The following is a 454,759-nucleotide window of genomic DNA, read 5'->3' as shown; positions in this document are numbered from 1 at the left end:
GAGCACTGGCGCTGGGGCATCTACACCGACTTCGATGCGGGGCGCAACGCCGCCTTCGTGCGTTCGCTGCAGGAGGACTTCGCCGAAGGCGTGCTGCGCCTGGTCGGGCAGAGTCTCAACGACCGTGCGCGGCGCAAGTATCTGGAGAACGGCGAAGGCATGGCGCTCGCGCGCCAGCGCCTGCGCGAGATGACGCCGCAGCCGCTGATCGACTGCTGGTCCAGCCTCGCCGCGGCCGACTACCGCGATGTGCTGGAGAAGATCGACGTCCCCGCGCTGCTGGTCTATGGCGGTGCGAGCAACTTCTACCACGCCCGCACCGCCCACTACGTGCGCGACAACATCCCCAACGCGCTGCTGCACATCTACGACGACGTCGACCACGCGCCGCACCTGTGGCAGCGCGAGCGCTTCGCGCGCGACGTGCTCGACTTCATCGACGCCGCGGACTGAGCGCGCGCAGCGGACGGGGCCCTACTTCGGCGAGCAGAACCACAGCTTGTTGCCCTCGCTGTCGAGGAAGGCACCGACGTAGTGGCTGCCGTCATAGAGCTCCAGCGCATCCGAGATCTTCACGTCGAGGCCGCGCAGGGCGGCTTCCAGCGCGGGCGCGTCCGCGCATTCCAGGGTGATGCGCGGGTTCGGCTCCGCGGTCGGGCTGCCGTACCAGTCGTCCTTCAGCATCAGCACCGTGCCGCCGAGTTCGAAGCCGACCTGCCGGCCGCCTTCGCTCGCCGGGGCGAGGCCCAGCGTCTCGCCGTAAAACCTGTTCGCGCGCGCGACATCGCGTACCGCGAGCGCGACGACCTTCACGCATTTCAAACCGAGTTGGGGGGTGTTCATGATGTCCTGCTGCCCAGGCGGAGGCTGCAGCTCATTCCGGATTCTGCGTCCGGTACCGGGGCTGGCCCCCAGTGACAAAGCCGCCGTGACGATCGCTCCCGGCGGGCCGCCGCTGCCCGCAGGTGCGGGCACCGATCATTCACGCTAGCACCCGTCCGTGAAAGTGCAAGGGCGGCGCTGTCGCCATGATTCTTGCATGACGTCCGCCGGATGGCGCGATCAGGCGGCGATGACCCTGTCAATAGAGTCATTCATCTAGTCCAGCACTCCATCGTCAGGATTTCCTGCCGTGATCGGGACGCGTAGCCTGCGTCGGTGCATAGGGCAGCACCCACGCCGCGGCCGATGCAGCGGGCCCCGGCTCCAGCGTTCGACAAACGGAGGAACACCGACATGTCACACCGCACCCTGCGCGTCCTCTTCGGGCTCGCACTTGGCGCCGCAGCCGCCGGCGCGCTCGCCGGCAGCGGCACCGATCCCGCCGACTACAACGCCTTCTACGCGCCCGCCTACCAGATCCCGGACCCCGGCCTGATGGGCGCGTCGGCCGCGCGCGGTAAGGACATCTTCCGCTCCACCTACCGCTACCTCGGCGCCGAAAGCGGTAACGTCGCCGCCAACGGCAAGCCCTATGTCGGCAACAAGCTCGCCTGCGGCAACTGCCACATGGACGAAGGCACGCGCCCCTACGCGGTGCCGCTCGTCGTCGCCGCCATCGAATATGCTGATCCGAAGTTCAGCGCGCGCGAGAACGTCGCACGCGACCTGCCGATCCGCATCAACGGCTGCTTCGAGCGCTCGCTCGCGGGCGAGATGATCCCCACCGACAGCCAGTGGATGAAGGATCTGATTGCCTACGTCGAATTCCTGTCCACCGGCCTGCAGCCCGGCTACACCTGGCAGCAGGTGCCCGGCCAGGAGACCCGCAAGCCGGCCGCCCTGACGCGTGCCGCCAGTCCCACGCGCGGCGCCAACATCTACAACGACCGCTGCCGCAGCTGTCACCAGGAGGACGGTTCGGGCGTGTGGCGCGACGACGAGCAGCGCTTCCGTTATCCCGCGCTGTGGGGGGCGAACAGCCACGGGCTGATGGCCGGCATGGGGCGGCTGCAGACCGCGGCGGCCTTCGTGTACAGCAACATGCCGCACGACAAGGTGAATGCGCTGGACCCGAACACCCTGATGGCCGCCGAGGACGCCTGGGACGTCACCGCCTACCTGCTGTCGAAGCCGCGACCCTTCAATCCGCGCCACATCACCGAGGACTGGGTCGGCGTGGGCCCCGACGGGGTGCCGAACGCGCTCAAGCGCGCGGTCGATGCGAGCTACGACTTCACCATGCCGCGCAAGGATGCGGCCGGTGCGTGGTCGATCGACCCCGCCAATCCGCCCGCCTTCCCGCGCAGCCAGCACATCTACGGCCCGTTCCAGCCGATCACGGACGCCCTCAACCAGGCGCGCCAGTCGCTCGGATACTGATCCGCCATCTTTTCGGCGGTGTGTCGAAGAGGTCCGGAGTTCCGGGCCTCTTTGCATTTTGGCCGCACCGGGTAGATCCTCTCGTGACGGGCGGGGAAGGGTGCATTTCCTACCCGGATTGCGTATCCTGTGACCCTCCCGGCAGCGCTTTTCCCCGATCTTCCATATTGTTACAATTCATTTCGATGGTTTGCCGCCCTCCGGTATCATGGGCCAAGAATCTGTCCGGGCATGCGCGGGGAATTTCACCCGGGTCCGTGCCGCCCGGTTAATCCTCGGCTATCCCGGCTGGACATCCGCGTATGACTTACGATCCATTCCGCGCCCGCGTGGGCCATCGCGAGAACTCCCGGCGGGCAGGGGCAGGCTTCACGCTGATCGAGCTCCTGATTGCCGTTGCCATCGTCGCCATTCTCGCTGCGATCGCCATCCCGTCCTACACCGGATACGTCCAGCGCAGCCGCATCTCCGAGGCGACGAACGAGCTGGCCACGCTGCGCATGCGCCTCGAGCAGTACTACCAGGACAACCGCAACTACGGTTCCACGGGGTCGGCCTGCGGCGTCGCGGCGCCGTCCGCGGACGCCTTCACCATCACCTGCAACGACGGCGGCGGCAGCAACCAGACCTTCCTTGCGACGGCCACAGGCAAGGCTTCGCGCAACATGGCCGGTTTCACCTTCACGATCAACCACGACAACGTGCGGCAGACAACCGCCTTCCCTGGTGCGAGCTCACTCCCGCGCGACTGCTGGCTCCTCCGCGCGGGGGATTCGTGCTGAATTTTCGGCGCTGCGGCGGGCGGCAGAAGGGTTTCACGCTCGTCGAGGCCCTCGTGGCCGTCGGCGTTCTGGCGATATTGGCGTCCCTTGCGGCGCCGAGCTTCCAGTCGACCCTGGTCAACTTTCGCGTCCGGGTCGCCGCCGAAGGGCTCGTCTCCGGGCTGCAACTGGCGCGTGCCGAAGCCTTGCGGCGCAACCAGGCGGTGCGCTTCACGCTGACCGACGGCCGCGGCAACTGGTCGGTCGCGACAGTGAGCCCGGTGAGCACGATCCAGGAAGCGAAGGGGACGTCCGCGGCCGGGGTGGCGGTCGCCGCGAACGCTTCGCAGACCAACGTCGTCTTTCTGCCCTCGGGTCTCGTCGATACCGCCGCGCCCCGCATCGAGGATATCGATCTCACGACGCGCGTGCCGGGCGTGAGAAACCTGCGCGTCCAGGTGCATGGCGGCGGTCTGGTGCAGCTGTGCGATCCCGCCGCAACGGGGAGCGATTCGAGAAAATGCTGACAGGTGCGACTCGGGTGGGCACGAGCGGCGAGCGCGGTTTCAGCCTGATCGAAGGGCTGGTCGCCCTGCTCGTTTTCTCGGTGGGGGCGCTCGGCCTGATCGAGATGCAGGCGCGTGCCGTCCAGTTGAGCACCGAGGCGCACGACCGCGCCAACGCCTCCCTGCTCGTGAATCGCCTGTTTGCCGAGGTCGCGCTGAAGGACACCGCGGACACCCCGGACCCGTCGGAAAAGTACCTGCTGACGCGCACCGCTTGCACGGACGGCATCTCGACCACGCATCCGGCCTACCCATGGACGCGGCAGGTGTGCGCGGAATTCGACGACGCGAACATCATCATCGAGCGTCCCGCCGGGGTGTCGGCCTACTCGCTGATGGTGACGCTGGAGTGGGCGGGGCGCTACAGGAACAAGGATGGCAGCGTCGTCACGCGCGACCCGCGTCGCCATCAGGTCACCAACCGCTTCCACTGGCAGTGATCATGCAGCGTACTCCGCGTCCGGGTCGGTCCGCATCACCCCGCAGCAGCCGTGGCATCTCGCTGGTCGAGCTGATGATCGGCCTCGTCGTCGGGCTGATCATCACGCTTGCGATCACCTCGTCGGTGGCGACCATCGGCAAGCAGTTCCGCATCACCGGCGCCGGGCACTCCGCGGCGGAGGGGGCGCAGGTCGCCGTGGCCCTGATCGATCGCGACCTGCGCGGTGCCGGGGCGGCACTTTTCAACGGCTCGTTCGCGAATTTGTGCCCCGGCTACAACATGTACGACAAAGGCGTCGTGACGGCGAACAACAGCAATCTGTACAGCCTTCACTATCCGGTCCGGATCGAGTCGGGCGCATCGGCAACGGTGTCGGACATGGTCGAGATCATGGTCGGGGCGCCGGATTTTTACTCCGGGGAGATCCTCCCGATCGTGAAGGAGATGCCCAGCTCCTCCGACATCATGAAGATCAGCGACACCAATCTCGCGTCCGAGGACCAGATTCACGTCGGCGACACGGTGCTGGTGGTCCAAGCTCCGCCGAACGAAGCGAAAGCTCCGTGCACGCGCTTCAAGGTCACCAAGATCTCCGGGCAGACGCAAAGCGATCAATGCACGAGTTTCAAGACGGGCTGCAACGTGCATTTCGGCAGTACTTCGGGCGACGTCGTTAACGATTTCAATCCGACAAATCCGAACACGACCTACACCCGGCCGGTGTCCTACGGCGTGGGTTCGCTGGTCTTCAAGATGCCGCCGGGCTGGGTGAGGCCCGTGTTCGAGTACGTCCAGTATGCCGTCGCGTGCGGCGCACTGCTGCGCTATGACCCGATGAAGGTCGATCCGGTCGCGTTGCGCACGACGTGTCCGGCCACCTACAAGAATTTCGCGATGGCCGCGGACATCGTGATGCTGAAGGCCCAGTACGGCATCTCGACCGAAGGCAGCGACCAGATCGCGGTGTGGGAGAATGCGCCCACCGCGGCCCAGTACAGCGGTTTCAATGCGACGCAGCTCGACGAGTACCTGAAGAAGCTGCAGCGCGTGAAGGCCGTGCGGCTGGCGATGGTCGCGCGCAGTCGCGAGCCGGATACCGGAACGGTCACCGCGCAGGCGCCCATCGTATTCGACGGTGCAGTCACCCTGAACCTCTCCGGCACCCCCGTGCCGGCCGGCAAGACCTGGCAGCACTACCGCTACCGGGTGCATGAGACGGTCGTTCCGCTGAGGAATCCGCTATGGAACCGATGAGCGAACGTCCCCATTCCGCATGCCTGCGCAACGGCCGCTCCGAGGCCGGCGTTGTCCTCCTGGTCGTGCTGATCGTCCTCGTGCTGATGAGTCTCGCCGCCGCGTCGGTGATCCGCTCGACCGATACCGGCACTTTGGTCGCCGGCAACCTCGCGTTCCGCCAGGCGACGATGTACGCGGGTGATATCGCGATCAACCGCGCGGTCGAGGAGCTGCAGTCGGGCGCCTACACCGCGCGCACGTACTATCGCAGCGTCTTCTACTTCAAGGATGCCGCGGGGAAGCCGAACTTCAAGGACGCCGGCCGGATCGCCTCCGACGCGATCTGGGAATCGACGGCCGTCCCCTGCATCGACGAGAACGGCCGTGCGACGAATTGTGCGATTGATACGGGCAATTACCGCATCCAGTACGTCATCGAGCGCCAGTGCAAATCCGATCCGGTGCTGACCGACGGCGAGGACATCCGCAGCAAGTGCACGGTCGATCCCGAAACGGTCGCGCAGGCTGCGGCCGACGCCTTCGCGAAAAAGAGCGGCAGCACCGTTCCGCCCATCGAAGCCAGCACGCTCGACGTCTATTACCGAGTCATCATCCGCGCCCGCGGCCCACGCGGCGGCGTGAATTTCTACGAAGCGATGCTCGCCGCCAAGGCCCAGCCCGGCACGTGAGCGCAAAACCTCGCCCCCTGGAGTAGAGTCATGCACAAGCCGATCCGACGAATCGCCACGCTGTCGGCGCATTGCCTTGCGCTGCTGGTCGCCTGCATCGCCCCGTCGCCGGCGGCGCAGACAGACCTCGCCGATTACCCGATGATGGTCGGCAACAACGCGCCGCCGAACTACCTGTTCATGCTCGACAATTCGAGTTCGATGAACAACATCGTGCCGGAGTCGCCGTATTCGGAGGACGCCAGGTATTCCTGTCCCAAGAGCAACCAGATATCCGCGGCGACGCCGATCTATCTTCGGGTGGTGAGCGGAGCCCCGCGCGTTTCGTTTGGAAATTCTGGCGCCAATCTGGCTTGCACGCACACCGCTCCTTGCGCCTTCGGCAATCAGGACAAGCAGGTCTGCTTTGTCGAGGATCAGCACTATTCCAACGTGCGGTTGCTGGTGGACGCCAACGGGATGAATTACGAGCCCGGCCGCTATTCCGGGCGTTATCTCAACTGGTATTTCCGCGACGGCACAGGCGGCTGGGGGGATTACAAGCCTGGTACCCGTACCCGGCTTGCGGTCGCGAAGGAGGCGCTCAAGGAGGCGGTAGAGGCGATTCCCGCATCCTCGACCGGTGGCAGTGTCAGGACGGGTCTTGCCACGTTCAACGGCGGCAACGGGGGGCGGCTCGTCCGGCCGGTCGAGGCGCTGGACCTCACCCTGTTCAAGGCAAGCGTGGATGGCATCAGCGCGGCGTCCGGTACCGAGGCCGGTCCCTTGTCCGAGACCCTCGCCGACATCGGCCAGTATTTCAGCCTGGGCTATACCGGCGCGCTGACCCTGCGCTCCGGCGCCAGTGTCAGCGTTGGTGAGTTCTTCCGCCAGGAAGGCGAGGTTCCGCACGGTCTCCTCGACCGCCGCGGGGCGGCGCCGGTGCAGTCCGGCTACTGGTGCCAGCGGAGCCACGCGTTCCTGATGACCGACGGCCTCTCGTCCGAAGACCGGGCGCTCGGAAACAACCCGATCAACACCTATCTGTGCGATTACGATGGGGACAGCGACGGGGACGCCAAGTGTGCTACGAGCAACTACGACACAAAATCCAAGGACGCAACACATCTTTATGGAACGAATGGTAGTGATTACCTGGATGACGTCGCGCAGGCGCTCTTCGAGACCGACCTGCGTCCCGACATTGCGCATCCACGGGGCGAGAAGAAATCCAACAACGTCCTGACCCACACGATCGCATTCGGCGACGCCTTCACCGATCCATTGAAGGATCCGCGCAAGGACCCGCTGCTGGTCGAAGCGGCCACACAGGGGGGAGGCTTCACGGCCAAGGCGGGGAGCCAGTCCGATCTGACGGCGGCCTTCACCGCCGCCGTCAATACGGCCGCGGCCCAGGACAGCGCCGCCGCGGCGGTCGCCGTGACCAGCCAGCGCATCGCCGCGAACACGATCGGCTACGAGTCGGTGTATCAGTCCGGGTACTGGACCGGCGACCTCGTCGCGCACTCGTTGGACCTGTCCACGGGCTTGCCGATCGGCAAACCCCTGTGGTCCGCGCAGAAGAAGCTCGACGCGCTCGCGAGCCCGGCGACCAGCCGCAAAATCGTGTCGCTGAAAGGTTCGGGCGGTGAGGCGTTTACGGCGGACAACTTCGCCGATCCAGCGATCGGACTGACTGCCGGAGTGATCAACTTCCTCCGTGGTGACGACAGCAATGAAGGCGCCGGCATCGATCGCTTCCGGATCCGCCAGCACCTGCTCGGGGACATCATCAACGCCGAGCCGGTGTACGGCAGCTTCGCGAGCGGTCCGGTGGTCTTCCAGGCCGCCAACGACGGCATGCTGCACGCGTTCGGGGGTGGCGACGACCTCAACAACGACGGCGGCGACGAGCTGTGGGCCTACGTGCCGAAGATGCTGCACGGGTCCCTGGCGCGCCTCGCCGAGCGGAACTACGCGCACCGCTATTTCGTCGACGCGACGCCTGCCCTCACGCAAGTGAACAGCACGGGCTTCACGGGAATGATCCTCGTCGGCGGGCTCGGGAAGGGCGGAAAAGGCTACTACGCGCTGGATGTCACCGACCCCCGCCCGGCCACGCAGGACGTGGCGGCGGCGATGGTGAAGTGGGAGACGGTCCCCTCCGCCACCGGCAGCGGGTTCAGCTTCGGCACGCCGCTGATCGTGCGCACGCCCAACGACGGCTGGCTGGTGCTCGTCACTTCCGGCTACAACAACGCCGACGGAAAGGGCTACGTCTGGGCGCTCGATCCTGCCGACGGGCGCGTGGTCAGGACGATTGCCGCCGGCGCCGGATCGAGCACCGCGCCCGCCGGGCTCACCCATCTCTCGCGCCTCAGCATCGCCGCAGCGGACGATGTTGCCTACTATGTGTATGGCGGCGACCTGCTGGGCAACGTCTGGCGCTTCGACCTCTCCACCTGGACGGCGGTGAAGATCGCCGAGCTCAGGGACGGAAGCGGCGCACCGCAACCCGTCACGAGCGCACCCGCGGTCGGGCAGGTCGCGGGCGATGCGAACAAGTTCTTCGTGTATGTCGGCACGGGACAGTATCTCGGCGAGACGGACGTTCCCGGGACGGGGCAGAACGCCCACGCCACGCAGATTCAGTCGATGTACGGCATCATCGACGACGTTGGCGTGTCGGCTCCGACGCTGCCCAACATCCGCGGCAGCAATGGCAACCGTTGCGACAACGGTGGTGATGGCGCCTTCGTGTGCCAGGGCACGGCCAGCCTGACCGCGACGACCGTGACCCTCACGACCAATCCGCTGCAGGCGGGCGTGCACCGCGGGTGGTACTGGGATATTCCGATGCAGTACGGGCGGGTGAATACGAATCCGGCGCTGGATCCGTCCGGCGTCCTGGTGTTCACCGTGAACGTTCCGGTGCGCGAGATCTGCGGCAAAGGGGGCTCGAGCTGGCTCATGATGATCGACGCCGGCATGGGAGGCGCGATCGCCAAGAGCTCGACCTCGAGCGAGGTCTACACCAGCGGGCAATTCATCGGCGACGTCCTCTCCAGCCGCCCGGTGATCGTGGTGACGTCGAAAGGCAAATTCGTGCTGACGCGCACCACCGGCGCGACGACCAAGTCCAATCTGCTGCCCAATCGGCCGGGAGGCGGAGGGGGGGCCTCCAAGGGCGCGCGCGTGATCTACTGGCGCCCGCTGATGTGATCTCCTGGTTTTCCCGCCGGCTTGGCATCGGCGGGAAAATTCCATAGAATCACCCGCTTGCCGAGGAGCGCTGCGACCCGATCTTGACGGGCCAGGCTCGGCAACCGATCAACGGCGCTCGCAAACCATCACCGGGGTTTGCCGCGCCGTTTGCTTTTGCGCTTCTGCGGCTTCCGCCCGGTGCCTGAATCGACCGAGGTAGAACCATGCAAGCCGACCGCAGCCAAGAACTCCGCGACCTTCTCGCCCGCCGTATCCTGATCCTCGACGGCGCGATGGGGACCATGATCCAGCAGCACAAGCTGGGCGAGTCGGACTACCGCGGCGAGCGCTTCCGTGCGCACCCGAAGGACCTCAAGGGCAACAACGACCTGCTGGTGCTCACTCGCCCCGAGGTCGTCGCCGGCATCCACCGCGCCTATCTCGACGCCGGCGCGGACATCATCGAGACCAACACCTTCAACGGCACGCGCGTGTCGCAGGCCGAGTATGGGCTGGCGGACGTCGCGTTCGAGATCAACGTCGCGGGTGCGCGCCTCGTGCGCGAGCTGTGCGACGAGTACACCGCCAAGGATCCGGCCAAGCCGCGCTATTGCGCCGGCGTGCTCGGGCCGACCTCGCGCACGCTGTCGATCTCGCCGGACGTGAACGATCCGGGCTTCCGCAACATCAGCTTCGATGCGCTGGTCGATGACTACTACGACTCCGCGCGCGGCCTCCTCGAAGGCGGCGCCGACCTGCTGCTGATCGAGACGATCTTCGACACGCTGAACGCCAAGGCCGCGGTGTTCGCGGTCGAGAAGCTGTTCGACGAGCTCGATCGCCGCGTGCCGGTGATGATCTCCGGCACGATCACAGACGCCTCCGGCCGCACGCTCTCCGGCCAGACCGCCGAAGCCTTCTGGAACTCGCTCGCGCACGCGCGGCCGATCTCCTTCGGCCTGAACTGCGCGCTGGGCGCGAAGGAGTTGCGCCAGTACGTCGAGGAGCTGTCGCAGGTCTGCGATACCCATGTCTCCGCGCACCCCAACGCCGGCCTGCCGAACCCGCTGTCGCCGACCGGCTACGACGAGACGCCGGAAGCGCTCGCGACGGCGATCCGCGAGTGGGCCGAAGCCGGCCTCGTGAACATCGTCGGCGGCTGCTGCGGCACGACGCCCGCGCACATTGCCGCGATCGCACAGGCCGTCGCCGATGTCGCGCCGCGCCAAGTGCCGGAGATCGAGAAGAAGCTGCGCCTGTCGGGCCTCGAGCCCTTCAACGTCGGCGCCGACAGCCTGTTCGTCAATGTGGGCGAGCGCACCAACGTCACCGGCTCCAAGGCCTTCGCGCGCATGATCCTCGAAGGCCGTTTCGACGACGCGCTGGCGGTCGCGCGCCAGCAGGTCGAGAACGGCGCCCAGGTCATCGACATCAACATGGACGAGGCGATGCTCGACTCGCTCGCGGCGATGGAGCGCTTCCTCAAGCTCATCGCGTCCGAGCCGGACATCTCGCGCGTGCCGATCATGCTCGACTCGTCGAAGTGGAGCGTGATGGAGGCGGGCCTCAAGTGCATCCAGGGCAAGGGCGTCGTCAATTCGATCTCGATGAAGGAAGGCGAGGCCGAGTTCCTGCGCCAGGCGCGCCTGTGCCGCCGCTACGGCGCCGCGGTGATCGTGATGGCCTTCGACGAGAAGGGCCAGGCCGACACCTATGCGCGCAAGACCGAGATCTGCAAGCGCGCCTACGAGCTGCTGGTCGGGATCGGCTTCCCGCCCGAGGACATCATCTTCGATCCGAACATCTTCGCGATCGCGACCGGCATCGAGGAGCACGACAACTACGCGGTCGACTTCATCAATGCCGTGGCGTGGATCAAGCAGAACCTGCCCTACGCGAAGACCTCGGGCGGCGTGTCGAACGTTTCCTTCAGCTTCCGCGGCAACGACCCGGTGCGCGAGGCGATCCACACGGTCTTCCTGTATCACGCGATCAAGGCCGGCATGGCGATGGGCATCGTCAACGCCGGCATGCTCGGCGTCTATGACGACCTGGAGCCCGTGCTGCGCGACAAGGTCGAGGACGTGGTGCTGAACCGCCATCCGGGTGCGGGCGAAGCCCTCGTCGAGTTCGCGCAGTCGGTGAAGGAAGGCAAGGCCAAGAACACCGGGCCGGACCTCGCGTGGCGCGAGTGGTCGGTCGAGGAGCGTCTGTCGCATGCGCTGGTGAAGGGCATCACGGAGTTCGTCGTCGCCGACACCGAGGAGGTGCGCGCGAAGCTCGAAGCCGAAGGACGCCCGCCGCTCGCCGTGATCGAAGGCCCGCTGATGGCCGGCATGAACGTCGTCGGCGACCTCTTCGGCGCGGGCAAGATGTTCCTGCCGCAGGTCGTGAAGTCGGCGCGCGTTATGAAGCAGGCCGTCGCGCACCTGATCCCCTTCATCGAGGCGGAAAAACTCAGGACCGGCGCGACCTCGAAGGGCCGCATCGTCGTCGCGACGGTGAAGGGCGACGTGCACGACATCGGCAAGAACATCGTCGGCGTCGTGCTGGGCTGCAACGGCTACGAGGTGATCGACCTCGGCGTGATGGTGCCGGCCGAGAAGATCCTGAACGCTGCGCGCGAGCATGGCGCGCAGGCGATCGGCCTGTCGGGTCTGATCACGCCCTCGCTGGAGGAGATGAGCCACGTCGCGGCCGAGATGCAGCGCCAGGGCTTTGACGTGCCGCTCTTGATCGGCGGCGCGACAACGAGCCGCGCGCACACCGCGATCAAGATCGCGCCGCACTACGGTCAGCCGGTCGTCTACGTGCCGGACGCCTCGCGTGCGGTTGGCGTCGTCACGGCGCTGCTGTCCGAAGGCGGCGCGGCCGATTTCAAGGCGCAGCTCGCCGCCGACTACGACAAGATCCGCGCGCAGCACGCGAACAAGAAGGGCGTGCAGCTCGTGAGCCTGGAGGCCGCGCGCGCCAATGCGTTCCGCACCGACTGGGCCGCGGAGGCGGTTGCCGCGTGCAGCAACAGCCACCAGGCGGGCTACCAGCCCTACGTGCCGCCGAAGCCGAACATGCTGGGCGTGCAGGCGCTCACCGTGCCGCTCGCCGAACTCGTCAACTTCATCGACTGGGGTCCCTTCTTCCAGACCTGGGATCTGGCCGGCAGCTTCCCGAAGATCCTCGACGACGAGGTCGTCGGCGAGACCGCTCGCAACGTCTATCACGACGGCCAGGCGATGCTCGGGAAGATCGTCGCCGAGCAGTGGCTGGAGGCACGCGCGGTGTTCGGTCTCTTCCCGGCCAACAGCGTCGGCGACGACATCGCGTTCTACTGCGACGAGACCCGCTCGGCCGCGCTCGGCATGTGGCACGGCCTGCGCCAGCAGCACGAACGCCCGTCCGACAGGCCGCATTACTGCCTGTCGGACTTCGTCGCGCCCAGGGATTCGGGGGTCGCCGATTACGCCGGCGCCTTCGCCGTGACGGCCGGTATCGGCATCGAGAAGAAGCTCGCCGAGTTCGAGGCCGCGCACGACGACTACCACGCGATCATGCTGAAATCGCTTGCCGACCGCCTCGCGGAAGCCTGCGCGGAGTGGCTGCATGCGCGCGTGAGGAAGGAGTTCTGGGGCTACGCGGCCGACGAGACGCTCGACAACGACGCGCTGGTCCGCGAGGAGTACCGCGGCATCCGCCCGGCGCCGGGCTACCCGGCCTGTCCGGACCATACCGCCAAGGGCGGGCTTTTCGCGCTGCTCGACGCCACGAAGAACACGGGAATGACGCTGACCGAGTCCTACGCGATGAACCCGGCCGCCTCGGTCAGCGGCTTCTACCTCGCCCACCCGCAGGCGCAGTACTTCGCGATCCCCAAGATCGGCCGCGACCAGCTCGAGGATTGGGCGCAGCGCACCGGCATGAGCGTGGACGAGGCGGCGCGCTGGCTCGCCCCGCTTCTCTGACGTCCTGCGCAGACTGTAGCGCGGCCCCCTCGTGGGAGTGGCATGTGGGAGCGGCTTCAGCCGCGAAGCAGCAGTGTTGCGGAGTGATCCGCCCATTTGCGGCTGAAGCCGCTCCCACAAGAGGCTCCCGTCGAGGGGTTACGCCTGCTTACCCCGCATGCCATGGTTTCGGGCTAAGCTCGCAAGCAAGGGAACCTGTGCGCTGCGCCGGCTCCCGGGCAATTGCGAAGGAGAGACCCGATCATGCAAACACGCATGCGAAACCGCCGGTCTCGCGGACCGGCTTCCATTACCCGCTTCCTCGTCGGCCTGGCCCTCGCGCTGGGCATGACGGCATCGCTGTCCGCCGCGGCCGCAGAGGGTTCGACCACCGCCGAGGACGTCGGCCATGGTGTCGGTTCGACGATGCATGACATCGGCACCGGCGCGCGCGACGCCGGCAAGGAAGTGGGCCAGGCGGCCGGGAAGGCCGGCAAGGCGATCGGGCACACCGCGCGGGATGCCGCCGTGGTGACGTGGGACGCGATGAAGCGCACCGGCATCACGATCGGCCACACCGTGCGCGACGGCAGCAAGGCCTTCGTGCGCGGGATCAAGGGCGAACCGGAGCGCTGAACTCGTCCGGATGCGCGGGGATTCGTCGCGCCTGAGGTACGGAACCACGATTTTCGAGCGAGAATCGTGGTTCTTTTCTTTTCGGGCTCCCCGGCGCGGCTGGGAGGGGCGAGATGGATCTCAGCCAGATCACCGAAGCAATCCAGCGCGACGCAGTGTGGGTCGTCTTCGTCAATGTGCTGTTGCAACAGCTCGGTCTGCCGGTGCCGGCCGTGCCGACGCTGCTGGTCGCGGGCAGCCTCGCGGCAAGTTCCGGCCAGGCGGGCGCGATGCTCGCCGCAGCGGTGCTCGCCTCGGTGTTCGCCGACTGGGTGTGGTATCTCGCCGGGCGCATCTTCGGTTATCGCGTGCTGTCCGGCCTGTGCCGGCTGTCGCTCAATCCCGGTTCCTGCGTGACGCAGACCGAGGCCCGCTTCATGCGCTGGGGTGTGTGGTCGCTGGTCGTCGCGAAGTTCGTGCCGGGTTTTTCGACCGTCGCGCCGCCCATCGCGGGGTCGCTGCGCATGCCCTTGTCCGGCTTCCTCGCGGCCGCCGCCGCGGGGGCGGCGCTGTGGGCGGGAGGCGCCATTCTCGCCGGATGGTGGCTGCGCGACGAGTTGCAGAGTGCGCTCGCGGCGATGAGCCGCCACGGCACGACGATGATCGTCGGACTGGTGTTTGCGCTGGGGGGGTGGATCGCGTGGAAGCTGTGGCAACGCTACCGCTTCGAGAGGCTCGCGGCGATCCCGCATATCACGCCGTCCGAACTGATCGAGGCGCTGGCGTCCGACGAGCCGCCGCTGTTCCTCGACCTGCGCGGCGCCGCGCTGATCGCGGCGAGGGGGGCGATCGACGGCGCGCGCACGGCCGAAATCGACAACCTCCTGCGCGCGGTGGGCGATTGGCCGCTCCAGCGGCCCATCGTGACGATGTGCGCCTGCCCCGGCGACGCGACGGCGGTGCGGGCCGCGCACGTGTTGAGCGATCTCGGCTACGTCGCGGCGCGGCCCCTCAAGGGCGGCTACGAGGCCTGGCAGGCGGCAAACCGCCCGGCCTGAGCCGGTGCCGCTACTCGAACAGCGCGCCGACGCTCTCGCCGGTATGGATGCGCTCGATCGCCGAGGCGAAGAGCGGCGCCACCGTCAGCTGGGTGATCTTGTCCAGGCGCTTGTCCGGCGGCATGTGCACGGTGTTGGTGACGACGATGGACTCGATCGGCGCGTCGCGCAGGCGCTCGATCGCCGGGCCGCACAGCACGGCATGCACGGCGCCCGCGTGGATCGTGCGCGCCCCGGCGGCCTTCAGCGTGCCTATCGTCGACAACAGCGTGCCGGCGGTCGAGATCTCATCGTCGAAGAGCACCACGTCGCGTCCCTTCACGTCACCGACGACTTCGCCGTGCGTGACGTTGGTGTCGCTGACGCGGCGCTTGTCGATGATCGCCATCGGGATGCCCAGGCGCTCGGAGAAGCGCCCGACGCGCTTCGCGCCGCCGGCGTCGGTGGCGACGGCGACCATGTGCGCGAGGTCGTGGTTGCGGCGGAAGTGCTCGGCAAGGGTCGGGATCGCGGTGAGGTGGTCGACCGGCACCGAGAAGAAGCCGTGCACCTGGTCGGCGTGCAGGTCCATCGTCAGCACGCGGTCGGCGCCCGCGGTCTTCAGCATGTCGGCGATCAGGCGGCCCGTGATCGAGATGCGCGGGGCGTCCTTCTTGTCCGAGCGCGCGTACGAATAGTAGGGGATCACCGCGGTCACGCGCCGAGCCGACGCGCTGCGCAGCGCGTCGAGCGTGATCATCAGCTCCATGATGTGGTCGCTCACCGGCTCGGTGAAGGACTGCACGACGAACACGTCGCGTTCGCGGACATTCTCGCGGATCTGCACGTGCAGGTTGTCGTTGGAGAAGCGCGAGATCTCCATCTGGCTCAGTTCCAGCCCGAGCTTGTCGCAGATTTCCGCAGCCAGCGCGCGGTTCGAGTGGCACGCAAAGATGCGCAGGGCGTCGTTCATCGCATTCGCTCCGGTGGCGGTCGCGCCGCGGGGCCGGCGCAACATCCCGTTGCGAATTGTAGCTGCCACGACGGGGCCGCGGCACGATGCGAGGATGCCGGAGGGCGATTCAGGCGCCGGGAAGCCTCCGTGCGCCGTCCAGTTCGAGGATAGGGCCGGGGTGGCGACGAGGTCAGACCCGCGTCACGATGGACTCCTTTCCCGTTTGGAGCGCAGCGCTCAGGTACGCGGATCCTGATGCTGGAAGTAGGCCACCCATTCGGTCCGGCTGATCTTGCCGTCCGAATCGGTGTCGATGTCGCCGAAATACTTCACGAGTGGCGCCGAGGCGCGTGCTTCGTCGCCGTCGATGCGGCTGTCGCTGTTACGGTCGAGCAGGCCGAAGACGTAGTTCGCGTCCGGTTCGGGTTCGGTGGCGCGTTGCGGCTGGGAGTCGAGGGCGACGGGCGTGAAGGCGCCGGCGGCTGCGGCGACCAGCGGGGCCAGCACGCTCAGCGTCAGGCTGGCGCAGATCAGGCGTTTGGTGAGCACGTTGTTTCTCCATACTGGTGACTCCTGCGGGAAGCGCAGGACACCGCCGTCACTTTGCAAGCAGCGGGCCAGTCACGGAAAAGTGTTTTGTATCAACGTGTTGAAGCCATTGGCATGGCCGTGGCAGGGCGAGCGGGCGCAAAATCGTCGCCTGGCGGCGACGCCCGTGGCAGGCCGCAGCGTGCAAACGGGGCACGGCGGGGCTTGTGCGCTGTCGCCCGGCGACGACAGGGGCGTGGCGGGATGCTGCGTTGCAGCGTCGGCTGCGTGGAGGGACGTTACGGGGTGGCGGGCGGCAATTCCCGCGCCGCTCAGCGGTACAGCAGGAAGGGCTCGCGCTCGGCAGCCCAGGCGGACTCGTCGGGAACGGTCAGCGCGTCGAGGTCGGCCGGGGTCGCGGCCGGATCGTCCACCCAGCGGCGCAGCAGCTCGCTGCCATTGATGAGGTCGATCGCGAGGCGGTCGTGCTCGTACTCGTAGGGGAAGTCGCGCCACAGCGGATAGTCGGGCTGCAGGCGGCGCAGCGCCTTGAAGGCGAGCGCCTGCAGGCGCCACGGGCGGAAGGCGCCGTGGTCGTAGTGCGCGGGGTCCTCGACATGGATCTGCAGGCCGCTGCACAGTTTGCCGGCGTGCTTGTGGAAGGTCGGCTCGAACCAGCACTCGCGCAGCACGCAGCCGGCGAGCCAGTGCGGGGCCAGATGCTGCATCTCGGCCCGGATCGCGCGCGCGTCGATGTCCGGCGCGCCGAAAAGCTCCAGCGGACGCGTCGTGCCGCGGCCTTCCGACAGGGTCGTGCCCTCCAGCATCACGGTTCCGGCGTAGGCGCGCGCCATCGACACGTTGGGGGCGTTGGGGCTGGGGTTGATCCAGCTGCGCTCGCCCAGTGGCCAGCCGTAGCCGGGCGCAGCGTCCGCTTGCCAGCCTTCCATCACGATCACTTCGCATTCGATGTCGAGCTTCAGCGTTGCGACGAACCAGCGCGCCAGTTCGCCCATCGTCAGGCCGTGGCGCATCGGCAGCGGACCGGCGCCGACGAAGCTCTCCCAGCCGGGGCGCAGGACGAGGCCTTCGACCGGCCGCCCGGCGGGGTTGGGGCGGTCGAGCACCCACACTGCCTTGCCGTGGCGCGCGGCGGCTTCGAGCACGTAGCGCAGCGTCGTGATGAAGGTGTAGATGCGGCAGCCCAGGTCCTGCAGGTCGACGAGCAATACGTCGAACGTGTCCATCATCGCGTCGGTGGGGCGGCGCACCTCGCCGTACAGGCTGAACACGGGGATGCCATGCAGCGGGTCGACGAAGTCGGGTGACTCGACCATGTTGTCCTGCTTGTCGCCGCGCAGGCCGTGCTGCGGGCCGAAGGCGGCGGTGAGCGTGATGTCGGGCAGGGCGCCCAGTGCGTCGAGCGAGTGGGAAAGTCCGCGCGTGACGGATGCGGGATGGGCGAGCAGGGCTACGCGGCGGCCGGCGAGCGGGCGGCGCAGTGCGGGTTCTTCGAGCAGGTGGTCGAGGCCGAACCGGATGGAGGCGGTCATGGTGTGCGGAACGTTTGCGCCGCGTTCAGGGCCGGGCCAGGGGCAGCGTGAAGGCGTCGCGGAGGTGGAAGTCGGGGCGCTCACCGGGGTGGCGCAGGGCCCAATAGGATAGCGTGCCGTCGAGCGTTTCGACGACCGTCGTGAGCCCGAGTTCGAGCGGCGAGCCCTGCGGCAGGGCGGTCGCGTCGAGCGTGGCGTCGAGCACGAGCCGGCCCGTTTCGAGGTGCGACACGATCATCGGGGCAGCCGGGACGGTCCCCGGGGCGCTGCGCTGGCGGTAGGCATCGAAATCGTAGATCGCCCATTCACCGGAGGGAGAGAAGTTGAACTCGCGATAGGCCGGACTTCCTTCGCTCGCGACGAAGGCCTCGCAGCAGGTGTGCGCCCACAATCCGTCTGCCGCGCGCGGGATGCTCGGGGCGGGAACGAGCACTCGCAGCACGTCGCCCAGGAGTTCGAAGCGCAGGCGCAGGCCGCCACTGTTCTCGCGGGAGAGGTGAACCGCGATCGAGGCGATCGGGCAAGGCGGGCTTCCGGGGAAAGGGCGAAGCTGCGCCGTCGCCGTCACGGATGTTTGCCGCGCTCGAGCGCGATGCTGAGCGAGAGGTAGGCGACCGGGCAGACTTCATTCACCGGGTCGTTCGAGCCGCTCGCCGCCTGCTGGCTGCGGTCGGCGAATTCCTGGTGACGCGGTCCGATGTTCTGCGCGGTGAGGCCCAGCCGCACCGCGTGACCCGCGACGCGGGTGGTGTAGGTGATGTTCGCGTCGGCCGTCGTGTAGGGCTTGGCGATGAAGCGGTAGCGCGGCACGTAGCCGTCGCCGCCGGCGAGCGGGCCCATGCGCAGCACGCTGACCATGCTCGTCCAGCCGCCGCCCCAGTCCTGCAGCCAGCTCAGCGCCGCGGTATAGGGCGCGCTGCGGTCCTCGATCGCGGCGCTGCGGCTGTCGCGGTCGAGCATGGCGTGCGCGACGCGCAGCTCGGTGCCCGGCAGTGGGCGCGTCGACAGCTCGTACTCGATGCCGCGCAGGCGCACCGTCGAGTCGAGGTTCTCGTAGCGGGTGGAGCCGAGGAAGGACGACAGCAGCGGCGCCGGCACGGGGTCGGGCTGCGGCACGCGCACGACGAAATCCTGGATGTTCTCCTCGAACACGCGCACGTCCAGCGTCGTGTTCCAGGTCTCGATGCGGCCGAAGTAGCCGAGTTCGCGGGCGCCGACGCGCGTCTGCTCGAGGTCCGGATTCGGCAGGTAGGGGCGCACGAGCGGGGGCGTGCCGGGAGGGCTCGCCGGATCGATCGCGCGGATGTCCGCGTAGCGCGCGAACACGTTGTTCTGGCGCAGGCCGCGCGAATAGCCGGCGCGCAGGGTGTGCCCGGGGGCCGCCTGCCAGTTGACGAAGGCGCGCGGGCTGAGGTGCGTTTTCCCGCCGGAATACCGCTCCACCGCGCCCCCCAGGTTCAGCGTGACGTCGTCCAGCGTGCGCCACTCGATGTTGCCGGATGCGCGGTAGAGGTACTGGGGGTCGGGGTTGCCGCCGAAGTAGAGGAAGGGCGCGTCGACGTCCTCGCGCTGGGCCTCCAGGCCCCACACGAACTGCAGTTCGGGGGCCGGGGCGCTGCGCCGCTGGATGCCGATGCTGTCGCGTACGCTGTCGCGGTTGCGGTTGAGCGGTACCGCCGGAAACATCGGTGCGCTCGCGAGCCAGGCTTCGCGCACGCGCTCGTGATTGCGGTAATAGTTGAGCAGCCATTCCGTGTCCGCGGAGTCGTTGTGCTGCCACTGCAGATGGATGTTGTGGCTGTGATGCCGGCTGTGACGGGTGCCGTTGTTGTCGAACACGGAACCCTCATAACCCTCACCGCGTACGCCGCTATTGCTCGCGATGCGCACGAGCAGCGCGTCATCGGCGCCCATCTGCAGATCTCCGCGCAGGGAGAAGGTGTCGGTGCGGCGAGTGTCGTGCAGGCCGTCGAAGCCTTCGTCCCGCTGCGTTGCTGCACTCATGCGCAGGGTCAGGGGGTCGCCGCCGCCGCTCCAGCTGAATGTCGCGTCGCGGATGCGGTCATCGCCCGCGCGCAGGTCGACCCGCAGTCCGGGGTCCTCGACGCTATGCCGGGTGATGATGTTGATGATGCCGAGGAATGCGTTGGCGCCGTAGCTCGTCGCATTGGTGCCGCGCACGACCTCGATGCGGTCGATCTCGTCGAGCGTGAGGGGCAGGGCGGTCCAGTCGACGCCGCCAAAGGCGCTGCCGTTTATCGCCGAGCGGCCGTCGACCAGTACCTGCATTTCGGTCGGGTAGTCGCTCGACAGGCCGTGGTAGGTCACCCACTGCGCATGTCCGCGCTCCTGTCCGATCTGCATCCCCGGTACGAGCCGCAGCACCCGCGCGAGGTCGCGATAGCCGGTCGCGGCGATCATCTCGCGGTCTATCACCGTCACTGCGCCGGGCACCTCGTGCCTGGGCTGGGGCAGGCGCGTCGCGCTCAGCACCAGCGGCAGCTCCTCGAAGTAGGGTGACTCGGCCGCGGATGCAGGTGGCGTGACGCCGGCAAGCAATGCGAGCGTCAGGTGCAGGCTGAAGGGGCGGGGCGACGAGGCAGCCAACTGAATTCCGGTCCTGGGGCGACGGATGCCAAACCGCAAATATTACCCTGTTCGATAATCCGATGGTGATAGCGCGGATATTTTCACTGATTATTCTGTCGTGTTCAGCCAGGGAATAATTGTAATAGTGCATTGCGCTAAGGTGCGACCGCCGGATTTGCGGAACCCTCTGACGGCCGTGCGTCTGCCGCCGGCAGGGGCGGCCCCGGCGTGGAGGCGTCGCGCAACGCCGTGTAACACAGCGCAGCCGCGGCGCCGGAACGCCGGCGCCGGAATCGCGTCCCATTTCCGGCGCCACGGCCGGGGCGCCGGCTTTTTCGATCCCTTTGGCAAGGAGAGTGTGATGAACATCCGGACTGGCATTTGTGCAATCGCCGTGGCGCTGACGACGAGCGCCTGTGCGACCTGGGACGGCATGTCCGCGCGCGAGAAGAGCGCCGTGATCGGCGCGGGCGTCGGTGGCGTGGCCGGTGCGGTGATCACCGACGGCGGGGTGCTCGGCACGGTCGGCGGTGCGGCTATCGGCGGTGTGATCGGCGACCAGGTGGGCAAGAATCGCCGCCGCTGAACGGCAGGCCGGCCGTGAGCCGGCCGCAGTCAATCAGGAATTGCGGAACCTGTGCTGCGGTTGCGCAATTCGCGTTCCTTGCGGGCGGCATGATAAAAAGACGGATTGTCCGTTTGATGACCCGTCATGATCGAATTTCTCACCGACCCGCAACTCATCGTCGCCTTTCTGACCCTCACCGCACTCGAGCTGGTGCTGGGCATCGACAACATCATCTTCATCTCCATCCTCGTCGACAAGCTGCCGCCGGAACGCCGTGCGTTCGCGCGTCGCCTAGGCCTGTTCCTCGCGATGTTCATGCGCCTGGCGCTGCTGTCCATCCTTGCGTGGCTCGCCGGCCTCAACCAGGCGTTGTTCGAGCTCTTCGGGCACGGCTTCTCGGCGCGCGACCTGATCCTGCTGGGCGGCGGCCTGTTCCTCGTGTGGAAGAGCACCGGCGAGATCCATCAGCTGATGGAAGGCGAGGAGGGCGAGGCCTCGTCGGCCGTCAAGGCGACCTTCACCGCGGTGATCATGCAGATCATCGTGATCGACCTGGTGTTCTCGCTCGACTCGATCATCACCGCGATCGGCATGGTGAACAACCTCACCGTGATGATGGCCGCGGTGATCGCGTCGGTCGGCCTGATGATGGTGGCCTCCGCGCCGATCGGCAATTTCGTGTCCAACCACCCGACGGTGAAGATGCTGGCGCTGTCCTTCCTGATGGTGGTGGGCGTCGTGCTGATGGCCGAAGGCTTCGGTCACCATGTGCCGAAGGGCTACATCTACTCGGCGATGGCCTTCTCGGTGGTGGTGGAGATGCTCAACATCCGCATGCGCAAGCGCGCCGCTCAGCCGGTGGTGCTGCACGAGCCCTACGTCGCCGAGAAGCAGCCTGCCCGCTGAGGACGAGCGGCAGCGCGTGAAGCTTTTGGTGGGAGCCTGTTGCGGCTGAAGCTTTTGGCGGAGGCAGTTGCGGGTGGAGCTTTTTTGGGAGCGGCTTCAGCCGCGAATGCAGCCGTCGGGCCACATCAGACGCCGATTCGCGGCTGAAGCCGCTCCCACGAGGCGCAGGCACTCCCGCGGCACGCAGGCACTTCGCTACGCAAAGCTTCGTGCGGTCGCCCCTGGGCTAGCCCGCGCTGCCGCCGTTGCCGTTTACGCCCTGTTCGCGCTCCTCGCGCGCAACCGCGGAAAGATCGCGCAGGTACCAGGCCGCATAGCCGAATCCCGCGGCGGCCACCAGCGCCGTGAACATCAGTTTGTTGTCGAAGGGCAGGCCGGCGGCGAGATTCGCGATGACGACATAGCCGAGGTAGAAGGCGGCGACTAGGCCGCCGAGGATGCGGGTGAGGGCGAAGACCTTGCGCTGGCGGAGCGTGGGGGCGGCTTTGGGCATGGCGGGCGGATTCCGGTGGGAAGGTGGGGCTGAACTGGGGCGCATCATCGCAGATTTCCGCGGATTTGCCGCCCCTGGCCGGTGGCGCGGGCTAATTCCTTGATAGAATTGCATTTGTCCCGCCTCGCCGATTCCGGCCGGCGGCTTTGTTTTTTTGCGAACCGATCCATGGCCGAGACTCCCTATCCGCCCGAACTGATGCGCGACGTCGCGAAGCGCCGCACCTTCGGCATCATCTCCCACCCCGACGCGGGCAAGACCACGCTCACGGAAAAGCTGCTGCTGTTCGGCGGCGCGATCCAGCTCGCCGGCACCGTCAAGGCCAGGAAGAGCGCCCGCCACGCGACCTCCGACTGGATGGAGGTCGAGAAGCAGCGCGGCATCTCGGTGACCAGTTCGGTGATGCAGTTCGACTACCAGGGCCACACCATCAACCTGCTTGACACGCCGGGCCACCAGGACTTCTCGGAAGACACCTACCGCGTGCTGACCGCGGTCGATGCGGCAGTGATGGTCATCGACGCCGCCAAGGGCGTCGAGACGCAGACGATCAAGCTGCTGGAAGTGTGCCGCCTGCGCAACACGCCCATCATTACCTTCGTGAACAAGATGGACCGCGAGGTGCGTGAGACCTTCGACCTGCTGCAGGAGATCGAGGAGGTGCTGAAGATCGACTGCGCGCCGATCACCTGGCCGATCGGCATGGGCAAGACCTTCCGCGGCGTCTATCACCTGCTCGAGGACCGCGTGTTGCGCTTCACCGCGGGCGAGGAAAAGCGCAGCGAGGGCGAGCTCATCAAGGGCATCGCGAATGCCCAGCTCGACGAGCTGTTCCCGCTCGAAGTCGGCAAGCTGCGCGAGGACGTCGACCTCATCCAGGGCGCGTCGACCCCGTTCTCGCTCGGCGACTTCCTCGCCGGCAAGCAGACGCCGGTGTTCTTCGGCTCCGGTATCAACAACTTCGGCGTGCAGGAGATCCTGCAGGCGCTGATCGACTGGGCGCCGCCGCCGCAGCCGCGGGTGGCCGGCACCAGCGGGGCCGACACCCGCCTCGTGCAGCCCGCCGAGGCGCCCTTCACCGGCTTCGTGTTCAAGATCCAGGCGAACATGGACCCCAAGCACCGCGACCGCATCGCCTTCTTCCGCATCTGTTCCGGGCGCTACACGTCGGGGATGAAGGTCAAGCACGTGCGCGCGGGCCGCGACATGAAGCTCGCCAACGCGCTGACCTTCATGGCCAACGAACGCGTGCTGATGGAGGACGGCGTCGCCGGCGACATCATCGGCATCCACAACCACGGCCAGCTGCACATCGGCGACACCCTCACCGAAGGCGAGAATCTCGGCTTCAAGGGGATCCCTTACTTCTCCCCGGAACTCTTCAGCGCCGCACGCCTGCGCGACCCGCTCAAGTCCAAGCAGCTGCAGAAGGGCCTGCAGGAGCTGGGCGAGGAAGGCGCGATCCAGGTGTTCGAGCAGGAAGGCGGCAACATGCTGCTCGGCGCGGTCGGCCAGCTGCAGTTCGAAGTCGTCGCGCAGCGCCTCAAGGACGAGTACAAGGTCGACGCGATCTTCGAGTCCGCCGACATCCACACCGCGCGCTGGCTCACCTTCCCGGACGAGCTCACGCGGCGCAACTTCGAGCGCGAGCAGGCGATGCGCATCGGCAAGGACGTCGATGGTAACCCCGTGTATCTGGCCTCCAGCCGCTACAACCTCGAAGTGACGATGGAGAAGTGGCCCAAGGTCGGCTTCCACGCGACCCGCGAGCACGGTCAGGTACTCGCCTGAGCGGAGCAGGCGTGCCCCGGATCGCGTGAAGGATGTTGCATTGCAGCATGGTGCGGTTGTTTCCTTCACGCAACACGGGTATCTGAATGGCGTGGCGATGCAGGATAATCCCCGCATCTCATGCATTCGGGCGCCGACGTGTCAGGTAACACCAGCAACAAGAAGCCGCAACGGCGAGGTTGGTTCAGGGCGCTGCGGCGCACGCTGTTCTGGCTGTGTGTCCTGGCGATCATCGTCGGCGGCGTCGCCGCGTATTACGAGAGCGAAACGTCCTGGCTGCAGGCGCGCGAGATTCCGCGCTATGCGGCGAAGCTCGCCTGGGAGGTCCAGCCGGGTCCGAGCGAGGCGATCCGTTTCCCCGAGCACGGCCCCTTCGACCAGCGCCTCGGCTACACCCAGCTGAAGGAATTCTCCGAGCGTCTCGCGGCGCGCGGCTACGCCATCGAACGCCAGGCACGTTTTTCCGACGCGCTCCTCGACTACGCCGGCCGCGGCTATTTCCCGCCGTATCGCGAAAAGACGCGCAGCGGCCTTGCGGTCAACGACGCGCGCGGCGACACGCTGTATGCGACGCACTATCCGATCCGCCACTACGACGACTTCGACAGCATCCCGCCGCGCATAGTGCAGGGGCTGCTGTTCATCGAGAACCGCGATCTGCTCGATCCCGAGCGGCTGCACATGAACCCGGCGGTGGATTGGGCGCGTTTCGGCCGGGCGATCTTCGCGCAGCTGGCGAAGGTTGTCGATGAGGACCTCAACACCCCGGGCGGCAGCACGCTCGCGACGCAGATCGAGAAATACCGCCACTCGCCCGACGGCGTCACCCACTCGCCGCAGGAGAAGCTGCGCCAGATGGTGTCCGCGAGCGTGCGCGCCTATCGCGACGGCGCCGAGACGCTGCCGGCGCGGCGCGAACTGGTGCTCGACTACCTCAACACCGTGCCGCTGTCGGCCGCGCCGGTGTATGGCGAGGTGCATGGCTTGGGCGACGGCCTGTGGGTGTGGTTCGGCGCGGACTTCGCACGCGTGAACGCGCTGCTCGCGAAGGACGAGGCGAGTGGCGACGAGCTCGCCGAGCAGGGCCTCGCGCTGCGTCAGGTGCTCGCGCTGATGATCGCGCACCGCCGCCCCTCGCACTACCTGGGCCGCGGCCGCGACGACCTCGCCAAGCTCGCCGACGCGCACCTGCGCATCCTCGCCGAGGGCGGGCTGATCAGCCCCGCGCTGCGCGATGCGGGCCTCAAGGCGAAGCTCGCATTCCGCGACTCCGCGGTCGCCCCCGCGCGCGTGCCCGTGCCCGCGGACAAGGGCTCGACGCTGGTGCGCACACGCATCGCGGGCATGCTCGACGTGTCGCTCTACGACCTCGACCGCCTCGACCTGCGCGCCGCGACCACCCTCGACGGCAGGCTGCAGGAGGTCGTCACCGAGTACCTGCGGCGGCTCGCCGAGCCCGAGTTCGGCCGTGACGCGGGGGTCATCGGCGAGCGTCTGCTCACCCCGGCGCAGCTCGACAAGGTGCATTACAGCTTCACCCTGTTCGAGCGCACTCCCGGCGGCAACCGCGTGCGCGTGCAGACCGACACCACCGACCAGCCGCTCGACATCAACGAGGGCAGCAAGCTCGAGCTCGGCTCCACGGCCAAGCTGCGCGTGCTCGCGACCTACCTCGAAATCGTCGCCGAATTGCACCAGCGTCACGCGGAACAGTCCGTGGCGGAATTGCGCGCAGTGCAGGTCGACGCCCGCGACCACATCAAGCGCTGGGCGATCGACTACCTGATCCGCACGGCCGACCGCAAGCTGCCCGCGATGCTCGAGGCGGCGCTGGAGCGCTCCTATTCGGCGGGCCCCGGCGAGGCCTTCTTCACCGGCGGGGGCTTGCACACCTTCAACAACTTCCGCAAGGAAGACGACGGCCGCGTGCCGACGATCCGCCAGGCGCTGCAGGCCTCGATCAACCTGCCCTTCGTGCGCCTGATGCGCGACATCGTGCGCCACACGATGTACGAGGTGCCCGGCAGCACCGCGAAGCTGCTGCAGGACGACGACGATCCGCGCCGCAGCGAGTACCTCGCCAAGTTCGCCGATCGCGAGGCGCAGGTCTTCATGCGGCGCTTCTGGCGCAAGTACAAGGGACAGAGCCCGGAGAAGATCCGCGCGACCTTCATGGACGGCCTGCGTCCGAGCGCCGACCGCCTCGCGGCGGCCTACCGTTACCTGAACCCCGAGGCCGACCTGAAGACTTTCTCGGTCTTCGTGACGGAGCGCCTGCCGGCTGCCGATCTCGGCGAAGAGCGGCTGGCCGCGTTGTACAAGCGTTATGCGCCGGGCTCCTTCGACCTGCCCGACCAGGGCTTCATCGCACGCGTGCACCCGCTGGAGCTGTGGCTCGCCGGCTATCTCGCGACCCATCCCGACGCGAGCTTCGACGAGGCGATTGCCGCGAGCAAGGCCGAGCGCCAGGCCGTGTATCGCTGGCTGTTCCGCACCCGCTACAAGGGTGCCCAGGACACGCGCATCTACACGATCCTCGAGGTCGAGGCCTTCCTCGACATCCACCGCCGCTGGGTGCGCCTGGGCTATCCGTTCAACCGGCTGGTGCCCTCGCTCGCGACCGCGCTGGGCAGCTCCGGCGACCGTCCCGCGGCGCTGGCCGAACTGATGGGCATCATCGTCAACGACGGCGTGCGCCTGCCGACCTCGCGCATCGACCGCCTGCATTTCGCGCCCGACACGCCCTACGAGACCGTGTTTGCACGCCGTCCGGGCGAGGGCGAGCGCGTGATGTCCTCCGAGGTGGCCACGGCGCTGCGCGGCGCCCTGTCCGAGGTCGTCGAAGGCGGCACCGCGCGCCGGCTGGCGGGTGCCTTTGCCGCGCCCGACGGCACGCCGCTCGCGGTCGGCGGCAAGACCGGCACGGGCGACAACCGCATCGTGATCTCGGGCGGGCGCGGCCAGGTGAAGGGGGGGGTCGCGATGAACCGCACCGCGACCTTCGTCTTCTACCTCGGACCACGCCACTTCGGCACCCTGACGGCGTACGTGATCGGGTCGGACGCCGCGGCGTTCAAGTTTACGTCGGGCCTGCCGGTGCAGATCCTCAAGTCGATGGCGCCGACCCTGCTGCCCTACCTGAGCCAGCCCGTCGCCGAACCCGAGCCGGCGCGCGTGCCGCCGACCGAGCCCGCGCGCGAGGCGGAAAGTTCCGCCGAGGAGCCGGCACGCGGCAATGCCGACGCGGGCATGGCGACCGGCGAGGTCCGTTCGCTGGCGCCGGCGCCGGAGGGGCAAGGCGAGGCCGAGCGCGCAAGACCGCAGAATTGAAAGGATTTGTTTGAAAGGTCGGCAACGGCGCTCCATGGCCGTTGAATACTCGGGATCCCGGCGTGTACGCGGATGACGCGGGACGCGCCGGATCCGTTCTCCCCGCGAGGGGTTAGTCCGGAGTAATACCGAAATGGTCCGCAAGCTGAAGAATGCCCTGCGACTGCTGCTTCTCGTCCCGCTGCTGCTCGTCCTGACCGGCGCGAGCGGCACCGCCCTGGCCGATCCGCCCGCGCGCGCGGGGCGACTGTCGGTCGTCGAGGGCGACGTGGCCCTGCGCCGCGACGGCAGTCGCGACTGGGAAAGCGCGGCCGTCAATCTGCCGATCACCACCGGCGACGAGATCGCGACCGAAGCCGACGGACGGGCCGAGCTGCGCATCGGATCGAGCGTGCTGCGTCTCGACAAGGCGACCGCGGTCGAGGTGCGGCGGCTCGACGACGAGCGCATCCGCGTGCTGCTGAAGGAAGGCAGCGTCGCCATGCGCATCCGCAGCGCCGAGCGTGAGGACGCGATCGAGGTCGAGACGCGCGACGGGGTGGCCGTGCCCGCCGAGCCGGGCCGCTACCGCGTCGACTTCGTCGATTCGGGAACGCTGGTGAGCAACCACGAAGGGCATGTCGATTTCCGCGCCGACGACCGCCACGTCGGTGTCACCGAGGGGCGTCGCGCCCAGATCTGGAGCGAGGGGTCGACTCAGGTGGTGTGGGACGAGCCCGACGAGGACGATTTCATGGAGTGGTCCTTCGCGCGCGACCGGCGCGACGACCGCATCGCGCGCAACCGCTACGTCTCGCCCGAGATGACCGGTGCCGAGGACCTGTACGAATACGGCGACTGGCGCGAATACGACGACTATGGCCCGGTGTGGTTCCCGCGCGACGTGCCCTACGGCTGGGCCCCCTATCGCTACGGCCGCTGGGTGTCGATCGCGCCGTGGGGCTGGACCTGGGTGGACGACGCGCCGTGGGGCTTCGCGCCCTTCCACTACGGCCGCTGGGTGCGCATCCGCGGCGTGTGGGCGTGGGTGCCGGGCCGCTACATCGCCCGCCCGGTGTATGCGCCGGCGCTGGTGGCGTGGATAGGCACGCCCGGCGTGAGCATCACCTACACCTCGGGCCTGCCCAACCTCAGCTGGTTCCCGCTCGCCCCGCGCGAGGTGTACGTGCCGTACTACCGCTACAGCCCGACCTACGTGCGCCAGATCAACATCACGCACGTCACCAACGTCGTCGAGATCGAGCGCGTGGTGCGCGAGCCGCGCCACGTGCGCTATGCCTTCCGCGACCGCAGCGAGGCGGTGACGCGGGTGTCGGAACGCATCCTGCGTCCGCCCAAGCCCGTCGCGCTCGACGTCGAGCGCCGGCGCGAGCAGCGCGTGCGCGAATGGGAGCGGCGCGGCTTCCCGGTGCGCGAGGTGGTGCGTCCAGACGGCACGCGCGTGCGCACCGTGCAGCCCGCGCAGCTCATCCAGCAGCGCGAGGAGCGCCAGCAGGCGGTCCGCGAACAGCGTCAGGACGAGCGACAGCGTCAGGAAGAGCGCCAGCAGCGCCTTGAGTCGCGCCAGGAGCGCACGGAGGCGCTGCGCCAGCAGCAGGCGCGCGAACGCGAGGAGCGGGCCGCGCGCGAGCAGGAGCAGCAGCGCCAGCGCCAACTCCAGCGCGATCAGCAGGAGCAGCGCCGCGAGCAGTTGCGCGACGAACGGCGCGACGAGGCGACTGCGCGTCAGGAGCGCCTGGAGGCGCTGCGTCAGCAGAACGCACGGGAGCGCGAGGAACAGGCCCGTCGCGAGGCGGCACAGCAGGAGGAGCAGCAGCGCCAGCGTTCGGTGCTGCGCGAGCAGCAGGAGCAGCGGCGCGACGAGGCCCGCCGTGCGCAACGGGAAGAGGCCGAACAGCGCCAGCAGGAACGTCAGCAGCGGCTCGAGGCTCAGCGCCAGCAGGAGGCGGGTGAGCGCGAGGCGCGCCGGCAGCAGATCGAGCAGCAGCGTGAAGAACGCGGTCGGCAGCAGGCGCAGGAACAGGAACGCAGGCAGCAGGCGATCCGCCAGCAGACCGAGCAGCGCGAGCGCGAGTTGCAGCAGCGCCAGATGCAGATCCAGCAACAGCGCCAAGCCGAGCAACAGCAGCGGCAGGCCGAGCAGCAACAGCGGCAGGCCGAGCGTCAGCGCACTCAGCGCGAACCGCAGCAGGACAACCGCCGCAACAGCGAGGAAGAACAGCAGCGCCGCCGCCCGCCCTTCGGTCAGCCCGAAGGGGCGCGCTGAACACGCCTGCTGCAGGGTTTGTTGCAGTGCAGCGGTTGATTTTGGGGGGGCGAGGGCCTATCTTCTCGGGTCGCCCCTCCGAGTTCTGCTTCCTTGTCCGTTCATCATCCCAAACTCCGTTCCGTCCGCGATCGTGCCCGACAGGTGATCCTGTTCGAGGTCGGCGGGCTTGCGCTCATCACGCCGCCTTTTGCGTGGCTGAGTGGTGTGCCGATGGGCGATTCGCTGGGGCTTCTCGCCGTCACCGCGCTGATCGCCGCGCTGTGGAATGCGGTCTACAACACCGCTTTCGACTGGGTGGAAGGGCGCCTTACCGGCCGCACCGCGGACCGCCGGCCCGTCGGGCTGCGCGCGATGCACGCGCTCGGCTTCGAGGGCGGACTGCTGCTCATGACCCTGCCGGTGATCATGGCGTGGACGGGCATGGGCTGGGTGGAAGCCTTGATCGCCGATCTCGGGCTGGCGACGGCGTACGTGATCTATGCCTTCGCCTTCAATCTCGGCTACGACCGCGTGTTCCCCATCGAAGCGCCTGCGACCGGGGAGCTCGTCCGTGCGAAATGAGCGCCCTGTGAGTGCCGCCGCGCCGGCGATCGAGTGCGACGCGGACCTGCGTGCCTTCAACACCTTCGGCCTGCCGGCGCGCGCCGCGCGCCTCGCCACGGTAACGGACGCGGCCCAGGTCGCCGCGCTGATCGCAGCCCCGGAGTGGGGACTGCCGCGCCTCGTGCTCGGCGGCGGCAGCAACCTCGTGCTCACGCGCGACTTTCCCGGCCTGGTGCTGAAGGTCGCCATCGCCGGACGCCGCCTCGCCGACGAGGACAACGACGCGTGGTACGTCGAGGCCGGTGCGGGCGAGAACTGGCACGATTTCGTGCGCTGGACCTTGGCACAGGGCTGGGCGGGCCTCGAGAACCTGTCGCTGATCCCCGGCACGGTCGGGGCCGCGCCGGTGCAGAACATCGGCGCCTACGGACTCGAGATCGCCGAGCGCTTCCACGGCCTGCAGGCGGTTTCACTGGAAACGGGCGAGATGCTGCGGCTTGGTCCCGCGGACTGCCGCTTCGCCTATCGCGACAGCGTGTTCAAGCAGGCGCTCGCGGGCCGCGTGCTCATCACCGCCGTCACCTTCCGCCTGCCCAAGCGCTGGCAGCCGGTCACCGGCTACGCGGACGTCGCACGCGAGCTTGCCGAACGGGGCATTGCCGCACCGACCGCGCTGGACGTGTCGGACGCCGTCATCGCGATCCGCCGGCGCAAGCTGCCCGACCCCGCGCGCCTCGGCAACGCGGGCAGCTTCTTCAAGAACCCGGTCGTCGATGCTGCCGTGCTGGCGCGCCTGGATGCCGCCCATCCCGAGCTGCCGCGCTACCCGCAGGCGGACGGCCGCTTCAAGCTCGCGGCCGGCTGGCTGATCGACCGCTGCGGCTGGAAGGGGCGCGACCTGGGCCCTGTCGGCGCCTACGAGCAGCAGGCGCTGGTGCTCGTCAATCGCGACGGCGCCACCGGCGCCGATGTCGAACGCATCGCGCGGGCGATCCAGGACGACGTGTTCGCGCGCTTCGGCGTGCATCTGGAGCCCGAGCCCGTCTTCGTGTGACGGTATCCGTGGTGCCCGTGGACCGGGCGTGAAAACCATGTTCAAATGCGGGCTTTTATCCGACGGCGGCCTTGCCTTCGGCATAATCGCGTGCCGCTACGGCCCGCCACTCCCCGGGGGAAACGAACATGATCCGGAGCCGTCTGGCTCTCTTCGTGCTGCTGATCGGCGTCGGCACGGGCACGGCATCGGCCGGCAACGACGCGGTGATGCAGCTGATCGCAAAGGCGGCATCCGATTCGGCCGCCCGCACGGCGCTGGTGCGCGAAGGCGATGCGGCCGCCTTCTTCTGCAAGAACTGCCACGGCGACAAAGGCATCGCCCGCTATCCCGAGGTGCCCAACCTCGCCAGCCAGAATCCGGCCTACATCGTCAGCCAGATCGAGGCCTTCCTGTCCGGCAAGCGCCGCAACGAGTTCATGCAGGGCCTGATGAAGGTCCTGGGCGACCGCGAGAAGGCAGCCATCGCGCTGTTCTATGCGAACCAGCCGGCGACGCCTGCCGTCGCTGCGCCGCCGCCCGCCGCCGCCGCGGGTGAAGGCCACTACAAGCGCCTGTGCATGTCCTGCCATCAGGCCAGCGGCTACGGGAGCGAGGCCTTCGCGCGCATCGCCGGCCAGCAGCCCGCCTACCTGCGGCTGAGCATGAAGCGCTACCTGGCGCGCAGCGGCGAGCGCACCAATGCCGAGATGAGCGCCTCGGTCGGCCAGCTCGGCGAGGCGAACATCGAGCCGGTCGTGCAGTACCTGGCGAGCCTGAAGTAAGGCCCCTCAGGCAAGCCCCCTCAAGCAAGCCCCCTCAAGCAAGCCCCCTCAAGCAAGCCCCCTCAGCGCGGCGCGGCGATCCCGCCCGCCGTCACGCACGCCGCGACGCCGGTGGCGATCTCCTCGGCCATGCGCTGCTGGCGCGCCGCATCGCGCAGCAGCAGCTCCTCGTCGCGGTGCTTGATCACGCCGGCCTCGAACAGCACCGCGGGCTGGCGCGCCTGGTAGAGCACGACGAGGTTGTCGTAGTAGTGCACCGCGTGCTGCGCGTCGGCGTACTCGCGGCGGCGGCCGTTCTTCTCCGTCGGCACGAAGCCCGCGCGCTGCAGCCGCGCGCCGATCGCCGACGCGCACATCAGGCTGGCAGCGACGTCGGGATTGCGGCGTGACACGAAGAGTGAATGGCCGGCCCACAGGTCGCTGAAATCGAGCGGGATGCCCTGCCATTCCCAGGGCGTGAGGTGCTGCTCGCCGACCGAATCGTGGTGGATCGAGATCAGGAACACGGCACCGGCTGCTCGTTCGGGGCGCGCCTGCAGCGATTCGATGCGGCCGTCGGCGTTGATCAGCACGGCCTCCAGGCCGAGTCGTGCGAGGGCGGTGACGACGCGCCCGGCGAGCTCGCGGTTGAACTCGAACTCGCTGCGGCCGCGCGCACTGATCGCGCCGGGCGCCTGCAGCGTGTGGCCGATGTCGACGGCGACGAGGGGAGATCCGCCGGCGGCAGGCGAGGCGGGAACTGCAATCGGAGCGAGGAGCAGGCCCAGCGCCACCTGGGCCGTGCGTCGAAGGCGCGATGGCGGCCGGCGTCGTGCGCCCACGCGCTCAGCCGTCCGTGTTGCCGAGCCGCGCCGAGATCGCCTGCGCACAGGCACGCAGTTTCGTCGCGATCGGGCCGTCCCATGCGGGATCGAAGTTCGCCGCCGGACCCATCGCGGTGATCGCGAGCGCGAGGTGGCCGGTGTGATCGAACACCGGGGCGGTGAAGGCGTTGATGCCGGGGATGGGTTTGCCGACGGCGCGGGCGAGGCGCTCGCGGCGGATTTCGTCGAGTTCGGCTTCGAGTTCCACGCGCGAGACGCCGCCGCGATCGGCCTCGAGGGATGCGAATTCCTCCTCGATCAGCGCCGCGGTCATGCGCGCCGGCAGGAAGGCGGCGAAGGTGCGGCCGGTGGCCGAGGTGAGGAGGTCCATCACGGTGCCGACGCGCATGTTCACGTGCACCTGGCGGCTGCATTCCTCGATGCTGACGATGGTCGGGCCCTGGTTGCCCCACACGGCGATCGCGACGTTCTGTTGGATCTCGTCGGAGAGCTTTGCCACTTCGGGCGCCGCGACGCGCAGCGGGTTGAGTCCGTGCAGTGCCGTCAGGCCCATCTGCAGCGCGAAGGCACCCAGGCCGTAGCGGCCGGTGAGCGGATCCTGCTCGATCAGGCCGAGCTTGCCGAAGCTCACCAGATAGGGGTGGGCCTTGGCGGGCGGCATGCCGGCCTCGCGTGCAAGATCCTTCAGGATCATCGGTGCGCCCTGGCGCACCAGCGCCTGCAGCAGTGCGCCGCCGACCTCGATCGACTGGATGCCGCGGCGGTCGCCACCCTGTTTGACGCCGCGTTCGTCGGGGCGCTCCGCGAGCGTTTCGTTGTCCAACTTGTTGTCTCCCATGGAGCGCGAATCTTAGCAGCTGCGTCGATCGACTTTCTCGATTGATATTCAACCATAGCAAACTAATTGACGATTAACAAATCGTTGGCTAGGATGAAATTCATTGCGCACGGCCTCGGAAGAGGGCCGTGTGTGGCCGCGGCGAACAGGAGCCCGGCGACCCGCCCGCAGAAGGCGGCGCCCTGGCCGATTGGAACACAGGAGGAGGATTCCGTGCTGAGCACGTACCAGTACCCGAAGTTCGAATACCGGCGCCCGCCGGAGCTCGCCGAGGGGCGTGCGGCGAGCGAGGGGCGCTACCCGGTCGTGGTCGTCGGCGCCGGCCCGGTCGGCCTCGCGGCGGCGATCGACCTGGCGATCCACGGCGTGCCCGTCGTGCTGCTCGACAACGACGACACGGTGTCGATCGGTTCGCGCGGCGTGTGCTACGCGAAGCGGGCGCTCGAGATCATGGACCGCCTCGGCTGCGCCGAGGAGATGGTGAGGAAGGGCGTGTCGTGGAACGTCGGCCGCACCTTCTTCCGCGAGCAGGAGGTGTTCAACTTCAACCTGTGCCCGGAGCCCGACCACCACCGCCCGGGCATGATCAACCTGCAGCAGTACTACCTCGAGGAATACCTCGTGCGCCGCGCGCAGTCGCTGCCCAACATCGACCTGCGCTGGAAGAACAACGTGATCGCGGTGACCGACCACGGCGAGCGCGTCGCGCTGCGCGTCGAGACCGCCGACGGCGCGTACTCGATCGACACCGACTGGTTGGTGGTCGCCGACGGCGCGCGCAGCCCGATCCGCCACATGATGGGGCTGGACATCGAAGGCAAGATCTTCATGGACCGCTTCCTCATCGCCGACGTCGTGATGAAGGCGGACTACCCCACCGAGCGCTGGTTCTGGTTCGATCCGCCCTTCCACCCGAACCAGTCGGTGCTGCTGCACCGGCAGGCCGACAACGTGTGGCGGATCGACTTCCAGCTCGGCTGGAACGTCGATCCGGAGGAGGAGAAGAAGCCCGAGAACGTCATTCCGCGCATCAAGGCGATGCTCGGCGACGACAGGGCGTTCGAACTCGAATGGGTCAGCGTGTACACCTTCCAGTGCCGGCGCATGCATGCGTTCCGCCACGGGCGGATGCTGTTCACGGGGGACGCCGCGCATCAGGTCTCGCCCTTCGGCGCGCGCGGCGCGAACTCCGGCATCCAGGACACCGACAACCTGGTGTGGAAGCTCAAGCTGGTGCTCGACGGCAAGGCGCCCGCGGCATTGCTGGATACCTATTCGGAGGAGCGCATCGCCGCGGCCGACGAGAACCTCATGAACTCGACGCGCTCGACCGACTTCATCACCCCCAAGAGCGCGACCAGCCGGACCTTCCGCAATGCCGTGCTGGGGCTGGCGAAGGACCATCCCTTCGCGCGCGCACTGGTGAATTCGGGGCGGCTGTCGGTGCCGAGCTTCCTCGTCGAGTCGCGCCTCAACACGCCCGACAGCGAGGTCTTCGCCGGCCACATGGTGCCCGGTGCGCCGATGGACGATGCCCCGATCGAGAGTGCCGGCGGCGAGCAGTGGCTGCTGCAGGCGGCCGGCAACCGCTTCCAGCTGCTATACGGCATGCCGGATGCGGGTGACGTCGATGCCGCGACGGCCGCCGCCTTCGCGGACCTCGCCGCGGGCGCGATTCCGGTCGAAGTGCTGGTCGTCGCCGAACGCGGCCAGGCGCCCGCGGGCCTGCGGACGCTCATCGACGCGAAAGGGCGCATCCGCGAACGCTACGACCTCAAGCCCGGCACGAGCTACCTGATCCGCCCCGACCAGCATGTGGCTGCGCGCTGGCGCAGCTTCGACCCCGCGACCGTGAGCGCCGCGCTCGCCCGCGCGACCTGCAACGCCTGAAGGAGCGCCCCATGAGCCTCAACACCGACCCGAACTTCTTCACCCCCGGCAAGCGCTACTTCCGTGCCTTCTCGCCCGGCGACGATTTCTACGAGGCGCTGATCGACATGCACCGCGAGCTCACGGACGAGCAGAGCGCGATGGTCAATGCGCGCCTGATCCTGCTGCTCGCCAACCACATCGGCGATATCGCGGTGCTGCGCGAGGCGATGAAGATCGCGCGCGAAGGCGCGTGAGCGACGCGGCGAACCGCCCACACCGATCGGCATGATCCGGCACTGCGCCCGGATGCATGCGAATTGACGGACGGTCGCGCAGCAGCACGTGCCGCACGCGTGCCTGACACTTCTTGCCCCGGAAACCGCATGAAGCTCTACACCTACTTCCGCAGCTCCGCCGCCTATCGCGTGCGCATCGCACTGAACCTCAAGGGCCTCGCCTGGGAGGCGGTGCCGGTGCATCTCGTGAAGGACGGCGGCCAGCACCGCAAGCCCGACTACCTCGCGCTGAACCCGGCCGGCCTCGTGCCCGCGCTCGAGGACGACGGCAACGTGCTCACGCAGTCGCTCGCGATCATCGAGTACCTCGACGAGACGCACCGCGAACCGCCGCTGCTGCCCGCCGACGCGGCCGGGCGGGCGCGGGTGCGGGCGCTCGCGCAGGCGATCGCCTGCGACATCCACCCCATCAACAACCTGCGTGTGCTGCAGTACCTCAAGCGCGAACTGGGCGTGAGCGACGAGCAGAAGGATGCCTGGTACCGCCACTGGTGCGAGCTCGGCCTCGCGGCGGTGGAGGCGATGCTTGCGGGCGATGCGCGCACCGGGCGCTTCTGCCACGGCGACGCGCCGGGGCTCGCGGACTGCTGCCTCGTGCCGCAGGTGTTCAACGCGCGGCGCTTCGGTGCGAAGCTCGACGCGATGCCGACCGTGCTGCGCATTGTGGACGCCTGCGAGATGCTCGACGCCTTCCGGCTCGCCGCGCCGGGCGTGCAGCCGGATGCGGAGTAGAAAGCGTCGGTTATTGGTTGTTATCTAACAAATGCGGCTCTAAGATCGGGCCTCTTTTTTTGCCCACGCTTCGATGACCGCCGCGCCCACGCTCACGCTTGCCGTCCTGATCACCGCGCTCGTCGCGCTCGGGCCGCTGTCGACCGACTTCTACCTGCCCGCACTGCCGGCGATCACCGCGTCGCTCGCGACCGACGTCGCGCACACCCAGCTCACCTTGTCGGTCTATCTGTTCGGCTTCGCCGTCGGCCAGCTCGCCTGCGGGCCGCTGTCCGACCGCTACGGGCGCCGGCCCGTGCTGCTGTCCGGAGTCGCGGTGTATGTCGTCGCATCGGTCGCGTGCATCTTCGCGGGGTCGATCGAGGCACTGATCGCCGCCCGCTTCCTGCAGGCGCTCGGAGCCTGCGCGGGGCCGGTGCTGGGGCGCGCGGTCGTGCGCGACGTGTATGGGCCGCAGGACTCGGCGCGCATGCTCTCCTACGTCGGCACTGCGATGGCGATCGCGCCGCTGGTCGGTCCGCTCGTCGGCGGCTGGCTCACCGAGTGGTGGGGCTGGCGCGCGACCTTCGTGTTCCTGGCCGCGTATTCCGTGCTGCTCGTGCTCGCCATCATGTTCCTGCTGCGCGAGACCAATCCCCACCTCAACCCGGCGGCTGGCCGCCCGGCGGAGATCTGGGCGAATTTCGCGACGCTGCTGCGCGACCGCCGCTACCGCGGGGTGCTGCTCTGCAATGCGCTCGCCTACGCGGGCCTGTTCGCCTTCATCTCCGGCTCGTCCTTCGTCTTCATCGGCATGTTCGGCTTCACGCCGCAGCAGATGGGCCTGGCCTTCGGCGTGATGGTGTCGGGCTACATGGCGGGCACGACGGCCTCGGGCCGCCTGTCGCGCCGCGTCGGCCCGGAGAGGCTGATGCGCAACGGCGCGCTGCTGGGCGTCGTCGCCGGCGGCGCGATGCTGGGCCTCGCGCTCGCCGGCGTGCACCACCCGCTCGCGGTCATGCTGCCGATGTGGTTCTCCGCCTGCTCGATCGGCCTCGTGATGCCCAACGCGGCCGCGATCGGCATGGCGCCCTATCCGCACATGGCCGGTTCCGCGGCCTCGCTGATGGGTTTCTCGCAGATGGGCCTCGCGGCGCTGGCCGGCGTGATTGTCGGTCACAGCCTCGCGCAGTCCGTCGTGCCGATGGCGCTGGTCATCGCCGTCGGTGCGATCGCCAGCCTGGGCAGCTATTTCGCGTGGGTGCGGCAGCCGGCAGGGTGAATGCGCGGGGCGATCGCTCAGGATCCGCGCGAGGCGGTCTCGAACTCCCCCGCGTAGCGGAAGACCTCGCCCAGCAGCGGGTGCGTGAGGCGAAAGTCCATGGCGAAGCGGGTGTCATCGACCGCCTCCTCGACGATGGTGGCGTGCCCCAGCATCAGCCATTCCGGGATCGGCAGCAGCAGCGGCCCGAGCCTGGCAACGTAGCGCACGCCGCGGTAATGCAGCCGCTCCCCGCGGACGTACGGGGCCATCTGCAGCCCGAGTACGGGATTGACGAACTCGATGACCTCTCCCGCGCCCGCAGCGACCCAGAAGCTGTCGAAGCGGATCACCCTGCCGTCCGGGTAGGTCACGGTCCTGCGCCAGTACTGCCGCTCGCCGACCACCTCCTTTTCGACCACGGTATCGATCCGGCTGCCGCGGCGATTGACCAGGGCCCCCAGGAGCCGCAGGGTGCTCAGCAGGGGCTGGAGGTAGCCGGGATAGTGGATATCCATGTGCCCGCTGTCGGTGTTCGTGCCGAAGCGGTAATGGGCCTGCAATGCCGGAGGCAGCTTTTCCCAGTCGGCGCCCAGCGCCTGTTGCATGAGACTCTTCATGATCCGACTCCCGGAACGTGTTTGAACACCATCAAGGCCACCACCAGCACCATCGCGGTGAAGGCGGGAACGCCGAGCCAGAACCACCAGCGCGTCATGCGCCAGTACAGCGCGGGCAGGGGCGTCCCGCGGGCGACGGCGTCTTCGGCGATTTTCTGCATGCGGATCTGCAGCCACACCACGGGCAGCCAGCAGGCGCCCGCAAGCAGGAACAGGGTCAGGCTGGCGACCACCCAGGGCGTCATGAGCGGTACGCCGAGCAGGAATACCATCCACAAGCCGCTGACGGGCTGGAGGATCACCGTCGGAGTCGTGAAGATCCAGTCGGCCAGCACCACGTGCCGGTTGGTGACCGCGATGTGGGCCAGATTCCCGCTGCGGTCGGCCATCCACTTGTAGAACGCGCTGCCTAGGCCGGTACCGAACAGCAGGACCATGCTGAGGACATGGAAGGTCTTGAGCAGGGTGTAGGTCATGATGCGCTCCGTGCATCGGTGCCATCCGAGAAGAACAGGCGTGTTTCGGCGGTGTGCGGCATGCGCCCGAGGAAGCGCGCCAGCGGCCGGAAGTCGGCCTTGTAGCCGGTCTCCAGCATGCGCAGGTTATCCGGTTGCAGGATCGGGTTGATGTACCGTCCCACGCGAGCCAGGGCCATCGCCAGGGAAGCGGGGATGCGCACGAGGCGTGCGCGGGGCCGGCCCTGGGCTTCGCGCATGCGCTGCAGCCAATCGGCGAACGTGACGGTTTCCGGGCCGACGATATCAAGGGTCTGCCGGACCTGTGGCGAGGTGAGGCAGCGCATGACGGTCGCCACCACGTCGCCGATGTGCACCGGCTGTATTGCTTGCTGCCCGTCGCCGATGACGGGAATGCGGGGCAGTGCGGCCAGGCCCATGAACAGGCGGGCGCTCTTGCCGCCGCGACCGTAGATCAGCGAGGGGCGCAACACGAACCAGTCGAGGTCGAGGCTGCGCAGGCAGTCGTCGGCCGCGCGCTTGCTCAGGTGGTAGGCGGAAAACGCCGTTTCGTCGGCACCCAGCGCCGAGATCTGCAGCACCCGGCGAATCCCGGCCTGCGCGCAAGCCTGGAACAGGGCTGACGGTGCCAGGGTGTGCAGCGGCGCAAACCGTTGGCCGCCGTTCTCCCCGATGATGCCGACGCAGTTGATGACCGCGTCGATCCCCGCAAGATGCGCTTGCCAGTCCGAGGCGGAGTGCATGCGGCGGAAATCGATGCCGTTCGCGCGTGCCGCGGGAGTGACGCGATGGCCGGCCGCAGTGAGCGCCGTCGCGATGTTGCGCCCGATGAAGCCGCTGGCGCCGGTGAGCAGGATGTTCATGATGCATCGCCTCCGCGCGCCGATTCGACGAAGCGGCCGAGATGCCGGCCGACCGAAAAGAGCCCGAGCAGCAGCCCTCCCAGCGCCGCCATCAGGGTCAGGCGCAGGCTGTCGAGCGGATTGCCGACGCGCGCGAACATGTCCACCAGGAGGACAAGCAGCAGCGGTGCGATGACCAGCATGAGCTTCGTGTAGCTCGCCCAGAAGGCGGCGGCCTGTTCGTCCGGGCAGATCCGGTCGAGGATGTTCGTCAGCGGTCCGGACAGCACATGCAGGACGGCAAGGCTGGCGGCGATGCTGATGAGCGATGCCGCGAGCAACTGGAGATAGGCGTTCATGAGTGGCTCCTTGCGTATGACAGGAGCCCTCACTCTGCGGAACGGTGCCCGGCGGGACTTCCGTTCTTATCGAAAAGGAACGCTTTTCGGCTCCGGAAAGATCATTCCGGAGCGTCTTGTCGTCGCTGACGGCTATCGCGCCGCCCCGCCCCGGGCGTTGAGCTTGCGGAACTGGCCGGGTGTCGTTCCCTCGACCTCGCGAAATGCGTCGTAGAAATTCGACTGCGAGGTGAAGCCGACGCTGAGGCCCACCGACAGCACCGAAGCCGAGGGCTCGTCGCACAGCATGGCCTTGGCGGCGGCCACGCGCCGCTCGCGCAGGTAGCGCGCGAAGCTTTTCCCCTGCCGGGCATTGAGCAGTTCCGACAGCTGATGGGGGCGCAGCCCGACCCGCTCGGCAAGACCCGGCAGGCTCAGGTCCGCATCGGCGTAGATCCGCTCGCTTGCCATGAGTGCCTCGAGCCTGGCGAGCATCGCATCGCAGTCCACGTTGTTCAGCGTCGACGTCGCGTACGCCGCCTGCACCGTTTCACGCACCTCGACCGACAACTGCGGCCGAAGGACGAGCGTCGTCTGCACCAGCAGGAAGGCCAGCCCGATGGCAACCGCATACAGACTGAAAAACAGCCTGTCGGGCAGCGATGCCTGAACGAGTCCGAGCGCCGAGACGCAAATCGCGATCGTGAAGACGCCCCCGAGCAGGAGCAGTTCGAGATGGAAATGGGCGCGCTCGTGGCGAAGCCGGAACAGGCTGCGCGCGAGCCACAGCATGTAGCCGGCGCCGACGAGGAAGGCCAGCGGCAAGGCCGACGCTTCCGGCAGGAAGGGGCAGATCAGGAGCGGGAGGGCGTGACCGAGCAGGGCGGGGCGGTTCGGGGAAGCAGCCTGCGGGCGCAGCAAGGGGCGGCTGAACATGTAGAACGCCGGCGCCACGGCGAACAGGATCATGCGGTAAGGGAGCTCGGTGACCCAGTCGCGTTCGAGGTACAACCAGGCGAAGTGGGCTGCCTGCAGGGCGCCCAGCGCCAGCAGGAGGACCAGGCCCATGGCCCGCGACACGGGCTGGTCACCGTAATGCTCGCTGCGGAAATGCGTCAGCGCGATGGTCAGGGCGCTGAACAGCGAATAACCGACGAGGAGGATGGCAAGACCGGTCACGGCGGGCGCACGCCGGGCAGGGCGCTCAGACGCCCCACACGACCGGCACCCCTTCCTTCTGCGACAGCTGCAACAGATCGAGCAGCGGCCACGCGCGCTGCGCGAGGCTCACCGGCGCGGCCATGCCGCGGCGCTCGGGATCGGGTTCGTCGTCCTCGTCCTGCGCGTGGCCGGCCTGGCGCGCCTTGTCCTCGTCGATCGCCGCGCGCAGGCGCGCGATCGCGTCGGGCAGCTGTTCGACGGTGACGATGCCCTTCGCGTCCTGCGGATCCTTGCCCAGGATCGCGACGAGCTTCTTCGCGATGTCGCCGAACATGATGACATCGGCACCGGCGGCCGACTTGAAAGTGATCAGCATTGCTTGTCCTCAGAGTCCCTTCACGGCGTAGATCCCCGGCGCATTGCGCCAGTAGCCCTTGTAGTCCATGCCGCAGCCGAACAGGAAGCGGTCGGCGACGTCGAGCCCGGTGAAGTCGGCGCGCATGCCCGGATAGGCCTTGCGCTCGTGCAGCTTGTGCGTGAGCACCGCGGAACGCACTTCCGCGGCGCCTTCGCCTTTCAGGTATTCCAGGATCGAGTGCAGCGTGTGCCCCTCGTCGAGGATGTCGTCGAGCACCAGCACGGTGCGCCCGCGCAGGTCCTGCGTCGGCCGCATGCGCCAGTCGAGGTCCGCGCCCTTGAGCGCGTGGCCGTAGCGCGTCGCGTGCAGGTAGGCCAGCTCCAGCGGAAAGGGCAGACGCGGCAGGATCTGCCCGGCGAGGATCATGCCGCCGTTCATCACGACGTACACGAGCGGGTTCTTTTGCCCCATTTGCGCGGTGATCTCTGCCGCCATGCGGTCCAGCGCCGCGTTCACGGTCGTGCCGTCGGCGAGACAGTCGGCCTCCTCGCGCACGCGGATGATTTCGTCCAGATCGACGGCCATCGCGGCCCTCCTGCACAATTCATGCAAAGACCCCATTCTACCGGAGGGCTTTGCCGCGCGCCCTTGCGTTAGACTGGCGCGCGATTCCACACCGCAGCCGGGAGCCACCCTCCATGTCCGTGAAACAGATCAACCATCCGCTCGTCCGCCACAAGATCGGACTGATGCGCGAGGCCGACGTCAGCACCAAGAAGTTCCGCGAACTCACCGCCGAACTCGCCCGCCTGCTCGCCTACGAGGCGTGCCAGGACTTCGAACTCGAAGCGGTTACGATAGACGGCTGGGCCGGTCCGGTCGAAGTCGAGCGCATCAAGGGCAAGAAGGTCACCGTCGTGCCGATCCTGCGTGCCGGGCTGGGCATGCTCGACGGCGTGCTCGACATGATCCCGAGCGCCAAGGTGAGTGTCGTCGGCATCGCCCGCAACGAGGAGACGCTGATGCCTGCGCCCTATGTCGAGAAGTTCGTCGGCAACCTCGCCGAGCGCATGGCGCTGATCATCGACCCGATGCTCGCGACCGGCGGCTCGATGGTGGCGACCGTCGACATGCTCAAGCGCGCCGGCTGCCGCCAGATCCGCGCACTGGTGCTGGTCGCCGCGCCCGAAGGCATCCGCCTCATGGAGGAGAAGCATCCCGACGTGACGATCTTTACCGCCAGCATCGACAGCCACCTCAACGAGCACGGCTACATCATCCCGGGCCTCGGCGACGCCGGCGACAAGATCTTCGGCACCAAGCACAACAACTGAGGTTCCCATGCGCGAACTCCCGATCGAGGGCGCCGAGCCGCTGTGGCGGCAGGCGATTTCCGGTGCCCAGATTCTCTTCGTCGCCTTCGGCGCGCTGGTGCTGGTGCCGCTGCTCACCGGGCTCAACCCGAGCATGGCGTTGCTCGGCGCGGGTGTGGGCACGCTGCTGTTCCAGCTCGTCACCGGCCGCCAGGTGCCGATCTTCCTCGGCTCCAGCTTCGCCTTCATCGCGCCGATCATCTACAGCATGCAGACCTGGGGCCTCGCGGCGACGATGGGTGGCATGATCTGCGTGAGCCTCATGTACTTCGTGTTCGCCGGACTGGTGTGGCGCCACGGCGCGGAGATCGTGCATAAGTACATGCCGCCGGTGGTGATCGGCCCGATCATCATGATTATCGGCCTGTCGCTCGCGGCGGTGGCCGTGAATATGGCGATGGGCAGGACCGGCGACGGCAAGGCCGAGCTCGTGCCCTACACGACGGCGATGCTGATCGCCGTGGCCTCCTTCGGCACCACCGTCGTCGTCGCGGTGTGGGCGCGCGGCTTCCTCAAGCTGGTGCCCATTCTCGCCGGCGTGCTGGTCGGCTACATGCTCTCGGCGATGCTGGGCCTGGTCGATTTCGGCAAGATCGCCGCCGCGCCCTGGCTCGCGCTGCCGCAATTCACCGCGCCTAGCTTCGAGTGGGCGGCGATCCTGTTCCTGTTGCCGGTCGCGCTCGCGCCGGCGATCGAGCACGTCGGCGACATCGTCGCCATCGGCGGCGTCACCGGCAAGGACTACACCGAGAGCCCCGGCCTGCACCGCACGCTCGCCGGCGACGGGCTGGCGGTCGCCTTCGCCGGCCTGATCGGCGGCCCGCCGGTGACGACCTACTCGGAAGTGACCGGCGCCGTGACGCTCACGCGCAACTTCAACCCGGCGATCATGACCTGGGCGGCGGTGCTTGCGATCGTGATGGCCTTCTTCGGCAAGTTCAACGCGATCCTGCAGTCGATCCCGGTTCCGGTGATGGGCGGCATCATGATGCTGCTGTTCGGCTCGGTCGCGAGCATCGGCCTGAAGACGCTGATCGCCGCGCGCGTAGACCTCGAAGAGCCGCGCAACCTCGTGATCGTCTCCTCGGTGCTGGTGTTCGGCATCGGCGGGCTCGCGCTCAAGCTCGACGGCGTCGCGCTGCAGGGCGTGAGCCTGTGCGGCGTCGCGGCGGTGCTGCTGAACTTCGTGCTGCCGAAGAAGCGCCTCAGCTAGCGAAGCGGCGCAGGAAGCCGATCAGCGGATCGAGGCCACGCCCGAGCTTGCGGTAGAGCATCCAGCCGAACCAGGCGCGGCGCGCGACGCGCAGCACCAGGCGCGGCCGCAGGAGCACGACCGCGAACGCCACGGCCGACAGCAGCGGCACATGCTCGCGCAGACCCTGCGCGCGGTCGCGGGCGCGGTCGACCGCGTCGAGCACCCACTCGATGCGTTCCAGCCCGGCGACGAGCGTCTCGCGCTGCCGTTCGGCGTCGAACTGCAGGCGCTGCTTCTTCAGCGCCAGCTCGAGCAGCCGCGGATTCATTCGCGTGGCCGCAAGGCTTCACGATCGCGCGCGAGTTCGCCCAGGCTCGCCGCGAACAGGCGGCTGCCACGCTTCACCTCGCGTGCCGCATTGCTCGCCGCGAGCAAGCCGGCGCCCAGCAGCACGACCGTGCCGAGCCCGAGCGCGAGCAAGCGGTGCTCCTCCCAGAACAGCACGGTCAGGAACACCGCCAGGAACACGACCCCGAAGCCGAGGAACACCGCGCTCAGCACGGTGTTGAAGAGCAGGGCGGTCAGCCGCAGCTTCTCCTCCTGCGCCTCGACGGCGAGCAGTTCCAGCCGCGTCTGCGCGGTGGCGAGCCCGGTATCGAGCAGCCCGCGCAGGCTGCCCGCAAGGCGTCGCTTGTGCTCCTCTTCCGCCACGGCTCAGCGGCGGCCCGACAGCAGGCCCAGCAGGAAGGCCACGCCGGCGGCGATCCCGACCGACTGCCACGGATTCTTGTGCACGTAGTCGTCGGTCGCGTGGGCGACCTTCTTCGCCTGCTCGACGGCCGCGGCCTCCATGTCGGCAATGCGGTCCTTCGCGGCCAGCATGCGATCGTTGAGGCGGCTGCGGACCTCGCTCAGCTTGTCGCCTGCCTGCCCGGCGGTCAGCTTCAGAAGTTCCTCGGCGTCGCTCATCACGACCTTGAAGTCGGCAACCAGTTTGTCGCGGGAAACATCTGCGTTATTAGTCATCTTGCACCCCCGTTTCTGCTCTGAACATGACATGCGCGCGAACGCGCGGGTTGGAAGGTCAGGCTAGCCCCAATCCCGGATGAAGGCAACTGCGGATTGCCGGATGCGTGACGATTTAACGCATCGGCATAATGCGTGCCGTGGCGCGGCTTATGGTAGCCTCGCCCCTTTCGCGAGGATGCCCCCGATGACCGGCCGAAACGACCCCTGTCCCTGCGGCAGCGGGAAGAAGTTCAAGAAATGCTGCCAGAATCGCGCGGCGGGTCCGGTCACGAACACCGCGAACGCCCGTCCCGCTTCGGCCCGGCTCCTCGACGCCGTCGCGCTGCACCAGGCAGGACATCTCGACGCGGCGGAACAGGCCTACCGTGCAATCCTCGTTTCCTCGCCAGGCGACTGCGATGCGCTGCATTACCTCGGGATGATCGCGTTCCAGCGGCAGCGGTATGCGGAATCCGTCGCACTCATCGAGCAGGCCATCGCCCGCAACCCCCGCACACCCGCCTTCCACTGCAACCTTGGCAACGCGCTCATGCGCCTGGGGCGCTTCGGTGACGCGGAACGAGCCTACCGCGAGGCCTGCACGCTCGATCCCGGTTTTGCAGCGGCGCTCCTCGGGCTCGCGAACGCCTGCATCTCGACGGGACGGTCCGCAGAGGCCCTGCCCGCCGCGCGCAAGGCGACGGAGGCAGCGCCGAACATGTTTCCGGCGTGGGTCGCGCTCGGTGACGCAAGCTACAACGTGGAGAACATCGACGAGGCCGAGCACAGCTACCGGCTGGCGCTCGGCGTGCACCGCGACCCCCGCGTGCTGACCAAGCTCGCCGTCATCGTGACGCGCTTCGGCAGGGTGCGGGAGGCCGAGACCTTGATCGAGGAAGCGCTGCGCCTGGACCCCGGCTTCGAGCCCGCCTGGTGGTCGCGGCTCATGAACCTGAACTACCTCTCCACCGATTTGCAGGCGATGAGCGCCGTTCACCGCGAGTGGGCCAGGCGCTTCGTCCCGCAGGACACGCCGGCCTCGCCGTCGGCCGGTCTGGCCTGGGACGGGAGTCGCAAGCTGCGCGTGGGCTATCTTTCGGCCGACTTCCGGCGGCACGCGCTGCGTTTTTTCGTTCGCCCTATCCTGCGCCACCACGACCGATCCCGTTTCGAGATCCACTGCTATTCGAACTCCCCGATCGAGGATGAAGTGACGGTGGAACTGAAGGGCATGGTCGATCATTGGGTCGACTGCCATTCGATGTCGGATGAAGAGCTTGCAGGAAGAATACGCGCGGACGGCATCGACCTGCTTGTCGACATGACCGGCCATAGCCACGGAAAACGCCTGAAGGCGCTGGCCACCCGCCCGGCGCCAGTTCAGGCCACGATGCTCGGCTATCTCAACACGACGGGCCTGCAAGCCATCGACTACCGCTTCGGCGACCGCTTCACCTGTCCGCCGGGGCTCGACCAATACGGCACCGAAAAACTGGTGCGCCTGCCAGCGTGTCAATGGTGCTACGAACCGGATGACGAGCAGCCGCAGGTCGGACCTTCGCCCGCACAGAAGAACGGCTATCTCACGTTCGGCAGCTTCCACAACCTGGCGAAGCTGACGCTGGCCCAGCTCGATCTTTTTGCCGACATCCTGGCGGCGGTGCCCGATGCTCGCCTGCTGATGGTCGTATGGGGAGCGGCGCCGCGCCAGGACCTCGAGCGCCACTTCGCCGGCCGCGGGCTCGCCGCCCGGGTCGCCTTCGCCGATCCGGCCGCCCATCGCAGCTACCTGACGTTCTACGACCGCATAGACGTCGGCCTTGACTCCTTCCCGTACGCCGGTGGCACGACGACGCTGGAGTCCGTCTGGATGGGGGTTCCCGTTCTGACCATGAGGGGACCGACCCAGACGAGCAACGGCGGCGTTTCGATCAATTCCAACCTCGGACTGGAGCGGTTCATCGCGGACGGGCCGGACGAGTTCGTCGCGAAGGGGAAAGCGATCGCCACCGACGTGGATGCGCTGGCAGGGCTGCGTTCCTCGCTGCGGGCGAGGCTTCGCGCATCGCCCATCATGGATGGGCCTGCCTACGTGCGGGCGCTGGAAGCCGCCTACGCCGATATCATGCGATCCGTGTCCGGACGGGAGTAAGTCCGCCAAGTCCGCCCGCGGGCCGCGCCGTCGCAGCGAACGCCGCCGCGGCCGGCGCGGGACGGCTCAGCGGGGCAGGCGCGCGACGAGCCGGCGGTTGATCGCGCTGTCCGGCTTGCGCGCGAGGCGTTCGTTGATCAGCGCGCGGGCGAGAGGGGCGCGCCCGCCGCGCAGCGCCGCCTCGACCAGCGCGAGGTCGATCAGGTCGCGCTGCGCGTGGCTGCCGCCGAAGCGGTGGGCGATCGGGCGGACCGTGCGCAGCGTCTCGATCGCCGCCTCGTACCGGCCGGCGGCGAGGTCGGCGAAGGCGCGCAGCAGGGGTTCGCCGACCGCGGTCCCGAGGGCGGCGTGGTCGCCGATCTTCGCCGCGTCGAGATGACGCTGCGCAGCCATCCAGTCGCCCGCCGACGCATCCTGGCCCGCGCCGAGCCAGGCCATCATCGCGTGCAGGTCGTTGAAGGAATACAGCCCCGGCCGTGCCGACGTGCGCCAGCAGTCCGCGACGCTCGCCCAGCGCGCGGCGACGTCGATGCCGGCGAACTGCAGCCGGCACAGCAGCGCGGAAGCGTCGATGAGGTCCAGCATCAGCGCCGAGCGCGGTCCGTGGATCGGGCCGTCGAAGAGTGCGAGCGCCTCGTCGATCTCGTCGCGGTCGAGGTGGAACATCGCGAGGTGCCACCAATTATGCACGGCGAAGAAGTTGTCCTCGGCCCAGTGCGGTTGGCGCTCGCGCATCCATGCGATGCCGTCGGCGCTCCGTCCCTCCATCTCGATCACATGGGCGACCGCGTGGTGGGCCCACGAGTCGCCCGGTTCGAGCTCCAGCGCCCGCCGCCCCTGCGCCTCCGCACGGCGGTAGTCACCGGTCTCCTCACAGCCGAACGCGTGCATGCCTAGCAGCGCGTGGTAGCCGGGCAGGGACGCGTCCCACGTCGGCAGCGCGCGCGCGATGCGGTCGCGCAGCATGCGCGAGTCGCCGCGGTAGAAGTCGACGAGATGCCCCGCCTGCAGCGCGAGGATGTCGCGTGGCCACTCGATCGCCAGGTCCTCCAGTACGCGCCCGGCCGCTTCCCAGCGTCCGCCGGCGAAGTGCGCGATCGCGTCGAGGTGCGCCTGCTCGCGGCGGTTCGGCGCACAGGCCGCCGCCTTCGCCGCATCGTCACGCGCCACGGCGAGCCCTTCCGGTTCGGTGCCGAGCAGATGCAGCCAGGCATGCAGCACATGGCCCATCACGAAATCCGGCTGGATCGCCGTCGCTGCGTTGATCGTCGCGACGGGGTCGCCGCGGTAACAGTGGAATTCCTGCAGCGCCCGCGCGTAATGCGCGAGCGCGGAGTCGTCGGTCGCGCTGAGGGGGTTGCCGGCAAGGTCGGTCGTTTTCATGGCGTCTCTCCGTTGGGGTGGTGCACCTTGCGCCGTCGTGGCGGCGGTGTCTGGAATGCATCCTAGGGTGGATGGCCGGTGTGGACTAAGGTGAAAACGGTCACGAACAGGACGATCGCGCCATGCATGCCCCCCGCTGCGGAAACAGTCTGCCCAGAGTCGCCATCCTCGCCTTCCCCGAGACGACCGCCTCGGTGCTGTACGGCATGCACGACCTGTTCCACTCGGCCGGGCGCGACTGGGGCCTGATCGAGCATGGTGCCCCCGGCCTGTCGCTGATGGCGCCGGTGGTTGTGTCGGTGGACGGTGCGCCGCTGACGGTCGGGAACGGCGTGCGCGTGTGCCCGGACTGCCGTCTTGACGCAACGCCGCAGCCGGACCTGGTCTGCATTCCCGAAATCGCGGTGATGCCGAACGACGAGCTGTTGCAGCGCTTCGAGCCCGAGTGCGCGTGGCTGCGGGGGGCCTATGCGGGCGGCGCCGTCATCGCCTCGGCCTGCTCGGGGGCGCTGCTGATGGCGCAGGCGGGGCTGCTCGACGACGAGCCGGCGACGACGCACTGGGCCTTCTGCGGCACGCTGGCCGAGCGCTTCCCCAGGGTGCGGGTGCAGTGCCAGCGCTCGCTGGTGGTCGCCGGCGACGGCCAGCGGCTGGTGATGGCGGGCGGCGGCACGACCTGGCAGGACCTCGCGCTGTACCTGATCGCACGCTTCGCCGGCGTCGAGCCCGCGATGCAGCTCGCGCGCATGAACCTCATCGACTGGCATCACGTCGGCCAGCAGCCCTTCGCGCGCCTTTCGGCCAGCCGGCAGACCGACGATGCGCTGATCGCCCGCGCCCAGGTGTGGGCGGCGACGCATTATGTGGAAGCGGCGCCGGTCGCCGCGATGGCCGAACTCACCGGCCTGTCCGAGCGCGCCTTCGTGCGTCGCTTCCGTCAGGTCACGGGCATGTCGCCGCTCGCGTATGTGCACACGGTGCGCATCGAGGAGGCCAAGCAGATGCTCGAATCGACGCGCCTGCCGGTCGAGGCGATCGCCGAGGAACTCGGCTACGAGGACGCGAGCTTCTTCTCGCGCCTGTTCAAGCGCGAGGTGAAGCTCACGCCGGCGCGCTACCGGCGCAAGTTCGGCGACCTGCGCGAGGTGCTGCGCGAGGCCGCCGGCCACGCGCATTGAGCCCGGGGAGGGGGGCTCAGGCGGACCAGTCGTAGTCGATCGTCAGCGGCGCGTGGTCGGAGAAGCGCTGATCCTTGTAGACGCGGGCTTCGCGCGCGGTCCCGGCGATGCCCGGCGTCGCGAGCTGGTAGTCGAGGCGCCAGCCGACGTTCTTCGCCCAGGCCTGGCCGCGGTTCGACCACCATGTGTAGCAGGCGTCCGTGGTGTCCGGGTACAGGCGGCGATACACGTCCACCCAGCCCTGTTCGTCCTGCACGCGCGTCATCCATGCGCGCTCCTCGGGCAGGAAGCCGGAATTCTTCTGGTTCGACTTCCAGTTCCGGAGGTCGATCTCCTTGTGCGCGATGTTCCAGTCGCCGCAGATCACGACCTCGCGCCCGCTCGCGTACAGCTTCTCCATGTGCGGCAGGAAGCGCTCCATGAAGCCGAACTTGATCTGCTGGCGTTCCTCGGAGCTCGACCCCGAGGGCAGGTACAGCGACACGACCGACAGCTGCCCGAAATCGAGCTGCAGGAAGCGCCCCTCGGCGTCGATGTCGGCGATGCCGAGCCCCTCGATCACGCGGTCCGGCGTGCGTCGCGCATACAGGCCGACGCCGCTGTAGCCCTTCTTTTCCGCGTGGTGGAAGTAGCCGGTGTAGCCGGCGGGTGTGCGCATGGCCTCGCTCAGGTCGCCCGCATGCGCCTTGAGCTCCTGCAGGCAGACGACGTCCGCATCCTGCGCGGGGAGCCAGTCGAGGAAGCCTTTTGTGGTGGCCGAGCGGATGCCGTTGAGGTTTAGGGTGATGATGCGTAACATTCGGCCGGATAACCCAGAACTGGATGCAAAGCGTGGATTTTAGCCGGGATTTCATCGCGCTGGCCTGCGACAAGGGCGTGCTGCGATTCGGGTCCTTCGTGACCAAGGCGGGGCGCAATTCGCCGTACTTCTTCAACGCCGGGCTGTTCGATGACGGCAGCTCGTTCCGCGAGCTGTGCGGCTTCTACGCGCGCGCGATTCTGGCGGCGGGCGTGCCCTGCGACATGCTGTTCGGGCCGGCCTACAAGGGCATCCCGCTGGTCGCCGGCGTGGCGATTCGCCTCGCCGAGCAGGGCGTGAACCTGCCCTTCGCGTTCAACCGCAAGGAAGCCAAGGACCACGGCGAGGGCGGCACCCTGGTCGGTGCGCCGCTCAAGGGCCGTGTGCTGATCCTCGACGACGTGATCTCGGCCGGCACCTCGGTGCGCGAATCGGTCGATATCATTCGCGGCGCGGGTGCCGAGCCGGCCGGCGTCGTCATCGCGCTGGACCGCATGGAGCGCGGCAAGGGCGAGAAATCGGCGGTGCAGGAAGTGCGTGAGTCCTTCGGCATTCCCGTCGTCGCCGTCGCGACGCTCGAGGACCTGATCGGCTACCTGGGCGACAGCCCCGAACTGGCCGCCAACCTCGAGGCCGTGCAGGCCTACCGGAGCACTTATGGCATCGCGACGCAGTCCTGAGCTGCTGGTGGCCCTCCTGCTGGGCCTGACGCTGGCCAACACGGCCGGTGCGAAGGTGTATTGCTGCGAGGACGCCAGCGGGCGGCGCCAGTGCGGCGACGTGCTGCCGCAGGCCTGTTACGGGCGTGCGTACCGCGAGATGGGCCCGCAAGGCACGATCAAGCGCGAGGTTTCCGCGCCCTTGACGGCTGACGAAATCGCACGGCGCAATGCCGCGGAGCAGCAGAAGAAGGATGACGAGACGCGCCAGGCCAAACAGCGCCGCCTCGACCAGGCCTTGCTGGAGACCTATGCGAGCGTCGAGGATCTCGACCGCCGCCGCGACAAGGACGTTGCCGACATCGAGCGCAGCATCGAAGAGGCGCGCAAGCGCGACAAGGAGTTGCGCACCAAACGCCAGCGCTTCGAGAAGGAAGCCGAGTTCCACAAGGGACGCGACCTGCCGCGCGACCTCGCCGCTAACCTGCGCTCGATCGACAGCGAGCTGGCGTCGCAGGGCAAGCTGATCGAGGACAAGACGCGCGAACTCGAAGCGACGCGCGCGCGCTTCGAGGCCGACCGCGCCCGCTACGTGGAACTGAGCAGCGCCGCCGCGAAGCAGCGCTGAACGTGCCGGGTGCCGGCCTTCATCGGCCGGCTCGCGGCGGGCGGGGCGCCGCGATCTCCGCCCCATGATTGCAGGCCGGCGCGCGTCGCGTGGTCCGGCAGGATTCAGGAGTCGTCATGAGCACTGCCGCCAGCAAGGTCGTCCGCGCCGCCTGCCCGCACGACTGTCCCGACACCTGCGCGATGGAGGTCACCGTCGAGGACGGCCGCGCGGTGAAGATCCGCGGCGCCGACGACCTGCCCTTCACCAACGGCGCGCTGTGCACCAAGGTCGCGCACTACCTCGAACGCGTCTACTCCGACCAGCGCCTGCTGCACCCGATGAAGCGCGTCGGCAGGAAGGGCGAGGGGCGCTTCGAGCGCATCTCGTGGGATGAGGCGCTCGATACCATCGCTGCGAAGTTCGCCGCGATCGCCGCCGACGACCCGCGCGCGATCCTGCCCTACAGCTACGCCGGCACGATGGGCCTGGTGCAGGGCGAGAGCATGGACCGCCGCTTCTTCCACCGCCTCGGCGCCTCGCTGCTGGACCGCACGATCTGCGCCTCGGCCGGTGCGGCGGGCTGGAAGGCGACGATGGGCGCCTCGGTCGGCATGGACCCCGAGGCGATCGTCGACGCCAGGCTGATCCTGATCTGGGGCGGCAACCCGGTTGTCTCCAATCTGCACGGCTGGCGCTACATCCTGGAGGCGAAGCGGCGCGGCGCGAAGCTCGTGTGCATCGACCCGTGGCGTTCGCAGACGGCGGAGAAGTGCGACCTGCACCTCGCGCCCTGGCCCGGCACCGACGGCGCGCTGGCACTGGCGATGATGCAGGTTCTGATCGCCGATGGCCTCATCGACCGCGACTACATCGACGCCCACACGCTGGGCTTCGATGCGCTGGCCGAACGCGTGAAGACGTGCACGCCGGAATGGGCGGCGCCGCTCACGGGCCTCGCCGCCGATACGATCCGCAGCCTCGCGCGCGAGTACGGCAGCGTGAAACCGGCGGCGATCCGCCTCAACTACGGCCTCAACCGCTGCGCCGGCGGCGCCACGGTGATGCGCAACATCGCTTGCCTGCCGGCGCTCACCGGCGCGTGGCGCCATCCGGCGGGCGGCGCGCTGCTATCGACCTCGGGCAACTTCCCCCTCGACCAGCAGTCGCTGGAACGCCCCGAGCTGTACACCGCCAACCACACGCGTCCGCCGCGCACGATCAACATGTCGACGATCGGCGAGGCGCTCCTCCGCGCGGACGAGCCGCCGATCCGTGCGCTGTACGTGTACAACTCCAACCCCGTCGCGGTCGCCCCGGACGGCACGCGCGTGCGCGAAGGCTTCATGCGAGAGGACCTCTTCTGCGTCGTGCATGAGCTCTTCCAGACCGACACCGCCGACTACGCCGACATCCTGCTGCCCGCCACCAGCCAGCTCGAGCACCGCGACGTGCACAAGGCCTATGGCCACCTCTACGCGCTGACGAACGAGCCGGCGATCGCGCCGCTGGGTGAGGCCAGGCCCAACAGCGAAGTGTTCCGGCTGCTCGCCGCGCGCATGGGCTTCACCGACGCGGTGCTGCGCGAGTCGGACGACGAGATCGCCGCGCAGGCCTTCAAGCGTCGCGACAACCGCGCGCTGGGCCTCGACCCCGAGACGCTGCGCACGCGCGGCTGGGTGCGCCTCAACCTGCCGCGCCCCTTCGCCCCGTTCGCGAAGGGCAACTTCCCGACGCCTTCGGGCAAGTGCGAGTTCTTCTCCGAATCGCTCGCGCAGCGCGGCCTCGACCCGCTGCCGGGCTGGGTGCCGCCGCACGAGTCACCGGTCAGCAACCCCCAACTCGCCGCACGCTATCCGCTGGCGATGATCTCGCCGCCGGCGCGCAACTTCCTCAATACCAGCTTCGCCAACCTGCCGCGCTTCCGCGAGCAGGAAGGCGGGCCGAAGCTCGAGATCCACCCGGACGATGCCGCACGGCGCGGCATCGCCGCGGGCGAGCGCCTGCGCATCTTCAACGACCGTGGCGCCTTCCACGCGCAGGCGGTCGTTACCGAACGCGTGCGGCGCGGCCTCGTCGTGTGCCCTTCGGTGTGGTGGCGCAAGCTCTCGGGCGACGGCGAGAACGCCAACGCCGTCACCTCGCCCGCGCTGACCGACTTCGGTGGCGGACCGACCTTCTACGACTGTCTCGTCGAAGTGGCGAAAGCATGAGCGAAGCCGAAACCCTGGACTGCGTCGCGCAACTGATCGCCGACGCCAGGCGCATCCTGTTCATCACCGGCGCGGGCATCTCGGCCGATTCCGGTCTGCCCACCTACCGCGGCATCGGCGGGCTGTACCACGAGCGCCTCACCGACGAAGGGCTGATGATCGAAGAGGCCCTGTCGGGCGAGATGATGAATCGCCGCCCCGACATCTCGTGGAAGTACATCGCGCAGATCGAGGCCAACTGCCGCGGCGCACAGCCCAACATCGCGCACCGCATCATCGCCGCGCTGGAACACGAGAAGCCGGGCGTCTGGGTGCTCACGCAGAACGTCGATGGGCTGCACCGCGACGCCGGTTCGCGCAACGTCATCGAGATCCACGGCACCGTGCATCACCTGCGTTGCATGGAGTGCAATCACCATCGCAGCGTCAAGGACTACTCCGGCCTGCAGCTGCCGCCGGCGTGCCCGAAGTGCGGCGGCGTGCTGCGGCCCGATGTCGTGCTGTTCGGCGAGATGCTGCCGGAGGCCGGCCTGCACCGGCTGGAGACCCTGATCGCGCACGGCCTCGACCTCGTCGTGTCGATCGGCACCACCAGCGTGTTCCCCTACATCTCGGGGCCGGTGTGGTGGGCGAGGGAGGTCGGCGTGCCCAGTGTCGAGATCAACCCCGGCGAAACCGAAGTCAGCGAGATCGTCTCGCACCGCCTGCGCCTGGGCGCCGCCGAGGCGATGCCGGAGCTGTGGCGCCGGCTGCACCTGGAGCGCCCGCTGGAGGACTGAGCGCGGCGCAGCTGCGCCGGCAGCAGCCTCCGCTAGCGCAGCTCCTCCAGCATCACCGCATAGACTTTTTTCGTGCCGTCGTAGCCGATGCTGTAGCGCGACGGATAGGCGCCGCCCTTGGAGTATTTCGCCGGCCGTGGCACCGGCGCCGAGAACGAGGGTTTCGACCTGAGGAATTCGAGCGATGCCATCGGTTCCAGGAAGGTCAGGCGCTTCTCGTAGTAGCCGTAGATGAAGGTCGCGGCAAACGCTTGCTTCTGGAACTCGGGCGAGCCAGGGTTGATGGCGTGCACGCCCATGCGCGGCACCGCGGTGCCCGGAGGCAGGATGTAGCCCGCGGGCATCAGTTCGGCGGGCGGTTGCTGGCCCGGTTCGGCCGAATCGTTCGGGCCATTGAAACGGACCTTCGACACCTCGTCGCGGCTCACGAGGTAGAAATGGAAGTCGAAATGCGGCACGTCGTAGACCTGCGGCGGAGGATGGCCCATCGATTCCCAATCGATCATGACGTGATCGATGACCGTCTTCGGTCCCTTCGTCGGCATGCTCAAGACGTAGGGAAAATGCGGGCTGGCGCCAGGCGCCGCGACGGGCAGGCCGTCGAGCATGTTCTCGCTGAATACCACGCCGATCGCGGTCACCGCGCCGTCGGCCCCGGTGCGTACCACAGTGTGCGCAGCGCCCTGGCCGATCTTGACCGGCGTGCCTTCATACACCGCCGTCCCGCCGTCGGCGAAGGCGTTCCCCGCCCCGAGCAGGGCGAGCGCGGTCGCGTTGGCAAGGAAAAGGGGCCGCCACGCCCACGCATTTGTCCGCCTCATGATTCGCGCTCCCCCGATCGTTGCCTCGACTCGCTGCGCAGGGCGGTTCGCCATCTCCGCCCGGTCATTCAATCTAGTCGATCGTGGCGCGACTTCCACTGCCGGCGCCCGTCCGCTCACACCGTGGCTGCGGCAGCCCGCGGATCATTCCGTGTCGAAGCCGAGCAGCCGCGATTCGATGATCCGCGCGGCGACCACCGCTGGCACGTCGTGCTCCCATTCGCCGCGACCGCGGCGCAGCGCGGCCAGAACCTCGGTGGCGTCGATGTGCAGGTGGCTCTCGTCGCGCGGTTCGACCGCGATCAGCTTGCGGTTTTCCTTGAGGAAGGCGAGCAGGTGGCCGAGGTTGGCGGGTACCACGACGTTGTCCAGCGTGACGAGCGCCTGCGTGTTGCCGTGGCGCGGGCGCGAGGGATACACGTAGACATACGTGTTGTCGGGGAAGAGCTTGCCGAAGGCTTCGAGGATTCCGCCCTCCAGGCCGTCGTAGTATTTTTCGTCGAACAGGAAGTCGAAGTCGCGTACCGACAGCACGATGCCGATAGGCTTCTGCGTGTAGCGGCGCAGGTAGGCGCGCAGGCGGAAGAAGCGCACGTAGTCCGAGACCATCACCGTGCAGCCCTGCGACGCGAGCAGGTCGATGCGCGCGAGGAAGTCCGCGCCGTCCACGTTGTCCCCGCTCACGAGCGAGTTCATCGTGATCTCGGCGAGTGACAGGATCTCATTCTCATCCACCGCCGCGAGCTGGCTGAACTGCTTGAGGGCCGCGGACATCATGTCGACGTTCACCAGCGTCACCGGCTTGAAGCTGCCGCGAATGACCGTCACCGGCTTGCGATAGAACAACTCTCCCGGTACCACCACCTCGCCCGCCGGATTGAACACCACCGCCCGGGTGAGCCATGCGCGGATCAGGTGCAGGTTCATCAGGCGGTTCTCGACTTCCTCGAAGTAGGGGCCGGAGAAGTGGATGAGGTCGACCTCGATGCGGTCGGAGCCGAGTCCGTCCGCCAGTCCCTCGACGACCCATTCGGGGTGCTGGTGATGGAGGAAGGCGCCGTGGATCAGGTTCACGCCGAGGATGCCGAGCGCTTCCGACTGCAGCGCATTGTCGTTGTCGAGCATGCGCACGTGCATGATCACGTCGCTGGGCATGGCGCCCGGATGCAGTTGCAGGCGGATGCCGACCCAGCCGTGGCATTCGTTCTTCTGCTTGAAGCTGCGGGCGGTCACGGTCGCAGCGTAGGCGAAGAAGGTCGTGTTCTTCGCCCGCAGATGGGCGAGCCGGTCGACGACCTGGGTGAATTCCTTCTCCAGCATCTGCAGCAGCCGCGCCCGGCTCACGTAGCGGTCGACGTGCCCGTAGATGTCGTCGCTCACCGCCATGTCGTAGGCCGACATGGTCTTCGCGATGGTGCCGGCGGCGGCCCCGACGGAGAAGAAGCGCCGGGCCACTTCCTGGCCGGCGCCGATCTCGACGATCGAGCCGTACTTGTACTTGTCGAGGTTGATCGCGAGGGCCTTCTGGTCGGTGGTGAGCGTGTTGTCGCGCTTGCGCATGGCGTCTCCGTGGAACTCGCCGGGGCGGGAGTCGGCGGCTGCTCGACGCCCCCGGGGCAAAGGTCAGAGTCTACACCCGCCAAGCTACGCGCTTGTCGTAGCGCGCACGCTTGCGGGCATCGCGCCGGTCGTCGGGGGGAGGGACAGTGACTGCGGGGCGGCGCGCGGGCCGGGCGCATGGCCGTGGCCCCGCGGCTCACATGGCGAGCTGCAGCGCCGCCAGACGCGCATAAAGTCCGCCCTGGCGGCGGAGATCGGCCGGGGTGCCGGTTTCCACGACACGCCCCTGATCGAGCACGACGATGCGGTCGACCCTCTGCACGGTGGCGAGGCGATGGGCGATGATGAGCGTGGTGCGGCCCTGCATCGCGCTGTGGAGGCCTTGCTGCACGAGGATTTCCGATTCGGCGTCGAGGGCGCTCGTGGCTTCGTCGAGCAGCAACAACGGGGCGCCTTTCAGGATCGCGCGCGCGATGGCGATGCGCTGGCGCTGTCCGCCGGACAGGCGGGTGCCGCGTTCGCCGAGGAAGGTGTCGTAGTCTTCGGGCAGGCGCTCGACGAATTCGTCGACGAGCGCGGCGCGGGCGGCTGCCCGAACTTCGGCGTCGCTCGCCCCGGGGCGGCCGTAGCGGATGTTGTCGAGCGCGCTCGCCGAGAAGATCACCGGTTCCTGCGGGACGATGGCAATGCCGCGGCGCAGGTCGTGCAGGCCGAGTTCGCGGATGTCCTGCCCGTTGAGGCGGATGCGACCGCCGGTCGCGTCGTAGTAGCGCAGTAGGACGAGGAAGAGGCTCGTCTTGCCCGCGCCCGAGGGGCCGACGAGGGCGACGCTTTCGCCCGGTGCGACGTCGAGGCAGATGTCGTCGAGCGCGCGCACGTGCGGGCGGGACGGGTAGCAGAACGTGAGGTGCTCGAAAGTGATCGCGGCCTGCGTCGGGCGGGTCGGCGCCTGCGGGCGGGGCGCTTCGCGGATCGCGCTGTCGGCGTGCAGCAGTTCGAGCAGGCGCTCGGCGGCGCCGGCCGCGCGCATCACGTCGCCCCACACTTCGGCCAGCGTGCCGACGCCGCCGGCGACGAGCACGGCATACAGGAGGAAGGACGCGAGCTGGCCCTGGGTCATGGCGCCGGCGTGCACCTGGCGCACGCCGATCCACAGCACGAAGACGATGGTGCCCATCACCGCGGTGATGATCAGGGCCGTCAGCACGGCGCGCATGCGCGTGCGCCGGATCGCGGTCGCGAAGCTGGTTTCGGTGGCGTCGGCGAAGCGTGCCGCTTCGTGCCGTTCCTGCGTGTACGCCTGCACCGTGGGCATGGCGTTGAGGATTTCGCCGGCGAGCGCCGAGGCGTCGGCGATGCGGTCCTGCGATTCGCGCGACAGCCGCCGCAGCTTGCGGCCGATGGCGAGGATGGGCAGGGTCAGCAGCGCCATCAGGCCGAGGTTCAGCGCGAAGAGGTGGAAGCTCGTGACGGCCAGCATGACCATGCCGCCGACGAACTGGAACAGGCTGCGAAGGCCCATCGACACCGAGCTGCCGACGACGGTCTGGATCAGCGTCGCGTCGCCGCTGAGGCGGGACAGGACCTCGCCGGTCTGCAGGGTCTCGAAGAACTGCGGCGACTGGGTGAGCACGCGCGCATAGACCGCGCTGCGCAGGTCCGCGGTCGCGCGCTCGCCGATCCACGATACGGTGTAGTAGCGCGCCGACACCGCGAGCGCCCAGGCGCCCGCCAGGCCGAAGAGCGCGACGAAATGCCCGTCCAGGCTCAGCCCGGCGAGCAGGCCGTCCGCCGGGCGTGCGGGCGCGCCGAAGCCGAAGTCGATGAGGTCGCGGAACGCCAGCGGCATCAGCAGGATGAGCGCAGAGCCCAGGCACAGCAGGGCGAAGGCGAGCGCCATGCGCGCCCGGTAGGGGCGCAGGAAGGGCCACAGGCCCTTCAGCGCCGGGAGGCGGCCGGGGCTGGAGGCGGGGAAGGCGGTGGGGAGGGGGCTGGTGAGGGCCATGCCCGATTATCGTCCCGCCGGCGGCGCTCAAGTTCAACTTCAGCGGTTACTGGTCGCGGCGCATCGACGACGAGCACCGCGTCATCTACAAGGTCGTCGACGACGAGGTGGTCATCGCGCAGATGCGCGGGCACTACGATTGAGCTCCGGTCGGCTAGTCGGCGCGGGCGAGGGGCCGGTGTTCAGTGGGAGCGGCTTCAGCCGCGAATCGGCGCCCGTTCGCGGCTGAAGCCGCTCCCACGGATAAAATCCCCGAGGGAACGCGTTACAGCAGCACCCGCTCGATACCGCCGTTGTTGGCGCGCTGCACGTACTCCGGCATCCAGTTCTCGCCCAGCACGTGCTTGGCGATCTCGACGACGATGTAGTCCGCTTCCACCCCGCCCGCATCGTTCGCATACCGCGACAGGCCCTGCAGGCAGGACGGGCAGGAAGTCAGGATCTTGACCGGATCGTGGCCGCCGTCGCGCAGCGCGGCCGCACCCTTCTCGATCTCCTGCTGCTTGCGGAAACGCACCTGGGTCGAGATGTCGGGGCGCGCTGCGGCGAGCGTGCCCGACTCGCCGCAGCAGCGGTCGCTCAGATCGACGCGCGTGCCCATCAGCTCGTTGGCGACCTTGATGCCCGAATGCACCTTCATCGGCGTGTGGCAGGGCTCGTGGTACATGTACTTGGTGCCCGTGACCCCCTCCAGCTTCAGGCCCTTCTCCATCAGGTACTCATGGATGTCGAGCAGGCGGCAGCCGGGGAAGATCTTGTCGAACTGGTACTTCAACAGCTGGTCCATGCAGGTGCCGCAGGACACGATCACGGTCTTGATGTCGAGGTAGTTCAGCGTGTTGGCGACGCGGTGGAACAGCACGCGGTTGTCCGTCGTGATCTGCTGGCCCTTGTCGTCCTCGCCCGCCGAGGTCTGCGGGTAGCCGCAGCACAGATACCCGGGCGGCAGCACGGTCGTGGCGCCGACCTGGTAGAGCATCGCCTGCGTCGCGAGGCCGACCTGGCTGAAGAGGCGCTCCGAGCCGCAGCCGGGGAAGTAGAACACGGCTTCCGATTCGTCGCGCTTCACCTGCGGGTTGCGGATCACCGGGATGACCTTGTCGTCCTCGATGTCGAGCAGTGCGCGGCTGGTGCGCTTGGGCAGGTTGCCGGGCATGGGCTTGTTGATGAAGTGGATCACCTGCGCCTTGATCGGCGGCTTGCCCAGCGTCGCGGGCGGCGCCTTCACCTGCGACTGGATCAGGCCCAGCGACTTGCCGATGCGGTGGCCGAGGCGCTGCGCCTTGTAGCCCCACTGGAGCATGCCGGTGCGGATCAGCTTGATCGTCGCCGGATCCTTCGCGGTGAGGAAGGCCATCGCCGCGGCCTTGCCGGGGTTGAAGCTCTTCTTGCCCTGCTTCCTGAGGAGGTTGCGCATCTTGATCGATACGTCGCCGAAGTCGATATCGACCGGACACGGCTTCTCGCACTTGTGGCACACGGTGCAGTGGTCGGCGACGTCCTCGAACTCGGCCCAGTGCGCGAGCGACACGCCTCGCCGCGTCTGCTCCTCGTACAGGAAGGCCTCGATCAGCAGCGAGGTGCTGAGGATCTTGTTGCGCGGGCTGTACAGCAGGTTCGCGCGCGGCACGTGCGTCGAGCACACCGGCTTGCACTTGCCGCAGCGCAGGCAGTCCTTGATGTCGTGCGCGATGTCGCCGATCTCGGTCTGCTCCATGATCAGCGATTCGTGGCCCATCAGGTTGAAGCTGGGCGTGTAGGCGTTGTCGAGGTTTCCGCCCCGCATCAGCTTGCCGCGGTTGAAGCGGCCTTCCGGGTCGACCTTCTGCTTGTACGACCAGAAGTTCGCCATCTCCTCGTCGGTGAGGTAGTCGAGCTTGGTGATGCCGATGCCGTGCTCGCCCGAGATCACGCCGTCGAGCGAACGCGCCAGCGCCATGATGCGGTCGACCGCGCGGTTCGCGGTCTGCAGCATCTCGTAGTGGTCGGAGTTCACCGGGATGTTGGTATGCACGTTGCCGTCGCCGGCGTGCATGTGCAGCGCGACGAAGACGCGCCCGCGCAGCACTTCCTTGTGCACTTCCTCGATGCGCGCGAGCACGGGGCGGAACAGCACGCCGTCGAAGATCTTGTCGAGGCGCGGCTTGAGCTCGGTCTTCCACGAGGTGCGTACCGAGTAGTCCTGCAGGCGGTGGAAGAGCTTCGGATTCGCGGCGCGGTTGGTCAGCTCGCCGGCGTGCACGCCATACTCGCCGAAAGCGGCTTCCGCCTGCGCGAGCGGCAGGTCGAGATTGTCCTGCAGCCACTGCCAGCGCCGGCGCACGCTGGCGACATAGTCGAGCGCGGCCTGGCGGCGGTCGCCGATCAGTTCCTCGGCGGAAAGGTTCGCGTCACCCTGGTGCAGCGGCAGGTCGCCCTGCAGGAATTCGCTCAGCGCGTCGCACAGCTCGAGCTTGTTGTGCGTCGACAGCTCGATGTTGATGCGCTCGATGCCGTCGCAGTAGTCGCCCATGCGCGGCAGCGGGATCACGACGTCCTCGTTCACCTTGAACGCGTTGGTGTGGCGCGAGATCGCCGCGGTGCGCGAGCGGTCGAGCCAGAAGCGCTTCCTCTGCTCGGGACTCACGGCGATGAAGCCTTCGGCGGCGCGCACGTTGCACATGCGCACGACTTCCGAGGCGGCGGCCATCACGGCGGCCTCGTCATGGCCGACGATGTCGCCGATCAGCACCATCTTCGGCCGGCCGTGGCGCTTGGCCTTGGTCGTGTAGCCGACCGCCTTCACGTAGCGTTCGTCGAGGTGCTCGAGGCCGGCGAGCTGCACACCCAGGCGTGCGCCCTCGGCGCCGGGTTTGAACCAGTCGGTGATCTCGACGATCGCCGGCACCGCCTCGCGCACCTGGCCGAAGAATTCGAGGCACACGGTGCGCGTCACCGGCGGCATCTTGTGCAGCACCCAGCGCGCGGCGACGATCAGGCCGTCCGTGCCTTCCTTTTGCACGCCCGGCACGCCGCCGAGGAACTTGTCGGTGACGTCCTTGCCCAGCCCGGTCTTGCGGCACGAGGCGCCCGGCAGCGTCAGGATCTCCTCGCCGAGCAGCGCGTAGTTCGCGGCGTCGAAGCGGCGCAGGCGGAACCGCACGGTCTCCTGCTCGTGGATCTTGCCGAAGTTGTGGTCGAGGCGCTCGACCTCCAGCCAGTTGCCGTCGGGCGTGACCATCTTCCACCACGCCAGGTTGTCGAGCGCGGTGCCCCACAGCACGGCCTTCTTGCCGCCGGCGTTCATCGCGATGTTGCCGCCGATGCACGAGGCGCTCGCGGAGGTCGGGTCGACGGCGAACACGCGGCCTGCCCCGGCGGCGGCTTCGGCCACGCGCTCGGTGACGACGCCCGCGCCAGTGCGGATCGTCATGTAGGACAGGGCCGGATTGCCGCTGCGGTCGGGCAGCAGCATTTCCTCGACCTTGCCGAGGTCGATCAGCTTCTCGGTGTTGATGACCACCGAACGGGCATCGAGCGGCACGGCGCCGCCGGTGTAGCCGGTGCCGCCGCCGCGCGGAATGATCGTGAGCCCGAGCTCGATACAGCTCTTCACGAGCGGCGCCATCTCCTCTTCGGTGTCGGGGTACAGGACCACGAAGGGGTACTCGACGCGCCAGTCGGTGGCGTCGGTGACGTGGGAGACGCGCGCGTGGCCGTCGAAGCAGATGTTGTCGCGCCGCGTGTGGCGCGCCAGCGCCTTCATCGTCTGCCTGCGCAGCGCACCCGTCTCGGTGAAAAAGGCGGCGAAGCGGTCCACCGCGCCGTGTGCGGCTGTGACCAGCCTCGCGACCTTCCCGCTGCGCTCCGGGTCCTCGGTCGCGCTTTCCTCGCGGCGCTTCTCGACTTCGGTCAGGCGGTGGCGCAGCGCCTCGATCAGCGCCTGGCGGCGCTCCGGGTTCCCGAGCAGATCGTCCTGCAGGTAGGGATTGCGCTGCACGACCCAGATGTCGCCCAGCACCTCGTACAGCATGCGCGCCGAGCGGCCGGTGACGCGTTCGTCGCGCAGCGTGTTCAGTATCTGCCACGCGTCGGTGCCGAGCAGGCGGATGACGATCTCGCGGTCGGAGAACGAGGTGTAGTTATATGGAATCTCGCGCAGGCGTTGGGTCATGAGATCTTCCGGTACCGGACGGCAGTGAACCGCAAATTGTAACTTACCGCAGTGCAATATACGCGCGCTTCAAGCCCCTTCGATTCGTAGGGTCTTGATTTTCCAGCGGGTTGGTCCTGTTTTCGGACAGTTTTGCGCGCGAAAGTTCAGTCCCGGTGCGCGCTTGCGGCAACCACGGCGATCTCCACCCGCCAGCCCGGCCGCGCCAGCCCGGCGACCTGCACGCAGGCGCGCGACGGGGCCGTGCCGGCCGGCAGCCAGGCGTCCCACACGGCGTTCATCGCGTCGTAGTCGGCCATGTCGGTGAGGTAGATCGTTGCCGAGAGCAGGCGCTCGCGGCTGCTTGCGGCGCGGGCCAGCAGGGTGTCGAGGCTCGCGAGGATCTCGCTCGTCTGTGTCCCGGCGTCGGCGTCTTCGCTGGCGGGAACCTCGACGATCCAGGCGGTGCCGTTGTGGATGACGATGTCGGAATAGCGGGCGGTGGTGCCCAGGCGCTGGATGTTCATGGGGAGTGACGAAAAGCTCAGGTGACGGAAAAGGCGATGAGGGCGTAGCGTAGCAGCTTGCCGAGCCCCATCCACAGCAGGCAGGCTAGCCAGGGCAGGCGCAGCCATCCGGCGGCCGCGCACAGGGCGTCGCCGACGACGGGCGCCCACGACAGCAGCAGCACCGGCGCGCCGTGATGGCGCACCCAGTCGAGGCGGGTGGTGTCGGCGCGTTGCGGCAGCAGGCGCGCGAGGCCCCAGGTGCTCATCCCGCCCAGCGTGTTGCCGAGCGTCGCGAGCGCCAGGGCGGCCATGAGCTGTTCCGGGCGCAGGCTCAGGACGCCGGCGAGCACCAGCTCCGAGCCGCCCGGCAGCAGCGTCGCCGACAGGAAGCTCGACACGAAGAGGGCGGCCAGCCCGGCGTCGGGGCCGGGGTCGAGCAGGGTCAGGAAGCTCATCGGCGAGCCTGCGCCGGTATTTCCCCAGTGGGGCCGGCTTCAGCGCCGAACGGGGGGCGGGCTTCCTGTGGGAGCGGCTTCAGCCGCGAATGGGTGTTGTCGCACGCGGTGCGGTCCATTTGCAGCTGAAGCCGCTCCCACATGGCCCTTCGTGCGTTGCCGCGTCCCGCCTCGTCGGGCCTTGCATCCACTTCGGCCAAGTGCATCAGACGATGTCGACGAACACCAGCTCGCGCTCGACCTCGTTCGCCGAAAAGCCGCAGCCGATGCGCCCGCTGCCGGTGAGCACCAGCTCGGCGCCCTTGATGCAGCTCTCCTTGCCGCTGTCGTCGGCGAGGAAGGTGCCGTTGGTGCTCTGGTCGATCAGCACGAAGCCGTCGCGCCGACGCTCGATGCGGGCATGCTGGCGCGACGCGCGCGGGTCGGCGATCACGATGTCGTTGCCAAGCTCGCGTCCGAGCAGCACGACCGGGCGTGCATGGTCCACGAACAGGGTGTCCTGCCCGTGGCGGATGCGCACGCGCGGCTCGGGCGGTTTGTCGACCGGAGTCGAGGCAGCGGCGGGCTGGCGCGCCACCGCGAAGGCGGTCCAGCCCAGGCCCGCAAGCGCGGGGTTGCGCGAGGGCGAGGTGGCGACGAATTGCCGTCCGGTGGCCGACAGTTGCGTGACGACGGCCTCGCTCGCAAGGGCGTGCCCCGGCTTGGCCGTCTCCGCCAGGCGCGTGGCGCCGCGTTCTGCGTCCTCCGCACCGGTTCCGCAATGCAGGCCGATGCTGATCGTCATGCGCAGGCCGCGCAGCGGCGGCAGGCTCTGCACGCGGTCGAACATCTCGCAGATGGCGAGCACCGCCGCGTCGCCATGCCGGAAACTCGCGCACACGCCGGCGTCGGCGCGTCGCTCCGCCGTGCCGCCGTGGGCCTCGATGGCAAGGTCGATGCGGTGCATGCAGCGCTCCAGCGCTCGCCGCGCCTCGGTCGGCTCGAGCGCCTCGGCGATACGGTCCGCTCCGGGTATTTGGACGACGAGGACGCAGACGTTGTTCGGCTCGGTCATGGCCGGGATTCCGTTGCTGTTGCGGGCCGGCGGGGGGGCTGCCGGGCGCTGCTGGAGGTGAAGTCGCGGGGTCTGGAAATGATCGTCAAATGGTAGCGGCGACGCAAGCCGCCGGCATAGGCGCTCAGTCCTCGTCCGTGAATTCACTCACGATGGGGATCACGCGGCTCGGCGCGGGCAGTTCGGGGCGGTCGAAGGCGATGTCGCCCTCGGCCACCAGGGTGTCGCGCGTGAGGCCGCGGAAGTCGAACAGCGAATTGTCGGCGAGGTGCGAGGGCACGACCTGGGTCATCGCCGTCGCGATCGACTCGATGCGCCCGGGGAACTCGCGCGCCCAGCCCTGCAGCATGTTCTTGATCTGCTTCCTCTGCGCATTCTCCTGCGAGCCGCACAGGTTGCACGGGATGATGGGGAAGTCCATCGTGCGCGCGAAGCGCGCGATGTCGTTCTCGGTGCAGTAGGCGAGCGGGCGGATCACGACGTGCTCGCCGTTGTCGCTGACCAGCTTCGGCGGCATCGCCTTCAGCTTGCCGCCGAAGAACATGTTGAGGAACAGCGTCTCGATCATGTCGTCGCGGTGATGGCCGAGCGCGATGCGCGTGGCGCCGATCTCCTTGGCGACGCGGTAGATGATGCCGCGGCGCAGGCGCGAGCACAGCGAGCAGGTCGTCTTGCCCTCGGGGATCTTGTCCTTGACGATCGAGTAGGTGTCCTCGGTGACGATGCGGTACTCGATGCCGATCGACTCGAAGTAGGCCGGCAGCACGTCGGCGGGAAAGCCGGGCTGCTTCTGGTCCAGGTTCATCGCGACGATGCGGAAGTTCACCGGTGCGCGCTCGCGCAGCGCCATCAGGCAGGACAGCAGCGTGTAGGAGTCCTTGCCGCCCGACACGCACACCAGCACGGTGTCGCCTTCGCCGATCATGTTGAAGTCGGCGATCGCCTTGCCGACGCCGCGCTCGAGCTTCTTCTTCAGGCGCAGGAAGGTGTTGGAGAAGCGGGCGTCGCCCGCTGTGGCGGGATGGCGAGCCTCGGCGGCGAGTGCGTCGGGGGTCGGGAGGGCTGCCTCGGCGGCAGCGGCGGGGGCGTTCACGGCGGGAGTCCTGCAGGAAAGACGGGGCGGATTATACCTTTGCGCGCGGGGGCTTAGCGTCTCCATTCGCCCGAGCCTGTCGAAGGGTGCTGGCAGGGCTGCGACAGGCTCGGGGCGAACGGAATTCGGAGGTCGGGCTAAAGGCTCACTCAAAGGTGCGCGCTGCGCCCGCCATCGACCGCGAGGATCTGGCCGGTGATGTAGGGCGCGTCGAACACCAGGAAGCTCACGGTGCGGGCGATGTCGGCGGGGCTGCCGCTGTGGCCGAGCAGCGTGTGGCGCACGATCCGGTCCTGCTCGGCGGGCGCGATCTGGCCATCCTCGGGCCAGTCCACGGCGCCCGGCGATACGCCGTTCACGCGCACCTCGGGGGCGAGCTCGACCGCGAGCGCCCTGGTCAGCCCCAGCAGCCCGGCCTTGGCGGCGCAGTACAGCGGGTAGTGGCGCAGGGGGCGCTCGGCGTGGATATCGACAATGTTCACGATCGCACCGCGCGCCGCGCGCAGCGCCGGGGCGAGGGCCTGCGACAGGAACAGCGGCCCCTTCAGGTTGGAGCCGATCAGGTTGCTCCAGGCTGCGGCATCGATCGTGCCGAGCGGCGTGGGGAAGAAGCTCGACGCGTTGTTCACCAGTGCATCGAGGCGGCCGTGGCGCGCCAGCACGGCGTCAGCGAGGGCCTCGGGGGCGCCGTCTTCCTGCAGGTCGGCGTGTGCCGTCCAGGCCGAGCCGGGGCGCACGCGGTTCAGTGCGTCGGCGAGCGCATCGGCGTCGCCGCCCGAGCTGCGGTAATGCAGCACCACGTTCGCGCCCGCGGCATGCAGCGTTCGCGCGATTTCGGCGCCGACGCGCCGTGCGGCGCCGGTGATGAGGATGACGGGAGTGTCCTGCTTGTCCATGGTCGGAGGGGCTTGTGAATATCGTGTGCGGTCGTGTGGGAGCGGCTTCAGCCGCGAATCGGTCGTGCCATGAGCGGAGCCGCCCCTTCGCGGCTGAAGCCGCTCCCACGGCGAAGCCGTCCCGCGCGGGGAGGCAGCGGCCTCCGCGGGGACTGCGGCGCGCCGGTTAGAATACGCGTTTTCCGTCGCACTTCGCCCATGTCCCTGCCTGAACCTTCTGCCGACGCCCTCGAACAGAGCACGCGCCTTCTCCGCACGATCACCGCCGCCATTGCCGAGGCCGGCGGCTGGATCCCGTTCTCGCGCTACATGGAGCTCGCGCTGTATGCGCCGGGCCTGGGGTATTACAGCGGCGGCGCGCGAAAGTTCGGTCCCGGCGGCGACTTCATCACCTCGCCGGAACTCACGCCGCTGTTCGGCCAGGCGCTCGCGGCGCAGGTCGAGCAGGTGATGCGCGCGTCCGCGCCCCACGTGATCGAGGTCGGCGCCGGCACGGGCCTGCTCGCCGCGGACCTGCTGCTGGAGCTCGAGCGCCGCCGCTGCGCGCCGGAGAGCTACGGCATCCTGGAAGTCTCGGGCGAGCTGCGCGAGCGCCAGTTCGACACGCTGGCGGCGAAGGCGCCGCATCTGGCCCCGCGCGTGCAGTGGCTCGACACGCTGCCCGAGCGCTTCGCCGGCGCCGTGGTGGCGAACGAGGTGCTCGACGTAATGCCTGTGCATCTGGTCGCCACGCGCGGCGACGCGCTGTACGAACGCGGCGTGGCGGTCGACGGGGAGGGCGTGCTGCGCTGGGCGGATTCGCCCGCCACCGGCGCGGTCGCCGCCGCGGCCGCCGCGCTCGAGCTGCCGCGTTCGGACAGCGCCGAGTACGTCACCGAGATCAACCTCGCCGGGCGCGCATGGATCGGCGAGTGGGCCGCGCGGCTGGATCGCGGCGCACTGCTGCTGATCGACTACGGCTATCCACGCGCCGAGTACTACCTGCCTTCGCGCTCGAGCGGCACGCTGCTGTGCTACTACCGCCACAACGCGCATCCCGACCCTTTCCTGTGGCCGGGGTTGAACGACATCACTGCGTTCGTTGATTTCACCGCGGTCGCGGAAGCCGCGTTCGACGCCGGGCTGGACGTATTGGGTTACACCAACCAGGCGGCCTTCCTGTTCAACTGCGGGGTGCTGGATTGCCTCGCGCGGCGCGCGCCGGAGGAGAGCGCGGACTACATCCGCGCGGCGCGCGCCGTGCAGCGCCTGACGACGCCGCAGGAGATGGGGGAGCTCTTCAAGGTGCTCGCGGTGGGGCGCGGCATCGCCGAGCCGCTGCTGGGCTTCATGCGCGGCGATCGATTGCACGCACTGTAGCGGGATGCAACACGCCGCCCGCGCCGGCCGGCGCGGGCGCGTCATCGCTTGCGGGCCGGCGCTGCGGCGCGGTTTCGCGCGCAACGGCCGGGCCGTTCATTCCTGGTAGCGGTACACCGCTTCGAGGAAATGTTCGACGTCGATCGGCGGCAGCTGCGCTTCATGTGCCGCGTGCTCGACTTCCTGCAGCCTTGCCGCGACTTCCGGCTGCGGCGGCAGCCAGTTCGCGTTGAGGACCTCGTCGCCGTACTCTTCCGTCGGCTCCTCGATGGCCTTGCCCGTCGTCATGTCCATGATCGTCACCATGTTGGCCTCCGCTGCGTGCTCGGGTGATCCGGCTACCTGGGTGAACTATCGGCAGCCGCGTCCGATTCCTTAATCCCTTGCTCCGTATGTGCGGGCTCGCGCTTTGTTTTCAACTCCGGCACGGCGCGGAATCACGTTCCGTGACGGGGCTGGCGAGGGTGCCTCCTCGCACCCTCGCTTCCATCATGAATGGGAATGATGACGATTTCCAGCGCGTGATCAAACAATCTGTGTCGGAAGCCACGCGGCAATGTGGTCGGCGACCGTGCGCCAGTCGCGTTCCAGCATCACGCCGTGGCCCAGGCCGGGAAAGATGTGCGCGGGCTCGCCGTACATCGCTGCGGTCATCGACACCTGCGCGGGCGGGATGAGGTGATCGTGCTCCGCGCCCAGGATCAGCATCGGCGGGCGGTGCATACGCGCCGGCTGCGGCAGGTTGAACAGCGTCATGTCCCAGATCGCGCGATGCGATTCGGGCTGGCACTGGCGGTAGAAGCGCATCAGCGCGGCGTCGTCGACGGGCTGGTGGAAGAGCGCCTCGCGCAGGCTCTCCGGTGCGGGGTGCCCGCCGTTGAGCATGCTGTTGAGGTCGTGGATGAGGTTGGGCTTGTTGAAGATCAGCCCGATCGCCGAGCCCATGAGTCCCTGCGGCGGCACCGAGCACAGCAGTACCGTGGCGGGCACGCCGGCGCGCTCGAGGTACTTCTGCACGACCATCCCGCCCATCGAGTGGCCGATCAGCACCGGTTGCGCGGGCAGGCGGGTGACGACTTCGGCGACGTCGCGCACGTAGTCGTCGATCGACAGCGTGTCGAGCGCGGCGTGCCGCCGGCTGCCGCCGTGCCCCGACAGCGACACCGCATAGCAGGTGTAGCCGGCGTCGGCGAAGTAGGGCAGGAAGTGCTCCGCCCAGCACCAGGCGCCAGTGTAGGCGCCGTGGATGAAGAGCAGCGGCGTCGCGAAGGCGGGCTTGCCGGACGGGCTGCAGGCGAGGACTTCGAGGTCGCCGAAACGGTTGGCGTTCATGGGCGGAGCTCCGCTGCAACGGGACTTCCGGTGGGCGAGGTTGGGGAAGTGGTGTCGGTCATTCCTGGCGTCTTCTTGTGGCGGGCGGGTACGTTGCGGCGGCGCGGCCTCGCGGGGTCTAATGCATGTTTATTTGCCGGAGCAGCGCGTGTTGAAGTGGCTCGTCGTGATCGTGCTGATGGTACTGGTAATCGGCCTGTTCCGGCCCGGGCTGACCCGGTTGCGCTTCGGCTACCTGCCCGGAGACCTGCATTTCCGCGTCTTCGGTCGTCCGTTTCATCTGCCGTTTACCAGCACGATCCTTCTGTCGCTGGTGGCATGGGCAATCCTGCGGGCATTGTGACCCGGCCCGCGCCGACAGGGCAATCGCACGAAACCGCCCTACGGGCGTGCGGGCGATTCGCGACCGGCGGGCGCCTGCGGTTCTCGTAGGGCGGGAGAAGCGTAGCGTATCCCGCCATTCCACCGGTCGGGACCTTGCCCACGGCCGCGTGGCGGGATACGCCTTCGGCTCCTCCCGCCCTACGATCCGTGCCTGCACGAACAGTTTGGCAACCACGCCGACGACCAGCGCATTCAGGTGATCGCCGGGTCCGCCCCCACGTTTCGCCGCCCCGACCCCGGCTCAGTTCGTGTCGCCGCCGGCATCGGCAGCCCGGCCCTGCGCCTTGACCGCGGCGACGCGCGCCGCATGCACGCGCAGCGGGATCTGCGCCTTGTCGTCGCAGGCCCGTGCGATCGCGCCCGCATCCACGCCCTGGATCGCGGCCAGCGCCGCACGCCAGCGCTCGGCACGGACGTAGGGCGCCTCGCGGCCTGGGCGGCCGTGGTAGTCGCAGGCGGCGGCTTTCAGCAGCAGGGCGAAGCGTTCGGGCCGGCGCAGCGCGTCGACCGTCTCGAGCACCTTGACCATGGTTTCCGGACGCAGCTTATCGACCTGGTGAAGGATGCCGTGCTCGCGCGCGAAGATCACCGCCAGGTCGCGGCATTCGACGGGTGCGCGCAGGCGCTCCGACACTTCGCGCGCCCGCGTCGCGCTCTTCGCCTCGTGCCCGTAATGGTGCGGCAGGATGTCCGCCGGCGTGTCGCCCTTGCCGAGGTCGTGCATCAGGCAGGCCCAGCGCACGGCCAGCGGCTGCTGCGTCTTCGCGGCGTGGTCGAGCACCAGCAGCACGTGCTCGCCGGTGTCGACCTCGGGGTGGTGTTCCACCGGCTGAGGAACGCCGAACAGGCGCTCCACCTCGGGCAGGATGCGTGCCAGCGCGCCGCAGTCGCGCAGCACGCGCAGCATGCGCGAGGGCACGTCCTCCATCAGCCCGCGTGCGAGTTCCTGCCAGACGCGCTCGGGCACGAGGTGGTCGACCTCGCCGTCGGCGACCATCGCGCGCATCAGCGCCAGCGTCTCCGGTGCGACCGTGAAATCGCCGAAACGCGCGGCGAAGCGCGCGACGCGCAGGACGCGCACCGGGTCTTCGGCAAAGGCCGGGCTCACGTGGCGGAACACGCGGGCGGCGAGGTCCGCCTGTCCGCCGTAGGGGTCGATCAGCGTGCCATCCTCGTCCGCGGCGATCGCGTTGATCGTCAGGTCGCGCCGCAGCAGGTCGTCTTCCAGCGTCACGTCGGGCGCGGCATGTACGACGAAGCCGGTGTAGCCGTGTCCGCTCTTGCGTTCGGTGCGCGCGAGGGCGTATTCCTCGTTGGTCCGCGGATGCAGGAAGACGGGGAAGTCCTTGCCGACCGGGCGGAAGCCGCGTGCGAGCATCTCCTCGGGCGTGGCGCCGACCACCACCCAGTCGCGATCCTGCACCGGCAGGCCGAGCAGGCGGTCGCGCACGGCGCCGCCGACGACATAGCAGCGCATCAGCCGTACAGGTCCTCGGCGGGGATGGATTCGGTCTCCGCGCGTGCCGCCGCCTCCCATTCCTTCATCGCCGGGTGGGCGAGCATCGCCGCGAGATACTCGGCGGCGGCACCCGCCGGCTGCACGCCGTAGGTCTTGAAGCGGAAGCAGACCGGGGCGTACATCGCGTCCGCGATCGAGAAGGCGCCGAAGAGATACGGTCCGCCCGGATTGGCCTTCGTCCCGAAGCGCGCGCGGCAGTCGTTCCAGATCGCCTCGATGCGTGCGATGTTGGCGTCGACGCCGGGCGTGTGGCCCTTGCCGGCGTAGTCCTTGCGGATGTTCATCGGCATGTTCTCGCGCAGGTCCTGGAAGCTCGAGTGCATTTCCGCGCTGATCGCGCGCGCCACTGCGCGTGCCGCGGGATCGGCCGGCCACAGCGAGGGCGACTTTTCCGCGAGGTATTCGCACACCGCCAGCGAATCCCATACCGCGAGGCCGTGGTCGATCAGGCAGGGCACCTTGCCCGAGGGCGAGTGCTGCAGGATGCGCTCGCGGCTGCCCTCGATGAAGAGCGGGATGCGGATCTCCTCGAAGGACTGGCCGCTGGCGCGTGCCGCCATCCAGGGACGCAGGGACCAGGACGAGTAGTTCTTGTTGCCGATGATCAGTTTCATGCGGTCGTCTCCGTAGGGGTATCGGGGTGCAGCGGGAGGCTCAGCCGTGGCGCGGGCGGCGCGGGCGGCTGCGCATCGGGTAGTAGCGGGCGCGCACATGCCCCTCGCCGATCCAGGTCGGCGCGAGTCCCTCGAGCCCGGCGGGCCGCATGCCGAAGGGCAGGGGAGCACCGCCGGCGACGTTGTCGACGCGCATCGAGCGCACGTTGTCGCGGCTCATTAGCGGTCGCGGCGCGAGCTCCATCAGGCGCGCCTGCAGCAGCGCGAGGCTTTCGGGCAGCGGGATTACCGGGCGCGGCCGGCCGGCGAGTTCGCTGACGTACTCGACCAGTTCGCGCAGCGTGTACACCTTCGCTCCCGCCACTTCGTAAGTCTGGCCGCGCGCCGAGGGTTCCATGAGACTGCGCCACACCACCTCGGCGACGTCGTCGACATGCACCGGCTGAAAGCGCGCATGCGCCCCCGCGAGCGGCAGCACGGGGAAGAGCTGCGCGAGGCGCACGAACATGTTGAGGAAGTTGTCCTCGCGGCCGAAGATCACCGACGGGCGCAGGATCGTCCACGCGGGCGCATCGCCGGCCGCGCGTATCGCCTCCTCTCCGGCGGCCTTGGAGCGCTGGTATTCGGACGGGCCGTCCGCCGCCGCCCCGAGCGCGCTGATATGCACGAGGCGCGCGACGCCGGCCGCCTGGCAGGCAGCGACGATCTTGCGCGGCAGCTCGACGTGGGCGCGCGCGAAATCCGGGCCGTAGGGCCGGCCCGGGCGCGAGTGCAGGACGCCGACGAGGTTCACGACGGCGTCGGCGCCGGCGAACATTCGCTCCAGCGTCGCGGGGTCATGGACGTCGGCCTGCACCACCTCGACCGTCGGAATCGGCAGCAGCGCGCCCGCATGCGTATAGCGCCGCGTTGGCACCAGCACGTTTATGCCCTCGCGCGACAGGCGGTTCGCAACGACGCGGCCCACAAACCCGGTGCCGCCGATGAGTACGACACGTTCCAGTTTCATGTTGCAGCCTCCTGGCGCAGGACGGGCAGCGCTACGGTTCCGCCGTCAGCCGTGGTGAGATGGTGCCGAGACGGGCCTTCAGCGACTGCGGCTTCGCTTCCAGCATCGCGGCATAGATGACGGCGTTGGCCATCACCTTTTTCACATAATCGCGCGTTTCGTCGAAAGGGATCGTCTCTGCATAGATCGCGCCTTCGAGCGGACGTTCGTCGCGCCATTTTCGTGCGCGCCCGGGTCCCGCATTGTAGCCGGCCGACGCGAGTACCGGATGGTCGTCGAGATCCTCGAGGATCAGCCGCATGTAGCTCGTGCCCAGCAGCACGTTGGTGTCCGGGTCGGTCAGCATGCCCTGGTGATAACCGGCGAGGCCGATCTTGCGCGCGACCCACTTGCCCGTGGCGGGCATCACCTGCATCAGGCCCTGGGCGCCTGCGCTCGAGCGTGCCGGTGCGATGAAGCGGCTTTCCTGGCGCATCAGGCCATACACCCAGGCCATGTCCAGTCCCTGCTGGCGCACCTGGGGCTCGATGAGCTGGCGATACGGCGTGAGGAAGCGCAGGTCGTAGTTCGCCTGCGGGTCGGTGCGCTCGGCGGTGTTGATCGCGCGGTCGTAGATCTCGTTGCGCAGCGCAAGCCGTGCCGCGGCGACCAGGAAGGCCTCGTCGCGGCCGCGCAGCGACCAGTTCCACTCGCGCATGCCTTCGGTGCGCATCTCCAGCCGGTACAGCGCGAGCGCGCGGCGCAGGCCGGGGTCGGCCTCGGCGCGCGCCATGTCCTCGGCCGTGATGTTGCCGTTGCGCGCGGGGGCGGCAAAGAGCTTGCCGAGCTCCTCGCCGGCGAGGATGCCGTAGAAGCCGGGCTGTCCGGCGATGCGCTGGAACAGCGCCGCAGCCTCGGCCGGCCGGTTCTGTGCGGCGAGCGCGCGGCCGAGCCAGTAGGTCCACTCCGGCTGTGTCTGCTCGGTCGCGGCGAGGCCCTCGATCGCCGTCTGCACGCCGCGCCAGTCCTCGACGCGCAGCTCGGCGCGTACGCGCCACGCGCGCTGCTCGGCGCTCATCGGCACCTTGCCGGCGGCGCGGAACCAGCGCACCGCCCCCGGCGAGCCCTGCAAGGACCCGTGATGACCGAGGGTCGCGTGAATGTAGGCGCGCTCTTCGGCGCCCAGCCGCTCCTCGATGCGTGCGAAGCGCGCGTAGGCGGACGACACGTCCTCGCGCGCGACCCGGACCAGCGCGGCCAGTGCCAGCTCGCGTCCCGCGCGCGAGAGGGCGAAGTTCGCCGGCAGGCGGTCGAGCCAGGCCGCCGGGCTCTTCATCATGCGGTCGAAGTCGGCGAGCGGCGGCGCGTCGGCGCCCGGCATCCACGACAGCGTCGCGCGCGCGTTCGATGGGTTGCGGCTGTCGACCTGCCGCCGCACGCGCCACCACAGCTCGTCGCTGCCGATGTGGCCCGCCAAGGTCAGCGTGCGGAACACCGGCTCGCAGGCGCTATGGTTGTCCGCGAGCTCCATCCAGCGTGCGCGGACCTCCTCCAGCACGCTCAGGTCGCCCGACTCCAGGCGCGCATTGCGCTGCAGGCAGCGCAGCTCCGCGTCCGGTTCGCGCAGGTCCGCGTACACCTGAAGGAAACCGCTCCAGTCGTATTCGCGCGCCATGCGTCGCAGCCAGTCCGCGCGCAGCCGCTCGGCGAGCAGGCTGTCGGCCTCACGCAGCAGGAACTCGTTGAGCTCGTCGACCGGCGGCGCTTCGGGACGGGCGAGGATGTTCGTCAGCCGCCAGTAGCGCACGTAGGGATCGAGCACGTGCGGCTCGCGCTCCGCAGCGAGGCGCTCCAGCATTGCACGGTCGCCGGTGCGCAGCGCCTCGCGCGCGGCGAGGATGCGGTCGTCCCCGATCTGCCCGAAGGCTCCCTGCGTCAGGCTCGCCAGCGTCAGAGCCAGCGCCGCCCACAAACCCTTTGCCATCCCTTACCATCCCCTTTCAATCAGCCCGACCATACCACAGTGAATTCCGCCCATCCTGCCCCCGGCATAGATTCCGCCGATCCCTCCGAGCAGCGCCGCGCCCTGCGCGCCCGCACCATCGCCGCGCGTCAGGCGCTCACGGCGACGCATCGCGCCGCGCTGATGCGCCATCTGGAAATCCATCTCGGCGAACTCGTCGCTCGCCTGGCGCCGACGAGCCTGGGCTTCTGCTGGCCCTACCGCGGCGAGCCGGACCTGCGCGCCTGGGTCACGCACTGGCTGGCGGCGGACAGCGCGCGCGTCGCGCTGCTGCCCGTGGTGCCGCATCAGGCCGGCCCGATGGAGTTCCGCCGCTGGATTCCCGGCATGGAAATGCCGCTCGACCGCCACGGCATCCCGCATCCGGCGCACGGCGAGGCGGTCGTTCCCGACATGATCCTCGTGCCGTGCAACGCCTTCGACGCCGCGGGCTACCGCGTCGGCTACGGCGGCGGATACTTCGACCGCACCCTGGCGGTGATGGATCCCGTCGCGGTGGGGCTGGGCTTCGAGTTCGCGCGGGTCGATGACGTGTGGCCCCAGCCGCACGATCGTCCGATGGACTGGATCGTCACCGAGGCCGGCGCCTTCCCCGCTCAGCCCAGGAACATGCGGTAGGCAGGATTGGCCGACTCGTCCGCGTATTCGTAGCCGAGCCGGTCGAGGAAGTCCTGGAAGGCGCCCTTGTCCTCGGGCGGCACCTGCATGCCCACCAGCACGCGGCCGAAATCGGAGCCGTGGTTGCGGTAGTGGAACAGGCTGATGTTCCAATCCGAATGCAGGCTGGTGAGGAAGTTCATCAGCGCGCCGGGACGCTCGGGGAATTCGAAGCGGTACACCAGTTCGTTGTTCACGTGCGGTGCCCGGCCGCCGACCATGTAACGGATGTGGCTCTTCGCCATCTCGTCGTCGGTCAGGTCCACCGCGGGCAGCTCGTGGCGTTCCAGCATCTCGACCACGCGCGTCGCCTCGGCACGGTTATGCACCGCGACGCCGACGAAGATGTGGGCCCGCTGCGGATCGGCGTAGCGGTAGTTGAACTCGGTGATGTGACGGTTGCCGATCAGGCTGCAGAACTTGCGGAAGGAGCCCGGCCGCTCGGGGATCGTTATTGCGAACACTGCCTCGCGCTGTTCGCCGACCTCGGCGCGCTCGGCGACGAAGCGCAAGCGGTCGAAGTTCATGTTCGCGCCGGAAGCCACGGCAACCAGGTTCTTGCCGTGCAGGTTGTGGCGTTTCGCGTACTCCTTCGCGCCGGCGACCGCGAGGGCGCCCGAGGGCTCGAGGATGGAGCGTGTGTCCTCGAACACATCCTTGAGCGCCGCGCAGATCGCGTCGTTGTCGACCAGAATCATCTCATCGACGTACTGCTGGCACAGGCGGAAGGTCTCCTCGCCAACAAGTTTCACCGCAGTGCCGTCGGCGAACAGCCCGACCTGCTCGAGCTCGACGCGCCGGCCTTCGGCGAGCGAGCGCGTCATCGCGTCGGCGTCCACGGTCTCCACGCCGATGATCCTGGTTTCGGGGCGCAGGCGCTTGATGTAGGCCGCCACGCCGGCGATCAGGCCGCCGCCGCCGACGGCGCAGAACACCGCGTGGATCGGGTCAGGGTGCGCGCGCAGGATCTCCATGCCGATCGTGCCCTGGCCGGCGATCACGTCCGGGTCGTCGTAGGGATGGACGAAGGTCAGCTTCTCGGTCTTCTCGAGCTCCACCGCGTGGGCGTAGGCGTCGGAGTAGGAGTCGCCCGCGAGCACCACCTCGCCGCCGCGCGCCTTGACCGCCTCGACCTTGATCTGCGGCGTGGAGGTCGGCATCACGATCACCGCGCGCACGCCCATGCGCTGCGCGGAGAGCGCGACGCCCTGCGCGTGGTTGCCGGCCGAGGCGCAGATCACACCGCGCTTGAGGGCCTGCGGCGACAGGTGCGCCATCTTGTTGTACGCGCCGCGCAGCTTGAAGCTGAACACCGGCTGCATGTCCTCGCGCTTCAGGAAGACGCGGTTATGCACGCGCTCCGAGAGGTTCGTGGCGAGGTCAAGCGGCGTTTCCTCGGCCACGTCGTAGACGCGGGCATTGAGGATCTTTTCCAGGTAATCCGGTGTTGCGGCAGTCATCGGGGAAGCCTTCGCGGGGCGGCGCAAAGACATTGAGCGTATCAGCCGATGCGGCACTGCGGCAAGCGTCTTGCCGGCCGTGCCGTTCAGAGGGTTTCGCCGTCCGCGTCGAGCAGGCGCTGCTGGCGGTCGATGAATTCCTGCGTCGAATCGATGCCGCGCAACTGCAGGATGGTCGAGCGCACGGCAGCTTCGAGCAGCACCGCGATGTTGCGTCCGGCCGCGACCGGCAGGGTGGTGCGGATCACCGGCACGCCGAGGATGTCCTGCGTCTCGCGCTGCACCGGCAGGCGCGAGGGGTCGGACTGGCCCGGCAGGCGGCGTTCCAGATGCACGATCAGGCGCAGGCGCATCTTGCGCCGGCAGGCGGTCTCGCCGAAGATCGTGCGGATGTTGAGGATGCCCAGGCCGCGCACCTCGATGAAGTCCTTGAGCATCTCCGGGCAGCGCCCTTCGAGCACGGTCGGCGCGATGCGCGAGAACTCGACGATGTCGTCGGCGACCAGCCCGTGACCGCGCGAGATCAGCTCGAGCGCGAGCTCGGACTTGCCGGCGCCCGAGCTGCCGGTGATGAACACGCCGATGCCGAGCACGTCCATGAACACGCCGTGCAGGGAGATCTTCTCGGCGAGCTCGCGCGACATGTACAGGCGCAACTGGTCGATCACGCTCGCGGAGGGCTGCGGCGTCGTGATCAGCGCGACGTCGGCGTATTCGCAGATGCCGCGCAGGATGTCGGGGATCGCGCAGCCGTCGGCGACGATGATCGCCGGCGGGCGCGCACCGATGATCTCGGTGAGGTGGTGGGCGACCTTGTCGCGCGCATGGCGCTGCGCCCACGCGAGTTCGGCCGCGCCCAGGATCTGGATGCGCGTCGGGTGGATCAGGTTGAGGTGGCCGACGAGGTCGGCTGGCCAGATGCGCTCTTCGTTGACCGAGATGACCCGGTCCAGCCGGCCGCTGACGTGCGTCAGCTCCAGCTGTTCGCGGTGCAGGTCATACAGCCGCGCGACGCTGGTCTGCCGCATGCGGGCCCCAGGAGGCGAACAGCGAATGGATCGTTGCGACGTCGGGTGCGTTCTGCAGTTGCTCGCGGAAATCGCGGTCGCTGAACATCTGTGCGAGCTCGGAGAGCAGTTGCAGGTGGGTCTCGTTGGCCTGCTCGGGCACCAGCAGCACGAACAGCATCGTGACCGGGCGGCCGTCGGGGGCGTCGAACTGCACCGGGACCGAAAGGCGCAGGAAGGCGCCGGCGGCGTCCTTCAGGCCCTTGATGCGGCCGTGGGGAATGGCGATGCCCTGGCCCAGGCCGGTCGAGCCGAGGCGTTCACGTGAAAACAGGCTGTCGAAGACGACGCTGCGGGCGATGCCCTGATTGTTCTCGAACAGGAGGCCGGCTTGTTCGAAGACGCGCTTCTTGCTGCTCGCGTCCAGATCGATGACGACGTTCGAAGGAGGCAGGAGTTCGGCGATGAGGCTCATGCGGATCACCACCTGCACGACACGGGCCGTGCCGCTGCCGATCGGGGGCGGGAGGAGGCTCGGGGTGTGCGGCAGGCGCGGGTTGAAAACGCGCGAATTATAAACACACCCCGGACCCCCGGCGTGAACTAAAGGATCACAGCTCGGTCGGTTGCTGGTGCTTCAGCGTGTCGTGGCCATGGTCGTGGTTCTTGCCCTTGTATTTGAGCACCTGGCGGTCGAGCTTGTCGGCCATGCTGTCGATCGCCGCGTACATGTCACCGTCCTCGCTCTCGACGTAGATGTCCTTGCCGCGCACGTGCAGCGTGACTTCCGCCTTCTGGCGCAGCTTCTCCACCGACAGGATCACGTTGACGCTGGTCACGTTGTCGAAGTGGCGGATGACGCGATCCAGCTTGGTGTTGACGTACTCGCGGATCGCGGGGGTGACTTCGACGTGATGTCCGGTGATGGTGAGATTCATGATGTTTCCTCGTATTGTCAGATCGTCTTTCAGATCGCTTTGCGCAGGCTGACCGGCGGGATATTGAGTGACTCGCGGTACTTCGCGATCGTCCTGCGTGCCACCACGATACCCTGCTGGCCCAACAACTCGGCAATTTTCGCGTCGGACAGGGGCTTTTTCCTGTCTTCGGCCTCCACCAGCTGGCGAATCAGCGCTCGAATCGCCGTGGAAGATGCCGCCCCACCGGTGTCGGTGGCAACGTGGCTGCCGAAAAAATACTTCAGTTCAAACACGCCGCGCGGTGTGGCCATGAACTTCTGCGTCGTGACCCGCGAGACCGTCGACTCGTGCAGCTCGAGCTGGTCCGCGATCTCCCTCAACGTCAGGGGTCGCATCGCCACATCTCCATAATCGAAGAACTGCCGCTGCTGGTCAACGATCGCCTGCGAAACCCGCAGGATGGTGTCGAAACGCTGTTGCACGTTCTTGATCAGCCAGCGTGCTTCCTGCAGCTGGCTGGTGAGTGCGCCGCCCGATCCGCGGTTCTGCTGCAGGATGCTGGCGTACAGCGAATTGATGCGCAGCTTGGGCATCGCCTCGGGGTTGAGCGTGACCGTCCAGCGGTTGCGCACCTTGCGCACGACGACGTCCGGCAGGATGTAGCGCGTCTCCTGCACCGAGTGCTGGGAGCCCGGATGCGGGTCGAGACGGCAGATCAGCGCGTGCGCGGCGCGCAGCGCGTCGTCGTCGCAGCCGGTGGCGCGCTTGATGCGCAGGAAGTTGCGCTCGGCGAGCAGGTCGAGGTGCTCGTCGACGATCTTCAGCGCGAGGTCGCGCGTCGGGCAGGAGGGCATCGCCCTGAGCTGCAGGCTCAGGCATTCCTGCGGGTTGCGCGCGCCGATGCCGGCCGGGTCGAGGTTCTGTACGTGGTGCAGCGCGATCGAGAGGTCGTCGAGGTCGTATTCGAGCTCGGGCGGCAGCAGCGGCAGCAGTTCTTCGAGCGACTGGTTGAGGTAGCCGTCCTCGTCCAGCGCCTCGATGATGAAGCGCACCAGCGCGCGGTCGCGGTCGGACAGCGGCGACAGGCTCACCTGCTGGTCGAGGTGGTCGCGCAGGCTGGTGCCGGCGGCCTGCAGTTCCTGGAAATCGGTGTCGTCGTCATCGTCGCGGTTCGAGGAGCCGCTGCTCGCGCTCGACCATTCGCCGGCTTCGTCGAAGCTTGCCGGCTCGCTCTCGCCATGCGCCTCCTCGGGGGAGGCAGGTGTTTCGGCCTGGTTGCCGGCGGCTTCGCTCGGCTCGCTCGAGCCCTGGGCCGCGCCCGGCGAAAAATCGCTGCCGTCGCCGTCCTCGCGCTCGAGCATGGGATTCTCGAGGAGGAAGCGTTCCAGCTCCTGGTTCAGCTCCAGCGTGGACAGCTGCAGCAGCTTGATCGATTGCTGCAGCTGCGGCGTCAGCGTGAGGTGCTGGGAGATCTTGAGCTGGAGGGACGGTTTCATGGCGCTTCGCCGATAGTGGGCTCAGAGGCGGAAATGCTCGCCGAGATAGACGCGGCGAACCTGTTCGTTGGCGACGATCTCGTCGGGGCGTCCGCTGGCGAGCACGCGGCCTTCGCTGATGATGTAGGCACGGTTGCAGATGCCGAGCGTCTCGCGCACGTTGTGGTCGGTGATCAGCACGCCGATGCCGCGGTCGCGCAGGAAGCGGATGATCTTCTGGATATCGAGCACGGCGATCGGGTCGACGCCGGCAAAGGGCTCGTCGAGCAGGATCAGGCGCGGGTCGGTCGCGAGCGCGCGGGCAATCTCGCAGCGGCGCCGTTCGCCGCCGGACAGCGAGACCGAGGTGTTGTCGCGCAGGTGCGCGATGCCCAGTTCCTCGAGGAGTTCCTCGAGAAGCTCGTCGACGCGTGCGCTGCCGAGGCCCCGCAGCTCCAGCACGGCGCGGATGTTCTCGGCGACGGTGAGCTTGCGGAATACGCTCATTTCCTGTGGCAGGTAGGACAGGCCGAGGCGCGCGCGCGCATGCACGGGCAGGTGCGTGAGCTCGGCGTCGTCGAGGCGGATGTCGCCGCCGTCGGCACGCACGAGGCCCACGATCATGTAGAAGCAGGTGGTCTTGCCGGCGCCGTTGGGGCCGAGCAGGCCGACCACTTCGCCGCTGCCGACCTCGAAGCCGACATCGTGGACGACGGTGCGCGCCTTGTAGCGCTTCTGCAGTCCGGCGACCTTAAGCAGACTCATCGGGGTTCTCTTTCAATATCTTGCGTATCACGTCGGTGCCGAAGCCGCGCCCCTGCAGGAATCTCGCCTGCCTGGCCCACTCGCGCGCGTCGGCCGGCGTGGCGCCGAACTTGCCGCGCCACACGGTGCGGGCGCGTTCGACGTCATCCTCGACCGCCTCGACATCGAGTGCGGCGTCTATCGTGTCGCGTCCGACGCCGCGCTGGGCGAGCTCACGGCGCAGCCGCGCGGTGCCGAAGCGGGCGGCCTTGCTGCGCACCCAGGCTTCGGCGAAGCGGTGGTCGCTGAGCAGGCCCAGTTCGGTGATGCGGTCGAGCACGTCTTCGATCTCGTCGGCGGAGCCGTGCGGGGCGAGCTTGCGGGCGAGCTCGGCGCGCGAGTGCTCGCGGCGCGCGAGGTGCCGCAACGCGCGTTCCCGCAGGCTCGTCTCCGGCATGATCCCGTGAAGGGGCGTCAGGCCGCCTCGGCAGCCGGTTGCGCGGGCTCGGCCGGCAGTTCCTTGAGGCCGACCGCGACGCGCACCTTGTTCTCGATCTCGCGCGCGAGCGCCGGATTGCCGCGCAGGAACTCGCGCGTGTTGTCCTTGCCCTGGCCGATCTTGTCGCCCTGGTAGGAGTACCAGGCGCCCGCCTTGTCGACGATCTTCTTCTCGACGCCGAGGTCGATGATCTCGCCTTCGCGCGAGATGCCCTCTCCGTAGAGAATGTCGAAGTGCGCTTCCTTGAACGGGGGCGAGACCTTGTTCTTGACGACCTTGCAGCGCGTCTCCGAGCCGACGACCTCGTCGCCCTTCTTGATCGCGCCGGTACGGCGGATGTCGAGGCGCACGGAGGCGTAGAACTTGAGCGCATTGCCGCCCGTGGTGGTCTCCGGGTTGCCGAACATCACGCCGATCTTCATGCGGATCTGGTTGATGAAGATCACCAGCGTGTTGGTGCGCTTGATGTTGGCGGTGAGCTTGCGCAGCGCCTGGCTCATCAGGCGGGCCTGCAGGCCGGGGAGCTGGTCGCCCATCTCGCCCTCGATTTCGGCCTTGGGGGTGAGTGCCGCGACCGAGTCGATGACGACGATGTCGACGCCGCCCGAGCGCACCAGCATGTCGGCGATCTCGAGCGCCTGCTCGCCGGTGTCGGGCTGCGAGATCAGCAGATCGGTGATGTTCACGCCGAGCTTTTCGGCGTAGCCGACGTCGAGCGCGTGCTCGGCGTCGATGAAGGCGGCGGTGCCGCCGAGCTTCTGCATCTCGGCAATGACCTGCAGCGTCAGCGTGGTCTTGCCGGACGATTCCGGGCCGTAGATCTCGACGACGCGGCCGCGCGGCAGTCCGCCGAGGCCGAGCGCGATGTCGAGTCCGAGCGAGCCGGTCGAGACGGTCTGGATGTCCTTCTCGACGTTGCCGTCGCCCATCCGCATGATCGAACCCTTGCCGAACTGCTTCTCGATCTGCGAGAGCGCGGCGGCGAGGGCCTTGGCCTTGTTGTCGTCCATGTCCTGTCCTTTCAAAACGTTGGGGAATTATGGCACAGAGATTGCTGGTGCGCTGCAGGTCACTATTACGGTGCCCTGAAAATGATTATGTCATCAAGCCGGCGAGTGCGTGGATGACCGCCTGGCGCCGGATCCGGGTGCGGTCACCGGTGAAGTGAACGGTTTCGCTGCGCAGTTCGCCGTCACGTTCGCCCCACGCGAAGCACACCATGCCGACCGGCTTGGCGGCGGTGCCGCCGCCGGGGCCGGCGACGCCGGAAACCGCGAGGGCAAAGCGTGCGCGGCTGTGCGCGAGGGTGCCGGCGACCATTTCGCACACCGTCTCCTCGCTGACCGCGCCGCTGCCGGCGAGCGTCGCCGCAGCGACGCCGAGGAGCTCCTGCTTGGCCTCGTTGGAATAGGTCACGAAGCCGCGGTCGAACCAGCCGGAGCTGCCGGCGGTGGCGGTGACGGTCTCGGCGACCCAGCCGCCGGTGCAGGATTCGGCGCAGGCGAGCGTGGCACCGCGCGCGGCGAGCCAGTCGCCGACGCGGCGCGACAGGGCGTGCAGTTCGTCGTCGTTCATCGGATCACCCCAGCAAATGCTTCAGCACCGCAAGCGCGAGAATCGCATAGCCGGCGGCGATCAGGTCGTCGAGCATCACGCCGAAGCCGCCGCCGATGCGGCTGTCGGCCCAGCGGATGGGTTGCGGCTTGACGATGTCGAAGAAGCGGAACAGCACGAAGGCCGCCGCCTGCCACGCGAGGCCGGGCGGGGCGAAGAACAGCACCAGCCAGAACGCGACGATCTCGTCCCACACGATCGCGCCGTGGTCCGATGCGCCCAGGGCGCGGCCGGTGCGGTCGGCGGCGATGATGCCGGCGACGAAGAAGCTCGCGAGCAGCGCGAGGAAGACGAAATCCGAGATCGGCGCGCGCAGCAGTGGGTAGAGCAGCCAGGCGGCGAGGGTGCCGGCGGTGCCGGGGGCGCGCGGCGAGAGGCCCGAGCCGAAGCCGAGCGAGATGAAGTGGGCGGGGTGGCTCAGGAGCAGGCGGACGGTGGGACGCATGGACGGCTTGGGCGGGAGGATTCAGGCGAAATGGTCGTAGCCGGCGTGGGTCGTGGTGTGCTCGCGCCCGTCGGCTTCGCGAAGTACGAGTTCATCGGCGTTCGCGGTGATCGTGCCGATGCGCGACAACGGCAGTCCGTGCTTGCCGGCGAGGGCGGCGAGGTGCTCGCGTCGTGTCGGCGCCGCGGTGAAGAGGAGCTCATAGTCGTCGCCGCCGGACAGCAGGCAGCGCCGCGCGAGGACTTCGTCGGCCCCGCAGGCACGCAGGGCGGCCAGCGGCAGCGCTTCGACCTCGATGCGCGCGCCGCAGCCGGAACATTCAAGGATGTGGCCGAGATCGCCGAGCAGGCCGTCGGAGACGTCGAGCATCGCGCTGGCGACGCCGCGCAGCGCCTGCCCGAAGGCGACGCGCGGTTGCGGGCGGTGCAGGGCAGCGAGACAGGCATGTGCCGCTGCGGGCGCGAGCGCCGCTTCGCCGCGCAGGTGCGCGAGGCCGAGTGCGGCGTGGCCCGGTTTCCCGGTGATCCACAGGTCGTCGCCGGCTCGCGCGTCGCCGCGCGTGATCGCGGCGCCCGCCGGCACTTCGCCGAAGATGGTCACGCACAGGTTCAGCGGGCCGCGTGTGGTGTCGCCGCCTGCGAGATCGACGCCGAATACGTCGGCGCAGGCGAAGAAGCCGCGCGCGAAGGCCGCGATCCACGCTTCGTCTGCCGCCGGCAGCGACAAGGCCAGCACGGCCCAGCGCGGTTCGGCGCCCATCGCGGCGAGGTCGGAAACATTGACCGCGAGCGTCTTCCAGCCCAGCGCCTCGGGCTCGGCGTCGGCGAAGAAATGCGTGCCGGCGACCAGCATGTCGGTCGATACGGCCAGTTGCATGCCCGCGCGTGGCGTGAGCAATGCCGCGTCGTCGCCGACCGACAGGGTTGTGTGCCGTGCGGGGCGGGTGAAGTGGCGGCGGATGAGGTCGAACTCGGAGGGCATGGGGGGCGGGCGCGGTTGGTCGCGCGCAAGCTTACCGCAGTCGTGGCGGCTGCGCCCAACGGTGCCCGCACGCGGAGCGCCCATGCGGGGCGCGGACGGGTAAGATGAAAACAAATGTTGCGGGCAAGGGGACGGAATGGTTGCCATGGTGGCCGATGCTCTGAGCGATGGGGACGATCCCCTGCCGGATTTCATCGTCCGCGACGAGGGCGGGCTGTGGGTTGAGCTGTCGCGCCTGGGAGGATCCGCCGAGTTCCGCGCGTGGGTCGATCAGACATTCATCCGCGGCGTCTGTTTCCGCGGGCTCGATTACGCCGCCTTCCAGCATTTGGCCTTCGACTGCGAGGCAGGGCGCGCGGATGATGAAGCCCGGGCATGCGTGGCCGCGGGACGGCCGTCGCGCGTGCGTTTCTCCTCGGGCATGAGCCATGTGCTGCCGGTGCGCATTCCCCTGTATCGCGGCCTGAAGATTTCCGGCGCGCGTGCCGAGTATCTGTTCGAGCCGGTGAGCATCGAGTGCACGGTGCCGCGTACCGCCGAGGGCGGCGGGGCGGGGGGGCAGGAATTCGACACGGTCGCTCAGAAAACCCGGCTCGATTTCGACGAGTTCGTCGCGCAGGCGTGGCTCAAGGGGCTGCGCTGCGGCATCGACGAGGCGGTTGTCCGCGATGCGATCGGGAACGAGCGGACGGGCAGGATCGTCATCGCCCACGCGGTACCGCCGGGTGCCGGCCGCGACGCGGGGGTCGAGGAGCTGTCGAGCGGCCTGCATCGGGATGACGCCCCGGGATTGCTGCCGGACGGACGTGTCGACCTCGCCCGCTTTCGCAACCGCTTTCCGCAGATCCGCGCGGGCGAGAAGCTGTTGCGCAAGCTGCCGCTCGTGCTCGGTGCGCCGGGCCGCGAACTCGACGGCCGGGCAGTGGCGCCCGCGCTGCCGAAGGATATCGACTTTGCCGCGCTCGCCGGCACGGGGACGCGCGTCGAAAACGACGCGGAGGGTGAGTTTCTCGTCGCGACGATCGACGGCTTCCTCGACATCGACGAGGCTTCGAGCAAGGTTTCGGTCACCGAGAAGATCGTCAATCGTGCCGGCGTGAGCCTGCGCACGACGGGCGACCTCGTGCTGATGGGCGACGATTACGAGGAGCATGGCGAGATCCAGGAAGGTCGTGTGGTCGAGGGGCTCAACGTGACGACCTTCGCCGACGTGTTCGGCAAGATCGTGTCGCGCGGGGGCACCGTCGTGCTGAAGAAGAACGTGAGTGGCGGGGCGATCGTGAATCCGGGCGGGCAGGTCGCCGTCGAGGGCCGTGCAAGCGGCGCGACGATCCTCGCGCCGGATGGCGAAGTGACGCTGCAGTATGCCGAGAACAGCCTGATCGTGGGGCGTCGCGTCGTCGTGCGGGAACGGGCGATCGGTTGCGACATCCTCGCGGACGAGCTGGACATCGCCCTCGTGGAGGCGTCCGTGCTGGCGGGGCGCACGGTTGCCGTTGCGCAGGTGCGTCCGCACGGGCCGGCCGAGACCGTCGTGTCCGTCCTGCTGCCGCCCGAGGATTCGCAGGGCGAGTTGGTCCGGGCGGCGCACGCGCAGCTCGCAGAGCTGCAGGCGGTCGACGAGCAGGCCAGGCAGATCATGGAGGCCCTGCGCGCACGCCCCGGGGTGGGCAATTACCTGACGGTCGCCGCCAGGGTGCAGCGACAGGAGATTGTCTTGAACGCCGAGCAGCAGGCGGCCTTCCACAAGCTGCGCGACAGTGTGATGCCGGTGCTGAAGGCGATGGCGCAGGTGTCGGAACAGGGCAAGGCGCGTGCGGCTCATCGCGAGAAACTGCTGGCGGCGATTGCCGGGGTGGAAGCGGCGCGGCAGGCGGCGGTCGCTTCGATCCACTGCAGCGTGGCGGACATCGGGGGCGAGCTGATCGTGCACGCGCGGCATCTGGCGGCCGATGCGAAGCCGCCGCAAGGGCTCGCACCGGGCGAGCTGAGGGCCTTCCTGCGGGCGACGCCGGGCGGGACCCGTCCGCTGTTTGCCGGCAGCGGCGGCAGCTTCGACTGGAGTCCGGCCGGGAGCTCAGGCGAGCAGGGTTGAACTCCCGGTGCCGTTGTCAGGGGCGGATGCCCGAACGCTTGATCAGCAGTGCGACTTCGCCGACGACGCCGCGGCGGAAGGCGAGCACGCACACGACGAAGATCACGCCGGTCAGCACGGTGACCCACTGGCCCAGTTCCGCGCCGTAGTTCTGCAGGCTGACGACGATGGTCGCGCCGACGATGGGGCCGAACACGGTGCCCACGCCGCCCAGCAGGGTCATCAGCACGACTTCGCCGGACATGTGCCAGTGCACGTCGGTGAGGGAGGCGAGCTGGAACACCAGCGTCTTGGTCGCGCCGGCGAGGCCCGCGAGCGCGGCCGAGAGCACGAAGGCGAGCAGCTTGTAGCGATCGACGTCGTAGCCGAGCGAGATCGCGCGTGGCTCGTTTTCGCGGATCGCCTTCAGCACCTGGCCGAAGGGCGAGTCGATCGCGCGGTCGATGACCCAGAAGCCGAACAGGAACACCGCGAGCACGAAGAAATACATGTTCATCGTGTCGGCGAGATCGATGAGGCCGAACAGGCGCCCGCGCGGAATGCCCTGCATGCCGTCCTCGCCGCCGGTAAAGGGGAACTGCAGCGCGAGGAAGAACACCAGTTGCGCGAGCGCGAGCGTGATCATTGCGAAGTAGATGCCGGCGCGGCGGATCGCGAGGCTGCCGAAGATGAAGCCCAGCACGGCAGCGCCGGCGCTGCCGGCCAGCAGGCCCAGTTCCGGCGACAGGCCGAGCCCCTGCATCGCGTAGCCGCAGATGTAGCCGGCGGAACCGAGGAAGGCCGCGTGGCCGAAGGACAGCAGGCCGGTGTAGCCGAGCAGCAGGTTGAAGGCGCAGGCGAACAGCGCGAAGCACAGGATCTTCATCACCAGCACCGGGTAGACGACGAAGGGCGCGACCAGCCCGATCAGGAGCAGGACGATCCAGCCGATGTGTTTGCCGTTCATGATGCGATTCCCGGTGCGGAGGCGCCGTGGGGCGCGGGGGGCAAGGCTGTGGGGTGGCGCGGCATGGCGCTCATCGCTCCCGTCCGAACAGTCCGGCCGGCCGTAGCAGCAGCACGATGCCCATGATGACGAAGATCACCACCGCGGAAGCTTCCGGATAGAACACCTTGGTCAGGCCTTCGATCAGGCCGAGGCCGAGGCCGGTGACGATCGAACCCATGATCGAGCCCATCCCGCCGATGACGACCACGGCGAACACGACGATGATGAGGTTGGAGCCCATCACCGGGTTCACCTGCAGCACCGGCGCGGCCAGCACGCCGGCGAAGGCCGCGAGCGCGACGCCGAAGCCGTAGGTGAGCGTGATCATCAGCGGCACGTTGATGCCGAAGGCCTGCAGCAGCTGCGGGTTCTCGGTGCCTGCGCGCAGGTAGGATCCGAGCTTCGTGCGCTCGATGATGAACCAGCTGCCGAAGCACACGACCAGCGACACCGCGATGACCCAAGCGCGGTATTTCGGCAGGAACATGAAGCCGAGGTTGAAGCCGCCCGCGAGCAGCTCGGGGACCGGGTAGCTTTCGCCCGAAATGCCGAAGCGGTAGCGGAACAGCCCTTCGATGATCAGCGCGAGGCCGAAGGTGAGCAGCAGGCCGTACAGGTGGTCCAGCTTGTACAGATGCTTGAGCATCGTTCGTTCGATCAGCATGCCGAACGCCCCGACGACGACGGGGACGGCGATCAGCGCGACCCAGTAGTTGAGCCCGAGCCAGTTCAGGCCGATCCACGCGCAGAAGGCCCCCATCATGTACAGCGCACCGTGCGCGAAGTTGATGATGTTGAGCAGGCCGAAGATGATCGCCAGCCCGAGGCTGAGGATCGCGTAGAACGAGCCGTTGATGAGCCCGATCAGCAGCTGCCCCATCAGGGCCTGGATCGGAATGCCGAAGATGTCCATGGTCTCGCGCTCGGATGTCGGTGCGGGCCGCGGGGTCGTGCGCGCCTGCGGCGCTCACGACCCCTGCTCATGGCCGGGCTGGCGTGCCTACTTCTTGACCAGCGGGCACTTGCTCTCGGCCAGCGGGATGAAGGCGTCCTCGCCCTTGATGACTTCGCGGATGTGGTAGTAGTCCCACGGATACTTCGACTCGGACGGCTTCTTCACCTGCGCGAGGTACATGTCATGCACCATGCGGCCGTCGGCGCGCACCTTGCCGTTCTTGGCGAAGAAGTCGTTCACCGGCATCTCGCGCATCTTCGCCATCACCGCCTTGGCCTCGTCGGTGCCGGCGGCCTTCACGGCCTTCAGGTAGTGATAGACGGACGAGTAGTTGCCGGCCTGAACCATCGTCGGCATGCGCTTCATCTTCTCGAAGTAGCGCTTCGACCACGCGCGCGTCTCGTCGTTGTAGTCCCAGTAGAAGCCCGTCGTCAGGTACATCCCCGCCGTGGCCTCGAGACCGAGGCTATGCACGTCGGAAATGAACATCAGCAGGCCGGCGAGCGACTGCTTGGGCGTGATGCCGAACTCCTTGGCCTGCTTGATCGAGTTGATCGTGTCCGCGCCCGCGTTGGCCAGCCCGATCACCTGTGCGCCCGAGGCCTGCGCGCTGAGCAGGAAAGACGAGAAGTCGCTGCCCGGGAAGGGGTGGCGAACGCTGCCCAGCACCTTGCCGCCGCTCTTGGTGACCACCTCCGAGGTGTTCTTTTCGAGCGAATGGCCGAAGGCGTAGTCGGCGGTGATGAAATACCAGTTCTTGCCGCCCTGCTTGACGACCGCCTTCGCGGTGCCGACCGGCAGCGAGTAGGTGTCGTAGGTCCAGTGCACGGTGGTGTCGTTGCACTGCTCGTTGGTGATCGGCGTCGAGCCCGCGCCCGACACGAGCGAAATGCGGTTCTTCTCGTTGGCGACCTTCATCACCGCGAGCGCGGTCGAGGTCGTCACGAGGTCGACGATGGTGTCGACCTTCTGCGTGTCGAACCACTCGCGTGCCTTGTTGGCCGAGATGTCGGCCTTGTTCTGGTGGTCGGCGGAGATGACCTCGATCTTGAAGTCCGGTTTCTCCTTCGCGATGAAATCCTCGACCGCCATTTTCGTCGCCTCCACCGTGCCGGGGCCGGCAAGGTCGGAGTAGGTGCCCGACATGTCGGTGAGCACGCCCAGCTTCACCGCACCGTCGCTGACGTTGGTGGCCGCCTGCGTGAATGCCGGTGCGAACGCGACGGCAGCGGCCACTGCCGAACCCAGAATCTTGCGCTTCATCCTCTCTCTCCTCCTCGTGTGCCGGGGCTCAGACGCCCAGCAGTTTTTGCAGCAGGGGCATCTTCGAATCGAGCTCGTCCTTGCTCACCATCTCGACGATGCGACCGTGTTCGATCACGTAGTGGCGGTCCGCGAGCGGCGCCGCAAAGCGGAAATTCTGTTCGACCAGGATGATGGTCAGGCCCTTCTCCTTGAGCTGCGCGATGACGCGGCCAAGCGCCTGCACGATCACCGGCGCGAGGCCCTCGGTGATCTCGTCGAGCAGCAGCAGGCGCGCGCCGGTGCGCAGGATGCGCGCCATCGCCAGCATCTGCTGCTCGCCCCCCGAGAGCCGGCTGCCGGGGCTGTTGCGCCGCTCCTTGAGATTGGGGAACATCTCGTAGATCTCGTCGAGCGACATCCCGGTGCTGTTCACCGCCGGCGGCAGCAACAGGTTCTCCTCGGTCGAGAGGCTCGCGTAGATGCCGCGCTCCTCGGGGCAGTAGCCGATGCCCAGGTGCGCGATGCGGTGCGTCGGCAGGTCGATGACCTGGCGGCCGTTGATCATGATCGAGCCGCTGCGGCGGCCGACCAGGCCCAGGATGGCCTTCAGCGTCGTCGTGCGGCCGGCACCGTTGCGTCCCAGCAGCGTCACTAGCTCGCCGCGGTTCACCTGGAAGTCGATGCCGTGCAGGATGTGCGACTCGCCGTAGAACGCGTGCAGGTCGTTCACCCGCAGCATCTCGGAATCGGGCGTGAATGCGCTCGCCTTAGCCATGTGCGGTACCCATGTAGGCTTCCAGCACGCGCGCATCGGCCGAAACGACGTCGTAAGGCCCCTCGGCGAGCACGGCGCCGCGCTGCAGGACGGTGATCGTGTCGCAGATGTGCGAGACCACGCCGAGGTTGTGTTCGACCATCAGCACCGTGCGGTTCGCCGCGACGCGCTTGATCAGGTCGGCCACACGACCGACGTCCTCGTGGCCCATGCCCTGCGTCGGTTCGTCGAGCAGCATCAGCTCCGGCTCCAGCGCCAGCGTCGTCGCGATCTCCAGGGCGCGCTTGCGCCCGTAGGGCAGCTCCACCGTCACCGAGTCGGCGAAGGTCTGCAGGTCGACCGATTCGAGCAGTTCCATCGCGCGCCCGTTGAGCACGTCGAGGCTCTTTGCCGAACGCCAGAAGTGGAAACTCGTGCCGAGTTTGCGCTGCAACGCGACGCGCACGTTCTCGAGCACCGACAGGTGCGGGAACACCGCAGAGATCTGGAAGGAGCGGACGATGCCACGGCGGGCGATCTGCGCAGACTTCTCCGGCGTGATGTCGATGCCGTTGAAACGGATCGTGCCGCGGGTGGGTGTGAGGAACTTGGTCAGCAGGTTGAAGACCGTCGTCTTGCCCGCGCCGTTGGGGCCGATCAGGGCATGGATCGTGCCGCGCTGCACCTGCAGCTTGACCTTGTCGACCGCGACGAAGCCTTTGAACTCCTTCGTGAGGTCGGTCGTTTGAAGGATGTAGTCCGTGCTCATCGCGTCTGTCAGATCCTGCCTCTCTCTGTGGGTCGAAGCTGAACTGCGCCGGCAGCGGGGGTGCCGGTTGAAACACGTTGCGTCGTAGCGGAGCCTGCAAGGACGGCCGCATCTGGATTATAAGAATCCATGTTGCAGCGATATGTATCCTTGATCACGGCCGGCACAAGCTAACACCCGTGCCGGGGGGCGTCAATGCATGCCGCCTAGGGGTGAACCCGCATGCCTGCTCGATCCGCACGCGGCGCATGAAGAAAAAGGCCGCCGCTGCTTGCGCAACGGCGGCCTTCGCGGAGACCTGGCGGCAGTCGCGCGTTACTCGATCGCGGACACCGATTTCGCCTGCTCGCGCAGCACGAACTTCTGGATCTTGCCCGTCGAGGTCTTGGGCAGCACGCAGAACTCGACGTACTTCGGCACCTTGTAGCGCGCGAGGTGTTCGCGGCAATGCGCGATGATGTCATCCGCCGTCACCGCGACGCCTTCCTTGACCTCGACGTAGGCCGCCGGCACCTCGCCCCACTTCGCGTCGGGCTTCGCTACCACCGCCGCCGTCAGCACTGCCGGATGGCGATACAGGACCTCCTCGACCTCCAGCGACGAAATGTTCTCGCCGCCCGAGATGATCACGTCCTTGGAACGGTCCTTGATCTTCACGTAGCCGTCGGGCTGCATCACGCCCAGGTCGCCGGTGTGGAACCAGCCCCCCGCGAAGGCTTCCGCGCTGGCCTTCTCGTTCTTCAGGTAGCCCTTCATGACGAGGTTGCCGCGGAACATCAGCTCGCCCATCGTCTCGCCGTCGGCCGGCACGGGCTCCATCGTCTCGGGGTTGAGCACCGTGATCGCTTCCTGCATGTGGTAGCGCACTCCCTGGCGGCCGTTGCGCTCTGCGCGGTTGGCGATCGGCAGTTCATCCCATTCCGGGTGCTTCGCGCACACCGACGCCGGGCCGTAGGTCTCGGTCAGGCCATACACGTGGGTGATGTCGAAGCCGATGCGCTCCATGCCCTCGATGATTGCGGCCGGAGGCGCGGCGCCGGCGATCAGCGCCGACACCTTGTGCTCGATGCCCGCGCGCATGCCTTCGGGCGCATTGATCAGCATGCCGTGCACGATCGGCGCACCGCAGAAGTGGCTGACCTTGTGCTTGCGGATCAGCTCGCAGATCAGCGCGACGTCGACCTTGCGCAGGCACACGTTGATGCCCGCGTTGGCCGCCATCGTCCACGGGAAGCACCAGCCGTTGCAGTGGAACATCGGCAGCGTCCACAGATACACCGCATGCTGCGGCATCCCCCAGCTGATGATGTTCGAGGCGGCGTTCAGGTAGGCGCCGCGGTGGTGGTACACGACCCCCTTGGGGTTGCCCGTCGTGCCCGAGGTGTAGTTCAGCGCGATCGCGTCCCACTCGTCCTGCGGCAGGTGCCACTCATAGGCCGGATCGCCGCCGGCGATGAAGTCCTCGTACTCGATCTCGCCGCAACGGTCGGTGCCGGGATACTCGGCATCCAGGGCGTCGATGATGACGGGCTTGGGGCCGTCGAGCAGTTCAAGCGCGCGACGGATCGTCGCGGCGAACTCGGGGTCGGTGATCAGCACCTTCGCCTCGCCGTGCGCCAGCATGAAGGCGATGGCCTCCGGGTCGAGGCGGGTATTCAACGTGTTGAGCACCGCGCCGGTCATGGGCACGCCGAAGTGCGCTTCGTACATCGCCGGCACGTTGGGCAGCATCACCGCGACGGTGTCGCCGCGCCCCACGCCCTTCTGCACCAGCGCGCTGGCGAGACGGCGGCAGCGCTCATAGGTCTGTGCCCACGTGAAGGAGCGGCCGCCGTGGATCACCGAGGTGCGCTGCGGATACACATAGGCCGAGCGTTCGAGGTAGCTCAGGGGCGAAAGCGGCACGTAGTTCGCCGCGTTCTTGCCCAGACCCTGGTCATATGGACTGTTCGACACGATTTTCCTCTTTATTGGAGTAGTTGATCGATGACGCCGTTGCCGGCGCCTGTCGGGATGGGCGGCCGTTGCCGGCCGTGGGAGTCCTGATGGCGATGGGCGCCAATGTACCCAAATCCGCTAGACGCACCAAACGCTTCCGGCCTGGAATGTGCGACTGCGGCGCCCTGCGTGCGAAGAAAGTGCTCAAGTCTGGCGTTGCGCGAAACGGCGCACGAAGTCTTCGCCCTTCATCGCCTGGCCGTAGAGGTGCCCCTGGAACTCGTCGCAGCCTTCGTTGCGCAGGAATGCGGCCTGGTCCTCGGTCTCCACGCCTTCGGCGATCACCCGCAGCCCCAAAGTGCGCGCGACGCCCAGCACGGTGCGCACGATCGTGTCGTTGCCCTGGTTGCGGCCGATGCCGCTCACGAAGCTGCGGTCGATGTTGAGCTTCGATATCGGCAAGGTCTTGAGGTTTCCGAGCGGCGAAAAGCCCGTCCCGAAACCGTCGATCGACAGCCGGATGCCCATCTGGTCCAGTGCCTCGAGGGCGGGCACGACATAGGCGACGTCGGAGAGCACCGATTCGCGGAACTCGAACTCCAGCGACTGCGGCGAGATCCCGGTCTCGGCCACCAGCGCGGCGACGCTGTCGACGAAGTCGATGCGTTCGAGCTGTCGTGCCGAGATGTTCAGCGACAGCACCGGCGGCGCGACACCGGCTGCCTGCCACGCGACGAACTGCGTGAAGGCACGGCGCATCACCCATTCGCCGAGCGGGTGGATGAGTCCGTTGTCCTCGGCGATCGGCACGAAGCGCTCGGGTTCGACGGCGCCCAGCTCGGGGTCGGTCCAGCGCACCAGCGCCTCGACGCCGAGCACCGAACTGCCCGCGACGTCGAACAGCGGCTGGAAGTGGAGCTCCAGCGCGCCGCTGGCGATGGCGCGGCGCAGTTGCGTCTCGATCGTCGCGCGCTCGGTGGCGAAGGCCGTCATTTCGGCGGAGTAAAAGCGGTAGCCGTGGCGGTCGTGGCTGCGCGCCTGCAGCATCGCCGCATCTGCGGCGGTCGCCAGGTCGTCGAGCGTGTAGCCGTCCATGGGGTAAAGGCTGATGCCGACATTCGCGCCGGCGTAGACGTCGATGCCGTCAACGGTGAGCGGTCGCTCCAGCGCCTTGAGCAGCTGGTCGGCCGTCACGCTGGCATCGCGCGGTCCGTTGATGCCCTCGATCAGCACCAGGAACTCGTTCTCGCCGTAGCGCGCGAGCGTGTCGGTTTCGCGCAGGTGCGTTGCGAGTTGCTCCGACGCGGCGACGAGGAAGGGATCGTTCGGCACCTTGCCTTGCGGCGTCACCTCGATCATGAGTACCGCGAGCTGGCGCGCATCACGCAGGCTGCGCCGCGCCGCCTGCTCGAAACGGTCGCGCAGCAGCATGCGGTTCGGCAGGCGGGTGAGCGGGTCGTGGTAGGCGAGGTCGCGCAGCTTCTCCTGCTCCGCCATGATCCGGCCGATGTCGGTGAACACGCCGACGTAATGCAGGATCTCGCCGGTGTCGTTGCGCACCGTGCTGATCGACAGCCATTCGGGGTAGATCTCGCCGTTTTTGCGGCGATTCCATATTTCGCCCTGCCAGCGGCCTTCGTCGCGCAGCGCGAGCCACATGCGCGCATAGAACTCGCGCCCGTGGCGCCCCGAGCGGAGCATGGCCGGGGTCCTGCCGAGGACGTCGGCGGCCGGGTATCCGGTCAGTGCGGTGAATGCGTCATTGACCGCCAGGATGCGTCCCTGGGGATCGGTGATCGCGATGCCTTCTGCTGCGTTCTGGAAGACGATGTGGGCAAGCTGCCCGGAGTCCTGAATGGCCGTCATGATCCGCCTCTCGTGCACATCCGGATATTATGCCGAAGCCGGGCTGAACAGGATTTGCTTATCGTCATATGCCCGCATCGCCGGGTGATGCGCGAGGGAGCCGAAAAGCAAAAAGGCCAGCTGCAGGAGCCGGCCTTCTCGGTATCTGGTGGGGGCACTAGGACTCGAACCTAGGACCAATTGATTAAGAGTCAACTGCTCTACCAACTGAGCTATACCCCCGATGCCATCTGCAGGAAGTTCCACCTTGCGGTGGTAGGCCGTGCTGGATTCGAACCAGCGACCAACGGATTAAAAGTCCGCTGCTCTACCAACTGAGCTAACGACCCCCGTGCAGAAGGACCCGAATTCTATGCAAGCGTTCGAGGTCCGTCAAGCAATTGTGACAGAAATTACTTCAGCCCGCTCCGAAGAGGCGGCGGAACCCTGCGCCGAGGGACGCCATGAAGCCTCCGCCCTTGGCCGCAGCGGCGGTTTCGGCCTGCGGTGCAGCCCGCTCGACATCGGAAATCAGGGACTCCATGGCGCCGGCCGAGGTGGTCTCCACCGCGTGGCGGAAGGTCAGCGCCGGGTCGCTGACGAGCGCGCCGTGCTTGCGCAGCGCCGACTGCAGCACGAGCTTCAGGTATCCCGTGCGGATGGGCTTGGGAACGAAGCGATAGATCTGGCCCTGGTTGATCAGTGTCGTGATGGTGTCGGCGTCGCTCTCGCCGGTGAGCATCACGGTGACGATCTCCGGGTGCTTGCTCTTCATCAGGCGCACGAGGCGTGTCGCATCGATGGTGCCGACGCGCGTCTCGGAAATGATCACCGACACGTCCTCGTTGTTGAGGATGCCCACCGCGTCGGCAAGGTTGCGTGTGTACGAGACTTTTGCGCTGGCGCCGACGAGGTCGGCAACGGCGCGCCCCATCTCGGGGTCGTCGTCGATGACGAGGATGCGTTCGCCGTTGGCGATGATGGGTGCATCCTCGGGGATCTCGGCGGCCGGTGTCTCGACGGGCTGGGTCTTGGCGATCGTGATCGCCTGGGCGACCACCTTGGGCAGTTCCGAGATGTTCCACGGCTTGTTGATGAAGCGGAATACCTCGCTCTCGTTCACCGAGCGCACGATCGCCTGCATGTCCGAGTAGCCGGTCAGCAGGATGCGCATCGTGCGCGGCGAGAGCTTGCGCACTTCGCGCAGGACCTCGACGCCGGTCATCACCGGCATGCGCTGGTCGCTGATGACGACGTCGAAGTCGTGCTGTTTGACGAGCTCGAGCGCCTCGGCGCCACTGGTTGCGGTGAACACCTCGAACTGCTTCTGCAGCAGCCACTGGAGCGAGCGGACGATGCCCGGTTCGTCGTCGACGCAGAGTACCTTGCCGGCCAGTCGTGTCATGGGTTTCTCCTGCCTGTGTCAGGCGGCCTGCGCCAGAGGTGCCTCTTGGCGCACCGGCAAGGTGACGGTGAAGGTCGTGCCGACACCGATGCGCGTGCTGACGGTGATGTCGCCGCCGTGTTCGGTGACGATGTTACGCGCAATCGCGAGGCCGAGTCCGGTGCCTTCGCCGGCGGGCTTGGTCGTGTAATAGAGGTCGAAGATGTGCGGCAGCACATCGTCGGGGATGCCGCGGCCGTTGTCCTGGACCTCGACGTGGACCTGGTCGCCTTCCGCGAAGCTGCGGATGCGGATGCGCCCCGGGCCTTCGATCGCCTGGGCGGCGTTGTTGATGAGGTTCAGGAATACCTGGTTGAGCTGCGAAGGATTGCATTCCACGCTGGGCAGCTGGCCGTACTCCTCGACGAGTTCGATGTTCTTCGGGAGCACCGTCTGTGCGATGTAGGCGACCGTGTGCAGTGCCTTGTTGAGGTCGGCGTTGGTTGTCGCCGCCCGGTCGAGGCGGGTGAAGTCGCGCAGGTTCACGACCAGTTCGGACATCTGGTCGATGCCGCCGAGCACGTCCTTGAGCATCTCCTGCAGCATGGTGACGTCGACATTGCCCTCCTGCAGCTTATCGAGGTTTGCCTTGAGCTGCGACACCTTGATCGTGACCTTGTCGCCGTCGACGTCCTCGAGGATGGAGGAGAGCCTGCCGGCGACCTTCATCGGCAGTTCCATGCTCTGCAGCGCGTCCTTGACCATCAGGATGTTGTTCTGCGAGAACGCGAGCGGGGTGTTGAGCTGGTGCGCGACGCCGGCGACCATCTGGCCGAGCGAGGCCATCTTTTCCGACTGCGCGAGCTGTTGGTGCGCGTGGGCGCGGTCGGCTTCCTGCTGCTGGATGATCTTTTCGGCGCGCCGCACGATTACGAGCAGCGCCGCGAAGAGCAGCAGGAGAAGGCCTGCGATCGTTGCGAGCTGGCGATAGGACGTGGCGTCGACTGCGTCCTGGTTGGCCGCCGCGGCTTCGCCGAGCTTCTTCTGGTTATCGGTCGCGGTGCTGCGGATCTGTCCCGAGGTCTGCTGGATCTGCTTCAGGAAGGGCGTCACGTCGGAGTAAACCTCGAACACGCCGACGATGCGCGAGGAGCCGGGCTCCAGCACCGGGAGGTAGCTGCCGATCAGGTCGCGGTTCTCGACGACGCCCTCGAAGGCGCTGAACTTGCCGCGGTGGGTGAGCTCGCTCTTGGGCACGCCGTCGAAGGCCGCGCTGCGCCAGCCGGCGTTGAAGCTCTTGTCCTCGCCGATCTGGGCGTGCTCGGACGAATACACGGTGATTCCGCGCAGGTCGAACACCTTGATCTTGAACACGGTGCTCTTCTTCATCGAGTCGAACACCTTGGCGTCGATCGCCTTGAAGCCGGGCAGGGCCATGATGCGCTTGCCGATATCGGCGAAGCAGGCCTTCTTCTCGGGCGGGGCGGCTTTCTTGCCCTTGTCGTCGGTGACGTCGGCAATCGCCTGGCAGCCCGTGACGTCGATGGCCTGGACCTGCGCGACGAAAGGCGCGAAGTCACGCTCCCAGAGGGCGTTGGCGAAAAGGCGGGTGAGGTTGACGTTGCCCGCCTCGTGAATCGTCAGCAGGTCGCGCCGCGCGGCGTCTTCCTGCTGCTTGGCGAAGGATTGCTGCACATCGCCGAAGAATGCCAGTTGCTCGTCGTTCGTCTGCTTGTAGAACTGGCTTTGTTCGCGCTCGAAGTAGATCAGGCTCAGTGCGACGAGGCCGAACATGCCGAGGCTGGCAAGCGTGAAGTACCGAACTAACCTGAAACGCATCGAAAGATCCCCCGAAAGGCGGCACCGCCCATGGGGGAGATGTTACGAAACCTTTCAGCGAGCAGGGCTGACCTAGATCAAAGGGTGCAGGATGCAACGGAGCAGTATCCTTCAAATCCTCGGTTAGGACGAAGGAATAAATTCACGTCATCGGAAGAACCACCCTGAACACCCGGGTCTCAGGCGTAGCGCGTGGGGTCGGGAAGTCCCGCAGCCTCGAATCCGGCGCGCCGCAGGCGGCACGCGTCGCACCTGCCGCAGGCATGGCCGGCGTCGTCGGCCTGGTAGCACGACACTGTCTGGCTGTAATCGACGCCCAGTGCGCTCCCGCGGTGGATGATGTCGGCCTTGGACAGTGAGATCAGCGGGGCGTGGATCCTGAGGCGTGCACCTTCAATGCCGACCTTGGTCGCGAGGTTCGCCATCGTTTCGAAGGCGGCGATGAATTCGGGGCGGCAATCCGGATAGCCGGAATAGTCGACCGCATTGACGCCGACGAAGATGTCGTTCGCGCCGAGTACCTCGGCCCAGGCGAGCGCGATCGACAGCATCACGGTGTTGCGCGCGGGGACGTAGGTCACGGGGATGCCGGCAGTGCTGCCTTCGACGGGCACGGGGATCTTTTCGTCCGTCAGGGCCGAGCCGCCGAACTGGCCCAGTTCCACGCTCGCGACGCGATGCTCGCGCGCCCCCAGCGATGCGGCTACGCGGCGAGCGGCCGCGAGTTCGGCGGCGTGGCGCTGGCCGTAGGCGACCGAAAGCGCATAGGTGTCGAAGCCCATGTCGCGCGCGATCGCGAGGCAGGTGGCGGAATCCAGTCCGCCGGACAGCAGGATGACTGCGCGCTTGGGGTGGTCGATCATGGCGATGGGCTCAGGGGATGGCGAATGCTGAAAGGCGCGGCCCGGGGGGGCTCAGCGTCCCCGGGCGTCGTTCCACAGAATCTTGTGCAGCTGGAGCTGGAAGCGCACCGGCAGGCGGTCGCGCACGATCCATTCGGCGAGCAGAGTGGGGTCGAGTCTGCCCTGCACCGGCGAGAGCAGCACGGTGCAGCGTTCGGCGAGACGGTGCAGTGCGATCTGCGCCTTGGCCCAGGCGTAATCGGCTTCGTCGGCGAGGACGATCTTGATCTCGTCGTGCGCGGCGAGGTGGGCGAGGTTCTCCCAGCGGTTGCGCGCAACCTCGCCCGAGCCCGGGGCCTTGAGGTCCATGATGCGCGACACGCGCGGGTCGACGGCGGCGATGTCGAGCGCGCCGCTCGTTTCCAGCGACACCGAGAAGCCGGCGTCGCTCAATGCCGTGAGCAGGGCGAGGCAGGATTTCTGCGCCAGCGGCTCGCCGCCGGTGACGCACACGTGCCGTATGCCGTGCGCGGCGACCGCGTCGCACACGTCGGCGATGCTGCGGTTTTCGGCGCCCTGGAAAGCGTATTCCGTGTCGCACCAGCTGCAGCGCAGTGGGCAGCCGGTCAGGCGCACGAAGACCGTGGGCAGGCCGACGCGTGTCGACTCGCCCTGGATCGAAGCGAATATTTCAGTGATCCGCAGCCTGGGGCTCGCGGTTTCGGACTGCGTCATGCGGAGTTCAGGGTTTGCGCGCGAGGCGCTGCTTGGCCGCCTTGCCTGCCGAGCTGTCGGGGAAGCGCTCGACGAGCTTCTTCAGTGTTTCCTGCGACGATTTGGCGTCACCCAGGGCCTGCTGGCAGTTGGCGATGCCGAGCATGGCGTCGGGGGCGACGGGGTCGTTCGGCCAGTTCGTCAGCACGCTCTTGAAGTAGTTGTTGGCGACGGCGACGTCCTTCGCCTGCAGTGCGGCATTTCCCGCCCAGAAGTGCGCGCCGGGCTGCACGGCGCTGCGCGGGTAGTGCTTGATGAACTGGTCGAAGGCGGTCTGCGCTTCCTTGTACTTGCCTTCCTTGAGCAGGTTCAGGGCGGCTTCGTAGTCGCGCGACTCGGCGGCAGGGTCGACCGCGGGGGCTTCCGCAGCGGCGGCCACGGGGGCGGACTCGAGCTTGCGCACGCGGTTGTCGAGATCGACGTAGAAGTCGCGCTGCCGCTGCTTCAGCGATTCGATCTCGTGCAGGAGGACTTCGAGTTGTCCTTGCAGTTTCGATACTTCGGTGCGGAGCAGCTCGTTCTGGTTCGCCAGTTCGAGCTGCCCGCGACTGCTGGCCTCCAGCCGTTCGATGCGGGGGGTGATGTCGGTGCGCAAGTTGGTGATTGCGCGCCGCGCCTCCTCGTCGTCGAACAGCGCGTATGACGGCGCGACGTGCGACAGGGCGGCAACGACAGCGAGCGGCAGGAGGCGCTTCATCAGAATTCGCCCGAGTAGAGCATGTCACCGCGACGGTTCTGCGCGAAGCAGGCTTCCGTCGCTTCCGTGCAGCGCGGCTTTTCCTCGCCCAGGCTGACGGACTCGATCTGCGTCTCCTTGGCGCCGAGCAGGCTCAGGGCCTTGCGCACGGCGTCGGCACGCTTCTGGCCGAGGGCGAGGTTGTACTCGCGGCTGCCGCGCTCGTCGGCGTTGCCCTGGATGAGCATCTTCATCTGCGGATTCTGCACGAGGAACTTGGCGTGCGCCTCGACCAGCGGGCGGGCATCGTCGCGGATCACGTAGCTGTCGAAGTCGAACATCACGCTGCGCTTGGACAGGATGTTGTTCGGGTCGGTCAGCGCGGCGATGCCGGAGCCGGACGCGCTCGGGGCGGTCACGGTGGCGACGCCGGAGCCGGCGCCCTTGCTGCGGTCATCGACGGCTGCGCCGCCGGCGGGCTGGTCGAAGGTGCCGGTGCTGCTGCACGCGGCGAGAAGGGTTGCCAGGATGGCGGGGACGAGCACTTTTTTCATGGGGTTTCCTGATCTAGTCGAACAGTGTTGCTTTTTGCGGGAGGGAGTTACCGGACCTGCGGGCCCCAGGAGGGCTCGCGGACGTCGGCAGCCTGCACCGACAGGCGCTGCTTCACCCGGCCGTCGGACGAAACGGCCGCAAGCACTCCCCGCCCGCCGGTTTCGGTGGCGTAGAGGATCATGCGGCCGTTGGGCGCGAAGCTGGGCGACTCGTCACGCGCCGAGTCGGTGAGGATCGTGGTCTGGCGGGTGGCGAGGTCCATGATGGCCACCTGGAAGCGTCCACTGTTGCGCGTGATGAAGGCGAGGCTCGTGCCGTCGGCCGAGGGGCGCGGGGTCACGTTGTAGCTGCCATCGAAGCTCACGCGCTGGGCGCTGCCGCCGCTTGCGGAGGTACGGTAGATCTGCGGGCTGCCGCCGCGATCGGAAGTGAAGTAGATCCACTCGCCGTCGGGCGACCATGCGGGTTCGGTGTCGATGCCGGGCGAGGTCGCGAGGCGGCGCACGCCGGAGCCGTCGGCATTGAGGACGTAGAGCTGCGACTGGCCGTCCTTGGTGAGCACGACGGCGAGGCGCTGGCCGTCCGGTGCCCAGGCGGGGGCGGAGTTGGAGCCCTTGAAGTTGGCGACCACCTGGCGCTGGCCGGTGGCCAGCGTATGCACGTACACGACCGGCTTCTTGGCCTCGAACGAGACGTAGGCGATGCGCTGGCCGTCCGGCGCCCAGGCGGGCGAGATGATGGGTTCGCGCGAGGCCAGGGCGGTCGCGGCGTTCATGCCGTCGGCGTCGGCGATCTGCAGTTCGTAGCGCGGGGCAGCCGTCGGGCCGCTCTTGACGACGTAGGCGATGCGGGTCGAGAAGTAGCCGGGCTGGCCGGTGAGCTTCTCGTACACGAAGTCGGCGATCTTGTGGCCGATGGCGCGGTTCTGCGCCGGTGCCATGCGCATCGACAGCCCGCCCAGTTCGGTCTGCTTCTGCGTGTCGAAGAGACGGAAGCGCACTTCGAAGCGGCCGTCGCCCTGCTGGTAGATGCTGCCGGTGAGCACGGCGTCCGCGCCACGGCCGCGGATCGAGGCCATGTCGGGCGCGGCGGTGACGGGCAGCGCGGCGATGCCCATGTCGACGAGGCTGAAGAGGCCGCTGCGCTCGAGGTCGGCGCGCACGACGTCGGTGACGCCGCGGGGCAGGGTGCCTTCGTTTTCGAACACGGGGATCGCGACCGGGAAGCGGCTTGCGCCGGCCCCCGTGATCTCGATCGACAGCTGCGCATGCGCGACGGCGCTGACGACGGTCAGCGCAGCAGCGATGAGCAGGCGGTAGGTGGAGATGAGTTTTCTCATGGCTGGGGCTTGCCTAAAGCGAAAGTATAACGAATGGAGTCGATCACGATGCGTAAAGATCGAAACTGTTTCGAATTGGTTCCCTTATTCTTCGAGCGGGCGGAAGCGCAGTTCGAGCGTGCGCTCGAACATGCCCGGGTCCTTGGGCAGTGGCAGCGGGCTCGAGCGACGGATCGCGCGCTCGATGGCGTCGTCGAGGGACGGGATTCCCGATGAGCGCTTCAGGCGGATCGCGAGCACTTCGCCGCTCGGGAGCTGGTCGACCTCGAATACGGCCTCGGGGTTGCCGCTCAGGCCCGGCGGGCGCAGCAGGTTGCCGCGCACCTTGGTGCGAATGGCATTCTGGTAGGCGTCGCCGACCTCCTTCGTGCGCGCAGCCGAGGCGCGCGCCGCGTCATCGCGCATCATGCGCTCGAGATCCGAGCGGGCGCGCGTCTGTGCCGCTTCCTGCGCGAGCTTCTGCGCAAGGTAATCGTCCTTCGGTGGTGTGATCGGCTTGGGCTCGGGCTTCGCTTCCGGTTTCTTCGGTTCCGGCTTCGGCTCGGGCTTCTTGGGCTCGGGCTTGGGTTCCGGCTTTTTCGGTTCCGGCTCGGGTTTGGGCGGTTTCTTGACCTCCGGGGCCTTGGTTGCGATGTCCGGCTTCGGCTCCGGTTTCGGCTCGGGTTTGGGTTCCGGCTTCGGCTGGGGCTTGGGCGGCTCGGGTTTGGGCTCCGGCTTCGGTTCGGGTTTGGGCTCCGGCTGCGACACGGGGGGCGGTGCCGGCTGGGATGGCGGTGCGACGAGCTCGACCTCGAGCGCCGCGGGCGGGCTGCTTTGCCAGCGGATGCCGAAGATCAGAAAGGCGGCGAGGCCCAGGTGAACGACGACCGTCAGCGCCATCGAGGCCCACTTGCCGGGCTCGTCGCGCTGCAGGTCAAGGTGCGTGTCTTTCATCAGCTGCTGCCGGCCTTCGTCTGCAGTCCGACTTTCTGGATGCCGGCCTGGCGCAGGCCGTTGAGCGTATCCATCACTTTTTCGTAGGAGACGCGTTTGTCGGCGGCGATCACGACAGATTGCTGCGGATTGCGTTCAAGCGCGCTGCGCAGCTCGCGCAGGAGCTCGGCGCTGCTCAGGTTGCGTTCGGTCGAGCCGCTCGTGATCTTGAGGGCGAGCGAGCCGTCCTGCTTGACCACGACGAGCATCGCTTCGGCGGGTGGTTGCGGCACGCCGCCCACGGTGGGCAGCTCGACGTTGCCGGTCTGGATCATCGGTGCCGTGACCATGAAGATCACGAGCAGCACCAGCATCACGTCGATGTAGGGCACGACGTTGATCTGGTTCATCAGGCGGCGTTGGCGCATCGGTGTGTCCTCCCGCTCAGCGCAACTGGCGCTGCAGGATGTTCGAGAACTCTTCCATGAAGCTCTCGAAGCGGATGCTGATGCGGTCGATGTCGTGCGCGAAGCGGTTGTACGCGACCACCGCGGGGATCGCGGCGAAGAGGCCGATCGCGGTGGCGACGAGCGCCTCCGCAATGCCCGGCGCGACGTTCGCCAGCGTCGCGGAGCTGACGTTCGACAGGCCGCGGAAGGCGTTCATGATGCCCCACACGGTGCCGAACAGGCCGATGTACGGGGACACCGAACCGACCGAGGCGAGGAAGGCGAGGTGTGCCTCGAGGTCGTCGACCTCGCGCTGGTAGGTCGCACGCATCGCGCGCCGTGCGCCGTCGATGATCGAGGCGTTGTCGTGGCTCTTGCTGCGCAGCTTGGTGAATTCGCGGTAGCCCGACTCGAAGATGCGCTCCATGCCGCCGGTTTCGTGGCGCGCGGCGGCGGCCGACTGGAACAGCGAGTTGAGGTCGCCGCCGCTCCAGAAGTCGCGCTCGAAGCCGTTGGTCTTGCTGCGCGCGGAGCGGATCTGGAATGACTTGCGGAAGATCCAGTACCAGGAAACGAGCGACAGGCCTGCGAGCAGGGCCATGACGATCTGGACCAGGACGCTGGCCTGGCTGATGAGGCTGATGATCGAGAGATCGTGGGAGACGGTCATGCTTGTACGAGTTTTTCCAGTTTTGTGCGCATGTCTGCGGGGAGCGGGGTTGGGCGTTTGCGGTCGAGGTCGACACAGGCGATGACGAAGCGGCCGCGAAACAGGACTTCGTCGCCGCGCATCACCTTCTGCACGAACACCATGCTGGCGCCGCGCAGCGTTTCGACCCCGGTCGTGACGTGTAACGCATCATCGAGCATTCCTGCTGACAGATAATCGCCGGCGACGGAGCGGACGACGAAGCCGATGCGCTGTTCGGTCAGCAGGGCCTGCTGTTCGAAGCCTGCCGCGCGCAGCCATTCGGTGCGCGCGCGCTCGCAGTAACGCAGGTAGTTGGCGTAGTAGATGACTCCGGCGGCGTCAGTGTCCTCGTAATACACGCGGACAGGCAGTGAAAATACGTGGTTTTCGCCGGAGATCGACGACGGGCAAGGTGTGTGCATCGCAACATTCTAGCCGACGGTGCGCTGTCTGTTACATCTGCGGCGCCGGTACTGTTTTGCAAAAGGTAAGGTGCGGACGGCCGCGTCGCGACTGGGGCGCAAGAGGTGCGCCCGAAATGCTATCCTTCCGCATCCCCGACTAGTCCATCTCCGTTCGCACAGGTCGTAACGTGGTTCTTCCATTCTTCGGCAAGAAGCCCGCTCCCGGCACTCAGCCGTCAGGTGCGTCGCCCGGCGCGGCGCCGTCGTCCGCGGCGCCCCAGGTGGAGCCGCCCGAGTTGTCCAAGCTGGATTTCTCGGTCGGCGACCCGACGCACGCCCTGGCGCATTGCGCCGGGCAGGTCGAGGTGCAGGAGATGGGGGCCGGCATCGGTGCCGCCTACGAGGAAGCGGCCGTGCTGTACGCGAACGGGAATACGGTGGAGGCGGAGGCGGCCCTCAATGCGGTGCTGGACGGTCAGGGCGGCCATGCGGGCGAAGGCCTGTGGATGATGCTGCTGGACCTGTACCGCCTGACCGGGCAGCGCCAGCGGTTCGAGGCACGGGTGCTGGATTACGCGACGCGTTTCGAGAGGTCGCCGCCGCCATGGACGGACCTGTCGAGTGCGCAGGAGCACGTGCGCTCGAACGCGGCACCGATGGTGAACATGTCGGGCAGCCTGTCCGGGCAGGCCGCGAACCAGTTCCAGCAGATCGCCGTCATCGGCAAGAAGAGTGGCGCCATCCGCATCGATCTGGGGCGCCTGCGCTCGGTCGATGAGAATGGCTGTACGCTGTTCCGCAACGTGCTGCGCGAGCTCGCGGGAGAGCGGGTGAAGGTGTCGCTGCTGAACTGCGGCCAGCTCGCGGAGATGCTGGCGGGGCAGGTGCGCACGGGCGAGCCGAGCGGGCGCGATATCTGGCTGCTGCTGCTGGAGATGTTGCAGCACACCGGCGAGCAGGAGCGGTTCGAGAACCTGGCGGTGGATTACGCGATCACCTTCGAGGAGTCGCCGCCGTCCTGGGAGGCGAGGGCCGCTCAGGCGGCCTCGACGACGGCGGTCCAGGAGGTTGCGCTCGATCTGGATGCGCCGGCCAACAACGATTTCGTGCTCGACGGCGAGATCACCAGTGCGGCGGTGGAGAAGATCCGCAAGCTGGCTGCGCACGCGAGCAGCCAGCAGAGCGTGGAAGTCGACTGCGGTCAGCTGCGTCGTATCGATTTCGTCAGCGCCGGCACGCTTTTCAACATTCTTGCAACGCTGCAGGCGCAGGGTAAGACGGTCGTGTTGCGCAACGTGAACGCGATGGTTGCGGCGCTGCTGCGAGTGATGGGCGTCGATCAGGTCGCGGTGGTGCTGCTGCGCAGCTGACCGCTTCGCCGTCCCCCTCCGATTCGAGGAATATCCAATGGAACAGTATCACGGCACCACGATCCTCTCGGTGCGCCGCGGCAATCGTGTCGCGCTGGGAGGCGACGGCCAGGTCACGCTGGGCAACATCGTCATCAAGGCGACCGCCCGCAAGGTGCGGCCGATCTATCAGGGCAAGATCCTCGCGGGTTTCGCGGGCGGCACGGCCGACGCGTTCACGCTGATCGAGCGCTTCGAGGCGAAGCTGGAGAAGCATCAGGGCAACCTGCTGCGCAGCGCGGTGGAGCTCGCCAAGGATTGGCGCACTGACCGCGTGCTGCGGCGCCTGGAGGCGATGCTGGCGGTGGCGGACCGCGACAATTCGCTGGTCATCACCGGCAACGGCGACGTGCTGGAGCCCGAGCAGGGGATCGTGGCGATCGGCAGCGGCGGCGCCTATGCGCAGTCGGCGGCGCGCGCGCTGCTGGAAAATACCGAGCTTGCGCCCGAGGAGATCGTGAAGAAGTCACTGCAGATCGCGGGCGATCTGTGCATTTATACCAATCAGAGCCACGTGATCGAGGTGATCGAGGGATGACGCAGATGACGCCGCCGGAGATCGTCTCCGAACTCGACAAGCACATCGTCGGACAGGGCAAGGCCAAGAAGGCCGTTGCAATCGCGCTGCGCAACCGCTGGCGGCGTGCGCAGGTGGAGGAGCCGCTGCGCAGCGAGATCACGCCCAAGAACATTCTCATGATCGGGCCGACGGGTGTCGGCAAGACCGAGATCGCGCGCCGGCTCGCACGCCTGGCGAATGCGCCCTTCATCAAGATCGAGGCGACGAAGTTCACGGAAGTGGGCTATGTCGGGCGCGATGTCGAGACGATCATCCGTGATCTGGTGGAGATCGCGATCAAGGACGGACGCGAGCGGGCGATGAAGACGGTGCGCGACCGGGCGATGGATGCGGCCGAAGACCGTGTGCTCGACGCGTTGCTGCCGCCGGCGCGCCCGGTCGGCTTCGCGGCCGATCCGGAGCCGCAGGACACGGCGACGCGGCAGAAATTCCGCAAGAAGCTGCGCGAGGGCGAGCTCGACGACAAGGAGATCGAGATCGAGGTCGCCGCGCATGCGATGACCGCGGAGATCTTCGCGCCTCCGGGCATGGAGGAGCTCACGCAGCAGATCCAGGGCATGTTCCAGAACCTGGGCGGCGGCAAGAAGAAGCTGCGCAAGATGAAGATCGGCGAGGCGCTGAAGGCCTTGGCCGACGAGGAAGCCGTGCGCCTGATCAACGACGAGGAAGTGAAGGCGGAGGCGATCCGCGCGGTGGAGCAGAACGGCATCGTGTTCCTCGACGAGATCGACAAGATCGCCGCGCGTTCGGACGTGCAGGGTGCCGACGTGTCGCGCCAGGGCGTGCAGCGCGACCTGCTGCCGCTCGTGGAGGGCACGACGGTGTCGACCAAGTACGGCATGATCAAGACCGATCATGTGCTGTTCATCGCCAGCGGTGCGTTCCACCTGTCCAAGCCGAGCGACCTGATCCCCGAGCTGCAGGGGCGTTTCCCGATCAGGGTGGAGCTGGAGAGCCTGTCGGTGGAGGATTTCGTGCGCATCCTCACGCAGACGGATGCCTGTCTGGTGCGCCAGTACCAGGCCCTGCTCGCGACCGAGGGGGTGGCGCTGGAGTTCGTCGATGCGGGCATCCGCCGCCTCGCCGAGATCGCCTTCCAGGTGAACGAGAAGACCGAGAACATCGGTGCGCGGCGCCTGTACACGGTGATGGAGAAGCTGCTCGAGGAGATTTCCTTCGAGGCCGGCAAGAGCGGTGTCGACAAGCTGGTGATCGACGCGGCCTACGTCGATGGGCGGCTCGATGTGTTCGCCCAGCGCGAGGACCTCGCGCGTTACGTCCTGTGAGGTACCGAATGAAATTCCTGGCGTGCGTGGCGACGGCGGTACTGGCGGCGGGAGGCGCGTTGGCCGCGGAGCCCGCGGTCAGCGTGTTCCACGGCGAGCATGACAATTACGAGCGCACGGGGCTGTCCGTGCGCCTCGGTCCGCTGTGGGGCGCCAACTGGGGGACGTGGCATGCCGGTGTGCATCCGGAGCTGGAATTGAGCCGCTTTCATTACAGCGGTTCGAGCCGTGGTCCGAACACGCTGAATCAGGCCGGCGCAGTCGGCCTGCTGCGCATGGTGCGCGGCCAGGGCAACTTCCAGCCCTACGCGGAGTTGGGCCTCGGTGCCGCGCTCCTGAGCCGCACCGATCTGGGGCCCAAGGTGTTCTCGACGGCCTTCCAGTTCTCGCAACATGCCGGACTGGGTATCGAGTTCGCGGGGCGCTATACGGTCGGCTGGCGTTACTCGCATTATTCGAACGGCGACGTCGAGATGCCCAACGACGGCATCGACCTGCACCAGTTGGTGATCGGCGCAAGTTTCTGAGTCTCCTCCTGTTTGTCGCGAGGGCCCGGTCGGGCCCTTTTTCATCTTTGCCGTTCCGCAGCGTATCCGCTGAGCTTGCCGGTCTTTCATGCTGATCCGCATTGTCGCCATCCTTTTTCCGCTGTTCGCGCTGACGGCGCTCGGCTACTTCGTCGGCAGGCGCATGCGGCCGGACCTGTCGCATGCCAACAAGCTCAACATGGACGTCTTCATCCCGGCGCTGGTGTTCGCGGCGCTGGCGAACAAGGAATTCCGCATCGCGGATTTCAGCGTGCTGGCGGTTGCGACGTTGGTGATGGTGGTCGGCACGGGCGTGGTCGGCTACGTGCTTGCGCGTTTCTCCGGCGTGGCGCCGAAGACCTTCGTGCCGCCGATGATGTTCAACAACTCCGGCAATCTGGGGCTGCCGACGGCGGTGCTGGCCTTCGGCGACGCAGCGCTGGCGCCGGCGGTGGTGATGTTCATGGTGTCGAACCTGCTGCACTTTTCATTCGGCGCGTGGTTGCTCGACCACCGCATCAAGGTGTGGACGGTGTGGCGGGTGCCGTCGGTACTGGCGACCTTCGCGGGCCTCGCGGTCGGGGCCGCCGGTATCGAGGTGTGGCCGCCGCTGATGCTCGCGATCAAGATGCTGGGCGACATCTCGATCCCGCTGATGTTGTTTGCGCTGGGCGTGCGCCTGACCGATTCGCGCATCGCGTCGATCGGCCTGGGCCTGTACGCCGCCATCGCGCGGCCGGTGGCGGGAATGCTGCTCTCGTTCGCGGTGCTGCAGTTCTTCGACCTGCCGCCGCAGGAGCGTGCGCTGGTCATCGTCTTCGGCGCCCTGCCGCCGGCTGTGCTGAACTACATCTTCGCCGAACGCTATCATCAGGAACCCGAGGCGGTTGCCTCGATGGTGCTGATCGGCAACGTTGCGGCGGTGGTGTTTCTGCCGATTGCGCTGGCGATGGTGTTGCCCTGAAATTTCCGGAGATCCGCATGACCGAAGCGCTGTTCCGCCTGGATGCCTACGCCCGTTCCTGTACCGCGCAGGTGCTCGCCGTCGACGCGAACCGCGTCGTGCTCGACCGCAGCGTGTTCTACCCGACCGGTGGAGGGCAGCCGGGGGATTGCGGGGTGCTGATCGGGCCGGACGGGACGCGCGTGCCGGTCGCCGAGGCCGTCAAGGGCGAAGGCGGGACCGTCTTGCATGTGCTGGCGGAGGGCGCGAGTCCGCCGGCGGTCGGTGCCATGGTGAGGGCGGAGATCGACTGGGAGCGGCGTTACCGGCTGATGCGCTATCACACCGGGCTGCATCTGCTGTGCGCGGTGGTGGCGGCGCCGGTGAGCGGCGGGCGCATGGCCGAGGACAAGGCGCATCTCGATTTCGACATCGAGATGGACAAGCTCGATGCGGCGCAGATCGAGGCGTGCCTCAACGCCCTGGTCGCGGCCGACACGCCGGTCGAGGCGGGCGAGATCAGCGAGGCGGAACTCGATGCAAACCCCGGACTGGTGAAGACCATGTCGGTGCAGCCGCCGCGCGGGCACGGCAGCGTGCGCACGATCCACATCCCGGGAGTCGATCTGCAGCCCTGCGGCGGCACGCACCTGCGGCGTACCGGCGAGGTCGGGGCGCTGAAGGTCGTGCGCATCCGCTCCGAAGGCAAGCGCAACAAGCGCGTGACGATCGCCTTCGCAGGGGAGTGAGTCCGCTGCGGCGCACTCAGGCCTGGGGCGGGCGCGACTGGCCGTCGAGCAAGCCCTTCAGCAGGTCTACCGGGACGGGAAAGACGATCGTCGAGGCCTTGTCGCCGGCGATCTGGGTGAGGGTCTGCAGGTAACGCAGCTGCATCGCGGCGGGCTGGCGCGAGAGCATCTCGGCCGCCTTCATGAGGCTCTCGGCGGCCTGTTTTTCGCCTTCGGCGTGGATCACCTTGGCGCGCCGCTCGCGCTCGGCTTCGGCCTGGCGGGCGATCGCGCGGATCATGCTTTCGTTGAGGTCGATGTGCTTGATCTCGACGTTGGCGACCTTGATGCCCCAGCCGTCGGTCTGCGCGTCGAGGATCTGCTGCACGTCGAGGTTGAGGCGTTCGCGCTCGGCGAGCATCTCGTCGAGTTCGTGCTTGCCGAGGACCGCGCGCAGCGTGGTCTGCGCGAGCTGGCTGGTGGCGACGAGGTAGTTCTCGACCTGGATGATCGCCTTCTGCGGGTCGATGACGCGGAAAAATATGATCGCGTTGACCTTCACCGAGACGTTGTCGCGCGAGATCACGTCCTGGCTGGGCACGTCGAGCGTGACGACACGCAGGTCCACCTTGACCATCTGCTGGATGCCGGGAATCACGACGATGAGGCCGGGGCCCTTGACCTTCCAGAAGCGGCCGAGCATGAAGACGACGCCGCGTTCGTATTCGCGCAGGATGCGCAGGGAGCTCGCGACGAGGGCGACGAGCAGGAGCAGGATGGTGCCTAGGCCCAGGTTGAGGTCGAAGATCATGGCGGACTTCCTCCACGGCGATTGGCCGGATCGGCGGTGAGCGGCTCGACGAGCAGGGTGAGGCCGTCGAGCCCGGTGATGCGCACGCGGTCGCCCGGTGCGAGTGGCGAAGCGCTGCGCACGCGCCAGGATTCGCCCTGTGCGAGGGCCCATGCGCCTTCGGCGGTGACGGTGGTGACCGTTGCGATCGTGCCGGCCATCTGTTCGCGGCCGCTGACGATGGGCCGCCGGCGCGTGCGCGCGGCGAAGCTGCCGACGGCGCCGATCACCAGTGCGCTGGCGATCGCAAGGCCGATCAGGAAGGCGAGCGGGATGCCGAAGCCGGGGGCCTCGGTGTCCATGAGGAACAGTCCGCCGACGACGAAGGCGACGATGCCGCCGACGCCGAGGGCGCCGAAGCTCGGCAGGAAGGCTTCGGCGAGCATCAGGATGGCGCCGAGGGCGAGCAGGGCGACGCCCGCCCAGTTCACCGGTAGGAGCTGGAAGGCGTACAGCGCGACCAGCAGGCAGATCGCGCCGGCGACGCCGGGCACGCCGAAGCCGGGGCTGGTGAATTCGAAGAACAGGGCGTAGATGCCGATCATCATCAGCACCAGCGCGAGTTGGGGATTGGATAGCAGGGCGAGCAGGCGCATGCGCCAGTCGGGTGCGATCTGGGTGACGGTGGCGGCGGCGGTGGACAGGCGTTGCGTGCGTCCGTCGCCGAGTTTCACCTCGCGGCCGTCCAGTTTCTTCATCAGTTCCGGCAGGTCGGCGGCGATCAGGTCGATGACGCCTGCGGCGAGCGCCTCTTCGGAGGACAGGCTGGCGGCCTCGCGCACCGCGCGTTCAGCGAAGTCGCCGCTGCGGCCGCGCAGTTGCGCAAGGCTGCGTAGGTAGGCGGCGGCGTCGTTACGGACTTTTTCCATCATGGAATCGCCGATGCCCGCTGCGTCGCCGGCCGAGTTGCCGTCCCGTTCCTTGGTGTTGTCGTCCGCCTTGTCCTTGCGCGTCGTGTCGTCACCCGGCTTGCCGCCGGGCATTCCGATCGCCACCGGCGTCGCCGCGCCGAGGTTGGTCGCCGGTGCCATCGCCGCGACGTGGCTGGCGTACAGGATGTAGGTGCCGGCGCTCGCGGCGCGTGCGCCTTCGGGGCCGACCCAGGTGACGATGGGGAGCGGCGCGGCGAGGATGTCCTTGATGATCGCGCGCATCGAGGTGTCGAGGCCGCCGGGGGTGTCCATTGCGAGCACGAGGAGGGCTGCTTGCCGCGCGTGTGCGCGGCGGAGTTCGCGTGCGAAGAAGTCGGAAGTCGCCGGCCCGATGACGCCGTCGATGCGCAACACGACGACCTCGCCGCCCGTCGTTGCGGCGGCGGGGCGGTTGTGCAGCAGGAAGCCGAGGATCAGCAGTGCGAGCGCGAGGAGCGCCCATATCGTTCTGCGCATACGCATTCCTGGCGCCGGAACGCATCCGGTGTGCGGCATGCACGAAGCATCCGATCGTATGAGTGCGGGGCGGTGGCGAGCGTTCCCGCGAACGACGCGGGCGGATCGGGATTTGTGTGCGGGAAGCGTGCGGGGACGGAGCGTGCGTCGTAGCGGGGCGTTGCAGATGCACGAAGGGCGTGGCCGCCGATGTGGCGGGCACGCCCTTCTTGATCGTGCTGCCGGCCGGAGCCGGCGGGGATCAGGCGGACTTGGCCGGTTCGCAGGCTTCGACCGCAGGCAGCGCGATCTTGTTGTCCTTGCTGTACTGGTAGTCGTGGAAGATGTGCTCGGCGGAGAGGATCTGGTAGGTGCCGTCGGCGCGCCGGTGCGTGGTGTCCTTGAGGCGGTAGGTGAAGTGGCCGCAGGTCCAGCAGTCGAAGTTGCGCATGTGCGTGCACAGGCAGGTCTTGTCCATCACCTTGAGCCGCTTCGCGTCCGGGTGCAGCGCGAGTTCGCGGTTGTAGGCGTTGATGTAGGCGCAGTTGCCGTTGCCGTCGAGCAGATAGCCGTAGGCTTCGCAGTTCGGGCGGATGCCGGAGCCGATCGAGGGGCTGCTCTTGAGCATGCGCATCGGGTAGCCGGTGGGCGAGGTGTTGTTGACCTCGATGTCGTCTTCGTTCGCGCCGAAGTAATGCTGTTGCACGTCGGGCGGCAGTCCGCATTCGTGCGACACGGTGAAGCGGGTGGCGACCTGTACCGCGGCGGCGCCGGCTTCGAGAAAGGAGACGCCGTCGCTGCCGGTGAAGATGCCGCCGGCCGGAATCAACGGGATGTCGAGCTTCTCGGCGATGAGGTATTCGCGGATCTCGGCGACGATGGTGTGGAGGTCGTACTGCGCCCAGTCCATGCCGAAGCCGAGGTGGCCGCCGGCGAGCGGGCCTTCGACGACGACGAAGTCGGGCAGGCGGTTGGTGCGCGCGGACTTGCGCAGGAAGAGTACGAGCGCGCGCAACGAGGAGACGATGATGCCGAGTTTGACGTCACGGAAGCGCGGGTGGTCCTCGATCAGGCCGAAGGAGCCCAGGTGCAGGCCGGCGGCGAGGGTGATGCCGTCGATGCCGGCATCCATCGCGGCACGCAGGCGCACGCGCAGCGTCTCCTTGGGGCCGTTCATCGTGAGCTTTTCCATGCAGTTCATGAAGATCAGCCCGTCACCGCGCTTGCGCTCCATGGTGCGCGTGACGTGCGTCTTCTGGGCTTCCTCGAGCAGGCCGAGGTCGAACTGCACTTCCGACTTGTTGGTGTTGGCGACGTTGTACTTGTACTGCTTGAGCTTGTCGCGCACGTACTTGGTGTCGTAGCGGCGGTCGCTCACCGTCGGGATCATCGCGTCGGAGATGTGGCCGATGCCGCCGAGGCGCGCTGCTTCGAGGGACAGGTCGGACGTCGAGATGTCTACGCCCATCCCGCCAATCATGATCGGTACGTATTCCCTGCTCCCGAACCGCAGGCGGAAATCATCGAGACATTTCATATGTGTCTTCTACATTGCGTTGCTGTGCCGGACAGCAGACAAATCGGCAAGGCGGGATTTTCCCACAGCCGGGCCCGGAAAGGGAAAAGCGCTTGCACCCCGGCCGTCGAATGGACGGTCGGGGTGCGCGTGTGCGGAGCTGCGGGCGCGCCGTTCAGCCGATCATGCCCGCGCCGACGGTGTTGTTGGTGCTTTCGTCGATGATGATGAAGGCGCCGGTGGCGCGATTCTCGAGGTAGGGGTCGGCGAAGATCGGTTGCGCGAGTTTGAGCGTCAGGCGGGCGATATCGTTCATCGCGAGCGCGGTCGCGGGTTCCTGTGCGAGCGTGTTCACGTCGAGCCGGTAGTCGATCTTGGCGACCTTGGCCTTCACTTCGCGCGTGGTGTGGCGCAGGAGGTAGGTGCGGGCGGGCGACATGGGCGTCTCGGACAGCCAGCACAGGGTGGCGTCGATCTGTTTCAGTTGTTCGGGCTGTTCGCTGCTCTTGACGATCATGTCGCCGCGCGAGATGTCGATCTCGTCGGCGAGCAGCAGGGTGACGGACTGTTCGTGGATCGCGCGCTCGATGCTTTCGCCGCCGATCTGGATGTCCTTGACGGTGCTGCTGCGGCCCGAGGGCAGGACGGTGACGGCGTCGCCGACCACGATCTCGCCCGATTCGACGCGCCCCATGAAGCCGCGATAGTCGTGCAGCTCGGGGTTGGCGGAATCCTGCGGGCGGCAGACGAACTGCACGGGGAAGCGGAAGTCTTCGGCCTGTTCGGTGTGGGCGGCGGGCACGTTCTCGAGGACTTCGAGCAGCGTCGGACCGTCGTACCAGCCGAGGCGCTCGCCGCGGTCGACGATCATGTCGCCGTTGAGGGCGGACAGGGGGATGAAGCGGACGTCCTTGATGCCGAGCTTTTCGGCGAAGACGAGGTAGTCGGCCTTGATGCGTTCGAAGGTGGCCTGGTCGTAGTCGACGAGGTCCATCTTGTTGACCGCCACCAGCAGATGCGGAATGCCGACCAGGCTCGCTAGGTAGGAGTGGCGGCGGGTCTGGGTGAGCACACCCTTGCGCGCATCGACGAGGATGATGGCGAGGTTGGCGGTGGAGGCAGCGGTCACCATGTTGCGGGTGTACTGCTCGTGGCCCGGGGCGTCGGCGATGATGTACTTGCGCGTGCCGGTGGAGAAGTAGCGGTAGGCGACGTCGATGGTGATGCCTTGCTCGCGCTCGGCCTGCAGGCCGTCGGTGAGCAGCGAGAGGTCTACCGCGCTCATGCCGCGCTTGGCGGAGGTCTTCTCGATGGCGTTGAGGGTGTCGGCGAGGATGGTCTTGGTGTCGAACAGCAGACGGCCGATCAGGGTGCTCTTGCCGTCGTCGACGCTGCCGCAGGTGAGGAAGCGCAGCAGGCCGTGGTCGGTGTCGGGCAGGTTTTCGAGGGCGGACATGGTTTTGATTCCTTCAGATCTTTCGAGAATTCTGTTTGCTGCTTGATTCGTTGATTCTGGCCGGTGCTGCTAATCCGCCGGCGCCGCGCGGGGTATTCGCTCTGCGGCTGCGGAACTCGCGCAGCGGCGCGCTTCCGCGCCTGCGCTCAGACAGTCCTCGCCGCGCCGCGAACACCCCGCACGTCCCCGGCTACGTTCCGGGTTGGCGAAGGGCTGGGTTCAATACGCCTTTGCCTTTAACGTTCCGCCTGCACAGAGCAAGAGCTGGGCGGGGTGTTTGCGGAGCGGCGAGGACTGTCTGAGCAGACAGCGCGGACGCGCGCTGTACTGCGAGTTCCGCAGCCGACGGAGCAAATTCCCCGCCCGGCTCGATTAGCACCCCGCACTTCATGCAGCCGAAGACCAAATTCGGCTTGTGCTTAGAAATACCCTTCCTTCTTCCGCTGCTCCATCGAGGCCTCCGAGGTCTGGTCGTCCAGACGGGTGGCGCCGCGCTCGGTGATGGTGGTGGTGGCGGTTTCGATCACGATCTTCTCCACGGTGTCGGCGTCCGACTCCACGGGCGCCGTGCAGGAGATGTCGCCAACGGTGCGGAAACGCACCTGCCGTTCGACGATCTCCTCTCCGGCCTTGGGCAGGTTGGTCAGTTCGCCGGTCATCAGCGGCACATTGACCGGCACGATGGCGCCCTCGCGGATGACCACCGGGCGCCGGTGGGCGAAGTAGATCGACGGCAGTTCGAGCTTCTCGCGCTCGATGTACTGCCACACGTCCATCTCCGTCCAATTGCTGATCGGGAAGGCGCGGATGTTCTCGCCCTTGTGGCTGCGCGCGTTGTACAGGTTCCACAGCTCGGGGCGCTGGTTCTTCGGGTCCCACTGGCCGAACTCGTCGCGGAAGCTCATGATCCGCTCCTTCGCGCGGGCCTTCTCCTCGTCGCGGCGGGCGCCGCCGATGCAGGCATCGAAACCGAATTCCTCGATCGCCTCGAGCAGCGTCACCGACTGGTGCTTGTTGCGCGACTCGTTCTCGTGCTTCAGGACGACTGTGCCGCGCTTCATGGAGTCTTCCACCGAGCGGACGATCAGCCGCTCGCCCAGCTCGGCGGCGCGCTTGTCGCGGAACTCGACCACTTCCCTGTAGTTGTGGCCGGTGTCGATGTGCATCAGCGGGAAGGGGAAGCGGCCCGGGCGGAACGCCTTCTCGGCGATGCGCAGCATGCAGATCGAGTCCTTGCCGCCGGAGAAGAGCAGCACGGGGTTCGCGCACTGGCCGGCGACCTCGCGCATGATGTGGATCGCCTCGGCTTCGAGCCAGTCGAGGTGGGTCAGGGTTTGACGGGTCAGCGTGGACATCTTGGTTCTCAGTTACTGGTGTTCTGGGCGCGCAGCGCGCGCACTGCGGCCTTCATGCCGGCACGCAGCGCCGACAGGCGGCGGCGCAGGCTGGGGCGGGAATAGGGCGCCGCCGGCGAGTGGCGGAGGGTGGCGGTTTCCTGCTGCTCGGGTTCCGGTCGGTGTGTCATCGTGTCAGCCCTTCTTGACGTGTAGCCCGCATTCCTTGGAGGTCGGGTCCTCCCACCACCAGCGCCCGGCGCGGATGTCCTCGCCGACCGCGATCGCGCGGGTGCAGGGCGCACAGCCGATGCTGGGGTAGAACTGCTCGTGCAGCGCGTTGTAGGGGACTTCGTGCATGCGGATGTAGGCCCACACCTCGGTCTCGGACCAGTCCGACAGCGGGTTGAATTTCACCAGCCCGTTGCCCTCGTCGAACTCGCGCGTCGGCAGGCCGGTGCGCGTCGTCGATTGCGCGGCGCGCAGGCCGGTGATCCAGGCCTTCTTGTCGGCGAGCGCGCGCTGCAGCGGCTCGACCTTGCGCATGTGGCAGCAGGCCTTGCGCATCTCGACGGATTCGTAGAACGCATTGATGCCATGCGTGCGCACGTAGGTCTCGACGGCGTCGGACTTCGGGAAGAAGACCTTCAGGCGCGTGTCGTAATGCTGCTCGACCTCGCCGATCAGCGTGTAGGTTTCGGCGGGAAGGCGGCCGGTGTCGAGGGAGAAGATCTCGATCGGCTGCTTCTCGCGCAGGATCAGGTCGGTGAGCACCATGTCCTCGGCGCCGAAGCTGTTGGCGAAGGTGATCTCGCCCGCGCTGCCGAATTCGGCGACTGCCGCGCGCAGCAAGGCGAGGGCGGCGTCGGTCTTCGTGCTGACGGCGTCCACCAGCGCCTCGGTCAGCTCGGGACGGATCGCCGCGTTCTTCGCCGCCGGGCGCAGCATGCTCACCGCGCCGCTCATGCCTTCGCTCCGGCACGCGCGATGCGGCGGAACATCGGCTGCGGATGCAGCACCGAGGCCTGGTAGGGCTCGCTGTAGTCGCCGATGCTGGCGATCGCGGCGTCGAGCTGGGCGTCGGTGTAGCGGTCTTCGCGCGGCTGCAGCGTGTCGAAGCCGCAGCGCGCGAGGTAGTTGAACTGGTCGCGCAGCACCTCGCCGAAGGCGATCAGCTGGCCGGTGTAGCCGTAACGGGTGCGCAGCAGCACCGCGGTCGAGTAACCGCGGCCGTCGACGAACTTGGGGAAGTTCACCGCGATCACCGGCAGGCGGGCGATGTCGGCCTCGAGCGCCTCGGGGCCCTCGCTGCTGGCGAACCACACGCCGACGTCGGCGCGTGCGGCCAGTTCCTCGCGGCGCGCGAGCCAAGTCGCGAGCGGCACGATCACGCGGCCGGCGGGCACGCTGAGGGCTTCGGCCTCTTCGCCTTCGGCGACGGTGAGGATCTGCCAGTCGCTGGTGACGATACGGCCGTTCTGGATGACTTTAGACATTGGCAACCTTCTTGTGGGGCTGACGTTCGGCATATACGCGGGCCTTGAACGGCTCGAGGCCGATGCGGCGCACGGTGTCGATGAACAGTTCGTCGTCGTGGCGTTCTGCGACGTAGGTTTCGATGATCTCGGCGATCACGTCGGGCATCTCGGCGCGCGCGAAGGACGGGCCGATGACCTTGCCGAGCGAGGTGCTGTTGCCCTGGCTTCCGCCGAGCGTGACCTGGTACCACTCCTCGCCGTTCTTATCGACGCCGAGGATGCCGATGTGGCCGACGTGGTGGTGGCCGCAGGCGTTCATGCAACCGGAGATGTTGATCTCGATGTCGCCGATGTCGTGCAGGTAGTCGAGGTCGTCGAAGCGCTCCTGGATCGCCGCGGCGATGGGGATCGACTTGGCGTTCGCGAGTGAGCAGAAGTCGCCGCCCGGACAGCAGATGATGTCGGTGAGGAGCCCGATGTTGGGTGTGGCGAGGCCGGCCTTGCGGGCGAGCTGCCACAGCGTGTAGAGCTCGGACTTCTTCACGTCGGCGAGCACGAGGTTCTGTTCGTGCGTGACGCGCGCCTCGCCGAAGCTGAAGCGGTCGGCCCAGTCGGCGACCAGGTCGAGCTGCTCGGAGGTGATGTCGCCCGGCGCCACGCCCGGCTTCTTCAGCGACAGCACGACCGACGCGTAACCTTGCTTCTTGTGCGCGCGCACGTTGCGCTTCACCCACGCGGCGAAGGCGAGGTTCTCTGCGATGTGGTGGTGATAGCCGGCGTCGTCGGCCGGCAGGTCCTCGTACGCGGGATCCTCGAAGAAGTCGGCGACGCGGTGCACCTCCTCTACGGTCAGCGTGTTCGGTCCGTCCTTGAGATGCGCCCATTCCTCGCGCACCTGCCAGCGGAATTCGTCGATGCCGAGCGCGCTGACGAGGATCTTGATGCGTGCCTTGAAGCTGTTGTCGCGACGGCCGTAGCGGTTGTACACGCGCAGGATGGCTTCGCAGTAGCTGATGATGTGCTGCCACGGGATGAAGGACTCGATCTCGCGGCCGATGATCGGGGTGCGGCCGAGGCCGCCGCCGACGAGGACGCGGAAACCGATCTCGCCCGCCTCGTTCTTCTTCAGGTCGAGGCCGATGTCGTGAACCTGGATGACTGCGCGGTCTTCCTTCGCGCCGTTCACGGCGATCTTGAACTTGCGCGGCAGGTAGGCGAATTCGGGGTGGAAGGTGGCCCACTGGCGCAGGATCTCGGCCCACGGGCGCGGGTCGATGAGCTCGTCGCCCGCGACGCCGGCGAAGGGGTCGGAGGTGAAGTTGCGGATGCAGTTGCCCGAGGTCTGGATCGAGTGCAGCTGCACCGTCGCGAGCTCGGCGCAGATCTCGGGGATCACTTCCAGCGGCGCCCAGTTGAACTGGACGTTTTGGCGCGTCGTGAAGTGCAGGTAGCTCTTGTCGTAGGTGCGCGCGAGGTGCGCGAGCTTGCGCAGCTGGCGGCTCGCGAGATGGCCGTAGGGGATGGAGATGCGGTACATCGGCGCGTGGCGCTGGATGTACAGGCCGTTCTGCAGGCGCACGGGACGGAACTCGTCGTCGCTGAGCTCGCCCGCGAGGTGGCGGCGCATCTGGTCGCGGAATTGCGCGACGCGCTCATCCACGAGTTTCTGGTCATAGGCGTCGTATCGGTACATCGCGTCTCTCTCGTTGAATCCGTATGTGTTGTCGCGGCTCAGTGGCTGACCAGCTTGGCACCGACCAGGACCAGCATCGTCGCCAGGATCGGGCGCAGCACCCGGTCCGGCACCTTGGTCGAAATATGGCTGCCGAGCCAGATGCCGGGCAGCGAACCGACGATCAGGCTGCCGAGCAGCAGCCAGTCGACGCTGCCGAGCATCCAGTGGCCGATGCCGGCGACCAGCGTCAGCGGCACCGCGTGGGCGATGTCCGAGCCGACGATGCGTAGCGCGGGCATCGTGGGGTACAGGAAGAACAGCGCCGTCACGCCGAGTGCTCCTGCGCCGACCGACGAGATCGACACCAGCACGCCGAGCACCGCGCCGGTGAGCACGGTCAGGCGGGCGGTGCGCGTCGGGTTGGGGGTGCCGCCGAAGCGTTTCACCGCGTAGGTCTGGATCTGCTTGCGGAAGATGATCGCGACCGCGGTGAGCAGCAGGGCGACGCCCAGCGCCACCTTGATCAGCCCCGCAGCGCCGTCGATACCGCCCGGGGCGAAGGTCCCGACCAGCACCAGCGTCAGCGCAGCGGCCGGGATGCTACCGGTGGCGAGGCGCCTTGTCACGGTCCAGTCGACCGTGCCCTTCATGCCGTGCGCGAGCGTGCCGCCGGCCTTGGTGATCGCCGCATAGAGCAGGTCGGTGCCGACCGCGACCGAGGGGTGGATGCCGAACAGCAGCACGAGCAGCGGCGTCATCAGCGATCCGCCGCCGACGCCGGTGAGTCCGACGATGGCGCCGACCGCGAACCCGGCGACTGTGTAGGCAAAGTCCATGAAAACGTTCCCCTTGTATGGTGCGGTGCATCGTATGTGCGGGGCACAGGATCAGAAAGATGGTTTGCGTTAAACTTTAAGAAGTTTTGGTTATAAAGGGGTGGCGATGAACCTCCAGCAGCTGCGTTACATCCATGAAGTCGCGCGCCGCGGGCTGAACGTCTCGGAGGCGGCGGAAGCGCTGTTCACGTCCCAGCCGGGCGTGTCGAAGCAGATCCGGCAGTTCGAGGCGGAGCTGGGGGTCGACATCTTCGTGCGCCACGGCAAGCGCCTGGTGGACGTGACCGCGCCGGGGCGGCAGGTGCTGGCGATCGCCGAGCGCATGCTGCGCGACGCCGACAACCTGCGCCAGGTCGGGGAGGAGTTCACCAACGAGATCGCGGGCGACCTGTCGATCGCGACCACCCACACGCAGGCGCGCTACGTACTGCCGCGCGTGATCCGCGACTTCATGCAGCGCTTCCCGCAGGTGAAGCTGTCGCTGCATCAGGGCAGCCCGCGCCAGGTGTGCGACATGGTGATGTCGGGCGAGGCGGACATCGCGATTGCGACCGAGGCGATCGCCGAGTACGACGAGCTGGTGATGCTGCCCTGCTACCAGTGGAATCGCTGCATCGTGGCGACGCCGCGCCACCCGATCCTGAAGGAGCATCCGCTGACGCTGGAGGCGATCGCGCGCTATCCGGTGATCACCTACGACGATGCCTTCACCGGACGCAGCCTGATCAACAAGGCCTTCCTCGGGCGCGGGCTGCGGCCGAACGTGGTGCTGACGGCGCTGGACTCGGACGTGATCAAGACCTACGTGGCGATGGATCTGGGCATCGGCATCGTCGCGCGCATGGCCTACGATCCGGCGAGCGACAAGGCGCTGGGGATGGCGGACGCCGCGCATCTCTTCGAATCGAGCACGACGCGCGTGGGGCTGCGGCGCAACGCCTACCTGCGCGGCTACGTGTATGCGTTCATCGAGCTGTTCGCACCGCACCTGACGCGGCGGATGATCGATGTGGCGCTGGCGGGCGGCGGCGAGGACTACGGGATGTAGCGGGCGGCCGCGGGTCGCCCTGCAGCACCGTCGCCGAGGCGACGGTGCCCGCGCTCAGCCGGCGTCGCCGAGGAGGAGGTCGAGCAGGGCGGGATCGCCTGCGGCGAGCGCCAGCATCAGCGCGACGCGTGCCTGCGAGGCCGGCAGCTCGCCCGCGGCCCGCGTGCCGAGGCGATCGTCCAGCGGCTTGCGCCCGACCGGCCCCATGCCCGCGCGGGAGGCGCGGATCACCGCGATGCCACGCGCGACGGCGGCGGCGAGCGGCGCTTCCCAGGCATCGGGCAGACTGCCGTTGCCGGGCAGCGCGAGCACCAGGCCGCGAGCGCCGTCCGCAATCATGACATCGACGAGGGCGGGCGGCGTGCCGGCGCCGACGTAGAGGACGTCGACGCGTGGCAGCTCGGCGAGATCGGGCGGGAGTTCCACACGCGCGCCCCCCCCGGCCGGCGGCGGGGTGAAATAGCGCAGCGGGTCGGTCTGGCCGATCGCGCCGGCGTTCGTGCCGGCGAAGGCGTCGACGCGGTGGGTCTCGCACTTCCTAACGCCGCGCGCGGGGTAGATCGCGTCGCCGAAGCTCACCAGCACGCCGCGGCCGCGACTGTCCGGGTGAGCGGCGACGCACGCGGCGTTGTAGAGGTTCATCGGACCGTCGGCGGACAGTGCCGTCGCGGGGCGCATCGCGGCGGTGAGGACGACGGGTTTCGCAGCGGCGAGCGTCAGGTCCAGGAAGGCCGCGGTCTCTTCCAGCGTGTCGGTGCCGTGCGTGATCACGATGCCGTCGATCGCAGGATCGTCCAGCAGGGCGCGGACACGGCGGCCGAGCGTGAGCCAGTGGGCCGGCCGCATGTCCTTGCTGTCGAGGCTGAAGAGCTGTTCGGCGCGGATTTGCGCGACGTCGGCGAGCGGCGGCACGGCGGCGAGGAGCGCGTCGGCGCCGAGTGCGCCGGCGGTGTAGCCGGTGGTGTCGGTGGCAGATGCCGCGGCGCCGGCGATGGTGCCGCCGGTGGCGACGAGGGCGAGGGTGGGCATGGGGATCTCCTTGGGGCTCGGATCAGCCGGTGCGGAATACGGCGATGCGGCGCGCGCGTTCCTGCTCGAGCAGGCGGGTCGCGACGTCGCCCGGGACGCCCAGCGTTTCGAACACCGAGCCGGCGAGTTGCAGTCCGGACTCCAGCGTTTCGGGAATCACGACGGTGGCGCCGGCTTCGCGCAGGGCCTGGGCGTGGGACTCGTCGCGGGCGCGGGCGGCGATGCGGATGCTGGGGGAGGTCGCGCGGATGCCCTTGACGGCATGCAGCGCCGCGGCGGTGCGGTCCATCGTGAGCACGACGGCGACGGCGCGTTCGAGGTGCAGGCGGCGCAGCAGCTCGGGGCGGCTCGCGTCGCCGAAATACACCGGCGCGTCCTCGGTGCGCATCTGCTTGACGAGCTTCGCGTCGGATTCCAGCGCGAGGTAGGGGATGCCCTGCTCGGACAGCAGTTCGCCGATGAGCCGGCCGACGCGGCCGTAGCCGGCGATGATCACGTGGCCGCTGAGCTGCTCGAGCTGCCGGTCTTCCTCGAAGACGGGTTTGCCGACGCGTGCGTCGATGCTGTTGCCGAGTTTGCGCCCGAGCAGCGTGAGGGGTGGCGTGATGAGCATGGACAGGCCGACGACCAGCAGCATGAAGTGGCCGACCCCGGGATCGATGAGTTCGAGGCCGAGCGCCATGCCGATGACGATGAAGGCGAACTCGCCGCCCTGGCCGAGCATGATGCCGCCTTCGGTGGCGCGCCCCCAGGACAGTCCGAAGAGGCGGAACAGCACGATCAGGATGAGCGATTTGATCGCGAGCACACCGATCACCGACAGCGGCAGCAGCAGCGGCTTGGCGAGGATCGCGCTGATATCGATGCCCATGCCCACCGACATGAAGAACACGCCCATCAGCAGGCCCTTGAAGGGCTCGATGGTGACCTCGACCTCGTGGCGAAACTCCGTCTCGGCGATCAGCAGGCCCGCGAGCAGGGCGCCCATCTCCATCGACAGGCCGGCCGCCTGCGTGAGCACCGCGACGCCCAGCGCCGTCAGCAGGGTGACGGCCATGAACGATTCGGACTGGCGGCTGGCGGCGATCTGGTGGAAGAGCGGACGCACGACGCGGCTGCCGATGAAGTAGATCAGGCCGACGGTGATGACGCCCTTGAGCGCGGCGACGGCCATCAGCGCGAACACGCTGTCGCCGGATTTCTGCCCCAGCACCGCGACCAGGACCAGCAGCGGCACGACCGCGAGATCCTGGAACAGCAGCACGGAGAAGGTCGCCTGGCCGAGCGGGCTGCCGAGTTCGCGCCGTTGCGTGAGGAGTTGCATCACGACGGCGGTGGAGGAGAAGGAGAGCACGAGGCCGAGCACGACGGAGGATTCGATGCTGTTGCCGAAGGCGTAGGCGATGCCGCCGATCGTGATCGCCGACAGGCCGACCTGCAGGTGACCGAGCCCGAAGACGAGGCGGCGCATCGCCCACAGTCGGTCGACGGACATTTCCAGTCCGATCATGAACATCAGGAAGATCACGCCGAACTCGGCGAACACGGCGACGTCTTCCTGGCGCGAGAAGCTCAGGTAGCGCAGCCACGGCGCGCCGTCGGTATGCTGGCCTAGGCCGAAGGGGCCGACGATCATCCCCACCGCGAGAAAGCCCAGCACCGGGTTGATGCTGCGCCGCTGCAGCAGCGGAATGAGCACGCCGGCGAGCGCGAGGAAGAGGATGACTTCGTGGAGGAAGGCGGGAGCGTCGTGCGCGTCCATCGGGGGACTTTGTATTTGTGTGTGCCGTTATCAAGGCGGCAATCAAATACCACCGTTCGCGCTGAGCCCGTCGACTTCGCTCAGGACAGGCCCGTCGAAGGGCTCAGCCCGAACGGTATCTAATTGCCAGCCTCATAGTTTAGCGGATCGGTGCGCCCTAAGAATGCACTGATCACGCTGTCCACGGAGTGATGGCGCCGCCCGCGTAATGCGCGTGTCACGGGTTGGATCCCGCCAGCAGGGCTTCCTCGCGTTCCTGTTGCTGCAGGGCCCACATGCGGGCGTAGTCGCCGCCACGGGCGAGCAGCTCGGCATGCGTGCCGCGCTCGACGATGTGGCCCTGGTCGAGCACGATGATCTCGTCGGCGTTCATGATCGTCGACAACCGGTGAGCGATCACGAGCGCGGTGCGTCCTTCGGCGGCGAGGTCGAGCTGCGCCTGGATCGCCTTTTCGGTCTTGGAGTCGAGCGCCGAGGTGGCTTCGTCGAAGATCAGGATGGCCGGGTTCTTCAGCAGCGCACGCGCGATCGCGACGCGCTGCTTCTCGCCGCCGGAGAGCTTCAGTCCGCGCTCACCCACGCGTGTCTCCCAGCCGTCCGGCAGGCGCGCGATGAATTCGGTGAGCTGGGCGGCGCGCGCGGCGGCCTCGACCTCGGCTCGGCTCGCCTCGGGACGGCCGTACTGGATGTTGTAGTAGAGCGTGTCGTTGAACAGCACGGTGTCCTGCGGCACGATCCCGATCGCCTGGCGCAGGCTCGCCTGCGTGAGCGCGCGCAGGTCGTGGCCGTTCACACGGATCGCACCCTGCTGCACGTCGTAGAAGCGGTACAGCAGGCGCGCGAGCGTCGACTTGCCCGATCCCGAATGGCCGACGACGGCGACGGTGCGTCCGGCGGGAATCGCGAAGTCGACGTCGTGCAGGATGGTGCGCTTGGGGTCGTAGGCGAAGCCGACATGCTCGAAATGCACGCTCGCGGGGCCGGGCGGTAGCGCGACGGCGTCGGGCGCGTCGGCGACCTCGCGGTGCTCGTGCATCAGCCCGAACATGCGCTCGATGTCGGTCAGCGACTGGCGCAGCTCGCGGTACAGCACGCCGAGGAAGTTGAGCGGGATGTAGAGCTGGATCAGGAAGGCGTTGACCAGCACGATGTCGCCGATCGTCATCGTGCCCGCTGCGACCCTGCTCGCTGCCTGCCACATCATCGCAGTGACGCCGACCGCGATGATCGCCGCCTGGCCGATGTTGAGCGCCGACAGCGATTTCTGGTTGGTGACCTGCGCATTCGTCCACTTGCGCATCTGCTCGTCGTAGCGGCGCGCCTCGAAGTCCTCGTTGTTGAAGTACTTCACGGTCTCGAAGTTGATCAGGCTGTCGATCGCGCGCGCGTTCGCGGCCGAGTCCAGCTCGTTCGCCTGGCGCCGCAGCACCGTGCGCCAGTTCGTGATGCGGATCGTGAAGAAGATGTAGAGCACGAGGGTGCCGAGCGTGATCAGCGCGAACACCGGGTCGTACTGCACGAGCAGGATGCCGATCACGAGGCTGATCTCGATCAGCGTCGGCAGGATGGAGTACAGCGTGTAGCTGATCAGCGAGCCGATCGAGCGCGTGCCGCGTTCGATGTCGCGCGTGAGGCCGCCGGTCTGGCGCTCGAGATGGAAGCGCAGCGACAGGGCGTGCAGGTGGCGGAACACGCGCAGCGCGATCTCGCGCACCGCGTTCTGCGTCACGCGCGCGAACACGATCTCGCGCAGCTCGGTGAACAGCGAGGTCGAGAAGCGCAGCACGCCGTAGGCGAGCAGCAGCGCGGCGGGGACGACGATGAAGGCTTGGTCGGTGGTCAGCGACAGGCCATCGATGAGGCGCTTGAAGATCAGCGGCACGGCCACGTTCGCGCCCTTCGCGGCGACGAGGCAGGACAGCGCGAACAGTACCCGGACCTTGTAGGCCCAGATGTAGGGGAACAGGCTCTTCAGGGTCTGCCAGTCGTGGCGTTCGGTCGGCTCGGGGCCGGGCAGTGCAGTGGATGGTCCGCGTCTCATCGGGCAATTCTATCGTGCCGGCGCTACCATTTCGCCTTTCGCCCGCCCCGTCCGGGGTGCGGCAGACGAAACGGGATGGCGGAACGATGGTGAGCGGTTCGGTGGGCGTGCTGGTCTGGTTGGTCGCGGTGCTGGGCGGGGTGGTTGCCGGGGCGCTGCTGGTGTGGCTGCTGTTGCGCGGTCGCGCGGCCGAGGCGGCTGCAGCGGCGATCGAGCAGGGGCGCGCGGAGGTGCGCGTCGAGCTCGCTGCGGCGACGGAGCGGGCGCGGGCGCTGGAGCAGGAGCGCGCGCAGTCGCTCGCCCAGTTCGACGCCCTGCGGCGCCAGGCGGGCGAGTGGCGGGACGCGCTCGATGCGGTGCGCGACGAGCGCGCGCAGCTCGCCGAACGGGCGACGCGCGTCGCGCCGCTGGAGCAGCAGCATGGTGAGGCGTTGGCACGGCTGGCGACCCTGCAGCGCGAGGCCGGCGAGCAGCGCGAGACGCTCGGGCGGGTGAACTCGCAGCTCGCGGCGGAGCTGAAGGCCGAGCGCGAGCTGCTGGCGGCGCTGCGCGGCGACCTGCAGGCCGAACGGACCCTGCGCGAGCAGGCGGAGACGCTGGCGAACCGCCTGAATGCCGAACTCGCCGAACTCAACACGCGTTTCGAGGCCGAGCGGCGCGCCGCCGACGAGAAGCTCGCCTTGCTGATCGCGGCGCGCGAGAGCCTCACCGACCAGTTCAAGAGCCTCGCCAACGACATCCTCGAGGAAAAGGCCAAGCGCTTCACCGAGCAGAACCAGGCGAACATCGGCCAGATCCTCGACCCGCTGCGCGTCAAGCTGCAGGAATTCCAGGGCAAGGTCGAGCAGGTCTACGTGCAGGAGGGCAAGGACCGCAGCGCGCTGGCCGAGCAGGTGCGCCAGCTGATGGAGCTCAACCAGTCGCTCTCCCAGGACGCGAAGAACCTCACGCGCGCGCTGAAGGGGTCGAGCAAGGCGCAGGGCAACTGGGGCGAGCTGATCCTCGAACGGGTGCTGGAAGCCTCGGGCCTGAGGAAGGGCGAGGAGTACGATGTGCAGGAAAGCCACACGCGCGACGACGGCTCGCGCGCGCAGCCCGACGTCGTGATCCACCTGCCGGAGGACCGCCACCTGGTCGTCGACGCCAAGGTGTCGCTGACCGCCTACGAGGACTATGTAACCGCGGAGGACGAGGGCGAGCGCAACGCCGCGGCGAAGCGCCACCTGGACTCGGTGCGCGCGCACATCAAGGGGCTGTCGGAGCGCAACTACCAGGACCTGTACGGCCTGAAGTCGCTCGATTTCGTGCTGATGTTCGTGCCGGTCGAGCCCGCCTTCATGCTCGCGGTGACGCACGACCGCGAGCTCTTCATGGACGCGTGGCAGAAGAACGTGCTGCTGGTGAGCCCGTCGACGCTGCTCTTCGTCGTGCGCACGGTGGCCCACCTGTGGCGCCAGGAGGCGCAGAACCGCAACGCGCAGGACATCGCGAAGCGCGGCGCGGAGCTCTACGACAAGCTGGTCGGCTTCGTCGAGGACCTGGAATCGGTCGGCAACCGGCTTGAGCAGGCGCAGAAGGCCTACCACGCCGCGCACAACAAGCTCGCGAGCGGGCGCGGCAACGTGATCCGGCAGGCGGAGATGCTGAAGCAGCTCGGCGTGAAGCCGACGAAGGCGCTCCCCGGGACGATGGTCGAGGCGGCCACCGATGGCGACGACGCGGCCGCGCCGGCCGTTACGGATCAGCACGCGGCCGAGATGCGATAGACGCGCGCCTCCCACGGCGCGAGGCTCAGCGCGTGCCGCGGGCCGTGCGGCGCGACGGCGCGGTTCGCCAGCAGCAGGTCGCGGGATTCGAGCGCGAAGCCCGCGTGGCGGAAGGTCGCGGTGCTGCCCGTGAGGTTGCAGATCACGGCGATGCGTTCGTCGCCCTCGCCGCGGGTGTAGGCGTAGATGCGCGTGCTGCGGGGTGCGAGCGCGCCGTAGCGGCCATGGATCAGCGTGGGCTCGCGCCGGCGCAGCGCTATCAGCGCGCGGTAATGGTGGAGCACCGAGCCGGGGGCGGCCTGCTGGCGGGCGACGTTGGCGGTCCGGTAATCCTGGTGCGCCGCGAGCCACGGCGTGCCGGTCGTGAAGCCGCCGTGCGGGCCGTCGTCCCAGGGCATGGGCGTGCGCGAGGTGTCGCGGCCGGTGCGGCGCATCTCGTCGAGGATCGCGTCCTCGCTCATGCCTGAGGCGCGCATCTCGGCGATGCGGTTGTGCGCGAAGCTGTCGCGGAATTCGGTCAGACTCGCGAATGCGGCGTTGGCGAGGCCCAGCTCCTGCCCCTGGTAGATGAAGGGCGTGCCCTCCATCAGGAAGTACATCGTCGCGAGTGCGGTGGCGCTTTCACGCGGGAAGCGTTGCGGATCGCCCCAGCGCGAGACGACGCGCGGCAGGTCGTGGTTCTCGAGGTATAGCGCGTTCCAGCCGCGGCCGTGCAGCGCGGTCTGCCAGCGGCCGAGGATGCGCTTCAGCGCGCGCACGTCGAGCGCCGCCTGCGGGGCGTTCGACCACAGATGCCAGTGCTCGAACTGCAGGATCATCGACAGGCGCGCACGCGTCGTCCCGACCCATTCCTCGGCCGCGTCCGGGCCGATGCCGTTGGCCTCGCCGACGGTCATCGCGTCGCGTCCGGCGAGCGTCTCGCGACATAGCTCGTCGATGTAGTCGAGGATGCCGGCGACGTTCATGTGGAAGGGGTAGGCGGCGACCTGCGCGAGGCCCTGCGGATTGGGCATGTCGGGCAGTCCCGGCGCCTTGCGGATGTGGGTGATCGCGTCGATGCGAAAGCCGTCCACGCCCTTGTCCAGCCACCAGCGCATCATCGCGTGGATCGACGCACGCACGGCCGGGTTCTCCCAGTTCAGGTCGGGCTGGCGGCGGGTGAAGAGGTGCAGGTACCACTGGTCGGTCGCGGCGTCGTGTTCCCAGGCGGGGCCGCGGAAGATGCTCTCCCAGTTGTTCGGCGGGCCGCCGTCGCGCCCGTCGCGCCAGATGTACCAGTCGCGCTTAGGGTTGTCGCGCGAGGCGCGCGATTCGACGAACCACGGGTGTTCGTTGCTGGTGTGGTTGATGACGAGGTCGAGGATCACGCGCATGCCGCGGCGATGGGCGTCGACGAGCAGGCGGTCGAAGTCGGCCAGGGTGCCGAACTCGTCCATGATCGCGCAGTAGTCCGAGATGTCGTAGCCGTTGTCGTCGTTGGGCGAGCGGTAGATCGGGCATAGCCACAGCGTGTCGACGCCGAGCCAGTGCAGGTAGTCGAGGCGCGCGAGGATGCCCGGCAGGTCGCCGATGCCGTCGCCGTCGGTGTCCATGAAGCTGCGCGGATAGATCTGGTACACGACCGCGCGTTGCCACCATTTGTCGTCCATCGTGCCGCTCCTCGCGCATCGCGTGATGCCAGTCTGCCGCAGCCGCACGAACATCTCCGTGCAATAAGGCAGGGATGGTATGTGCGTTCGCGGCTAGAGTGATGCGAGGGATGGTCCTGAGCGATCTGACCCGGCAACGAAGAACCGTTCGGGCTGAGCCTGTCGAAGCCCTTCAATCGCCCTTCGACGGGCTCAGAGCGAACGGTTGGTCTCGATTGCCGCCTTGATGACGACGAACGGAGGCCGGATCATGGAAGCGACGAGTCCGAAACTGCGCGGCGTGAACCTCGGCAGCTGGCTGCTGCTCGAGAAGTGGATGGTCCCGAGCCTGTTCGAGGGGCTGGCCGCCACCGACGAGACGACCTTCTGCGCCGAACTGGGGCCGGTCGCCGCGACCGAGCGCCTGCGCGTGCACTGGAACCGCTGGGTCACGCGCGAGGACTTCGCGTGGATCGCCGAGCGCGGCCTCAACGCAGTGCGCATCCCCTACGGGCACTGGATCTTCGGGCCGGATTACCCCTGGCACCGCGCTTACGGTGAACACCGCCATCCCTTCGCCACCGGCGGCATCGAGGTGCTCGACCGCGCGATGGACTGGGCGCAGGAGTTCGGCATCCGCGTGATGCTGGACCTGCACGCCGCGCCCGGCTGCCAGAACGGTTTCGACAATGGCGGGATCATGGGGGTGTGCGAGTGGCACACGCAGCCCGACTACCTCGAACATGCACTGTCCGTGCTCGAACGCATTGCCGCGCGCTACAGCAGTCACCCGGCGCTGCACGCGATCGAGTGCCTCAACGAGCCGCGCTGGGACGTGCCGACCGACTACCTGAAGGACTTCTACCTCGCCGCCTACGAGCGCATCCGCAAGCACTGCCCGGCCGAGCGCGTCGCGGTGGTGTTCCACGACGGTTTCCGCTCCTTCCGAGAGTACGTCGGTTTCATGCAGGCGCCCGAGTACCGCAATGTGATCTTCGACCTGCACCGCTACCAGTGCTTCGACCGCCGCGATATCGACTCCGACATCTTCGCCCACATGGGCAAGGCCGGCGGCGAGTGGCGCGAGGAGGCCGACGCGATCAATGCCGAGCTGGGCCTGCCCGCGGTGTGCGGGGAATGGAGCCTGGGGCTCGATCTGCGCGTGGTCTCGCTGTGGGCCGAGGGGCCGTTCAACCATGCGCTGGAGCACATGGACGAGTTCCAGCAGACCGTCGCCAACCGCGGCTACGCGGCGGCTCAGTTGCTGGCGTTCGAGAAGTATCTCGGCTGGTTCTTCTGGAGCTACAAGACGGAGACGACGCCGGCGTGGTGCTTCCGCGACTGCGTCGAGCGCGGCTGGCTACCGTCCGACTTCCGCTGAGCCGGTGACGGGGGCAGGGCTCGCGGCGGGGACGCTCCCGTCGCTGCCCGCCTTCAGTTCGGGCGTCCCGACGCGGTGCAGTTCCAGCTTGCGGTGGAAGTGTCGCTCGAGGCCGCCGTGGCGCATCACCGACAGCACCGTCATGTCGGGCATTTCGCGGTGCATCATCTCCAGGATGCCGGCCTCGCCCTTGGCGTCGAAGGCGTCGGTCGTGTCCTCGAGGAACACCCAGGCGGGCCGTTGCAGGAAGAGCCGCGCCGTGCTCAGTCGCTGCTGCGCGCGCAGCGGCAGCACGTGGTTCCAGTCGTCGGATTCGTCCAGGCGCGGGGCGAGCCAGTCGATGCCCGCGCATTCGAGCGCGCGGTGCAGCTCTGGCGTCGGGTAGCGCTCGGGCGGGTGCGGGTAGCACAGCATGGCGCGCAGCGTGCCGGTCGGCAGGAAGGGGCGCTGCGGCAGGAAAACCATTTCCGGGCCTTCGGGCAGGCGGATCTCGCCGCTGCCCCACGGCCACAATCCCGCCACCGCCTTGAACAGCGCCAGGGTCACGTGCGCGTCGCCGACGATCAGGATGCGCTCGCCGCGCCGCACGCGCAGTTCCAGGCCGCGCAGCAGCGGCTCGCCGGTCTGGGTGTCCAGCGACAGGCCGCACAGATGCAGCTCGGGCTTGGTCGAATGGCCGATCCTGATGCGTGCGGGCTCGCCCTGATGGTCGATGACGTCGAGTCGCAGCATGTCGTCGTGCAGGTTCACGACGCGGCCCGCCGAGGTGCGCCACATCGCGATCTCGCCCAGCTTGTCGATCGGCCAGGACAGCGCCGACGCCAGCCGCTCGAAGGCCTGTGCCGCCTGCATCAGGCCGCCCAGCGTCAGGGCACCGGCGATGAACTGCGGCGCCGCGACGAGGATGGGGAAGATCGGCATCAGGTTGCCGTACGCGGTCGAGAACGACACGATGCCGAGGTAGGCGAAGGTCTGCCGGTTCCAGCCGCGCGCGACGTCGCCGAAGAGCTGCACGGCGCTGCGCCGCTCCATGCGTTCGCCGTGCGTCAGCGCGATCGCCTCGGCGTTCTCGCGCGCCCGCGCGAGGCTGAAGCGCAGGTTGGCCTCCACGCTCTGCAGGCGGTTCGTCGCGCGCACGAGCGGGCGGCCGAGCAGGTAGCCGATCGCCGCGCCGCCTCCCGCGTAGGCGAAGGCCAGCAGCACCATGTAGCCGGGCACCTCGAACTCGCTGCCGGGAATCGGCGCGCTGCCCGACACTTCCGCGAGGATCGCGATGAAGGCCCAGCCGACGAGCAGCGAATAGGTCAGCGAGTGCGCGAGACTGATCGCCGCCTCGGTGGAGATGCGGATGTCCTCGGCGATGCGCTGGTCGGGGTTGTCGTGCTCGCCTTTCAGGAACTGCAGGCGGTAATGGCGCGAGCGTGTCATCCACTGGTCGACCAGGTTCGCCGTGAGCCAGCGCCGCCAGTCCAGCTGCAGCCAGCGCTTGACATGCATGTGCAGCGCGGTGACGCCCATCGTCAGCGCGAGGATCAGCGCGAAGACGAGGATCTGCTGCAGCAGCGCATCCAGCGAGCGCGCTTCCAGCGCATCGAAGAACGCGCGGTTCCAGTAGCTCGTCCACATCACCAGCGCCACCTGGCTCAGCGTCAGGGCAAGGAGGAGCAGCGTCGCGGCGCCGATCTTCCAGCGATGCTCGGACTTCCAGTAGGGCAGCGCGAGGCGGGCGAACCGTCGCACCGCATGGCCGGGGGAGGGGGGGCGGGATTCCGGCGGCAACTCGGCGGGGATCATCGGCCGTCTCCCCGTGCGTCCGGCGGGTGCGATCCCGACGTGGCGGCGATCTGGCCGCGGCGGCGCGTGCAGGGGGCCGTGTACGGGCACCGCCCTGCCGCTTCGCCGGCAAGCATCGCTGCAACGATCATCTGGCGACCCCCGTCACGTGAAAGTATTGTTGCAATGCCTAGACTATCTCATTCGGGCGCAAGAGCACCGTGATCTAAGTAGCAGGGGGCCGGAAGGCCGTGCGCCCGCAGTGTCGCTCGCGCTTCGTCATGGAGGTGAACATGCAGCTCGCGGTGATGTCCTTCAACATCCGCTGTGCCTCGGCGCCGGACGGCGAGCACGCGTGGTCGCAGCGCAAGGGGCTGGTGGTCGAGCGCATCCGCGCCTTCGACCCCGATCTGCTGGGCCTGCAGGAGTGCCGCGACGATGAGCAGGCCGAATACGTGCGCGCCGCGCTGCCGGACTACGAATTCGTCGGCGTGCAGCGCGGCGGCGACGGCGACCCGGCGGTCGAGATGGCGCCGCTGCTATACCGCCGTGCGGCCTTCGAGGAACTCGCGCGCGGCCACTTCTGGCTCGCGGACGAACCGGACACGCCGGGGCGGCAGTCCTGGGGCGCGGCCTACCCGCGCACCGCGAGCTGGGTGAGGCTCGCGCCGCGCGACGGCAGCGGGCGCCGCCTCACCTTCCTCAATACGCACTTCGACTACGAGGGCACGTCACGCGAGGAGTCGGCGCGCCTGTTGCGGGACCGGGTGCAGGCGCTGCCGCAGGACGAGGGGGTGGTCGTCACCGGCGACTTCAACGCCGAACGCGACTCGGTGACCTTCCGCGAGCTCACCGCCGGCAGTGCGCTGCGCGAGGTGCTGCAGGAAGCGGGTGCGGCGGTCGGCACCTATCACGACTACGGCCGCGCGCCCGTGCGCGAGGCGATCGACTGGATCCTCGCCTCGCCGCAGTTTCGCACCGTGGCGGCCGGCGCGGACACCTGGCACTCGGGCCGGCTTTATCCCTCCGACCATTTCCCGGTCACGGCGCGGCTCGCGTTCAGCCGTCCGGGAGCGGAGCTGGTGTAGTGGTGCGTTCTCAATGAGGCATGGCCATTCCCCGGCACCTCCTCGCGGTTGGAGCTCGCAAGGCGCGATTAGCAGGTTCCTTCCCCTTCAAGGGGAAGGACAGGATGGGGATGGGTTTCTTGCAGACGCTGCGGAGTCCACCCATCCCCACCCCAACCCTCCCCTTGAAGGGGAGGGAGCCACGTTGTGCCAACTAACCGGCGATGAGCCGCAGCGACGCGGCGTCGTGCAGCCAGGTGTCGTCGAAGAACGTCACCGTGCCGCTGGCGAGGTCGTGCTTGCCGCCGATGATGCCCACCTTGCCGGCGGCGATCAGGCGCTCGAGGATGGGGCTGCGGTTCACGATCGAACGCACCGAGCGGCGCACGTTCAGGTCGGCCACGTTCTCGACGAACGCGGCGTTCTTCGAATTGCGCTGCGCCGGATCCGGGGTCTGGCTCTCTTCATAGACGGCCGGCTGAATCTTCGACAGCAGCTCGGTGAGGTTGCCCAGTTCGACGTGGTCGCACGCGCCCTTGATGGCGCCGCACGAGGTGTGCCCGAGCACCACGATGAGCTTCGATCCGGCCACGTGGCAGGCGAATTCGAGGCTGCCGATGATGTCGGTGTTGATCACGTTGCCGGCGATGCGCACGGAGAAGATGTCGCCGAGGCCCTGGTCGAAGATGAGCTCGGCCGAGGTGCGGCTATCGATGCAGCTCACGACGGTGGCGAACGGCCACTGGCCGTCGCGCGTCTCGTTGGCTTGCTGCAACAGGTCGCGGCTCGCGCGCAGGTTGTTGACGAAGCGTGCGTTGCCCTCCCTGAGGAACTGCAGGGCAAGTGCAGGGGTGACGCTGGCCTGGGTTTCGGACGTATGGGTTTTCATGGAGGGGCGCAGTTCGCCTTCAGATGATTGACGTTGGTCGGGATGTTAGCGATGGGTGAAAATAATTAATAATCGATATTCATGATGATGTGCATCGATAAAACTCTATGAATGCGACCTTCCGCCAGCTGCGCCTCTTCCTTGCGCTCGCCGAGCACGGCAGCGTTACCGCCGCCGCCGAGGCCTGCCACGTCACGCAGCCCACCGTGTCGATGCAGCTGCGCGAGCTTGCCGAGGCCGTGGGCCTGCCGCTATACGAACAGATCGGCAAGCGCCTCTACCTCACCCCGGCCGGCGAGGCGCTGGCGGAAACCGCGCGGGCGATGCTCGACGAGTGGCTCGCGTTCGGGCAGACGATCGACTCGATGAAGGGGTTGGAGCGCGGGCGGCTGCGGGTGGCGCTGGTGAGCACCGCGAAGTACTTCGTGCCGCGCCTGCTGGGCAGTTTCTGCGCGGAGCACCCGAACATCGACATCTCGCTCGAAGTGCTCAACCGCGACGGCGTGGTCGCCCGTCTGCGCGAGAACCGCGACGACCTCTACATCATGTCGATGCCGCCGGAGAACCTCGACCTCGAACGTCACGCCTTCCTGCCCAATCCGCTGGTCGTGATCGCCTCCGAGGGGCACCCGCTGGCCGGACGGCGGATCGAACTCATCGACCTTGGCGGCGAGCGCTTCATCCTGCGCGAGCGCGGCTCCGGCACGCGCCTCGCTTGCGATGCGCATTTTGCGCGCAACGCCTTCGTCCCGCGGGTGCGCCTCGAACTCGGCAGCAACGAAGCGATCAAGCAGGCCGTCGCGGGCGGCCTGGGCCTCGCGGTGATCTCGCGTCACGCCCTGGGCGCACGGCCCGCGGACGACCAGCTCGCGATCCTCGACGTTGCCGGTTTCCCGCTCCAGTCGAGCTGGTTCACGCTGTACCCGCGCGGCAAGCGCCTCTCGCCGGTCGCGACGGTGTTCCTGCAACACCTCGAACGCACCGCGCGCGAATGGAGCGAACGGCGCGACCGGCGCTGACGCCTACCGCACGCGATCCTGACGGCATCGGCCGCGGGTCGCCGCCGCGCGATGTCATGTGTCTGTAACACGCCCAACATGTTCGTGTAACGCGCGCCCTCCAGCATGACGACCTGTCTTCCACATACCGGAGCAAGTCCGATGGTTGTTCGCAAGTCTCTCGCCCTGTCCTCGCTGCTGCTCGCCGTGGCTGGCACCGTCCATGCCGAAACCCTGATCAAGGTCGACGGTTCGAGCACGGTCTATCCGATCTCCGAGGCCGTCGGCGAGGAGTTCCAGAAGGCCAGGAAGAACGCCGTCAAGGTCACGATCGGCATCTCCGGCACGGGCGGCGGCTTCAAGAAATTCTGCCGCGGCGAGACCGACGTCTCGAACGCCTCGCGCCCGATCTCGAAGAAGGAGATGGAGGCCTGCGCCCAGGCCGGCATCAAGTACATCGAGTTGCCCGTCGCCTACGACGCGATCACCGTCGTGGTGAACAACGACAACACCTGGCTCAAGGAAGTGAAGGTCGAGGAACTGAAGGCCATGTGGGAGCCGGCAGCCCAGGGCAAGATCGCGAAGTGGAGCGACGTCAATCCCGCCTGGCCCGACCAGCCGCTCGCGCTGTACGGCCCTGGCGCCGATTCGGGCACCTTCGACTACTTCACCGACGCCATCAACGGCAAGGAGAAGGCGAGCCGCGGCGACTTCACCGCATCCGAGGACGACAACGTGCTCGTGCAGGGCGTGTCGCGCAACAAGGGCGGCCTCGGCTACTTCGGCCTGGCCTACTACCTCGAGAACAAGTCCAAGCTGCGTGCGGTGCCGGTCGTTGCCAAGGGCGCGTCCGCGGGCGTCGCGCCGGGCTTCGATACCGTGATGGACGGCAGCTACCAGCCGCTGGCGCGTCCGATCTTCATCTACGTCAGCGCAAAGGCCGCCGCAGAGAAGCCCGAGGTCAAGGAGTTCGTCGAGTACTACCTGAAGAACGCGCCGCAACTGGTCAAGGAAGTGAAGTACGTGCCGCTGTCGGCGGCCGACTACACCCACGGCATGAACAACTTCGCCAAGGGCAAGACGGGCACCGCCTTCGGCGGCACGCCGGAAGTCGGCATCAAGGTCGCCGAACTGCTCAAGCGCGACCCGAAGGAATAAGCGCCCGGGCCGCCCTGCGGGGCGCCCCCATCGCTGCGAGCCGGGACGAGAGTCCCGGCTCTTATTTTTTGCGGCGAATCGTTTGCTGGCCTGCGCTTCTCCGTTTCGGGCAAGGCGAGTCCGCGTTGGTGCACCACCGCATCAAAATTTCTTGACACTCAATCAATGAAACGTATGATTCAAACAACTGTTTGATTCATACGTTTCATCATGCGCGCTCCCAGCGACCGACAACCCGCCCCCGAAACCCGCGACCGCATCCTCGATGCGGCCGAGGCCCTGTTCGTCGAACACGGCTTCGAGGCGACGACGATGCGCATGATCACGAGCCGCGCGGATGCCAACATCGCGGCGGTGAATTACCACTTCGGCAGCAAGGATGCGCTGATCCAGGAGGTGTTCAGGCGCCGCCTCACCGAGCTCAACCGGCGGCGCCTGGCGGTGCTCGACCGGCTGGAGGCGGAGGCGCAGGGTGCGCCCCTCAAGCCCAGCCGCATCGTCGAGGCCTTCTTCGGCACCGCGCTGGAGATGGCAGCGGATACCGCGCACGGCGGTCACACCTTCATGCGCCTGCTTGGTCGAACCTATACGGAACCCAACGGCTTCGTGCGCCAGTTCCTCGCCGAGGAATACGCAGAGGCGGTCGAGCGCTTCCTCGCCGCGCTGTACCGCGCGCTGCCCGACGTGCCGCGCGAGGAAATCCTGTGGCGCTTCCATTTCATGATGGGGGCGATGTCCTACGCGATCGCCGGCACCGATGCGCTGCAACTCTTTGCTGGCACGTTCGACGACGCCGACCCGGAGCGGCTGCTGCCGCGCCTGATGTCCTTCCTGCTCGGCGGGCTGCGTGCGCCGCTGCCGGGGCAGGGCGTGCCGGGCGAGAACGGAAAGGGTGCGCACCGCACCCAATGAACCGAATGCGGACCGGTCCCGGAATGACGCGCGACGCAGATCGCGCCGGGGCGGATCCTGAACGATAGAGGAGACGACAATGATCTGGTGGTTCATCGCTTTGCTCCCTCCCTTGGCAATCGCGCTCGCCTACGGGCGAGCGCCCCTTTTTGCCTGGGCAGGGGTCGGGTTGGGCTGGCTGGCGGCGGCCGGCTGGGCCGGGGGCTGGTCGCCGGCGGCGATTACTGCGGCGCTGGCGGTATTCGCGGGCGTGATGGCGCTCTTCCTGCTGCGGCCCGTGCGCCGCGCTCTGGTCACTGCGCCGATCTTCCGCGCCTTCCGCGCGGCGCTGCCGTCGATGTCGCAGACCGAGCGTGATGCGCTGGAGGCGGGCACGGTGTGGTGGGAGGGCGAGCTCTTCCGCGGTGCGCCGACGTGGGCCAAGCTGCTCGATTACCCGTGGCCCACGCTCACGCCCGAGGAGCGCGCCTTCCTCGATAACGAGACCTCCGAGCTGTGCCGGCTCACCAATGACTGGCAGGACAACCTGCGCCAGGATCTCTCGCCCGAGGTGTGGCAGTACATCAAGGACAAGGGCTTCCTAGGCATGATCATCCCGAAGGAGTATGGCGGGAAGGGCTTCTCGGCCTATGCCCACTCCCAGGTCGTGACCAAGCTGTCGACGCGCGCCTCGGCGCCGGCGATCACGGTGATGGTGCCGAACTCGCTCGGCCCCGCGGAGCTGCTGCTGCACTACGGCACGCCGGAGCAGAAATCCCATTATCTGCCGCGGCTCGCGAAGGGGCTGGAAATTCCGGCCTTTGCGCTGACCAGCCCGTGGGCGGGCTCCGACGCGGCGTCCATCCCCGACGCGGGCGTCGTGTGCAAGGGCTTGTGGCAGGGGCGCGAGGTGCTCGGCATGCGCGTCTCGTTCGACAAGCGCTACATCACGCTCGCCCCGGTATGCACGGTGTTCGGGCTGGCCTTCCGCCTCTACGACCCGGACGGCCTGCTCGGCAGCGAGCCGGATCTCGGCATCACCTGCGCGCTGGTGCCGGCCGATCACCCCGGCGTGGACACCGGCCGTCGCCACTTCCCGCTCAACGGCATCTGGATGAACGGGCCGGTGCGCGGCACTGACGTCTTCATGCCGCTCGACTTCATCATCGGCGGGCCGAAGATGGCCGGGCAGGGCTGGCGCATGCTGATGGAGTGCCTCGCGGCGGGCCGCTCGATCTCGCTGCCCGGTTCCAACACCGGCATGCAGAAGATGACGGCGCGCGCCGTTGGTGCCTATGCGCGCGTGCGCTACCAGTTCAAGACCGCCATCGGCCGCTTCGAGGGCGTCGAGGAGGCGCTCACTCGCATCGGCGCGAACACCTATCTCAGCGACGCGGCGCGCGTGATGACGGCCGGGGCGGTGGATCTCGGCGAGAAGCCCTCGGTGGTGTCCGCGATCGTGAAGTACCACGTCACCGAGCGGGCGCGCCAGACCGTCAATGACGGCATGGACGTGATCGGCGGCAAGGGCATCTGCCTCGGGCCGCAGAACGTCCTCGGTCGCGCCTACCAGCAGATCCCGGTCGGCATCACGGTCGAGGGCGCGAACATCCTCACGCGCAGCCTGATCCTCTTCGGCCAGGGCGCGATCCGCTGCCATCCCTACGTGCTCGACGAGATGCACGCCGCGCAGGGCAACGCGCTCGCGGCCTTCGACACGGCCCTGTGGGGCCACGTCGGCTACACGGTGTCGAACGCCGCGCGCGCGCTGGTGATGGGCCTCACCGGCTCGCACTTCGTCGGCGTGCCCGACAACATTGCCCCCGAGACGCGGCGCTATTACCAGCAGCTCACGCGCTTCTCGGCGGCGTTCGCCTTCATTTCCGATATCTCGATGGGCACGATGGGCGGTGCGCTGAAGCGCAAGGAGAAGCTCTCCGCGCGCCTGGGCGACATCCTGTCGCTGATGTACCTCGCCTCCGCGGTGCTGCGCCGCTACGAGGCCGAAGGCCGCCAGGCCGCCGACGCGCCGCTGATGCACTGGGCGATCTGGGACTGCATGTTCAAGGCGCAGAACGCCTTCGAGGGCGTGATCGCGAACTTCCCGAACAAACTCTTCGCGACGCTCCTGCGCCGCATCGTGGTGTTCCCGCTCGGGCGGCCCTATGTCGTGCCGTCGGACCAGCTCGGCCACGAGGTCGCCAAGCTGCTGATCGCGCCGTCGGCGACGCGCGACCGGCTGACCTCCGACGTGTATCTGCCGAGCGATCTCGAAGAACCGGTCGCGGCCGCCGAGGCCGCGCTCGCCGCGACGATCGCCGCCGAGCCGGTCGAGGCCAAGGTGCGCCAGGCGCAGAAGGAAGGCCGCTTCGTGCCGGGCCTGCTCGTGGGCGGCGGTGTCGATGCGCTGTGGCAGCGCGCCTTCGACGCGGGCGTGATCACCGCCGACGAGTTTGCGCTGCTCCAGCGTCGCGGCGAGCTGCGCGACAAGGTGATCCGCGTCGATGACTTTCCCTACGACTTCGGCCTGCGTGACGCGCTCGGCGTGATCGCGTCGCAGTCGCCCGCGACGGTGAAGGCTGCTGCATGACCCGCGACATCTTCATCATCGACGGCGCACGCACGCCCTTCCTCAAGTCGCGCAACACGCCGGGGCCGTTCGCGGCCTCGGACCTCGCGACCGCGGCCGGCGCCGCGCTGCTCGCGCGCCAGCGTTTCGCGCCGGACGAACTCGACGAGGTGATCCTCGGCTGCGCGAGCCCTTCGCCCGACGAGGTCAACATCGGCCGCGTCGTCGCGCTGCGCATGGGCTGCGGGCAGAAGGTGCCGGGCTGGACCGTGATGAGGAACTGCGCCTCCGGCATGCAGGCGCTCGATTCGGCGATCGCGAACATCCAGGCCGGACGCTCGGATCTCGTGCTCGCGGGCGGCGTCGATGCCCTGTCGCGCGCACCGCTGCTGCTCTCCGACGCGATGGTGCGCTGGCTCTCGGGCTGGTACGCGACGAAGACCGTCGGCGACAAGCTCGGCGCGCTGCGCCGCTTCAGGCGCGGCTACCTCGCACCGGTGATCGGCATCATGAAGGGGCTCACCGACCCCATCGTGGGCCAGCTGATGGGCCAGACCGCCGAGAACCTCGCGCACCGCTTCGGCATCTCGCGCGCCGAGATGGACACCTTCGCCGCGCGCAGCCACGCCCACGTGCTGGCGGCGCGCGAGGCCGGGCATTTCCATGAGATCGTGCCGCTGATCGACCGCGACGGCACCGTGTACGCCGACGACGACGGCGTGCGCGCCGACTCCACGCCGGAGAACCTCGCCAAGCTCAAGCCCTTCTTCGACCGCAAGTACGGCCGCGTGACCGCCGGCAACAGCTCGCAGATCACCGACGGTGCGGCGTGGCTGATCCTCGCGTCCGCGGAAGCGGTCGAACGCCACGGCCTCGTGCCGCTCGGGCGCATCGCCGACAGCCAGTGGGCGGGCCTCGACCCCGCGCAGATGGGCCTCGGCCCGGTGCACGCCGCGACGCCTATCCTGCGGCGCCACGACCTCGCGCTCGCCGACATCGACGCGTGGGAGATCAACGAGGCCTTCGCGGCGCAGGTGATCGCCTGCCTGCGGGCCTGGGACGACGCGGACTATTGCCGCGACGAACTCGGACTCGACGATGCCTTCGGCCGCCTCGACGAGGCGAAGCTCAACCTCGACGGCGGCGCAATCGCGCAGGGCCACCCGGTCGGCGCCAGCGGCGCGCGCATCGTGCTGCATCTGCTGAACGTGCTGCGCCGGCAGGGCCTTAAGCGCGGCATCGCCAGCATCTGCATCGGCGGCGGGCAGGGCGGCGCGATGCTGGTGGAGGCGCTGTGATGAGCGAATTCAAGCATCTGGTGCTCGCGCGCAAGGGGGACGAGTCGGGTCTCGCATGGCTCTATCTCGACCGCGCCGGCGCAAGCGCCAACACCCTGTCGCGCGAACTGCTCGACGAACTCGCCGCGGTGTTCGCGCAGCTCGAAGCGGATCCGCCCAAGGGGCTGATCATCGCCTCGGCGAAGCCGGCCGGTTTCGTTGCCGGCGCGGATATCGAGGAGTTCACGCGCATCGACTCGGCGCAGGGCGCGCGCGATCTCGTGCAGCGCGGCTGGGAGCTTTTCAACTGGCTCGCGCGCCTGAAATTCCCGACGGTCGCGCTGATCCGCGGCCATTGCCTCGGCGGCGGGCTGGAGCTTGCGCTGGCATGCCGCTACCGCATCGTCGTAGATGAGCCCGGCACCAAGCTCGCGCTGCCCGAGGTGATGCTGGGCATCGTGCCCGGCTGGGGCGGCATGAAGCGCCTGCCGGAGCTGATCGGGCCGGCCGCGGCGCTCGACATGATGCTCACCGGCAAGAGCCTCGATGCGCGTCGCGCGCAGAAACTGGGCCTCGCCGATGCCTGCGTGCCGACGCGCGTGATGGAGAACGCCGCGCGCATGCTGGTGCTGTCCGGCCAGCCGCCGCGTGCGCTGCCCCTCGTGCAGACGCTGCTGAACGGCCCGCTGAAGGCGCTCGTCGCGAACAAGGCACGCGCGCAGGTCGCGGCGAAGGCGCGACGCGAGCATTACCCGGCGCCCTACGCGATCCTCGACATCTGGCAGAAGCACGGCGGCAACGCGCTCGCGGTGCCGGCCGACGACCCGGCCTCGCTGGAGGCGATCTTCCGCTCGCCGACCGCGAAGAACCTCGTGCGCGTGTTCTTCCTGCAGGAGCGGCTGAAGGGCTTCGGAAAAGACTCGGACTTCGCGCCGCGCCACGTGCATGTCGTCGGCGCCGGCGTGATGGGTGGCGACATCGCCGCGCTGTGCGCGTGGGCCGGCATGACGGTGACGCTGCAGGACCAGTCGGTCGAACGCATCGCCCCGGCCGTCGCGCGCGCAGCCAAGCTCTTCGAGCGCAAGACGCGCGGCGAGCAGCGCCAGGTGCGCTTCGCGCTCGACCGGCTGATCCCCGATCCGGCCGGCCACGGCGCGGCGCGGGCCGACCTCGTGATCGAGGCGATCTTCGAGAACCTCGACGCCAAGCGTGCGCTGTTCGCCGAGATCGAGCGGCGCGCGAAGCCCGAGGCGGTGCTCGCGACCAACACGTCGAGCCTGCGCATCGAGGATATCGCTACCGGATTGACGGCCCCGCGCCGGCTCGTCGGCATCCACTTCTTCAACCCGGTCGCGCTGATGCCGCTGGTCGAGGTGGTGCGCGGGGAACAGTCGGACGACGAGGCGCTGCGGCGCGCGGCGGCCTTCGTGCGCCGCCTCGACAAGCTGCCGCTGCCGGTGAAGAGCGCGCCGGGTTTCCTCGTGAATGCGGTGCTGGGCCCCTACATGCTGGAGGCACTGCGCTGCGTCGAGGAGGGCATCGCGCCGGAGACGATCGACGCCGCGCTGGTCGCGTTCGGCATGCCGATGGGGCCGGTCGAGCTGGTCGATACGGTCGGTCTCGACATAGCGGTCGCTGCCGGCAAGGCGCTGGCCGGTGTGGGCGCCGAGCCGCCGCCGAAGCTGATGGCGCTGGTCGCCGCCGGGCAGCTCGGCCGCAAAAGCGGGCAGGGCTATTACCGCTGGGCCGAGGGCAAGGCGCAGAAGGCTGCGGCCGGGACGATTCCTGTCGGGCTGGCCGAGCGCATCCTTGCGCCGCTGATCTCCGCAGCGCGCCGCTGCGTCGAGCAGGGGGTGGTCGCGGATGCCGATCTGGCCGATGCCGGAATCATTTTCGGAACGGGCTTCGCCCCCTTCACGGGCGGCCCGCTGTATCATTCCCCGGAAGTGGGGAAAGGGCCGTCCGATGCGGTTCCGGCCGGACCGCAGAATGCCGTTGTCCATCCAGCGTGAGCGCAAGGGGAGTCTGATGAGCGAAGCCGCGACCGAGCCGGTGAAACTACCCGAGAACAAGCAGCCGGCCTTGCGCGTGATGCCGATGCCGGCCGACCTGAATCCGTCAGGCGACGTCTTCGGCGGCTGGATCATGGCGATGGTCGACATCGCCGGTGCGATTCCCGCGCACCGCCGAGCGCGTTGTCGTACCGCGACCGTGGCGGTGAACTCCTTCGTGTTCAAGCAGCCCGTGTCGGTCGGCGACCTTGTAAGTTTTTATGCCGAAGTAGTGTCCGTCGGGCGCACTTCGATCACTGTAGACGTCGAGGTGTATGCCGAGCGCGACCCCGAGAACCCGGTCGTCGTGAAGGTCACCGAGGCGACGCTGACGTATGTCGCGCTCGACGACAAGGGGCGCAAGCGGCCCGTTCCGCCTGCCTGAACTCCATTCGATGAATCTTGCGCGGCCCCGCGGTGCCGGGGGTCGCGCGTATCCGGGGAGACTGCGCTGCGGGTCCGGAATGTAGCGCCGAAGTTGCACAGACAAATCACGAGGAGATGAGACCCATGAAGAAAACGACGATCGCCCGCCTGCTGCCTGCCGCCCTGCTCGCACTCGGGTCCGGCGCGGCTTCGGCCGCCGGTTTCCAGTTGCTCGAGCAGAACGCCAGTGGCATCGGCAACGCCTATGCGGGTTCGGCCGCGGTGGCCGAGAACGCCAGCACGATCTTCTTCAACCCGGCGGGCATGACGCAGCTGCAGGCGCGCGAGGTTTCGCTGGGGATCTCGGCGGTGCGGCCGAGCTTTGAGTTCAAGGACAAGGGCTCGGTCGGCGGTGCTTTGTCCGGCAATGGCGACGATGCGGGCGACTGGGCGGCGATTCCCAATGCCTACCTGTCATGGGCGCTCGACAAGGATCTCTATCTGGGCGTCGGCTTCAGCGGTCCCTTCGGTCTCGTCACCGACTACGGTGACAGGTGGGTGGGCAGCGCACAGGCGAACAAGTTCGAGATCAAGACGATCAACATCAATCCTTCGCTTGCGTGGCGCGTCAATGACAAGGTGTCGCTGGGCGTCGGGGTTAACTGGCAGCGCATGGAGGCGGAGTACGAACGCATCATCGCAGTGTCGAACCTCGGTCCGGTGCCTCTGGCGTCCTCGACTGCGAAGCTGGAGGTCGACAACGACGCATGGGGCTGGAACGTCGGTGCATTGTTCACGCTGTCGCCGTCGACGAAGGTTGGCGTGTCCTACCGGTCGAAGGTCGATCACAAGCTCAAGGGTGATTTGAAAATTGCTGGGGGGGCCGCCCAGTTCGGCGCACTCGACCCTCGCCTTCAGACCGCAGATGCCAAGGTGGACGTTGAATTACCCGACACCTTCATCATTAGTACCACGCAAAAACTCAGCGACCGCTGGGAGATGCTTGGGGATCTGTCATGGACCGGTTGGAGCAGCGTGAAGGACGTTCCGATCGTGCGCGATTCGGGGCGAATTGCGGGCACCACCGCACAAACGCTCGAAGCTGATTTCAAGGATACGTGGCGCGTCGCGCTGGGCGCCAACTACCTCCTCAACGACGCCTGGAAGCTCAAGTTCGGCATCGCCTACGACCAGACGCCGGTGAAGGACAAGGAGCGCCGCCTCGTGTCGCTGCCCGACAACGACCGCACCTGGTTCTCCTTCGGTGGGCAGTGGAAGGTGAGCAAGAGCAACACGCTCGATCTGGGTGCGTCCTACCTCTACGTGCCCAAGACCAAGATCGACAACAACCAGCTCGCCGATGGCCGCGGCCGCGTGACCGGGGAGTATACGTCCAGCGTGTGGATCCTCGGCGCGCAGTATTCGATGGCGTTCTGACCTCGTGATGCGGGGGCGGCGGTCGCATTGCGCCGCTGCCCTTTTCGCGGCATCCGCCGCATCCATCCGCTAAAAAGAAGAATGCATCATCCACCGTGGGCCACGGCTGCGCCGACGGTATGTCATTAGCATTGACCGGAGAGTTGGCATGAGCAATTTCATCATCCGCAAGGTCGCGGTGCTCGGCGCGGGCGTGATGGGGGCGCAGATCGCCGCCCACTGCGCGAACGCCGATGTGCCGGTGCTGTTGTTCGACCTGCCGGCGAAGGACGGCAAGCCCAACGCGATCGTCGACAAGGCGCTCGCCGGCCTGAAGAAGCTCGATCCCGCGCCGCTGGCGGCGAAGGACCGGGCGGGATTCATCGACGCGGCGAACTACGGCGCCGACCTCGACAAGCTGCGCGAATGCGACCTCATCATCGAGGCAATCGCCGAGAAGATGGAGTGGAAGCTGGACCTGTACGCCAAGGTCGCGCCCTTCATCCGCCCGGACGCGGTCTTCGCCTCAAACACTTCGGGGCTGTCGATCAACCGCCTTGCCGAAGGGATGCCCGCCGCGCTGCGCGGGCGCTTCTGCGGCATCCATTTCTTCAATCCGCCGCGCTACATGTCGCTGGTCGAGCTGATCGCGACGCGGGACACGGAAGCCGCGATGCTCGACCAGCTCGAAAGCTGGCTGACGACGCGGCTCGGCAAATCCATCGTGCGTGCGAAGGACACGCCGAACTTCGTCGCCAACCGCGTCGGCGTGTTCTCGATCCTCGCGGTGATGCACCACACGGCGCGCCTCGGCTTGGGGTTCGACGAGGTCGACGGCCTCACCGGCCCGCTGATCGGGCGCCCCAAGAGCGCGACCTACCGCACCGCGGACGTCGTCGGCCTCGACACGCTGGCCCACGTCGTCGGCACGATGCAGGCGACGCTGCCCGACGATCCGTGGCATGCCCACTTCCGAGTGCCCGAGTGGCTGCAGGCGCTGATCGCGAAGGGCGCGCTGGGGCAGAAGACGCGCGCCGGCATCTACCGCAAGGAAGGCAAGCAGATCCAGGTGCTGGACCTGAAAACCGGCGACTACCGCCCGAGCGCGGGCGACGTGATCCCGGCGGTCGAGACGATGCTGAAGACGAAGGATCCGGTCGAGCGCTTCTCGCTGCTGGCGGCGAGCGAGCTGCTGGAGGCACAGTTTCTGTGGTCCATCTTCCGCGACGTGTTCCATTACTGCGCCGTGCATCTCGGGGACATCGCCGACAGCGCGCGCGACATCGATCTCGCGATGCGCTGGGGCTTCGGCTGGGCGCAGGGCCCGTTCGAGACCTGGCAGGCGGCCGACTGGAGCGAGATCGCGAAGGCGATCCAGCTCGACATCGACCATGGGCGCGCGATGGCGAAGGTGCCGCTGCCGGCCTGGGTGTTCGAGCGCAAGGGCGTGCATGAGGCGGGCGGTTCGTACTCCGCGACCGGGAACGCGCTCAAGCCGCGCCGCGACCTCCCGGTGTACAAGCGCCAGCTCTACCCCGAGCAGGTACTCGGCGAGGCGCCGGCCGAGCGCGGCGAGACGCTGTGGGAGAACGAAGGCGTGCGGCTGTGGACGCGCCCCGACCAGGATGCCCGCATCGGCATCCTGTCCTTCAGGTCGAAGCAGCACGCAATCGGCGACGAGGTGCTGGACGGCCTGCTGGAGGCGGTCGCGCGTGCCGAGACGGACCTTGACGGCCTCGTGCTGTGGCATCCCGCGCCGTTCGCGGTCGGCGCGAACCTGTACCAGGTCGTCGAGGCGTGCAAGGCCGGGAAGTTCGACATGCTCGAGCGCACGGTCGCGAAGTTCCAGCGTGCGTCGATGCGCCTGAAGCACGCGCAGGTGCCGGTCGTTGCGGCGATCCAGGGCCTGGCGCTGGGTGGCGGCTGCGAGTTCGCGATGCACTCGGCGCACCGCGTGTTGGCGCTGGAGAGCTACGTCGGCCTCGTCGAGGCGGGCGTCGGCCTGATCCCGGCCGGCGGCGGCAGCAAGGAGTTCGCGCTGCAGGCGCACTACCTCGCGCAGAAGGCCGCGGGCGGCGACGTCTTCCCCTTCATCCAGAACAGCTTCCAGACGGTCGCCATGGCGACCGTCGCGAAGAGCGCGCTGGAGGCGGTGCAGCTCGGTTTCGCGAAACCCACCGACGACGTCGTCTTCCACCCGCAGGAGCTGCTCTATGTCGGCATCCGCCGCGCCCGCGCGCTGGCGGAGTCGGGCTACCGCCCGCCGCTCGTGCAGCGTGCGGTGACGGTCGCGGGCAGGAACGGCATCGCGACCTGCGAGCTGATGCTGGTGAACATGGCCGAGGGCGGCTTCATCTCGCCCTACGACTACAAGGTCGCGAAGGCCGCGGCCACGGCGCTGTGTGGCGGCGAAGTGGAGACGAATTCGCGCGTGTCCGAGGAGTGGATCCTCGACGTCGAGCGTGCGCTGTTCGTCGATCTGCTGCGGCAGGAGAAGACGCAGCAGCGCATCGCACACACGCTCGAAACCGGTAAGCCGCTCAGGAATTGATGGGGATAAGGACATGAGCAGACAGATTCAGGAAGCCTATATCGTCGCCGCCACGCGCACGCCGGTCGCCAAGAGGAACGGGCTGTTCCGCAGCGTGCGGCCCGACGACATGCTCGCGCACGTGCTGGCTTCGGTCGTCGCGAAAGTGCCGGCACTCGACGCGCGGGAGATCGGCGACGTGATCGTCGGCTGCGCGATGCCGGAAGCCGAGCAGGGCATGAACGTCGCACGCATCGGCCTGCTGCTGGCGGGCCTGCCCGACACGGTGCCGGGGATCACGATCAACCGCTTCTGCTCGTCCGGGCTGCAGGCGGTCGCGGACGCCGCGGCGCGCATCCGGCTGGGCGAGGCAGACGTGATGATCGCCGCCGGCACCGAGTCGATGAGCGCGATGCCGCAGATCATGGGCAACAAGGTCAGCCTCAACCCGGCGATCTTCGCCAGGCAGGAGAACCTCGGCATCGCCTTCGGCATGGGCCTCACCGCCGAGAAGGTGGCGCAGCAGTGGAAGGTGAGCCGCGAGGATCAGGACAGCTTCGCGCTGCACTCGAACCACCGCGCCTGCGCGGCGATCGCGGCGGGCCTCTTCCGCAACGAGATTAGCCCCTACACGGTGCGTGCGCACCTGCCCGGCGAGGGCGGCGCGGTGCGCGTCGTCGAGCGCGTGGTCGACACCGACGAAGGGCCGCGCGCGGATGCGTCGCTGGAAGCGTTGGGCAAGCTGAAGCCGGTGTTCGCGGCTCGCGGCTCGGTGACGGCGGGCAACAGCTCGCAGATGTCGGACGGCGCAGGTGCGGTGCTGCTGATGAGCGAGGCGGCGCTGAAGCGCTACGGCGCGACGCCGATCGCACGCTTCGTGAGCTATGCGGTCGCCGGCGTGCCGCCGCAGGTCATGGGGATAGGGCCCGTGGAGGCGATCCCGCGGGCCTTGAAAGCGGGCGGGGTCGCGCAGGGCGAGCTGGACTGGATCGAACTCAACGAGGCCTTCGCGGCGCAGGCACTGGCGGTCATTAGTCAGCTCGGCCTCGACCCGGCACAGGTCAATCCGCTCGGCGGCGCGATCGCGTTGGGCCATCCGCTCGGTGCGACCGGGGCGATCCGCACGGCGACGCTGATGAGCGCGATGCAGCGCGATGCGAACCTGCGCTACGGCATGATCTCGATGTGCATCGGCACCGGGATGGGTGCTGCAGGGGTGTTCGAGCGGGTTTGAAGCGATCCAGAGCAGGGTTTCACAGGCTTCGCAAAACCCCGACGCGAGGTCGGAGCGGGGGCGGGGTGAGGGCCTGTCGGGTCGTGCCGAGGCCGGAGCCTGCGACGGGGAAACAAGGCGATGCATGTCTGAGCCCGCAGGGCGAGTTTGCATCGCCGCCCCGGCGCGGGTTTCGGCCGAGGGTAGCCGCAGGCCACGACCTTCAGGCCTGCACTCTGACCCGCTCCGGCCGGATTACAGCCCATGCGGTCTCACGGCATACTAGTGGATCAGAATCCGCGGCCGCGAACGCCACACCACATAAACGCGACGCGGCAGACATCACAGGGAAGGATAGATTCTTATGGCCAACACCGTATTGCTGACCGTCGAAAACCGCGTCGCGACCCTCACGCTGAATCGCCCCGCGCAGCTCAATGCCTTGTCCATCGAGATGATGGAAGACTTCCTGCAGGCCACGCGTGCGCTGCGCGACCTCAAGGATGTCGATGTCGTGGTGCTCGTCGGCGCCGGTGATCATTTCATGGCCGGCGGCGATCTCAAGGATTTCGCGACGCAGTTCCACCTCGGCCCGCAGGCGCGCATGGTGGCCTTCCGCGCGATCATCGAGAAACACATCAATCCGGCCGTCGAGATCCTGCAGTCCCTGCCGCAGCCGGTGATCGCCAAGGTGCGCGGCGCCTGCGCGGGCTTCGGCCTGTCGCTGATGCTGGGCTGCGACCTCGCGCTGTGCGCGGACAACGCCAAATTCACAACCGCCTATTCCTCGATCGGCCTGTCGGCCGATGGCGGCATGTCGTGGTTCCTGCCGCGCATCGTGGGACGGCGCAAGGCGGCGGAACTGCTGCTCCTGGGCGACCGTTTCGATGCCGCCGAAGCACTGCGCCTGAGCCTCGTCAATCGCGTCGTCCCCGCTGCGGAACTCGACGCCGAAACCGCAGCGCTGGTCGGGCGCCTGCAGAATGGCGCGCGCCACGCCTACGGCGAAATCAAGCGCCTGCTGGCCTCGTCGGCGGATGCAAAGATCGAAACTCAGCTGCAGAACGAGGCCGAGGCCTTCGCGCGCTGCAGCGCCACGGGCGATTTCGTCGAAGGGGTTTCCGCCTTCCTCGAGAAGCGCAAGCCGGGTTTCCGCGGCGCCTGACGAGCGGACACGGCTGGGAGCCCGGCCCGACGCCCCCGTTCCTGCGGGTTCGGGGAGCGGCCGCTACGGCAGCGGAATGCGTTCGGTTTCGCCGGGCACCGGCGCGAAGCGCTCGGCCCGCCAGTCTTCCTTCGCCTGTTCGATGCGTTCGCGCGTGCTGGCGACGAAGTTCCACCACACGAAGCGCGGGCCGTCCAGCGGGTCGCCGCCCAGCAGCATGAGACGCGTCTGCCCCAGCGCGCCAAGCGTGATGTCCGCGCCGCGGGCGAAGACCAGCAGCTGGCCGGGCGGATAGGCCTGTCCGTCGATACGCACGGCACCTTCCACGACGTAGGCTGCGCGCTCGTCGTAGTAGGCCGGGATGTGCAGGCGCTGCTGCGCGACGAGCGTGACGTCGGCGTAGAAAAGCGGCGAACGCGTCTCGGCCGGCGAGCGCACGCCGAAGATCTCGCCGGCGATCACGCGGATGCGCATGCCGGGTTCGCTGATGACGGGCAGTTCGGCGGCGCCATGGTGTGCGAACGCCGGTGCCATCTCCTCGTCGCGCGCCGGCAGTCCGACCCAGGCCTGCAGGCCGGAGAGCTTCGGCCCGGTGGGGCGCAGTTCGGGCGGTGTGCGCTCCGAATGCACGATGCCGCGCCCGGCGGTCATCCAGTTGAGTTCGCCGGGGCGGATCGGCTGCACGCTGCCGAGACTGTCGCGGTGCAGGATCTCGCCGTCGAACAGGTAGGTGACGGTCGCGAGCCCGATGTGCGGGTGAGGGCGCACGTCGAGCCCCGTGCCGGGGTCGAGCTGAACCGGCCCCATCTGGTCGAGGAAGACGAAGGGGCCGACCATGCGCCGCTGCGCCGAGGGCAGCACGCGCAGGACCTTGAAGCCGCCGCCGAGGTCGCTCGCGCGCGGGATGACGATCGTTTCGATGCTGCTGTCGGGGGACGCGTCGCTCATGCCTGCTCCTTTCGCGCCATCATTGTCTTGCCGTCCCGATTCCGACGTGCCGGCCGGGCGGTCGTGGGGCCTCGTTCGCGGGCCTTCCTGTCATCATAGACTCACTGCCTGTCGCGGGAAGCCCCTGCGCGCTTTCCCGCCGCGCGCCGGGAGCGCTTCGGCGCCCCTCAGCGCGTCAGGCGATAGGCCAGCAGCCCCAGCCACTCGTGCACGGCATACCAGCCGGCGTAGGCGGCGGACGGGCCGGGAAGCTCTCCGAGCACCTGGTCGCCCGCGCCGGTGCCGCCCAACCACGCCGTCGGCGCCGGGATGACCTGCAGGCCCGCCTCTTCGAATGCCGCCTGCGCGCGCGGCATGTGGGCGGCGTGAGTCACGAGCAGGATGCGGCTCACACCCGCGGCGCGCAGCGGCAGCGCGGAAAATCGTGCATTCTGCTGCGTATCGAGCGATGCCTTTTCGACCCAGCGCACCGGCACGCTGAAATCCTCTTCCAGTGTCGCCTGCATCAGTACCGCCTCCGGGATGTCGCCCGTCGGCGCGCCGCCGCTGACCAGCACCGGCAGTCCGGTCGTGCGCGCGAGTCGTGCCGCGTAACGCAGCCGTTCGAGCGCCAGGCGGTTCACCGTTTCGCCGCCGTATTCCGGCGCATTGCGCCGCTTGCCCGCCCCGAGCACGACGATGGCCTGCGCCTGCCGCATTGCCGCCGCATCGACGACCGGTGCCGTTTCGAGACGGTTCAGCAGCCAGCCGACGCTCGCGGGCGTGGACAGCAGCAGCGTGGCCGCGACGCCGAGCCATGCGAGTCTGAGTCCGGCGCGCCGCGAGCGTGCGGCGAGCAGCAGGCCGGCCGCGATGACGAGCAGGGGGGCGAGCGGCGGCTGGACCATGATCGAGACAGCCTTCTTGAGCCAGAACAGGGCGAGCGCGGAATCGAAGGCCATCTGCATTGTCGGGAGGGTGGGCCGCCAGTATTATCCCCGACTTATCCGTTGTCGCGCGCCTCCCGGTCAGCCTTCCCGATGCTCCATCCTTCTTGTCCTGTCCCCTGTGCGAGGTCGAATGGGATTGCGTGAACTCATCCTTGCCGCGATCGCCCTTCTTGCGGTCTATGTCGGCTACCAGCTCTACCGCGCATCGCGCGCGCCGCGGATGTCGGCGCCCGGGCCGGACGGCACGCCGGCCGAGGCGCCCGCGCTTGCCGAAATTGTCGTCGCGGAAAGTGACGACGATGACGAACCCGGCCCCCTCTACGGTCGTGAGCGCCCCGCACCCGCCCCCGCCGGCACCGACACCGCTCCGGACGCGTTTCAGCACGAACTGGAAGTCCGTCAGCTGCGGCGCGAGCTCGAGCAGCAAGGCAGTGCGCTGGCCGATCTGAAGCGCGAACTCGACGAGGTCCGCGAGCAGTTGCGCGCGCACAAGGAACAGGCCGATGCAGGGCTCGTGACGCGCGGAGCCTCGCCCGAATACAACGAGGCACTGGTGTTCGCGCGCCGCGGACTGGCTGCCGAAGCGATCGCCGAGCGCTGCGGCATCACCGTCGCCGAGGCCGAGCTCGTGCAATCGCTGGCGCGCAGCCAGGGCGGCGAGTCCGGGAACGCCCAATGAGCGAATCGCTCACCGCGGGAGACGGCGCCGGTGCCGCCGCAGAAACGTTGCGCAAGGCCAGCCTGAAGCGGGCACTGATCGCGATCGTCGCCCTCCTGGCGCTGACCGCATCGCTGTGGCTGGTGGAGGAGAGCGAACTGGCGGCGCCCGAGCCTCAGGCCGCCGTTCCCGCGGCCGATCCTTCCCCCGCCGAAACGGTCACGGCGCCGGCTGCGGTGTCGTCCTCGTCTCAGCCCCCCCCCGCCGCCGACGCGACGTCCGCGGAGACGATGCCGGCCGCGCCGGAACCGCGGGCAGCGGCGGAAACCAGTCCCGCTCCGACTGCCGAAACTCAATCCACGCCGGCGCAGGGCGAGCCGGCCGCCACGATTGCCGCTCCCCAGGCGTCACCCCCAGGCTGGACAGCCGCAAGCGTCCCCACATCGGCGCCGCTTTCGCCCGAGCCATCGCCGGCGGCCGCAGCCCCGGCCGCCCCGGCCACCGCCTCGCCCGCCGCACCCACGGCCACATCTGCGTCCCCCTCTGCAGCCCCGCCGGCCGAGCCGCCGCGTTTGCAGGCCGGACCGCCGCCGGGACCCGGATACCTCATCCAGCTTGGCGTGTTCCTCGATACCGCCAATGCGGAAAGCATGCGTCGCGAACTCGAGCGCAAGGGTTATCCTGCGCATCTGCAGGCCCGCGTCGTGCTCGGCCCCTACCCGGACCGCGAGTCCGCGATTGCCGCGCAGGAAAAAGTTCGCCGCGAACGCAAGCTGGATGGCATGATCTTGGGTCCGCGCAAGTAGCAGCGCAGGCGGTGCACGGCGGGATCCGCCTGCACGCATCGCGGTGCGCGTAAGCCAGGACGCCAACAACGGGGCAAATCAGAGGAGGTCGCAATGAAGATCGAAAGTCAGGTGTTCGGTACGGTCGATATTCCCGATGACAAGGTGATCGAGTTCCCGGCCGGGCTTCCCGGGTTCGAAGACTGCAGGCAGTTCGCCCTCGTGCATGAGGATGGATCGACCTCATCCCTGTACCAGCTGCAGAGTCTGGACAATCCTGCGGCCGTGTTCTCGATCACCGGCTCGGACCGGCTTGGCGTCAACTACGAGTTCGGCCTCTCGGACGAGGAAACCGAGCAGCTCAAGCTCACGAACCCTGCCGATGCCTTCGTCGCCGTGATCGTGCGCAAGGACGAAGGCGACGCGGGCAACCCCGCAACCGCCGGGCTGCGCGCAAACTTCATGGCGCCGCTGGTGATCAACGTCTCCGCCCGCCGTGGAATCCAGAAGATCATCACGCGTCTCGGCTGTGACGTGACCCTGCGCGCCGAAGGTTGATCGGCGCACTCTCCCGCGCCCCGGTGCAGGATGTGCCGGGGCGTTGTTTCATCCGGTCCCTGCTCGGGATCGTTCGTACAAGCAAAGGAATTCAAGCATGAGCCGCAGCATCATCTCGACCCCCAACGCCCCGGCCGCGATCGGCACCTACTCGCAGGCCGTCAAGGTCGGCGACACCGTCTATTGCTCCGGCCAAATCGGCCTCGACCCCGCGACGATGCAGATGGTCGAGGGCTTCGAAGCGCAGACCGTGCGCGTGTTCGAGAACCTCAAGGCGGTGGCCGAAGCAGCCGGCGGCTCGCTCGCCGACGCCGTGCGCGTGACGATCTACCTCACCGATCTCGCCAACTTCGCCAAGGTGAACGAAGTCATGGCGCGCTACTTCGCGGAGCCCTTCCCGGCGCGCGCCGCCGTCGGCGTCAAGGAGCTGCCCAAGGGCGGCGTGGTCGAGGCCGACGCCATCCTGGTGATTGGCTAAAGGCGGGCTGCCTTGCGAGTCAGGAGGCACGAAAGCGCGTCTTGCGCCCCGTGGCGGCGTTGCTCATCCTCGCAATAGCAACCACTATTGCTGCGGTTCGCGCCTTGCCACAGGACGCAATCCATCGCTTTCGTCATGCCCCCTGACTCGCAACGCAGCCCACCCGCCTGGGCCGGCATCGGCCCGCAACTCGCAGGCCGGTTGGCGAAGCTCGACATCCGCCGGCCGCAGGACCTCGTCCTGCACCTGCCGCTGCGCTACGAGGACGAAACCCGCCTGACCCCGATCGCCGCAGCGCGCGCCGGTGCGCCGGTGCAGGTCGAAGGCGAGGTGCTGTCCTGCGAGGTCATGTTGCGCCCGCGCCGCCAGCTCGTCGCACAGATCCGCGACGCGAGCGGCACGCTCATCGCGCGCTGGCTCAACTTCTACCCCTCGCAACAGAAGCAGCTTGCGCCCGGCCGCCGCGTGCGCGTGTTCGGCGAGGTGCGCGGCGGCTTCTTCGGCAACGAGATGGTGCATCCGCGCGTGCACCCGGTGGCGGAGGGCGAGGAGCTGCCGCAGGCGCTCACGCCAGTCTATCCGACCACTGCGGGGCTCGCGCAGTCGGCGCTGCGCAAGCTCATCGGACGCGAACTGCAGCGCCCGTCGCCGATCGAGCTTCTGCCGCCCGAAGCGCTCGGGGGGCTGCACCTGCCGCCCTTCGCCGATGCGCTGCGCACGCTGCACCAGCCGCCCCCCGACATCGACCCGTATGCGCTCGAAGACCGCGCCCATCCGGCGTGGCAGCGCATCAAGTTCGAGGAACTGCTGGTCCAGCAACTGTCGCTGCGGCGCGCCTACAACGCCCGCCGCACGCGCCGCGCCCCCATCCTGCGCGACAGCGGCAAGCTCACCGGCGCGCTGCTCGCACAGCTGCCGTTCAGCCTCACCGGCGCGCAGGCGCGCGCGGTCGCGCAGATCGGTCGCGACCTCGCCACCCCGCACCCGATGCAGCGCCTGCTGCAGGGCGACGTCGGCAGCGGCAAGACCATCGTCGCCGCGCTGGCGATGCTGCAGGCGGCCGGGAACGGTTTCCAGGCGGTGCTCATGGCCCCCACCGAGATCCTCGCCGAGCAGCACTGGAAGAAGCTCGCCGCGTGGCTCGAGCCGCTCGGCGTCGGTATCGCGTGGCTGTCCGGAAGCCGGCGCAAGAAGGAGCGCGAGGCCGAGCTCGCCCGGCTCGCCAGCGGCGAGGTGCTGCTCGCGGTCGGCACGCACGCGCTGATCGAGGATCCGGTGACGCTGCCGCGCCTGGGCCTCGCGATCGTCGATGAGCAGCACCGCTTCGGCGTGCGCCAGCGCCTCGCGCTGCGCGAGAAGGGCGCCGACGCGCTGCATCCGCACATGCTGATGATGTCCGCGACGCCCATCCCGCGCACGCTGGCGATGAGCTACTACGCCGACCTCGACGTCACCGTGCTCGATGAATTGCCGCCCGGTCGCACCCCGATCCTCACCAAGCTCGTCGCCGAGTCGCGCCGCGACCAGGTCATCGCGCGTGTGCGCGACGCCTGCCTCGGCGGGGCCCAGGCCTACTGGGTGTGCCCGCTGATCGAGGAGTCCGAGGCGCTGCAATTGAAGACCGCCGTCGAGACCTTCGAGTCGCTAGTCGCGGCGCTGCCGGAATTGAAGATCGGCCTCGTGCATGGGCGCCTGAAGCCCGACGAGAAGTCCGCGACCATGGCCGCCTTCGCTGCCGGCGAGATCCACCTGCTGGTCGCGACGACGGTCATCGAGGTCGGCGTCGACGTGCCCAACGCGAGCCTGATGGTGATCGAACATGCCGAGCGCTTCGGCCTTGCGCAGCTGCACCAGCTGCGCGGGCGCGTCGGGCGCGGCACCAAGGAGTCCGCGTGCATCCTGATCTACGCCCACCCGCTGTCGGAGAACGGCCGCGCACGCCTGAAAGTCATCTACGAACACAGCGACGGCTTCGCGATCGCGCGCGAGGATTTGCGCATCCGCGGCCCCGGCGAGTTCGTCGGCGCGCGCCAGAGCGGCGTGCCGTTGCTGCGCTATGCCGACCTGGAGGGCGACGCCGACCTCCTGGAGCCGGCGCGCGCGCTTGCCGAACGCCTGCTGCGCGACTCGCCGGACGTCGCGACCCAGCTGATGGAGCGCTGGCTCGGCGGACGGGAAGGCCTGCTGCGCGCCTGAGCAGGCACGGACCCAAGGGCGGGAGGAGCGCAGCGCATCCCGCCAGAACCGATGGGTGCAACCTCCTGTGGGAGCGGCTTCAGCCGCGAATCAGCCCGGTAGCGTGCGATACCGCCCATTCGCGGCTGAAGTTGCTCCCACGGCCGAAATCCTGCGCCCCGCTCACCCCGGTTGGGCGAGCGACGCCTACCCGGTATCATGCGGCTGGTCCCGAAATTCCCCCCAATGCGTACCCGTCCCCACAAAGAAACCTGGCTGAAGCGCCCGCCGCGCGCGACCGTTTCCCGCACGCTGCGCCCCTGGCTCACCGATCCGGACTCGCTCACCGCGCGCATCCGCGCCCGCTGCAGCACTTTTGCCGTGCGCGTGCTGCGTCAGCGTCTCGCCTTGCCGCACCGCGACGAGGCGACGCTGCTGGGCCTGCGTCGCGGCGAACTCGCGTGGCTGCGCGAAGTGCTGCTGGTCGCCGACGGCGTGCCGGTGGTGTTCGCGCGCTCGCTGCTGCCGCGCCCCAACGTGCGCGGCGCCTGGAACCTGTTCCACGGCATGGGCGCCCGTCCGCTGGGCGCCGCACTCTTCGCGGATCCCGCGATCAGCCGCCGCGCGCTGACCTGCGCCTGCCTCGACCGTCGCGACGCGCGCTATCATCTTGCGTCTGCCGCGGTCGCGCCGCTGGTGATGCCGCCGCGCGTGTGGGCGCGGCGCTCGCTGTTCCGCCTGCACGACCGCGCGCTGCTCGTCAGCGAGGCCTTCCTGCCCACGATCCTGGACCTGCCCGAATGATGTCTGCGCCGCTCCCCCTGTCCGCCCGCCTGCCCATCTACCTGCGGCTGATGCGCCTCGACAAGCCCATCGGCATCCTGCTGCTGCTGTGGCCGACGCTGTGGGCGCTGTGGCTCGCCGCCGACGGCGTCCCGCCGCTGCCCGTCCTCGTGATCTTCGTCCTCGGCACGGTGCTGATGCGCTCGGCCGGTTGCGTCATCAACGACTACGCCGACCGCGATTTCGACGGCCATGTCGAGCGCACGAAGAACCGCCCGCTCGCGACGCGCGCGATCGGCACCCGCGAGGCGCTGCTCCTCGCCGCCGGCCTCTCGCTCGTCGCCTTCCTGCTGATCCTGCCGCTCGCGCCCATCGTGCTGTGGCTGTCGCTGCCGGCACTGTTTCTTGCCGCGAGCTATCCGTTCATGAAGCGCTTCTTCGCGATCCCGCAGGCCTACCTCGGCATCGCCTTCGGCTTCGGCATCCCGATGGGCTTTGCCGCGGTGCAGGGCGAAGTGCCCGCGATCGCGTGGTGGCTGCTGCTCGGCAACATCTTCTGGACCGTCGCCTACGATACCGAGTACGCAATGGTCGACCGTCCCGACGACCTCAGGATCGGCATCAAGACCTCCGCGATCACCTTCGGCCGCTTCGACGTCGCCGCGGTGATGCTGTGCTACGCGCTCGCCTTCGCGCTGATCGCGGCGGTCGGCGTCGCTGCGGGGCGGGGCACGTTCTTTTTCGCCGGCCTGCTCGGCGCCTGCGGCATCGCCGGCTACCACTACACGCTGATCCGCGGGCGCGAGCGCGCGCCGTGCTTCAAGGCCTTCCTGCACAACAACTGGGTCGGGGCAAGCATCTTCGCCGGCATCGTCCTTGACTACATTGCGTTTCCCGCCGCCTGAACTAGGGTGAACCGACCGCATCGATCACGGTCGAATACATGCGCCCGATCTTCTTGCGGCGCAACCCCAGAGGAGACTGCAATGAGAAGAAGCCTGTTGTTCGCGGGCCTGTGTGCGATGCTGCTGTCGACGAGCGCCTTGGCCCGTCATTGCCCCGCCGACATGAAGAAGATCGACGAGGCCCTCGCCAAGAACCCGATGCTGAGCGCCGAGCAGATGGTGGAAGTGAAGAAGCTGCGCGCGGAAGGCGAAGAGCTGCACAAGGCCGGCAAGCATCCCGAATCCGAGGCGACGCTCGCCAAGGCGATGAAGATGCTCAATATCGGCATGTAGGCCGACACTTGCCGACCAGACCTGGGCCGCCGTCGCGGCCCTTTTCATTTTGAGGCATCCGGGGGCGCGCAAGGGCATCATCCGGCTTATCATTCGCCCCGAACCCATCAGGACGCCTCCATGCACTTCATGACCGCCCTCCGGGCCGCCTGGCAGAGCCGCAACAGCCTCCTCTGCGTCGGCCTCGACCCCTATCCCGCGCGCTTCCCCGCCCACCTGCAGGGCCGCCCCGATGCCATCCTCGAATTCTGCAAGGGCATCGTCGACGCGACCGCCGACCTCGTGTGCTGCTTCAAGCCGCAGATCGCCTACTTCGCCGCGCAGCGCGCCGAGGACCAGCTCGAAGACCTGATCGCCCACATCCACGAGCGCCACCCCGATACGCCGGTGATCCTTGACGCCAAGCGCGGCGACATCGGCAGCACTGCCGCACAGTATGCAGTCGAGGCCTTCGAGCGCTTCCGCGCCGACGCGATCACCGTGAATCCCTACATGGGCCGCGATTCGGTCGAGCCCTACCTCGAATACGCCGACAAGGGCGTGATCCTGCTGTGCCGCACCTCGAACCCCGGCGGCAGCGACCTTCAGTTCCTCGATGTCGGCGGCGGCGAGCGCCTGTACGAACGCGTCGCACGCCTGGTCGCGAACGACTGGAATGGGAGCGGCAACTGCGGGCTCGTCGTCGGCGCGACCTTCCCCAACGAGATCGCGCGCGTGCGCCACATCGTCGGCGACATGCCCCTCCTCGTGCCGGGCATCGGCGCCCAGGGGGGCGACATCGCCGAAACCATGCAGGCGGGCGGCACCGCCGCCGGCACCGGCCTGATGATCAACTCCTCGCGCGCGATCCTGTTCGCCGGCAGCGGGGAAGACTATGCCCTGGCGGCCCGCCGCGTCGCCCTCGAGACGCGCGACGCGATCAACGCCAACCGCTGAACCGCCGCACCCGAAAGGATTCCATGCGTTACCACGATCTTCGCGACTTCATCGCCCAGCTCGAACAACGTGGCGAACTGAAGCGCGTCACCATTCCCGTCGACACCCACCTCGAGATGACCGAGATCGCCGACCGCGTGCTGCGCGCCGGCGGCCCCGCGCTGCTGTTCGAAAAACCCGTCACGCGCGGCGTGCCGCAGGCCATGCCGGTGCTTGCGAACCTCTTCGGCACTCCGCAGCGCGTCGCGCTCGGCATGGGCGAGGACCTCACCGACGGCGACTGGCAGACGCCGCTGCGCGAAGTCGGCAAGCTGCTCGCCTTCCTCAAGGAGCCCGAGCCGCCCAAGGGCCTCAAGGACGCGTGGGAGAAGTTCCCGGCCTTCCGCCAGGTGCTCAACATGTCGCCCAAGGAAGTGCGCTCGGCGCCCTGCCAGGAAGTCGTGTGGGAAGGCGCGGACGTCGACGTGGGTCGCCTGCCGATCCAGCACTGCTGGCCCGGCGACGTCGCGCCGCTGATCACCTGGGGCCTCGTCGTCACGCGGGGCCCCGGCAAGAAGCGCCAGAACCTCGGCATCTACCGCCAGCAGGTGCTGGGACCCAACCGCGTCATCATGCGCTGGCTCGCCCACCGCGGCGGCGCGCTCGACTTCCGCGAACACCAGCTCGCGCACCCCGGCGAACCCTTCAAGGTCGCCGTCGTCCTCGGTTGCGACCCGGCGACCATCCTCGGCGCCGTCACGCCGGTGCCCGACACGCTGTCCGAATACCAGTTCGCGGGACTGCTGCGCGGCGCCAAGACCGAACTCGTGCAATGCCTCGGCTCCGACCTGCAGGTGCCGGCCTCGGCCGAGATCGTGCTCGAAGGCGTGATCCACCCGGACGACACCGCTCCCGAGGGGCCCTACGGCGACCACACCGGCTACTACAACGAAGTGTCGGAATTCCCGGTGTTCACGATCGAGCGCATCACGATGCGCAAGGACCCGATCTACCACTCGACCTACACCGGCAAGCCGCCCGACGAGCCGGCGATGCTGGGCGTCGCGCTCAACGAGGTCTTCGTGCCGCTGCTGCAGAAGCAGTTCCCCGAGATCATCGACTTCTACCTGCCGCCCGAGGGCTGCTCCTACCGGCTGGCGGTGGTCAGCATCCGCAAGCAGTACCCGGGGCACGCCAAGCGGGTGATGTTCGGCATCTGGAGCTTCCTGCGCCAGTTCATGTACACCAAGTTCATCATCGTGGTGGACGACGACGTGGACATCCGCGACTGGAAGGAAGTCATCTGGGCGATGACGACCCGCGTCGATGGTTCGCGCGACACCGTGATGGTCGACAACACCCCCATCGACTACCTCGATTTCGCCAGCCCCGTCGCGAGCCTGGGCAGCAAGATGGGCATCGACGCGACCAACAAGTGGCCGGGCGAGACCAACCGCGAGTGGGGGCGTCCGATCGTGATGGACGCCGCGGTCAAGCAGCGGGTCGACGCGATGTGGGGCGAGCTCGGGCTGTAAGATGGCAGGGTGATCCTGACCGGAAGGGGAGTCCGTCATGCCTGACTATCGGACCGGAAGCGCACCCGCCGACCTCGGCGGGCTCGTCACGCTCGCACACATCATCTATGGGCTGCACGCTTTCGCGGTGGTAACGGGCATCGTCGGCTCCGCGACCATCATCGGCAGCTTCGTCGCCAGCCTGCCGTCCATCCTCGCGGTGGTGCTCAACTACATGAAGCGCGACGCGGTGCGCGGCACCTGGCTGGAAAGCCACTTCCGCTGGCAGATCCGTACCTTCTGGTTTGCGCTGCTGTGGATTTTCGTTGCAGTCAGCATGATCCTGACCGTGATCGGCATTCCGTTCGCCTTCGCGCTGCTGATCGGCGCCACCTTGTGGATCGTTTACCGTGTCATTCGCGGCTGGCTGAACCTGCTTGACCGCAGCACCATGCCGATGCCGTCGGACGCCTGAAGCGCGGCATTGCTTTGCCGGCGGCGCGTCGCTATTGCGCCGTCGCCGCGGCGCCTGCCCACACCCATTCGAGCAGCGCGTCCTGCGCGGCCTGGCTGGACCCCGCCTCGGCGTGGTTCACCATCATCACCACCGCATGGCGCCGGCCCTTCCGGTCCAGCACATAGCCGGCGAGCGATTTCACGCCGTTGATCGAGCCGGTCTTGATGTGCGCGTAGCCGCGCGCCGGACTGTCGTGCAGTCGCCCGCGCGCGGTGCCGTCCTCGCCGGCAATCGGCAGCGCGGCGATGAACTCCGGCATGAAGGGCCGCCCCCAGGCCGCAAGCAGCACTTCCGCGAGCGTGCGCGCGCTCACCCGCTCGATGCGCGACAGGCCCGAACCGTTCTCGATCACCAGGCCCGCCGTCGTTATCCCGTCCTCCGCCAGCAGCGCCTGCACGGCCGCGGTTCCGCCCGCGACCATGTCCAGGTTCGCGCCGCTTTCCCGCCCCAGCGTCGCGAGCAGTTGGCGTGCGATCACGTTGCTCGACCACTTGTTCATCTCGCGCACCACCTCGGCGAGCGGCACCGAAGTCTCGACGACCAGCGTCGCCGCGTCGGCCGGCGTCACGCCGTTGCGCACCGAGCCCTCCATCTTCCCGCCCAGTTCGCTCCACAGCGCCGCGACGAGTGCGCGCCCGAAGGCCTCCGGCGACAGCGGGGCAGTCGCCCAGTCGCGTTGCCCGCAACTCGCCGGCATGCTGCCCGACAGCACCAGCCGCGGCCCATGCGGCCCCGCCTCGAGCGCGGCGTCCAGATTGCCGTACCACACGCCGCACGGGCCCGGCGCCGCCGTGATGCGGTTGTCGATGTCGAGGCCGGTCAGTGCCGGATAAGGCGCGAGCCCCACCGGCTGCCCCGGCTCTGCCGGGGGAACCAGGCGCAGCTGCAGCGTGTTGAAGTGCATCAGCAGCCCGTAGGCGCCGCTGTTGTAGGGGCGCAGCGCGCGTCCGTCGAAGGCCGCCGGATCGTGCGGGGGCAGCGCCAGCGCCGAGCCGTCGAGCACGATGTCGCCGCGCACCGTCGCGACGCCCAGGGCGCGCACCTGGCGCAGCAGCTTCCCCAGCCGCTCGTAGTTCAGCATCGGGTCCGCGCCGCCCGTCAGGTAAAGGTTGCCATCCAGAATTCCCGCGGCGACCGGTCCCCCCGTCGCGACCCGCGTCGTCCAGGTGAAGGCGGGGCCGAGCCGGTCCAGTGCCGCGAAGGCGGTCACGACCTTCATCACCGACGCCGGATTCATCGGCCGGTCGCCGCCGGCCTCCAGTTGCGGGGTCGGCGCATCCACGGCCTGCACCCACACCGCCACGTTGCCCGCCGGAATGCGGGCGTCGTCGAGTGCCTGCTGCACCGCCGGGGGCAGGGGCGCAGCAAGCGCGGAAGCCATCGCTCCGCAGAACAGCAGGGCAGCCAGGAGATGGCACAGGCTTTGGAGCATCGGGTGCGTCGTCATGAGCGAGTCGTCGTTATCCTGCAACATCTTGCGAAGCGCGCAAGGGCGCTGCGGGTATGCGGTCGCGATACAATCACGGATTGGATTTTTAGTCCGGACCGGCATTTTACGCCGCCGCAAATGCGGCAAGCTGGCTGAAGAGGTAGATCAATGATTCTCGTGACCGGCGGCGCAGGCTTCATCGGCGCCAACTTCGTACTCGACTGGCTGCGCGCAAGCGACGAGCCGGTGCTGAATCTCGACGCGCTGACCTATGCGGGCAACCTCGAGAATCTTGCCACGCTGCAGGGCGACGGCCGCCACGTCTTCGTGCACGGCGACATCTGCGACCGCGCGCTCATCGACCGCCTGTTCGCCGAGCATCGCCCGCGCGCCGTCGTCCATTTCGCCGCCGAAAGCCACGTCGACCGTTCCATCCACGGCCCCGGCGACTTCGTCCGCACCAACGTCGAAGGCACCTTCACGCTGCTCGAAGCCGCCCGTGGCTACTGGTCCACGCTCGAAGGCGAGGAGAAGGCCGTCTTCCGCTTCCTGCACGTCTCGACCGACGAGGTCTACGGCTCGCTCGGCCCGAACGACCCGCCCTTCGCCGAAACCAAGGCCTACGAACCGAACAGCCCCTATTCCGCAAGCAAGGCCGCGTCCGATCACCTCGTGCGCGCCTGGCACCACACCTATGGGCTGCCGGTGCTCACGACCAACTGCTCGAACAACTACGGCCCCTACCAGTTCCCCGAGAAGCTCATCCCGCTGATGATCGCCAACGCGCTCGCCGGCAAGGCGCTGCCGGTCTATGGCGACGGCCGCAACGTGCGCGACTGGCTCTACGTCGGCGACCACTGCGCCGCGATCCGCGAAGTGCTCGCGCGCGGCCGCCTCGGTGAGACCTACAACGTCGGCGGCTGGAACGAGAAGCCCAACCTCGAGATCGTGCATACCGTCTGCGCGCTGCTCGACGAGCTGCGCCCCGACCCCGCCGGCCCGCACGCGCGCCTCATCACCTACGTCGCCGACCGCCCCGGCCACGACCGCCGCTACGCGATCGACGCGCGCAAGATCGAGCGCGAGCTCGGCTGGCGCCCCGCCGAGACCTTCGAGACCGGCATCCGCAAGACCATCGCGTGGTATCTCGCCAACCAGGACTGGGTCGCGCATGTCCAGTCCGGCAGCTACCGCGAATGGGTCGAGCGCAACTACGGAGAACGTCGAGCATGAGCACACGCAAGGGCATCATCCTCGCCGGTGGATCCGGCACCCGCCTGCACCCGGCCACGCTGGCGGTCTCCAAGCAGCTGCTGCCGGTGTACGACAAGCCGATGATCTACTACCCGCTGAGCACGCTGATGCTCGCGGGCATCCGCGACATCCTCATCATCTCGACGCCGCAGGACACGCCGCGCTTCGAACAGCTCCTCGGCGACGGCAGCCGCTGGGGCCTCAGCCTGCAGTACGCCGTCCAGCCCAGCCCGGACGGCCTCGCCCAGGCCTTCCTGATCGGCGAGCAGTTCATCGCCGGCTCCCCGTCCGCCCTCGTGCTCGGCGACAACCTTTTCTACGGCCACGAACTCGCCGATGACCTCCGGCAGGCCGGCCAGCGCGCGCATGGCGCGACCGTGTTCGCCTATCCGGTGACCGACCCCGAGCGCTACGGCGTCGTCGAGTTCGACGCTGCCGGCCACGCGATCAGCATCGAGGAGAAGCCGGCGAAGCCGAAGAGCCGCTACGCCGTCACCGGCCTCTACTTCTACGACCATCGCGTCGTCGACATCGCGCGCGGCCTCAAGCCCAGCCCGCGCGGCGAACTCGAGATCACCGACGTCAATCGCCACTACCTCGAGGCGGGCGCGCTCGACGTGCAGGTCATGGGCCGCGGCCACGCCTGGCTCGACACCGGCACCCATGAAAGCCTGCTCGAGGCCGGCCTCTTCATCCAGACGATCGAAAAGCGCCAGGGGCTCAAGATCGCCTGTCCGGAAGAAATCGCCTGGCGCTCGGGCTGGATCGACGCCGCCCAGCTCACCGAGCTCGCCAAGCCGCTCGCCAAGAACGGCTACGGCCAGTACCTGCTGCGCGTGCTCGAAGAGAAGGTGTTCTGATGAAGGCCATCCCCACCGCGATTCCCGACGTGCTGCTCATCGAACCGAAAGTGTTCGGCGACGCGCGCGGCTTCTTCTTCGAAAGCTTCAATGCCCGGGCCTTCCGCGAGGCCACGGGACTCGACGAACAGTTCGTGCAGGACAACCACTCGCGCTCCGCGCGCGGCGTGCTGCGTGGCCTCCACTACCAGATCCGCCAGCCGCAGGGGAAACTCGTGCGCGTCGTGCGCGGCGCGGTGTTCGACGTCGCCGTCGACCTGCGCCGCCGCTCGCCGACTTTCGGCCGCTGGACGGGCGTGGAACTCAGCGAGGACAACCACCGCCAGCTGTGGATCCCGCCCGGCTTCGCGCATGGCTTCGTCGTGCTGTCCGATTCCGCGGACTTCCTCTACAAGACCACCGACTACTACGCGCCGGAGCACGAGCGCTGCCTCGCGTGGAACGACCCCGCCGTCGGCGTCGAGTGGCCGCTCGCGGGCGAGCCGCAATTGTCGGCGAAGGACCGCGAGGGCAAGCCCCTCGCCGAATGCGAGGTATTCGAATGAAACTGCTCGTCACCGGCGCAAACGGCCAGGTCGGCTGGGAACTCGCGCGCAGCCTGATGCCGCTCGGCGAAGTCATCGCGCTCGATCGACGGCGCTGCGACCTGTCGCGTCCCGAGACGCTGGCCGCCCTGGTCGCCGACCTCGTACCGGACGTCATCGTCAACGCCGCCGCCTACACGGCCGTAGACAAGGCCGAGTCGGAGGAAGCCCTCGCGACCACCATCAACGGCGCCGCACCCGGCGAACTCGCCCGCGCCGCGAAGTCAGTGGGCGCGCTGCTGATCCACTACTCGACCGATTACGTGTTCGACGGCTCCAAGTCCGGCCCCTACACCGAGGACGACCCCGTCGCGCCCGTCAACGCCTACGGCCGCAGCAAGCTCGCCGGCGAAGTGGCGATCCGCGAGTCCTGTTGCGACCACCTCATCCTGCGCACCACCTGGGTGTTCGCCGCCCGCGGCGGCAACTTCGTGCGCACGATGCTGCGGCTCGGCGCCGAGCGCGAAGTACTGCGCGTCGTCGCCGACCAGCACGGTGCGCCGACCTGGGCGCGCAACATCGCCGACGCCACCGCGCACGTCGTCACCCGGGCGCAGCGCGAGCGGTGCGACGGCGACTTTGCCTCGGGCATCTTCAACCTCGCTTCGGCCGGCGAAACGAACTGGCACGGATTCGCCGAGGCGATCTTCGCCACGGCCCGGACCGCGTTGCCGGAGCTGACCATGAAGGTCGCGAGTGTCGAACCGATCCCCGCGTCCGCCTACCCGACGCCGGCCGCACGTCCGGCCAACTCCCGCCTGTCGGCGGACCGCCTCGCCGCGCGCTTCGGCATCGCGATGCCCCAATGGCAGGACGCACTGCGCCGCTGCCTGGAAGACATCGCGCGCTGAATCATGAGCGGTTTCGAACACTTCGCCCGCGACGCCTGCGAACTCGAGCGCGAGATCCTCAAGCGCGGCATGCTGCTCAAGCTTGACTGGGATGACGCGGCGATCATGCGCAAGCTCGCGCGCGAAGCCCTCGAAGGGGGGGCCGACCACACGCAGGCGCTGCTCGCCGACCCGGATGCGCGCCTGCGCGCGCGCGGCGAACTTTTCGCGCTGGGCGTGCTGATGCTGCGCGTGATGGAGGAGAGCGCCGATACCGGGGTGCACACCCACGGCGGTCCGGCCTGGAAGGCCTTCGGCCGCGCCCTCATCCAGGAGGCACAGGCCGAAGGACGGGCCGTGGACCTGAGGGCTCAGGTCAACGGCGACTCGAGCGCGTAGAGAGATTCGACGGTTTCGCGCCGGCGGATCAGGTGCACGCGGTCGCCATCGACCATGACCTCGGCGGCACGAGGACGCGTGTTGTAGTTCGAACTCATCGCCATGCCGTAGGCCCCGGCCGACAGTAGCGCGACCAGGTCACCTTCCTCGACGGCCAGCTCGCGGTCGTGCGCAAGGAAGTCGCCGCTTTCGCAGATCGGCCCCACGATCTCGTAGTTCTTCACCTCTCCCGCGCGCGGCTGCACCGCCACGACCTCGTGATAGGCGTCGTACAGGGCCGGGCGCGCCAGGTCGTTCATCGCCGCATCCACGATCGCGAAGTTCTTCTCCTCGCCCGGCTTCAGGTACTCGACGCGCGTCAGCAGCAGGCCGGCATTGCCGACCAGCGAGCGGCCGGGCTCGAAGCACAGCTCCTCCGTGCGCCCCTCGAACAGCTTCAGCAGCGGCGCGAGGTATTCGGCGACCGTCGGCGGCTCTTCGTCGCGGTAACGGATACCCAGGCCGCCGCCAAGATCGATATGGTCCAGCGCGATGCCCTCGGCGGCGAGCCGGTCCACCAGCGCGAGCAGCTTGCCCGCGGCTTCCCCGATCGGAGCGGGATCGAGCAGCTGCGAGCCGATGTGGCACGCCACGCCGCTCACGCGCAGGTTGGGCAGGCTCGCCGCGCGGCGGTACAGGTCGGCCGCCGCATCGACCGCGACGCCGAACTTGTTGCTCTTCAGTCCGGTCGAGATGTAGGGATGGGTCTTCGGGTCGACGTCCGGATTCACGCGGAACGCGATCGGCGCGACCTTGCCGAGTTCGCCGGCGACCTCGTTCAGGCGGTCGATCTCCGCTTCCGACTCGACGTTGAAGCAGCGGATACCGGCCTGCAAGGCCAAGCGCATCTCGTCGCGGCTCTTGCCGACACCCGAGAACACCACCTTGCCGGCATCGCCGCCAGCGGCCAGCACCCGCGCGAGTTCGCCGCCCGACACGATGTCGAAGCCCGCGCCCAGCTGCGCGAACACCGACAGCACGCCGAGGTTCGAATTCGCCTTCACCGCGTAGCACACCAGGGCCTTGCGGCCGGCAAGCGCGTCGCGGTACGCCGAGAACGCCTCGGTCAGCGCGCGGCGCGAATAGACGTAAACGGGCGTGCCATGCTGCGCGGCGATCGCGGCGAGCGACACGCCTTCGAGCTGAAGGCCGTCATTGCCCTCGGTCAGGGTCGGAATCGGAAATCGGGAGGTCATCGGGAGTCGTCGGCAGCCTTGGGTGCTTTGCTATGATCGACGCCGGCGGCCGGAGCCGCCTTGGCCGGTGCGGGCGGAACCTGGGGCAGGTACAGCGGCCCCTTGATCCCGCAACCGCACAGGGCAATGGCACAGCACAGCGCGGCAGCGGTCGGAATGGCTCGCATGGTGTCGTCGGTCGAAAAAACGGAAATGCTAACAGAAGGAGCGAACATGGAAGAATCGGCGTTCAACGCGCTGGCCGAAGCCGAACTCGCGCGCATCGAGGCGGCGCTCGAAAGCTGCGGTGCCGAACTGGACATCGAAACCATGCCCGGGGGCGTGCTCGAGGTCGAATTCGAGAACGGCAGCAAGATGGTGATCAACCGCCACTCCGCCGCGCGCGAGATCTGGGTCGCCGCCAAGTCCGGCGGCTTCCACTTCCGCCCCGACTCCGGCCGCTGGATCGCCACGCGCGACGGCGCCGAACTCTACGCGCTGCTGTCCCGGCTGGTCAGCGAGCAGTCCGGCAATCCGGTGGTGGTGGCCGCCGGCTGATCTGCCGGCAGCCTGCCCGCAGATCAGGGTCGGCGGATCGGCGTCGGGGATCGCTCGACGACGGGAGCAGGCGCCGCCGCGGGCCGGGTCAGGGGTAGCGCCTCGTCGGGCGCCTCCGAGGGCAGCGGGAGGTTCTCGATGCCGGCCGGTATCATGATCGGCTCCGCCGGCAGGTTCTCCGCGTAGATGTACTCCTCGCGTCCCGAGCCGGTATCGACGGCAAGGAGGCCCTCCGGGCGCGGCGGGAACTTCTCCGGGAGTCCCTTCAGCGCCGTCCGCATGTAGTTCACCCACATCGGCAGCGCCGCTGAACCGCCGGTCTCGCCGCGTCCGAGGTTGCGCGGCTGGTCGAAGCCCATCCAGCTCACCGCAACGAGATCCGGATGGTAGCCGGCGAACCAGGCGTCCACATAGTCGTTGGTGGTTCCCGTCTTGCCCGCGAGGTCGGCGCGCTTGAGCGCGAGTGCGCGCGTCGCCGTGCCGCGCCGGATCACGTCCTGCATCATCGAATTCATCAGCCAGGCGTTGCGCGGGTCGATCACCCGCGGTGCGCTCTCGCCGGCGACCGGCGGGTCGATCTTCGCGACCACATGTCCCTGTCCGTCGATCATTTCCTTCACGACATACGGTTCGATGCGATAGCCGCCGTTCGCGAACACTGCGTATCCGGCGGCCATCTGCCACGGCGTCGCCATCCCGGCGCCCAGCGCCATCGTCAGGTAGGGCGGATGCTGTGCGGCGTCGAAACCGAAGCGGGTGACGTAGTCCTGCGCATACTCGGGCGTGATCGAGCGTAGCAGGCGGATCGAGATCATGTTCTTCGATCGCGCCAGCCCCTCGCGCAGCGTCATCGGCCCTTCATACTTGCCGTCGTAGTTCTTCGGCTCCCAGTCCTTGCTTCCCGTGATGCCGGCCGGGAAGAACAGCGGACCGTCCTCTTCGACCGTGCTCGGCGAGAAGCCGCGCTCGAGTGCCGCCGAGTAGATGAAGGGCTTGAAGCTCGATCCCGGCTGGCGCAGCGCCTGGGTCGCATGGTTGAACTTGTTCCGATTGAAGTCGAAGCCGCCGATGAGCGCCCGCACCGCGCCGGTCTTCGAGTCCACCGAGATCAGCGCCGCCTCCACGTCCGGCAGCTGCGCGATCTCCCAGCCCTTCTCGCCGAGCTCGCGGATGCGCACGATCGCCCCGCGCCGCAGCTTGCGTGCCTGCGGCGCACGCTCGTTGAGCATCGGCGCGGCAAAGGCCAGTCCCGCACCCGAGATCTTCAGGCTCTCGCCATGGCGATAGACCGTGACCGACTTCGGCGATGCCTCGAGAACCAGCGCGGCGAGCAGGTCATCGTAGTCCGCCGCGTCGGAGAGCAGTTCATCGAGCCGCTCTTCGTCACCCGCCTTGATGCCGTTCAGGTCGACAAAGCCCTCCGGGCCGCGATAGCCGTGCCGCCGGTCGTAATCCTGCACGCCCTGCCGCACCGCCTTGTAGGCGGCCTGCTGTTCCTCGCGCGTCACCGTCGTGATCACGCGGATGCCGGAGTCGTAGGCTTGATCGCCGAACTGCTCGACGGCGAGCTGACGCGCCATTTCCGCAACGAAGTCGCCACGCAGCGGACTCGCTGCCGAACGCCCGTTGGCTAGCACCAGCGGTTCCGCGCGGGCCGTCTCGTAGGTCTTCTCGTCGATGAAGCCCGCTTCGACCATGCGCCGCAATACGTAGTGCTGGCGCTGCGTCGCGCGGCGCGGGTTGGCGATCGGATTGTAGGCGGACGGTGCCTTCGGCAGTCCTGCGAGCATGGCCGCCTCGGCCACGGTGATGTCCTTCAGCGGCTTGTCGAAGTACGCACGTGCCGCCGCGGAGAAACCGTATGAGCGCTGGCCGAGAAAAATCTGGTTGATGTAGAGCTCGAAGATCTGGTCCTTGCTCAGGCTGCGTTCGATGCGCAGTGCCAGGAGAATCTCGTAGAGCTTGCGGTTGAAGGTTTTTTCGCGCGTCAGGAAAAAATTGCGCGCCACCTGCATCGTGATCGTCGATGCCCCCTGGCCGCGCCCGCCCGACACGACGTTCGCGAGCGCCGCGCGCGCGATGCCGATCACGTCGATGCCGGGGTGTTCATAGAAGCGCTCGTCCTCGGCCGCGAGGATGGCCTGCTTCAGAATCGCCGGGACTTCGTCCATCGTCACGACGACGCGTCGTTCCTCGCCGAATTCCCCGAGTAAATATCCATCTGACGTGTATACTCGCAGCGGAATCTTCGGGCGGTAATCGGTCAGAACGTCCAGCGAAGGCAGGTTCGGCCATGCGAATGCAGAGACGGCCGCGATGGTTGCCGCGCCGAGAACGACGAGAGCGATCAGTGCCGCGAGGGGATACAAGACCCAGCGCATCGGGAATCCAGAAAGGGAGGGCGGGAGCGCGATTATACGTTTGCGCGACCTGAGCCTCCAAAGCATCCGCCGCCGTCTGTGTTTGCACTCGCAACACTTTGTTGCTAGCATCTCAGAAGCTTATTCAGTATCGGCGCCTAACATAAAGAAATTTAAGGATTTTCTTTGTGATGGACTTCTCCCTCTTTCGCCCCAAGGCGCGCCAACTGGTCGGCCTCGATATCTCATCTTCATCCGTGAAGATGGTCGAGCTGTCAGAGGGCGAAAAGGGTGCATACCGCATGGAGCGGTATGCCATCGAATCCCTTCCGCGTGACGCCGTCGTCGACGGCAACATCGCCAATCTCGAAGGCGTGAGCGAGGCCGTGTCGCGTGCCGTGCGCCGCATGGGCGGGGGCATCAAGCAGGTGGCCATTGCGCTCCCTGCTTCGGCGGTCATCACCAAGAAGATGATCCTGCCGGGCGGCCTGCGCGACCAGGAAATGGAGCTCCAGGTCGAGTCCGAGGCCAGCCAGTACATCCCCTTCGCGCTGGACGAAGTCAATCTCGACTTCCAGGTGGTCGGCCCGTCGCCGGGCAGCCCCGAGGAAGTAGAAGTCCTCATCGCGGCATCGCGCAAGGAAAAGGTCGAGGATCGCGTCGCCGTCGTCGAATCCGCTGGCCTCAAGGCCGTCGTGATGGACGTCGAGTCCTTTGCTGCGGAGGCTGCCTTCGAGCTCGTGGCGAAGCAGCTCCCGGGCGGAGGTGCCGACAAGATCGTCGCGGTCATCGACGTCGGTGCCAACGTCATGAACGTCAGCGTGCTGCGCAATGGCCAGCAGCTCTATGCCCGCGAACAGGCGTTCGGCGGCATGCAGCTCACGCAGGAAATCGCACGGCAGTACGGCATGAGCGTCGAGGACGCCGAGTCTGCGAAGCGGACCGGAGGGCTGCCCGAGGATTACGAGCGCGACCTGATGCGTCCCTTCATGGATAGCCTGGCCCTCGAAGTCTCGCGGGCCCTGCAGTTCTTCTTCACATCCACACAGTTCAACCAGGTCGACCACATTGTCCTCGCGGGCGGCTGCTCGGTCATGCCCGGGCTGTCCGAGGTCGTCGCCGGTCGCACCCAGGTCCCGTCCATCGTCGCCAATCCCTTCGTCGGGATGTCGCTGTCGTCGCGTGTGCGACCCAAGAATCTGCTGGCCGATGCACCGTCGTTGATGGTCGCGTGCGGGCTGGCGCTCCGGAGATTCGATTCATGATTCGAATCAATCTGCTGCCCCATCGGGAGCTCAAGCGCCGTGAACGGCGCCAGCAGTTCTACGTCGTGTCCGTCGCGATGGTCGCGGCCGGCCTGCTGGTCGCGCTGGTCGTGCACACCGTCATCGCAGGCTATGTCGAGCGTCAGGAACGCCGCAACGACTTCCTCAAGGCCGAGATCTCCAAGCTCGACGCCCAGATCGCCGAAATCAAGCGTCTGCGCGAGCAGATCGACGCCCTGCTGGCGCGCAAGCAGGTCATCGAGTCCCTGCAGACGACGCGGGGCCAGGCGGTGAACGTCATGAACGAGTTTGCCCGGCGCGTGCCCGACGGCGTGTATCTGCGATCGATCAAGCAGACCGGGCCGAAGATCGCCCTGCTCGGCTACTCGCAGTCCAATTCGCGCGTTTCGGCGCTGATGCGCAGCCTCGACGAATCGCCCTATCTCGCCAACCCGGGGCTGGTGGAAATCAAGTCCGCATCCGTGAACAAGCGGCGGGTCAGCGATTTCGCGCTCAATATCGGTATCGAAGGGCCCAAGGCCGAAGGCGATCAAGGGGCCAGAAAATGAATCCCGGCAAACTCAAAGGCATCGATTTCGAGCGGCTCTCGCAGGATTTCAAGGGGCTCGATCCCAACGATCCCGGCGCATGGCCGCTGGCGCCGCGCATCGCGGTGTTCGTCGCGTTGCTGGTTGCGGCCCTTGCGCTCGCATGGTGGTTCGACTGGCGCGATCAGGTGGCGCTCCTCGAACAGCGCGAGGCTGAAGAGGTGCAACTGCGCGGCGACTGGGTGACGAAGAAGAAGCTTGCCGTGAATCTGGATGCCTATAAGCTTCAGCTCGAGGAGACCGACCGCCAGTTCGGCGCGCTGCTCAAGCAGCTTCCGAATCGCGCCGAGATGGATTCGCTGCTGTCCGACATCAACCAGGCCGGCGTGGGCCGCGGGCTGCAGTTCGAGCTCTTCAAGCCGGGCGCCGAGCGGTCAAGGATTTCTATGCCGAGATGCCGATCGATGTGCGCATCGTCGGTGCCTACAACGATCTCGGCGCGTTTGCCGAGGACGTCGCCCGCATGTCCCGCATCGTGACGCTGGACAATGTCGCGCTCGAAACCCTCAAGGACGGCGGGCTCAAGCTGGAAGCGAAGGCCGTCACGTATCGCTACCTCGACGAAGAGGAGCTCGCGCAGAAGCGCCAGCAGGAGAAGGCCGCAAAGGCAAAGGGAGGCAAGTGAGAAAGCCATGAAACGCCTTCTGATACTTGCAAGTGCCCTTGTCCTCACCGCCTGTGCCGGCGACCAGGAGGACATCCAGGGCTGGATGGTCGAGCAGGAAAAGGGCATGCCCCAGACGATCAAGCCCCTGCCCGAGGTGAAGCCCGCGCCAGTCGTGAAATACGAAGCCGAAGGCGCCGCAGACCCCTTTGTTGCGAGCCGCATCGAACCGGAAACCAAGACCTCCCGACGCGGCGGTCCCGATCTCGATCGGAGGCGCGAGCCGCTCGAATCCTACCCGCTCGAATCCCTGCAACTTGTCGGCGTGATCACCCAGAACAAAAAGGTACACGCCCTGGTCCGCGCCGACCAGAACCTGCACCAGGTCAGGGTCGGCAACTACATGGGCCAGAACTTCGGACTGGTGACGGCGATCTCGGAGTCGGAAGTCACCCTTAAGGAACTGGTTGAAGACATGAACGGCGATTGGGTCGAGCGCATCAGCACATTGCTGCTGCAGGAGCAGCAGGAGGCACGGAAATGAACAAACAACGCATGATTGCGCTGCTGTGTGCGGCGTTCACCCTCGCTGTTCCTGCGCCCGCCGTCCTGGCGCAAGCTGCGTCGTCGCAGACCCAGGCCGCGCCGAACCGCATCGAAGATCTCGAGGTTTCCCGGCAAGGGGGATCCGTATTGCTGAAACTCACGCTGAAGGAGCCCCTGGCGGCGCCGCCGGCGAGTTTCAGCGTTGCGAACCCCGCGCGGATCGCATTCGATTTTCCCGGCACCGTCAATGGCCTGGGTCGCAGCGTGCAGGAAATCGACCAGGGCGACCTGCGCAGCGCCAACATCGTGCAGGCAGGTGACCGCACGCGCCTTGTCCTGAATGTTTCCAAGGTGACGCCGTTCGAGTCGCGCATCGAGGGGCGCTCCGTCATCATTTCTCTCGGTGCCGCAGCGCCGGTCGGCGCGACGACCACCCAGGTGTCGCAGGCAATGGCCAATTTCGCGCCGCAGAAGAGTGACGCGGTCGCCGAGGGCAGCAGCATCCGCGACATCAATTTCCGCCGCGGCAAGGACGGTGAAGGCCGGGTGGTCGTTCAGCTCTCGAGCTCCGATGCCGGCATCGACATCCGTCAGCAGGGCGGCGGACTGGTCGTCGAATTCCTGAAGACCTCGCTGCCCGAGCATCTGCGTCGCCGCTCCGACGTCACCGACTTCGCCACTCCGGTGACCTCCATGACCGCCCAGCAGCAGGGCGACAACGTCCGCCTGCAGGTGACTCCCAATGGCAAGTGGGAGCACAACGCCTACCAGAGCGACAACCAGTTCGTGCTCGAGGTGCGCCGTGTCGTCGAGGATCCGAACAAGCTCGTCCAGGGCGCCGCACGCGGCCAGTACAAGGGTGAGAAGCTCTCGCTGAACTTCCAGAACATCGACGTCCGGTCGGTGCTGCAGGTCATCGCGGACTTCACCAACTTCAACATCATCACCAGCGACTCCGTGCAGGGCAATCTGACCTTGCGCCTCAAGGATGTGCCGTGGGATCAGGCCCTCGACATCATCCTGCAGGCCAAGGGCCTGGACATGCGCAAGTCGGGCAACGTCATCTGGATCGCCCCGGGTGAGGAGCTCGCGACGCGCGAGAAGCTGCAGCTCGAAGCGAAGGCGCAGATCGGCGACCTCGAGCCGCTGCAGACCGAGAGCTTCCAGATCAATTACCACAAGTCCAAGGAAATCTTCGATTTCCTGAAGAGCAAGGATCAGACGATGCTGTCGAAGCGTGGCAGCGTCGTCGTCGACGAGCGCAGCAACCGGCTGTTCGTCACCGACGTCGCCAGCCGCCTGGCGGCCCTCGCGAGCCTCATCAAGGACATCGACATCCCGCCGCGCCAGGTCATGATCGAGGCGCGGGTCGTCGAGGCGAACAAGGACTTTGCGCGCGACCTCGGTGTGCGTCTTGGTTACGGCGATCGCCGCGCGAAGAACCTCGGCGATGGTGCGAAGATCGGCTTCGGATCGTCCGAGTTCGGCAATTTCAATTCTTCGACCGGCGCGATCAGCACGGACCCGGATACGCCGATCAACACGATCATCCATCGTGTCGGCGAGAACGCGGTCAGTGGCAATGGCTTCCTGCCGACAAACCCTTTCGGCGCGCTGAACCTGACCCTGTTCAACCGTTCGCTGACGCGCTTCCTGAACCTCGAGTTGGCAGCGCTGGAGTCGGACGGTCGTGGCCGGGTGGTCTCCAGTCCGCGCATCCTCACGGCCAACCAGGTCGAAGCGACGATCAAGCAGGGCCAGGAAATTCCCTACGTCACGCCCTCGAGCGGCACCGAGCCGCCTACGGTCAGCTTCAAGGACGCCGTGCTGATGCTCAAGGTGCGTCCGCAGATCACGCCTGACGGCCGCATCCAGCTGAAGGTCGAGGTAAGCAAGGACAGGGCCGACTTCTCGCGCAGCATTCTCGGCAATCCGCCCATCGACAAGAAGAGCGTGACGACCGAAGTGATGGTCGAGAACGGCGGCACGGTGGTGATCGGCGGCGTGTTCGAGGAAGAGGAGACGACCAACGTGGATCGCGTGCCGCTGCTCGGCGAGATTCCCTACCTCGGCGCCCTGTTCCGCTCGACGAGCACGCAGTCGGCACGTCGCGAGCTGCTGGTGTTCCTGACGCCGCGCATCGTTGCGGACACGCTGACGCTCAAGTGATCGGCGTACGCGCAGGCTCGTTGGCCTGCTGTATAGTTGCTGGCATTACGTATCGGATGCCGGTTTGGTGTTAGTGATTCTGGTTGGCATGATGGGCGCCGGGAAGACCACGGTTGGTCGCGAGTATGCCCGGCGTCATCGCATGCGCTTCATCGATTGCGATCACGAGATCGAGGCTCGCACGGGGGTCAAGGTCTCCACGATCTTCGAGATTGAGGGCGAGGAAGGTTTCAGGCGGCGCGAGACTCAGCTCATTGACGAGCTGACGCACGAGTCCGACCTGGTGCTGGCCACCGGCGGCGGGGTCGTTCTCAATCCCGACAATCGCGCGATGATGTCCGAGCGGGGTATCGTCGTTTACCTCAACGTCCCGACCACGGTCCTGTGGGAGCGGACGCGGCACGACCGCAACCGGCCCTTGCTTCAGGTGCCCAACCCGCGCGAGCGTATCGAGACGCTCTACCGCGAGCGCGATCCCTTGTACCGTTCCGTCGCGGACATCATCGTCGATGGCGGTCGCGGCAACCCCGGGGGGATGGTGCGGGTGATCGAGAAGGCCATCGATAACTTCAAGAAGTGATATGCGTACCCTGAATGTGGCCCTCGGCGACCGCAGCTATCCGATTCACATCGGTCGCGGCCTGCTCGCCGACCCTTCGCTGATTGTTCCCTTCCTCAGGACGCCGCGCGTCGCGATCGTCACCAACGACGTCGTGGGGCCGCTATACCTTGGTCCGCTGCAGAGCGTGCTGCGCGACAGCGGCGTGCGCGTGCACGCCGTGACCTTGCCCGATGGCGAGGTGCACAAGGACTGGCCGACGCTGAACCTGATCTTCGACATGCTGCTGGCCGAGCGTTGTGAGCGCTCCACGACCCTCCTTGCCCTGGGCGGCGGGGTCGTCGGCGACATGACGGGCTTTGCCGCAGCGACCTACCAGCGGGGCGTGCCGTTCATCCAGATTCCGACGACGTTGCTGTCTCAGGTCGATTCGTCGGTGGGCGGCAAGACGGCGATCAATCATCCGCTCGGCAAGAACATGATCGGCGCGTTCTACCAGCCGAAACTCGTACTGGCCGACACGGGCACGCTCGAAACGCTGCCGGGGAACGAACTCGCGGCAGGCCTGGCGGAAGTGATCAAGTACGGCCTGATCCGCGATCCGGCGTTCTTCGAGTGGCTGGAGTCGAACATCGAGCGCCTGGTTGCGCGCGATCCAGAGGCGCTGGCGTTCGCGATCGAGCGCTCGTGTGCGAACAAGGCCGAGGTCGTCGCTGCCGATGAAACCGAACAGGGCGAGCGGGCGCTCCTGAATCTGGGCCATACCTTCGGCCATGCGATCGAAACCGGCATGGGCTATGGGGCCTGGCTACACGGCGAGGCCGTCGCGGCAGGGACGATGATGGCGGCGGAGCTGTCGGCGCGGCTGGGGTGGTTGAGCGGCGATGAGGTCGTGCGGATCGAGGCGCTGCACCGACGTGCCGGCTTGCCCGTGCATGGCCCGCGGCTTGGCGTGTCGCGCTATCTGGAGTTGATGGCCCACGACAAGAAGGTGGAGGCCGGGCGGCTGCGGCTGATCCTGTTGCGCGGCATCGGCAGGGCGGTCATCCATGCCGATGCGACGCACGAGGCGATCGCGGCTGCCATCGAAGCGCGTTGCGCATGATGGCGCTCGCTGCCTGGGCGGTTACCGAAGCTAATTCGCGCGGGCGCGTTCATCCCGAGCCCTCGCCGGGCATACGTACCGAGTTCCAGCGCGACCGCGACCGCATCGTCCATTCGAATTCGTTCCGGCGGCTCGAGTACAAGACGCAGGTCTTCGTCAATCACGAGGGCGACCTCTTTCGTACCCGTCTCACGCACAGCATCGAGGTGGCCCAGATCTCGCGCGGGGTGGCGCGGGCGCTGCAGCTCAACGAGGATCTGGTCGAGGCCGTCGCGCTGGCGCACGATCTCGGGCACACGCCGTTCGGGCATGCGGGTCAGGACGCCCTGAATGCCTGCATGAAGGCGCACGGGGGCTTCGAGCACAACCTGCAATCCCTGCGAACCGTCGATCTTCTTGAGGAGCATTACGCCGCGTTCGACGGCCTCAACCTATGCTACGAAACGCGCGAGGGAATCCTCAAACACTGCTCGCGCGAGCGCGCCAAGGAGCTGGGCGAGCTGGGACAGCGCTTTCTCGCCGGCCATCAGCCTTCGCTGGAAGCGCAGCTGACGAACCTCGCGGACGAGATCGCGTACAACAACCACGACGTAGACGATGGCCTGCGCTCGGGGCTGATCACGCTCGAGCAGCTCGACGAAGTCGCCGTTTTCGCGGATGCCCGCCGCGATGCGGAGGCGCGCTGGCCCGGCCTGGGCGGGCGTCGCCTGATCCACGAGACGATCCGGCGCATGATCAACGAGATGGCGCTCGACCTCATCGCCACGACGCGTGCGAACATCGAGGCCGCCGGCGTGCAGTCGCTTGCGGACGTGCGTCATGCCGGGCGTCTGGTCGCGTATTCGGAAGAGCTGGCGCCGCGCCTGCGCGAGCTGAAGGCCTTCCTGCGGCAGAACCTCTACGCGCACTATCAGGTGCTGCGCATGACGGACAAGGCGCGCCGCATCATCCAGGATCTGTTCGGCGCCTTCATGAGCGATCCTCGCCTGCTCCCGCCGCAGTACCAGATGCGGGCGCGCGCCGACACGCCGCGTGCAATCGCCGACTACATCGCGGGAATGACCGACCGCTACGCCATGAAAGAGCACCGCCGCCTCTTCGCCGTTGGCGAAATTCATTGAGGCATCATAGGCTTACCGCAACGCAAAAATTTCTTGAAACAGCGGTTTTGCGGAGGTATATTCCTAAGTCCGCCTGAAAGGTAAGCAGTGGCCGTGTGTCAAGCATTGGCCGAAGGAGCCGGTGTGCGCGCGCATCCCGGCTCTTTTTGACGCCTGCACAATTTTGGTGCGTTATTTGCATGCGGCGCTGCCGTCGCCCGATCAACGCCGGCTTTTCCGGCAAACGTGTTGTGTCGAGGAAGAACGTGATGGATCTCCCCCAGAAGCAGGGTCTGTACGACCCGACCAATGAACATGACGCCTGTGGTGTGGGCTTCGTCGCCCACATCAAGGGCGTCAAGAGTCATGCAATCATCAGCCAGGGGCTTGAGATTCTGAAGAATCTCGACCACCGGGGTGCGGTTGGCGCCGACGAGCTGCAGGGCGATGGCGCGGGTATCCTGATCCAGATTCCCGATGCGCTGTATCGCGAAGAGATGGCGAAGCAGGGCATCGCCCTGCCGCCGGCGGGCGAATACGGTGTCGGCATGGTGTTCCTGCCCAAGGAGCAGGCGTCGCGCCTCGCGTGCGAGGAAGAGATCGGCCGCGCCGTGCGCGCGGAAGGCCAGGTGGTGCTCGGCTGGCGCGACGTCCCGGTGAATCGCGACATGCCGATGTCGCCGGCCGTGAAGGCCAAGGAGCCGGTGATGCGCCAGGTCTTCATCGGCCGCGGCCCGACCGTCACCGTGACCGACGCGCTCGAGCGCAAGCTGTACGTGATCCGTCGCCGCGCGGCGAACGCGATCAACGCGCTGCAGCTCAAGCATGGCAAAGAGTTCTACATGGTGTCGATGTCGGCCCGCACCGTGAACTACAAGGGCCTGCTGCTCGCCACGCAGGTCGGCGAATACTACTGCGACCTTGCCGACGCACGCGCGGTGTCGGCGCTTGCGCTGGTGCACCAGCGTTTCTCGACCAACACCTTCCCGAAGTGGGACCTCGCGCATCCGTTCCGCTACATCGCGCACAACGGCGAGATCAACACGCTGCGCGGCAACTACAACTGGATGCGCGCGCGCGAGAAGGGCACGCATTCGCCGCTGCTCGGTGACGACCTGCAGAAGATCTGGCCGCTGATCTATCCGGGCCAGTCGGACTCGGCGTCCTTCGACAACGCGCTCGAGCTGCTCGTGATGAGCGGCTACTCGCTCGCCCACGCGGTGATGATGATGATCCCCGAGGCGTGGGAGTCGCACACGCTGATGGACGAGAAGCGCCGCGCCTTCTACGAGTACCACGCGGCGATGATGGAGCCGTGGGACGGCCCGGCGGCGGTCGCTTTCACCGACGGCGTGCAGATCGGCGCGACGCTCGACCGCAACGGCCTGCGTCCGGCGCGTTACCTCGTCACCGACGACGACCTCGTGGTCATGGCCTCGGAATCCGGCGTGCTGCCGATCCCCGACAGCAAGATCGTCAAGAAGTGGCGCCTGCAGCCCGGCAAGATGTTCATGATCGACATGGAGCAGGGCCGCATCATCGACGACCGCGAGCTGAAGGAGTCGCTGGCCCAGGCCAAGCCTTATCGCGAATGGATCCGTCGCATCAACATCAAGTTCGACGACCTGCCCGTGCCGGAAGGCGTCGAGCCGGTGCAGCCTGCCGCCTCGCTGCTGGATCGCCAGCAGGCCTTCGGCTACACGCAGGAAGACATCAAGTTCATCCTCGAGCCGATGGGCAAGACCGGCGAGGAAGCGACCGGCTCGATGGGCAACGATTCGCCGCTCGCCGTGTTGTCGGCGAAGGAGAAGCCGCTCTACAACTACTTCCGTCAGTTGTTCGCGCAGGTGACGAACCCGCCGATCGACCCGATCCGCGAGCAACTGGTGATGTCGCTGGTGTCCTTCATCGGCCCGCGCCCGAACCTGCTCGAGATCAACGAGATCAACCCCCCGTATCGCCTCGAGGTGACCCAGCCGGTGCTGGACTTCGACGACATGGCGAAGATCCGCAACATCGCGCGTTACGCCGACAGCCGCTTCCGCTCGGCCGAGCTGGACGCGTGCTATCCGGTCGCGTGGGGCAAGGAAGGCGTCGAGGCGCGCCTGGCGACGCTGTGCGCCGAGGCCGAGGATGCGGTGCTGCAGGGCTACAACATCCTGATCGTGTCGGATCGCAAGGTCGACGCCGAGAAGGTGGCGATCCCGGCGCTGCTGGCGACCTCGGCCGTGCATCAGCATCTCGTGTCGAAGGGCCTGCGCACGCGCGCCGGCCTGGTGGTCGAGACCGGTACCGCACGCGAGGTGCATCACTTCGCGGTGCTCGCGGGCTACGGCGCGGAAGCCGTCCATCCGTATGTCGCGATGGAGACCCTGCAGCAGATCGCCGGTGGCGGCGAGGCCGGCGCGAAGGCGATCAAGCATTTCGTCAAGGCGGTCGGCAAGGGCCTGATGAAGGTCATGTCCAAGATGGGCATCTCGACCTACATGTCCTACACCGGCGCGCAGATCTTCGAGGCGGTCGGCCTGAAGCAGTCGCTGTGCGACCGCTACTTCACCGGTACGACCAGCCAGGTCGAGGGCATGGGCGTGTTCGAGGTGATGGAGGAAGCCATCCGCCTGCACCGCAAGGCCTTCAGCAACGACCCGGTGCTGGTCGACATGCTCGACGCAGGTGGCGACTACGCCTACCGCGTGCGCGGCGACGACCACATGTGGACGCCGGAATCGATCGCGAAGCTGCAGCATGCGACGCGCTCGGGCAAGGCCGACACCTACAAGGAATACGCGAAGCTGATCAACGACCAGAGCAAGCGCCACATGACGCTGCGCGGCCTGTTCGAGATCAAGCCCGCCGGTCCCCCGGTGGCGCTCGAGGAAGTCGAGCCGGCCAAGGAGATCGTCAAGCGCTTCGCCACCGGCGCGATGTCGCTCGGCTCGATCTCGACCGAGGCGCACACGACGCTGGCCGTGGCGATGAACCGCATCGGCGGCAAGTCGAACACCGGCGAGGGCGGCGAGGACCCGATGCGCTTCAAGCCGATCACGCAGGCGATGCGCCTGTCGCAGATCGTCGGCGAGAACCGCATCGCACGCGACCTCGAGCTGAAGGCGGGCGATAGCCTGCGTTCGGCGATCAAGCAGGTCGCTTCGGGCCGTTTCGGCGTCACGACCGAGTACCTGGTCAATGCCGACCAGATCCAGATCAAGATGGCCCAGGGCGCGAAGCCCGGCGAGGGCGGCCAGCTGCCCGGCCACAAGGTCAGCGAGTACATCGGCTTCCTGCGCCACTCGGTGCCGGGCGTCGGCCTGATCTCGCCGCCGCCGCACCATGACATCTACTCGATCGAGGATCTCGCGCAGCTGATCCACGACCTGAAGAACGCCCAGCCGGCCGCTTCGATCTCGGTCAAGCTGGTGTCCGAGATCGGTGTCGGCACGGTCGCCGCGGGTGTCGCCAAGGCCAAGGCCGATCACGTCGTGATCGCCGGCCACGACGGCGGCACCGGCGCTTCGCCGTGGTCGTCGATCAAGCACGCCGGCAGCCCGTGGGAACTGGGGCTCGCCGAGACGCAGCAGACGCTGGTGCTGAACAGCCTGCGCAGCCGCATCCGCGTGCAGGTCGATGGCCAGATGAAGACCGGCCGCGACGTCGTGATCGGTGCGCTGCTGGGCGCTGACGAGTTCGGCTTCGCGACCGCTCCGCTGGTCGTCGAAGGCTGCATCATGATGCGCAAGTGCCACCTGAACACCTGCCCGGTCGGCGTCGCGACGCAGGATCCGGAACTGAGGAAGCGCTTCACCGGCCAGCCCGAGCACGTGGTGAACTACTTCTTCTTCGTCGCCGAGGAAGTGCGCGAGCTGATGGCGCAGATCGGCATCCGCAAGTTCGACGACCTGATCGGCCGTCCCGAACTGCTGGACATGAAGAAGGGCATCGAGCACTGGAAGGCGCGCGGCCTCGACTACAGCCGCATTTTCCATCGTCCGAAGGTCGCCGCGAGCGTGGCCAAGCGTCACGTCGAAACCCAGGACCACGGCCTCGCGAAGGCGCTCGACAACCAGCTCATCGACCTGGCCAAACCCGCACTCGAGCGCGGCGAGCCGGTGCGCATCGATGTGCCGGTGCGCAACATCAACCGCACGGTCGGTGCGATGCTGTCCGGGCGTGTCGCCGAGAAGTACGGCCATGCCGGCCTGCCCGACGACACGATCCACGTGACCCTGACCGGCACCGCCGGCCAGAGCTTCGGTGCCTTCACGGCGCGCGGGGTGACGCTGGAGCTGGTCGGCGAAGGCAACGACTACGTCGGCAAGGGCCTGTCGGGTGGTCGCGTGATCGTGCGTCCGCAGGCTTCGTTCCGCGGCACCTCGACCGAGAACATCATCATCGGCAACACCGTGCTCTACGGCGCGATCGAGGGTGAGGCCTATTTCTCCGGCGTCGGTGGCGAGCGTTTCGCGGTGCGCAACTCGGGCGCCACCGCGGTCGTCGAGGGCGTGGGCGACCATGGTTGCGAGTACATGACCGGCGGTACCGTCGTCGTGCTGGGCCAGACCGGGCGCAACTTCGCGGCCGGCATGTCGGGCGGTGTCGCCTACGTGCTGGACGAGGACGGCACGTTCGAGCAGCGCTGCAACATGGCGCAGGTCGCGCTGGAGCCTGTGCCCGAGGAGATCGAGGCGCGCAAGGGCTCGGAGTCCGGCGACGACCTCGAGTCGCACGGCCGTGTCGACATCAACCACCTCGAGATGGGCGACGAGCTCATCCTGAAGGGGTTGATCGAGCGTCACGCCCGCTACACCGGTAGCGCACGTGCCCGCGAGATCATCGAAAACTGGACCGCCTGGCGCTGCAAGTTCGTCAAGGTGATGCCGCATGAATACCGTCGCGCGCTGGCCGAGATGGCCGCGCAGAAGCAGAAGCAACTGGAGGCCGCGTAAAAAATGGGCAAGCCCACAGGATTTCTGGAGTATCAGCGTCTGTCGGAGGCCTACGAGCCGGTTGCGGAGCGCCTGAAGAAGTACAAGGAGTTCGTGCTGCGTCTGAGCGACGAGCAGGCTGCGGTGCAGGGGGCGCGCTGCATGGATTGCGGCATCCCCTTCTGCAACAACGGCTGTCCGGTCAACAACATCATTCCGGACTGGAATGATCTCGTGTATCGCAACCAGTGGAAGGAGGCGATCGAGGTTCTGCATTCGACCAACAACTTCCCTGAGTTCACCGGCCGCATCTGCCCTGCGCCGTGCGAGGCGGCGTGCACGCTGAACATCAACTCCGACGCGGTCGGAATCAAGTCGATCGAGCACGCGATCATCGACAAGGCGTGGGAAGAGGGCTGGGTGCAGCCGCGTCCGGCTGCCGCAAAGACCGGCAAGAAGGTCGCCGTCGTCGGTTCCGGCCCCGCGGGCCTCGCTGCCGCGCAGCAGCTGGCGCGCGTCGGCCACGACGTGACGGTTTTCGAGAAGAACACGCGCATCGGCGGCCTGCTGCGTTACGGCATCCCCGACTTCAAGATGGAGAAGGGCCTGATCGACCGCCGCATGGCGCAGATGGAGGCCGAGGGCGTGCGCTTCCGCACCGGCGTGATCGTCGGGTCCGACACTGCTGCGCCCGGCATTGCCAACGACGCGAAGGAATTCGTCAGCGCCGAGGCGCTGCAGAAGGAGTTCGACGCGGTGATCCTCGCGGCGGGTTCCGAAGTGCCGCGCGACCTGCCGGTGCCGGGGCGCGAGCTGGGCGGCGTGCATTTCGCGCTGGAGTTCCTGATTCCGCAGAACAAGGCGGTGGCCGGTGACGGCCCGAACCCGATCTCGGCCGAAGGCAAGCACGTCGTCGTGATCGGCGGCGGCGATACCGGTTCCGACTGCGTCGGCACGTCCAACCGCCACGGTGCGGCCAGCGTGACCCAGTTCGAGCTGATGCCGATGCCGCCGGAGCAGGAGAACAAGGCGCTGACTTGGCCGTACTGGCCGATCAAGATGCGCACCTCCTCGTCGCACGAGGAAGGTTGCGAACGCGACTTCGCCGTCGCGACCAAGGAGTTCTTCGGCAAGGACGGCAAGGTCACCGGCCTGAAGGCGGTCCGGCTCGAGTGGAAGGACGGCCGCATGGCGGAGATCGCGGGTTCGGAATTCGAGGTGAAGGCCGACCTGGTGTTCTTCGCGATGGGCTTCACGAATCCGCTGGGCAAGCTGCTCGAATCCTTCGGCGTGGAGAAGGATGCGCGCGGCAACGCCAAGGCGACGACCGACGGTGCCGGCTGCTACGCGACCAGCGCGCCGAAGGTGTTTGCTGCCGGCGACGTGCGCCGCGGCCAGTCGCTCGTCGTGTGGGCGATCCGGGAAGGTCGTCAGTGCGCGCGTGAGGTCGATCAGTTCCTCATGGGCGAGACGGTCCTGCCGCGCTGAGCCGTTTTCGGCGGACGAAATTAAAAGGGCGACCCGCGGGTCGCCCTTTTTGTCACCGTCTGCCGGCGCTCAGTGCGCCAGCCGTTCCAGCGTGTAGTGGGCGATCATGCCTTCCTCGTTGGTCGGCACGACGGCGACCGCGACGCGGCTCTCCGGGGCGTCGATGCGCAGTGCGTGCGCGTCATTCGCTTCCGCATCGATCGCGATGCCCAGCCATGCGGAGAGTCTGGCGACCTGCGCGCGGACCGGCGCGGCGTGCTCGCCGATGCCGCCGGTGAACACGAGTGCATCGAGACCGCCAGCCGCCGCCGCGAGCGAGCCGATTTCACGGGCGATGCGGTAGCAGAAGAGATCGACCGCTTCGCGTGCCTCGCGCGCGTCCGATGCGAGCAGCGTGCGCATGTCCTGGCTGATGCCGGAGACGCCGAGCAGGCCGGACTCCTTGTACAGGAGGTTGGTCAGGGCCTTGGCGTTCATGCCCTTCTGCTCCATCAGGTAGAGCATGACGCCAGGGTCGAGGCTGCCGGTGCGGGTGCCCATCATCAGGCCTTCCACCGCGGTGAAGCCCATCGTGGAGGCGACGCTCTTGCCCTCGCGCAGCGCGCACATCGACGCGCCGTTGCCCAGGTGGGCGATCAGTACCGCGCCGTTCGCGCGCTCGCCGATCACGTCGGGGAGCTGACGCGCCACGTAGTCGTAGGACAGGCCGTGAAAGCCGTAGCGCTTGACGCCTTCCGCGCTGATCGCGCGCGGCAGCGCGAAGGCCTGGGCGAGCGGCGGCTGGGTGCGATGGAAGGCGGTGTCGAAGCAGCCGACCTGGGGAATCTCGGGGATCAGCGTCGCCACGGCGCGCACCGCGCGCAGGTTGTGCGGCTGGTGCAGCGGGGCGAGCGGAATGAAGCCTTCGAGGTCGCGCAGCACCGATTCGTTGAGCCGCACCGGCGCGCTGTACAGCTCGCCGCCGTGCACGATGCGGTGTCCTGCCGCGACGATGTCGAGCGCGGGGTTGTGCGCGGTGAGCCAGCGGAACAGGTGGTTGAGCGCATCCTTGTGCTGTTCGCTCTGGCTCCCGCCGGTCAGCACCGGCTCGTGATACCGGTTGCCCGCCGCGTCCTTCGCCGACAGCACCGGCGTGGCGCCGATGCCTTCGATCTGCCCCGACAGGGCGGGACTGCGGGCAAGTTCCGGTTCGACCGCGAAGAGCGCGAACTTCAGGCTGCTCGATCCGGCGTTGATGACGAGCACAGCCTTCATGCGAGCCGCGCCTCGCGCTTCTTGTGCGCCATGAGCTGCACGATCGCGCACGAGGCGGCGCGCGTCTCGGCGGTGTCAGCGCGGCTCGTGAGCACGATGGGCACGCGTGCTCCGAGCACGACGCCGGCCATCAGCGCGTTGGCGAGGTACTCGAGCTGCTTGGCGACCATGTTGCCGGACTCGAGGTCGGGCACGACCAGGATGTCGGCGTTGCCGGCGACCAGCGAGCGGATGCCCTTTGTCTTGGCGGCGACGAGCGAGACGGCGTTGTCGAAGGCGAGCGGGCCGTCGAGCAGGCCGCCCTTGATCTGGCCGCGGTCGGCCATCTTGCACAGCGCGGCGGCGTCGATGGTGGAGCGGATCTTCGAGGTGACCGTCTCGACCGCCGACAGGATCGCGACCTTGGGTTCGGGCAGGCCCATGACGTGGGCGAGGTCGATCGCGTTCTGGATGATGTCGACCTTGTCCTCGAGGGTGGGCTCGATGTTGATCGCAGCGTCGGTGATCAGCAGCGGGTGCGGATAGGTCGGCACGTCGGCGAGGAAGACGTGGCTGATGCGGCGCGCGGTGCGCAGTCCGCCTGCCTTCGACACCACCGCGCCCATCAGTTCGTCGGTGTGCAGCGAGCCCTTCATCAGCGCCTCGACCTGCCCTTCGCGGGCGAGCGTCACGGCCGTTTCGGCGGCCTCGTGGCTATGGGCGACGTCGATGATGCGCGCGCCGTGCAGGTCGATGCCTTCCTGCTCGGCGATCGCGCGGATCTTCATTTCGGGGCCGACCAGCACCGGAATGACGAGGCCCGCTTGTGCGGCCTGCATCGGGCCGCGCAGCGACTCGGCGTCGCAGGGGTGGGCGACGGCGATCGGGATCGGCGCCATGCCCGCCGTGATGGAAAGCAGGTGGCCGTAGCGCAGTTCGCGGTCGGAGATCGTGACTTCGGGCAGGTGGACGCGTGCGCGCTTGATCTTCTCGGTGGGCGCCTGCACCTCGGCGACGCCGTCGATGACTTTCAGGCCGTCCTGGTTGAGCGCGAGGCAGTCGAACACCATGTGATGGTTGTGCTCGAACTTCTCGCGGCAGGTGACGGTGATCGTGAGCGTGTCGCCGATGGTGATCGGGCGGTGGAAATTGAGCCCCTGGGAGACATAGACGGTGCCGGGGCCGGGGAATTCGGTGCCGAGGATGGTGGAGATCAGCGTGCTGCCCCACATGCTGTGGCCGACGACCTCGCGGAACTGGCTGGAGCGCGCGAATTCGGGATCGACGTGGGTCGGATTCACGTCGCCGGACATGACGGCGAAGAGGTGGATGTCGTCCGGCCGCAGGGTGCGGACGAGCTGGGCGCGGTCGCCCACCTGGATCTCGTCGAAGGTGCGGTTCTGGATGAAGTCGGTGACGTTGCGATCCATGGTCGGTGTATTTCCGTTGCGATGCAAAAACTGCATTTTAGGCGCGTTATCAGAGATTTGCCTGCATCGCTGTAAAAACATGTTTGCGCTGCCGCATCCCTGTCCCATCCGTGCGACAGTGCCGGGTGCGGCACGGGGGCGGCTCGGGCCGCATGCTAAAATCGCGCCCTGTTCGAACAGGGACGAGGCTTTCATGGAAGTGGTGATTCTCGCGGCCGGGCAGGGCAAGCGCATGCGTTCGGTATTGCCCAAGGTGCTGCAGCCGATCGCCGGACGGCCGATGCTGGCGCATGTGATCGGGGCCGCCCGCGCGCTGGATGCGTCGCGCATCTGCGTCGTGTATGGCCATGGCGGCGAGGTCGTGCGCGAGCGTCTGCAGGACGCGGCGCTGCGCTGGGCGCGGCAGGAGCCGCAGCTCGGCACCGGGCACGCGGTGCAGCAGGCGCTGCCGGAACTCACCGACGGCGAGATGGCGCTGGTGCTGTACGGCGACGTGCCGCTGATCGGTGCGCCGACGCTGCGTCGCCTGCAGGCGGCGGCCGGCAGCGGCAAGCTCGCACTGCTGACCGTCGAACTCGACAACCCCACCGGTTATGGACGCATCCTGCGCGATGCCGGCGGCAAGGTCACGCGCATCGTCGAGGAGAAGGACGCCAGCGCCGAGCAGCGCCGCGTGCGCGAGGTCAATACCGGCATCCTCGTCGCGCCGGTCGCACGCCTGCGCGACTGGCTCGGGCGCATCGGCAACGACAACGCGCAGGGCGAGTACTACCTGACCGACATCATCGGCCTGGCGGTCGCCGAGGGCGTCGACATCGTCACGGTGCAGCCGGACGCGGTGTGGGAAACGCTGGGCGTGAACAGCAAGCCGCAGCTCGCCGAACTCGAGCGCATCCACCAGCGCAACATCGCCCAGACGCTGATGGACGCGGGCGTGACGGTGCTCGACCCGGCACGCATCGACGTGCGCGGCGAGCTCGAATGCGGCCGTGACGTCGAGATCGACGTCGGTTGCGTGTTCGAGGGGCGTGTGGAGCTGGGCGACGACGTGCGCATCGGCGCGAACTGCGTGATCCGCAACGCGCGCATCGGCGCGGGCACCCGGATCGCACCGTTCTCGCATATCGAGGACACGGTCACCGGGCGCGAATGCGTGATCGGCCCGTACGCGCGCACGCGCCCCGGCACGACGCTGGGCGACGACGTGCATCTGGGCAACTTCGTCGAGGTCAAGAACAGCGCGATCGCCGACCATTCGAAGGCCAACCACCTAGCTTACGTCGGCGATGCGGACGTCGGCCAGCGCGTGAACATCGGTGCGGGCACGATCACCTGCAATTACGACGGCGCCAACAAGTTCCGCACCATCATCGAGGACGACGTGTTCATCGGCTCCGACACCCAGCTCGTCGCGCCGGTGCGCGTCGGCCGCGGGGCGACGCTCGGAGCCGGCACGACGCTGACCAAGGATGCCCCGCCGGAGCAGCTCACCGTGTCGCGGGCCAAGCAGATCACCATTGCCGGCTGGAAGCGGCCGGTGAAGAAGAAGTAAGCCGGAGAAAACATCATGTGCGGCATCGTCACTGCCATCGCGACGAAGAACGTCGTCCCCGTCCTCCTCGAAGGCCTGCGCAAGCTCGAATACCGCGGCTACGACTCAGCCGGCCTGGCCGTGCTCAACGGCGGGCTGCAGCGCGTGCGCGCGGCCGGCCGCGTCGCCGAGCTGGCCGCGCGTGCCGACGAGCAGAAGCTCGATGCCGGCATCGGCATCGCGCACACGCGCTGGGCGACGCACGGCGTGCCGTCCGAGCGCAACGCGCACCCGCACGTGTCGGCGGGGCTCGCCGTCGTGCATAACGGCATCATCGAGAACTTCGAAGCCATCAAGCAGCGCCTCACGGCCGAGGGCTACGAATTCGTCTCGGAGACCGACACCGAGGCGATCGCCCACCTGATCCACAGCAAGCTCGCGGTGCAGCCGGACCTGTTCGAGGCGGTGCGGTTGGCGACCAACGAACTCGTTGGCGCCTACGCGATCGGCGTGATCAGCGAGAGCGACCGCTCGCGCGCGATCGTGTCGCGCCACGGCGCGCCGCTGCTGCTGGGCGTGGGCGAGGACGGCATGTACGCGGCGTCCGATACCGCGGCGCTGCTGCAGGTCACGCGCAAGGTGATCTACCTCGAGGATGGCGACATCGCCGAACTGCGCCTCGACGGCTACCGCATCGCGCGCCCCGACGGCACGCCGGTCGAGCGTGCGATGCACGTGTCGAGCCTGTCCGCCGACGCGGTCGAACTGGGCCAGTACCGCCACTACATGCAAAAGGAGATCTTCGAGCAGCCGCAGGCGCTGGCGAACACGCTCGAGATCATCGCCGGCGGCGGCTCGGTGACGCCGCAGCTCTTCGGCACCCAGGCGCCCGAGCTGCTGGGCGGTGTCGGGCGCGTGCTGGTGCTCGCGTGCGGCACGAGCTACCACGCCGGTCTCGTCGCGCGGTACTGGATCGAGGCGATCGCGAAGCTGCCGTGCAGCGTCGAGATCGCAAGCGAATATCGTTACCGCGAATCGGTCGCGAATCCGGACACGCTGGTGGTCGTGATCTCGCAGTCCGGCGAGACCGCCGACACGCTCGCCGCGCTCAAGCATGCCAAGGTGCAGGGCATGGCGCGCACGCTGGCGATCTGCAACGTGCCCGAATCGGCCATCGTGCGCGAGGCCGCGCTGCGCTTCATCACGCGCGCAGGCCCGGAGATCGGCGTCGCCTCGACCAAGGCATTCACGACGCAGCTCGCGGCGCTGGCGCTGCTGACCCTGTCGCTCGCGAAGCTCGCCGGCCGCCTGCCGGAAGCAGACGAGGCACGTTACCTCACGGCACTGCGCCACCTGCCGGTCGCCGTGCGGAAGGTGCTCGATCTCGAGCCGGAGATCGAGCGCTGGGCGCAGCGCTTCGCCGGCAAGCAGCATGCACTCTTCCTCGGTCGCGGCCAGCATTGGCCGATCGCGATGGAAGGCGCGCTGAAGCTCAAGGAGATCTCCTACATCCATGCCGAGGCCTACGCCGCCGGCGAGCTGAAGCACGGTCCTCTGGCGCTGGTCGACAAGGACATGCCGGTGATCGCGGTGGCCCCCGCCGACGAGTTGCTGGAAAAGCTCAAGTCGAACCTGCAGGAAGTGCGCGCGCGCGGCGGCGAGCTCTACGTGTTCGCCGACGCCGGCAGCGAGATCTCGCAAAGCGAAGGCGTGCATATCCTGCAGATGCCCGAGCACTACGGCATGCTGTCGCCGGTGCTGCACGTCGTGCCGCTGCAGTTGCTGTCGTATCACGCGGCGCTGGTGAAGGGCACTGACGTGGATAAGCCGCGGAACCTGGCGAAGTCGGTGACGGTGGAGTAAGGCGGGGCAGTTGGTCCTGAAGTTTTGTTCCTGACAATTAAAGTCGAAAACTCGTCATTAAAGTCGAAAACTGGGCAATAAAGTCGAAAACTGGATTGCCTCATGATAATGCCCGGCTCGTCCGGGCGTTTTCACATCTGAGTCAGAGGGCAGGGTGATCGGCTGTCGCAGGTCTCCGCCGGCTTCTCGGCCAATGCTGCCGGCCAGCCCGCGCCGGGTGAGCGACAGCGGTGTAGAGGGAAGCTGCCGCACGGAGCACTATGCCGTCGAGCGACAGGTCTTCTATGCTTCGAACTGCTCGTTACGACCCAATCCAGCCGCTCAATGCCGCGGTGACTCGACGATCGCTGGAGATCAAGAATACCTATGTCAAGCAGCTACTGGGGCTGCACGCAAAACTTCAGTTTAATCACCTCCTGTTGGGATGTTCCGAAACCGATATAAGCGTTGAAGTTCCGCCCCTCTCGCTTGAATGCACCGGTTGAAATCCGCTAATGCCAATCCAGGTTACCAAGACCTAGGGCAGGTTCTATCATCAGCTGAGAATCTTTCCCATGGCGATCCCTGCGAAGGCGAAGAATATGTACAGGGGCCAATTGATGCATCTTGCCAAAGTTCGCAACCTGTCATCCTTCTTCTTGCGATCCCTTACATGTGAGCGGATGCTACGCTTGGCGTCGAACAGCGACCGGCGCATTCGATCTACGTCAAAAGCCAAATCTTTGAGCCCGCTGTGCAGGTGCCGCACATTGATGTTGGGCCAGTTCTGGTAGGGGATGAGGTCGTCCGTTGTTAGTATCGCCAGAGAACGTCCGCTCGCCTTTTCGACGCCGTTCTCCGCCAGGTACTCAAACTTCAAGCCAAAATTCTCGTAGAAGGTATTGCGACGATCCTTGTTCTTCTCGCTGGCATCGACGTTGGACAGGCTAATCGGGATAACCCGGTACCCTGGGGCGTTGGTCTTGACCCAATTGACGATCTTGTAGAACAAGTACGTACCAATATGGAGGCCCTTCAGATCCTCGATCCGAATCATGACTGACCCGTTCGTCAATCGGACCGATTTGTCGAAGCCATTGACCGACGCGGCCATGTCGGACACTAGCTCCCCGATGAAGCTGGGGCAACTTCCGAAAATGTAGTACGCCTTCGCTGACATCGAAGCTGCCATGATCACGTTGTTGCCGCTCACTTCCGTAGCAATCTTTGAGTTCGTCATCTCGATCAGGAGATAGTGATCTCGATTTTGTTGGGTGTCCGCCACCTTGATTAGCTCGAACGAACTCTCAGAAACCTTGTACTCATGGCGAAACTGAACTGAGCCCTCGGTTGCATCGTTCATTGGTTGCTCGCTAATTCGAATGAATGAATCTCGGTGTTATAGAGGGCCGGGTAACATGCCACTATGGGGGGCGAAGCGTGCCCGACACGACGTTTGTGCCGATCGACTCGTTAGCCCTCAAGACACTGCAAGCTTCTCGATCTCTCCAAACACAGTTCGCAATGCGCGACGGTATCGGAACAGGTCTCCGAAAGAAAGGCTCACCAAGTGGCCGACCTGCGCATCAGAAATGTCTGCCTTCCCCAAAATCTCTATAGCAGACGCATTCAGAACACCATTCGCATGAACAATGGCGTTCCGAAGAGCACAAAGCTCCAACAGGCCGTTTGCCGCCCACGCGTATTTTCTATCAATCTTGGACTTCACCCACTCAGCTTTACTAGTCAGGTAGTTCGGCGGATTAACATCGGCACGTTCAATTAGGTACGCGAGGCATTCATCCGCGAGGACAGCAAGGTTAACAAACAGAATGCGCACGATGCTTTCCGATAGATTTATGAAAACATCATCGTGATCTTTTCCGTCTAGCTTGATTGCTCCGTCCTTGAAGTCCTTCTGTGGGAGGCAAGACGTAAACCCCAGGTCTGACTCATTCCAGGCGTCTGCTTCGGTGAGGCTTTCGATGAGGGTATCCAAGTTCCCCAGCTTCACCGCTTTCGCGATGTTGAGGGAGTGCGCAACACCGTATACGGTCTGCGACCACTGAAGCATACGTTGATTGATGTCCACAAAAGCTTCCGTTCCGCTGAGGGGCTAAACCATGAAGGCAAACAGTGTTTGCAGCGACACGTGGGGCCGCACATCAATTGATAATGCTGACAGCTTCCACACCGCAATGATTGCAGAGATTTGATAACGTCATGTCATTATAACAACTCCAATGTGTGGGACACATTTTGTCCTCCAACGACCGCTGTGGGGAGCAGGTACGTGGGTCCGCTCGTGGCCGGAACGAGTTCGCCCGCCTTCCCAGAAGCTGCCGGCCGCTTCCCGGCGAACAATCAGACTCCGATCAACAGCTAAGGAGTCTGGCATGGAATCCTACGAACATCGAGAACCCTGGAACAAGGGAAAGCTGGTGGGTCAGAAGGCGCCGCTCAAGCCCAACGATATCTGGGCGATCCGCATCCACCTTCAGAATGCCCATCAGGTACGGGATCTGGCGCTGTTCAATCTGGCCATCGATAGCAAGCTGCGCGGATGCGACCTCGTCGCCCTCCGCGTGCGAGACGTGACACACGGCAGCCAAGTGCTGTCGCGCACCGCGGTCGTCCAGAGAAAGACGCAACGGCCCGTTCAGTTCGAACTGACCGAGCCGACGCGAACGACGGTGGCGACATGGATCGACAAGGCAAAGCTGAAGCCGGAGGACTTCCTCTTTCCAAGCCGACTGCACCGCTCGCCGCACGTATCCACCCGGCAGTACGCGAGGATCGTGGAGCAATGGGTGATTGCGGCCGGTCTGGATCCAGCGGCCTACGGCACGCATTCTATGCGGCGAACGAAGGCGACCCTGATCTACAAGCGGACCAAGAATCTGAGGGCCGTTCAGATCCTACTGGGTCATTCCAAGCTCGAGTCGACCGTCCGTTACCTGGGCATCGAGGTCGATGATGCTTTGGAGATCTCTGAGCAGATCGAGATCTGAGCGCGGTTCGGCCGCTCGCGGCAACGGGTCAGGTGCCGAGCGGCCGCTTGCCGGAGCGGTTCCGGAGAGTTGTGTCGGCCAATAAGGCGACGGTCGACGTCACGCCACATACCGGCATTGAGGCGCACCGAGACATTCTTACTCGCTTGCCGGCACATCGCCACGCATATGTGATATGCCATCTGGGGCAGTAGCGCGTGTAATATTCCATCTCAAAGAGCGCATACGAAAACGGTGCAATCGAGGCCGAGCGGTCTGGGCCCAACCATCGACCTAGGAGGAAGCTTGGCTACGTACTTCACCAAGAGCGAAGCGCGCACTGCTGCACGCACGGCCACCATCGCAAAGTCTCAGGTCGTCAAGGCATCCGCGCAGATCCTGAAGGAGGACCGCCAGGCGACTAGGGACAGCGAGTCCTTTGACGTCTTCCTTTCCCACTCGATTACGGACGCCGATCTGGTGCTGGGCGTCAAGCGTTTGCTGGAAGCGCGCGGCTTAAAGGTCTACGTGGACTGGGACACGGATACACAGCTCGATCGCAGCACTGTTAGTTCCGAGACGGCGGAATTACTGCGACGCCGGATGAGGCAGTCGGCCTCGTTGATCTACTTGGCAACCGAGGCGGCGTCTACTTCCAAGTGGATGCCGTGGGAGCTCGGCTACTTCGACGGACTGCGTAGTGGCCAGGTAGCGGTCATGCCTTTGATGGATAACGAGAACGACAAGTTCTCGGGTCAGGAGTACCTAGGGCTTTATCCCAAGATCACTAAAGACACGTACCAAAACACGACGAAGAAGGATGTGTTCGTTGAGGGACAAGGCCGCTGGACAACGCTGCGTGAATTCAACGCCGGCAAGCCGAGCTGGAGAGCCTACGCTACTTCCGCCAAGTGAGAAGTGGGTTGCCAGCATTGGGAGGATGGGCGATTAGCGCTCGCGTGGCAAAGGCACCTGTGCCCGCGCAGACCACATAGCCGGTACATGATCCGATCACCTCGAATAGCAATAACCTAACCACAGAGTCAAGCACCGATGACCCCCAAACATGAGATTGATGCGTTCATCAAGGATTTCGTGAAGGACCTGGAGCAGGGCACCGCGGCGGTATTTGCCGGCGCCGGGATGTCGAAGAGCTCCGGGTTTGTCGACTGGCCTGAGCTGATGCGGGACATCGCGGCGGAGCTCGGGCTAAAAGTCGAACTCGAGCACGACCTTATCTCGGTAGCCCAATTTCACTTCAACCGCCGCAAGACGAGCGACGGCTTGGCCAAGAAGATCCTCGAGGAGTTCTCCGGCCACGCGGAACCGTCGCCCGTCCACGAGGTCTTGGCGCGCTTGCCCATCCATACCTACTGGACAACCAACTACGACACCCTAATTGAGGATGCGCTACGCAAGGCCTATCGCGTGCCCGACGTCAAGTTCGACGTAGAGCACCTCACGACCACCAAGCCCAAGCGGGACGCTGTGGTCTACAAGATGCACGGTGACGTTTCTTTCCCGAATTCCGCGATTCTGTACAAGGAGCAATACGAGAAGTACCACAATACGCACGCGCCATTCATCACGGCACTCGGCGGCGATCTGGTCTCTAAGACGTTCCTCTTCATTGGCTTTAGCTTCACCGACCCCAACCTGGACTACGTGCTTAGCAGGCTTCATGTCTTCGGAGGCAAGAAGCGGACGCACTACTGTTTCATGAGAGAGGTCCAGAAGGAGGCAGGAGACGACGACGAACTCTTCATGTACAAGCGAAGGAAGCAGGACCTTCGCATCGACGATCTGAAGCGGTTCGGCATCCAGACGCTACTGGTTGATGACTACCGCGATATTCCGGAGATCCTGCAGCACATAGAAAGCCGGTTTCGCAAGAAGACCATCTTCGTGTCGGGAAGCGCCGAAGAGTATGGCGAATGGGACCGCCAGGAAGCTCTGAACTTTGTGCACGCGCTGGCCGCCGAGAGTGTCAAAGCCAACCTGCGCGTGGTCAACGGGTTCGGGTGGGGGATAGGCAGCGCGGTCATCAATGGCGCGCTGGAGGCGATTTACGGCAACCCGCAGAAGTACTCCGAGGATCAACTCGTGGTCAGGCCGTTTCCGCAGCATGGCGATAACCTTCCGATGCTCTGGGAGCAGTACCGGCAACGCATGGTCTCACTTGCCGGCATTGCGGTTTTCGTTTTTGGTAATAAGCGCGTCAACGGTGACGTGGTGGACGCGTCAGGTGTGCGTCGAGAGTTCGAGATCGCCATCGAGCATGGCCTGGTGCCGGTCCCAATTGCCGCTAGCGGCTACATGGCGAAGGCGCTTTGGGATGAAGTGCTTGCAGACCCTGCCAAATACTATTCCGGCATGGACTGGATCGTGCCCCTCATTAAAGCCCTGGATACACGTCTGCCGAATGACACTAATTTGGTCTCGCGCATCATAAAAATCATAAAGGATCTGAACAAATGAACAGCATAAAGCGCAAAGTCTTCTACAGCTTCCATTTCGACAACGATGTGTTCCGCGTACAACAGGTGCGCAACATGGGTGTTATCGAGGGTAACGAGCCAGCCACTCCGAACAACTGGGAGCAGATCAGGCGCACGCCCGGTGGGGTAGAGCGATGGATTAACGACAATATGCAAGGAAAGACCTGCGCCATAGTGCTCATCGGCATGGAGACTGCGCAAAGACCGTGGGTGCAGTATGAGATCAAGAAGGCTTGGGAGGATGGCAAGGGGCTCTTCGGCATCAATGTGCACAACTTGAAATGCCCGAGAACGGGGATTTGCCGGAAGGGCCCCAACCCGTTCGACGGCATCAAGTTCACCAAGGCAAATGGGCAGATCTACGTTCCTAGAACGTACGACCCCTCCGCATCAGACGCGTACGGTGATATCAACAGAAACTTGTCGACGTGGATTGAACGAGCAATTGCGGACGCCATGTGAGCAATCCCCCTCTAACCGCTCGCGAGCGATCCTTCAAGCGAGCCTAGGCCGCCGGAACCAGCCCTATGAGCTTGGCGGTTTCCACGATGCTGTACATCGCGATGCCTGCTTGTCCGCGCGCGTTGAATTTTGACCCCCCGTGTGCACCGAATTCTGACCCCGGGGGTTTAGCCGTTCATCATTGATTGGCTGGAGTGAAGTGTAGTCGTATCGACCGAGGGGGAGGAAGCGGCGAAGGGCGTAGCCCGCAGCCGCTTCCTCCCCCTCGGGGCTCAGAATGGCGCGTCCGGCTCCGCGGTCACATCCAGGGACTCGACGGGCCGCGCCGCTCGGCTCACCTCGCGCGCCCGGACGCGCGCCTTGGCCGTCTGACTGCTTTGCTGGAAACGGAAGGATTCGTTGCCCGTTTCCACGATGTGGCAGTGGTGCGTGAGACGGTCGAGCAGCGCAGTGGTCATCTTCGCGTCGCCGAACACGGCGGGCCATTCGGCAAAGGTCAGGTTCGTCGTGATGATCACGCTGGTGCGCTCGTAGAGCTTGGAGATCAGGTGGAAGAGCAAGGCTCCCCCGGCCTGGCTGAAGGGTAGATAGCCCAGTTCGTCGAGGATCACGAGATCGACGTGCATCAGCGCGTGCGCGAGCCGCCCCTGTTTGCCTGCGGCCTTCTCCAGTTCCAGACTGTTGGCGAGCTCGACGGTGGAGAAGAAGCGTACCCGCTTGCCGTGCTCAGTGATCGCCTTGACGCCCAGTGCGGTCGCCAGATGAGTCTTGCCGGTCCCGGTGCCGCCGATGAACACGACGTTGGCGGCGGCATCGGTGAAGGCGGCGGTGGCGAGTTCATCGATCAACTTCGCATCGACTTTCGACTTGCCGAAGTCGAAGCCGGACAGATCGCGGTGCATGGGGAAACGCGCCGCCCCCATCTGATAGCGGATTGAACGCACATGCCGGTCGGTGACCTCGGCCTCGAGCAGACACTGAATGAGCCAGCCGGCGCTCTGGATGCCGACCCCGCCTTCCGCGAGCAATTCATCGTAACGCTGGGCCATGCCGTGCAGACGCAGCGATTTCAGTTCGGCGACAATCTCACGCATGATCGTTCTCCGCGTGCAGACGGTCATAGCGGCCGGCGTCGGCAAGCGGTGCCTCGGTCACCGCGAGTACCGTGTCGAGTGGTGTCGGTGGGGGCGCCTGGCGCAGGCGGGCGAGCACATTCTTGACGTGCTCCGCGCTGGGCGTGCCGGATTCGAGGATCAGTTCGACCGCCACCAGCACGTTCTCCAGGCCGTGTCGGGGGACGTGCGCCAGAATGTCGGCCATCAGCCGATCGCCGCCCGGGCGTTTGACGAGCAGCGCCCGCAGTCGCTGTAGCGGCGCCGGCAAGCCCTCGAAGGGCGCACCGTTACGCAAGGCACCCGGCTTGCGTTCGAGCAGCGGCAGGTAGTGCTGCCAGTCGTAGATGACCTGGCCGCGCTCGAAGCTGCGCGCATGGGTGGCGACCAGGCCGTCCTCGGCATGGATCTCGATCCGCTCGGGGTACAGCCGCAGGCTCACCTTCTGGTTGGCGAAGGCGCACGGGACCGAGTAGCGATTGCGCTCGTTCGTCACGAGACTGGTACTGGACACCGGCACGATCGCCTCCACGTAGCCATCGAAGCTCGGCACCATTGGCATCAAGGCATCGCGCTCAAGCGTGAGGGCGTCGGCGATGGTGAGGTGCTCGGCGTCCGGGTACGCCAGTTCCGACCACAGCGCCTGGCAGCGCACCTCGAGCCAGGCGTTCAGTTCGGTGAAGCTGCCGAAGCGCCGTTGCAGCGCCTCCTGCCACAGGCGCCGCCGGCTGTCCTGCACGTTCTTCTCGACGACCCCTTTCTCCCAGCCGCTGGCGACGTTGCAGAAGTCCGGATCGAACAGGTAGTGCGACGCCATCGCCGCGAACCGCGTATTGACGATGCGCCGCTTGCCCACGCCAACCTTATCGACGGCGGTCTTCATGTTGTCGTAGATGCCGCGTCGGGGAATGCCGCCGAACACCCGGAACGCACGCGTGTGCGCATCGAACAGCATCTCATGGCTCTGCGTCGGGTAGGCCGCGAGCATGAAGGCGCGGCTCGCACAGAGCTTCGTGTGCGCGAGCAGCACCTTGCGATGGAAGCCGCCGATCACCAGCGACTCCTCGCTCCAGTCAAACTGGAAGGCCTCGCCGAATTCGAATTTGAGCGGGATGAAGCTCGATTTCGCCGGCTTCCCACCGGCCTCGCGCCAGCGTCGCACGTACTCGCTCACCCGCGAGTAGCTGCCCGTGAAGCCCAACTCCTGCAACTGCCGAAACAGCACCAGCGCCGTGCGCCGCTCCCGCTTCGCCCGGCGGGCGTCCGCCTCGAGCCACTGAACGAGGCGCGTCTCGAAGGGCGCCAGCACCGTCTCCCGCGCCGTTCGCCGGTACTTCGGTTCGGCCCCTTCGCCCGCCCTCAGCCATTGCCGCACCGTGTTGCGCGACAGCCCCGTGCGCCGGCAGATCTCCTTGATCGACAGCCCGTCGCGAAAGTGCAACCGCCGAATCTTGCCCAGCATGTTCATGGTGATCATCTCCTCGAACCCTGCTCAAACATCGAGCAGGCAGGTTAATCACCGGGGTCAATTTTCAGCGCGCATAACCCGCGAAAGGGGGTCAATTTTCAATGCGTAGCAACAGCTTAAAGAATGTTTGATCCAACATTCCATTTTTAGGCCTCATAGCCCCCTTTTGCTCGACATCTCATGAATTACAAATCAATCGAAGAGTTGAACATCATTGACGCGCTGAGACATCTGAACGATGCAAGGCGAATGAATGAGCCTGAGCGAATCCGTATCGCCCGTAATCATCTTCGGAATCAGCTTGACCTCGTTAAAGAAGCAAAGCCAGATCTGTATCAAAGGTATTCCAACCAACTCGAATAGACACGGATCAAAAGATGTTTGAAGACTTCGCCCTCATTGGCGGCGTACTCATCAAGTACGGGATAATGCTATTCTTCGTTGCATTCTCCATCGCACTGCTTCATAGCTTCCTGACCAAGTTGCGTAATGAGCCAGGGACGCTCGCAAAGCTTATCTTCGTCACGCTGACCCCACCTGCAATGGCGATTTCAGTGCCATATTTCATTCTGCACAAAGAAATCGGAACCCCGTTTTGGTTAAATCTAATAGCAGGATTCGCAATCTACGCTTTCGCGACTGATTTCTTGGAGAGGAACGTGAAGGTTCGATTCAAGGATGAAGACACGAATTCGTAGCAATTCTGCGCATGAGGGTCTTGCTCCTCCATCGAGCGGAAATGCACCGGCAGGCTTCGCCCACGCACGTATGTAACTCATATCGAACTTCAGATACTCACATTTTTGTGCATCAGAAAATGACCGACGGAATTACAACCTGCCCTTACTGCAAATGCGCATTGAGCGAGCGTCGTCTGAATGCTCACATATCAAAAAGGTGCCCCAAGGCTCCTTCCGTGATGGAGGAGAAGATTGAGGCAAAAGTTGAGAAATTAACATTAGAAAGGAAGAGGCGCTCGGTATTGGTTCGTTCTCGCCTTGAGCGACTATATCGCGACCTAACAAGCGATACAGCTATTCCAGATGACGTTGAGCTTTCCAAGGTTTTCAAAGCGTTTTACACAATGTATGTATGGGATGGAACTGGAAAGAAAGCACCCTACAGGCCGATTGTTGACGGAGAATCATCGGTCTCTATTCACACAGTAAGCGGGGGGTTGCCGAGTCTTGGAAAGAACTCTAAGTGAATGTCGCGTCTAGCAGGCCGTTGAAAAACTCTTTTCGATTCAATCGGCCGTTTTCAGGGGTGGCTTTACCCTTCCTGCAGGGGAGATCGCCGAACCTGAGGCCTCTGGTGAGATCGGCTTTCTCGACGATCGCGATGTCGATGTCGATGACTTTTTCAACAGCCTGCTAAGCCTTACGTCGCACGTATTAGACCTACAACAGATCATATTTTTAACCAAAAACTGAAAATGACGATTTTCCACCTCGTTCTTGTGGCTCTCACGACGATTGTTGGAGCAACGATCGCACCTGCGTCCGCCATGGAACCGGCCGGTCAGATGGTTTTTTACGATGCTAACAATGGTGGAAACTGCAGTAGTTGCGCGTGGATTGCGGCTGCTGGCGAGATAACGGAGGGAACCGCAGAGCGGTTCGAACGCTTCGTCCAGCAGCGCAACGACAAAGAGTGCCGATTGGTGGTCATGCATTCGCCCGGCGGGTTGCTCACCGAGGGCATTAGACTAGGCTACGCATTGCGTAAGCATGGATGCACCACGACCATTGGACGTACCGTGTCGGCACAGATTAAGGAAGCGCCCCATCTCAAAGATGTAGAGCCGGGCCATTGCTACTCGGCGTGCGCTTATGCTTTCCTCGGTGGCGAGCGCCGTTGGGTGGATGCAACAAGCCGCTATGGAGTGCACCAGCACTTCAACGCAGATGCCGTTGTGGCACCCCTTGCCAAAACACTCAGTTCGTTGGACCTATCGACGAGTCAGTTCCTAACCGGGTTACTGGTCGCCTATGTGATCGAAATGGACGTGAATCCGCTGCTCGTGACCGTTGCAGCGATGACTGCCCCTCACGAAGATATTGCTGTTCTGGATCGTAATGCTCTTGAGGCAATGCGAGTTGTTACTAACATTACCCCTCCCATGGCTGAGTGGGCTCTCGTGCCAATCGCAAATGGCCTAGTCGCGCAGGTTGAGCAGATACAAGATGATTCCGGCGCAATTCAAAGGGCCCGTGTGCTATGCACAAGCGGACAGCCAACCAAGCGCTTCCTCGAAATCATCGTGCCTGTTGGTCAATTCGCAGGACAGATAGACCACGAACTTAAGATTGGACGCGGCGCCGTGGTATTGCGCAGTGATACCACCCTTGAGGTCACTAATTACAGCGCTGAAATTGTAGGCCAAGAAAAGAAGTCACTTATGATCCTTCGGTTAGCCTTGAGCGACGACGCATTGAAGCAGCTATTGAGAGAGAAAAAAATTTCCTGGGCGCGGGACGCATCGAGAGTGTCTCAAAAGTTCTTTCGAGGCTGGTTTTCGCTACAGAAGGCAGGAACGATGAGCCCGTTTGCATTCAAGCACTGCATCTAATTACAGGACAGCGCTGCGACATAGGGTGGTTCAAATACATTTGCCACCCTACGCGGAACTGGATTGAACGACCGCTTCGCGATGGGGCGTATGGCTGCATTGGGTCGTCAGCAGACCTTGGTTGGGTATGGCGACGAGGCCGAGGTGTTGAGGCGCCGCACAGGCAGAAAAGCGCTCGCCGCGCCGAGCGTTTCGGTTGGCATTGGTGCGAAAGGTTGTGTTATAAAACATATAGATAATGGTTATCGGAATGCGTTTGTGATGCGAGTTTTCGACTTTATTGGGTAAAGTGGGTACGCGTCACGGAGGCGGCCTGCCCGCAGTTTTCGACTTTGGACGTTGAACGTGCTTCGACGCATGAGGCTGAAAGCCTTGCAAATCAACAAGCCCAGTTTTCGACTTTAATTGTCGAGAACAAGTTTGTTCCTGACAATTAAAGTCGAAAACTCGTCATTAAAGTCGAAAACTGGATTGCCTCATGAAAACGCCCGGCTCGTCCGGGCGTTTTCACTTCCGAGTCAGTGGGCCGGGTGATCGGCTGTCGCGGGTCGGCGACGGCATCTCGGCCGCGCTCACAGCCTACGGCGATTCGCGCACGAACACGATGTCCTGCCGGTTGTGGCTGTCAAGGAACAGGCCGTTTTCCTCTTGGGGGAAGGCGACTGGCAGGCCGAGGTCGTTGCTTCTTGTGAACGCCGCGACGAAATCGCCGTCGCTGCCGGCGAGTCCGACGTAGTCGCCGGGGAAGAAGCCGCGTGGACCGGTGATCACCATCTGACGCAGGTCAAATGAGCCCCCGCTTAGCCGTCTGTCGCCGAGGAAGTTCAGTTCCGGCGTGAACAGCGACAGGAACACGTCGGTGCTCAACCGGGTGTCGCCGGGCACGTCGTTGCGGAAGTCGTAGAAGAGCACCCCCACGATCCCCTGGGCATTGACTGAGACGGTCGGCAGGAATGCCTGGACGTCGTCCGGCGTGGCCTGGTTGACGCGCACCGGCGCCGACCAGGTCAGGCCGCCGTCGTCGGAGGCCGCGACGAAGACACCCACCAGCCCCGCGCTGTTGGCATTGCGGTCCTGCCACGCGATGTAGATCTGCCCGCTATCGGGGTTGACTGCGATGCTCGGCAAGCCGCCCGCGTCGCGCACCGGAATGCCGAGTTCGGGATCGACCGCTGACGCGCTCTCGAACGGCGCGACCAGGGTATCCAGGCGTGTCCAGTGCCGGCCCCGATCGGTCGAGCGCAGGATCGCCTGCTCATTGGTCACGCGCCCTGTGGCGTCGTCGAATTTTAAGCGGAAGAATGCGTTCACCAGGGTTCCGTCGGGCAGGACGACGATCTGTGCGCCTTGACGGAATATGGTCTTGTCGGAGCTCGCAACGCCCGAGCCCATCGTCGCGATCGGCGCGGGCTTGGACCAGGTGAGTCCGCCGTCCGTCGAGCGTGCGAACACGAGCGACGTGATCCCGGTGCGGAACAAGGTCCAGGTCGCGTAGACGAGCCGTTCGTCGAACGGATCGGCGGTGAGGGTGTTCTTGTCGTGGAACAGCGAACGCGCGACCGGATCCTGTGCGGGCATGCGCGCAATCACCACCGGTGCCGACCAGGTGTTGCCGCCGTCGGTCGAGCGCGCGGTGACCATCGCGTTCTCGTTGACCGACCTGTCGGTCACCAGCGCCATGTAATGCGCCGTGCCGGTCGGGCCGAAGCTGATCCACGGATCCGAGCCGCGCTCGTAGTCGCCCGCAGAGCGCTGCGCGGCGCCGGAGCAGCGCGTGAACGGGATTGTCACCCGGGTCCATGACACGCCGCCGTCGGTCGTGTACGCCGCCCCCAGGCTTTGTGCGCCACCTGAGCTCCAGCGGTCCTGGTGCCACCCGGCAATCATGTTCGCCGGATTGAGCGGGTTGACCGCGAGATGCGGCTCACTCTCGCTATTGCGATAGAGGACACCGAACTGCGGCGCGCCGTTGCACTGCGTCACCGCGAGCGGATCGTTCGGATTGCCGCCGTCCGGGTTGGAACTGAAGCCGCTGATCGGCGTTTGTGCGAGCGTCGCACCGGACCATATGCCGGTTGCCAGTAGCGCCATGCCGAGGGTCGCCGCTCGCACGACTGCCGATCCGGTCGAGCGTGATTGCGTGTGAAACATGATCGCACTCCTTCCTGTCGTGGTCACGTCCCAGCCTTTGCGACGAGTCGCGCGCATCGAGCGGGACCGATGTCCACAAGCATTGGTCTCCCCTTCAGGCTGAATAGATGCGATTCGAGGTCGAGTCAACCCGGGAGCCGCGCTTCTGTCCCAGGTTGATTCCTGATCGGCGAACCCCCGGCCGATCGAGATCCGGGAGGCTCGTGTCTCCGATCCGTGCCGGTCGTTGCCAGTACGCGCTGGTCCACGGTATCGGTGGTGCTCGGCAGTTGCAGTGCGACTTCGGGGAGGGCACGGGGGAACTGCAGCGCGCTGGTCCGCGGTAACGCAACATATAATGCCTGCCCGTACCCCTCGTCATCGGAGCAACATGAGGCTGAACCTGAAGGTCCCCTTTGCGGAGAAGGACCAGGCCAAGAAGCTTGGGGCGCGGTGGGATGCCGGGCGAAAGATCTGGTACGTCGAGGGCAAGGACGATCTGGCGCCGTTTGCAAGGTGGTCACCGACGCCTCACGATGCTTCTGCCGGCGACGTGCGAACGCAGAAGGGGGCTTCGGGCAGGAATCAGGACTCGTCCGGCACGGTCCAGGTCGGCAGCAAATACGTCGAGCATCCGCGGGTGTGCGATTGCCTCCCGTGGGAGGTGTGCGACAACTGCCGGGCCACGGCCTTCGGAAGCCGGGTTTAGGGGTGAGGTGATGGAAGTCGTCGCAGTCATCGACTTTGAAACGACGGGTCTGTCGCCTGCGCAGGGGGATCGTGCAACGGAAGTTGCGGCGGTGATCCTGGAGGACGGCAAGGTCGTCGATCGCTACCAGAGCCTGATGAATACAGGCGTCCGGATTCCGCCCTTCATCGAATCCCTGACTGGGATCTCCAACGAGATGGTTCGGCGTGCGCCGCCGGCGGCCCAGGTCATGCAGGACGTGTCGGACTTTGTCGGCGACCGTCCCTTGGTGGCCCACAACGCTTCCTTCGACAGCAAGTTCTGGGATGCCGAGCTGGCACGCATCGAGCGAAGCAGGCGGCAGGAGTTCGTCTGCTCCTTGTTGCTGTCGCGCCGGATCTTCCCGCTGGCGCCGAGCCACAAGCTGGGGGCGCTGGTCGAGTATGCGAATCTGCCGGTGGCAGGCCGCTACCACCGGGCCTTGGCCGATGCGGAAATGGCGGCCAGTCTGTTGCTGTGCCTGGAGGGGGAGCTGCGTGAGCGGCACCAGGTGAGTGAGGTGTCCGTCGAGCTGCTGCGCAGGATTCAACGCGTGCCCAAGGGGCAGTTGAAGAAGTGTATCGCTCGCGAGCTGAGTCGCTGACGCGGTCGCGGCGAAAGCATCGTTTTCGACCAGAGTTGCCGGGACATCGACAGCGGGAGCTCCGCCGTCGGTGTCGAATTTTCCACTTTGATCGGCTGGAATCGCCAGCCGGGATGGGAGCCACGTGATGCGTCTGTTTTCCGCACTTGTACTTGCCTGTTTCTCGATTGCCGCCCACGCGGCCGGTCCGACGGAAACCCTGCCGTCCGGGGTGACTGTGGAGCGCTACCGCGAAGGCGCCGGCGCGTCGCCGACGCTGACGGATGTGGTGCGCGTCCACTACCAGGGCACGCTCACGAACGGTCGCGAGTTCGACAGTTCCTACAGCCGCGGGCAACCGGCCGAGTTTCCGGTGAATGGCGTCATTCCGTGCTGGACCGAGGTGCTGCAGCGCATGAAGCCGGGCGAGGCGGTGCGCATCTCCTGCCCGCCGCAGACCGCCTACGGACAGCGCGGCATTCCGGGCACGATCCCGCCCAACAGCACCCTGAACTTCGCCGTCGAGCTGCTGGAGGTGAAGCGCTAGGCGGGCGGCTGCGGCACATTGGTGCCGCGCTGTAACCTTTCGCCCGCGCACTTCATCCAATCGGCAGCAAGCGGAGGGGCGCGCCGCATCCCGCGTGACGATGGCTCCTCCCGGCCGAGGAGGAGTGCATCATGAGCAAGTGCAGCGATCCTGCTTCCGCAGTCCGGAAACCCGCCGGCCGTCGCGTTCTCGCGGCGTCCGGCTGCACGCTGTCCGCGCTGGCGGCGGCCGTGGCCTTCACCCTTGCAGCGGCGCCGGCCCTTGGCGACGCGCAGCCCGGCGGAAACCGCCATACGGGGCAGTACATCTTCCGTTTCGACACCTTTGGCGACCAGCAGCTATGGACCACCGTGCTGCGCATGCACGAGGTGATCCCCGCTGCGGTGAGCCCGGCCACGGCGCTGGCGGTCGGATTGAAGGTGGATGCGACGGCCTTGCCGCGGAATTTCTTCGCAAAGCACGATCTCAACGATCCGAAGACGACGGTGGAGCTGCTGCGGCGCAATGCGGTGGTCGGCGTGGTGGGTAAGGTGAAGGGGCGGCGCCTGACTTCGGTGGGGATCACCTGCGCGCTGTGCCACTCGACCGTCGACAACTCGGTGGCTCCGGGCGTGGGCAGGCGCCTCGACGGCTGGCCGAATCTCGACCTGAATCCGGGCGCGATCATTGCGCTCTCGCCCGCGCTGCCCGACGAAGTGAAGGCGGTCTACAACTCCTGGGGTCCCGGTCGCTACGACCCGCGCTTCAGCATCGACGGCATCAACGGGCCCTTGGTGATCCCGCCGGCCTATGGCCTCGCCGGCGTGCCTTTCGAGACCTTTACCGGCGACGGTCCGATCTCGTACTGGAACAACTATGTCGCCGTGACCCAGATGGGCGGGCACGGCAACTTCTCCGACCCGCGGCTCGGCATTTCGATCGAGCAGTCGCCGGATCTGGTCACGCCGAAGCTGCCCGCGCTGCTGGCCTACCAGTTGAGCCTGCCGGCGCCCCGGCCGCCCGAGGGCAGCGTGGATGCCGTGGCGGCGCAGCGCGGGGAGGCGCTTTTCAATGGTGCGGCGCGTTGCGGCACGTGCCACATCGCGCCGACCTACACGGACGTGCACAACGGGCCGGACGCCGACACGCCGCTGCTGCACGACCCGGCGGAGACGGGGATGGATCCAGGCTATGCGCAGCGCAGCGCAACCGGGAAGTACCGCAGCACGCCCCTGCGCGCGCTGTGGCAGCATCCGCCGTATTTCCACGACGGTAGTGCGCCGACGCTGGGGGCCGTGGTGGATCACTACGACACGCAATTCGCGCTGGGGCTGACGCCTGAACAGAAGGCGGATCTGGTGGAGTTCCTGAAGTCCTTGTGAGCGGCGGTGCGGCGAAATTCGGACGGGGGCAGAAATAGTTCATTGACGCCGGCGGGCGGGGGCGACACAGTGACGGGCATGAAGATCACCGTTGCTCCCGCCATCCACCTGCTGCACGAGGCAGCGCATGCCACGCTGGCGACGCATTCGACCCAGCTCGCGGGCTACCCGTATGCGACGGCGGTGCCCTGCGTCGTGGATGCGGCACAATGCCCGCTGTTCTGCGTCAGCCTGCTCGCCGAGCACACGAAGAACCTGCTCGCGGACCGGCGCGTCAGCCTGTCGGTGGTCGGCGCCGAGAACGGGAACATCCAGGCCGGGGTGCGCATGACGGTGATCGGCGACGTCGAGCGCTTCGAGCCGTCTGCGGAGCTCGTTGCGCGCTATCTGCGCTACCAGCCGGATGCGAAGCAGTACCTCGAGCTCGATTTCGCCTTCTTCCGCCTGCAACCGAAGCGCATCCGCTACATCGGCGGCCCGGGGAAGATGGGGTGGATCGAGGACGAGCGCTGGGCCGGGCTGCCGCTGCTGCCGGAGGTGGCGGAGGCGGATCTGCTGCTGCAACTCGCCGGCAGCGTGCCGGCCGGAACCCATCTGCTCGGCATTGACTGCTTCGGCATCGACTATGCCGTGAACGGGCGGCGGGCGCGGCAGCGCTTCCCCGAGCTGCGCAGCGCCGAGAATCTCGCGGCCACCGCGCCGCGCATCGTGGCCGGGCTGCTGTGAGCGCGGGGGCATCCGCTTCCCGGCCGACGTCCGCGCGGACGGAGCGGCCATGACCTCGGTCGAAACCACCCTCGCGTTCTTCGTCGTGTCGGTGCTGCTTGGTGCGGCGCCGGGGCCGGACAACCTGTTCGTGCTGATGCAGTCCGCGCTGCGCGGGCGCAGGGCCGGGATGCTGGTCGTGCTGGGGCTGTGCACGGGCCTGCTGGGGCACACCGCGGCGGTGGCCGTGGGCCTCGCAGCGGTGTTCGCGGCGTCGGCGACGGCCTTCACGGTGCTGAAGTTCGTCGGTGCGGCCTATCTCGCGTGGCTCGCCTGGCAGGTGCTTACCGCGCCGGATGGGGGCGATCCCGCGATCGGCGAGGTGGCGCCCGACGGCTGGCGCATGTATGTGCGCGGCATCGTCATGAACCTGACCAACCCCAAGGTGATCCTGTTCTTCCTCGCCTTCCTGCCGCAGTTCGTCGAGGCCGGCGCGGCGCCGGTGGCGCTGCAGGTGATGTGGCTGGGCTTCGTGTTCATCGTCGCGACGCTGCTGACCTTCGGCGCGATCGCGCTGTTTGCGGCGTCGATCGGGCAGCGCCTGCGCAATTCGGCGACCGCGCGGCGCGTGCTGAACAAGTCGGCGGGGCTGGTGTTCCTAGGGCTGGCGGCGCGGCTGGTGCTAGCCGAGCGCTGAGGGCAGGGTTGGCCGGAGCTGTTTCCCCTTGTGGGAGCGGCTTCAGCCGCGAATCGAGTCGCGCGGCCCCGTTGAGGCCGATTCGCGGCTGAAGCCGCTCCCACGGTGAGCTTACGGCCGATCCCTCAGCCGAGCGTCACCGCGGTGCCGCTGACCGCCACCATGAGCATGCCGTTGGTTTCGCCGAGGACCTCGTAGTCGAGGTCGATGCCGACGATGGCGTTGGCGCCCAGCTTCTCGGCCGCTTCGGCCATTTCCTCGAAGGCGGTGTCGCGCGCGGAGCGCAGCGTCTTCTCGTAGGCGCCCGAGCGCCCGCCGACGAAGTCGCGCACGGCAGCGAACATGTCCTTGAGGAAGTTCGCGCCGATGATGGCTTCCCCGGTGACGACGCCGTGGTAGGCGCGGATGGTCTTGCCTTCGACGGTAGGCGTGGTGGTCATCAGCATGGCGTTTTCCTGTGCAGTGGAAAAGGGGTCAGGGCGCGAGCTGGCGCAGGTCGGCGGTCGCGGCCTGGCCGAATTCGTCGCCGAGCAGGTAGTTCACCAGCCGGAACGCGCATTCGTCGGGGCGGGCGAGGGCGCCGTCGCGCTTGAGGGCCTCGAAGCGCGCGCGCACCGGGAAGCGGTCCTCGGGGGTGGCGCGGATTTCGGCCTGCATCGCCGTATCGACGACGCCGGGGGCGAGGCTGCAGATGCGCAGGCCGGGCGTGCCGTCCATCGCGACGGCGCGCGCGTGCTGGTCGAGGGCGGCCTTGGAGGCGCAATACACGCTCCAGCCGGCGTAGGCGCTGCGCGCGGCGCCGCTGGAGACGTGCATGATGCGCCGGTCGGCGACCTCGCCGCTGGCGGCGGCGAAGGCGCTGGCGAGCATCAGCGGGGTGGCGGTGTTCAGTGCGATCGCGCGGGCGATCGCTTCCGGCGGCAGGGTGTCGAGCTGGCCCACCGGCTGCAGCATGCCGGCGTTGTTGATCAGCAGCGCCTGCGAGCAGTTGGCGAGGAAGCCGCGCAGCGTTCCTCCGGCCAGCCAGTCGGCGACCACCTCGGTGTCGGCGAGGTCGATCTGCACCTGCGAGAGGTCGTCGGGATAGCGTTCGGCGAGGGCGTCGTTCGCATGCCGTGCGAGGCCCAGCACGGGGATCGTGCGGGCGAGGAGCTCTTCGGCGATTGCGGCGCCGAGTCCCTGGGTGTGTCCGGTGAGGATGGCTTTCATTGCGGCAGTGTTCCCGGGTCAGACGGCCTGCGCGGCGGCTTCGGCCGTGAGCCAGGCGCGGAAGGCGGCCACGGCGGGACGCCGCGCGATCGCCTCGTGCATGACCAGATAATAGGCGAAGGGCGAGGGCAGCGGTATGTCGAAGGGGATCGCGAGGCTGCCTTCGGCGACGCGCGACTCGATCAGCGAGCGCGACGCGAGGGTGACGCCCTGGCCGGCGAGCACCGCGGCGAGCGCGAGGGCGGCGTTGGCGAAGCGCGGGCCGCGGCCCGAATCGATGCCCGCGACGGCGGCGCGGTCCAGCCAAAGCGCCCAGCCGGAGCGGGCGATGCCGGGGCCGGCGTCGCGCAGGGTGTCGTCGTGGATCAGCATGTGGTGCGCGAGGTCGGCCGGCGTGCGCAGCGGCCTGTCGCCTGCGAGCAGCGCCGGCGCGCATACCGGGACGTAGTCCGGCGCGAACAGCCGCTCGATGACATGGCCGGGATAGCTGCCGGTGCCGTACAGGATGGCGACCCGGCTTTCGTCGTCGCGCGGGTCGACGGCGAGCGCCGCGACGATCGCCGCCTGGCCGCGGCGGTCTACGGTGTCGGCGGTGCTCGACAGCTGGAGTGCGACTTCCGGGTGGGCGATGGTGAAACCGGCTAGGCGGGGCACCAGCCAGTGGCTGGCGAAGGAGGGCGGCGCGATCACCGTGAGCGGTCCGGCGACCGCCTGGCGCGTGCTCTCGACTGCGGCGGCGAAGCAGTCGAAGCCTTCACGCACCTTGGGCAGCATCGCGCGGCCGTGTTCGGTGAGTGCCAGCGCGCGCGTCATGCGCCGGAACAGCGGCACGCCCAGCCAGTCCTCCAGCGCCTTGATCTGCTGGCTGACGGCGGCGGGCGTCACGTGCAGCTCGGCCGCGGCCTGCTTGAAGCTCAGGTGGCGCGCGGCGGCCTCGAAGGTGCGCAGCAGGGCGAGGCCGGGTAGCCGGTAGCTCATCGATGACGGTTAAGTGTTTCTAATCTGTTACATCATAAATGGTCGTTTGTCGCCGGACCAGCCGCTGCCTAGACTTCGCCCCACATCCATCGTGGTGTCCGGCGGCCTTCTCCCTCCTCCACCGCCGGGAATCTTCGATCGATCGGAATGCGCGCCATCGGGTTGCCGGTGGCGCGCATTGTTTGCGCGGCCGCTTCCCGCACCGCGATCGTGGTCACGCCGTTCGGGCACGGGACTCCATGCAGGGCAGGTTTGCGGACTCCTCCGCCGGGCGGCCGTTTGCACCGGAATGCAGGCATCCCGGTTTCCTGGAGACGTGAATCGCATGAACAAAGAAAATCGCATCCATAGCGCGGCGCTGCGCAGCAAGGTCATGTCCGCCAACGAGGCGGCGAGCCTCATCCAGTCGGGCATGAACGTGGGCATGAGCGGCTTCACCGGCTCGGGCTACCCGAAAGCGGTGCCGTCCGCGCTGGCCAAACACATCATGGACGCGAACCTGAACGGCAAGCGTTTCAAGATCGGCGTGTGGACGGGCGCCTCGACGGCGCCGGAGCTCGACGGTGCGCTGGCGATGGTCGACGGCATCGAGATGCGTCTGCCCTACCAGTCGGATCCGACCTGCCGCAAGCGCATCAATGCGGGCGAGATGGAGTACATCGACATCCACCTGTCGCACGTCGCGCAGTTCGTGTGGTTCGGCTTCCTCGGCAAGCTCGACGTCGCGGTCGTGGAGGTGGCGGGCATCCTCGAGGACGGGCGGCTGATCCCCTCATCGTCGATCGGCAACAACAAGACCTGGCTCGATCAGGCCGACAAGGTGATCCTCGAGGTCAACTCGTGGCAGAGCGCGCAGCTCGAAGGCATGCACGACATCTGGTACGGCACGCAGCTGCCGCCGAACCGACAGCCGATCCCGCTCGTACGCAGTTCCGACCGCATCGGCGAGCCCTACCTGCGCTGCGATCCGGACAAGGTGATCGCCGTCGTCGAGACGCACGCGCCGGACCGCAACTCGGCCTTTTCGCCGCCCGACGCGAACTCGAAGCTGATTGCCGGCCACATCCTGGAATTCCTGCAGTACGAGGTGAAGAAGGGGCGCCTGCCGCGCGAACTGCTGCCGCTGCAATCGGGCGTGGGCAACATCGCCAATGCGGTGATGGCGGGCCTCAACGAGGGGCCGTTCGAGAACCTGACGGCCTACACCGAGGTGCTGCAGGACGGCATGCTGGAGATGCTGAAATCCGGCAAGCTCGCCAGCGCGTCGGCGACGGCGTTTTCGCTCAGCAACGAGGCTCTGGCGGAGCTCAACGCCGACCTCGCGCGCTACCGCGAGCGCATCATCCTGCGCCCGCAGGAGATCAGCAACCATCCGGAGGTGATCCGCCGCTTGGGCGTGATCGCGATGAACGGCATGATCGAGGCGGACATCTATGGCAACGTGAACTCGACCCACGTGATGGGCTCGCAGATCATGAACGGCATCGGCGGCTCGGGTGACTTCGCGCGCAACGCGTATCTGTCGATCTTCATGACGCCCTCGCAGGCGAAGGGGGGCACGATCTCGTGCATCGTGCCGATGGCTTCGCACGTGGATCACACCGAGCACGACGTGCAGGTGCTGGTCACCGAGCAGGGCCTCGCCGACCTGCGCGGCCTGTCGCCCAAGCAGCGCGCGAAGACGATCATCGAGAACTGCGCGCATCCGAATTTCCGGCCCGCGTTGTCGGACTACTACAAGCGCGCGCTGCAGTTCTCGCCCGGCAAGCAGACCCCGCACCTGCTGGACGAGGTGTTCGACTGGCACCTGCGCGCGCTGCGCGGGGAGCGGATGTAATCCTGGATCAATCTTTCCGGCGACCAAATCCCCGTTCGGGCTGAGCTTGTCGAAGCCCTGCCAATGCCCTTCGACAGGCTCAGGGCGAACGGTACTTAGTCGAACAGGCGCAGGTTCTCGCCCGGCTGCGGCGGGCGGGGGCCGGCCTCGCCGGGCGGCAGCAGCGTGCCGACGCGCACGCCCAGCAGGCGCAGGCGGCGGTCGAGCGGCACGCGCTTGAGGCAACTGCGCACCGTGGCGAGGATGGTGGCCGCGTCGTCGGTCGCCTGTTCGATCGTCATGTCGCGCGTCACGGTGCGGAAGTCGTCGTAGCGCAGCTTGAGGCCGATCGTGCGCCCGACATAGCCCTTGCGCTTCAGGTCGCCGGCGACGCGCTCGCACAGCTTCACGAGGATATCGGTCAGCATGTCGCGGTCGGCGCGCGCGTCGAGGTCGCGCTCGAAAGTGGTCTCGCGGCTGACCGACTTCGTTTCGCGCTCCGTGACGACGGGACGCTGGTCGCGGCCGTGCGCGACTTCCGTGAGCCAGTGGCCGTAGTGCTGGCCGAATTCCTCGATCAGGCTTTCCGGTGCGGCGGCAGCGAGTTCGCCGATGGTGTGGATGCCCATCGCGTCGAGCTTTTCCCCGGCGCGCGGGCCGATGCCGTTGATCTTGCGCGCGGCGAGCGGCCAGATGCGCGTGGGGATGTCGGCGTAGTCGAGTACGGTGAGGCCGTCGGGCTTGTCGAGGTCGGAGGCGATCTTCGACAGCAGCTTGTTGGGCGTGACGCCGATGGAGCAGGACAGCCCGGTCGCCGCGCGCACGGCGTCCTTGATGCGCTGCGCGAGTTCGACCGTCTCGCCCGGGACGTCGGTGAGGTCGATGTAGATCTCGTCGATGCCGCGGTCCTCGATCATCGGCGCGATTTCGGCCACCGCGGCCTTGAAGAGGCGCGAGTAGCGGATGTAGTCGTCGAAGTTGGCGGGCAGCAGGATGGCGTCGGGGGCGAGCGCGGCGGCCTTCATCAGGCCGATGCCGGAATGCACGCCGAGCGCGCGGGCGGGGTAGGTGGCGGTGGTGGCGACGCCGCGCCCGACGTAGTCGCGCAGCCGGGGGAAGTCTTCGAGGCGGGCGCCCGCGAGCGTGCCGCGTCGTCCGCCGACGACGACCGGCAGGCCGGCGAGCTGCGGGTAGCGCAGGAGTTCGACGGACGCGAAGAAGGCGTCCATGTCGAGGTGGGCGATGCGGCGTTGCATGCTACTCGCGCCGTGCGGCGCGGCTTCAGTCGGTGAGTTGCGGGGCGCGTTTGAGCAGGTGGTTGCCGATGTAGGAGGCGACGGTGTCGCCGTGCTGGTTGATGGTCTTGTACAGCATGCGGACGATGCCGCGGTCGGGCTTGGAGCGTGAGGGCCTGACTTCGAGGACTTCGAGTTCGGCGTGGAGGGTGTCGCCGGGGCGCACGGGCGCGAGCCAGCGCAGTTCGTCGATGCCGGGGGAGCCGATGCTGGAGTCGGCGATGATGCCGGTCTGGATGAAGAGGCGGAAGGTCAGCGCGACGGTCTGGAAGCCGCTGGCGATGAGGCCGCCGTAGGGGGACTGCGCGGCGGCGTTGGTGTCGAGGTGGAAGGGCTGGGGGTCGTACACCATCGCGAAGTCGATGATCTGGCCTTCGGTGAGGGTGATGCCGGCGGTCGTGAAGCGTTCGCCGGGGGCGAAGTCGTCGAGGTAGCGGTGGGGGTGCATGGGGCGCGGTCGTCCTGTTTTCCTGTCAGGGCGATATTTTGCGGCATCGGGACGCGGGTGGGGGACCTGCGGGCGGATTCGTCTGCCGGGCAGACGCTCGCGGCCTTCGGCTTCCCGGCGTGTTCGGGGCCGCGGGGGCGGCGACGCAAACTCGGCCGCTGCGCGGCCTCTGACATGCGTCGCCTTGTTTCCCCCGCAACCCCGCACGCGCCGGCGCTCACGACAGCCCGGCAGCCGAACCCGCCCGCAGGTCGGCACGGGCGGGGGGTGATTTACAGCAGGTTCATGCGCTTCGCGGCTTCGCGCAGCTCGCCGCGGAAGTCCGGGTGCGCGATGCCAATCAGCGCTTCGCAGCGTTGTTTGGCGGTCTTGCCGCGCAGCTGGGCGACGCCGTATTCGGTAACGACATAGTTGATGTCGTTCTTGCTCGTCGTCATGTGCGTGCCGGGTGTCAGGGTCGGCACGATGCGCGAGATGGTGTCGTCCTTGGCCGTCGAGGGCAGCACGATGAAGGCCTTGCCGCCCTTCGAGCGGTTCGCCGCGCGCACGAAATCGACCTGGCCGCCGGTGCCGGAGTAGGGCGAGGGGCCGAGGCTCTCGGAGCCGCACTGGCCGAGGAAATCGACCTGCATCGTGGCGTTGATCGCGACGAGATTGTCGTTCTGCGCCGCGTAGTACGGGTCGTTGGTGACGTCCACCGGATGCATCTCCAGCGTCGGGTTGCGGTGCATGTACTGGTAGAGCTTGTTCGAGCCGAGCGCGAAGGTCGCGAGCATCTTGCCGGGCTTGAGCGTCTTCTTGCGGTTGGTGACGGCGCCGGATTCGATCAGCGACAGGATGCCGTCGCCGATCATCTCGGTGTGGATGCCGAGGTCGTGCTTGTGCTTCAACTGCATCACGACCGCGTCGGGGATGCCGCCGTAGCCGATCTGCAGCGTCGCACCGTCGTCGATCAGGTCGGCAACGTACTTGCCGATCGCTTCCTGCACGGGGCCGATCTTGGGCAGGCCGACTTCGAGGAGCGGGGCGTCGCTTTCCACGAGCGCCGCGACCTGCGAGATGTGCACGTGGCAGTCGCCGTAGGCGAAGGGCACGTTCGGATTCACTTCGAGAACCACCGCGCGCGCCTTCTTCACCGCGGCCATCGTGTAGTCGGGGCCGAGCGAGAGCGCGAAGAAGCCGTGCTCGTCCATCGGCGAGGCCATCGAGAAGACGACGTCGGCCGGCGTCAGACCGCGGTCGATGAGCTGCGGGATCTCGGAGAAGTAGTTGGGCATGAAGTCCACCCAGCCGGCCTGGCCGCCAGGGCGCGACGCGCCGCCGAAAAAGTAGGCGCTGTGGCGCACGTTGGCGACCGTCTCGGGATCGAAGTAACCGTACTTGCGCAGCGGCAGGATCTGGCTGACGACGACGTTCTCGAGGCTGCGGCGGCGCTCCGAGAGCGCTTCGAGCAGCGCCGGCGGCTCGCCCACGCCGGTGGGCACGACGACGGTGTCGCCCGATCGCACGAGTCCAGCGGCGTCCGCGGGGCTCATCCTTTTCTGCTGGTACTGGGTGTGTACGCTCATGTCCTTCCTCTCCCTTGCTTCGACTGTTATGTATCGATTCGGGCGCGATTATAGTCGCGTCCATACTGAAGCGTATGGAAAACGTACGGATGCGTATGGGAGATTCGATTGGCTCCGCCTATCGACGGAGCCGGCGCTCAGCAGGGGGTGGAGGGGCCGCGGTGGAAAACCAGTTCCTCGACCGCTTGCCCGCCAACGAGGTGCTGCTCGACGATGCGCTGCATGTTCTCCCGGATGGCATTGTAGTACCACACGCCGTCGGGTTGTACGCACACGATGGGGCCGCCCTTGCAGGCTGCAAAGCAGGACACGCGGGTACGCTTGACGCGTAGCTCGCCGTGGTCGAGACCGGCCGCCTTGAAGGTCTCGCCGAGGCTGTCGAAGAGCGCCTGGGATTCACCGTTGGCCGTGCAGCGCGGACCGGTGCACACCAGCAGGTGGCGCCGATAGCTGCCGAATTTCGGCTTCGCGGGCGGGGCCGGTGGGGTGTCCGTCCGGGCTGCGGGCGACTCCGGCGCTGCGCTCATGCGAGCGCCTCGTCCGCGTCCGCGGGTTCGTCGTCGCTCGTGTCGGCGAGCGCCGCGGCGATGTAGTCCGCCGGCAGGCGGTGGCGGCGGGCGAGCTCCTCGACCGTTTCGCCGCTCGTGCGGAGCGCTTCGAGCCAGCCGTCGAGGCCGGTCGACAGCGAGCGCCCGGCCTTCTCGCCGTCGCGTGCAGCGCCCGACTCGACGTCGTACTTGTTCGCATAGCCCCGCGGCGTGACCATCAGTCCGTCGCGGATGAAGGTGTTGGAGTTGCCGATCAGCACCGTGCTCAGCATGCCGATCTCGCACTCGGTCATCTTGTCGAGGGTGGTGAACTCGATGCGCTGCTTGGGCCGGTAGGCGGACTTCACGATTGCGACCGGCGTGTCGGGGCGACGGTGCGCGAGGAAGAGGCGCTGCGCCTCGACGATCTGGCGCGAACGCCGCCCGCTCTTGGGGTTGTACAGCGCGACGACGAAATCGGAGACGGCGGCGGCATGCAGGCGGCGCGCGATCACCGGCCAGGGCGTCAGCAGGTCGGACAGCGAGATCGCGCAGAAATCATGCGTCAGCGGCGCGCCGACGAGGGCTGCGCAGGTGTTCAGCGCCGAGGCGCCGGGGACGATCTCCACTTCGATATTCGAGTCCGGCGTCCAGCCGGCCTGGAACAGCACTTCGAAAGTCGGGCCGGCCATGCCGTACACGCCCGCATCTCCCGACGAGATCAGCGCGACCTTCTTGCCCTGCCGGGCGCGGTCGAGCGCCTCGATCGCGCGGTCGAGCTCCTCGGTCATCGATTTCTTGACGACTTCCTTGCCTTCGACGAGGTCGGCGACGAGGCGGATGTAGGTGACGTAGCCGATGATGGTGTCGGCCTCGGCGATGGCGGCGCGCGCGCGGCCGCTCATGTGCTCGACGCTGCCGGGGCCGAGGCCCACCAACATGATCTTGCCTGTGGTCATGATGTGTATCTCTCTTTGTTGAGGGCCTATGGGGCTTGATGTGGGAGCGGCTTCAGCCGCGAATCGCCGGTGTGCGAAGTAATGTCGTCCATTCGCGGCTGAAGCCGCTCCCACGGGCAGCGCCAGGCGGATGCGCAGGTCGAACTTGCGGCTGTGTCGCCGTATGTGATCATTGATCACGGGGCTTAGGGTGGAAGGCGCAGCGCTCTTGCGCCCTAAGGTGTCGTCGTCCAATCCGTCAGCGCCGGGCGCACCCACTTGCCGACGGCCCAGCCCGACAGGCCGCCGAGCGCGAGCCACTGCACGGCCGTGGCGATCGTCGTCGCGAGCGCGAAGGGGCCGGCGAGCGCTTCCATTTGTCGCGCGATCTCAAGGTCGTAGCCGGCGAACGGCCCCCCTGCGAGGTGCGGCGCGCCGACGGCGAAGGGCAGCACGAGCACGGCGAGGCCCGCGAGGCGCAGCGGGCCGCGGACGAAGGCGAGCAGGGCGAGCCCGGCCGCCCCGCTTGCAGCGGCAAGCAGCCACCACGCCTGGCGATCGCCGAGCGGCGCGGCGACGCTGCCGGGAAGCTCGGGCGGCAGGCCCAGCGTCGGCAGACCGAAGACGCACAGCCAGCCGGCGGCGCCCCACGCGAGGCCGGTGCCGGCCGACGCGAGCGGCCGGCCGCGCAGGTGTTCCCAGGTCGTGATCGCAGCGACCAGCACCAGGCCGAAGCCGATCGCGGTCAGGATGTTCGCCACCGCAGTCCAGACATGCCGTTCCGTGCCCTCGTCCGGTGCCCATGTCTCGGCGTCGTGCGCGTGTGTATCGCCGCCGGCATGGTCGTGATCGTGCTCATGTGCGGAGGTGACGAGCGCTGCGGCCTCTTCGGTGGATTCGGCGGCCCCTTCGAACACCTCGGCTGAGGCGATGAGCGGGATGGCCTGCCAGTGCTGCACGGCACTCACGAGCAGGCCGGCGAGAGCGCCGACCAGCAGCGCGCACAGGACGATACGACGGAACAGCATGCCGGACTCCGGGTTCAGTGGCAGGGGAAGACGTTGACGTGGCGGGCGTCGTGGGCGGCGTTGTGGGCCGCGGCGATCGGGCTGAAGCCCACGCCGTAGACGATCACGGCGCCGAGCAGGGCGGCGGTCAGGACAGGCATCGCGATCGCAAGCAGGGCGCTCTTCGGACGGGCGATGTGCAGGGTGGCTTGCTGTTGCATGGTGGTTCTCCTTCTTCGATGGGTGTGACAGCGTTTGAAAATCAGTAAGACGATCAACGAGATTCGTTCGCCCTGAGCCCTTCGGCTTCGCTCAGGACTGGCTTGTCGCAGGACGGTGGCGGGGCTTCGACAGGCTCAGCCCGAACGGTATTGGGCTGTCGGGTTGATAGCCGCGCGACCGACACGGTGGCATTGCGTCCATCCGGGCCGCGCAGCTTGTGTTTCTCGACGATCAGGTGCGTGAGGTCGGTGCCGGCCGCGAGCAGCGCGGCGGCTTCCGACACCGATGGCGTGCCGGTGTAGCGGCGCACCGTCTCGGATGGATTCGGCACCGCGACTGCGGCAAGGGCGGCCGCCGGATGGAAGACGATTTCCCAGCCGTGGCGCGTGGCGAGCGCGAGCAAGCCGGCCTCGTCGGCCTTGAGGTCTATGCTTGCCACGGCGCGCACATCGGTGAGGCCTGCACCCGCCTGCGCGAGCGCCTCATCGATGGCCCGGGCGATCGTGTCCATGGGCGTGCCGCGGTCGCAGCCGAGGCCGAGGGCGACAGGATTGCGTGAGGGGCTCACGCGGCCTCCTGCGGCGGACGGTAGATCACGCGCCGGCCGGCGAGACGTTCGGCCCAGCCGGCGGGCAAGTCGCGCAGGCTGATCCACAGTACCGCGCCGAATTGTTCCGGATCGACGTCCTCGAGGCGCTCGAAGCGCTTCAGGTTCGCAGGCAGCGGTCCGCTGCGGCCGTTGGCGTGGCGCGCCCACCAGTCGCGGCTGCCCGCTTCCTGCACGAGCGCGACCGGTTCGTCGTTCACGACCGCCGCGCTCGCGCGCACGATCTCGTCGTGGCTCGCGTCGAAGGTCCAGCCGAGCTCGCGGCCGAGGAGATCGACGGCAAGCGTCTCGCGCGCATCCGACGCCGTGGTCAGCACCGGCTGCGCGCCGAGCGCCGCGGCCAGCACGCCGGCCAGCGCGTTGGCGCCGCCGAGGTGGCCGGAGAGCATCGGGATCGCGTAGCGGCCGCCTTCGTCGAGCACGACGATGCCGGGATCCTGTTCCTTGGCCTTGAGGTGCGGCGCGATCAGGCGCACCACGGCGCCCAGCGAGACGATCGCGACGATGCCGTCGAAGCCCGCGAAGAGCGCCGGGATCTGGTCGCCGGTCTTGCCCGTGTAGCAGGTCGCGGCGCCGGGCGCGGCAGCTTCGGCTTCGGCGCGGAACTTCTCGGGGGCGAAGAGGCGGGCGCCGGGGATCGCGGCGACGACCTTGCCGGCGAGCGCGATGCCGTGTTTCGTGATCGAGACGACCGCAACGCGTTCGTTGGGGAAGGGGAGGTGGACGCTCATGCGGCTTCCTCCGCCGTCGTCGCGACCGTTCCGATCTCGGTTGCAGCTGCGCGCTTGCGGCACCCGCGACGCAGTTCGCCGCGCGCGCGCTTGGGGTTCTGCACCAGCAGCAGCGACAGGTAATTGACCTTCTCGCCGCGCAGGCTCGCGATGTCCTTCACCACGCGCTCCTCGGGCGAACCGACCTTCTCGACGAAGCAGCTCGTCGCGAGGAGATCGCGCGCTTCGAGCAGATCGAGCACCTCGTCGAGCAGCGGCTTCACCTTCATCAGCACCAGCGTGTCGAACTCGTCGAGCAGGTGGTCGATCACCGACACGCCGTAGGCCGCGGGGATCACGGCGACGGTTTCGTCTTCCTCGGCGAGCGCGATGTCCGCGCAGGCGGCCGCGGCGGCGAAGGAGCTGACGCCGGGGATGGTTTCGACCTCGACTTCCGGGGCGAGCTCGCGCACCGCGCGCGCGAGGTGGCGGAAAGTCGAGTAGGTCGAGGCGTCGCCCTCGACGAGGAAGGCGACGTCGCGCCCTTCGGCGAGGAGCTCGGCCGTGCGGGCGGCGGCGCGTGCCCAGGCCTTCGCGAGCGCGACAGCGTCGCGCGTCATCGGGAACACCAGTTCGACGGCGTCGGCCGGCACGGCCAGGCCGGCGCGCACGACGATGTCGAGCGCGTAGGAGCGTTCCTCGGCCTTCTTTACCGGATAGGTCCAGCGCGCGTCCGACTGCAGCGCGGTCCAGCCGCGGCGCGTGATCAGGTCGGGATCGCCGGGTCCGAGGGAGACGCCGATTAGGCGGCCGTAGCGGAGGGAGGGGAGATCGTTGTTCATGTTGTCGTCGTTGTCGGTGCGTTCTTGCGCTGGTCGTCCCTGTGGGTGCTGGCTAGGTGGGAGACGGTCATGTGGGAGCGGCTTCAGCCGCGAATCGGCGGTATCGCGTGCGCAGCGGCTTATTCGCGGCTGAAGCCGCTCCCACGGGCTGTACCCGGTTCTCCCGAGCCGGGCGCTTCATGAAATCTTCCTTTGAGCGCTCACGATCCACACCGGGTTCTGCGCCGCCAGCCGGTGCATGTCGAGGATTGGCTGGCTGCGCGCGGCCGACAGCATCGTCACTTCCCATGCGGCGCCTGCGTCGGCGAGCGCGGCGGTCGCGGTCGCGAGGTTCTCGATGGTGACGAAGTTCATCACCAGCCGCCCGGCGGGCTTCAGGCGCGCGAGGCACAGCGCGATCAGCTGCGCGAGCTCGCCGCCCGAGCCGCCGATGAAGACCGCATCCGGATCCGGCCACGCGTCCAGGCCCTCAGGCCCCTTGCCCTCGACCAGCGTGTAGTTCGTCGCCTGCAGGCGGCGGGCGTTCTCGCGCGCGTTGGCGGCGTCGCCAACGTTCTTCTCGATCGCCCAGACGTGGCCGAGGCGGGCGACGCGCGAGGCCTCCAGGCCGACCGAGCCCGATCCGGCGCCGATGTCCCACACCAGGCTGTCGCTGCGCAAGCCGAGCTTCGCGAGCGACACGGCGCGCGCTTCGAGCTTGGTGATCAGCCCTTTTTCCGGCTGGCGCTGCGCGAAATCGCCGTCCTCGAAGCCGAACACGGCGCAGGGGGCGGAAGCGGTCGCACGGTCGATCACGACGATGTTCGGATCGGGGAAGCTGCGTGCGGCGGCCTCCGTGAGCGTCAGGTCGGCGAAGATCGCCTCGTCCGGCAGGCACAGCCGTGCCGCGACCGAAATGCGCAAATCGTCGCCGTAGCCCGCGGCGAGCAGCGCCCGCGCGATGCGGTCCGGGCTGTTCGCGGGGCTCGTGAAGCTAACGACGCGTGCGTGTTCGGCGACCGCACGCACGATGGGATACAGCCCATGCCCGGGCGTCGCGCCAACGACCCATTCGCCGGCATCCGCGCCGTGGCAGGAGCGGATCGCCGCATCCTGCCAGGTCTTGTTGAGCCGTGCGCAGGCGAGCGCGATCGTCGACGGCGCCGGTAGCACCTCGATCTTCCCCGCCCCGAGCTTGTCGATCAGGAAGCGCCCGATGCCGTGGCACAGCGGGTCGCCGGTCGCGAGCACCGTGACCGGCAGCTGGTCGGCGAGCGCAGCACGGACCCATTCGGGCGTCTTGCCCAGCGCGCCGTCCATGTCGCGCAACTCGATGTCACCGCCCAGATGCGGCGCGACGAGATCCAGCGTGCGGCGCGCGCCGATCACGACGCGGCTCGCGCCGAGACGCGCACGGCCGGCGGCCGAGAGCCCCTCCCAGCCGTCGTCGAGGATGCCCAGGATCAGGCAGCGCAGGTCAGACATTCGGATTCCTCCACGGTGACGATGGGCACGCCTTCGAAATTGCACGCGAGCACGGTGAGGCGGTGCGGGCCGGGATAGCGGTCGCGCAGAGAGCGGATCGCGCGTAGCGCGAGCGCGCGGTGGAAGGGCACGGTGAGGCCCAGTTCGGCGAGGCTTTCGGCGGCGAAGCGCGCGGTCTCGGCGGCGCGGATCTGCTCGACGACGTCCGGCGGCGCGCCGACTTCGGTCGCGGCCTCCGCGATCAGCGCGCGGTCGATCTCCTCGCGCCACGCGTGCGTCACCGACAGGCCCTGCGCGATCTTCGTCAGCTTGCCGACCATCGCGCCGACGACGACGCGCTGCATCCCGTGCTTCACCGCCGTCGAAAAAGCCGCCTTGACGAAGTCGCCCATCTGCACGAAGCAGGCCTCGTCGAGTTCGGGGAACTCGCGCATCGCGCACTTCTCGGTGCGCCCGCCGGTCGTGAACACCACCGTCGTCTGGCCCTGATTCGCGGCGACATCGACCGCCTGGATCACGCTCGCGCGGAAGGCCGCGGTCGAGTACGGGCGCACGATGCCGGTCGTGCCGAGGATCGAAATTCCGCCGAGGATGCCCAGGCGCGCGTTGAGCGTCTTCTTCGCCATCTCCTCGCCGCCGGGCACCGAGATCGTCACCTCCAGGCTGTCGCCCGCAGCGAGGATCGGGGCGCCGGCGCGCGCGACGTTCTCGCAGATGTTCCTGCGCGGCACCGGGTTGATCGCCGGGCCGCCGACTTCGAGCCCGAGGCCCGGTTTCGTGACGACGCCGACGCCCGGTCCGCCCTTCAGGATCACCTCGCCGCCACCGCTCGGGATGCGGCGCACGTCCGCGGTCAGATGCGCCTTGTCGGTCGCGTCCGGGTCGTCGCCCGCGTCCTTGATGCTCACGGCATGGGCGCAGTCGCCTTCGATGCGGCCATCGCTGATGCGGAAACTCACCTGCATCGTGTTCGGCAGCACGCACTCGATCTCGGCCGGCACCTCGCCGTGTACAAGGCCGAGCGTCGCCGCAGTCGCCGCAGCGGCCGAGTTTGCGCCGGTCGTGAAGCCCGTGCGGTTGCCGCGCTCGCGCTTCGCGTCGCCCTTGCGCACCTTCTCCGGCAAGGCGTGGCCCGCTGCCATGGCTCGTCCCCGCTTACGCCGCCGGCGCCTGCTGTTCGCGCTGGCGTGCCTCGGCCAGCCCGAGCAACGCATGGATCGCCGCGACGACCAGCGTCGAGCCGCCCTTGCGGCCGCGGATCACGATCCAGGGCACCTCATCGACTTCCGCCATCAGGTCCTTCGACTCGGCCGCCGACACGAACCCGACCGGCATGCCGATCACCAGTGCCGGCCGCGCGCCTTCCTCGCGGATCAGGCGCACGACCTCGATCAGCGCCGTCGGCGCGTTGCCGATGCCGACGATCGCGCCATCCAGCAGCCCCAGGCGGTGCGCCTTGCGCATCGCCTGCACGGCGCGCGTGGTCTCCTCGGCCTTCGCCTGGGCTATCACGTCCGCGTCGGAGATGAACTGGTGCGTGCTCATGCCGAAGTGCGCGAGGCGCGAGGCCGACAGGCCGACGCAGATCATCTCGACGTCGGCGACGATGCGCGTGCCACCGGCGAGGATCGCCGCCAGCCCCGCCGCCACCGCATCGGCGTGGAAATCGGTCAGGCCGTTGAATTCGAAGTCCGCGTTCGCATGGATCATGCGGCGCACGACCGGCCATTGTTCCGGCCGATAGTCGTGGCGGCCGACTTCCGCGTCGATGATCGCGAAGGAGTCGTGCTCGATCGCGCGTCCGGCGGCCGTGAGCTGTTCGGTGACGACGTTGCTGTTCATGGTTCAGGCGTGGGCGTGGTGGGCGCAGCCGGCGTGCGGCCGATTGGTGGTCGATGAGTGGTGCGAACAGGCGTGACCGTGATCGTGGCCGCCGTGCGCATGACCGTGATCGTGGTGGTGGTGAGGGTGGTCGTGCCCGTCGTGCGCGTGGTGACCCGCCGTGTGGCTATGGTCGTGCAGGTGTTCGTCCTCGGCCGCGAGGCGGTACTTGCAGCCGTCGCATTCGAGCAGCGCGGTTTCACCGCTTTGTGCATCCGCGACGCGCGCCTCGACCAACTTGAAGATGCCCGGGTCGAAGCCGAAGTGCGTGCCGAGCGCGAAGGCGATCTGCGGATACTGTGCGCGTAGCCGTGCGAGCTGCGCGTCGATGCGCTCGATCAGCACGCCGGTGAAGAGATACACCGGCACCACCGCGATCTGCGTCATCCCCAGGCGTACCTGGCGTTGTACAGCCGTCTCCAGCCGCGGCCAGGTCACGCCGGTGAAGGCGAGATCGACCAACTCGTGGTCGGTATCCTCGAAGATCCAGCGCGCCATCTTCGCGAGCTCGCCGTTCGCGCCTGCGTCCGACGAGCCGCGGCCGAGCAGGATCACGCCGGTCGTGCAGGGGTCGGGCATGTGCAGTGCGCGCATCAGGCGGTCGAGCTGGCCCGTCAGCACGTCGAAGATCTCGCGCCCCATGCCGAGGTGGCGGGTGCAGTCGAAGGCCACGCCCGGATGGCGTTCGCGTGCCGCCTCGATCGCAGCCGGGATCTCCATCTTCACGTGGCCGGCCGCGTTGAGGATGAAGGGGATCACGATGACGCGCTTGACCCCGTGGGCGGCGCGGTCGAGGCCCGCGTCGAGCAGCACGTCGGCGTACTCGATGAAGCAGGCCTCGATGCGCCACTCGGGCCGGCGCTCGCGCCACGCCTGGGCAAAGCGCTCGATCTCGTCGTTGCCCGCGCGATTGCGCGAACCGTGGCCTACCAGCAGGATCGTGGTGTCTTGCATCATGCGTTCTCCGTGACAGAGGCCCGGCGGAAGCGGTGACTGAAGGCCGGGTCGTAGAGTTTGGAACGGGCGATCTCGGGCCAGTCGCGCGCGCCCAGGGCGGGGCTGGCGATGATCATGGCCTGCGAGGCGATTCTTTCTGCCTGGCACTTCTTCTTGATGTCGGCGAGGGTGCCGCGCACGACCTTCTCCTCGCCCGGCCAGCTCGCCTTCTGCACGACGAGGATCGGCGCGTCCTCCGGCCAGCCGGCGCGGCGCAGCGCGTCCTGCACCTCATGCAGCAGCGTGATCGACAGGAAGATGCATAGCGTCGTGCGGTGCGCGGCGAGCGCGTCGAGCTCCTCGCCCGCCGGCATCGGCGTGCGGCCTGCGACGCGGGTGAGGATCACCGTCTGCGTGACTTCCGGCAGCGTCAGCGTCTCGCCGGCTGCCGCGGCGGAGGCCATCGCCGACGACACCCCGGGCACCACCTTCCACGGCACCGCGGCCGCATCCAGCAGCCGTGTCATTTCGACCAGGGCGCCGTACAGCCCCGGATCCCCGGTCTGCAGGCGCACCACGGTCGCATGGCAGGAGGCCGCTTCGATCAGCCAGGCCGCCATTTCCTCCAGCGTCATGTCCTTCGAATCGCGGATCGCGCAGCCTTCCGGCGCGTGGAGCGTCGCCGCCTGGTCGACGAGCGAGCCCGCGAACAGGATGCCGCCCGCCTGTTCGAGCAGACGGCGGCCCTTCACGGTGATCAGGTCCGGGTCGCCCGGACCGGCGCCGACGAACCACACGGTTCCCGGCAGGGTATCGGAATGCATGACGCCTCCCCGCGAGTGCATTGAACACGCACCGGGGATGGCAGCAATCGACGACGCCGACGAGCGGACGCGGTCGAGTGCAACTTGAGGCTGGGTCGATGAGGCGAAACGGACGGGCCTGAGCCCGCAACGGACGCGATCGGATTCCAGTCGGCAAGCCCACACCCCGGGGCACAAACCTTCCAAATCGATCGGGCCGGTCTTCTGGCTCGCCTTCCACCGGATTCCGCCGCCTTCCCGAGCGCGAGGCTCAGTGGCGTGTGGCGGATCCGTCAGGCTTACAGCAGCGGGGGCTGCGCCGGACTGGCCGGAGGATCTGATCCTCCGACGTCACCGGACTTCCCGTTTCACCCCGGCGCGCGGTCGCACGCCGGGGAACCCGGATCGAATTCAGCGCGGAGCATAGGCGATATTCATCCCGCGATGCAAGTGTCGCTACGCCAGACGGGGCCGCTGCGACAACGGTTATCCTGCCGCCTGCCCATGCCGGGGAGTCCGCATCCCCGTGAATACGGCGAGGGTATGCACTCGGCGTTCCGCGCTTCAGCAGATCCGGTTATGCTGACGGACATGACACAGATTTCTGCCGATCCCGCCATGATGCAGCCTGCGACTAACGCCTGTGCCGTGCCGTCCTATCTGTCGCGCACCTATCACTGGGCCTATCTGAGCCATCGCACCCTGCCCTGGCTGGACAGGGAGTGGGTCGTTTCCGCCATCCTGTGGGGCAACGCCCGACGCCTGATGCGCGCGGCGGTCGAGGAGTTCGCGCCGGGGCAGCGCCTGTTGCAGGCCGCGTGTGTCTATGGGCCGTTCTCGCGCCTGCTCGCCGAGCGGGTCGGCTGCACTGGCGCCCTCGAAGTCATCGACGTCGCGCCGATCCAGGTTGCGAATGCCCGCCGCAAGCTCGACGGACTCGTGCACGCCGAGGTGCGCCAGGGCGACCTGGCGCGGCCCGATTGCCTCGCGGCCGAGTCGCATGCAGCGGTGTGCTGCTTCTTCCTGCTGCATGAAGTTCCGCCGGTCGAACGTGCGTGCATCGTGCACAACCTCCTCGGGGCGGTCGAGCCGGGGGGCAAGATCGTGTTCGTCGATTACCACCGCACGAGGCCGTGGCATCCCCTGCGTCCCGTCATGGCGCAGGTTTTCCGCTGGCTCGAGCCTTTCGCCCCTTCGCTGCTCGATGCCGACATCACCGCACTTTCGCCGCGGGGTGAGGGGTTCGAATGGACAAAGACCACCTTGTTCGGTGGTCTCTATCAAAAAGTCGTCGGGGTGCGGCGCGGCTGAACCGCGCCGTCGACCCGGAACCGGATACCGTTCGGGCTGAGCCCTTCGACTTCGCTCAGGCCAGGCCTGTCGAAGCCTGGCCGCCGCCCTTCGACAAGCTCAGGGCGAACGGACGTGTTTGGCGGATCGGTTAGCTGTCGCCGCGATTGCCCGGCTTGGCGCTGAAGAGCGCAGCCCGCGGCGCGGGGCTGCGCCCCGAGTCCGGACGTGCCGCTGCGCGCGGCGCATCGGCCGTGCGCGGCGCGCGGTTGGCACCTGCTTCCTGAGCGCGCGGTGCACCGCTCCGGTTCGCTTCGCCGTTGCGTGCAGTGCGATTGCCTTGCGCCTCGCCGCTGCGGGCCGGGCGATTCGCCGGCTTGCCACCGTTGGCCGCTGCGCCCTGCGTGCCCTGGCGTGAGGGCTGGCGGTTCGCCCCATGCGCCTGCGCCCGCGGCGCGGGACGTTCGGTCTGCGGCTGGCGCGGCGCGCGTCCGTCGTTGCGCCGTCCCGACGACTGGCGCGGATCGCGCGGCGGGCGGTCGTTGTCGCCCGGATCGGGCGCGTGGGTCACGAATTCCGGCACGGTGGCGCGCTCGATGGTGCGCTTGATCAGGCGCTCGATCGACGCAAGATAAGGCCGCTCCTCGCTGTCGACGAAGGAGATCGCCTTGCCCGTCGCGCCGGCGCGGCCGGTGCGGCCGATGCGGTGCACGTAGTCTTCCGGCACGTTCGGCAGTTCGAAATTCACCACCTGCGGCAGCTGGTCGATGTCCAGTCCGCGCGCCGCGATGTCGGTCGCGACCAGCACCGGCAGCGAGTTGTCCTTGAACTGCGACAGCGCGCGCGTGCGTGCCGCCTGGCTCTTGTTGCCGTGGATCGCCGCGGCCGGAATGCCGTGCTTGCCGAGGTATTCGGCCAGCCGGTTGGCGCCGTGCTTGGTGCGCGTGAACACCAGCACCTGGTGCCAGTCGTGCTCCTTCACCAGATGCACGAGCAGGTCGCGCTTCTGCTTCTGCGGCACCGAATACACGGACTGCTCGACCAGTTCGGTGGTCGTGTTGCGGCGTGCAACCTCGACGCAGCCGGGGTTGTTCAGCAGGCCGTTGGCGAGCGAGCGGATCTCGTCCGAGAAGGTCGCCGAGAACAGCAGGTTCTGGCGCTGCTTCGGCAGCAGCGCGAGCACCTTGCGGATGTCGCGGATGAAGCCCATGTCCAGCATGCGGTCGGCCTCGTCGAGGACGAGGATCTCCACCCCGGACAGGTCCACCGTCTTCTGCCCGGCATGGTCCAGCAGGCGTCCCGGGGTCGCGACGAGGATGTCGACGCGCTTCTTCAGCGCCGCGATCTGCGGATTGATGTTCACGCCGCCGAACATGACCATCGACGTGAGCGGCAGGTGCTTGCCGTAGGTCTGCACGGATTCCTCGACCTGCGCCGCGAGCTCGCGCGTCGGGGTCAGGATCAGGCAGCGCGGACGACCGGCTTTCGGGGCGCTGGCCGAGGTGGTGGACAGCCGGTGCAGCAGCGGCAGCGTGAAGCCCGCGGTCTTGCCGGTGCCGGTCTGGGCGGCGGCAAGCAGGTCGCCACCGGCCAGCACCAGCGGAATGGCCTGTGCCTGGATCGGCGTCGGTTGCGTGTAGCCGGATTCGGAAATGGCGCGCAAAAGGGGTTCGGCCAGTCCGAGACTGGCGAAGGAAACTTCGGAAGTGATCAAGAAGAATGCTCCAGCGACGGCCTGTCGCTGCGTTAGAGCGACACCAATCGAGGCGGGCGGGGTAGTGCGACCGTAGAAGGTGGTCGCAACGGGGGTGTATCGGAGGGCCTGCGACCGATTGGTCAAGGACACAGGTGTTGCGATTCTACACTTTTTTTCTGCGGCGCAACAATAGTCGTGCGCGGCGGTTTCCCACGTTTTGCGCTGCTTTTACATTGATTTGTATGCAAATTGTTGGTTCGTGTATCACTAAGGTGCAATGTTGCGCTTACTTCTTGTTAAGTATATTCCGCGTTTCGATCATGGTTTATCGGGGTGCCTCGTTCATGGCAGCAGTCCAAAACCGCCTCTCGCGCACTCGCGCGCGCCTCGCTCGCCGGCTCGGCCTGCGTGCCACGGCAGGCCTCTCGGCAATGGGGCTGCTCGCCTTCGCGCTAGGCGTCGCCGTGGTGCAATTGGTGGCCGAAACCTGGTCCGCCCTGGTTGCGGGGAACGTGTTGCTGGCGCTGGTTGCGGTCGTGAGCTTCCTGATCGCGACGGCCTTGTGCGTGCTCGTGTGCGGCTGGCTGTTCGCGCCGGTTGCCCGCCCCGACGGCGTGCGCCTGCCGCAGGAACTCGCGCAAGGGCTGTTCCGCCTCATCGAGCGCACCGGCAACCGTTTCGGCGGCATCCGCATCGACGCCGTGTGGGTCGTGGGAGACATGAACGCAGCGATTCTGCAGCGGCCACGCTGGGGCTGGGTCGGGCCGCTGGAAACCCACCTGATGATCGGCCTGCCGCTGGCGCACAGCGTCACCCGGCGCCAGTTCGGCGCGATCCTTGCGCACGAGTTCGCCCACCTTGCCGCGCAGCGCCGCGGGCTGGACGGCTGGTGGGGGCATCTGCGCGCGTGGTGGTTCCGTGCGCTCGACCGTTGCATCGAGGATGCGCCGCGCCTTGGCCGCGCGCTGGACAAGTGGACCGCAGGCGACCTGAGCGCGGCGATGCGCCTGTCGCGATTGGAGGAATTCGAAGCCGACGCCGGCGCGGCGCGCGTGGTCGGTGCCCAGCGGGTGGGCGAGGCGCTCGTCGAGGTCGCGCTGAAGGAGCGTTTCCTCAATGAGGACTACTGGCGCAAGATCATGGCGCAAAGCCGCTCCACGCCCCAGCCGCTGATCCGCCCCTTCCGCGAGATGGGCCTGGGTGTGCTTGCGGGGTTCCGCCGACCGCAGCCCGGCCCGGTGGACATCCTCGACATGTTCGGTGGCGCCGCGTCGGAGGCGGACTTCCACCCCACGCTGGCCGAGCGCCTGCGCGTGCTGCGCGTCGATCCCGAGGTCCCCGTGCACGGCGGCGAGTCGCTGGCCAACACCTATCTCGGCCCCATCCTGCCGACGCTGTCATGGGTGTTCGACCGCGCCTGGTGGCAGGACTCGCGGCGCGACTGGCGCCAGCGCTACGAGCGCGCCCGCCGCTCCTGAGCGCAGCCGGGGCGCTTGGTCACAATCCCTCCGTTCTCCCCGCGTCACCTGGTCCCGGCGGGGCGTTTGCCGCGCGCCATCTCGAGCTGGTCGCACAGCATCGCCGCTCCGTCGAGGATGCGCGGCGTGTGGCGCTGGATCAGCTCTGGCGGCACGAAATAGAGGTTGTCGCGCGCGGTTGCGGCGAGCTTCGGCCAGCGCTTCCAGCTGTCCAGCCATTCCGGCCGTGCCTCGCCCATGCCGCTCGCGACGATCACCTCGGGGTCGGCCGCCAGGACGCTTTCCACGCCAATCGTCGGCGCCAGCTGCGCCAGCTTCGCGAACACATTCTCGCCGCCGCACAGGCGGATCACGTCCGAGATCAGGTGCTCGTCGTTGATCGTCATCAGCGGCTTGTCCCAGATCTGGTAGAACATCCGCACGCGCGGACGTTGTCCGAAGCTCGTGGCGAGCGCCCCCTTGCGCGCCCGGAATGCGTCCGCCGCAGCGCGCCCCGCCGCGTCGGTGCCGGCGAGCCGGCCGATGGTTTCCAGGCTGCGCGCGACGTCGTCCAGGCTGCGCGGCTCGTTCAGGAAGACCGGGATGCCCAGCGCCGCGAGCTTGTCCAGGTGCGCGTCGCGGTTGCCGCTCTTCCACGCGATCACGAGGTCGGGTTTGAGCGCGGCGACCGCCTCCATGTCGACATTGGTGTAGCCGCCCACGCGCGGCAGCTTGCGCGCCGCCTCGGGGTAATCGCTGTATGCCACCGCCCCGACGACGCGCTCGCCCGCGCCCGCGGCGAACAGCAGTTCGGTGACGTGAGGGGCGAGGCTCACGATACGCAGGGCGGGGCGTGCGAGCTTCACCTCGCGGCCGGTGTCGTCGCGCATCGCGATCTCCGCCTGGGTGCCGGTTGCTGCTAAGGCGGTAGCGACGAGGAGCGTTGCGAGGGCCGCACTGCGGCGGGAAAGGGCTGGGCGGCGTGGCATCGGTGTCTCAGTTCGGGTGCAGCGCGGCGCGTTGCACCGGGGTGGGCCGGGAAGTATGTGCCAGCGGGCGGGCGGTGAGGCAGCCCTGCGCGCCGTGCGCCGCGAGCCGGCGCGCGATCTCGTGGATGCCCTCGAATCGGCCGGCGCACCACGCGGGGGCGAGCAGCGTCGGGGCGTTGGCGGTCGCGGACACGCGGTGATAGACGACCTCCGCAGGCGTGCGCCGGATCATCTCCGCGGCGACGTCGGCGTAATGTGCGGCGTCCGGCGGTGCGACCTCGCCGCGGCGCCACGCGGCCGCGAGGCGGCTGCCCTTGACGATCATCAGCGGGTGCAGCTTCAGCCCCTCGACGCCCAGTTCCAGCACGCGCTCCAGCGTGTCGAGACTGCGCTCGGGCGCCTCGCCGGGCAGGCCGACGATCAGGTGCGTGCACACCGGGATCCCGCGTGCGTGCGCGCGCGCCGTCGCATCCGCATAGGCTGCGAAGCCGTGGCCGCGATTGACGCGGGCGAGGGTGTCGTCGAAGGCGCTCTGCAGGCCCAGTTCCAGCCACACCTCGTAGCCGCGCTCGCGGTAGCCGGCGAGCAGGTCGAGGGCCGCGTCGGGCACGCAGTCGGGGCGCGTGCCGACGCACAGGCCGACGATGTCCGCCCCGGTCAGCGCCTCCTCGTACAGCCGCTGCAGCGTCGCGACCTCCGCATAGGTGCTGGTGTAGGCCTGGAAGTACGCGAGGTAGCGCCGCGCGCGGTCGGCGCGGACTCGCCCGGCTTCGAGCTGCTGCGCGATCGGCGCCTCGGCCTCGTCGCTGAAGGAGCGCACGTTGCAGAAGGTGCAGCCGCCGCGCCCGAGCGTGCCGTCCCGGTTGGGGCAGGTGAAGTTCGCGTGCAGCGGCAGCTTGTGCACGCGTTCGCCGAAGCGCGCGCGCAGGTGCCGGCCTATCGTGTTGACGTAATGGTCGAGCTGCACGTCAGGCGGGGCCGTGCAGGTTGTCGAGCGCCGCGGCGAGACGGCTCCAGCCGGCCTCGTCCGGCGGCAGGCCGAAACGCAGGCTCGCCGGCTCGTCGAAGCGGCGCACAAGGATGCCGGCGCGCGCGAGGCGGTCCTGCACCGCCTGGGCGTCCGGGCGCCGCACCCACTGGAAGAGCGCCGGCCCGGCGGGCTCGCCGAGGCCGCTGTGCCGCAGCAGCGTGGCGAGACGCGCGGCTTCGCCCTGCAGGCGCTCGCGCATCGCGTCCTGCCACGCCCGGTCGGCCAGTGCCGCGCGCGCGACGTGGCGGGCGGGGCCGCTCAGCGTCCACGGCCCGAGGAGGTCGGCCAGGCTTTCGCGCAATGCCGCCGGTGCCAGCACGAAGCCCACGCGCGCCCCGGCCAGCCCGAAGAACTTGCCCAGCGAGCGCAGCACCACGAGCCTGTCGCGTCCGGCGGCGACTGCCAGGCTCTCGGCAGGCTCGGTGTCGATGAACGCCTCGTCCACCACCAGCCAGCCGCCGCGCGCAGCCAGTCGCGCGTGCCAGCCGAGGAGGCGCTCGCGCGGGAAGCGAGCGCCCGACGGGTTGTTGGGATGCACGAGGAGCAGCACGTCGGTGTCGTCGATCGCCGCGTCGATTTCCTCCGCAGCGAGCGCGCGCAGCGTGCGACCGCGCCAGGCTTGCGGATGCTCGGCATAGGTCGGCGCGAGCACCGTCACCCGTTCGCCGGGAATCAGGGCCGGCAGCGCCTGGATGGCGGGCTGCGAGCCTGCCACCGGCAGCAGCTGGTCGGTGCCGTAGTAGGCTGCGGCGGCGGCCTCGAGCCCGTCGCCGTCCTCGGGCAGGCGGTGCCAGGCGGCTGCCGGAACGGGCGGGACCGGCCAGGCGTGCGGATTGATGCCCGTCGACAGGTCCAGCCAGTCGGCGAGCGGGATGCCGTAGTGCTGCGCCGCACGGCGCAGGCGTCCGCCGTGTTCAAGCATGGGCGTGCTCCCTGCGGGTGGCTTCCGCTGCGACTCGGTGCCGATGATTCTCCTGTGGGAGCGGCTTCAGCCGCGAATGGGCTATGCAGCAGGCGACACCGCCCATTCGCGGCTGAAGCCGCTCCCACATGGATGCATGCGCGAATCCCTTCATCTCGTTCCCGCCAGTGCCGCGAGCACTGCCCCGGCGGCGGCGGCCCCCGCCCACAGCAGCATGCCGCGTTGCATCAGTTGCACCGCCGCGCGCACGCTGGCGGCGTCGGGCGTGCGGCCGCAGCCGAGCGGCGGGCGGACCTCCTCGCGGCCGTGGTAGATCGCCGCGCCGCCGAGCTGCACGCCCAGCGCACCCGCGCCCGCGGCCATCACCGGCCCGGCGTTGGGGCTGTCCCACGCTGGCGCCTGCGCGCGCCAGCACGCCAGCGCGTCGCGGCTGCGGCCGAGCAGGGCGTAGGTCAGCGCGGTGAGCCGCGCTGGCAGCCAGTTCAGCACATCGTCGAGGCGCGCCGCCGCCCAGCCGAAGCGGATGAAGCGTTCCGTGCGGTAGCCCCACATCGCGTCCAGCGTGTTGGCGAGGCGAAACACCAGCGCGCCGGCGCCGCCCGCGACGCAGAACCAGAACAGCGCGCCGAACACCGCATCGTTGCCGTTCTCCAGCACCGACTCGGTGCCCGCCTTGGCGACGCCGGCATCGTCCAGCGCACGCGTGTCGCGGCTGACGATCCAGCCCACGCGCTCGCGCGCCATGTCGAGGTCCCCGGCCGCGAGCGGTGCGGCGATGGCCTCTGCATGCTGCGCGAGGCTGCGCGCGCCGAGCGCGAAATACAGCAGGCCGATGTCGACGACCCAGTGCGCGGCGGGATGGCTTACGCGCAGCCACAGCGCGAGTGCGAGCCACGGCCCGATCGCCAGCAGCCACGCAAGCAGTCCGCCCGCGCGGGTCGGCAGCTGCGGGCGCAGGCGCGCTTCCAGCCAACCGGCCCAGCGGCCGAAACCGACCAGCGGATGCCAGCGGCGCGGCTCGCCGAGCAGGTGGTCGAGCGCGATGCCGGCGAGGAGTTTGACGAACAGGGAAATCATCGGCGCGAAGCAATCAAGGCGGAAATTCAGTACAACCGTCTGCTCTGAGTCCTTCGACTGGCTCAGGACAGGCTTGTCGAAGAGCACGGGCAGGGCTTCGACAGGCTCAGCCCGAACGGTATTTTCACTTCCGGGTTAGCAAGTCGGCAATCAACAACAACCGTTCGCCCTGAGCCTGTCGAAGGGCTCCGCCCGAACGGTGTTTAGTTGCGGCGTTAGTAATCGGCGATAATCCGCCGCTTTGAACGAGCCGGGATTCTACGCCATGCCGCAAGCAATCACCCTGATGGTGCAGGGAACGACCTCCGATGCGGGCAAGAGCACGCTGGTCGCGGGCATCGCGCGGGTGCTGGCGCGTCGCGGCGTGCGCGTGGCGCCGTTCAAGCCGCAGAACATGGCGCTCAACTCGGCGGTGACGGCGGACGGCGGCGAAATCGGCCGCGCGCAGGCGCTGCAGGCGCTCGCCGCGGGCGTGGCACCGCATACCGACTTCAATCCCGTGCTGCTCAAGCCCTCCACCGACATCGGCGCGCAGGTCGTCATCCACGGCAAGGTCGCCGCCAACCTGTCTGCGCGCGACTACCACGCCTACAAGCCGACCGCGATGAAGGCCGTGATGCAGTCCTGGGACCGCCTCACGAGTGCCTACGATTGTGTGCTGGTCGAAGGCGCGGGGAGCCCGGCGGAGATCAACCTGCGCGATCGCGACATCGCCAACATGGGCTTCGCCGAAGCCGCCGACGTGCCGGTGATCCTCGTCGCCGACATCGACCGCGGCGGCGTGTTCGCCCATCTCGTGGGCACCCTCGAGCTGCTGTCGCCATCGGAGCAGGCGCGCGTGAAAGGCTTCGTCATCAACCGCTTTCGCGGTGACATCGGCCTGCTGCAGTCCGGCCTGGATTGGCTGGAGGAACGCACCGGCCGGCCGGTGCTGGGCGTGCTGCCCTACCTGCACGGCCTCTTCCTCGACGCCGAGGACGCGCTCGGCGAGGCTCGTGTCGACAAGCGCGAAGCGCGCCTGCGCGTCGTCGCGCCGGTCTATCCGCGCATCTCCAATCACACCGACCTCGACGCGCTGCGCCTGCATCCGCAGGTCGATTTCCGCTGGGTCGGCCCGGGCCAGGCCATACCGCCCGCCGACCTGATCGTGCTGCCCGGATCCAAGAGCGTGCAGGCCGACCTCGCCTGGCTGCGTGCGCAGGGTTGGGAGCCCGCGATCAAGCGGCACCTGCGCTACGGCGGCAAGGTGATCGGCATCTGCGGCGGCTTCCAGATGCTCGGTGGTGCGCTGGCCGACCCGCTGGGGCTCGAAGGAAGCGCGAACACCGCCGCGGGGCTGGGCCTGCTCGACATGGAAACGGTGCTGGAAGCCGAAAAACAGCTCGAAAACCGCAGCGGGAGTCTGTGCCTGCCGGGCGGAGCGGCGGTCGCCGGCTACGAGATCCACATGGGCGTGAGCCGCGGCGCGGCGCTCGAGCGCCCAGCGCTACGCTTCGCCGACGGGCGCCCCGATGGTGCGCTGTCGGCCGACGGGCAGATCCTCGGAACCTACCTGCACGGTCTGTTCGACGCGCCGGAAGCCCTGTCCGCGCTGCTCGCGTGGGCCGGGGCGGGGGAGGTCGAGACGGTCGATCTTGCGGCGCGGCGCGAAGCGGATCTCGATCGCCTGGCGGACAGCGTGGCGACGAATCTGGATCTTTCGGCGGTGCTGCCGGCAGCGTGGGGTGCGTGATCGCATGCCGGCGACCGGATGTTGTTGTGGGAGGGGCTTCAGCCGCGAATCCAGCGCTTCGGCATAGTGACGCGCCAATTCGCGGCTGAAGCCGCTCCCACAGGGGCCTGGAGGGGGCCGATCAGCGCCCGGTGAACACCGGTTTGCGCTTCGCGAAGAAGGCTTCGAGGCCCTCCTTGTAGTCGTCGGTCGCGAGGAAGTCGAAGGCTGCGCGCTTTTCTTCGTCGCTCAAGGCGCCGCCGCGCATCAGCCGGTGCACCCACTGCTTGTGCCAGCGCGCAACCAGCGGCGCGCCGGCGACGATGCGCGCGGCGCTCGCGCGGGCCTCGTCGAGCACCTTCTCGTCGTCGGTCACGCGCGTCAGCAAGCCCTTCTGCAGCGCCTCGCGCGCGTCGAGGATGCGCCCCTCGAGCAGGATCTCCAGCAGCACCGCCGGGCCGACCAGATCCAGCAGGCCCGCCATCTCGCCCGGATACATCGAGAAGCCCAGGCGGTTGATCGGCGCGCCGAACCGTGCCGACTCGCCCGCGATGCGCAGGTCGCAACAGCCGGCGATCTCCAGGCCGCCGCCGACGCAGGCCCCCTGAATCGCGGCAACCGTGGGAATTGCGCACGCGCGGATCGCATCCAGCGCCGCCGCGACCAGCGTGTCGTGGTAGTGCAGCGCGTCGTCTACGGTCGCGCGCACGGTCAGGAATTCCTCGATGTCGCCGCCCGCCGCGAAGGCCTTGTCGCCTGCGCCGCGCAGGATCACGCAGCGCAGCGCGGGCGTTGCAGCGATGCGCTCGAAGGCTTCACGCAGCGCGACCCACATCGCGGAATCGATCGCGTTGAGCTTGTCGGGGTTGGAGAGGGTCAGCGTGGCGATGTCGCCATCGGTGGAAAAGAAGATCTCGCCGCTCATGTCCGGGGTCCCTCGCTCGTTTCGGGAATGGTAGAAAAATTCAATTTATCAAGGAATTAAAAAAACTCCATACGTAGTGGTATGGAGTCTTGTAGATGATATATCATCCGCCCGTCGGCACCGGTGCGACAGACATCGGGTCGGCTGAAGGAGGAATGTGGAGGAGCAGCGTGACATCGTTGCTTTTCTTGGAGGGAGAGGGAATGTCGGTTTCAATGTATGCGCACATCAGGCGCAATCCGCGTTTTGCGGAACTCGTCGCGAAGCGGACCCGCTTTGCCACGATCCTGTCGATCGTCGTGCTGGCGATCTTCTACGGCTTCGTGATGCTCGTCGCGTTCGCGCCCGGGCTCATCGCGCAGCGGCTGTCGGAAGGCAGCAACCTGACCTTCGGCGTCGCCGTCGGCCTGTTCCAGTTCGTGTTCTTCTGGGTGCTGACCCTGGTCTATGTGCGTCGCGCCAACGGCGAGTTCGACGACATCAACAATGAAATCGTGCGCGCTGCGCTGAAGGAGGAAAAATAATGAAAGCCTCCGTTATTTCGCGCCTGGCCGCCGGCCTGTTCTCGCTGTCCGTGGCCGCTTCGGCCGTTGCCGGCGATGCCATCGCCCAGACGGAAAAGCAGGGCCTCAACCTGCACGCAATCCTGATGTTCTTCGTCTTCGTGATGCTGACGCTGGGCATCACCTACTGGGCCGCCTCGCGTACCAAGTCGACGTCGGACTTCTACACCGCCGGCGGCGGCATCACCGGCTGGCAGAACGGCCTGGCGATCGCCGGTGACTACATGTCCGCCGCGACCCTGCTCGGCCTGACCGCGATGATGTACACGCAGGGTGTCGATGCGTACATCTACATGATCGCCTTCTTCGTCGGCTGGCCCATCATCCTGTTCCTGATGGCCGAACGCCTGCGCAACCTCGGCAAGTTCACCTTCGCCGACATCACCGCCTACCGCCTCGACCAGGGCAAGGTACGCACGATGGCCGCCGTCAGCTCGCTGACCGTCGTGTGCTTCTACCTCGTCGCCCAGATGGTCGGCGCCGGCCAGCTCATCAAGCTGCTGTTCGGTCTCGACTACAACATCGCGCTGTTCGTGGTCGGCGCGCTGATGATGGTGTACGTCACCTTCGGCGGCATGGTCGCGACGACCTGGGTGCAGATCATCAAGGCCTGCATGCTGCTGATCGGTGGCACCTCCGTGATGCTGCTGGCGTTCAGCCAGTTCGGCTTCAGCTTCGACGAGCTGACCACCCGCGCGATGGAAGTGCACAAGCTGGGCGGCAAGCTGCTCGCCCCGGGCAGCCTGCTCGCCGACCCGGTCACCGCGATCTCGCTCGGCCTGGGCCTGATGTTCGGCACCGCCGGCCTGCCGCACATCCTGATGCGCTTCTTCACCGTCACCGACGCCAAGGAAGCGCGCAAGTCGGTGCTCTACGCCTCGGGTATCGTCGCGTACTTCTTCAACGTCATCGCCATCATGGGCCTGTGCGCGATCCTCATCGTCGGCACCAACCCCGAGTTCTTCGAGGGCGGCCAGATCGGCGGCAAGGTCATCGGCGGCGGCAACATGATCGCCATGCACCTCGCCAAGGCGGTCGGCGGCAACCTGCTGCTGGGCTTCCTGTCGGCCGTGGCCTTCGCGACCATCCTCGCGGTCGTCGCCGGTCTCGCACTGGCGGGCGCCTCGGCGATCTCGCACGACATCTACGCCCGCGTCATCATGAAGGGCAAGGCGTCGGAAACCACCGAGCTGAAGGTGTCGAAGTTCGCCACCATCGGCCTCGGCATCGTCGCGATCCTGCTCGGCATGGCCTTCGAGAAGATGAACATCGCGTTCATGGTTGCGCTGGCCTTCGGCGTGGCGGCCTCGGCCAACTTCCCGGTGCTGATCCTGTCGATGTACTGGAAGGGCCTGACCACCCGTGGCGCGCTGTGGGGCGGCTACTGCGGCCTCGCCAGCGCCGTGACCTTCGTCGTGCTGTCGAAGTCGGTGTGGGTCGACGTGCTGCACAATGCGGCCGCGATCTTCCCCTACACGCAGCCGGCCCTGTTTTCGATGCCGATCGCCTTCATCCTCGCGATCGTGGTGTCGAAGATGGACTCCAGCGTTGCCGCACAAAAGGAAATCGAAGCCTTCGACGACCAGTACGTGCGTGCGCAGACGGGCGTGGGCGCAGCGACCGCTGCGTCGCACTAAGCGTCAGCAGGAAGTCCGCGACACGTCATGTGTCGCGGCTTGATACGCAAACCCCCGCGAGGCCAACGCCTCGCGGGGGTTTGTTCTTTTTGAGGTGTTACCGTCAATCCTTCCAAAACGCCGACATGTCGGCGTCGCGCCCACGGTTCCGGCGTGTGGACAGAAGCCGCGTCTGGATTTAGGATGAGTTACCACAATTGTAGTAAAGGTTCCGCCATGCCTGCCACCACCTCGATCCGAATTGACCAAACGCTGTACGACCAGGCCAAGGCCGATGCCGCTGCCGAGCATCGCACCATTGCCGGCCAGATCGAGTTTTGGGCAAAGGTGGGCCGAGCTGCACTCGATAACCCCGACTTGCCGGTAAGTTTTGTGGCCGAGTCTCTTGCATCGATGGCCGAGGCGCGCGAAGACGCCACCCCCTTCGTGCCGCGGAGTCGTGCCCAGTGAGTGCCTACGGCGTTCAGCAGACACGCCGATTTGCCCGGCAGTACAAGAAGCTTCACGACAACGTTGTCGTCGATGTCGACACCGCGGTCGCCTCTGTCGCGGAAAACCCGGCCATCGGCGAGCGCAAGAAAGGAGATCTGGCGGAGTTGCTGGTCGTCAAGTTTCGAAGCCAGGGACAACTCTATCTGCTCGGATACACGGTCGCGGAGCAAGTCAGGTTGATATATCTGGAATCGGTTGGTCCGCACGAGAACTTTTACCGGGACCTGAAACGAAGCTGAGCCCGGCTGCGCGCAGCCCGTAGGGCGGAAAAGCGCTGCGCTTTCCGCCAAGCAGCAACCGATCCCGCACTGCCGCTCATTCCGCGGAAGGCGCCTTCGGCTTTTCCGCCCTACTTGGGGCGAGGATTAGTCGGTTCTGCCGTCCCGCGCAGCGGCAAGTTTCGGCGCTGGCGTGCGGGCCACTCGCGTGCATAGCCCCAGCACGGCGCACGCATCGCTGGTCGTCAGATCACGCCCGAGCACCAGGCGAACGTCGGCCCTCAGGCCGGCGGTCGCGGCGGGGAGGAGTTCGGGCTGGAAGGGCAGCAGCGCGGCGAAGGCTTCCGCCGATGCGCGATAGCCGTCCCGATACTGGATGACCGAGCTGACCTGGTTGTACGGCGTTTGATTCGTCAGCCGGGGACGGGCGAAGCCCTGCTGGCCGAGGAGTCCGGCCAGTCGTCGGGCAAGACCTTCGCCGCCATGTCCGTTCGAGATCTCGTAGCGTGCCGTGGGGGAGGGCGCCGCGATTGCGGCAGATGAAACGGGCGAAGCGTTGACCGTTACGGCCACCCGGGCGAGCGCCGCGGGAGGCGAGGCCGGCGCGGCCGCAGCAGCGATGATGGCAGCAGCCTCCGCGACCGCGGTATCGCGAGGTGCGGGACCGTTGCGCAGCTCGAACACGTTTTCCGCGACCTTCACGAGGGTCGCTTGCGGTGTCGTACTGACCTCCACGGCGGGAGCCGCCTTGCTGACTGCCATTGGCGACACGGGTGAAAAACCGAGCGCGGCCGTCCTGGCTTCGATGCTGCTCGCCGCCGGTGCGGCTGGCGCTGCGGCTGCAGGGGCGATAGACGGTTCCGAACCCAGCGCCGCGATCGGGGTGGCGTTCGGGGACGGGTCGGTATTCACGGCGCTAATGTCGACGGTCGGCAGCTTCGGTGCCATAGGCTGGGGCGCGGGCGCCACGACGAGGGCCGGCGCTGCGGCGGTCGTCGAAAGCACGTGTGTCGTGGAAGCCGCGGGGGTGGGCAATGCCGGCGGCGAGGCCGGAGTCGCCTTGGCGGGCGTCGCGGTCGCAACGGACCAATTGCCCCGCGCACGCGCCTCCGCGAATTCCGCCCGGTCGTCGGCGCCCTGGCGGCGATATGCCGTCGCCAGATTGCTCCACGCGCGACGGTTGTTCCCGTCCAGTTCGACCGCACGCCGCAACGAATTCGCCGCCGCCTCGTCACGACCTGCGAGCAGCAGGGCGTAGCCGAGGTTGTTGTGCAGATGGCTGGTCGTCGGGGCCAGACTGACGGCGCGCTCCAATGCCTGCAGGCCTTCGTCGGTGCGGCCCAGTTGCATCTGCAGCGCGCCGAGTGCGTTCCATGCCGCAACGTGGGCCGGGTCGGCTGCGAGCGCCTTGCGGTAGGCGTCGATCGCCTGGGCGCTTGCACCCTGTCCTTCCTTGACGCGACCGAGCGCGAAGTAACCTGCGGCAGTGGCTCCCCCGTGTCGGACGGTCTGAACCGGGGCGATCTTCCATGCGTCTTTCGGCATGTCCGGCGTGGTGCTGCACGCGCCGAGGACAATGGCCACGAGCACGGGCTTCAAGGTGAGCGCGTACCTTTTCATCACGGTTCTCCGAATGGGCACCAGTTGCGTGGCGGCGTGTCAGCCGCCGCTGCTGCCAGCCATCGTCGGCAGCAGAATGCGGTAGACCTGGATCATTGCCGGCCCGAGCAGGACGAGCATCAGCGACGGGAAGATGCAGAAAATCAGTGGAAACAAGAGCTTCAGTGCGATCTTCGCGGCTGCCTCTTCGGCGCGCTGGCGGCGGCGGGTGCGCAGCATGTCGGAATGCACACGCAGCGATGCGGCGATGCTGGTGCCGAAGCGTTCAGCCTGGATGATCATCGCGACAAAGCCTTCGACCTCCTCGACGCCGGTGCGCATCGAGAGATTGCGCAAGGCTCGGGCACGTTCGAGTCCGGCACGCAATTCCAGCGTCACGAGGTGCAGTTCTTCCGCCAGTGCCTCGCTCTTGTGCTGCATCTCGTCGGCGACGCGCACGAGGGCGGCCTCGACGCCGAGACCTGCCTCGACACAGACGGTCATGAGGTCGAGTGCGTCAGGAAAGGTCTCGAAGATTTCGCGTTGCCGCACGAAAATCATGCGATTGAGGACGATATTGGGCAGGTAGTAGCCAAGGGTCGCGGCGAGCAGAACCGCCAGCAGGGTGCCCTGGAACTGCAATCCGGGCATCGACACCAAGACGGTGAAGTACGCCAGCAACGGCAGGCCGAGGGCGAGAATCGTCTTGATGCCGAAGAACGCGACCGGTGCCGACGGGTTGCGGATTCCCGCGTGCAGGAAGCGGGCGCGCAAGGCGGATGTCTGCTCGCCGTCTTCCGGCGCGGACAGCTTTGCGAACGGGCCGGTAAGTTTCACCGTGCGCTCGATCCACGCGTCGGCTGCCGGTGCTGGCGCGGCCTTTCCCGGGGACCCGAGGGCTTCCAGGCGCGCGGCGGTCGGCGAGCGCGCAAAGTAATTCATCAGGAAAAAGGCGCCGGCCGTGACTGCGATGAACAGCAGTCCGAGAAACGCGAGTTGCGTGTAGTCCATATCTGCGTTCTCCTCTTCGCGCTACGCTAGACGCGGATGCGGATGATCTTGCGCATCCACAGCACGCCAATCACCATCATCGTCAGGGCGCCATAGATGAAGTTGATCCCGGCCGGATCCTCCCACAGCACCTTCATGAAGCCGGGATTCACGATGTTGACCATGGCCGCCGTCGCAAAGGGCAGGCAGCCGAGGATCCAGGCCGAGAGCCGGCCCTCCGCCGACAGGGTGCGGATTTCGCCGTACAGCTTGAGGCGCGCGCGGATGATCGCGCTGATGTTGTCGAGCAACTCGGCGAGGTTGCCCCCCGAATCGCGCTGGATCAGCACCGCGATCACGAAGTAGCTGAGGTCGGTGCTGTCGGTGCGCGAGGCGAGGTTCAGCAGCGCAGTCTGCTGCGGAACGCCGTAGTTCATCTCGTCGAAGAGAATGCGGAACTCCCCACCGATCGGGTCCTTCATCTCGTCCGCCACCATCTTGATCGCGGTCGGGAAGGCGTGGCCGGCACGCAAGGCGCGCCCCATCAGGTCCAAGGCCTCGGGCAATTGCCGTTCGAACTGCTGCATGTGCTGGGACCGCGCGCGCGTGACGTAGAGCGGGGGCAGCAAGGCCAAAATGCCGCCGGCGAGCACGCCAAGGATGAAGGGGCGATCGAACATCAGCGGCAGCGCGAAGCCGACTGCCGCGAGGGCGAGGGTCCAGCCGACGAACTGTGCCAGCGTGAGGTTCAGGCGCGACTGGACGATCAGGCGGTTCAGTCCGCCCAGGCGAGGAATTGCGGCCAACATGCGGTCGCCGGCAGCCGAGCCCGATGCGCTGTCGTCCTTGAACAGTTTGGCCTTGTGTTCCTGTTGCACGCCGGTGGCCACCTCTTCGAGGCGACGGTTGAGGCGTTTGACCTCCGGACTGTGGGTCGAGGTCCACCACAGGTACGCGCCTTCCAGGAAGAGCACCACGGCGATGAAGGTTGCCAGCGCGAAAAGCAGAGTCAGGATGTCCATGGCGAGCTCACTCGAAGCGCCGCGTCGGGTCGAACATCTCCTCCGGCAGCTTGATGCCGTAGGAGCGCAACCGATCGGCGAAGTGCGGGCGCACGCCGGTCGCAGTGAAATGCCCTTGCACTGCACCGTTGTCGGCGATGCCGGTCTGGCGGAAGGTGAATACCTCCTGCATGGTGATCACGTCGCCTTCCATGCCGGTGATCTCCTGGATGCTGGTCAGCTTGCGCTTGCCGTCGGTCAGGCGGTTGGTCTGCACGATCACGCCGATGGCGCCCGCGATTTGTGCGCGCGCGACCTTGGGCGGCAGGTTTGCCCCGGCCATCCCGATCATGTTCTCCATGCGGCCAAGCGCGTCGCGCGCGGTGTTGGCGTGAACAGTGGTCATGGAACCCTCGTGACCGGTGTTCATCGCCTGCAGCACGTCGAAGGCTTCGGCGCCGCGCGTCTCGCCAAGGATGATGCGGTCCGGCCGCATGCGCAGCGCGTTGCGGACCAATGCACGCTGGGTCACTTCGCCCTTGCCCTCGATATTGGGCGGGCGCGTTTCCAGCCGCACGACGTGGGGCTGTTGCAACTGCAACTCGGCCGCGTCCTCGATCGTCACGATGCGCTCGTCGTGCGGAATGTAGCTCGACAGGATGTTGAGCAAGGTCGTTTTGCCGCTGCCGGTACCGCCCGAGATCAGGATGTTCACCTTGGAGTGCACCAGGCCGGCGAGCAATTCGGCCATCGCCGGGGTGAGCGTCTTGTAGTCGATCAGCTTCATCATCGTCAGCGGGACGGCGGCGAAGCGGCGGATCGAGACGATCGGCCCGTCGAGCGCAAGCGGCGGGATGATGGCATTCACCCGCGAGCCGTCCGGCAGTCGGGCATCAACCATCGGGCTCGATTCATCGACCCGGCGTCCCACGCGGGAGACGATCTTGTCGATGATCTTCATCAGGTGAGCGTCGTCGCTGAAGGAGATGTCGGTGAGCTCGATCTTGCCGTGACGCTCCACGTAGACCTGCTGGGAGCCGTTGATCAGGATGTCGGAGACGGTCGGATCGGCGAGCAGCGGTTCGATTGGCCCCAGCCCCAGCATTTCGTACTGGATGTCGCGGACCAGATCGCGCCGCTCATTGGCGTTGACGACGACGTTTTCCTCGGCGAGCAGGCGCTCCACCATCAGCCGCAATTCCTCGCGCAGGCGGTCGGGCGCGAGATCCTCCATCGCCTCCAGATCGAGGCGCGACAGGAGCAACTGGTGGATGCGCATCTTCAGGCGCTGGTACGCCTTCGTGGCACCGGTGTCCGGAGCCGCCACTTGCGAGCGCAGGGGGGCTTCGGGTGAGACGGATTCGAGGCGCTGACGCAAGCTCATGTGAGGCTCCTATGCGGCGGGGCCGGTCAATTAGTGGGTCGCAAACAGCCGCGACAGCCAGCCCTTGCCCGACTTTTCGGGAGTTGCTGCAAGTGAATCGGCGATTTCGCGCAAGGATTTGGTGACCGGGCTGTTCTTCGCCAATCGTGCAATCGGCTCGCCCTGATTCACCGACGCCGCCACTGCCTCGTAGGCATTCGGAATGGCCTTGTACACTTTGGCGTTCACCGTGCGCTCGAGATCTTCGATGCTGATCTCCCCGGTCTTCTGCAGCCGGTTCACGATGAGTCCGACCTTGCTCATCGGGTATCCAAGCGAAAGCAGCACCTGGACCAGGCGCTTCGCCTCGCGGATGAAGGGCAGCGTCAATTGCACCACCGGGAAGATCATGTCCGCCATGTCCAGCGGCTGGAGGCTGACACCGTCCAGCGAGCGCCCGACGTCGACGATGACGAAATCGTAGTTTGCACGTGCGACCTTCAGAATCGCTTCAATGTGCTCGGCACGAACGTCGGTGGAATGGGCCGGGTCTTCGGGGGCTGCCAGCAGGTTGAAGCCGGGGGCAATTTCCATCATGGCGGATTCGAGGAAGGCCGCGTCGAGCCGATGAATCTGCTGGCACACCACCGCCAGATCGCTCGCCGGGCGCTGGTCGGTGACGTACATCGAAGCGTCGCCGAACTGCAGGTTGAGGTCGATGAACGCGACCCGCTTGCCATGACTGGCAGCCAGAACCCAGGCCAGGTTGGTTGCAATGAAGGTGGCACCGCTTCCGCCCTTGCATGAGGTGAATGCGAGGATCTTGCCTGCCGACGACTCGGCCTTGCGCTTCGGCGCAATGCGGCCAATGGCGTCGTGGAGCAGGGCGCCCGCGGTCGGCGTCGGCAACACCTCGCGCACGCCCGCGCGCATGGCACGCAGCAGAAACTCGGGCGTCTGGTTGTCGCTCACCACGATGAAGGCGGCGTCCGGGTTGCGTTGCCGCAGTCGCGCCAAGCTTTCCAGCCCGCCGTTTTCGGGAAGGCCGCCATTGACGATCAGCACGTCCGGCACGTCGGCGATCGCCTCGAGTTCGGCGGCGCCACACTGGATCGCTGCAACCTCACCCACGCTCCTGTCGCCTTCGAGGATGCGAGTGATTTCGCTCAGATGCTGTGTGTCAGAGGACACGACGGTAATTCTGGTCTTGCTCATTTCCTGTACCTCTGAAATGGCATGCACGGACGCCTATGGGGATACGCTGAACCCCAAACTCTCTGCCGGCATGATCACGCTGGAAACCGGGATGTTGATTGCAAGAAAAGGGAACAGTCCGACCATCGGGAGGTACTTGATGGATCCGGTGCAGGTTCCCGCCGTTGCGACGCAGGCCTCGACGTAGCGCACGCAACTCGCCGTCCGGGTCACATCCATGCAGGCAGAGATGTTGTCGATCGGGTCGAGCGGCATCGGGTCGGCTACCACGAGGTTTTCGTTAAGGTAGTTGATCCTCACGTCAGCGGCAGTGATTTCCTTGGCAGCCGGGAGATAGGCCGTGCCGCTCCCGGTCTCGGGGTTGAACACCGCCGCGCGCGACACCTGTCCGGCGTCCGCGAATCCCCTCACGACGGCTTCGCGCGCGGCGCGCCGCGTCACCTCCTGCACGGTGTTCCACACGTACAGGACGCGACCGAACTCCATGATGCCGAACACGATGGTGAAGAAGAGCATCGCGACGATCGCAAACTCGACCGCTGTCGCACCCCGTTGCCGGTTGCCGCTGAACGCTTGTCGGATCTCGCTGGCCATGGCGCTCCTCACTTCATGTAGGGCATCGTGGTTTGCGGCGCGAGCGCCACGCCCGAATACACCTTGGCATCCTCTCCACTCGGCGACAGGAAGGGGAACATCCCGCCGATGTCGATCGAATAGCCGGTGATGGCGACCCTGATGTTCTTCGGCGCGTCGGTGCCGCTGCCACAGCCGATGGCGTTGAATGAATCATTCAGGCACGTCACCGAAACCTGTGCGGTGCTGAGCGAGGGCTTCAGGTTTGCCGCGTTGGCAGCCTCCGTGACGAGGAACTTGGCGTCCGCGATGAAGGTGCCGGTCGAGAAAGTCGCCTTGTCGGCAACGCTCAGCATCCGCGCACCGTCGCGGGTGGCCTTGGTCAGGGCGTCGTAGTACCAGAAGGCGCGGCCGAACTCCACGATGCCGGCCGTCAGCAGCAGCAGGAACACGATGACGAGCGCCAACTCGACGGCCGCTACGCCGCGTTGTGTCTTGAAGGTGCGCGAATGTTTCATTTGGGCACCCCTATCCTCGCTATCGGTAAAGCCGGATTTCCGACAACAGGATGTCGTCGACCAGTCCGGCGAATTCCATGTCCATTTGGCGGTTAGGCCCCCCCGCGAAATTCGCCCGGACCTGCATGAAGAATTTCCCGATCCCGACGACGTCCATGGCTTGACATGCACCTAAGCCGACTGGCGGCACCGTGCAGTCGACAATCACGATGTTGAGCAAACGACGGTTTCGCACCCCCGGGGGGTTGTTCGTGGGGGGCTGAAAATATGGCGAGCCGGGGGGCTGATTGTAGGGTGCGGGAGGCGTCCCTGCGGGGAAACTAGCACCCGCCGTGGTCGGATAGCGGGGGCTTGTTCCTGCCACGTTAAAGTATGTAGGCGCCGCCAACGGGACGTCGTACATGTCACTGCCGTTAGCGTCCCCGGGTATAAAGGGCGCGCCCGCTTTTGGCGGGGTGCTGCCGTCGGCCTGATACGCCGGGCCATAGGACCAAAGCACCCCGTAGCCCCCATACCCGAGGCCGGTGTCACCAGGCTTGCCGGGCGGTAGCGCGTAATTCGGCTTGTTCGAAGCGGTCGTCTCGACGAACTCGCGATTCGGCAGAGTGCTTCCGCCGGGCTCCATCCAGTCAGTGGGCGTGATACTTGGACTGCTGCTGGAGCATTCTGGGTCCAGGGTCGGGCTGGGTCGTGCACAGCGGTATTCCTTGATGTTCGTGTCAGGCGGCGCGCTGCCCGGGTCGCAGACCGATGGCGACTTGTAATCGTCGAAGCGCGAGTTGAGCGAACTGTCCAGTGAAGCCGTCATGCCGGTATTCACATAGACCTTGCCGCTGCCGCTGCTGATCACGGCACTGTTGCCGGTGCAAATGAAGGGGGCCGTGAAGGTTGCGCTCGAATGGTTCGGGTCGCAACTGTTCGGATATGTGTCCACCGGGTTGATGAGATAGGGGTCGGATGGGCCGCTTGCCAGAGGATTCAACTGGAAGAGGTTGTATGTAACACCGCGCCGGAAACCCAGCTCGACCAACTCGGTCATCCCGTTGGAATGGGTGTACTGGCTGGTACGGTTCGCTGGATCGACCGCGCAGACGCCGATCGGGGTCACGTTCGTCTGATAGCGCCCCGCCACCGAGTAACCCGCCGTCTGGGTGGTGTTGTACGCGGCGCCAGCCACGCGCATCAGGTAGGTGTTGAGGGACTGGGTGCCGGTATCCACCTCGATGAAGCTGAGGCCGGAGGCCATCCCGTCGCTCGTCACGCTCGCGGCGGGGATGAAGGTGCAGGTCGGGCTACGGACCCCGGGGCGGCTCCAGGTATTCACGTTGCCCGGGTTCGGGCACGTCGCGAGCCGGATGTTCGCGATCGTGATGCTGACCGGCTTCTTGAAGTCGTACCGGTGCTGGGCGGCGGTCGCGATCGCCCGGTTGACGGCGGCCGTCACGCCACTGAGCTTGTTGTTGAGCTCCTTTGCGCCCGCCAGCGCGGCGGCATCGGAGGCGTTTTGCAGTTCCGACTTGGCGATGTAGAGATGCCCGAGGTCCAGCACCAGCCCGCCAAACGCGAACAGCACGACGGCTGTCAGGCCGGTCATGATCGCGACGGCGCCACGCTGGCGGGATCTTGGTGTATGAACCTTGGGCATTTTTTCTCTCCCTGCTAAGCGCTCATTGCCCTGAGCCGCCGACTCCGATCGTGAAGACGCCCGTCTGCGGTTGCGGCTGCGTGAAGCTCTTGGCGTACTCGCCCATGGCCCCCTGCGCGGCCTTGCCATCCATCCCGGATACGGCAGATGGGTTGAGCGAAGCTTCCGGCGCGATGACCTGTTGTGCGGCGAGAACCCTTGCCGCTTCGCCAAACTGTGCGTCCCAGTGAGGCGAGGTCGCGACGCAGCCGGTCTGTGCCAAGGCCACGAGGGCGCTTCCAACAATCCACATATTGCGCATGATCGGCCTCCTCACTTGGACTCGAATCCGCCGGCGGCGGGGGCAGTTGTAGCGGCCGCGGGCATCGCGCCTTGCTCTCGTGCGGGTGCCTCGCCGCCTTCCAGCTTGCCGCCCCAGATCACGTCGGCGCGATTCGGCTCGACGTAGTTGTCGGTGGGCAACGTGTAGTTGGGCGGCAGCGGCTTGACCAGGCGCGGCGTGATCACGAAGACGAGTTCGGACTTGTCGGTCTGGAACTCCGTGCTGCGGAACAGCGCACCGATGATGGGAAGCTCCCCGAGGACGGGGAAGGCGCGGATGTTCGTCGTTGCGTTGTTCTTGATCAGGCCGCCGATTGCAAAGCTCTGTCCGTCCTCGAGCTGGACTGTCGTGAAGGCCCGGCGCGTCGTGAAGGCCGGCAGGATCGCGAGGCCATTGACCCCGGGAGCGGTCAAACCCACGCCTTCGCGGTTGAGCTCCGAGACTTCCGGGCGCACCGCGAGGTTGATGCGGCCGCCATCGAGCACGGTCGGGGTGAACTTCACCGACACGCCGAACTCCTTCTCTTCCAGCGTGATCGTCTGGCCGCCGTTGTTGTTGCTTTGCGCCACCGGGATGAAGATCTTGCCGCCGGCGAGGAAGCTGCCCTCCTGCCCGCTGATGGCCATCACGGTCGGTTCCGCGAGGATCTTCACCAGGCCGTCGGTCTTCTGCATGTCGAGGCCGAGGTTCGTGACGCCTTCAGCCGGCACCGTGCCGAAGGTGGTTGTGAACTTCGGCACGAGTTGTCCGCCGACCTCGGTCAGCTCCTGGGTCACGTTGCCGCCGGCCGCAATGTCGCCCGGAATCGTGCCGCCGACCACGGCGCCAACGGAACTGAGCGGCGCACCGTTCGGGCCGACACGGGAGATCTGCCCGAGCCGGCCGGAGTTGCCGCCGAAGATTCCGGACAGGAAGCGCATCACCGAGCCGTCGACGTAGGCTCTGGAGAAGTCGATGCCGAAGCGATCGAGCACGGCCTTCGAGACCTCGGCCACCTTCACTTCCAGCATCACCTGCTGCGGTGCGCCAACCTGCAGCATGTTCAGCACGCGGATGCTGTTTCCGTCCTGTGCTCCTCCGCCGTCGCGGACGTAGGCCGCAGCGATCTGCACCGCACGATCGACCTTTGTTGCGTCGCTTACGGTGCCGGTCAGCACCAGCGAATCGTAGGCCGAGGTGACCTTGATACCCTTCTCCCCCGGCATCAGCGCGGCGATCGCACCTTGCACCGAGGTGATATCCATCGCGACCGTCACATCGAGTGCCGTGCAGCCCCCGGCACGGTCGACCAGGACCACGTTCGTCGCACCGACGGTCTTGCCGAGCAGGTAAATCTCGTTGGGGCTGAGCAGCAACACATCGACCTGCGCGACGCCGGGGCGGCCATCGTCCTGCCGCTGCTGCTGGCGGTTCTTGTCATCCTTCTGGTTCTCGGCGCTCGGACGCGCGGCCTGCGCGTTTTCCGGGTTGCCGAGCAGGATGCGCGTGACCGGCGTCTGAGGCCGGATCACCGAGGACTTGCCGACGGGAATGGTCACCATCGGCGCGATCTCCACCCGGCCGCAGGGCGAGCCTCCGCCGGGGGCCACGACGGGCTTGCCGACGGCGGCCTGTGCGGCGCCCGGAATGAGGAGCGCCGCCACGACTGACAATGCGCATGCTGTGGTCCGGCGATTTTCCTTGTTCTTGTACGGGATCATGATGTCCTCACGCGTCGATGCAGGTTCGGAAATGGGCTAGAAGCATTCGTTGACCTTATTCACGCCGCGGATCACCTCGACGCACACGCGATCGCTCGGTGCGGGCGCCGGACGCGGTTTGGCAGCGACGCGTCGCATCGCGGGCGCGGGCTTGGCAGCGACCGGTTCAGGAGGAACCTCTGCGGCGGTGCGGAGCAGTTTGGCCTTGGTAATGCCCGCGGTGTCGGTCGGGTCGGAATCGACCTGGTTGCGCAGCACCAGCGAAAGGTTGCCGACGCTGCGCGCGAGGTCGAGCCGCTCGGCCTGCTCGGGCGTAACTTCGAGGGTGACGGCGTTCACCACCTTGGGTTTGGTTTCGTCGCGGTTGGCCTCCTGGGCGACGGCCAGCACGAGGATGCGCTCGAGGACGATCTTGGAGATCATCTGGTCCTCGCTGTTGCGGTTCGCGCCGGTGTTCTCCGTGTTGACCATGATGTCCACGTAGTTGCCCGGCAGCGCGAAACCGGCCACGCCGATGACGTCATTCACGCGAACGGTGATCGCCCGCTTGCCCTGGGGCACGACGGCGGACAGACCTCCCTTGGTGCCGACGGGGGCGAGGCGCGATTCGAGGACCGGCTCGCCCGGCAGGATGCTCGTGAGGGCTACGCGGCCATCCAGCGCGGCAAGGTCGGTGAAGGCACCGGTCGGGACGCTGCCGGATGGCCACTCCACCAGGCGCAAGGCATCGGGGGTGATCTGCCCGCCCAGCTGCAGCTCGACGGCCGCGACGGCGATGCGGTTGTCCGTGGGGGTGGCCTTTTGCTGCAGCCATCGGGTTCCCAGCACCACTGCCGCAAGGCCTGCCAGCATCGCGACGAACAGAAAGACGAGACCTTTGCTTTTCATGAGAGTCCCCTTGTATCCGGACCGTCAGCAAAACTGCGCCGGCCCCGCAAGTGCCCGCCGTGGCGAGCGTTCAGGCGTCCCGACCGCGTTCCGGTCGTCGCGCCTCTCTGCCTGCCGCACCCTCAGCGGGATGCGAAGTAGTTGTGCCAGGCCCAGTGCAGCGAATCCTGGGTGAGTCGTGCCGGTTCGCCGCGGTAGCGGGCCAGGTCCGCGATCTGGTTGATGATGTCGCGCGGGTAACAGGCCAGCAGCGGCTGGCGGTGAACCTTGTGATACTCATTCACCAGTGTTTCGAACGCCACCTGATCGAAAGGTACGCCCCTTTCCTCGCAGACACGCGTGAATATGTTCCTGTATTGATCCTCGTCCATCGGGCCGATGTGAATTTTGTAACCAAGCCGACGTAAAAAAGCGGGGTCGGCCACTTCGGACGGCATCAGGTTGGTCGAGAATACGAGCACGACGTCGAAGGGCAGGGTAAATTTCGTGCCGCTGTGCAGCGCCAGATAGTCGTGGTGCCGATCCATCGGCACGATCCAGCGGTTCATCAGTTGTTCCGGTTTGATGAGCTGGCGTCCGAGGTCATCCACGACGAACAGGCCGTTGTTGGCCTTGACGTGCGGAGGCGCCTGGTAGAACCCGGTGCTCGCGTCATAGTCCAGGTCCAGCATGCGCAGCGTGAGCTCGCCGCCGGTGATCGCCACCGGGCGCTTGCAGATCACCCAGCGCAGGTCGGGCCGCATCAGGTTGTCGAGCACGGCCGGGCGGGACTGGTCTTCGACCGGCGTGTGGATCAGCGGGTCGAAGATCTGGATGATTTCGCCATCCACGAGGATGGCATGCGGCACGGCGATGTCGCCATCGAGCAGCAAGGAGAGGCGCTCGGCGAGATAGGTCTTGCCGGCACCCGCCGGTCCGTACAGGAACATCGCCCGCCCCGAGCCCATTGCCGCGCCGAGTTGGTCGCGCACCTCGGGGTTGATGATCAGTCCGCGGAAGGCCGCGTTAACGTCCTCGCGCGTGACGCGCATCTTGGTGACCGACTGCTTCTCGACCTGGGCTACATAGGCAGCCAGGCTGACCGGCGCCGCGCCCGCGTACTTGCAGCGGCTCAAGTATTCCGACGCCCGCGCACGGCCGGCGTCGGTGAGTTCATAGAGGATGTCGCCATCGGTCTCGCCGCGCCGCATCACCTCGCAGATCCGCTCCGCGCGCATGAACGCGAGCAGGCTTTCGAGCACGATCGCGGGCAGGTGCAGGCGGTGGGAAATTTCGGTCAGGCGCATCTGGCCGCGCACGAACAGCAGCTTCGCCGCGAGTTCGACGAGGAACAGCAGCGGCAGGCCGGTGTCCTCGAGCGTGCGCGGGGCGCGCGGAAAAGCGGTGGCTTCGTCGATGGGGATGACGCGTGCGCTCGAAGGTGTGTTCATGGCCTTGCTCCGTGAAGTGTGGTTCAGCTCAATGCCCAGCCTCCGGAGCGGACCAGGAAGAGCTGGAGGAGGGTGCCCGCGGCGATGGCGACCGCGTAGGGCATGCGCCCGGCGGTCTGCTGTAGCGGTTCGAGTTTGGGGCTGGTGCCGCCGGCAGCGCTGATCGCGCTGGTGGTCAGCATGAAGCGCAGGTTGAGCACGAGTTGGCGGAAGGAGCGCTGCCAAAGCGCCATGGCTATTGCTAGCACGCCGCCAGCAGCGAAGGTCAGCACGACGACGCCGAGGGTTTGCAATGGGCCGAGAAACGCGCCGACCATCATCATGAGTTTGACGTCGCCGGCGCCCATTGCGCGCAGAGCGTAGAGGGGAAACAGCGCAGCGAAGCCGGTGGCGACGCCGGCGAGAGCAGGAAGAAAGCCAATGCCGCCAGCCGAAGGGGCAAGGACTCCGCTGCCGCTCGTTGTAAAAGCATTAAAAAATGACGCGCCGACAAATCCAGCAACGATAAGGAAGTTCGGCACCTTTCGCGCACTCAAGTCGGTGAGTACTGCAACTATGAGTGCACCGATTAGGCCTGCGAGCCCCAAGTTCATTTGCATTGCCTTATAGGGCGGCTGGAAAGTATTCGGCGCTCAAAGTCTTAAATCTGACTGAGCGCCGAATAGTATTGCGAAAGCGATTATTAAAGATAGCCCGCGATCGTTGTAAACAGCGCGTTAAGGTTGTTGCCCAACAGTGTCGCACCGCCAATAATCACTACCGCAATCAAGGCAGCAATCAGCCCATACTCGATCGCTGTTACGCCTTCTTCGTCTCGCACGAACTGCTTGAGCATTTCCAGCATGATTATCTCCTTCATCAAGAAAACGCCGGACATCCGGCTAACAAACCGGAGCGGGAGGCCCGTTCCGGATTTTTTGCGAGTTGCATTCACATCCCGCACAAACCTGAATTCGTTAGGGCATTGCCGCCGCAACCTTCGCTGCAACATCGTCATACAGCGCCTGGAGGTTAGTGCCGACCAGTCCGACCGAAACGACGATTACAGCGAGGATCAGGGCCGCGAGCAGTGCGTATTCGATCGCAGTCACTCCTTCCTGATCGGACCAGAACGCGCTCAGCGATTTTTTGATCTGCGCCGTTTTCATCGCGTCGCCCCGTTTCGTTTCCGTTGATTGCAGATTAGGCGTAGAGCTCTTTCCGGGCATCGGCGTTTGGGCCCAATTCACATAGGTACATGCGCCGGGGGACGTGCAGGACAAGTGTCACGGGGTGCGCGCTGTTCATCTGAGCAGTCGCGTCGACCGCGCAGGGGTCACGAGCGGCGGCTCGACTCCTCTCGGGTAGGCCTGTCCCGGCCACGCAGGGAAGTTCGCTCGCCCGAAAAGCCGTGCGAGTCAGTTCGGTCACGAACAGCGGCCCTACGATCCGCTGCACACAGGATCCAGGAGCGACCTAATGACAGGCGCAATGATGCGATTGCCCTGCCCGACGTTGTTTTATTCGGGAATACTCGACGCGGCGCGAATTGCGGCGAGCAACTCGCCAGCCGACGCGGCTTTCGAGATCACATCGCACGCGCCGAGGCGTAGTGCGCGAGCACGGATCTCGGGGGCGGTGTGACAGGTGAATACGATGATCCTGGCGTCACATCCGGCGAGAAGTCTCTGGATCAGATCCAGTCCGTCTTCGCCGCCGAGATCGACATCGAGGACGATGATGTCCGGCTGGATGCTGCGGGCGAGATCCAATGCGTGGCGGGCGGTTGGCGCATGCCCAGCGACCCGCATGGTCGGCCCCTCGCTCTCGATCAGCGCCGTCACCCCCGCAAGAATCGCCCGCTGGTCATCCACCAGCAGGACTTTGATCGGAGGGGCGAGGGTGAGGCAGGGCACGACGGCGTGCTCCACGCATGTGGCATTGGCCACGGTGCGTTCAACATACCGTAAATTGGGTAGTTTCGCCCATGGGAGGAAGCGCGCGGGACACCCATGACAAAACGCCCGGACGGGAGCGTGCGCTGCGATGTTTCGGCTGTGTCAATGGCAAGGGCAACATCCGTGACATGCTGCCGCGACTGGGAAGCAGGCTGTTGTTAGATTAAATTCGTTTATCGATACAAGGTGCTTCCTCATGTCCGCCGTTGAAAGCGCGTTGAACTCAGCTCCTTCTACCATGCGAACCTTCGGAATTTCGTGGCCCTTGGTGGTTGCTTTGCTGGCACTCGTCGGTGTGCTTGGCAGCGCGCGGTTCAATTCGGTACTTGCTGACCCCGACACATACTGGCATCTTGCGGCTGGGCGGTGGATCCTCGAGCACAACGCTTTGCCACGAAGTGACCCGTTCTCCTATTCGATGAGCGGGGCGCCGTGGACTCCTCATGAATGGCTGTCGCAAGTAGTGCTCGCAGTTGTTAATCACAGCGCGAATTGGACGGGGCTTGTCGTTCTCGTGGCTTTGGTATTCTCGGGCACGCTGGCCTACATGACGCGCTTCTTGCTGAAGCGCATGGAGCCGGTGTATGCATTGCTCTTCACTGCACTGGCCGCGGGGATGATGATGGGTCATCTGCTGGTGCGGCCCCATATCTTTGGCTGGTTTTTAATGGCTGTCTGGATAGGGGCGCTGGTTGATGCAGGGGAAGAGCAGCGCGAGCCACCGTGGTGGACGTTCGGATTGATGGCGTTGTGGGCCAACCTGCACAGCAGCTTCTTTCTGGGGCTTGCGTTGGGAGGGGGACTTGCAGCGGATGCAGTTCTAAGGTTTCCAGCTCAGTTGCGATTTGGTGCTGCTCGACGTTGGGCGATTTTTATCGGACTCGCTGTCCTGGCTGCAATGATCACTCCATCCGGCTGGAAAGGTTTATTGTTTCCTCTCGAAGTAATGGGAATGCCATTCTCTCTCGACGTAATCCAGGAGTGGCACTCGCCGGATTTTCACAAACCTCAGGTTCTTGAGCTGTGGTTGCTGCTGCTCCTGGCCGTCGCTTGCTTGGGGCGCCTCAGGCTGCCCGTGCTACGGCTAATCGTCGTGTTGGGTCTGGTACATCTTTCGCTAAAGCATCAGCGGCACATTGCGATTCTCGGGCTGATCACTCCATTCCTGCTGGCGTTGCCGTTTGCGGCGTCGAGGCTCTCATCGAAAGGCCGGGGGCATGACGTAGAAGGTCTTGATCGCGTGTTCGAGGCACTGGCGGCACCCGCGACGCGTAGCGCTACGCTAGTCGCAGCATCCGTATCGGTGTTGCTGATAGGTGTTAGTCTTCACCTTGGGCGTTTCGAGCCGCCCCCAGATAAGACACCTGCCAGAGCCTTAGAGGCCGCCAATAACGCTGGCGCAATGGGGCCCGTACTTAACTCATATAATTTTGGTGGTTACCTGATCTATCGTGGTGTCCCGGTGTTCATTGACGGTCGGTCGGACATGTACGGCGATGCACTCCTGAAGCGTTACGTGGATGCGGTAGGACTGAGCGAGCTGGACGCGTTGCCCAGGCTTCTAGCCGACTATCATATCGGGTGGACTTTGCTCGAACCGGGGACGCCGGCTGCGACTTTGTTGGACCACCTCCCTGGGTGGCGGCGGGTGCATGCTGATACGGTTGCGGTAGTGCATGTGAGAAACGAGAGCGCAGCCCCGTTGATGCGACGCGGCGGTGAGGGCGCGCTACCGCTTAGTCGGGGAAATTGATGTTGATCGCGTTACCTCCCGTTTGAGGACCAATCGCACGAGCGCAAGGACTGGATAGGGAGAGCCGACGGATGACATGCTTGGCGATCATTGTGCCCTGTTACAACGAGGAAGCAGTTCTTCCCGAAACGGCTCATCGCTTGCTCGAGCTGTTGGCCGAGCTGCGTACGCGAGGCAAGGTCGATGACGAAAGCGCACTATACTTCGTGGATGATGGGTCGTCCGACCGGACTTGGGAGATCGTCGAGGCTCTGGCGATCCGGGAGCCCCGGATTCATGGAATCAAGCTCTCGCGCAATTGCGGGCATCAGAATGCGCTGTTGGCCGGACTATTCACGGTACCCGGCGACGCGATAATCAGTATCGATGCGGATCTTCAGGACGACCCCGAGGCGATGCATGCAATGCTTGATGCGCATCACGGCGGGGCCGACGTCGTGTATGGAGTGAGGCGTCATCGCACGTCGGATCACCTGTTCAAACGCGTCACCGCGGAAGGCTACTATTGGTTATTGGGGCGTCTCGGCGTGGACGTGGTCTTCAATCATGCAGATTACCGATTGCTGTCGCGACGTGCAGTCGACGCACTGGTGCGTTATGGGGAGCGCAATATGTTCCTGCGCGGAGTTATTCCTCAGCTCGGTTTCAATAGCGCGATCGTCTATTATGACAGGGCCCGGCGCTTTGCTGGCACAACCAAGTATCCGCTGAAGAAGATGGTTGCCTTCGCACTCGAGGGCGTTACGTCATTTTCCACGGCGCCGCTTCGCGCTATCACTCTGTTCGGACTGTTCGTCTCAGCGTTGAGTTTTATGGGCGGAATTTGGACCTTGTGGGAACGTCTGGTCAACAACCTTGGCGTTCCCGGTTGGGCGTCGACACTGGTGCCCTTGTTTTTTCTCGGAGGCATCCAACTGCTCAGCCTTGGTGTCATTGGCGAGTATGTTGCGAAGACGTACATCGAGAGCAAGGGGCGGCCGCGGTACATTATTGATCGCGAACTCTAGAACACTTTCTGTTTCACGAGTTCTGACTGGCGATCAGATAAAGCCCAAGTAGTACGACGCCGACCCCGACGCTTGCCTGTATTGATATTCGTTCGTGAAGAAGAAAAACGCCGCCGAGGTAAACGAGAACGAACGTGAGGGCGGAAAAGGCGTATACAGTCACGAGCTTCTCGAAGGAGAGCGCGTAGATCCACAACGCCGTGCCGATCGCGTAAAACGTCAACCCAAGCAGTATCTGCGCATTGAGGAACTGGATCCAGGTGACGTTTCCCTTGGCTCCTAGCTTGAAGAGCAATTGTCCCGATGCGGCCGAAAAGGCGGCGATGGTAAGCACGAGGAGCGTGGATTTTGTCACGTTAGCGATTGGTTGCGCGCTACCCAGACTGATCTTCGTTCCTTTAGTTTCGCAATTCTTGTCATTACGGGTACGGGTAGCGTCCGCACGATGAGTTTTCGCAATTTGTATAGAAGAGGCGAAATATCCTGGATGGCGAGATGGTCTGGCACCATGCAGTCTCTTAACTCAGCACGCAGTTCATCGATGCGATCTTTCTTTACATACAGTATGGGGTTATACCTGTACCATGGTTCGACTCTGCTATCGGACAGTATCTTTCGGCGCAGGAAATCGATCGGAGTGTAATCATGCTCGGCGAAGATCCGTCTCCAGTAATCGTAGTCTTGTTCATTGACGTGATTGTCGCCTCCTTGCCCTTTCGGTGCTGCGGAAAAAAGAACGAAGTCCGAGTGTCGAACGAGACTCTCGACGAACGGGGCGGCGCATGATGCAGGTAGGTGTTCTGCTACTTCCAGGCTTTGAACCAATTCAAACCTGCGTCCCAGATCGAAAGGCTGTGAAAGATCCCCCTCAAGGAAGAATTCCGGAGCGCAGAGTAGTCGCGACTTGTCGACGTATGCACCATCTATGCCGAGTGTTGTCGATACGCCGAGTTGTTTCCACACTGAGAGCCAAGCGCCTTGACCGCAACCCACATCCAGGACGCTGCTCACACTCAGACTGCGCAAGAGAACCGGCAGCAGGCGTTGGGCTGAGCGAAGGGCGCCGGCATTTACGTAGTCGAAGAACTGCTGGTCATAAGATGTCATCTATCGCACTCGCATGAACTTGATAGTTTTCGCTCGCAGACCGAAGGGAATCAACCTCCGTCTGATTGTGCCAGACTGGGGGCGGCGTCGTGGGAAAAGTAGGCCGTATTCGTGAGATCGATCAATCGCGATATCTCACTGCGTTAAGTACGGCATCGATCAGCTCCGCGCCCGACGACGCCTTCGAGGCAAAGCCGTCAACGCCTAGATGTCCCGATCGGAGGCGGATGTGCGGGGCGTCGTGATAGGTGAATACGACAATCGCCGCTGCACAGCAGTCTCGCAACCGAGGGATCAGGCTCAATCCGTCCTCTCCGCCAAGATCGACATCGAGAATGATGACGTCGGGATGTATGCTGTTTGCGAGATCGATTGCTTGACGACCCGTCATGGCCTGCCCGGCGACCCGCATCGCCGGGCCGCCGCTTTCGATCAGCGCGGTGACGCCCGCAAGTATTGCGCGCTGGTCATCGACGAGCAGCACTTCGATCGGAGGGGCGAGGGTGAGGCAGGGCACGGCGTGCTCCGCGTTTGCGACGTGTGCCGCGATGGGTTCAACATACTTCCATCCGACGGGCGGCCGGACAAGCGGAAGGCGATCGCGTCGTTACTTCGCTGCTCGTCAGTCGTTCAGATTCCCTGGAAAAGCAGGTCCACCGCGGTCGTGATTTCGTGACGCCGGGCTTCCAAATTGGCCACGGCCGTTTTAAGTAGATGGGTAGGAACCGCTGCGAGAAACTGGGTCACCATCGCCACGGGCTCCCCTTCCACCTCAAATACGGGATTGAGGGATTGGGCTGGCGCCGGCGCGACGTTCAGGGGCAGGAGCGGGACCACGACACGAGTGTTTCAGGTGGTCGAGCAAATCAGCCTGGACATCGAGCAGGTAACCGACGCCGTCCGGATTCCTGAATGCGCTGAACCGGGACATCAAAACCCGTTGTAGCGCGCAAGAGGAAGGCCGTGCGCTTCGACGTACGCATTGGAACTGTCCAGTGCGGCACGATTCTCGGCCAACCACAGCTCCCGACGTCGTTCGGCTACGGCTCGCGCCAGCCCGGCCTCTGCCGCTTGTGAAATGTTGATGTTCAGGGCTTTCGCCTCGGCCAGAAGGGTTTCGCCGAGCGTGACATTCGTGGCCTTGCGCGCACTTCCTGGCGCTGTCGTTGTTTTCATGGCGACTCCTCGGCTGCCAATACGGACATCTTGGCATTCATGCGCATCATGGGCAATGCATGGCTGCGCATGAGCATGCTCATGCTCGAGACGCATGATTTTGTCTCACGCGGTCGCTCCCTGCGGAGTTCGGTCAGAATACGACGACGGCCTCGTTCGAGCAGGTGGCCGTGCCCGTTTCACATACCCTGTAGGTGTAGGAACCCCCGCCGGTCCGGTTGATCGGGTCGGTGTAGGCGCCGTCGTTGCCGGTGGTGGTGAGAATGCTGCCGTTGCGCAGGATGTCCATCGAGCCGGCTGCCGAGCCAGTCCATTGCAGGTCAGCCTTCTGCTGGCCCTTGACCTTGTAGCCGGTGGCGCTGAGCGTGATGGTGGCCGGTGGCGGCGGCGGGTTGTCGGCGGTGAGGGCGAGATGGGCGTTGATGCGGCCGTACCTGACCCAGGCGCGGAAGTTCTGGCCGAGGGCGCCCTGGGCGTTGGCGCTGTTCTCGATGTAGGCGCGGGCCTGGACGTTGGTGATGCCGGCGTAGCGGGTGAGCACGAGCGCGGCGAGGCCGGCGACATGGGGCGAGGCCATGGAGGTGCCGGAGAGCCAGTTGTAGCAGCCTTCGGGGTCGTCCGGCGGGATGCTGCAGGCTACGTTCGGGTAGGCCGACAGGATGTCGTGGCCGGGGGCTGCGACCGATACCCAGGACGAGCCGAAGCTGGAGAAATAGGCGAGGTTGTCGTGGCGGTCGGTGGCGGCGACGGAGATGACTTCTGGGAATGCGGCTGGGTAGTGGCGCGTGGTGGCGTAGTCGTTGCCGGCAGCGGCGACGAGGACGACGCCCTTGCTCCAGGCGTACTTGATGGCGTCGGATTCGGCCTGGGACGGGGAGTAGGGGTCGGGGTCGCTGCCGTAGCTCATGTTGGCGACGCGGTAGCCGTTGTCGGCGGCGTACATCAGGCCTGCGACCGAGTCGGCGACGTCGCACATTCCGAGGTAGGGAAAATCAACCGAGGGCCATTCGTGACACACCTTGAGCGAACCGATCCTGGCGTTCCAGCCGACGCCGGCCGTGCCCTTGCCGTTGTTGGTGTTCGCGGCCGCGATGCCGGCGACGTGGGTTCCGTGTCCGAGGAGGTCGGCGGTGGTGGTGCTGGCGGTGAAGTTCCGTTCCTCGACGCACTTGCCGAGCAGGTCGACGTGCGTGCATTCGACGCCGCTGTCGAGAATCGCGATCTTGGTGTTCTCGTTGCTGCGCGAGAGATCCCATGCCTCAGGTGCGTCGATGTCGGCGTCGAGCGTGCCGGTCACGTTGGCGCCCGAGGCGACGTCGTATAGGGCCTGCGCGGTATTGTTGAGGCCCCATTGCAGGGCGAGGTATTCGGTGCCGAGGCCGGTCGGCAGCATCGGGTCGCGGCCTTCGGTGGGGAGGATCAGCGGACGGTGGAAATTGGGTTCAGCGTAGCGGACGTTGGGGTTGCGCTCGTAGAGCGCGATGCTCGCTTCGACGGCGCCGGAAGGGATGGCGAGCAGCTGGACGCCGATGGCGTCGAAGCGCTTGATCACTTGTGCGCCGGCTGCGGCGTGGGCCTGGGCGATCTGCGCGCCGGCGGTGCCGGGTTTGAAGGCGACGAGCAACTGGTCGGGGGCGAAGCGCGGGGGCGGTGGGACGCCTTCGGGGAGTCCGCCGGCGTGGGCAGGCGGCTGGGCGAGCAGCAGGCAGGCGGCGACGAACGGGGCAAGGAAAACTGCGTGACGCATGATCTCTCCTCCGGTGCGGCGGCAAGTGCGTGACGGACAGGTTGGCGGTGCGGGTGTGGAGCGGCCGCGTGGCCTGTTGCGAAGTCGCGGGCGATGGCTGCGTCCGCGTTATCTTCCAAGCGTAGTTCTCAGGCGGGGGCAGCGCGCGGGTGGAGGTGCCCCTGCCGGGCGTGACAATTGAACTAGCCGCCGGTTAGCGGGTGGGGCTTCGACGACGGATGGATGTGGGAGCCGGCGAGCGGCGGGCGCGGCACCAACGCATGTGGCGCCGCGCAGGGTGTTACTGAGCGACCGTGCCGATGCCGCGTTCCTTGGCGTACAGGTACAGCTCGAGCCGGCCGTGCACTTCGAGCTTGTGGTAGATGGCGGTGAGGTGGTTGCGCAGGGTGTGCTCGCTGATGCCGAGGTCGTCCGCGATGACGAGGCTCTTCGCGCCCTTGTGCCGGACCACGGCGCCGATGACCTCCTGCTCCTTGGGTGTGAGGCTCGCGATGCGCGCGTCGTCGGGGGCAGCGGCCTTCTTGCTGCCGGTGAGCATGTTCATGATGTCGCCGATCAGGGCGCGGTTCACCCACACGTCGCCTTCGTGCACTTTCTCGATCGCGCGCAGCAGGACGTCGACCGGCTCTTCCTTGCGCACGACGCCGCGGGCGCCAGCCATGACGGCGCGGCGATGGGCGTCGAGGTCGCGGGCGCCGGTGAGGACGAGGACTTTCGCGCCGTAGGTGGCAAGCAGTTCGGCGAAGGAGTCACTGGAGTCGTGGCCGCCGAGGTCGAGGTCGATGACGATGACGTCGGCCTCGCGGCTGTCGGGCGATGCGAGGAGGTCGGCGACACTGGTCGCGCTGCCGGCCAGTTGCATGCGTGGTGCTCCGCCGACGAGGCGTTCGAGGCCCCAAAGGGTTGCACGATGGTCGTCGACGAGGAAAACACGGATTGGGCGTTCGGTGACTTCGATCATGATCTGTCGCCGCTCAGGTTGATTTCGGAATCGAGATCATTAGAGCAGTGGTGCCGTCATGCAGTATGTCGACTACGACACATCCACTTACAGATTCCGCGCGTTCGACGACAGAACGCGGTACGAAGGGCTCGGGCGGCGAGTCGATGTCATGCGGGTTGCGGACTTCGACGACGTAGTCGTTGTCATCCGCACGGACGAGGATCTCCGCACGCTGGGCCGGGGTGTGGCGCCGGATGTTGGTGAGGGCCTCGCTGACCATCGGAAAGATGGCGGCGGCGAGCTTGCGCCGGATCGACAGGTTGCCTTCGCACTGCACCGTCACGTCTATGCCGAACAGCTCGGTGAAGCGCTTGGCTTGTCGCTGCAAGGCGGGGCAGAGGGCGTCGTCGCCACCCGCGGCGCCATTGCGCATGCCGCTCACGAGTTCGCGCAGGGTGTGGAGCTCGTCGAGGGCGACTTCCTGCAGGGCCAGGATGTCGGTTCGCAGCGGATTGTCGGTGTCGGCCTTGCGCGCGAGGGCTTCGATGCCGTACTTGAGGCCCAGATAGGGCTGGATCGCGTTGTCGTGCAGGTCGCGGCCGATGCGCGCGCGCTCGGTGGCCATGGCCTCGTCGGCGAGGCGCTCCAGCAGGCCCGCGTTCTCGAGCACGGGGGCGAGCTGGTCCATGATGCCGGCGAGGAGGTCGGCGTCGTGGGAGCGATAGCGGCGGTGTCCCGATTCCAGGACAAGGCGGCAGGGATGGGGGCCGCGGCGGCAGATGGGGATGGCGATCATCGAGTGCGCATCCAGTGCCTCGGCAAGATCCTGCACGGCCGTCCGCGCCGCGTTTGTAGGCGTCTTGCTCACCAGGTCGAAGCCGCTGGTGTAACGCAGTGGAAAGCGCCCGAGGACGTGGGCGTGGTGGTGCACGCTGACGACGTCGGCGGGCAGGCGCACCAGCGCGTCGACGAGGGCGCTGCGCAGTTCGCCGTCCAGTTCGGTGAAGCGGCCGTTGCGGTCGCAGCGAAACAGTCGCGCATCGCTGCCGGGGAGCCAGATCAGCAGCAGCCCGAGATCGGCCGAGAAGTGCCGCGAGACGGCGCGCAACAGGGTCTCGGCGACGCGCTTGATGCCGAGGCGCGGGTCGGCTGCGCCGAGCAGACGGTCGGCGACGGATATCTGCTCGTTCATCTGCACGCCGGCGCGCGCGAGGCCGGCAACTAGCGGCCCGAGGATCAGGATCGAAAGCGGCTGGAGGATGATTTCCGGGGAGAGCTTGCCGAGGTTGATGTCGCGGGCGAGGAGTTCGGCGCCCGCGCCCGCGGCGGCGAAGAGCGATATCACGAGGCCGGGGACGAAGCCGAAGCTCAGCGCGGCGAAGAGCACCGGGAACAGCAGCAGCAGGGTGTACAGGCTGCTCTGAGTGCCCGCCAGCCATGCGAACAGGAGGATCCAGATCGCGTCCACCCAGGACGTCAGCATGGAACGGATCGGGCGGTTGCCGTTCAGCTCGATCCAGCACAGCCAGCCGGCCCAGGCGGCGTAGCCGAGCACGGCGAGCATCATGGACGGGCGTGTTGCCGCAGAAAGGGAGACGGCCTCGGTGGCGGCGACGATGGCGACCAGCACGCGAATGTTCGCGAGTACACGCCGCAGCTCCGGGCTGTTGCCCGCGCGCGTGGTCGCCGGTGTTGCAGCTGCCGGCTTGCCGGTTTCGCCGTCCGTTCGCGGCATTGCGTCGTGCCTCCCTCGGGTGTCGCGCCTGGAGCGTCTTCTCGGAGCGAATGCTTCCGGATCCCGAGTGGGATGTTAGAGGCATGGAGGTTGCGCATAAAGTTACAAATTCACGGGACGCGGCGCTTGCGCCGGGCCGGGGAATCACGCGCGGGTGTAGGCGTCAAACTCCACGTGGCCGGGAGATGGCTGCGAGATGGCCGGGAGACGAGCATGGACGCGACGCGTACCGAAACCGATTCGATGGGGCCCGTCGAGGTGGCGGCGGACCGTTACTGGGGCGCTCAGACGGAGCGCTCTTTGGCGCACTTCCCCATCGGCACGGACCGCTTCCGCTGGGGGCGGGCGATGATCCGGGCGCTGGGCATCCTCAAGAAGGCCGCGGCGCAGGCCAATGCGGAGCTCGGCGAGTTGCCGCTGGAACTCGCGGGCCTGATCGCGGCGGCGGCGGACGAGGTCATCTCAGGCGAGCTGGACGGGCACTTTCCGCTGGTGGTGTTCCAGACCGGATCGGGCACGCAGTCCAACATGAACGCCAACGAGGTGATCGCGAATCGCGCGATCGAACTGGCGGGGGGCGAGGTCGGCTCGAAGCACCCGATCCATCCGAACGATCATGTCAATCGTGGGCAATCGTCCAACGACACGTTCCCGACCGCGATGCACATTGCGGTCGTCGGCGAGCTGCATGATCGCCTGTTTCCCGCCGTGCGGCGCCTGCGCAACACCCTGGCGGACAAGGCGAAGGGCTGCGAGGAGATCGTGAAGACCGGTCGCACGCATCTCCAGGACGCGACGCCGGTGACGCTGGGGCAGGAGATCGGCGCGTGGGTGGCACAGATCGATTTCGGCCTTGCCGCGGTGACGGCGAGCCTGCCGGGGCTGCACGAGCTGGCGATCGGGGGCACTGCGGTCGGCACCGGCCTCAATGCCCATCCGCGCTTCGGCGATTGCGCGGCGGCGCAGATCGCGCAGCTCACCGGTCAGCCGTTCCGTAGCGCGCCGGATCGCTTCTTCGCGCTGGCGGCGCATGACGCGTTGGTGCAGTGTTCAGCGGCGCTGCGCACGCTTGCGGGCGGCTTGATGAAGATGGCCAACGACGTGCGCTGGCTGGCGAGCGGACCGCGCTGCGGCATCGGCGAGCTGCTGATTCCGGAGAACGAGCCGGGTTCGTCGATCATGCCGGGCAAGGTGAACCCGACGCAGTGCGAGGCGCTGACGATGGTGTGCGTGCAGGTGTTCGGCAACGACGCCGCGGTCGCGTTTGCCGGCACGCAGGGCAATTTCCAGCTGAACGTGTACAAGCCGGTGATGGCGCACAACGTGCTGGAGAGCATCGCCCTGCTGGCCGATGCCTGCGACGCCTTCGAGGCGCACTGCGCGCGCGGCCTGAAGCCGAACCTGCCGCGCATCCGCGAAAACCTGGAGAAGAACCTGATGCTGGTGACGGCGCTCAACCGCCACATCGGCTACGACCGCGCCGCGGAGATCGCGAAGAAGGCGCACAGGGAGGGGCTGTCGCTGCGCGAAGCGGCGCTGGCGAGCGGGTACGTCCGGGAGGAGGACTTCGACCTGTGGGTGGATCCGGAGGCGATGACGCGGCCGGGGGAGTGAGGGCAGGGGAAGCCGCCTTCGTGGGAGCTGTTTTGGAATTTTGCTTTGTGGGAGCGGCTTCAGCCGCGAATTGGCCGCGCCGCTTGCCGTACCGCCGATTCGCGGCTGAAGCCGCTCCCACGGGGGAAGCATGATCCCCGCGGCCGCTCACGCCACCTTGTTGCGGGCCTTGGCGATGCGCACGAGGGCTGCGCGGCCGCTGCTGATGTGGGCGCGCATCAGTCGCTCCGCATCGTCCGCCCGGCGCTCGGTGAGCGCGGCGAGGAGCTCGCGGTGTTCGGCGAGCGACTGCTCGAGGCGGCCTTCGCCGAACAGCGAGTGATGGCGTGACAGCTTGATCACGCGGCGCAGGTCCTCTATGGCGTGCTGCAGCCAGCGGTTGTCGGCGATCTCCTGCAGCGCGAGGTGGAAGGCCTGGTTCGATTCGAAGAAACCGTTGATGTCGTCCGCCGCCGCCGCCTTTTCGAGTCCGGCGTGGATCTCGCGCAAGCGGCCCAGGTCCGCATCGGTCGCCTTCTGTGCCGTGGTCTGCGCGCACTGGCCTTCGAGCAGGGCCATCACGGCGAAGATCTCGTCGAGGTCGCGCTCGGAAATCTCGGTGACGTAGCACCCGCGGCGCGGCTTGAGCGTGACGAGCCCTTCGGAGGCGAGCACCTTCAGTGCCTCGCGCAGCGGCGTGCGCGAGATGCCGTAGTTGTCGGCGAGCGCCTGCTCGTCGATCCAGGTGCCGGGCGCCAGTTCGTGCGAGAAGATGAGCTGGCGCAGCCGCTCGGCGACTTCCTGGTACAGCGCGAGCGGGGCGATGCGGGTGGCGGTCATGGGTGCTGTTCGGTGTGCGAATTGTTGCGGGCCGGATTGTCGTCGAAATCCCGACTCACGGACAGTTGCATTCATAATTATGGATAAAGTATTATTTGTGCGACGGTACAAGTCAACTTCCCATGTGCGGCGTAGGATTGGGAGCTTGCGTTGGCGGACCCTTGGTCTGCTGCGCAACGAGAGGGAGAGGGAGCTACGCCGAATGCATGGGAGCGCCGGCGACCGCCTGCAGTCTTCGGACTGCGGGCGGTCTCGTCGTCGCCAGCAAGCCGTCAGACCAGCAGCACACAAAATCGCAACGCCGCTAGCCGCGGCCATTGGAATCGGAGAGGGTTTGTCATGCCGAACGACAAGATGCCGGCTTATCCCCAGTCGGACCTGGAAGCCTGGAACAAGGCTGCCGCGAAACATGCGCCGGGTGGCGACGTGGAGAAGCTCAACTGGGTGACGCCCGAAGGCATCGCGGTGAAGCCGCTGTATACGAAGGCCGATACCGCCGACCTGTCGCACACCGACACGCTGCCCGGCTTCGAGCCCTTCCTGCGCGGGCCGCAGCCGACGATGTACGCGGTCAAGCCGTGGACGATCCGCCAGTACGCCGGCTTCTCGACCGCCGAGGCGTCCAACGCCTTCTACCGCAAGGCGCTCGCCGCCGGCGGCCAGGGCGTGTCGGTCGCGTTCGACCTCGCGACCCACCGCGGCTACGACTCGGACAATCCCCGCGTCGTCGGTGACGTCGGCAAGGCCGGCGTGGCGATCGACTCGGTCGAGGACATGAAGATCCTCTTCAACGAGATTCCGCTCGACAAGGTGTCGGTGTCGATGACGATGAACGGCGCCGTGCTGCCCATCCTCGCCGGCTACATCGTAGCCGCCGAAGAGCAGGGCGTGAGCCAGGACAAGCTGTCCGGGACCATCCAGAACGACATCCTCAAGGAGTTCATGGTCCGCAACACCTATATCTACCCGCCGACGCCGTCGATGAAGATCATCGCCGACATCTTCGGGTACACGGCGCAGCACATGCCGAAGTTCAACTCGATCTCGATCTCCGGCTACCACATCCAGGAAGCAGGCGCGAACCAGGCGATCGAGCTCGCGTTCACGCTCGCCGACGGCATGGAGTACGTGCGCACCGGCATCAACAGCGGCATGGACGTCGACACCTTCGCCGGCCGCCTGTCCTTCTTCTGGGCAGTCGGGATGAACTTCTACCTCGAGATCGCCAAGATGCGCGCGGCGCGTCTCTTGTGGTGGCGGATCATGAAGCAGTTCAACCCGAAGAGCGCCAAGTCGATGATGCTGCGCACGCACTCGCAGACCTCGGGCTGGTCGCTCACCGAGCAGGATCCGTACAACAACGTCGTGCGCACGACGATCGAGGCGATGGCGGCCGTGTTCGGCGGCACGCAGTCGCTGCACACCAACGCGCTCGACGAGGCGATCGCGCTGCCGACCGAGTTCTCGGCCCGCATCGCGCGCAACACCCAGATCATCATCCAGGAAGAGACGCACATCTGTAACGTCGTCGATCCGTGGGCCGGCTCCTACATGATGGAGAAGCTCACCCAGGACATGGCCGACAAGGCGTGGAGCCTTATCGAGGAGATCGAGGCCATGGGTGGCATGACCAAGGCGGTCGAGTCCGGCTGGGCCAAGATGAAGGTCGAGGAGTGCGCTGCCGACAAGCAGGCGCGCATCGACTCGGGCAAGGATGTCATCGTCGGCGTGAACAAGTACAAGCTGGCGAAGGAAGACCCGATCGAGATCCTCGACATCGACAACCACGCCGTGCGCGAGGCGCAGGTTGCGCGCCTGACGAAGATCCGCGCGACGCGCGACAACGCCGCCGTGCAGGCCGCGCTCGACGCGCTGACGAAGTGTGCCGAGACCGGCGACGGCAACCTGCTCGACCTATCGGTGAAGGCGGTGCGCCTGCGCGCGACCGTCGGCGAGATCTCGGACGCGCTGGAGAAGGTCTTCGGCCGCTACCGTGCCAACCCGCAAGCCGTGTCCGGCGTGTATGGAGCCGTCGTGGAAAACGATGCCGACTGGAAGGAACTGAAGGCCGAGATCGAAGCCTTCGTCGCGGAAGAGGGGCGCCGTCCGCGCATCATGATTGCCAAGCTCGGTCAGGACGGCCACGACCGCGGCGCGAAGGTCGTCGCCTCGGCCTTCGCCGACCTCGGCTTCGACATCGACATCGGCCCGCTCTTCCAGACGCCGGAAGAGGCGGCGCGCCACGCGGTCGAGAACGACGTGCACGCCGTCGGTTGCTCGAGCCTTGCCGCGGGGCACAAGACGCTGGTGCCGCAGGTCGTGAACGAGCTGAAGCGGCTCGGTGCGGACGACATCGTCGTGTTCGTCGGCGGGGTGATTCCGGCGCAGGACTACGATGCGCTGTATGCTGCCGGGGCAAAAGGCATCTTCGGGCCGGGCACACCCATTCCGGCGGCCGCGCGCGAAGTGCTGAAGCAGATCCGCGCGGCGAAGGCCTGATTTCCGTAGGGCGGGAGGAGCGCAGCGCATCCCGCCACGCGGCGCCTGAATCAGCCCCACCGTTGGAATGGCGGGATACGCTTCGTTCCTCCCGCCCTACGTGAACCGCCTCGTTGACGCCTCGATGCCGATGAACAAACCCGAACATCTGCCCGTGCTCGACGCCGCCGACCAGGTGCTGGTCGACGGCGTGGTCGCCCGCCAGCTGCGCCCGCTCGCGAAGACGATCACGCTGATCGAGTCGCAGCGCGAGGACCACAAGGCACGCTCGCGGCACGTGCTCGAGGCGCTGCTGCCGCACACGGGCGGTGCGATGCGCGTGGGCATCTCGGGCGTGCCGGGCGTCGGCAAGTCGACCTTCATCGAGGCGCTGGGCCTGTACCTCATCGAGCAGGGCCTGCGCGTTGCGGTGCTGGCGGTGGATCCGTCCTCGTCGCTCACCGGCGGCTCCATCCTCGGCGACAAGACGCGCATGGAGCTGCTGAGCCAGAACCCGGCCGCCTTCATCCGCCCGAGCCCGTCCGCGGGCAGCCTCGGCGGCGTCGCCGAGAAGACGCGCGAGACGATGCTGGTGTGCGAGGCCGCGGGCTTCGACGTCATCATCATCGAGACGGTCGGCGTCGGGCAGAGCGAGACCGCGGTCGCCGGCATGAGCGACATCTTCTGCCTGCTGCAGCTGCCCAACGCGGGTGACGACCTGCAGGCGATCAAGAAAGGCATCATGGAGATCGCCGATCTCATCGTCATCAACAAGGCCGACATCGACGCCGGTGCGGCGATGCGTGCGAAGTCGCAGATGAAGACGGCGCTGCACATGCTGCGGCCGGCGAGCCCGAACTGGACGGTGCCGGTGCTGACGCTCTCGGCGCTGCAGAAGCAGGGCATCGCCGATTTCTGGACGGCGGTGACGGATTACCGCAAGGCGATGCAGGCCTCGGGCGAGTTCGAGGCCAAGCGGCGCCATCAGGCGCTGGCGTGGATGTGGGATTTGATCGATGCAGGGCTGCGCAGTCATTTCCGCGGGCACGCGCAGGTGAAGCACGAATTGCCCGGGCTCGCGCGCGCGGTGGAGGAGGGCACGACGACGCCTTCGGCCGCCGCGATGCGATTGCTCGGATATGTGGAGAAGGACGCGGACTAGAACGTAGGGCGGGAGGAGCGAAGCGTATCCCGCCACTCGGCGGGTGAAGGCGGGATACGCTTCGCTCCTCCCGCCCTACATGAGCAATCGAGGCCGCTCGAAAAGAATTGAAGTTGAACGCCCGGTCGGCAACAGGTCGGGACAGCAGAACAAGTCAAGGAGGTCATCAATGCAAGAGATCATTCGTCAGCTCGACGAAAAGCGCGCCAAGGCGCGCCTCGGCGGCGGGCAGAAGCGCATCGACGCGCAGCATTCCAAGGGCAAGCTCACCGCGCGCGAGCGCATCGAGCTGCTGCTCGACGAAGGCAGCTTCGAAGAATGGGACATGTTCAAGGAGCACCGCTGCACCGAGTTCGGCATGGAAGCGGACCACACTCCGGGCGATGGCGTGGTGATCGGCTACGGCACCGTCAACGGCCGCCTCGTGTTCGTGTTCTCGCAGGACTTCACGGTGTTCGGCGGCTCGCTGTCCGAGACCCACGCGGAGAAGATCTGCAAGGTCATGGACCACGCGATGAAGGTCGGCGCGCCGGTGATCGGCCTCAACGACTCGGGCGGCGCGCGCATCCAGGAAGGCGTGGATTCGCTCGGCGGCTACGCCGACGTGTTCCAGCGCAACGTGCTCGCCTCGGGCGTCGTGCCGCAGATCTCTCTGATCATGGGCCCCTGCGCCGGTGGCGCGGTGTACAGCCCGGCGATGACCGACTTCATCTTCATGGTGAAGGATTCCTCCTACATGTTCGTGACCGGTCCGGAAGTCGTGAAGACCGTGACCCACGAGGAAGTGACCGCCGAGGAACTGGGCGGCGCGGTGACGCACAACACCAAGTCGGGTGTCGCCGACCTCGCGTTCGAGAACGACGTCGAGGCGCTGATGATGACGCGCCGCCTGATCGGCTTCATCCCGTCGAGCAACCGCGAGAAGGCCCCCACCGTGCCGGCAGTCGACGCCGCCGAGCGCCTGGACTTCTCGCTCGACACGCTGGTGCCGACGAACCCGAACCAGCCTTACGACATGAAGGAAGTCATCACCAAGATGGTCGATGACGGCGACTTCTTCGAGCTGCAGCCGGACTACGCCAAGAACATCATCATCGGCTTCGCGCGCATGGAAGGCGCCCCGGTCGGCATCGTCGCGAACCAGCCGCTCGTGCTGGCGGGCTGCCTGGACATCAAGAGCTCGATCAAGGCCGCGCGTTTCGTGCGCTTCTGCGATGCGTTCAACATTCCGGTGGTGACGCTCGTCGACGTCCCGGGCTTCATGCCGGGCACCACGCAGGAATACGGCGGCATCATCAAGCACGGCGCCAAGCTGCTCTACGCCTACGCCGAGTGCACGGTGCCGAAGGTCACGATCATCACGCGCAAGGCCTACGGCGGCGCGTACGACGTCATGTCGTCCAAGCACCTGCGCGGCGACGTGAACTTCGCCTGGCCGTCGGCCGAGATCGCGGTGATGGGTCCGAAGGGCGCGGTGGAGATCATCTTCCGCGGCGAGAAGGACGACCCGGCCAAGCTCGCGCAGCGCGAGGCCGAGTACAAGGCCCGTTTCGCCAACCCGTTCGTGGCGGGCGCGCGCGGCTTCATCGACGACGTGATCATGCCGCACGAGACGCGCAAGCGCGTGTGCCGCTCGCTGTCGATGCTGAAGAACAAGGAACTCGAGAATCCGTGGCGCAAGCACGGCAACATCCCTCTGTAATCGCCGCGAGAGGTTCATAAAGACATGTTCAAGAAGATCCTGATTGCAAACCGCGGCGAAATCGCCTGCCGCGTGATCAAGACCGCCCGCAAGATGGGCATCGCCACCGTCGCCGTGCATTCCGAGGCCGACAAGGACGCGCTCTTCGTCGAGCTCGCCGACGAGGCCGTGTGCATCGGGCCGGCGCCGTCGAAAGAGTCCTACCTCGTCATGGACAAGATCATCGCCGCCTGCAAGCAGACCGGCGCCGAGGCGGTCCATCCGGGTTACGGCTTCCTGTCCGAGAACGCGGAGTTCTCGCGCCGCCTGGAAGAGGAAGGCATCAAGTTCATCGGGCCGAAGCACTACTCGGTCGCGAAGATGGGCGACAAGATCGAGTCGAAGAAGCTCGCGATCGAAGCCGGCGTGAACACCATCCCCGGCTACAACGACGCGATCGCCGGCCCGGCGGAAGCCGTCGAGATCGCAAAGAAGATCGGCTACCCCGTCATGATCAAGGCCTCCGCCGGCGGCGGCGGCAAGGGCCTGCGCGTCGCGTTCAACGACCAGGAAGCCTTCGAAGGTTTCTCGTCCTGCGTGAATGAAGCGAAAGCCTCGTTCGGCGACGACCGCGTGTTCATCGAGAAGTACGTCCTCGAGCCGCGCCACATCGAGATCCAGGTGCTGGGCGACTCGCACGGCAACTACGTGTACCTGAACGAGCGCGACTGCTCGATCCAGCGCCGCCACCAGAAGGTCATCGAGGAGGCGCCGAGCCCCTTCGTCGATCCCGATATGCGCAAGGCGATGGGCGAACAGGCGGTGGCGCTGGCACGTGCGGTGAACTACGAGTCGGCCGGCACGGTCGAGTTCGTGGTCAGCGGCGCGACCAAGGAGTTCTACTTCCTGGAGATGAACACCCGCCTGCAGGTGGAGCACCCGGTCACCGAACTCATCACCGGCTTGGACCTCGTCGAGCAGATGATCCGCGTCGCCAACGGCGAGAAGCTGCCGATCACCCAGGCCGACGTGAAGATCAACGGCTGGTCGATGGAATGCCGCATCAACGCGGAAGATCCGTTCCGCGGCTTCCTGCCTTCCACCGGCCGCCTCGTGAAGTTCCAGGCGCCCGAGGAGGTCGACGGCCAGGTGCGCGTCGATACCGGCGTATATGAAGGCGGCGAGATCTCGATGTACTACGACTCGATGATCGCCAAGCTGATCGTGCACGGCGCGAACCGCGAGCAGGCCATCGAGCGCATGCGCGACGCGCTCAACGCCTTCGTGATCCGTGGCATCAGCTCGAACATCCCCTTCCAGGCCGCGCTGCTGCAGCATCCGCGCTTCTGCTCGGGTAACTTCAATACCGGCTTCATCGCCGAGGAGTACCCGCAGGGCTTCGACGCGTCGATGGTGCCGCACGACGATCCCGCGCTGCTCGCCGCGGTCGCGACCTTCGCGCGCCTGCGCTACATCGGCCGTGCCGTGCAGATCGACGGCCAGCTCGCCGGCCACGGTCGCAAGGTGGGTCAGCGTTGGGTCGTGGTGATGGGCGGCAAGCAGTACCACATGGCGGTGACGGCGTCGGGTGAAGGCTTCGACATCACCCACGCCGACAAGACCTACCGCATCGCCTCCGACTGGACCTTCGGCGACCTGCTGTTCCAGGGCACCGTGAACGGCTCCCCGATCTGCCTGCAGATCGAGCGTCGCGGCCTGCGCTATCGCATCTCGCACTTTGGCCTGCAGGTCGAGCCGATCGTGATGACCGAGCGCGCCGCCGAGCTGCTGGCGATGATGCCGGAGAAGCTGCCGCCGGACATGTCGAAGTTCCTGCTGTCGCCGATGCCGGGCCTGCTGCGTGACGTCTGCGTCGCCGAAGGCCAGGAAGTGAAGGCCGGCGAGAAGCTCGCGATCATCGAGGCGATGAAGATGGAGAACGTGCTCAAGGCCGAGCAGGACGGCACGGTGAAGAAGATCGTCGCGAAGCCGGGTGCGAGCCTGTCGGTCGACGAGGTCATCATCGAGTTCGAGTGATCGGGACGGCTGCCGCCGCATCCGCGGCGGCGCCATGAGCAGTATCCGAAAAGCCTGCGCAAGCAGGCTTTTCTGTCTGGGTCTGCAGAACCGCAGCTCCGCGCAGACGGCCGTTCCCCGGCGGGCCCTCGCCACCGGGGGCATCCCCGCCGGCGTCAAGATCCGGTACATATGCACTGCCTACCGTCCGGTTCCCTGTCGTTTGCCCTCCGGGCGTGCTACAGACTTAAAGGTAAGTGTCGATTGCATCGTCCGAATCGAGGGGGGAATCATGGCGCAATGCGTGCGAAATGTTTTGGCTGCTGGCGTGAGCAGCCTGGCCCTTGCCGTGACGGCGGGGTTCCCCGTGCCTGCCACGGCCGACGAGGGTGGTTCCCGCAGCCAGGTCTGGGACATTGCGCGCGGCGGCCAGCTCTACGATAACTGGGCCAAGGTGCTCGGCAAGGAGTTGCCGAAGGAGACGCACCCCGCGTATCCGAGCACCGGCAAGCAGAAGAGCGGCGCGACCTGGCGCTGCAAGGAATGCCACGGCTGGGATTACAAGGGCGCCGACGGCGCCTACTCGAAGGGTTCGCACCAGACCGGAATCAAGGGGCTGCGAGCCATGGTCGGCGTCGATCCCAAGGCGATCGTGAAGATCCTCACCGACGACACCCACCGTTACACCGAGGACATGATCGGTCGGGGTGAGATGGAAAAACTGGCGCTCTTCGTCAGCCTGGGGCAAATCGACATGGACCTGCATATCGATCGCGCCACGCGCAAGTCGCGCGGCGAAGCCGGTCGCGGGGCGCCGTATTACCAGACGATCTGCGCGGTATGTCACGGCTTCGACGGCAAGACCCTGAATTTCCGGACGCCCGAGGACCCTGAGTACGTCGGCACGATCGCCCGCGAAAACCCGTGGGAATTCATGCACAAGGCGCGTTTCGGCCAACCGGGAATCCCGATGATCTCGCTGATCACGCAGCCCGATACGATGATCGCCGACCTACTGGCCCTGTCGCAGACCTTGCCTGAGAAGTAGGCCGGCGAAATTGGCGGCGCCGGCGGAATCATCGCCGTGTCGGCACGTGGCGAGGCCGTTGCGCGCTGGAACACGCCCACTACATCGCGGAGATGGGCGAAGGCGGCCTTTGACGGGGCAGTCGAATACCCTCCCGCTCGCCCTTCGGATTCGCTTCGGGCAGGCTCGTCGCTGCGCACGGCAGGCCTGGCCCGAACGGTATTTCATCGCGGGGTTTTGGCAGCTGGCTCCGGATCGCGCGTCGTGCGGATTTCCATTTCCCGCGCGGCGCCCCCGGCTGACGTTCTTTGTGTATGCTGTCGGAATGTATTGGCGCATGGTTTGCCCGTCCGCATGATGAACGTCGCTGCACTTGGCCGTAAGTGTTCGCTGGCCTTGCTGGTGGCATTGGCGGGCGGTTGTGCGATGCAGCCGCCGGCGGACCATCCGCCCGCAGAGAACGCGCCCCCGCGGAGCAAGGTACCGCGACACAACGGCCACGCGGCGGCGTGGCCGCTGGCGGAACTCGCCTCCGCCGAAGGCCGACGGGTCGGCGTGCAGGGACAGGGCGTTGTGCGTTGGTTCGACGCGCAGGCCTTGCGCGCGGCCTGGGCGGCGGCGCGACGCGTGGGGGCGGCCACGCCGGGTGCGCGTCCGCAGTTCCTGCTGGTCGACGACCCCAACGCCAACGCCTTCGCAATGCGCTCAGGCAAGGACGGCGTGATCGGTATCCACTCCGGTATGGTCGAGCTGCTCGGCGCGGACGAGGCGGCATGGGCGGCGCTGATCGGACACGAACTCGCGCATCTGAATCTGCGCCACTCGGAGCAGCGCCTGTCACGCCGCAACGAGACCGGCGGCCTGGTGGCGATCGCGAGTGTGCTCCTCACCGCGGTCGGCTTTCCCCTGACTCCGATTTTCGCCGAACTCGCGTCCAATATGGCGGAGAATGGGTACAGCCGCGACGATGAGCGCGCCGCCGACGAGGCCGGCATCGCCTACATGCTGCGCGCGGGCTACGACCCCGCGGGGGCGGTGCGCTTCTTCGAGAAGCTCTCCACCAGCGGGCAGGCGGAGCGATTCGCCTTCCTCGGTACCCATCCGGACAGCGCCGAACGCATCGCGGCGGCACGCGCCCTTGCGGAGCGCGAGCCCGACTGAAATCATCCGCAACGCCTCCAGGGCCGGAGCCGGCCCGCTGGCGCGCTATGATTGCGCCTTATTCCTTGACCTGCGGAGGTTACATGAAGCGGTTTCTTGCCCTGATTGCGCTGGCGTCGCTCCTCGGCGCATGTGCCGTCTACACGCCGGCCGGTTCGGTCGTGGTCGACCCGGGTAGCCCCCGAGGTTCAGGTGGCGGTTTCTGCCCGCCGGGACAGGCGAAGAAGGGCAATTGCTGAGTCCGGGGCGCGATGGCCCAGCCGTTCAATGCCGGCGCCGTTCGGCCATCCCAAGTCGTTCGCTGAGGTGTTTCCGATGTTGCCGCAATCTCCGAAAGTCGCCGTCAACGCCAATCCGCACTACGAGAAGTTGGGCGGAGGGCCCGCCGTGCGGCGGCTGGTCGATCGCTTCTACGAATTGATGGACGAATTGCCGGAAGCGGCGGCGATCCGGGCGATGCACCCTCAGGATCTCGGCCACTCGAAGGAAAAGCTCTTCATGTTCCTGTCGGGCTGGCTGGGCGGCCCACCCCTGTATGCGGAACGCCACGGCCCGCCGCGACTGGGCCGCGCCCATGCCCGCTTCGGCGTTGATAGCGCCGCGCGCGACGCGTGGATGCTCTGCATGAAGCGAGCGCTCGAGGAGCAGGTCGCCGATGCGGACCTGCGTGCTCAACTCGTCGCCGCGTTCGCAAAGGTGGCCGAGTCGATCGCTCGCCACTGAAGGGCACTGACGGCGGCGATCCTGGCGGGTTTCCGCTCTTTTCCTGCTTCGATGTAATTATGAGACCCGATTCCCGAAACCCCCACTCCGCGCCCGTGCGAGACCGTTTCCTGCAGCGTCTGCTCCTCGTGACCCTCGCCGTGGCGGCGCTGATGGTGTTGTGGCGTCAGCAGCCGGTCATCGAGGACTGGTTCAGCCCGAAGCAGGCGGCCGAGCGCACGGTGACGCCGCGCGGCGACCTGGCTGCTGACGAGAAATCGACCATCGAACTGTTTGAGCATGCGCGCGATTCGGTGGTTTTCATCACCACGGCCCAACTGGTGCGCGATGCGTGGACGCGCAATGTGATGCAGGTGCCGCGCGGCTCCGGCTCGGGCTTCATCTGGGATGACGCCGGTCACGTCGTGACGAACTTTCACGTGATCCGGGAAGCCTCGCAGGCGACCGTGAAGCTCGCCGACGGGCGCGACTACCAGGCGGCCTTGGTCGGGGTGAGTCCGGCACACGATATTGCGGTGCTGAGGATAGGCGTGGGCTTCAAGCGCCCGCCGCCGGTGCCGGTCGGGACGAGCGGGGACCTCAAGGTAGGGCAGAAGGTATTCGCGATCGGCAACCCCTTCGGGCTGGACTGGACGCTCACGACCGGCATCGTATCCGCGCTCGATCGCTCGCTGCCGGGAGAGGACGGCGGAACGACGATCGAGCACCTGATCCAGACCGATGCTGCAATCAACCCCGGTAATTCGGGCGGCCCGCTGCTGGACTCGAACGGGAGGCTGATCGGCATCAATACCGCGATCTACAGCCCCTCGGGAGCTTCTGCGGGCATCGGTTTCGCCGTACCGGTCGATACCGTGATGCGCGTCGTGCCGCAACTCATCAAGAACGGCATGTACGTCCGCCCGGTGCTGGGCATCCAGATCGACGAGGATGTGAATGCGCGCCTGCTCGAAGAGCTCGAGGTCGAAGGCGTCGTGGTGCTGCGCGTGATGCCCGGTTCGGCGGCTGACAAGGCCGGGCTGCGTGGCATCCGGCAGGAGCGCGACGGCAGTTTCTATCCGGGCGACATCATCGTGTCGCTGGACGGGCGGCCGGTCGACTCGGTCGCGAAGCTCACCGCGCGCCTCGACGATCACCGTGTGGGGGACACCGTGAAGCTCGGTGTGCTGCGCGAGGGCAAGGAGACGAGCCTGTCGGTGACGCTGCAGCCGGGCAATTGAGGCGCGCCGTTCACTGCCGGTTACGCACCGCTGGCGGAGGGCGGGATGCGCTGGTCCATAATGTGAATCTCACGGTTCATTGAAGGACGGGGAGCGCACATGCTGTTTCGCAACGGCCGCGAGAGCGACAACGTCGAGGACCGCCGCAGCGAAGGCGGCGGGGGCGGCTTCGGCGGTGGCCGCAGCATCGGTGTCGGCACGCTGGTGATCGCGCTGGTGGCGATGTATTTCGGCATCGACCCGCGCGTGATCCTCGACACCGCGAGCGTCAGCCAGTCGCCGCCGCCCGCCGCCCGCCCCGCGGCGCCGCGCTCGCCCGCCGAGGACGAGTTGGCGCGTTTCGCCTCCATGGTGCTGGCGGACACCGAGGACACCTGGGGGGCCATCTTCAGCGCGGGCGGGGGGCAGTACCGGGAGCCGCGCATGGTGCTGTACACCGGCGCGACGCGCAGCGCCTGCGGTGTGGGGCAGGCGGCGATGGGGCCGTTCTATTGCCCGGCGGACCAGAAGGTGTATCTCGACCTGTCCTTCTTCAACGAGCTGAAGGACCGTTTCCGCGCACCCGGCGACTTCGCTCAGGCCTACGTGATCGCGCACGAGGTCGGGCATCACGTGCAGAACCTGCTGGGGATCTCGGACAAGGTTCAGCGGGCGCGCGAGCGCGTGTCGGAGCGCCAGGGCAATCAGCTGTCGGTGCGCCTCGAGCTGCAGGCCGACTGCCTTGCCGGCGTGTGGGCGCATCACGCCGACCGCAGTCGGCAGGTGCTCGAAGCGGGCGACGTCGAGGAAGCGCTCGGCGCCGCGACCGCGATCGGCGACGACCAGTTGCAGCGCCAGTCGCAGGGGCGGGTGATGCCCGACAGCTTCACGCACGGCAGCTCCGCGCAGCGCGTGCGCTGGTTCCGCATCGGGCTGGAGAAGGGCTCGCTGAAGGCGTGCGACACCTTCAATACGGCGAGGCTCTAGTCAGGGGCTCGCCGGAGACGGCGATCAGGGAGCGGCTCGGCGGGAGGCGCCCCGTGGAGCGGCTTCAGCCGCGAATGGCCCGCGCCACTGCGACACTGCCGATTCGCGGCTGAAGCCGCTCCCACGACGAAATCGGCGGCCGCGGCGATCGGCGTCGCGTGCCGCCTGCAGATGTCGAATCAGCCGGCCAGCTTCGCAAACGCCTCGACGACCTCGGCCGGGGCCTGCACCAGCTCGACCAGCACGCCTTCGCCGCCGATCGGGAATTCGTCGTTGCCCTTCGGGTGCAGGAAGGTGATGTCGTAGCCCGCCGCGCCGCGGCGGATGCCGCCGGGGGCGAAGCGCACGCCGTTGGTGGAGAGCCACTCGACCGCCTTCGGCAGGTCGTCCACCCACAGGCCGACGTGGTTCAGCGGCGTCGCATGCACGGCCGGCTTCTTCTCCGGGTCCAGCGGCTGCATCAGGTCAACCTCGACCTTGAACGGGCCCTTGCCCATCGCGCAGATGTCCTCGTCGACGTTCTCGCGCTCGCTGACGAAGTTGCCGGTCACTTCCAGGCCGAGCATGTCGACCCACAGGGTCTTGAGCTTGTCCTTGCTCGGGCCGCCTATGGCGATCTGCTGGATGCCGAGGATCTTGAACGGGCGCTGCGTCATGGAAATCTCCGCCGGTAAATTTGGATTAAGAATCCATAATTATGAATTCTTTGTCCCGGTCCGTCGAGAGGCCAGACGCGTGAGGTCGCTCACTCCCAGCCGACCTGTGCGGCGAAGAGATAGCCCGCGCCATACACCGTCTTGATCATCTTTGGGCTGTGCGGGTCGTCGCCGAGCTTGCGGCGCAGGCGCGAGATGCGCACGTCGATGCTGCGGTCGAAGGGATCGACGTCGCGCTCGCCGAGCAACTGCTCGCGGCTGAGGATCTTGTTCGGGCGGCGCACCAGGGTCAGGAGCAGCGCGGCTTCGGCCGAGGATAGGCTGGTCTCGCTGCCGTCCGCGTGCACCAGCGAATGGCGTCCGGTGTCGAAACGCCAGTCGCCGAAGCGCGCGACGGTGCGCTCGGCGGGCGCCTCGCCGCCAGCCTCGGGGGCGGCCGAGCGCGTGTAGCGGCGCAGGATGGAGCGCACGCGGGCGACCAGCTCGCGCGGCTCGAAGGGCTTGACGATGTAGTCGTCGGCGCCGAGCTCCAAGCCCAGCACGCGGTCGGTGACGTCGTTGCGGCCGGTGAGGATCAGCACGGCGCAGGGGCTGCCGTCCTGCAGTTCGCGCACGACCTGCATGCCGTCCATGTCGGGCAGGCCGAGGTCGACGATCACCAGGTCGGGGGAGGTCTGCTGCGCGCGGGCGAGCAGCTCGCGTCCGGTGCGCAGGTGTTCGCTGCGGAAGCCGTAGCCGGACAACGCGCTGCAGATGATGCGGGCGATGTCCGGTTCGTCCTCCAGCACGAGGATCAGCGGCGAGCTTTCTTGTCCGGTCATCGGTCGGGGGCTTCCTCTCTCTGGATGGCAGGGGTGGCGTTGTGTTCGAGCAGTTCGTCGAGGGCGGCGGCGAGCGCGGCCTGGTCGAAGGGTTTGCGCAGCACGGGCACGTCGAGTTCGGCGGTGCCGGCGAGGGCATTGTCGCTGGCGTAACCGGTAATCATGAGGATGGGCATGTCGGGACGCAAGGCGCGCGTGCGGGTGACCAGCTCGCGCCCGCCGATGCCGCCCGGCATGATGGTGTCGGTGACGAGGATCGCGATGTCGGATACCGCTTCGAGGAGCAGCCAGGCTTCGACGCCATCGCCCGCTTCGATCACGGTGTGGCCCAGCGCGGTGAGCTGCAGGCGGATGATGCGCCGCACTTCCGGTTCGTCCTCGACCAGCAGGACAGGGCCGGACACGCTGCGGGCCGCACGCACGGCCGGTGCGGAAACGTTCGCGTCGGCGCTTGCGGGGGCTTCCGCGCGCGGCAGCACGAAGGTCACCGTGGTGCCCTTGCCGGGGGTGCTGCGGATGCGGATGTTGCCGCCGGACTGGCGCACGAAGCCGTACACCATCGCCAGACCCAGCCCGCTGCCGCGCCCGAAGGGCTTGGTGGTGAAGAAGGGTTCGAAGAGGCGAGGCAGCAGTTCCGGGTCGATACCGCTGCCGGTGTCGGTGATGTCGATCTGCACGTAGTCGCCTGCCGGCAGCTCGGCCAGTGCCGCCAGCCCTTCGTCGATGTGGCGCTCGCTGATCGCGATCGTCAGGTCGCCGCCGTCGGGCATCGCGTCGCGCGCGTTGAGCGCGAGGTTCAGCAGCGCGTTCTCGAGCTGATGGGCGTCGACGAAGGCGAACAGCGGTGCGTCCGGCAGGCTCGCGTGCAGTCGTACGTTCTCGGTCAGCGAGCGAGCAAGCAGCTGCGCCATGTCCTGCACCAGGGCGCCGACCTCTACGGCGCGCGGCTCCAGCGCCTGGCCGCGCGAGAAGGTCAGCAGGCGCTTGATGAGCTCCGCGCCCCGTCGCGCGGCGTGCAGCGCGGGGTCGAGGTGCTCGCTCAGGCGGGCGCCGGGCGCCTGCGCCTGCAGCGCCGCCAGATTGCCGATGATGATGGTCAGCAGGTTGTTGAAGTCGTGCGCGAGGCCACCGGTGAGCTGCCCGACGGCCTCCATCTTCTGCGCCTGGATCAGCGCGGCTTGGCTCGCCTTCTGCTCGGTGATGTCGGTCGACAGCACGAAATAGCCTTGCACCTCGCCCTGTGCGGACATCTCCGGCACGATCACGCTGCGCGCATGCACCGTGCGGCCATTGGCGAGCCTGCGCGCGTATTCGTAGCTCACGCGCTCGCCGCGGTCCACGACCGCGAGACGTTGCCGGACGATGGGATAGAGCTCGGGGCCGAATACGCTCTCGATCGAGCGCCCGACGATCTCTTCCTTGCCCAGTCCGAACCACTCCGCATAGCCGCGGTTCGCGAACCGGTACACCTCGTCGCGGCCGACGTAGGCGATCAGTGCTGGGATCGAGTCGATGATGGTCTTGAGCTTCTCCTCGCTGTGGCGCAGAGCGCCGGCGATTTCGTCGATCTCGGCGTTGGCGCGCGCGAGGCAGGCGTTGGCGTCTTCCAGTTCCTGCGTGCGCGCCTTGACGCGGGCTTCGAGCTCGAGATTCTGCTGGTGGATGACCTCCTCGGCGCGGCGTTGCTCGGTGATGTCGGTCCACAGCGAGACGAAGCCGAGGTTCGGGATCGGCACGCCGCGGATCGCGAGGATCTTGCCGTTGGGGCGCTTGCGTTCGGCGTAGTGGGGGAGGAAGGCGCGGGCCGCTGCCATGCGTTCCGACACCAGTTTTTCCAGTTCGCCGTCGCCGTACTCGCCACGTTCGGCATTGAAGCGCACGAATTCCTCAAAGGGCGTGCCGACGCGGACCATGCTCTCGGGGAAGTCGAGCAGGCGCAGCATCGCCTTGTTCCAGGTGACGAGCTTCGGGGTCGCATCGAATACCGCAATGGCCTGGTCGAGCAGGTCGAGGCCGGCAAGCAGCAGGTCGTAGCGCCGCAGTTCGTGCCCGGACATGCGCGACGGCGGCTTGGGCGACTCGGATGAGGGGGCGTTGCGTAGCATCGGGCGGGCGGCTCCAGCAGAGGCGGCACCATTTTAGGAGCCTGTCGGACTTAAAGGAAATCGGCTGCAAATCCGCCTGGGCAGTCCATATTTCGCCGCTTTTTTGATCAATAGAATAACTATTGACCTGCCAAATCGACAAAATCCGTCCTCGCTCAGCCGAATTTTGCTTCGATTCTTCAAGTCCGACAGGCTCCTCGAGCAGGTTGTTCGCGCGGGACGGGGGCGCAGGGCAGAAAGCGCTGTGCTCATCCGTCCTGCGAGGTCCGGCGGCCGCCCGGCTGATGGTGCAACTGCCGGCGGAAGCGTTCCGGCGACACCCCCGTCCAGGCGACGCAGGCGCGGTAGAAGGCGGACGTGTCGGCATACCCCAGCTCGGCGGCGATCGTCGCGACCGGCTGCTGCGTCTTGGTCAGCCGCGACAGTGCGATGTCGCGGCGCAGCGCGTCCTTGATCGAGCGGAAGCTCGCGCCTTCGTCCTCAAGGCGGCGGTGCAGCGTGCGCGGCGAAAGATGCAGGCGCGCGGCGACGTCCTCCAGCGCGAGGTTCGCCGGCAGCGCATCGCGCAGCAGGTCGCGCACGCGCAGCACCATGTCCCGGTCGCGCCGGTACAGCATCGTGATCTTGCCCGGCGCGCCGTCGAGGAAGGCCTTCAGCGCCGCCTCGTCGCGCCGCACCGGCAGGTCGAGCAGGTTGTCGCGCAGGCGGGCGACCAGCGTACCGGCATCGAAGAATGAGTGCTCCGTATAGACCAGCGCGTAGTCGTCGGCGTGTGCTGGCCGTGGGTAGGGAAAATGTACCGAGTCGAGTGCGAGCCCGCGGCCGACGAGCCAGCACGCCACCGCGTGGATCAGGCGCAGCAGCCACTCGAAGGCGAATACGCGCGCCGGATCGCCGCGCCAGTCCGCGAGGCGGCGCGTCTCGGAGATGCGCAGCTCGGCGCGCTCGTCGTCCGGATCCTCGGCGCGGCGTACGCTCACGGCGAGGTCGGGGAGCACGATGCGCAGGAAGCGCGCCGCGCGGTCGAGCGCCTCGCCCAGCGTCGCCGCGCCGAGCATGCCGCGGCACAGGAACTCGAAGCTGCCGCTGCGCATCGGCTGCGCGAACAGCGCGAAGCCCTCGTCGTCGAGTGCGCGTGTAAGGTCGTTGTAGAGCCGTGCATAACGGTCGATCGGCACGCGCGTGGCAGGGTCTGCAAGGTCGATGCCCGCCGCGGCGAGAAAGGGCGCCGGGTCGCGCCCGCGCCCCTGCATTCCCGCGAGCATCCCGGTCACGAAACCCATGGCGACCGTGGCTCGTTTGGGGCGCAGCGGCGCGGCATCGACGCCGGGGGGCGGCAGGCTTGCGGGCATGCGGAAGCGTCCTGACAGGCGGAAGGCGATTGGCGGATTTTGCACGATTGTCGTCGGCACGCACAATGGCAAATGCCTCCTCTGCCTTCTAAGATTAAGCCCACAAACAGGACCGAGCGCCGCCCGGGCGCCAACCAGAGGGAAGAAGGCATGACCAATCTCAGCGAAGCCAAGAAGCTCGTCGCCTACAAGCCGCAGCACAAGGTGCGTTTCGTCACCGCCGCGGCGCTGTTCGACGGCCACGACGCATCGATCAACATCATGCGGCGGATTCTGCAATCGACCGGCTCCGAGGTCATCCACCTGGGTCACAACCGCTCGGTCGGCGAGATCGTCAATGCGGCGCTGCAGGAAGACGTGCAGGGCATCGCGATCACCAGCTACCAGGGCGGCCATGTCGAGTTCTTCAAGTACATGATCGACCTGCTGAAGGCCAATGGCGGCGAGAACATCAAGGTGTTCGGCGGCGGCGGTGGCGTGATCGTCCCGTCCGAGATCAAGGAACTGCACGACTACGGCGTCACGCGCATCTACTCGCCCGAAGACGGCGCGATGATGGGCCTGCAGGGCATGATCAACGACCTCGTCGCGAAGTCGGACCAGGATCTGACCGGCGCGGCGCCGAAGTCCGCCGAGGAAGTCTTGCGTCAGCTCACCGGCGGCGAGCGCAAGGCGCAGCTGCGCAGCCTGTCGCGCATCATCACCGCGCTCGAGAACGGCGCCTATGGTGAGGACGTGAAGAAGGCGTTGATCGAGGCCGCCGCCAAGGTCAAGACCCCAACCCTGGGCATCACCGGCACCGGCGGCGCCGGCAAGAGCTCGCTCACCGACGAGCTGGTGCGCCGCTTCCGCCTCGACCAGAACGACAAGCTGCGTATCGGCATCGTGTCGATCGACCCCTCGCGCAAGCGCACCGGCGGCGCGCTGCTGGGCGACCGCATCCGCATGAACGCGATCGAGCACGAGAACATCTACATGCGCTCGTTGGCGACGCGCGACACCGGCTCCGAGATCTCGGCTGCACTCCCTGAAGTCATCGCCGCCGCGAAGCTCGCCGGCTTCGACCTGATCATCGTCGAGACCTCCGGCATCGGCCAGGGCAACGCCGCGATCGTTCCCTTCGTCGATCTGTCGCTCTACGTGATGACGCCCGAGTTCGGTGCCGCGAGCCAGCTCGAGAAGATCGACATGCTCGACTTCGCCGACTTCGTCGCGATCAACAAGTTCGACCGCAAGGGCGCCGAGGATGCGCTGCGCGACGTGCGCAAGCAGTACCAGCGCAACCGCGAGCTGTTCTCCACGCCGACCGACGACATGCCGGTGTTCGGCACCATGGCCGCGCGCTTCAACGACGACGGCATCACCGCGCTGTACCAGGCGATCTTCCCGCGCCTGGTCGAGAAGGGCCTCAAGGCCAAGCCCGGCGCGCTGCCCAAGGTCACCACCAAGGCTTCGTCGCGCGGCCGCGCGATCGTCCCGGCCGAGCGCGTGCGCTACCTCGCCGAGATCGCCGATACGGTGCGCGACTACCACAAGCACATCGAGCAGCAGGCCCGCGTCGCGCGCGAGCGCCAGTCGCTGAAGATCGCCAAGTCCCTGTTCGAGCAGTGCGGCAAGGACTCGGGCAACTTCGCCGAGATGATCGACTGGAAGGACGGCGAACTCACGCCGGCCGCGAAAAAGCTGCTCGACATGTGGCCGCGCACGAAGGAGCTGTACGCCGCCGACGAGTACGTCGTGAAGATCCGCGACAAGGAGATCCGCACCAAGCTGACTTCGGATTCGCTGTCGGGCACCAAGATCCGCAAGGTCTCGCTGCCGAACTTCGAGGATGACGGCGAATCGCTCAAGTTCCTGATGAAGGAGAACGTCCCCGGCTCCTTCCCCTACACCGCCGGCGTGTTCGCGTTCAAGCGCGAGGGCGAGGACCCGACCCGCATGTTCGCGGGCGAAGGCGACGCCTTCCGCACCAACCGCCGCTTCAAGCGCGTGTCCGAAGGCATGCCCGCGCACCGCCTGTCGACCGCCTTCGACTCGGTGACCCTGTACGGCTGCGATCCCGACCTGCGTCCGGACATCTACGGCAAGATCGGCAACTCCGGCGTGTCGATCGCGACGCTCGACGACATGAAGGTGCTGTACGACGGCTTTGACCTGTGCGCGCCGACGACCTCGGTGTCTATGACGATCAACGGCCCGGCGCCGATCATCCTCGCGTGCTTCTTCAACACCGCGATGGACCAGCAGGTCGCGAAGTTCAAGGCCGACAACGGCCGCGAGCCGACCGAGACCGAGTACCAGAAGATCAAGGAATGGACGCTGTCCTCGGTGCGCGGCACCGTGCAGGCCGACATCCTGAAGGAAGACCAGGGCCAGAACACCTGCATCTTCTCGACCGAGTTCGCGCTGAAGATGATGGGCGACATCCAGGAGTACTTCGTCCATCACAAGGTGCAGAACTTCTACTCGGTGTCGATCTCCGGCTACCACATCGCCGAGGCCGGCGCGAACCCGATCTCGCAGCTCGCCTTCACCTTGTCGAACGGCTTCACCTACGTCGAGTCGTACCTGGCGCGCGGCATGCACATCGACGACTTCGCGCCCAACCTGTCCTTCTTCTTCAGCAACGGCATGGATCCCGAGTATTCGGTGATCGGCCGCGTCGCGCGCCGCATCTGGGCCGTCGCGATGAAGAACAAGTACGGCGCGAACGAGCGTTCACAAAAGCTGAAATATCACGTGCAGACCTCGGGCCGTTCGCTGCACGCGCAGGAGATGGACTTCAACGACATCCGCACGACGCTGCAGGCGCTGATCGCGATCTACGACAACTGCAACTCGCTGCACACCAACGCCTACGACGAGGCGATCACGACGCCGACCGAGGAGTCGGTGCGCCGCGCGATGGCGATCCAGCTGATCATCAACCGCGAATGGGGCCTCGCGAAGAACGAGAACCCGAACCAGGGCGCCTTCATCATCGACGAGCTCACCGACCTCGTCGAGGAAGCGGTGCTCAAGGAGTTCGAGGCCATCGCCTCGCGCGGCGGCGTGCTCGGCGCAATGGAAACCGGCTACCAGCGCGGCAAGATCCAGGAGGAGTCGCTGTACTACGAGCACAAGAAGCACGACGGCTCGTACCCGATCATCGGCGTGAATACCTTCCTCAACCCGAAGGGCCAGGCGCAGCAGGAAATCGAGCTCGCGCGCTCGACCGAGGAAGAGAAGCAGAGCCAGCTGAAGCGCCTCGCGGACTTCCATGCCCGCAACAAGGCCGAGGCGTCGAAGTGGCAGGCCAAGCTGCGCCAGACCGTGATCGAGAACGGCAACGTGTTCGAGGTGCTGGTGGATGCCGTGCGCTACTGCTCGCTCGGGCAGATCACCAGCGCGCTGTACGAGGTCGGCGGGCAGTACCGCCGCAGCATGTAAGTCGCAGAAAACCTGTGCAATCGATCGGAAAACGGCGCTTCGGCGCCGTTTTTCTTGTCTATTACGCCTTGTGGGCGGCGAAAAGCGCACCATAATGGGGCGAACATTAAGAAAATTTAATGAAGCTGTAGAAAATCGTTGATTCTGTGCCTCAAATTGGTGCATAAAGGCGGGCGATCCACTACCGGCGTATTAGACGCACCATTTTGGGGAATTCGATGAAATACCAGTCGCTCGAACAGTTTCTTGAACACGTCGCTGTGCGCAATCCCGGCCAGCCCGAATTCCTGCAGGCGGTGACCGAGGTCATCGAAAGCCTTTGGCCCTTCATCTCCAGCCACCCCAAATACGCCGAGCAGGGCCTGCTCGACCGCCTCGTCGAGCCCGAGCGCGTGATCATGTTCCGCGTCTCCTGGGTCGATGACCACGGCGATGTGCAGGTCAACCGCGGCTACCGCATCCAGCACAGCTCGGCGATCGGCCCCTACAAGGGCGGGCTGCGCTTCCACCCCTCGGTGAATCTCTCCATCCTCAAGTTCCTCGCCTTCGAGCAGACCTTCAAGAACGCGCTCACCACGCTGCCGATGGGCGGCGGCAAGGGCGGCTCGGACTTCGATCCCAAGGGCAAGAGCCCGGCCGAGGTGATGCGCTTCTGCCAGGCCTTTGTCAGCGAGCTGTTCCGTCATGTCGGTTCCGATACCGACGTTCCTGCCGGCGATATCGGCGTGGGCGGGCGCGAGGTCGGCTTCATGGCCGGCATGATGAAGAAGCTGTCGAACCGCGCCGACTGCGTGTTCACCGGCAAGGGCCTCGCGTTCGGCGGCTCGCTGATCCGCCCCGAGGCGACCGGTTACGGCACCGTGTATTTCGCCGAGGAGATGCTCAAGCGCCGCGACATGTCCTTCGACGGCCTGCGCGTGAGCGTGTCCGGCTCGGGCAACGTCGCGCAGTACGCGGTCGAGAAGGCCATGGCGCTGGGTGCGAAGGTCGTCACGGTGTCCGACTCGAGCGGCACGGTGGTGGACGAGGACGGCTTCACCACCGAGAAGCTCGCCGAGCTGATGGAAGTGAAGAACCACCTGTACGGCCGCGTCAGCGACTACGCGCAACGCGTCAAGGCCAATTTCCAGCCCGGCGTTTCGCCGTGGCACGTGCCGGTCGATGTCGCGCTGCCCTGCGCGACGCAGAATGAGCTCGACGGCGAGGACGCGCGCAAGCTGGTGGCGAGCGGCGTCAAGTGCGTCGCCGAAGGCGCCAACATGCCCTCGACCGCCGAGGCGGTGCGCGTGTTCGAGGAGGCGGGCGTGCTGTATGCGCCGGGCAAGGCGAGCAACGCCGGCGGCGTCGCGACCTCGGGTCTCGAGATGAGCCAGAACGCGATGCGCCTGTCGTGGCCGCGCGAGGAGGTCGATGCGCGCCTGCTCGGCATCATGCACAGCATCCACGACGCCTGCGTGCAGCACGGTCTGCGTCCGGACGGCACGGTCAGCTACGTGGACGGTGCCAACGTCGCCGGCTTCGTCAAAGTGGCCGACGCGATGCTCGCGCAGGGCGTGATCTGACGCTCGCTTGAGTGGGGCGGTGCGTGGCGCTCAGTGCAGCGCCGCGCCGCCGCCCGGCGTCGGGTGGCTCCACGGGGACTGCGCCTCCCAGTCGTCGAACTGCGCGGTCGGGATCGGACGGCCGACGAAATGGCCCTGCGCCGTGTCGCAGCCCAGCTCCTGCAGCCGGTTCCATAGCGCCTCGCTCTCGACCCCCTCGGCGACGACGCCGAGCCCCAGGTTGTGTCCCAGCTCCACCGTCGAATGCACGATCACGGCCGAGCCGGAATTGGTGAGCATGCTGGTGACGAAGGAGTGGTCGATCTTCAGCGAGTCGACCGGCAGCTTCTGCAGGTAGCTCAGGCTGGAGTAGCCGATGCCGAAGTCGTCGATGAACAGTTCGACGCCGAGCTCCTTGAGCCGGTCCAGCGTCTCCAGCGCGCCGGCCGGGTCTTCCATCAGCGCGCTCTCCGTGAGCTCGAACTGCACCAGCTCGGGCGGCAGCGCCCAGGTCGCGAACAGGCCGCTGATGCGGTCGATGAGGCGCGGATCGCGCAGGTCCTGCGCCGACAGGTTCACCGACAGCGGCCGCTTGATGCCCTTTTCGTACCACGCGTAGGACTGGCGGAAGGCCGCTTCCAGCACCCAGCGCGTGAGCGGCATGATCAGGCCCGCATGTTCGGCAAGCGCGATGAATTCGCCGGTGGCGATCATGCCGTGCTGCGGGTGCTGCCAGCGCACCAGCGCCTCGGCGCCGCAGATCTCGCCGCTGCGGATGGAAACCTTGGGCTGGCAGTACAGCAGCAACTCGTTCTGGTCGATCGCGCTGCGCAGCTCGCTCATCAACTCCAGCCGACGCGTGCTCTCGCGGTCTTCCGTGCCCTTGTAGAGGGTGTATTTGCACGCCGTCCTGCGCGCCTGCACCGCCGCGATCTTCGCGCGCCGCAGCAGCGCCTCGGGCGTGTTGCCATGTCCGGGGAAGAGCGAGATGCCGATATGGGCGTGCGGATCCATCGCCAGGCCGGCGAAGTCCACCGGGTCGCAGGCTTCGCGCATCGCATGGTGGGCGACGCGCATCGCCGCCTCGGCGGTCGAACGCGGCATGATGATCGCGAACTCGTCCTCGCCGACGCGTGCGACCGACTTGTTCGGGCCGGCGATCTGCCGCAGGCGGGCGGCCATCTCCGCGATCAGGTGGTCGCCCTCCTGGTAGCCGAGCGTGTCGCTGATCTCCTGGAAGCGCCCGACCTTCAGCAGCAGCACGGCCATGGACTGGTTTTCCTGCTGCGCCTGCGCAATTTCCGTGGCGAGCGTCTCGCCCAGCGAGCTGCGGTTCGGCAGGTCGGTGAGGGCGTCGTAAAAGGCCATGTGGCGGATAGTTTCCTCCGCCGCGCGGTGCCGTTCGCGCATGCGCAGCATCGCGATGCCGAAGGCGAGGTCGTCGGCCATCTCGGCGAGCAGCTTGCATTCACATTCGTCGAAGGCATCGGCTTCGGCCGCGAAGATCGTGAGATTGCCGATCACGGTGCCGTCGATGACCAGGGGGAAGGCCACGAGCGCGGCGTAGCCGCGCTTGTACGATTCGGCCAGTGCGATCGGCAGCTGGATCTCGGGGATGTGCTGCAGATCCTGGATGACGACCGGCTGGCCCGTGCGGATCGCCTTGGCCGTCGGGCCGCGGGCGTCGGGGCTGTCGCCATCGGCCCAGCTGAAGTGCGCGAGTCCGAGGAATCCCTCCTCGACACCGTGGTGCGCAACCGGGCGGATCGTCCGGCTCTCGTCATGTTCGGCAAACCCGACCCAAGCCATGCGATAGCCGCCGAGTTCGACGATCACCCGGCACATGTCGTGCAGCAGCGTTGTTTCGTCCTGCGCCCGCAACAGCGTGCGGTTGCCCGCGCTCAGCGTGCGCAGCGCGCGTTCGGCGTAGCTCATGACGCTCTCCTTTGCGCGTGCACCGCAACGGCGTCTGTCGGCCCGAGCACCGTGCCGACGGCGCGCGCTCGCACCGGCGGCAATTCATCCTAGTGCCCGGCGCGTGGCGACGCAACGCTGCGCCGCCACTTCCGTCACGCTCAGGAGGCGGTCGAGCGCGCCTTCACTGCGCCGATCACCACCGGCAGCAGCGACAGCACGATGATGCCCACGATCACCAGCGTGAGGTTCTGCTTGATCCACGGCATGTTGCCGAACCAGTAGCCGGCGAGCGTGAGCGACACGACCCAGGCCACAGCGCCGACGACGTTGAACAGCGTGAAGCGCGCATAGCTCATGCTGCCGATGCCCGCGACGAAGGGCGCGAAGGTGCGGAACAGCGGCAGGAAGCGCGAGATCACCAGCGTCTTGCCGCCGTGCTTCTCGTAGAACAGGTGCGTCTTCATCAGCGCCGCCTTGTTGAACAGGCGCGAGTTTTCCCAGTGGAAGACCCTGGGGCCGAAGTAGCGGCCGATCGAGTAGTTCACAGTGTTGCCGAGAATCGCCGCGGCCGTCAGCGTGAGGATCAGCAGCGAGATGTCCATGTTGCCCAGCGCCGCCAGTGCGCCGGCGATGAAGAGCAGCGAGTCGCCCGGCAGGAAGGGCGTCACGACGAAGCCCGTCTCGCTGAAGATCACCGCGAACAGGATGGCGTAGATCCAGACCCCGTAGGCGCTGACGAGCGCTTCGAGGTGCTTGTCGAGGTGAAGGACGATGTCGAGCAGCGGAGCGAAAAATTCCATGGACGGATGCGCAGGTGGGAAAGGCGGGAATTCTACCCGACACCCGGGCCGGTGACCGGCGTGCGGGGTGGGGTTTCGTGTGGGAGCGGCTTCAGCCGCGAATCGGCGGTGTCGCACGTGGCGCGGCCCCTTCGCGGCTGAAGCCGCTCCCACAGGGAAATCTCGCAGCGCTGCATTGTGGCCGGCGATTGTTGCAGGAAGCGCCACGATGAATTGTTTGTTTCAAACTTGCCGAGCACGCCTCCGCCTTCTATAGTCCGCCCGCACCGGGGGGCCGGGACCGACGATGGCGTCGGAATGGCGCGCCGGCCTTAGCTCGGGAATTCCGCATGTCAGGCCTGTTGCGCAAGTTCTGGATCGAGCCGCCCGTGCGTGCGGTGATGTTGCTGACCGCGCTGATGCTCGCCGTGCTGGCCGGCGGCACCGCCTTCCTGCTCTACGACATGCGCCAGCGCGAGATCGAGTACGCGCGCAGCGAGATCTCCACCCTGAGCCGCATCCTCGCGGAGCAGACGGCGCGCACGCTCGACGGCGTGACGATGGCCCTGCGCGGCGCCCAGGACAGGCTGTCCGACAGCATCGGGCAGCAGCTCGAGCTCGACAGCTTCCCCGTCCAGGCGCTCCTCAAGGCCCGCGCCGAAGGCTTGCCGCAGTATTCGTCGATGTTCGTCGTCAATGCCAGCGGCGTCGTCATGAATTCGACCCTGCTTGGCACCCGTCCGGGCTTCAATGAAGCGGACCGCGACTACTTTGCGAGCCTGGTGCGCAAGGATGAAGGGCTCTTCGTCAGCCAGATGTACCGCCGCCGCTTCGACGGCGAGTGGACTTTCTACCTCAGCGCGCGGCTCGTCGATGGCTCCGGGAATTTCCGTGGCGTCGTCGCTGCGGCGGTCGTCGCCAACTATTTCGAATCGTTCTACCGCCGCCTCGACCTGCGCTTCGGCAAGCAGATTCAGCTGATCAACGCGCGCGGCAACCTGGTCGCGAGCTTCCCCAGTGACATGGACAAGGTCGACCAGCCGGTGCAGGAGCTGCCACGCCTCAGCGAGAAGGCTGCCGACCCGAACGGCACGGTCCACGTCACCGAGACCCTGGCCGGCGAGAACCGCTTCGTCGCCTATCATCCCGTGCCGCGCTATCCCTTCCTGATCGGCGTCGCCGTCGATCAGGACTCGGCGCTGGTGTCCTGGCCGATGACCGCGCGGCCCATCGTCGCCGGCGCCGGCATCGTCGCCGCGCTGCTGCTCGCCGCTTCCTGCGGCGTGGTGTGGAGCATGCGCCGGCGGGCGCTGATGGCGAGCGCACTGCAGGACAGCGAGGAGCGCCTGCGCGAGATGGTCGAGTCGGTGATGGATGCGATCGTCACCATCGACGAGGACCTGTCCGTCGTGCTGTTCAACCGTGCGGCCGAGCACATGTTCGGCGTGCGTGCCGACGATGCGCTGGGCAAACCCTTCGACCGTCTGCTCGGCAGCGAGTCGCGCGGTGCCTACCATGCCATCGTCGGGCGGCGGCGCAATTCCGGCGAGCCGCGGCATGCGCGCCGCGGCCGTGCCGAACTCGTCGCCCGCCACGCCGACGGGCGCGAGTTTCCCGCAGACGCCACCTTCTCCTCGACCGAGACCCAGGGGCGGCGTTTTCTCACCGTGGTGCTGCGCGACCTGACCGAGCGCAAGCGCATCGAGACGCATCTGCGCGAGACCAATCGCCAGCTGCAGGAACTCTCCACCGCGCTGCAGCGGGTGCGCGAGGACGAGCGTGCCGGCATCGCACGCGAGATGCACGACGAACTCGGGCAGCGGCTCACCGCGATCAAGCTCGAGCTCTCCTGGCTCGGCGGCCGCCTGCCCGGCGAGCGCGCCGACCTGCAGGACAAGGTGGGCGTCATCAAGGAGCAGCTCAACCAGACGATCGCGTCGGTGCGGCGCATCACCTACGAGCTGCGCCCGCTGATCCTCGATGACCTCGGCCTGCGCGCGGCGATCTCCTGGCTCACGGACGATTTCTCCAAACGGACGGATATCGAGCTGGTGCTGGACCTGGACGACGACGAACCCGAGCGCGGCAGCGCCGAGGCGACGACGCTGTTCCGCGTGTTGCAGGAGTCGCTCACCAACGTCACGAAGTACGCGCAAGCGAGTACCGTATGGGTGGCGTTCCGCCGCGACGGCGACGACTGGCGCCTGACCGTGCGCGACGACGGCGTCGGCTTCGTGCTCGATGCGGCGAACCAGGCGGGGTTCGGCCTGCTGGGCATGCGCGAGCGCATCCGCCTGGTGCAGGGGACCTTCGCGATCCATTCCACGCCCGGCGACGGCACGACGATCGACGTCACCGTGCCGACCGGGCAATGAGGGAAGCAAGATGGAGAAACTCCGGGTATTGCTCGCCGACGACCACGCGATCATTCGCGATGGCCTGAAGCAGATCCTCGCCGACACCGAGGACCTCGCGGTTTGCGGCGAGGCGGCCAACGGCAACGAGGCCCTGCAGCTCGTGCGCGAGCAGGACTGGGACGTGGTCGTGCTCGACATCTCCATGCCCGGACGCAGCGGCCTCGATCTCATCCGCCTGATCCACGACGAGAAGCCCAAGCTCCCCATCCTGATCCTGAGCATGCACCACGAGGAGCAGTACGCCGTGCGCGCGCTGCACGCCGGCGCGTCGGGCTACCTGACCAAGGAGAGCGACGCCGACCTGCTGGTGCACGCGATCCGCCGCGTGGCGCGCGGCGGCGTGTACGTGAGCGACACCGTGGCGGAGCTGATGGCGCGCGGCCTCATGCCCGCCGCGAACGAGTTGCCGCACACCAGCCTGTCGGACCGCGAATACCAGATCTTCCACCGCCTCGTGCTCGGCCAGGGCCTCACCGACATCGCCAACGAGCTGTCGCTCAGCGTCAAGACCATCAGCACGCACAAGACGCGCATCCTGCAGAAGATGGCGATGACGAATACGTCCGAGCTGATCCGCTACGCCGTCGCCCACCACCTGGTGAAGTCCACCGACGTTTAAGCCGGCGCCGCCCGCGAGCGGCGCCTCCGGGGTTCCCCCCGCTCTACCCCGTCCCGTCCGCTGCGCCGTGAGGTCGCGGCGCGCCTGCTCGCGCGTTATCAACCCGCCAGGCAATTAGTTGACGTCAAGTTCAATGCAGCACGTTCGCTCCCGGGAGTCTCCGCTTCGCTGTGCCGTTCCGCAGGCGCAGAGCGATGCTCCGCGAAACCCCTGCTGCACCCCCTTCAAGGGGAGGGCTGGGGTGGGGCTGGGTTAAGTAGGCGCCGCGGAAACCCATCCCCCTCCTAACCGATAGTCTCGGCTGCGCCTCGCCGCTCCACAGGGGGCCAGCAGTGCTCGCCGAAACCCCTGTTCCGCCCCCTTGAAGGGGGAGAAACAAGGTGCCGGAGCAGTCGTTGTGTATTTCGTCGTCGGCTAATAGGAATTTTCCTACACGTAATTTAAACCCTGTCCGATATGGGGGATTGCGCGAATTCGTGAAAATCCAGTCACGTCAGGCCGCGCCCATGTTGTGGCCGAAACGACGAAATTCCAGCTTCAACAGGAGAGCCCAAATGCAATTCCGTCTCAACCGCGTGTCGCTGCTCGTTGCCGCCACCGCCGCGATCTTCGCTTCTTCCTCCGCATTTGCCGTCGACGCCGACGCCGCGAAGTCCCTCGCGAAGGACAACGACTGCTTCAAGTGCCACGCCGTCAACAAGACCAAGAAGGGCCCCTCGTACCAGAAGATCGCCGCCAAGTACAAGGGCAAGGAAGCCGAGGGCTTCGAGAAGATGAAGAAGAACATCACAACCGGCCCGAAGGTGAAGCTCGAGGACGGTACCGAGGAAGAGCACAAGATCATCAACACCAAGAACGAGGCCGAGATCAAGAACCTCATGGAATGGATTCTTTCGCAGTAAGCCGCGTGGCCTGAATCGCACCGCCCGGCCGGGCGGTGCGGCAATGACGTTCGGAACCAAGGGGATAACATGAGAAAAATGCGAAGCTTGCTTGCAGCGCTGGCCGTCATCGGCAGCGTCTGCTCGGGGGCGGTATTCGCCGCCGATGCGCCGAAAGAGGCGCCCAAGGACATCGTTCTGCAGGGCGATGCCAAGTGCACGTCCTGCCACGACGAGGCGGACGCCCCGGGCGTGCTGCACATCGGCAAGACGAAACACGGCACGCGCGCCGACGGCCGCACGCCGACCTGTACCGATTGTCACGGCGAAAGTGACAAGCACGTGACATACAAGGGCAGCGACAAGCCGCCCAAGCCCGATCGCACCTTCGACAAGAAGTCTGCGACCCCCGTTGCCGAGCGCAACGCAGCCTGCCTGTCCTGTCACCAGACCGACCCGAAGCGTCACCTGTGGACCGGCAGCACGCACGAGCGCCGCGACGTCGCCTGCAGCTCCTGTCATGACACGCACGCCGCCGACGACAAGGTCCGCGACAAGCGTACCCAGGCCGAAGTGTGCTTCGCCTGCCACAAGGAGCAGCGCGCGCAGGTCAACCGGCCGTCGCACCACCCCATCCCCGAAGGCAAGATGTCCTGCTCGGACTGCCACAACCCGCACGGCACCACCGGTCCGAAGCTGCTCGTGAAGGACAGCACCAACGCGACCTGCTACACCTGCCACGCGGAGAAGCGCGGCCCCTTCGTGCATAACCATGCACCGGTCACCGAAGACTGCGCCAACTGCCACAACCCGCACGGCACCGTCGCCGACGCGATGCTGAAGACCCGTCCGCCCTTCCTGTGCCAGCAGTGCCATGACCCCGCCAACCACCTCGGCACGATCCCGGGTGTCGCGGCAAATACCGATCTCAGCCGCAACGTGAACGGCACGGTGATCGCTTCGCCGGCAAGCCAGAACAACGGCCTCAACTCGGTCGGTGTGACCCAGGGGCGTGCCTGCCTGAACTGCCACACCGAAATCCATGGCAGCAATAGTCCGTCGGCCAGCTCGAAGGCTGCCCGCTTCTGGCGTTAAGAGTCAGGGAGAACGAAATGGACAACAATCGCATTTTCAAGCGGACGGTGCTTGCCCTGGCCGTGTCGATGGCCTTCCCCGTGTCGTCAGCCCTCGCGCAGGAAGACGAGGTCGCGGAACTGATCAGCCCGAACGTCGCCGAAGCAAGCATCAGGCTGCAGCACCTCAACGAGGTCAATCCGCTGTACCGGCAGTACTACGGCATCAATGACGAGGGTATCCACGGTAGCGCCGACCTCAAGGTCATCCGCCGCTCCGACGAGGGACGCTGGCTGCGCATCGAGGGCCGCGACCTCGGCCTGCGCACGCAGGAGTTCGGCGCGTCGATCGAGCAGCAGGGCGACTGGAAGCTCGGTATCGACTACAACCAGATCCCGCGCTACGCACCCTTCGAGGTGTCGACGCGCGTGACCGGAATCGGCCACGACTCGCTCAACCTCGGCACCCGCTTCGACGACAAGGACCTGAAGACCGAGCGCACGGCCACGTCCCTGACCGCCACCAAGTTCATCAGCAAGAACCTGCAGGCGAACGTCACGTTCAAGAACGAGGACAAGAAGGGCGAGCGCCTGTTCGGCTCCAACGGCAACGTCGGCGGCTACCTCGGCCAGTTGTTCGCGCCCGAGCCGATCGACTCGAACCACAAGCAGATCGAGGCCTCGCTGGACTATGCAACCGAGAAGTTCTACGTCTCGGGCAGCTACTACGCCAGCTTCTACGAGAACAAGGCGGGCAAGGGGCTGTTCGTCAATTACGGCACCACCGGCGGCACGGGCAACCCGGTCGCCGTCCAGGGCACCCCGACTGCGATGAGCCCGCTGTCGCTCGCGCCCGACAACCAGATGCACCAGATCGCGCTGGCCGGCGGCTACAACTTCAGCCGCGACACGCGCGCCAACCTGAAGGTGAGCAAGAGCTTCGCGACCCAGGATGACAGCTTCCTGCCGTCATCCGTCGTGCCCTACCTGCCGGGCATGACCCGTAGCGATCTCGGCGGCAAGGTCGACACGACCAACGTGTTCGGCTCGATCACGTCGCGCGTCACCGACAAGCTCAACCTGCTCGCATCGTGGGCGTACGAGGACCGGGATGACCGGACGCCGCAGCTCGATTATGCGAGCTACAACGGGAGGATCCTGCAAAACAACCCCGAGTCGCAGACAACGCAACGCGGCAAGTTCGAGGCGAGCTACCGTCTGCCGAAGGGTTACAACCTGACCGCGGGTTACGACTATGACTTCAGGAAGTACGAGGGCATGGACGAGCTGTACCGCGACGAAATGACGGAGAACACCTACCGCATCGACCTGCGCAAGTCGCTCAGCGACACCCTGAACGGCAGCGTGACCCTCGCCCACAGCGAGCGTGACGGTTCGAGCTGGGGCACCACGCCGGTCCTCGTCAAGACCGCCACGACGGCCGTGGGTGAGCACTGGACGGCGCCGGCGCAGTTCTCCGACCGCGAGCGCGACAAGCTCAAGCTCATGCTCGACTGGATGCCGGTCGAGCCGCTGTCGGTGCAGTTCGCCTACGAGTACGCGATGGACGACTACAAGACGCGCATCTTCGACATCGGTCTGAACGAGGGGCGTTCGGAGCTGTTCTCGCTTGATGCGTCATACCGCATCAATGACCGCTGGAAGGCGAACCTGTGGTATTCGCACTCCAGCAACGACATCGAGCAGAAATCGCTGAACAGCACCTACGGTTCGAAGTGCGACGGCACGACGCTCCCCTACACCTGCGTGCCGTGGGGGGCCGACCTCAAGCTGAGCTCGAATGGGGTCGGCGCGGGATTCGACGGCCAGATCAGCTCGAAATTCTCCGTCGGTGGGCAATATCTATACAGCCGCGACGTGAGCGAGTACGACATCTCCTACGCGGATGCCGGTGCGCTATCGTCGATCCGCCAGGGGGCGGGGATCCTCCCGGATACCGAGTACACGCTGAACACCCTGCGGCTGTTCGCGCGCTATGCCCTCACAAAGGCTACGGCTATTCGTTTAGACTATGTCTGGGATCGTCGCGAGATGGATGACTATACATGGTCGAGCTGGAGCTATTCGGATGGCACGAAGGTCTTCGTGGATCCGAACCAGATCACACGCGTCATCGCGGTGACCGTCTCGCATGCATTCTGATTGACGGCAGCAACGGCCGGGCCGAAGACGGCCCGGCTTTCATCCGGGGATAGCAAGTCGCCCGGCAGGGGGCCCACGAGCACATATGACGCCTGTGCGTCTGGCGGTTGGCGTGCGACGTGCCGGCCCCCTTTTTCGTCTGCGGCGCGCGGGCTGCGCTGCGAAAAGGGGAGCAATAAAGTGAAAATACGCAACATTCGGGGCCTGCTGGCGGCGGTCGCGTCTGCCGCGTTGCTGTGGCCCTTGTCAGGCCTCGCGGCCGGGGGGGGCGAGGCGCCGGCCAAGCTCGACAATGCCAGCTGTCTGAACTGTCACGAGAAGGGCAAGCCTGCGATCCAGATCGAGGATTCGGAAGGCGAGAAGGTGGATCTGCCTGCGGTCGATCCGGCAAAGGTCGCGAAGGGCGTGCACGCCAAGCTGGACTGTGTCGCCTGCCACACGGACATCGTCGACGCGCAGGAGAAGCACGAGAAGGCGGCGAATGCCGTCAAACCCGACTGCGCCGGTTGCCACGAGAAGCTGTGGGACGAGGCGAAGAAGAACAACCAGGCGGCCGACAAGCCGCGCCTGGGCGTCGTCGTCGAGAACATCGCGGCCTACAAGGAATCCTTCCACGCGCGGCCGGACGCGGATTATCCGGACCGCCCGAAGGCTGCGTGCAACCAGTGCCATGCGACACACGACTTCGCCGTGCCGCCCGCCGGCACGCCCGAGCGCGACCAGTGGCGCCTGACGATTCCCGAGACCTGCGGCACCTCCTGCCATGAGGACCATCTCGAGGATCTGACCGAGTCCGTGCACGGTGAACTGACCGCAAAGGGCGACCCCAAGGGCGCAGTGTGCATCGACTGCCACACCACGCACGAGATCCGCGGCACTTCGACGGAGCTCTTCAAGCTCAAGAACGTGGTGTCCTGCGGCGACTGCCACAAGGAAGAGCTGCTGAGCTATCGCGACACCTACCACGGGCAGGTGAATCGCCTCGGTTTCGCCTATACCGCCAAGTGCGCGGACTGCCACGGCAGCCACGGCATCAAGGCGGGCGACGATCCTAAGTCGCGCGTGCATCCGGACAACCGCCTGAAGACCTGCCAGAAGTGTCACGACGACAAGAAGCCGGGCATGGTGACGGCCACGGCGGGCTTCGTGACCTTCGGTCCGCATGCCAACACCGACGACTTCGAGAAGTACCCGCAGATGTACGTGGCCGGCAAGTTCATGACCTGGCTGCTGATCGGCGTGTTCGCCTTCTTCTGGGCGCACAGCGGCATGTGGTACTACCGCGAGTGGCAGGAGCGCAAGGAACGCAAGACCGTGCCGCACGTGCGCACCGGCGAGCTGGGTGTGAACGAGGGCAAGCACTTCGTGCGCTTCGCCAAGGGCTGGCGCATCGCGCACCTCGCGTTCGCGCTGGTGACGATGACCCTGGTGCTGACCGGCACGACCGTGATGTTCGCCGACAGCGCCTGGGCGCCGACCGTTGCCGCGATGCTGGGCGGGCCGAAGGTGATGGGCATCATCCACCGCGTGGCCGCCGTGCTCTTCGTCGGCATCTTCATGATCCACTTCGTGTACGTGATGTCGCGCCTGCTGCGCGACCGCAAGTTCCGCTGGTTCGGCCCGGATTCGCTGATCCCGAACTGGAAGGACCTCGCCGACTGCGTGGGCATGTTCAAGTGGTTCTTCGGAAAGGGGCCGAAGCCCAAGTTCGACCGCTGGACCTACTTCGAGAAGTTCGACTACTGGGCGGTGTTCTGGGGTGTGAACATCATCGGCTGGAGCGGCCTGATGCTGGCCTTCCCGCACGTGACGGCGAGCTTCCTGCCGGGCTGGGTGTTCAACGTCGGCACGCTGGTGCATGGCGAGGAAGCCTTCCTCGCGGCCGTGTTCCTCTTCACGGTGCACTTCTTCAACAACCACTTCCGCCCCGACAAGCTGCCGCCCCCGGACGTGGTGATGTTCACCGGCACGCAGTCGCTGGAGGAGTTCAGCCGCGAGCATCCGGCGCACTACCAGCGTCTGGTGGAATCCGGCGAGTTGGAGAAGTACCTGGTCGATGCGCCGTCGCGCCAGTTGCACGTCGGCTCGGTGATCCTCGGTCTGACCCTGATCACCGTCGGTCTCGTGCTGCTGGTGTTGGTGGTGACGGGTTTCTTCAGCTGATCCTGGTCTGAAGCCGTAACGAAAAAGGGGAGGGCGACCTCCCCTTTTTTGCGTTCACGGCGTGCCACCGGTCCCGGCTTCGGGGGCGGGATTGGCGGGATACGCTGCGCTCCTCCCGCCATCGGCGCTCATACGGAGGGCGGTCGTCCGGTTGTTACGATTCACTACATTCCACAAACAGTTGCGCAAACATGGCTTGCGAGACTGCACGCATACAAAAGCGCGACCGGCAGCCACGATGCTGCCCCCGACGCTGCGGCGCACACGACTGCGCCGGACCCCGGACCCGATAACAAGACCTGGCCGGGTGGAGACGAAGAATGAAAACCAAAGGAGGAGGTGGTATGTCCGACAGAAACGGGCAGGCTGAGCACCCGGCCGCCCTGGACACCTTTCCGCGGCTGCTGATGAACCATGCAACCGTGCGACCCAATCGGCCCGCGATGCGCGAAAAGGAGTTCGGCATCTGGCAGACCTACACGTGGGCCGAAGTCGCGCGCAACGTGCGCGCCATCGCCTGCGGGTTGGCGGAACTGGGCTTCAAGCGCGGGGACCGGCTGGCGATCATCGGCGACAACCGTCCGCGCCTGTACTGGTCGGTGGCCGCGTGCCAGTGTCTGGGCGGCATCCCGGTGATGCTCTACCAGGACGCCGTGGCGCCGGAAATGGCCTATGTGCTGCAGGACGCCGAGATCCGCTTCGCCGTGGTCGAGGACCAGGAGCAGGTCGACAAGATGCTCGAGATCCATCCCGAGGTGCCCTTCCTCGAGCACGTGATCTACGACGACCCGCGCGGTCTGCGCCATTACAGCCAGCCGATGCTCAAGGGTCTGGACGAGCTGCAGGAGATGGGCAGCATCCATGACCGCAACCACACCGATTTTCTCGACGGGGAGATCGACAAGGGAGCGACGGACGACATCTCGGTGATGCTGTACACGTCCGGCACGACCGGCAAGCCCAAGGGCGTTTGCCAGACCCATGCGGCCTTCATCGCCGCGGCGACCGGCGGGATGGGCTTCGACAAGCTGAGCGATCAGGAGGACATCCTGTCCTACCTGCCGATGGCCTGGGTGGGCGACCACCTGTTCTCCTTCGCGCAGGCGATGGTCGCGGGCTTCACGATCAACTGCCCGGAATCCGGCGACACCGTGATGACGGACCTGCGCGAGATCGGTCCGACCTACTATTTCGCGCCGCCACGCGTGTTCGAGAACCTGCTCACGCAGGTCATGATCCGCATGGAGGACGCGAGTGTCATCAAGCGCAAGCTCTTCGCGCACTTCATGGACGTCGCGCGCCGCTGCGGCGCCGACATCCTCGACGGCAAGCCGGTGTCCGCCGGCGACCGCCTGCAGTATGCGCTCGGCAACCTGTTGATCTACGGCCCGCTGAAGAACGTGCTGGGCATGAGCCGCATCCGCGTGGCCTACACCGCGGGCGCCGCGATCGGACCGGACCTGTTCCGTTTCTATCGCTCGATCGGGGTGAATCTCAAGCAGCTCTATGGCCAGACCGAGACCTGCGCCTACGTGTGCCTGCAGCCCGACGGCCAGATCAAGCTCGACTCGGTCGGCAAGCCCGCACCCTTCGTTGACGTGAAGCTCGCCGACAACGGCGAGATCCTGGTGAAGGGGCCGATGCTGCTGAAGGCCTACTACAAGCGCCCGGACGCGACCGCCGAGTCGATCAACGCCGAGGGCTACTTCATGACCGGCGACGCGGGCTACTTCGACGAGGACGGTCACCTCAAGATCATCGACCGCGCCAAGGACGTCGGCAAGCTGGCGGACGGCTCGATGTTCGCGCCCAACTACATCGAGAACAAGCTCAAGTTCTTCCAGCACGTGAAGGAAGCCGTCACCTTCGGCAGCGGTCGCGACTGCGTCACCGCCTTCATCAACATCGACCTGGAGGCCGTGGGCAACTGGGCCGAGCGGCGCGGCCTGGCCTACTCGGGCTACACCGACCTCGCGTCACAAGGCGTCGTGTATGAGCTCATCCGCGACTGCGTGGAGAAGGTGAATGCCGATCTCGCCAATGACGCGCAGATGAGCGGCTCGCAGATCCGGCGCTTCCTGATCCTGCACAAGGAGCTCGATGCCGACGACGGCGAGCTCACGCGCACGCGCAAGGTGCGCCGCAACTTCATCGCCGAACGCTACGCGGTGCTGATCGACGCGCTCTTCGAGGGCAAGCAGACGCAGCACATCGAGACCGTCGTGAAGTACGAGGACGGGCGCGAGGGGCGCATCAGCGCCGATCTGCGCATCGAGGAAGTGAAGACCTTCGCGCCGCAGGCGGCGAAGCTGGCGGCATGAGGGGGGAGGCGATGATGATGAACGACATGCCGCAGGAAGCGGTGCAGGAACAGACCCGGCGCATCGGCGACGTGGTGCTCGACCTGCAGAACATCTCGCTGTCCTTCGGCGGCGTGAAGGCGCTGACCAACATCAGCTTCGATGTGCGCGAGCACGAGATCCGCTCGATCATCGGTCCCAACGGCGCCGGCAAGAGCTCGATGCTGAACGTGATCAATGGCGTCTATCACCCGCAGGAAGGCCGCATCCTGTTCCGCGGCGAGGAGCGCCGCAAGATGGAGCCGCACGTCGCGGCCGCGCAGGGCATCGCGCGCACCTTCCAGAACATCGCGCTGTTCAAGGGCATGAGCGTGCTCGACAACATCATGACCGGGCGCAACCTGAAGATGAAGTGCGGGCTGCTGGCGCACGCGATGTTCTGGGGCCCCGCGCAGAAGGAGGAGATCGAGCATCGCAAGAAGGTCGAGGAAGTGATCGATTTCCTCGAGATCCAGAGCATCCGCAAGACCCCGGTCGGACGGCTGCCCTACGGCCTGCAGAAGCGCGTCGAACTCGGGCGCGCGCTCGCCGCCGAACCCAGCCTGCTGCTCCTCGACGAGCCGATGGCGGGCATGAACGTCGAGGAAAAGCAGGACATGTGCCGCTTCATTCTCGACGTGAACGACCAGTTCGGCACGACGATCGTGCTCATCGAGCATGACATGGGGGTCGTGATGGACATCTCCGACCGCGTCGTGGTGCTCGACTACGGCAAGAAGATCGGCGACGGGGCACCCGACGAGGTGAAGAACAACCCCGAAGTGATCGCCGCCTACCTCGGCACGTCGCACTGAGCGCACACCAGAAAGGAATCGGGAGACAAGGATGCAGTTCTTTTTCGAAGTGCTGATCGGTGGCCTGCTGTCGGGGGTGCTGTACGCCCTGGTGGCACTGGGCTTCGTGCTGATCTACAAGGCCTCGGGCGTGTTCAACTTCGCGCAGGGGGCGATGGTGTTCTTCGCCGCGCTGACCTTCGTCGGCTTCCGCGAGCTGCTGCCGGGCCTCACCGGGCTCGACCCGGAAGGCGCGCTGGTGTTCTGGATGGCCTTCGTGCTGGCGCTGGGCGCGATGATCGTGCTCGGCATCCTGACCGAGAAGATCGTGCTGCGCCCGCTGGTGAACCAGCCGCACATCACGCTCTTCATGGCCACGATCGGCCTGACCTTCCTCGTCGAGGGCATCGCGCAGGGCATCTGGGGCGCCAACGTGCGCGGCCTGTCGCTGGGCATCGCCGACGAGCCGGTCGAATGGATCATGGACAGCGCGAACATGCTGGTGTCGAAGTTCGACCTGTTCGCGGCAGCCCTGGCCGGCGTGCTGGTCGCCTCGCTGGCGCTGTTCTTCCAATACACCAAGGTCGGCCGCGCGCTGCGTGCGGTCGCCGACGACCACCAGGCCGCGCTGTCGATCGGCATCCCGTTGCAGCAGATCTGGGCCATCGTGTGGGCGGTCGCGGGCTTCGTCGCGCTGGTCGCGGGCCTGATCTGGGGCGCCCGTAGCGGCGTGCAGTTCGCGCTCACCTTCACGGCGCTGAAGGCCCTGCCGGTGCTGATCCTGGGCGGCTTCACTTCGGTGCCCGGCGCGATCGTCGGCGGCCTGATCATCGGCGCCTCCGAGAAACTCGCGGAGGTCTATATCGGCCCCTTCGTCGGCGGCGGCATCGAGGGTTGGTTCCCCTACATGCTGGCGCTGGCCTTCCTGCTCGTCCGCCCCGAGGGCCTGTTCGGCGAACGCCACATCGACCGGGTCTGAGCCGCCCCGCATTGGCCTGACGCCCCCGCTCCCGCCCGAGGCGGGCAGGGGACGACCAACAAGATTGGAGACAACGCATGCTTTACCGGGAAGCCGGCCAGTTCAAGGCCAGTTACATCGAGGATCAGCAGATCTTCCCGATCCGCCAGGACAAGATCGGGTTCATCGCCATCCTCGCCTTCTTCTCCCTCGTCGTGCCCATGATCGCGAGCGAATATTGGCTGCAAGCGATCCTGATCCCTGTGCTGATCTTCTCGCTGGCCGCGATCGGACTCAACATCCTCACCGGCTACGCCGGCCAGCTCTCGCTCGGCTCGGCCGCCTTCATGGCGGTCGGGGCCTTCGGCGCGTACAACTTCATGCTGCGCATCGACGGCATGCCCTTCATCGCCGCGCTGATCCTCGGCGGCCTGTGCGCGGCCCTGGTGGGGATCGCGTTCGGGCTGCCCAGCCTGCGCATCAAGGGCTTCTATCTCGCGGTGGCGACGCTCGCGGCGCAGTTCTTCATCGTGTGGGCGCTGGTGAAGTTCCCGTGGTTCTCGAACAACTCGACCTCCGGCGTGATCAGCGCGCAGAAGGTCGAGATCCTCGGCTTCGCGTTCGACACGCCGGTGTCCAAGTACCTGCTGACGCTGGCCGTCGTCGCCGTGTTCGCGCTGCTCGCGAAGAACCTCGTGCGCACGACGACCGGGCGCTCGTGGATGGCGGTGCGCGACATGGACGTCGCTGCCGAGGTCATCGGCATCCGGCCGATGCGCGCCAAGCTCTCCGCCTTCGCGGTGTCGTCCTTCTACTGCGGCGTCGCGGGCGCGCTCTACGCCTACACCTACCTCGGCACGGTCGAGCCGGAAGGCTTCAGCCTGGACCTCTCGTTCCGCATCCTGTTCATGATCATCATCGGCGGGGTTGCGTCGATCATGGGGTCCTTCCTCGGCGCGGCCTTCATCGTGCTGCTGCCGATCTTCCTGAACGTCGCCATGCACGCGCTGTTCGCCGGGACGATGCCGGCGGGCCTCGCGTCGAACCTCGAACTGATCATCTTCGGCGGACTCATCATCTTCTTCCTCATCGTCGAACCGCACGGGCTCGCGCGCCTGTGGCAGATCGGCAAGGAAAAGCTGCGCCTGTGGCCCTTCCCGCACTGACAGCCCTGGAACATCCGTTGCCGGCGGGGGAGGCCGGCACGCGTCAAAGTGGTAGCTGCATCAACACATACAAGAGAGGAGACACCATGAAACTGAAGAAAACCGCACTCGTCGCCGCCGCCGTCGCCGGCCTTCTGACCAGCGGCTACGCCGCCGCGGCCTCCGAGCAGTTCATCGGCCTGCCGAGCTACCGCGTCGGCCCCTTCGGCTCCAACGGCGCATCGCTGTACGGCGGCTGGATCGACTACATGGCGATGATCAACGAGCGCGACGGCGGCATTAACGGCGTAAAGCTGAGCTGGGAAGAGTGCGAGACCGAATACAACAACGCGCGCGGCGTGGAATGCTACGAGCGCCTGAAGGGCAAGGGCGCGACCGGCAACACCGTGTTCCAGCCGCTGTCGACCGGCATCACCTACTCGGTGCTGGAGAAGGTCGCGCAGGACAAGATTCCGATGGTGACGATCGGCTACGGCCGCACCGACGCGGCCGACGGACGGGTCTTCCCGTGGGTCTTCCCGATGATCTCGACCTACTGGACGCAGGCCTCGGCGATCATCAACTACATCGGCTCGAAGGAAGGCGGCGTCGATAAGCTGAAGGGCAAGAAGATCGGCCTGCTGTACCACGATTCGGCCTACGGCAAGGAATCGCACGCCATCCTCGACAAGCTCGCGTCCAAGCACGGCTTCACGGTGGAGAAGATCGCCGTCGCCAGCCCGGGCAACGAACAGCAGGCGCAGTGGCTGCAGATCCGCCAGGCCAAGCCCGACTACGTGATCCTGTGGGGCTGGGGCGTCATGAACGCCACCGCGCTGCGCACCGCGCAGAAGACCGGTTATCCGCGCGAGAAGGTCATCGGCGTGTGGTGGTCCGGCTCCGAGGAGGACACCGTACCGGCCGGCGACGCCGCCAAGGGTTACACCGCTGCCGGCTTCAACGTCGCAGGTGCCAACTACCCCGTCGTCCAGGACATCCAGAAGCACGTCTACGGCAAGAGCAAGGGCAACATGGAAGACAAGGGCCGCGTCGGTTCCGTGCTCTACAACCGCGGCGTGGTGCACGGGATCATCACCGTCGAGGCGATCCGCAAGGCGCAGGAGAAGTACGGCAAGGGCAAGGCGCTGACCGGCGAGCAGGTGCGCTGGGGCTTCGAGAACCTCGACATCGACGACAAGCGCCTCGCCGCGCTGGGCGCCGCCGGCTTCATGCCCGACCTGAAGATCACCTGCGCCGACCACGAAGGCGCCGGCAAGGTGAAGTTCCAGCAGTGGGACGGCGCCAAGTGGACCGTCGTCAGCGACTGGATCAGCGGCGACCAGACGGTGGTGCGCCCGATGATCGAGGAGTCTGCCGCGGCCTACGCGAAGGAGAAGGGCATCACCCCGCGTGACTGCTCGAAGGAGATGTAAGCCGCGACCGGGGCCGCGCGCCGCGCGGCCCCGCCAGGCTTGCCGGGGAATCCCGACGGAGACAGGAAGGCGAAGACGCACGATGAATACAGCCACTCACACTGCCGCGAGCGCCGCGGCCCCCTACCTCAGCATCAACAACGTCGAGGTCATCTACGACCACGTGATCCTCGTGCTCAAGGGCGTGTCGCTCCAAGTGCCCAAGGGCAAGATCGTCGCCCTGCTCGGCGCCAACGGCGCCGGCAAATCGACGACGCTCAAGTCGATCTCCAACCTGCTGCGCGCCGAGCGCGGCGACGTCACGAAAGGCAGCATCGAGTTCAAGGGCGCGCGCATCGACCAGATGACCCCCAACGATCTCGTCAAGCGCGGCGTGATCCAGGTGATGGAAGGCCGCCACTGCTTCGGGCACCTGAGCATCGAGGAGAACCTGCTGACCGGCGCCTACACGCGCTCGATCTCGCGCGCCGAGCTGAAGGACAACCTCGAGAAGGTCTACCACTACTTCCCGCGCCTAAAGCAGCGGCGCAGCTCGCAGGCCGGCTACACCTCGGGCGGCGAGCAGCAGATGTGCGCGATCGGCCGCGCGCTGATGGCCAAACCCGAGATGATCCTCCTCGACGAGCCGTCGATGGGCCTTGCGCCACAGATCGTCGAGGAGATCTTCGAGATCGTGAAGGACCTCAACACCAAGGAACAGGTGAGCTTCCTGCTGGCCGAGCAGAACACCATGGTCGCGCTGCGCTACGCGGACTTCGGCTACATCATGGAGAACGGCCGCATCGTCATGGAAGGCGATGCGAAAGAGCTCGCCACCAACGAGGACGTCAAGGAGTTTTACCTCGGCCTGGCGGGCGAGGGGAGGAAGAGCTTCCGCGACGTGAAGCATTACCGCCGCCGCAAGCGCTGGCTCTCGTGACGGCGGGAGATCGCGGCGCGATGTCGCGTTGCTCGGGCGCTCGTGTGCAGCAGCACTGGGCGCACCCTCGCGCCACGCTTGCCCGTCGTCGGGCTTCGGGAGCGGACGGCGCTTCGTGCGGACGAAATTCGCAAGGCGGGAGTCGGATGCGTCCGTTCGCCCTGAGCCCGTCGAAGGGCCGGGTTCAGCGGGGCTTTGACGGCAAACCCATCGGTATTTGGCTGCCGGCGCAATAGTCGTCCGGCGTGTGCAGGAATCTTGAGATGAACTACTACGACGCCAGAGAAACCCGTGACCCCGCCGAGCGCGAGCGGGAGTTGATGGCCCGCCTGCCGGCCCAGATCGCCCATGCGAAGGCGAACGCGCCGGCCTTTGCGGGGCTGCTGGAAGGCGTCGATCCGGCCACGATCACGAGCCGCGAAGCGCTCGCCCGCCTGCCGGTCACGCGCAAGTCGGAGCTGCTCGAACGCCAGAAGGCCGCGCGCCCCTTCGGCGGCTTTGCCGCGACGCGCTGGGGCGCCGATTGCCGCCGCGTGTTCGCGTCGCCCGGCCCGCTGTACGAGCCCGAGAGCGCTCGCCCCGACTACTACCGCCTCGCCCGCGCCTTCCACGCCGCCGGCTTCCGCGCGGGCGATCTCGTGCACAACACCTTCTCCTACCACTTCACCCCGGCGGGTTCGATGATGGAGACCGCCGCGCACGCGCTGGGCTGCACCGTCTTCCCCGCCGGCGTGGGCCAGACCGAGCAGCAGGTCGCCGCGGTCGCCGACCTGAAGCCCAACGCCTATGTCGGCACGCCGTCTTTCCTGCGCATCATCCTCGACAAGGCCGAGGAGTTGGGCGTCGCGCACAGCTTCACCAAGGCCTTCGTCTCCGGCGAAGCCTTCCCGCCGGCCTTGCGCGATGCGTTTGCGGCGCGCGGCATCGCCGCCTGCCAGGCCTACGCGACCGCCGACATCGGCCTCATTGCCTACGAGACGCCCGCCCGCGAGGGCATGGTGCTCGACGAGGACGTCATCCTCGAGATCGTGCGCCCCGGCACCGGCGACCCGGTGGCGCCCGGCGAGGTCGGCGAGGTCGTCGTCACGACCTTCAATCCGGACTACCCGCTGATCCGCTTCGGCACCGGCGACCTCTCGGCGGTGATGCCCGGCGCCTCGCCCTGCGGGCGCACCAACGTGCGCATCAGGGGCTGGATGGGGCGCGCCGACCAGACCACCAAGGTCAAGGGCATGTTCGTGCATCCCGGCCAGATCGCGGCGGTCGCGAAGCGCCACCCCGAGATCGTGCGCGCGCGCCTCGTCGTCGATAACCCGGACCTCAACGACCGCATGACCCTGCACTGCGAGGCGATACAGCCCGGCGAGGCGCTCGCCGACGCGATCGCCGCGAGCATCCGCGAGCTCACGAAGCTGCGCGGCGACGTGAGCTTCTGCGCGCCCGGCAGCCTCGCCAACGACGGCAAGGTCATCGACGACGTGCGCAAGTACGAGTAAGCGTCCCTGCCACCTCCCGCAGGGCGGGAGGAGCCGGAGGCGTATCCCGTCACTACGGCGTCCGCCGTGGCACGGCGGTAAAATGCCAGGCTTTCCCGAACCGCTACCGACAGCATGAGACAGAAGCCCCTCGCGAACCTGCGCGTCCTCGACCTCACGCGCCTGCTGCCCGGCCCGCTCGCGACCCAGCACCTCGCCGACTACGGCGCCGAGGTCATCAAGGTCGAGGATACAGGCGCTGGCGACTATGCGCGCACCATGGGCGCGATGAACGGCGACACCAGTTTTTTCTACCAGGTGTGCAACCGCGGCAAGAAGAGCGTGCGCCTCGACCTCAAGCGGGCCGAAGGCCGCGAGCTGTTCCTGCGCCTCGTCGATACCGCGGACGTCGTCGTCGAGGGCTTCCGCCCGGGCGTGATGGACAAGCTGGGCCTCGGCTACGACGCGCTCGCCGAGCGCAAGCCGAAGATCGTCGTGTGCAGCATCTCCGGCTACGGCCAGACCGGCCCCTACGCGCTGCGCGCCGGGCACGACATCAACTACATCGGCTACGCCGGCGTGCTCGACCAGATCGGCACCGCGGGCGGCGCGCCGGCGCTTTCCAACCTGCAGATCGGCGACCTCCTCGGCGGCACGATGTCCGCGCTGTTCGGCCTGCTCGTCGCGGTGCTCGACGCACGCGCCAGCGGGCAGGGGCGGCATGTCGACGTCGCCATGACCGACGCAGCGCTGGCGCACGCGATCTTCCCGCTCGCCGAAGTGCTCGCGCACGGCACCGTGCAGCCGCGCGGCGAGGATCTCCTTACCGGCGGCGTGCCGTGCTACGGCGTGTATGAAACCGCGGACGGACGCCACATGGCGGTCGGATCGCTGGAGGAGAAGTTCTGGCACCTCGTGTGCGACACCCTTGGCCGGCCGGACCTCAAGGCCGCGCACCTTGCGACGGGCGAAGAGGGCGCCCGCGCCCGTGGCGAGGTCGCGGCGATCTTCCGCAGCCGCACCCAGGCCGAATGGACGGCGCTCTTCGACGGCGTGGACTGCTGCGTGACGCCCATCCTGCGTCTAGAGGAAAGCCTCGAGAACCCGCAACTGCGCGCGCGGGGCATGGTCACCGAAGTCGACGGCGTGCGCCAGTTCGGTCCGCCCGTGCGCCTGTCCGGTTTCGAGCCCGGGCCGTTTGCGCCGGCGCCGCAGGCCGGCGCGGATAGCGATGCCGTGCTCGAGTCGCTCGGCCTCGACGCCGCGGAGATCGCGCGCTTGCGCGCTGCCGGCGTCATCTGAGCATTGTCGGCAAGGGGGTAGAAACCGCAGTCGCGACGGCGTCCGGGGCAGGTTAAGCTTCGCCGATGCAAAGCCTGCTCCTGCTGCTCCCCGACTTTTCGCTGATCCTTCTCGGCGCCGTGCTGCGCCGCCACCTCGTCGACGGTGACGCCTTCTGGAGCGGCGTCGAGAAGCTGGTCTACTTCGTGCTCTTCCCCGCGCTGCTGTTCAACGCGCTCGCCACCGCGGACATCGACCCGGGCCGCGCGCTGCCCCTGTTCCTCGCGGGGCTCGGCACGATGTTCGCCGGCTTCGTCCTCGGCTGGCTCGGGCGCGGCCTGATGGGGCTCGATGCAATGGGCTTCGCGTCGCGCCTGCAATGCGCCTATCGCTTCAACACCTACATCGGCATCGCGATCGCCGGCAAGCTGCACGGCGCCGCGGGCATCGCACTGATGGGCGGCCTGTGCGGTGCGATGGTGCCTTTCGCCAACGTGATGGCGGTCGGCATGCTCGCGCGCCACGGCCAGGGAAGCCTGCTGCGCGAACTGTCGCGCAACCCGCTGGTCCTCGCGACCCTCGCCGGCCTGCTGTTCAACCTCGCCGGCTTCGACCTGCCCGCCCCGCTGACGTCCTTCCTCAAGCGCCTCGGCGATGCCGCGGTGGCGCTGGGGCTGCTCGCGGTCGGTGCCGCATTGCGCTGGGAGATGGTGGGTGGGCGCTGGACCGGCTCGGCATGGATCGTCGCGGTGAAACTGCTGTTCCTGCCCGCGGTGGCCTGGCAGATCGGTCGTGCGCTGGGGGTCGAAGGCGTCGCCTTCGACATGCTGGTGCTGTTCGCGGCACTGCCGAGCGCGAGCTCCGCCTACATTCTCGCGATGCGCATGGGGGGCGACGGTGCCGGCGTCGCGTGGTTGATCTCGGCGACGACGCTCCTCGCCGTTCCCTCGCTGACCCTGTGGCTGCACCTACTGTGACGGGCGGCGCAGTGTCCGGGGGCCGCGCCTGCGCGCCAGCCCCCGGGGCGGTTTATTTCTTTTCGCCGGACTTGCGCGCACCCTGGCCCGCATCGCCTCCCGCGGTGGCCGAGGCGGGCTTCGCCGCGCCCGCCGGCGCACCGCCAGCCTGGGTCCCGGCCATCGCCGCCCACGGCCACATCGCGGCGGAAGCGAACGGATTGGTCTGCGCCTCACCCGGTCCCTGAGCGCCCGGTTCGCGCGCCTGCTGGCTCATCGCCTGCACCGCGGCAATCGCCGCGCGCTGCACTTCGAGGCCCTGCGTGGTCATCTGCAGCATGCTGAGGTTCATCTTGAGCCAGTTCTCGACCGCCTTGAGGTCGGCGATGCGCTTGTCCAGTTCGCCCACATCCAGCGTCGGCGTGATCATGCCGGGCAGGGAGAAACCCATGTTGTTCCACATGCCGCGCACGAATTCGAGCGGATCCTTCGCCGAGTTGTCATTCGCCATGCCCCTCTCCCCTCAGATGAATACGTCTTCATATTACTCCTCCCGCGTATGGACGGGACGAGCGCCGATCGGACTGCAGCAAACCTAGTCGTCGCGTCCGGGCAGCCGGTTGAGCAGCGCCCGCAAGCGTGCCGGACGCACCGGCTTGTGCAGCAGGGGCAGCCCTTCCTCCTGTGCCTGACGCAGCGTGTCCGGCCCCGTGTCGCCCGTCACCAGCACCGCCGGAATGTCGGCGGCCTTCCATGCGCGCAGGCTGCGGATCACGTCGATACCGTTGAAACGGCCGTCGAGGCGGAAGTCGCTGATGATCAGTTCCGGGACGGTCCCGTCGCGGTTCAGCTGGTCGACGAGCGATTCCGCGTCGCCCGCCGCCACGACCTTGCAGCCCCAGGACGTGAGCAGGCTCTGCATGCTGCCGCGTGCCAGCGGATCGTCATCCACCAGCGCTACGTGCAGTCCGCCCAGGTCGCCGGGCATGCGCTCGGTCTCGGCCCCGGCGGGGGGCGCTTCGGGCTTGGCGAGCGGGACTTCCACCGCGAACACGGAGCCTCGGCCGGGGCTGGAGCGCAGCGTCAGGCGATGGTGGAGCAACTCGGTCAGACGCCGCACGATGGGCAGGCCGAGTCCCAGCCCCTTGTCGCGCGAGCGCTCGGGGTTATGCAGCTGCACGAACTCCTGGAAGATCGCCTCGTGGGACTCCTCGGGGATGCCGACGCCGTTGTCGCGCACCTCGATGCGCAGTCTGTCGCCGCGCCGGCGGCAGGCCACCAGCACGCGACCTTTGCGCGTGTAGCGCACGGCGTTGCTCACGAGGTTGCTGAGGATGCGTTCGAACAGCACGGGGTCACTGCTGATCCACGCATTGGTGGGCCGCGCCTTCAACTCCAGGTCGCGGGCGTCGGCGCCGGGGCGCTCGTCGGCGGCGATGCGATCGAGCAGCGGCTGCAGGGGGAAGGCGCGCACGTTCGGCTGCACCACATCCGCGTCCAGGCGCGAGATGTCCAGCAGGCTGTCGAGCAGATTCTCCATCGCCGCGGCCGAGGCGGCGATGCGCTCGACGAGCCGCCGCACGTCGGGGGCATGCTCATGCTGCGCCAGTTCCGCGATGAAGAGCCCCAGGGCGTGCATCGGTTGGCGCAAGTCGTGGCTCGCCGCGGCGAGGAAGCGCGACTTCGACAGCGTTGCGCGTTCCGCCTGGTCCTTGCTCTCGCGCAGCTCGGCCGTCGCCTCCGTGATCTGGCGACTCATGTCGTCATGAGCGCTGGCGAGCTGGGCAGCCATCTGGTTCACCCCATCGGTGAGCGTGCGCAGCGTGCCGCCGCCCACGAGCGGAACGCGAGCGGAGAACTGCCCCCTGCCGATGCGCTCCACCGTCACCGCCACCTGGCGGATCGGGCCGGTCACGCCCCGGCTCATGTAGTTCGCCAGCATCATGCTGCCCAGGAGCACCAGCACGATCACGACGCTCCCCGTCAGCAGAAGTTCGCGTTGGCGGTCGTCGAGGCGCGCGCGCGACATGTCGACGATCACCGCGCCCAGCATCGGTGGTGGTGCGGCTGCGGGGCCTGCTCCCGGCGCCTGACTGGACAGATCGTCGTCGAGGTCGAGCGTGCTCGGAACGACCGGTTCGATGATGCGCAGCGTCTGCGGCGTGTCGAGCAGGCGTCGCGCCGGCGCCAGCTGGGAGAGCACCGGTAGCGACTTGTCCAGGTAGCCGCTGCGCGCCAGCGCCTCGCCGCCGCGATCCACGATCAGTACGCCCGTCACGTCGTCCTCGGCCAGCATCGCCGACGCCAGTCGGTGCAGCGTTTCGCGGTTGCCCGAGAACAGCGCGTACTCGCTCGCGGCCGCGAGCTGGCGCGCAAATGCCTGCCCGCGGGCATGGTAGGCCTCCTCGTGGTCCGCGACGCGCGAACGCGTGTAGAAGGCGGTCAGCACGATGGCCAGCACCAGCATCGGCAGCACCGCCACCAGCATCACCCGTGCACGCACGCCCCATGTGTCGATCACGGCTTCACCTCCGGGCGGCCTTCGCGCTGGCGCAGGCGGGCGGCGATGCGCTCCGGCGAGTCCAGTTCGATCGCCAGCGAACGTGCGACATTGGGATTCGTCGCGATCTCGAACTCGCGCGGTGCCTGCGGCGGCGGCAAGCCTCCGCCTTCAAGGACGTGACGCACCGCGTCGGCCGCCTGGCGGGCGATCTGCGCGGGCGTCGAATACAGCGCCAGCAGCGCTCCCGCGCGGACATAGGCGGGCGAAAAGCCCACCAGCGGTGCGCGGTGGCGATAGCTCGTCAGGAGCACGTTCTGGATCGTGTAGCTGTTGAACAGCGTGGCGTCGGGCAAGGCCAGCAGGACGGCGGGTTCGTCGAGCAGGCGTTCCAGCGCAGGGTAGATCTCGTCGACAGAGGATATCTTCTCTATAGTCGCCCGCAGTTGCTGTTCCCGCGCCACCGCAGCCAGTCGGCGCGCAAGTTCGTCCGAGGCGGGGCTCGCGAGCATGGCCACCGCGGGTTTGTGCGGAAGGGCAATGTTCAGCAGCGCGATCTGCCGGTGCACGGGTTGGTCGAGAAAAATCGCGGAATACCGACCCGCGTGTGGTCCGTACTGGATGAGGTCGAACGCGTCGCGCGGGATCAGCGTGTGCAGCACCGGCGCCGAAGGGCTGCGGATCCCCACCGCCTTTGCCGCCTGCGTGCCGATGGTGACGACGATGCGCGCATCGGCCAGGGCCGTGCGTTCGAGGTCGCGCAGGCCGAAAACCGCCACGTCGCCATCGGGAAGATCCTGGGCCAACGCAGTGCGCAGCGCGACGAGGGTTTCCTCGTGGGCGCCGCTGCGTTCGGCCGTGACCACCACCACGCGCGAGCCGGCGAATGCGCGACCGCAACAGACCGCAAGGATCGCAAGCGCGAGCACCATGGCGCGCAGGAGACGATCGCTGAACCGCAACATCGGCGCTTCAGCGGGCTCGTCCGGCGAGCGTGGCCTCACTCGCCGGTGCGCGTAAACGACGGGTTGCGCCCGTGCCCGCGGATGTTGCGACAGGCGCCTGCCAAAGTTTGGCTCGATGCCAAATTCGTATGCTCATCGGGTGGTTCTGGTTGTCGTGTGTCCGCCATGACCATGAGTGATGTCCGTTTGGCGGGCGCTAAATTGGGGTTGCCGGCATATAACAAGGTAATTTTCCCCGATTTTTGCGCACGAGGGGGGAAAATGCTCCTATCTTTTGCGGCACGCACCGCGTGCTATCCTCACACCTTTGTGATCGCAGCATAGCGGAGCGCCTTGTGACCCGGATTCTCATTGTCGAAGACCATGCCCTTGTCCGTGAAGCCATGGCGCAGACCCTTGCACGCCTTGAGCCCGGCGTCGAGTGTGTGGAGGCGAAGGGTTCTGAGGACGCGCTCGCCAAGCTGGAGGCCGGCGCCGACTGGGATCTGGCCGTCATCGACCTGATGCTGCCGGACCTCAACGGTTTCTCGCTGCTGGGGGTGCTCGCGAAGCGCTTCCCCGACGTTCCCACGATCGTCGTGTCCGCGCTCGACGACCCGGCGTCGATCCGGCGTGCAATGAAGGGCGGGGCGTCCGGCTTCGTGTCCAAGGCCGATTCCGGCGACACGCTGCGCGCAGCGGTGCGTTGCGTTCTGGATGGCGGTGTTTACGCGCCCGACATCGCCACGGACGCCGCCTCCAAGCGCTCGGGTGCACCCGTGAGCGAACGCTTCGGCTTGACCGCAGGGCAGACTCGCGTGCTCGAGCTCCTTGCCCAAGGAAAGACCAATCGCGAAATCGCCGACCTGCTCGGCCTGTCCGAGGGCACCGTCAAGGTGCACATGTCGGCGATCTTCCGCGCCCTAAACGTCAGCAGCCGCGCCCAGGCGCTGATCGTCATCGCCCGCCACGGCTCGCGGCTCTGACGCGCTGCCGGCCCGCGCCGGCAGCATCTCCGCTCAATGGGGGCGCCGGTTCGCCTGCAGGCGCATCGGCATGTCGGCTGCCGACAGCCGGCCGCTCAGTTGCGGCTCGTCGATGTCGTCCGCTGCCGTTTCCGCATGTTCCATGTCCATGAGTTCGAGCACCTGTCGCGCCAGCGCGCGGCACGCGTTCGCGACCGCGGTTGGCAGGTGTTCCGGAATCTGCTTCTGCAGCAGCAGCTTGGTGCCCGATAGCGCGAGCACCGGATTAAGGATGCGGTGGCGGTACGCCCCCATCAGCTGCGCGACGCTGCGATCGACCGCCTCGCGCTGCCACGCGTTGGTCGGCCACTGCGTCGGCACCGCATAGGCGCGCGGGAACATCTCCAGGTCGCGTACGACGGTGCGAATGTCCTCATGCGACTCGCGGAAGGGCAGCAAGACGATGTCCGACATCGCGTACAGCTTGCGGTCCATCTCCGTGCGGTTGCCGCCGCCGTCGATCACGCCCAGCCAGCCGTCGAGCGAGCGCAGCTTGTCGACGACCTTGGTGAGCGCCTCGCGCGTGCGCGCGTCCGCAGTGATGTAGCGCCGCCCCGCTGGGCTCAGCGGTTCGCGCGACGTGTCGGTCAGCACGCACGCCGCGCGGTGGCCCAACAGGCCCAGCCCCTGCGACAGCATGTGCGAAAGGGTGGTCTTGCCCGTACCGCCCTTGTTACCGATCACACAGATGATTTCAGCCATGCCGGTGTTCCTCACTCGCGGCCCCCACGCCGCACGATTGCATTATCGGTTCGGGAGCTTGCGTGCAAGGGGCGAAAAAGCGCCCGGATACGCCCGCTATTTCGACGCCCGCCTGTCCGTCACGCGATACACGTACAGCCGCGTCGCCCTCCCGTCGCCGACCTCCACGACCTCGTCCGGTCTACGGCCGGGAATCGGAAAACTGTTGCTTACGACGAGCGCGCCGGGCGCGAGTTCCTGCTCGGCCTTGTGCCACACGCGCGCCATGGGAACCGGTGACAGGAAGGCATAGACGAGGTCGTAGGGTGCCCACGACTCCGCGAAGAAATCCCCGCGCCGGACCGAGATCCGGTCCGCCGCACGGCCGAGCAGGCGGCTCAGCAGCCACGGTGCGGGTGCGGCTTCCACGCCGTCGAAGCGGCCGTCGGGGCGCAGGCGTGCCAGCCCGCGCAGCAGCGAACCCGTGCCACTGCCCAGATCCAGCACGCGCACCGGCCGTCCGGCCGGCAACAACGCCGCCAGTGCGCCGATCGTCGTGTGGTTCGAGAGATAGAGCGGCACCTGCGTGCGGAAGCTCGTCCAGAACACCAGGAGCAGCAGCATGAACGCCGCCAGATACCACGCCGGCGCAATGTCCGCCCGCCCGGCAACGACCAGCAGCGGCGCGAACGCAGCATGGATGAGCAGCCACCAGCGCGCGCTGCGCATCGCCACCGCAGCGACCATCGCGCATAGCGCCTGCGTGCCGGCGAGGGCCCAGATGCCAGGCGGCAGCCACCCCGCGCGAGTCAGCAGGATGGCGCAGGCCCAGCCGGCAAGCTGGGCGAACAGGGCTTTGAGCGCGGGCGGCATGGCGGGGTGGGGGATGGCGCGGGAGCCCGATCATACCCCGCCCCGTGGTCCCGGGCCGTCAGGCCGCCTCGGAGGCGGCCACCTGTCGCGCACCGGCGGGTTCGCGCCAGGCGGCCAGCAGTTCGGTTCGCCTCGCCGCGGCCAGCTCCATGTTGCGCGCCTTCACATGCCCGTATCCGCGGATTTCGTCGGGGATCCGTGCGATCTCCACCGCAGCGGGCAGGCGCAGGAAGGACAGTGTCTCGAGCAGTTCGAGCACGTCGCGCTCGTATTGCACGATCAGCGCTCGCTCGGCACGGCGCTCGGCGCTGTAGCCGAAGATGTCCCACGCCGTGCCGCGCAGGTGCCGCAGCCGCGCCAGCCAGCGGAAGGCCTTCAGCATGCCCGGGCCGTAGGCCTTCTTGCGCAGCCTGCCCGTGTTCGGGTCCGGCCGTGCGAGCAGCGGCGGGGCGAGATGGAAGCGCACCTCATAGTCCCCCTCGAAGGTCGTCTCGACGCGCGCCCAGAAGGTCGGATCGGCGTAGAGGCGCGCGACCTCGTACTCGTCCTTGTATGCCATCAGCTTGAAGAGGCCGCGTGCCACCGCCTCCGTCAGGCGCAGGGGTGCGCGCTCGCCGGCCGCGCGCGCCTCGGCGGTCCGCACGCGCTCGACGAGGCCGCGGTAGCGCGCCGCGTAAGCCGCATCCTGATACGCCGTGAGCGTCTCCTCGTGCACGGCGATCAGTCCGTCGAGCGTCTCCGTCCGGATCGGAACGACCTGCGCCGGCTCCAGCACCCGCGCAACCGTTTCCGGCTCGGCCGCGGCGCGGCGCCCCCACGCGAAGGCCTGCGTGTTCATCGCGACGGCGACCCCGTTGAGCTCGATCGCCCGCAGCAGCGCGGCGCACGTGACGGGCACCATGCCTTTCTGCCATGCATAGCCGAGCAGGAAGGCGTTCGTCGCGATGGCATCGCCCATCAGTGCCGTGGCGATCCGCTGCGCATCGATGAAGTCGGCCGCCGGTTGCGCGGCGCTGTCGCCGACCGCCTCGCGGATCGCGCGCTCCATGCGTTCGATCGGGAAACTCCAGTCGGGATTGCGTGCGAACTCCGAGGTCGGCGTCTCCGCGGTGTTGATGATCGCGCGCGTGCGCCCGGCCGCCATCTTCGCCAGCGCCTCGACGCTCGCCGTCACGACGAGATCGCCGCCGATCACCGCCTGCGCCTCGCCCGCCGCGATGCGCACCGCGTGCAAGTCCTCCGGTCGGTCCGCGACGCGGATGTGGCTGAACACCGAGCCGCCCTTCTGCGCGAGCCCGGTCATGTCCAGCACCGTCACCCCCTTGCCGTCGATGTGTGCCCCCATGCCGATCAGCGCGCCGATCGTCACCACCCCCGTGCCGCCCACGCCGGTCACGAGGATGCCGAAGGGCGCAGTCGTTCCCGGCAGCTCCGGTTGCGGCAGCGCGGCGATCCATGTGTCGTCCGTCGCCTGCGCACTGCCCTTGCGCAAACGCCCGCCCTCGATCGTGATGAAGCTCGGGCAGAAGCCCTTGAGGCACGAGAAGTCCTTGTTGCATGCCGACTGGTCGATCTGGCGCTTGCGCCCGAAGGGGGTCTCGACGGGCACTACTGCCATGCAGTTCGACTGCACCCCGCAGTCGCCGCAGCCCTCGCATACCGCCTCGTTGATGAACACGCGACGTGCCGGATCGGGGTAGGTGCCACGTTTGCGCCGGCGCCGCTTCTCTGCCGCGCAGGTCTGGTCGTAGATCAGCGCCGTGACCCCCGGAGAGGCGCGCAGCTCGCGCTGCACGGCGTCCAATTCGTCGCGGTGACGCAGCGGCACGTGGGGGATGTCCGACGGTCCGTAATGGCGTTCGGTGCCGTCGGTCACCACGACGATGTTGCTCACCCCCTCGGCCTGCAGCTGGCGCACGATCTTCGGCACCGTAAGTCCGCCGTCCAGCGGCTGTCCGCCGGTCATCGCCACCGCGTCGTTGAACAGGATCTTGTAGGTGATATTCACGCCCGCCGCGACCGCCTGGCGGATCGCCAGCAGGCCGGAGTGGAAGTAAGTGCCGTCGCCGAGGTTGGCGAACACGTGCGGCTCGTGCGTGAACGGCGCCTGCCCGACCCACGGCACGCCTTCGCCCCCCATCTGCGTGAAGGTGCCCGTGCGCCGGTCCGGCATCCACGTCGCCATGTAGTGGCAGCCGATGCCGGCCACTGCGCGGCTGCCCTCCGGCACGTTCGTCGACGTGTTGTGCGGGCAGCCGGGGCAGAAGGTCGGCACCCGGTCGATCGCGAAGAAGCGCTCCGACAACGCCTTCTCCTTCTCCTGCAGGAAGGCGAGTCGCGCCTCGATCCGCGCCGACGTGAAGAAGCGTCCCACGCGCGCCGCAATCACCCGCGCGATCATCGCCGGCGTCAATTCGCCCGCGGCCGGGAGCAGCCATTCGCCGTGATCGACGCCCCCGCCTTCCTGGGGGATCATCGCCCACTCGCCCTTCTCGTCGAACTTCCCGACCACCCGCGGGCGCACGTCTTCGCGCCAGTTGTACAGCTCCTCCTTCAGCTGGTACTCCAGCAGCTGGCGCTTCTCCTCGATGACGAGGATCTCGTCCAGTCCCTCCGCGAAGCGCCGCACCCCCTCCGCCTCCAGGGGCCACACCATGCCCACCTTGTACAGGCGGATGCCGATCTCGGCCGCCAGTGCCTCGTCGATGCCCAGGTCGTCGAAGGCCTGGCGCACGTCGAGATACGACTTGCCGCAGGTGATGATGCCCAGCCGCGGCGCCGGCGAGTCGATCACGATGCGGTTGAGCCCGTTGGCGCGGCAGTACGCCAGCGCCGCGTACAGCTTGTAGTGCAGCAGGCGCTTCTCCTGCACCAGCGGCGGATCCGGCCAGCGGATGTTGAGTCCGTCGGGCGGCAGCGCGAAATCGGTGGGGATCGCGACCGCCACGCGGTGCGGATCGACATCCACCGACGCCGAGGTCTCCACCGTGTCGGCGAGCGCCTTGAACGCCACCCAGCAACCCGAATAGCGCGACAGCGCGTAGCCATGCACGCCGAAATCGACATACTCCTGCACCCCGGCGGGCGCCAGCACCGGCATCATCACCGCCTTGAAGAAATGGTCGGTCTGGTGCGGGAGCGTCGAGGACTTCGCCGCGTGGTCGTCGCCCGCCACCACCAGCACGCCGCCATACGGCGAGGTGCCGGCCGCATTTGCATGGCGGAACACGTCTCCGCTGCGATCGACCCCGGGCCCCTTGCCATACCACATCGCGAACACGCCGTCGTACTTCGCCTGCGGCGACAGGTTCACCTGCTGCGTGCCCCACACCGCGGTGGCCGCGAGATCCTCGTTCACGCCCGGCTGGAAGACGATGTCGTGGCTGGAAAGATGCGCCTTCGCCTTCCACAGCGTCTGGTCCAGCCCGCCCAGCGGCGAGCCGCGGTAGCCGGACACGAAGCCCGCGGTCTCCAGTCCCGCGGCCCGGTCGCGTTCCTTCTGGATCATCAGCAGGCGCACCAGCGCCTGATAACCCGTCAGATACACGCGCCCCGAGGTCTGCGTGTACTTGTCCTCGAGGCTGACGTTCCTCACCGTCGATGCGTCGCTGCGGGGATCGGCTACGGCCATGGCGACTCCTTGCGCAAGAACTGCGTTTCCGGAACACCGCGCGGACAGGTCGCCGCGAACCGGTCCAGCCTAGTCGCTCGCGCCGGGCATGGCAATGGGGTGTTCAGCGCGCGGGCACGACCTTGCCCGGATTCATCAGGTTGTCTGGATCCAGCGACAGCTTCAGTGCCCGCATCGCACCGACTGCGGCGTCGCCATGCTCGGCGACGAGGAAGTCCTGCTTGCCGAAGCCGATGCCATGCTCGCCCGTGCAGGTTCCGTCCATCGCCAGTGCGCGCTCGACGACCTTGCGGTTGAGCGCCTCCGCGCGCGCGATCTCATCCGGACTCTCCGGATCGACCAGGATGACCGTATGGAAGTTGCCGTCCCCGACATGCCCGACGATGGGCGCGATCAGGCCGCTCGCGGCGATGTCCTCGCGTGCGCCGGCGATGCACTCGGCAAGCCGCGAAATCGGCACGCACACGTCGGTGGTGACGCCACGGCAACCGGGACGCAGATTGATCGACGCGAAATACACGTCGTGGCGCGCCGCCCAGAGGCGGCTGCGGTCCTCGGGGCGCGTCGCCCACTCGAAATCCTGGCCGCCGTTCTCGCGTGCGATCTCCTGCACCGTCTGCGCCTGCTCCTCGACGCCCGCCGCGGAGCCATGGAACTCGAAGAACAGCATCGGCGCCTCGCGCAGGCTCGTCTTACTGTAGCGGTTGATCGCCTGCACCGTGAGCGTGTCGAGCAGCTCGATACGCGCCACCGGCACCCCGAGCTGGATCGTCTGGATCACCGTGCGCACCGCGTCATCGACGTCCGGAAACGCGCACACCGCCGCCGACACCGCCTCCGGCAGCGGATGCAGGCGCACCGTGAGCTCCGTGATCAGTCCCAGCGTGCCCTCCGAGCCGACCATCAGCGCCGTCAGGTCGTAGCCCGCCGAAGACTTGCGCGCGCGACCGCCGGTGCGGATCACGCGCCCGTCCGCGAGCACCACCTCCAGCGCCAGCACGTTGTCGCGCATCGTCCCGTAACGCACCGCATTCGTCCCCGAGGCGCGCGTCGAGGCCATTCCCCCGAGGCTCGCATCGGCGCCGGGGTCGACCGGGAAGAACAACCCCGTGCCATGCAGCGCCGCGTTGAGCTGCTTGCGCGTGATGCCGGGCTGGACCACCGCATCCATGTCGTCGCCATGCACGGCCAAGACCCGGTTCATCTGCGAGAAATCGACACTAAGTCCGCCATGCAGCGCGAGCACGTGCCCCTCGAGCGAGCTTCCGACCCCGAAGGGCACGACCGGTACGCGATGCGCGTGGCAAGCGCGCGCGATCTCCACGACCTCCTCGGTCGTGTGCGGCCACACCACGGCGTCCGGCAGCATGTCCGGGAAGTGCGACTCGTCGTGCCCGTGATGCGCACGCACGGCCGCCGCAGTCGAAAAGCGCTCCCCGAAACGGGCGCGCAGCGCCTCGATGAAACTGGCGGGTAGCGGCGTGTGCGATCCGGGGGCGGGATGCGTCATTGCTTCGACTCCATCAAAAGGATGTGCGCCATCTTCCCCCATTTCCATCTCAGGCGGCACGACGCGTCGCCGCATCGCCACCCGTGCCGGCACGCCCGAAGCTTGCCCCGAAAAAAAGTTCAAATGATGTTTGACACGCGCGAAATGATCCCCTATAGTGCGCGTCTCCGTTTGGAGGGGTTCCCGAGCGGTCAAAGGGATCAGACTGTAAATCTGACGGCACTGCCTTCGAAGGTTCGAATCCTTCCCCCTCCACCAGGTTTTCGACTGGCTCGAAATTCGAGTCGGTTAGGGTGTAAAGCGTTTCGTCTGCGTTGTATGCGGGTGTAGCTCAATGGTAGAGCAGAAGCCTTCCAAGCTTATGACGAGGGTTCGATTCCCTTCACCCGCTCCAGGCTTGGTGCGCTAAGGTTTTTACGGAGCCCATGTAGCTCAGTGGTAGAGCACTCCCTTGGTAAGGGAGAGGCCACGTGTTCAATCCACGTCATGGGCACCACGGTTTTTCGTGTTGTTGTGGTCGATCTGTTCGGTCCGGTTTTCTGAATCTGTCAAAGAGGTACTGGCATGGCTAAGGGTAAGTTTGAGCGGACGAAACCGCACGTAAACGTTGGGACGATCGGCCACGTTGACCATGGCAAGACGACCCTGACCGCAGCGATCACGACGATCCTGTCGTCGAAGTTCGGCGGCGAGGCGAAGGCCTACGACCAGATCGACGCGGCACCGGAAGAGAAGGCGCGCGGCATCACGATCAACACCGCGCACGTCGAGTACGAGACCGCCACGCGTCACTACGCCCACGTTGACTGCCCGGGCCACGCCGACTACGTGAAGAACATGATCACCGGCGCCGCGCAGATGGACGGCGCGATCCTGGTCGTGTCGGCCGCTGACGGCCCGATGCCGCAGACCCGCGAGCACATCCTGCTTGCCCGTCAGGTCGGTGTGCCGTACATCATCGTGTTCATGAACAAGTGCGACATGGTCGACGACGAGGAGCTGCTCGAGCTCGTCGAGATGGAAGTGCGCGAGCTGCTGTCGAAGTACGACTTCCCGGGCGACGACATTCCCATCGTCAAGGGCTCCGCGCTCAAGGCGATCGAAGGCGACAAGGGTGATCTGGGCGAAGGCGCCATCATGAAGCTGGCTGAGGCGCTGGACAGCTATATCCCGACCCCGGAGCGCGCGATCGACAAGCCCTTCCTGCTGCCGATCGAAGACGTGTTCTCGATCTCGGGTCGTGGCACCGTCGTGACCGGTCGTGTCGAGCGTGGCATCGTCAAGGTTGGTGAAGAAGTCGAAATCGTCGGCATCAAGCCCACGGTCAAGACCATCTGCACCGGCGTCGAAATGTTCCGCAAGCTGCTCGATCAGGGCCAGGCGGGCGACAACGTCGGCGTGCTGCTGCGCGGCACCAAGCGTGAAGACGTCGAGCGTGGTCAGGTCCTGTGCAAGCCGGGCTCGATCAAGCCGCATACCCACTTCACGGGCGAAGTGTACGTGCTGTCGAAGGAAGAGGGTGGCCGTCATACCCCGTTCTTCAACAACTACCGTCCGCAGTTCTACTTCCGTACGACCGACGTGACCGGTTCGATCGCGCTGCCGGAAGGCACCGAGATGGTCATGCCGGGTGACAACGTGTCGATCACGGTCAAGCTGCTGGCCCCGATCGCTATGGAAGAAGGTCTGCGCTTCGCGATCCGCGAAGGTGGTCGTACCGTTGGTGCCGGTGTCGTCGCCAAGATCATCGAGTAATTGCGGCTGAAAACCGAAGCAATTGCCTGATCGAGGGCGTCCCGCGAGTCGGGGCGCCTTGTAGTCTCTGCTGCAGGGGTATAGCTCAATTGGCAGAGCGTCGGTCTCCAAAACCGAAGGTTGGGGGTTCGATTCCCTCTGCCCCTGCCACTCATTTCCGGGTTTTCAATATCTAGATGGCCGATAAGATCAAGTTCGCGCTGGCTCTCGCCCTGCTCGCAGCCGGCGTGGTCGGCTTTTATCTGCTTTCCGAGCAGGCGATGGTGTTGCGCGTGCTGTCGGTGCTTGCCGGCGTGGCTGCAGGTGCGGCTGTCGCGTGGCAGTCCGAGCCGGGGCGCCGTTTTGGCGAATTCGCGCGCGAGGCGATCACCGAGGCGAAGAAGGTCGTATGGCCTTCGCGCAAGGAAACCGTGCAGACGACCGGAATGGTGTTTGCCTTCGCCGTGGTGATGGCAGTTTTTCTGTGGTTGACCGACAAGAGCCTCGAGTGGGTGCTCTACGACCTGATTCTGGGCTGGAAGTGATCATGACGAAGCGCTGGTACGTGGTGCATGCCTATTCGGGCTTCGAGAAGTCTGTCCAACGCGCGCTCGTCGAGCGCATCGCTCGCGCGGGGATGCAGGATTCCTTCGGGCAGATCCTCGTTCCCGTCGAAGAAGTCATCGAGATGAAGAGCGGCCAGAAGAGCATCTCCGAAAGGAAGTTCTTCCCCGGCTACGTGCTCGTCGAGATGGACATGAACGACGAGAGCTGGCATCTGGTCAAGTCCACGCCCAAGGTTACCGGTTTCGTCGGCGGCACCGCGAACAAGCCCACTCCGATTTCCGAAAAGGAAGTCGAGAAGATCATGCAGCAGATGCAGGAAGGCGTCGACAAGCCCCGTCCGAAGGTGCTGTGGGAGATGGGCGAAGTCGTGCGCGTCAAGGAAGGCCCGTTCACCGACTTCCACGGTTCCGTGGAGGACGTCAATTACGACAAGAGCAAGCTGCGCGTGATGGTGACCATCTTCGGTCGCGCCACGCCGGTCGAGCTGGATTTCAGTCAGGTCGAGAAGACCTGATGCAGGTGGGCCGCAAGGCCCGCAGTTGCCCGCTTCGTGCGGGCGAAAGCGAGGAGCGTCGGCTGCGGCCGGCGCGCTTGTACTCATACTAGGAGCTAGCCGCGATGGCAAAGAAAATCATCGGCTATATCAAGCTGCAAGTGCCAGCTGGTAAGGCCAACCCCAGTCCCCCGATCGGCCCTGCGCTTGGTCAGCGCGGTCTGAACATCATGGAATTCTGCAAGGCGTTCAACGCCAAGACCCAGGGCATGGAGCCCGGTCTGCCGATTCCCGTGGTGATCACCGCGTACGCGGACAAGAGCTTCACCTTCATCATGAAGACCCCGCCTGCGACGGTCCTCATCAAGAAGGCTGCCGGCATCAAGTCCGGTTCGGCCAAGCCGCACACCGACAAGGTCGGTTCGATCACGCGTGCGCAGGTCGAAGAGATCGCCAAGGCCAAGATGCCTGACCTCACCGCTGCGAACATGGACGCCGCCGTGCGTACGATCGCCGGTTCCGCACGCAGCATGGGCATCACGGTGGAGGGTCTCTGATCATGGCTAAGCTTTCGAAACGAGTTCAGGCGCTGCGCGCCAAGGTCGACCGCAACCGCGTCTACCCCGTCGCCGAGGCCCTCACGCTGGTGAAGGAATGTGCGACCGCCAAGTTCGACGAATCGGTCGATATCTCGGTCAACCTCGGCGTCGATGCGCGCAAGTCGGACCAGGTCGTGCGCGGCTCCGTCGTGCTGCCCGCTGGTACCGGCAAGACCGTGCGCGTGGCCGTGTTCGCCCAGGGCGACAAGGCTGAAGCCGCCCGTGCTGCTGGCGCCGATGTCGTCGGTTTCGACGACCTCGCCGAGCAGGTCAAGGGCGGCACGATCGACTTCGACCTCTGCATCGCCACGCCCGACGCCATGCGCGTCGTCGGCCAGCTGGGCCAGATCCTCGGTCCGCGCGGCCTGATGCCGAACCCGAAGGTCGGTACCGTGACCATGGACGTCACCACCGCGGTCAAGAACGCCAAGGCGGGTCAGGTGCAGTACCGCACCGACAAGGCCGGCATCGTGCATGCCACCATCGGCCGCGCATCGTTCTCGATCGAGGCGCTGCAGCAGAACCTCGGCGCACTCGTCGAGGCTCTGCAGAAGGCCAAGCCTGCCGCATCGAAGGGCGTTTACCTGCGCCGCGTCGCCGTGTCGAGCACCATGGGTGCCGGCGTGCGCGTCGAGCCGTCGAGCATCACTGCAGCCTGATCGGGCTGCACAAAGAACTTTGGGACGCCCCGCGCGCAAGTGCGGGGCGGATCGTCAAAGACCGCAGGTGTGGTCGCTTCGGCGACCGCTTAAGCATCCCCGGATGGCCTGCGCAGACGGTGTGCCCAGAACAGGATTCTGGTCGATTCGTCGGCCGCGCTCCTGATCCAGGTCGCCGTGGGTGCGAACCGCGAATTGCGGTTCGTGTGTGGACTTGAAAGGAGGAAAGACCTGTGGGTCTCAATCTCGATGACAAGAAAGCCGTAGTGGCAGAGGTGTCGGCACAGGTGGCCAACGCTCAGACCATCGCGGTGGCCGAGTATCGCGGCATTGAAGTGGGTGATCTCACTGTGCTGCGCGCGAAGGCCCGCGAAGCTGGCGTTTACCTGCGTGTGCTGAAGAACACCCTGGTGCGCCGTGCGATCGCCGAAACCCCGTTCGCCGGGTTGTCGGATCAGCTGACCGGTCCGCTGATCTATGGCATTTCGGAAGATCCGGTTTCCGCAGCCAAGGTGCTGAACGACTTCGCCAAGGGCAACGACAAGCTGGTGCTCAAGGCCGGTTCCTACGCGGGCAAGACGCTCGACAAGGCCGGCGTGCAGGCGCTCGCGTCGATCCCGAGCCGCGAAGAGTTGCTCGCCACGTTGCTGGGCGTCATGCAGGCGCCGGTTTCCGGCTTCGCTTGCGCGATGGCCGCCCTCGCCAAGAAGCGCGAGGAAGAGGCAGCTGCCTGACCGTTTTCCGAAAAAGTTTCGATTTAGGAGTGATTTGACATGGCTATCAGCAAAGAAGACATCCTCGAAGCCGTTGGCTCGATGACCGTTATGGAACTGAACGACCTCGTGAAGGCGTTCGAAGAGAAGTTCGGCGTGTCGGCTGCCGCGATGGCGGTTGCTGCCCCGGCCGGCGGCGCTGCCGCTGCCGTCGTTGAAGAGAAGACCGAATTCGACGTCGTCCTGCTTGCCGCCGGCGACAAGAAGGTCGAAGTGATCAAGGTCGTCCGCGCCGCCACCGGCCTGGGCCTGAAGGAAGCCAAGGACCTCGTCGATGGCGCCCCGAAGACCGTCAAGGAAGGTGCCCCGAAGGCCGACGCCGAGGCGATCAAGAAGCAGCTCGAAGACGCTGGCGCGAAGGTCGAGATCAAGTAATACCGAGTTGTCTCTCGGGGCTGGCGCTCATCCGGGCGCCAGCCCTTTCGTGCTTTGTAAATCCAAGAAGCCAGAACCCAGCGCGAGATATGGTGTCCACTAGCCTATCGCCTGGCCCGACCTCCTCGGGGCGCTGTGTTCTGTCTCTTTGACGTCCGACCTCTACCCGGAGCATCCATGGCGTATTCCTACACCGAAAAGAAACGTATCCGCAAGAGCTTCGCCAAGCGCGCGGCAGTGCTGAACGTACCTTTCCTCCTCGCCACCCAAATCGAGTCGTTCGCCTCGTTCCTGCAGGCTGAAACGCCGCCGATGACGCGCCTGAACCAGGGTCTGCAGGCCGCTTTCACGTCGATCTTCCCGATCGTCAGCCACAGCGGGAACGCGCGGCTGGAGTTCGTGCAGTACATGCTCGGCGAGCCGGCGTTCGATGTGACCGAGTGCCAGCAGCGCGGCCTGACCTTCGCGTCGCCGCTGCGCGCGCGCGTGCGTCTGGTGATTCTCGATCGCGACGCGCCCAAGGAGACGGTGAAGGAAGTCAAGGAACAGGAAGTGTACATGGGCGAGATTCCGCTCATGACCTCCACCGGGTCGTTCGTCATCAACGGCACCGAGCGCGTCATCGTGTCGCAGCTCCACCGTTCCCCCGGCGTGTTCTTCGAGCACGACCGCGGCAAGACGCACTCTTCGGGCAAGCTGCTGTTCTCGGCGCGCATCATCCCCTACCGTGGCTCCTGGCTCGACTTCGAGTTCGACCCGAAGGACTGCCTGTTCTTCCGCGTTGACCGTCGCCGCAAGATGCCCGCGACCATCCTGCTGCGCGCCATCGGCATGACGCCGGAGCAGATCCTCGAGACCTTCCACGATTTCGACACCTTCCATTTCAAGGGTGAGGAGATCGCGTTCGAACTCGTGCCCGATCGCCTGCGCGGCGATGTCGCGAAGTTCGACATCACCGATACCAGCGGCGGGATCATCGTCGCACGCGACAAGCGCATCACCGCCAAGCACATCCGCGAGCTCGAACAGGCCGGCATCAAGACCATGGTCGTGCCTGAGGACTTCATGCTGGGCCGTATCGTCGCGCGCAACGTCGTCGATCCCGAGACCGGCGAACTGCTCGCACGCGCCAACGACGAGATCACCGAAGACCTCCTCGGCAAGCTGCGCGACGCCGGCGTCAAGGATCTGCAGACGCTGTACGTCAACGACCTCGATCGTGGTCCCTACATCTCGCAGACGCTGCGCATCGACGAGACCGCCGACCAGTGGGCGGCGCGCGTCGCGATCTACCGCATGATGCGTCCGGGCGAGCCGCCCACCGAGGAAGCCGTCGAGGCGCTGTTCCAGGGGCTGTTCTACTCGGAAGAGCGCTACGACCTGTCGTCGGTCGGCCGCATGAAGTTCAATCGCCGCGCCTACCCCGAGAAGATCGAGGACAAGGCGCCGGGCTGGCTCAAGCGCTTCTACGAGACCGTTGGTGCCCGCGGTGAAGAAGGTCCCGCAACGCTGTCCAACGAGGACATCCTCGCGGTGATGAGCGTGCTGGTCGAGCTGCGCAACGGGCGTGGTGAAATCGACGACATCGATCACCTCGGCAACCGGCGCGTGCGTTCGGTCGGCGAACTCGCCGAGAACCAGTTCCGCGCCGGTCTCGTGCGTGTCGAGCGCGCCGTCAAGGAGCGCCTGTCGCAGGCCGAATCCGACAACCTGATGCCGCACGACCTGATCAATGCCAAGCCGATCTCGGCCGCGATCAAGGAGTTCTTCGGGTCCAGCCAGTTGTCGCAGTTCATGGACCAGACCAACCCGCTGTCCGAAATCACGCACAAGCGCCGCGTCTCGGCGCTCGGCCCGGGCGGTCTGACGCGCGAGCGTGCCGGCTTCGAGGTGCGCGACGTGCACCCGACGCACTACGGCCGCGTGTGCCCGATCGAGACGCCGGAAGGTCCGAACATCGGCCTGATCAACTCCCTGGCGGTTTACGCGCAGACCAACCGTCACGGCTTCCTCGAGACGCCGTATCGCAAGGTTGCCGACGGCAAGGTGACCGACCAGATCGATTTCCTGTCGGCGATCGAGGAAGGCCAGTACGTGATCGCCCAGGCGAACGCCGATATCGGCGATGACGGCACCCTGCAGGGCGACCTGGTTTCGTGCCGTCACAAGGGTGAATTCACGCTGGCGACTTCCGACCAGGTCCAGTACATGGACGTCGCGCCGGGGCAGATCGTGTCCGTTGCGGCCTCGCTGATCCCGTTCCTCGAGCACGACGACGCGAACCGTGCGCTGATGGGCGCGAACATGCAGCGTCAGGCCGTGCCCTGCCTGCGTCCGGAGAAGCCGCTGGTCGGCACCGGCATAGAGCGCACCGTGGCGGTCGACTCGGGTACGGCCGTGCAGGCAAGGCGTGGCGGCGTGGTCGACTACGTCGACGCCAACCGGATCGTGGTGCGTGTCAATGACGACGAAACCCTCGCGGGCGAAGTCGGCGTCGACATCTACAACATGATCAAGTACACGCGTTCGAACCAGAACACCAACATCAACCAGCGTCCGATCGTGAAGGTCGGCGACCTCATCGGCAAGGGCGACGTCATCGCCGACGGCGCCTCGACCGACCTCGGCGAGCTCGCGCTCGGCCAGAACATGCTGGTCGCTTTCATGCCGTGGAACGGCTACAACTTCGAGGACTCGATCCTCATCTCCGAGCGCGTCGTCGCCGAGGACCGCTTCACCTCGATCCACATCGAGGAGCTGACCGTCGTTGCGCGCGACACCAAGCTCGGGCCCGAAGAGATCACGCGCGACATCGCATCGCTCGGTGAAGCACAGCTGTCGCGCCTGGACGAGTCGGGCATCGTGTACATCGGTGCCGAAGTGGATGCCGGCGACGTGCTGGTCGGCAAGGTCACGCCCAAGGGCGAAACCCAGCTGACCCCCGAAGAGAAGCTGCTGCGTGCGATCTTCGGCGAGAAGGCTTCCGACGTTAAGGACACCTCGCTGCGCGTGCCGTCCGGCATGAACGGCACCGTCATCGACGTGCAGGTGTTCACCCGCGAGGGCATCGAGCGTGACAAGCGCGCGCAGTCGATCATCGACGACATGCTGCGCAGCTTCAAGACCGACCTTGCCGACCAGATGCGCATCGTCGAGCGCGATGCGTTCGCGCGTATCCGCCGCCTGATCACCGGCCAGAAGGCCAATGGCGGACCGAAGAAGCTCGCCAAGGGGGCCGAGATCACCGCCGAGTACCTCGATTCGCTCGAGTTCTACCACTGGTTCGACATCCGCATGGCGGACGAAGAGCTGGCGACCCAGCTCGAAGCGGTGCGCGAGGGCCTGGAAAAGACGCGCAAGGACTTCGAGCAGGCATTCGAGATCAAGAAGAAGAAGCTCACCCAGGGCGACGAACTGCCCCCGGGCGTGCAGAAGATGGTCAAGGTCTACCTCGCCGTGAAGCGTCGCCTGCAGCCGGGTGACAAGATGGCGGGTCGTCACGGTAACAAGGGTGTGGTGTCGCGCATTGTCCCGGTCGAGGACATGCCGCACATGGCCGACGGCACGCCGGTCGATATCGTGCTGAACCCGCTGGGCGTTCCGTCGCGTATGAACATCGGCCAGATCCTCGAGACCCATCTCGGCTGGGCCGCAAAGGCACTCGGCAACCGGATCGGGCAGATGGTGCGTGCGAACACCGCGGCCGCGGAGATTCGCGATCTGCTCGAGCAGGTCTACAACACCAAGGGCCATCCCGAGGACCTCGCCAGCCTCGACGACAAGGAAGTCGTCGAACTCGCCACGAACCTGAGCAAGGGCGTGCCGTTCGCGACCCCGGTGTTCGATGGCGCGAAGGAAGAGGAGATCGAGGCCATGTTCGCCCTCGCGGGCATCGAGTCCGGCGGGCAGGTCACGCTGTTCGACGGTCGTACCGGCGAAGCCTTCGACCGCAAGGTGACGGTCGGCTACAAGCACGTGCTGAAGCTGCACCACCTCGTCGATGACAAGATGCACGCACGCTCGACCGGCCCGTACTCCCTCGTTACCCAGCAGCCGCTGGGCGGCAAGGCGCAGTTCGGTGGCCAGCGCTTCGGTGAAATGGAAGTGTGGGCGCTCGAGGCCTACGGTGCGGCCTACACGCTGCAGGAAATGCTCACCGTGAAGTCCGACGACGTCACCGGCCGTACCAAGGTGTACGAAAGCATCGTCAAGGGCGAGCACAAGATCGACGCCGGCATGCCCGAGTCCTTCAACGTGCTGGTGAAGGAAATCCGCTCGCTCGCGATCGACATCGATCTCGACACGTACTGAACCGGGTGAATGCCCACGAAGCCACCCGGACGGAGTGATTTATGAAAAGCCTGCTCGCTGACCTGTTCAAGCAAACCCTGCCGAACGAAGACCAGTTCGACGCAATCACCATCGGCCTCGCATCGCCGGACAAGATCCGCTCGTGGTCCTACGGCGAGGTCAAGAAGCCCGAGACCATCAACTACCGCACCTTCAAGCCCGAGCGCGACGGCCTGTTCTGCGCCAAGATCTTCGGGCCGGTGAAGGATTACGAATGCCTGTGCGGCAAGTACAAGCGTCTCAAGCATCGCGGCGTGATCTGCGAGAAGTGCGGCGTCGAGGTGACGCTGTCGAAGGTGCGCCGCGAGCGCATGGCGCACATCGAACTCGCGAGCCCGACCGCGCACATCTGGTTCCTGAAGAGTCTTCCCAGCCGCCTCGGCATGGTGCTCGACATGACCCTGCGCGACATCGAGCGCGTGCTGTACTTCGAAGCCTTCGTCGTCGTCGAGCCCGGCATGACCCCGCTCAACCGCGCCCAACTGCTCACCGAGGACGACTACCTCGCCAAGGTCGAGGAGTACGGTGACGAGTTCGACGCGCTTATGGGTGCCGAGGGTATCCGCGGCCTGCTGCGTACGCTCGATGTCCAGCTCGAGATCGAGAAGCTGCGCGGCGACCTCGAGACGACCAACTCGGAAGCCAAGATCAAGAAGTTCTCCAAGCGCTTGAAGGTGCTCGAGGCCTTCCAGCAGTCGGGCATCAAACCCGAATGGATGATTCTCGAGGTTCTGCCGGTGCTGCCGCCGGACCTGCGTCCGCTCGTGCCGCTGGACGGTGGCCGCTTCGCGACCTCCGACCTCAACGACCTGTATCGCCGCGTCATCAACCGCAACAACCGCCTCAAGCGCCTGCTCGAGCTCAAGGCGCCCGAGATCATCGTGCGCAACGAAAAGCGCATGCTGCAGGAAGCCGTCGACTCGCTGCTCGACAACGGCCGCCGCGGCAAGGCGATGACCGGTGCGAACAAGCGTCCGCTGAAGTCCCTTGCCGACATGATCAAGGGCAAGGGCGGCCGCTTCCGTCAGAACCTGCTGGGCAAGCGCGTCGACTACTCGGGCCGTTCGGTCATCGTGGTCGGCCCGCAGCTCAAGCTGCATCAGTGCGGCCTGCCGAAGCTGATGGCGCTCGAGCTGTTCAAGCCCTTCATCTTCAACAAGCTGGAGCTGATGGGGCTGGCGACGACCATCAAGCAGGCGAAGAAGATGGTCGAAAGCCAGGAACCGGTGGTGTGGGACATTCTCGAAGAGGTGATCCGCGAGCATCCGGTCATGCTGAACCGCGCGCCGACCCTGCACCGCCTCGGTATCCAGGCCTTCGAGCCGGTGCTGATCGAGGGCAAGGCGATCCAGTTGCATCCGCTCGTCTGCGTCGCGTTCAACGCCGACTTCGACGGTGACCAGATGGCCGTCCACGTACCGCTGTCGCTCGAGGCGCAGATGGAAGCGCGCACGCTGATGCTGGCGTCGAACAATGTGCTCTCGCCCGCCAACGGCGAACCGATCATCGTGCCCTCGCAGGACATCGTTCTCGGTCTCTATTACGCCACCCGTGAAGGCGTGAACGCGCTGGGCGAGGGCATGGCGCTGTCGGATGTCGGCGAACTCAAGCGCGCCTACGAGTCCAAGCAGCTCTCCCTGCATGCCCGCGTGTCGGTGCGCCTGAAGGAAATCGAAGTCGGCGCCGACGGCGAGCGCCGCGAGAAGATCACCCGCTACAACACCACTGCGGGCCGCGCGATGCTGTCGGAAATCCTGCCGCCCGGACTGCCGTTCAGCGTGATCGATAAGCCGCTGAAGAAGAAGGAAATCTCGAAGCTCATCAACGCGTCGTTCCGTCGCTGCGGCCTGAAGGAGACGGTCGTGTTCGCGGACAAGCTGATGCAGTTCGGCTTCCGTCTTGCGACCCGTGCCGGCATCTCGATCGCGGTCAAGGACATGCTCGTGCCGACCCTGAAGGACTCGCTGATCCACGCGGCCGAGCAGGAGGTCAAGGAGATTGCCCGCCAGTACACCTCGGGTCTCGTGACGGACGGTGAGCGCTACAACAAGGTCGTCGATATCTGGGGCCGTGCCGGCGACCAGGTGGCCAAGGCGATGATGGACCAGCTCGGCCAGGAAGATGTCGTCAATCGCAAGGGCGATACGGTCAAGCAGGAGTCCTTCAACTCCATCTACATGATGGCGGACTCGGGAGCGCGCGGTTCCGCTGCGCAGATCCGTCAGCTCGCCGGCATGCGCGGCCTGATGGCGAAGCCGGACGGCTCGATTATCGAGACGCCGATCACGACCAACTTCCGCGAAGGCCTGAACGTTCTGCAGTACTTCATCTCGACGCACGGTGCCCGTAAGGGTCTGGCCGACACCGCGCTGAAGACCGCTAACTCCGGTTACCTGACGCGTCGTCTGGTCGACGTCACCCAGGATCTGGTCGTCACCGAAGACGATTGCGGCACGCGCGACGGCTTCGTGATGAAGGCGCTCATCGAGGGCGGTGAAGTCATCGAGCCGCTGCGTGAGCGTATCCTCGGCCGCGTTTGCGCCGAAGATGTCGTGAATCCCGACTCGCAGGAGACGGTGATCGAAGCGGGCACGCTGCTCGACGAGAATGCCGTCGATCTCATCGAGAGCCTCGGCATCGACGAGGTGAAGGTTCGCACCGCGCTGACCTGCGAAACGCGCTACGGCCTGTGTGGCAAGTGCTACGGTCGCGATCTGGGTCGCGGAAACCTCGTGAACGTCGGCGAGGCGGTGGGTGTCATCGCCGCTCAGTCGATCGGCGAGCCGGGCACCCAGCTTACGATGCGTACCTTCCACGTGGGTGGTGCGGCGTCGCGGGCCGCAGCAGCCAGCGGCGTCGAGTCGAAGTCGGCCGGTACCGTCCGTTTCGCGGGCAACATGCGCTACGTTTCGAATGCTAAGGGCGAGAAAGTCATCATCGCCCGCTCCGCGGAGATCGTCGTTGCCGACGACATGGGGCGCGAGCGCGAGCGGCACAAGCTGCCGTACGGCGCGACCCTGCTCGTCGACGATGGCGGCACGATCAAGGCCGGCGTCATGCTCGCGACCTGGGATCCGCACACCCGTCCGATCGTCACGGAATACTCCGGTACCGTGAAGTTCGAGAACGTCGAGGAAGGCGTCACCGTCGCGAAGCAGATCGACGAAGTGACGGGCTTGTCGACCCTCGTCGTGATCGACGGCAAGCGCAAGGCGGGTTCCTCGTCCAAGGGCGTGCGCCCGCAGGTCAAGCTCCTCGACGAAAACGGCGAGGAAGTGAAGATCGCCGGCACCGACCATTCCGTGGCGATCACCTTCCAGGTCGGCTCGCTGATCACCGTCAAGGACGGCCAGATCATCGGCGTCGGCGACATTCTCGCCCGTATTCCCCAGGAATCGGCAAAGACCCGCGACATTACCGGCGGTCTGCCGCGTGTGGCGGAACTCTTCGAAGCCCGTCCGCCGAAGGATGCCGGCGTGCTCGCCGAATACACGGGTACCGTGTCGTTCGGCAAGGACACCAAGGGCAAGCAGCGTCTCGTGATCACCGAAGCCGATGGCACGGCGCACGAGTTCCTGATCCCGAAGGACAAGCACGTGATGGTGCACGATGGCCAGGTCGTCAATAAGGGCGAACTGATCGTCGATGGTCCGGCGGACCCGCACGACATCCTGCGCCTGCAGGGGATCGAGGCGCTGGCGCGCTACATCATCGACGAAGTCCAGGACGTGTATCGTCTGCAGGGCGTGAAGATCAACGACAAGCACATCGAGGTCATCGTTCGTCAGATGCTGCGTCGCGTGGTCATTACCGACGCGGGCGATACCAAGTTCATCCGCGAGGAGCAGGTGGAACGGTCGGAAGTGCTCGACGAAAACGACCGCGTGGAAGGCGAAAGCAAACTCCCGGCGCAGTACCAGAACGTCCTGCTGGGTATCACGAAGGCTTCGCTGTCGACCGATTCGTTCATCTCCGCCGCGTCGTTCCAGGAGACGACGCGCGTGCTGACCGAAGCGGCCATCATGGGCAAGCGTGACGAACTGCGCGGGCTCAAGGAAAACGTCATCGTCGGCCGGCTCATTCCCGCCGGTACCGGCATGGCGTACCACCGCAACCGCCGGGCGCAGTCGGCGGGCGAGGATCTCGCAGCCGAGCATGCATGGGCGGCGATGCAGGAACAACCGTCGGAAGTGCCCGACGGCGTCTCGCAAGATGTGCAAGCCGGTTGACTTTTGCCGGCTTGTCGGGATAACATCCGGCCTCTTTTTGTGGACTGACCAATCGTAGTCAGCCTCAGCCGGAATCAACCGCCCGGGGCGGCCTTTGGGCCCGTCCCGGTATAATGGAAAATTCTCAAGCTATGCCAACAATTAATCAGCTCGTCCGCAAGCCCCGGCAACTTGCAGTCGTCAAGAGCAAAGTGCCGGCGCTCGATGCATGTCCGCAGAAGCGCGGCGTCTGCACTCGCGTCTATACCACCACGCCGAAGAAGCCGAACTCCGCGCTGCGTAAGGTCGCGAAGGTTCGCCTGACCAACGGCTTCGAGGTCATCTCGTACATCGGTGGTGAGGGCCACAACCTCCAGGAGCACTCGGTGGTCCTGATTCGTGGTGGTCGTGTGAAGGACTTGCCGGGTGTGCGCTATCACATCGTGCGCGGTTCGCTGGACCTGCAGGGCGTCAAGGATCGCAAGCAGTCGCGCTCGAAGTATGGCGCCAAGCGTCCGAAGAAATCCTAATTGTCGGCATTCAGAAATAGCTAGAGGTTGTCATGCCCCGTCGTCGCGAAGTACCCAAGCGTGAAATTCTGCCGGATCCGAAGTTCGGCTCGCAGGACGTTTCCAAGTTCATCAATGTGATCATGCAGTCCGGCAAGAAATCGGTTGCCGAGCGCATTGTCTATGGTGCTTTCGAGCACATCTCGGGCAAGGCCGGGAAGGACCCGCTGGAGGTCTTCTCGTCGGCGGTTGCGAACGTCAAGCCGGTGGTCGAGGTCAAGAGCCGTCGCGTTGGTGGTGCAAACTACCAGGTTCCGGTCGAAGTGCGTCCGTCTCGCCGTATGGCGCTGTCGATGCGCTGGCTGCGCGAAGCTGCGCGCAAGCGTGCCGAGAAGTCGATGGCCCAGCGTCTCGCCGGCGAACTTCTCGAGGCCGCCGAAGGTCGTGGCGCCGCGATGAAGAAGCGCGAGGAAGTGCATCGCATGGCCGAGGCAAACAAGGCCTTCTCGCACTACCGCTTCTAAGCAGATTCGGATGGCGGTTAATCGGGCCCTGGCAAGGGCTCGATTGTTTTGTAACAAGACACTTGGACTTTCGCGCCTGGCGCGAATTCTGGAAGGCAGGATAAACCGTGGCTCGCAAGACTCCCATTGAGCGCTACCGCAACATCGGTATCTCCGCTCACATCGACGCCGGCAAGACAACGACGACCGAGCGCATTCTTTATTACACCGGTGTGAACCACAAGATCGGTGAAGTTCATGATGGCGCTGCGACCATGGACTGGATGGAGCAGGAGCAGGAGCGGGGTATCACCATCACCTCGGCCGCGACGACCTGCTTCTGGAAGGGCATGGACCTGTCGTTCCCCGAGCACCGCTTCAACATCATCGACACCCCGGGACACGTGGATTTCACGATCGAGGTCGAGCGCTCGATGCGCGTCCTCGATGGTGCGTGCATGGTCTACTGCGCTGTCGGTGGTGTTCAGCCGCAGTCCGAGACCGTGTGGCGCCAGGCGACCAAGTACAAGGTGCCGCGTCTCGCGTTCGTGAACAAGATGGATCGCCAGGGTGCGAACTTCTTCAAGGTGTACGAGCAGATGCGTACCCGCCTGAAGGCGAACCCGGTGCCCATCGTGATTCCGATTGGCGCCGAAGAGTCGTTCGCGGGTGTCGTCGACCTCGCTCGGATGAAGGCGATCTACTGGGATGAAGCCAGCCAGGGCATGAAGTTCGAGTACCGCGACATTCCGCCTGAGCTGCAGGCTGATGCCGAAGAGTGGCGTGAGAAGATGGTCGAAGCGGCTGCCGAGGCCAGCGAGGAGCTCATGAACGAGTACCTCGAGAATGGCGATCTGTCGGTCGAGAAGATCAATGCCGGTCTGCGTCAGCGCACCATCGCGTGCGAGATTCAGCCGATGCTGTGCGGCACCGCGTTCAAGAACAAGGGCGTGCAGCGCATGCTCGACGCGGTTATCGAGCTGCTGCCGTCGCCGGTCGACATTCCGCCGGTTGCAGGCACTGATGACGACGAAAAGCCGGTCGTGCGCAAGGCGGATGACTCCGAGAAGTTCTCGGCGCTGGCGTTCAAGCTGATGACCGACCCGTTCGTCGGCCAGCTGACCTTCGTGCGCGTGTACTCCGGTGTTCTGCAGTCGGGCGAGACCGTGCTGAACTCGGTCAAGGGCAAGAAGGAGCGCATCGGTCGCATCCTGCAGATGCACGCCAACGAGCGCCACGAGATCAAGGAAGTGCTCGCCGGCGACATCGCTGCGTGCGTGGGCCTGAAGGAAGTGACCACGGGTGAAACCCTGTGCGACCCGAGCGCGCCGATCATCCTCGAGCGCATGGTCTTCCCGGATCCCGTGATTCACGTCGCGGTCGAGCCGAAGACCAAGGGTGACCAGGAAAAGATGGGTATCGCGCTGGGCCGTCTGGCTGCAGAAGACCCGTCCTTCCGTGTCCGTACCGACGAGGAGTCGGGCCAGACCATCATCTCGGGGATGGGCGAGCTGCACCTCGAGATCATCGTCGATCGCATGAAGCGCGAATTCAACGTCGAGGCGAACGTCGGCGCGCCGCAGGTGGCATATCGCGAGGCGATCCGCAAGGCGGTCGAGCAGGAAGGCAAGTTCGTCAAGCAGTCCGGTGGTCGTGGCCAGTTCGGTCACGTCTGGATCAAGCTCGAGCCGAACGAAGCCGGCAAGGGCTACGAATTTGTGGATGCGATCAAGGGTGGTGTGGTTCCGCGTGAATACATCCCGGCGGTCGACAAGGGTTTGCAGGAAACCCTCCCGAACGGCGTGCTGGCCGGCTTCCCGGTCGTCGACGTGAAGGTCACGCTGTTCGATGGCTCGTACCACGACGTCGATTCGAACGAAAACGCGTTCAAGATGGCGGCGTCGATGGCGTTCAAGGACGCGATGCGCAAGGCCAGCCCGGTTCTGCTGGAGCCGATGATGGCGGTTGTGGTCGAGACCCCCGAGGACTACATGGGTAACGTCATGGGCGACCTGTCCGGCCGTCGCGGCATCGTGCAGGGCATGGATGATCTGCCCGGCGGGATGAAGGAAGTGAAGGCAGAGGTTCCGCTGGCCGAGATGTTCGGTTATGCCACCCAGCTGCGTTCGCTGTCGCAGGGGCGCGCGACCTACTCGATGGAATTCAAGCACTACTCCGAGGCGCCCAAGAGCGTTGCGGAGGCAGTGATCAGCAATCGTAGCAAGTAACAGAACTCAAGCGAGGATTCTCACAATGGCTAAAGGCAAGTTTGAGCGGACGAAACCGCACGTAAACGTTGGGACGATCGGCCACGTTGACCATGGCAAGACGACCCTGACCGCAGCGATCACGACGATCCTGTCGTCGAAGTTTGGCGGCGAGGCGAAGGCCTACGACCAGATCGACGCGGCACCGGAAGAGAAGGCGCGCGGCATCACGATCAACACCGCGCACGTCGAGTACGAGACCGCCACGCGTCACTACGCCCACGTTGATTGCCCGGGCCACGCCGACTACGTGAAGAACATGATCACCGGCGCCGCGCAGATGGACGGCGCGATCCTGGTCGTGTCGGCCGCTGACGGCCCGATGCCGCAGACCCGCGAGCACATCCTGCTTGCCCGTCAGGTCGGCGTGCCGTACATCATCGTGTTCATGAACAAGTGCGACATGGTCGACGACGCCGAGCTGCTCGAGCTCGTCGAGATGGAAGTGCGCGAGCTGCTGTCGAAGTACGACTTCCCGGGCGACGACATCCCCATCGTCAAGGGCTCCGCGCTCAAGGCGATCGAAGGCGACAAGGGCGATCTGGGCGAAGGCGCGATCATGAAGCTGGCCGAGGCACTCGACAGCTACATCCCGACGCCCGAGCGCGCGATCGACAAGCCCTTCCTGCTGCCGATCGAAGACGTGTTCTCGATCTCGGGTCGTGGCACCGTCGTCACGGGTCGTGTCGAGCGCGGCATCGTCAAGGTTGGCGAGGAAGTCGAAATCGTCGGCATCAAGCCCACGGTCAAGACCATCTGCACCGGCGTCGAAATGTTCCGCAAGCTGCTCGACCAGGGTCAGGCGGGCGACAACGTCGGCGTGCTGCTGCGCGGCACCAAGCGTGAAGACGTCGAGCGTGGTCAGGTCCTGTGCAAGCCGGGCTCGATCAAGCCGCATACCCACTTCACGGGCGAAGTGTACGTGCTGTCGAAGGAAGAGGGTGGCCGTCACACCCCGTTCTTCAACAACTACCGTCCGCAGTTCTACTTCCGTACGACCGACGTGACCGGTTCGATCGCGCTGCCGGAAGGCACCGAGATGGTCATGCCGGGTGACAACGTGTCGATCACGGTCAAGCTGCTGGCCCCGATCGCCATGGAAGAAGGTCTGCGCTTCGCGATCCGCGAAGGTGGTCGCACCGTTGGCGCCGGTGTCGTCGCCAAGATCATCGAGTAATTTTCTCGCTCAACATCCCCGGGGCGAGTGCCCCGGGGTTTTTGCTCTTTTAAGGACTGCAACATGCAAAACCAGAAGATTCGTATCCGCCTCAAGGCTTTCGACTACCGTCTGATCGATCAGTCGGCGCTCGAGATCGTCGACACCGCGAAGCGTACCGGTGCCGTCGTTCGCGGTCCTGTGCCGCTGCCGACCCGGATCGAGCGCTTCGACCTTCTGCGTTCGCCGCACGTCAACAAGACTTCGCGCGACCAGTTCGAAATCCGCACGCACCAGCGCCTGATGGACATCATCGATCCGACCGACAAGACCGTCGATGCGCTGATGAAGTTGGACCTGCCGGCCGGTGTCGACGTCGAGATCAAGCTGCAGTAAGTCTTCCGCCCTTGCGGAGTGTCAAAAAAGGCCGGTATAATCCGGCCTTTGCGCCTTTTGGTGCAATTCATGTGATAGGGCCCGGTCAATCGTAACCGGGGATCAGGAGAAAAAAATGAGTCTAGGCCTTGTAGGACGCAAGGTTGGCATGACTCGCATTTTTGCCGAGGACGGTCGTAGTGTCCCGGTGACGGTGCTTGACGTTGCCAATAATCGCGTTACCCAAGTCAAGACGCCTGAAAGCGACGGCTATGCCGCGGTTCAGGTGGCTTTCGGCAAGCGCCGTGCGAGTCGCGTCAATAAGGCGCTCGCCGGGCATCTCGCCAAGGCTGGCGTCGAAGCCGGTCACACCCTTCGCGAATTCACTGTCGAGCCGGCACAGCTGGCTAGCCTGAAGGCAGGCGACGTGATCAGCGTGGAGCTCTTTGCGGTCGGTCAGAAGGTCGATGTGACCGGTACCTCGATCGGCAAGGGCTTCTCGGGTGTCATCAAGCGTCACAACTTCTCGTCGAACCGTGCCTCGCACGGTAACTCGGTGTCGCACAACACGCCGGGTTCGATCGGTATGGCGCAGGATCCGGGTCGCGTTTTCCCGGGCAAGCGCATGGCCGGCCAGTACGGCAATGTGACCCGCACGACGCAGAGTCTCGAAGTGGTCCGCGTCGATGTCGAGCGTCAGTTGCTCCTGGTCAAGGGGGCTGTGCCGGGTTCGAAGGGCGGCGACGTGATCGTCCGTCCGGCCGTCAAGGCCCGTGGCTGAGCGAGGACGTGATGGAACTTAAAGTATTGAACGATCAGGGTGTGCAGGCGGCGACGCTGCAGGCTTCTGACGCGCTCTTCGGGCGCGACTATAACGAGGCGCTGATCCACCAGGTCGTCGTTGCCTACATGGCGAACGCACGCTCGGGTAATCGTGCGCAGAAGGGGCGTTCCGAGGTCCAGAAGTCGACCCGCAAGCCGTGGCGTCAGAAGGGTACGGGTCGTGCTCGTGCCGGTATGGCGTCGAGCCCGTTGTGGCGCGGTGGTGGTCGTATCTTCCCGAATTCCCCGGAAGAGAATTTCTCGCAGAAGCTGAACCGCAAGATGTATCGCGCCGGCGTTGCTTCGATCCTGTCCCAGTTGGCGCGCGAAGACCGTCTGGCTGTGGTCGAGAATTTCAGTGTCGAGGCGCCGAAGACCAAGCTTCTGTCGCAGAAGCTGAAGGGCATGGGGCTGGATTCCGTGTTGGTGATCACGGATCAGTTCGATGAGAACCTGTTCCTGTCGTCGCGTAACCTGCACAAGGTGCTGGTGCTCGAGGTCAGCGAGACGGATCCGGTGGCTCTGGTTCACTACGATCGCGTGATCGTGACCAAGGGTGCGCTGGCCAAGATGGAGGAGGCCTGGCAATGAGCGGATTTAGCCAAGAGCGTCTGATGCAGGTGCTGCTCGCGCCCCAGATCTCCGAAAAGGCGACCTTTATCGCCGACAAGAACGAGCAGGTTGTCTTCAAGGTCGCCTCGTGCGCGACCAAGCCCGAGGTCAAGGCTGCGGTCGAGTTGCTCTTCAAGGTCGAGGTCAAGTCGGTCCAGATCGCGAACGTCAAGGGCAAGGTCAAGCGCTTCGGCAAGACGATGGGTCGCCGGAAGGGCTGGAAGAAGGCATTCGTTTGCCTCAAGCCTGGCCAGGAAATCAACTTCGCGGCCGGGGAGTAATAGTCATGGCACTGGTAAAACTCAAGCCTACGTCTGCCGGCCGTCGCGCGATGGTCAAGGTGGTGAATGCGGATCTCTACAAGGGTCGTCCGCTCGCATCGCTGGTCGAGAAGCAGTCGAAGAACGCCGGCCGTAACAACAACGGCCACATCACCGTTCGGCACAAGGGTGGCGGTCACAAGCAGCATTACCGCCTCGTTGATTTTCGTCGCAACAAGGATGGTATCGCTGCGCGCGTCGAGCGCATCGAGTACGATCCGAACCGTTCGGCGAACATCGCCCTCGTCTGCTACGCCGACGGCGAGCGTGCATACATCATCGCCCCCAAGGGTCTGGAAGTCGGTGCTCAGGTGATGAGCGGTGCCGAGGCTCCGATCAAGCCGGGCAATGTCCTGCCGATCCGCAACATTCCTGTCGGCTCGACGATTCACTGCGTCGAGATGATGCCGGGGAAGGGTGCGCAGATCGCGCGCGCCGCCGGCACTTCGGTGCAACTCCTGGCGCGTGAAGGCGCCTATGCCCAGATTCGTCTGCGCTCGGGCGAGGTTCGCCGCGTGCATGTCGAGTGCCGTGCCGCGATCGGCGTGGTGGGCAACGAAGAGCATGGTCTGCGCAAGATCGGCAAGGCCGGTGCAAACCGCTGGCGTGGTATCCGCCCGACCGTTCGCGGTGTGGCGATGAACCCGGTTGATCACCCGCACGGCGGCGGCGAAGGCCGTACCGGCGAGGGCGGCGTTCCGCGCAGCCCGTGGGGTCAGCCTGCGAAGGGTTATCGCACGCGCAGCAACAAGCGCACCGATACCATGATCGTGCAGCGTCGTCACAAGCGTTAAGGGGTAACAGATGGCACGTTCAATCAAAAAAGGCCCGTTTGTCGACGCGCACCTCCTGAAGAAGGTCGACGCCGTTCGGGCGAGCAACGACAAGCGTCCGATCAAGACGTGGTCGCGCCGTTCCACGGTGCTGCCTGACTTCGTCGGTCTCACGATCGCGGTGCATAACGGCCGCCAGCACGTTCCGGTGTTTGTCTCCGAGAACATGGTCGGCCACAAGCTGGGCGAGTTCGCGCTGACCCGTACGTTCAAGGGTCATGCCGCGAGCAAGAAGGCGAAGAGGTAAGGAGTCACCATGGAAACCAAAGCAATCCTCCGCGGTGTTCGCCTGTCGGCCCAGAAGGGCCGGCTGGTTGCGGACCAAGTGCGGGGCAAGCCGGTTGATCAGGCCCTGAACATTCTCGCCTTCTCGCCGAAGAAGGGTGCGCAGATCATCCGCAAGGTCGTCGAGTCGGCGATCGCGAACGCCGAACACAACGATGGCGCAGACATCGACACCCTCAAGGTGAAGACGATCTACGTCGAGGAAGGTACGTCGCTGAAGCGGTTTACGGCGCGGGCAAAGGGGCGTGGCAATCGCATCCTGAAGCCGACCTGCCATGTCTACGTGACCGTCGGGGAGTAAGGGGTAAATATGGGTCAGAAAATTCATCCGACCGGATTCCGTCTGGCGGTCACCCGTGACTGGAGCTCGCGCTGGTTCGCTTCGAGCCGCGACTACTCCAAGATGCTGCACGAGGACATCAAGGTCCGCGACTTTCTGAAGAAGAAGCTCGCGCACGCGTCGGTTGGTCGCATCGTGATCGAGCGCCCGGCCAAGAACGCGCGAATCACCTTGTTCAGCGCGCGTCCCGGTGTCGTCATCGGCAAGAAGGGCGAAGACATCGAGCTGCTGAAGCGCGAACTGCAGAAGATCATGGGCGTGCCGGTGCACGTCAATATCGAGGAAGTTCGCAAGCCCGAAGTGGACGCGAAGCTCATCGCCGATTCGATCGCCCAGCAGCTCGAGAAGCGCATCATGTTCCGTCGTGCGATGAAGCGCGCGATGCAGAACGCCATGCGCCTCGGTGCCCAGGGAATCAAGATCATGAGCGCGGGCCGTCTGAACGGGGCCGAAATTGCCCGTACCGAGTGGTATCGCGAGGGCCGTGTGCCGCTGCATACGCTGCGTGCCGACATCGACTACGGTGTTTCCGAAGCGAGCACCACGTACGGCATCATCGGCATCAAGGTCTGGGTTTACAAGGGCGAGATGCTGGGCCGCAACGAGCGTCCGGTGGTCGTCGAGAATGAAAACGAGGCTCGCCGTGGCCGTCGCGGTGCGCCGCGCGGTGCCGAAGGTGGCGAGGGCCGTCCCGGTCGCCGTCCCGCTCGTCGCGGTGGTGCTGAGGGCCAGGCCAAGCAGCCGCAAGAAAGCAGGGGTGAATGATGCTTCAGCCGACGAGAAGGAAATACCGTAAGGAGCAGAAGGGCCGCAACACCGGCGTGGCAACGCGCGGTGCGAAGGTCAGCTTCGGCGAATTCGGTCTCAAGGCAATCGGCCGTGGTCGGCTGACTGCCCGACAGATCGAATCGGCACGACGTGCGATGACGCGCCACATCAAGCGGGGCGGTCGCATCTGGATCCGGATTTTCCCGGACAAGCCGATCTCGAAGAAGCCTGCCGAAGTCCGTATGGGTAACGGCAAGGGCAACCCGGAATACTGGGTCGCCGAGATTCAGCCCGGCAAGGTGCTGTACGAGATGGATGGTGTCGATGAGGCGTTGGCGCGCGAAGCGTTCCGCCTTGCAGCTGCGAAGCTGCCGCTCGAGACCGTGTTTGTTCACCGTCAACTGGGGTGATCATGAAAGCGAGCGAACTCCGCGCAAAGAGCGTCGGTGAACTGAATCAGGAAGTGCTTGAGCTGCTGAAGGCGCAGTTCTCGCTGCGTATGCAGCTTGCAACTCAGCAACTCGGCAACACGAGCCAACTCGGGAAGGTGCGCCGCGACATCGCGCGTGTGCGCACCGTTCTGCGTGAAAAGGCAGGGCAGAAATGAGCGAACAAATCGAAAAGGTGCGTCGCGCCCTCGTCGGCCGTGTCGTCAGCGACAAGATGCAGAACACGGTCACCGTGTTGGTCGAGCGTCGCGTCAAGCACGAGCTGTATGGGAAGGTGATTACGCGTTCGGCCAAGTACCACGCGCACGTCGAGGGCGGCCTTGCCGCCGCCGGCGACCTGGTTGAAATCGAGGAATGCCGTCCGATTTCCAAGACCAAGTCCTGGCGTGTCGCGAAGGTGCTTGAAAAAGCGCGCGTAATCTAAGCAGAGTACGGGCTACTGCTGTGGACAGCTTGGCAGGTAACTGCCAGGCTGTTATAATTTTATTTCTTTGCTTTTCGCTCTTCGGGGCTCCCTACCCGTACGGGTTCCAAGACTGACCGCTGTAGCGGGGCAAGTTGGAGATAAATTCATGATTCAAATGCAGTCCATTCTGGACGTCGCCGACAATACTGGCGCGCGTTCGGTGATGTGCATCAAGGTCCTTGGTGGTTCCAAGCGTCGCTATGCCAGCATCGGCGACATCATCAAGGTTACCGTGAAGGACGCAGCGCCGAGGGGTCGCGTCAAGAAGGGCGACATCTACAGTGCCGTTGTTGTGCGCACCGCGAAGGGTGTGCGTCGTCCCGACGGCTCCCTGGTGAAGTTTGATGGCAATGCGGCCGTCCTGCTGAATAACAAGCTTGAGCCGATCGGCACGCGTATCTTCGGGCCCGTGACGCGCGAGCTGCGTACCGAGCGGTTCATGAAGATCGTCTCGCTGGCGCCTGAAGTGCTCTAAGGAGTTGTCGAGATGAACAAGATCCGCAAGGGTGATGAGGTTGTTGTCCTGACGGGCAAGGATCGCGGTCGTCGCGGTGTCGTGCTGCGTCGGGTTGGCGACGAACATCTGGTCGTTGAAGGTGTGAATCGCGCGAAGAAGCACGTGCGTCCGAATCCGCTCAAGGGTGAAGTGGGTGGCATCGTCGAGAAGGAGATGCCGCTGCACGTTTCGAACGTTGCGCTGTTCAATCCCGCGACCCAGAAGGGTGATCGCGTGGGTATTCGAGTGCTTGAAGATGGTCGCAAGGTGCGCTTCTTCAAGTCGAATGGCGAACTGGTGAACGCGTAAGGAGTGGCGATGGCGCGCTTGCAGCAGTACTACAAGGAAACGATTGCTCCCGAGCTGCTTAAGCAGTTCGGGTACAAGTCCGCGATGGAAGTGCCTCGCATCACGAAGATCACCCTGAACATGGGTGTCGGCGAGGCGGTTGGCGACAAGAAGATTCTCGAGCATGCCGTTGGCGACATGCAGAAGATCGCCGGTCAGAAGCCGGTGGTGACCAAGGCTCGCAAGTCGATCGCGGGTTTCAAGATCCGCGACGGTTACCCGATCGGCTGCATGGTGACCTTGCGCGGCGAGAAGATGTTTGAATTCCTGGATCGTCTGGTGACGATCGCCATGCCCCGTATCCGCGACTTCCGCGGTATCGCGGGCAAGGGTTTCGATGGTCGCGGCAACTACAACCTGGGCGTCAAAGAGCAGATCATTTTCCCCGAGATCGAGTACGACAAGATCGATGCTCTGCGGGGTATGAACATCAGCATCACGACGACGGCCAAGACCGATCAGGAAGCTCGCGCTCTGCTCGCGGCGTTCAAGTTCCCGTTCAAGAATTGAGGGTGTTATGGCAAAACTGGCTCTGATCAATAGAGAAGAGAAGCGCCGCAAGACGGTCGAGAAATTCGCCGCCAAGCGTGCCGCGCTGATCGCTCAGATCAACGATTTCAAGTTGCCTGAAGAAGAGCGCATGGCTGCTCGTCTGAAGCTGCAGCAGCTTCCGCGCAACGCAAGCCCCGTTCGCGAGCGCAATCGTTGCGCGCTGACGGGTCGTCCGCGCGGCGTGTTCCGCAAGTTCGGTCTGTGCCGCAACAAGCTGCGTGACCTCGCGTTCCGTGGCGAAGTGCCTGGCATGACCAAGGCGAGCTGGTAAGGAGATTATCGAATGAGTATGTCCGATCCGATCGCCGATATGCTGACCCGCATCCGCAATGGTCAGCAGGCTCAGAAGCAGAGCGTGTCGATGCCCAGCTCCAAGCTGAAGGTGGCGATCGCCAAGGTCCTGCAGGACGAAGGCTACATCGACGGCTATGCCGTCCGCGATGCCGAAGGCAAGGCGCAGCTGGATGTGGTGCTGAAGTACTACGCCGGGCGTCCCGTCATCGAGCGCATCGAGCGTGTCAGCCGCCCCGGCCTGCGTGTTTACAAGGGCAGTGACGATCTGCCGCGCGTTTTGAACGGTCTCGGTGTTGCAATCGTGTCGACGCCGCGTGGCGTCATGACCGACCGTGCGGCACGTGCCGGGCGCGTGGGCGGCGAAGTCATCTGTTACGTCGCTTAAGGGGGTCTCATGTCTCGTGTAGCTAAGAATCCGGTGGCGATCCCCCAGGGCGTGGACGTGACCGTCGCGGGCGGTGAGGTTTCCGTGAAGGGGCCGCTCGGTACCGTGAAGCAGTACATCGGCAATTCCGTGTCGGTCCAGCGTGAAGGCGATGCACTCGTGTTTGCTGCCGTTGGTGGTGCTGCCAACGGTCGCGCGATGTCGGGTACCGTGCGTGCGCTCGTCAACAACATGGTTACCGGTGTGACGAAGGGTTTCGAGCGCAAGCTCAACCTCGTCGGCGTCGGTTACCGTGCTCAGGCGCAGGGCGACAAGCTCAATCTGACGCTCGGCTTTTCCCACCCCGTCGTGCATCAGATGCCGGCAGGCGTGAAGGTTGAAACGCCGACGCAGACGGAAATCGTCATCAAGGGCATCGACAAGCAGCAAGTCGGTCAGGTCGCTGCCGAAGTGCGTGCATACCGCGCTCCCGAGCCCTACAAGGGCAAGGGCGTCCGCTACTCGGACGAGGTGGTCGTGCTCAAGGAAACCAAGAAGAAGTAAGGGCGGTTCGATATGAACAAGAAAGTGGTTCGTCTGCGTCGCGCTCGTAAAACCCGAGCCAAAATCGCGGAACTGAAGGCGGTTCGTCTGACTGTGTTCCGTTCCAATTCCCACATCTATGCCCAGATCATCGATGGTTCCGGCGCGCGCGTGCTCGCTGCTGCCTCCACGGTCGAGGCGGACGTGCGTTCGCAACTGTCGCATGGCGGTAACAAGGCTGCTGCCGTGATCGTCGGCAAGCTGATTGCCGAGCGTGCGAAGGCCGCGGGTATCGAGTCCGTCGCGTTCGATCGCGCCGGCTTCCAGTATCACGGTCGCGTCCAGGCGCTGGCCGAGGCCGCCCGCGAAGGCGGTCTCAAGTTCTAAGCGAGGAATCGTATGGCTAAGCAACAAAGCAAGCGTCCGCAGGCTTCCGAGGAGCGTGACGACGGCCTGCGCGAGAAGATGGTCGCCATCAACCGCGTGACCAAGGTCGTGAAGGGCGGTCGTATCCTCGGTTTCGCGGCGCTGACGGTGGTTGGCGACGGTGATGGCGGTATCGGCATGGGCAAGGGCAAGTCGCGTGAAGTGCCCGTGGCTGTGCAGAAGGCCATGGACGAGGCTCGCCGCAAGATGGTCAAGGTCTCGCTCAAGAACGGCACGCTGCAGCATTCGGTGATCGGCAAGCATGGTGCCTCGTCGGTCCTCATGCAGCCGGCGCCGAGCGGTACCGGCATCATCGCCGGTGGCCCGATGCGCGCGGTGTTCGAAGTCATGGGCGTGACGGACGTGACCTGCAAGTGCATCGGTTCGTCGAATCCGTACAACGTCGTCCGTGCAACGCTGAACGGTCTCCTGGCGATCAACACGCCGGCCGAGATCGCCGCCAAGCGTGGCAAGAGCGTCGAAGAAATTCTGGGGTAAGCCATGGCCGAGAAAACGATCAAGGTTACGCTGGTCAAGAGCGTGATCGGTACCAAGCAGTCGCACCGTGCGACGGTGCGCGGACTCGGTTTGCGTCGCCTGAACCACACCGTCGAGCTTCAGGACACGCCTGAAGTGCGCGGCATGGTGAACAAGGTGTCGTACCTGGTGAAGTGTGAGGGTTGAGATGCGTCTGAATACGATTAAACCCGCGACTGGTTCGAAGTTCGCAGGCAAGCGCGTCGGACGCGGCATCGGCAGCGGCCTCGGCAAGACCTGCGGTCGCGGTCACAAGGGCCAGAAGTCCCGTGCCGGCGGCTTCCACAAGGTCGGCTTCGAGGGTGGTCAGATGCCGCTGCAGCGTCGCCTGCCGAAGCGTGGTTTCGTCTCGCTGACGGGGTCGCGCAACGCCGAGGTGCGTCTGTCCGAACTGGACAAGCTGCCGGTCGAGGATATCGACCTGCTGGTGCTGAAGCAGGCCGGCGTCGTGGCTGCCGATGCGCTGTCCGCAAAAGTCGTGCTGTCGGGTAGCATCGCTCGCAAGGTCACGCTGCGCGGCGTCGCTGCCACGAAGGGTGCCCTTGCGGCCATCCAGGCGGCCGGCGGTTCGGTCGTTACCGAGTAAGAAGGCAATCCGCTGTGGCCAATCCCGCTGCCACCCTGGGAACGCCCGGTCGTTTTGGCGATCTTAAGCGCCGACTGCTTTTTCTGGTCGGTGCGCTGATCGTCTATCGGATCGGCGCGCATATCCCGGTGCCTGGAATCGATCCGAGTCGGCTGGCTGAGCTGTTCCAGTCGCAGTCGGGCGGAATCCTGGGCGTCTTCAACCTGTTCTCGGGCGGCGCGCTGTCGCGCTTCACGATCTTCGCGCTGGGGATCATGCCGTACATCTCGGCGTCGATCATCATGCAGCTGATGACCGTCGCGGTGCCCACGCTCGAAGCCCTGAAGAAGGAGGGCGAGGCAGGTCGGCGCAAGATCACGCAGTACACGCGCGCCGGTACCCTGGTGCTTGCGCTGGCACAGTCGCTGGGGATCGCGATCGCGCTCGAAGGGCAGGCCGGGCTGGTGCTGGATCCGGGCTTCACCTTCCGCTTCGTGACGGTGGCGACGCTCGTGACGGGTACGATGTTCCTGATGTGGCTGGGTGAGCAGATCACGGAACGCGGGCTCGGCAACGGTATCTCGCTCATCATCTTCGCCGGCATCGCCGCGGGGCTGCCGAGTTCGATCGCCGGTCTGTTCGAGCTGGTGCGTACCGGGGCCATGCATCCCTTCACCGCGCTGCTGATCTGCGTGCTGGTGGTTCTGGTGACGGCGTTCGTGGTCTTCGTCGAGCGTGGGCAGCGCAAGATCCTGGTGAACTACGCCAAGCGTCAGGTCGGCAACAAGATCTACGGTGGGCAAAGCTCGCATCTGCCGCTGAAGCTGAACATGGCAGGGGTGATTCCGCCGATCTTCGCTTCGAGCATCATCCTCTTCCCGGCGACGTTGGGCCAATGGTTCGGCTCGTCGGAAAGCATGATCTGGCTGCGTGACCTGTCGGCCAAGCTGGCGCCGGGGCAGCCGGTCTACGTGATGTTGTACGCGGTGGCGATCGTCTTCTTCTGCTTCTTCTATACCGCGCTCGTGTTCAATGCACGCGAGACCGCGGACAACCTGAAGAAGAGCGGGGCGTTCGTTCCGGGTATCCGGCCGGGCGATCAAACCGCGCGTTACATCGACAAGATCCTGACGCGCCTGACGCTGGTGGGGGCGGTATACATCACCCTCGTCTGCCTGCTGCCGGAATTCCTGATCCTCAAGTGGAATGTGCCGTTCTACTTCGGTGGTACTTCGCTGCTGATCATCGTCGTGGTGACGATGGACTTCATGGCGCAGGTTCAGGCGTACGTGATGTCGCACCAGTACGAGAGTCTGCTGAAAAAGGCGAACTTCAAGGGGGCGGGCCTTCCGATCCGGTAAGTTATGGCGAAGGAAGACGTCATCGAGATGCAGGGTGAGGTTACCGAGAACCTCCCCAATGCAACGTTCCGCGTTCGGCTCGAAAACGGACACATGGTCCTCGGCTACATCTCCGGCAAGATGCGGATGCATTACATCCGCATCCTTCCGGGTGACAAGGTCACCGTGCAGCTGACGCCGTATGACCTGACCAAGGCCCGGATCGTGTTCCGGACCAAGTAATCAAGAAACAGGAGCAAGGAAATGAGAGTTCAGGCTTCGGTTAAGCGGCTCTGCCGCAACTGCAAGATCGTTCGCCGCAAGGGTGTGGTCCGCGTCATCTGCGCGGATCCGCGTCACAAGCAGCGCCAGGGTTGATCTTCGGACAACCTGGGATTAACATTTAATGTTTAGCTTTTTGGGGTAATCGAATGGCCCGTATTGCTGGGGTAAACATTCCCAATCACAAGCATGCCGAGATTGCGCTGACCGCCATCTATGGAATTGGCCGTTCGCGTGCTCAGAAAATCTGTGATTCCGCCAACGTCGCGCGTTCCGTCAAGGTAAAGGATCTCACCGAGTCGGACATGGAGCGTCTGCGTGACGAGGTTGGCAAGTTTGTCGTCGAGGGCGATCTTCGCCGTGAAGTGACGATGAATATCAAGCGCCTGATGGACTTGGGTTGCTATCGTGGTGTCCGTCACCGTCGCGGCCTTCCGCTGCGCGGTCAGAGGACCCGGACTAACGCCCGCACCCGCAAGGGACCGCGCAAGGCGATCGCCGGCAAGAAGTGATAAGGACTGATAATGGCTAAAACTGCTGCGAAAGTTCGCAAGAAGGTCAAAAAGAACGTTGCCGAGGGTATCGCGCACGTTCACGCGAGCTTCAATAACACGATCATTACGATTACCGATCGTCAGGGCAACGCCCTGTCGTGGGCAACGTCGGGCGGCGCGGGCTTCAAGGGCTCGCGCAAGAGCACGCCGTTTGCCGCCCAGGTTGCCGCCGAAGCCGCCGGCAAGGCCGCGCAGGAATGCGGCGTCAAGAACCTGGAAGTGCGCATCAAGGGGCCCGGTCCGGGCCGCGAATCCGCTGTTCGCGCCCTGAACGCGCTGGGTATGAAGATCTCCAGCATTACCGACATCACGCCGATTCCGCATAACGGCTGCCGTCCGCCGAAAAAGCGTCGTATCTGACAAGGAGTTGAAACGTGGCTCGTAATCTGGATCCCAAGTGCCGTCAGTGCCGTCGCGAAGGCGAGAAGCTGTTCCTGAAGGCCGAGAAGTGCTTCACCGACAAGTGCGCGATCGAGCGCCGCTCGTATGCTCCTGGCCAGCATGGCCAGCGTTCCGGACAGCGTCTGTCCGGCTATGGCGTTCAGCTGCGTGAAAAGCAGAAGATCCGTCGCCTGTACGGTGTTCTGGAAGCGCAGTTCCGCAAGGTCTACGCCGAGGCGGACCGCCGTCGCGGCCAGACCGGCGAGAACCTGCTGCAGCTGCTCGAAGGTCGCCTTGATTCCGTCGTCTACCGCATGGGTTTCGGTGGCTCGCGCGCCGAAGCTCGTCAGCTGGTCCGTCACAACAGCATTCTCGTGAATGGCAAGCGCGTCAATATCCCGTCGTACGTCGTGCGTCCGGGTGAGACGGTCGAGCTCACCGAGAGCGCGCGCGGCCAGCTCCGCGTCAAGGCCGCCCTCGAGGCCGCCGCCGCACGTGGTTTCCCCGAGTGGCTGGAAGTCGATGCGAAGGCCGGCAAGGGCGTGTTCAAGGCTTACCCGCAGCGTTCGGAGCTGCCGCCGACGATCAACGAAGGTCTCGTCGTCGAACTGTACTCCCGCTAACGGGCTCGCCTGAAGACTCAAAGATCCGAGGAACTGCTGATGCAAAGCAATTCACTGCTGAAACCCCGCATCATCGACGTCCAGTCCGTGTCGCCCGTTCAGGCGCGCGTGACGATGGAGCCGTTCGAGCGTGGTTTCGGTCATACCTTGGGGAATGCGCTGCGGCGCATCCTCCTTTCCTCGCTGCCGGGCTATGCGCCGACGGAAGTCTCGATTGAGGGCGTGCTGCACGAGTACTCGACCCTGGACGGGGTGCGCGAGGACATCGTCGACCTGTTGCTGAACCTGAAGGGCGTGGTGCTGAAGCTGCACAACCGTGGCGAGGCAACCCTGCGTCTTTCGAAGTCGGGTGACGGTGTGGTCACCGCGCGCGACATCGAAGCGAGCCACGACGTCGAGATCATCAACCCCGATCACGTGATCGCGCATCTTGCACCGGGCGGCAAGCTCGAGATGCACATCAAGGTCGAGGAAGGGCGTGGATATGTGCCGGGCAACGTTCGTCCGGTTGCCGGCGAGAGCAAGAGCATCGGGCACATCGTGCTCGACGCTTCGTTCAGCCCGGTTCGCCGTGTGAGCTATCTTGTCGAAAGCGCCCGCGTCGAGCAGCGTACCGACCTCGATCGCCTGGTTATCGACATCGAGACCAACGGTGCAGTGGACCCCGAAGAGGCGATCCGTTACGCCGCGCGCGTGCTGATGGATCAGCTGTCGGTGTTCGCGGATCTCGAGGGTACGGCGCCGGTGGCGGAAGTGACCGCTGCGCAGGTGATCGACCCCGTGCTGCTGCGTCCTGTCGATGACCTCGAGCTGACCGTGCGGTCCGCCAACTGCCTGAAGGCCGAGAACATCTACTACATCGGCGATCTGATCCAGCGTACGGAGACCGAGCTGCTGAAGACCCCGAACCTCGGCCGGAAGTCGCTGAACGAAATCAAGGAAGTGTTGGCCTCGCGTGGGCTTACGCTCGGCATGAAACTGGAAAACTGGCCGCCGGCCGGGCTCGAGAAGCTCGGTTGAGTCGGCACAGTTGAGTGAGGAATAAAAATGCGTCACCGCAACGGTCTTCGCAAGCTTAACCGTACCAGCGCGCATCGTCAGGCCATGTTCCGCAACATGGCAAATTCGCTGCTGCGTCACGAAGTCATCAAGACGACCCTGCCCAAGGCCAAGGAACTGCGCCGCGTGGTCGAGCCGCTGATCACCCTGGGCAAGAAGCCCAGCCTGTCGAACCGTCGCCTGGCGTTCAGCCGTCTGCGCGATCGCGACATGGTCGTGAAGCTGTTCGACGAGCTGGGCCCGCGCTTTGCTGCCCGTAACGGCGGCTATCTGCGCATCCTGAAGTTCGGCTTCCGCGACGGCGACAACGCGCCGATGGCGCTGGTCGAACTGCTGGATCGTCCCGCCGAGGGCGATGTGGCTGCTGATGTGCAGGAAGCCGCAGCTGCGTAAGTATTCGCAACGCGACCATCGTGTCATCGAAAATGGGCCGTCTGACGGCCCATTTTTTTTGTGGGTCGGTATGTGATGTGCGTTTGGGAGGATTGCCTTGAGTACGGTGCTGGTGACTGGCGGGGCCGGGTATATCGGCTCGCATACGTGTGTGGCCTTGCTGGAGGCGGGGCACGACGTCGTGGTCGTCGACAATCTGTGCAACAGCAAGCGCGCGGCGCTGGATCGCGTGGAGCGGATTGCAGGCAGGGCCTTGCGCGGGTTTTATTGCTCTGACGTGCGTGATGCGGGCGCATTGGCACGGGTGTTCGCCGAGCAAAGCGTGGATGCCGTGATCCATTTCGCCGCACTGAAGGCCGTGGGTGAGTCGGTGGCGAAGCCGCTCGCGTATTACGAGAACAACGTCGGCGGGCTGCTCGTGCTCCTCGAAGCGATGGATGCTGCGGGGGTGCGGCGACTGGTGTTCAGTTCCTCGGCGACCGTTTATGGGGATCCGGCGTCGGTGCCGATCCGGGAGGACTTTCCGGTCGGTGCGACGAACCCGTATGGGCGCACGAAGCTCATGTGCGAGGACGTGTTGAGGGATCTCGTCGCGGCGGATGCGCGCTGGCATGTCGCGCTACTGCGGTATTTCAATCCGGTCGGTGCGCATCACAGCGGGTTGATCGGCGAGGATCCGAACGGGATCCCGAACAACCTCATGCCTTATGTGAGCCAGGTCGCAGTCGGGAAACTGAAGGAGTTGCAGGTGTTCGGCGGGGATTACCCGACGCCTGACGGGACCGGGGTGCGCGACTATATCCATGTCGTCGATCTCGCCGCCGGGCACGTCGCGGCGGTCGAGCGCATGGAAGGGCTGCCCGGGGTGAGTTGTGTGAATCTCGGGACCGGGCGCGGGTACAGCGTCCTGGAGGTTGCGCGGGCATTCGAGCGCGCGTCGGGTCGGACGGTGCCCTTCCGCATCGTGGCGCGTCGGCCGGGCGACGTCGCGGCGTGCTGGGCCGATGCCAGCCAGGCGGAGAAGGTGTTCGGGTGGCGGCCGCAATACGATCTCGAAGCGATGTGCCGCGACGCCTGGCGGTGGCAGTCGCAGAATCCCGACGGGTATCCTGGCTGAGGGGCAATCAGGACGTCGGCGCCCGCCGGGAGGGCGCCTGCCTACCAGGATTTGCGCAAGCGATTGCGGTACTGGACGTCGTGCGGAAGGACTTTCTGCATGGGCTCGAGGTGGGCTGCGACGATCTCGCAGGCCTTCGCCAGCGTCTCGGGCGTCAGTTGCGGGAGTTCGCTCGGGCGCGCGGTGAGGCGCACGACCTGGTCGATCGCGCGTTTGCGCTGCTGTTCCTCCGCCGCTTGATAGACGCCCAGGCCGGCGTCCAGAAGGGTCTTGAGGATCTTTACACGACGGTCGATGCGGTCGAGGAAGACGGCCTGGACGTCGTTCGGGACTGCGGGCATGAGCTTCTCCTTGATTTTGCGGGCGGGGCCTCGCGGCGACCGCCGTATTGTCCGGAATACTCTTGGCGGGCTTGCTTCAAATTGTAAGCGCGATCATCGGCGCGTTCGCGTTCAGGTGCATGAAGGCGGGGCGAGCATCCGCTTGAGGTAGCGGCCGGTGTGGCTGTCGGGGTGCGCGGCGAGCGCTTCGGGCGGGCCGCTGCACAGGATGCGGCCGCCACGGTCGCCGCCCTCGGGGCCGAGGTCGATGAGCCAGTCGGCGGTCTTGATGACGTCGAGGTTGTGTTCGATGACGACGATGGTGTTGCCGTGGTCGCGCAGGCGGTGGAGCACGCCGAGCAGGAGTTCGATGTCGCGGAAGTGCAGGCCGGTCGTGGGTTCGTCGAGGATGTAGAGGGTGCGGCCGGTGTCGCGCTTGGAGAGCTCCAGCGCAAGTTTGACGCGCTGGGCTTCGCCGCCGGACAGCGTGGTGGCGCTCTGTCCGAGGCGGATGTAGCCGAGGCCGACGTCCATCAGGGTTTCGAGCTTGCGCGCGACCGTCGGAACGGCGCGGAAGAATTCGAGCGCGTTCTCCACCGTCATGTCGAGCACTTCGTAGATGGTCCTGCCCTTGTAGCGGATCTCCAGCGTTTCGCGGTTGTAGCGCTTGCCATGGCACACGTCGCAGGGGACGTACATGTCGGGCAGGAAGTGCATCTCCACCTTGATCATGCCGTCGCCCTGGCAGGCTTCGCAGCGGCCGCCCTTGACGTTGAAGGAGAAGCGGCCGGGGCCGTAGCCGCGCGCGCGCGCGTCGGGCACGCCGGCAAAGAGCTCGCGCACGGGCGTCAGCAGGCCGGTGTAGGTCGCGGGGTTGGAGCGCGGGGTGCGGCCAATGGGGCTCTGGTCGACGTTGATGACCTTGTCGAAGTGGTCGAGGCCGTGCACGGCCGCGAACGGCGCCGGTTCGGTCGTCGAGCCATAGAGGTGCCTGGCCGCGAGGGCGTACAGGGTGTCGTTGATGAGGGTCGATTTTCCGGAGCCGGAAACGCCGGTGATGCAGGTGAACAGGCCGACCGGGATGGTGAGTTCGACGTTCTTGAGGTTGTTGCCGGTGCAGCCCTCGAGCCGCAGCTGGAGCTCGGCATCCGGGGGGGCTCGGCGTGCCGGGAGGGGAATGGTGTAGCGGCCGGCGAGGTAGGCGCCGGTGAGCGACGCGTCGCTCGCGACGATCTCGGCCGGGGTGCCGCGCGCGACGATTTCGCCGCCGTGCACGCCGGCGCCGGGACCCATGTCGACGACGTAGTCGGCGCAGCGGATGGCGTCCTCGTCGTGCTCGACGACGATGACGGTGTTGCCGAGGTCGCGCAGCTGGCGCAGCGTGCCGAGCAGGCGGTCGTTGTCACGCTGGTGGAGGCCGATCGAGGGTTCGTCAAGGACGTACATGACGCCGGTGAGGCCGGAGCCGATCTGGCTGGCGAGGCGGATGCGCTGCGCTTCGCCGCCCGAGAGCGTGTCGGCGGAGCGGTCGAGCGAGAGGTAATCGAGGCCGACGTTGATCAGGAAGCTGAGGCGGTCGGAGATCTCCTTGACGATCTTGGCAGCGACGAGGCCGCGGTGGCCGGTGAGGGCGAGACCGTCGAAGAAGGCCTTGCATTCGCCCAGCGGCATGCGGCTGACTTCGTGCAGCGAGCGGTCGCCGATGAGGACGTGGCGCGCTTCGGTGCGCAGGCGTGTGCCGTGGCAGCTCGGGCAGGCCTGCGTGGCGCGGAGCTTGGCGAGTTCCTCGCGTACGGCGGTGGAGTCGGTCTCGCGGTAGCGGCGATCGAGGTTGGGGACGATGCCTTCGAAGGGGTGTTCCTTCGCGACCATGCGACCGTTGTCGGAGAGGTAGCGGAAGGCGATCTTGTGGCGGCCCGAGCCGTGCAGCACAACCTGGCGGACCTCGTCGGGCAGGTCGCCGAAGGGGGTGTCGATGTCGAAGCCGTAGTGGTCGGCGAGGCTTGCGAGCATCTGGAAGTAGAACTGGTTGCGCCGGTCCCAGCCGCGGATCGCGCCGGCGGCGAGCGAGAGCTCGGGGTGGGCGACGACGCGCGCGGGGTCGAAGAACTCGACCTGGCCGAGGCCGTCGCACTTGGGGCAGGCGCCGGCGGGGTTGTTGAACGAGAAGAGGCGCGGTTCGAGTTCGGCGAGCGCGTAGCTGCACACCGGGCAGGCGAAGCGGGCGGAGAAGAGGTGCTCGGTGCCGCTGTCCATCTCGACGGCGATGGCGCGGCCGTCGGCGTGCGTGAGGGCGGTCTCGAAGGACTCGGCGATGCGGCCGCGCTGGTCGGCGCGGACCTTGAGGCGGTCGATGACGACTTCGACGGTATGGCGGCGGCCTTTCTCGAGCGCGGGCATGGCGTCGAGTTCGGCAATGCGGCCATCGACGCGTACACGCACGAAGCCCTGCGCGCGCAAGTCGGCGAAGAGGTCGCTCTGCTCGCCCTTGCGGTGCGCGACGACGGGCGCGAGGATCATCAGGCGCGTGTCTTCGGGCAGGGCGAGGACGTGGTCCACCATCTGCGAGACGGTCTGCGCCTCCAGCGGGTGCTCGGGATGGTCGGGGCAGTGCGGGGTGCCGGCGCGCGCGTAGAGCAGGCGCAGGTAGTCGTGGATCTCGGTGATCGTGCCGACCGTGGAGCGCGGGTTGTGGCTGGTGGCTTTCTGCTCGATCGAGATCGCCGGCGACAGGCCCTCGATCAGGTCGACGTCCGGCTTCTCCATCAGCTGCAGGAACTGGCGCGCGTAGGCCGACAGGGATTCGACGTAGCGGCGCTGGCCCTCGGCGTAGAGCGTGTCGAAGGCGAGCGAGGACTTGCCGGAGCCGGACAGGCCGGTGATCACGGTGAGCCGGTTGCGCGGCAGCTCAAGGCTGATGTTCTTGAGATTGTGGGTGCGGGCGCCGCGAATGCGGATTTCGTCCATGGGCCGGGCTGACGAAGGGTAACGTGCCACTATACGAGAGAACGCCGGCGCAAGCCAAACCGGCGGGCGGCGAGTGCTAGAATCGCGCTTTTGCCCCAGCCCCGAGACCGATGGCCCGACCCGAGCACGATCCGATGACCCCCGCAGAACGCCGGGCGGGCGCGAGCCTGGCCGCGATTTTCGCGCTGCGCATGCTCGGGCTGTTCCTGATCCTGCCGGTGTTCTCGGTGCACGCGCATCAGATTCCTGGTGGCGACAACCTGACCCTCGTGGGCCTGGCGATCGGCGCGTATGGCCTGACGCAGGCCTTCCTGCAGATGGCCTACGGTGCGGCCTCGGACCGCTTCGGGCGCAAGCCGGTGATCGTATTCGGACTCGTGCTGTTCGTGATCGGCAGCGCCGTCGCGGCGGTCGCCAGCGACATCGGGACGGTGATCGCGGGACGGGTGCTGCAGGGTGCGGGTGCGATTTCGGCGGCGGTCACTGCGCTCGCGGCGGACCTGACGCGCGACCAGCACCGCACCAAGGTGATGGCGATGATCGGTTCCAGCATCGGGCTGGTGTTCGCGCTGTCGATGGTGGCGGCGCCCATCCTGTATAATGTCATTGGCATGAGTGGGATCTTCTGGCTGACGGCCTTGCTGGCGGCTGCGGCGATCGGTGTGGTGCTGTACGTGGTGCCGGCTGCTCCGCCGGTGCCGCGTGCGCCGACCGGGCTGTTCGGCGAGGTGTTCCGCGACGGCCAGCTGATGCGCCTGAACATGGGGGTTTTCGTGCTGCACCTGATCCAGACGGCGATGTGGGTGATGGTTCCGGCCGCGCTGGTGAGCGGTGCGAACCTGCCGCTGCCGGAGCACTGGAAGGTCTATCTGCCCGCCGTCCTGCTGTCGTTCGCGGTAATGGTGCCGGCGGTGATCGCGGCAGAGCGGAACAATCGCATGAAGCCGGTGTTCGGCGCTGCGGTCGCACTGCTGGTGATCGTGCAGGCGGGGCTTTTCGTCTTCGGCACAAGCGCCGTGACGCTGGGCCTGTGGTTGACGCTGTTCTTTGTCGCCTTCAACGTGCTCGAGGCGATCCTGCCGTCGTGGATCTCCAAGGTGGCGCCGGCGCACGCGAAAGGCACGGCGCTGGGCCTGTACAACACGCTGCAGTCGATCGGGCTGTTCCTCGGCGGGATGCTGGGGGGGTGGCTGGCCGAGCACTTCGGCAGCGGCGCCGTGAACCTCGTGTGCGGCGTGCTCGCCGTGATCTGGCTGCTGCTGGCAGCCTCAATGAATCCGCCCGCCCGCCGCGTGACGCCGGCGTCGGCGGCACACTAACCTGAAACATCGGAGGAGAACCTCATGGCTTCCCTGAACAAAGTCATCCTGATCGGCAACCTGGGCCGCGATCCGGAAACCCGCTATGCGCCGAGCGGCGACGCGATCTGCAACATCACCGTGGCGACGACCGAGACGTGGAAGGACAAGCAGAGCGGCGAGCGCAAGGAGGCGACCGAGTGGCACCGCGTGGTGTTCTTCGGGCGGCTGGCCGAGATCGCCGCGCAGTACTTGCGCAAGGGTAGCCAGATCTACGTCGAGGGGCGCCTGCAGACGCGCAAGTGGCAGGACAAGGACGGGCAGGACCGCTACACGACCGAGATCCGTGGCGACGAGATGAAGATGCTGGGTTCGCGTCAGGGTGGCGGCGGTGGCGATGCGCCGATGGGCGGCTACGATGCGCCGGCCGCTGCGCCAGCGCGCCAGGCTCCGCAGCAGGCGCCGGCGCAGAAGGCGCCGAGCCAGTCGAGCGGTGGCGGCTTCGGCGATTTCGACGACGACATTCCTTTCTGATCGCCCCCCCGACGCGTCGCGCGCCGACGCCTGCAACACCCGACGCGAGGTCCCTGTGGCCTCGCGTTTTCTTTTGTGCCGTGCGCACGCACGGCGCTGCTGTGTGCGCATTCGGCCGGCGCAAATGAGTCGCGCCGCTCGCGCGGTCGCGTTCCGTTTTTCCTCCCTCCCCCGCTACGCATCGTCCGGACGCACCGAGCGGTGACCGGTGCGTCCGTCCGACTTCCGTACGGTCATCCATTTTCTGGTCGTACGTCTCGCATCCCGCTTGTTGTTGCGGTGCAGGAGGCGTGTGGCGTTTCTCCTCCATTTTCGCGCACGTCGCGCTGCTGCGTTGCAGCGGGCGGGAATTGGCACGGCCGCTGCAATGGGTACTGCGGGGGCCGGCAGCATCGGCGACTCGACAATCCAGGAGATGATGGAGACAAACATGGAAGTCCAACAGGCAGCATCACAGGTACAGGTGATGGGCATCGATGCCGGCGGCACGATGACCGATACCTTCTTCGTGCGCGCCGACGGTCGTTTCGTCGTCGGCAAGGCTCAGAGCAACCCCGGGGACGAATCGCTGGCGATCTTCAATTCGTCGCAGGACGCGCTGGCCCACTGGGGGCGCGAGGTCGACGACGTCTATCCGGAGCTCGTGACCTGCGTTTATTCGGGCACCGCGATGCTCAACCGCATCCTCATGCGCAAGGGGCTCGACGTTGGCCTGATCTGCAACAAGGGTTTCGAGCAGATCCACTCGATGGGCCGCGCGCTGCAAAGCTACCTCGGCTACGCGCTCGAGGACCGCATCCATCTCAACACCCACCGTTACGACGAGCCGCTGGTGCCCGTTTCACGCACCCGCGGCGTGACCGAGCGTACCGATGTGCAGGGCAAGGTCGTGATCCCGCTGCGCGAGGACGAGGTGCGCCAGGCGACGCGCGAGCTGGTCGAGGCTGGCTCGCAGGCGATCGTGATCTGCCTGCTGCAGTCGCACAAGAACGAGGTGAGCGAGCAGCGCGCGCGCGATCTGGTCCGCGATGAACTGAAGAAGCTGAAGGTCGACATTCCGGTGTTCGCGTCGGTGGATTACTACCCGTCCCGCAAGGAAAGCCACCGCATGAACACCACCATCCTCGAGGCCTACGGCGCCGAACCGTCGCGCCAGACGCTGAAGAAGGTCAGCGACCGCTTCAAGAAGCATGGTGCGAAGTTCGACCTGCGTGTGATGGCGACGCACGGCGGCACGATCTCGTGGAAGGCGAAAGAGTTGGCGCGCACCATCGTGTCGGGCCCCATCGGCGGCGTGATCGGCTCGAAGCTCCTGGGCGAGTGCCTGGGTGACGAGAACATCGCGTGCTCCGACATCGGCGGCACCTCGTTCGACGTCGCGCTGATCACCAAGGGCAGCTTCGCGATCAAGTCGGACCCGGACATGGCGCGCCTGGTGCTGTCGCTGCCGCTGGTGGCGATGGACTCGGTGGGCGCGGGGGCGGGCAGCTTCGTGCGTCTCGACCCGTACAGCAAGTCGATCAAGCTGGGGCCCGACAGCGCCGGCTACCGCGTCGGCACCTGCTGGCCGGAGAGCGGGCTGGACACGGTGTCGGTGTCCGACTGCCACGTCGTACTGGGTTACCTGAACCCCGAGAACTTCCTCGGCGGCGCGATCAAGCTGGATGTGCAGCGCGCGCGCGACCACATCAAGGCGCAGATCGCCGATCCGCTGGGGCTCTCGGTCGAGGATGCGGCGGCGGGCGTGATCGAGCTGCTGGACCTGACGCTGTCCGAGTACCTGCGCGCGAACATCAGTGCGAAGGGTTACAACCCGGCCGAGTTCACGTGCTTCTCGTACGGCGGTGCGGGCCCGGTGCACACCTACGGCTACACCGAAGGGGTGGGCTTCAAGGACGTCGTCGTGCCGGCCTGGGCAGCGGGATTCTCGGCCTTCGGTTGCGCGTGCGCGGACTTCGAGTATCGCTACGACAAGTCGGTCGACCTCGGCGTGGCCCAGTTTGCGAGCGATGCGGACAAGGCGGCGGCCTGCGCGAGCCTGCAGGATGCGTGGGAAGAACTGGCGGTCAAGGTCATCGACGAGTTCGTGATCAATGGCTACAAGCCGGAAGACGTGCTGCTGATCCCCGGCTACAAGATGCAGTACATGGGCCAGCTGAACGACCTCGAGATCGTCTCGCCGGTGTCCTCCGCGGCGACGGCGGCGGACTGGAACCAGATCATCGAGGCCTTCGAGAACACCTACGGTCGCGTCTATGCCAATTCGGCGCGCTCGCCGGAGCTGGGCTTCTCGATCACCGGCGCGATCCTGCGCGGCATGGTGGTGACGCAGAAGCCGGTACTGCCGGAAGACCCGGACTGCGGGCCGAACCCGCCGAAGGAAGCCTATCTGGGCACCCGTCCGTTCTACCGCCACAAGCGCTGGGTCGAGGCCGCGCTGTGGAAGATGGAAGCGCTCAAGGCCGGCAACCACATCGTCGGGCCCGCGATCATCGAATCGGACGCGACGACCTTCGTGGTGCCCGACGGCTTCGAGACGACGGTCGACAAGCACCGCCTGTTCCATCTCAAAGAAGTGAAGTAATCGAGGAGACCGCCATGAACATGATGACAAACAAGGAACTCGGCTTCGCCGACCTGCTGAAGAACGGCCAGACGCTGAAGCAGTTCCGCGACGGGATCATCGAGCGCACCAAGGCCAGCGGCTACTACAACGGCCAGGAGAAACTCGAATTCCGCGACAGCGACCCGATCGGCTACGAGAAGCTGTTCTCCAAGCTGCGCGGCGGCCTCGTGCATGCCCGCGAAACCGCGAAGAAGATCGCCGCGAGCCCGATCGTCGAGCAGGAAGGCGAGCTGTGCTTCACGCTGTACAACGCCGCGGGCGACTGCGTGCTGACTTCGACCGGCATCATCATCCACGTCGGCACGATGGGCGCGGCGATCAAGTACATGATCGAGAACAACTGGGAAGGCAATCCCGGCATCAATCCCGGTGACATGTTCACGACCAACGACTGCGCGATCGGCAACGTGCACCCGTGCGACATCGCGACGATCGTGCCGATCTTCTGGGAAGGGCGGCTGATCGGCTGGGTCGGCGGCGTGACGCACGTGATCGACACCGGCGCGGTGACGCCGGGCTCGATGTCCACCGGCCAGACCCAGCGCTTCGGCGACGGCTACATGATCACCTGCCGCAAGACGGGCATCAACGACGAGCCGCTGCGCGACTGGCTGCACGAGTCGCAGCGCTCGGTGCGCACGCCGAAGTACTGGATCCTCGACGAGAAGACCCGCATCGCCGGCTGCCACATGATCCGCGAGCTGGTCGAGGAGGTGATCCGCGCCGACGGCATCGAGGCCTACGAGAAGTTCGCCTTCGAGGTCATCGAGGAGGGCCGCCGCGGCCTGATGAGCCGCATCAAGGCGATGACGCTCCCGGGCAAGTACCGCAAGGTGTCCTTCGTCGATGTGCCGTACAAGCACGAGGACGTGCAGGTGTCGAACGCCTTCGCCAAGCTCGACTCGATCATGCACTCGCCGTGCGAGATGACGATCAAGCCGGACGGCAAGTGGAGGCTGGACTTCGAGGGCGCGAGCCGCTGGGGCTGGCATACCTTCAACGCCCACCAGGTCGCCTTCACGTCGGGCATCTGGGTGATGATGTGCCAGACCCTGGTGCCGACCCAGCGCATCAACGACGGCGCCTACTACGCGACCGAGTTCCGCCTGCCCAAGGGCACGTGGTGCAACCCGGACGACCGCCGCACCGGCCACGCCTATGCCTGGCACTTCCTGGTCTCTGGCTGGGCGGCACTGTGGCGCGGCCTCTCGCAGTCCTACTTCAGCCGCGGCTATCTGGAAGAGGTCAACGCCGGCAACGCCAACACCTCCAACTGGCTGCAGGGTGGCGGCATCAACCAGGACGGCGAGATCCACGCGGTGAATAGCTTCGAGGCCTCGAGCTGCGGCACCGGCGCCTGCGCGGTGAAGGACGGCCTGAACCACGCCGCGGCGATCTGGAACCCGGAAGGCGACATGGGCGACATCGAGATCTGGGAGATGGCCGAGCCGCTCCTGTATCTGGGCCGCAACGTGAAGGCCAACTCCGGCGGCTACGGCAAGTACCGCGGCGGCTGCGGCTTCGAGACGCTGCGCATGGTGTGGAACGCCCAGGACTGGACGATGTTCTTCATGGGCAACGGCTTCATGAACAGCGACTGGGGGATGATGGGCGGCTACCCGTCGGCGACCGGCTACCGCTTCGAGGCGCACAAGACGGGGCTGGAGCAGCGCATCGCGATCGGCGACTCGCTGCCGCTGGGCGGCGACCTCGACCCGACGCGTCCGGACTATGAGCGCCACATCGACGCGACGGCCGTGGTCAAGCGTGACAAGCAGTGCATGACCACCGAGGACTGCTACGACAACCACGACCTGTACCTGAACTACCTGCGCGGCGGGCCCGGCTTCGGGGATCCGATCGATCGCGAGCCGAAGGCGATCGAGAACGACCTGAACCAGAAGTTCCTGCTGCCGGAGTACGCGCAGAAGGTCTATGGCGCGGTCTTCACGCAGGACGCGAAGGGCGTGTTCACGGTGGATCCGGCGAAAACGCAGGCCCGGCGTGCCGAAATCCGCAAGGAGCGTCTGGCGCGCGCGCTGCCGACCCGCGAATGGATGAAGGAAGAGCGCGAACGCATCGTCAATAAGCATGCGGCGGTGCAGGTGCAGCACATGTTCGCGACGAGCTTCGCGCTGTCCGAGAAATTCACGAACGAGTTCAAGGCTTTCTGGAACCTGCCGGCCGACTGGCAGCTGACGGAGACCGAGCTCAACGTGCCGACCTACGGTTCCAAGCACCGCATGGACCTGTCCCTGCTGCCCGACGTCACGACCGTCGTCCAGGTCGAAGAGTAATCACCGAATCGAGGAGTTGGAAAATGTCTACCTATACCAATGAACAGGTCGCACACCTCGTTGAGGGCTCGCTCGACTGGGAAACCACTTTCCGCATGCTGTCGATGCCCAAGGACAACAGCCGCTTCGAGCAGTACCTGAAGGCGCTGCAGGCCAAGGTCTCGTTCCCCCACAAGATCGTGCTGCCGCTGGGGCCCCACCTCTACATCGTGCAGGACGCGAAGACCAAGCAGTGGGTCACGATGTGCGACTGCGGCCACGACTTCGGCGATTACCGCGAGAACTGGAAGCTGAACGCGGCGATCTACGTGCGCGACACCGAGGAGGCGATGACCGAGGTGTATCCCAAGCTGATGGCGCCGGATACGCAGTGGCAGGTGTATCGGGAGTACTACTGCCCGGCCTGCGGCACGATGCACGACGTCGAGGCGCCGACCCCGTGGTACCCGGTGATCCACGACTTCGAGCCGGACATCGAGGCGTTCTACAAGGAATGGGTGGGTCTGCCCGTCCCTGAAAAAGCGGCCTGAGCCGTCACTGCCGGGCGGTAGGCCCGGCGCCTGCGGGCCGGTGCCTCCATGACGGAGGCGCCGGCCGGGGCACCCCGGGGCCAGGCTGGCCCCGACATCTTCCCGAATTACCCGACACCCATGCGGAGCGCGAGCCCTGCAGGGACTCGGCTACGCAAAAAAACGAAAGTCACGCGCCGGGCCACGGCGTGGAGGAGAGAGTGATGCTGCGTCGATTGAGGAAATATGGAGGCGGCGCCCGTGGCGTCGTCACGTTGATGACGTCGTCCGCGCCGCTGGTGATCGTCGGCGGCCTGCTGTACGCCGGGCTGTTCGTGAAGGCCGAGGCGGTCGTGCAGAAGGTCGAGCCGCCGGCGATCGAACGGCGCGACAGCTTCTACGGCGTGGCCGCTCCCGACGAGCGGGTGGTGTGGGCCGTAGGCGCGGGCGGCAAGATCGTGCGCAGCGAGGACGGCGGCCACTCCTGGACACGCCAGCCGTCGGGCATCGATGCGAACCTCCAGGGCATCGCCGCGTGGGACGCGCAGGACGCCGTCGCGGTCGGCAATGACGGCATCGTGCTCGTCACCCATGACGCCGGCGCGACCTGGACCCGTGCCGAGGTTCCGTCGAGCGGCAATCCCAACAAGTTCTTCCGCGTGCGCCTTGCCAACGGCGCGGCGTGGGCAGTCGGCGAATACGGCGCCTTGCTGCGCTCCGACGACCGCGGTGCGACCTGGAAGCGCGTGCTGCCCGAGGAGGACCGCGCCTGGAACGATGTGGCCTTCGTCGGCGACGCCGGCTGGGTGGTCGGCGAGTTCGGTGCACTGATGAAGAGCTCCGACGGCGGCGCGAGCTGGCAGGCGGTCGAGATGGCGAACAAGGTCAGCCTGATGAGCGTGGCCTTCCGCGACGCGGACAACGGCGTGGCGGTGGGGCTCGCCGGCACGCTCCTCGTCACTTCCGATGGCGGCGCGAGCTGGCAGCAAGTGCCCGCGCTGACCCGGGAGCATCTCTACAGCGTGGTGTGGGACGACGGCCGCTGGCTGGCGGTCGGTGACAAGGGCGTGATGGCCAGCGCCGACGCCGGTGCGGCGCAGTGGCAGCTCGGGCGCGTGGCCGAAGGCGACGTGTCGTGGCGCACGCAGGTCGCGCGCGCCGGCTCTCGCTATTTCCTTGCCGGCAGCAATCTCGCCGTGCTCGACGACGGCGCGCTGAGCGTCGCCGGCCACAAGCGCATGTGAGGGCACGGGGATGAAGAACACGACTTTCGGCAAGGTCGACGCGGCCTTCGCCTTCCTCATCCGCTTCCGCGCGCTGGTCGTCGCCGCGGTCGCCGTGGTTACCTTGGCGATGGGCTGGCAGGCGAGCCAGATCGAGGTGAAGACGATCTTCAGCGATCTGCTCCCGCGCAACCATCCGTACGTGGAGGTGAACCAGCGCTTCAGCAAGACCTTCGGCGGCTCGAACATGGTCAGCATCATGCTCGAGGTGGAGCAGGGCGACATCTTCGATCCGGTGGTGCTCGGCAAGGTGCAGAAGCTCACGGTCGACCTGCAGCAGGTCGAGGGCGTCGATACCTACCAGATCATTTCGCTGGCCTCGAAGAAGATCAAGGAGGTGCGCGCATCGACCGAAGGGGTCGAGTCGCGGCCCCTGATGTGGCCCGACCTGCCGCAAGGCGCTGGAGAGCTCGCGGCGCTGAAGGCGGCGGTGCTCAACAACCCGCTGGTGTACGGCCCTTACGTGTCGACAGACCTGAAGGCGACGCTCGTGACGCTGGACTTCAGCGACGGCAACATGGACTACACGCGCGCCTTCAACCAGCTGATGAAACTCGTCGGCGAGGCCGAGGGCGACGGCGTGAAGGTGCGCATCGTCGGCGAGCCGGTGCTCTACGGCTGGGTGAACCACTACCTGCAGGAGACGCTGACGATCTTCTTCGCCGCCGTCGCCGCGCTGGTCGTGCTGCTGTGCCTGATCACGCGCACCTGGCACGGCACCGTGCTGCCCTTGCTGGCGGGGCTGGTGAGCGCGATCTGGGCGCTGGGTGCCGCGCGCCTGATGGGCTTCCACCTCGACCCGCTGGTCGTCGTCGTGGCCTTCCTCATCACCGCGCAGGCGATCTCGAACTCGGTGCAGCTCATCGCGCGCTTCGACGACGAGACACGGCAGGGCACGCCGAGCGCCGCGGCCGCCGCACGGGCCAGCGCACGCAACCTGTTCAAGCCCAGCATGCTCGCGATCGTGGCCGATGCCGGCTGCGTGCTGGTCGTTGCGCTCACGCCGATCCCGCTGCTGCAGAAGATCTCCTTCATCGGTACGGTGTGGGTGCTCACGATCGCCGTAAGCGCGCTGGTCCTCACGCCGGTGATGCTGTCGTGGTTCGGCTCGCGCCAGCGCTTCATCCACCCGGTGAACATCAACCCGCTGCTGATGCGCATCCTCGGGATCTGCTCGGCGATCGTGACGACGCGCTGGCGCTACGCGGTGCTCGGCATGGCCGCTGCGGTGTTCGTCGTGTCGGGGCTGTACGCCTTCAACCTGAAGGTGGGCGACGCCAACCCCGGCTCGCCGATCCTGTGGCCCGAATCGGACTACAACCGCGACGCGGCCGAGATCAACCGCCAGTTCCAGGGCTCCGACCGCATGTTCGTCGTCGTCGCCGGCAAGGAGCCGGGGGCGCTGCGCGAACCCGAGGTGCTGTCGAGCATGACGCGCTTCCAGAAGTACATGGAGGCCCAGCCGGAGGTCGGCGGCAGCATCTCGCTCGCGGACATCCTGCCGCAGGTGAACCGCGTGCTGCGCGAGGGCAATCCGATGTACCAGGAGCTCGGCAAGAGTGCAGAGGAAAACGCCGAGCTGATGTACATGTTCGTGTCCGGCTCGGACCCGGGCGACATGGACCGCTACGCCGATGCCGACGCGAAGAACGGGGCGGTGACGCTGTTCTTCCGCGACCACCAGGGCGAGACGATCCGCACCGCGGTGGCGCGGGTGCGCGACTACGTCGCCGAGCATCCGGTGAAGGGCGCGGAGTATCTGCTGGCGGGCGGGCTGGTCGGCGTGCTGGCGGCGGTGAACGAGGTGATTCTCGCCGGGCAGATCGAAGCCATCGCGCTGGCGCTGCTGGTGCTGGTGGTGTGCTGCACGATCACCTACCGCTCCACGGTAGCCGGGGTGTTCTTCATGATCCCCGTGCTGCTGTCGAACACGATCACCTTCAGCTACATGGCGTGGCAGGGCATCGGCATGAACATCAACACGCTGCCGGTGGTCGCGCTCGGCATCGGGCTGGGCGTCGATTACACCTTCTACATCGTCGATGGCATCCGCGAGAACCTGCACCGCGCGCACAACGTCGAGCGCGCGATCGTCAATGCGCTGATGGGCCCCGGCAAGGGCGTGCTGATCACGGCGATGACGCTCATCACCAGCGTCGTGCTGTGGCACTTCTCGTCGCTGCGCCTGCAGGCCGACATGGGCGTGCTGATCGCGTTGTGGCTGTTCATCTCGGCCTTCAGTGCGCTCTTCATCATGCCGGCCCTCGTCTATGTGTTCCGTCCGGAATTCATCGTCGGCAGCAAGCGCCGTCCCATCGAGCAGGCCGAACCCGTGCTGGTCGGCTGATCCACCCCCGCGGACGCGACGGGATCCCCGCCGCGTCCGTCCATGACCCCTTCAGAGCAGTGACAAAACGACAAGGAGCGAGGAGATGAGGAGCAAGGGAGTAACAAAGATCAGGGCGTCGGCGCTGGCGGTGGCCGCGGCCCTCGCCGGGCTGGCGGGCGGCCCCGCCCGGGGCGCCGATGCGAGCACGAATTACGAGCTCGCGGCGCTGCCCGGTGGCGAGGGCACGATGAAGTCCTGGGCTGCCGACGACTTCAGTTTCAACCTGTCCGGCTACGCGCGCGGCTGGGTGTCGGTGAACCTGGAGGACCAGCCGGAGCTGAAGGCGATCGGCGAGAAGAGCAAGGGCAAGCTGTCGATGGTGCGCGGTTCGCTGCTGCTCGACGCGGACGCCAAGACCGGGCCGATCAAGTGGAAGGCGATCGGCCGCGTCGACCGCGAGTACAAGACCGACTATCTCGACGACCTGGAGCGCCTGCGCGAAACCAACGGCACCAACCGCGGCGGCCACGCGAGCAGCATCCTCGACAACTACAACCGCGGCGAGGTGCGCGAGTTCTGGGCCGAGATCCCGCTCGGCGAGCGCGTCACCGTGAAGGCCGGCAAGCAGCAGCTGGTGTGGGGCGAGTCGGACTTTTTCCATGCGATGGACCTCGTGCATGGCTACGACCTGTCGTGGCGTCTGTTCTTCGAGGGCGAGAACGAGGAATGGAGGAAGCCGCTGACGCTGATCTCGACCAAGATCCGCGTGCCCGAGGCCGACGGCATGCTGGCCGCCTACATCCGCCCCGGCGTCGACCGCTGCCAGGACATCGGCAACACCTACGATATCCAGGGCGGACGCTGGTTCTTCCAGCCCTACCGCGGCTTCGACCTCACCGCGGTCACCGACAAGGACTGTGACCACCCGGCAGGCGACTACCGCGACGTCACCGGCGGCGTGCGCTGGTCGGGCGAGGCCCTCGGCCTCAGCTACTCCTTCGCCTGGCTCACGACCTTCTCGGCCGACCCGGTCGCGAACTCCGCCTTCAGGCCGTACAAGAAGGCGCCGGAAGGGGCGGTGTTCGACCGGATCCACCCGCAGATCGACGTCTACGGGATGACCGTGAGCGGCTACAGCGCCACGCTGGATGCCGTGCTCAGCGCGGAGATGGCCTACACCAAGGATCAGCCCTACAACATCGGCACGGGCGCCTTCCTCAACCCGACGGTGCCCGGAAATGTCGGCATCGGCCTGGGCGGCGTGAAGTTGAAGGACACGCTGACGACGATGCTGCGCATCGACAAGGACCTCGACCTGCAGGGCGTTTTCGGCACCTCGCGGCCCTCGTTCTCGTCGATCCAGCTGTTCGACACGCAGGTGCTGAACTTCAAGGAGTCGGACGACCTCGTGCGCCTGTTCGCGTACGGCACGCCGCTCACCGAGCACAACACCATCCTGACCGCGTTCACGACGCTGAACTACCGCAACGACACGATCAACCCGGGCTTCGCGATCGGCTTCGACCTCAGCCACGGCGGCGGTTTCGCGATCCCCAGCGTGTCGCTGACGCTCAACGACGAATGGCTCGCGCGCATCGAGGCGGACATCTTCTGGACCGGCAACCGTTCCAACAAGGTCCAGTTCAGTGGCGAGCGTTCGCAGCTCTTCGGCTACTTCGACAACGCCAGCCAGCTCGTTTTCCGCTTGACCCGGCAGTTCTGAAAAAAGAGAGGAGACCCACCATGCAGAAAAATTTCACCTGTGCCGTCCGTCCCTCGGTGCGGCAACTCGCGGCAGGCACCGGCCTCGCCCTCACGGCGCTGTTCGCCGCAGCGGGCGCGAACGCCAAGGTGCTCGAGCCCGGCTTCATCATCACGAAGGACAACCTCGCGAGCGTCAAGGAGGACACCTTCGAGGGCAAGACCATAGCCAGCATGATCCCGGAGAAGCTCGAGTGGATGATCACGAACTACGGGCTCACCATCAAGATCGCGCACTCGAAGAAGATCGAGATGGACCCGAAGTACGTCGAGGCGACGAAGAAGTGGTCGAAGGAGGTCAAGTTCAATCCGGCCGACCGCACGATCACCGGCTGGAAGGCCGGCATGCCCTTCCCGCCGGAAACAATCAAGATGGACGACCCGAACGCGGGCGACAAGGTGATCTGGAACCTGCGCGCCGCGACCTACGGCGCGACGATGGACCTGCGTGACATCGCCTGGGTGTTCCTCGACGCGAAGAAGGGTTACGAGCGCGTGCAGGCCTTCCAGTCGCGGCGCTACTACATGGAAGGGCGGCTCGACGGCGGGCCGGTCTCGGTCGGCGACGGCGACATCTCGCAGAAGACCTACTTCGTCGCGCATTACCCGCAGGACATCCGCGGCCTGGGCACCTTCTCGGTGCGCTACAACCAGCCCGACTCGGCCAAGCCGGACGACTCCTATGCCTACCTGAAGTCGGTGCGGCGCACGCGGCGCCTCTCCGGCGGCGCGTGGATGGACCCGATCGGCGGCACCGACCAGCTCTACGACGACTGGGACATCTGGGACGCGTGGCCGACCAAGTACACCCAGAACAAGCTCGTGGAGAAGCGCTGGGTGCTCGCGATTGCGCACAGCCCGGAGGTTAGCGTCGACACTGCGCAACCGTGGAGCGAGCCGCAGAAGCGCTTCCCGCGCATCAACATGGCCGAGCCGCCGTTCGCCAATCCGGCGAAGGACGTCGAATGGGAGCCGCGCGAGGTGTACGTCGTCGAAGGCACGCCGCCCGCCGAGCATCCGTACAGCAAGAAGGTCGCGTACATCGAGGTGGACTTCCCGCGGCCGTACCTGGGCTACGCGCTCGATCGCAAGGGTGAGTTCTGGAAGATGTTCATCTTCCAGAACCGGCCGGACGTGGGCGACGACGGCTACAAGGCGGTGATGCCGGTCGTCGGCCACATCATCGACGTCAAGCGCGGCCACGCGACCAACTGGTCGTCCAACATGAAATCCAACCCGAAAGGCGTGAAGGACACCGACGTGTCGCTGAACGTGCTGGAGGAGGTCGCGACCGGGGCTGGCAGCCGCTGAGGCCGCCTTCCGCCGCCCGCGCCGGTACCGCAGTCTCCCCCTTGGTCCGCCCCAGCCCAATTTCGGGGCGGACATTTTTCTCGCGGGGGCGGCGCCGGCGAAGCGGGTGGTGGCGATCAGGACAAGGGAGCACTTCGACATGCAGACATACCAGGCCACAGGCTGCGAATGGCGCACGACGCAGCTGGCGCAGTTCATCGCGCGCCACGGCGACCGCGACCTCGACGCGTTGCGCGAGCGCGCCGCCCGGGACCCTCGACGCTTCTGGGACCAGGTGCTCGACGCGATCGATCTGCGCTGGGTGAGGCCTTACCGGCAGACGCTCGACCTTTCAGGCGGCGTCATGTGGCCCAAATGGTTCGTCGGCGGGCGGTTGGACCTCGTCGACAACCTCGTCGGCAAGCATGCGCGCGCGACGCCGACCAAGATCGCGATCCGCTGGGAGGGCGACCGTGGCGAACTGCGCACGATCAGCTATGCCGAGCTCGCGGCCGAGGTCGAGCGCGTCGCGGCGGGCCTGCGTGCGCTCGGAGTGGGCGAGGGCGACCGCATCGCGCTTTACCTGCCGATGATTCCCGAAGCGGCCGTGATGATGCTCGCGGCGACCCGCATCGGCGCGATCTTCATCCCGTTCTTTTCCGGCTATGGCGCCGACTCGGTCGCACAGCGCGTGCAGGACTGCGACGCGCGCCTTCTGGTGTGTGCGAACGGCTACTACCGCCGCGGCAAGCGCGTCGACATGCTGGCCGACGCCCGCGCGGCGGTGCGCGAGTGCCCGTCGCTGCGCCACCTCGTGATCGTCGACCGCCTCGGTACGGGGCTCCGCGCGCAGGAGGGGGAGGGGACGGACGACTGTATCGAGTTCGACTACCGCCGCCTGCCCGTGTCGGTGTCGACCTGCCCGCTGACGGCCTTCCCCGCCGACCAGACGCTGATGCTGATCTACACCTCCGGCACGACGGGCAAGCCCAAAGGTGTCGTGCACACGCACGCCGGATTTCCGGTGAAGGCCGCGCAGGACCTGATGATGGCTTTCGACCTGCGGGCCGACGACACGCTGATGTGGGTCACCGACATGGGCTGGCTGATGGGGCCGTGGATGGTCTATGGCGGCCTGATGCTCGGCGCGACCCTCGTGTTCTATGAAGGCACGCCCGACTACCCCGACGCGGGCCGCCTGTGGCAGGTGGTCGAACGCCATGGCGTCACGCACTTCGGCCTGTCGCCGACACTCGTGCGCCTGCTGATGGCGAACGAGGGCAGCGTACCGGAGCCGGCCGCGATCGAGCGCCTGCGGGTGTTCGGCTCGACCGGCGAGGCGTGGAACGAGGCGCCGTGGCTGTGGCTGTACGAGCAGGTCGGCCGCTCGCGCCGCCCCATCATCAATTACTCGGGCGGCACCGAGATCGGGGGCGGCATCCTCGCCTGCTTCCCCGGCCTGCCGCAAAAACCGGGTTCGTTCAACGGACCGATCCCGGGCGTGGCGGCCGACGTGATGGATGCGGACGGTCGTTCCTTGCGCGGCAGCGTCGGCGAACTCGCCATCCGCGCACCGTGGCCGGGCATGACCAACGGCTTCTGGCGCGACCCCGCGCGCTATCGCGAGGCGTACTGGTCGGTGTGGCCGGACGTGTGGGTGCATGGCGACTGGGCGCGCGTGGATGAGGAGGGGCACTGGTTCGTGCACGGGCGCAGCGACGACACCATCAAGGTCGCCGGCAAGCGCGTCGGCCCCGCGGACTTCGAATCCGCGCTGGTGTCGCACCCGCTCGTCGTCGAGGCCGTCGCGATCGGCGTGCCCGACGAGATCAAGGGCGAGGCTGTGGTGTGTTTCGTCACGCTCGCGGACGGCGCCGCGGAGGCCGCGCGCCCCTGGCCGGACCTCGAGGCCGAACTCGTCGAGCATGTCGGACGCCAGCTCGGCAAGCCGCTGCGCCCGGCGCGGGTGCACCGCGTCGTCGCGATTCCCAAGACGCGCAACGGCAAGACGGTGCGGCGCGTGATGCGCGGCGCCTACCTCGGCACGGGGCTCGGCGACCTTTCGTCGATCGAGAACCCGGGCGCGATCGACGCAGTGGGGGCGCTTGGACGCGCCGTGCGCGAGGCCGCCGATGCAGTGCAGGCATGAGACATGAACATCAAGAGGAGGAAATCATGAGCAAGGTATTTACGGACGCGGCCACCGCCCTGGCCGACGTCGTGCAGGACGGACAGACCGTCGCCGTCGGCGGCTTCGGCCTGTGCGGCATCCCAGAGATGCTGATCCACGGCCTGCGCGACTCGAAGGCGAAGGACCTGACGGTCATCAGCAACAACGCCGGCGTCGACGGCGTCGGCCTTGGTCTGCTGCTCGCGACGCGCCAGATCCGCAAGATGGTCGCGTCCTACGTCGGCGAGAACGCCGAGTTCGAGCGTCAGCTGCTCTCCGGCGAGCTCGAGGTGGAGCTCACGCCGCAGGGCACGCTCGCCGAGAAGCTGCGCGCGGGTGGTGCCGGCATCCCGGCCTTCTACACCCGCACCGGCGTCGGCACGCTCGTCGCGGAAGGCAAGGAGGAACGCGACATCGACGGCAAGCGTTACCTGCTGGAGCGCTCGCTCACCGCCGACATCGCCCTAGTGAAGGCGTGGAAGGCCGATCGCGCGGGCAACCTGGTCTATCGCAAGACGGCGCGCAACTTCAATCCGGTCGTCGCGACGGCCGGGCGCATCACGGTCGCCGAGGTCGAGGAACTGGTCGACACCGGCACCCTCGACCCCGACCACATCCACACCCCCGGCGTCTTCGTCCAGCGCATCGTCGTCAATCCGCGCCCGGCGAAGCACATCGAACAACGCACCACCCGGCAGGAGTGAATCATGGCCTGGACACGCAATGACATGGCGCGCCGCGCCGCGCAGGAACTGCGCAGCGGCTTCTATGTGAACCTCGGCATCGGCATGCCCACCCTGGTCGCGAACCACATTCCGCCGGGCATGGACGTGTGGCTGCAATCGGAGAACGGCCTGCTCGGCATCGGCCCCTTCCCGACAGAGAACGAGGTCGACGCCGACCTTATCAACGCCGGCAAGCAGACCGTCACGACGCTCGCCGGCAGCAGCATCTTCAGCAGCGCGGACTCCTTCGCGATGATCCGCGGCGGTCACATCGACCTCGCGATCCTCGGCGCGATGCAGGTCAGCGAGCACGGCGACCTCGCGAACTGGATGATCCCCGGCAAGCTCGTGAAGGGCATGGGCGGCGCGATGGACCTCGTCGCCGGCGTGCGCCGCGTGATCGTGATGATGGAGCACTGCAGCAAGGACGGCGCGCCCAAGATCCTGCGGCGCTGCGAGCTGCCGCTCACCGGCGTCGGCGTCGTCAACCGCATCATCACCGATCTGTGCGTGCTCGACGTCACGCCGAAGGGCCTACGCCTCGTCGAGACCGCCCCGGGGGTGGACGTCGAGGAGGTGCTGGCCTGCACCGGCGCGCCGATCGAGTCGGGCGAACCGGTAGCCGGCTGAACCGTCCGGCCGACCGTACGATATTCGAACGCCGTCCGGACGCAAGCGTCCGGAAATCGTACGGTCGGAGCAAGACGACTGCGGCCGGGCGGGGCAGTCGCCCCCGGCCGGGATCGGGGCATTTCGCCCGCACCTGCATTCCGCGCGGCAGGTGAAAAAACAATTTAAGCAAATCCTGTTTCTGGCACCTCCTTTGCTATTCTTGTTAAACGCGAGCACCACCTTGCACGCGTATTTGCCGGAGATTCCACGTACCACAAAACACACACAACGCGCTGTCGCCTGCAGAACCTACAGGACTTGTCCAAACGGCCGCGCATGACGCGGCTCGCAGCGATCGGCGCAACAGGAGGAGAGACTTGATGACACGGGTGCCCGAAGGGCAGATGTTTTCCGACCCGGGTAGCGACGCCGCCGTGATGGCGGCGTGGGAACGCTTTCTCGACGGCGAAAGCCGTCCGTCCGACTCATTGCGCGCGCTCGTCGACCGTTCGTGGCAGCGCTGCCAGGAGCAAAACGTCGATCCCGACAAACGCAGCGCGCCGCCTCCGGTCGACGAGTCGATGCTGGAGTCGATGAAGGAGCATCACGGCGAACTGCTGCAGGCCAGCGCCCCGATCATGGCCTGTGCGCGCGATTTTCTCGCGGAAACCGGCACCGTGATGGCGCTCGCCGACACGAGCTGCACGATCCTGACGATGGAGGGCGACAACCCGACCATCGGGACCGCAGAGAGCATCCATCTGTTGCCGGGCGTCTCCTGGAGCGAACGCATCTGCGGCACGAACGCGATCGGCACGGCGCTCGCTGTGGGCGAGCCGGTGCAGATCCACTCGGCGGAGCATTACTGCGCCGGCATCAAGCGCTGGACCTGTTCGGCCACCGTGATCCGCCACCCGCACGACGGCGAGATCATCGGCGTCGTCGACGTCTCGGGCCTGTCCGAGAGCTACAGCCGCCAGAGCCTCGCGCTGGTCGTGACGACTGCAAGCCGCATCGAGAACAAGATCGCGATGCGCGAGATGGAGCGGCGCTACTACCTCCTCGAAGCCTCGCTGCAGCGCTGGTCCAACGGCACCGACGGCCTCGTGCTGTTCGACCGCCGGGGATACCCGGTGCGCGCCAACGAGATCGCCCAGGCGGCGATGACCTCGCTCGGCGCCGACCTCGACCTCTCCGCGCCGCGCCGTGTCACCGCACTGGCGATCGGCGACAACGGCGAACTCGTGCGCACGCCGGCGCTGCCCGCCTGGCTGCGGCCCGAATGGCTCGAACCGGTATACGGCGCTCAAGGGCAGCGCCTGGGCACCCTGCTCGTGTTGCCCCTGCCCCGCATCGGGCGCGCGATCTCCGGGGAAGGCGCACGTCGCCTCGTCAGCGAGCCGGCGGTGGCGGCGAACGACATGCCCTCCGGCTTCACCTCCATCATCACCCGCGACCCGGCGCTGCGCGAGGCCGTGCGCAAGGCCGACCAACTCGCGCGCTCCAAGGTGCCGGTGCTGCTGCTGGGCGAGACGGGCGTCGGCAAGGAAGAGTTCGCCCAGGGACTGCACAAGGCCAGCCCCTTCCGCGACGGTCCCTACGTCGCGCTGAACTGCGGCGGCCTGTCGCGCGAACTCCTCGCCAGCGAACTCTTCGGCTATGTCGACGGCGCCTTCACCGGCGCGCGGCGCGGCGGAATGGTCGGCAAGATCGAGGCCGCCAACGGCGGCACGCTGTTCCTCGACGAGATCGGCGAGATGCCGCTCGACCTGCAGCCGCACCTGTTACGCGTGCTCGAGCAGAGCGAGATCTACCGCCTGGGCGAAAACGTGCCGCGCAAGGTCAGCTTCCGCCTCATCGCCGCGACCCACCGCGACCTGCGCAAGGAAGTCGCCGATGGCCGCTTCCGCATGGATTTCTTCTACCGCGTCGCGGTGACCTCGGTGCGCATCCCGCCGCTGCGCGATCGCGTCGGCGACGTGCGCGAGCTCGCCCGGCACTTCGTCGAACGCTTCTCGAAGCAGCACGAGCTCGGACTACGCCGTCTCGACGAGGAGCTGCTCGCCCGGCTCGAGAGCTACAGCTGGCCGGGCAACGTGCGCGAACTGAGGAACGTCGTCGAGAGCGTGCTGCTGATGAGCGACAGCGAGTGCGTCGGCATCGACGCCTTGCCGCCGGAACTCCTCGGCATGGCCGACTCCCCGGTCAGCGCGCCGGTCGCGACCGCGCTTGGCGCACTCGCGACGAACGCGCCGGTCGGCAGCATCGCGGAAGGCGAGGCGGAGCTCATCCGCCGCGCGATCGCCGCTACCCACGGCAACCTCACGCGTGCTGCACGCGAGCTCGCCATCGCGAAGAGCACGCTGTACCAGAAGGTGAAGCTGTACGGGCTGGAGCGCGACATCGGGCGGGTGCGCGCGGGTTGAGCGGCGCGGCTAGGCCCGGGCCGCGTGGCGGGCGTGCAGCGCGCGCAGCATGCGCTGCAGCGCTTCCTCGAGCAGCGCGCGCGGGCAGCCGAAGTTAAGGCGCACGAAGCCGGGCATGCCGAAGGGGGCGCCGTCGGATAGCCCCACGCCGGCATCCTCGAAGAAGCGCATGGGGTTATCGAGCCCGGCGCCACGGCAGTCGATCCATGCAAGGTAGGTCGCTTCGGGCCGCGTCGTGGCGAGGCCGGGCATCGCAGCGACGGCGTCCATCACGAGGTCGAGGTTGCCGCGCAGGTAGTCGAGCAGGGCCGCGCGCCACGGGCCCCCGTCGCGGTAGGCGGCCTCGGCGGCGACGAGGCCGAGCAGGTTGTTGTGCGGGACGACGCCGCGCATCTCGTGGCGGAATCGTCGACGCAGCGCAGGGTCGGGGATGATCGCGAGCGCGCAGTAGAGCGCGGGGATGTTCCAGGTCTTGGACGGCGCCATCAGCGTGATCGTGCGGCGGGCGGTCGCTTCGTCGAGCGCGGCGATCGGGATGTGCGGCGTGGCCGGGTCGAGGACGAGGCCGCAGTGGATCTCGTCCGAGCAGATCACCAGGTCGTGCCGCTCGGCGAGGCCCGCGAGCCATTCGAGCTCGTCGCGGTCGAACACGCGGCCGACCGGATTGTGCGGGTTGCACAGCATCAGCAGGCGCGTGCGGGCGGTGATGGCATGCTCGACCTCCTCGCGGTCCCATCCCCAGCGGCCGTGGCCGAGTTTCAGCGCTCGCGTCACCAGGCGCCGGTCGCTGTTGGCGGGGGCGGTGAGGAAGGGCGGGTACACGGGCGTCGCGGTGAACACTTCGTCGCCCGCTTCGCCGGTCGCTCGGCACGCGAGGTTGAAGCCGGTGACGACGCCCGGCAGCCACACGATCCACTCTGCCTCGATGTGCCAGCCGTGGTCGCGGGCGATGCCGTCGATGACCGCGTCCGACAGACCGGGCCAGGGGTCCGTGTAGCCGAACACGCGGTGGTCGATGCGTGCGCGGATCGCGTCGATGACCGGCGGCGGTGCGGGGAAGTCCATGTCCGCGACCCACAGCGGCAGCACGTCGCGTCCGGCGTAACGGCCCCATTTCTCGCCGGGGACGGCGCTGCGGTCGGGGACGTGGTCGAAATCGAATGACGCGGGGCTCATGGTTGCGGCTCCTTGGTGGCCGGATGGGCAGGTTGGGGAATTCCCGGCGGGAATTGTCCGCGGGCGAGGGATACAATTACACAAAACGATCCGCTGGCGTTGGAGGAAGACAATCGTGCAACACCTCACGGCCCACCCCGATGGCATTCTCGCGGTGGACTCCGGCTACTGCCACCCCGGCCTTGCGGCCATTCACCTGATCATCCACGAGGGGCGTGCCGCCGTCGTGGACACCGGCACCAATGCCTCGGCGCCGCGCGTGCTGGCGGCGCTGGCCGCTGCGGGGATCGTGCCCGAGCGCGTGCAGTGGGTGATCCTGACGCACATCCACCTCGATCACGCCGGCGGCGCCGGCAGCCTGATGTGCGCGTTCCCGAACGCGAAGCTCGTCGTCCATCCGCGCGGCGTGCGCCACATGGCCGATCCGGCGAAGCTGTGGGAAGGCACCTCCGCCGTGTATGGCGCCGAGCGCGCCTTCGCGCTGTACGGCCGCCTGGCGCCGGTCGCGGCCGAGCGCATCGTCGCGACCGAGGAGGACATGGTGCTCGAGCTGGGCACGCGCAGGCTGCGCATCCTGCACACGCCCGGGCACGCGAAGCACCACATCTGCATCTGGGACGAGACCGCGCGCGCCTTCTTCACCGGTGACACCTTCGGCCTGTCGTATCGCGAGTTCGACGTCGACGGCCGGCCTTCGGTGTACCCGACGACGACGCCGACGCAGTTCGATCCGGATGCGCTGCACGAGTCGATCGACCGGCTGGTGAGCTATCGGCCGGACGCGATGTATCTGACCCACTACAGCCGCGTGACCGGCGTGGATCGGCTCGCGGCCGACCTGCACCGGCTGATCGACACGCAGATCGCGGTGGCAAGGGCGGCGCGCGGCGAGGGGGTCGCACGTCACGTCGAGATCCTCGCGGGGCTGGAGCAGATCGTGCGCGAGGAGGCCGAGCGCCATGGCTGGCCGCTTCCGGAGGACGAGATGTTCGCCCTCTTGCGCACCGATCTCGAGCTCAATGCCCAGGGGCTGGGGGTCTGGCTCGACGATTGCGCGCTGCGCGAACTGAGCACCGCCTGATCCATCGGCCGCGGGGCCGCGGTTTACCGCTCTTCCTCGCGCGGCCGGTCCTGCAGCGCTTCGTACTTCGCCCGCGCGGCGGCGTCGCCCTGCAGCGCCGCCTGCGCGTACCAGTGCTCGGCCTGACGGAGATCGGCGGGCAAGCCGTCTCCCGCTTCGTACATCGACGCGACGATATACTGCGCGCCCGCGTGTCCTGCGCGGGCGGCGGCGAGGTACCAGCGCGCGGCCGCGGCGAAATCGCGCCCCATGCCGTGCCCCACGTAGTACATGGTCGCCAGGCTGACCTGGGCTTCCGTGTGTCCCTGCTCGGCGGCGCGGCGGTACCACTCCGCCGCGGTGGGCAGGGATCTCGCGACGCCGCTGCCGCGGTCGTACAGCAGCGCGAAGTTGTACTGCGCCTGGGCGAGACCGGCGCCGGCCGCGCGCCTGAGCCAGCGCCACCCGGCGTCGGGTTCCGGTGCGGCAGTTTCCTTGCGGAACATCATCATCGCGAGGTTGAACTGCGCCAGGCGGTTGCCGGCCCGCGCGGCGCGCTCGAACAGCCGCGCCGCCTCGTCCAGCCGGCCCGCCTCGTAGGCGCTGACCGCGCTTTGCGCGAGCGACGCAGGCGGTGTGCTGTCGGCGTGGGCGGGCGTGGTGCCGAGCAGGCCGGCGGCCAGCAGCGTACGGCATGCCAGATGGCGCATCGTGAATCCTCCATTGGCCCGTTGGAGCGCCGGCTCGACGGCGAGTTCATCGCGGCTGCGCTGCGGTAACATCCGCGCTTCTGCGTGCAACGGTAATCGCCATGTCCGGCCCGAGTTTCGAATCTCCTGTCGAAGTCGATCGCGAGCGCCGCTTCGGCGGCATTGCCCGCCTGTACGGGGCCGATGCGCCCGCGCGTCTCGAAGCCGCGCATGCGTGCGTGATTGGCGTCGGCGGCGTCGGTTCGTGGATCGCGGAAGCGCTGGCGCGCAGTGCCGTGGGGCACATCACGCTGATCGACCTCGATCATGTCGCCGAGTCCAACATCAACCGGCAGATCCATGCGCTCGATCCGACGCTGGGGCAGGCCAAGGTGCTGGCGATGGCCGAGCGCATCCGGGCGATCAATCCGCACGCGCGCGTCGACGTGGTCGAGGACTTCGTCACGCCGGACAACGCGATGGAGTTGCTGCAGGGCTTCGACGTCGTCGTCGATGCGATCGACAACGTGCGCGCGAAAGTCGCGATCGTGCTGGCGTGCCGTCGGCGGCGCATCCCGCTGATCGTCGCGGGCGGCGCCGGGGGGAAGACCGATCCGTCGCGCATCCGTGTCGATGACCTGTCGCGCACCGAGCAGGACCCCCTGCTCGCCAAGGTGCGCAAGCGCCTGCGCAGCGAGCACGGTTTCCCGCGCAATCCCAAGCGCCCCTTCGGCATCGAGGCGGTGTATTCGTGCGAGCCGTTGCGGCTCGACGACCTCGCGTGCGACCTGCCGCACGGACCGCAGGGGCTCGCGTGCGCCGGCTACGGCTCCAGCGTCGCGGTGACCGCATCGGTCGGCATGTTCGCCGCCGCGCGCGCGATCGAACGTCTGCTGGCGCCGCCGGTCGACGCCAGTTCCGAAACTGTCGAGAGCGAATCATGAGCGAAACACATGCGGTGGTGCTGTTCGGGCACGGCGCCCGCGATCCCGAGTGGGCTCGGCCGATGCGGCGCACGCGCGATCACCTGCGCGCACAGGCGCCCAGGCTGCGCGTCGAACTGGCCTTCCTCGAGTTCATGGCGCCGACGCTGGACGAGGCGATCGCCGCGCTGGCTCGTGACGGCATCCGGCGCATCACCGTCGTGCCGATGTTCATCGCCCAGGGCGGGCACCTGAAGAGCGATGTGCCCAGGCTGGTCGCCGCAGCGCGCGCGCTTCACCCCGATTGCGAGATCACTCTCGCGTTGGCGGTCGGGGAGGCGGACGGCGTGATCGCCGCGATGGCGGACTACGCGCTGGGTTGCAGCGTGGCATCGCGGGACTGAGATGGAGTGGCTTCCGTGGGAGCGGCTTCAGCCGCGAAACGGATACGGATCAACGGCACGCGTTCGCGGCTGAAGCCGCTCCCACAAGAACGGACCCGACGGTAGCGGCGGGAAATGTTCCGGAGGCTTGACTCGGCTGAATATAAGAATAAACTTATATTAATGACGAGATATTCCATCATCCGGATCGCTTTGCCCGCGCTTGCGCTGGCCCTCGCAAACCTGGCGCAGGCGCAGGTGCCCACGCAGCGCATCGAGGCGCGGGCGGTCGGCCTGACCCATCCCGCCGAGGCCACGCTCGAAGCGGTGCATCAGGCCACACTCGCCGCGCAGGTGCCCGGCCGCATCGTCGAGCTCAAGGTCGACGCCGGCGACCGCGTCGCGAAGGGACAGGTGCTGCTGCGCATCGACGCCGCCGAGGCGAGCCAGGCGGTCGCCGGGGCCGAGGCCGGCATCGCGCAGGCGCAGGCTGGCCAGATCAACGCGAAGGCCGCGTACGAGCGCACGAAGAGCCTCGTCGAGCGCAAGTTCGTCAGTCAGTCGGCGCTGGATCAGGCGAAGGCGTCTTTTGATGCGGCCGAGGCCCAGTTGCGCGCGGCGCGCGCAGGCCGTGGCCAGGCCGCGACGGTGCAGGGCTACACGACGATCGTCGCGCCGCTCGCGGGGCTGGTCGCCGCACGTCACGTCGAGCAGGGCGAGATGGCCCAGCCGGGTCGCCAGCTCGTGACGGTGTATGACCCCGCGGCCATGCGCGCCGTGGTCGACGTACCGCAGCAGCGCCTCGCCGGCCTCGCGTCCGGGCAGATCAAGGCGCGCGTGGAGCTGCCCGATACCGGCCGCTGGCTCGATGCCGCGAGCGTCACGGTGCTGCCCGCCGCCGATCCGCGCACGCACACCGTGCGCGTGCGCGTGGACCTGCCCGCGAACGCCGAGGGGCTGGTGCCGGGAACCTTCGCGCGCGTCCATTTCGTGACCGGCGAGGGCACGCGCATCGCCGTTCCCGCCGGCGCGATCCTGCGCCGCGGCGAGCTGACCGGCGTCTATGTCGCCGACGGCAAGGGCGGCTTCGCGCTGCGCCAGATCCGCGCCGGTGAGCCGCTCGCGGACGGCAATGTCGAGGTGCTCGCCGGCCTCGTCGGCGGCGAAGAGGTCGCGCTCGATCCGGTGCAGGCCGGCATTGCCGCGCGCGCGGCGCGTGCCGGCGCGGCGCGCTGACGGAGGGCGACCATGAGCGCTCCGCTCGGCATCTCCGGCCGCATCGCCGGCGCCTTCCAGCGCAATGCGCTGACGCCGCTGCTGGCGCTGATCCTCCTGCTGTTGGGTGTGTTCGCGACGCTGATCACGCCCAAGGAGGAAGAGCCGCAGATCGACGTGACCATGGCCAACGTGCTGGTGCCCTTCCCGGGCGCCTCGGCGCGCGACGTCGAGGCATTGGTGGCGCGCCCCGGCGAGCAGGTGCTGTCGCGCATGGCGGGCGTCGAGCACGTGTATTCCGTGTCGCGCCCCGGCATGGCGGTGATCACCGTGCAGTTCGAGGTCGGCGTGCCGAACCAGGACGCGCTGGTGCGCCTCTACGACACCGTGCATTCGAACAAGGACTGGCTGAGCCCGCAGCTGGGCGTGGGCGAGCCCATCGTCAAGCCCAAGGGCATCGACGACGTGCCCATCGTGAGCCTCAGCTTCTGGACGGGCGATCCCGCGCGCAGCGGCTTCGAATTGCAGCAGGTGTCGCGTGCGGTGGAGCTGGAACTGAAGCGCATCGACGGCACGCGCGACGTGACGACCCTCGGCGGCCCCGGCCACGTCGTGCGCGTGCTGCTCGACACGCAGCGCATGAACGCGCACGGCGTCACCGCGCAGGACGTGCGCGCCGCGCTGCAGCTCGCGAACGCCTCGCAGCCGGCCGGCAGCCTGGTCGCGGGCAACCGCGAGGTGCTGGTGCAGACCGGCACCTACCTGGAATCCGCGGAGGACGTGCGCAGCCTCGTCGTCGGCGTGCAGGAGCGCAAACCAGTTTACCTGCGCGACGTCGCGCGCATCGAGGACGGCCCGGAGCAGGCGACGCAGTACGTGTGGTTCGGCACCGGCGCCGCGGCGGCGCAGAAGGGCATCGCCGAGCAGGGCGCCTTCCCGGCGGTGACGCTGGCGGTGTCGAAGAAGCCCGGCGCGAACGCTGCCGACGTCGCCGATGCGGTGCTCGCGCGCGCCGACGGCCTGCGCGGCCAGCTGATCCCCGAGGGCGTCGAATTCACCGTCACGCGCAACTACGGCCAGACCGCCAACGACAAGGCCAACACGCTGATCGGCAAGCTGGTGTTCGCGACCGGCGCGGTCGTGCTGCTGGTGTTCTTCGCGCTCGGGCGGCGCGAGGCGCTGATCGTCGGTGTCGCGGTCGGCCTCACGCTCGCGGCGACGCTGTTCGCGTCCTGGGCGTGGGGCTTCACGCTCAACCGCGTGAGCCTCTTCGCGCTGATCTTCTCGATCGGCATCCTCGTCGATGACGCGATCGTGGTCGTGGAGAACATCCACCGCTGGCACACCCTGGAGCCCGATACGCCGCTGTGGCAGCTCATCCCGCGCGCCGTCGACGAGGTCGGCGGGCCGACGATCCTCGCGACCTTCACGGTGATCGCGGCGCTGCTGCCGATGGCCTTCGTCACCGGGCTGATGGGGCCCTACATGAGCCCCATCCCGATCAACGCGTCGATGGGCATGTTCATCTCGCTGGCGGTCGCCTTCGTCGTCACGCCCTGGCTCGCGCAGAAGCTGCTGAAGTCGGTGGACGCGCATCACCACGAGGGCGAGGACAGGCTCACCGCCTGGCTCGACCGCCTGTTCCGCCGCACCATGACGCCGATGCTCGATCCGCTCAAGGGCGGCCGTGCGCGGCTCAAGCTGTGGCTCGCGGTGTTCGCGCTGATCGCCGTGTCGGTGGCGCTGCCGGCGGTGCAGCTGGTCGTGCTGAAGATGCTGCCCTTCGACAACAAGAGCGAATTCCAGGTCGTGCTCGACATGCCGGTCGGCACCCCGGTCGAGGAGACCGCGCGCGTGCTGCGCGAGATCGGCGAGCATCTCGGCACGGTCGAGGAGGTGTCCGACTGGCAGGCCTACGCCGGCACCGCGAGCCCGATCAACTTCAACGGCCTCGTGCGCCAGTACTACCTGCGCAGCGCACCCGAGATGGGCGACATCCAGGTGAACCTGGTCGACAAGAAGCACCGCAGCCGCAAGAGCCACGAGATCGTGGTCGCCGTGCGCGACGAGGTCACGCGCATCGCGCGCGAGGCCGGCGGCAACGCCAAGGTCGTCGAGGTGCCGCCGGGGCCGCCGGTGCTGTCGCCCATCGTCGCGGAAGTGTACGGGCCCGACTACGGCGGGCAGACCGCCGTCGCCGGCAAGGTGCGCGCCGCCTTCGAGGGCACGGCGGACATCGTCGGCGTCGACGACACCGTCGACGAGGCCGCTCCCAAGCTCGTGCTGCGCGTCGACCAGGCCAAGGCCGCGCGCATGGGCGTCGCGCAGGCCGACATCGTCGAGGTCGTACGCCTGGGGCTGGCGGGCGAGGACGTCACGCCGATCCACGGCGGCGACAACAAGTACGAGATCCCGGTGCGCATCCAGTTGCCGTCCGAGCGCCAGTCGAGCGTCGACGCACTGCTCGCGCTCAAGGTGCGCGCACGCGACGGCACCCTGGTGTCGGTGTCGGAGCTCGTCACCGTGCAGGACACAGCGCGCGAGCAGGTGATCCATCGCAAGGACCTGCTGCCGGTGGTGTACGTCACCGGCGACATGGGGGGACGGCTCGATTCGCCGCTCTACGGCATGTTCGACATCCGCTCGCAGATCAACGGCATGGCCTTGGCCGGAGCACCCGGCCTCGCTGGCACGCTCGGCGAATGGTTCATCCGCGCGCCGGAGGACGCCTATGCGGGCTACAGCGTGAAGTGGGACGGCGAATGGCAGGTCACCTACGAGACGTTCCGCGACATGGGTGCGGCCTACGCGGTGGGCCTGATCCTGATCTACCTGCTGGTGGTCGCGCAGTTCAGGAGCTACCTTGCGCCGCTCATCATCATGGCGCCGATCCCGCTCACCATCATCGGCGTCATGCCGGGCCACGCGCTCCTCGGTGCGCAATTCACCGCCACCTCGATGATCGGCATGATTGCGCTCGCAGGCATCATCGTGCGCAACTCCATCCTGCTCGTGGACTTCGTCAATCAGCAGGTGCGTGGCGGCATGGAGCTCGGCGAGGCGGTGATCCGTGCCGCCGCGGTGCGCGCCAAGCCGATCGGCCTGACCGCGCTGGCGGCGATGATCGGCGCGCTCTTCATCCTCGACGACCCGATCTTCAACGGGCTGGCGATCAGCCTGATCTTCGGCATCCTGGTGTCCACGCTGCTCACGCTGGTGGTGATCCCGGTGCTGTATTACGCCGCGATGCGCAAGCGCGTCGCGCAACTGCAAGGAGAAACACCATGACCCTGACCGTCAACCAGTTCGTCCGCATCTTCGCCGGCGCCTTCGTGCTGATCTCGCTCGCGCTCGGCGTGGAAGGCTCGCCGCTGTTCGTGAGCAAGAACTTCCTGTGGTTCACCGCCTTCGTCGGCGCGAACCTGTTCCAGAGCGGCTTCACGCGCTTCTGCCCGCTGGAGATATTCCTGCGCAAGGCCGGCGTGCCGGACGGGGGCAGCTGCCGCTGATCTTCGGCCTATCCGGGACGGGCCGTGAAAGGATGCGGCGCGGATGACGACGGAAGGCTACAATCGGCCTGTCATCGACGCTGAAGCCCGTCCGGCCCATGAACGATCGCGCATCCCACGTTGAACGGCGGCTCGACCGCCGCATCCCGCTCGGCTGTCCGGCGGTGATCCGCCTGAAGACAGGCGAGACCATTCGCGGTGAATGTGTCGAAATCGGCGTCGGCGGGATGACGCTGCGCGCGCCCTACGTGCCCGGGCAGGCCGAGGTGCTGGAGGTGATGGTCTCGGTGCCCGGCAACGGCTCCGTCGCCCGTCCGCCGCTCGTCACGCGGCTGGAGGTCAAGCGCTGCCACGCGCTGGGGCAGGGCATGTACGAGATCGGCGGCACGACCGTGCGCGTCGTCGGCTGACGCGCCGCAGTCTTCAGGTTATCAGCCGCGCCCCTTCCCGCGCACGATCAGCGTGATCGCCCCGATCGCGACCAGCGTCAGCATCGCCAGCGACCAGTTTGCGATCGAAAGTCCCAGGAAGCTCCAGTCCACCTTGGAGCAATCGCCCGCGCCCTGGAAGATCATCGGCAGCGCGTCCGCGAGCGGGAAGCTGCCGAGCATGAATTCCAGGTCAGGTCCGCATTCGGCCACTTCCGGCGGATAGATCTGCATCCAGGTCTGGCGCGCCGCCACGCCCGCTCCCGCAAGCGCGGCGACGAGGATCAGCCCCGAATAGGCGCGCGTGCCGCTGCGGCCCGGATTGTGCAGACCTGCCACGAGCGCGAAGAGCGCGATGGCGATGAAGGCATAGCGCTGCATGATGCACATCGGGCAGGGTTCGAGGCCGACGACGTGCTGCAGGTACAGGCCGAAGCCGAGCAGGGCCACGCAGGCGGCGAACAGTCCGAGGAAGAGGACGCGGGAGGACGGTGCGGATGAATTCATCATGGGCGAAGACGGGTGAATGAGGCGCGATTGTAGGTCAGTCCGGCGCATTCGTCCCCGGCGCCGGTGAAAAGTTCAGTCGCGATTGCGACCGCAAGGGGCGGGCGCGCAATCCCAGGTGGCGCGGGAGAGTGCAGATCCGGCAACAGTGAAGTGCAAATGTTCTGGTTTTTCCGCAACAATGCTTCCCCTAAAGTTGCCCCATCGACAAACCACTTCGATGGAGCAACGAATGAACATCCTGCAAGTCAATTCCAGCGCCCGTGCCGCCGCTTCCGCTTCCACCCGCCTCGCCAACAGCATCGTCGAGCGTCTGCGTGCCGACAATCCGGGTGCCAATCTGGTCGTCCGCGACGTCGGCAGCAACCCGCATCCCGTCCTCGACGAAGCCGCGCTGGGCGCGCTGTTTACGCCCGCCGAGCAGCGCACCCCGGCGCAGGCAGCCCGCGTCGCGCTCGACGATGTGCTGATCGCCGAGATCCAGGCCGCCGACGTCGTCGTGCTGGGCGTGCCGATGTACAACCTGGGCGTGCCGGCGCAGTTCAAGAACTGGATCGACGCGATCGCCCGCGCCAAGGTGACCTTCCAATACACCGCCAACGGCGTCGAGGGCCTGCTCAAGGGCAAGAAGGTGTATGTCGCCCTGGCCCGCGGCGGCAAGTACCGCGGTACCGACTGGGATGCGCAGGTGCCCTACCTGAAGGTCGTGCTCGGATTCCTCGGCATGACCGACGTCTCCTTCTTCTACGCCGAAGGACTCGCGATGGGACCGGAAGCGGAACAACAGGCCTTCGCCGAAGCTCAACGCGAGATCGAGGCGGCGTTCGCATAAGCGACCAGCAGCCTTGCACACCCGGACGTCGGACGATAGATCGGGCGCCGGGAAAGAAATAGATACAGAGAGCACCCCCGACCCCGACACGGAGGACCACACCATGTCCGACACGCAACAGCAACGCATCAGTAAAGAAGTCACCCGCCCGCGCAGCGTCGAGCGCCTCGTGGCCGGGCAGGCCACCTCCGATGGCGCGGGCGTGAAGCTCACCCGCGTGCTGACCCAGCCGCTGCAGCGCCGCCTCGACCCCTTCCTGATGCTCGATGCCTTCGGCAGCAACGATCCGGGCGATTACATCGCGGGTTTCCCGGACCACCCGCACCGCGGCTTCGAGACCGTCACCTACATGATCGCCGGCCGCATGCGCCATCGCGACAGCGCGGGCCACGAAGGCCTGCTCGAGAACGGCGGCGTGCAGTGGATGACCGCCGGAAGCGGCGTGATCCACTCCGAGCTGCCCGAGCAGGAAGAGGGCGTCATGGAAGGCTTCCAGCTGTGGCTGAACCTGCCCGGCCGCGACAAGATGTGCGCGCCGTGGTACCGGGACTTCGCCGCGGGCGAACTGCCGACCTTCACGACCGAGACCGGTGCCGCGGTGACCGTGATCGCCGGCGAGAGCCATGGCGTCGCGGGGGCGGTGACGCGTGACGCGACCGCGCCGCTCTACCTCGACATCCACCTGCCGGCCGGCGCCCGCTTCGCGCAGCCCCTGCCGGCCGGGCACAACGCCTTCATCTACGTGTATCGCGGCGAGGTCACGGTCGCCGGCACGCAGGTCGCGGTGCAGCGCATGGCGATCCTCGCCAACGATGCCACCGCGGATGGGGTCGTGATCGAGGCGGGCGCGGTGCCGACACGCGTGCTGCTGATCGCCGGGCAACCTCTCGGCGAGCCGATTGCGCAGTACGGCCCCTTCGTGATGAACACGCAGGCCGAGATCCACCAGGCGCTGGCGGATTACCGCGACGGACGTTTCGCGCCGATCTCCGGCTGAAGCGGGTTCCCGACCCCCGCTCCTGCGCCCGGCAGGAGAGGCCTTCGCCACGGCGGGAGTTTCCCCTCCCTGAGCTTCCGTTGCGGTTGAGGTCTCTCCTGCCGGGCGTGGCTTTTCGGCTTGCGCTTTCCGTCCTTCTGCGAGCGAAGGCGACCCTTCTCGTAGGGCGGGAGGAGCCGCAGGCGTATCCCGCCGTGCGGTGGCCGGATGGCTCTCGGCGCTTGGATCGGCGGGATGCGCTCCGCTTCTCCCGCCCTACGATTCCGAGCCGTCCGGACGTGTTTAACCCTCGTTCGCGAGTCGCACCAGCAGCGCGGCCTGGTCGAGCACCGGCTGCGGGATCGGAACTTTGCCTGCCAGCATCGCCCGGATCAGCGCGGCATTCTCTTCCACGCCGGGCGCGTCCGGCAGTCCTTCGACCGGCGGGGCGCCGCCTTCCTCCGCCGGCCAGGCGAGCTCCGCGACGCCATCGCGGAACGCCTGCATCGCCGGTCGCCGGCGCGGGTTCGCGTAGGCCTCGCCTTCCGTGCCGCGCATCAGCATCGCCCGCCCGCCATCCACGACGAGGAACTCGTGCATGCGTTCGAGATACTCCGGGTGCGTCACCGCGACCACCCGCACGCTGCGGCCGATGCACGGGTCCACGAGCTTCGCCATCGTGTGACCGCTGCCGCGCACGCCCAGACGCAGGCGCAGGCTCAACAGGGCATCGAGCCCCGGTAGCAGCTCGTCGAGGCGGAGGCAGGCGATGCGCTTCTCGGCGAGCTCGCGGTGCGCGTCGCCGACACCGAGCGCGGGATGGATGCCGAGCGCCGCAAGCAGTTCGAACGGACTCACGCGCGACTCGAAATCGTGCCGCCCCTGGATCAGCACCGGCACCCCTTCGCGCGCGAGCAGCAGCGCGACCAGCGGCATCAGGTTGGCCTGGCGGCGCGCGCCGTTGTAGGTCGGCAGGATCACGCAGCGCGGGCCCGGCGGCACCGCGACTTGAGCGCAGCGGGCATCCATCGCGCGCTTGAAGCCCAGCAGCTCGTCGCGCGACTCGCTCTTGATGCGCAGCGACACGACGATCGCGCCGAGCTCCAGCTCCGGCACCTTGCCGTCCAGCATGTCGCCGAACAGCTGCTCCGCTTGCGCGGCGTCGAGGTCGCGCGCGCCCTTGGCGCCACGGCCGATTTCCTTGATGATGGGGGCGTAGGTCATGGCGAAGATTATGCGTCGCCATGCGCGTTCCAGCCACAGGAGAATCGAAATGGAAGTCGGATTCATCGGCCTCGGCCTGATGGGGCGCCCGATGGCGCTGAACCTGATGAAGGCCGGGCACAAGGTGCAGGTGTGGAGCCGCCGGCGCGAGTCGATGCAGCCCTTGCTCGACGCGGGCGCGGGCGACTGCGCGAGCGCGGCGGAGCTCGCCTCGCGCGCCGAGGTCGTCATCAGCATGGTCGCGGATGCGCCCGACGTCGAGCAGGTCGCGCTCGGCCCGCAAGGTGTCGCGGACGGCGCCCGTCCCGGCCTGATCTTCGTCGACATGAGCACCATCGCCCCGGCGGCCGCCCAGGCCATCGCCACGAAGCTCAAGGCACGCGGCATCGAGATGCTGGATGCGCCGGTGTCGGGCGGCGAGATCGGCGCGATCAACGCGACCCTCACGATCATGGTCGGGGGCGACGCAGCCGCGTTCGAGCGCGTGAAGCCCGTGTTCGAGGCGATGGGCAAGACGGTGTCGGTGATCGGCGCGAGCGGCGCCGGCCAGGTCGCCAAGGCGTGCAACCAGATCCTCACCGGCGTCGGCGTCGCGGCCGTGGCCGAGGCGATGAACTTCGCGCAGAAAAGCGGCGTGGATGCTGCGAAGGTGCGCGAGGCGCTGCTCGGCGGCTTCGCCTATTCGCGCGTGCTGGAGAACCATGGCCAGCGCATGCTCGACCGCAACTTCAAGCCCGGCTTCAAGGCGTGGATGCACCAGAAGGACCTGCGCATCGTGATGGAGGAGGCGCATCGCCTCGGCCTCGCGCTGCCCACCTCCGCCGCGACCGCGCAGATGCTCAACGCCATGGTCGGCAGCGGCCTGGGCGAGAACGACTCGATCGCGATGCTGAAGCTCCTCGAGCGCATGAGCGGCGGGGAGGGGCAGGACTGATGGAGGTCGGATTCGTCGGCCTGGGCGCGATGGGGCGCCCGATGGCGCAGCACCTGCAGCGCGCCGGCCATCGCCTGCACCTGTGGGCGCGGCGTCCGGAAAGCGTCGCGCCCTTCGCCGGGACCGGCGCGGTCGTGCATGCGACGCCGGCCGAGCTCGCCGCGGCGACGGATGTCGCGTTCACGATCATCACCACCAGCGAGGACGTCGAGCGCGTCGCGCTGGGCGAGGGCGGCTTCGTCGAGGGCGTGCGGCCGGGCTGGGTGCATGTGGACATGAGCACGATCGCGCCGGGCACGACGCGCCGCATCGCCGCCGCGCTGGCTGCGCGCGGCGCGGCGATGCTCGATGCGCCGGTGTCGGGCGGATCGGTCGCCGCGGAGGCGGGGACGGTGGCGATGATGGTCGGTGGCGACGCGGCGGTGCTCGAGCGCGTACGCCCGCTGCTCGCAACCTTCTCCCGCGCGATCGTGCATGTCGGCGGCAACGGTGCCGGCGAGGTCGCCAAGGCGTGCAACCAGATGGTGATGGTCGCGGCGATCCAGGCCTGCGCCGAGGCGATGCTGCTCGCCAAGGCTCACGGCGTCGATCCGGCGAAGGTGCGCGAGGCACTGATGGGCGGCTCCGCGGCGTCGCGCATGCTCGACGTGATGGGTGACCGCATGATCCGGCGGGATTTCGCCGCCGGCATCGAGGCGCGCCTGCATCACAAGGACTTCGGCATCCTGATGGACGAGGCGGCGCGCCTCGGCGCTCCGCTGCCGATCGCGGCGCAGGTGGGGCAGCAGCTCAACGCGCTGATGGCGCAGGGCGGGGCGCATAGCGACACGTCCAGCCTGATCCGCGTGCTGGAGCGCGCATCCGGGCGCGGCGATGCGTGACGATTCACCTGCGGCGGAAGGCGCTTCGCTTTTCTGCCCTGCGCCGCAGGTGCTGATGTCCTTCGCCAGTCCGCGATGTGTCGGGGCTCATGCCGAGGTCGGCAAATTTCGGGCGGGTGGATCGGCGGGATGCGCTTCGCTCCTCCCGCCCTACGATTCGCACCTCCAGCACGGATCGCCTTCGTCCCGGTCACCGTAGGTCGGGAGGAGCCGAAGGCGGATCCCGACATGCAGCCGTCGAGCGGGTGTCAGCGGCGGTCGGGAAATCGGCGACCGTTGGATCGGCGGGATGCGCTGCGCTTCTCCCGCCCTACGATTGGCTCCGTCAGCCCGCCCGCGGCTTGCCGTACCAGCGGAAGCGCTCCACGACCTCCGCCATCTCCGCGTCCGACAGGAGCACCGGCTCGCCGATCTGGCGGGTGCGCCAGTACTGCTCGCACAGCGTCTCGAACTCGATCGCCAGATCGAGCGCATTGTCGAGGTCGCGCCCGGACACGAGCATGCCGTGGTTGGCCATCAGGCAGGCCGAGCGGCCGTCCATCGCGGCGAGGATGTTGTCCGACAGTTCCTGCGTGCCGAAGGTCGCGTAGCGCGCGCAGCGCACGGTGTTGCCGCCGAAGCGCGCGATCATGTAGTGGAAGGGCGGGATCTCGATGCGCTGGCACGCGAGCGAGGTTGCGAAGGGCGCGTGCGCGTGCAGGATCGCCCCCACCTCCGGGCGTCGCGTATAGAGGTCGTGATGGAAGCGCCATTCGCTCGACGGCGCGACGCGCCCGCTGGCGCTGCCGTCCGCGGTGACGATCACCATGTCCTCCGGCGTGCAGGCGGCGGGCGGCATGCCGCTGGGCGTGATCAGCATGCCGCCGTCGATGCGCACGCTGACGTTGCCGGCCGTGCCGGTGTTGAGTCCGGCCGCGCTCATCGCGTGCGCGGTCGCGAGGAGTCTTTCGCGTACCGCCAGTTCGACGGAAAGGCTCATCGCGTCGCTTCCGGATACAGGTCGCGCAGCCCCCCGGGGGCGCACACGCCGCGCTCGGTGATGATGCCGGTGATGCAACGTGCGGGCGTCACGTCGAAGGCGGGGTTGGCCGCGGCGGTGGTTTCGGGCGCGAGGCGCAGCGTCTTCACTGCGCCGTCGCCGTCCAGCCCGAGCACCGTGCACACTTCGCCCGGGCCGCGGTCCTCGATCGGGATCGCGCCGCCGTCGGCGCAACCGAAATCCACGGTCGAGAAGGGTGCGGCGATGTAGAAGGGCACGCCGTGCTCGCGCGCGGCGAGCGCCTTCAGGTAGGTGCCGACCTTGTTCGCCGCGTCGCCGTTGGCTGCGACGCGGTCGGCGCCGGTGATGACGACGTCGACTTCGCCGCGCGCGAGCAGGATGCCGGCCGCGTTGTCGGCGATGAGGCGCAGCGGCACGCCCGCTTCACGCAGTTCCCACGCGGTGAGCAGCCCCTGGTTGCGCGGGCGCGTCTCGCTGACCCACACCTCTACGGCAAGGCCAAGCGCCTTCGCCGCATACACGGGGGCGAGCGCGGTACCGGCGCCGCAGGTGGCGAGCCAGCCGGCGTTGCAGTGGGTCATCACGCGCAGCGGACGGTCGAGACCGGCGGCCAGGCGTTCGAGGATCGCGAGACCGTGTCCGCCGATAGCGGCACACATCTCGGCGTCGTCGCGGTGGATCGCCTCGGCCTCGCGCCAGGCAGCCGCGGGGCGTTCGGTCGGGACGAGGGGGTGCAGGCGCTCGCGCATCCGGCCGAGCGCCCAGTGCAGGTTCACGGCAGTCGGGCGGGTCGCGGCGAGGGTGGTCAGTGCATGCTCGAGGCGGGCGTCGCTGGCATCGGTGGCGAGGGCGATGGCGACACCGTAGGCGGCGGTCGCACCGATGAGCGGGGCGCCGCGCACCTGCATCGCGTGGATCGCGGTCGCGACCTCGTCGAGCGTGGCGAGGCGGCGCAGCTCGCATGCGTGCGGCAGCAGGGTCTGGTCGAGGATGACGACGGCGTCGCCGTCGCGGCGGATCGTGGGAATGGGCTGGGTGAACATGGGGGTATTCTAGCGTGTGGCGTTTGCGCCGGGCGTCGCTCCCGTAGGGCGGGAGGAGCCGAAGGCGTATCCCGCCATGCAACGGTCGGGATGCCATCGGGCCGTGGGATGGCGGGATGCGCTGCGCTCCTCCCGCCCTACGGTCCTGCTGTTCCTGCGGCCTTCGCCCTGATTGGTGATCCGTTTGTGCTCTGCCAGAATGCTCCGATCCACTGAACAAGACCCGCACGCCATGCCGCATTTCCCTGCCCCCGTCGAATCCCGCCTGCCGAACGTCGGCACGACGATCTTCACCGTGATGTCGCGCCTCGCGCAGGAATGCGGCGCGATCAACCTGTCGCAGGGATTCCCGGACTTCAATGCCGAGGACGTGCTGTTCGAGCGCGTCGCGCACTGGATGCGCACGGGACACAACCAGTACGCGCCGATGGCTGGCGTCGCGCCGCTGCGCGAGGCGATCGCGCGCAAGGTCTCCACGCTCTACGGCACCGCGTACGACCCCGAGGCCGAGGTCACGGTGACGGCCGGTGCGACGCAGGCGCTATTCACCGCGGTTGCGGCGCTCGTGCGCCCCGGCGACGAGGTCATCGTGTTCGAGCCGGTGTACGACTCGTACGCGCCGGCGATCGAGCTGCAGGGCGGGCGCGTCGTGCGCATGCAGCTGGCGGCGCCGGACTATCGGCCGGACTGGGGCGCGGTCGCCGAGGCGATCACGCCGCGCACGCGCATGATCATGATCAACAGTCCGCACAACCCGACCGCCACGGTATGGACGGCCGGCGACATGGCACGGCTGGCGGCGCTCACGCACGGCACCGGCATCGTCATCGTCTCCGACGAGGTGTATGAGCACATCGTCTTCGACGGCCTGCGCCACGAGAGCTGTGCCCGCCATCCGGAACTGGCCGCGCGCAGCCTGATCGTGTCGAGCTTCGGCAAGACCTACCACATCACCGGCTGGAAGGTCGGCTACGTCGTCGGGCCGCGCGAGCTGATGGCGGAATTCCGCAAGGTGCACCAGTTCAACGTGTTCACGGTGAATACGCCGGTGCAGCTCGCGCTGGCCGACTACATGGCGGACGCGTCGCGGCACGAGGGGCTGGCGGCCTTCTACCAGGGCAAGCGCGACTTCTTCCGTGAAGCGCTCGCCGGTTCGCGCTTCGAGCTGCTGCCCTCGTCCGGCACCTATTTCCAGCTCGCGCGCTACGGCGCGATCTCGGACGAGCCCGATACCGCCTTCGCGCAGCGGCTCACGCGCGTGACGGGGGTTGCGGCGATCCCCGTGTCGGCCTTCTTCGCCGACGGACGCGACGAGCGCGTGATCCGCTTCTGCTTCGCGAAGAACGAGGCGACGCTGGCGGCGGCGTGCGAGCGCCTGCAGAAGGTGTGATGCGGAGTGCGTGCTAGACTCTCCCGCTTGGTATTCCCGTAACTGGTCCGGCATCCGCTACCGTTCGGGCTGAGCCTGTCGAAGCCCTGCCTGTGCCCTTCGACAAGCTCAGGGCGAACGGTGGTATCTGCCAGCCGCCTTGGTAAATCCGCATCGTGCGAAACCTGCTCCTCCTCGTCCTCGTCCTCGTCGGCATCTGGTGGGTGCGTCGCGCCCTGAACCGGCCGGGCGGCACTGACTCGTCGGCAGGCAAGCAGACCGGCGAGCGCAAGGGCGTGCCCGAGCGCATGGTCAGCTGCGATCATTGCGGCGTCCACGTCCCCGAGAGCGAAGGCGTGCGCGACGGCGATCGCTTCTTCTGCTGCGAGGAGCATCGCCGGCTAGGCACGCAGCACCAGGAACCCTGAACATGCGCGCCGCCGCGGACGAACGCCGCGACCTCGCACGCCGGGGGCCGCTGCGCTACCTGAACCTCTTCCGCCTGATCCTCGCCGGGCTCTTCCTCGTCGCCGGCCTCGAGCTCAATCTGGGCGCGGATGCGCCGAAAATCTTCAATGCCGCGGCGTTTGCCTACCTCGCCGCGGTGCTGGCGCTGGGATTCCCCGATGCGGCACGCCGCTTCGGCGTAGACCGCATCATCACCGCGCAGGCCGTGATCGACATCGCCGTCCTCGCGGTGATGATGTGGGCCAGCGGCGGCTACCGCAGCGGCATGCCCGTGCTGATGATGGTCGTCCTCGCCGGGGCGGGCCTCGTCGCCGAAGGGCGCATGGTGCTGTTCTATGCTGCGCTCGCGACCGTCGCCGTGCTGGCCGAAAACGTCTGGCGTTTCTTCGCTGGCGAGCGCGCGGCGGACTTCCTGCAGGTCGCCTTCGTATGCACCGCCTTCTTCGGCATCGCGATCACCGCGCGCTTTCTCGCGTTGCGCGCCAAGGCCAACGAATCGCTCGCGGTGCAGCGCGGCGAGGCGCTCGCCAAGCAGCAGGCGGTCAACGAGCGCATCATCCATGACATGCAGGACGGCGTGCTGGTGGTCGCGGCCGACGGCGTCGTCCGTCAGGCCAACCCGCGCGCGGCGGAGCTGCTCGGCCTCAGCAGCGTCGACGGCCTGCGCCTGACCGATGTCGATGAGAATTTCGCCGACGTGCCCGCCTGCTGCAGCGTTCCCGAAGGCAGCCTGCGGCGCCTCGGGCCGGCCGGCAAGCTGCTGCGCTGCCGTGCGGTCGGCGCGCAGGAAGACGCCGACGGGCGCAGCGCTGAGGGCGGCGAGACGGTGATCTATCTCACCGACTTCGAGGAAATCCAGACCCATATCCAGCAGCTCAAGCTGGCCGCCCTGGGGCGCCTCACGGCCAGCATGGCGCACGAGATCCGCAACCCGCTGTCTGCCGTCACCCAGGCTGCCGAGCTGCTGACGGAGGAAAAGCGCGGTGACGTCCAGGTCCGCCTCGTGCGCATCATCAACGACAATGCCCGCCGCATCGAGCGCATGATCCGCGACGTGCTGGCGCTGGGGCGGCGCGATGAAATGCTGCCCGAGGCATTGCCGCTGGCGTCCTTCGCGTGCGGCTTGCTGGACGAATTCGCGCTGCGCGGCGGCGCCGAGCGCGAGGTCTTTGCGCTCGACATCCCCGACGATGCAACTTTCGCGATCGACCGCGCCCACATGCACCAGATCCTCGACAACCTGGTCGGCAACGCGCGGCGCTACTGCTCCGGCGCGCCCGGCTCCGTGCGTGTCTTCGCCCGTGTCGAAGCGGGTGGGCGGGTGGCCGTGCACATCGTCGACGACGGCCCCGGCATCGCCGAGTCCGACCGCCCGCGCATGTTCGAACCCTTCTTCACGACGCACCCCAAGGGCACCGGGCTGGGCCTCTACATCTCCCGCGAACTGGCCGAAGCCAATGGCGCCACGCTCGAATTGCGCGACAATGCGCCGGGCGCCCATTTCGTGCTCACCGGACGGAGTCAGCCATGAACACATCCGAACGACGCAACCGCCCTGCCGGAATCGATGTCCTCGTCGTCGACGACGAGGAGGACATCCGCGAAGTTCTGGAACTCTCGCTGCTGCGCATGGGCCTCGCGTGCGATAGCGCCGGAACGGTCGAGGATGCGCGCCGCCTGCTGGCCGAAAAGAGCTACCGCCTGTGCCTCACCGACATGCGCCTGCCGGACGGCGACGGGCTCGATCTGGTCGCGCACATCCAGTCGCACGCGCCGGGCCTGCCGGTCGCCGTCATAACCGCCTTCGGCAGCATCGAGACCGCCATCCGCGCCCTGAAGTGCGGCGCCTTCGACTTCGTCACCAAGCCGGTCGAGTTAAAGGCCCTGCGCGAGCTCGTCAGCCACGCGCTGAAACTACAGACCGCGGCATTGGCCCCCGCGCCCGGCGCTGGCAATGCGACGCGCACCCTCATCGGCACGTCGCCGGCGCTCGAGCACCTGCGCGCGCAGATCGCCAAGCTGGCGCGCAACCAGGCCCCCGTCTTCATCCAGGGTGAGTCCGGCACCGGCAAGGAAGTGATCGCCCGCCTCATCCACGAGCTCGGTCCGCGCGCGTCGGCGCCCTTCGTGCCGGTGAACTGCGGCGCGATCCCGCCCGAACTCATGGAAAGCGAGTTCTTCGGCCACCGCAAGGGCGCCTTTACCGGCGCCGTCTTCGACAAGGACGGCCTCTTCCAGGCCGCACGTGGTGGCACCCTGTTCCTCGACGAGGTCGCCGACCTGCCGCTGGCGATGCAGGTCAAGCTGCTGCGCGCGATCCAGGAGCGCGCCGTGCGTCCCGTCGGCGCCCATGCCGAAGAATCCGTCGATGTGCGCATCCTGTCCGCCTCGCACCGCGACCTTGCCCAGCTCGTCGCCGACGGCAAGTTCCGCCAGGACCTCTACTTCCGCATCAACGTCATCACGCTGCGGGTGCCGCCACTGCGCGAACGCCCGGAGGACATCCCCGAACTGGCTGCGCACATCCTCGCGCGGCTCGCCGAGCGCGACGGCGTCCCGCCGCACCGCCTCGCGCCCGACGCCGTCGCCGCCCTCAGGCAGCATCCCTTCCCGGGCAACGTCCGCGAACTCGAAAACCTGCTCGAACGCGCGTGCGCGCTGTGCGACGGCGACGAGATCGGCGCGGGTGACATCGACCTGCACCCGACCGAAGGCATCGCCCAGCCCTTGCGCCCATTCGGCGCCGCCGAAGCGTTTGTGGCCGAAGCGGATGTCGACAACGACGAGGACGGCGAGGACGAGCGCGTGCGAATCCTGCGGATGCTCGACGAAACGCGCTGGAACCGCTCGGAGGCTGCGCGGCGTCTGGGGATGACGCTCAGGCAGTTGCGCTATCGGCTGCAGAAGTGGGGGATGGAGTAGGGGAGCGGGAGGCAGAGCGAGGCTGCCCGTGCCTCGGTGTCTTCTTGGTCTTGCCTTAGTGCAAGCCGAGTGGGCGTCTCGCTGTTTCGAGGACGGGAAATCGTGTTCCGTTCCCTATTTCCACAGTTTCGACCCTGAATCCCTGCGTCGTGGCGCCGGATGTAGAATCGACCGGAGCGGTTTTCAAGGATCAAACATATGAGACTGAGTCCCGAGCAAGTGGCCGCTATCCGACAAACGGCTGCCGAGGTTTTCGGCGACGATGTGGGCGTGTGGTTGTTCGGGTCGCGTGTCGACGACAGCAAGAGAGGCGGCGATGTCGATTTGCTGCTGTCGCCCGTGTCGCTCGACGCGCGGGAACAGTTGCTGCGCAAGGTCCGCTTTCTTTCACGCCTGGAGCGCCGCCTTGGCGAGCGCAAGGTTGACGTCGTTATCGAGGGGCCGGGCGATACACGTCCGATCGTCCGTATCGCCCATCAAACCGGAGTTCGGTTATGACCCGCTCCCCCGAGTTGCTGGCGCTTCAGCAGGCTCTCGAAACTTGTCGATTGCATGAGGAGGGTTTGCGTGATGCGCTCGGAGACTTGGCGTTGCGTGCGTTGTGCCGCGGCGATCTTGCCTCGCTCGGAAAGGAAGATCGCCGTCTCCTCGATCAGTTTGCCTATCGCTATCTGCGACTTCAGGATGATCTAGGTGCGCGGCTCATGCCGGCAGTGTTACGTGCGCTGGGCGAGGAGGTTGCGTCGATGGCGGCGCTCGATCGTTTCGCCAGACTGGAGCAGTTGGGGTGGCTTCCGTCGGCCGAGGAGTGGTCCGATCTTCGGCGCGTGCGGAACGAGTTCGCACATGACTATCCCGAAACCGATGACGAGCGGTTTGCGCGGCTGCAACTTGCTATCGACTCCGCGCAACGGGCGCTACAGATCTGGACTGGTTTTCGGGACAAGGTGCGGATGCGCTGGCCTGGTTTGTGAAAACGTGGGGGCGTGCGTGTCGAGAAGAACTGTCATCTGCTCTCCCACGCATCGAGTTCGGCATCGAAAAGCGGCTTCATGAAGTCATCCCCGATCCGTCCGGGCAGGTGTCCGGGACGCCCGCCTGCGGTCGGAGGCGCGAAACGCAGTCGGGTTGGACTCCCGGCGCGGATCCGCAACGCAGCATGGCGGTGATTGCGCGCTAATTCAGCAACGAACTTGCAACTCAGGACAGTACCTAATCCCCTGTTTCCCCCGTCCTGGATGATCGCGATTCGATGCTGGACTTTGTCCCGTGCGTCTTACCGAACAACAGCGATTGCAGATCAGGAAGGCAGCGGACCGCTCGCTCGGGGAGCAGGCGGAGGTCTGGCTGTTCGGTTCCCGCGTCGATGATGACGCCCGAGGCGGCGACATCGACCTGTACGTCGAACTGGATGGCGACGCGGCTGAGGTCCTGGAGCGTCAGTTGCGGTTTTATGCGACCCTGCAGCGTGAGCTCGGGGAACGGCGGATCGACATCGTCGTGCATCGCAAAGGAACGCCCACCCGGCCGATCGACCGCGCTGCGCTGCGTCATGGGGTCAAGCTGTGACGGGCGCGATAGAGCGGCTGTGGTACCTGCTTGCGCTGGTCGGGCGCGAGGAAGAGCAGCTTCTGGGCGTGTCCTCGCGTCTGTTCGTCGGCGGGCAAGTCACTCCGGCGTGGCTGGAAGGCGTCCTGGCCGTACCAGAAGGCATCGATCGGTTCGAGTCGTTCGTCGGCAAGTTTTCGCGCATGCAGGACACGATGATGGACAAGCTCTTGCCGACCTTCCCCGTGGCTATTGGCGCGCGAAGCGCCACGGCATTGGACAACCTCAATCTCGCCCACAAGCTCCAATTCGTTATGAGTACGTCGAAGATGTCGCAGAGTTGGCTGCAGTCATTCCCCTGAGGTACTTGACTTGGCGCGCTGCGCATAACTGCGTGAGGTTTCCCGGTGCGCCCACTGCACTGCCGAACTGCCGCATCAAGCTCGTCGCGCAGGTGATGAACTGATCCGGCGCGATGCCGAGTCGCTCCAGCAGCCTGGGCGTCTGTCTCGGGACCGCCGGGCCCCGGGTTCCTCTCGCCCGGTCGGGCTACCAGATCGTGTTTATGTCGAACAGGGCAAGGGCCGGATCGCACGTCACCAAGGGCAGGGATTCCAGCTCACTCTGCGCCGCGAGCATCCGGTCGAAGGGGTCGCGATGCTCGATCGTGTAACTGCCGGCCCGCAGGCAGTGGAAATGTGTGATTGGCAGATGCACGAAGCCGTCAGCGGCGACTAGCTCGTCAAAGCGAAACACGGCATCGGCGGCTTCGTTCAGTTTCCCGAGGCGCTGCTTGGTTGCGATTTCCCAGGCACTGGCCGCGCTCACGACGATCTCGTTGGTCTCGTCCGCGATTGTGCGGCGGGCGAGATCCGACAGCCGCGGATCATCGGTGAACCACCACAGCAGGGCGTGCGTGTCGAGAAGAACTCTCATCAGCTCTCCCACGCATCGAGTTCGGCATCGGAAAGCGGCTTCATGAAGTCATCCCCGATCCGTCCGGGCAGGCGCCCGGGACGCCGGCCCGTGGTCGGAGGCGCCAGGGGCATCAGGCGTGCGTAGGGCTTGCCCGCCTTGGCCAGAATGATTTCCTGTCCGGCGTGGGCCTGCTCAAGGAGGCGGGAGAAGTGAGTCTTGGCTTCATGGACGTTTACGACGACACTCATTTCATCCTCCTATTGGACTAAGCTGCATGACTAAGTCTAGCATGGTCGGGAGGTGGGTGAATGAGTCGCACGGCGACGTGATGTGTCACCTTGGAGGCGATTGATGTCGCACCTGCGGAGGACGGCACTTTGGGCAAGAGGGGAGACGTGACCCCGGGGTTTTCGTCACGCTGCCTTGCGTTGAAACATTTCTTTTGCTGCAGCCATTCCCCTGAGGTACTTGACTTGGCGCGCTGCGCATAACTGCGTGAGGTTTCGCGGTGCGCCCACTGCACTGCCGAACTGCCGCATCAGGCTCGTCGCGCAGGTGATGAACTGATCCGGCGCGATGCCGAGTCGCTCCAGCAGCCTGGGCGTCTGTCTCGGGATCGCGCCGCGCTTGTCCGGACGAACGCAGCGGCCCGCGGTCTCGATAACTTCCAGGTAATCGTCAAACGCGAATGGGATCGCCGCGGACAGCCGGGCCGTGGCATCGAATGGCATCAAGGGCTGTTTCGGGAGCGAGGCCGGTCTTGTCTCGCCGTGTGGCATATCCGCTGAATCGGAAGCGTCGGCGGCGGACTCGGGCGAGGAGGGGGAGACAGAAGGCCGGACGGTTGTCGGGGAGCCGGCGGAAGGGGCGCGCGCAACTTCAGCGATGCGTTCCGCGACGGACGTGAACTCTGAACGTTCCGGGGTGTCCGCCATTTGTGCGCGAATGGGATTCAGGTCGACATAGGCCATCGCCGACAAGATGGCTTGTTCGTCCAGCAGCGCTTGGCTCTTGAAGCGTCCTTCCCAGAACCGCCCCGTGACGTCGTCTTCGGCGTTGGCCTGTCGGGCGATGGATTCATTGAGCACCCGCATGAACCACGACAGATCCGTGAGCCTCGACCGATATTTTTCGACGAGTCGGTCGATGACATGCAAGGTGACCGCGGTCGGTGTGTCGCTGCGGGCTGCCAGAAAGTCTCGTACTGCAGGCGGACCGTCGAAGAGCTGCGTCCAGCGCCGCAGCACCTCGTCGCGGGACCAGTTGGTGGCGCGTTCAGCGTCGACGCGGACGACGAGATGGAAATGATTGCTCATGACCGCATAAGCGGCGACATCGATGGCGAAGACTGCGGACAGCTGCCCGATTCGATCAACGATCCAGCCGCGGCGGTGCTCGAAGCATCGACCGGTGTAATGGTCCTTGCCGCACAGGAACGCGCGCCGAACGCAGCGTGAGACGATGTGATACCAGGGCGTATCGGCGAGGCAGACGAGAGCGGTGCGCGGGCGAGTCAAGAGAAATGCTCCTCGGAATATTCGAAAAGCATATCACGGAGAGGCAAACAGAGTGGGTGTCCCTTTGTTTCCTTGTTTCCAGCCTCGCGCCCGACGCCGTCGCCGCCCTCAGGCAGCATCCCTTCCCGGGCAACGTCCGCGAACTCGAAAACCTGCTCGAACGCGCGTGCGCGCTGTGCGACGGCGACGAGATCGGCGCGGGCGACATCGACCTGCATCCGACCGAAGGCATCGCCCAGCCCTTGCGCCCATTCGGCGCCGCCGATGCGTTTGTGGCCGAAGCGGATGGCGACAACGACGAGGACGGCGAGGACGAGCGCGTGCGAATCCTGCGGATGCTCGACGAAACGCGCTGGAACCGCTCGGAGGCTGCGCGGCGTCTTGGGATGACGCTCAGGCAGTTGCGCTATCGGCTGCAGAAGTGGGGGATGGAGTAGGCGAACGGGCGGCAGTCCGCCTTTTGCATGGACAGGGCGGTGAGACCCCGCTCACGGGAGCACGTTCGTCGATTTCGTTGGCGAGGGCTGCCGACCGTGCTGTCATACAGGCTTGGCGGCAGTACGAGGGCGCTGCGTTACAGATGGTCGATGATCGGGGCTGCCCGTTCCGTGCGCATGACCAGATTGACGGCTACGGATGCGCCGAGAGCGACACGCATGGCGTTAGCGCTCCCGGTAGTTGCAGATCATGGCTTCCGGTGCGGGAAGCGTGCTTGCAGCCCCTTCTTCCGCAAGATGCATGCAAGGGCGGGGACTCGTAGGACGACTCAAAGGTGGGGGAAACAAAGTGGGCGTCCCTTTGCCTTGCGCTAACAAGAGACGGGCAGAGCGGGCGCGAGTCACAGGCATCTCCTGTTTGCGCTGTTGGGGTAGTGCGGTACGGGAGATAAAGTGGGTGTCCCTTTGTCTCACGAGAGCCGAAAAGCAGAAGGGACCGCCGAGGCGGTCCCTTCTTTAATGCGGCGGAAGGCGCTTCGCTATTCCGCCCGACGCCAGCTGTTATGCTTAGCGATTCTTAACAATCTTCGCCGGAATCGTGTCGGATGCCGTCTTGGTCCAGACGATCTTGGTACCGCTTGCGTCGGGAGCGCCCGTCACCTCGTAGATGTAGCTGCCGACCTCAGCCGTGCCGGTAAAGTTAATCGTAACCCCGTTCGTCCCAGACGCTGCCAGCGTTGCCTTGGCGGTCGCGAATTTCGGAGTCGGAAGATCCGCAAGATTCAGATTGGCTGCGGTGAGGCAATTGGTGTTCGTGCCTGCATTATTTTGAAGGCATTCTGCAACTGCCAGCTTCACCGGCTCAAGTCCGGCAATGTTGTCGCTCCACTTTGCGCGGGTGATGTAGTCTTGGTACTGGGGGATCGCGATGGCCGCCAGAATACCGATAATCGCCACGACGATCATCAGTTCGATCAGGGTGAAGCCTTGCTGGACCTTTTTCATGATGCTCTCCTTGATGGAAACCACGGAAAACCCGCTTGGTATCCCTAACGCAACCGCTGTGCCAGCTTTTCGGAAATGCGCGCATGCCGAACGCGAAAGTCGCAAAAGCCCCGTAAACACAAGGGGATGTCGCCGTTGCCGGCCTCGCCGGCAGGATGTCCTCGTCCGCCGCTTCCGTGAAAATTGTCACAAATTACGTCAAGCCGCGACATGGGGGACAATGGCTTTGTCAAGGATTGACAATGTCACGAGCTCGACCGGTGGGCGTTTGTTTGACGTGCGTAATCGGGTTCAGACCCCGATTACGTTCAAGAGATAGTGAGTCAAAGTGATTGACTCAATTGCGTGCGCTCGGATTCACGAGCGGCGTACTGATCGAGCCTCCGCCGCAGCTCCCACTCCTTCACCAGCGCATAGATCGCGGGAATCACCCCCAGCGTCAGCACCGTCGAGGACAGCATGCCGCCGACCATCGGGGCGGCGATCCGGCTCATGACCTCGCTGCCGGTGCCGCTGCCCCACATGATGGGCAAGAGACCCGCGATGATCGCGACCACGGTCATCATCTTCGGGCGCACGCGCTCGACCGCGCCTTCCATGATTGCGTGGTAGAGGTCGTTGGCATCGGCCTGGCGGCCTTCGGCAACGCGTTTCGCGCGGATGGCTTCCCAGGCGTGGTCGAGGTAGATCAGCATCACGACGCCGGTTTCGGCGGCGACGCCGGCGAGGGCGATGAAGCCGACCGCGACGGCGACGCTCATGTTGTAGCCGAGCCACCACATCAGCCAAATGCCGCCGACCAGGGCGAAGGGGACCGAGAGCATGACGATCAGCGTCTCCGTGAGGCGGCGGAAGTTGAGGTAGAGCAGCACGAAGATGATCGCCAGCGTGAGCGGCACGACCACGACGAGTTTTTCCTTGGCGCGCTCCATGTACTCGAACTGCCCGCTCCAGGTGGCGTAGTAGCCGGGCGGGAAGTCGACCCTTTCGGAAACGGCCTTGCGGGCGTCGGCGACGTAGGAGCCGATGTCGCGGTCGCGGATGTCGACGAACACGTAGGCGGCGAGGAGCGCGTTCTCGGTGCGGATCGCCGGGGCACCTTTCGTCAGCGAGACCTTGGCGAGCTGGCCGAGCGGCAGGTTTCCCCCGGCGGGCAGGGGCACGAAGACCTCGGCGGCGATGCGGCGCGGGTCGTCGCGCAGGTCGCGCGGGTAGCGCACGGCCACCGTGTAGCGTTCGAGGCCTTCGACGGTGGTGGTGACCGGGTCGCCGCCCAGCGCGGTGGCGACGACCATCTGGAAGTCGTCCATGGTGATGCCGTAGCGCGCGAGCTGGCTGCGGTCGGGGGTGATGTCGAGGTAGTAGCCGCCGGTGACGCGCTCGGCGTAGGCGCTGGTGGTGCCGGGCACCTCGCGCACGGCGGATTCGACTTCGCGCGCGAGGCGCTCGATGACCGCGAGGTCCTTGCCGAAGACCTTGACGCCGATCGGCGTGCGGATGCCGGTGGAGAGCATGTCGAGCCGTGCCTTGATGGGCATGGTCCAGGAGTTGGCGACGCCGGGGAACTTGAGCGCGGCGTCCATCTCGGCGATGAGCTTGTCGGTCGTCATCCCGGGGCGCCATTCGGATTCGGGCTTGAGGTTGATGACGGTCTCGAACATTTCCAGCGGCGCGGGGTCGGTCGCGCTGTTGGCGCGCCCGGCCTTGCCGTACACGGATTCGACCTCGGGGAAGGTCTTGATGATGCGATCGGTGGTCTGCAGCAGTTCGCCGGCCTTGGTGACCGACATGCCGGGCAGCGATGCGGGCATGTAGAAGAGCGTGCCCTCGTTGAGCGTGGGCATGAACTCGGCGCCGATACGCTGGGCGGGGAAAATCGTGATCGCCATCGAGATGGCGGCGGCGATCAGCGTCAGCCAGCGGTGGCGCATGACCCAAGTGATGATCGGGCGGTAGAGCCAGATCAGCGCGCGGTTCACGGGGTTCTTCGCCTCGGGCAGGATGCGGCCGCGGATGAAGAGCATCATCAGCACCGGCACGAGCGTCACCGACAGGAGCGCGGCGCCGGCCATGGCGAAGGTCTTGGTGAAGGCGAGCGGCGAGAACATGCGGCCTTCCTGGCCTTCGAGGGTGAATACGGGCAGGAAGGAGACGGTGATGATCAGCAGCGAGAAGAACAGTGCCGGCCCGACTTCCTTGCAGGCGCGGATCATGGCTTCGCCGCGCTCGGCGACGGTGGCGTTGTCGGGCAGATGCTCGAGGCGCTTGTGGGCGTTCTCGATCATCACGATCGCGGCGTCGACCATCGCGCCGATGGCGATCGCGATGCCGCCCAGGCTCATGATGTTGGAGCCGAGACCGAGCGAGCGCATGGCGATGAAGGCGATGAGGATGCCGATGGGCAGCGTGATGATCGCGACGAGCGCGCTGCGCACGTGCATGAGGAACACGATGCACACCGCGGCGACGATCAGGCTTTCCTCGAACAGCGTCCATTTGAGGTTGGCGATCGCGCGCTCGATCAGCGCCGAGCGGTCGTAGACCGGGACGATGGAGGTGCCTTCGGGCAGCCCCGCCGAGATCTCGGTGATCTTCGCCTTGACGTTGGCGATCACGTCCAGCGCGTTCTGGCCGAAGCGCGCCATGACGATGCCGGAGGCGACTTCGCCCTCGCCGTTGAGTTCGGCGATGCCGCGCCGTTCGGCCGGCACCATCTCGACGCGGGCGACGTCGCGCACCAGCACGGGGGTGCCGCCCTCGCTCTTGAGGACGAGGTTGCCGATGTCTTCGGCGTTCCTGAGGTAGCCGCGCCCGCGCACCATGTATTCGGTCTCGGCCAGCTCGACGACGCGCCCGCCGACGTCGCGGTTGGAGGCGCGGATGACCTGTGCGACGCGGTCGAGGGGGATGGCGTAGCTCGCGAGCCGGTGCGGGTCGACGGTGACCTGGTATTCGCGCACGAAGCCGCCGAGGCTCGCGACTTCGGCCACGCCCTGGGCCTTGGTGAGCTGGTAGCGCACGTACCAGTCCTGCAGGCTGCGCAGCTCGGCGAGCGAACGGTCCTTGCCGGTGAGGGCGTATTGGTACACCCAGCCGACGCCGGTGGCGTCCGGCCCGATCTGCGGCGCGACGCCGGCGGGCATGCGGCCGGCGGCGGACGACAGGTACTCGAGCACGCGCGAGCGCGCCCAGTAGATGTCGGTGCCGTCCTCGAAGATCACGTAGACATAGGACGCGCCGAACATCGAGAAGCCGCGCACGACCTTGGCCTTGGGCACGGCCAGCAGCGCGGTGGTGAGCGGGTAGGTGACCTGGTCCTCGACCACCTGCGGCGCCTGGCCGGGGTAGTCGGCATAGACGATGACCTGCACGTCGGAGAGGTCGGGCAGGGCGTCGACGGGGGTCTTCTTCAGCGCATACACGCCGCCGGCGCTGACGAAGAGCGTCGCCAGCAGGACGAGGAAGACGTTGCGTGCGGACCAGTCGATGAGGCGGTCGAGCATGTCAGGCCTCCGGGCTCGCGATGTGCGGATTGACGTAGGGCGGGAGTAGCAACGCGGATCCCGCCGAGCGGACGTCGGGGGGAGATGCACGCCGGAATGGCGGGATACGCTGCGCTACTCCCGCCCTACGCAGGCATCCTTTGGTCGGCTGGGCCATTTCAGTGCCCCTTGTGACCGGTGGATGCGGGTGTCGCCGCTTCGATGCGCGTGATCGCGAACTCGCCCGGCGCGCGCTGCTCGAACTCGAAACGGATCGGGCTGCCCGGGGCGATGCCTTTGGCGACTTCGGGCGAGGCCAGGCTGAAGTCCATCGTCATTGGCGGCCACTTCAGCGCGGGAATCTCGCCATGCGTGATGCTGACGGTGTCGGCGGAGAGGTCGATGGCGTCGAGCGTGCCTTCCGCGGAATAGGTCGGTGCGGTGGCCGCACCGTTGTCCTGGCCCGCGGTGAAGCTCGCGAGCGCCGCGCGCAGGTTGCTCTCGGCGTCGATGAGGAAGTTGGCAGAGACGACGACGCGCTCGCCGGCGGCGATGCCGTCGAGAATCTCGATGTGATCGCTGCCCCGGCGGCCGACCTTGACGGCCTTGGGCAGGAAGCGGCCTTCGTCCTGGGCGACGAGCACGACCTGGCGTTCGCCGCTGTCGATCAGCGCCGAGGCGGGCACGGTCAGCACGGGGGCGGCCTTGCCGGTGGCGATGTCGGCGTGAGCGAAGAGGCCGGGGCGCAGCAGGCCGTCGGGGTTCGCGAGTTCGAGGCGCATCGGCGTCGTGCGCGTCGCGGCGTCCAGCGTCGGATAGAGGTAGGCGACCGTGGCGTCGAAACGGCGCCCCGGGAAGGCGTCGAGGGTCACGGTGGCGTGCTGGCCGGGTTTGACGCGCGCGAGGTCGCGCTCGTAGACGTCGGCGAGCACCCACACCGTGGAGAGATCGGCGATGCGGAAGAGGGCTTCGCCGGGCATGAAGCGCATCCCTTCGACAGCCTTCTTCTCCATGACGACGCCGTTGGCGGGCGAGGTGAAGGTGAGCCGCCCGTTTCCGGCCTTCGTTCCTTCCGGGAGCTTCATCTGCCAATTGGAGACGCGCGCGCGGGTCGCCTCCGCGAGGCGTTGCGCGGACGCGGCGGCGGACGGGTCGCTGCTCGCGTCGCGCTGAAGGCGTTCGGCGATCTGCAACTCGGAGCCGGCCGAGACGAGTTCGGGGGCATACACGGAGAACAGCGCCTGGCCGCGGCGCACCGGGTCGCCGCTGGCGTTGACGTGCAGGCGTTCGATCCAGCCCTCGAAGCGCGGTGCGACGTCGACGACGCGGCGCTCGTTGATCGCGACGCGGCCGACGGCGCGCACCGGCTCGTCGAGCGTGCGCGGTTCCGCGAGCGCGGTGCGCACGCCCAGCGTCTGCAGGCGGGCCGGGCTCACGGTGACCGCGCCGGTGTCGTCGGGGCCGGCGTCCTCGCCTTCATAGACGGGGATGTAGTCCATCCCCATGGAGTCCTTCTTCGGCACCGGCGAGGTGTCGGGCAGGCCCATCGGGTTGCGGTAGTAGAGGATCTTCTTCCCGCCCGAGCCGTCCGCGGTTGGTGTCGCGTCGGCGGAGGCTGGGGCGGAATGCTCCGCATTGCGGGTGCCGGCGAAGTATCCGGCGGCGAGCGCGATGGCGACCGCGATGGCGCCGAGGGTGAGTTGCGCGGCGGGTTTCACAGCGATTCTCCGACCAGTTTTTCGATTTCAAACAGGGCCATGCGGGCTTCGACCTCGGCCTGGAGCAGGCTCATGCGGGTGTCGACGAGCTGGCGCTCGGCCTCGAGCACGGCGTCGAAATCGACGCGGCCGGTCTCGAAGGCGCTCCGGGTGGCGTCGCGCGTGGCCTGCGCCTGCGGCAGCAGCGTGCCGCGCAGCAGGCGTTGCGTTTCCTGCGCGCTGGTGAAGGTCGCCCAGGCGGAGCCGATCTCGCCGCCGAGGCGGCTGGCGGTTGCTTCGCGCTTCGCATCGGCTGCGGCGACCATGTGTGCGGCCTCGCGCTCGCGGGCGCGGCGGGCGGATTGTTGCAACGGGATCATGACCTCGAACATCAGGTCCCAGGACTGGTCCTCGCCGCGCGGGCGGTTGTTGGTGAGGCCGATCGAGTAGTCGGGGTAGCGGTCGGCCCAGGTGCGCTCGCGTTCGAGGCGCGCGGCTTCGATCGCGTGCGCGTCGGCGGAGAGGGCGGGGTTGTTGGCGCGCGCCCGTTCGACGAGGGCGGGAAGCGGCAGCACGGCCGGCAGGGCGGACGGTTCCGCGGGGGCGGCAAGGGGCTCGTGCGGGGCGCGCGCGAGGAGACCGTTGAGCGCCGCGGCGGCGGCGCGGCGGCGCTGTTCGATGCCGACCTGCGCGAGGCGCTGGCTGGTGATCTCGCGCTGGGCGCGCAGCACGGCCTGCTGCGGCGCGAGGCCCTGGCGGTAGCGCGCGAGGGTCGCTTCCTCGAGGCCGCCGAGGAGCGCGAGCGATTCGCGCGCGAGCGCGGCCTCCCGGTCGGCGGCGTAGTAGCGCAGCCACGCCTGCTTGATCGTCAGTGCGAGGTCCAGCCACTCGGCGTCGAGGCGGGCCGTGGCCTCGTCGGCCTTCGCCGCCGCCGTCCGCGTCTGCAGCTCGCGCTTGCCCCAGCCGGGCAGGGGCTGGATGAAGCGGTAGCGGGTCTCGCCGACCTGGCCGGGCACCAGCGTCGTGCCGCCGCCGCGCATCTCGTTGGTGAAATCCATCAGCTCGACCTGGAAGTTCGGGTCGGGCAGGGCGCCGGCGGAGTCGACGCGCTCGCGCGCGGCCGCGGTCTCGGCGCGCTGGGCGGCGAAGGCGGGGTTCGTGCCGCGGGCGTGCTGCAGGAGACCGGCGATGTCCGCGCCGAGCGGGGTGGCCGGATCTGCCGCAGTGGCGGCGGCCGGTGCGACCGGGAAGCTGCGGGCGGCGGGCGGGGCCGGTGGCGTGCCGGCGCCCTGGGCTTGGACCGTCGCTGCGACGGCCAGCAGGCCAGGGATCAGCAGCGCGGCGGCCAGGGCCCGCCGCTGCGTTCCCGCGTTGGACGAGTGCATCGTCGGGACTCCGCGAAGGTGTTGTTATTTGCGGCGGCGGGGCGGCCGCCGAGTCGTTCGTCGCGCGGTCGTCCGCCCCGGAGCGGGGGGTGCGTCCTGCGAGTCGCCGGAACCTCCGGCGTATCCTACTTGGTGACTTCCAGCTGCGTGACGCTGAACACGCCATCGACGCGTTCGGCGGTGAAGCGGACCTTGTCGCCGGTCTTGACCTTGTCGAGCATCGCGGCGTCGGTGGCGCGGAAGGCCATCGTCATCGCCGGCATGCCCAGGTTGTCGAGCGGGCCGTGGGCGATGGTGATCTTCGCCGCCGCCTTGTCGATCTTCTTGACCGTGCCTTCGCTCATCCGGGCGGCTGACACGCTCGCCGGCGTGGCGGCCTGCGCCATGTGGTGGCTGTGGCCGGCGTCATGGCCGCTTTGTGCGAGCGCCGGGGCGGCGGAGGCGGCGAAGAGGCCGAGGGTTGCGAGCAGAAGGGTGGTTTTCATGTGGAGGGCTCCATGCAATGCAGGAATTGGAGGCAGTATGAAAAGGGCGTGGAAACAGAAAGCTGACCCCGGGGTTACATCTTTGTAATCTTGCGTCTTGCCCGGCGCGCGCGGGCACAATGCGTTCCGTGGTGTGTTGGTGGCAAGGAGCCAGCGGTGAAGATCCTGATCGTCGAAGACGAGGCCAAGACCGGTGATTATCTCAGGCAGGGACTGTCCGAGGCGGGCTTCGTCGTCGATCTCGCGCGTGACGGCATGGATGGCCTGCACCTCGCGCTGACCGGCGAGTACGAACTGATGGTGCTCGACGTCATGCTGCCGGGCCTCGACGGCTGGAGCGTGCTGCAGACGGTGCGCCGCGCCGGGCGCGAGATGCCGGTGCTGTTCCTGACCGCGCGCGACCAGGTCGAGGACCGCGTGCGCGGGCTGGAGCTGGGGGCGGACGATTACCTCGTGAAGCCTTTCGCGTTCTCCGAGCTGCTCGCGCGGGTGCGCACGCTGTTGCGGCGGGGAAAGTCGAAGGAACCGGAGACGCTGCGTGCGGCCGACCTCGAGCTGGACCTGCTGCGCCGGCGCGTGACGCGCGCGGGGCAGCGGATCGACCTCACCGCGAAGGAGTTCGGCCTGCTGGAGCTGCTGCTGCGCCGGCAGGGCGAGGTGCTGCCGCGCTCGCTGATCGCCTCGCAGGTGTGGGACATGAACTTCGACAGCGACACCAACGTGATCGAGGTGGCGGTGCGCCGGCTGCGCGCCAAGGTCGACGACCCCTTCGAGCCCAAGCTGATCCGCACCGTGCGCGGCATGGGCTACGTGCTCGAGACGCCCTGATGCCGAAGCTGTCGTTGACGCTGCGCCTGACATTGCTCTTCGGCGGGCTTTTCGCCGCGGTGCTGCTGGGTCTGGGCATCTACATCTCGGCGACGGTCGAGCGCCATTTCGAGGAGGGCGACCTCGTCGAGCTGCACGGCAAGCTCGAGCTCGCGCGCTCGGTGCTCGCCCAGGTGGGCGACGAGGCGGACTTCGCGAACGTGGCGCAACAGCTCGACAGCGCGCTGGTAGGGCACCATAGCCTGTCGATCGCGGTGCTTCGCGACGCAGGCCGCGGCGAGATCCTGTTCGCGTCGTCGGGGGCGGATTTCCCCGAGCCGGCGGCGCGCATCGATCCCGGTCCCGACCCGGTCGCCTATCCGCCGGCGCATACCTGGGAGCAGGGCGGCCATATCTATCGCGGGGTCGTCGCGAACGCGCGCACGGGCATCGCCGGGGCGCCCGCCGCCCGTGTCGTGGTGGCGATGGACATCGAGCACCACCGCATCTTCATGCGCGACTTCGAGCGTTCCCTGTGGTTTGCGGTGGCGCTGGCGATCGTCGCGACGGGCCTGCTCGGCGCGGTCGCGGCGCGAGGCGGGCTTGCGCCGCTGCGCAAGATGGCCGAGGTCGCGCGCGGGGTGTCCGCCCAGCGGCTCAATGCCCGCATCGACACGCGCAGCCTTCCGGTCGAACTTGAAGCGTTGGCGGGCGAGCTGAATGCGATGATGGCGCGGCTGGAAGACGGTTTCCGCCGCCTGAGCGAGTTCTCGTCGGACATCGCGCACGAGCTGCGCACGCCGGTGAGCAACCTGATGACGCAGACCGAAGTTGCGCTCGGGCGCGCGCGCAACGCCGACGAGTATCGCGAGATCCTGCTGTCGAACCTCGAGGAATACGAGCGGCTCGCGCGCATGATCGGCGACATGCTGTTCCTCGCGCAGGCGGACAACGGCCTGCTGCCGCGCCCGGCCGAGACGCTGTCGCTCGCCGGGGAGGCGGGGGCGCTGGCCGAGTTCTACGAGGCGCTGGTCGATGAGAAGGGCCTGCGCCTGGAAGTCGGCGGCGATGCGCGCGTGCAGGGCGATCGCCTGATGCTGCGGCGCGCGGTGTCGAACCTGCTGTCGAACGCGCTGCGCCATGCGGCGCCGAGTGGTGTCGTGCGCATCGCGATCGATACGGCCGGCGAGGAGGCGCGGCTTGCGGTCAGCAACCCCGGCGAGACGATCCCGCCCGAACATCTGGCGCGTATTTTCGACCGCTTCCACCGCGTCGACGCGGCGCGCACGCGCCAGGGCGACGGTGCGGGACTGGGGCTGGCGATCACGCGCTCCATCGTCGAGGCGCACGGCGGCCGCATAAGCGTGGAATCCGCCGGCGGCCTCACCACCTTCACGCTCTACCTGCCGCTCGCGTCGGCCGATGCGCGCATCGCGGCAGCCGGGGCCCGCGGGGCGGAACCTTCGTCTCCCGCGTCGGGCCAAACATCGGCAATCGTCTGATCCAGAGGAAAACATGAAGTCGCACACTCCGTCCCGTCCCGCCCGCCGTCCCCTCGCCCTCGCCGCCATGCTGGCGCTGGCCGCGGCCTTCGCCGCGCCGGTGCTCGCGGCCGGCGAGGAGGTGGTGATGTACAAGGATCCCAACTGCGGCTGCTGCGGCAAGTGGGCCGAGCACATGCGCGCGGCGGGTTTCTCCGTGAAGGAGATCAAGAGCGCCGACATGGGGGCCGTCAAGCGCGAGGCAGGCGTGCCGCAGGCGCTGGGCTCCTGCCATACTGCCAAGGTCGGCGGGTATTTCGTCGAGGGGCATGTGCCCGCAGCCGACGTGAAGCGTCTGCTGGCGGAGAAACCCAGGGTCGCCGGCATCTCGGCCCCGGGCATGCCGCAGGGCTCGCCGGGGATGGAAGGGCCTTACCCCGCGGACCGCTACGACGTCGTGAGCGTGACCGCCGACGGCAAGACGCGGGTCTTTGCCAGCCATTGAGCCTTCGTTAGCCCCGGAGCCCCGGGGTGCAGGAGAACGGAACATGCGCAGGAAGCTTGCCGCCGCCCTGGGGGCGGCCGTGTTGCTGACGACGAGTGCGGGGGTGTCCGCGCAGCAGGCGGGGACCGTTACCGGCGACCGTGCCGGCGACATGACGGCGGATCTGCTCATCGTGCGCCCGCTCGGACTGGTCGGCACGGTGATCGGTGCGGCGGTGTTCGTCGTCGCGCTGCCCTTCACGCTGCCGACGGGTTCGGCGGGCGATGCCGCGCACGAACTCGTCGGCAAGCCGTTCGAATACACCTTCAACCGCCCGCTCGGCGACTTCCAGCACTGCGGGGCCGATCGCCACCCCTGCGGCGACCGGCGTGATCCGTAAGCCGCGCAAGGAGGCGTGTGCCGCGGCGCTCGCGGTGCTGCTTGCGGGGTGCGGCGGTGGGGATGGGATCGACCCGAAGGACGCGGCGCAGGTTGCGCGGGGAGAGCCGCTGTACCAGCGCCACTGCGCTTCGTGTCATGGCGCGCAGCTCGAGGGGCAGCCCGACTGGCGCCAGCGCAAGGCCGACGGCCGGTTGCCGGCGCCGCCGCACGATGCGTCCGGGCACACCTGGCATCATCCGAACGAGCTGCTGGTGAACATCACGCGCGACGGCATGGTGCCGCCGTGGGCGCCCGAAGGCTACGCGAGCGACATGCCGGCCTTCGCCCGCGTGCTGTCCGACGACGAGATCCGCGCGACGCTGGCGCACATCCAGAGCACCTGGCCGGCCGAGGTGTGGGCCGCGCGCGCGCAGATGGCTCAGCAGCGGCGCTGATTTCGGAGCATCGCGCGAAGCTTGCCTGCCGACGCGGCGGCAGGACTGGTATGCTTAAGCGCTTTCCCGTTTCGGGTGAGCTTCCCCCAATGAACGAATCTTTCAAGCGCGGCGCCCGCGAGGGGTTCCGGCTGATGTTGCCGATGTCGGTCGGCCTGCTGCCGTGGGCGATCGTCACCGGCGTGGCGATGCGCTCGACCGGCCTGTCCGCGGCCGAGTCGATCGGCATGAACCTGATCGTCTACGCCGGCACGGCCCAGCTCGGCACGCTGCCCCTGATCGCCGCCGGCGCGCCGCTGTGGCTGATCTTCGTGACCGCGCTGGTGCTCAACCTGCGCTTCGTGATCTTCAGCGCGGCGCTGGCACCGGCCTTCCATGGCGCGTCGTGGTCCAGGCGCCTGTTGTCGGGCTATCTGCTCGTCGACGGCCTGTTCGTGCTGTGCGCGGACCGCCTGCTGCGCAGCGACGATCCGCACTGGCGCTGGGGCTTTTATGTGGCGCCGGCGATGCTGTGCTGGAGCATGTGGCAGCTCGGCGGGCTTGCCGGGGTGCTCGGGGCGGAGATATTCCCCAAGGATTGGTCGCTGGAGTTCATGACGACGATCGCGCTGATGGTGATGCTCGTGCCGATGGTGCAACAGCGCGCGATGCTGGTCGCCGCGCTCGTCGGTGGCCTCGGGGCTGTGCTGCTGCGCGGCCTGCCGCTCAGGCTCGGCGTCATCGCCGGGATCGCCCTGGGCATCGCGGCCGGCTTTGCTGCAGAACACTGGGCGGAGCGGCGGAGACGGACATGGTAGAGGGCGTCTGGCTGTGGCTGACGCTGCTGGCGATCGGCTCGACGACCATCCTCACGCGCGGCAGTTTCGTGATCAGCGGCGAAGGCGCGCGCCTGCCGCCTGCGCTGCAGCGAGCGCTGCGCTATGCACCGGCCGCGGCGCTGTCGGCGTTGATCATGCCGGATCTGCTGCTCGATGCGGGTGCGTTCGATCCGGCGAACCCCAAGCTCGCAGCCGGCATCGTCGTCGCGCTCGCCGCGGTGCGCTCGCGCAATCCGTGGCTGCCCTTCATTGGCGGCATGTGCGTGCTGCTCGTGCTGCGCAAGGGCCTGGGCTGGTAATTTGCTTCAGGTCAGCAGGCAGTTCGCGTCCGGTTGCGGCGCGGGCGGGGGTGTCTCGCCGAGCATCTCGCGCAGGCTCGCATCGATGCCGGCGACCAGCGCGTCGAGCGCCAGATCGTTGGGCATGGTACCGAAGGGGTCGTCGATCTCGTCGCTGAGCGCTTCGAGCGCGAAGAAGGTGTAGGACACGAAGCACACGATCAGCGGGGTCATGATGCCGATCGAATCCACCAGGCCGAAGGGCAGCAGCATGCAGTAGAAGTAGGCGCTGCGATGCAGGATCACCGAATAGGTGAAGGGCAGCGGCGTGTTGGCGATGCGCTCGCAGCCGCCCAGCGCGCCGGAGAGATCGTTGAGCGATTGCTCCATCTGCTGCGCGGCGATGGCGTCGAGCTCGCCGGCGGTGCGCCGCTCGCGCAGCCATTCGCCCAGCCACAGCAGGATCAGCGCAGGGCCGAAGCGCGCGGTGCGCACGCGCTCCACGAGATCCACGGGCAGCAGTCCGGCGAGGTCGGTGTCGCGCGGACGCCCGCGCAGCTGGTTGCGCATCGTGGTGGCGAAGCCGACCAGCCCGAGCACGAAGACGCGCTGCGCGTCGCGCGGCGTTGCGAGGTTGAGGGCCTGGCGCGCGAGGTTGCGCGCCTCGACGAGCACGGCGCCCCACAGCTTGCGCGCTTCCCAATAGCGGTCGTAGCTCGCGTTGATGCGGAAGCCGAGGAAGATCGCGAAGGCGACGCCCATCAGCGAGAACGGCGTCGCGGTGAGCGTGACCTTCCAGTGGAAGAGCTGGCCGTGCAGCAGCACGACGGCGCAGGACAGCGCGAAGATGAACAACTGCTGGGACAGGATGCGCGGGACGAGCGAGCCGCGGCGTACGAAGAGCAGATGGACCCAGTGCGGGCGGGGACGGACGATCACGGCGTGGGGCGGGCGGGGCGCGGGAGCGGCGGAGGCGCCATTCTGTCAGGTTTCACGCCGCTCCGGCGGGGAATTTGTTGCGGTGCAACGTCGATGGCGAGGCGCGGCGAAGGTGGTAGGGCAAGCCGCGCCTCCGTTCGCCCCGAGCCCTTCGACAAGCTCGGGGCGAACGGTGGTATTTGATTGCCGGTTTGATGGCGGCGCTTCGACGGGCCGGTCCTGAGCGAAGTCGAAGGGCTCAACCCGAACGGTGCTTGCCGTATGCGCAACCGCACCGCCGGAGAGCCGGGTTCAGCAGACCTTGCAGGTTTCGATCGGCAGGCCGCTCTTGATCCAGCCCGGGCCGGACGCGCTGCCGCTCATGCCTTCGCGGACGCTGACCACGTTGGTGAAGCCCTGTGCGGCGAGCAGGCGTTGCGCCTGGCCGCTGCGGTTGCCGCTGCGACAGATGAAGGCGATCGGGGTGTCGCGCTTCGCGCCGACGCGGGCGACCACTTCCTTCACGAAGGCTTCAGGTCCGGCCGGGTTGTACAGGTTGATCGGGGTGGCGCCGGGGGCAACGCCCGTTTCGCGCCATTCTTCGGGCGTGCGCACGTCGATCAGGGTGATTTTGCCGGCCTTGGCCTTCGCCTGCGCCTCGGCAGGGCTGATTTCAGGCACGCCGCCCTGCTGGGCATGGACGGCCGAAAGGGGCAGGAGGATGGCCGCCACGGCGGCAAGGAGCGTGCGGCGGACAAGGGAAAGGTCGCGTGACATGAGGAACTCCGGGATGCGTCAGGTTCTCAGGAATGTCGGTCAGACACTCTGCTGAGGATGGAGTTCGTCATATTAGCATGTGCTTGTATTGCGGCGGCGGAGAGAGGAGCCGGTGAGCTCCGGCCCGTCCGGGGCGCGGAGCGGTTTGGTGGCTAGTTTCGTAGGGCGGGAGGAGCCAAAGGCGCATCCCGCCGTGGGGCGGTTGAGCAAATTCAGGCGCGCGATTCGGCGGGGTGTGCCGCGCTCCGCCCCCCTAAACAGGTTCATGCGTCTGCCGTGCCGTCACCCGGCCATCCACGCCAGGGCGGTGGCGGTCGCGAGGCCGCCGCTCGCGAGCAGCGCGAGCCGGCGCGGGGAGCCGTGCAGCCGGCCCCACAGCCAGAATCCGGACAGGCCGAGGAAGGCGAGGCCCAGCGCGGCGGCGTCCGACAGCAGGACCCACGCGGGCCCCGTGCCGATCGCCATGTGCAGGCGCGCGAGGTAGAGCCACAGGTTGGGTTGGGTGCGCTTCGCTTCCGCCTGGCGACTGCCTACCCAGTAGTCGACCTGCACCGTCTCGGACGGTGTATCGGCGCGCAGGGTCCAGCGTTCGGGTTGGTGGATGTCGCCGCCGCCCCAGCCCACCGCCTTGGCCGGCTCGACGCGCGATTTCAGCTCGGTGGCGTCCAGCCCGAGCGCGGGTGCGAGCGCCGCGGCGAGCGCCGCCGGATCGGCGGGCGTCGCCTCGATGGGCAGCAGCTGCGTGACTTCCTTGCGGTCGAGCGCGGGGATCTTCATGACCGCGCGGTGGTTGAGCAGGAAGCCGGTGGTCGCGAACAGCAGCAGCATCGCGGCGAGCGCGAGGCCGAACCAGGCGTGGATGCGGCGCAGCCACTTCTGCGAATTGCCGCGATGGCCGGGCGGGCGGGGGTGGAGGTGGATCACGGCGGGCTCAGAAGCTCAGTTTCGCGGAGAGGCGCAGTGTACGCGGCATTCCGACCGCGAGCAGCGGGCTGTTGGAGTTAACGCGGCTGTCGCCGGCCGCGGCCCAGTAGCGCTCGTCGGTGACGTTCTCCAGATTCGCGACGAGGTCGAGTTGGCGGCCGGAAAGCTTCGTGCGGTAGCGCGCACCGAGGTCGTAGCGGGTGAAGGCGTCGACCTGGGCCTGGTTGAGCGGATTCACCTCGCGTTCGCCGGTGTAGTAGGCGCCCGCGGAGAGCGCGAGGCCCGGCAGCGCGGCGAGGCTGTGCTCGACGAAGAGGCTGGCGGTGACGCGCGGCGTGTTGGCCGGGCGATTGCCGACCAGGCGCGGGTCGTTCTCGGCGTCGGTGAATTCGGCGTCGAGCCACTGCGCGGAGGCGAACAGGCTCCAGCGCGGGGCAATGCGTCCGCCGGCGGAAAGCTCGATGCCGCGGTAGCGGCCTTCGCCGAGGCGCTCGTACATGTCGTCCGCCGTGCTGGTTGTGCCCTGCGAGTTGACGCCGTTCATCGGACGCTCGATCTGGAACAGCGCCGCGTTGGTCTGCAGGCCCTGCCATTCGCTCTTGATCCCGCCTTCCCACTGGCGGCTGACGATGGGCTTCAGCGAGTCGCCCTCGTTGATGGTGCGCGCGGGCGCGATTCCGCCATCCTCGAGGCCTTCGAGGTAGCCGGCGTACAGGTTGGTCGCGGGCGTGAGCTTGTACACCGCAGCGATGGTCGGCGTGACGCGGCGCTTGGTGTAATCGAGCGCGGAATTGTTCGCGTGCTCGAACTCGAATTCGCTGCCGCGCGCACCCGCCATCAGCAGCCAGTCGCCGAGCGCCATGCGGTCGAACGCGTACCAGCCCTGGTCGTAGGTGCGCGAGTGGAGGGCTCGGTCGGGATAGACGACCGCCGTCTCCGGGATGTCGCGCGGATCGTAAAGGTTCTGCGCGACGCTGATCTGGCGCGTGGCGCCCGCGGTCTGGCTGAGCACGTTGCGGGCATAGCCGAAGGTGAGGTCGTGCGTGACGGTGCCGGTTTCGACGCGGCCGGCGAATTCCGTGCGCTGGCTGCGGTTGATGTATTCCTGCCCCTTGGTGCGCGAGATCTGCAGCGCGCCTTCGCCGGTGGCGATGTTGTAGTTCTGCATCTGCGAGAAGTTGCGGTCGCGCTCGAGCCAGGAGCGGCCCATCTCGACGGTCCAGATCCAGTTGTCGTTGAGCGCGAAATCGCTGCGCAGCTGCACGTTCTGTTCCTTCGCATCGTAGTTCGCCCAGTCGGGGGCGATGAGCTTGCGCGGATTGGGGATCCTGGGCAGCGGGATCTCGCCGTTCACGGCGCGCAGCGCGAGGATGCTCGACTGCTCGACGACATCCTTGGCGATGTCCTCGACGTCGAGCTTCAGCAGCCAGCGGTCGGTGACCTGCCAGTCGAAGGCGCCAGCGTAGAGATGGCGGTCGCCTCCGGCGTCGCGTACGGGGCTTTCGAGCTGGCCGCCGACGATGTTGATGCGTGCGCCGAATTCGCCGTTGGCTCCGAAACGGCGACCCACGTCGAGGCCGGCGACGGCGCTGCCGTTGTCGTCGGTGGAGAAGTGCACCGCGGTGACGGGCGTGCTGCCGGCGCGCTTGGTGACGAGGTTGATGATCCCGGACGGCGGCACGAAGCCGTAGTACAGGCCGCCGACGCCCTTCAGGACCTCGACGCGTTCCTTGTTCTCGAGCGGCAGGTCGATCAGGTTCACGATCGGCAGGCCGCCGTTGAGGCGGTAGTTGGAGCGGTTCTCGACCAGCAGGCCGCGGATCGACAGGTTGTCATAGGCGGTGGCGCCGAGCTGGGCGCGGGCAACGCCGGCGGTGTTCTTCATCGCTTCGTACAGGCTGTTGGCCTGCTGCGCGTCGAGGAGGTCGCGATCGACGACATTGATCGTCATCGGCACGTCCTTCGCGGGCGTGTCGCGGAAGGTGCCGACACCGACGCTGCCGGCGCGCCAGCTCGATTCGGTGGCGAAGACTTCGACGGCTTCGAGCTGTTTTTCCTGGGCGTGGGCGCCGCCGTAGGCGGCGAGGAGGGCGGCGGGGATCAGGCGGGCGAGGGTCTTGATGCGCATGGCTGGCTTGGTCCGGGTGAAGGTGGGCGGGATTACGGGGCGGTGACGGGCGAAGGGGCGGGCAAGCTTTGCGACTGTCTCGGGGCAGGCTCGGTCCGAGCCGGTCAGGAAGTGCTATGTGCCGCCTTGCCGGGTCCCCGGTCGTCGCGGGACGACCGGGGTAGGCGGGTGGATCAGAAGCGGAAGGTCGCGGTCGCCTGCAGCGTGCGCGGCGCGCCGGGCTGGTTCAGGCCGTTGACGCTGCCGTGGGCGGTCGCCCAGTACTCGCGGTCGAAGGCGTTCTTGAGGTTGAACGCGAGGTCGTAGGCCTTGCTGCGATAGAGGAGCGCGGCGTCGAAGACCGCGAAGCCCGGCAGGCGCACGAGGTTGTCGGGCGAGGCGTACTGCGAGGCCTGCGCATGCACGCCGCCACCCAGGCTCCAGCCGCTGCCGAGTTCGCGCACGACCCAGATCGAGCCGCTGTGGCGCGGCGTGATCGCGGCGTCCTTGCCCTCGAAGGAGACGGTGACGCGGCGGGTGCCGAAGTTGGCGCCGCCGGTGGCGGTCGACTTCACGATCTCGGTGTCGAGGTAGGCATAGCCCGCATGCACCTGCCAGCCTGCGGCGGGGCGGCCGGAAAGCGACAGCTCGAAGCCCTCGGTGCGCTGCTCGCCGGCGTTGATCGTCTGGCGCGTGGCCGGATCGGTGATCTTCATGTCCTCGCGCACGAGGCGGAAGATCGAGGCGCCGGCCGACAGTGCGCCGCCGAGGAAGTCCCACTTCGCACCGATCTCGTGGTTGGTCGTGATCTCGGGATCGGCATCGACGTTGGAGGCGTTCAGCTGGAACTGCTCGCCCGACGGCTGAAAGGAGCGCGACACGGACACGTAGTAAGCCTGGCGCGCATCGGGTTGCCACACGAGGCCCGCGCGCGGGCTCCATTCGCGATCCGTGCGCTCGAAGTCGGGTTTGCGCGGCTCGGTGGTCTTCTGCTTGTACTCGTCGTGGCGCACGCCGACGAGCGCCTTCCACTGCTCACCCAGCGCGATCTGGTCCTGCACGTAGAAGGCGGTGCTGTCCTGCGTCGTGACGTTGTCGATGGTGCGCGAGTTGGGCGCGCGCGTCGTGTAGGGCGGGATCGCGCCGCCGGGGTTGTAGAGCGGCACGCGGTCGATGCCGATCCAGTTGTCGATGTCGAGCTCCTTGTCCTGTGTGCCGACCTCGAGGCCGTAGAGCAATGTGTGCTGCATGCCGCCGAGCTTCACGCGCTGCGTGAGTTCGAGCTGGTTGAACCAGCCGTCCTCGTCGCGCACGACGTGGCCGTGGGTGCGCTGCATCATGAGCTGGCCGCCGACCAGCGTGTAGGCGCTGCCGGAGCGGTACAGGGTGTTGTCGCGGTCGAGCTTGAAGTCGTAGTAGCGCAGCACGTTGCGCAGCGACCAGGTGTCGTTGAAGCGGTGCGAGAGCGTCGCCGTCGCGGTGTTCATCGTCGCGGCGGTCATGTCGTCGCGTTCGGCGTCGCCCGAGCCGTAATAGGTGTCGTGGTCGACGTCGAGCGGGCGGCCGTTGTTGTCGGGGATGCCGAAGTCGGTCGGGCGGCGGTCGCGGTTGTGCGCGAGCTGCAGCAGCAGGCGGGTGTTCTCGCCGAGCTTGAGGTCGACGGACGGGGCGATGGCCTCGCGCTTGAGGAAGGATTCGTCGCGGAAGCCGGTCGAGTCCTCGAACGCGCCGGTCAGGCGGAACGAATGACCGGCCTCGCTGAGCGCGCCCGCCGTGTCGAAGCTGATGCGCTTCTGGCCTTCGGTGTCGAGCTGCACGGTGACTTCGCGGATCGCCTGCGTGGTCGGCAGCTTGCTCACGCGGTTGATGATGCCGCCCGAGGAGCCGCGGCCGTACAGCACGGCGGCGGGGCCTTTCAGGACTTCGATTCGGTCGGTGTTGGAGAGGTCGCGGTAGTACAGCGCGTCGTCCCGCACGCCGTCGAGGAAGGTGTCGCCGATGGCGGTGAAGCCGCGGATCGCGAACTGGTCGCGCTGGCCGTCGCCCATGTTGAGGGTCACGCCCGGGACGTTCTTCAATGCGTCGGCGAGCGAGCGCACGCCCTGGTCGGCGATCAGCTCGGGGCCGACGACGTTGACCGTCTGCGGGATGTCGCGCAGCGGCGCAGTGCCCTTGGTCGCGGAGGACGACACGAGCGGGTTGTAGGACGGGGCGGCAACGCCTTGCTCGGCGGTGACGGTGACGGTGGGCAGGGTGGCCTGGGCGGTGGCGAGCGCGGGCAGCGCAGCCGCGATGGCCACGGCAAGGGTGGTCGGACGCATGGGAACTCCATTGGAAACAGGTTTCTGGCTGGCGGTCCGGACCGAGGCGGCGGAGTGGCTGGCTGGGTATGTTGGCCGAAGTGTATTTCAGTATGTAAATACGAATCAATCGCAAATAAGAATCGTTGCGTTTACGCCACAACGCGTTAGGCAATGTACTGCGATACATTGTGTTGCGAATGCTTATCATTTAGGATGCGAGCCGTTCTCAAATGCGATGCTCGCAAACCGGTGATCCCGGATCGGCCTGAGCCGTTCGGCCCGTGCCGCGCGCACCGAGTCCGTTCCGTACCGAAAATTCATTCACGGCGAGCCAGGCATCTCTCTACCCAGCCAGCCCGGGTCCATACAGGAGTAGAAAGATGTCGTTTCGTCCCCGGCTCAAGCCGGTCGTGTTTGCCATGCTTGCCGTCTGCGGCAACGCCTTTGCCGCCGATGCGGTGCTGTCACCGGTGCTCGTGCAGGACCAGGTCGAACGCGCCGACGGCCCGGTGCAGGGCTATCGTGCCACGCGCTCGGCCACCTTCACGAAGACCGACACGCCCTTGAAGGAGGTGCCGGCGTCGATCACCGTCGTCCCGGAAAACGTGATCGAGGACCAGGCGATGCGCAGCATCTCCGACGTGCTGCGCTACGTGCCGGGCACGACGGCGGCGCAGGGCGAGGGCAACCGCGACCAGATGGTGATCCGCGGCAACAACACGACCGCCGACTTCTTCGTGAACGGCATCCGCGACGACGCGCAGATCTTCCGCGACCTCTATAACGTCGAGCGCGTCGAGGTGCTGAAGGGCCCCGGCGGCATGACTTTCGGCCGCGGCGGCGCGGGCGGCATCGTCAACCGCGTGACCAAGCGCCCGGTGTTCGGCCATGTCGGCGAGGCCAGCATCACGCTGGGCAGCTTCGACCAGTTGCGCGGCACCGTCGACGCGGGCGACAAACTCGGCGACAAGGCGGCGTGGCGGATCAACGCGATGGCCGAGCGCGCCGACAGCTTCCGCGACGGCGTGGACGCGAAGCGCTATGCATTCAACCCGAGCATCACCTTCACCCCGGGCGGGAATACCGCGCTGACGCTGGCCTACGAGCGCCTGTACGACGAGCGCACCGCGGACCGCGGCATTCCTTCGCAGGGCGACCGTCCCTTCGACACGAAGCGCAGCACCTTCTTCGGCAATGCCGAGCAGAGCAAATCGCGCGCGATGGTCGATGCGCTGTCCGCGGTGCTGGAGCACGACTTCGGCGGCGTGCAGCTGAAGAACAGCCTGAGCGTCACGCAGTACGACAAGTTCTACCAGAACGTCTTCGCCGGCGGCGCGGTGAATGGCGCGGGTAACGTGCGCATCTCGGCCTACAACAGCTCCAACCTGCGCACCAACGTCTTCAATCAGACCGACCTGACGACGAAGTTCTCGACCGGCAGCCTGAAGCACACGCTCCTCGCAGGCATCGAACTGGGCCATCAGGAAAGCGAGAACGAGCGCAACTCCGGCTTCTTCGGCAGCGCGACGAGCGCGACCGTGTCGGCCGCGAATCCCGTTGCGACCGCGACGAGCTTCCGTTTCAACGGCACCGATGCGAACAACACGGTCAAGTCCGACACCGTCGCCGCCTACCTGCAGGACCAGATCGCGCTCACCGAGCAGTGGAAGGTGCTCGCCGGCCTGCGCTGGGACCAGTTCGAGGTCGATCTCGACGACAAGCGCACCACCACGGCCCGGAAGGACCTGTCGCGCACCGACACCGAGGTCAGCCCGCGCTTCGGCCTGATCTGGACGCCGACGCCGTCCCAGACCTACTACGCGAGCTACAGCTACGCCTTCCTGCCTTCGGGCGAGCAGCTGAGCCTGGCCGCCAACACCGAGGACATGAAGCCGGAGAAGGCGATCAACCACGAGATCGGCGCGCGCTGGGATCTGAATCCCGACCTTACGTTGTCGGTTGCCGCGTTCCGCCTCATGCGCGAGGACATGAAGACCAGCGATCCGACCAATCCGGTGAGCGGCCGTCTCGTGCAGACCGGCGAGCAGCGCACGGAAGGCGTCGAGGTCGGCCTGCAGGGCAGGCTCACGCCGTGGTGGCAGGTGTTCGCGGGCTACGCGAATCTCGACTCGGAGATCACGAAGACGACGTCCAGCGCGCCCAAGGGCCGCAAGGTCGGCCTCGTGCCCGAGCAGATGGCCTCGCTGTGGAACCGCTTCGACCTCGGCCACGGCTGGGGCGTGGGCCTGGGCGTCGTGCATCAGGCGTCGAGCTACACGTCGTTCAGCAACACCGTGAAGCTGCCGGCCTTCACGCGCGTGGATGGCGCGCTGTACTACAGCTTCCCCGGCGGGAAGACGCGCGTCGCGCTCAACGTCGAGAACCTCGGCGACAAGGAGTACTACCCGACCGCGCACAGCGACAACAACATCAGCCCGGGCGCGCCGCTCAACGCAAGGCTGACGCTGACGCACGCGTTCTGATCGCGTGAGGTGAAGGGGACGGGCGCCTCGCCAGGCGTCCGTCCTTTTTCCATCAAGCCTTCAACTGCTCCCCGATCGGCAGCGTGCGGATGCGCTTGCCGGTCGCGGCGTACAGCGCATTGACGAGCGCCGGCGCAATCGGCGGCACGCCCGGCTCGCCCACGCCGGTCGGCTTCGCGGCGGAGGGCACGATGTGCACCTCGACCGCCGGCATCTGGTCGATGCGCAGCACCGGATAGTCGTGGAAGTTCGACTGTTCGACGACGCCGTCCTTGAGGGTGATCGCCCCGCTCAACGCGGCCGAGAGCCCGAAGCCGATGCCGCCTTCCATCTGTGCGCGGATCACGTCGGGATTCACGGCGATGCCGCAATCGACCGCACACACGACGCGATCGACCTTGAAGCTGCCGTCGTCCGCGACCGTGACCTCGACCACCTGCGCGACATAGCTGTTGAAGGACTCGTGCACCGCGACGCCGCGGCCGCGCTTGCCGGTCTTCGCCGGTGCCAGCGGCTTGCTCCAGCCGGCCTTGTCGGCGGCGAGTTTCAGCACTCCCGCGTGACGCGGATGTGCGCCGAGGAGATCGAGCCGGTAGGCGACCGGGTCGGCGCCTGCGGCCGTGGCGAGTTCGTCGAGGAAGACTTCGGCCGCGAACGCGGTGTGCGTCGAGCCCACCGAGCGCCACCACAGCACTGGCACCTTCACGTCCGTGCTGGTGGTGTGCAGCTCGACCTGCAGGTTGGGAATCGCGTAGGGCAGGTTGGCGGCGCCTTCGACCGAGGTCGCGTCGATGCCGTCCTTGACCATCGCGCTTTCGAACGGCGTGCCGGCGATGATGGACTGGCCGACGACGCGCTGCGACCACGCGAGCGGCTTGCCCTGCGCGTCGAGCGCGGCGCGCAGACGGTGCAGGTACAGCGGGCGGTAGTAGCCCGCGCGCATGTCGTCCTCGCGCGACCACACCAGCTTCACCGGCGCCTCGCCGCGGATCGCCTTGACGATGTGCGCCGTCTCCAGCACGTAGTCGGCAGCCGGGTTCGCGCGCCGGCCGAAACTGCCGCCGGCGAACAGCATGTTGAGCTTCACCTGCTCGGGTTGCAGGCCGAAGAAGGCGGCCAGCGTGAACTGGTCGCCGGTCTGGAACTGTTCGCCGTTCCACACCTCGCAACCCTGCGCATCGAGGCGCATCACGCAGTTGAGCGGCTCCATCGGTGCATGCGCGAGGTAGGGGAAGGCGTATTCCGCCTCCAGCGCCTTCGCGCCCCCGGCCAGGGCCTTGTCCGTGTCGCCGTCACTGCGCGCAACGAGTCCCGGCGTCGCGGCGAGCTGGCGGTAGTCGGCGAAGATCTGCTCGGAGCTGCCGCGGTAGGCGGCGCTGTCGTCCCAGTCGATCTGCAGCGCGTCGCGCCCCTTCTTCGCGGTCCAGTAGTCACGCGCCAATACCGCGACCCCCTGCGGGATGCGCACGACGCGCACCACTCCCGGCACCGCCCGCGCCGCCCGTTCATCGACCGCGCGCACGGTGGTGCCGAAGCGTGGCGGGTGCGCGACGACCGCGACGAGCATCCCCGGCAGCTTCACGTCCTGCGTGAACCGCGCGCGGCCGGTGGTCTTCTCGACACTGTCCTTGCGCGGCACATGGCGCCCGATCAGCGTGAAGTCCTTCGGATCCTTCAGGCGCACGTCCTGCGGCACCGGCTGCTTCGCCGCAGCCTCGGCCAGTTCGCCGAAGGCCGCCTTGCGGCCGCTCTTTGCGTGGCTGACGACGCCCGCCTTGACGCGGATCTCGCCGGCCGGGACCTTCCAGCGCGCAGCCGCCGCCTGCACCAGCATCGCCCGCGCGCTCGCACCCGCATGACGCATCTGCTCGAAGGAATTGGCGATCGCGGTGCTGCCGCCCGTGCCCTGCGACGGCCCCCACAACAGGTTGTTGTAACGTTTCGCGTCGGCCGGCGCGCCTTCGACTTGAACTTGCGCCCAGTCGGCGTCGAGCTCTTCGGCAACCAGGGTCGCAAGGCCGGTGTAGGTGCCCTGGCCCATCTCGAGATGCTTGGCGACCACCGTCACGCGATTGTCGGTGCCGATGCGCACGAAGGCATTCGGTGCGAAGGTGGCCTCGCTGCGGTGCGATTCCTTCGCCGCGGCGGCGAGGGCGGAACCCGTGCCCGGCAGCACCAGCCCGAGCGTGAGGCCGGCGCCGGCCTTGAGGAAGTCGCGACGCGACACGTTCTCGATGCGGGTCTTCATGCCGCGCCCCTCCCCGCGAGGCTCTTCGCGGCTTCGTGGATCGCGGCGCGGATGCGCACGTAGGTCGCGCAGCGGCACAGGTTGCCGGCCATCGCCGCGTCGATGTCCGCGTCGCTCGGGCGCGGCGTTTTCGTCAGCAAGGCGGTCGCCGCCATGATCTGGCCGGACTGGCAGTAGCCGCACTGCACGACGTCGAGCTTCTGCCACGCCGCCTGCACCGCGGCGCCGACACGATTCCTGCCGACCTGTTCGATCGTCGTCACGTGCTTGTCCGCAACCGCGGAAACCGGCGTCGAACAGGACTTCACCGCGACGCCGTCGACATGCACCGTGCATGCGCCGCACAGTCCCATGCCGCAGCCGAACTTGGTGCCGGTGAGTTCCAGCCCGTCGCGCAGCACCCACAGCAGCGGGGTGTCCTCGGGCATGGCGGTGTTGACCTTCTGCCCGTTGAGGATGAATCGGGTCATCTGCAATCTCCTGTTGGGGCGGCCCCGGTCTTTGGCCGGGATGCCGATGACCAACAGGTTAGATTATCTGACTGGCAAATTCGACCCGATCTGTCCTACCAGATGTAATACATCAGCACCCAGGGCACGACTGCCGCCGCGGCGGCGGCGGCGAACGCGAACGCTGCGGCGACGCGGCGCAGCGTCGGGGCCGTGGTGCGGCGGATCTGGATCGCCCCGAGGGCGAGGCTCGCCAGCGTCGCCGCCGCGAGCAGCGTGCCGCGCGCTTCGGGCAGCTTCGCGAGGATCACCCCTTCGGCCGACAGGAGGGTCACGGTGAGCCCCGAAAGCCCGAGAAACACGCCCGCGCCGCCGAGCGGGATCAGCGCATAGGCGAGCCGCAGGCGCGCGCCCGCGTCGCCCAGCAGGCCGGCGACGACGCGCAGCCACAGCGTGATCCAGCCGCCGAGCACCAGCGCCGTCACGCCGATGTAGGCGAGGATCAGCAGGCCGTCGAGCCACGTGAACACGTCGTTCGCCTCGGGGTAGTGGGTCAGCAGCCACCACGGGATGTCATCGCCGAGCAGCGCGAAGGCGTCGCGCTCGACCAGCCACTCCGCGGCGGCGAGTTTCGCGCGTACGAACCACGGCGAGGCCGACCACTGGAAGGCGCCGATCGCGGTGCCGATGATGCCGAACACCAGCAGGCGCACTTCCCAGCGGTCGGCGTCCTGCGCCTCGATTCGGGCGACCTCGCTGCCGGGCACGCGCGCGGCGAGGCTCACCGCGTCGCGATGGCCCGCGCAGCGTCCGCACATGTGGCAGTCGGCTGCGCTTTCCATGCGGCGGATGTCCACCAGCGGCGCGCAGTTGATCGGGATGACTTTCTTCGTGCCGTACGCCTCCCAGGCCTCGCGGTCGGTGCGGAAATGCACCGGCGCGAGGCGCGACAGCAGCCCGAACACGCCATTCACCGGGCACAGGTGGCGGCACCACACGCGCTTGCCGCGGCCATAGACGAGGCCGACGGCGATCGCCGCTACGGTGGAGCCGCCCAGCACCAGCAGCGCCGCCTTCGGGTATTCGTACACACTCACGAGCTGGCCGTACACCGTCGTGCCGAGGAAGGCGACGAAGGGCCAGCCGCCCCACTTGATCCAGCGCGGCACCGGGCGGCCGAGGCCGAAGCGCGACACCTGCTCGGAGACGAAGCCCTCGGGGCACATCACGCCGCACCACACGCGCCCCATCAGCATCATCGATACCAGCACGAAAGGCCACCAGATGCCCCAGAACGCGAACTGCGCGAACAGCGTCAGGTTGTTCCACAGGCTCGCCCCGGATTCGGGCAAGGGCAGGAAGGCGGGCGTGATGACGAGGAACAGGTAGGCCGCGAGGATCACCCACTGCGCGCCGAGGATCCAGCCCCGATGGCGGCGCATGAGTTCGCCGATGCGCGCGAGGCGCGGGGAGGCGGGGGCAGGGGCCGCGCAGGTGTTCATGCCGCGGACCTCCGCTGCACGCGTCCGAGCAGCGCGACCAGCGCCCAGTAGCCCAGCCATGCGATCAGCACCATCAGCGAGGGCTGCGCGCGATAGCCGGCGAAGGCCGCGGCGATGCCGCCCGCAGTGCTGCCGTCCTCGAGCAGCATGGAGCTGTCCCACACCGGTTCGATGAGCGGCGGCAGCCATTCCAGGTCGATCAGGCGCTCGACGCCGGACACCAGCAGCGCGGCGGCGAGCAGCAGCAGCACGATCTCGCTCACACGGAAGAACACGCGGCCGGGCAGCCAGCGCGCACCCGACAGGATCACCCACGCGGTCGCGAGCGCGAGCACGAAGCCGATACCCGCGCCGGCGAACAGGCGTGCGAGCGTCTCGCCCGATTGCTCCATCGCGAGGCCGTAGAGGAACAGCACCGTCTCGGCCCCCTCGCGGCCCACGGCGATCGCCGCGAGCAGGGCGACCGAGGTCCCGCCTGCCGTCGTGGCTGCGCGGGCGAGGCCGGCTTCGAGATCACGCTTCATGGTGCGACCGTGCGAGCGCATCCACAGCACCATGTGCGTGATCAGGCCCGCCGCGGCGAACACGATCGCGGTCTGGAACAGATCCAGCGCGTCGGCCGCGAGCCAGCCGTGCACGCCCAGCATCGCCAATGCGAGGAAGCCCGCCAGCGCCAGCCCGCCGCCGACGCCTGCCCACAGGTGATGCACGCCGATGCGGGTATCACCGCGCTCGCGGATCCATGCGAGCAGGATGCTGATGATCAGGATCGCCTCGACGCTCTCGCGCCACACGATGAACAGTGCGTTGCCCATGATGCCTGCCTCCGGAAGACCTTACTTGGCGACGAAACGGCCTTTCGCCGTGTCGGGGTGGAACTCGCCGAAGAAGGGGTAGGTGCCCGGCTTCAGCGGCGGGAAGATCGTCGTGCGCGTCACCCCGGGACCGACAACGAGTTCCTTGAACGGCGTGGTCGTCTCGAACTCTTCGGGGCCGACGTTGCGGTTCGTCAGCTGCAGGCGGAAGCGGGTGTTGGCCGGGACCTCGATCGTCTCGGGCGTGAAGCGGCCGTTTTCAGCGACGACCTCGAAGGTCGGCATGTCGGCCTGCGCCACGGCGGGGGCGGCGAGGAGGGCGGTGGCGAGGGTGATGCCGCGTACGGAGGCGGTCAGGCTGGCTGGAATCTTCATGGCTGGCGGTTTCTCACCGAGGAAATGCAAAAGCCCTGCCCGGCGGGGTGCCGGGCAGGGCGGATGGAGCGTTGGCGCTCAGAACGCATACAGGGCGCGTACCCCGAAGGCGGTCATGTTCTTCGCGTCGCGGTTCGCTGCGGCGCGACGCACGTACTGCAGGTCCGGCGTCAGGGACAGCTGGTCGTTCAGGTGCCAGCGGTAATACAGCTCGGCGACCTGCTCGGCCCCGCTCGGCGTGTAGCCGAAGAGGAAGTTGCCGTCGTCGTCCGTCAGGCCCGCCGCTTCGCGGCGGAAGTCGCTGCTCGAACGCAGCCAGCCCCACGCGAGGCCGACGCTGTCCGCGCCGCGGCCCCACGCGTCGCCGGTGAGTTCTCCGCCCACCGTGAACGCGCGGTCGAAGGCCGCCTTGCCCGAAGTCGCCTGGCCGTAGCGGGCGAACAGCGTCACGTCCTCATGCACGCGCTGGTCGACGCTCGCGCCCCAGCCGCTCGCCGTGTCGCGCGAGCCGTCGAAGCCCTCGTACTGGCCGTTGCGCCACGCGTACAGGCGGTAGTTGCCGTCGAAGCCCATGTTCTTGCGCCCGTATTCGAGCTGGCCGATCACGAAGGGCTTGTCGAAGCTGCGCCCGAACCGCGCGCCTTCACCGGCGCCGAAAGCCGCGAGCGACACCTGCCACCAGTCCGGCTTGTCCATCTCGTTGCGGTACGCGAGGCGCACGCCGGGCGTGAAGCCGTAGCTGTCGGCGCCGACCGCGCCGCCCGAGTCCAGCATCGGGTTATGCACGAAGACGTTGTTGAGGAATTTCTCGGCCTCGTTGTCGGCGATCGCGTTCTGGTCGAAGAACACGAAGGGGTCCATCTTGCCGACGGTGAATTGCAGGCTGTGCGGCGTATTCGCCGCTTCGCCCAGCGGCGTAGTGAGCTGGTACCAGGCCTGCGCGACGATTGCGTAGGTCTCTTCCGAGGACGCTGCGCCGGTGCGGAATCCCAGGCTGTTGAACGCGCCGGTGAACGTCGGCTGCAAGCCGGTGAAGTCCTCGCCCTGGCCCATGCGCAACTGGGTGAAGAACTCGCCTGTGCCGCGCCCGATGTCTCCTGCAGGCACCGTGATGCCGAGGTCGCCGCGCCACGACAGTAGCGATTCGCGCTCGCCGTTATCCCGCGCGCGGCCATTGATCTGCTGCGCGACGGCGGCGACGCTGCCTTCGATCGCGATCCCGTCGAGCGCCTGCGCTAGCTTCGTGGGCGCGCCCATGTTGTTGGTGCGCTCTTCGACGGCCTTGAGACGGATCGCGAGTTCCGGCTCGCGTTCGCTGATGCGGTCGCTCTCCAGGCTTGCGGCCAGATCCTGATTCGCGCGCTCCAGGGCCTGCACGCGCTGCGCGAGGGCCGAGGCCGGTGCCGCCGTGCCGGCGGCGAGCTTCGCTTCAAGCTCGGTGTTGCGCTTCTCGAGTCTTTCGATGCGCTCGGCCAGGCGCTTCATCTCGGCGAGGAGCTTGTCCTGCGCCGTCGGCGCTGCCTGGCTCGCGCACGACAGGCCCGCCACGGCGACTGCGATCGCCGTGCGGGCAAAGCGTGCGGCCTGCATCAGTAGCCGCCCTTCTTGCCGATCCCGGCGTAGGTGAATTCGTTTTCGACCTCGAAGGCCTTGAACCACGGACGCACGCCGGTGGCGCGGTCGGTATGGCGGCCGAAGTGGGTGCCGTGGCTCGCGCCCGGCGGCAGGATCGTGTACTTGACCTTGTACTTGCCCGGACCGGCAAGTTTGACGTTGTCGCCGTAGTGCGGGCCGTCGCTCGCGACCATGGGCATAAAGTCGCCGGCGAGCTTCCAGTCGCTGCCGACTTTGGTGATCTCGAACTTGACGGTCAGGTAGGGGATCCAGCTGCCCTCCTCGAAGCCGTTCGGGTTGTTCGCCAGGGCGCGGATGTCGGCCTCGATGTGGACGTCGGTTTCCGACGCCTTCTTCATCATGCCTTCCGGTTCCATGTCGATCGGCTGCAGGTACACCGCGGCGATCTCCATGCCATTGCGCTGCTGCGGCGCGCCGATGGGATATTCGAGGGCCTGTGCGGAGAACGATAGGGTGGCGAGAGCGGCCAAGGCAACGGAACGGAGCGAGAGACTGAACATGAAGCTTTCCTCTTTCTGACAGACGCAGGGGTGTGATCGCAAGTACGCAAATCGCTTGAATGCTGATGCAAATAATAACGACAATGAGAATTACTCGCAATGACAATTATCGACGCGGGTTGCGAGGAAAAGGGGCAGCGTCGGTCGTCAAGCACCAACGGCCGCGCCGCTATGCGACAGGGAAGGGCGGTAAGGTCGGCCTTGCGGGAGGACGCTTCAGCCCGGCGTGGAACCGTTCCCGGATCCCGCCGCGGCGGACCACCCGCCGCCAAGCGCCTTGTAGAGGTCGACCGTGCCGGTCAGCCGTGCGAGGCGCTGCTGCGCGAGCTGATCCTGCGCCAGGAACAGGGTGCGCTGTGCATCCAGCACCGTCAGCAGGTCGTCGGCGCCCTCGCGGTAGCGCAGTTCGGCGAGACGCAGGCTGCGCGCGGCCTCGCCGCGAGTCTCCAGCTGGCTGTCCTCGAGGCGGCGGTCGCGCTCGGCATTGCCGAGGGCATCCTCGACTTCCTTGAGTGCCGTATGCACCGCGGCACGATAATTCTCGACCAGCTCCCGCCGGCGTGAGCGCGCGGCCTCGACGTCGTTGCGCAGCCGCCCCCCGTCGAAGAGGGTGTGCGCGAGCCCCGCGGTCAGGCCAATGGTGCTGGCCGGGTTCGCCAGTGACAGCAGGGTCGTTGTCGCGAGACCGGCCGAGCCGGATAACTCGAAACGCGGCAGCAGCGCCGCACGCGCTGCGGCAACATCGGCGTCGGCGGCAGCGAGCAGCGCCTCGGCGCTCGCAAGGTCCGGTCGCCGGGTCAGCAACTCGGACGGGAGCCCCGGGGCGACCGACGGCACTTCCAGCGTCGTGAAGGATTCCGGCGTGAGGCTGAAGCCTTGCGGCGGCTGTCCGACGAGCAGTGCCAGCGCGGTGAGCGCCTGGCGCTGCAGCGTCTCCAGCGGCGGCACGGCCGCACGCCGGGTCAGCACCGTGGTGCGCTGCCGACTGACATCAAGGGCGGACGCCGCGCCGTTGCGATAACGGGTTTCGACGATGCTCAGCACGCGCTCGGCGATTGCCAGGTTGTCCTGCGCGATGGCGAGCCGCTCGCGCGCGGCAAGCCAGGCGAAATAGGTGTTGGCGACGCTTGCCACGAGTGTCAGGCGCGTGGCGTCGTAGTCATGCCGGCTCGCGGCGAAGCTCGCTTCCGCTCCGCGCACGTTGGCCGCGATGCGGCCCCACAGGTCCACCTCGTAGCTGATCGAGAGGTTGGCGCCGGACGACTCGCTGTCGACCGCGCGGCTGCCGTCGCCCGGGTCGCTGCGTCGCCACCCCGTGTCCCCGCCGGCGGCGGCTGCGGGCAGGAGCGAGGCGCCCGCGACGTGCAGGGCGATCTCCGCCTGGCGCACGCGTTCGACGGCGGCGCGGAAATCCGGATTGTCGGCCACGGCGGCGGCGACGAGCGACTCCAGCTGCGACGAGGAGAAGGTCCTCCACCATTGCGGCTCGGCCCGCGCGGCGCCCGCCCCAGCAACTTCGTTCCAGTCCGCCGGTATGGCGATTTCAGCCCGTGTTGCCGGTTCGGTCACGGCACAAGCGGACAGCGTGAGCGCGAGGCCGGCCGCGAGCGCGGGCAGGAGCCGGGGCATCTGGAAATGGCGGAGAGGGCGGCAGGACGGGGGGCGGTTCATCGAGGCATCACTCTGACGCAAGGGCGACCACCGGGTCGAGGCGGGCGGCCTTGCGCGCGGGCAGGTAACCGAAGATCAGGCCGGTCGCGAAGGCGCAACCGAAGGCGAGCAGCACGGGGGGCAGCGAATACACGACGGGCTTGTCGAAGGCCTCGATCACGGCCGCGGCGCCCAGGCCGACGGCGATCCCGATCAGCCCGCCCAGTGCGGACACGACCAGCGCCTCGATCAGGAACTGCTGCAGGATGTTCTTCATGCGCGCGCCGGTCGCCATGCGGATGCCGATCTCGCGCGTGCGCTCGGTGACCGACACCAGCATGATGTTCATCACGCCGATGCCGCCCACCAGCAGCGAGATCGCCGCCACGGTGCCGAGCAGCACGGTCAGCGTGTTCTGCGTCTCCGACGCGCTCTCGATCACCTGTGCCATGTTGCGGATCTGGAAGTCCTCGATGCCGGAGTGGCGCGTCTGCAGCAGCGCGCGCACCGCCTCCTGCGTGTCGTCGATCTGCGCGACGTCCTCCACGGCGACGATGGCGCTGCGCAGGTGGCGCTGGCCCGTGAGGCGCAGGCTGCCGGTCGTGAAGGGCACGAAGATTACGTCGTCCTGGTCCGAGCCCCACGGCGTCGCGCCCATCGGCCCCATCACGCCGACCACCTGGAACACGAGGTTGTTCACGAGCACGTACTTGCCGATCGGATCCTCGTCGCCGAACAGGGCGTTCGCGACCGTCTGGCCGATCGCTGCGACGGTCGCATAGCGGCGCTCGTCGCCCTCGCTGAAGAAGGTGCCCCGTGCGACCGGCCAGTCGCGCGCGATGGTGTAGTCGGCGCCGGTGGCGGTCGCCGAGGTGCGGTGGTCGGCGCTGCCGTAGCGTACCGTCACGCCCGTGCTCTGCTCCGGCACCGCCGCGAGCACGTTGGGCAGCTCGATGATCGCCTTCACGTCGTCGGGCACCAGCGTCGCGGTCGTGTCGCGCCCGCGCTGGTTCGGCGCGCCGGGCCGCACGGTGAGGAGGTTGGTGCCCATCGAGCTGATGCGGTCGATGACGTCCTGCTTGGCGCCGTCGCCGATCGCGAGCATCGCGATCACCGCCGCGACGCCGATGACGATGCCGAGCAGCGTCAATGCCGCGCGGAACAGGTTGGCGCGAAGCGCCCGCAGCGCCGTGCGAGTCGCCTCGACGAGGTCCGACATGTGCGAGGTGCGGTCGATGTGCGGCGCGAAATCGGGCTCGGGGCCGACCGGCGGTCGCGGGCCCGGATCGGAGACGACGTTGCCGTCGCGAATCTCGATGATGCGCTGGGCCTGGTCGGCGACCTCGCGCTCGTGCGTGATCAGGATGATGGTGTGCCCCGCCGCCGAGAGCTCGCGCAGGAGCTGCATCACCTCCGCGCCGCTCTTGCTGTCGAGCGCGCCGGTCGGTTCGTCGGCGAGAATCACGCGCCCGCCGTTCATCAGCGCGCGGGCGATCGACACGCGCTGCTGCTGGCCGCCGGAGAGCTGGCTGGGGCGGTTTCGCGTGCGTTCGCCCAGGCCCAGCGCCGTCAGCAGTTCGGTCGCGCGCGCGTGGCGTTCGGCCGGCGGCATGCCGGAGTAGACGGCCGGCACCTCGACGTTCTCGCGCGCGCTGGCGCCGCCGATCAGGTTGTAGCTCTGGAACACGAAGCCGAAGGTCTCGCGCCGCAGGCGTGCCAACTCGTCGCGCTCGAAACCCGCGACGTCGCGCCCCATGAACCGGTAGGTGCCGGTGGTCGGGCGGTCGAGGCAGCCGAGGATGTTCATCAGCGTCGACTTGCCCGACCCCGAGCTGCCGACGATGGCGACGAACTCGCCCGGATAGATCGTCAGGTCGATGCCGTGCAGCACCTCGACGGCGAGCTCGCCGCTGCGGAAGGTCTTGGTGATGCCGGACAGCTCGATCAGCGGCTCGCCGGAGGGCTGGCGCCGTGGCGAATCCGCATCCAGTCCGGCGATCAGCGGTTCGGCTTTCATATGCGTGGTGTGCGGCGCGGCGCACTGCCGTTGCTGCCCTTGTCCGCCGGGGCCATGCCGGACACGATGCGCTCGCCTTCCTCGAGGCCGGACAGGACCTGGGCGTGGATGCGGCTGCGCACGCCGATCTCGACCTGGCGGTCCTGCAGCGGCCCTTGCGCGGGGGCGACCTTGACCGTCACCGTGCGCGGCGCGGCGCCCGCGCCCTTCTTCGCGTCGGGTGCGTTCGGTGCGTCGGCCCCCGCTCTGGCTGCTCCCGGGCCGCCCGCGGGGCGCCCATCCCCGCCCGCAGCCGCCGTCTTCATGCGTTCCGGTCGCCCGCTGCGGCCCGCGGCCAGCGCCGACATCGGCACCAGCAGCGTGTCCTTCGCCGCGGCGACGACGAAGAACACCTGTGCCGTCATCTGCGTCATCAGCGCCTGGTTGGGGTTCGAGACGTCGAACAGCGCGTTGTAGAGCACGACGTTGTTCTGCACCACCGGTGTCGGCTCGATCTTGCGCAGCTTGCCTTCCCAGCGCCGCCCCTCGCCGCCGAGGATGGTGAAGTAGGCGTCCATGCCCAGGCGCAGGCGGCTCACGTCCGCCTCCGAGACCTGGGTCTGCACCGTCATCGTCGAAAGGTCCGCGACGCGCAGGATCACGGGCGCCTGCTGGCTAGCGATCAACGTCTGGCCCTGGCGCGCGGTGATCGACACCACGGTGCCCGACAGCGGCGCGTAGATGCGCGCGTAGTTCAGGTTGGCCTCGTCCGCGCGCAGGTTCGACTCGGTCTGGTCGATCTGCGCCTTGATCGCCTCGACCTGCGCCTGCGCGGACTGCAGGGCGGCCTCGGCATTCTGCAGGCTCTCGCGCGTCGTGGCGTCCTCCGCCATCAGGTTGCGCTGGCGCTTCACCTGCACCTCGGCCAGCGTCCGGCTCGCCTCGCGGTCCATGAGCTGCGCGCGCAAGTTGCGCAGCTGCGCGCGAGTTGCGTCGACGCGGCTCTGCAGCACGATGGGGTCGATCTCGGCGAGCAGGTCGCCTGCCTTCACCTCCGAGCCGACCTCGACGTGGATCTTCTTGAGCTGGCCCGACACCTGCGCGCCGACGTCGACGTAGTCACGCGGCTGCAGCGTGCCGGTGGCCGTGACGACGTCCTCGACGTCCCCGCGCGTCACGGTCGCGAACTGGTAGCGCGCCAGCTCGTCGGGCGGCGCGAAATACCGCGTCCACGCGAACCACCCGCCCGCGCCCAGCACGCCTAGGGCGACCAGGGCAATCACGGCGCGGCGCAGTCGGCGCGGCTTGGACTCGGGGGATGAAGTCATGTCGTGGTTCGGCAAGTTGTCGGGTCTAACGTCGAAGTGTCGCCGCAGGGCTGCAGCTTGGCAAATGGATATTCCGTCGAGCTGGCGCGACGCCGCGCGGGCACGGAGATCACAGCGCGAAGGATAGCGAATGCCCGCCTGTGCTTTGTATCGTATTGCAGCGCGGGGTTCCCGGCGAGATCGGGAGCGCGGCGAGGGCGCGGTGGATATGTGGAAGCGGCTTCAGCCGCGAATCGACAGTGTCACATGCGACACCGCCCATTCGCGGCTGAAGCCGCTTGCTCCCACGGGAGGGGGCCTGGCGGCCCCGTCGGTCAGTGCTCGGGTACGGTGATGAATCCCATCTTCTGGATGCCGGCGGTGCGCGCCGCCGACATGATCTCGGCGAGCTTCTGGTAGCGCGTCTCGCGGTCGGCGCGCAGATGCAGCTCGGGCTGCACCGGTTGCGCTGCAGCCGCTGCGAGCCGCGCCGCGAGTTCGTCGTCGCCGATCTTCTGGTCATTCCAGTACAGCGTGCCCGCGGCGTCGAGCGCCAGCGTCACGGTGTCGGGCTTCTCGTTGCTCGCCTGGCTCGCCGCGGTCGGCAGGTCGATCTTGACCGAGTGCGTGAGCAGGGGTGCCGTGATCATGAACACGATCAGCAGCACGAGCATCACGTCGATGAGGGGGACCATGTTGATCTCGCTCATCGGCGCCGAGCCGCCCTGTTCGTTGAAGCTGCCGAAGGCCATCACGCGGCTCCCGCGAGCTTGGCCGCTGCGGCCGGCGCGACGGCACGCGGAGCCTGTTCGGCGGGGGTGCTGGCAAGGCGTGTCCCGGTGGTGAACCATGCGAGCAGGTCGTGCGCGAAGGCATCGAGTTCGGACAGCTCCAGCCGGTTCGCCCGCGTGAAGGTGTTGTACGCGAGTACGGCCGGAATCGCGACGAACAGGCCGAAGGCCGTCATGATCAGCGCCTCGCCCACGGGGCCGGCAACCTTGTCGATCGTCGCTGCGCCCGAGGTGCTGATGCCGATCAGGGCGTGGTAGATGCCCCACACCGTGCCGAACAGGCCGATGAAGGGCGCGGTCGAGCCGATCGAGGCGAGCACCGTCAGCCCGGACTCGAGCTGCGCGGTGGACAGGGCGATCGACTTGCGCAGTGCGCGCGTGACGAATTCATCCGCGTCGAGCTTGCCGCCCAGGGTGTCTGCGGCAGTGTGGCGGCGCAGGTGCTCGGCCGCGGCCGCGCCCTGGCGTGCGAGCGCCTCGAAGGGCGAATCCGGCGCGATCTGCGATACGCGGCGCAGGCCCTCGTCGAGATTGGCGGCGCTCCAGAAGCCCTCGACTGCGCTGTCGAAGCGGCGCGCGCGCAGCTGGCGCGTCGTGCGTACGGCGATCAGATACCAGCTCGCCACCGACATCACCACGAGGGTGAAGGCGACGAGTTTGATGACGATATCCGACTGGGCCCACAGGTGGGACAGCCCGAAAGTGTCGGTCAGCATGTTCAGTTTCCTTCGAGTTTGAATACGATGGGGACGATGACCGCGGCGGCGACGGGCTGTCCGCCCTGTTTCGCCGGCACGAAGCGCCAACGCTGCACCGCCTCGCGGGCGGCGGCGTCGAGGCGCGCGTAGCCCGAACTCTCCGCCAGATCGACCTGTGCCGGCAAGCCCTCCGCCGTGACCTGCACGCGCAGCATCACCTTGCCCTCCTCGCGCATGCGGCGCGACAGGGGGGGGTAGGCGGGGGCCGGGTTGTTCAGGTAGGCGGCGTCGAAGCGGGCCGCGACCACCGTGGGCGTCGCCTCGGGTGCGGGGCGGGTGGCGGGCGCGGGAGGGGCCGGAGGCGTCGGCGCGGCGGTTTCACGTACCGGTTCGGGGGTGGCTTGCGGCGCGGGCGTTTCGCTGCGGATCGCCGTCGGCGCTTCGGTCACCTGTTTCGGTGCCGGCTTCGGCGGGCGCGCCTGCGGACGCGGGGTCGGCTTTGGCGGCGGCTCAACGACGGGCACCGGTGGTGTCGGAGCGACCACCGGCAGAGGCGCGGGCAGTTCGATCAGCGCCACCGAAATGGGACTCTCCGGCACGGCGGCGGGGCGCTGAGCAAAGCGTGCCAACCCGGCGAGCGCAGCGATATGCACGACCGTCACCAGCACGAGGGTCGCCGCGCGCTCGACGCGCGGAGTGCGGCGGCGCAGACGGGGAGCCTGTTCGGACACGACGGTGTCCGTGGGCGGGGCAAAGCTCAGCGGCCGGCGCCCGGAGGCGCAGCGCGGCGGCGCAAACGAAGCCGAAGGCAGGGCATGGGAGTGGGGCATCGGGGCCATCGGCAGGAACGTGGCGCTGCGTTCAGCGAATCAGCTGATCGATGAGCAGCGCAGCGAACGCAACGTACAGGGCGAGGCGGTGCGCGGCGAAGGCGGGGCCTTGCCGCAGGGAGGGGGCGTTCAATTCGCCCGGGCGCCGGGTATGCATGCTTGCCAGTTCTCCGTTCGATCGTTGGCGCTGGCTCGTTCTGCGGGAGAACTGGCTTGCGGTGATTGTGTGCGCCGGCGCTGCCGGGCCGGCGCAAAGGACGGACGTGCGTCAGCTCGCTCCGCCCATCTGCGACTGCAGGTAGTTCTGCAGTCCGACCTTGTCGACGAGCTCGAGCTGAGTCTCCAGGTAATCGATGTGCTCCTCGGTATCCTCGAGGATCTCCTCGAAAATTTCCCGCGACACATAGTCCTTACAGGACTCGCAGTACGCGATCGCCTCGATCAGCTCCGCGCGTCCGCCCTGCTCGAGCTTGAGGTCGCCCTGCAGGCATTCCGGCACGTTCTCGCCGATCATCAGCTTGTTGAGGGTTTGCAGGTTGGGCAGCCCCTCGAGGAACAGCACGCGCTCGATCAGCTTGTCGGCGTGCTTCATCTCCTCGATCGACTCTTCGTACTCGTGATGGCCGAGTTTTCCAAGGCCCCAGTTCTTGTACATGCGCGCATGCAGGAAGTACTGGTTGATTGCGGTGAGTTCGATGGTCAGCTGCTTGTTGAGGTATTGAATTACTTTCTTGTCGCCTTTCATACGGCCTCCACTGCCATGGAATACGAGGGCGCGAACACGGATCTCGCCGAATTCGCGGTCGTCGTCCGTTCCGCCATCGCAGTACGCAGGCAGTCGCGTGCGCAGGTTGCGCAACGCCCGCATTCACCTGCGACGCCAAGCCGGGTCCGCAGCTCGCGCAAGGTCGAGACGCCTTCGCTGACTGCCTCGCCGATATGGCGTTCGGTCACTGCGTTGCAGATGCAGACATACATAGTCTAGCCTCGTTGTTCCGTTTGTCGTGGTGGTGGATGCCGATTACTTCGTAAGGATCAATTTGCCCGCACGTGTCGCACGCAGCACGTAATGGGTGCCGTCATGGTCGATCGTCACGCAGGCCTGGCCGAGGAGTAGCCGTTCGCTGGGGATCACCTCACCGACGGCCTGGCGTGCCTCGCGGGCGTGCGGCGCGGCTTCCGCGGCGCGGGTAGGGGGGCAATGCGCGTGGTCCTGTGCCTGCATGACGTGATCGATAAAGCAAATGGGAACGATTCGCATTACAACATCCGTCGCTTGCCGGGTCAACTCCCCTGTGTTCTGATCCCCTCCCGCCACGCGCCAACCTGGCGCGTTCCATGCCCCGTTGCCCGTTCCCGGGACGCAAGTCCGCTGCAGACTATGGAGAAACGAGAGATGTCCGATGCCTATGTGATCGAGCCCGCCCCGCGTCCCGCCGTCCCCGTGGCGGGGGGAGGATTGTTCCCCGTGCGGCGCATCTACTGCATCGCACGCAACTATGCGGCGCATGCGCGTGAAATGGGTGGGGATCCGACCCGCGAGGCGCCGTTCTTCTTCACCAAGCCGGCCGATGCCGTCCTGCCAGTGGCCGCGGGCAACTGCGGCGAGTTTCCCTATCCGCCGGCCAGCGCCGACGTTCACCACGAGATCGAACTGGTGGTCGCGCTGGGCGCAGGTGGCAGCAAGCTGACGCCCGAAGCGGCGCGCGGCTGCATCTGGGGCTACGCCGTGGGGCTGGACATGACGCGTCGCGACCTGCAGGCGGAAGCGAAGGCGCTCGGCCGGCCGTGGGACAGTGGCAAGGCCTTCGACTGCGCCGCACCGATTTCGCAGATCGTCCCGGCCGCGGGCCGCGTCCTCGGCGCGGGTGAGATCCGTCTCGACATCAACGGCGAAACGCGGCAGCGCGGCGACCTGTCGGACATGATCTGGACGATCCCCGAGATCATCGCCTTCTTCTCGCGCTACTACCGGCTGGAGGCGGGCGACCTGATTTTTACCGGAACACCGGAAGGCGTCGGGCCGGTCGTCGTCGGCGACCGCCTGCACGGCGTCGTCGCCGGTGTCGGCGAGCTTGCGCTCGAGGTCGTTGCGCCGCTCTGAGCAAGAGCCCCGGAGTCGGGGCACCCAGACGGGAGGGTCAGGGCAGGCGCAACAGCACCTTCACTCGCCCGTCCGCGTCGGCGGCGGGCATGTAGCCGATGAGATTGGGCTGCGACGCCAGCCATTGCCGCAACTGGGCCATGCTCTCCGCCTGCTGGGGGGGGAGCGCGCGGCCGGTGAACACCATGCGCGACCAGTGGGCGCGAATCTGGCTCGGGTTCTTGCGGGTGAGCTGCTGGTAGAACTGGTCGCGGATCGAGCCCGGGGGCAGGTCCGCGAGCGTCACGACGCTGCCGTCGGGCAGCGTGTGCCCGTGGCCGAGGTAGAACTGTTCTGCCTGCTCGCGCGTGAGTGCCGGCAATGGGCTGTGGGCGTCCGCAACGATGACGGTCTGGGCGAGCGCACAGGGCGCGATCAGCAGCGGGAAGGCGAGGAAGAAGGCGCGAAGCAAGCGAGTCACCGGCTCCCCCTCAGAAGCTCAGATCGAGCGACAGGCTGAAGGTATTCAGCGTGCGGCCGCCGATGCGCGTCGTCTGCAGATCGCCCGATGGCGCATAGGATCCCCAGGCGTCATCGTCGGGCCTGGCTCGGGTGACTTCGGCCTTCACCGCGGCGTACGCGGCGAGCTCCCAGCGTGCGCCCAGGGTGACGCTGCGCTGGGCGTTGTTGCGCGACACGAGGAACAGGTCCCATGCCTTCGCCGGCAGCCCGGGGGGGAGTCTGGCGTCGGCAAACTGCTCGTCCAGCTTCTGGCGCGCCACCATCACATAGGGCATCACCGCGCCGAAGCGCCTGCCCAGACTGAGGTACCAGCCGTGCGCGCTCGCCGCATAGCGGTTGGTCTTGCGCCGTGCGTACTCGCCGATGAGCTGCCAGTCTGCGTCCTCCCATTGCACGCCGACCGAATCGAAGCTCGTGCGCCCGTGCGTGCCGGACAGGTCGGCGATCACCCCGCTCTGGCCGGTCCGCTGCAGGATGTTCGCAACCGCGAGGAACAGCGTGTCGCCGCGTTCGAGCGTGAATGTGCCTTCCCCGTGCCCCAGGTGTAGCGAGAAATCGCCGCGGCTCAAGCCGAGGTTCACGCCAAGGACTTCCTTCAGGCGCGCCTTGCCCAAGGGAAACGGAATGCGGCCGCCGCCGTAATAGGGGTGGACCTCGATGTCGAAGGCGCCTAGCCGCGCGTGGTAGATGAAGTCGATGCCGTCGAGGTCGTTGAACGGATTGAGTCCGTACACTTCCACGGGGGGGCGCACCCACGGATTGGCGTAATTCACGTAGAGCGAGTCCGACAGCATGAAGAAGGGCACGCGAACCCGGCCGATGCGCATCGACAGGCCCGGAGCGAGCGTTTGCCGGAAGAAGGCCAGCGTGAGCTGTGGATCCTGGCTTGCGTCGCCGTCCTCGCGCACCAGGCCTTGCAGCGTGATGTCGTTGTAGGGCGTGAGGCGCAGGCTGCCCTGGATGCCGACGAGGGTGTCCGGACTGAAATCCGGATCCTTCGTGCCCGGGAAATTCACGCCATAGCGTGTGAACCAGACGTCCTTGTCGTCCGTGGTCACGGCGCCGAGCGTGCCGAAGCCCGAGAGTTCGAACCGCGGCGGGTATGACGCTTCGTCCGGACCCGCTTGCACGGGGGGCGCGGCAAATGCCAATGACAACATCGCGGCGCAGCGGCGCAGCAGCCTCGTCACACTCATGCACTGGCCTCCTGGGCCAACTGTTGGCCGAACAGCAGTTGTTCGACAGCGTCATCGTCAAGCGGGCGGGCGAACAGGTAGCCCTGGCCGTAGTCGCAGCCCATCGCGAGCAACAGTTCGGCCTGACGCGTCGTCTCGATGCACTCTGCGACCACGCGCATCCCCAGGTCGTGGCAGAGTTCGATGCTCCTGGCGACGATCGTGCGCAGGCGCTCGTCGTTTTCCAGCGAACGCACGAAAGAGCCGTCGAGTTTCACGAGGTCGCAGGGGATCGTATGCAGGTAGCTCAGCGCCGAGTAGCCCGTGCCGAAGTCGTCGATCAGCACGGACATCCCTGCCGTGCGCAACTTCTGCAGGATCTCGGCGGCGGGCCCTTCCGGCTGGGCGAGCACGCTCTCGGTGACCTCGAAGCGCAGCATGTCCCGCGGTAGTCCGTGACGATCGATCTCGGCGATGATCTCGCCGGCGAGGTCCGGGCGCGCGAACTGCGTCGCCGAGAGATTCACGCTGACCCTGGGGACCGTGGCTCCGCTGCAGGCACGTTCCCGCCATTGGGCGACGCGTTCGCAGGCGCGCGTCAGCACCCGCATATCGAGTTCGTGGATGAGTCCCAGCGTTTCTGCCAGCGGCACGAAGAGGTTGGGCGGCAGCATGCCCCGGACCGGGTGGCGCCAGCGCACCAGCGCCTCGAAACTCGCTATCGATCCGTTGTCGAGGGCAACGATGGGCTGGAAATGCACGCTTAGCTCGTTGCGCGCCAGCGCATCGCGCAGGTCGCCCTCGAGCTGCAGGCTTTCCAGCGCCTGTGCGTGCATCGATGCATGGAAGATGGCCACCGAGTCCCCGCCGCGCTGGCGCGTGCGCTGCAGGGCGTTGTCCGCATCGCGCAGCATCGTGTCGCCGTTTTCGCTGTCCTGGTAGTCGCTGCTCAAGGCCATGCCGATGCGGAACTTCGGGTACAGGATCTGGCCGGCGACGCTGGTCGGCTTGGAAAGGCGCTCGCGCAGCGGCTCGGCGAGGCGCAGGGCCTCGGTTGGGTTCTCGATGCCGTTTAGCAGCAACGCGAACTGGTCGCCGCCGACCCGCGCCGCGATGTCGCCGTAGCGCATCGTTTCCTGGAGCATGCGCGCGACGTGGCGCAGCAGCGCATCGCCGGCCTCGTGTCCGAAGCTGTCATTCACCAGTCGGAAGCGCTGCAGGTTGATCGCCAGCACCGCGAAATCCTGCTTGCCGATGCGGCGCTGCTGCCCGAGGGCGCTGCGCACGTGCTCCAGGAACAGGGCGCGGTTCGGCAGACCGGTGAGGCCGTCGTGCAGCGCGTCATACTGCAGGCGAACCTGGGCAAGCTTGTGGTCGTGCACATCGCTGATCGATCCGGCCATGCGCACGGCGCGGTCGTCGCTGCCGCGCACCGCGACCCCCCGCGTCATGACCCAGCGGTAGCTGCCGTCCTGCTGGTGCGCCCGGTATTCGCACTTGAACTGGGTGCTGAAGCCCTTCAGGTGCTCGATCATCTTCGCCCGGTAGCCCGGCGCATCGTCCGGGTGGATGCCCGTGAGGACCTCCTCGGTGCGGTAGTAAAGGCGCCCGGCGGTGAGGCCGGCGATCTCGCAGTAGCGCGGCGAGCAGTAGACCTGCCCCTCGGCGATATTCCAGTCCCACAGGCCGTCGTGTGCCCCCTGGATCGCCAGTTCGTAACGCTGTTCACTGATCTTCAGGCGCTCGGCCGAGTCCTGCAGGTCGCCGATGCGGTCCTGCAGGTTCGCCGCCATCACGTTGAAACGCCGCGCCAGGCGGGCCAGTTCGTCGTGGCCGTTCTCGGGCAGGCGGTGATCCAGCTTGCCCGTAGCGATCGCCTCGCTGCCTGCGAGGAGACGGCTCAGGTTGCGGGTCAGCAGGTAGCCGATGCCCGACAGCAGGCCGAAGGTCAGCAGGATCTCCGCCAGCGCGATTGCCGCGCCCTGCTCGGTGATCGCCTTGCGCGCCGCCGCCAGCACCGACACGGACACGCCGAATTGCAGGATCCCGACCTGGTTGCGCTCGAGCAGTAGCGGCCGTCGCACATGCACCACGCCGCCGCTGGCGGCACCGCGGACGTTGGCGTGGTCGACCTCGGGCAAGGCCTGCGCCTCGGGCAGGCCGGCATTGACGAGCACGCGCCGGTCGGGCGCGACGATGCGCACGTAGATGAGGCCTTCGTCGGCCTCGCTCAGCAGTTCCCCGAGCACGTCCTGCAGGGCGTCGAATTCGCCCATGTCGCCATACGCCACCGCCATCGCGTGCAGCATGGTGGCGTTCTGGTTGACGAGCGTGTTGAGGCTCGCGTTCGTCGCCTGGTTCATCAGGCGGACGCTGTTCGCGAGCAGCAGGGTCAGCAGGACGACCTGCACCACGGTGCTGGCGAGCAGCAGCCGCATGCGGATCGAGCTGAGGCGGAGCGAGAATTTCACGATCGCGGCCGGTCCCGTTTCCTATCGTCGTGCGAGGCGGCGGACACCGGCTGCAGCGTCGATGCGACCCGTGTCCACGAAGGCCTCGACGTTATCGACGATGCGATCCGGGTCGTACAGGTAATTGACCATCACGCCCCACGACTGTCCGAGGCCCTTCTCCGAAGTGTCGGCGAGCCAGTTGAGCCGCTCGACGCGGGCGCCGTTGCCGAGATGGAAGCGGGCGACGGGGTCCAGCGGCAGTTTGTCGCGCTTGGCTTCAAGGAGGTAGGCGGCGGTCGCCTTGAGCAGCGGATCGCGCAATGCGCGGGCGAGCGCCAGGTCGCCGGACCACTCTGCCTTGCCCGCCAGGATGGCGGCGAGGCGGGGGGATTCGGGCCCGTCAATGCCGGCGGCGGCGAGGCGCTTCCAGTCTTCCTCGCCGAAGGCGGCGCGCACTTCCCCGGGATGCTTCTGCGCCCATTTCACCAGGCCAGGGATCGGTGACAACGTCGCAAAGGTCTTCAGGCGCGGAAAATCGCGCTGCAGGTCGTCGACCACGCGCTTGAGCAGGAAATTGCCGAAGGACACGCCGCGCAGCCCGTCCTGGGTGGCGCTGATCGAATAGAAGATGGCGGTATCGGCACGTTCCGTGTCGGCCGCCGGCGCGTTCTCGTCGAGCAGCTTCTGGACGTTGTCGGCGAGGGCGTCGAGCAGTGCGACCTCGACGAAGATCAGCGGCTCCTGGGGCATGCGCGGATGGAAGAAGGCGTAGCAGCGGCGGTCCGAGCCGAGCCGGTTCTTCAGGTCCTTCCATGAGCGGATCTCGTGCACGGCCTCATACTGGACGATCTTCTCCAGCAGCGCCGCGGGCGAGTTCCACGTGACCCGTGCGAGCTCGAGGAAGCCGACGTCGAACCACGCGGTGAGTCGCGCCTCGAGTTCGCGGTCGAGCGACTTGAGTTCCTTGTCGTCATCGAGGAAGCGCAACAGGTCGGCGCGCAGGTCCACGAGAAACTTCACGCCCTGTGGAATCGCATTGAACTGGGTCAGGATGCGGATGCGCGACGAGCGCATCGCGGCGCGCAGCTGGGCTTCGGCATCCCACTGCTTCGGCGTGCCGACGGCGGCCTGGTAGGCCTCGTGCGCCTTGGCGATGCGTGCCGGCTCGGGGCCGAACTCGAGTGCGATGATGCGCAGGAAGGCATGCCGTCCGGCGTCGTCGAGCTTCAGGTAGGTATCGGCCAGGCGTGCCGCGCGGATGCGCGTCGAGACTTCGCCGCCCCGGTTCTCCGCACATTCGTGCAGCTGGCGGCGGATCCGGTCCAGCTGCTTCTCGGTCGGCTCGCCGTTGCGCCCGGTTGCGCCGGCGACGATTTCGCGGACTTTCGAAAGACTGCGCGATACCAATCCGGGTGCCATCTGCACTCTCCTTTGCGTCATCGTGCCAGAAATGAGCATGTCATCATGCGAACTTTCGCACGAAGCGGGTTTCACAAACATGCCGTCCGGTTATTTTCCTGCGCCCGTCTGCGCGGGCGTCGAGCATCTCTCAGCGGGCGCCAGCCCCTTTCTCGCGACTCGCCGCGAGCAGCCACGCACCGGCGGCAAACATCGGCACGCACAGCCATTGGGCCGTCGACAGCCCCATGGAGAGAATGCCGAAAATCCCGGGGTCCGGGGTACGGAAGAATTCCGCCGTGAAGCGCAATACCGCGTATCCGAGCAGGAACACCGCCGACACCGCCCGTGCGGGGCGGGGCTTGGCCGCATACAGCCACAGCAGCACGAACAGCAGCAGGCCCTCGCCGGCCGCCTGGTACAGCTGCGACGGATGGCGCGGCAGGTTGTCGACCCACGGGTAGATCATTGCCCAGGGCAGGTCGCCGTCCACCGGCCGACCCCACAGCTCGCCATTGATGAAGTTGCCGATGCGCCCGGCGGCGAGGCCGGTCGGCACGAGCGGCGCGATGAAATCCGTGACGTTCCAGAACCCCTTACCTGTGCGCCTGCCATACAGCCACATCGCCACCAGCACGCCGAGAAAGCCGCCGTGGAAGCTCATGCCGCCCTTCCAGACGGCGAGGATCTCGGCCGGATGGGCGAGATAGTATGCGGGCTGGAAGAACAGCACCTCGCCCAGGCGCCCGCCGATCACGACCCCCAGCATGCCGTACATCAGCAGGTCGTCTATCTGCTGCGGCATCCAGCCAGTTTCCGGGCGCCGACGCGCGTGGACGCGTCCGAGCAGCATGAACAGCACGAACGCGACGAGATACATCAGGCCGTACCAGCGCACGGAAAGCGGACCGAGCGATAGTGCGACGGGGTCGAACTGCGGATGGATCAGCATCTTCTCCACACGCTCCGGATCAGTCGAACTGGGCGCGGAAGGTGTCGAACTCGCTGCGCAGCCGGTCGAGCTCCTCGCGCAGGCGTCGCACCTCGTCCTCCAGTTCGCTCGTGCGTCCGCGCGCAGCCCCGCCCGTCGGCGCACCCGCGAGCGATTCGCCCATCGCCTCGAAGGCCACGCTTCCACCGAGCAGGT

Annotated in this window: 422 protein-coding genes, 6 tRNA genes, 2 pseudogenes and 2 riboswitches (2 of these 432 cut by a window edge); of the genes and pseudogenes, 228 read left to right on the top strand and 202 right to left on the bottom strand. The window is 66.8% G+C overall.

Annotated features, from left to right (window positions below; all coding sequences use genetic code 11):
• On the top strand, positions 1-453 hold the 3' portion of the coding sequence (locus U5817_RS23940; RefSeq protein ID WP_407279071.1) for an alpha/beta fold hydrolase. Its footprint begins 384 nt before the window's first position; 453 of the gene's 837 nt are visible here — the last part of the coding sequence; the start codon falls outside the window, past its left edge; the stop codon is at positions 451-453.
• Between the two features lie 21 nt (positions 454-474).
• Here the strand turns inward: U5817_RS23940 and U5817_RS23935 are convergent, their stop codons facing one another.
• Positions 475-843, bottom strand: a complete 369-nt coding sequence (locus tag U5817_RS23935) for a VOC family protein (protein ID WP_169127772.1) — start codon at positions 841-843, stop codon at positions 475-477.
• 393 nt (positions 844-1,236) lie between these two features.
• Here U5817_RS23935 and U5817_RS23930 point away from each other — a divergent pair, with 393 nt between their 5' ends.
• From U5817_RS23930 to U5817_RS23885, 10 genes are all read left to right on the top strand, one after another.
• A complete protein-coding gene (locus U5817_RS23930; protein WP_169127774.1) occupies positions 1,237-2,322 on the top strand; it encodes a c-type cytochrome in 1,086 nt (361 codons plus the stop codon).
• A 302-nt stretch (positions 2,323-2,624) separates the two neighbouring features.
• Positions 2,625-3,104 carry a type IV pilin protein gene (locus U5817_RS23925; RefSeq protein WP_169127776.1) on the top strand — a complete coding sequence of 160 codons (480 nt, stop codon included), beginning with the start codon at positions 2,625-2,627 and terminating at the stop codon, positions 3,102-3,104.
• Entirely contained in the window at positions 3,098-3,610 is a 513-nt protein-coding gene (locus U5817_RS23920) for a GspH/FimT family pseudopilin (protein ID WP_407279070.1), read from the top strand. The genes U5817_RS23925 and U5817_RS23920 overlap by 7 nt, the downstream gene beginning before the upstream one ends.
• Complete coding sequence (locus U5817_RS23915) at positions 3,604-4,089, top strand: prepilin-type N-terminal cleavage/methylation domain-containing protein (RefSeq protein WP_407279069.1); 486 nt, start codon at positions 3,604-3,606, stop codon at positions 4,087-4,089. The genes U5817_RS23920 and U5817_RS23915 overlap by 7 nt, the downstream gene beginning before the upstream one ends.
• Positions 4,090-4,091: 2 nt before the next feature.
• Positions 4,092-5,345, top strand: coding sequence for a PilW family protein (locus U5817_RS23910; protein WP_407279068.1), 1,254 nt, complete (start codon positions 4,092-4,094; stop codon positions 5,343-5,345).
• Entirely contained in the window at positions 5,342-6,016 is a 675-nt protein-coding gene (locus U5817_RS23905) for a hypothetical protein (RefSeq protein ID WP_407279067.1), read from the top strand. The genes U5817_RS23910 and U5817_RS23905 overlap by 4 nt, the downstream gene beginning before the upstream one ends.
• Positions 6,017-6,046: 30 nt before the next feature.
• Positions 6,047-9,217, top strand: coding sequence for a pilus assembly protein (locus tag U5817_RS23900; RefSeq protein WP_407279066.1), 3,171 nt, complete (start codon positions 6,047-6,049; stop codon positions 9,215-9,217).
• Positions 9,218-9,273: 56 nt separating this feature from the next.
• Positions 9,274-9,344, top strand: a riboswitch (S-adenosyl-L-homocysteine riboswitch).
• Between the two features lie 79 nt (positions 9,345-9,423).
• Entirely contained in the window at positions 9,424-13,158 is a 3,735-nt protein-coding gene (gene metH, locus U5817_RS23895; RefSeq protein ID WP_407279065.1) for a methionine synthase, read from the top strand.
• Between the two features lie 243 nt (positions 13,159-13,401).
• Positions 13,402-13,773 (top strand): hypothetical protein, encoded by a 372-nt coding sequence (locus tag U5817_RS23890; protein ID WP_407279064.1) that lies wholly within the window; start codon positions 13,402-13,404, stop codon positions 13,771-13,773.
• 113 nt (positions 13,774-13,886) lie between these two features.
• Complete coding sequence (locus tag U5817_RS23885; RefSeq protein ID WP_169127798.1) at positions 13,887-14,810, top strand: VTT domain-containing protein; 924 nt, start codon at positions 13,887-13,889, stop codon at positions 14,808-14,810.
• A gap of 10 nt (positions 14,811-14,820) precedes the next feature.
• Here U5817_RS23885 and U5817_RS23880 read toward each other — a convergent pair whose 3' ends face one another.
• The 5 genes from U5817_RS23880 to U5817_RS23860 all read right to left on the bottom strand — a co-directional run bounded on the left by U5817_RS23880 (position 14,821) and on the right by U5817_RS23860 (position 20,432).
• Entirely contained in the window at positions 14,821-15,762 is a 942-nt protein-coding gene (locus tag U5817_RS23880; RefSeq protein WP_169127800.1) for a ribose-phosphate pyrophosphokinase, read from the bottom strand.
• 219 nt (positions 15,763-15,981) lie between these two features.
• Positions 15,982-16,293, bottom strand: a complete 312-nt coding sequence (locus tag U5817_RS23875; protein ID WP_169127802.1) for a hypothetical protein — start codon at positions 16,291-16,293, stop codon at positions 15,982-15,984.
• 311 nt (positions 16,294-16,604) lie between these two features.
• On the bottom strand, positions 16,605-17,825 hold the full coding sequence (locus U5817_RS23870; protein ID WP_407279063.1) for an exo-beta-N-acetylmuramidase NamZ domain-containing protein: 1,221 nt from the start codon (positions 17,823-17,825) through the stop codon (positions 16,605-16,607).
• Between the two features lie 25 nt (positions 17,826-17,850).
• Entirely contained in the window at positions 17,851-18,393 is a 543-nt protein-coding gene (locus U5817_RS23865) for a DOMON-like domain-containing protein (RefSeq protein WP_407279062.1), read from the bottom strand.
• Positions 18,390-20,432, bottom strand: coding sequence for a TonB-dependent receptor plug domain-containing protein (locus U5817_RS23860; protein ID WP_407279061.1), 2,043 nt, complete (start codon positions 20,430-20,432; stop codon positions 18,390-18,392). The genes U5817_RS23865 and U5817_RS23860 overlap by 4 nt, the downstream gene beginning before the upstream one ends.
• A 343-nt stretch (positions 20,433-20,775) precedes the next feature.
• Between U5817_RS23860 and U5817_RS23855 the strand changes: the two genes are divergently transcribed.
• Together U5817_RS23855 and U5817_RS23850 are read left to right on the top strand one after the other, a co-directional pair.
• The gene (locus U5817_RS23855; RefSeq protein WP_169127807.1) at positions 20,776-21,000 is read left to right on the top strand and encodes a glycine zipper 2TM domain-containing protein; all 225 of its coding nucleotides are present in this window, start codon (positions 20,776-20,778) and stop codon (positions 20,998-21,000) included.
• 126 nt (positions 21,001-21,126) lie between these two features.
• Positions 21,127-21,888 carry a TerC family protein gene (locus U5817_RS23850; RefSeq protein WP_169127808.1) on the top strand — a complete coding sequence of 254 codons (762 nt, stop codon included), beginning with the start codon at positions 21,127-21,129 and terminating at the stop codon, positions 21,886-21,888.
• A 226-nt stretch (positions 21,889-22,114) separates the two neighbouring features.
• Here U5817_RS23850 and U5817_RS23845 read toward each other — a convergent pair whose 3' ends face one another.
• Positions 22,115-22,381 (bottom strand): hypothetical protein, encoded by a 267-nt coding sequence (locus tag U5817_RS23845; protein ID WP_169127810.1) that lies wholly within the window; start codon positions 22,379-22,381, stop codon positions 22,115-22,117.
• Positions 22,382-22,549: 168 nt separating this feature from the next.
• On the opposite strand from U5817_RS23845, the gene U5817_RS23840 reads away from it, so the two are divergent.
• The 6 genes from U5817_RS23840 to U5817_RS23815 all read left to right on the top strand — a co-directional run bounded on the left by U5817_RS23840 (position 22,550) and on the right by U5817_RS23815 (position 32,132).
• Positions 22,550-24,172 (top strand): peptide chain release factor 3, encoded by a 1,623-nt coding sequence (locus tag U5817_RS23840; RefSeq protein WP_169127812.1) that lies wholly within the window; start codon positions 22,550-22,552, stop codon positions 24,170-24,172.
• A 120-nt stretch (positions 24,173-24,292) separates the two neighbouring features.
• Positions 24,293-27,502 (top strand): transglycosylase domain-containing protein, encoded by a 3,210-nt coding sequence (locus tag U5817_RS23835; RefSeq protein ID WP_407279060.1) that lies wholly within the window; start codon positions 24,293-24,295, stop codon positions 27,500-27,502.
• Between the two features lie 133 nt (positions 27,503-27,635).
• On the top strand, positions 27,636-29,768 hold the full coding sequence (locus U5817_RS23830; protein WP_407279059.1) for a DUF6600 domain-containing protein: 2,133 nt from the start codon (positions 27,636-27,638) through the stop codon (positions 29,766-29,768).
• 144 nt (positions 29,769-29,912) lie between these two features.
• On the top strand, positions 29,913-30,332 hold the full coding sequence (locus tag U5817_RS23825; RefSeq protein WP_407279058.1) for a PACE efflux transporter: 420 nt from the start codon (positions 29,913-29,915) through the stop codon (positions 30,330-30,332).
• Positions 30,333-30,339: 7 nt separating this feature from the next.
• On the top strand, positions 30,340-31,368 hold the full coding sequence (gene murB, locus U5817_RS23820) for a UDP-N-acetylmuramate dehydrogenase (protein WP_407279057.1): 1,029 nt from the start codon (positions 30,340-30,342) through the stop codon (positions 31,366-31,368).
• Positions 31,369-31,496: 128 nt separating this feature from the next.
• Positions 31,497-32,132, top strand: a complete 636-nt coding sequence (locus tag U5817_RS23815) for a c-type cytochrome (protein ID WP_407279056.1) — start codon at positions 31,497-31,499, stop codon at positions 32,130-32,132.
• A gap of 62 nt (positions 32,133-32,194) precedes the next feature.
• On the opposite strand, the gene U5817_RS23810 is transcribed toward U5817_RS23815, so the two are convergent.
• The gene (locus tag U5817_RS23810) at positions 32,195-32,953 is read right to left on the bottom strand and encodes an N-acetylmuramoyl-L-alanine amidase (protein WP_407279055.1); all 759 of its coding nucleotides are present in this window, start codon (positions 32,951-32,953) and stop codon (positions 32,195-32,197) included.
• A gap of 4 nt (positions 32,954-32,957) precedes the next feature.
• Positions 32,958-33,794: an IclR family transcriptional regulator gene (locus U5817_RS23805; RefSeq protein ID WP_407279054.1), complete on the bottom strand. Its 837-nt coding sequence runs from the start codon at positions 33,792-33,794 to the stop codon at positions 32,958-32,960.
• A 213-nt stretch (positions 33,795-34,007) separates the two neighbouring features.
• On the opposite strand from U5817_RS23805, the gene U5817_RS23800 reads away from it, so the two are divergent.
• The 4 genes from U5817_RS23800 to U5817_RS23785 all read left to right on the top strand — a co-directional run bounded on the left by U5817_RS23800 (position 34,008) and on the right by U5817_RS23785 (position 37,955).
• Positions 34,008-35,684, top strand: coding sequence for an FAD-dependent oxidoreductase (locus tag U5817_RS23800; RefSeq protein ID WP_407279053.1), 1,677 nt, complete (start codon positions 34,008-34,010; stop codon positions 35,682-35,684).
• Positions 35,685-35,695: 11 nt separating this feature from the next.
• Positions 35,696-35,920 carry a DUF2783 domain-containing protein gene (locus tag U5817_RS23795; RefSeq protein ID WP_169127826.1) on the top strand — a complete coding sequence of 75 codons (225 nt, stop codon included), beginning with the start codon at positions 35,696-35,698 and terminating at the stop codon, positions 35,918-35,920.
• A 129-nt stretch (positions 35,921-36,049) separates the two neighbouring features.
• Complete coding sequence (gene maiA, locus U5817_RS23790; RefSeq protein ID WP_407279052.1) at positions 36,050-36,694, top strand: maleylacetoacetate isomerase; 645 nt, start codon at positions 36,050-36,052, stop codon at positions 36,692-36,694.
• Between the two features lie 73 nt (positions 36,695-36,767).
• Positions 36,768-37,955 carry a multidrug effflux MFS transporter gene (locus tag U5817_RS23785; protein ID WP_407279051.1) on the top strand — a complete coding sequence of 396 codons (1,188 nt, stop codon included), beginning with the start codon at positions 36,768-36,770 and terminating at the stop codon, positions 37,953-37,955.
• A 17-nt stretch (positions 37,956-37,972) separates the two neighbouring features.
• On the opposite strand, the gene U5817_RS23780 is transcribed toward U5817_RS23785, so the two are convergent.
• The 7 genes from U5817_RS23780 to U5817_RS23750 form a co-directional block, all read right to left on the bottom strand.
• On the bottom strand, positions 37,973-38,554 hold the full coding sequence (locus U5817_RS23780; protein ID WP_407279050.1) for a DUF4166 domain-containing protein: 582 nt from the start codon (positions 38,552-38,554) through the stop codon (positions 37,973-37,975).
• The gene (locus tag U5817_RS23775) at positions 38,551-39,030 is read right to left on the bottom strand and encodes a DUF2269 domain-containing protein (protein ID WP_169127834.1); all 480 of its coding nucleotides are present in this window, start codon (positions 39,028-39,030) and stop codon (positions 38,551-38,553) included. The genes U5817_RS23780 and U5817_RS23775 overlap by 4 nt, the downstream gene beginning before the upstream one ends.
• Positions 39,027-39,893, bottom strand: coding sequence for a complex I NDUFA9 subunit family protein (locus U5817_RS23770; protein WP_407279049.1), 867 nt, complete (start codon positions 39,891-39,893; stop codon positions 39,027-39,029). Before U5817_RS23770 ends, U5817_RS23775 begins: the two co-directional genes overlap by 4 nt.
• Positions 39,890-40,231, bottom strand: coding sequence for a hypothetical protein (locus tag U5817_RS23765; protein WP_407279048.1), 342 nt, complete (start codon positions 40,229-40,231; stop codon positions 39,890-39,892). The genes U5817_RS23770 and U5817_RS23765 overlap by 4 nt, the downstream gene beginning before the upstream one ends.
• Positions 40,232-40,363: 132 nt before the next feature.
• Positions 40,364-41,389, bottom strand: a complete 1,026-nt coding sequence (locus U5817_RS23760) for a helix-turn-helix domain-containing protein (protein ID WP_407279047.1) — start codon at positions 41,387-41,389, stop codon at positions 40,364-40,366.
• A gap of 25 nt (positions 41,390-41,414) precedes the next feature.
• On the bottom strand, positions 41,415-41,747 hold the full coding sequence (locus tag U5817_RS23755; protein WP_407279046.1) for a DUF1840 domain-containing protein: 333 nt from the start codon (positions 41,745-41,747) through the stop codon (positions 41,415-41,417).
• A 9-nt stretch (positions 41,748-41,756) separates the two neighbouring features.
• Positions 41,757-42,314, bottom strand: coding sequence for a hypoxanthine-guanine phosphoribosyltransferase (locus tag U5817_RS23750; protein ID WP_407279045.1), 558 nt, complete (start codon positions 42,312-42,314; stop codon positions 41,757-41,759).
• Positions 42,315-42,427: 113 nt separating this feature from the next.
• Here U5817_RS23750 and upp point away from each other — a divergent pair, with 113 nt between their 5' ends.
• The gene (gene upp, locus U5817_RS23745; RefSeq protein ID WP_407279044.1) at positions 42,428-43,063 is read left to right on the top strand and encodes a uracil phosphoribosyltransferase; all 636 of its coding nucleotides are present in this window, start codon (positions 42,428-42,430) and stop codon (positions 43,061-43,063) included.
• A gap of 7 nt (positions 43,064-43,070) precedes the next feature.
• A complete protein-coding gene (locus U5817_RS23740; RefSeq protein ID WP_169127850.1) occupies positions 43,071-44,315 on the top strand; it encodes a uracil-xanthine permease family protein in 1,245 nt (414 codons plus the stop codon).
• Here U5817_RS23740 and U5817_RS23735 read toward each other — a convergent pair.
• Genes U5817_RS23735 through U5817_RS23725 form a run of 3 tightly spaced genes read right to left on the bottom strand, consistent with a single transcriptional unit; the run spans position 44,308 to position 45,323 of the window.
• Positions 44,308-44,625, bottom strand: coding sequence for a YqjK-like family protein (locus U5817_RS23735; protein WP_407279043.1), 318 nt, complete (start codon positions 44,623-44,625; stop codon positions 44,308-44,310). The two genes, U5817_RS23740 and U5817_RS23735, sit on opposite strands and share 8 nt — an antisense overlap.
• Positions 44,622-45,008, bottom strand: a complete 387-nt coding sequence (locus tag U5817_RS23730) for a phage holin family protein (RefSeq protein WP_407279042.1) — start codon at positions 45,006-45,008, stop codon at positions 44,622-44,624. Before U5817_RS23730 ends, U5817_RS23735 begins: the two co-directional genes overlap by 4 nt.
• 3 nt (positions 45,009-45,011) lie before the next feature.
• The gene (locus tag U5817_RS23725) at positions 45,012-45,323 is read right to left on the bottom strand and encodes a YqjD family protein (RefSeq protein WP_169127856.1); all 312 of its coding nucleotides are present in this window, start codon (positions 45,321-45,323) and stop codon (positions 45,012-45,014) included.
• Between the two features lie 79 nt (positions 45,324-45,402).
• Between U5817_RS23725 and U5817_RS23720 the strand changes: the two genes are divergently transcribed.
• Entirely contained in the window at positions 45,403-47,457 is a 2,055-nt protein-coding gene (locus U5817_RS23720) for a tetratricopeptide repeat protein (RefSeq protein WP_407279041.1), read from the top strand.
• A 66-nt stretch (positions 47,458-47,523) separates the two neighbouring features.
• Here U5817_RS23720 and U5817_RS23715 read toward each other — a convergent pair whose 3' ends face one another.
• Positions 47,524-48,840 (bottom strand): tetratricopeptide repeat protein, encoded by a 1,317-nt coding sequence (locus tag U5817_RS23715; protein WP_407279040.1) that lies wholly within the window; start codon positions 48,838-48,840, stop codon positions 47,524-47,526.
• Between the two features lie 122 nt (positions 48,841-48,962).
• Here U5817_RS23715 and U5817_RS23710 point away from each other — a divergent pair, with 122 nt between their 5' ends.
• A complete protein-coding gene (locus U5817_RS23710) occupies positions 48,963-50,018 on the top strand; it encodes a GlxA family transcriptional regulator (RefSeq protein WP_407279039.1) in 1,056 nt (351 codons plus the stop codon).
• A 16-nt stretch (positions 50,019-50,034) separates the two neighbouring features.
• On the opposite strand, the gene U5817_RS23705 is transcribed toward U5817_RS23710, so the two are convergent.
• Entirely contained in the window at positions 50,035-50,817 is a 783-nt protein-coding gene (locus U5817_RS23705) for an exodeoxyribonuclease III (protein WP_169127864.1), read from the bottom strand.
• Between the two features lie 23 nt (positions 50,818-50,840).
• Here U5817_RS23705 and pyrE point away from each other — a divergent pair, with 23 nt between their 5' ends.
• The 4 genes from pyrE to U5817_RS23685 all read left to right on the top strand — a co-directional run bounded on the left by pyrE (position 50,841) and on the right by U5817_RS23685 (position 55,075).
• Positions 50,841-51,497: an orotate phosphoribosyltransferase gene (pyrE, locus tag U5817_RS23700; RefSeq protein WP_211162183.1), complete on the top strand. Its 657-nt coding sequence runs from the start codon at positions 50,841-50,843 to the stop codon at positions 51,495-51,497.
• The gene (locus U5817_RS23695; protein ID WP_407279038.1) at positions 51,475-52,104 is read left to right on the top strand and encodes a hypothetical protein; all 630 of its coding nucleotides are present in this window, start codon (positions 51,475-51,477) and stop codon (positions 52,102-52,104) included. Before pyrE ends, U5817_RS23695 begins: the two co-directional genes overlap by 23 nt.
• Before the next feature lie 116 nt (positions 52,105-52,220).
• Positions 52,221-54,296, top strand: coding sequence for a molybdopterin-dependent oxidoreductase (locus U5817_RS23690; RefSeq protein ID WP_407279037.1), 2,076 nt, complete (start codon positions 52,221-52,223; stop codon positions 54,294-54,296).
• Entirely contained in the window at positions 54,293-55,075 is a 783-nt protein-coding gene (locus U5817_RS23685) for an NAD-dependent deacylase (RefSeq protein ID WP_407279036.1), read from the top strand. Before U5817_RS23690 ends, U5817_RS23685 begins: the two co-directional genes overlap by 4 nt.
• Before the next feature lie 32 nt (positions 55,076-55,107).
• Here the strand turns inward: U5817_RS23685 and U5817_RS23680 are convergent, their stop codons facing one another.
• The 3 genes from U5817_RS23680 to U5817_RS23670 form a co-directional block, all read right to left on the bottom strand.
• Positions 55,108-55,896: a DUF5602 domain-containing protein gene (locus U5817_RS23680; protein ID WP_407279035.1), complete on the bottom strand. Its 789-nt coding sequence runs from the start codon at positions 55,894-55,896 to the stop codon at positions 55,108-55,110.
• Between the two features lie 144 nt (positions 55,897-56,040).
• Positions 56,041-57,456 (bottom strand): TonB-dependent receptor, encoded by a 1,416-nt coding sequence (locus U5817_RS23675; RefSeq protein ID WP_169127874.1) that lies wholly within the window; start codon positions 57,454-57,456, stop codon positions 56,041-56,043.
• 196 nt (positions 57,457-57,652) lie between these two features.
• Positions 57,653-59,461, bottom strand: coding sequence for an ABC transporter transmembrane domain-containing protein (locus U5817_RS23670; protein ID WP_407279034.1), 1,809 nt, complete (start codon positions 59,459-59,461; stop codon positions 57,653-57,655).
• A gap of 5 nt (positions 59,462-59,466) precedes the next feature.
• On the opposite strand from U5817_RS23670, the gene U5817_RS23665 reads away from it, so the two are divergent.
• Positions 59,467-59,604 carry a Txe/YoeB family addiction module toxin gene (locus U5817_RS23665; protein ID WP_407281127.1) on the top strand — a complete coding sequence of 46 codons (138 nt, stop codon included), beginning with the start codon at positions 59,467-59,469 and terminating at the stop codon, positions 59,602-59,604.
• A 122-nt stretch (positions 59,605-59,726) separates the two neighbouring features.
• On the opposite strand, the gene U5817_RS23660 is transcribed toward U5817_RS23665, so the two are convergent.
• The 6 genes from U5817_RS23660 to U5817_RS23635 all read right to left on the bottom strand — a co-directional run bounded on the left by U5817_RS23660 (position 59,727) and on the right by U5817_RS23635 (position 67,600).
• On the bottom strand, positions 59,727-63,614 hold the full coding sequence (locus U5817_RS23660) for a DUF3683 domain-containing protein (protein ID WP_407279033.1): 3,888 nt from the start codon (positions 63,612-63,614) through the stop codon (positions 59,727-59,729).
• A gap of 146 nt (positions 63,615-63,760) precedes the next feature.
• The gene (locus U5817_RS23655; protein WP_407279032.1) at positions 63,761-64,120 is read right to left on the bottom strand and encodes a RidA family protein; all 360 of its coding nucleotides are present in this window, start codon (positions 64,118-64,120) and stop codon (positions 63,761-63,763) included.
• Between the two features lie 17 nt (positions 64,121-64,137).
• Complete coding sequence (locus tag U5817_RS23650) at positions 64,138-64,557, bottom strand: YqaA family protein (protein ID WP_407279031.1); 420 nt, start codon at positions 64,555-64,557, stop codon at positions 64,138-64,140.
• A 205-nt stretch (positions 64,558-64,762) separates the two neighbouring features.
• On the bottom strand, positions 64,763-65,611 hold the full coding sequence (locus U5817_RS23645; protein WP_407279030.1) for an FHA domain-containing protein: 849 nt from the start codon (positions 65,609-65,611) through the stop codon (positions 64,763-64,765).
• A 124-nt stretch (positions 65,612-65,735) separates the two neighbouring features.
• Positions 65,736-66,704 (bottom strand): tRNA 2-thiocytidine(32) synthetase TtcA, encoded by a 969-nt coding sequence (gene ttcA / locus U5817_RS23640; RefSeq protein ID WP_407279029.1) that lies wholly within the window; start codon positions 66,702-66,704, stop codon positions 65,736-65,738.
• 149 nt (positions 66,705-66,853) lie between these two features.
• Entirely contained in the window at positions 66,854-67,600 is a 747-nt protein-coding gene (locus tag U5817_RS23635) for a pteridine reductase (RefSeq protein ID WP_407279028.1), read from the bottom strand.
• 198 nt (positions 67,601-67,798) lie between these two features.
• On the opposite strand from U5817_RS23635, the gene U5817_RS23630 reads away from it, so the two are divergent.
• Positions 67,799-68,959, top strand: a complete 1,161-nt coding sequence (locus U5817_RS23630; protein WP_407279027.1) for a class I SAM-dependent methyltransferase — start codon at positions 67,799-67,801, stop codon at positions 68,957-68,959.
• Between the two features lie 96 nt (positions 68,960-69,055).
• On the opposite strand, the gene U5817_RS23625 is transcribed toward U5817_RS23630, so the two are convergent.
• Complete coding sequence (locus U5817_RS23625; protein ID WP_169132380.1) at positions 69,056-69,265, bottom strand: hypothetical protein; 210 nt, start codon at positions 69,263-69,265, stop codon at positions 69,056-69,058.
• Between the two features lie 219 nt (positions 69,266-69,484).
• The gene (locus tag U5817_RS23620; RefSeq protein ID WP_169132381.1) at positions 69,485-70,291 is read right to left on the bottom strand and encodes an alpha/beta hydrolase; all 807 of its coding nucleotides are present in this window, start codon (positions 70,289-70,291) and stop codon (positions 69,485-69,487) included.
• A 148-nt stretch (positions 70,292-70,439) separates the two neighbouring features.
• Between U5817_RS23620 and U5817_RS23615 the strand changes: the two genes are divergently transcribed.
• Positions 70,440-70,634 carry a DUF2905 domain-containing protein gene (locus U5817_RS23615; protein WP_407279026.1) on the top strand — a complete coding sequence of 65 codons (195 nt, stop codon included), beginning with the start codon at positions 70,440-70,442 and terminating at the stop codon, positions 70,632-70,634.
• A 282-nt stretch (positions 70,635-70,916) separates the two neighbouring features.
• On the opposite strand, the gene U5817_RS23610 is transcribed toward U5817_RS23615, so the two are convergent.
• Genes U5817_RS23610 through U5817_RS23595 form a run of 4 tightly spaced genes read right to left on the bottom strand, consistent with a single transcriptional unit; the run spans position 70,917 to position 75,780 of the window.
• Positions 70,917-72,152 (bottom strand): multifunctional CCA addition/repair protein, encoded by a 1,236-nt coding sequence (locus U5817_RS23610; protein WP_407279025.1) that lies wholly within the window; start codon positions 72,150-72,152, stop codon positions 70,917-70,919.
• Positions 72,152-72,808 carry a glutathione S-transferase family protein gene (locus U5817_RS23605; protein ID WP_407279024.1) on the bottom strand — a complete coding sequence of 219 codons (657 nt, stop codon included), beginning with the start codon at positions 72,806-72,808 and terminating at the stop codon, positions 72,152-72,154. The genes U5817_RS23610 and U5817_RS23605 overlap by 1 nt, the downstream gene beginning before the upstream one ends.
• A 40-nt stretch (positions 72,809-72,848) precedes the next feature.
• Positions 72,849-73,817, bottom strand: a complete 969-nt coding sequence (locus U5817_RS23600) for a complex I NDUFA9 subunit family protein (protein WP_407279023.1) — start codon at positions 73,815-73,817, stop codon at positions 72,849-72,851.
• A gap of 31 nt (positions 73,818-73,848) precedes the next feature.
• Positions 73,849-75,780, bottom strand: coding sequence for a transglycosylase SLT domain-containing protein (locus U5817_RS23595; RefSeq protein WP_407279022.1), 1,932 nt, complete (start codon positions 75,778-75,780; stop codon positions 73,849-73,851).
• Positions 75,781-75,819: 39 nt separating this feature from the next.
• Between U5817_RS23595 and U5817_RS23590 the strand changes: the two genes are divergently transcribed.
• Entirely contained in the window at positions 75,820-76,437 is a 618-nt protein-coding gene (locus U5817_RS23590) for a 5-formyltetrahydrofolate cyclo-ligase (protein WP_169132387.1), read from the top strand.
• Here U5817_RS23590 and ilvA read toward each other — a convergent pair.
• From ilvA to thiL, 11 genes are all read right to left on the bottom strand, one after another.
• Positions 76,416-77,936 (bottom strand): threonine ammonia-lyase, biosynthetic, encoded by a 1,521-nt coding sequence (gene ilvA / locus U5817_RS23585; RefSeq protein WP_407279021.1) that lies wholly within the window; start codon positions 77,934-77,936, stop codon positions 76,416-76,418. The two genes, U5817_RS23590 and ilvA, sit on opposite strands and share 22 nt — an antisense overlap.
• An 86-nt stretch (positions 77,937-78,022) precedes the next feature.
• A complete protein-coding gene (gene hprK / locus U5817_RS23580; protein ID WP_169132389.1) occupies positions 78,023-78,964 on the bottom strand; it encodes an HPr(Ser) kinase/phosphatase in 942 nt (313 codons plus the stop codon).
• Positions 78,933-79,418 (bottom strand): PTS IIA-like nitrogen regulatory protein PtsN, encoded by a 486-nt coding sequence (ptsN, locus tag U5817_RS23575; protein WP_169132390.1) that lies wholly within the window; start codon positions 79,416-79,418, stop codon positions 78,933-78,935. Before ptsN ends, hprK begins: the two co-directional genes overlap by 32 nt.
• A gap of 136 nt (positions 79,419-79,554) precedes the next feature.
• Positions 79,555-79,881, bottom strand: a complete 327-nt coding sequence (gene hpf, locus U5817_RS23570) for a ribosome hibernation-promoting factor, HPF/YfiA family (protein WP_169132391.1) — start codon at positions 79,879-79,881, stop codon at positions 79,555-79,557.
• Between the two features lie 29 nt (positions 79,882-79,910).
• Complete coding sequence (locus tag U5817_RS23565) at positions 79,911-81,359, bottom strand: RNA polymerase factor sigma-54 (protein WP_407279020.1); 1,449 nt, start codon at positions 81,357-81,359, stop codon at positions 79,911-79,913.
• A 21-nt stretch (positions 81,360-81,380) separates the two neighbouring features.
• Positions 81,381-82,103, bottom strand: coding sequence for an LPS export ABC transporter ATP-binding protein (gene lptB, locus U5817_RS23560; protein WP_169132393.1), 723 nt, complete (start codon positions 82,101-82,103; stop codon positions 81,381-81,383).
• On the bottom strand, positions 82,090-82,539 hold the full coding sequence (gene recX, locus U5817_RS23555; protein ID WP_169132394.1) for a recombination regulator RecX: 450 nt from the start codon (positions 82,537-82,539) through the stop codon (positions 82,090-82,092). The genes lptB and recX overlap by 14 nt, the downstream gene beginning before the upstream one ends.
• A gap of 17 nt (positions 82,540-82,556) precedes the next feature.
• On the bottom strand, positions 82,557-83,591 hold the full coding sequence (gene recA, locus U5817_RS23550; RefSeq protein ID WP_169132395.1) for a recombinase RecA: 1,035 nt from the start codon (positions 83,589-83,591) through the stop codon (positions 82,557-82,559).
• An 85-nt stretch (positions 83,592-83,676) separates the two neighbouring features.
• Positions 83,677-84,156: a nicotinamide-nucleotide amidohydrolase family protein gene (locus U5817_RS23545; RefSeq protein WP_169132396.1), complete on the bottom strand. Its 480-nt coding sequence runs from the start codon at positions 84,154-84,156 to the stop codon at positions 83,677-83,679.
• 4 nt (positions 84,157-84,160) lie between these two features.
• On the bottom strand, positions 84,161-84,640 hold the full coding sequence (locus tag U5817_RS23540; RefSeq protein WP_169132397.1) for a phosphatidylglycerophosphatase A: 480 nt from the start codon (positions 84,638-84,640) through the stop codon (positions 84,161-84,163).
• Between the two features lie 21 nt (positions 84,641-84,661).
• Positions 84,662-85,621: a thiamine-phosphate kinase gene (thiL, locus tag U5817_RS23535; protein ID WP_407279019.1), complete on the bottom strand. Its 960-nt coding sequence runs from the start codon at positions 85,619-85,621 to the stop codon at positions 84,662-84,664.
• 145 nt (positions 85,622-85,766) lie between these two features.
• On the opposite strand from thiL, the gene U5817_RS23530 reads away from it, so the two are divergent.
• Complete coding sequence (locus U5817_RS23530; RefSeq protein WP_407279018.1) at positions 85,767-87,716, top strand: flagellar assembly protein A; 1,950 nt, start codon at positions 85,767-85,769, stop codon at positions 87,714-87,716.
• Between the two features lie 16 nt (positions 87,717-87,732).
• On the opposite strand, the gene U5817_RS23525 is transcribed toward U5817_RS23530, so the two are convergent.
• The 20 genes from U5817_RS23525 to ybgC form a co-directional block, all read right to left on the bottom strand.
• Positions 87,733-88,662, bottom strand: coding sequence for a branched-chain amino acid ABC transporter permease (locus U5817_RS23525; protein WP_169131688.1), 930 nt, complete (start codon positions 88,660-88,662; stop codon positions 87,733-87,735).
• Between the two features lie 70 nt (positions 88,663-88,732).
• Entirely contained in the window at positions 88,733-89,617 is an 885-nt protein-coding gene (locus tag U5817_RS23520) for a branched-chain amino acid ABC transporter permease (RefSeq protein ID WP_169131690.1), read from the bottom strand.
• Positions 89,618-89,704: 87 nt separating this feature from the next.
• Positions 89,705-90,922 carry an ABC transporter substrate-binding protein gene (locus tag U5817_RS23515; RefSeq protein ID WP_407279017.1) on the bottom strand — a complete coding sequence of 406 codons (1,218 nt, stop codon included), beginning with the start codon at positions 90,920-90,922 and terminating at the stop codon, positions 89,705-89,707.
• Positions 90,923-90,950: 28 nt separating this feature from the next.
• On the bottom strand, positions 90,951-91,679 hold the full coding sequence (locus tag U5817_RS23510; protein WP_169131694.1) for an ABC transporter ATP-binding protein: 729 nt from the start codon (positions 91,677-91,679) through the stop codon (positions 90,951-90,953).
• Entirely contained in the window at positions 91,672-92,427 is a 756-nt protein-coding gene (locus U5817_RS23505) for an ABC transporter ATP-binding protein (protein ID WP_407279016.1), read from the bottom strand. The genes U5817_RS23510 and U5817_RS23505 overlap by 8 nt, the downstream gene beginning before the upstream one ends.
• 315 nt (positions 92,428-92,742) lie before the next feature.
• Positions 92,743-94,383 carry an acyl-CoA synthetase gene (locus U5817_RS23500; RefSeq protein ID WP_407279015.1) on the bottom strand — a complete coding sequence of 547 codons (1,641 nt, stop codon included), beginning with the start codon at positions 94,381-94,383 and terminating at the stop codon, positions 92,743-92,745.
• Between the two features lie 186 nt (positions 94,384-94,569).
• Positions 94,570-96,231, bottom strand: coding sequence for a putative bifunctional diguanylate cyclase/phosphodiesterase (locus U5817_RS23495; protein WP_407279014.1), 1,662 nt, complete (start codon positions 96,229-96,231; stop codon positions 94,570-94,572).
• Positions 96,232-96,377: 146 nt separating this feature from the next.
• Positions 96,378-96,453, bottom strand: a tRNA-Lys gene (locus U5817_RS23490).
• A gap of 31 nt (positions 96,454-96,484) precedes the next feature.
• Positions 96,485-96,560, bottom strand: a tRNA-Lys gene (locus U5817_RS23485).
• 68 nt (positions 96,561-96,628) lie between these two features.
• Entirely contained in the window at positions 96,629-97,615 is a 987-nt protein-coding gene (locus tag U5817_RS23480) for a response regulator (RefSeq protein ID WP_169131702.1), read from the bottom strand.
• An 18-nt stretch (positions 97,616-97,633) separates the two neighbouring features.
• Positions 97,634-99,433, bottom strand: a complete 1,800-nt coding sequence (locus tag U5817_RS23475; RefSeq protein ID WP_169131704.1) for an ATP-binding protein — start codon at positions 99,431-99,433, stop codon at positions 97,634-97,636.
• 179 nt (positions 99,434-99,612) lie between these two features.
• Positions 99,613-100,296: a 7-cyano-7-deazaguanine synthase QueC gene (gene queC / locus U5817_RS23470; protein ID WP_407279013.1), complete on the bottom strand. Its 684-nt coding sequence runs from the start codon at positions 100,294-100,296 to the stop codon at positions 99,613-99,615.
• A 51-nt stretch (positions 100,297-100,347) separates the two neighbouring features.
• Positions 100,348-101,010, bottom strand: a complete 663-nt coding sequence (queE, locus tag U5817_RS23465; RefSeq protein WP_407279012.1) for a 7-carboxy-7-deazaguanine synthase QueE — start codon at positions 101,008-101,010, stop codon at positions 100,348-100,350.
• Between the two features lie 7 nt (positions 101,011-101,017).
• On the bottom strand, positions 101,018-101,746 hold the full coding sequence (gene ybgF / locus U5817_RS23460; protein WP_407279011.1) for a tol-pal system protein YbgF: 729 nt from the start codon (positions 101,744-101,746) through the stop codon (positions 101,018-101,020).
• Positions 101,746-102,279, bottom strand: coding sequence for a peptidoglycan-associated lipoprotein Pal (pal, locus tag U5817_RS23455; protein WP_169131712.1), 534 nt, complete (start codon positions 102,277-102,279; stop codon positions 101,746-101,748). The genes ybgF and pal overlap by 1 nt, the downstream gene beginning before the upstream one ends.
• A 47-nt stretch (positions 102,280-102,326) precedes the next feature.
• Positions 102,327-103,619, bottom strand: coding sequence for a Tol-Pal system beta propeller repeat protein TolB (tolB, locus tag U5817_RS23450; protein ID WP_169131714.1), 1,293 nt, complete (start codon positions 103,617-103,619; stop codon positions 102,327-102,329).
• Between the two features lie 84 nt (positions 103,620-103,703).
• Complete coding sequence (locus U5817_RS23445; protein WP_407279010.1) at positions 103,704-104,552, bottom strand: energy transducer TonB; 849 nt, start codon at positions 104,550-104,552, stop codon at positions 103,704-103,706.
• Positions 104,552-104,959 carry a protein TolR gene (gene tolR / locus U5817_RS23440; RefSeq protein ID WP_169131718.1) on the bottom strand — a complete coding sequence of 136 codons (408 nt, stop codon included), beginning with the start codon at positions 104,957-104,959 and terminating at the stop codon, positions 104,552-104,554. The genes U5817_RS23445 and tolR overlap by 1 nt, the downstream gene beginning before the upstream one ends.
• 16 nt (positions 104,960-104,975) lie before the next feature.
• Complete coding sequence (gene tolQ / locus U5817_RS23435) at positions 104,976-105,650, bottom strand: protein TolQ (protein ID WP_169131720.1); 675 nt, start codon at positions 105,648-105,650, stop codon at positions 104,976-104,978.
• Complete coding sequence (gene ybgC / locus U5817_RS23430; RefSeq protein ID WP_407279009.1) at positions 105,647-106,030, bottom strand: tol-pal system-associated acyl-CoA thioesterase; 384 nt, start codon at positions 106,028-106,030, stop codon at positions 105,647-105,649. The genes tolQ and ybgC overlap by 4 nt, the downstream gene beginning before the upstream one ends.
• 233 nt (positions 106,031-106,263) lie before the next feature.
• On the opposite strand from ybgC, the gene U5817_RS23425 reads away from it, so the two are divergent.
• The 6 genes from U5817_RS23425 to U5817_RS23400 all read left to right on the top strand — a co-directional run bounded on the left by U5817_RS23425 (position 106,264) and on the right by U5817_RS23400 (position 111,569).
• Entirely contained in the window at positions 106,264-107,445 is a 1,182-nt protein-coding gene (locus U5817_RS23425; RefSeq protein ID WP_169131722.1) for an STAS domain-containing protein, read from the top strand.
• A 37-nt stretch (positions 107,446-107,482) separates the two neighbouring features.
• Complete coding sequence (gene hslV, locus U5817_RS23420) at positions 107,483-108,022, top strand: ATP-dependent protease subunit HslV (RefSeq protein WP_169131724.1); 540 nt, start codon at positions 107,483-107,485, stop codon at positions 108,020-108,022.
• Positions 108,019-109,350, top strand: coding sequence for an ATP-dependent protease ATPase subunit HslU (gene hslU, locus U5817_RS23415; RefSeq protein WP_169131726.1), 1,332 nt, complete (start codon positions 108,019-108,021; stop codon positions 109,348-109,350). Before hslV ends, hslU begins: the two co-directional genes overlap by 4 nt.
• Before the next feature lie 8 nt (positions 109,351-109,358).
• The gene (locus U5817_RS23410) at positions 109,359-109,877 is read left to right on the top strand and encodes an acyloxyacyl hydrolase (protein WP_169131728.1); all 519 of its coding nucleotides are present in this window, start codon (positions 109,359-109,361) and stop codon (positions 109,875-109,877) included.
• Between the two features lie 88 nt (positions 109,878-109,965).
• Positions 109,966-110,841 carry an AEC family transporter gene (locus U5817_RS23405; RefSeq protein WP_169131730.1) on the top strand — a complete coding sequence of 292 codons (876 nt, stop codon included), beginning with the start codon at positions 109,966-109,968 and terminating at the stop codon, positions 110,839-110,841.
• Between the two features lie 17 nt (positions 110,842-110,858).
• A complete protein-coding gene (locus U5817_RS23400; RefSeq protein ID WP_169131732.1) occupies positions 110,859-111,569 on the top strand; it encodes an alanyl-tRNA editing protein in 711 nt (236 codons plus the stop codon).
• Positions 111,570-111,585: 16 nt separating this feature from the next.
• On the opposite strand, the gene U5817_RS23395 is transcribed toward U5817_RS23400, so the two are convergent.
• The 10 genes from U5817_RS23395 to U5817_RS23350 form a co-directional block, all read right to left on the bottom strand.
• The gene (locus U5817_RS23395) at positions 111,586-112,359 is read right to left on the bottom strand and encodes a slipin family protein (protein ID WP_169131734.1); all 774 of its coding nucleotides are present in this window, start codon (positions 112,357-112,359) and stop codon (positions 111,586-111,588) included.
• Positions 112,356-113,786 (bottom strand): nodulation protein NfeD, encoded by a 1,431-nt coding sequence (locus U5817_RS23390; protein ID WP_169131736.1) that lies wholly within the window; start codon positions 113,784-113,786, stop codon positions 112,356-112,358. The genes U5817_RS23395 and U5817_RS23390 overlap by 4 nt, the downstream gene beginning before the upstream one ends.
• 241 nt (positions 113,787-114,027) lie before the next feature.
• On the bottom strand, positions 114,028-115,302 hold the full coding sequence (locus U5817_RS23385; RefSeq protein WP_169131737.1) for a nitronate monooxygenase: 1,275 nt from the start codon (positions 115,300-115,302) through the stop codon (positions 114,028-114,030).
• Positions 115,303-115,456: 154 nt separating this feature from the next.
• Complete coding sequence (gene cysN / locus U5817_RS23380) at positions 115,457-116,737, bottom strand: sulfate adenylyltransferase subunit CysN (RefSeq protein ID WP_169131739.1); 1,281 nt, start codon at positions 116,735-116,737, stop codon at positions 115,457-115,459.
• A 419-nt stretch (positions 116,738-117,156) separates the two neighbouring features.
• Entirely contained in the window at positions 117,157-118,092 is a 936-nt protein-coding gene (cysD, locus tag U5817_RS23375) for a sulfate adenylyltransferase subunit CysD (protein WP_169131741.1), read from the bottom strand.
• A gap of 8 nt (positions 118,093-118,100) precedes the next feature.
• Complete coding sequence (locus U5817_RS23370) at positions 118,101-118,262, bottom strand: hypothetical protein (protein WP_169131743.1); 162 nt, start codon at positions 118,260-118,262, stop codon at positions 118,101-118,103.
• Between the two features lie 4 nt (positions 118,263-118,266).
• A complete protein-coding gene (locus U5817_RS23365; RefSeq protein WP_169131745.1) occupies positions 118,267-119,037 on the bottom strand; it encodes a phosphoadenylyl-sulfate reductase in 771 nt (256 codons plus the stop codon).
• Positions 119,034-119,567 carry a DUF934 domain-containing protein gene (locus U5817_RS23360; RefSeq protein WP_169131747.1) on the bottom strand — a complete coding sequence of 178 codons (534 nt, stop codon included), beginning with the start codon at positions 119,565-119,567 and terminating at the stop codon, positions 119,034-119,036. Before U5817_RS23360 ends, U5817_RS23365 begins: the two co-directional genes overlap by 4 nt.
• The gene (locus tag U5817_RS23355; protein WP_169131749.1) at positions 119,560-121,242 is read right to left on the bottom strand and encodes a nitrite/sulfite reductase; all 1,683 of its coding nucleotides are present in this window, start codon (positions 121,240-121,242) and stop codon (positions 119,560-119,562) included. The genes U5817_RS23360 and U5817_RS23355 overlap by 8 nt, the downstream gene beginning before the upstream one ends.
• Before the next feature lie 38 nt (positions 121,243-121,280).
• Positions 121,281-122,060: a sulfite exporter TauE/SafE family protein gene (locus tag U5817_RS23350; RefSeq protein WP_169131751.1), complete on the bottom strand. Its 780-nt coding sequence runs from the start codon at positions 122,058-122,060 to the stop codon at positions 121,281-121,283.
• A gap of 106 nt (positions 122,061-122,166) precedes the next feature.
• On the opposite strand from U5817_RS23350, the gene cysB reads away from it, so the two are divergent.
• A complete protein-coding gene (gene cysB, locus U5817_RS23345) occupies positions 122,167-123,108 on the top strand; it encodes an HTH-type transcriptional regulator CysB (RefSeq protein WP_169131753.1) in 942 nt (313 codons plus the stop codon).
• A gap of 54 nt (positions 123,109-123,162) precedes the next feature.
• Here the strand turns inward: cysB and U5817_RS23340 are convergent, their stop codons facing one another.
• The 3 genes from U5817_RS23340 to U5817_RS23330 form a co-directional block, all read right to left on the bottom strand.
• Positions 123,163-124,137 carry an asparaginase gene (locus tag U5817_RS23340; RefSeq protein WP_407279008.1) on the bottom strand — a complete coding sequence of 325 codons (975 nt, stop codon included), beginning with the start codon at positions 124,135-124,137 and terminating at the stop codon, positions 123,163-123,165.
• Between the two features lie 22 nt (positions 124,138-124,159).
• Positions 124,160-125,899, bottom strand: coding sequence for a cation:proton antiporter (locus tag U5817_RS23335; protein ID WP_407279007.1), 1,740 nt, complete (start codon positions 125,897-125,899; stop codon positions 124,160-124,162).
• Positions 125,900-126,116: 217 nt separating this feature from the next.
• The gene (locus U5817_RS23330; protein ID WP_169132876.1) at positions 126,117-127,940 is read right to left on the bottom strand and encodes an ABC transporter ATP-binding protein/permease; all 1,824 of its coding nucleotides are present in this window, start codon (positions 127,938-127,940) and stop codon (positions 126,117-126,119) included.
• Between the two features lie 86 nt (positions 127,941-128,026).
• On the opposite strand from U5817_RS23330, the gene rmuC reads away from it, so the two are divergent.
• The gene (rmuC, locus tag U5817_RS23325; RefSeq protein WP_407279006.1) at positions 128,027-129,706 is read left to right on the top strand and encodes a DNA recombination protein RmuC; all 1,680 of its coding nucleotides are present in this window, start codon (positions 128,027-128,029) and stop codon (positions 129,704-129,706) included.
• On the opposite strand, the gene U5817_RS23320 is transcribed toward rmuC, so the two are convergent.
• Positions 129,682-131,355, bottom strand: coding sequence for an alpha-glucosidase (locus U5817_RS23320; RefSeq protein ID WP_407279005.1), 1,674 nt, complete (start codon positions 131,353-131,355; stop codon positions 129,682-129,684). The genes rmuC and U5817_RS23320 overlap by 25 nt on opposite strands.
• Positions 131,356-131,605: 250 nt before the next feature.
• Between U5817_RS23320 and U5817_RS23315 the strand changes: the two genes are divergently transcribed.
• Positions 131,606-132,715, top strand: coding sequence for a glycoside hydrolase family 5 protein (locus tag U5817_RS23315; protein ID WP_169132877.1), 1,110 nt, complete (start codon positions 131,606-131,608; stop codon positions 132,713-132,715).
• Here U5817_RS23315 and U5817_RS23310 read toward each other — a convergent pair.
• Positions 132,695-134,509, bottom strand: coding sequence for an ABC transporter ATP-binding protein/permease (locus U5817_RS23310; RefSeq protein ID WP_407279004.1), 1,815 nt, complete (start codon positions 134,507-134,509; stop codon positions 132,695-132,697). The two genes, U5817_RS23315 and U5817_RS23310, sit on opposite strands and share 21 nt — an antisense overlap.
• A gap of 230 nt (positions 134,510-134,739) precedes the next feature.
• Here U5817_RS23310 and U5817_RS23305 point away from each other — a divergent pair, with 230 nt between their 5' ends.
• A complete protein-coding gene (locus U5817_RS23305) occupies positions 134,740-135,576 on the top strand; it encodes an endonuclease/exonuclease/phosphatase family protein (protein WP_407279003.1) in 837 nt (278 codons plus the stop codon).
• A gap of 193 nt (positions 135,577-135,769) precedes the next feature.
• Here the strand turns inward: U5817_RS23305 and U5817_RS23300 are convergent, their stop codons facing one another.
• On the bottom strand, positions 135,770-136,444 hold the full coding sequence (locus U5817_RS23300) for a carbonic anhydrase family protein (protein WP_169132520.1): 675 nt from the start codon (positions 136,442-136,444) through the stop codon (positions 135,770-135,772).
• Between the two features lie 107 nt (positions 136,445-136,551).
• On the opposite strand from U5817_RS23300, the gene U5817_RS23295 reads away from it, so the two are divergent.
• From U5817_RS23295 to U5817_RS23245, 11 genes are all read left to right on the top strand, one after another.
• Positions 136,552-137,463 carry a LysR family transcriptional regulator gene (locus U5817_RS23295; RefSeq protein WP_407279002.1) on the top strand — a complete coding sequence of 304 codons (912 nt, stop codon included), beginning with the start codon at positions 136,552-136,554 and terminating at the stop codon, positions 137,461-137,463.
• Positions 137,464-137,604: 141 nt separating this feature from the next.
• Positions 137,605-138,600, top strand: coding sequence for a PstS family phosphate ABC transporter substrate-binding protein (locus U5817_RS23290; RefSeq protein ID WP_407279001.1), 996 nt, complete (start codon positions 137,605-137,607; stop codon positions 138,598-138,600).
• Between the two features lie 210 nt (positions 138,601-138,810).
• Positions 138,811-139,512, top strand: coding sequence for a TetR/AcrR family transcriptional regulator (locus tag U5817_RS23285; protein ID WP_407279000.1), 702 nt, complete (start codon positions 138,811-138,813; stop codon positions 139,510-139,512).
• Positions 139,513-139,591: 79 nt separating this feature from the next.
• Positions 139,592-142,081, top strand: coding sequence for an acyl-CoA dehydrogenase (locus tag U5817_RS23280; RefSeq protein WP_407278999.1), 2,490 nt, complete (start codon positions 139,592-139,594; stop codon positions 142,079-142,081).
• Entirely contained in the window at positions 142,078-143,358 is a 1,281-nt protein-coding gene (locus U5817_RS23275) for an acetyl-CoA C-acetyltransferase (RefSeq protein ID WP_407278998.1), read from the top strand. The genes U5817_RS23280 and U5817_RS23275 overlap by 4 nt, the downstream gene beginning before the upstream one ends.
• Positions 143,358-145,349: a 3-hydroxyacyl-CoA dehydrogenase NAD-binding domain-containing protein gene (locus U5817_RS23270; RefSeq protein WP_407278997.1), complete on the top strand. Its 1,992-nt coding sequence runs from the start codon at positions 143,358-143,360 to the stop codon at positions 145,347-145,349. Before U5817_RS23275 ends, U5817_RS23270 begins: the two co-directional genes overlap by 1 nt.
• A gap of 16 nt (positions 145,350-145,365) precedes the next feature.
• Positions 145,366-145,773: an acyl-CoA thioesterase gene (locus U5817_RS23265; protein WP_169132527.1), complete on the top strand. Its 408-nt coding sequence runs from the start codon at positions 145,366-145,368 to the stop codon at positions 145,771-145,773.
• A gap of 125 nt (positions 145,774-145,898) precedes the next feature.
• Entirely contained in the window at positions 145,899-147,191 is a 1,293-nt protein-coding gene (locus U5817_RS23260; protein ID WP_407278996.1) for an OmpP1/FadL family transporter, read from the top strand.
• Between the two features lie 148 nt (positions 147,192-147,339).
• On the top strand, positions 147,340-149,721 hold the full coding sequence (locus U5817_RS23255) for a 3-hydroxyacyl-CoA dehydrogenase/enoyl-CoA hydratase family protein (RefSeq protein WP_407278995.1): 2,382 nt from the start codon (positions 147,340-147,342) through the stop codon (positions 149,719-149,721).
• A 13-nt stretch (positions 149,722-149,734) separates the two neighbouring features.
• Positions 149,735-150,934 carry an acetyl-CoA C-acyltransferase gene (locus tag U5817_RS23250; protein WP_407278994.1) on the top strand — a complete coding sequence of 400 codons (1,200 nt, stop codon included), beginning with the start codon at positions 149,735-149,737 and terminating at the stop codon, positions 150,932-150,934.
• A gap of 343 nt (positions 150,935-151,277) precedes the next feature.
• The gene (locus U5817_RS23245; RefSeq protein WP_407278993.1) at positions 151,278-152,078 is read left to right on the top strand and encodes an enoyl-CoA hydratase/isomerase family protein; all 801 of its coding nucleotides are present in this window, start codon (positions 151,278-151,280) and stop codon (positions 152,076-152,078) included.
• Positions 152,079-152,141: 63 nt separating this feature from the next.
• Here the strand turns inward: U5817_RS23245 and U5817_RS23240 are convergent, their stop codons facing one another.
• Both U5817_RS23240 and U5817_RS23235 read right to left on the bottom strand, forming a co-directional pair.
• Positions 152,142-153,026 carry a pirin family protein gene (locus U5817_RS23240; RefSeq protein WP_169132533.1) on the bottom strand — a complete coding sequence of 295 codons (885 nt, stop codon included), beginning with the start codon at positions 153,024-153,026 and terminating at the stop codon, positions 152,142-152,144.
• A gap of 167 nt (positions 153,027-153,193) precedes the next feature.
• Positions 153,194-153,967: a YdcF family protein gene (locus tag U5817_RS23235; protein WP_407278992.1), complete on the bottom strand. Its 774-nt coding sequence runs from the start codon at positions 153,965-153,967 to the stop codon at positions 153,194-153,196.
• A 118-nt stretch (positions 153,968-154,085) separates the two neighbouring features.
• Here U5817_RS23235 and U5817_RS23230 point away from each other — a divergent pair, with 118 nt between their 5' ends.
• The 11 genes from U5817_RS23230 to U5817_RS23180 all read left to right on the top strand — a co-directional run bounded on the left by U5817_RS23230 (position 154,086) and on the right by U5817_RS23180 (position 163,534).
• Complete coding sequence (locus U5817_RS23230; protein WP_169132535.1) at positions 154,086-154,634, top strand: DUF2802 domain-containing protein; 549 nt, start codon at positions 154,086-154,088, stop codon at positions 154,632-154,634.
• The gene (locus U5817_RS23225) at positions 154,631-155,419 is read left to right on the top strand and encodes an SPOR domain-containing protein (protein WP_407278991.1); all 789 of its coding nucleotides are present in this window, start codon (positions 154,631-154,633) and stop codon (positions 155,417-155,419) included. Before U5817_RS23230 ends, U5817_RS23225 begins: the two co-directional genes overlap by 4 nt.
• A gap of 93 nt (positions 155,420-155,512) precedes the next feature.
• The gene (gene fliW / locus U5817_RS23220; protein ID WP_169126404.1) at positions 155,513-155,956 is read left to right on the top strand and encodes a flagellar assembly protein FliW; all 444 of its coding nucleotides are present in this window, start codon (positions 155,513-155,515) and stop codon (positions 155,954-155,956) included.
• Between the two features lie 97 nt (positions 155,957-156,053).
• Complete coding sequence (locus U5817_RS23215) at positions 156,054-156,434, top strand: RidA family protein (RefSeq protein ID WP_169126402.1); 381 nt, start codon at positions 156,054-156,056, stop codon at positions 156,432-156,434.
• A gap of 135 nt (positions 156,435-156,569) precedes the next feature.
• Positions 156,570-158,630 (top strand): ATP-dependent DNA helicase RecG, encoded by a 2,061-nt coding sequence (gene recG, locus U5817_RS23210; protein ID WP_407278990.1) that lies wholly within the window; start codon positions 156,570-156,572, stop codon positions 158,628-158,630.
• A gap of 225 nt (positions 158,631-158,855) precedes the next feature.
• Positions 158,856-159,413, top strand: coding sequence for a chorismate--pyruvate lyase family protein (locus tag U5817_RS23205; protein ID WP_407278989.1), 558 nt, complete (start codon positions 158,856-158,858; stop codon positions 159,411-159,413).
• Positions 159,410-160,297 carry a 4-hydroxybenzoate octaprenyltransferase gene (gene ubiA, locus U5817_RS23200; protein ID WP_407278988.1) on the top strand — a complete coding sequence of 296 codons (888 nt, stop codon included), beginning with the start codon at positions 159,410-159,412 and terminating at the stop codon, positions 160,295-160,297. The genes U5817_RS23205 and ubiA overlap by 4 nt, the downstream gene beginning before the upstream one ends.
• Before the next feature lie 81 nt (positions 160,298-160,378).
• Complete coding sequence (locus tag U5817_RS23195) at positions 160,379-160,630, top strand: hypothetical protein (protein ID WP_407278987.1); 252 nt, start codon at positions 160,379-160,381, stop codon at positions 160,628-160,630.
• 120 nt (positions 160,631-160,750) lie between these two features.
• Complete coding sequence (gene pyrF, locus U5817_RS23190) at positions 160,751-161,566, top strand: orotidine-5'-phosphate decarboxylase (RefSeq protein WP_407278986.1); 816 nt, start codon at positions 160,751-160,753, stop codon at positions 161,564-161,566.
• Positions 161,567-161,589: 23 nt separating this feature from the next.
• Positions 161,590-163,080 carry a 4-hydroxy-3-polyprenylbenzoate decarboxylase gene (ubiD, locus tag U5817_RS23185; RefSeq protein ID WP_407278985.1) on the top strand — a complete coding sequence of 497 codons (1,491 nt, stop codon included), beginning with the start codon at positions 161,590-161,592 and terminating at the stop codon, positions 163,078-163,080.
• Between the two features lie 37 nt (positions 163,081-163,117).
• Entirely contained in the window at positions 163,118-163,534 is a 417-nt protein-coding gene (locus U5817_RS23180) for a DUF4870 family protein (protein WP_407278984.1), read from the top strand.
• Between the two features lie 31 nt (positions 163,535-163,565).
• Here U5817_RS23180 and dacB read toward each other — a convergent pair whose 3' ends face one another.
• The gene (dacB, locus tag U5817_RS23175) at positions 163,566-165,023 is read right to left on the bottom strand and encodes a D-alanyl-D-alanine carboxypeptidase/D-alanyl-D-alanine-endopeptidase (protein WP_407278983.1); all 1,458 of its coding nucleotides are present in this window, start codon (positions 165,021-165,023) and stop codon (positions 163,566-163,568) included.
• A gap of 150 nt (positions 165,024-165,173) precedes the next feature.
• Here dacB and rfbB point away from each other — a divergent pair, with 150 nt between their 5' ends.
• Genes rfbB through U5817_RS23150 form a run of 5 tightly spaced genes read left to right on the top strand, consistent with a single transcriptional unit; the run spans position 165,174 to position 168,932 of the window.
• Positions 165,174-166,238, top strand: coding sequence for a dTDP-glucose 4,6-dehydratase (gene rfbB / locus U5817_RS23170; protein WP_407278982.1), 1,065 nt, complete (start codon positions 165,174-165,176; stop codon positions 166,236-166,238).
• Positions 166,235-167,119: a glucose-1-phosphate thymidylyltransferase RfbA gene (gene rfbA / locus U5817_RS23165; RefSeq protein WP_407278981.1), complete on the top strand. Its 885-nt coding sequence runs from the start codon at positions 166,235-166,237 to the stop codon at positions 167,117-167,119. Before rfbB ends, rfbA begins: the two co-directional genes overlap by 4 nt.
• Positions 167,119-167,664 (top strand): dTDP-4-dehydrorhamnose 3,5-epimerase, encoded by a 546-nt coding sequence (gene rfbC / locus U5817_RS23160; RefSeq protein ID WP_169126382.1) that lies wholly within the window; start codon positions 167,119-167,121, stop codon positions 167,662-167,664. The genes rfbA and rfbC overlap by 1 nt, the downstream gene beginning before the upstream one ends.
• Positions 167,661-168,554 (top strand): dTDP-4-dehydrorhamnose reductase, encoded by an 894-nt coding sequence (gene rfbD / locus U5817_RS23155; protein WP_407278980.1) that lies wholly within the window; start codon positions 167,661-167,663, stop codon positions 168,552-168,554. The genes rfbC and rfbD overlap by 4 nt, the downstream gene beginning before the upstream one ends.
• A 3-nt stretch (positions 168,555-168,557) precedes the next feature.
• A complete protein-coding gene (locus tag U5817_RS23150) occupies positions 168,558-168,932 on the top strand; it encodes a hypothetical protein (protein WP_407278979.1) in 375 nt (124 codons plus the stop codon).
• Here U5817_RS23150 and lysA read toward each other — a convergent pair.
• Both lysA and lptM read right to left on the bottom strand, forming a co-directional pair.
• Positions 168,905-170,167: a diaminopimelate decarboxylase gene (lysA, locus tag U5817_RS23145; RefSeq protein ID WP_407278978.1), complete on the bottom strand. Its 1,263-nt coding sequence runs from the start codon at positions 170,165-170,167 to the stop codon at positions 168,905-168,907. The genes U5817_RS23150 and lysA overlap by 28 nt on opposite strands.
• Positions 170,164-170,382 carry an LPS translocon maturation chaperone LptM gene (gene lptM, locus U5817_RS23140; protein ID WP_246262185.1) on the bottom strand — a complete coding sequence of 73 codons (219 nt, stop codon included), beginning with the start codon at positions 170,380-170,382 and terminating at the stop codon, positions 170,164-170,166. Before lptM ends, lysA begins: the two co-directional genes overlap by 4 nt.
• Between lptM and cyaY the strand changes: the two genes are divergently transcribed.
• Entirely contained in the window at positions 170,381-170,704 is a 324-nt protein-coding gene (cyaY, locus tag U5817_RS23135; RefSeq protein WP_169126375.1) for an iron donor protein CyaY, read from the top strand. The genes lptM and cyaY overlap by 2 nt on opposite strands.
• Before the next feature lie 23 nt (positions 170,705-170,727).
• Here the strand turns inward: cyaY and U5817_RS23130 are convergent, their stop codons facing one another.
• Positions 170,728-173,085: a penicillin-binding protein 1A gene (locus U5817_RS23130; RefSeq protein WP_407278977.1), complete on the bottom strand. Its 2,358-nt coding sequence runs from the start codon at positions 173,083-173,085 to the stop codon at positions 170,728-170,730.
• Between the two features lie 170 nt (positions 173,086-173,255).
• Between U5817_RS23130 and U5817_RS23125 the strand changes: the two genes are divergently transcribed.
• The 10 genes and pseudogenes from U5817_RS23125 (at position 173,256) to U5817_RS23080 (ending at position 187,430) form a co-directional block, all read left to right on the top strand.
• Entirely contained in the window at positions 173,256-174,329 is a 1,074-nt protein-coding gene (locus tag U5817_RS23125) for a pilus assembly protein PilM (protein WP_169126371.1), read from the top strand.
• The gene (locus U5817_RS23120; RefSeq protein ID WP_407278976.1) at positions 174,326-174,898 is read left to right on the top strand and encodes a PilN domain-containing protein; all 573 of its coding nucleotides are present in this window, start codon (positions 174,326-174,328) and stop codon (positions 174,896-174,898) included. The genes U5817_RS23125 and U5817_RS23120 overlap by 4 nt, the downstream gene beginning before the upstream one ends.
• A pseudogene (locus tag U5817_RS23115) lies at positions 174,895-175,562 on the top strand (type 4a pilus biogenesis protein PilO). Before U5817_RS23120 ends, U5817_RS23115 begins: the two are co-directional and overlap by 4 nt.
• A gap of 7 nt (positions 175,563-175,569) precedes the next feature.
• Positions 175,570-176,085, top strand: coding sequence for a pilus assembly protein PilP (locus U5817_RS23110; RefSeq protein ID WP_169126368.1), 516 nt, complete (start codon positions 175,570-175,572; stop codon positions 176,083-176,085).
• Entirely contained in the window at positions 176,082-178,256 is a 2,175-nt protein-coding gene (gene pilQ, locus U5817_RS23105) for a type IV pilus secretin PilQ (protein ID WP_407278975.1), read from the top strand. Before U5817_RS23110 ends, pilQ begins: the two co-directional genes overlap by 4 nt.
• Positions 178,257-178,344: 88 nt before the next feature.
• Positions 178,345-178,836: a shikimate kinase gene (locus U5817_RS23100; RefSeq protein WP_407281125.1), complete on the top strand. Its 492-nt coding sequence runs from the start codon at positions 178,345-178,347 to the stop codon at positions 178,834-178,836.
• Position 178,837: 1 nt separating this feature from the next.
• Positions 178,838-179,920 (top strand): 3-dehydroquinate synthase, encoded by a 1,083-nt coding sequence (gene aroB / locus U5817_RS23095; protein WP_169126365.1) that lies wholly within the window; start codon positions 178,838-178,840, stop codon positions 179,918-179,920.
• The gene (locus U5817_RS23090) at positions 179,917-181,041 is read left to right on the top strand and encodes a deoxyguanosinetriphosphate triphosphohydrolase (RefSeq protein WP_169126364.1); all 1,125 of its coding nucleotides are present in this window, start codon (positions 179,917-179,919) and stop codon (positions 181,039-181,041) included. The genes aroB and U5817_RS23090 overlap by 4 nt, the downstream gene beginning before the upstream one ends.
• A gap of 248 nt (positions 181,042-181,289) precedes the next feature.
• Positions 181,290-185,963 (top strand): glutamate synthase-related protein, encoded by a 4,674-nt coding sequence (locus tag U5817_RS23085; RefSeq protein ID WP_407278974.1) that lies wholly within the window; start codon positions 181,290-181,292, stop codon positions 185,961-185,963.
• A gap of 3 nt (positions 185,964-185,966) precedes the next feature.
• Complete coding sequence (locus tag U5817_RS23080) at positions 185,967-187,430, top strand: glutamate synthase subunit beta (RefSeq protein WP_407278973.1); 1,464 nt, start codon at positions 185,967-185,969, stop codon at positions 187,428-187,430.
• 69 nt (positions 187,431-187,499) lie between these two features.
• Here U5817_RS23080 and U5817_RS23075 read toward each other — a convergent pair whose 3' ends face one another.
• Together U5817_RS23075 and U5817_RS23070 are read right to left on the bottom strand one after the other, a co-directional pair.
• On the bottom strand, positions 187,500-188,684 hold the full coding sequence (locus tag U5817_RS23075; protein WP_407278972.1) for an acetate/propionate family kinase: 1,185 nt from the start codon (positions 188,682-188,684) through the stop codon (positions 187,500-187,502).
• On the bottom strand, positions 188,681-190,093 hold the full coding sequence (locus U5817_RS23070; RefSeq protein ID WP_407278971.1) for a bifunctional enoyl-CoA hydratase/phosphate acetyltransferase: 1,413 nt from the start codon (positions 190,091-190,093) through the stop codon (positions 188,681-188,683). Before U5817_RS23070 ends, U5817_RS23075 begins: the two co-directional genes overlap by 4 nt.
• Positions 190,094-190,286: 193 nt before the next feature.
• Between U5817_RS23070 and glmU the strand changes: the two genes are divergently transcribed.
• Together glmU and glmS are read left to right on the top strand one after the other, a co-directional pair.
• Positions 190,287-191,645: a bifunctional UDP-N-acetylglucosamine diphosphorylase/glucosamine-1-phosphate N-acetyltransferase GlmU gene (gene glmU / locus U5817_RS23065; protein ID WP_407278970.1), complete on the top strand. Its 1,359-nt coding sequence runs from the start codon at positions 190,287-190,289 to the stop codon at positions 191,643-191,645.
• A 15-nt stretch (positions 191,646-191,660) separates the two neighbouring features.
• A complete protein-coding gene (gene glmS / locus U5817_RS23060) occupies positions 191,661-193,487 on the top strand; it encodes a glutamine--fructose-6-phosphate transaminase (isomerizing) (protein ID WP_407278969.1) in 1,827 nt (608 codons plus the stop codon).
• 535 nt (positions 193,488-194,022) lie between these two features.
• Here glmS and U5817_RS23055 read toward each other — a convergent pair.
• Both U5817_RS23055 and U5817_RS23050 read right to left on the bottom strand, forming a co-directional pair.
• Complete coding sequence (locus U5817_RS23055) at positions 194,023-194,829, bottom strand: hypothetical protein (protein WP_407278968.1); 807 nt, start codon at positions 194,827-194,829, stop codon at positions 194,023-194,025.
• A 117-nt stretch (positions 194,830-194,946) separates the two neighbouring features.
• A complete protein-coding gene (locus U5817_RS23050; protein ID WP_407278967.1) occupies positions 194,947-195,558 on the bottom strand; it encodes a hypothetical protein in 612 nt (203 codons plus the stop codon).
• 304 nt (positions 195,559-195,862) lie between these two features.
• Here U5817_RS23050 and U5817_RS23045 point away from each other — a divergent pair, with 304 nt between their 5' ends.
• From U5817_RS23045 to U5817_RS23030, 4 genes are all read left to right on the top strand, one after another.
• Positions 195,863-196,477 (top strand): tyrosine-type recombinase/integrase, encoded by a 615-nt coding sequence (locus U5817_RS23045; RefSeq protein ID WP_407278966.1) that lies wholly within the window; start codon positions 195,863-195,865, stop codon positions 196,475-196,477.
• Positions 196,478-196,762: 285 nt separating this feature from the next.
• Positions 196,763-197,371 carry a toll/interleukin-1 receptor domain-containing protein gene (locus U5817_RS23040; protein WP_407278965.1) on the top strand — a complete coding sequence of 203 codons (609 nt, stop codon included), beginning with the start codon at positions 196,763-196,765 and terminating at the stop codon, positions 197,369-197,371.
• A gap of 138 nt (positions 197,372-197,509) precedes the next feature.
• On the top strand, positions 197,510-198,934 hold the full coding sequence (locus tag U5817_RS23035; protein ID WP_407278964.1) for an SIR2 family protein: 1,425 nt from the start codon (positions 197,510-197,512) through the stop codon (positions 198,932-198,934).
• On the top strand, positions 198,931-199,416 hold the full coding sequence (locus U5817_RS23030; protein ID WP_407278963.1) for a TIR domain-containing protein: 486 nt from the start codon (positions 198,931-198,933) through the stop codon (positions 199,414-199,416). The genes U5817_RS23035 and U5817_RS23030 overlap by 4 nt, the downstream gene beginning before the upstream one ends.
• 272 nt (positions 199,417-199,688) lie before the next feature.
• Here the strand turns inward: U5817_RS23030 and istB are convergent, their stop codons facing one another.
• Positions 199,689-200,513, bottom strand: coding sequence for an IS21-like element helper ATPase IstB (istB, locus tag U5817_RS23025; RefSeq protein ID WP_407281012.1), 825 nt, complete (start codon positions 200,511-200,513; stop codon positions 199,689-199,691).
• Positions 200,503-201,996, bottom strand: a complete 1,494-nt coding sequence (gene istA / locus U5817_RS23020; RefSeq protein ID WP_407278191.1) for an IS21 family transposase — start codon at positions 201,994-201,996, stop codon at positions 200,503-200,505. The genes istB and istA overlap by 11 nt, the downstream gene beginning before the upstream one ends.
• A gap of 377 nt (positions 201,997-202,373) precedes the next feature.
• On the opposite strand from istA, the gene U5817_RS23015 reads away from it, so the two are divergent.
• The 4 genes from U5817_RS23015 to U5817_RS23000 all read left to right on the top strand — a co-directional run bounded on the left by U5817_RS23015 (position 202,374) and on the right by U5817_RS23000 (position 204,856).
• Complete coding sequence (locus U5817_RS23015) at positions 202,374-202,694, top strand: hypothetical protein (protein WP_407278962.1); 321 nt, start codon at positions 202,374-202,376, stop codon at positions 202,692-202,694.
• 221 nt (positions 202,695-202,915) lie between these two features.
• Positions 202,916-203,203 carry a hypothetical protein gene (locus U5817_RS23010; RefSeq protein ID WP_407278961.1) on the top strand — a complete coding sequence of 96 codons (288 nt, stop codon included), beginning with the start codon at positions 202,916-202,918 and terminating at the stop codon, positions 203,201-203,203.
• A 228-nt stretch (positions 203,204-203,431) separates the two neighbouring features.
• Entirely contained in the window at positions 203,432-204,568 is a 1,137-nt protein-coding gene (locus U5817_RS23005) for a hypothetical protein (RefSeq protein WP_407278960.1), read from the top strand.
• A 63-nt stretch (positions 204,569-204,631) separates the two neighbouring features.
• On the top strand, positions 204,632-204,856 hold the full coding sequence (locus tag U5817_RS23000) for a hypothetical protein (RefSeq protein ID WP_407278959.1): 225 nt from the start codon (positions 204,632-204,634) through the stop codon (positions 204,854-204,856).
• A 291-nt stretch (positions 204,857-205,147) separates the two neighbouring features.
• Here U5817_RS23000 and U5817_RS22995 read toward each other — a convergent pair whose 3' ends face one another.
• Complete coding sequence (locus U5817_RS22995) at positions 205,148-206,719, bottom strand: hypothetical protein (RefSeq protein WP_407278958.1); 1,572 nt, start codon at positions 206,717-206,719, stop codon at positions 205,148-205,150.
• Between the two features lie 370 nt (positions 206,720-207,089).
• Here U5817_RS22995 and U5817_RS22990 point away from each other — a divergent pair, with 370 nt between their 5' ends.
• The 6 genes from U5817_RS22990 to U5817_RS22965 all read left to right on the top strand — a co-directional run bounded on the left by U5817_RS22990 (position 207,090) and on the right by U5817_RS22965 (position 211,318).
• Positions 207,090-207,407, top strand: coding sequence for a DUF5710 domain-containing protein (locus tag U5817_RS22990; protein WP_407278957.1), 318 nt, complete (start codon positions 207,090-207,092; stop codon positions 207,405-207,407).
• A 10-nt stretch (positions 207,408-207,417) separates the two neighbouring features.
• The gene (locus U5817_RS22985; RefSeq protein WP_407278956.1) at positions 207,418-208,029 is read left to right on the top strand and encodes a PolC-type DNA polymerase III; all 612 of its coding nucleotides are present in this window, start codon (positions 207,418-207,420) and stop codon (positions 208,027-208,029) included.
• 127 nt (positions 208,030-208,156) lie between these two features.
• On the top strand, positions 208,157-208,555 hold the full coding sequence (locus tag U5817_RS22980; protein ID WP_169126349.1) for an FKBP-type peptidyl-prolyl cis-trans isomerase: 399 nt from the start codon (positions 208,157-208,159) through the stop codon (positions 208,553-208,555).
• A 131-nt stretch (positions 208,556-208,686) separates the two neighbouring features.
• Positions 208,687-209,916: a hypothetical protein gene (locus U5817_RS22975; RefSeq protein WP_407278955.1), complete on the top strand. Its 1,230-nt coding sequence runs from the start codon at positions 208,687-208,689 to the stop codon at positions 209,914-209,916.
• Positions 209,917-209,994: 78 nt separating this feature from the next.
• A complete protein-coding gene (locus U5817_RS22970) occupies positions 209,995-210,642 on the top strand; it encodes a HugZ family protein (protein ID WP_407278954.1) in 648 nt (215 codons plus the stop codon).
• A gap of 49 nt (positions 210,643-210,691) precedes the next feature.
• Positions 210,692-211,318 (top strand): LysE family translocator, encoded by a 627-nt coding sequence (locus U5817_RS22965; protein WP_407278953.1) that lies wholly within the window; start codon positions 210,692-210,694, stop codon positions 211,316-211,318.
• Positions 211,319-211,443: 125 nt separating this feature from the next.
• Here U5817_RS22965 and U5817_RS22960 read toward each other — a convergent pair whose 3' ends face one another.
• The 3 genes from U5817_RS22960 to gcvA are packed head-to-tail and all read right to left on the bottom strand — an operon-like array spanning position 211,444 to position 213,505.
• Complete coding sequence (locus U5817_RS22960; RefSeq protein WP_169126345.1) at positions 211,444-211,764, bottom strand: heavy metal-binding domain-containing protein; 321 nt, start codon at positions 211,762-211,764, stop codon at positions 211,444-211,446.
• A 28-nt stretch (positions 211,765-211,792) separates the two neighbouring features.
• The gene (locus U5817_RS22955; RefSeq protein ID WP_407278952.1) at positions 211,793-212,527 is read right to left on the bottom strand and encodes an SDR family oxidoreductase; all 735 of its coding nucleotides are present in this window, start codon (positions 212,525-212,527) and stop codon (positions 211,793-211,795) included.
• A gap of 18 nt (positions 212,528-212,545) precedes the next feature.
• Positions 212,546-213,505 carry a transcriptional regulator GcvA gene (gene gcvA / locus U5817_RS22950; RefSeq protein WP_407278951.1) on the bottom strand — a complete coding sequence of 320 codons (960 nt, stop codon included), beginning with the start codon at positions 213,503-213,505 and terminating at the stop codon, positions 212,546-212,548.
• Between the two features lie 325 nt (positions 213,506-213,830).
• Here gcvA and U5817_RS22945 point away from each other — a divergent pair, with 325 nt between their 5' ends.
• Positions 213,831-215,342 carry an acetyl-CoA hydrolase/transferase family protein gene (locus tag U5817_RS22945; protein WP_407278950.1) on the top strand — a complete coding sequence of 504 codons (1,512 nt, stop codon included), beginning with the start codon at positions 213,831-213,833 and terminating at the stop codon, positions 215,340-215,342.
• Positions 215,343-215,437: 95 nt separating this feature from the next.
• Here the strand turns inward: U5817_RS22945 and dinB are convergent, their stop codons facing one another.
• The 15 genes from dinB to cobM all read right to left on the bottom strand — a co-directional run bounded on the left by dinB (position 215,438) and on the right by cobM (position 228,590).
• Positions 215,438-216,577 (bottom strand): DNA polymerase IV, encoded by a 1,140-nt coding sequence (gene dinB / locus U5817_RS22940; protein WP_407278949.1) that lies wholly within the window; start codon positions 216,575-216,577, stop codon positions 215,438-215,440.
• Between the two features lie 25 nt (positions 216,578-216,602).
• Entirely contained in the window at positions 216,603-217,064 is a 462-nt protein-coding gene (locus tag U5817_RS22935; protein WP_407278948.1) for a MaoC family dehydratase, read from the bottom strand.
• A 272-nt stretch (positions 217,065-217,336) separates the two neighbouring features.
• Positions 217,337-218,632 carry an acetyl-CoA hydrolase/transferase family protein gene (locus U5817_RS22930; protein ID WP_407278947.1) on the bottom strand — a complete coding sequence of 432 codons (1,296 nt, stop codon included), beginning with the start codon at positions 218,630-218,632 and terminating at the stop codon, positions 217,337-217,339.
• A 137-nt stretch (positions 218,633-218,769) separates the two neighbouring features.
• Positions 218,770-219,159, bottom strand: coding sequence for a (2Fe-2S) ferredoxin domain-containing protein (locus tag U5817_RS22925; protein ID WP_407278946.1), 390 nt, complete (start codon positions 219,157-219,159; stop codon positions 218,770-218,772).
• On the bottom strand, positions 219,156-220,118 hold the full coding sequence (gene cobJ / locus U5817_RS22920) for a precorrin-3B C(17)-methyltransferase (protein WP_407278945.1): 963 nt from the start codon (positions 220,116-220,118) through the stop codon (positions 219,156-219,158). Before cobJ ends, U5817_RS22925 begins: the two co-directional genes overlap by 4 nt.
• Before the next feature lie 215 nt (positions 220,119-220,333).
• Positions 220,334-221,125 (bottom strand): CbtA family protein, encoded by a 792-nt coding sequence (locus U5817_RS22915; protein WP_407278944.1) that lies wholly within the window; start codon positions 221,123-221,125, stop codon positions 220,334-220,336.
• 14 nt (positions 221,126-221,139) lie between these two features.
• Entirely contained in the window at positions 221,140-221,325 is a 186-nt protein-coding gene (locus U5817_RS22910) for a CbtB-domain containing protein (RefSeq protein ID WP_407278943.1), read from the bottom strand.
• A gap of 53 nt (positions 221,326-221,378) precedes the next feature.
• Complete coding sequence (locus U5817_RS22905; protein ID WP_407278942.1) at positions 221,379-221,894, bottom strand: cobalamin biosynthesis protein; 516 nt, start codon at positions 221,892-221,894, stop codon at positions 221,379-221,381.
• Complete coding sequence (locus tag U5817_RS22900) at positions 221,891-222,664, bottom strand: cobalamin biosynthesis central domain-containing protein (protein ID WP_407278941.1); 774 nt, start codon at positions 222,662-222,664, stop codon at positions 221,891-221,893. Before U5817_RS22900 ends, U5817_RS22905 begins: the two co-directional genes overlap by 4 nt.
• Positions 222,661-223,485: a precorrin-2 C(20)-methyltransferase gene (gene cobI, locus U5817_RS22895; RefSeq protein WP_407278940.1), complete on the bottom strand. Its 825-nt coding sequence runs from the start codon at positions 223,483-223,485 to the stop codon at positions 222,661-222,663. The genes U5817_RS22900 and cobI overlap by 4 nt, the downstream gene beginning before the upstream one ends.
• Positions 223,486-223,662: 177 nt before the next feature.
• Complete coding sequence (cbiE, locus tag U5817_RS22890) at positions 223,663-224,949, bottom strand: precorrin-6y C5,15-methyltransferase (decarboxylating) subunit CbiE (protein ID WP_407278939.1); 1,287 nt, start codon at positions 224,947-224,949, stop codon at positions 223,663-223,665.
• The gene (locus U5817_RS22885; protein ID WP_407278938.1) at positions 224,928-226,091 is read right to left on the bottom strand and encodes a cobalt-precorrin-5B (C(1))-methyltransferase; all 1,164 of its coding nucleotides are present in this window, start codon (positions 226,089-226,091) and stop codon (positions 224,928-224,930) included. The genes cbiE and U5817_RS22885 overlap by 22 nt, the downstream gene beginning before the upstream one ends.
• Before the next feature lie 13 nt (positions 226,092-226,104).
• The gene (locus U5817_RS22880; RefSeq protein ID WP_407278937.1) at positions 226,105-226,791 is read right to left on the bottom strand and encodes a precorrin-8X methylmutase; all 687 of its coding nucleotides are present in this window, start codon (positions 226,789-226,791) and stop codon (positions 226,105-226,107) included.
• A 3-nt stretch (positions 226,792-226,794) separates the two neighbouring features.
• Positions 226,795-227,784, bottom strand: coding sequence for a sirohydrochlorin chelatase (locus U5817_RS22875; protein WP_407281124.1), 990 nt, complete (start codon positions 227,782-227,784; stop codon positions 226,795-226,797).
• Positions 227,784-228,590, bottom strand: a complete 807-nt coding sequence (gene cobM / locus U5817_RS22870) for a precorrin-4 C(11)-methyltransferase (protein ID WP_169126315.1) — start codon at positions 228,588-228,590, stop codon at positions 227,784-227,786. Before cobM ends, U5817_RS22875 begins: the two co-directional genes overlap by 1 nt.
• 176 nt (positions 228,591-228,766) lie before the next feature.
• Positions 228,767-228,988: riboswitch (cobalamin riboswitch) on the bottom strand.
• Between the two features lie 172 nt (positions 228,989-229,160).
• On the opposite strand from cobM, the gene rquA reads away from it, so the two are divergent.
• Positions 229,161-229,880 carry a rhodoquinone biosynthesis methyltransferase RquA gene (rquA, locus tag U5817_RS22865; protein WP_169126313.1) on the top strand — a complete coding sequence of 240 codons (720 nt, stop codon included), beginning with the start codon at positions 229,161-229,163 and terminating at the stop codon, positions 229,878-229,880.
• Between the two features lie 130 nt (positions 229,881-230,010).
• Here rquA and U5817_RS22860 read toward each other — a convergent pair whose 3' ends face one another.
• Positions 230,011-231,573, bottom strand: coding sequence for a DEAD/DEAH box helicase (locus tag U5817_RS22860; protein ID WP_211166986.1), 1,563 nt, complete (start codon positions 231,571-231,573; stop codon positions 230,011-230,013).
• Between the two features lie 326 nt (positions 231,574-231,899).
• On the opposite strand from U5817_RS22860, the gene U5817_RS22855 reads away from it, so the two are divergent.
• Positions 231,900-233,033 carry a M48 family metallopeptidase gene (locus tag U5817_RS22855; RefSeq protein WP_407278936.1) on the top strand — a complete coding sequence of 378 codons (1,134 nt, stop codon included), beginning with the start codon at positions 231,900-231,902 and terminating at the stop codon, positions 233,031-233,033.
• Positions 233,034-233,077: 44 nt separating this feature from the next.
• Here U5817_RS22855 and U5817_RS22850 read toward each other — a convergent pair whose 3' ends face one another.
• The 4 genes from U5817_RS22850 to cbiB all read right to left on the bottom strand — a co-directional run bounded on the left by U5817_RS22850 (position 233,078) and on the right by cbiB (position 237,030).
• Positions 233,078-234,001, bottom strand: a complete 924-nt coding sequence (locus U5817_RS22850) for a cobalamin-binding protein (RefSeq protein ID WP_407278935.1) — start codon at positions 233,999-234,001, stop codon at positions 233,078-233,080.
• A 7-nt stretch (positions 234,002-234,008) separates the two neighbouring features.
• Entirely contained in the window at positions 234,009-234,968 is a 960-nt protein-coding gene (locus U5817_RS22845) for a TIGR01212 family radical SAM protein (RefSeq protein WP_407278934.1), read from the bottom strand.
• Between the two features lies 1 nt (position 234,969).
• Positions 234,970-235,953, bottom strand: a complete 984-nt coding sequence (cobD, locus tag U5817_RS22840; RefSeq protein ID WP_407278933.1) for a threonine-phosphate decarboxylase CobD — start codon at positions 235,951-235,953, stop codon at positions 234,970-234,972.
• A gap of 150 nt (positions 235,954-236,103) precedes the next feature.
• Positions 236,104-237,030, bottom strand: a complete 927-nt coding sequence (gene cbiB / locus U5817_RS22835) for an adenosylcobinamide-phosphate synthase CbiB (protein WP_407278931.1) — start codon at positions 237,028-237,030, stop codon at positions 236,104-236,106.
• Positions 237,031-237,295: 265 nt separating this feature from the next.
• Between cbiB and U5817_RS22830 the strand changes: the two genes are divergently transcribed.
• A complete protein-coding gene (locus U5817_RS22830; RefSeq protein WP_407278930.1) occupies positions 237,296-238,762 on the top strand; it encodes a cobyric acid synthase in 1,467 nt (488 codons plus the stop codon).
• A gap of 121 nt (positions 238,763-238,883) precedes the next feature.
• On the opposite strand, the gene U5817_RS22825 is transcribed toward U5817_RS22830, so the two are convergent.
• Positions 238,884-239,666: an enoyl-CoA hydratase/isomerase family protein gene (locus U5817_RS22825; RefSeq protein ID WP_407278929.1), complete on the bottom strand. Its 783-nt coding sequence runs from the start codon at positions 239,664-239,666 to the stop codon at positions 238,884-238,886.
• Between the two features lie 203 nt (positions 239,667-239,869).
• On the opposite strand from U5817_RS22825, the gene U5817_RS22820 reads away from it, so the two are divergent.
• The 4 genes from U5817_RS22820 to U5817_RS22805 all read left to right on the top strand — a co-directional run bounded on the left by U5817_RS22820 (position 239,870) and on the right by U5817_RS22805 (position 242,597).
• Positions 239,870-240,190, top strand: a complete 321-nt coding sequence (locus U5817_RS22820; RefSeq protein ID WP_369333963.1) for a DUF485 domain-containing protein — start codon at positions 239,870-239,872, stop codon at positions 240,188-240,190.
• Complete coding sequence (locus tag U5817_RS22815; protein ID WP_407278928.1) at positions 240,190-241,866, top strand: cation acetate symporter; 1,677 nt, start codon at positions 240,190-240,192, stop codon at positions 241,864-241,866. The genes U5817_RS22820 and U5817_RS22815 overlap by 1 nt, the downstream gene beginning before the upstream one ends.
• Positions 241,867-242,082: 216 nt before the next feature.
• Positions 242,083-242,316 carry a ParD-like family protein gene (locus U5817_RS22810; protein WP_407278927.1) on the top strand — a complete coding sequence of 78 codons (234 nt, stop codon included), beginning with the start codon at positions 242,083-242,085 and terminating at the stop codon, positions 242,314-242,316.
• A complete protein-coding gene (locus tag U5817_RS22805) occupies positions 242,313-242,597 on the top strand; it encodes a type II toxin-antitoxin system RelE/ParE family toxin (protein WP_407278925.1) in 285 nt (94 codons plus the stop codon). The genes U5817_RS22810 and U5817_RS22805 overlap by 4 nt, the downstream gene beginning before the upstream one ends.
• A gap of 126 nt (positions 242,598-242,723) precedes the next feature.
• Here U5817_RS22805 and U5817_RS22800 read toward each other — a convergent pair whose 3' ends face one another.
• The 16 genes from U5817_RS22800 to U5817_RS22725 all read right to left on the bottom strand — a co-directional run bounded on the left by U5817_RS22800 (position 242,724) and on the right by U5817_RS22725 (position 257,730).
• Positions 242,724-244,196 carry a LytR C-terminal domain-containing protein gene (locus U5817_RS22800; protein ID WP_407278924.1) on the bottom strand — a complete coding sequence of 491 codons (1,473 nt, stop codon included), beginning with the start codon at positions 244,194-244,196 and terminating at the stop codon, positions 242,724-242,726.
• Between the two features lie 39 nt (positions 244,197-244,235).
• Positions 244,236-245,186, bottom strand: a complete 951-nt coding sequence (locus U5817_RS22795) for a type II secretion system F family protein (RefSeq protein WP_407278923.1) — start codon at positions 245,184-245,186, stop codon at positions 244,236-244,238.
• 26 nt (positions 245,187-245,212) lie between these two features.
• Positions 245,213-246,187 carry a type II secretion system F family protein gene (locus U5817_RS22790; protein WP_407278922.1) on the bottom strand — a complete coding sequence of 325 codons (975 nt, stop codon included), beginning with the start codon at positions 246,185-246,187 and terminating at the stop codon, positions 245,213-245,215.
• A gap of 7 nt (positions 246,188-246,194) precedes the next feature.
• Complete coding sequence (locus U5817_RS22785; protein ID WP_169206807.1) at positions 246,195-247,550, bottom strand: CpaF family protein; 1,356 nt, start codon at positions 247,548-247,550, stop codon at positions 246,195-246,197.
• A 30-nt stretch (positions 247,551-247,580) separates the two neighbouring features.
• Entirely contained in the window at positions 247,581-248,744 is a 1,164-nt protein-coding gene (locus U5817_RS22780) for a CpaE family protein (RefSeq protein WP_407278921.1), read from the bottom strand.
• A 33-nt stretch (positions 248,745-248,777) separates the two neighbouring features.
• Positions 248,778-249,338 carry a TadE/TadG family type IV pilus assembly protein gene (locus U5817_RS22775; RefSeq protein WP_407278920.1) on the bottom strand — a complete coding sequence of 187 codons (561 nt, stop codon included), beginning with the start codon at positions 249,336-249,338 and terminating at the stop codon, positions 248,778-248,780.
• An 8-nt stretch (positions 249,339-249,346) separates the two neighbouring features.
• The gene (locus U5817_RS22770; RefSeq protein ID WP_407278919.1) at positions 249,347-249,835 is read right to left on the bottom strand and encodes a TadE/TadG family type IV pilus assembly protein; all 489 of its coding nucleotides are present in this window, start codon (positions 249,833-249,835) and stop codon (positions 249,347-249,349) included.
• A 19-nt stretch (positions 249,836-249,854) separates the two neighbouring features.
• On the bottom strand, positions 249,855-251,480 hold the full coding sequence (locus U5817_RS22765) for a pilus assembly protein TadG-related protein (protein WP_407278918.1): 1,626 nt from the start codon (positions 251,478-251,480) through the stop codon (positions 249,855-249,857).
• Between the two features lie 22 nt (positions 251,481-251,502).
• The gene (locus tag U5817_RS22760; RefSeq protein WP_407278917.1) at positions 251,503-251,781 is read right to left on the bottom strand and encodes a pilus assembly protein; all 279 of its coding nucleotides are present in this window, start codon (positions 251,779-251,781) and stop codon (positions 251,503-251,505) included.
• Between the two features lie 11 nt (positions 251,782-251,792).
• The gene (locus tag U5817_RS22755) at positions 251,793-253,445 is read right to left on the bottom strand and encodes a type II and III secretion system protein family protein (protein ID WP_407278916.1); all 1,653 of its coding nucleotides are present in this window, start codon (positions 253,443-253,445) and stop codon (positions 251,793-251,795) included.
• A 93-nt stretch (positions 253,446-253,538) separates the two neighbouring features.
• Positions 253,539-254,390: a Flp pilus assembly protein CpaB gene (cpaB, locus tag U5817_RS22750; protein ID WP_407278915.1), complete on the bottom strand. Its 852-nt coding sequence runs from the start codon at positions 254,388-254,390 to the stop codon at positions 253,539-253,541.
• Positions 254,391-254,512: 122 nt separating this feature from the next.
• The gene (locus U5817_RS22745) at positions 254,513-255,820 is read right to left on the bottom strand and encodes an ATP-binding protein (RefSeq protein ID WP_407278914.1); all 1,308 of its coding nucleotides are present in this window, start codon (positions 255,818-255,820) and stop codon (positions 254,513-254,515) included.
• A 23-nt stretch (positions 255,821-255,843) separates the two neighbouring features.
• Positions 255,844-256,413 (bottom strand): prepilin peptidase, encoded by a 570-nt coding sequence (locus U5817_RS22740; RefSeq protein ID WP_407278913.1) that lies wholly within the window; start codon positions 256,411-256,413, stop codon positions 255,844-255,846.
• Between the two features lie 89 nt (positions 256,414-256,502).
• Positions 256,503-256,664, bottom strand: a complete 162-nt coding sequence (locus tag U5817_RS22735; RefSeq protein WP_407278912.1) for a Flp family type IVb pilin — start codon at positions 256,662-256,664, stop codon at positions 256,503-256,505.
• A gap of 112 nt (positions 256,665-256,776) precedes the next feature.
• On the bottom strand, positions 256,777-256,968 hold the full coding sequence (locus U5817_RS22730; RefSeq protein ID WP_407278911.1) for a Flp family type IVb pilin: 192 nt from the start codon (positions 256,966-256,968) through the stop codon (positions 256,777-256,779).
• A gap of 351 nt (positions 256,969-257,319) precedes the next feature.
• The gene (locus U5817_RS22725) at positions 257,320-257,730 is read right to left on the bottom strand and encodes a response regulator transcription factor (RefSeq protein WP_407278910.1); all 411 of its coding nucleotides are present in this window, start codon (positions 257,728-257,730) and stop codon (positions 257,320-257,322) included.
• A gap of 223 nt (positions 257,731-257,953) precedes the next feature.
• On the opposite strand from U5817_RS22725, the gene U5817_RS22720 reads away from it, so the two are divergent.
• Together U5817_RS22720 and U5817_RS22715 are read left to right on the top strand one after the other, a co-directional pair.
• Positions 257,954-259,510 carry a hypothetical protein gene (locus U5817_RS22720; protein ID WP_407278908.1) on the top strand — a complete coding sequence of 519 codons (1,557 nt, stop codon included), beginning with the start codon at positions 257,954-257,956 and terminating at the stop codon, positions 259,508-259,510.
• Between the two features lie 80 nt (positions 259,511-259,590).
• The gene (locus tag U5817_RS22715; RefSeq protein ID WP_407278907.1) at positions 259,591-260,517 is read left to right on the top strand and encodes a glycosyltransferase family 2 protein; all 927 of its coding nucleotides are present in this window, start codon (positions 259,591-259,593) and stop codon (positions 260,515-260,517) included.
• Positions 260,518-260,530: 13 nt separating this feature from the next.
• Here U5817_RS22715 and U5817_RS22710 read toward each other — a convergent pair whose 3' ends face one another.
• The 8 genes from U5817_RS22710 to U5817_RS22675 form a co-directional block, all read right to left on the bottom strand.
• Positions 260,531-260,872 carry a hypothetical protein gene (locus U5817_RS22710; RefSeq protein WP_407278906.1) on the bottom strand — a complete coding sequence of 114 codons (342 nt, stop codon included), beginning with the start codon at positions 260,870-260,872 and terminating at the stop codon, positions 260,531-260,533.
• Positions 260,869-261,624, bottom strand: a complete 756-nt coding sequence (locus U5817_RS22705) for a methyltransferase domain-containing protein (RefSeq protein ID WP_407278904.1) — start codon at positions 261,622-261,624, stop codon at positions 260,869-260,871. Before U5817_RS22705 ends, U5817_RS22710 begins: the two co-directional genes overlap by 4 nt.
• A 121-nt stretch (positions 261,625-261,745) precedes the next feature.
• Positions 261,746-262,141 carry a response regulator transcription factor gene (locus tag U5817_RS22700; RefSeq protein WP_407278902.1) on the bottom strand — a complete coding sequence of 132 codons (396 nt, stop codon included), beginning with the start codon at positions 262,139-262,141 and terminating at the stop codon, positions 261,746-261,748.
• A gap of 113 nt (positions 262,142-262,254) precedes the next feature.
• Complete coding sequence (locus U5817_RS22695; RefSeq protein ID WP_407278901.1) at positions 262,255-262,461, bottom strand: CcdB family protein; 207 nt, start codon at positions 262,459-262,461, stop codon at positions 262,255-262,257.
• Positions 262,462-262,554: 93 nt separating this feature from the next.
• Positions 262,555-262,800: a type II toxin-antitoxin system CcdA family antitoxin gene (locus tag U5817_RS22690; protein WP_407278900.1), complete on the bottom strand. Its 246-nt coding sequence runs from the start codon at positions 262,798-262,800 to the stop codon at positions 262,555-262,557.
• 133 nt (positions 262,801-262,933) lie between these two features.
• Complete coding sequence (locus U5817_RS22685) at positions 262,934-264,547, bottom strand: S8 family peptidase (RefSeq protein ID WP_407278899.1); 1,614 nt, start codon at positions 264,545-264,547, stop codon at positions 262,934-262,936.
• Between the two features lie 280 nt (positions 264,548-264,827).
• On the bottom strand, positions 264,828-265,508 hold the full coding sequence (locus tag U5817_RS22680; RefSeq protein ID WP_407278898.1) for a response regulator: 681 nt from the start codon (positions 265,506-265,508) through the stop codon (positions 264,828-264,830).
• A 13-nt stretch (positions 265,509-265,521) separates the two neighbouring features.
• Entirely contained in the window at positions 265,522-267,225 is a 1,704-nt protein-coding gene (locus U5817_RS22675; RefSeq protein ID WP_407278897.1) for a sensor histidine kinase, read from the bottom strand.
• Between the two features lie 213 nt (positions 267,226-267,438).
• On the opposite strand from U5817_RS22675, the gene fumC reads away from it, so the two are divergent.
• On the top strand, positions 267,439-268,839 hold the full coding sequence (gene fumC / locus U5817_RS22670; protein ID WP_407278896.1) for a class II fumarate hydratase: 1,401 nt from the start codon (positions 267,439-267,441) through the stop codon (positions 268,837-268,839).
• 147 nt (positions 268,840-268,986) lie between these two features.
• Here the strand turns inward: fumC and U5817_RS22665 are convergent, their stop codons facing one another.
• A complete protein-coding gene (locus U5817_RS22665; RefSeq protein WP_169126274.1) occupies positions 268,987-269,658 on the bottom strand; it encodes a GntR family transcriptional regulator in 672 nt (223 codons plus the stop codon).
• 339 nt (positions 269,659-269,997) lie between these two features.
• Here U5817_RS22665 and scpA point away from each other — a divergent pair, with 339 nt between their 5' ends.
• The 10 genes from scpA to U5817_RS22615 all read left to right on the top strand — a co-directional run bounded on the left by scpA (position 269,998) and on the right by U5817_RS22615 (position 282,092).
• Positions 269,998-272,157 carry a methylmalonyl-CoA mutase gene (scpA, locus tag U5817_RS22660; RefSeq protein WP_407278895.1) on the top strand — a complete coding sequence of 720 codons (2,160 nt, stop codon included), beginning with the start codon at positions 269,998-270,000 and terminating at the stop codon, positions 272,155-272,157.
• A 124-nt stretch (positions 272,158-272,281) separates the two neighbouring features.
• A complete protein-coding gene (gene meaB, locus U5817_RS22655; protein WP_407281123.1) occupies positions 272,282-273,298 on the top strand; it encodes a methylmalonyl Co-A mutase-associated GTPase MeaB in 1,017 nt (338 codons plus the stop codon).
• 169 nt (positions 273,299-273,467) lie between these two features.
• Positions 273,468-275,000, top strand: a complete 1,533-nt coding sequence (locus U5817_RS22650; RefSeq protein ID WP_407278894.1) for an acyl-CoA carboxylase subunit beta — start codon at positions 273,468-273,470, stop codon at positions 274,998-275,000.
• A gap of 24 nt (positions 275,001-275,024) precedes the next feature.
• Positions 275,025-277,016: an acetyl-CoA carboxylase biotin carboxylase subunit gene (gene accC / locus U5817_RS22645; protein WP_407278893.1), complete on the top strand. Its 1,992-nt coding sequence runs from the start codon at positions 275,025-275,027 to the stop codon at positions 277,014-277,016.
• Positions 277,017-277,323: 307 nt separating this feature from the next.
• Positions 277,324-278,043 (top strand): hypothetical protein, encoded by a 720-nt coding sequence (locus tag U5817_RS22640; RefSeq protein WP_407278892.1) that lies wholly within the window; start codon positions 277,324-277,326, stop codon positions 278,041-278,043.
• A 333-nt stretch (positions 278,044-278,376) separates the two neighbouring features.
• On the top strand, positions 278,377-279,183 hold the full coding sequence (locus tag U5817_RS22635) for a M48 family metalloprotease (RefSeq protein WP_407278891.1): 807 nt from the start codon (positions 278,377-278,379) through the stop codon (positions 279,181-279,183).
• 83 nt (positions 279,184-279,266) lie between these two features.
• Positions 279,267-279,422: a hypothetical protein gene (locus U5817_RS22630; RefSeq protein ID WP_407278890.1), complete on the top strand. Its 156-nt coding sequence runs from the start codon at positions 279,267-279,269 to the stop codon at positions 279,420-279,422.
• A gap of 28 nt (positions 279,423-279,450) precedes the next feature.
• Entirely contained in the window at positions 279,451-279,906 is a 456-nt protein-coding gene (locus U5817_RS22625; protein ID WP_407278889.1) for a group II truncated hemoglobin, read from the top strand.
• A 59-nt stretch (positions 279,907-279,965) separates the two neighbouring features.
• The gene (locus tag U5817_RS22620; RefSeq protein WP_407278888.1) at positions 279,966-281,126 is read left to right on the top strand and encodes a S1C family serine protease; all 1,161 of its coding nucleotides are present in this window, start codon (positions 279,966-279,968) and stop codon (positions 281,124-281,126) included.
• Positions 281,127-281,225: 99 nt separating this feature from the next.
• On the top strand, positions 281,226-282,092 hold the full coding sequence (locus U5817_RS22615) for a neutral zinc metallopeptidase (RefSeq protein WP_407278886.1): 867 nt from the start codon (positions 281,226-281,228) through the stop codon (positions 282,090-282,092).
• A 179-nt stretch (positions 282,093-282,271) separates the two neighbouring features.
• On the opposite strand, the gene U5817_RS22610 is transcribed toward U5817_RS22615, so the two are convergent.
• The 4 genes from U5817_RS22610 to U5817_RS22595 all read right to left on the bottom strand — a co-directional run bounded on the left by U5817_RS22610 (position 282,272) and on the right by U5817_RS22595 (position 287,026).
• On the bottom strand, positions 282,272-282,748 hold the full coding sequence (locus tag U5817_RS22610) for a VOC family protein (protein WP_407278885.1): 477 nt from the start codon (positions 282,746-282,748) through the stop codon (positions 282,272-282,274).
• Positions 282,749-282,837: 89 nt separating this feature from the next.
• Positions 282,838-283,569: a response regulator transcription factor gene (locus U5817_RS22605; protein WP_169126263.1), complete on the bottom strand. Its 732-nt coding sequence runs from the start codon at positions 283,567-283,569 to the stop codon at positions 282,838-282,840.
• Positions 283,566-285,674, bottom strand: a complete 2,109-nt coding sequence (locus tag U5817_RS22600; RefSeq protein ID WP_407278884.1) for a PAS-domain containing protein — start codon at positions 285,672-285,674, stop codon at positions 283,566-283,568. Before U5817_RS22600 ends, U5817_RS22605 begins: the two co-directional genes overlap by 4 nt.
• 248 nt (positions 285,675-285,922) lie before the next feature.
• The gene (locus tag U5817_RS22595; RefSeq protein WP_407278883.1) at positions 285,923-287,026 is read right to left on the bottom strand and encodes an AraC family transcriptional regulator; all 1,104 of its coding nucleotides are present in this window, start codon (positions 287,024-287,026) and stop codon (positions 285,923-285,925) included.
• 150 nt (positions 287,027-287,176) lie between these two features.
• Here U5817_RS22595 and icmF point away from each other — a divergent pair, with 150 nt between their 5' ends.
• Both icmF and gdhA read left to right on the top strand, forming a co-directional pair.
• Positions 287,177-290,455 carry a fused isobutyryl-CoA mutase/GTPase IcmF gene (icmF, locus tag U5817_RS22590; protein ID WP_407278882.1) on the top strand — a complete coding sequence of 1,093 codons (3,279 nt, stop codon included), beginning with the start codon at positions 287,177-287,179 and terminating at the stop codon, positions 290,453-290,455.
• 218 nt (positions 290,456-290,673) lie between these two features.
• The gene (gdhA, locus tag U5817_RS22585; RefSeq protein ID WP_407278881.1) at positions 290,674-292,017 is read left to right on the top strand and encodes an NADP-specific glutamate dehydrogenase; all 1,344 of its coding nucleotides are present in this window, start codon (positions 290,674-290,676) and stop codon (positions 292,015-292,017) included.
• Positions 292,018-292,047: 30 nt separating this feature from the next.
• On the opposite strand, the gene U5817_RS22580 is transcribed toward gdhA, so the two are convergent.
• Both U5817_RS22580 and U5817_RS22575 read right to left on the bottom strand, forming a co-directional pair.
• Entirely contained in the window at positions 292,048-293,931 is a 1,884-nt protein-coding gene (locus tag U5817_RS22580; RefSeq protein WP_407278880.1) for a putative bifunctional diguanylate cyclase/phosphodiesterase, read from the bottom strand.
• A 140-nt stretch (positions 293,932-294,071) separates the two neighbouring features.
• Complete coding sequence (locus tag U5817_RS22575) at positions 294,072-294,713, bottom strand: DedA family protein (RefSeq protein ID WP_407278879.1); 642 nt, start codon at positions 294,711-294,713, stop codon at positions 294,072-294,074.
• 329 nt (positions 294,714-295,042) lie between these two features.
• Between U5817_RS22575 and U5817_RS22570 the strand changes: the two genes are divergently transcribed.
• From U5817_RS22570 to U5817_RS22500, 15 genes are all read left to right on the top strand, one after another.
• Positions 295,043-297,067 carry a PAS domain S-box protein gene (locus U5817_RS22570; protein ID WP_407278878.1) on the top strand — a complete coding sequence of 675 codons (2,025 nt, stop codon included), beginning with the start codon at positions 295,043-295,045 and terminating at the stop codon, positions 297,065-297,067.
• A gap of 10 nt (positions 297,068-297,077) precedes the next feature.
• Positions 297,078-297,728: a response regulator transcription factor gene (locus U5817_RS22565; RefSeq protein ID WP_169126256.1), complete on the top strand. Its 651-nt coding sequence runs from the start codon at positions 297,078-297,080 to the stop codon at positions 297,726-297,728.
• Positions 297,729-298,282: 554 nt separating this feature from the next.
• The gene (locus U5817_RS22560) at positions 298,283-298,630 is read left to right on the top strand and encodes a c-type cytochrome (protein WP_169132924.1); all 348 of its coding nucleotides are present in this window, start codon (positions 298,283-298,285) and stop codon (positions 298,628-298,630) included.
• A gap of 78 nt (positions 298,631-298,708) precedes the next feature.
• Positions 298,709-299,704: a DmsE family decaheme c-type cytochrome gene (locus U5817_RS22555; protein ID WP_169132925.1), complete on the top strand. Its 996-nt coding sequence runs from the start codon at positions 298,709-298,711 to the stop codon at positions 299,702-299,704.
• Between the two features lie 17 nt (positions 299,705-299,721).
• Positions 299,722-301,845 (top strand): MtrB/PioB family decaheme-associated outer membrane protein, encoded by a 2,124-nt coding sequence (locus tag U5817_RS22550; protein ID WP_407278877.1) that lies wholly within the window; start codon positions 299,722-299,724, stop codon positions 301,843-301,845.
• 180 nt (positions 301,846-302,025) lie between these two features.
• Entirely contained in the window at positions 302,026-304,008 is a 1,983-nt protein-coding gene (locus U5817_RS22545; RefSeq protein ID WP_407278876.1) for a cytochrome C, read from the top strand.
• 344 nt (positions 304,009-304,352) lie between these two features.
• A complete protein-coding gene (locus tag U5817_RS22540) occupies positions 304,353-306,329 on the top strand; it encodes an AMP-dependent synthetase/ligase (protein WP_407278875.1) in 1,977 nt (658 codons plus the stop codon).
• Positions 306,330-306,340: 11 nt separating this feature from the next.
• Positions 306,341-307,162 carry an ABC transporter ATP-binding protein gene (locus tag U5817_RS22535; protein ID WP_169127278.1) on the top strand — a complete coding sequence of 274 codons (822 nt, stop codon included), beginning with the start codon at positions 306,341-306,343 and terminating at the stop codon, positions 307,160-307,162.
• 31 nt (positions 307,163-307,193) lie between these two features.
• Positions 307,194-308,120: a branched-chain amino acid ABC transporter permease gene (locus U5817_RS22530; protein ID WP_407278873.1), complete on the top strand. Its 927-nt coding sequence runs from the start codon at positions 307,194-307,196 to the stop codon at positions 308,118-308,120.
• A gap of 77 nt (positions 308,121-308,197) precedes the next feature.
• The gene (locus U5817_RS22525; protein ID WP_169127274.1) at positions 308,198-309,265 is read left to right on the top strand and encodes a branched-chain amino acid ABC transporter permease; all 1,068 of its coding nucleotides are present in this window, start codon (positions 308,198-308,200) and stop codon (positions 309,263-309,265) included.
• A gap of 86 nt (positions 309,266-309,351) precedes the next feature.
• A complete protein-coding gene (locus U5817_RS22520) occupies positions 309,352-310,677 on the top strand; it encodes an ABC transporter substrate-binding protein (protein ID WP_169127272.1) in 1,326 nt (441 codons plus the stop codon).
• A gap of 82 nt (positions 310,678-310,759) precedes the next feature.
• A complete protein-coding gene (locus U5817_RS22515; RefSeq protein WP_169127270.1) occupies positions 310,760-311,596 on the top strand; it encodes an ABC transporter ATP-binding protein in 837 nt (278 codons plus the stop codon).
• 263 nt (positions 311,597-311,859) lie between these two features.
• Positions 311,860-313,092, top strand: coding sequence for a phenylacetate--CoA ligase family protein (locus tag U5817_RS22510; protein ID WP_407278872.1), 1,233 nt, complete (start codon positions 311,860-311,862; stop codon positions 313,090-313,092).
• A gap of 114 nt (positions 313,093-313,206) precedes the next feature.
• Positions 313,207-314,373, top strand: coding sequence for a CaiB/BaiF CoA transferase family protein (locus U5817_RS22505; RefSeq protein WP_407278871.1), 1,167 nt, complete (start codon positions 313,207-313,209; stop codon positions 314,371-314,373).
• A gap of 65 nt (positions 314,374-314,438) precedes the next feature.
• Entirely contained in the window at positions 314,439-315,329 is an 891-nt protein-coding gene (locus U5817_RS22500) for an AEC family transporter (RefSeq protein ID WP_169127264.1), read from the top strand.
• A 52-nt stretch (positions 315,330-315,381) separates the two neighbouring features.
• Here the strand turns inward: U5817_RS22500 and U5817_RS22495 are convergent, their stop codons facing one another.
• The 3 genes from U5817_RS22495 to U5817_RS22485 all read right to left on the bottom strand — a co-directional run bounded on the left by U5817_RS22495 (position 315,382) and on the right by U5817_RS22485 (position 318,773).
• Positions 315,382-315,819, bottom strand: coding sequence for a PhaM family polyhydroxyalkanoate granule multifunctional regulatory protein (locus U5817_RS22495; RefSeq protein ID WP_407278870.1), 438 nt, complete (start codon positions 315,817-315,819; stop codon positions 315,382-315,384).
• A gap of 84 nt (positions 315,820-315,903) precedes the next feature.
• Positions 315,904-317,829: a response regulator gene (locus U5817_RS22490; RefSeq protein WP_169127260.1), complete on the bottom strand. Its 1,926-nt coding sequence runs from the start codon at positions 317,827-317,829 to the stop codon at positions 315,904-315,906.
• Positions 317,826-318,773 (bottom strand): ABC transporter substrate-binding protein, encoded by a 948-nt coding sequence (locus U5817_RS22485; protein WP_407278869.1) that lies wholly within the window; start codon positions 318,771-318,773, stop codon positions 317,826-317,828. The genes U5817_RS22490 and U5817_RS22485 overlap by 4 nt, the downstream gene beginning before the upstream one ends.
• 335 nt (positions 318,774-319,108) lie before the next feature.
• Between U5817_RS22485 and U5817_RS22480 the strand changes: the two genes are divergently transcribed.
• Positions 319,109-319,738 (top strand): response regulator transcription factor, encoded by a 630-nt coding sequence (locus tag U5817_RS22480; RefSeq protein WP_169127256.1) that lies wholly within the window; start codon positions 319,109-319,111, stop codon positions 319,736-319,738.
• 33 nt (positions 319,739-319,771) lie between these two features.
• Here the strand turns inward: U5817_RS22480 and U5817_RS22475 are convergent, their stop codons facing one another.
• The 4 genes from U5817_RS22475 to U5817_RS22460 all read right to left on the bottom strand — a co-directional run bounded on the left by U5817_RS22475 (position 319,772) and on the right by U5817_RS22460 (position 326,472).
• Positions 319,772-320,479, bottom strand: a complete 708-nt coding sequence (locus tag U5817_RS22475; RefSeq protein ID WP_169127254.1) for a hypothetical protein — start codon at positions 320,477-320,479, stop codon at positions 319,772-319,774.
• Between the two features lie 96 nt (positions 320,480-320,575).
• Positions 320,576-321,331 carry a class I SAM-dependent methyltransferase gene (locus U5817_RS22470; protein WP_407278868.1) on the bottom strand — a complete coding sequence of 252 codons (756 nt, stop codon included), beginning with the start codon at positions 321,329-321,331 and terminating at the stop codon, positions 320,576-320,578.
• 58 nt (positions 321,332-321,389) lie between these two features.
• On the bottom strand, positions 321,390-324,962 hold the full coding sequence (locus U5817_RS22465) for an indolepyruvate ferredoxin oxidoreductase family protein (RefSeq protein ID WP_407278867.1): 3,573 nt from the start codon (positions 324,960-324,962) through the stop codon (positions 321,390-321,392).
• 103 nt (positions 324,963-325,065) lie between these two features.
• Positions 325,066-326,472: an FAD-binding oxidoreductase gene (locus tag U5817_RS22460; RefSeq protein ID WP_407278866.1), complete on the bottom strand. Its 1,407-nt coding sequence runs from the start codon at positions 326,470-326,472 to the stop codon at positions 325,066-325,068.
• Positions 326,473-326,645: 173 nt separating this feature from the next.
• On the opposite strand from U5817_RS22460, the gene U5817_RS22455 reads away from it, so the two are divergent.
• The 47 genes from U5817_RS22455 to galE all read left to right on the top strand — a co-directional run bounded on the left by U5817_RS22455 (position 326,646) and on the right by galE (position 359,809).
• Positions 326,646-326,730: transfer RNA gene (locus tag U5817_RS22455), tRNA-Tyr, on the top strand.
• A 62-nt stretch (positions 326,731-326,792) separates the two neighbouring features.
• Positions 326,793-326,866: transfer RNA gene (locus U5817_RS22450), tRNA-Gly, on the top strand.
• Between the two features lie 27 nt (positions 326,867-326,893).
• A tRNA-Thr gene (locus tag U5817_RS22445) sits at positions 326,894-326,968 on the top strand.
• 68 nt (positions 326,969-327,036) lie between these two features.
• Entirely contained in the window at positions 327,037-328,227 is a 1,191-nt protein-coding gene (tuf, locus tag U5817_RS22440; protein WP_169127224.1) for an elongation factor Tu, read from the top strand.
• A gap of 74 nt (positions 328,228-328,301) precedes the next feature.
• Positions 328,302-328,377 (top strand) — tRNA-Trp (locus tag U5817_RS22435).
• 26 nt (positions 328,378-328,403) lie between these two features.
• Complete coding sequence (gene secE, locus U5817_RS22430; RefSeq protein ID WP_169127222.1) at positions 328,404-328,751, top strand: preprotein translocase subunit SecE; 348 nt, start codon at positions 328,404-328,406, stop codon at positions 328,749-328,751.
• A gap of 2 nt (positions 328,752-328,753) precedes the next feature.
• Positions 328,754-329,287, top strand: a complete 534-nt coding sequence (gene nusG / locus U5817_RS22425; protein ID WP_018987810.1) for a transcription termination/antitermination protein NusG — start codon at positions 328,754-328,756, stop codon at positions 329,285-329,287.
• A 104-nt stretch (positions 329,288-329,391) separates the two neighbouring features.
• Positions 329,392-329,823 carry a 50S ribosomal protein L11 gene (gene rplK, locus U5817_RS22420; protein ID WP_018987811.1) on the top strand — a complete coding sequence of 144 codons (432 nt, stop codon included), beginning with the start codon at positions 329,392-329,394 and terminating at the stop codon, positions 329,821-329,823.
• Between the two features lie 2 nt (positions 329,824-329,825).
• Positions 329,826-330,524 carry a 50S ribosomal protein L1 gene (rplA, locus tag U5817_RS22415; protein ID WP_407278865.1) on the top strand — a complete coding sequence of 233 codons (699 nt, stop codon included), beginning with the start codon at positions 329,826-329,828 and terminating at the stop codon, positions 330,522-330,524.
• A 233-nt stretch (positions 330,525-330,757) separates the two neighbouring features.
• Complete coding sequence (gene rplJ / locus U5817_RS22410) at positions 330,758-331,258, top strand: 50S ribosomal protein L10 (RefSeq protein ID WP_018987813.1); 501 nt, start codon at positions 330,758-330,760, stop codon at positions 331,256-331,258.
• Between the two features lie 45 nt (positions 331,259-331,303).
• Entirely contained in the window at positions 331,304-331,672 is a 369-nt protein-coding gene (rplL, locus tag U5817_RS22405) for a 50S ribosomal protein L7/L12 (RefSeq protein WP_343037742.1), read from the top strand.
• A gap of 177 nt (positions 331,673-331,849) precedes the next feature.
• Positions 331,850-335,983: a DNA-directed RNA polymerase subunit beta gene (rpoB, locus tag U5817_RS22400; RefSeq protein ID WP_407278864.1), complete on the top strand. Its 4,134-nt coding sequence runs from the start codon at positions 331,850-331,852 to the stop codon at positions 335,981-335,983.
• 41 nt (positions 335,984-336,024) lie between these two features.
• Positions 336,025-340,251: a DNA-directed RNA polymerase subunit beta' gene (gene rpoC / locus U5817_RS22395; RefSeq protein ID WP_169127212.1), complete on the top strand. Its 4,227-nt coding sequence runs from the start codon at positions 336,025-336,027 to the stop codon at positions 340,249-340,251.
• 131 nt (positions 340,252-340,382) lie between these two features.
• Complete coding sequence (gene rpsL / locus U5817_RS22390; RefSeq protein WP_018987817.1) at positions 340,383-340,760, top strand: 30S ribosomal protein S12; 378 nt, start codon at positions 340,383-340,385, stop codon at positions 340,758-340,760.
• A gap of 32 nt (positions 340,761-340,792) precedes the next feature.
• A complete protein-coding gene (gene rpsG / locus U5817_RS22385; protein ID WP_018987818.1) occupies positions 340,793-341,263 on the top strand; it encodes a 30S ribosomal protein S7 in 471 nt (156 codons plus the stop codon).
• Between the two features lie 107 nt (positions 341,264-341,370).
• A complete protein-coding gene (gene fusA, locus U5817_RS22380; RefSeq protein WP_407278863.1) occupies positions 341,371-343,470 on the top strand; it encodes an elongation factor G in 2,100 nt (699 codons plus the stop codon).
• A 25-nt stretch (positions 343,471-343,495) separates the two neighbouring features.
• Entirely contained in the window at positions 343,496-344,686 is a 1,191-nt protein-coding gene (gene tuf / locus U5817_RS22375; RefSeq protein ID WP_169127209.1) for an elongation factor Tu, read from the top strand.
• A gap of 63 nt (positions 344,687-344,749) precedes the next feature.
• Positions 344,750-345,061 (top strand): 30S ribosomal protein S10, encoded by a 312-nt coding sequence (gene rpsJ / locus U5817_RS22370; RefSeq protein ID WP_018987821.1) that lies wholly within the window; start codon positions 344,750-344,752, stop codon positions 345,059-345,061.
• A gap of 115 nt (positions 345,062-345,176) precedes the next feature.
• Positions 345,177-345,821, top strand: a complete 645-nt coding sequence (gene rplC / locus U5817_RS22365; protein ID WP_169127207.1) for a 50S ribosomal protein L3 — start codon at positions 345,177-345,179, stop codon at positions 345,819-345,821.
• 11 nt (positions 345,822-345,832) lie between these two features.
• Entirely contained in the window at positions 345,833-346,453 is a 621-nt protein-coding gene (gene rplD, locus U5817_RS22360) for a 50S ribosomal protein L4 (protein ID WP_026295627.1), read from the top strand.
• Entirely contained in the window at positions 346,450-346,755 is a 306-nt protein-coding gene (gene rplW, locus U5817_RS22355; protein ID WP_169127203.1) for a 50S ribosomal protein L23, read from the top strand. The genes rplD and rplW overlap by 4 nt, the downstream gene beginning before the upstream one ends.
• Positions 346,756-346,760: 5 nt before the next feature.
• Positions 346,761-347,588 carry a 50S ribosomal protein L2 gene (rplB, locus tag U5817_RS22350; protein WP_169127201.1) on the top strand — a complete coding sequence of 276 codons (828 nt, stop codon included), beginning with the start codon at positions 346,761-346,763 and terminating at the stop codon, positions 347,586-347,588.
• A gap of 10 nt (positions 347,589-347,598) precedes the next feature.
• The gene (gene rpsS / locus U5817_RS22345; RefSeq protein ID WP_053420931.1) at positions 347,599-347,874 is read left to right on the top strand and encodes a 30S ribosomal protein S19; all 276 of its coding nucleotides are present in this window, start codon (positions 347,599-347,601) and stop codon (positions 347,872-347,874) included.
• A gap of 9 nt (positions 347,875-347,883) precedes the next feature.
• The gene (gene rplV, locus U5817_RS22340; RefSeq protein ID WP_018987827.1) at positions 347,884-348,213 is read left to right on the top strand and encodes a 50S ribosomal protein L22; all 330 of its coding nucleotides are present in this window, start codon (positions 347,884-347,886) and stop codon (positions 348,211-348,213) included.
• A 9-nt stretch (positions 348,214-348,222) separates the two neighbouring features.
• Entirely contained in the window at positions 348,223-349,017 is a 795-nt protein-coding gene (rpsC, locus tag U5817_RS22335; protein WP_407278862.1) for a 30S ribosomal protein S3, read from the top strand.
• Entirely contained in the window at positions 349,017-349,430 is a 414-nt protein-coding gene (gene rplP / locus U5817_RS22330; RefSeq protein ID WP_050418483.1) for a 50S ribosomal protein L16, read from the top strand. Before rpsC ends, rplP begins: the two co-directional genes overlap by 1 nt.
• 2 nt (positions 349,431-349,432) lie before the next feature.
• Positions 349,433-349,627, top strand: a complete 195-nt coding sequence (gene rpmC / locus U5817_RS22325) for a 50S ribosomal protein L29 (RefSeq protein WP_169206224.1) — start codon at positions 349,433-349,435, stop codon at positions 349,625-349,627.
• Positions 349,624-349,893 carry a 30S ribosomal protein S17 gene (rpsQ, locus tag U5817_RS22320; protein WP_169127195.1) on the top strand — a complete coding sequence of 90 codons (270 nt, stop codon included), beginning with the start codon at positions 349,624-349,626 and terminating at the stop codon, positions 349,891-349,893. The genes rpmC and rpsQ overlap by 4 nt, the downstream gene beginning before the upstream one ends.
• A 148-nt stretch (positions 349,894-350,041) precedes the next feature.
• Positions 350,042-350,410 carry a 50S ribosomal protein L14 gene (gene rplN / locus U5817_RS22315; protein ID WP_121430165.1) on the top strand — a complete coding sequence of 123 codons (369 nt, stop codon included), beginning with the start codon at positions 350,042-350,044 and terminating at the stop codon, positions 350,408-350,410.
• Between the two features lie 12 nt (positions 350,411-350,422).
• On the top strand, positions 350,423-350,740 hold the full coding sequence (gene rplX / locus U5817_RS22310) for a 50S ribosomal protein L24 (protein ID WP_169206223.1): 318 nt from the start codon (positions 350,423-350,425) through the stop codon (positions 350,738-350,740).
• A 9-nt stretch (positions 350,741-350,749) separates the two neighbouring features.
• A complete protein-coding gene (rplE, locus tag U5817_RS22305) occupies positions 350,750-351,289 on the top strand; it encodes a 50S ribosomal protein L5 (protein ID WP_407278861.1) in 540 nt (179 codons plus the stop codon).
• Between the two features lie 7 nt (positions 351,290-351,296).
• Complete coding sequence (gene rpsN, locus U5817_RS22300; RefSeq protein WP_121430162.1) at positions 351,297-351,602, top strand: 30S ribosomal protein S14; 306 nt, start codon at positions 351,297-351,299, stop codon at positions 351,600-351,602.
• 12 nt (positions 351,603-351,614) lie between these two features.
• Complete coding sequence (rpsH, locus tag U5817_RS22295; RefSeq protein ID WP_018987836.1) at positions 351,615-352,010, top strand: 30S ribosomal protein S8; 396 nt, start codon at positions 351,615-351,617, stop codon at positions 352,008-352,010.
• 9 nt (positions 352,011-352,019) lie between these two features.
• Complete coding sequence (gene rplF / locus U5817_RS22290) at positions 352,020-352,553, top strand: 50S ribosomal protein L6 (RefSeq protein WP_169127189.1); 534 nt, start codon at positions 352,020-352,022, stop codon at positions 352,551-352,553.
• Between the two features lie 12 nt (positions 352,554-352,565).
• Entirely contained in the window at positions 352,566-352,919 is a 354-nt protein-coding gene (gene rplR, locus U5817_RS22285) for a 50S ribosomal protein L18 (RefSeq protein ID WP_050417521.1), read from the top strand.
• A gap of 12 nt (positions 352,920-352,931) precedes the next feature.
• Entirely contained in the window at positions 352,932-353,456 is a 525-nt protein-coding gene (gene rpsE / locus U5817_RS22280; protein WP_169127187.1) for a 30S ribosomal protein S5, read from the top strand.
• 3 nt (positions 353,457-353,459) lie between these two features.
• Entirely contained in the window at positions 353,460-353,642 is a 183-nt protein-coding gene (gene rpmD / locus U5817_RS22275) for a 50S ribosomal protein L30 (RefSeq protein WP_015437566.1), read from the top strand.
• 1 nt (position 353,643) lies between these two features.
• Positions 353,644-354,081: a 50S ribosomal protein L15 gene (gene rplO, locus U5817_RS22270; protein ID WP_169127185.1), complete on the top strand. Its 438-nt coding sequence runs from the start codon at positions 353,644-353,646 to the stop codon at positions 354,079-354,081.
• A gap of 14 nt (positions 354,082-354,095) precedes the next feature.
• A complete protein-coding gene (secY, locus tag U5817_RS22265; RefSeq protein WP_169127183.1) occupies positions 354,096-355,421 on the top strand; it encodes a preprotein translocase subunit SecY in 1,326 nt (441 codons plus the stop codon).
• 3 nt (positions 355,422-355,424) lie between these two features.
• A complete protein-coding gene (gene infA / locus U5817_RS22260; protein WP_015437563.1) occupies positions 355,425-355,643 on the top strand; it encodes a translation initiation factor IF-1 in 219 nt (72 codons plus the stop codon).
• A 21-nt stretch (positions 355,644-355,664) separates the two neighbouring features.
• Positions 355,665-355,778, top strand: coding sequence for a 50S ribosomal protein L36 (gene rpmJ, locus U5817_RS22255; protein ID WP_076603157.1), 114 nt, complete (start codon positions 355,665-355,667; stop codon positions 355,776-355,778).
• Between the two features lie 53 nt (positions 355,779-355,831).
• Complete coding sequence (rpsM, locus tag U5817_RS22250) at positions 355,832-356,194, top strand: 30S ribosomal protein S13 (RefSeq protein ID WP_169127181.1); 363 nt, start codon at positions 355,832-355,834, stop codon at positions 356,192-356,194.
• Between the two features lie 12 nt (positions 356,195-356,206).
• Positions 356,207-356,596 carry a 30S ribosomal protein S11 gene (rpsK, locus tag U5817_RS22245; RefSeq protein ID WP_011237995.1) on the top strand — a complete coding sequence of 130 codons (390 nt, stop codon included), beginning with the start codon at positions 356,207-356,209 and terminating at the stop codon, positions 356,594-356,596.
• A gap of 14 nt (positions 356,597-356,610) precedes the next feature.
• A complete protein-coding gene (gene rpsD, locus U5817_RS22240; RefSeq protein ID WP_169127179.1) occupies positions 356,611-357,240 on the top strand; it encodes a 30S ribosomal protein S4 in 630 nt (209 codons plus the stop codon).
• A 39-nt stretch (positions 357,241-357,279) separates the two neighbouring features.
• Positions 357,280-358,260, top strand: a complete 981-nt coding sequence (locus U5817_RS22235; RefSeq protein ID WP_169206217.1) for a DNA-directed RNA polymerase subunit alpha — start codon at positions 357,280-357,282, stop codon at positions 358,258-358,260.
• Positions 358,261-358,287: 27 nt separating this feature from the next.
• Positions 358,288-358,692 carry a 50S ribosomal protein L17 gene (rplQ, locus tag U5817_RS22230; RefSeq protein WP_169127169.1) on the top strand — a complete coding sequence of 135 codons (405 nt, stop codon included), beginning with the start codon at positions 358,288-358,290 and terminating at the stop codon, positions 358,690-358,692.
• A gap of 97 nt (positions 358,693-358,789) precedes the next feature.
• Positions 358,790-359,809: a UDP-glucose 4-epimerase GalE gene (gene galE, locus U5817_RS22225; RefSeq protein WP_407278860.1), complete on the top strand. Its 1,020-nt coding sequence runs from the start codon at positions 358,790-358,792 to the stop codon at positions 359,807-359,809.
• Between the two features lie 41 nt (positions 359,810-359,850).
• Here galE and U5817_RS22220 read toward each other — a convergent pair whose 3' ends face one another.
• Both U5817_RS22220 and uvrA read right to left on the bottom strand, forming a co-directional pair.
• The gene (locus U5817_RS22220; protein ID WP_169127165.1) at positions 359,851-360,150 is read right to left on the bottom strand and encodes a hypothetical protein; all 300 of its coding nucleotides are present in this window, start codon (positions 360,148-360,150) and stop codon (positions 359,851-359,853) included.
• Positions 360,151-360,261: 111 nt separating this feature from the next.
• Positions 360,262-363,096 (bottom strand): excinuclease ABC subunit UvrA, encoded by a 2,835-nt coding sequence (gene uvrA / locus U5817_RS22215; protein ID WP_169127163.1) that lies wholly within the window; start codon positions 363,094-363,096, stop codon positions 360,262-360,264.
• Positions 363,097-363,230: 134 nt separating this feature from the next.
• On the opposite strand from uvrA, the gene U5817_RS22210 reads away from it, so the two are divergent.
• From U5817_RS22210 to U5817_RS22150, 13 genes are all read left to right on the top strand, one after another.
• Positions 363,231-364,415 carry an MFS transporter gene (locus tag U5817_RS22210; protein WP_407278859.1) on the top strand — a complete coding sequence of 395 codons (1,185 nt, stop codon included), beginning with the start codon at positions 363,231-363,233 and terminating at the stop codon, positions 364,413-364,415.
• A gap of 24 nt (positions 364,416-364,439) precedes the next feature.
• Positions 364,440-364,928, top strand: a complete 489-nt coding sequence (ssb, locus tag U5817_RS22205; RefSeq protein ID WP_169127159.1) for a single-stranded DNA-binding protein — start codon at positions 364,440-364,442, stop codon at positions 364,926-364,928.
• Between the two features lie 430 nt (positions 364,929-365,358).
• A complete protein-coding gene (locus U5817_RS22200) occupies positions 365,359-367,512 on the top strand; it encodes a hydantoinase/oxoprolinase family protein (protein ID WP_407278858.1) in 2,154 nt (717 codons plus the stop codon).
• Between the two features lie 14 nt (positions 367,513-367,526).
• Positions 367,527-369,851, top strand: a complete 2,325-nt coding sequence (locus U5817_RS22195) for a hydantoinase B/oxoprolinase family protein (protein WP_407278857.1) — start codon at positions 367,527-367,529, stop codon at positions 369,849-369,851.
• Positions 369,852-369,874: 23 nt separating this feature from the next.
• Entirely contained in the window at positions 369,875-370,381 is a 507-nt protein-coding gene (locus tag U5817_RS22190; protein WP_407278856.1) for an acetone carboxylase subunit gamma, read from the top strand.
• A 203-nt stretch (positions 370,382-370,584) separates the two neighbouring features.
• Complete coding sequence (locus tag U5817_RS22185; RefSeq protein ID WP_407278855.1) at positions 370,585-371,604, top strand: WD40/YVTN/BNR-like repeat-containing protein; 1,020 nt, start codon at positions 370,585-370,587, stop codon at positions 371,602-371,604.
• A 10-nt stretch (positions 371,605-371,614) separates the two neighbouring features.
• Positions 371,615-373,990, top strand: coding sequence for an efflux RND transporter permease subunit (locus U5817_RS22180; protein WP_407278853.1), 2,376 nt, complete (start codon positions 371,615-371,617; stop codon positions 373,988-373,990).
• An 85-nt stretch (positions 373,991-374,075) separates the two neighbouring features.
• Positions 374,076-375,695, top strand: coding sequence for a DUF1302 family protein (locus U5817_RS22175; protein ID WP_211167015.1), 1,620 nt, complete (start codon positions 374,076-374,078; stop codon positions 375,693-375,695).
• 20 nt (positions 375,696-375,715) lie between these two features.
• Positions 375,716-377,044, top strand: a complete 1,329-nt coding sequence (locus tag U5817_RS22170) for a DUF1329 domain-containing protein (RefSeq protein WP_407278852.1) — start codon at positions 375,716-375,718, stop codon at positions 377,042-377,044.
• 139 nt (positions 377,045-377,183) lie between these two features.
• Positions 377,184-379,172 carry an AMP-binding protein gene (locus tag U5817_RS22165; RefSeq protein WP_407278851.1) on the top strand — a complete coding sequence of 663 codons (1,989 nt, stop codon included), beginning with the start codon at positions 377,184-377,186 and terminating at the stop codon, positions 379,170-379,172.
• 26 nt (positions 379,173-379,198) lie between these two features.
• The gene (locus U5817_RS22160; RefSeq protein ID WP_407278850.1) at positions 379,199-379,897 is read left to right on the top strand and encodes a CoA transferase subunit A; all 699 of its coding nucleotides are present in this window, start codon (positions 379,199-379,201) and stop codon (positions 379,895-379,897) included.
• Positions 379,898-379,900: 3 nt separating this feature from the next.
• Entirely contained in the window at positions 379,901-380,548 is a 648-nt protein-coding gene (locus U5817_RS22155; protein ID WP_407278849.1) for a CoA transferase subunit B, read from the top strand.
• A 362-nt stretch (positions 380,549-380,910) separates the two neighbouring features.
• Complete coding sequence (locus U5817_RS22150) at positions 380,911-382,956, top strand: sigma-54-dependent Fis family transcriptional regulator (RefSeq protein ID WP_407278848.1); 2,046 nt, start codon at positions 380,911-380,913, stop codon at positions 382,954-382,956.
• Positions 382,957-382,965: 9 nt separating this feature from the next.
• On the opposite strand, the gene U5817_RS22145 is transcribed toward U5817_RS22150, so the two are convergent.
• Positions 382,966-384,132 (bottom strand): MalY/PatB family protein, encoded by a 1,167-nt coding sequence (locus tag U5817_RS22145; protein ID WP_407278847.1) that lies wholly within the window; start codon positions 384,130-384,132, stop codon positions 382,966-382,968.
• Positions 384,133-384,247: 115 nt separating this feature from the next.
• On the opposite strand from U5817_RS22145, the gene U5817_RS22140 reads away from it, so the two are divergent.
• The gene (locus U5817_RS22140) at positions 384,248-385,213 is read left to right on the top strand and encodes an MBL fold metallo-hydrolase (RefSeq protein WP_169127136.1); all 966 of its coding nucleotides are present in this window, start codon (positions 384,248-384,250) and stop codon (positions 385,211-385,213) included.
• A 23-nt stretch (positions 385,214-385,236) separates the two neighbouring features.
• Here the strand turns inward: U5817_RS22140 and U5817_RS22135 are convergent, their stop codons facing one another.
• A complete protein-coding gene (locus U5817_RS22135) occupies positions 385,237-385,902 on the bottom strand; it encodes a tetratricopeptide repeat protein (RefSeq protein WP_407278846.1) in 666 nt (221 codons plus the stop codon).
• A gap of 101 nt (positions 385,903-386,003) precedes the next feature.
• Between U5817_RS22135 and U5817_RS22130 the strand changes: the two genes are divergently transcribed.
• From U5817_RS22130 to U5817_RS22105, 6 genes are all read left to right on the top strand, one after another.
• Positions 386,004-386,825: a ThiF family adenylyltransferase gene (locus tag U5817_RS22130; protein ID WP_407278845.1), complete on the top strand. Its 822-nt coding sequence runs from the start codon at positions 386,004-386,006 to the stop codon at positions 386,823-386,825.
• Positions 386,822-387,208 carry a sirohydrochlorin chelatase gene (locus U5817_RS22125; protein WP_407278843.1) on the top strand — a complete coding sequence of 129 codons (387 nt, stop codon included), beginning with the start codon at positions 386,822-386,824 and terminating at the stop codon, positions 387,206-387,208. The genes U5817_RS22130 and U5817_RS22125 overlap by 4 nt, the downstream gene beginning before the upstream one ends.
• 162 nt (positions 387,209-387,370) lie before the next feature.
• Positions 387,371-388,423 carry an efflux RND transporter periplasmic adaptor subunit gene (locus U5817_RS22120; RefSeq protein WP_407278841.1) on the top strand — a complete coding sequence of 351 codons (1,053 nt, stop codon included), beginning with the start codon at positions 387,371-387,373 and terminating at the stop codon, positions 388,421-388,423.
• Positions 388,424-388,435: 12 nt separating this feature from the next.
• The gene (locus U5817_RS22115; RefSeq protein ID WP_407278840.1) at positions 388,436-391,690 is read left to right on the top strand and encodes an efflux RND transporter permease subunit; all 3,255 of its coding nucleotides are present in this window, start codon (positions 388,436-388,438) and stop codon (positions 391,688-391,690) included.
• The gene (locus U5817_RS22110) at positions 391,687-391,911 is read left to right on the top strand and encodes a DUF2892 domain-containing protein (protein ID WP_018987870.1); all 225 of its coding nucleotides are present in this window, start codon (positions 391,687-391,689) and stop codon (positions 391,909-391,911) included. Before U5817_RS22115 ends, U5817_RS22110 begins: the two co-directional genes overlap by 4 nt.
• Before the next feature lie 98 nt (positions 391,912-392,009).
• Complete coding sequence (locus tag U5817_RS22105) at positions 392,010-392,321, top strand: PilZ domain-containing protein (RefSeq protein WP_169206186.1); 312 nt, start codon at positions 392,010-392,012, stop codon at positions 392,319-392,321.
• Between the two features lie 21 nt (positions 392,322-392,342).
• Here U5817_RS22105 and U5817_RS22100 read toward each other — a convergent pair whose 3' ends face one another.
• Positions 392,343-392,849 (bottom strand): disulfide bond formation protein B, encoded by a 507-nt coding sequence (locus U5817_RS22100; protein ID WP_169127122.1) that lies wholly within the window; start codon positions 392,847-392,849, stop codon positions 392,343-392,345.
• Positions 392,850-393,078: 229 nt separating this feature from the next.
• On the opposite strand from U5817_RS22100, the gene U5817_RS22095 reads away from it, so the two are divergent.
• On the top strand, positions 393,079-393,678 hold the full coding sequence (locus tag U5817_RS22095) for an FMN-dependent NADH-azoreductase (RefSeq protein ID WP_407278839.1): 600 nt from the start codon (positions 393,079-393,081) through the stop codon (positions 393,676-393,678).
• A 103-nt stretch (positions 393,679-393,781) separates the two neighbouring features.
• On the top strand, positions 393,782-394,675 hold the full coding sequence (locus tag U5817_RS22090) for a pirin family protein (RefSeq protein WP_407278838.1): 894 nt from the start codon (positions 393,782-393,784) through the stop codon (positions 394,673-394,675).
• A 282-nt stretch (positions 394,676-394,957) separates the two neighbouring features.
• On the opposite strand, the gene ybiB is transcribed toward U5817_RS22090, so the two are convergent.
• Positions 394,958-395,878 carry a DNA-binding protein YbiB gene (gene ybiB / locus U5817_RS22085; protein ID WP_407278837.1) on the bottom strand — a complete coding sequence of 307 codons (921 nt, stop codon included), beginning with the start codon at positions 395,876-395,878 and terminating at the stop codon, positions 394,958-394,960.
• A gap of 49 nt (positions 395,879-395,927) precedes the next feature.
• Here ybiB and U5817_RS22080 point away from each other — a divergent pair, with 49 nt between their 5' ends.
• Entirely contained in the window at positions 395,928-396,812 is an 885-nt protein-coding gene (locus U5817_RS22080) for a 2-hydroxy-3-oxopropionate reductase (protein ID WP_407278836.1), read from the top strand.
• On the top strand, positions 396,812-397,693 hold the full coding sequence (locus tag U5817_RS22075; RefSeq protein WP_407278835.1) for an NAD(P)-dependent oxidoreductase: 882 nt from the start codon (positions 396,812-396,814) through the stop codon (positions 397,691-397,693). Before U5817_RS22080 ends, U5817_RS22075 begins: the two co-directional genes overlap by 1 nt.
• Before the next feature lie 325 nt (positions 397,694-398,018).
• Here U5817_RS22075 and U5817_RS22070 read toward each other — a convergent pair whose 3' ends face one another.
• Entirely contained in the window at positions 398,019-398,672 is a 654-nt protein-coding gene (locus U5817_RS22070; RefSeq protein ID WP_407278834.1) for a class II aldolase/adducin family protein, read from the bottom strand.
• Complete coding sequence (gene mtnA, locus U5817_RS22065; RefSeq protein ID WP_407278833.1) at positions 398,669-399,736, bottom strand: S-methyl-5-thioribose-1-phosphate isomerase; 1,068 nt, start codon at positions 399,734-399,736, stop codon at positions 398,669-398,671. The genes U5817_RS22070 and mtnA overlap by 4 nt, the downstream gene beginning before the upstream one ends.
• A gap of 232 nt (positions 399,737-399,968) precedes the next feature.
• On the opposite strand from mtnA, the gene U5817_RS22060 reads away from it, so the two are divergent.
• The 8 genes from U5817_RS22060 to U5817_RS22025 all read left to right on the top strand — a co-directional run bounded on the left by U5817_RS22060 (position 399,969) and on the right by U5817_RS22025 (position 406,405).
• Entirely contained in the window at positions 399,969-401,126 is a 1,158-nt protein-coding gene (locus U5817_RS22060) for a pyridoxal phosphate-dependent aminotransferase (protein WP_407278832.1), read from the top strand.
• Between the two features lie 155 nt (positions 401,127-401,281).
• Entirely contained in the window at positions 401,282-401,533 is a 252-nt protein-coding gene (locus U5817_RS22055; RefSeq protein WP_407278831.1) for a PP0621 family protein, read from the top strand.
• Positions 401,534-401,535: 2 nt separating this feature from the next.
• Positions 401,536-403,104: a sensor histidine kinase gene (locus U5817_RS22050; protein WP_407278830.1), complete on the top strand. Its 1,569-nt coding sequence runs from the start codon at positions 401,536-401,538 to the stop codon at positions 403,102-403,104.
• A complete protein-coding gene (locus tag U5817_RS22045) occupies positions 403,101-404,495 on the top strand; it encodes a sigma-54-dependent transcriptional regulator (protein WP_407278829.1) in 1,395 nt (464 codons plus the stop codon). The genes U5817_RS22050 and U5817_RS22045 overlap by 4 nt, the downstream gene beginning before the upstream one ends.
• A 198-nt stretch (positions 404,496-404,693) precedes the next feature.
• A complete protein-coding gene (locus U5817_RS22040) occupies positions 404,694-404,993 on the top strand; it encodes a nucleotidyltransferase domain-containing protein (protein ID WP_169127098.1) in 300 nt (99 codons plus the stop codon).
• On the top strand, positions 404,990-405,469 hold the full coding sequence (locus tag U5817_RS22035) for a hypothetical protein (RefSeq protein WP_169127096.1): 480 nt from the start codon (positions 404,990-404,992) through the stop codon (positions 405,467-405,469). The genes U5817_RS22040 and U5817_RS22035 overlap by 4 nt, the downstream gene beginning before the upstream one ends.
• A gap of 295 nt (positions 405,470-405,764) precedes the next feature.
• Entirely contained in the window at positions 405,765-406,064 is a 300-nt protein-coding gene (locus U5817_RS22030; RefSeq protein ID WP_407278828.1) for a nucleotidyltransferase domain-containing protein, read from the top strand.
• Positions 406,061-406,405, top strand: a complete 345-nt coding sequence (locus U5817_RS22025) for a hypothetical protein (protein ID WP_407278827.1) — start codon at positions 406,061-406,063, stop codon at positions 406,403-406,405. Before U5817_RS22030 ends, U5817_RS22025 begins: the two co-directional genes overlap by 4 nt.
• 187 nt (positions 406,406-406,592) lie before the next feature.
• On the opposite strand, the gene U5817_RS22020 is transcribed toward U5817_RS22025, so the two are convergent.
• The 3 genes from U5817_RS22020 to U5817_RS22010 all read right to left on the bottom strand — a co-directional run bounded on the left by U5817_RS22020 (position 406,593) and on the right by U5817_RS22010 (position 408,478).
• Complete coding sequence (locus U5817_RS22020) at positions 406,593-406,991, bottom strand: type II toxin-antitoxin system VapC family toxin (protein ID WP_407278826.1); 399 nt, start codon at positions 406,989-406,991, stop codon at positions 406,593-406,595.
• Positions 406,979-407,209, bottom strand: coding sequence for a type II toxin-antitoxin system Phd/YefM family antitoxin (locus tag U5817_RS22015; RefSeq protein ID WP_407278825.1), 231 nt, complete (start codon positions 407,207-407,209; stop codon positions 406,979-406,981). The genes U5817_RS22020 and U5817_RS22015 overlap by 13 nt, the downstream gene beginning before the upstream one ends.
• Before the next feature lie 165 nt (positions 407,210-407,374).
• Complete coding sequence (locus U5817_RS22010; RefSeq protein ID WP_407278824.1) at positions 407,375-408,478, bottom strand: transposase; 1,104 nt, start codon at positions 408,476-408,478, stop codon at positions 407,375-407,377.
• An 83-nt stretch (positions 408,479-408,561) separates the two neighbouring features.
• Here U5817_RS22010 and U5817_RS22005 point away from each other — a divergent pair.
• Positions 408,562-408,915: pseudogene (locus U5817_RS22005) on the top strand (helix-turn-helix domain-containing protein); the annotation flags it as partial.
• A gap of 567 nt (positions 408,916-409,482) precedes the next feature.
• Here U5817_RS22005 and U5817_RS22000 read toward each other — a convergent pair.
• The 5 genes from U5817_RS22000 to U5817_RS21980 all read right to left on the bottom strand — a co-directional run bounded on the left by U5817_RS22000 (position 409,483) and on the right by U5817_RS21980 (position 416,969).
• The gene (locus U5817_RS22000) at positions 409,483-409,920 is read right to left on the bottom strand and encodes a prepilin-type N-terminal cleavage/methylation domain-containing protein (RefSeq protein WP_407278823.1); all 438 of its coding nucleotides are present in this window, start codon (positions 409,918-409,920) and stop codon (positions 409,483-409,485) included.
• A 323-nt stretch (positions 409,921-410,243) separates the two neighbouring features.
• The gene (locus U5817_RS21995; RefSeq protein ID WP_407278822.1) at positions 410,244-413,423 is read right to left on the bottom strand and encodes an efflux RND transporter permease subunit; all 3,180 of its coding nucleotides are present in this window, start codon (positions 413,421-413,423) and stop codon (positions 410,244-410,246) included.
• A gap of 158 nt (positions 413,424-413,581) precedes the next feature.
• Entirely contained in the window at positions 413,582-415,120 is a 1,539-nt protein-coding gene (locus U5817_RS21990) for an efflux RND transporter periplasmic adaptor subunit (protein ID WP_407278821.1), read from the bottom strand.
• On the bottom strand, positions 415,117-416,484 hold the full coding sequence (locus U5817_RS21985) for a TolC family protein (RefSeq protein ID WP_407278819.1): 1,368 nt from the start codon (positions 416,482-416,484) through the stop codon (positions 415,117-415,119). The genes U5817_RS21990 and U5817_RS21985 overlap by 4 nt, the downstream gene beginning before the upstream one ends.
• Positions 416,485-416,609: 125 nt before the next feature.
• Positions 416,610-416,969 carry a copper-binding protein gene (locus U5817_RS21980; RefSeq protein ID WP_169127062.1) on the bottom strand — a complete coding sequence of 120 codons (360 nt, stop codon included), beginning with the start codon at positions 416,967-416,969 and terminating at the stop codon, positions 416,610-416,612.
• 156 nt (positions 416,970-417,125) lie between these two features.
• On the opposite strand from U5817_RS21980, the gene U5817_RS21975 reads away from it, so the two are divergent.
• From U5817_RS21975 to U5817_RS21945, 7 genes are all read left to right on the top strand, one after another.
• Entirely contained in the window at positions 417,126-417,797 is a 672-nt protein-coding gene (locus U5817_RS21975) for a heavy metal response regulator transcription factor (RefSeq protein ID WP_169127060.1), read from the top strand.
• Complete coding sequence (locus U5817_RS21970) at positions 417,797-419,278, top strand: heavy metal sensor histidine kinase (RefSeq protein ID WP_407278818.1); 1,482 nt, start codon at positions 417,797-417,799, stop codon at positions 419,276-419,278. The genes U5817_RS21975 and U5817_RS21970 overlap by 1 nt, the downstream gene beginning before the upstream one ends.
• A gap of 13 nt (positions 419,279-419,291) precedes the next feature.
• Complete coding sequence (locus tag U5817_RS21965; protein ID WP_407278817.1) at positions 419,292-419,762, top strand: DUF411 domain-containing protein; 471 nt, start codon at positions 419,292-419,294, stop codon at positions 419,760-419,762.
• A gap of 43 nt (positions 419,763-419,805) precedes the next feature.
• Positions 419,806-420,141, top strand: a complete 336-nt coding sequence (locus tag U5817_RS21960) for a hypothetical protein (protein ID WP_407278816.1) — start codon at positions 419,806-419,808, stop codon at positions 420,139-420,141.
• Entirely contained in the window at positions 420,131-420,577 is a 447-nt protein-coding gene (locus U5817_RS21955; protein WP_407278815.1) for a c-type cytochrome, read from the top strand. The genes U5817_RS21960 and U5817_RS21955 overlap by 11 nt, the downstream gene beginning before the upstream one ends.
• A gap of 89 nt (positions 420,578-420,666) precedes the next feature.
• On the top strand, positions 420,667-421,374 hold the full coding sequence (locus U5817_RS21950; RefSeq protein WP_407278814.1) for an AzlC family ABC transporter permease: 708 nt from the start codon (positions 420,667-420,669) through the stop codon (positions 421,372-421,374).
• The gene (locus tag U5817_RS21945; RefSeq protein ID WP_407278813.1) at positions 421,368-421,694 is read left to right on the top strand and encodes an AzlD domain-containing protein; all 327 of its coding nucleotides are present in this window, start codon (positions 421,368-421,370) and stop codon (positions 421,692-421,694) included. The genes U5817_RS21950 and U5817_RS21945 overlap by 7 nt, the downstream gene beginning before the upstream one ends.
• A gap of 6 nt (positions 421,695-421,700) precedes the next feature.
• On the opposite strand, the gene U5817_RS21940 is transcribed toward U5817_RS21945, so the two are convergent.
• The 5 genes from U5817_RS21940 to U5817_RS21920 all read right to left on the bottom strand — a co-directional run bounded on the left by U5817_RS21940 (position 421,701) and on the right by U5817_RS21920 (position 428,720).
• On the bottom strand, positions 421,701-422,612 hold the full coding sequence (locus U5817_RS21940; protein ID WP_407278812.1) for a bestrophin family protein: 912 nt from the start codon (positions 422,610-422,612) through the stop codon (positions 421,701-421,703).
• 291 nt (positions 422,613-422,903) lie between these two features.
• Positions 422,904-423,368 carry a rhodanese-like domain-containing protein gene (locus tag U5817_RS21935; protein WP_407278811.1) on the bottom strand — a complete coding sequence of 155 codons (465 nt, stop codon included), beginning with the start codon at positions 423,366-423,368 and terminating at the stop codon, positions 422,904-422,906.
• A gap of 282 nt (positions 423,369-423,650) precedes the next feature.
• Positions 423,651-424,292, bottom strand: coding sequence for a PepSY-associated TM helix domain-containing protein (locus tag U5817_RS21930; RefSeq protein ID WP_407278810.1), 642 nt, complete (start codon positions 424,290-424,292; stop codon positions 423,651-423,653).
• Between the two features lie 7 nt (positions 424,293-424,299).
• Positions 424,300-426,420, bottom strand: a complete 2,121-nt coding sequence (locus U5817_RS21925; RefSeq protein WP_407278809.1) for a TonB-dependent siderophore receptor — start codon at positions 426,418-426,420, stop codon at positions 424,300-424,302.
• Between the two features lie 173 nt (positions 426,421-426,593).
• Positions 426,594-428,720 (bottom strand): TonB-dependent receptor, encoded by a 2,127-nt coding sequence (locus U5817_RS21920; RefSeq protein ID WP_407278808.1) that lies wholly within the window; start codon positions 428,718-428,720, stop codon positions 426,594-426,596.
• Positions 428,721-429,082: 362 nt separating this feature from the next.
• Between U5817_RS21920 and U5817_RS21915 the strand changes: the two genes are divergently transcribed.
• Positions 429,083-431,185 carry a TonB-dependent receptor gene (locus tag U5817_RS21915; protein WP_407278807.1) on the top strand — a complete coding sequence of 701 codons (2,103 nt, stop codon included), beginning with the start codon at positions 429,083-429,085 and terminating at the stop codon, positions 431,183-431,185.
• A 52-nt stretch (positions 431,186-431,237) separates the two neighbouring features.
• Here U5817_RS21915 and U5817_RS21910 read toward each other — a convergent pair whose 3' ends face one another.
• The 17 genes from U5817_RS21910 to U5817_RS21830 all read right to left on the bottom strand — a co-directional run bounded on the left by U5817_RS21910 (position 431,238) and on the right by U5817_RS21830 (position 447,206).
• A complete protein-coding gene (locus tag U5817_RS21910) occupies positions 431,238-433,433 on the bottom strand; it encodes a molybdopterin cofactor-binding domain-containing protein (protein WP_407278806.1) in 2,196 nt (731 codons plus the stop codon).
• Positions 433,430-433,903 carry a (2Fe-2S)-binding protein gene (locus U5817_RS21905; RefSeq protein ID WP_407278805.1) on the bottom strand — a complete coding sequence of 158 codons (474 nt, stop codon included), beginning with the start codon at positions 433,901-433,903 and terminating at the stop codon, positions 433,430-433,432. The genes U5817_RS21910 and U5817_RS21905 overlap by 4 nt, the downstream gene beginning before the upstream one ends.
• 95 nt (positions 433,904-433,998) lie before the next feature.
• Positions 433,999-435,384: a 4Fe-4S binding protein gene (locus U5817_RS21900; RefSeq protein WP_407278804.1), complete on the bottom strand. Its 1,386-nt coding sequence runs from the start codon at positions 435,382-435,384 to the stop codon at positions 433,999-434,001.
• The gene (locus tag U5817_RS21895; protein ID WP_407278803.1) at positions 435,381-436,199 is read right to left on the bottom strand and encodes an FTR1 family protein; all 819 of its coding nucleotides are present in this window, start codon (positions 436,197-436,199) and stop codon (positions 435,381-435,383) included. Before U5817_RS21895 ends, U5817_RS21900 begins: the two co-directional genes overlap by 4 nt.
• A 21-nt stretch (positions 436,200-436,220) precedes the next feature.
• Positions 436,221-436,574 carry a cupredoxin domain-containing protein gene (locus tag U5817_RS21890; RefSeq protein WP_407278802.1) on the bottom strand — a complete coding sequence of 118 codons (354 nt, stop codon included), beginning with the start codon at positions 436,572-436,574 and terminating at the stop codon, positions 436,221-436,223.
• A 78-nt stretch (positions 436,575-436,652) separates the two neighbouring features.
• On the bottom strand, positions 436,653-438,164 hold the full coding sequence (locus U5817_RS21885; RefSeq protein WP_407278801.1) for a carbohydrate porin: 1,512 nt from the start codon (positions 438,162-438,164) through the stop codon (positions 436,653-436,655).
• Positions 438,164-438,709 carry an iron transporter gene (locus U5817_RS21880; RefSeq protein WP_169132695.1) on the bottom strand — a complete coding sequence of 182 codons (546 nt, stop codon included), beginning with the start codon at positions 438,707-438,709 and terminating at the stop codon, positions 438,164-438,166. Before U5817_RS21880 ends, U5817_RS21885 begins: the two co-directional genes overlap by 1 nt.
• Positions 438,710-438,925: 216 nt before the next feature.
• On the bottom strand, positions 438,926-440,338 hold the full coding sequence (locus U5817_RS21875; protein ID WP_407278800.1) for an efflux transporter outer membrane subunit: 1,413 nt from the start codon (positions 440,336-440,338) through the stop codon (positions 438,926-438,928).
• A 49-nt stretch (positions 440,339-440,387) separates the two neighbouring features.
• Positions 440,388-442,376 (bottom strand): MacB family efflux pump subunit, encoded by a 1,989-nt coding sequence (locus U5817_RS21870; RefSeq protein ID WP_407278799.1) that lies wholly within the window; start codon positions 442,374-442,376, stop codon positions 440,388-440,390.
• Positions 442,373-443,683, bottom strand: a complete 1,311-nt coding sequence (locus U5817_RS21865) for an efflux RND transporter periplasmic adaptor subunit (RefSeq protein WP_407278798.1) — start codon at positions 443,681-443,683, stop codon at positions 442,373-442,375. Before U5817_RS21865 ends, U5817_RS21870 begins: the two co-directional genes overlap by 4 nt.
• Positions 443,684-443,997: 314 nt before the next feature.
• The gene (locus tag U5817_RS21860) at positions 443,998-444,414 is read right to left on the bottom strand and encodes an ExbD/TolR family protein (RefSeq protein WP_407278797.1); all 417 of its coding nucleotides are present in this window, start codon (positions 444,412-444,414) and stop codon (positions 443,998-444,000) included.
• Complete coding sequence (locus tag U5817_RS21855; RefSeq protein WP_169132699.1) at positions 444,414-445,169, bottom strand: MotA/TolQ/ExbB proton channel family protein; 756 nt, start codon at positions 445,167-445,169, stop codon at positions 444,414-444,416. Before U5817_RS21855 ends, U5817_RS21860 begins: the two co-directional genes overlap by 1 nt.
• Positions 445,170-445,171: 2 nt before the next feature.
• A complete protein-coding gene (locus U5817_RS21850; RefSeq protein ID WP_407278796.1) occupies positions 445,172-445,882 on the bottom strand; it encodes an energy transducer TonB in 711 nt (236 codons plus the stop codon).
• A gap of 130 nt (positions 445,883-446,012) precedes the next feature.
• Positions 446,013-446,138, bottom strand: coding sequence for a hypothetical protein (locus tag U5817_RS21845; protein ID WP_281358750.1), 126 nt, complete (start codon positions 446,136-446,138; stop codon positions 446,013-446,015).
• Between the two features lie 111 nt (positions 446,139-446,249).
• The gene (gene bfr, locus U5817_RS21840) at positions 446,250-446,726 is read right to left on the bottom strand and encodes a bacterioferritin (RefSeq protein WP_169132454.1); all 477 of its coding nucleotides are present in this window, start codon (positions 446,724-446,726) and stop codon (positions 446,250-446,252) included.
• Positions 446,723-446,959 carry a (2Fe-2S)-binding protein gene (locus tag U5817_RS21835; protein WP_407278795.1) on the bottom strand — a complete coding sequence of 79 codons (237 nt, stop codon included), beginning with the start codon at positions 446,957-446,959 and terminating at the stop codon, positions 446,723-446,725. Before U5817_RS21835 ends, bfr begins: the two co-directional genes overlap by 4 nt.
• A gap of 43 nt (positions 446,960-447,002) precedes the next feature.
• On the bottom strand, positions 447,003-447,206 hold the full coding sequence (locus U5817_RS21830; RefSeq protein ID WP_169132452.1) for a hemin uptake protein HemP: 204 nt from the start codon (positions 447,204-447,206) through the stop codon (positions 447,003-447,005).
• Positions 447,207-447,377: 171 nt separating this feature from the next.
• On the opposite strand from U5817_RS21830, the gene U5817_RS21825 reads away from it, so the two are divergent.
• Positions 447,378-448,085 carry a fumarylacetoacetate hydrolase family protein gene (locus tag U5817_RS21825; RefSeq protein ID WP_407278794.1) on the top strand — a complete coding sequence of 236 codons (708 nt, stop codon included), beginning with the start codon at positions 447,378-447,380 and terminating at the stop codon, positions 448,083-448,085.
• A 37-nt stretch (positions 448,086-448,122) separates the two neighbouring features.
• Here the strand turns inward: U5817_RS21825 and U5817_RS21820 are convergent, their stop codons facing one another.
• The 6 genes from U5817_RS21820 to U5817_RS21795 all read right to left on the bottom strand — a co-directional run.
• On the bottom strand, positions 448,123-448,545 hold the full coding sequence (locus tag U5817_RS21820; protein WP_407278793.1) for a hypothetical protein: 423 nt from the start codon (positions 448,543-448,545) through the stop codon (positions 448,123-448,125).
• 10 nt (positions 448,546-448,555) lie between these two features.
• Positions 448,556-449,782: a hypothetical protein gene (locus U5817_RS21815; protein WP_407278792.1), complete on the bottom strand. Its 1,227-nt coding sequence runs from the start codon at positions 449,780-449,782 to the stop codon at positions 448,556-448,558.
• Positions 449,779-452,232 (bottom strand): EAL domain-containing protein, encoded by a 2,454-nt coding sequence (locus U5817_RS21810; protein WP_407278791.1) that lies wholly within the window; start codon positions 452,230-452,232, stop codon positions 449,779-449,781. Before U5817_RS21810 ends, U5817_RS21815 begins: the two co-directional genes overlap by 4 nt.
• 21 nt (positions 452,233-452,253) lie before the next feature.
• Complete coding sequence (locus U5817_RS21805; protein ID WP_169132447.1) at positions 452,254-453,633, bottom strand: malonyl-CoA decarboxylase; 1,380 nt, start codon at positions 453,631-453,633, stop codon at positions 452,254-452,256.
• A 130-nt stretch (positions 453,634-453,763) separates the two neighbouring features.
• A complete protein-coding gene (lgt, locus tag U5817_RS21800; protein ID WP_169132446.1) occupies positions 453,764-454,564 on the bottom strand; it encodes a prolipoprotein diacylglyceryl transferase in 801 nt (266 codons plus the stop codon).
• A gap of 19 nt (positions 454,565-454,583) precedes the next feature.
• Positions 454,584-454,759 carry the 3' portion of a YceH family protein gene (locus tag U5817_RS21795; RefSeq protein ID WP_169132445.1) on the bottom strand. Its footprint extends 511 nt past the window's final position, so 176 of the gene's 687 nt are visible here — the last part of the coding sequence; its start codon lies off the right edge, out of view; it ends in the stop codon at positions 454,584-454,586.

This window comes from Aromatoleum evansii, from assembly GCF_045689615.1.
GTDB classification, from domain to species: Bacteria; Pseudomonadota; Gammaproteobacteria; order Burkholderiales; family Rhodocyclaceae; genus Aromatoleum; species Aromatoleum evansii.
This window is presented reverse-complemented; position numbering and strand designations above follow the sequence as displayed.

Excerpts from the sequence above, each read along its gene's own strand:
- U5817_RS23935 (WP_169127772.1), bottom strand. The coding sequence starts at position 843 with ATGAACACCCCCCAACTCGGTTTGAAATGCGTGAAGGTCGTCGCGCTC.
- U5817_RS23930 (WP_169127774.1), top strand. The coding sequence starts at position 1,237 with ATGTCACACCGCACCCTGCGCGTCCTCTTCGGGCTCGCACTTGGCGCC.
- U5817_RS23925 (WP_169127776.1), top strand. The coding sequence starts at position 2,625 with ATGACTTACGATCCATTCCGCGCCCGCGTGGGCCATCGCGAGAACTCC.
- U5817_RS23915 (WP_407279069.1), top strand. The coding sequence starts at position 3,604 with ATGCTGACAGGTGCGACTCGGGTGGGCACGAGCGGCGAGCGCGGTTTC.
- U5817_RS23910 (WP_407279068.1), top strand. The coding sequence starts at position 4,092 with ATGCAGCGTACTCCGCGTCCGGGTCGGTCCGCATCACCCCGCAGCAGC.
- U5817_RS23905 (WP_407279067.1), top strand. The coding sequence starts at position 5,342 with ATGAGCGAACGTCCCCATTCCGCATGCCTGCGCAACGGCCGCTCCGAG.
- U5817_RS23900 (WP_407279066.1), top strand. The coding sequence starts at position 6,047 with ATGCACAAGCCGATCCGACGAATCGCCACGCTGTCGGCGCATTGCCTT.
- metH (WP_407279065.1), top strand. The coding sequence starts at position 9,424 with ATGCAAGCCGACCGCAGCCAAGAACTCCGCGACCTTCTCGCCCGCCGT.
- U5817_RS23890 (WP_407279064.1), top strand. The coding sequence starts at position 13,402 with ATGCAAACACGCATGCGAAACCGCCGGTCTCGCGGACCGGCTTCCATT.
- U5817_RS23885 (WP_169127798.1), top strand. The coding sequence starts at position 13,887 with ATGGATCTCAGCCAGATCACCGAAGCAATCCAGCGCGACGCAGTGTGG.
- U5817_RS23880 (WP_169127800.1), bottom strand. The coding sequence starts at position 15,762 with ATGAACGACGCCCTGCGCATCTTTGCGTGCCACTCGAACCGCGCGCTG.
- U5817_RS23870 (WP_407279063.1), bottom strand. The coding sequence starts at position 17,825 with ATGACCGCCTCCATCCGGTTCGGCCTCGACCACCTGCTCGAAGAACCC.
- U5817_RS23855 (WP_169127807.1), top strand. The coding sequence starts at position 20,776 with ATGAACATCCGGACTGGCATTTGTGCAATCGCCGTGGCGCTGACGACG.
- U5817_RS23850 (WP_169127808.1), top strand. The coding sequence starts at position 21,127 with ATGATCGAATTTCTCACCGACCCGCAACTCATCGTCGCCTTTCTGACC.
- U5817_RS23845 (WP_169127810.1), bottom strand. The coding sequence starts at position 22,381 with ATGCCCAAAGCCGCCCCCACGCTCCGCCAGCGCAAGGTCTTCGCCCTC.
- U5817_RS23840 (WP_169127812.1), top strand. The coding sequence starts at position 22,550 with ATGGCCGAGACTCCCTATCCGCCCGAACTGATGCGCGACGTCGCGAAG.
- U5817_RS23835 (WP_407279060.1), top strand. The coding sequence starts at position 24,293 with ATGCATTCGGGCGCCGACGTGTCAGGTAACACCAGCAACAAGAAGCCG.
- U5817_RS23830 (WP_407279059.1), top strand. The coding sequence starts at position 27,636 with ATGGTCCGCAAGCTGAAGAATGCCCTGCGACTGCTGCTTCTCGTCCCG.
- U5817_RS23815 (WP_407279056.1), top strand. The coding sequence starts at position 31,497 with ATGATCCGGAGCCGTCTGGCTCTCTTCGTGCTGCTGATCGGCGTCGGC.
- U5817_RS23805 (WP_407279054.1), bottom strand. The coding sequence starts at position 33,794 with ATGGGAGACAACAAGTTGGACAACGAAACGCTCGCGGAGCGCCCCGAC.
- U5817_RS23795 (WP_169127826.1), top strand. The coding sequence starts at position 35,696 with ATGAGCCTCAACACCGACCCGAACTTCTTCACCCCCGGCAAGCGCTAC.
- maiA (WP_407279052.1), top strand. The coding sequence starts at position 36,050 with ATGAAGCTCTACACCTACTTCCGCAGCTCCGCCGCCTATCGCGTGCGC.
- U5817_RS23785 (WP_407279051.1), top strand. The coding sequence starts at position 36,768 with ATGACCGCCGCGCCCACGCTCACGCTTGCCGTCCTGATCACCGCGCTC.
- U5817_RS23780 (WP_407279050.1), bottom strand. The coding sequence starts at position 38,554 with ATGAAGAGTCTCATGCAACAGGCGCTGGGCGCCGACTGGGAAAAGCTG.
- U5817_RS23775 (WP_169127834.1), bottom strand. The coding sequence starts at position 39,030 with ATGACCTACACCCTGCTCAAGACCTTCCATGTCCTCAGCATGGTCCTG.
- U5817_RS23770 (WP_407279049.1), bottom strand. The coding sequence starts at position 39,893 with ATGAACATCCTGCTCACCGGCGCCAGCGGCTTCATCGGGCGCAACATC.
- U5817_RS23765 (WP_407279048.1), bottom strand. The coding sequence starts at position 40,231 with ATGAACGCCTATCTCCAGTTGCTCGCGGCATCGCTCATCAGCATCGCC.
- U5817_RS23755 (WP_407279046.1), bottom strand. The coding sequence starts at position 41,747 with ATGCTGATCACTTTCAAGTCGGCCGCCGGTGCCGATGTCATCATGTTC.
- U5817_RS23750 (WP_407279045.1), bottom strand. The coding sequence starts at position 42,314 with ATGGCCGTCGATCTGGACGAAATCATCCGCGTGCGCGAGGAGGCCGAC.
- upp (WP_407279044.1), top strand. The coding sequence starts at position 42,428 with ATGTCCGTGAAACAGATCAACCATCCGCTCGTCCGCCACAAGATCGGA.
- U5817_RS23740 (WP_169127850.1), top strand. The coding sequence starts at position 43,071 with ATGCGCGAACTCCCGATCGAGGGCGCCGAGCCGCTGTGGCGGCAGGCG.
- U5817_RS23735 (WP_407279043.1), bottom strand. The coding sequence starts at position 44,625 with ATGAATCCGCGGCTGCTCGAGCTGGCGCTGAAGAAGCAGCGCCTGCAG.
- U5817_RS23725 (WP_169127856.1), bottom strand. The coding sequence starts at position 45,323 with ATGACTAATAACGCAGATGTTTCCCGCGACAAACTGGTTGCCGACTTC.
- U5817_RS23720 (WP_407279041.1), top strand. The coding sequence starts at position 45,403 with ATGAAGGCAACTGCGGATTGCCGGATGCGTGACGATTTAACGCATCGG.
- U5817_RS23715 (WP_407279040.1), bottom strand. The coding sequence starts at position 48,840 with ATGAAAACGACCGACCTTGCCGGCAACCCCCTCAGCGCGACCGACGAC.
- U5817_RS23710 (WP_407279039.1), top strand. The coding sequence starts at position 48,963 with ATGCATGCCCCCCGCTGCGGAAACAGTCTGCCCAGAGTCGCCATCCTC.
- U5817_RS23705 (WP_169127864.1), bottom strand. The coding sequence starts at position 50,817 with ATGTTACGCATCATCACCCTAAACCTCAACGGCATCCGCTCGGCCACC.
- pyrE (WP_211162183.1), top strand. The coding sequence starts at position 50,841 with ATGCAAAGCGTGGATTTTAGCCGGGATTTCATCGCGCTGGCCTGCGAC.
- U5817_RS23695 (WP_407279038.1), top strand. The coding sequence starts at position 51,475 with ATGGCATCGCGACGCAGTCCTGAGCTGCTGGTGGCCCTCCTGCTGGGC.
- U5817_RS23690 (WP_407279037.1), top strand. The coding sequence starts at position 52,221 with ATGAGCACTGCCGCCAGCAAGGTCGTCCGCGCCGCCTGCCCGCACGAC.
- U5817_RS23685 (WP_407279036.1), top strand. The coding sequence starts at position 54,293 with ATGAGCGAAGCCGAAACCCTGGACTGCGTCGCGCAACTGATCGCCGAC.
- U5817_RS23680 (WP_407279035.1), bottom strand. The coding sequence starts at position 55,896 with ATGAGGCGGACAAATGCGTGGGCGTGGCGGCCCCTTTTCCTTGCCAAC.
- U5817_RS23675 (WP_169127874.1), bottom strand. The coding sequence starts at position 57,456 with ATGCGCAAGCGCGACAACACGCTCACCACCGACCAGAAGGCCCTCGCG.
- U5817_RS23670 (WP_407279034.1), bottom strand. The coding sequence starts at position 59,461 with ATGGCCCTCACCAGCCCCCTCCCCACCGCCTTCCCCGCCTCCAGCCCC.
- U5817_RS23660 (WP_407279033.1), bottom strand. The coding sequence starts at position 63,614 with ATGACCCAACGCCTGCGCGAGATTCCATATAACTACACCTCGTTCTCC.
- U5817_RS23655 (WP_407279032.1), bottom strand. The coding sequence starts at position 64,120 with ATGAACATCCAGCGCCTGGGCACCACCGCCCGCTATTCCGACATCGTC.
- U5817_RS23650 (WP_407279031.1), bottom strand. The coding sequence starts at position 64,557 with ATGAGCTTCCTGACCCTGCTCGACCCCGGCCCCGACGCCGGGCTGGCC.
- U5817_RS23645 (WP_407279030.1), bottom strand. The coding sequence starts at position 65,611 with ATGACCGAGCCGAACAACGTCTGCGTCCTCGTCGTCCAAATACCCGGA.
- U5817_RS23635 (WP_407279028.1), bottom strand. The coding sequence starts at position 67,600 with ATGGACAAGCAGGACACTCCCGTCATCCTCATCACCGGCGCCGCACGG.
- U5817_RS23630 (WP_407279027.1), top strand. The coding sequence starts at position 67,799 with ATGTCCCTGCCTGAACCTTCTGCCGACGCCCTCGAACAGAGCACGCGC.
- U5817_RS23625 (WP_169132380.1), bottom strand. The coding sequence starts at position 69,265 with ATGGTGACGATCATGGACATGACGACGGGCAAGGCCATCGAGGAGCCG.
- U5817_RS23620 (WP_169132381.1), bottom strand. The coding sequence starts at position 70,291 with ATGAACGCCAACCGTTTCGGCGACCTCGAAGTCCTCGCCTGCAGCCCG.
- U5817_RS23610 (WP_407279025.1), bottom strand. The coding sequence starts at position 72,152 with ATGCGCTGCTATGTCGTCGGCGGCGCCGTGCGCGACCGCCTGCTCGGC.
- U5817_RS23605 (WP_407279024.1), bottom strand. The coding sequence starts at position 72,808 with ATGAAACTGATCATCGGCAACAAGAACTACTCGTCCTGGTCCCTGCGT.
- U5817_RS23600 (WP_407279023.1), bottom strand. The coding sequence starts at position 73,817 with ATGAAACTGGAACGTGTCGTACTCATCGGCGGCACCGGGTTTGTGGGC.
- U5817_RS23595 (WP_407279022.1), bottom strand. The coding sequence starts at position 75,780 with ATGGCAAAGGGTTTGTGGGCGGCGCTGGCTCTGACGCTGGCGAGCCTG.
- ilvA (WP_407279021.1), bottom strand. The coding sequence starts at position 77,936 with ATGACTGCCGCAACACCGGATTACCTGGAAAAGATCCTCAATGCCCGC.
- hprK (WP_169132389.1), bottom strand. The coding sequence starts at position 78,964 with ATGCGGCAGACCAGCGTCGCGCGGCTGTATGACCTGCACCGCGAACAG.
- ptsN (WP_169132390.1), bottom strand. The coding sequence starts at position 79,418 with ATGAGCCTCATCGCCGAACTCCTGCCTCCTTCGAACGTCGTCATCGAT.
- hpf (WP_169132391.1), bottom strand. The coding sequence starts at position 79,881 with ATGAATCTCACCATCACCGGACATCACGTCGAAGTCACCCCCGCGATC.
- U5817_RS23565 (WP_407279020.1), bottom strand. The coding sequence starts at position 81,359 with ATGAAACCGTCCCTCCAGCTCAAGATCTCCCAGCACCTCACGCTGACG.
- lptB (WP_169132393.1), bottom strand. The coding sequence starts at position 82,103 with ATGAGTCTGCTTAAGGTCGCCGGACTGCAGAAGCGCTACAAGGCGCGC.
- recX (WP_169132394.1), bottom strand. The coding sequence starts at position 82,539 with ATGCCGGAGACGAGCCTGCGGGAACGCGCGTTGCGGCACCTCGCGCGC.
- recA (WP_169132395.1), bottom strand. The coding sequence starts at position 83,591 with ATGGACGACAACAAGGCCAAGGCCCTCGCCGCCGCGCTCTCGCAGATC.
- U5817_RS23545 (WP_169132396.1), bottom strand. The coding sequence starts at position 84,156 with ATGAACGACGACGAACTGCACGCCCTGTCGCGCCGCGTCGGCGACTGG.
- U5817_RS23540 (WP_169132397.1), bottom strand. The coding sequence starts at position 84,640 with ATGCGTCCCACCGTCCGCCTGCTCCTGAGCCACCCCGCCCACTTCATC.
- thiL (WP_407279019.1), bottom strand. The coding sequence starts at position 85,621 with ATGCCCTCCGAGTTCGACCTCATCCGCCGCCACTTCACCCGCCCCGCA.
- U5817_RS23530 (WP_407279018.1), top strand. The coding sequence starts at position 85,767 with ATGGTGGCCGATGCTCTGAGCGATGGGGACGATCCCCTGCCGGATTTC.
- U5817_RS23525 (WP_169131688.1), bottom strand. The coding sequence starts at position 88,662 with ATGAACGGCAAACACATCGGCTGGATCGTCCTGCTCCTGATCGGGCTG.
- U5817_RS23520 (WP_169131690.1), bottom strand. The coding sequence starts at position 89,617 with ATGGACATCTTCGGCATTCCGATCCAGGCCCTGATGGGGCAGCTGCTG.
- U5817_RS23515 (WP_407279017.1), bottom strand. The coding sequence starts at position 90,922 with ATGAAGCGCAAGATTCTGGGTTCGGCAGTGGCCGCTGCCGTCGCGTTC.
- U5817_RS23510 (WP_169131694.1), bottom strand. The coding sequence starts at position 91,679 with ATGGCTAAGGCGAGCGCATTCACGCCCGATTCCGAGATGCTGCGGGTG.
- U5817_RS23505 (WP_407279016.1), bottom strand. The coding sequence starts at position 92,427 with ATGAGCACGGACTACATCCTTCAAACGACCGACCTCACGAAGGAGTTC.
- U5817_RS23495 (WP_407279014.1), bottom strand. The coding sequence starts at position 96,231 with ATGACGGCCATTCAGGACTCCGGGCAGCTTGCCCACATCGTCTTCCAG.
- U5817_RS23480 (WP_169131702.1), bottom strand. The coding sequence starts at position 97,615 with ATGACACGACTGGCCGGCAAGGTACTCTGCGTCGACGACGAACCGGGC.
- U5817_RS23475 (WP_169131704.1), bottom strand. The coding sequence starts at position 99,433 with ATGCGTTTCAGGTTAGTTCGGTACTTCACGCTTGCCAGCCTCGGCATG.
- queC (WP_407279013.1), bottom strand. The coding sequence starts at position 100,296 with ATGATCGACCACCCCAAGCGCGCAGTCATCCTGCTGTCCGGCGGACTG.
- queE (WP_407279012.1), bottom strand. The coding sequence starts at position 101,010 with ATGACGCAGTCCGAAACCGCGAGCCCCAGGCTGCGGATCACTGAAATA.
- ybgF (WP_407279011.1), bottom strand. The coding sequence starts at position 101,746 with ATGAAGCGCCTCCTGCCGCTCGCTGTCGTTGCCGCCCTGTCGCACGTC.
- pal (WP_169131712.1), bottom strand. The coding sequence starts at position 102,279 with ATGAAAAAAGTGCTCGTCCCCGCCATCCTGGCAACCCTTCTCGCCGCG.
- tolB (WP_169131714.1), bottom strand. The coding sequence starts at position 103,619 with ATGAGAAAACTCATCTCCACCTACCGCCTGCTCATCGCTGCTGCGCTG.
- U5817_RS23445 (WP_407279010.1), bottom strand. The coding sequence starts at position 104,552 with ATGAAAGACACGCACCTTGACCTGCAGCGCGACGAGCCCGGCAAGTGG.
- tolR (WP_169131718.1), bottom strand. The coding sequence starts at position 104,959 with ATGCGCCAACGCCGCCTGATGAACCAGATCAACGTCGTGCCCTACATC.
- tolQ (WP_169131720.1), bottom strand. The coding sequence starts at position 105,650 with ATGACCGTCTCCCACGATCTCTCGATCATCAGCCTCATCAGCCAGGCC.
- hslV (WP_169131724.1), top strand. The coding sequence starts at position 107,483 with ATGGAACAGTATCACGGCACCACGATCCTCTCGGTGCGCCGCGGCAAT.
- hslU (WP_169131726.1), top strand. The coding sequence starts at position 108,019 with ATGACGCAGATGACGCCGCCGGAGATCGTCTCCGAACTCGACAAGCAC.
- U5817_RS23410 (WP_169131728.1), top strand. The coding sequence starts at position 109,359 with ATGAAATTCCTGGCGTGCGTGGCGACGGCGGTACTGGCGGCGGGAGGC.
- U5817_RS23405 (WP_169131730.1), top strand. The coding sequence starts at position 109,966 with ATGCTGATCCGCATTGTCGCCATCCTTTTTCCGCTGTTCGCGCTGACG.
- U5817_RS23400 (WP_169131732.1), top strand. The coding sequence starts at position 110,859 with ATGACCGAAGCGCTGTTCCGCCTGGATGCCTACGCCCGTTCCTGTACC.
- U5817_RS23395 (WP_169131734.1), bottom strand. The coding sequence starts at position 112,359 with ATGATCTTCGACCTCAACCTGGGCCTAGGCACCATCCTGCTCCTGCTC.
- U5817_RS23390 (WP_169131736.1), bottom strand. The coding sequence starts at position 113,786 with ATGCGCAGAACGATATGGGCGCTCCTCGCGCTCGCACTGCTGATCCTC.
- U5817_RS23385 (WP_169131737.1), bottom strand. The coding sequence starts at position 115,302 with ATGAAATGTCTCGATGATTTCCGCCTGCGGTTCGGGAGCAGGGAATAC.
- cysN (WP_169131739.1), bottom strand. The coding sequence starts at position 116,737 with ATGTCCGCCCTCGAAAACCTGCCCGACACCGACCACGGCCTGCTGCGC.
- cysD (WP_169131741.1), bottom strand. The coding sequence starts at position 118,092 with ATGTCCACGCTGACCCGTCAAACCCTGACCCACCTCGACTGGCTCGAA.
- U5817_RS23370 (WP_169131743.1), bottom strand. The coding sequence starts at position 118,262 with ATGACACACCGACCGGAACCCGAGCAGCAGGAAACCGCCACCCTCCGC.
- U5817_RS23365 (WP_169131745.1), bottom strand. The coding sequence starts at position 119,037 with ATGAGCGGCGCGGTGAGCATGCTGCGCCCGGCGGCGAAGAACGCGGCG.
- U5817_RS23360 (WP_169131747.1), bottom strand. The coding sequence starts at position 119,567 with ATGTCTAAAGTCATCCAGAACGGCCGTATCGTCACCAGCGACTGGCAG.
- U5817_RS23355 (WP_169131749.1), bottom strand. The coding sequence starts at position 121,242 with ATGTACCGATACGACGCCTATGACCAGAAACTCGTGGATGAGCGCGTC.
- U5817_RS23350 (WP_169131751.1), bottom strand. The coding sequence starts at position 122,060 with ATGGACTTTGCCTACACAGTCGCCGGGTTCGCGGTCGGCGCCATCGTC.
- cysB (WP_169131753.1), top strand. The coding sequence starts at position 122,167 with ATGAACCTCCAGCAGCTGCGTTACATCCATGAAGTCGCGCGCCGCGGG.
- U5817_RS23340 (WP_407279008.1), bottom strand. The coding sequence starts at position 124,137 with ATGCCCACCCTCGCCCTCGTCGCCACCGGCGGCACCATCGCCGGCGCC.
- U5817_RS23335 (WP_407279007.1), bottom strand. The coding sequence starts at position 125,899 with ATGGACGCGCACGACGCTCCCGCCTTCCTCCACGAAGTCATCCTCTTC.
- U5817_RS23330 (WP_169132876.1), bottom strand. The coding sequence starts at position 127,940 with ATGAGACGCGGACCATCCACTGCACTGCCCGGCCCCGAGCCGACCGAA.
- rmuC (WP_407279006.1), top strand. The coding sequence starts at position 128,027 with ATGGTGAGCGGTTCGGTGGGCGTGCTGGTCTGGTTGGTCGCGGTGCTG.
- U5817_RS23320 (WP_407279005.1), bottom strand. The coding sequence starts at position 131,355 with ATGGACGACAAATGGTGGCAACGCGCGGTCGTGTACCAGATCTATCCG.
- U5817_RS23315 (WP_169132877.1), top strand. The coding sequence starts at position 131,606 with ATGGAAGCGACGAGTCCGAAACTGCGCGGCGTGAACCTCGGCAGCTGG.
- U5817_RS23310 (WP_407279004.1), bottom strand. The coding sequence starts at position 134,509 with ATGATCCCCGCCGAGTTGCCGCCGGAATCCCGCCCCCCCTCCCCCGGC.
- U5817_RS23300 (WP_169132520.1), bottom strand. The coding sequence starts at position 136,444 with ATGAAAACCCATACGTCCGAAACCCAGGCCAGCGTCACCCCTGCACTT.
- U5817_RS23295 (WP_407279002.1), top strand. The coding sequence starts at position 136,552 with ATGAATGCGACCTTCCGCCAGCTGCGCCTCTTCCTTGCGCTCGCCGAG.
- U5817_RS23290 (WP_407279001.1), top strand. The coding sequence starts at position 137,605 with ATGGTTGTTCGCAAGTCTCTCGCCCTGTCCTCGCTGCTGCTCGCCGTG.
- U5817_RS23285 (WP_407279000.1), top strand. The coding sequence starts at position 138,811 with ATGCGCGCTCCCAGCGACCGACAACCCGCCCCCGAAACCCGCGACCGC.
- U5817_RS23280 (WP_407278999.1), top strand. The coding sequence starts at position 139,592 with ATGATCTGGTGGTTCATCGCTTTGCTCCCTCCCTTGGCAATCGCGCTC.
- U5817_RS23275 (WP_407278998.1), top strand. The coding sequence starts at position 142,078 with ATGACCCGCGACATCTTCATCATCGACGGCGCACGCACGCCCTTCCTC.
- U5817_RS23270 (WP_407278997.1), top strand. The coding sequence starts at position 143,358 with ATGAGCGAATTCAAGCATCTGGTGCTCGCGCGCAAGGGGGACGAGTCG.
- U5817_RS23265 (WP_169132527.1), top strand. The coding sequence starts at position 145,366 with ATGAGCGAAGCCGCGACCGAGCCGGTGAAACTACCCGAGAACAAGCAG.
- U5817_RS23260 (WP_407278996.1), top strand. The coding sequence starts at position 145,899 with ATGAAGAAAACGACGATCGCCCGCCTGCTGCCTGCCGCCCTGCTCGCA.
- U5817_RS23255 (WP_407278995.1), top strand. The coding sequence starts at position 147,340 with ATGAGCAATTTCATCATCCGCAAGGTCGCGGTGCTCGGCGCGGGCGTG.
- U5817_RS23250 (WP_407278994.1), top strand. The coding sequence starts at position 149,735 with ATGAGCAGACAGATTCAGGAAGCCTATATCGTCGCCGCCACGCGCACG.
- U5817_RS23245 (WP_407278993.1), top strand. The coding sequence starts at position 151,278 with ATGGCCAACACCGTATTGCTGACCGTCGAAAACCGCGTCGCGACCCTC.
- U5817_RS23240 (WP_169132533.1), bottom strand. The coding sequence starts at position 153,026 with ATGAGCGACGCGTCCCCCGACAGCAGCATCGAAACGATCGTCATCCCG.
- U5817_RS23235 (WP_407278992.1), bottom strand. The coding sequence starts at position 153,967 with ATGGCCTTCGATTCCGCGCTCGCCCTGTTCTGGCTCAAGAAGGCTGTC.
- U5817_RS23230 (WP_169132535.1), top strand. The coding sequence starts at position 154,086 with ATGGGATTGCGTGAACTCATCCTTGCCGCGATCGCCCTTCTTGCGGTC.
- U5817_RS23225 (WP_407278991.1), top strand. The coding sequence starts at position 154,631 with ATGAGCGAATCGCTCACCGCGGGAGACGGCGCCGGTGCCGCCGCAGAA.
- fliW (WP_169126404.1), top strand. The coding sequence starts at position 155,513 with ATGAAGATCGAAAGTCAGGTGTTCGGTACGGTCGATATTCCCGATGAC.
- U5817_RS23215 (WP_169126402.1), top strand. The coding sequence starts at position 156,054 with ATGAGCCGCAGCATCATCTCGACCCCCAACGCCCCGGCCGCGATCGGC.
- recG (WP_407278990.1), top strand. The coding sequence starts at position 156,570 with ATGCCCCCTGACTCGCAACGCAGCCCACCCGCCTGGGCCGGCATCGGC.
- U5817_RS23205 (WP_407278989.1), top strand. The coding sequence starts at position 158,856 with ATGCGTACCCGTCCCCACAAAGAAACCTGGCTGAAGCGCCCGCCGCGC.
- ubiA (WP_407278988.1), top strand. The coding sequence starts at position 159,410 with ATGATGTCTGCGCCGCTCCCCCTGTCCGCCCGCCTGCCCATCTACCTG.
- U5817_RS23195 (WP_407278987.1), top strand. The coding sequence starts at position 160,379 with ATGAGAAGAAGCCTGTTGTTCGCGGGCCTGTGTGCGATGCTGCTGTCG.
- pyrF (WP_407278986.1), top strand. The coding sequence starts at position 160,751 with ATGCACTTCATGACCGCCCTCCGGGCCGCCTGGCAGAGCCGCAACAGC.
- ubiD (WP_407278985.1), top strand. The coding sequence starts at position 161,590 with ATGCGTTACCACGATCTTCGCGACTTCATCGCCCAGCTCGAACAACGT.
- U5817_RS23180 (WP_407278984.1), top strand. The coding sequence starts at position 163,118 with ATGCCTGACTATCGGACCGGAAGCGCACCCGCCGACCTCGGCGGGCTC.
- dacB (WP_407278983.1), bottom strand. The coding sequence starts at position 165,023 with ATGACGACGCACCCGATGCTCCAAAGCCTGTGCCATCTCCTGGCTGCC.
- rfbB (WP_407278982.1), top strand. The coding sequence starts at position 165,174 with ATGATTCTCGTGACCGGCGGCGCAGGCTTCATCGGCGCCAACTTCGTA.
- rfbA (WP_407278981.1), top strand. The coding sequence starts at position 166,235 with ATGAGCACACGCAAGGGCATCATCCTCGCCGGTGGATCCGGCACCCGC.
- rfbC (WP_169126382.1), top strand. The coding sequence starts at position 167,119 with ATGAAGGCCATCCCCACCGCGATTCCCGACGTGCTGCTCATCGAACCG.
- rfbD (WP_407278980.1), top strand. The coding sequence starts at position 167,661 with ATGAAACTGCTCGTCACCGGCGCAAACGGCCAGGTCGGCTGGGAACTC.
- U5817_RS23150 (WP_407278979.1), top strand. The coding sequence starts at position 168,558 with ATGAGCGGTTTCGAACACTTCGCCCGCGACGCCTGCGAACTCGAGCGC.
- lysA (WP_407278978.1), bottom strand. The coding sequence starts at position 170,167 with ATGACCTCCCGATTTCCGATTCCGACCCTGACCGAGGGCAATGACGGC.
- cyaY (WP_169126375.1), top strand. The coding sequence starts at position 170,381 with ATGGAAGAATCGGCGTTCAACGCGCTGGCCGAAGCCGAACTCGCGCGC.
- lptM (WP_246262185.1), bottom strand. The coding sequence starts at position 170,382 with ATGTTCGCTCCTTCTGTTAGCATTTCCGTTTTTTCGACCGACGACACC.
- U5817_RS23130 (WP_407278977.1), bottom strand. The coding sequence starts at position 173,085 with ATGCGCTGGGTCTTGTATCCCCTCGCGGCACTGATCGCTCTCGTCGTT.
- U5817_RS23125 (WP_169126371.1), top strand. The coding sequence starts at position 173,256 with ATGGACTTCTCCCTCTTTCGCCCCAAGGCGCGCCAACTGGTCGGCCTC.
- U5817_RS23120 (WP_407278976.1), top strand. The coding sequence starts at position 174,326 with ATGATTCGAATCAATCTGCTGCCCCATCGGGAGCTCAAGCGCCGTGAA.
- U5817_RS23110 (WP_169126368.1), top strand. The coding sequence starts at position 175,570 with ATGAAACGCCTTCTGATACTTGCAAGTGCCCTTGTCCTCACCGCCTGT.
- pilQ (WP_407278975.1), top strand. The coding sequence starts at position 176,082 with ATGAACAAACAACGCATGATTGCGCTGCTGTGTGCGGCGTTCACCCTC.
- U5817_RS23100 (WP_407281125.1), top strand. The coding sequence starts at position 178,345 with ATGATGGGCGCCGGGAAGACCACGGTTGGTCGCGAGTATGCCCGGCGT.
- aroB (WP_169126365.1), top strand. The coding sequence starts at position 178,838 with ATGCGTACCCTGAATGTGGCCCTCGGCGACCGCAGCTATCCGATTCAC.
- U5817_RS23090 (WP_169126364.1), top strand. The coding sequence starts at position 179,917 with ATGATGGCGCTCGCTGCCTGGGCGGTTACCGAAGCTAATTCGCGCGGG.
- U5817_RS23085 (WP_407278974.1), top strand. The coding sequence starts at position 181,290 with ATGGATCTCCCCCAGAAGCAGGGTCTGTACGACCCGACCAATGAACAT.
- U5817_RS23080 (WP_407278973.1), top strand. The coding sequence starts at position 185,967 with ATGGGCAAGCCCACAGGATTTCTGGAGTATCAGCGTCTGTCGGAGGCC.
- U5817_RS23075 (WP_407278972.1), bottom strand. The coding sequence starts at position 188,684 with ATGAAGGCTGTGCTCGTCATCAACGCCGGATCGAGCAGCCTGAAGTTC.
- U5817_RS23070 (WP_407278971.1), bottom strand. The coding sequence starts at position 190,093 with ATGGATCGCAACGTCACCGACTTCATCCAGAACCGCACCTTCGACGAG.
- glmU (WP_407278970.1), top strand. The coding sequence starts at position 190,287 with ATGGAAGTGGTGATTCTCGCGGCCGGGCAGGGCAAGCGCATGCGTTCG.
- glmS (WP_407278969.1), top strand. The coding sequence starts at position 191,661 with ATGTGCGGCATCGTCACTGCCATCGCGACGAAGAACGTCGTCCCCGTC.
- U5817_RS23055 (WP_407278968.1), bottom strand. The coding sequence starts at position 194,829 with ATGAACGATGCAACCGAGGGCTCAGTTCAGTTTCGCCATGAGTACAAG.
- U5817_RS23045 (WP_407278966.1), top strand. The coding sequence starts at position 195,863 with ATGGAATCCTACGAACATCGAGAACCCTGGAACAAGGGAAAGCTGGTG.
- U5817_RS23035 (WP_407278964.1), top strand. The coding sequence starts at position 197,510 with ATGACCCCCAAACATGAGATTGATGCGTTCATCAAGGATTTCGTGAAG.
- U5817_RS23030 (WP_407278963.1), top strand. The coding sequence starts at position 198,931 with ATGAACAGCATAAAGCGCAAAGTCTTCTACAGCTTCCATTTCGACAAC.
- istA (WP_407278191.1), bottom strand. The coding sequence starts at position 201,996 with ATGAACATGCTGGGCAAGATTCGGCGGTTGCACTTTCGCGACGGGCTG.
- U5817_RS23015 (WP_407278962.1), top strand. The coding sequence starts at position 202,374 with ATGTTTGAAGACTTCGCCCTCATTGGCGGCGTACTCATCAAGTACGGG.
- U5817_RS23010 (WP_407278961.1), top strand. The coding sequence starts at position 202,916 with ATGGAGGAGAAGATTGAGGCAAAAGTTGAGAAATTAACATTAGAAAGG.
- U5817_RS23005 (WP_407278960.1), top strand. The coding sequence starts at position 203,432 with ATGACGATTTTCCACCTCGTTCTTGTGGCTCTCACGACGATTGTTGGA.
- U5817_RS22995 (WP_407278958.1), bottom strand. The coding sequence starts at position 206,719 with ATGTTTCACACGCAATCACGCTCGACCGGATCGGCAGTCGTGCGAGCG.
- U5817_RS22990 (WP_407278957.1), top strand. The coding sequence starts at position 207,090 with ATGAGGCTGAACCTGAAGGTCCCCTTTGCGGAGAAGGACCAGGCCAAG.
- U5817_RS22985 (WP_407278956.1), top strand. The coding sequence starts at position 207,418 with ATGGAAGTCGTCGCAGTCATCGACTTTGAAACGACGGGTCTGTCGCCT.
- U5817_RS22980 (WP_169126349.1), top strand. The coding sequence starts at position 208,157 with ATGCGTCTGTTTTCCGCACTTGTACTTGCCTGTTTCTCGATTGCCGCC.
- U5817_RS22975 (WP_407278955.1), top strand. The coding sequence starts at position 208,687 with ATGAGCAAGTGCAGCGATCCTGCTTCCGCAGTCCGGAAACCCGCCGGC.
- U5817_RS22970 (WP_407278954.1), top strand. The coding sequence starts at position 209,995 with ATGAAGATCACCGTTGCTCCCGCCATCCACCTGCTGCACGAGGCAGCG.
- U5817_RS22965 (WP_407278953.1), top strand. The coding sequence starts at position 210,692 with ATGACCTCGGTCGAAACCACCCTCGCGTTCTTCGTCGTGTCGGTGCTG.
- U5817_RS22960 (WP_169126345.1), bottom strand. The coding sequence starts at position 211,764 with ATGCTGATGACCACCACGCCTACCGTCGAAGGCAAGACCATCCGCGCC.
- U5817_RS22955 (WP_407278952.1), bottom strand. The coding sequence starts at position 212,527 with ATGAAAGCCATCCTCACCGGACACACCCAGGGACTCGGCGCCGCAATC.
- gcvA (WP_407278951.1), bottom strand. The coding sequence starts at position 213,505 with ATGAGCTACCGGCTACCCGGCCTCGCCCTGCTGCGCACCTTCGAGGCC.
- U5817_RS22945 (WP_407278950.1), top strand. The coding sequence starts at position 213,831 with ATGAACAAAGAAAATCGCATCCATAGCGCGGCGCTGCGCAGCAAGGTC.
- dinB (WP_407278949.1), bottom strand. The coding sequence starts at position 216,577 with ATGCAACGCCGCATCGCCCACCTCGACATGGACGCCTTCTTCGCGTCC.
- U5817_RS22935 (WP_407278948.1), bottom strand. The coding sequence starts at position 217,064 with ATGCACCCCCACCGCTACCTCGACGACTTCGCCCCCGGCGAACGCTTC.
- U5817_RS22930 (WP_407278947.1), bottom strand. The coding sequence starts at position 218,632 with ATGAGCGTACACACCCAGTACCAGCAGAAAAGGATGAGCCCCGCGGAC.
- U5817_RS22925 (WP_407278946.1), bottom strand. The coding sequence starts at position 219,159 with ATGAGCGCAGCGCCGGAGTCGCCCGCAGCCCGGACGGACACCCCACCG.
- cobJ (WP_407278945.1), bottom strand. The coding sequence starts at position 220,118 with ATGACCACAGGCAAGATCATGTTGGTGGGCCTCGGCCCCGGCAGCGTC.
- U5817_RS22915 (WP_407278944.1), bottom strand. The coding sequence starts at position 221,125 with ATGCTGTTCCGTCGTATCGTCCTGTGCGCGCTGCTGGTCGGCGCTCTC.
- U5817_RS22910 (WP_407278943.1), bottom strand. The coding sequence starts at position 221,325 with ATGCAACAGCAAGCCACCCTGCACATCGCCCGTCCGAAGAGCGCCCTG.
- U5817_RS22900 (WP_407278941.1), bottom strand. The coding sequence starts at position 222,664 with ATGAGCGTCCACCTCCCCTTCCCCAACGAACGCGTTGCGGTCGTCTCG.
- cobI (WP_407278940.1), bottom strand. The coding sequence starts at position 223,485 with ATGAACAACGATCTCCCCTCCCTCCGCTACGGCCGCCTAATCGGCGTC.
- cbiE (WP_407278939.1), bottom strand. The coding sequence starts at position 224,949 with ATGTCTGACCTGCGCTGCCTGATCCTGGGCATCCTCGACGACGGCTGG.
- U5817_RS22885 (WP_407278938.1), bottom strand. The coding sequence starts at position 226,091 with ATGGCAGCGGGCCACGCCTTGCCGGAGAAGGTGCGCAAGGGCGACGCG.
- U5817_RS22880 (WP_407278937.1), bottom strand. The coding sequence starts at position 226,791 with ATGAACAGCAACGTCGTCACCGAACAGCTCACGGCCGCCGGACGCGCG.
- U5817_RS22875 (WP_407281124.1), bottom strand. The coding sequence starts at position 227,784 with ATGCAAGACACCACGATCCTGCTGGTAGGCCACGGTTCGCGCAATCGC.
- cobM (WP_169126315.1), bottom strand. The coding sequence starts at position 228,590 with ATGCATTCCGATACCCTGCCGGGAACCGTGTGGTTCGTCGGCGCCGGT.
- rquA (WP_169126313.1), top strand. The coding sequence starts at position 229,161 with ATGACACAGATTTCTGCCGATCCCGCCATGATGCAGCCTGCGACTAAC.
- U5817_RS22855 (WP_407278936.1), top strand. The coding sequence starts at position 231,900 with ATGGCAGCAGTCCAAAACCGCCTCTCGCGCACTCGCGCGCGCCTCGCT.
- U5817_RS22850 (WP_407278935.1), bottom strand. The coding sequence starts at position 234,001 with ATGCCACGCCGCCCAGCCCTTTCCCGCCGCAGTGCGGCCCTCGCAACG.
- cobD (WP_407278933.1), bottom strand. The coding sequence starts at position 235,953 with ATGCTTGAACACGGCGGACGCCTGCGCCGTGCGGCGCAGCACTACGGC.
- cbiB (WP_407278931.1), bottom strand. The coding sequence starts at position 237,030 with ATGATTTCCCTGTTCGTCAAACTCCTCGCCGGCATCGCGCTCGACCAC.
- U5817_RS22830 (WP_407278930.1), top strand. The coding sequence starts at position 237,296 with ATGCCGCAAGCAATCACCCTGATGGTGCAGGGAACGACCTCCGATGCG.
- U5817_RS22825 (WP_407278929.1), bottom strand. The coding sequence starts at position 239,666 with ATGAGCGGCGAGATCTTCTTTTCCACCGATGGCGACATCGCCACGCTG.
- U5817_RS22820 (WP_369333963.1), top strand. The coding sequence starts at position 239,870 with ATGTCGGTTTCAATGTATGCGCACATCAGGCGCAATCCGCGTTTTGCG.
- U5817_RS22815 (WP_407278928.1), top strand. The coding sequence starts at position 240,190 with ATGAAAGCCTCCGTTATTTCGCGCCTGGCCGCCGGCCTGTTCTCGCTG.
- U5817_RS22810 (WP_407278927.1), top strand. The coding sequence starts at position 242,083 with ATGCCTGCCACCACCTCGATCCGAATTGACCAAACGCTGTACGACCAG.
- U5817_RS22800 (WP_407278924.1), bottom strand. The coding sequence starts at position 244,196 with ATGAAAAGGTACGCGCTCACCTTGAAGCCCGTGCTCGTGGCCATTGTC.
- U5817_RS22795 (WP_407278923.1), bottom strand. The coding sequence starts at position 245,186 with ATGGACTACACGCAACTCGCGTTTCTCGGACTGCTGTTCATCGCAGTC.
- U5817_RS22790 (WP_407278922.1), bottom strand. The coding sequence starts at position 246,187 with ATGGACATCCTGACTCTGCTTTTCGCGCTGGCAACCTTCATCGCCGTG.
- U5817_RS22785 (WP_169206807.1), bottom strand. The coding sequence starts at position 247,550 with ATGAGCTTGCGTCAGCGCCTCGAATCCGTCTCACCCGAAGCCCCCCTG.
- U5817_RS22780 (WP_407278921.1), bottom strand. The coding sequence starts at position 248,744 with ATGAGCAAGACCAGAATTACCGTCGTGTCCTCTGACACACAGCATCTG.
- U5817_RS22775 (WP_407278920.1), bottom strand. The coding sequence starts at position 249,338 with ATGGCCAGCGAGATCCGACAAGCGTTCAGCGGCAACCGGCAACGGGGT.
- U5817_RS22770 (WP_407278919.1), bottom strand. The coding sequence starts at position 249,835 with ATGAAACATTCGCGCACCTTCAAGACACAACGCGGCGTAGCGGCCGTC.
- U5817_RS22765 (WP_407278918.1), bottom strand. The coding sequence starts at position 251,480 with ATGCCCAAGGTTCATACACCAAGATCCCGCCAGCGTGGCGCCGTCGCG.
- U5817_RS22760 (WP_407278917.1), bottom strand. The coding sequence starts at position 251,781 with ATGCGCAATATGTGGATTGTTGGAAGCGCCCTCGTGGCCTTGGCACAG.
- cpaB (WP_407278915.1), bottom strand. The coding sequence starts at position 254,390 with ATGAAAAGCAAAGGTCTCGTCTTTCTGTTCGTCGCGATGCTGGCAGGC.
- U5817_RS22745 (WP_407278914.1), bottom strand. The coding sequence starts at position 255,820 with ATGAACACACCTTCGAGCGCACGCGTCATCCCCATCGACGAAGCCACC.
- U5817_RS22740 (WP_407278913.1), bottom strand. The coding sequence starts at position 256,413 with ATGAACTTGGGGCTCGCAGGCCTAATCGGTGCACTCATAGTTGCAGTA.
- U5817_RS22735 (WP_407278912.1), bottom strand. The coding sequence starts at position 256,664 with ATGCTGGAAATGCTCAAGCAGTTCGTGCGAGACGAAGAAGGCGTAACA.
- U5817_RS22730 (WP_407278911.1), bottom strand. The coding sequence starts at position 256,968 with ATGAAAACGGCGCAGATCAAAAAATCGCTGAGCGCGTTCTGGTCCGAT.
- U5817_RS22720 (WP_407278908.1), top strand. The coding sequence starts at position 257,954 with ATGTCCGCCGTTGAAAGCGCGTTGAACTCAGCTCCTTCTACCATGCGA.
- U5817_RS22705 (WP_407278904.1), bottom strand. The coding sequence starts at position 261,624 with ATGACATCTTATGACCAGCAGTTCTTCGACTACGTAAATGCCGGCGCC.
- U5817_RS22690 (WP_407278900.1), bottom strand. The coding sequence starts at position 262,800 with ATGAAAACAACGACAGCGCCAGGAAGTGCGCGCAAGGCCACGAATGTC.
- U5817_RS22685 (WP_407278899.1), bottom strand. The coding sequence starts at position 264,547 with ATGCGTCACGCAGTTTTCCTTGCCCCGTTCGTCGCCGCCTGCCTGCTG.
- U5817_RS22680 (WP_407278898.1), bottom strand. The coding sequence starts at position 265,508 with ATGATCGAAGTCACCGAACGCCCAATCCGTGTTTTCCTCGTCGACGAC.
- U5817_RS22675 (WP_407278897.1), bottom strand. The coding sequence starts at position 267,225 with ATGCCGCGAACGGACGGCGAAACCGGCAAGCCGGCAGCTGCAACACCG.
- fumC (WP_407278896.1), top strand. The coding sequence starts at position 267,439 with ATGGACGCGACGCGTACCGAAACCGATTCGATGGGGCCCGTCGAGGTG.
- U5817_RS22665 (WP_169126274.1), bottom strand. The coding sequence starts at position 269,658 with ATGACCGCCACCCGCATCGCCCCGCTCGCGCTGTACCAGGAAGTCGCC.
- scpA (WP_407278895.1), top strand. The coding sequence starts at position 269,998 with ATGCCGAACGACAAGATGCCGGCTTATCCCCAGTCGGACCTGGAAGCC.
- meaB (WP_407281123.1), top strand. The coding sequence starts at position 272,282 with ATGCCGATGAACAAACCCGAACATCTGCCCGTGCTCGACGCCGCCGAC.
- U5817_RS22650 (WP_407278894.1), top strand. The coding sequence starts at position 273,468 with ATGCAAGAGATCATTCGTCAGCTCGACGAAAAGCGCGCCAAGGCGCGC.
- accC (WP_407278893.1), top strand. The coding sequence starts at position 275,025 with ATGTTCAAGAAGATCCTGATTGCAAACCGCGGCGAAATCGCCTGCCGC.
- U5817_RS22635 (WP_407278891.1), top strand. The coding sequence starts at position 278,377 with ATGATGAACGTCGCTGCACTTGGCCGTAAGTGTTCGCTGGCCTTGCTG.
- U5817_RS22630 (WP_407278890.1), top strand. The coding sequence starts at position 279,267 with ATGAAGCGGTTTCTTGCCCTGATTGCGCTGGCGTCGCTCCTCGGCGCA.
- U5817_RS22625 (WP_407278889.1), top strand. The coding sequence starts at position 279,451 with ATGCCGGCGCCGTTCGGCCATCCCAAGTCGTTCGCTGAGGTGTTTCCG.
- U5817_RS22620 (WP_407278888.1), top strand. The coding sequence starts at position 279,966 with ATGAGACCCGATTCCCGAAACCCCCACTCCGCGCCCGTGCGAGACCGT.
- U5817_RS22615 (WP_407278886.1), top strand. The coding sequence starts at position 281,226 with ATGCTGTTTCGCAACGGCCGCGAGAGCGACAACGTCGAGGACCGCCGC.
- U5817_RS22610 (WP_407278885.1), bottom strand. The coding sequence starts at position 282,748 with ATGACGCAGCGCCCGTTCAAGATCCTCGGCATCCAGCAGATCGCCATA.
- U5817_RS22605 (WP_169126263.1), bottom strand. The coding sequence starts at position 283,569 with ATGACCGGACAAGAAAGCTCGCCGCTGATCCTCGTGCTGGAGGACGAA.
- U5817_RS22600 (WP_407278884.1), bottom strand. The coding sequence starts at position 285,674 with ATGCTACGCAACGCCCCCTCATCCGAGTCGCCCAAGCCGCCGTCGCGC.
- U5817_RS22595 (WP_407278883.1), bottom strand. The coding sequence starts at position 287,026 with ATGCCCGCAAGCCTGCCGCCCCCCGGCGTCGATGCCGCGCCGCTGCGC.
- icmF (WP_407278882.1), top strand. The coding sequence starts at position 287,177 with ATGACCAATCTCAGCGAAGCCAAGAAGCTCGTCGCCTACAAGCCGCAG.
- gdhA (WP_407278881.1), top strand. The coding sequence starts at position 290,674 with ATGAAATACCAGTCGCTCGAACAGTTTCTTGAACACGTCGCTGTGCGC.
- U5817_RS22580 (WP_407278880.1), bottom strand. The coding sequence starts at position 293,931 with ATGAGCTACGCCGAACGCGCGCTGCGCACGCTGAGCGCGGGCAACCGC.
- U5817_RS22575 (WP_407278879.1), bottom strand. The coding sequence starts at position 294,713 with ATGGAATTTTTCGCTCCGCTGCTCGACATCGTCCTTCACCTCGACAAG.
- U5817_RS22570 (WP_407278878.1), top strand. The coding sequence starts at position 295,043 with ATGTCAGGCCTGTTGCGCAAGTTCTGGATCGAGCCGCCCGTGCGTGCG.
- U5817_RS22565 (WP_169126256.1), top strand. The coding sequence starts at position 297,078 with ATGGAGAAACTCCGGGTATTGCTCGCCGACGACCACGCGATCATTCGC.
- U5817_RS22560 (WP_169132924.1), top strand. The coding sequence starts at position 298,283 with ATGCAATTCCGTCTCAACCGCGTGTCGCTGCTCGTTGCCGCCACCGCC.
- U5817_RS22555 (WP_169132925.1), top strand. The coding sequence starts at position 298,709 with ATGCGAAGCTTGCTTGCAGCGCTGGCCGTCATCGGCAGCGTCTGCTCG.
- U5817_RS22550 (WP_407278877.1), top strand. The coding sequence starts at position 299,722 with ATGGACAACAATCGCATTTTCAAGCGGACGGTGCTTGCCCTGGCCGTG.
- U5817_RS22540 (WP_407278875.1), top strand. The coding sequence starts at position 304,353 with ATGTCCGACAGAAACGGGCAGGCTGAGCACCCGGCCGCCCTGGACACC.
- U5817_RS22535 (WP_169127278.1), top strand. The coding sequence starts at position 306,341 with ATGATGATGAACGACATGCCGCAGGAAGCGGTGCAGGAACAGACCCGG.
- U5817_RS22530 (WP_407278873.1), top strand. The coding sequence starts at position 307,194 with ATGCAGTTCTTTTTCGAAGTGCTGATCGGTGGCCTGCTGTCGGGGGTG.
- U5817_RS22525 (WP_169127274.1), top strand. The coding sequence starts at position 308,198 with ATGCTTTACCGGGAAGCCGGCCAGTTCAAGGCCAGTTACATCGAGGAT.
- U5817_RS22520 (WP_169127272.1), top strand. The coding sequence starts at position 309,352 with ATGAAACTGAAGAAAACCGCACTCGTCGCCGCCGCCGTCGCCGGCCTT.
- U5817_RS22515 (WP_169127270.1), top strand. The coding sequence starts at position 310,760 with ATGAATACAGCCACTCACACTGCCGCGAGCGCCGCGGCCCCCTACCTC.
- U5817_RS22510 (WP_407278872.1), top strand. The coding sequence starts at position 311,860 with ATGAACTACTACGACGCCAGAGAAACCCGTGACCCCGCCGAGCGCGAG.
- U5817_RS22505 (WP_407278871.1), top strand. The coding sequence starts at position 313,207 with ATGAGACAGAAGCCCCTCGCGAACCTGCGCGTCCTCGACCTCACGCGC.
- U5817_RS22500 (WP_169127264.1), top strand. The coding sequence starts at position 314,439 with ATGCAAAGCCTGCTCCTGCTGCTCCCCGACTTTTCGCTGATCCTTCTC.
- U5817_RS22495 (WP_407278870.1), bottom strand. The coding sequence starts at position 315,819 with ATGGCGAATGACAACTCGGCGAAGGATCCGCTCGAATTCGTGCGCGGC.
- U5817_RS22485 (WP_407278869.1), bottom strand. The coding sequence starts at position 318,773 with ATGTTGCGGTTCAGCGATCGTCTCCTGCGCGCCATGGTGCTCGCGCTT.
- U5817_RS22475 (WP_169127254.1), bottom strand. The coding sequence starts at position 320,479 with ATGGCTGAAATCATCTGTGTGATCGGTAACAAGGGCGGTACGGGCAAG.
- U5817_RS22470 (WP_407278868.1), bottom strand. The coding sequence starts at position 321,331 with ATGCCGCCCGCGCTCAAAGCCCTGTTCGCCCAGCTTGCCGGCTGGGCC.
- U5817_RS22465 (WP_407278867.1), bottom strand. The coding sequence starts at position 324,962 with ATGGCCGTAGCCGATCCCCGCAGCGACGCATCGACGGTGAGGAACGTC.
- U5817_RS22460 (WP_407278866.1), bottom strand. The coding sequence starts at position 326,472 with ATGACGCATCCCGCCCCCGGATCGCACACGCCGCTACCCGCCAGTTTC.
- tuf (WP_169127224.1), top strand. The coding sequence starts at position 327,037 with ATGGCTAAGGGTAAGTTTGAGCGGACGAAACCGCACGTAAACGTTGGG.
- secE (WP_169127222.1), top strand. The coding sequence starts at position 328,404 with ATGGCCGATAAGATCAAGTTCGCGCTGGCTCTCGCCCTGCTCGCAGCC.
- nusG (WP_018987810.1), top strand. The coding sequence starts at position 328,754 with ATGACGAAGCGCTGGTACGTGGTGCATGCCTATTCGGGCTTCGAGAAG.
- rplK (WP_018987811.1), top strand. The coding sequence starts at position 329,392 with ATGGCAAAGAAAATCATCGGCTATATCAAGCTGCAAGTGCCAGCTGGT.
- rplA (WP_407278865.1), top strand. The coding sequence starts at position 329,826 with ATGGCTAAGCTTTCGAAACGAGTTCAGGCGCTGCGCGCCAAGGTCGAC.
- rpoB (WP_407278864.1), top strand. The coding sequence starts at position 331,850 with ATGGCGTATTCCTACACCGAAAAGAAACGTATCCGCAAGAGCTTCGCC.
- rpoC (WP_169127212.1), top strand. The coding sequence starts at position 336,025 with ATGAAAAGCCTGCTCGCTGACCTGTTCAAGCAAACCCTGCCGAACGAA.
- rpsL (WP_018987817.1), top strand. The coding sequence starts at position 340,383 with ATGCCAACAATTAATCAGCTCGTCCGCAAGCCCCGGCAACTTGCAGTC.
- rpsG (WP_018987818.1), top strand. The coding sequence starts at position 340,793 with ATGCCCCGTCGTCGCGAAGTACCCAAGCGTGAAATTCTGCCGGATCCG.
- tuf (WP_169127209.1), top strand. The coding sequence starts at position 343,496 with ATGGCTAAAGGCAAGTTTGAGCGGACGAAACCGCACGTAAACGTTGGG.
- rpsJ (WP_018987821.1), top strand. The coding sequence starts at position 344,750 with ATGCAAAACCAGAAGATTCGTATCCGCCTCAAGGCTTTCGACTACCGT.
- rplC (WP_169127207.1), top strand. The coding sequence starts at position 345,177 with ATGAGTCTAGGCCTTGTAGGACGCAAGGTTGGCATGACTCGCATTTTT.
- rplD (WP_026295627.1), top strand. The coding sequence starts at position 345,833 with ATGGAACTTAAAGTATTGAACGATCAGGGTGTGCAGGCGGCGACGCTG.
- rplW (WP_169127203.1), top strand. The coding sequence starts at position 346,450 with ATGAGCGGATTTAGCCAAGAGCGTCTGATGCAGGTGCTGCTCGCGCCC.
- rplB (WP_169127201.1), top strand. The coding sequence starts at position 346,761 with ATGGCACTGGTAAAACTCAAGCCTACGTCTGCCGGCCGTCGCGCGATG.
- rpsS (WP_053420931.1), top strand. The coding sequence starts at position 347,599 with ATGGCACGTTCAATCAAAAAAGGCCCGTTTGTCGACGCGCACCTCCTG.
- rplV (WP_018987827.1), top strand. The coding sequence starts at position 347,884 with ATGGAAACCAAAGCAATCCTCCGCGGTGTTCGCCTGTCGGCCCAGAAG.
- rpsC (WP_407278862.1), top strand. The coding sequence starts at position 348,223 with ATGGGTCAGAAAATTCATCCGACCGGATTCCGTCTGGCGGTCACCCGT.
- rplP (WP_050418483.1), top strand. The coding sequence starts at position 349,017 with ATGCTTCAGCCGACGAGAAGGAAATACCGTAAGGAGCAGAAGGGCCGC.
- rpmC (WP_169206224.1), top strand. The coding sequence starts at position 349,433 with ATGAAAGCGAGCGAACTCCGCGCAAAGAGCGTCGGTGAACTGAATCAG.
- rpsQ (WP_169127195.1), top strand. The coding sequence starts at position 349,624 with ATGAGCGAACAAATCGAAAAGGTGCGTCGCGCCCTCGTCGGCCGTGTC.
- rplN (WP_121430165.1), top strand. The coding sequence starts at position 350,042 with ATGATTCAAATGCAGTCCATTCTGGACGTCGCCGACAATACTGGCGCG.
- rplX (WP_169206223.1), top strand. The coding sequence starts at position 350,423 with ATGAACAAGATCCGCAAGGGTGATGAGGTTGTTGTCCTGACGGGCAAG.
- rplE (WP_407278861.1), top strand. The coding sequence starts at position 350,750 with ATGGCGCGCTTGCAGCAGTACTACAAGGAAACGATTGCTCCCGAGCTG.
- rpsN (WP_121430162.1), top strand. The coding sequence starts at position 351,297 with ATGGCAAAACTGGCTCTGATCAATAGAGAAGAGAAGCGCCGCAAGACG.
- rpsH (WP_018987836.1), top strand. The coding sequence starts at position 351,615 with ATGAGTATGTCCGATCCGATCGCCGATATGCTGACCCGCATCCGCAAT.
- rplF (WP_169127189.1), top strand. The coding sequence starts at position 352,020 with ATGTCTCGTGTAGCTAAGAATCCGGTGGCGATCCCCCAGGGCGTGGAC.
- rplR (WP_050417521.1), top strand. The coding sequence starts at position 352,566 with ATGAACAAGAAAGTGGTTCGTCTGCGTCGCGCTCGTAAAACCCGAGCC.
- rpsE (WP_169127187.1), top strand. The coding sequence starts at position 352,932 with ATGGCTAAGCAACAAAGCAAGCGTCCGCAGGCTTCCGAGGAGCGTGAC.
- rpmD (WP_015437566.1), top strand. The coding sequence starts at position 353,460 with ATGGCCGAGAAAACGATCAAGGTTACGCTGGTCAAGAGCGTGATCGGT.
- rplO (WP_169127185.1), top strand. The coding sequence starts at position 353,644 with ATGCGTCTGAATACGATTAAACCCGCGACTGGTTCGAAGTTCGCAGGC.
- infA (WP_015437563.1), top strand. The coding sequence starts at position 355,425 with ATGGCGAAGGAAGACGTCATCGAGATGCAGGGTGAGGTTACCGAGAAC.
- rpmJ (WP_076603157.1), top strand. The coding sequence starts at position 355,665 with ATGAGAGTTCAGGCTTCGGTTAAGCGGCTCTGCCGCAACTGCAAGATC.
- rpsM (WP_169127181.1), top strand. The coding sequence starts at position 355,832 with ATGGCCCGTATTGCTGGGGTAAACATTCCCAATCACAAGCATGCCGAG.
- rpsK (WP_011237995.1), top strand. The coding sequence starts at position 356,207 with ATGGCTAAAACTGCTGCGAAAGTTCGCAAGAAGGTCAAAAAGAACGTT.
- U5817_RS22235 (WP_169206217.1), top strand. The coding sequence starts at position 357,280 with ATGCAAAGCAATTCACTGCTGAAACCCCGCATCATCGACGTCCAGTCC.
- rplQ (WP_169127169.1), top strand. The coding sequence starts at position 358,288 with ATGCGTCACCGCAACGGTCTTCGCAAGCTTAACCGTACCAGCGCGCAT.
- U5817_RS22220 (WP_169127165.1), bottom strand. The coding sequence starts at position 360,150 with ATGCCCGCAGTCCCGAACGACGTCCAGGCCGTCTTCCTCGACCGCATC.
- uvrA (WP_169127163.1), bottom strand. The coding sequence starts at position 363,096 with ATGGACGAAATCCGCATTCGCGGCGCCCGCACCCACAATCTCAAGAAC.
- U5817_RS22210 (WP_407278859.1), top strand. The coding sequence starts at position 363,231 with ATGACCCCCGCAGAACGCCGGGCGGGCGCGAGCCTGGCCGCGATTTTC.
- ssb (WP_169127159.1), top strand. The coding sequence starts at position 364,440 with ATGGCTTCCCTGAACAAAGTCATCCTGATCGGCAACCTGGGCCGCGAT.
- U5817_RS22200 (WP_407278858.1), top strand. The coding sequence starts at position 365,359 with ATGGAAGTCCAACAGGCAGCATCACAGGTACAGGTGATGGGCATCGAT.
- U5817_RS22195 (WP_407278857.1), top strand. The coding sequence starts at position 367,527 with ATGAACATGATGACAAACAAGGAACTCGGCTTCGCCGACCTGCTGAAG.
- U5817_RS22190 (WP_407278856.1), top strand. The coding sequence starts at position 369,875 with ATGTCTACCTATACCAATGAACAGGTCGCACACCTCGTTGAGGGCTCG.
- U5817_RS22185 (WP_407278855.1), top strand. The coding sequence starts at position 370,585 with ATGCTGCGTCGATTGAGGAAATATGGAGGCGGCGCCCGTGGCGTCGTC.
- U5817_RS22180 (WP_407278853.1), top strand. The coding sequence starts at position 371,615 with ATGAAGAACACGACTTTCGGCAAGGTCGACGCGGCCTTCGCCTTCCTC.
- U5817_RS22175 (WP_211167015.1), top strand. The coding sequence starts at position 374,076 with ATGAGGAGCAAGGGAGTAACAAAGATCAGGGCGTCGGCGCTGGCGGTG.
- U5817_RS22170 (WP_407278852.1), top strand. The coding sequence starts at position 375,716 with ATGCAGAAAAATTTCACCTGTGCCGTCCGTCCCTCGGTGCGGCAACTC.
- U5817_RS22165 (WP_407278851.1), top strand. The coding sequence starts at position 377,184 with ATGCAGACATACCAGGCCACAGGCTGCGAATGGCGCACGACGCAGCTG.
- U5817_RS22160 (WP_407278850.1), top strand. The coding sequence starts at position 379,199 with ATGAGCAAGGTATTTACGGACGCGGCCACCGCCCTGGCCGACGTCGTG.
- U5817_RS22155 (WP_407278849.1), top strand. The coding sequence starts at position 379,901 with ATGGCCTGGACACGCAATGACATGGCGCGCCGCGCCGCGCAGGAACTG.
- U5817_RS22150 (WP_407278848.1), top strand. The coding sequence starts at position 380,911 with ATGACACGGGTGCCCGAAGGGCAGATGTTTTCCGACCCGGGTAGCGAC.
- U5817_RS22145 (WP_407278847.1), bottom strand. The coding sequence starts at position 384,132 with ATGAGCCCCGCGTCATTCGATTTCGACCACGTCCCCGACCGCAGCGCC.
- U5817_RS22135 (WP_407278846.1), bottom strand. The coding sequence starts at position 385,902 with ATGCGCCATCTGGCATGCCGTACGCTGCTGGCCGCCGGCCTGCTCGGC.
- U5817_RS22130 (WP_407278845.1), top strand. The coding sequence starts at position 386,004 with ATGTCCGGCCCGAGTTTCGAATCTCCTGTCGAAGTCGATCGCGAGCGC.
- U5817_RS22125 (WP_407278843.1), top strand. The coding sequence starts at position 386,822 with ATGAGCGAAACACATGCGGTGGTGCTGTTCGGGCACGGCGCCCGCGAT.
- U5817_RS22120 (WP_407278841.1), top strand. The coding sequence starts at position 387,371 with ATGACGAGATATTCCATCATCCGGATCGCTTTGCCCGCGCTTGCGCTG.
- U5817_RS22115 (WP_407278840.1), top strand. The coding sequence starts at position 388,436 with ATGAGCGCTCCGCTCGGCATCTCCGGCCGCATCGCCGGCGCCTTCCAG.
- U5817_RS22110 (WP_018987870.1), top strand. The coding sequence starts at position 391,687 with ATGACCCTGACCGTCAACCAGTTCGTCCGCATCTTCGCCGGCGCCTTC.
- U5817_RS22105 (WP_169206186.1), top strand. The coding sequence starts at position 392,010 with ATGAACGATCGCGCATCCCACGTTGAACGGCGGCTCGACCGCCGCATC.
- U5817_RS22100 (WP_169127122.1), bottom strand. The coding sequence starts at position 392,849 with ATGATGAATTCATCCGCACCGTCCTCCCGCGTCCTCTTCCTCGGACTG.
- U5817_RS22095 (WP_407278839.1), top strand. The coding sequence starts at position 393,079 with ATGAACATCCTGCAAGTCAATTCCAGCGCCCGTGCCGCCGCTTCCGCT.
- U5817_RS22090 (WP_407278838.1), top strand. The coding sequence starts at position 393,782 with ATGTCCGACACGCAACAGCAACGCATCAGTAAAGAAGTCACCCGCCCG.
- ybiB (WP_407278837.1), bottom strand. The coding sequence starts at position 395,878 with ATGACCTACGCCCCCATCATCAAGGAAATCGGCCGTGGCGCCAAGGGC.
- U5817_RS22080 (WP_407278836.1), top strand. The coding sequence starts at position 395,928 with ATGGAAGTCGGATTCATCGGCCTCGGCCTGATGGGGCGCCCGATGGCG.
- U5817_RS22075 (WP_407278835.1), top strand. The coding sequence starts at position 396,812 with ATGGAGGTCGGATTCGTCGGCCTGGGCGCGATGGGGCGCCCGATGGCG.
- U5817_RS22070 (WP_407278834.1), bottom strand. The coding sequence starts at position 398,672 with ATGAGCCTTTCCGTCGAACTGGCGGTACGCGAAAGACTCCTCGCGACC.
- mtnA (WP_407278833.1), bottom strand. The coding sequence starts at position 399,736 with ATGTTCACCCAGCCCATTCCCACGATCCGCCGCGACGGCGACGCCGTC.
- U5817_RS22060 (WP_407278832.1), top strand. The coding sequence starts at position 399,969 with ATGCCGCATTTCCCTGCCCCCGTCGAATCCCGCCTGCCGAACGTCGGC.
- U5817_RS22050 (WP_407278830.1), top strand. The coding sequence starts at position 401,536 with ATGCGCGCCGCCGCGGACGAACGCCGCGACCTCGCACGCCGGGGGCCG.
- U5817_RS22045 (WP_407278829.1), top strand. The coding sequence starts at position 403,101 with ATGAACACATCCGAACGACGCAACCGCCCTGCCGGAATCGATGTCCTC.
- U5817_RS22040 (WP_169127098.1), top strand. The coding sequence starts at position 404,694 with ATGAGACTGAGTCCCGAGCAAGTGGCCGCTATCCGACAAACGGCTGCC.
- U5817_RS22035 (WP_169127096.1), top strand. The coding sequence starts at position 404,990 with ATGACCCGCTCCCCCGAGTTGCTGGCGCTTCAGCAGGCTCTCGAAACT.
- U5817_RS22015 (WP_407278825.1), bottom strand. The coding sequence starts at position 407,209 with ATGAGTGTCGTCGTAAACGTCCATGAAGCCAAGACTCACTTCTCCCGC.
- U5817_RS22000 (WP_407278823.1), bottom strand. The coding sequence starts at position 409,920 with ATGAAAAAGGTCCAGCAAGGCTTCACCCTGATCGAACTGATGATCGTC.
- U5817_RS21995 (WP_407278822.1), bottom strand. The coding sequence starts at position 413,423 with ATGCTCGACCGCCTCATCGACTGGTCCGCACGCAACGTCTTCCTCGTC.
- U5817_RS21985 (WP_407278819.1), bottom strand. The coding sequence starts at position 416,484 with ATGCACTCGTCCAACGCGGGAACGCAGCGGCGGGCCCTGGCCGCCGCG.
- U5817_RS21980 (WP_169127062.1), bottom strand. The coding sequence starts at position 416,969 with ATGAAAACCACCCTTCTGCTCGCAACCCTCGGCCTCTTCGCCGCCTCC.
- U5817_RS21970 (WP_407278818.1), top strand. The coding sequence starts at position 417,797 with ATGCCGAAGCTGTCGTTGACGCTGCGCCTGACATTGCTCTTCGGCGGG.
- U5817_RS21965 (WP_407278817.1), top strand. The coding sequence starts at position 419,292 with ATGAAGTCGCACACTCCGTCCCGTCCCGCCCGCCGTCCCCTCGCCCTC.
- U5817_RS21960 (WP_407278816.1), top strand. The coding sequence starts at position 419,806 with ATGCGCAGGAAGCTTGCCGCCGCCCTGGGGGCGGCCGTGTTGCTGACG.
- U5817_RS21950 (WP_407278814.1), top strand. The coding sequence starts at position 420,667 with ATGAACGAATCTTTCAAGCGCGGCGCCCGCGAGGGGTTCCGGCTGATG.
- U5817_RS21945 (WP_407278813.1), top strand. The coding sequence starts at position 421,368 with ATGGTAGAGGGCGTCTGGCTGTGGCTGACGCTGCTGGCGATCGGCTCG.
- U5817_RS21935 (WP_407278811.1), bottom strand. The coding sequence starts at position 423,368 with ATGTCACGCGACCTTTCCCTTGTCCGCCGCACGCTCCTTGCCGCCGTG.
- U5817_RS21925 (WP_407278809.1), bottom strand. The coding sequence starts at position 426,420 with ATGCGCATCAAGACCCTCGCCCGCCTGATCCCCGCCGCCCTCCTCGCC.
- U5817_RS21920 (WP_407278808.1), bottom strand. The coding sequence starts at position 428,720 with ATGCGTCCGACCACCCTTGCCGTGGCCATCGCGGCTGCGCTGCCCGCG.
- U5817_RS21915 (WP_407278807.1), top strand. The coding sequence starts at position 429,083 with ATGTCGTTTCGTCCCCGGCTCAAGCCGGTCGTGTTTGCCATGCTTGCC.
- U5817_RS21910 (WP_407278806.1), bottom strand. The coding sequence starts at position 433,433 with ATGAAGACCCGCATCGAGAACGTGTCGCGTCGCGACTTCCTCAAGGCC.
- U5817_RS21905 (WP_407278805.1), bottom strand. The coding sequence starts at position 433,903 with ATGACCCGATTCATCCTCAACGGGCAGAAGGTCAACACCGCCATGCCC.
- U5817_RS21900 (WP_407278804.1), bottom strand. The coding sequence starts at position 435,384 with ATGAACACCTGCGCGGCCCCTGCCCCCGCCTCCCCGCGCCTCGCGCGC.
- U5817_RS21895 (WP_407278803.1), bottom strand. The coding sequence starts at position 436,199 with ATGGGCAACGCACTGTTCATCGTGTGGCGCGAGAGCGTCGAGGCGATC.
- U5817_RS21890 (WP_407278802.1), bottom strand. The coding sequence starts at position 436,574 with ATGAAGATTCCAGCCAGCCTGACCGCCTCCGTACGCGGCATCACCCTC.
- U5817_RS21885 (WP_407278801.1), bottom strand. The coding sequence starts at position 438,164 with ATGCAGGCCGCACGCTTTGCCCGCACGGCGATCGCAGTCGCCGTGGCG.
- U5817_RS21880 (WP_169132695.1), bottom strand. The coding sequence starts at position 438,709 with ATGTTCAGTCTCTCGCTCCGTTCCGTTGCCTTGGCCGCTCTCGCCACC.
- U5817_RS21875 (WP_407278800.1), bottom strand. The coding sequence starts at position 440,338 with ATGCCCCGGCTCCTGCCCGCGCTCGCGGCCGGCCTCGCGCTCACGCTG.
- U5817_RS21870 (WP_407278799.1), bottom strand. The coding sequence starts at position 442,376 with ATGAAAGCCGAACCGCTGATCGCCGGACTGGATGCGGATTCGCCACGG.
- U5817_RS21865 (WP_407278798.1), bottom strand. The coding sequence starts at position 443,683 with ATGACTTCATCCCCCGAGTCCAAGCCGCGCCGACTGCGCCGCGCCGTG.
- U5817_RS21860 (WP_407278797.1), bottom strand. The coding sequence starts at position 444,414 with ATGGCCTTCGGCAGCTTCAACGAACAGGGCGGCTCGGCGCCGATGAGC.
- U5817_RS21855 (WP_169132699.1), bottom strand. The coding sequence starts at position 445,169 with ATGCTGACCGACACTTTCGGGCTGTCCCACCTGTGGGCCCAGTCGGAT.
- U5817_RS21845 (WP_281358750.1), bottom strand. The coding sequence starts at position 446,138 with ATGCATACCCGGCGCCCGGGCGAATTGAACGCCCCCTCCCTGCGGCAA.
- bfr (WP_169132454.1), bottom strand. The coding sequence starts at position 446,726 with ATGAAAGGCGACAAGAAAGTAATTCAATACCTCAACAAGCAGCTGACC.
- U5817_RS21835 (WP_407278795.1), bottom strand. The coding sequence starts at position 446,959 with ATGTATGTCTGCATCTGCAACGCAGTGACCGAACGCCATATCGGCGAG.
- U5817_RS21830 (WP_169132452.1), bottom strand. The coding sequence starts at position 447,206 with ATGCAGGCACAGGACCACGCGCATTGCCCCCCTACCCGCGCCGCGGAA.
- U5817_RS21825 (WP_407278794.1), top strand. The coding sequence starts at position 447,378 with ATGTCCGATGCCTATGTGATCGAGCCCGCCCCGCGTCCCGCCGTCCCC.
- U5817_RS21815 (WP_407278792.1), bottom strand. The coding sequence starts at position 449,782 with ATGAGTGTGACGAGGCTGCTGCGCCGCTGCGCCGCGATGTTGTCATTG.
- U5817_RS21805 (WP_169132447.1), bottom strand. The coding sequence starts at position 453,633 with ATGGCACCCGGATTGGTATCGCGCAGTCTTTCGAAAGTCCGCGAAATC.
- lgt (WP_169132446.1), bottom strand. The coding sequence starts at position 454,564 with ATGCTGATCCATCCGCAGTTCGACCCCGTCGCACTATCGCTCGGTCCG.